The 461,373-nt window shown below is 66.9% G+C and carries 408 protein-coding genes, 5 tRNA genes, 1 other RNA gene, 9 pseudogenes and 2 riboswitches (2 of these 425 only partly in view); of the genes and pseudogenes, 202 read left to right on the top strand and 221 right to left on the bottom strand.

Going from position 1 to position 461,373, the window contains the following annotated elements; genetic code table 11:
* From ACTWPB_RS16255 to ACTWPB_RS16225, 7 genes are all read right to left on the bottom strand, one after another.
* On the bottom strand, nt 1-601 hold the 5' portion of the coding sequence (locus ACTWPB_RS16255; protein WP_446221501.1) for a glutathionylspermidine synthase family protein. It extends 563 nt beyond the left edge of the window; 601 of the gene's 1,164 nt are visible here — the first part of the coding sequence; it begins with the start codon at nt 599-601; its stop codon lies beyond the left edge, outside the window.
* Entirely contained in the window at nt 602-1,411 is an 810-nt protein-coding gene (locus tag ACTWPB_RS16250; protein WP_446221500.1) for a hypothetical protein, read from the bottom strand.
* Between the two features lie 31 nt (nt 1,412-1,442).
* Entirely contained in the window at nt 1,443-1,778 is a 336-nt protein-coding gene (locus ACTWPB_RS16245; protein ID WP_378912433.1) for an acylphosphatase, read from the bottom strand.
* Nucleotides 1,775-2,218, bottom strand: coding sequence for an OsmC family protein (locus tag ACTWPB_RS16240; protein WP_446221499.1), 444 nt, complete (start codon nt 2,216-2,218; stop codon nt 1,775-1,777). Before ACTWPB_RS16240 ends, ACTWPB_RS16245 begins: the two co-directional genes overlap by 4 nt.
* A 149-nt stretch (nt 2,219-2,367) precedes the next feature.
* Nucleotides 2,368-3,045, bottom strand: coding sequence for a response regulator (locus ACTWPB_RS16235; protein ID WP_379292713.1), 678 nt, complete (start codon nt 3,043-3,045; stop codon nt 2,368-2,370).
* A 115-nt stretch (nt 3,046-3,160) separates the two neighbouring features.
* Nucleotides 3,161-5,671: an ATP-binding protein gene (locus ACTWPB_RS16230; protein ID WP_446221498.1), complete on the bottom strand. Its 2,511-nt coding sequence runs from the start codon at nt 5,669-5,671 to the stop codon at nt 3,161-3,163.
* Nucleotides 5,668-5,823 carry a hypothetical protein gene (locus tag ACTWPB_RS16225; protein ID WP_446221497.1) on the bottom strand — a complete coding sequence of 52 codons (156 nt, stop codon included), beginning with the start codon at nt 5,821-5,823 and terminating at the stop codon, nt 5,668-5,670. The genes ACTWPB_RS16230 and ACTWPB_RS16225 overlap by 4 nt, the downstream gene beginning before the upstream one ends.
* Nucleotides 5,824-6,116: 293 nt before the next feature.
* Between ACTWPB_RS16225 and ACTWPB_RS16220 the strand changes: the two genes are divergently transcribed.
* From ACTWPB_RS16220 to ACTWPB_RS16205, 4 genes are all read left to right on the top strand, one after another.
* Nucleotides 6,117-6,200 carry a potassium-transporting ATPase gene (locus tag ACTWPB_RS16220; RefSeq protein WP_067449012.1) on the top strand — a complete coding sequence of 28 codons (84 nt, stop codon included), beginning with the start codon at nt 6,117-6,119 and terminating at the stop codon, nt 6,198-6,200.
* A gap of 83 nt (nt 6,201-6,283) precedes the next feature.
* Nucleotides 6,284-7,954, top strand: coding sequence for a potassium-transporting ATPase subunit KdpA (gene kdpA / locus ACTWPB_RS16215; RefSeq protein WP_446221496.1), 1,671 nt, complete (start codon nt 6,284-6,286; stop codon nt 7,952-7,954).
* Between the two features lies 1 nt (nt 7,955).
* Complete coding sequence (kdpB, locus tag ACTWPB_RS16210) at nt 7,956-10,097, top strand: potassium-transporting ATPase subunit KdpB (protein ID WP_446221495.1); 2,142 nt, start codon at nt 7,956-7,958, stop codon at nt 10,095-10,097.
* 1 nt (nt 10,098) lies between these two features.
* Nucleotides 10,099-10,968, top strand: coding sequence for a potassium-transporting ATPase subunit C (locus ACTWPB_RS16205; protein ID WP_446221494.1), 870 nt, complete (start codon nt 10,099-10,101; stop codon nt 10,966-10,968).
* A 107-nt stretch (nt 10,969-11,075) separates the two neighbouring features.
* Here the strand turns inward: ACTWPB_RS16205 and ACTWPB_RS16200 are convergent, their stop codons facing one another.
* The 10 genes from ACTWPB_RS16200 to ACTWPB_RS16155 form a co-directional block, all read right to left on the bottom strand.
* Entirely contained in the window at nt 11,076-13,220 is a 2,145-nt protein-coding gene (locus tag ACTWPB_RS16200) for an amylo-alpha-1,6-glucosidase (protein WP_446221493.1), read from the bottom strand.
* The gene (locus tag ACTWPB_RS16195) at nt 13,217-14,386 is read right to left on the bottom strand and encodes a glycosyltransferase family 4 protein (protein ID WP_446226364.1); all 1,170 of its coding nucleotides are present in this window, start codon (nt 14,384-14,386) and stop codon (nt 13,217-13,219) included. The genes ACTWPB_RS16200 and ACTWPB_RS16195 overlap by 4 nt, the downstream gene beginning before the upstream one ends.
* A 287-nt stretch (nt 14,387-14,673) precedes the next feature.
* Nucleotides 14,674-16,185: a PstS family phosphate ABC transporter substrate-binding protein gene (locus ACTWPB_RS16190; protein ID WP_446221492.1), complete on the bottom strand. Its 1,512-nt coding sequence runs from the start codon at nt 16,183-16,185 to the stop codon at nt 14,674-14,676.
* A 92-nt stretch (nt 16,186-16,277) separates the two neighbouring features.
* Nucleotides 16,278-17,315 (bottom strand): PHP domain-containing protein, encoded by a 1,038-nt coding sequence (locus ACTWPB_RS16185; RefSeq protein WP_446221491.1) that lies wholly within the window; start codon nt 17,313-17,315, stop codon nt 16,278-16,280.
* Nucleotides 17,316-17,320: 5 nt separating this feature from the next.
* Nucleotides 17,321-17,902 (bottom strand): dihydrofolate reductase family protein, encoded by a 582-nt coding sequence (locus ACTWPB_RS16180; protein WP_378912442.1) that lies wholly within the window; start codon nt 17,900-17,902, stop codon nt 17,321-17,323.
* Between the two features lie 64 nt (nt 17,903-17,966).
* Nucleotides 17,967-18,827: a bifunctional DNA-formamidopyrimidine glycosylase/DNA-(apurinic or apyrimidinic site) lyase gene (gene mutM, locus ACTWPB_RS16175; protein WP_446221490.1), complete on the bottom strand. Its 861-nt coding sequence runs from the start codon at nt 18,825-18,827 to the stop codon at nt 17,967-17,969.
* 3 nt (nt 18,828-18,830) lie between these two features.
* Entirely contained in the window at nt 18,831-19,562 is a 732-nt protein-coding gene (rnc, locus tag ACTWPB_RS16170; protein ID WP_446221489.1) for a ribonuclease III, read from the bottom strand.
* A gap of 24 nt (nt 19,563-19,586) precedes the next feature.
* The gene (gene rpmF, locus ACTWPB_RS16165; protein ID WP_446221488.1) at nt 19,587-19,769 is read right to left on the bottom strand and encodes a 50S ribosomal protein L32; all 183 of its coding nucleotides are present in this window, start codon (nt 19,767-19,769) and stop codon (nt 19,587-19,589) included.
* Between the two features lie 80 nt (nt 19,770-19,849).
* Entirely contained in the window at nt 19,850-20,455 is a 606-nt protein-coding gene (locus ACTWPB_RS16160) for a YceD family protein (RefSeq protein ID WP_446221487.1), read from the bottom strand.
* A 132-nt stretch (nt 20,456-20,587) separates the two neighbouring features.
* Complete coding sequence (locus ACTWPB_RS16155) at nt 20,588-21,361, bottom strand: DivIVA domain-containing protein (protein WP_446226363.1); 774 nt, start codon at nt 21,359-21,361, stop codon at nt 20,588-20,590.
* A gap of 283 nt (nt 21,362-21,644) precedes the next feature.
* Here ACTWPB_RS16155 and ACTWPB_RS16150 point away from each other — a divergent pair, with 283 nt between their 5' ends.
* Nucleotides 21,645-22,172, top strand: a complete 528-nt coding sequence (locus ACTWPB_RS16150) for a GtrA family protein (RefSeq protein WP_446221486.1) — start codon at nt 21,645-21,647, stop codon at nt 22,170-22,172.
* A 98-nt stretch (nt 22,173-22,270) separates the two neighbouring features.
* On the opposite strand, the gene coaD is transcribed toward ACTWPB_RS16150, so the two are convergent.
* Genes coaD through ACTWPB_RS16135 form a run of 3 tightly spaced genes read right to left on the bottom strand, consistent with a single transcriptional unit; the run spans nt 22,271 to nt 26,718 of the window.
* Complete coding sequence (gene coaD, locus ACTWPB_RS16145) at nt 22,271-22,756, bottom strand: pantetheine-phosphate adenylyltransferase (protein ID WP_446221485.1); 486 nt, start codon at nt 22,754-22,756, stop codon at nt 22,271-22,273.
* 3 nt (nt 22,757-22,759) lie between these two features.
* Complete coding sequence (gene rsmD, locus ACTWPB_RS16140; RefSeq protein WP_446221484.1) at nt 22,760-23,323, bottom strand: 16S rRNA (guanine(966)-N(2))-methyltransferase RsmD; 564 nt, start codon at nt 23,321-23,323, stop codon at nt 22,760-22,762.
* Nucleotides 23,320-26,718, bottom strand: coding sequence for a pyruvate carboxylase (locus ACTWPB_RS16135; RefSeq protein ID WP_446221483.1), 3,399 nt, complete (start codon nt 26,716-26,718; stop codon nt 23,320-23,322). The genes rsmD and ACTWPB_RS16135 overlap by 4 nt, the downstream gene beginning before the upstream one ends.
* Before the next feature lie 300 nt (nt 26,719-27,018).
* A riboswitch (cobalamin riboswitch) is annotated at nt 27,019-27,204 on the top strand.
* A gap of 144 nt (nt 27,205-27,348) precedes the next feature.
* On the opposite strand from ACTWPB_RS16135, the gene metE reads away from it, so the two are divergent.
* Nucleotides 27,349-29,613, top strand: a complete 2,265-nt coding sequence (gene metE, locus ACTWPB_RS16130; protein WP_446221482.1) for a 5-methyltetrahydropteroyltriglutamate--homocysteine S-methyltransferase — start codon at nt 27,349-27,351, stop codon at nt 29,611-29,613.
* A 71-nt stretch (nt 29,614-29,684) separates the two neighbouring features.
* On the opposite strand, the gene ACTWPB_RS16125 is transcribed toward metE, so the two are convergent.
* Genes ACTWPB_RS16125 through ACTWPB_RS16115 form a run of 3 tightly spaced genes read right to left on the bottom strand, consistent with a single transcriptional unit; the run spans nt 29,685 to nt 33,267 of the window.
* The gene (locus tag ACTWPB_RS16125; protein WP_446221481.1) at nt 29,685-30,827 is read right to left on the bottom strand and encodes a bifunctional 2-methylcitrate synthase/citrate synthase; all 1,143 of its coding nucleotides are present in this window, start codon (nt 30,825-30,827) and stop codon (nt 29,685-29,687) included.
* A 2-nt stretch (nt 30,828-30,829) separates the two neighbouring features.
* A complete protein-coding gene (gene prpB, locus ACTWPB_RS16120) occupies nt 30,830-31,744 on the bottom strand; it encodes a methylisocitrate lyase (protein ID WP_446221480.1) in 915 nt (304 codons plus the stop codon).
* Nucleotides 31,744-33,267 (bottom strand): MmgE/PrpD family protein, encoded by a 1,524-nt coding sequence (locus ACTWPB_RS16115; protein ID WP_446226362.1) that lies wholly within the window; start codon nt 33,265-33,267, stop codon nt 31,744-31,746. Before ACTWPB_RS16115 ends, prpB begins: the two co-directional genes overlap by 1 nt.
* 318 nt (nt 33,268-33,585) lie before the next feature.
* Here ACTWPB_RS16115 and ACTWPB_RS16110 point away from each other — a divergent pair, with 318 nt between their 5' ends.
* Nucleotides 33,586-35,010: a short-chain fatty acyl-CoA regulator family protein gene (locus ACTWPB_RS16110; protein WP_446221479.1), complete on the top strand. Its 1,425-nt coding sequence runs from the start codon at nt 33,586-33,588 to the stop codon at nt 35,008-35,010.
* A gap of 98 nt (nt 35,011-35,108) precedes the next feature.
* Here ACTWPB_RS16110 and recG read toward each other — a convergent pair whose 3' ends face one another.
* Nucleotides 35,109-37,367 (bottom strand): ATP-dependent DNA helicase RecG, encoded by a 2,259-nt coding sequence (recG, locus tag ACTWPB_RS16105; protein WP_446221478.1) that lies wholly within the window; start codon nt 37,365-37,367, stop codon nt 35,109-35,111.
* Entirely contained in the window at nt 37,368-39,278 is a 1,911-nt protein-coding gene (locus tag ACTWPB_RS16100) for a DAK2 domain-containing protein (RefSeq protein WP_446226361.1), read from the bottom strand.
* A 432-nt stretch (nt 39,279-39,710) separates the two neighbouring features.
* Between ACTWPB_RS16100 and rpmB the strand changes: the two genes are divergently transcribed.
* From rpmB to ACTWPB_RS16085, 3 genes are all read left to right on the top strand, one after another.
* Nucleotides 39,711-39,902, top strand: a complete 192-nt coding sequence (rpmB, locus tag ACTWPB_RS16095; RefSeq protein ID WP_011210730.1) for a 50S ribosomal protein L28 — start codon at nt 39,711-39,713, stop codon at nt 39,900-39,902.
* 99 nt (nt 39,903-40,001) lie between these two features.
* Nucleotides 40,002-40,508: a GNAT family N-acetyltransferase gene (locus tag ACTWPB_RS16090; RefSeq protein WP_446221477.1), complete on the top strand. Its 507-nt coding sequence runs from the start codon at nt 40,002-40,004 to the stop codon at nt 40,506-40,508.
* Nucleotides 40,509-40,894: 386 nt separating this feature from the next.
* Entirely contained in the window at nt 40,895-41,689 is a 795-nt protein-coding gene (locus tag ACTWPB_RS16085; RefSeq protein ID WP_446221476.1) for an enoyl-CoA hydratase/isomerase family protein, read from the top strand.
* A gap of 437 nt (nt 41,690-42,126) precedes the next feature.
* Here the strand turns inward: ACTWPB_RS16085 and ACTWPB_RS16080 are convergent, their stop codons facing one another.
* From ACTWPB_RS16080 to ACTWPB_RS16070, 3 genes are read right to left on the bottom strand one after another with little or no spacing between them, the layout of a single operon-like run.
* Nucleotides 42,127-42,378 (bottom strand): hypothetical protein, encoded by a 252-nt coding sequence (locus ACTWPB_RS16080; protein ID WP_446221475.1) that lies wholly within the window; start codon nt 42,376-42,378, stop codon nt 42,127-42,129.
* Between the two features lie 49 nt (nt 42,379-42,427).
* Nucleotides 42,428-43,111 (bottom strand): uracil-DNA glycosylase, encoded by a 684-nt coding sequence (locus ACTWPB_RS16075; RefSeq protein ID WP_358064032.1) that lies wholly within the window; start codon nt 43,109-43,111, stop codon nt 42,428-42,430.
* An 11-nt stretch (nt 43,112-43,122) separates the two neighbouring features.
* Nucleotides 43,123-44,127 (bottom strand): thiamine-phosphate kinase, encoded by a 1,005-nt coding sequence (locus ACTWPB_RS16070; RefSeq protein ID WP_446226360.1) that lies wholly within the window; start codon nt 44,125-44,127, stop codon nt 43,123-43,125.
* Nucleotides 44,128-44,246: 119 nt separating this feature from the next.
* On the opposite strand from ACTWPB_RS16070, the gene ACTWPB_RS16065 reads away from it, so the two are divergent.
* On the top strand, nt 44,247-45,104 hold the full coding sequence (locus tag ACTWPB_RS16065; RefSeq protein WP_446221474.1) for a DUF3515 domain-containing protein: 858 nt from the start codon (nt 44,247-44,249) through the stop codon (nt 45,102-45,104).
* Nucleotides 45,105-45,173: 69 nt separating this feature from the next.
* Here ACTWPB_RS16065 and ACTWPB_RS16060 read toward each other — a convergent pair whose 3' ends face one another.
* Entirely contained in the window at nt 45,174-46,265 is a 1,092-nt protein-coding gene (locus tag ACTWPB_RS16060; RefSeq protein ID WP_446221473.1) for a D-alanine--D-alanine ligase family protein, read from the bottom strand.
* A gap of 44 nt (nt 46,266-46,309) precedes the next feature.
* Nucleotides 46,310-47,305: an NAD(P)H-dependent glycerol-3-phosphate dehydrogenase gene (locus ACTWPB_RS16055; RefSeq protein ID WP_446221472.1), complete on the bottom strand. Its 996-nt coding sequence runs from the start codon at nt 47,303-47,305 to the stop codon at nt 46,310-46,312.
* 31 nt (nt 47,306-47,336) lie between these two features.
* Here ACTWPB_RS16055 and cofC point away from each other — a divergent pair, with 31 nt between their 5' ends.
* From cofC to ACTWPB_RS16040, 3 genes are all read left to right on the top strand, one after another.
* Nucleotides 47,337-48,008 (top strand): 2-phospho-L-lactate guanylyltransferase, encoded by a 672-nt coding sequence (gene cofC / locus ACTWPB_RS16050; protein WP_446221471.1) that lies wholly within the window; start codon nt 47,337-47,339, stop codon nt 48,006-48,008.
* Nucleotides 48,009-48,080: 72 nt separating this feature from the next.
* Nucleotides 48,081-50,249 (top strand): RNA degradosome polyphosphate kinase, encoded by a 2,169-nt coding sequence (locus ACTWPB_RS16045; RefSeq protein WP_446221470.1) that lies wholly within the window; start codon nt 48,081-48,083, stop codon nt 50,247-50,249.
* Nucleotides 50,246-51,193, top strand: a complete 948-nt coding sequence (locus ACTWPB_RS16040) for an NUDIX hydrolase (protein WP_446221469.1) — start codon at nt 50,246-50,248, stop codon at nt 51,191-51,193. Before ACTWPB_RS16045 ends, ACTWPB_RS16040 begins: the two co-directional genes overlap by 4 nt.
* 191 nt (nt 51,194-51,384) lie before the next feature.
* On the opposite strand, the gene ACTWPB_RS16035 is transcribed toward ACTWPB_RS16040, so the two are convergent.
* From ACTWPB_RS16035 to leuC, 3 genes are all read right to left on the bottom strand, one after another.
* Nucleotides 51,385-52,032, bottom strand: a complete 648-nt coding sequence (locus tag ACTWPB_RS16035) for an HU family DNA-binding protein (RefSeq protein ID WP_446221468.1) — start codon at nt 52,030-52,032, stop codon at nt 51,385-51,387.
* Nucleotides 52,033-52,188: 156 nt separating this feature from the next.
* A complete protein-coding gene (gene leuD, locus ACTWPB_RS16030) occupies nt 52,189-52,797 on the bottom strand; it encodes a 3-isopropylmalate dehydratase small subunit (protein WP_382257605.1) in 609 nt (202 codons plus the stop codon).
* Nucleotides 52,798-52,832: 35 nt separating this feature from the next.
* Nucleotides 52,833-54,257: a 3-isopropylmalate dehydratase large subunit gene (gene leuC / locus ACTWPB_RS16025; protein WP_446221467.1), complete on the bottom strand. Its 1,425-nt coding sequence runs from the start codon at nt 54,255-54,257 to the stop codon at nt 52,833-52,835.
* Between the two features lie 63 nt (nt 54,258-54,320).
* Here leuC and ACTWPB_RS16020 point away from each other — a divergent pair, with 63 nt between their 5' ends.
* A complete protein-coding gene (locus ACTWPB_RS16020; RefSeq protein WP_446221466.1) occupies nt 54,321-55,022 on the top strand; it encodes an IclR family transcriptional regulator in 702 nt (233 codons plus the stop codon).
* Nucleotides 55,023-55,073: 51 nt separating this feature from the next.
* On the opposite strand, the gene ACTWPB_RS16015 is transcribed toward ACTWPB_RS16020, so the two are convergent.
* From ACTWPB_RS16015 to ACTWPB_RS16000, 4 genes are all read right to left on the bottom strand, one after another.
* A tRNA-Glu gene (locus tag ACTWPB_RS16015) sits at nt 55,074-55,146 on the bottom strand.
* A 28-nt stretch (nt 55,147-55,174) separates the two neighbouring features.
* Nucleotides 55,175-55,246 (bottom strand) — tRNA-Gln (locus tag ACTWPB_RS16010).
* A gap of 192 nt (nt 55,247-55,438) precedes the next feature.
* Entirely contained in the window at nt 55,439-56,914 is a 1,476-nt protein-coding gene (gene gltX / locus ACTWPB_RS16005) for a glutamate--tRNA ligase (protein WP_446221465.1), read from the bottom strand.
* Nucleotides 56,915-56,934: 20 nt separating this feature from the next.
* Complete coding sequence (locus tag ACTWPB_RS16000) at nt 56,935-57,708, bottom strand: fumarylacetoacetate hydrolase family protein (protein ID WP_446221464.1); 774 nt, start codon at nt 57,706-57,708, stop codon at nt 56,935-56,937.
* 302 nt (nt 57,709-58,010) lie between these two features.
* Between ACTWPB_RS16000 and ACTWPB_RS15995 the strand changes: the two genes are divergently transcribed.
* Complete coding sequence (locus tag ACTWPB_RS15995; protein ID WP_446226359.1) at nt 58,011-59,186, top strand: MFS transporter; 1,176 nt, start codon at nt 58,011-58,013, stop codon at nt 59,184-59,186.
* 134 nt (nt 59,187-59,320) lie between these two features.
* Here the strand turns inward: ACTWPB_RS15995 and ACTWPB_RS15990 are convergent, their stop codons facing one another.
* Nucleotides 59,321-60,328 (bottom strand): 3-isopropylmalate dehydrogenase, encoded by a 1,008-nt coding sequence (locus ACTWPB_RS15990; RefSeq protein ID WP_446221463.1) that lies wholly within the window; start codon nt 60,326-60,328, stop codon nt 59,321-59,323.
* A gap of 314 nt (nt 60,329-60,642) precedes the next feature.
* Nucleotides 60,643-62,241 carry a phosphoglycerate dehydrogenase gene (gene serA, locus ACTWPB_RS15985; RefSeq protein WP_446221462.1) on the bottom strand — a complete coding sequence of 533 codons (1,599 nt, stop codon included), beginning with the start codon at nt 62,239-62,241 and terminating at the stop codon, nt 60,643-60,645.
* Nucleotides 62,242-62,376: 135 nt separating this feature from the next.
* Between serA and ACTWPB_RS15980 the strand changes: the two genes are divergently transcribed.
* Nucleotides 62,377-63,180: a nucleotidyltransferase domain-containing protein gene (locus ACTWPB_RS15980; protein ID WP_446221461.1), complete on the top strand. Its 804-nt coding sequence runs from the start codon at nt 62,377-62,379 to the stop codon at nt 63,178-63,180.
* Nucleotides 63,181-63,257: 77 nt separating this feature from the next.
* Here the strand turns inward: ACTWPB_RS15980 and ACTWPB_RS15975 are convergent, their stop codons facing one another.
* Nucleotides 63,258-63,461: a cold-shock protein gene (locus ACTWPB_RS15975; protein WP_056812000.1), complete on the bottom strand. Its 204-nt coding sequence runs from the start codon at nt 63,459-63,461 to the stop codon at nt 63,258-63,260.
* 418 nt (nt 63,462-63,879) lie between these two features.
* On the opposite strand from ACTWPB_RS15975, the gene ACTWPB_RS15970 reads away from it, so the two are divergent.
* Nucleotides 63,880-64,662 carry an MHYT domain-containing protein gene (locus tag ACTWPB_RS15970; RefSeq protein ID WP_446221460.1) on the top strand — a complete coding sequence of 261 codons (783 nt, stop codon included), beginning with the start codon at nt 63,880-63,882 and terminating at the stop codon, nt 64,660-64,662.
* On the opposite strand, the gene ACTWPB_RS15965 is transcribed toward ACTWPB_RS15970, so the two are convergent.
* Nucleotides 64,659-64,862 carry a cold-shock protein gene (locus ACTWPB_RS15965; RefSeq protein ID WP_446221459.1) on the bottom strand — a complete coding sequence of 68 codons (204 nt, stop codon included), beginning with the start codon at nt 64,860-64,862 and terminating at the stop codon, nt 64,659-64,661. The two genes, ACTWPB_RS15970 and ACTWPB_RS15965, sit on opposite strands and share 4 nt — an antisense overlap.
* A 170-nt stretch (nt 64,863-65,032) precedes the next feature.
* Between ACTWPB_RS15965 and ACTWPB_RS15960 the strand changes: the two genes are divergently transcribed.
* Together ACTWPB_RS15960 and ACTWPB_RS15955 are read left to right on the top strand one after the other, a co-directional pair.
* A complete protein-coding gene (locus tag ACTWPB_RS15960) occupies nt 65,033-66,328 on the top strand; it encodes a hypothetical protein (RefSeq protein WP_446221458.1) in 1,296 nt (431 codons plus the stop codon).
* 130 nt (nt 66,329-66,458) lie between these two features.
* Entirely contained in the window at nt 66,459-67,106 is a 648-nt protein-coding gene (locus ACTWPB_RS15955) for a hypothetical protein (RefSeq protein WP_446221457.1), read from the top strand.
* A gap of 84 nt (nt 67,107-67,190) precedes the next feature.
* Here ACTWPB_RS15955 and ACTWPB_RS15950 read toward each other — a convergent pair whose 3' ends face one another.
* The 4 genes from ACTWPB_RS15950 to ACTWPB_RS15935 all read right to left on the bottom strand — a co-directional run bounded on the left by ACTWPB_RS15950 (nt 67,191) and on the right by ACTWPB_RS15935 (nt 70,287).
* The gene (locus ACTWPB_RS15950) at nt 67,191-68,093 is read right to left on the bottom strand and encodes a hypothetical protein (protein ID WP_446221456.1); all 903 of its coding nucleotides are present in this window, start codon (nt 68,091-68,093) and stop codon (nt 67,191-67,193) included.
* Between the two features lie 363 nt (nt 68,094-68,456).
* Entirely contained in the window at nt 68,457-69,224 is a 768-nt protein-coding gene (locus tag ACTWPB_RS15945; RefSeq protein WP_446221455.1) for a maleylpyruvate isomerase family mycothiol-dependent enzyme, read from the bottom strand.
* Nucleotides 69,221-69,835, bottom strand: a complete 615-nt coding sequence (locus tag ACTWPB_RS15940) for a TetR/AcrR family transcriptional regulator (protein ID WP_446221454.1) — start codon at nt 69,833-69,835, stop codon at nt 69,221-69,223. Before ACTWPB_RS15940 ends, ACTWPB_RS15945 begins: the two co-directional genes overlap by 4 nt.
* A 236-nt stretch (nt 69,836-70,071) precedes the next feature.
* Complete coding sequence (locus tag ACTWPB_RS15935) at nt 70,072-70,287, bottom strand: hypothetical protein (protein ID WP_446221453.1); 216 nt, start codon at nt 70,285-70,287, stop codon at nt 70,072-70,074.
* Nucleotides 70,288-70,804: 517 nt separating this feature from the next.
* Between ACTWPB_RS15935 and ACTWPB_RS15930 the strand changes: the two genes are divergently transcribed.
* From ACTWPB_RS15930 to ACTWPB_RS15920, 3 genes are all read left to right on the top strand, one after another.
* Nucleotides 70,805-71,344 carry a DUF5919 domain-containing protein gene (locus tag ACTWPB_RS15930; RefSeq protein WP_446221452.1) on the top strand — a complete coding sequence of 180 codons (540 nt, stop codon included), beginning with the start codon at nt 70,805-70,807 and terminating at the stop codon, nt 71,342-71,344.
* A gap of 3 nt (nt 71,345-71,347) precedes the next feature.
* A complete protein-coding gene (locus ACTWPB_RS15925; protein WP_446221451.1) occupies nt 71,348-71,815 on the top strand; it encodes an NUDIX hydrolase in 468 nt (155 codons plus the stop codon).
* A 268-nt stretch (nt 71,816-72,083) separates the two neighbouring features.
* Nucleotides 72,084-73,061 (top strand): HNH endonuclease, encoded by a 978-nt coding sequence (locus tag ACTWPB_RS15920; RefSeq protein WP_446221450.1) that lies wholly within the window; start codon nt 72,084-72,086, stop codon nt 73,059-73,061.
* A 38-nt stretch (nt 73,062-73,099) separates the two neighbouring features.
* Here ACTWPB_RS15920 and ACTWPB_RS15915 read toward each other — a convergent pair whose 3' ends face one another.
* Nucleotides 73,100-73,258: a hypothetical protein gene (locus ACTWPB_RS15915; RefSeq protein ID WP_446221449.1), complete on the bottom strand. Its 159-nt coding sequence runs from the start codon at nt 73,256-73,258 to the stop codon at nt 73,100-73,102.
* Between the two features lie 9 nt (nt 73,259-73,267).
* Here ACTWPB_RS15915 and ACTWPB_RS15910 point away from each other — a divergent pair, with 9 nt between their 5' ends.
* From ACTWPB_RS15910 to ACTWPB_RS15900, 3 genes are all read left to right on the top strand, one after another.
* A complete protein-coding gene (locus ACTWPB_RS15910; RefSeq protein WP_446221448.1) occupies nt 73,268-73,519 on the top strand; it encodes a hypothetical protein in 252 nt (83 codons plus the stop codon).
* A gap of 338 nt (nt 73,520-73,857) precedes the next feature.
* Complete coding sequence (locus tag ACTWPB_RS15905) at nt 73,858-74,073, top strand: hypothetical protein (protein WP_446221447.1); 216 nt, start codon at nt 73,858-73,860, stop codon at nt 74,071-74,073.
* Nucleotides 74,070-75,344 (top strand): hypothetical protein, encoded by a 1,275-nt coding sequence (locus ACTWPB_RS15900; protein WP_446221446.1) that lies wholly within the window; start codon nt 74,070-74,072, stop codon nt 75,342-75,344. The genes ACTWPB_RS15905 and ACTWPB_RS15900 overlap by 4 nt, the downstream gene beginning before the upstream one ends.
* Before the next feature lie 33 nt (nt 75,345-75,377).
* Here ACTWPB_RS15900 and ACTWPB_RS15895 read toward each other — a convergent pair whose 3' ends face one another.
* The 3 genes from ACTWPB_RS15895 to ACTWPB_RS15885 all read right to left on the bottom strand — a co-directional run bounded on the left by ACTWPB_RS15895 (nt 75,378) and on the right by ACTWPB_RS15885 (nt 77,077).
* Nucleotides 75,378-75,791: a PIN domain-containing protein gene (locus ACTWPB_RS15895; protein ID WP_446221445.1), complete on the bottom strand. Its 414-nt coding sequence runs from the start codon at nt 75,789-75,791 to the stop codon at nt 75,378-75,380.
* Nucleotides 75,788-76,009, bottom strand: a complete 222-nt coding sequence (locus tag ACTWPB_RS15890) for a type II toxin-antitoxin system VapB family antitoxin (protein ID WP_446221444.1) — start codon at nt 76,007-76,009, stop codon at nt 75,788-75,790. Before ACTWPB_RS15890 ends, ACTWPB_RS15895 begins: the two co-directional genes overlap by 4 nt.
* A 99-nt stretch (nt 76,010-76,108) precedes the next feature.
* Nucleotides 76,109-77,077 (bottom strand): helix-turn-helix transcriptional regulator, encoded by a 969-nt coding sequence (locus ACTWPB_RS15885; RefSeq protein WP_446221443.1) that lies wholly within the window; start codon nt 77,075-77,077, stop codon nt 76,109-76,111.
* A gap of 92 nt (nt 77,078-77,169) precedes the next feature.
* Here ACTWPB_RS15885 and ACTWPB_RS15880 point away from each other — a divergent pair, with 92 nt between their 5' ends.
* Complete coding sequence (locus tag ACTWPB_RS15880; RefSeq protein WP_446221442.1) at nt 77,170-77,697, top strand: DinB family protein; 528 nt, start codon at nt 77,170-77,172, stop codon at nt 77,695-77,697.
* On the opposite strand, the gene ACTWPB_RS15875 is transcribed toward ACTWPB_RS15880, so the two are convergent.
* Complete coding sequence (locus tag ACTWPB_RS15875; RefSeq protein ID WP_446221441.1) at nt 77,657-80,230, bottom strand: tetratricopeptide repeat protein; 2,574 nt, start codon at nt 80,228-80,230, stop codon at nt 77,657-77,659. The genes ACTWPB_RS15880 and ACTWPB_RS15875 overlap by 41 nt on opposite strands.
* A 91-nt stretch (nt 80,231-80,321) precedes the next feature.
* On the opposite strand from ACTWPB_RS15875, the gene ACTWPB_RS15870 reads away from it, so the two are divergent.
* Nucleotides 80,322-80,777, top strand: a complete 456-nt coding sequence (locus tag ACTWPB_RS15870) for a carboxymuconolactone decarboxylase family protein (protein WP_378912507.1) — start codon at nt 80,322-80,324, stop codon at nt 80,775-80,777.
* Between the two features lie 28 nt (nt 80,778-80,805).
* Complete coding sequence (locus ACTWPB_RS15865) at nt 80,806-81,261, top strand: nitroreductase family deazaflavin-dependent oxidoreductase (protein ID WP_446221440.1); 456 nt, start codon at nt 80,806-80,808, stop codon at nt 81,259-81,261.
* Nucleotides 81,262-81,296: 35 nt separating this feature from the next.
* Here ACTWPB_RS15865 and ACTWPB_RS15860 read toward each other — a convergent pair whose 3' ends face one another.
* The 4 genes from ACTWPB_RS15860 to ACTWPB_RS15845 form a co-directional block, all read right to left on the bottom strand.
* Nucleotides 81,297-82,685 (bottom strand): vWA domain-containing protein, encoded by a 1,389-nt coding sequence (locus ACTWPB_RS15860; protein ID WP_446221439.1) that lies wholly within the window; start codon nt 82,683-82,685, stop codon nt 81,297-81,299.
* Nucleotides 82,686-82,791: 106 nt separating this feature from the next.
* The gene (locus ACTWPB_RS15855) at nt 82,792-83,679 is read right to left on the bottom strand and encodes an AAA family ATPase (RefSeq protein WP_446221438.1); all 888 of its coding nucleotides are present in this window, start codon (nt 83,677-83,679) and stop codon (nt 82,792-82,794) included.
* A gap of 126 nt (nt 83,680-83,805) precedes the next feature.
* Entirely contained in the window at nt 83,806-85,164 is a 1,359-nt protein-coding gene (locus tag ACTWPB_RS15850; protein WP_446221437.1) for a DUF2252 domain-containing protein, read from the bottom strand.
* Between the two features lie 131 nt (nt 85,165-85,295).
* Nucleotides 85,296-86,393 (bottom strand): DUF4185 domain-containing protein, encoded by a 1,098-nt coding sequence (locus ACTWPB_RS15845; protein ID WP_446221436.1) that lies wholly within the window; start codon nt 86,391-86,393, stop codon nt 85,296-85,298.
* Nucleotides 86,394-86,656: 263 nt separating this feature from the next.
* Between ACTWPB_RS15845 and ACTWPB_RS15840 the strand changes: the two genes are divergently transcribed.
* Nucleotides 86,657-87,223, top strand: coding sequence for a hypothetical protein (locus ACTWPB_RS15840; RefSeq protein ID WP_446221435.1), 567 nt, complete (start codon nt 86,657-86,659; stop codon nt 87,221-87,223).
* A gap of 71 nt (nt 87,224-87,294) precedes the next feature.
* Here ACTWPB_RS15840 and ACTWPB_RS15835 read toward each other — a convergent pair whose 3' ends face one another.
* The 5 genes from ACTWPB_RS15835 to ACTWPB_RS15815 form a co-directional block, all read right to left on the bottom strand.
* Entirely contained in the window at nt 87,295-87,879 is a 585-nt protein-coding gene (locus ACTWPB_RS15835; RefSeq protein WP_446221434.1) for a nucleotidyl transferase AbiEii/AbiGii toxin family protein, read from the bottom strand.
* Nucleotides 87,876-88,076 carry a hypothetical protein gene (locus tag ACTWPB_RS15830; protein WP_446221433.1) on the bottom strand — a complete coding sequence of 67 codons (201 nt, stop codon included), beginning with the start codon at nt 88,074-88,076 and terminating at the stop codon, nt 87,876-87,878. The genes ACTWPB_RS15835 and ACTWPB_RS15830 overlap by 4 nt, the downstream gene beginning before the upstream one ends.
* 70 nt (nt 88,077-88,146) lie before the next feature.
* Nucleotides 88,147-89,148 (bottom strand): ketol-acid reductoisomerase, encoded by a 1,002-nt coding sequence (ilvC, locus tag ACTWPB_RS15825; protein ID WP_446226358.1) that lies wholly within the window; start codon nt 89,146-89,148, stop codon nt 88,147-88,149.
* 74 nt (nt 89,149-89,222) lie between these two features.
* On the bottom strand, nt 89,223-89,726 hold the full coding sequence (ilvN, locus tag ACTWPB_RS15820; RefSeq protein WP_019048314.1) for an acetolactate synthase small subunit: 504 nt from the start codon (nt 89,724-89,726) through the stop codon (nt 89,223-89,225).
* Nucleotides 89,723-91,651 (bottom strand): acetolactate synthase large subunit, encoded by a 1,929-nt coding sequence (locus tag ACTWPB_RS15815; protein ID WP_446221432.1) that lies wholly within the window; start codon nt 91,649-91,651, stop codon nt 89,723-89,725. Before ACTWPB_RS15815 ends, ilvN begins: the two co-directional genes overlap by 4 nt.
* A 315-nt stretch (nt 91,652-91,966) precedes the next feature.
* On the opposite strand from ACTWPB_RS15815, the gene ACTWPB_RS15810 reads away from it, so the two are divergent.
* Together ACTWPB_RS15810 and ilvD are read left to right on the top strand one after the other, a co-directional pair.
* On the top strand, nt 91,967-92,731 hold the full coding sequence (locus tag ACTWPB_RS15810) for a PH domain-containing protein (RefSeq protein WP_446221431.1): 765 nt from the start codon (nt 91,967-91,969) through the stop codon (nt 92,729-92,731).
* A gap of 290 nt (nt 92,732-93,021) precedes the next feature.
* Complete coding sequence (ilvD, locus tag ACTWPB_RS15805) at nt 93,022-94,863, top strand: dihydroxy-acid dehydratase (RefSeq protein WP_446221430.1); 1,842 nt, start codon at nt 93,022-93,024, stop codon at nt 94,861-94,863.
* Between the two features lie 193 nt (nt 94,864-95,056).
* On the opposite strand, the gene ACTWPB_RS15800 is transcribed toward ilvD, so the two are convergent.
* On the bottom strand, nt 95,057-96,679 hold the full coding sequence (locus tag ACTWPB_RS15800) for a DHA2 family efflux MFS transporter permease subunit (RefSeq protein WP_446221429.1): 1,623 nt from the start codon (nt 96,677-96,679) through the stop codon (nt 95,057-95,059).
* 71 nt (nt 96,680-96,750) lie between these two features.
* Between ACTWPB_RS15800 and ACTWPB_RS15795 the strand changes: the two genes are divergently transcribed.
* Nucleotides 96,751-97,260 (top strand): MarR family winged helix-turn-helix transcriptional regulator, encoded by a 510-nt coding sequence (locus ACTWPB_RS15795; RefSeq protein WP_446221428.1) that lies wholly within the window; start codon nt 96,751-96,753, stop codon nt 97,258-97,260.
* On the opposite strand, the gene ACTWPB_RS15790 is transcribed toward ACTWPB_RS15795, so the two are convergent.
* Complete coding sequence (locus ACTWPB_RS15790; RefSeq protein WP_446221427.1) at nt 97,253-98,104, bottom strand: DoxX family protein; 852 nt, start codon at nt 98,102-98,104, stop codon at nt 97,253-97,255. The genes ACTWPB_RS15795 and ACTWPB_RS15790 overlap by 8 nt on opposite strands.
* Nucleotides 98,105-98,413: 309 nt before the next feature.
* Between ACTWPB_RS15790 and ACTWPB_RS15785 the strand changes: the two genes are divergently transcribed.
* Complete coding sequence (locus tag ACTWPB_RS15785; RefSeq protein ID WP_446221426.1) at nt 98,414-99,535, top strand: PQQ-dependent sugar dehydrogenase; 1,122 nt, start codon at nt 98,414-98,416, stop codon at nt 99,533-99,535.
* A gap of 105 nt (nt 99,536-99,640) precedes the next feature.
* On the opposite strand, the gene gatB is transcribed toward ACTWPB_RS15785, so the two are convergent.
* From gatB to ACTWPB_RS15740, 9 genes are all read right to left on the bottom strand, one after another.
* Complete coding sequence (gene gatB, locus ACTWPB_RS15780) at nt 99,641-101,164, bottom strand: Asp-tRNA(Asn)/Glu-tRNA(Gln) amidotransferase subunit GatB (RefSeq protein WP_446221425.1); 1,524 nt, start codon at nt 101,162-101,164, stop codon at nt 99,641-99,643.
* 45 nt (nt 101,165-101,209) lie between these two features.
* Complete coding sequence (locus ACTWPB_RS15775) at nt 101,210-102,589, bottom strand: alpha/beta hydrolase family protein (RefSeq protein ID WP_446221424.1); 1,380 nt, start codon at nt 102,587-102,589, stop codon at nt 101,210-101,212.
* A gap of 59 nt (nt 102,590-102,648) precedes the next feature.
* Nucleotides 102,649-103,683, bottom strand: coding sequence for an ATP-dependent 6-phosphofructokinase (locus ACTWPB_RS15770; RefSeq protein WP_446221423.1), 1,035 nt, complete (start codon nt 103,681-103,683; stop codon nt 102,649-102,651).
* Nucleotides 103,684-103,711: 28 nt separating this feature from the next.
* Entirely contained in the window at nt 103,712-104,596 is an 885-nt protein-coding gene (locus ACTWPB_RS15765; protein WP_446221422.1) for a hypothetical protein, read from the bottom strand.
* A gap of 109 nt (nt 104,597-104,705) precedes the next feature.
* Nucleotides 104,706-105,515, bottom strand: coding sequence for a formate dehydrogenase accessory sulfurtransferase FdhD (gene fdhD, locus ACTWPB_RS15760; RefSeq protein WP_446221421.1), 810 nt, complete (start codon nt 105,513-105,515; stop codon nt 104,706-104,708).
* A 195-nt stretch (nt 105,516-105,710) separates the two neighbouring features.
* On the bottom strand, nt 105,711-105,881 hold the full coding sequence (locus ACTWPB_RS15755; RefSeq protein ID WP_446221420.1) for a hypothetical protein: 171 nt from the start codon (nt 105,879-105,881) through the stop codon (nt 105,711-105,713).
* 455 nt (nt 105,882-106,336) lie between these two features.
* Nucleotides 106,337-109,267 carry a protein kinase domain-containing protein gene (locus tag ACTWPB_RS15750; RefSeq protein ID WP_446221419.1) on the bottom strand — a complete coding sequence of 977 codons (2,931 nt, stop codon included), beginning with the start codon at nt 109,265-109,267 and terminating at the stop codon, nt 106,337-106,339.
* 44 nt (nt 109,268-109,311) lie between these two features.
* A complete protein-coding gene (locus tag ACTWPB_RS15745; protein WP_446226357.1) occupies nt 109,312-109,965 on the bottom strand; it encodes a response regulator transcription factor in 654 nt (217 codons plus the stop codon).
* Between the two features lie 32 nt (nt 109,966-109,997).
* Nucleotides 109,998-111,317, bottom strand: coding sequence for a sensor histidine kinase (locus ACTWPB_RS15740; protein WP_446221418.1), 1,320 nt, complete (start codon nt 111,315-111,317; stop codon nt 109,998-110,000).
* Between the two features lie 156 nt (nt 111,318-111,473).
* Here ACTWPB_RS15740 and ACTWPB_RS15735 point away from each other — a divergent pair, with 156 nt between their 5' ends.
* Genes ACTWPB_RS15735 through ACTWPB_RS15725 form a run of 3 tightly spaced genes read left to right on the top strand, consistent with a single transcriptional unit; the run spans nt 111,474 to nt 115,036 of the window.
* Nucleotides 111,474-111,797, top strand: coding sequence for a hypothetical protein (locus tag ACTWPB_RS15735; RefSeq protein WP_446221417.1), 324 nt, complete (start codon nt 111,474-111,476; stop codon nt 111,795-111,797).
* A 27-nt stretch (nt 111,798-111,824) separates the two neighbouring features.
* A complete protein-coding gene (locus ACTWPB_RS15730; RefSeq protein ID WP_446221416.1) occupies nt 111,825-112,547 on the top strand; it encodes an ABC transporter ATP-binding protein in 723 nt (240 codons plus the stop codon).
* On the top strand, nt 112,544-115,036 hold the full coding sequence (locus ACTWPB_RS15725) for an ABC transporter permease (RefSeq protein ID WP_446221415.1): 2,493 nt from the start codon (nt 112,544-112,546) through the stop codon (nt 115,034-115,036). Before ACTWPB_RS15730 ends, ACTWPB_RS15725 begins: the two co-directional genes overlap by 4 nt.
* A gap of 72 nt (nt 115,037-115,108) precedes the next feature.
* On the opposite strand, the gene ACTWPB_RS15720 is transcribed toward ACTWPB_RS15725, so the two are convergent.
* Complete coding sequence (locus tag ACTWPB_RS15720) at nt 115,109-117,754, bottom strand: protein kinase domain-containing protein (protein ID WP_446221414.1); 2,646 nt, start codon at nt 117,752-117,754, stop codon at nt 115,109-115,111.
* Between the two features lie 155 nt (nt 117,755-117,909).
* Here ACTWPB_RS15720 and ACTWPB_RS15715 point away from each other — a divergent pair, with 155 nt between their 5' ends.
* Nucleotides 117,910-118,806 carry a hypothetical protein gene (locus tag ACTWPB_RS15715; RefSeq protein ID WP_446221413.1) on the top strand — a complete coding sequence of 299 codons (897 nt, stop codon included), beginning with the start codon at nt 117,910-117,912 and terminating at the stop codon, nt 118,804-118,806.
* 10 nt (nt 118,807-118,816) lie between these two features.
* Here ACTWPB_RS15715 and ACTWPB_RS15710 read toward each other — a convergent pair whose 3' ends face one another.
* Nucleotides 118,817-119,482, bottom strand: a complete 666-nt coding sequence (locus ACTWPB_RS15710) for a response regulator (RefSeq protein WP_446221412.1) — start codon at nt 119,480-119,482, stop codon at nt 118,817-118,819.
* A gap of 77 nt (nt 119,483-119,559) precedes the next feature.
* On the bottom strand, nt 119,560-120,723 hold the full coding sequence (locus tag ACTWPB_RS15705; RefSeq protein ID WP_446221411.1) for a sensor histidine kinase: 1,164 nt from the start codon (nt 120,721-120,723) through the stop codon (nt 119,560-119,562).
* Nucleotides 120,724-120,890: 167 nt separating this feature from the next.
* Between ACTWPB_RS15705 and ACTWPB_RS15700 the strand changes: the two genes are divergently transcribed.
* Entirely contained in the window at nt 120,891-121,661 is a 771-nt protein-coding gene (locus tag ACTWPB_RS15700; protein WP_446221410.1) for a hypothetical protein, read from the top strand.
* A 40-nt stretch (nt 121,662-121,701) separates the two neighbouring features.
* Nucleotides 121,702-122,133 carry an SRPBCC family protein gene (locus tag ACTWPB_RS15695; protein ID WP_446221409.1) on the top strand — a complete coding sequence of 144 codons (432 nt, stop codon included), beginning with the start codon at nt 121,702-121,704 and terminating at the stop codon, nt 122,131-122,133.
* 222 nt (nt 122,134-122,355) lie between these two features.
* Here the strand turns inward: ACTWPB_RS15695 and gatA are convergent, their stop codons facing one another.
* Entirely contained in the window at nt 122,356-123,843 is a 1,488-nt protein-coding gene (gatA, locus tag ACTWPB_RS15690) for an Asp-tRNA(Asn)/Glu-tRNA(Gln) amidotransferase subunit GatA (protein ID WP_446221408.1), read from the bottom strand.
* Nucleotides 123,840-124,136, bottom strand: a complete 297-nt coding sequence (gene gatC, locus ACTWPB_RS15685) for an Asp-tRNA(Asn)/Glu-tRNA(Gln) amidotransferase subunit GatC (RefSeq protein ID WP_378912547.1) — start codon at nt 124,134-124,136, stop codon at nt 123,840-123,842. The genes gatA and gatC overlap by 4 nt, the downstream gene beginning before the upstream one ends.
* A gap of 288 nt (nt 124,137-124,424) precedes the next feature.
* Between gatC and ACTWPB_RS15680 the strand changes: the two genes are divergently transcribed.
* On the top strand, nt 124,425-125,075 hold the full coding sequence (locus ACTWPB_RS15680; protein ID WP_446221407.1) for an amino acid-binding protein: 651 nt from the start codon (nt 124,425-124,427) through the stop codon (nt 125,073-125,075).
* 6 nt (nt 125,076-125,081) lie between these two features.
* On the opposite strand, the gene ACTWPB_RS15675 is transcribed toward ACTWPB_RS15680, so the two are convergent.
* The 3 genes from ACTWPB_RS15675 to ACTWPB_RS15665 form a co-directional block, all read right to left on the bottom strand.
* Complete coding sequence (locus ACTWPB_RS15675) at nt 125,082-125,597, bottom strand: GNAT family N-acetyltransferase (protein ID WP_446221406.1); 516 nt, start codon at nt 125,595-125,597, stop codon at nt 125,082-125,084.
* Nucleotides 125,598-125,667: 70 nt separating this feature from the next.
* The gene (locus ACTWPB_RS15670) at nt 125,668-126,012 is read right to left on the bottom strand and encodes a hypothetical protein (protein ID WP_446221405.1); all 345 of its coding nucleotides are present in this window, start codon (nt 126,010-126,012) and stop codon (nt 125,668-125,670) included.
* Nucleotides 126,013-126,031: 19 nt separating this feature from the next.
* Nucleotides 126,032-127,228: an AAA family ATPase gene (locus ACTWPB_RS15665; RefSeq protein WP_446221404.1), complete on the bottom strand. Its 1,197-nt coding sequence runs from the start codon at nt 127,226-127,228 to the stop codon at nt 126,032-126,034.
* 261 nt (nt 127,229-127,489) lie between these two features.
* On the opposite strand from ACTWPB_RS15665, the gene ACTWPB_RS15660 reads away from it, so the two are divergent.
* Nucleotides 127,490-127,843: a hypothetical protein gene (locus ACTWPB_RS15660; protein WP_446221403.1), complete on the top strand. Its 354-nt coding sequence runs from the start codon at nt 127,490-127,492 to the stop codon at nt 127,841-127,843.
* 47 nt (nt 127,844-127,890) lie between these two features.
* On the opposite strand, the gene ACTWPB_RS15655 is transcribed toward ACTWPB_RS15660, so the two are convergent.
* From ACTWPB_RS15655 to ACTWPB_RS15635, 5 genes are all read right to left on the bottom strand, one after another.
* A complete protein-coding gene (locus ACTWPB_RS15655) occupies nt 127,891-128,322 on the bottom strand; it encodes a type II toxin-antitoxin system VapC family toxin (protein WP_446221402.1) in 432 nt (143 codons plus the stop codon).
* The gene (locus ACTWPB_RS15650; protein WP_378912555.1) at nt 128,315-128,554 is read right to left on the bottom strand and encodes an AbrB/MazE/SpoVT family DNA-binding domain-containing protein; all 240 of its coding nucleotides are present in this window, start codon (nt 128,552-128,554) and stop codon (nt 128,315-128,317) included. Before ACTWPB_RS15650 ends, ACTWPB_RS15655 begins: the two co-directional genes overlap by 8 nt.
* A 69-nt stretch (nt 128,555-128,623) precedes the next feature.
* Nucleotides 128,624-129,694, bottom strand: coding sequence for a methionine synthase (locus ACTWPB_RS15645; RefSeq protein ID WP_446221401.1), 1,071 nt, complete (start codon nt 129,692-129,694; stop codon nt 128,624-128,626).
* Between the two features lie 127 nt (nt 129,695-129,821).
* Nucleotides 129,822-130,937 (bottom strand): tRNA 2-thiouridine(34) synthase MnmA, encoded by a 1,116-nt coding sequence (gene mnmA, locus ACTWPB_RS15640; protein WP_446221400.1) that lies wholly within the window; start codon nt 130,935-130,937, stop codon nt 129,822-129,824.
* Nucleotides 130,937-132,157 (bottom strand): cysteine desulfurase family protein, encoded by a 1,221-nt coding sequence (locus ACTWPB_RS15635; protein WP_446221399.1) that lies wholly within the window; start codon nt 132,155-132,157, stop codon nt 130,937-130,939. Before ACTWPB_RS15635 ends, mnmA begins: the two co-directional genes overlap by 1 nt.
* On the opposite strand from ACTWPB_RS15635, the gene ACTWPB_RS15630 reads away from it, so the two are divergent.
* From ACTWPB_RS15630 to ACTWPB_RS15605, 6 genes are all read left to right on the top strand, one after another.
* On the top strand, nt 132,156-132,359 hold the full coding sequence (locus ACTWPB_RS15630) for a hypothetical protein (RefSeq protein WP_446221398.1): 204 nt from the start codon (nt 132,156-132,158) through the stop codon (nt 132,357-132,359). The genes ACTWPB_RS15635 and ACTWPB_RS15630 overlap by 2 nt on opposite strands.
* 101 nt (nt 132,360-132,460) lie before the next feature.
* Nucleotides 132,461-132,625, top strand: coding sequence for a VOC family protein (locus ACTWPB_RS15625; protein WP_446221397.1), 165 nt, complete (start codon nt 132,461-132,463; stop codon nt 132,623-132,625).
* A gap of 711 nt (nt 132,626-133,336) precedes the next feature.
* A complete protein-coding gene (locus tag ACTWPB_RS15620; RefSeq protein WP_446221396.1) occupies nt 133,337-133,657 on the top strand; it encodes a WXG100 family type VII secretion target in 321 nt (106 codons plus the stop codon).
* A 9-nt stretch (nt 133,658-133,666) separates the two neighbouring features.
* Nucleotides 133,667-133,960 (top strand): WXG100 family type VII secretion target, encoded by a 294-nt coding sequence (locus ACTWPB_RS15615; protein WP_446221395.1) that lies wholly within the window; start codon nt 133,667-133,669, stop codon nt 133,958-133,960.
* 31 nt (nt 133,961-133,991) lie between these two features.
* Entirely contained in the window at nt 133,992-135,467 is a 1,476-nt protein-coding gene (locus ACTWPB_RS15610; RefSeq protein ID WP_446221394.1) for a hypothetical protein, read from the top strand.
* Between the two features lie 13 nt (nt 135,468-135,480).
* Nucleotides 135,481-136,002 (top strand): hypothetical protein, encoded by a 522-nt coding sequence (locus tag ACTWPB_RS15605; RefSeq protein ID WP_446221393.1) that lies wholly within the window; start codon nt 135,481-135,483, stop codon nt 136,000-136,002.
* 352 nt (nt 136,003-136,354) lie between these two features.
* On the opposite strand, the gene ACTWPB_RS15600 is transcribed toward ACTWPB_RS15605, so the two are convergent.
* The 3 genes from ACTWPB_RS15600 to ACTWPB_RS15590 are packed head-to-tail and all read right to left on the bottom strand — an operon-like array spanning nt 136,355 to nt 138,682.
* Nucleotides 136,355-136,750 carry a hypothetical protein gene (locus tag ACTWPB_RS15600; protein WP_446221392.1) on the bottom strand — a complete coding sequence of 132 codons (396 nt, stop codon included), beginning with the start codon at nt 136,748-136,750 and terminating at the stop codon, nt 136,355-136,357.
* A gap of 2 nt (nt 136,751-136,752) precedes the next feature.
* Nucleotides 136,753-137,301, bottom strand: coding sequence for a flavoprotein (locus tag ACTWPB_RS15595; protein ID WP_446221391.1), 549 nt, complete (start codon nt 137,299-137,301; stop codon nt 136,753-136,755).
* Nucleotides 137,302-137,338: 37 nt separating this feature from the next.
* Nucleotides 137,339-138,682 (bottom strand): hypothetical protein, encoded by a 1,344-nt coding sequence (locus ACTWPB_RS15590; protein ID WP_446221390.1) that lies wholly within the window; start codon nt 138,680-138,682, stop codon nt 137,339-137,341.
* 246 nt (nt 138,683-138,928) lie between these two features.
* Here ACTWPB_RS15590 and ACTWPB_RS15585 point away from each other — a divergent pair, with 246 nt between their 5' ends.
* The 11 genes from ACTWPB_RS15585 (at nt 138,929) to ACTWPB_RS15535 (ending at nt 148,667) form a co-directional block, all read left to right on the top strand.
* Complete coding sequence (locus ACTWPB_RS15585) at nt 138,929-139,171, top strand: hypothetical protein (RefSeq protein WP_446221389.1); 243 nt, start codon at nt 138,929-138,931, stop codon at nt 139,169-139,171.
* Nucleotides 139,168-139,641 (top strand): DNA-directed RNA polymerase subunit beta, encoded by a 474-nt coding sequence (locus ACTWPB_RS15580; protein WP_446221388.1) that lies wholly within the window; start codon nt 139,168-139,170, stop codon nt 139,639-139,641. The genes ACTWPB_RS15585 and ACTWPB_RS15580 overlap by 4 nt, the downstream gene beginning before the upstream one ends.
* A gap of 391 nt (nt 139,642-140,032) precedes the next feature.
* A complete protein-coding gene (locus tag ACTWPB_RS15575) occupies nt 140,033-140,560 on the top strand; it encodes a hypothetical protein (protein ID WP_446221387.1) in 528 nt (175 codons plus the stop codon).
* Between the two features lie 200 nt (nt 140,561-140,760).
* A complete protein-coding gene (locus tag ACTWPB_RS15570; protein WP_446221386.1) occupies nt 140,761-141,369 on the top strand; it encodes a DUF5753 domain-containing protein in 609 nt (202 codons plus the stop codon).
* Nucleotides 141,370-141,479: 110 nt separating this feature from the next.
* Nucleotides 141,480-142,274, top strand: coding sequence for an SAM-dependent methyltransferase (locus ACTWPB_RS15565; protein WP_446221385.1), 795 nt, complete (start codon nt 141,480-141,482; stop codon nt 142,272-142,274).
* 80 nt (nt 142,275-142,354) lie between these two features.
* On the top strand, nt 142,355-142,990 hold the full coding sequence (locus ACTWPB_RS15560; protein WP_446221384.1) for an aspartyl/asparaginyl beta-hydroxylase domain-containing protein: 636 nt from the start codon (nt 142,355-142,357) through the stop codon (nt 142,988-142,990).
* Nucleotides 142,987-145,437, top strand: coding sequence for a dCTP deaminase domain-containing protein (locus ACTWPB_RS15555; protein ID WP_446221383.1), 2,451 nt, complete (start codon nt 142,987-142,989; stop codon nt 145,435-145,437). The genes ACTWPB_RS15560 and ACTWPB_RS15555 overlap by 4 nt, the downstream gene beginning before the upstream one ends.
* Nucleotides 145,434-145,991 carry a hypothetical protein gene (locus ACTWPB_RS15550; RefSeq protein ID WP_446221382.1) on the top strand — a complete coding sequence of 186 codons (558 nt, stop codon included), beginning with the start codon at nt 145,434-145,436 and terminating at the stop codon, nt 145,989-145,991. Before ACTWPB_RS15555 ends, ACTWPB_RS15550 begins: the two co-directional genes overlap by 4 nt.
* Entirely contained in the window at nt 145,985-146,578 is a 594-nt protein-coding gene (locus ACTWPB_RS15545) for a dCTP deaminase (protein ID WP_446221381.1), read from the top strand. Before ACTWPB_RS15550 ends, ACTWPB_RS15545 begins: the two co-directional genes overlap by 7 nt.
* Complete coding sequence (locus ACTWPB_RS15540; protein ID WP_446221380.1) at nt 146,575-147,438, top strand: glycosyltransferase family 2 protein; 864 nt, start codon at nt 146,575-146,577, stop codon at nt 147,436-147,438. Before ACTWPB_RS15545 ends, ACTWPB_RS15540 begins: the two co-directional genes overlap by 4 nt.
* A gap of 20 nt (nt 147,439-147,458) precedes the next feature.
* Nucleotides 147,459-148,667: a hypothetical protein gene (locus ACTWPB_RS15535; protein WP_446221379.1), complete on the top strand. Its 1,209-nt coding sequence runs from the start codon at nt 147,459-147,461 to the stop codon at nt 148,665-148,667.
* A gap of 360 nt (nt 148,668-149,027) precedes the next feature.
* Here ACTWPB_RS15535 and ACTWPB_RS15530 read toward each other — a convergent pair.
* Nucleotides 149,028-149,249, bottom strand: a pseudogene (locus ACTWPB_RS15530) (M48 metallopeptidase family protein); the annotation flags it as partial.
* Nucleotides 149,250-149,386: 137 nt separating this feature from the next.
* Complete coding sequence (locus tag ACTWPB_RS15525; protein ID WP_446221378.1) at nt 149,387-149,821, bottom strand: ester cyclase; 435 nt, start codon at nt 149,819-149,821, stop codon at nt 149,387-149,389.
* A gap of 349 nt (nt 149,822-150,170) precedes the next feature.
* On the opposite strand from ACTWPB_RS15525, the gene ACTWPB_RS15520 reads away from it, so the two are divergent.
* From ACTWPB_RS15520 to ACTWPB_RS15495, 6 genes and pseudogenes are all read left to right on the top strand, one after another.
* Complete coding sequence (locus ACTWPB_RS15520; protein WP_446226356.1) at nt 150,171-150,749, top strand: dihydrofolate reductase family protein; 579 nt, start codon at nt 150,171-150,173, stop codon at nt 150,747-150,749.
* Between the two features lie 45 nt (nt 150,750-150,794).
* Nucleotides 150,795-151,280 (top strand): Lrp/AsnC family transcriptional regulator, encoded by a 486-nt coding sequence (locus ACTWPB_RS15515; RefSeq protein ID WP_446221377.1) that lies wholly within the window; start codon nt 150,795-150,797, stop codon nt 151,278-151,280.
* A 198-nt stretch (nt 151,281-151,478) separates the two neighbouring features.
* The gene (locus ACTWPB_RS15510) at nt 151,479-154,946 is read left to right on the top strand and encodes an indolepyruvate ferredoxin oxidoreductase family protein (RefSeq protein ID WP_446221376.1); all 3,468 of its coding nucleotides are present in this window, start codon (nt 151,479-151,481) and stop codon (nt 154,944-154,946) included.
* Nucleotides 154,947-155,105: 159 nt separating this feature from the next.
* Nucleotides 155,106-156,260 (top strand): annotated as a pseudogene (tnpB, locus tag ACTWPB_RS15505) (IS607 family element RNA-guided endonuclease TnpB); the annotation flags it as partial.
* 16 nt (nt 156,261-156,276) lie between these two features.
* A pseudogene (locus tag ACTWPB_RS15500) lies at nt 156,277-156,540 on the top strand (amino acid permease C-terminal domain-containing protein); the annotation flags it as partial.
* A 167-nt stretch (nt 156,541-156,707) separates the two neighbouring features.
* Nucleotides 156,708-157,559 carry a 3-hydroxybutyryl-CoA dehydrogenase gene (locus ACTWPB_RS15495; protein WP_446221375.1) on the top strand — a complete coding sequence of 284 codons (852 nt, stop codon included), beginning with the start codon at nt 156,708-156,710 and terminating at the stop codon, nt 157,557-157,559.
* Between the two features lie 84 nt (nt 157,560-157,643).
* Here ACTWPB_RS15495 and ACTWPB_RS15490 read toward each other — a convergent pair whose 3' ends face one another.
* From ACTWPB_RS15490 to ACTWPB_RS15475, 4 genes are all read right to left on the bottom strand, one after another.
* A complete protein-coding gene (locus ACTWPB_RS15490) occupies nt 157,644-163,736 on the bottom strand; it encodes an amino acid adenylation domain-containing protein (RefSeq protein WP_446221374.1) in 6,093 nt (2,030 codons plus the stop codon).
* A 439-nt stretch (nt 163,737-164,175) separates the two neighbouring features.
* A complete protein-coding gene (locus tag ACTWPB_RS15485) occupies nt 164,176-165,090 on the bottom strand; it encodes a lysophospholipid acyltransferase family protein (protein ID WP_446221373.1) in 915 nt (304 codons plus the stop codon).
* 46 nt (nt 165,091-165,136) lie between these two features.
* Complete coding sequence (locus ACTWPB_RS15480) at nt 165,137-165,955, bottom strand: GNAT family N-acetyltransferase (RefSeq protein WP_446221372.1); 819 nt, start codon at nt 165,953-165,955, stop codon at nt 165,137-165,139.
* Between the two features lie 248 nt (nt 165,956-166,203).
* Nucleotides 166,204-167,526 (bottom strand): NAD(P)/FAD-dependent oxidoreductase, encoded by a 1,323-nt coding sequence (locus ACTWPB_RS15475; RefSeq protein WP_446221371.1) that lies wholly within the window; start codon nt 167,524-167,526, stop codon nt 166,204-166,206.
* Between the two features lie 145 nt (nt 167,527-167,671).
* On the opposite strand from ACTWPB_RS15475, the gene ACTWPB_RS15470 reads away from it, so the two are divergent.
* On the top strand, nt 167,672-168,526 hold the full coding sequence (locus tag ACTWPB_RS15470; RefSeq protein ID WP_446221370.1) for a LysR family transcriptional regulator: 855 nt from the start codon (nt 167,672-167,674) through the stop codon (nt 168,524-168,526).
* Nucleotides 168,527-168,586: 60 nt separating this feature from the next.
* Here ACTWPB_RS15470 and ACTWPB_RS15465 read toward each other — a convergent pair whose 3' ends face one another.
* The 6 genes from ACTWPB_RS15465 to ACTWPB_RS15440 all read right to left on the bottom strand — a co-directional run bounded on the left by ACTWPB_RS15465 (nt 168,587) and on the right by ACTWPB_RS15440 (nt 174,408).
* A complete protein-coding gene (locus ACTWPB_RS15465) occupies nt 168,587-170,071 on the bottom strand; it encodes a protein kinase domain-containing protein (RefSeq protein WP_446221369.1) in 1,485 nt (494 codons plus the stop codon).
* A 73-nt stretch (nt 170,072-170,144) separates the two neighbouring features.
* Nucleotides 170,145-171,113: an aminoglycoside phosphotransferase family protein gene (locus ACTWPB_RS15460; RefSeq protein ID WP_446221368.1), complete on the bottom strand. Its 969-nt coding sequence runs from the start codon at nt 171,111-171,113 to the stop codon at nt 170,145-170,147.
* A 39-nt stretch (nt 171,114-171,152) separates the two neighbouring features.
* Complete coding sequence (locus tag ACTWPB_RS15455; protein ID WP_446221367.1) at nt 171,153-171,803, bottom strand: ankyrin repeat domain-containing protein; 651 nt, start codon at nt 171,801-171,803, stop codon at nt 171,153-171,155.
* Nucleotides 171,804-171,875: 72 nt separating this feature from the next.
* Nucleotides 171,876-172,526: a Uma2 family endonuclease gene (locus ACTWPB_RS15450; RefSeq protein WP_446221366.1), complete on the bottom strand. Its 651-nt coding sequence runs from the start codon at nt 172,524-172,526 to the stop codon at nt 171,876-171,878.
* A 102-nt stretch (nt 172,527-172,628) separates the two neighbouring features.
* Entirely contained in the window at nt 172,629-173,585 is a 957-nt protein-coding gene (locus ACTWPB_RS15445; protein WP_446221365.1) for an electron transfer flavoprotein subunit alpha/FixB family protein, read from the bottom strand.
* A 37-nt stretch (nt 173,586-173,622) separates the two neighbouring features.
* A complete protein-coding gene (locus ACTWPB_RS15440) occupies nt 173,623-174,408 on the bottom strand; it encodes an electron transfer flavoprotein subunit beta/FixA family protein (protein ID WP_067449214.1) in 786 nt (261 codons plus the stop codon).
* A gap of 187 nt (nt 174,409-174,595) precedes the next feature.
* Between ACTWPB_RS15440 and ACTWPB_RS15435 the strand changes: the two genes are divergently transcribed.
* From ACTWPB_RS15435 to ACTWPB_RS15410, 6 genes and pseudogenes are all read left to right on the top strand, one after another.
* Nucleotides 174,596-175,384, top strand: a complete 789-nt coding sequence (locus ACTWPB_RS15435; RefSeq protein ID WP_446221364.1) for a class I SAM-dependent methyltransferase — start codon at nt 174,596-174,598, stop codon at nt 175,382-175,384.
* On the top strand, nt 175,381-176,925 hold the full coding sequence (locus tag ACTWPB_RS15430; protein ID WP_446221363.1) for a 1,4-alpha-glucan branching protein domain-containing protein: 1,545 nt from the start codon (nt 175,381-175,383) through the stop codon (nt 176,923-176,925). Before ACTWPB_RS15435 ends, ACTWPB_RS15430 begins: the two co-directional genes overlap by 4 nt.
* A complete protein-coding gene (locus ACTWPB_RS15425; RefSeq protein ID WP_446221362.1) occupies nt 176,922-178,175 on the top strand; it encodes a glycosyltransferase family 4 protein in 1,254 nt (417 codons plus the stop codon). The genes ACTWPB_RS15430 and ACTWPB_RS15425 overlap by 4 nt, the downstream gene beginning before the upstream one ends.
* A gap of 81 nt (nt 178,176-178,256) precedes the next feature.
* Nucleotides 178,257-178,493 carry a hypothetical protein gene (locus ACTWPB_RS15420; RefSeq protein WP_405147930.1) on the top strand — a complete coding sequence of 79 codons (237 nt, stop codon included), beginning with the start codon at nt 178,257-178,259 and terminating at the stop codon, nt 178,491-178,493.
* Between the two features lie 5 nt (nt 178,494-178,498).
* Nucleotides 178,499-178,828 carry a hypothetical protein gene (locus ACTWPB_RS15415; protein WP_387213992.1) on the top strand — a complete coding sequence of 110 codons (330 nt, stop codon included), beginning with the start codon at nt 178,499-178,501 and terminating at the stop codon, nt 178,826-178,828.
* Between the two features lie 32 nt (nt 178,829-178,860).
* Nucleotides 178,861-179,670: pseudogene (locus ACTWPB_RS15410) on the top strand (TerD family protein); the annotation flags it as partial.
* Between the two features lie 39 nt (nt 179,671-179,709).
* On the opposite strand, the gene ACTWPB_RS15405 reads toward ACTWPB_RS15410, so the two are convergent.
* The gene (locus ACTWPB_RS15405; RefSeq protein WP_446221361.1) at nt 179,710-180,921 is read right to left on the bottom strand and encodes a putative glycoside hydrolase; all 1,212 of its coding nucleotides are present in this window, start codon (nt 180,919-180,921) and stop codon (nt 179,710-179,712) included.
* Nucleotides 180,922-181,174: 253 nt separating this feature from the next.
* Between ACTWPB_RS15405 and ACTWPB_RS15400 the strand changes: the two genes are divergently transcribed.
* A complete protein-coding gene (locus ACTWPB_RS15400; RefSeq protein ID WP_446221360.1) occupies nt 181,175-182,188 on the top strand; it encodes a polysaccharide deacetylase family protein in 1,014 nt (337 codons plus the stop codon).
* Between the two features lie 81 nt (nt 182,189-182,269).
* On the opposite strand, the gene ACTWPB_RS15395 is transcribed toward ACTWPB_RS15400, so the two are convergent.
* Entirely contained in the window at nt 182,270-183,562 is a 1,293-nt protein-coding gene (locus tag ACTWPB_RS15395; RefSeq protein WP_446221359.1) for an outer membrane protein assembly factor BamB family protein, read from the bottom strand.
* Nucleotides 183,563-183,683: 121 nt separating this feature from the next.
* Between ACTWPB_RS15395 and ACTWPB_RS15390 the strand changes: the two genes are divergently transcribed.
* Both ACTWPB_RS15390 and ACTWPB_RS15385 read left to right on the top strand, forming a co-directional pair.
* The gene (locus ACTWPB_RS15390; RefSeq protein ID WP_446221358.1) at nt 183,684-184,430 is read left to right on the top strand and encodes an acyltransferase; all 747 of its coding nucleotides are present in this window, start codon (nt 183,684-183,686) and stop codon (nt 184,428-184,430) included.
* Nucleotides 184,431-184,495: 65 nt separating this feature from the next.
* Entirely contained in the window at nt 184,496-185,035 is a 540-nt protein-coding gene (locus ACTWPB_RS15385) for a DUF1697 domain-containing protein (protein WP_446221357.1), read from the top strand.
* 131 nt (nt 185,036-185,166) lie between these two features.
* On the opposite strand, the gene ACTWPB_RS15380 is transcribed toward ACTWPB_RS15385, so the two are convergent.
* The 10 genes from ACTWPB_RS15380 to ctaD all read right to left on the bottom strand — a co-directional run bounded on the left by ACTWPB_RS15380 (nt 185,167) and on the right by ctaD (nt 195,167).
* Entirely contained in the window at nt 185,167-186,516 is a 1,350-nt protein-coding gene (locus ACTWPB_RS15380; protein ID WP_446221356.1) for a THUMP-like domain-containing protein, read from the bottom strand.
* Nucleotides 186,517-187,494 (bottom strand): class I SAM-dependent methyltransferase, encoded by a 978-nt coding sequence (locus tag ACTWPB_RS15375; RefSeq protein WP_446221355.1) that lies wholly within the window; start codon nt 187,492-187,494, stop codon nt 186,517-186,519.
* Between the two features lie 205 nt (nt 187,495-187,699).
* Complete coding sequence (locus tag ACTWPB_RS15370) at nt 187,700-188,476, bottom strand: enoyl-CoA hydratase-related protein (RefSeq protein ID WP_446221354.1); 777 nt, start codon at nt 188,474-188,476, stop codon at nt 187,700-187,702.
* Between the two features lie 10 nt (nt 188,477-188,486).
* Entirely contained in the window at nt 188,487-189,293 is an 807-nt protein-coding gene (locus ACTWPB_RS15365; protein ID WP_446221353.1) for an NUDIX hydrolase, read from the bottom strand.
* Nucleotides 189,294-189,517: 224 nt separating this feature from the next.
* Nucleotides 189,518-190,354 (bottom strand): ABC transporter ATP-binding protein, encoded by an 837-nt coding sequence (locus tag ACTWPB_RS15360; RefSeq protein ID WP_446221352.1) that lies wholly within the window; start codon nt 190,352-190,354, stop codon nt 189,518-189,520.
* 18 nt (nt 190,355-190,372) lie between these two features.
* Nucleotides 190,373-190,531 (bottom strand): hypothetical protein, encoded by a 159-nt coding sequence (locus ACTWPB_RS15355; RefSeq protein WP_446221351.1) that lies wholly within the window; start codon nt 190,529-190,531, stop codon nt 190,373-190,375.
* Between the two features lie 140 nt (nt 190,532-190,671).
* Nucleotides 190,672-191,454 carry a peptidyl-tRNA hydrolase gene (locus ACTWPB_RS15350; protein WP_446221350.1) on the bottom strand — a complete coding sequence of 261 codons (783 nt, stop codon included), beginning with the start codon at nt 191,452-191,454 and terminating at the stop codon, nt 190,672-190,674.
* 117 nt (nt 191,455-191,571) lie between these two features.
* Nucleotides 191,572-191,997 carry a hypothetical protein gene (locus tag ACTWPB_RS15345; protein ID WP_446221349.1) on the bottom strand — a complete coding sequence of 142 codons (426 nt, stop codon included), beginning with the start codon at nt 191,995-191,997 and terminating at the stop codon, nt 191,572-191,574.
* 81 nt (nt 191,998-192,078) lie between these two features.
* Nucleotides 192,079-193,317, bottom strand: a complete 1,239-nt coding sequence (serB, locus tag ACTWPB_RS15340) for a phosphoserine phosphatase SerB (RefSeq protein ID WP_446221348.1) — start codon at nt 193,315-193,317, stop codon at nt 192,079-192,081.
* A gap of 107 nt (nt 193,318-193,424) precedes the next feature.
* The gene (gene ctaD / locus ACTWPB_RS15335) at nt 193,425-195,167 is read right to left on the bottom strand and encodes an aa3-type cytochrome oxidase subunit I (RefSeq protein WP_446221347.1); all 1,743 of its coding nucleotides are present in this window, start codon (nt 195,165-195,167) and stop codon (nt 193,425-193,427) included.
* A 298-nt stretch (nt 195,168-195,465) separates the two neighbouring features.
* Between ctaD and ACTWPB_RS15330 the strand changes: the two genes are divergently transcribed.
* The 7 genes from ACTWPB_RS15330 (at nt 195,466) to ACTWPB_RS15300 (ending at nt 214,359) form a co-directional block, all read left to right on the top strand.
* Nucleotides 195,466-196,269, top strand: a complete 804-nt coding sequence (locus ACTWPB_RS15330) for a VOC family protein (protein WP_446221346.1) — start codon at nt 195,466-195,468, stop codon at nt 196,267-196,269.
* Between the two features lie 144 nt (nt 196,270-196,413).
* Entirely contained in the window at nt 196,414-196,836 is a 423-nt protein-coding gene (locus tag ACTWPB_RS15325) for an AMP-binding protein (protein ID WP_446221345.1), read from the top strand.
* Between the two features lie 144 nt (nt 196,837-196,980).
* Nucleotides 196,981-210,609 carry an amino acid adenylation domain-containing protein gene (locus ACTWPB_RS15320; RefSeq protein ID WP_446221344.1) on the top strand — a complete coding sequence of 4,543 codons (13,629 nt, stop codon included), beginning with the start codon at nt 196,981-196,983 and terminating at the stop codon, nt 210,607-210,609.
* The gene (locus ACTWPB_RS15315) at nt 210,606-211,616 is read left to right on the top strand and encodes an ATP-binding cassette domain-containing protein (protein ID WP_446221343.1); all 1,011 of its coding nucleotides are present in this window, start codon (nt 210,606-210,608) and stop codon (nt 211,614-211,616) included. The genes ACTWPB_RS15320 and ACTWPB_RS15315 overlap by 4 nt, the downstream gene beginning before the upstream one ends.
* The gene (locus ACTWPB_RS15310) at nt 211,613-212,431 is read left to right on the top strand and encodes an ABC transporter permease (RefSeq protein WP_446221342.1); all 819 of its coding nucleotides are present in this window, start codon (nt 211,613-211,615) and stop codon (nt 212,429-212,431) included. Before ACTWPB_RS15315 ends, ACTWPB_RS15310 begins: the two co-directional genes overlap by 4 nt.
* A complete protein-coding gene (locus ACTWPB_RS15305) occupies nt 212,428-213,216 on the top strand; it encodes an ABC transporter permease (RefSeq protein ID WP_446221341.1) in 789 nt (262 codons plus the stop codon). Before ACTWPB_RS15310 ends, ACTWPB_RS15305 begins: the two co-directional genes overlap by 4 nt.
* Nucleotides 213,217-213,264: 48 nt before the next feature.
* Nucleotides 213,265-214,359, top strand: a complete 1,095-nt coding sequence (locus tag ACTWPB_RS15300; RefSeq protein ID WP_446221340.1) for an ABC transporter substrate-binding protein — start codon at nt 213,265-213,267, stop codon at nt 214,357-214,359.
* Between the two features lie 572 nt (nt 214,360-214,931).
* Here ACTWPB_RS15300 and ACTWPB_RS15295 read toward each other — a convergent pair.
* The 3 genes and pseudogenes from ACTWPB_RS15295 to nrdF form a co-directional block, all read right to left on the bottom strand.
* A pseudogene (locus ACTWPB_RS15295) lies at nt 214,932-215,462 on the bottom strand (IS110 family transposase); the annotation flags it as partial.
* Between the two features lie 307 nt (nt 215,463-215,769).
* Nucleotides 215,770-216,447, bottom strand: a complete 678-nt coding sequence (locus tag ACTWPB_RS15290; protein ID WP_446221339.1) for a TetR/AcrR family transcriptional regulator — start codon at nt 216,445-216,447, stop codon at nt 215,770-215,772.
* Between the two features lie 171 nt (nt 216,448-216,618).
* Nucleotides 216,619-217,581 carry a class 1b ribonucleoside-diphosphate reductase subunit beta gene (gene nrdF / locus ACTWPB_RS15285; protein ID WP_446221338.1) on the bottom strand — a complete coding sequence of 321 codons (963 nt, stop codon included), beginning with the start codon at nt 217,579-217,581 and terminating at the stop codon, nt 216,619-216,621.
* 393 nt (nt 217,582-217,974) lie between these two features.
* Between nrdF and ACTWPB_RS15280 the strand changes: the two genes are divergently transcribed.
* From ACTWPB_RS15280 to ACTWPB_RS15270, 3 genes are all read left to right on the top strand, one after another.
* Nucleotides 217,975-218,961, top strand: a complete 987-nt coding sequence (locus ACTWPB_RS15280) for a hypothetical protein (RefSeq protein WP_446221337.1) — start codon at nt 217,975-217,977, stop codon at nt 218,959-218,961.
* Nucleotides 218,962-218,981: 20 nt separating this feature from the next.
* On the top strand, nt 218,982-219,926 hold the full coding sequence (locus tag ACTWPB_RS15275; protein WP_446221336.1) for a hypothetical protein: 945 nt from the start codon (nt 218,982-218,984) through the stop codon (nt 219,924-219,926).
* Between the two features lie 267 nt (nt 219,927-220,193).
* Nucleotides 220,194-221,174: a peptidase gene (locus ACTWPB_RS15270; protein WP_446221335.1), complete on the top strand. Its 981-nt coding sequence runs from the start codon at nt 220,194-220,196 to the stop codon at nt 221,172-221,174.
* Here the strand turns inward: ACTWPB_RS15270 and mgtE are convergent.
* On the bottom strand, nt 221,171-222,619 hold the full coding sequence (gene mgtE / locus ACTWPB_RS15265; RefSeq protein WP_446221334.1) for a magnesium transporter: 1,449 nt from the start codon (nt 222,617-222,619) through the stop codon (nt 221,171-221,173). The genes ACTWPB_RS15270 and mgtE overlap by 4 nt on opposite strands.
* A gap of 354 nt (nt 222,620-222,973) precedes the next feature.
* Nucleotides 222,974-223,549: a TetR/AcrR family transcriptional regulator gene (locus tag ACTWPB_RS15260; protein WP_446221333.1), complete on the bottom strand. Its 576-nt coding sequence runs from the start codon at nt 223,547-223,549 to the stop codon at nt 222,974-222,976.
* Nucleotides 223,550-223,629: 80 nt separating this feature from the next.
* Here ACTWPB_RS15260 and ACTWPB_RS15255 point away from each other — a divergent pair, with 80 nt between their 5' ends.
* Nucleotides 223,630-224,316: a DUF899 family protein gene (locus tag ACTWPB_RS15255; RefSeq protein WP_446221332.1), complete on the top strand. Its 687-nt coding sequence runs from the start codon at nt 223,630-223,632 to the stop codon at nt 224,314-224,316.
* Here ACTWPB_RS15255 and ACTWPB_RS15250 read toward each other — a convergent pair.
* Nucleotides 224,295-224,822: a hypothetical protein gene (locus ACTWPB_RS15250; RefSeq protein ID WP_446221331.1), complete on the bottom strand. Its 528-nt coding sequence runs from the start codon at nt 224,820-224,822 to the stop codon at nt 224,295-224,297. The genes ACTWPB_RS15255 and ACTWPB_RS15250 overlap by 22 nt on opposite strands.
* Before the next feature lie 188 nt (nt 224,823-225,010).
* Here ACTWPB_RS15250 and ACTWPB_RS15245 point away from each other — a divergent pair, with 188 nt between their 5' ends.
* A complete protein-coding gene (locus ACTWPB_RS15245) occupies nt 225,011-226,003 on the top strand; it encodes an LLM class F420-dependent oxidoreductase (RefSeq protein WP_446221330.1) in 993 nt (330 codons plus the stop codon).
* A 156-nt stretch (nt 226,004-226,159) separates the two neighbouring features.
* On the opposite strand, the gene ACTWPB_RS15240 is transcribed toward ACTWPB_RS15245, so the two are convergent.
* Together ACTWPB_RS15240 and ACTWPB_RS15235 are read right to left on the bottom strand one after the other, a co-directional pair.
* Complete coding sequence (locus tag ACTWPB_RS15240) at nt 226,160-226,525, bottom strand: hypothetical protein (protein ID WP_446221329.1); 366 nt, start codon at nt 226,523-226,525, stop codon at nt 226,160-226,162.
* Between the two features lie 139 nt (nt 226,526-226,664).
* A complete protein-coding gene (locus tag ACTWPB_RS15235) occupies nt 226,665-227,198 on the bottom strand; it encodes a helix-turn-helix domain-containing protein (protein ID WP_446221328.1) in 534 nt (177 codons plus the stop codon).
* A gap of 288 nt (nt 227,199-227,486) precedes the next feature.
* On the opposite strand from ACTWPB_RS15235, the gene ACTWPB_RS15230 reads away from it, so the two are divergent.
* Nucleotides 227,487-227,939: an RDD family protein gene (locus ACTWPB_RS15230; protein ID WP_446221327.1), complete on the top strand. Its 453-nt coding sequence runs from the start codon at nt 227,487-227,489 to the stop codon at nt 227,937-227,939.
* Nucleotides 227,940-227,989: 50 nt separating this feature from the next.
* On the opposite strand, the gene nrdE is transcribed toward ACTWPB_RS15230, so the two are convergent.
* The 4 genes from nrdE to ACTWPB_RS15210 form a co-directional block, all read right to left on the bottom strand.
* A complete protein-coding gene (gene nrdE, locus ACTWPB_RS15225; protein ID WP_446226355.1) occupies nt 227,990-230,095 on the bottom strand; it encodes a class 1b ribonucleoside-diphosphate reductase subunit alpha in 2,106 nt (701 codons plus the stop codon).
* A gap of 35 nt (nt 230,096-230,130) precedes the next feature.
* Entirely contained in the window at nt 230,131-230,604 is a 474-nt protein-coding gene (gene nrdI, locus ACTWPB_RS15220; RefSeq protein ID WP_379318540.1) for a class Ib ribonucleoside-diphosphate reductase assembly flavoprotein NrdI, read from the bottom strand.
* A 31-nt stretch (nt 230,605-230,635) separates the two neighbouring features.
* Complete coding sequence (nrdH, locus tag ACTWPB_RS15215) at nt 230,636-230,869, bottom strand: glutaredoxin-like protein NrdH (RefSeq protein WP_378912651.1); 234 nt, start codon at nt 230,867-230,869, stop codon at nt 230,636-230,638.
* A gap of 387 nt (nt 230,870-231,256) precedes the next feature.
* A complete protein-coding gene (locus tag ACTWPB_RS15210; RefSeq protein WP_446221326.1) occupies nt 231,257-231,826 on the bottom strand; it encodes an NAD(P)H-dependent oxidoreductase in 570 nt (189 codons plus the stop codon).
* A 132-nt stretch (nt 231,827-231,958) separates the two neighbouring features.
* On the opposite strand from ACTWPB_RS15210, the gene ACTWPB_RS15205 reads away from it, so the two are divergent.
* Nucleotides 231,959-232,585, top strand: a complete 627-nt coding sequence (locus tag ACTWPB_RS15205; protein ID WP_446226354.1) for a TetR/AcrR family transcriptional regulator — start codon at nt 231,959-231,961, stop codon at nt 232,583-232,585.
* Here the strand turns inward: ACTWPB_RS15205 and ACTWPB_RS15200 are convergent.
* Complete coding sequence (locus ACTWPB_RS15200) at nt 232,504-233,805, bottom strand: RNA-guided endonuclease InsQ/TnpB family protein (RefSeq protein WP_446221325.1); 1,302 nt, start codon at nt 233,803-233,805, stop codon at nt 232,504-232,506. The two genes, ACTWPB_RS15205 and ACTWPB_RS15200, sit on opposite strands and share 82 nt — an antisense overlap.
* A gap of 125 nt (nt 233,806-233,930) precedes the next feature.
* Here ACTWPB_RS15200 and nadE point away from each other — a divergent pair, with 125 nt between their 5' ends.
* A complete protein-coding gene (gene nadE, locus ACTWPB_RS15195) occupies nt 233,931-234,755 on the top strand; it encodes an ammonia-dependent NAD(+) synthetase (RefSeq protein WP_446221324.1) in 825 nt (274 codons plus the stop codon).
* A 4-nt stretch (nt 234,756-234,759) separates the two neighbouring features.
* Here the strand turns inward: nadE and ACTWPB_RS15190 are convergent, their stop codons facing one another.
* From ACTWPB_RS15190 to moaA, 3 genes are all read right to left on the bottom strand, one after another.
* Nucleotides 234,760-235,071: a hypothetical protein gene (locus ACTWPB_RS15190; protein ID WP_446221323.1), complete on the bottom strand. Its 312-nt coding sequence runs from the start codon at nt 235,069-235,071 to the stop codon at nt 234,760-234,762.
* Nucleotides 235,072-235,190: 119 nt separating this feature from the next.
* Nucleotides 235,191-235,433 (bottom strand): MoaD/ThiS family protein, encoded by a 243-nt coding sequence (locus tag ACTWPB_RS15185; protein WP_062983935.1) that lies wholly within the window; start codon nt 235,431-235,433, stop codon nt 235,191-235,193.
* Nucleotides 235,426-236,484, bottom strand: a complete 1,059-nt coding sequence (moaA, locus tag ACTWPB_RS15180) for a GTP 3',8-cyclase MoaA (protein WP_446221322.1) — start codon at nt 236,482-236,484, stop codon at nt 235,426-235,428. Before moaA ends, ACTWPB_RS15185 begins: the two co-directional genes overlap by 8 nt.
* Nucleotides 236,485-236,626: 142 nt before the next feature.
* On the opposite strand from moaA, the gene ACTWPB_RS15175 reads away from it, so the two are divergent.
* Genes ACTWPB_RS15175 through ACTWPB_RS15165 form a run of 3 tightly spaced genes read left to right on the top strand, consistent with a single transcriptional unit; the run spans nt 236,627 to nt 239,344 of the window.
* Nucleotides 236,627-237,832, top strand: a complete 1,206-nt coding sequence (locus ACTWPB_RS15175) for a molybdopterin molybdotransferase MoeA (RefSeq protein WP_446221321.1) — start codon at nt 236,627-236,629, stop codon at nt 237,830-237,832.
* The gene (gene moaCB / locus ACTWPB_RS15170) at nt 237,829-238,920 is read left to right on the top strand and encodes a bifunctional molybdenum cofactor biosynthesis protein MoaC/MoaB (protein WP_446221320.1); all 1,092 of its coding nucleotides are present in this window, start codon (nt 237,829-237,831) and stop codon (nt 238,918-238,920) included. The genes ACTWPB_RS15175 and moaCB overlap by 4 nt, the downstream gene beginning before the upstream one ends.
* On the top strand, nt 238,913-239,344 hold the full coding sequence (locus ACTWPB_RS15165; RefSeq protein ID WP_446221319.1) for a molybdenum cofactor biosynthesis protein MoaE: 432 nt from the start codon (nt 238,913-238,915) through the stop codon (nt 239,342-239,344). The genes moaCB and ACTWPB_RS15165 overlap by 8 nt, the downstream gene beginning before the upstream one ends.
* Before the next feature lie 3 nt (nt 239,345-239,347).
* On the opposite strand, the gene ACTWPB_RS15160 is transcribed toward ACTWPB_RS15165, so the two are convergent.
* The 3 genes from ACTWPB_RS15160 to ACTWPB_RS15150 all read right to left on the bottom strand — a co-directional run bounded on the left by ACTWPB_RS15160 (nt 239,348) and on the right by ACTWPB_RS15150 (nt 242,581).
* Complete coding sequence (locus tag ACTWPB_RS15160) at nt 239,348-240,379, bottom strand: CobW family GTP-binding protein (RefSeq protein WP_446221318.1); 1,032 nt, start codon at nt 240,377-240,379, stop codon at nt 239,348-239,350.
* Between the two features lie 77 nt (nt 240,380-240,456).
* The gene (locus tag ACTWPB_RS15155; RefSeq protein ID WP_446221317.1) at nt 240,457-241,857 is read right to left on the bottom strand and encodes an N-acetylmuramoyl-L-alanine amidase; all 1,401 of its coding nucleotides are present in this window, start codon (nt 241,855-241,857) and stop codon (nt 240,457-240,459) included.
* A gap of 187 nt (nt 241,858-242,044) precedes the next feature.
* Nucleotides 242,045-242,581 carry an RNA polymerase sigma factor gene (locus ACTWPB_RS15150; RefSeq protein ID WP_446221316.1) on the bottom strand — a complete coding sequence of 179 codons (537 nt, stop codon included), beginning with the start codon at nt 242,579-242,581 and terminating at the stop codon, nt 242,045-242,047.
* Nucleotides 242,582-242,810: 229 nt separating this feature from the next.
* Here ACTWPB_RS15150 and ACTWPB_RS15145 point away from each other — a divergent pair, with 229 nt between their 5' ends.
* Nucleotides 242,811-243,146, top strand: coding sequence for a hypothetical protein (locus ACTWPB_RS15145; RefSeq protein WP_446221315.1), 336 nt, complete (start codon nt 242,811-242,813; stop codon nt 243,144-243,146).
* A 169-nt stretch (nt 243,147-243,315) separates the two neighbouring features.
* On the top strand, nt 243,316-244,308 hold the full coding sequence (locus ACTWPB_RS15140; protein ID WP_446221314.1) for a cation diffusion facilitator family transporter: 993 nt from the start codon (nt 243,316-243,318) through the stop codon (nt 244,306-244,308).
* Nucleotides 244,309-244,817: 509 nt separating this feature from the next.
* Here the strand turns inward: ACTWPB_RS15140 and ACTWPB_RS15135 are convergent.
* Nucleotides 244,818-248,180 (bottom strand): WD40 repeat domain-containing protein, encoded by a 3,363-nt coding sequence (locus ACTWPB_RS15135; protein WP_446221313.1) that lies wholly within the window; start codon nt 248,178-248,180, stop codon nt 244,818-244,820.
* A gap of 99 nt (nt 248,181-248,279) precedes the next feature.
* On the opposite strand from ACTWPB_RS15135, the gene ACTWPB_RS15130 reads away from it, so the two are divergent.
* The 4 genes from ACTWPB_RS15130 to ACTWPB_RS15115 all read left to right on the top strand — a co-directional run bounded on the left by ACTWPB_RS15130 (nt 248,280) and on the right by ACTWPB_RS15115 (nt 251,206).
* A complete protein-coding gene (locus ACTWPB_RS15130; protein WP_446221312.1) occupies nt 248,280-248,774 on the top strand; it encodes a hypothetical protein in 495 nt (164 codons plus the stop codon).
* Nucleotides 248,775-248,984: 210 nt separating this feature from the next.
* A complete protein-coding gene (locus ACTWPB_RS15125) occupies nt 248,985-249,641 on the top strand; it encodes a hypothetical protein (RefSeq protein WP_446221311.1) in 657 nt (218 codons plus the stop codon).
* Complete coding sequence (locus ACTWPB_RS15120; RefSeq protein ID WP_446221310.1) at nt 249,641-250,330, top strand: hypothetical protein; 690 nt, start codon at nt 249,641-249,643, stop codon at nt 250,328-250,330. Before ACTWPB_RS15125 ends, ACTWPB_RS15120 begins: the two co-directional genes overlap by 1 nt.
* Before the next feature lie 312 nt (nt 250,331-250,642).
* Nucleotides 250,643-251,206: a hypothetical protein gene (locus ACTWPB_RS15115; RefSeq protein ID WP_446221309.1), complete on the top strand. Its 564-nt coding sequence runs from the start codon at nt 250,643-250,645 to the stop codon at nt 251,204-251,206.
* 159 nt (nt 251,207-251,365) lie between these two features.
* Here the strand turns inward: ACTWPB_RS15115 and ACTWPB_RS15110 are convergent, their stop codons facing one another.
* Together ACTWPB_RS15110 and ACTWPB_RS15105 are read right to left on the bottom strand one after the other, a co-directional pair.
* Nucleotides 251,366-252,739: a lipase family protein gene (locus tag ACTWPB_RS15110; RefSeq protein ID WP_446221308.1), complete on the bottom strand. Its 1,374-nt coding sequence runs from the start codon at nt 252,737-252,739 to the stop codon at nt 251,366-251,368.
* On the bottom strand, nt 252,736-252,957 hold the full coding sequence (locus tag ACTWPB_RS15105; protein WP_446221307.1) for a hypothetical protein: 222 nt from the start codon (nt 252,955-252,957) through the stop codon (nt 252,736-252,738). Before ACTWPB_RS15105 ends, ACTWPB_RS15110 begins: the two co-directional genes overlap by 4 nt.
* A gap of 152 nt (nt 252,958-253,109) precedes the next feature.
* On the opposite strand from ACTWPB_RS15105, the gene ACTWPB_RS15100 reads away from it, so the two are divergent.
* Nucleotides 253,110-254,384, top strand: a complete 1,275-nt coding sequence (locus ACTWPB_RS15100) for a PucR family transcriptional regulator (RefSeq protein WP_446221306.1) — start codon at nt 253,110-253,112, stop codon at nt 254,382-254,384.
* Between the two features lie 43 nt (nt 254,385-254,427).
* Here ACTWPB_RS15100 and ACTWPB_RS15095 read toward each other — a convergent pair.
* Nucleotides 254,428-254,754: pseudogene (locus ACTWPB_RS15095) on the bottom strand (transglycosylase family protein); the annotation flags it as partial.
* 397 nt (nt 254,755-255,151) lie between these two features.
* On the opposite strand from ACTWPB_RS15095, the gene ACTWPB_RS15090 reads away from it, so the two are divergent.
* Nucleotides 255,152-255,646, top strand: coding sequence for a DM13 domain-containing protein (locus tag ACTWPB_RS15090; RefSeq protein WP_446221305.1), 495 nt, complete (start codon nt 255,152-255,154; stop codon nt 255,644-255,646).
* A gap of 136 nt (nt 255,647-255,782) precedes the next feature.
* Nucleotides 255,783-255,911 carry a hypothetical protein gene (locus ACTWPB_RS15085; RefSeq protein WP_446221304.1) on the top strand — a complete coding sequence of 43 codons (129 nt, stop codon included), beginning with the start codon at nt 255,783-255,785 and terminating at the stop codon, nt 255,909-255,911.
* A 51-nt stretch (nt 255,912-255,962) separates the two neighbouring features.
* On the opposite strand, the gene ACTWPB_RS15080 is transcribed toward ACTWPB_RS15085, so the two are convergent.
* A complete protein-coding gene (locus tag ACTWPB_RS15080; RefSeq protein ID WP_446221303.1) occupies nt 255,963-256,916 on the bottom strand; it encodes a DNA polymerase domain-containing protein in 954 nt (317 codons plus the stop codon).
* Between the two features lie 119 nt (nt 256,917-257,035).
* On the opposite strand from ACTWPB_RS15080, the gene ACTWPB_RS15075 reads away from it, so the two are divergent.
* The 3 genes from ACTWPB_RS15075 (at nt 257,036) to ACTWPB_RS15065 (ending at nt 259,003) form a co-directional block, all read left to right on the top strand.
* Nucleotides 257,036-257,108, top strand: a tRNA-Glu gene (locus tag ACTWPB_RS15075).
* Between the two features lie 111 nt (nt 257,109-257,219).
* Complete coding sequence (locus tag ACTWPB_RS15070) at nt 257,220-257,840, top strand: QsdR family transcriptional regulator (protein WP_446221302.1); 621 nt, start codon at nt 257,220-257,222, stop codon at nt 257,838-257,840.
* Between the two features lie 17 nt (nt 257,841-257,857).
* Nucleotides 257,858-259,003, top strand: a complete 1,146-nt coding sequence (locus tag ACTWPB_RS15065; protein WP_446221301.1) for an acyl-CoA dehydrogenase family protein — start codon at nt 257,858-257,860, stop codon at nt 259,001-259,003.
* A 57-nt stretch (nt 259,004-259,060) separates the two neighbouring features.
* On the opposite strand, the gene ACTWPB_RS15060 is transcribed toward ACTWPB_RS15065, so the two are convergent.
* From ACTWPB_RS15060 to ACTWPB_RS15025, 8 genes are all read right to left on the bottom strand, one after another.
* Nucleotides 259,061-260,281: a cytochrome P450 family protein gene (locus ACTWPB_RS15060; RefSeq protein ID WP_446221300.1), complete on the bottom strand. Its 1,221-nt coding sequence runs from the start codon at nt 260,279-260,281 to the stop codon at nt 259,061-259,063.
* Entirely contained in the window at nt 260,278-261,531 is a 1,254-nt protein-coding gene (locus ACTWPB_RS15055; RefSeq protein ID WP_446221299.1) for a cytochrome P450, read from the bottom strand. The genes ACTWPB_RS15060 and ACTWPB_RS15055 overlap by 4 nt, the downstream gene beginning before the upstream one ends.
* Nucleotides 261,528-262,079, bottom strand: coding sequence for a GTP-binding protein (locus ACTWPB_RS15050; protein WP_446221298.1), 552 nt, complete (start codon nt 262,077-262,079; stop codon nt 261,528-261,530). The genes ACTWPB_RS15055 and ACTWPB_RS15050 overlap by 4 nt, the downstream gene beginning before the upstream one ends.
* A gap of 43 nt (nt 262,080-262,122) precedes the next feature.
* Nucleotides 262,123-262,467, bottom strand: coding sequence for a DUF742 domain-containing protein (locus ACTWPB_RS15045; RefSeq protein ID WP_446221297.1), 345 nt, complete (start codon nt 262,465-262,467; stop codon nt 262,123-262,125).
* Complete coding sequence (locus ACTWPB_RS15040; protein ID WP_446221296.1) at nt 262,464-262,874, bottom strand: roadblock/LC7 domain-containing protein; 411 nt, start codon at nt 262,872-262,874, stop codon at nt 262,464-262,466. Before ACTWPB_RS15040 ends, ACTWPB_RS15045 begins: the two co-directional genes overlap by 4 nt.
* The gene (locus tag ACTWPB_RS15035) at nt 262,871-264,265 is read right to left on the bottom strand and encodes a sensor histidine kinase (protein WP_446221295.1); all 1,395 of its coding nucleotides are present in this window, start codon (nt 264,263-264,265) and stop codon (nt 262,871-262,873) included. Before ACTWPB_RS15035 ends, ACTWPB_RS15040 begins: the two co-directional genes overlap by 4 nt.
* Nucleotides 264,266-264,463: 198 nt before the next feature.
* Entirely contained in the window at nt 264,464-265,675 is a 1,212-nt protein-coding gene (locus tag ACTWPB_RS15030) for an SGNH/GDSL hydrolase family protein (protein WP_446221294.1), read from the bottom strand.
* Nucleotides 265,672-266,670 carry a saccharopine dehydrogenase NADP-binding domain-containing protein gene (locus ACTWPB_RS15025; protein WP_446221293.1) on the bottom strand — a complete coding sequence of 333 codons (999 nt, stop codon included), beginning with the start codon at nt 266,668-266,670 and terminating at the stop codon, nt 265,672-265,674. Before ACTWPB_RS15025 ends, ACTWPB_RS15030 begins: the two co-directional genes overlap by 4 nt.
* Before the next feature lie 116 nt (nt 266,671-266,786).
* Here ACTWPB_RS15025 and ACTWPB_RS15020 point away from each other — a divergent pair, with 116 nt between their 5' ends.
* A complete protein-coding gene (locus tag ACTWPB_RS15020; protein ID WP_446221292.1) occupies nt 266,787-267,701 on the top strand; it encodes an AraC family transcriptional regulator in 915 nt (304 codons plus the stop codon).
* A 3-nt stretch (nt 267,702-267,704) separates the two neighbouring features.
* Here ACTWPB_RS15020 and ACTWPB_RS15015 read toward each other — a convergent pair whose 3' ends face one another.
* The gene (locus ACTWPB_RS15015; protein ID WP_446221291.1) at nt 267,705-268,112 is read right to left on the bottom strand and encodes a RidA family protein; all 408 of its coding nucleotides are present in this window, start codon (nt 268,110-268,112) and stop codon (nt 267,705-267,707) included.
* A gap of 35 nt (nt 268,113-268,147) precedes the next feature.
* On the opposite strand from ACTWPB_RS15015, the gene ACTWPB_RS15010 reads away from it, so the two are divergent.
* The 4 genes from ACTWPB_RS15010 (at nt 268,148) to ACTWPB_RS14995 (ending at nt 270,750) form a co-directional block, all read left to right on the top strand.
* Nucleotides 268,148-268,777, top strand: coding sequence for a TetR/AcrR family transcriptional regulator (locus tag ACTWPB_RS15010; protein WP_446221290.1), 630 nt, complete (start codon nt 268,148-268,150; stop codon nt 268,775-268,777).
* Between the two features lie 63 nt (nt 268,778-268,840).
* Nucleotides 268,841-269,398: a DUF6817 domain-containing protein gene (locus tag ACTWPB_RS15005; RefSeq protein WP_446221289.1), complete on the top strand. Its 558-nt coding sequence runs from the start codon at nt 268,841-268,843 to the stop codon at nt 269,396-269,398.
* 164 nt (nt 269,399-269,562) lie between these two features.
* Nucleotides 269,563-270,252, top strand: coding sequence for a class I SAM-dependent methyltransferase (locus ACTWPB_RS15000; RefSeq protein WP_446226353.1), 690 nt, complete (start codon nt 269,563-269,565; stop codon nt 270,250-270,252).
* A gap of 240 nt (nt 270,253-270,492) precedes the next feature.
* Nucleotides 270,493-270,750 (top strand): helix-turn-helix domain-containing protein, encoded by a 258-nt coding sequence (locus ACTWPB_RS14995; RefSeq protein ID WP_446221288.1) that lies wholly within the window; start codon nt 270,493-270,495, stop codon nt 270,748-270,750.
* Nucleotides 270,751-270,845: 95 nt separating this feature from the next.
* On the opposite strand, the gene bla is transcribed toward ACTWPB_RS14995, so the two are convergent.
* The gene (gene bla / locus ACTWPB_RS14990; RefSeq protein WP_446221287.1) at nt 270,846-271,778 is read right to left on the bottom strand and encodes a class A beta-lactamase; all 933 of its coding nucleotides are present in this window, start codon (nt 271,776-271,778) and stop codon (nt 270,846-270,848) included.
* A gap of 168 nt (nt 271,779-271,946) precedes the next feature.
* Here bla and ACTWPB_RS14985 point away from each other — a divergent pair, with 168 nt between their 5' ends.
* From ACTWPB_RS14985 to ACTWPB_RS14965, 5 genes and pseudogenes are all read left to right on the top strand, one after another.
* The gene (locus tag ACTWPB_RS14985; RefSeq protein ID WP_446221286.1) at nt 271,947-272,822 is read left to right on the top strand and encodes a LysR family transcriptional regulator; all 876 of its coding nucleotides are present in this window, start codon (nt 271,947-271,949) and stop codon (nt 272,820-272,822) included.
* Entirely contained in the window at nt 272,819-273,820 is a 1,002-nt protein-coding gene (locus ACTWPB_RS14980; RefSeq protein WP_446221285.1) for a serine hydrolase, read from the top strand. The genes ACTWPB_RS14985 and ACTWPB_RS14980 overlap by 4 nt, the downstream gene beginning before the upstream one ends.
* A gap of 173 nt (nt 273,821-273,993) precedes the next feature.
* Nucleotides 273,994-274,251 (top strand): annotated as a pseudogene (locus ACTWPB_RS14975) (hypothetical protein); the annotation flags it as partial.
* Between the two features lie 369 nt (nt 274,252-274,620).
* Nucleotides 274,621-278,130, top strand: a complete 3,510-nt coding sequence (locus ACTWPB_RS14970; protein ID WP_446226352.1) for an arabinosyltransferase domain-containing protein — start codon at nt 274,621-274,623, stop codon at nt 278,128-278,130.
* Nucleotides 278,131-278,155: 25 nt separating this feature from the next.
* Nucleotides 278,156-278,392, top strand: a complete 237-nt coding sequence (locus tag ACTWPB_RS14965) for a hypothetical protein (protein WP_446221284.1) — start codon at nt 278,156-278,158, stop codon at nt 278,390-278,392.
* Between the two features lie 69 nt (nt 278,393-278,461).
* Here ACTWPB_RS14965 and ACTWPB_RS14960 read toward each other — a convergent pair whose 3' ends face one another.
* Nucleotides 278,462-279,550, bottom strand: coding sequence for an alpha/beta hydrolase (locus ACTWPB_RS14960; RefSeq protein WP_446221283.1), 1,089 nt, complete (start codon nt 279,548-279,550; stop codon nt 278,462-278,464).
* A 355-nt stretch (nt 279,551-279,905) separates the two neighbouring features.
* Between ACTWPB_RS14960 and ACTWPB_RS14955 the strand changes: the two genes are divergently transcribed.
* Entirely contained in the window at nt 279,906-281,012 is a 1,107-nt protein-coding gene (locus ACTWPB_RS14955) for a metallophosphoesterase (protein ID WP_446226351.1), read from the top strand.
* A 54-nt stretch (nt 281,013-281,066) separates the two neighbouring features.
* On the opposite strand, the gene ACTWPB_RS14950 is transcribed toward ACTWPB_RS14955, so the two are convergent.
* Nucleotides 281,067-281,768, bottom strand: a complete 702-nt coding sequence (locus ACTWPB_RS14950) for an LppP/LprE family lipoprotein (RefSeq protein ID WP_446221282.1) — start codon at nt 281,766-281,768, stop codon at nt 281,067-281,069.
* A 317-nt stretch (nt 281,769-282,085) separates the two neighbouring features.
* Between ACTWPB_RS14950 and ACTWPB_RS14945 the strand changes: the two genes are divergently transcribed.
* Both ACTWPB_RS14945 and ACTWPB_RS14940 read left to right on the top strand, forming a co-directional pair.
* Nucleotides 282,086-283,561 (top strand): 3' terminal RNA ribose 2'-O-methyltransferase Hen1, encoded by a 1,476-nt coding sequence (locus ACTWPB_RS14945; protein WP_446221281.1) that lies wholly within the window; start codon nt 282,086-282,088, stop codon nt 283,559-283,561.
* Entirely contained in the window at nt 283,558-286,077 is a 2,520-nt protein-coding gene (locus ACTWPB_RS14940) for a polynucleotide kinase-phosphatase (protein ID WP_446221280.1), read from the top strand. Before ACTWPB_RS14945 ends, ACTWPB_RS14940 begins: the two co-directional genes overlap by 4 nt.
* Before the next feature lie 183 nt (nt 286,078-286,260).
* Here the strand turns inward: ACTWPB_RS14940 and ACTWPB_RS14935 are convergent, their stop codons facing one another.
* The 4 genes from ACTWPB_RS14935 to ACTWPB_RS14920 all read right to left on the bottom strand — a co-directional run bounded on the left by ACTWPB_RS14935 (nt 286,261) and on the right by ACTWPB_RS14920 (nt 292,212).
* Nucleotides 286,261-286,953, bottom strand: a complete 693-nt coding sequence (locus ACTWPB_RS14935) for a class I SAM-dependent methyltransferase (RefSeq protein WP_446221279.1) — start codon at nt 286,951-286,953, stop codon at nt 286,261-286,263.
* Between the two features lie 109 nt (nt 286,954-287,062).
* Complete coding sequence (locus ACTWPB_RS14930) at nt 287,063-288,079, bottom strand: fatty acid desaturase family protein (protein WP_446221278.1); 1,017 nt, start codon at nt 288,077-288,079, stop codon at nt 287,063-287,065.
* 211 nt (nt 288,080-288,290) lie between these two features.
* On the bottom strand, nt 288,291-289,736 hold the full coding sequence (gene gndA / locus ACTWPB_RS14925; RefSeq protein ID WP_446221277.1) for an NADP-dependent phosphogluconate dehydrogenase: 1,446 nt from the start codon (nt 289,734-289,736) through the stop codon (nt 288,291-288,293).
* Between the two features lie 163 nt (nt 289,737-289,899).
* Nucleotides 289,900-292,212 carry an ATP-binding protein gene (locus ACTWPB_RS14920; RefSeq protein ID WP_446221276.1) on the bottom strand — a complete coding sequence of 771 codons (2,313 nt, stop codon included), beginning with the start codon at nt 292,210-292,212 and terminating at the stop codon, nt 289,900-289,902.
* Nucleotides 292,213-292,467: 255 nt separating this feature from the next.
* On the opposite strand from ACTWPB_RS14920, the gene ACTWPB_RS14915 reads away from it, so the two are divergent.
* Complete coding sequence (locus ACTWPB_RS14915) at nt 292,468-292,851, top strand: Zn-ribbon domain-containing OB-fold protein (protein ID WP_446221275.1); 384 nt, start codon at nt 292,468-292,470, stop codon at nt 292,849-292,851.
* Between the two features lie 55 nt (nt 292,852-292,906).
* On the opposite strand, the gene ACTWPB_RS14910 is transcribed toward ACTWPB_RS14915, so the two are convergent.
* The 8 genes from ACTWPB_RS14910 to ACTWPB_RS14875 all read right to left on the bottom strand — a co-directional run bounded on the left by ACTWPB_RS14910 (nt 292,907) and on the right by ACTWPB_RS14875 (nt 302,472).
* Nucleotides 292,907-294,052: an acyl-CoA dehydrogenase family protein gene (locus ACTWPB_RS14910; protein ID WP_446221274.1), complete on the bottom strand. Its 1,146-nt coding sequence runs from the start codon at nt 294,050-294,052 to the stop codon at nt 292,907-292,909.
* Between the two features lie 17 nt (nt 294,053-294,069).
* The gene (locus tag ACTWPB_RS14905; RefSeq protein WP_446221273.1) at nt 294,070-295,581 is read right to left on the bottom strand and encodes a flavin-containing monooxygenase; all 1,512 of its coding nucleotides are present in this window, start codon (nt 295,579-295,581) and stop codon (nt 294,070-294,072) included.
* A 44-nt stretch (nt 295,582-295,625) separates the two neighbouring features.
* Nucleotides 295,626-296,768, bottom strand: a complete 1,143-nt coding sequence (locus ACTWPB_RS14900; protein WP_446221272.1) for a CaiB/BaiF CoA transferase family protein — start codon at nt 296,766-296,768, stop codon at nt 295,626-295,628.
* Nucleotides 296,765-298,975, bottom strand: coding sequence for an acyl-CoA dehydrogenase (locus ACTWPB_RS14895; RefSeq protein ID WP_446221271.1), 2,211 nt, complete (start codon nt 298,973-298,975; stop codon nt 296,765-296,767). Before ACTWPB_RS14895 ends, ACTWPB_RS14900 begins: the two co-directional genes overlap by 4 nt.
* Nucleotides 298,976-299,009: 34 nt before the next feature.
* Complete coding sequence (locus ACTWPB_RS14890; protein ID WP_446221270.1) at nt 299,010-299,879, bottom strand: SDR family oxidoreductase; 870 nt, start codon at nt 299,877-299,879, stop codon at nt 299,010-299,012.
* 38 nt (nt 299,880-299,917) lie between these two features.
* Nucleotides 299,918-300,781 carry a MaoC/PaaZ C-terminal domain-containing protein gene (locus ACTWPB_RS14885; protein WP_446221269.1) on the bottom strand — a complete coding sequence of 288 codons (864 nt, stop codon included), beginning with the start codon at nt 300,779-300,781 and terminating at the stop codon, nt 299,918-299,920.
* 5 nt (nt 300,782-300,786) lie between these two features.
* Nucleotides 300,787-301,218 (bottom strand): type II toxin-antitoxin system Rv0910 family toxin, encoded by a 432-nt coding sequence (locus tag ACTWPB_RS14880; RefSeq protein ID WP_446221268.1) that lies wholly within the window; start codon nt 301,216-301,218, stop codon nt 300,787-300,789.
* A 63-nt stretch (nt 301,219-301,281) separates the two neighbouring features.
* Nucleotides 301,282-302,472 carry a lipid-transfer protein gene (locus ACTWPB_RS14875; RefSeq protein WP_446221267.1) on the bottom strand — a complete coding sequence of 397 codons (1,191 nt, stop codon included), beginning with the start codon at nt 302,470-302,472 and terminating at the stop codon, nt 301,282-301,284.
* Nucleotides 302,473-302,581: 109 nt separating this feature from the next.
* Here ACTWPB_RS14875 and ACTWPB_RS14870 point away from each other — a divergent pair, with 109 nt between their 5' ends.
* Entirely contained in the window at nt 302,582-303,277 is a 696-nt protein-coding gene (locus ACTWPB_RS14870; protein WP_446221266.1) for a TetR/AcrR family transcriptional regulator, read from the top strand.
* A gap of 74 nt (nt 303,278-303,351) precedes the next feature.
* Here ACTWPB_RS14870 and ACTWPB_RS14865 read toward each other — a convergent pair whose 3' ends face one another.
* Complete coding sequence (locus ACTWPB_RS14865) at nt 303,352-304,701, bottom strand: cytochrome P450 (RefSeq protein WP_446221265.1); 1,350 nt, start codon at nt 304,699-304,701, stop codon at nt 303,352-303,354.
* 90 nt (nt 304,702-304,791) lie between these two features.
* On the bottom strand, nt 304,792-305,442 hold the full coding sequence (locus tag ACTWPB_RS14860) for a TetR/AcrR family transcriptional regulator (protein WP_446221264.1): 651 nt from the start codon (nt 305,440-305,442) through the stop codon (nt 304,792-304,794).
* A gap of 199 nt (nt 305,443-305,641) precedes the next feature.
* Here ACTWPB_RS14860 and ACTWPB_RS14855 point away from each other — a divergent pair, with 199 nt between their 5' ends.
* Nucleotides 305,642-306,646 (top strand): AurF N-oxygenase family protein, encoded by a 1,005-nt coding sequence (locus ACTWPB_RS14855; protein WP_446221263.1) that lies wholly within the window; start codon nt 305,642-305,644, stop codon nt 306,644-306,646.
* Between the two features lie 106 nt (nt 306,647-306,752).
* Here the strand turns inward: ACTWPB_RS14855 and ACTWPB_RS14850 are convergent, their stop codons facing one another.
* Nucleotides 306,753-307,334 (bottom strand): TetR/AcrR family transcriptional regulator, encoded by a 582-nt coding sequence (locus ACTWPB_RS14850; protein WP_446221262.1) that lies wholly within the window; start codon nt 307,332-307,334, stop codon nt 306,753-306,755.
* Nucleotides 307,335-307,468: 134 nt separating this feature from the next.
* On the opposite strand from ACTWPB_RS14850, the gene ACTWPB_RS14845 reads away from it, so the two are divergent.
* The 5 genes from ACTWPB_RS14845 (at nt 307,469) to ACTWPB_RS14825 (ending at nt 312,956) form a co-directional block, all read left to right on the top strand.
* Entirely contained in the window at nt 307,469-309,211 is a 1,743-nt protein-coding gene (locus tag ACTWPB_RS14845; protein ID WP_446221261.1) for a phytoene desaturase family protein, read from the top strand.
* Between the two features lie 43 nt (nt 309,212-309,254).
* Entirely contained in the window at nt 309,255-310,502 is a 1,248-nt protein-coding gene (locus ACTWPB_RS14840; protein WP_446221260.1) for an NADH:flavin oxidoreductase/NADH oxidase family protein, read from the top strand.
* 110 nt (nt 310,503-310,612) lie between these two features.
* Nucleotides 310,613-311,680 (top strand): alpha/beta hydrolase, encoded by a 1,068-nt coding sequence (locus ACTWPB_RS14835; RefSeq protein WP_446221259.1) that lies wholly within the window; start codon nt 310,613-310,615, stop codon nt 311,678-311,680.
* Nucleotides 311,681-311,997: 317 nt separating this feature from the next.
* Nucleotides 311,998-312,819 (top strand): class E sortase, encoded by an 822-nt coding sequence (locus ACTWPB_RS14830; protein WP_446221258.1) that lies wholly within the window; start codon nt 311,998-312,000, stop codon nt 312,817-312,819.
* Nucleotides 312,816-312,956: a hypothetical protein gene (locus ACTWPB_RS14825; RefSeq protein ID WP_446221257.1), complete on the top strand. Its 141-nt coding sequence runs from the start codon at nt 312,816-312,818 to the stop codon at nt 312,954-312,956. The genes ACTWPB_RS14830 and ACTWPB_RS14825 overlap by 4 nt, the downstream gene beginning before the upstream one ends.
* A gap of 7 nt (nt 312,957-312,963) precedes the next feature.
* Here ACTWPB_RS14825 and ACTWPB_RS14820 read toward each other — a convergent pair whose 3' ends face one another.
* The 3 genes from ACTWPB_RS14820 to ACTWPB_RS14810 are packed head-to-tail and all read right to left on the bottom strand — an operon-like array spanning nt 312,964 to nt 322,977.
* The gene (locus ACTWPB_RS14820) at nt 312,964-313,509 is read right to left on the bottom strand and encodes a DUF2020 domain-containing protein (RefSeq protein ID WP_446221256.1); all 546 of its coding nucleotides are present in this window, start codon (nt 313,507-313,509) and stop codon (nt 312,964-312,966) included.
* Between the two features lie 37 nt (nt 313,510-313,546).
* Nucleotides 313,547-313,969: a hypothetical protein gene (locus ACTWPB_RS14815; protein ID WP_446221255.1), complete on the bottom strand. Its 423-nt coding sequence runs from the start codon at nt 313,967-313,969 to the stop codon at nt 313,547-313,549.
* Nucleotides 313,970-314,016: 47 nt separating this feature from the next.
* Nucleotides 314,017-322,977, bottom strand: coding sequence for a DUF7507 domain-containing protein (locus ACTWPB_RS14810; RefSeq protein ID WP_446221254.1), 8,961 nt, complete (start codon nt 322,975-322,977; stop codon nt 314,017-314,019).
* A gap of 73 nt (nt 322,978-323,050) precedes the next feature.
* Here ACTWPB_RS14810 and ACTWPB_RS14805 point away from each other — a divergent pair, with 73 nt between their 5' ends.
* Nucleotides 323,051-323,482: a hypothetical protein gene (locus ACTWPB_RS14805; RefSeq protein WP_446221253.1), complete on the top strand. Its 432-nt coding sequence runs from the start codon at nt 323,051-323,053 to the stop codon at nt 323,480-323,482.
* A 153-nt stretch (nt 323,483-323,635) separates the two neighbouring features.
* Here ACTWPB_RS14805 and ACTWPB_RS14800 read toward each other — a convergent pair whose 3' ends face one another.
* The 3 genes from ACTWPB_RS14800 to ACTWPB_RS14790 all read right to left on the bottom strand — a co-directional run bounded on the left by ACTWPB_RS14800 (nt 323,636) and on the right by ACTWPB_RS14790 (nt 325,652).
* Nucleotides 323,636-324,736: a lipase family protein gene (locus ACTWPB_RS14800; RefSeq protein WP_446221252.1), complete on the bottom strand. Its 1,101-nt coding sequence runs from the start codon at nt 324,734-324,736 to the stop codon at nt 323,636-323,638.
* 487 nt (nt 324,737-325,223) lie between these two features.
* Nucleotides 325,224-325,430 (bottom strand): hypothetical protein, encoded by a 207-nt coding sequence (locus ACTWPB_RS14795; RefSeq protein ID WP_446221251.1) that lies wholly within the window; start codon nt 325,428-325,430, stop codon nt 325,224-325,226.
* 15 nt (nt 325,431-325,445) lie between these two features.
* Nucleotides 325,446-325,652, bottom strand: a complete 207-nt coding sequence (locus tag ACTWPB_RS14790; RefSeq protein ID WP_446226350.1) for a DUF7336 domain-containing protein — start codon at nt 325,650-325,652, stop codon at nt 325,446-325,448.
* A 357-nt stretch (nt 325,653-326,009) separates the two neighbouring features.
* Here ACTWPB_RS14790 and ACTWPB_RS14785 point away from each other — a divergent pair, with 357 nt between their 5' ends.
* Nucleotides 326,010-327,413, top strand: coding sequence for an IS1380 family transposase (locus ACTWPB_RS14785; RefSeq protein WP_446221250.1), 1,404 nt, complete (start codon nt 326,010-326,012; stop codon nt 327,411-327,413).
* A gap of 232 nt (nt 327,414-327,645) precedes the next feature.
* Here the strand turns inward: ACTWPB_RS14785 and ACTWPB_RS14780 are convergent, their stop codons facing one another.
* From ACTWPB_RS14780 to ACTWPB_RS14745, 8 genes are all read right to left on the bottom strand, one after another.
* Nucleotides 327,646-327,951, bottom strand: coding sequence for a hypothetical protein (locus ACTWPB_RS14780; RefSeq protein WP_446221249.1), 306 nt, complete (start codon nt 327,949-327,951; stop codon nt 327,646-327,648).
* A gap of 172 nt (nt 327,952-328,123) precedes the next feature.
* On the bottom strand, nt 328,124-328,732 hold the full coding sequence (locus tag ACTWPB_RS14775) for a murein transglycosylase (RefSeq protein ID WP_446221248.1): 609 nt from the start codon (nt 328,730-328,732) through the stop codon (nt 328,124-328,126).
* Between the two features lie 161 nt (nt 328,733-328,893).
* Nucleotides 328,894-329,853: a hypothetical protein gene (locus ACTWPB_RS14770; RefSeq protein WP_446221247.1), complete on the bottom strand. Its 960-nt coding sequence runs from the start codon at nt 329,851-329,853 to the stop codon at nt 328,894-328,896.
* 57 nt (nt 329,854-329,910) lie between these two features.
* A complete protein-coding gene (locus tag ACTWPB_RS14765) occupies nt 329,911-330,213 on the bottom strand; it encodes a hypothetical protein (protein ID WP_446221246.1) in 303 nt (100 codons plus the stop codon).
* A 1,547-nt stretch (nt 330,214-331,760) separates the two neighbouring features.
* Nucleotides 331,761-338,156 carry a PA14 domain-containing protein gene (locus ACTWPB_RS14760; RefSeq protein WP_446221245.1) on the bottom strand — a complete coding sequence of 2,132 codons (6,396 nt, stop codon included), beginning with the start codon at nt 338,154-338,156 and terminating at the stop codon, nt 331,761-331,763.
* 805 nt (nt 338,157-338,961) lie between these two features.
* Nucleotides 338,962-339,306 (bottom strand): hypothetical protein, encoded by a 345-nt coding sequence (locus tag ACTWPB_RS14755; protein ID WP_446221244.1) that lies wholly within the window; start codon nt 339,304-339,306, stop codon nt 338,962-338,964.
* A gap of 425 nt (nt 339,307-339,731) precedes the next feature.
* The gene (locus ACTWPB_RS14750) at nt 339,732-340,433 is read right to left on the bottom strand and encodes a flavin-containing monooxygenase (protein ID WP_446221243.1); all 702 of its coding nucleotides are present in this window, start codon (nt 340,431-340,433) and stop codon (nt 339,732-339,734) included.
* Nucleotides 340,434-340,455: 22 nt separating this feature from the next.
* Nucleotides 340,456-341,496: an acyl-CoA dehydrogenase family protein gene (locus tag ACTWPB_RS14745; protein ID WP_446226349.1), complete on the bottom strand. Its 1,041-nt coding sequence runs from the start codon at nt 341,494-341,496 to the stop codon at nt 340,456-340,458.
* Here ACTWPB_RS14745 and ACTWPB_RS14740 point away from each other — a divergent pair.
* Complete coding sequence (locus ACTWPB_RS14740) at nt 341,485-342,630, top strand: IS701 family transposase (protein WP_446221242.1); 1,146 nt, start codon at nt 341,485-341,487, stop codon at nt 342,628-342,630. The two genes, ACTWPB_RS14745 and ACTWPB_RS14740, sit on opposite strands and share 12 nt — an antisense overlap.
* Before the next feature lie 6 nt (nt 342,631-342,636).
* On the opposite strand, the gene ACTWPB_RS14735 is transcribed toward ACTWPB_RS14740, so the two are convergent.
* From ACTWPB_RS14735 to ACTWPB_RS14715, 5 genes are all read right to left on the bottom strand, one after another.
* Nucleotides 342,637-343,542: a helix-turn-helix domain-containing protein gene (locus ACTWPB_RS14735; protein WP_446226197.1), complete on the bottom strand. Its 906-nt coding sequence runs from the start codon at nt 343,540-343,542 to the stop codon at nt 342,637-342,639.
* A 443-nt stretch (nt 343,543-343,985) separates the two neighbouring features.
* Complete coding sequence (locus tag ACTWPB_RS14730) at nt 343,986-344,471, bottom strand: SRPBCC family protein (protein ID WP_446226196.1); 486 nt, start codon at nt 344,469-344,471, stop codon at nt 343,986-343,988.
* Nucleotides 344,468-344,803, bottom strand: coding sequence for an ArsR/SmtB family transcription factor (locus ACTWPB_RS14725; protein WP_446226195.1), 336 nt, complete (start codon nt 344,801-344,803; stop codon nt 344,468-344,470). Before ACTWPB_RS14725 ends, ACTWPB_RS14730 begins: the two co-directional genes overlap by 4 nt.
* 115 nt (nt 344,804-344,918) lie before the next feature.
* A complete protein-coding gene (locus ACTWPB_RS14720; RefSeq protein ID WP_446226194.1) occupies nt 344,919-346,193 on the bottom strand; it encodes an MFS transporter in 1,275 nt (424 codons plus the stop codon).
* Complete coding sequence (locus ACTWPB_RS14715; RefSeq protein WP_446226193.1) at nt 346,190-347,554, bottom strand: MBL fold metallo-hydrolase; 1,365 nt, start codon at nt 347,552-347,554, stop codon at nt 346,190-346,192. Before ACTWPB_RS14715 ends, ACTWPB_RS14720 begins: the two co-directional genes overlap by 4 nt.
* 173 nt (nt 347,555-347,727) lie before the next feature.
* Between ACTWPB_RS14715 and ACTWPB_RS14710 the strand changes: the two genes are divergently transcribed.
* Both ACTWPB_RS14710 and ACTWPB_RS14705 read left to right on the top strand, forming a co-directional pair.
* Nucleotides 347,728-348,393, top strand: a complete 666-nt coding sequence (locus ACTWPB_RS14710) for an ArsR/SmtB family transcription factor (RefSeq protein ID WP_446226192.1) — start codon at nt 347,728-347,730, stop codon at nt 348,391-348,393.
* A gap of 318 nt (nt 348,394-348,711) precedes the next feature.
* Nucleotides 348,712-349,068: a hypothetical protein gene (locus tag ACTWPB_RS14705; protein ID WP_446226191.1), complete on the top strand. Its 357-nt coding sequence runs from the start codon at nt 348,712-348,714 to the stop codon at nt 349,066-349,068.
* Between the two features lie 91 nt (nt 349,069-349,159).
* On the opposite strand, the gene ACTWPB_RS14700 is transcribed toward ACTWPB_RS14705, so the two are convergent.
* The 7 genes from ACTWPB_RS14700 to ACTWPB_RS14670 all read right to left on the bottom strand — a co-directional run bounded on the left by ACTWPB_RS14700 (nt 349,160) and on the right by ACTWPB_RS14670 (nt 355,742).
* Nucleotides 349,160-349,232 (bottom strand) — tRNA-Ala (locus tag ACTWPB_RS14700).
* Nucleotides 349,233-349,412: 180 nt separating this feature from the next.
* The gene (locus tag ACTWPB_RS14695) at nt 349,413-350,153 is read right to left on the bottom strand and encodes a DsbA family protein (protein ID WP_446226190.1); all 741 of its coding nucleotides are present in this window, start codon (nt 350,151-350,153) and stop codon (nt 349,413-349,415) included.
* A 65-nt stretch (nt 350,154-350,218) separates the two neighbouring features.
* Entirely contained in the window at nt 350,219-351,550 is a 1,332-nt protein-coding gene (locus ACTWPB_RS14690) for an MFS transporter (RefSeq protein WP_446226189.1), read from the bottom strand.
* Nucleotides 351,547-353,184: a phosphoglucomutase (alpha-D-glucose-1,6-bisphosphate-dependent) gene (pgm, locus tag ACTWPB_RS14685; protein ID WP_446226188.1), complete on the bottom strand. Its 1,638-nt coding sequence runs from the start codon at nt 353,182-353,184 to the stop codon at nt 351,547-351,549. Before pgm ends, ACTWPB_RS14690 begins: the two co-directional genes overlap by 4 nt.
* A 47-nt stretch (nt 353,185-353,231) precedes the next feature.
* Complete coding sequence (gene crcB / locus ACTWPB_RS14680) at nt 353,232-353,594, bottom strand: fluoride efflux transporter CrcB (RefSeq protein ID WP_446226187.1); 363 nt, start codon at nt 353,592-353,594, stop codon at nt 353,232-353,234.
* A 64-nt stretch (nt 353,595-353,658) separates the two neighbouring features.
* Nucleotides 353,659-354,075: a fluoride efflux transporter FluC gene (locus ACTWPB_RS14675; protein WP_446226186.1), complete on the bottom strand. Its 417-nt coding sequence runs from the start codon at nt 354,073-354,075 to the stop codon at nt 353,659-353,661.
* Nucleotides 354,076-354,248: 173 nt separating this feature from the next.
* Nucleotides 354,249-355,742: an MFS transporter gene (locus ACTWPB_RS14670; RefSeq protein ID WP_446226185.1), complete on the bottom strand. Its 1,494-nt coding sequence runs from the start codon at nt 355,740-355,742 to the stop codon at nt 354,249-354,251.
* Nucleotides 355,743-355,872: 130 nt separating this feature from the next.
* Here ACTWPB_RS14670 and ACTWPB_RS14665 point away from each other — a divergent pair, with 130 nt between their 5' ends.
* From ACTWPB_RS14665 to ACTWPB_RS14650, 4 genes and pseudogenes are all read left to right on the top strand, one after another.
* Nucleotides 355,873-356,550: a TetR/AcrR family transcriptional regulator gene (locus ACTWPB_RS14665; RefSeq protein WP_446226184.1), complete on the top strand. Its 678-nt coding sequence runs from the start codon at nt 355,873-355,875 to the stop codon at nt 356,548-356,550.
* 57 nt (nt 356,551-356,607) lie between these two features.
* Nucleotides 356,608-357,909 carry a D-arabinono-1,4-lactone oxidase gene (locus ACTWPB_RS14660; RefSeq protein ID WP_446226183.1) on the top strand — a complete coding sequence of 434 codons (1,302 nt, stop codon included), beginning with the start codon at nt 356,608-356,610 and terminating at the stop codon, nt 357,907-357,909.
* 18 nt (nt 357,910-357,927) lie between these two features.
* Nucleotides 357,928-358,137 (top strand): annotated as a pseudogene (locus ACTWPB_RS14655) (heat-shock protein HtpX); the annotation flags it as partial.
* Between the two features lie 50 nt (nt 358,138-358,187).
* The gene (locus ACTWPB_RS14650) at nt 358,188-358,586 is read left to right on the top strand and encodes a VOC family protein (protein WP_446226182.1); all 399 of its coding nucleotides are present in this window, start codon (nt 358,188-358,190) and stop codon (nt 358,584-358,586) included.
* Here ACTWPB_RS14650 and ACTWPB_RS14645 read toward each other — a convergent pair.
* Together ACTWPB_RS14645 and ACTWPB_RS14640 are read right to left on the bottom strand one after the other, a co-directional pair.
* Nucleotides 358,562-359,050 (bottom strand): NUDIX domain-containing protein, encoded by a 489-nt coding sequence (locus ACTWPB_RS14645; protein WP_446226181.1) that lies wholly within the window; start codon nt 359,048-359,050, stop codon nt 358,562-358,564. The genes ACTWPB_RS14650 and ACTWPB_RS14645 overlap by 25 nt on opposite strands.
* 125 nt (nt 359,051-359,175) lie before the next feature.
* A complete protein-coding gene (locus tag ACTWPB_RS14640; RefSeq protein WP_446226180.1) occupies nt 359,176-359,871 on the bottom strand; it encodes a helix-turn-helix domain-containing protein in 696 nt (231 codons plus the stop codon).
* A 102-nt stretch (nt 359,872-359,973) separates the two neighbouring features.
* Between ACTWPB_RS14640 and ACTWPB_RS14635 the strand changes: the two genes are divergently transcribed.
* A complete protein-coding gene (locus ACTWPB_RS14635; protein ID WP_446226179.1) occupies nt 359,974-360,837 on the top strand; it encodes a DUF1266 domain-containing protein in 864 nt (287 codons plus the stop codon).
* Here ACTWPB_RS14635 and ACTWPB_RS14630 read toward each other — a convergent pair.
* Entirely contained in the window at nt 360,815-361,702 is an 888-nt protein-coding gene (locus tag ACTWPB_RS14630; protein WP_446226178.1) for a hypothetical protein, read from the bottom strand. The two genes, ACTWPB_RS14635 and ACTWPB_RS14630, sit on opposite strands and share 23 nt — an antisense overlap.
* Nucleotides 361,703-361,814: 112 nt before the next feature.
* Between ACTWPB_RS14630 and ACTWPB_RS14625 the strand changes: the two genes are divergently transcribed.
* Nucleotides 361,815-362,024, top strand: a complete 210-nt coding sequence (locus ACTWPB_RS14625) for a DUF5302 domain-containing protein (protein ID WP_378920802.1) — start codon at nt 361,815-361,817, stop codon at nt 362,022-362,024.
* Nucleotides 362,025-362,113: 89 nt separating this feature from the next.
* On the opposite strand, the gene ACTWPB_RS14620 is transcribed toward ACTWPB_RS14625, so the two are convergent.
* The 4 genes from ACTWPB_RS14620 to ssrA all read right to left on the bottom strand — a co-directional run bounded on the left by ACTWPB_RS14620 (nt 362,114) and on the right by ssrA (nt 364,863).
* Nucleotides 362,114-363,172 carry a hypothetical protein gene (locus tag ACTWPB_RS14620; protein ID WP_446226177.1) on the bottom strand — a complete coding sequence of 353 codons (1,059 nt, stop codon included), beginning with the start codon at nt 363,170-363,172 and terminating at the stop codon, nt 362,114-362,116.
* A gap of 90 nt (nt 363,173-363,262) precedes the next feature.
* Complete coding sequence (locus ACTWPB_RS14615) at nt 363,263-364,024, bottom strand: class I SAM-dependent methyltransferase (protein WP_446226176.1); 762 nt, start codon at nt 364,022-364,024, stop codon at nt 363,263-363,265.
* The gene (locus ACTWPB_RS14610) at nt 364,024-364,425 is read right to left on the bottom strand and encodes a type II toxin-antitoxin system RelE family toxin (RefSeq protein ID WP_446226175.1); all 402 of its coding nucleotides are present in this window, start codon (nt 364,423-364,425) and stop codon (nt 364,024-364,026) included. Before ACTWPB_RS14610 ends, ACTWPB_RS14615 begins: the two co-directional genes overlap by 1 nt.
* A 65-nt stretch (nt 364,426-364,490) precedes the next feature.
* Nucleotides 364,491-364,863: a transfer-messenger RNA gene (ssrA, locus tag ACTWPB_RS14605) on the bottom strand.
* Between the two features lie 225 nt (nt 364,864-365,088).
* Between ssrA and ACTWPB_RS14600 the strand changes: the two genes are divergently transcribed.
* Nucleotides 365,089-366,387, top strand: coding sequence for an ABC transporter substrate-binding protein (locus ACTWPB_RS14600; RefSeq protein ID WP_446226174.1), 1,299 nt, complete (start codon nt 365,089-365,091; stop codon nt 366,385-366,387).
* A gap of 4 nt (nt 366,388-366,391) precedes the next feature.
* Here ACTWPB_RS14600 and ACTWPB_RS14595 read toward each other — a convergent pair whose 3' ends face one another.
* From ACTWPB_RS14595 to ACTWPB_RS14585, 3 genes are all read right to left on the bottom strand, one after another.
* The gene (locus tag ACTWPB_RS14595) at nt 366,392-367,255 is read right to left on the bottom strand and encodes an EamA family transporter (protein WP_446226173.1); all 864 of its coding nucleotides are present in this window, start codon (nt 367,253-367,255) and stop codon (nt 366,392-366,394) included.
* On the bottom strand, nt 367,255-367,728 hold the full coding sequence (smpB, locus tag ACTWPB_RS14590) for an SsrA-binding protein SmpB (protein WP_446226172.1): 474 nt from the start codon (nt 367,726-367,728) through the stop codon (nt 367,255-367,257). Before smpB ends, ACTWPB_RS14595 begins: the two co-directional genes overlap by 1 nt.
* A gap of 162 nt (nt 367,729-367,890) precedes the next feature.
* Nucleotides 367,891-368,127, bottom strand: coding sequence for a hypothetical protein (locus ACTWPB_RS14585; RefSeq protein WP_446226171.1), 237 nt, complete (start codon nt 368,125-368,127; stop codon nt 367,891-367,893).
* 200 nt (nt 368,128-368,327) lie between these two features.
* Nucleotides 368,328-368,543: riboswitch (cobalamin riboswitch) on the top strand.
* Nucleotides 368,544-368,663: 120 nt separating this feature from the next.
* On the opposite strand from ACTWPB_RS14585, the gene ACTWPB_RS14580 reads away from it, so the two are divergent.
* From ACTWPB_RS14580 to ACTWPB_RS14565, 4 genes are read left to right on the top strand one after another with little or no spacing between them, the layout of a single operon-like run.
* Complete coding sequence (locus ACTWPB_RS14580) at nt 368,664-369,770, top strand: ABC transporter substrate-binding protein (RefSeq protein ID WP_446226170.1); 1,107 nt, start codon at nt 368,664-368,666, stop codon at nt 369,768-369,770.
* The gene (locus tag ACTWPB_RS14575) at nt 369,760-370,827 is read left to right on the top strand and encodes a FecCD family ABC transporter permease (protein WP_446226169.1); all 1,068 of its coding nucleotides are present in this window, start codon (nt 369,760-369,762) and stop codon (nt 370,825-370,827) included. Before ACTWPB_RS14580 ends, ACTWPB_RS14575 begins: the two co-directional genes overlap by 11 nt.
* Entirely contained in the window at nt 370,820-371,584 is a 765-nt protein-coding gene (locus tag ACTWPB_RS14570) for an ABC transporter ATP-binding protein (protein WP_446226168.1), read from the top strand. Before ACTWPB_RS14575 ends, ACTWPB_RS14570 begins: the two co-directional genes overlap by 8 nt.
* Entirely contained in the window at nt 371,581-373,512 is a 1,932-nt protein-coding gene (locus tag ACTWPB_RS14565; RefSeq protein WP_446226167.1) for a TIM barrel protein, read from the top strand. The genes ACTWPB_RS14570 and ACTWPB_RS14565 overlap by 4 nt, the downstream gene beginning before the upstream one ends.
* Before the next feature lie 264 nt (nt 373,513-373,776).
* On the opposite strand, the gene ACTWPB_RS14560 is transcribed toward ACTWPB_RS14565, so the two are convergent.
* From ACTWPB_RS14560 to ACTWPB_RS14545, 4 genes are all read right to left on the bottom strand, one after another.
* Nucleotides 373,777-374,010 (bottom strand): hypothetical protein, encoded by a 234-nt coding sequence (locus ACTWPB_RS14560; protein WP_446226166.1) that lies wholly within the window; start codon nt 374,008-374,010, stop codon nt 373,777-373,779.
* A 98-nt stretch (nt 374,011-374,108) separates the two neighbouring features.
* Entirely contained in the window at nt 374,109-376,100 is a 1,992-nt protein-coding gene (gene recQ / locus ACTWPB_RS14555) for a DNA helicase RecQ (RefSeq protein ID WP_446226165.1), read from the bottom strand.
* Nucleotides 376,101-376,194: 94 nt separating this feature from the next.
* Complete coding sequence (hisN, locus tag ACTWPB_RS14550) at nt 376,195-376,980, bottom strand: histidinol-phosphatase (RefSeq protein ID WP_446226164.1); 786 nt, start codon at nt 376,978-376,980, stop codon at nt 376,195-376,197.
* A gap of 300 nt (nt 376,981-377,280) precedes the next feature.
* Nucleotides 377,281-377,664 (bottom strand): NADPH-dependent FMN reductase, encoded by a 384-nt coding sequence (locus ACTWPB_RS14545; protein WP_446226348.1) that lies wholly within the window; start codon nt 377,662-377,664, stop codon nt 377,281-377,283.
* A gap of 131 nt (nt 377,665-377,795) precedes the next feature.
* On the opposite strand from ACTWPB_RS14545, the gene prfB reads away from it, so the two are divergent.
* The 5 genes from prfB (at nt 377,796) to ftsX (ending at nt 381,688) form a co-directional block, all read left to right on the top strand.
* On the top strand, nt 377,796-378,914 hold the full coding sequence (gene prfB, locus ACTWPB_RS14540; RefSeq protein ID WP_056812604.1) for a peptide chain release factor 2: 1,119 nt from the start codon (nt 377,796-377,798) through the stop codon (nt 378,912-378,914).
* Between the two features lie 128 nt (nt 378,915-379,042).
* Nucleotides 379,043-379,900 carry a mechanosensitive ion channel family protein gene (locus ACTWPB_RS14535; protein ID WP_446226163.1) on the top strand — a complete coding sequence of 286 codons (858 nt, stop codon included), beginning with the start codon at nt 379,043-379,045 and terminating at the stop codon, nt 379,898-379,900.
* A complete protein-coding gene (locus ACTWPB_RS14530) occupies nt 379,887-380,042 on the top strand; it encodes a hypothetical protein (RefSeq protein ID WP_446226162.1) in 156 nt (51 codons plus the stop codon). Before ACTWPB_RS14535 ends, ACTWPB_RS14530 begins: the two co-directional genes overlap by 14 nt.
* A gap of 54 nt (nt 380,043-380,096) precedes the next feature.
* Nucleotides 380,097-380,786, top strand: a complete 690-nt coding sequence (gene ftsE / locus ACTWPB_RS14525) for a cell division ATP-binding protein FtsE (protein WP_446226161.1) — start codon at nt 380,097-380,099, stop codon at nt 380,784-380,786.
* The gene (gene ftsX, locus ACTWPB_RS14520) at nt 380,786-381,688 is read left to right on the top strand and encodes a permease-like cell division protein FtsX (protein ID WP_446226160.1); all 903 of its coding nucleotides are present in this window, start codon (nt 380,786-380,788) and stop codon (nt 381,686-381,688) included. Before ftsE ends, ftsX begins: the two co-directional genes overlap by 1 nt.
* 64 nt (nt 381,689-381,752) lie before the next feature.
* Here the strand turns inward: ftsX and ACTWPB_RS14515 are convergent, their stop codons facing one another.
* The gene (locus ACTWPB_RS14515) at nt 381,753-383,165 is read right to left on the bottom strand and encodes a glycosyltransferase family 39 protein (RefSeq protein WP_446226159.1); all 1,413 of its coding nucleotides are present in this window, start codon (nt 383,163-383,165) and stop codon (nt 381,753-381,755) included.
* 126 nt (nt 383,166-383,291) lie between these two features.
* Between ACTWPB_RS14515 and ACTWPB_RS14510 the strand changes: the two genes are divergently transcribed.
* Nucleotides 383,292-384,689, top strand: a complete 1,398-nt coding sequence (locus tag ACTWPB_RS14510; RefSeq protein WP_446226158.1) for an acyl-CoA dehydrogenase family protein — start codon at nt 383,292-383,294, stop codon at nt 384,687-384,689.
* 32 nt (nt 384,690-384,721) lie between these two features.
* Nucleotides 384,722-385,933: an acyl-CoA dehydrogenase family protein gene (locus tag ACTWPB_RS14505; RefSeq protein ID WP_446226157.1), complete on the top strand. Its 1,212-nt coding sequence runs from the start codon at nt 384,722-384,724 to the stop codon at nt 385,931-385,933.
* A gap of 145 nt (nt 385,934-386,078) precedes the next feature.
* On the opposite strand, the gene ACTWPB_RS14500 is transcribed toward ACTWPB_RS14505, so the two are convergent.
* On the bottom strand, nt 386,079-387,041 hold the full coding sequence (locus ACTWPB_RS14500; RefSeq protein ID WP_446226156.1) for a DUF5996 family protein: 963 nt from the start codon (nt 387,039-387,041) through the stop codon (nt 386,079-386,081).
* 362 nt (nt 387,042-387,403) lie between these two features.
* Here ACTWPB_RS14500 and fabD point away from each other — a divergent pair, with 362 nt between their 5' ends.
* From fabD to ACTWPB_RS14440, 12 genes and pseudogenes are all read left to right on the top strand, one after another.
* The gene (fabD, locus tag ACTWPB_RS14495) at nt 387,404-388,345 is read left to right on the top strand and encodes an ACP S-malonyltransferase (RefSeq protein ID WP_446226155.1); all 942 of its coding nucleotides are present in this window, start codon (nt 387,404-387,406) and stop codon (nt 388,343-388,345) included.
* 32 nt (nt 388,346-388,377) lie between these two features.
* The gene (locus ACTWPB_RS14490) at nt 388,378-388,782 is read left to right on the top strand and encodes a phosphopantetheine-binding protein (protein ID WP_446226154.1); all 405 of its coding nucleotides are present in this window, start codon (nt 388,378-388,380) and stop codon (nt 388,780-388,782) included.
* Nucleotides 388,782-389,582, top strand: coding sequence for an SDR family NAD(P)-dependent oxidoreductase (locus ACTWPB_RS14485; RefSeq protein WP_446226153.1), 801 nt, complete (start codon nt 388,782-388,784; stop codon nt 389,580-389,582). The genes ACTWPB_RS14490 and ACTWPB_RS14485 overlap by 1 nt, the downstream gene beginning before the upstream one ends.
* A 2-nt stretch (nt 389,583-389,584) precedes the next feature.
* Nucleotides 389,585-390,037: a hypothetical protein gene (locus ACTWPB_RS14480; RefSeq protein WP_446226152.1), complete on the top strand. Its 453-nt coding sequence runs from the start codon at nt 389,585-389,587 to the stop codon at nt 390,035-390,037.
* Nucleotides 390,034-391,317: a beta-ketoacyl-[acyl-carrier-protein] synthase family protein gene (locus ACTWPB_RS14475; protein WP_446226151.1), complete on the top strand. Its 1,284-nt coding sequence runs from the start codon at nt 390,034-390,036 to the stop codon at nt 391,315-391,317. Before ACTWPB_RS14480 ends, ACTWPB_RS14475 begins: the two co-directional genes overlap by 4 nt.
* Complete coding sequence (locus ACTWPB_RS14470; protein ID WP_446226150.1) at nt 391,314-391,736, top strand: 3-hydroxyacyl-ACP dehydratase FabZ family protein; 423 nt, start codon at nt 391,314-391,316, stop codon at nt 391,734-391,736. Before ACTWPB_RS14475 ends, ACTWPB_RS14470 begins: the two co-directional genes overlap by 4 nt.
* Nucleotides 391,733-393,007 (top strand): beta-ketoacyl-[acyl-carrier-protein] synthase family protein, encoded by a 1,275-nt coding sequence (locus ACTWPB_RS14465; RefSeq protein WP_446226149.1) that lies wholly within the window; start codon nt 391,733-391,735, stop codon nt 393,005-393,007. Before ACTWPB_RS14470 ends, ACTWPB_RS14465 begins: the two co-directional genes overlap by 4 nt.
* Nucleotides 393,008-393,029: 22 nt before the next feature.
* Nucleotides 393,030-395,357 (top strand): beta-ketoacyl synthase N-terminal-like domain-containing protein, encoded by a 2,328-nt coding sequence (locus ACTWPB_RS14460; protein WP_446226148.1) that lies wholly within the window; start codon nt 393,030-393,032, stop codon nt 395,355-395,357.
* Between the two features lie 102 nt (nt 395,358-395,459).
* Nucleotides 395,460-396,656, top strand: a complete 1,197-nt coding sequence (locus ACTWPB_RS14455; protein WP_446226147.1) for an FAD-dependent monooxygenase — start codon at nt 395,460-395,462, stop codon at nt 396,654-396,656.
* A 13-nt stretch (nt 396,657-396,669) separates the two neighbouring features.
* Nucleotides 396,670-397,614 (top strand): NADP-dependent oxidoreductase, encoded by a 945-nt coding sequence (locus ACTWPB_RS14450; protein ID WP_446226146.1) that lies wholly within the window; start codon nt 396,670-396,672, stop codon nt 397,612-397,614.
* Nucleotides 397,562-397,873, top strand: a pseudogene (locus ACTWPB_RS14445) (transposase); the annotation flags it as partial. The gene ACTWPB_RS14450 and the pseudogene ACTWPB_RS14445, both read left to right, overlap by 53 nt.
* Before the next feature lie 147 nt (nt 397,874-398,020).
* Nucleotides 398,021-398,281 carry a hypothetical protein gene (locus tag ACTWPB_RS14440; RefSeq protein ID WP_446226145.1) on the top strand — a complete coding sequence of 87 codons (261 nt, stop codon included), beginning with the start codon at nt 398,021-398,023 and terminating at the stop codon, nt 398,279-398,281.
* 100 nt (nt 398,282-398,381) lie between these two features.
* On the opposite strand, the gene ACTWPB_RS14435 is transcribed toward ACTWPB_RS14440, so the two are convergent.
* Complete coding sequence (locus ACTWPB_RS14435; protein ID WP_446226144.1) at nt 398,382-399,554, bottom strand: fatty acid desaturase family protein; 1,173 nt, start codon at nt 399,552-399,554, stop codon at nt 398,382-398,384.
* 21 nt (nt 399,555-399,575) lie between these two features.
* Nucleotides 399,576-400,679: a ferredoxin reductase gene (locus ACTWPB_RS14430; RefSeq protein ID WP_446226347.1), complete on the bottom strand. Its 1,104-nt coding sequence runs from the start codon at nt 400,677-400,679 to the stop codon at nt 399,576-399,578.
* Between the two features lie 437 nt (nt 400,680-401,116).
* On the opposite strand from ACTWPB_RS14430, the gene ACTWPB_RS14425 reads away from it, so the two are divergent.
* The 3 genes from ACTWPB_RS14425 to ACTWPB_RS14415 are packed head-to-tail and all read left to right on the top strand — an operon-like array spanning nt 401,117 to nt 405,359.
* On the top strand, nt 401,117-402,658 hold the full coding sequence (locus tag ACTWPB_RS14425; RefSeq protein WP_446226143.1) for a hypothetical protein: 1,542 nt from the start codon (nt 401,117-401,119) through the stop codon (nt 402,656-402,658).
* The gene (locus ACTWPB_RS14420; protein ID WP_446226142.1) at nt 402,658-403,497 is read left to right on the top strand and encodes a hypothetical protein; all 840 of its coding nucleotides are present in this window, start codon (nt 402,658-402,660) and stop codon (nt 403,495-403,497) included. The genes ACTWPB_RS14425 and ACTWPB_RS14420 overlap by 1 nt, the downstream gene beginning before the upstream one ends.
* Nucleotides 403,494-405,359, top strand: a complete 1,866-nt coding sequence (locus ACTWPB_RS14415) for a protein kinase domain-containing protein (RefSeq protein WP_446226141.1) — start codon at nt 403,494-403,496, stop codon at nt 405,357-405,359. Before ACTWPB_RS14420 ends, ACTWPB_RS14415 begins: the two co-directional genes overlap by 4 nt.
* Here ACTWPB_RS14415 and ACTWPB_RS14410 read toward each other — a convergent pair.
* The gene (locus ACTWPB_RS14410) at nt 405,322-405,969 is read right to left on the bottom strand and encodes an FHA domain-containing protein (RefSeq protein ID WP_446226140.1); all 648 of its coding nucleotides are present in this window, start codon (nt 405,967-405,969) and stop codon (nt 405,322-405,324) included. The genes ACTWPB_RS14415 and ACTWPB_RS14410 overlap by 38 nt on opposite strands.
* 123 nt (nt 405,970-406,092) lie before the next feature.
* On the opposite strand from ACTWPB_RS14410, the gene ACTWPB_RS14405 reads away from it, so the two are divergent.
* The 13 genes from ACTWPB_RS14405 to ACTWPB_RS14345 all read left to right on the top strand — a co-directional run bounded on the left by ACTWPB_RS14405 (nt 406,093) and on the right by ACTWPB_RS14345 (nt 420,206).
* Nucleotides 406,093-407,076, top strand: a complete 984-nt coding sequence (locus ACTWPB_RS14405) for an AurF N-oxygenase family protein (RefSeq protein WP_446226139.1) — start codon at nt 406,093-406,095, stop codon at nt 407,074-407,076.
* A gap of 162 nt (nt 407,077-407,238) precedes the next feature.
* Nucleotides 407,239-407,541: a type II toxin-antitoxin system Phd/YefM family antitoxin gene (locus ACTWPB_RS14400; RefSeq protein WP_446226138.1), complete on the top strand. Its 303-nt coding sequence runs from the start codon at nt 407,239-407,241 to the stop codon at nt 407,539-407,541.
* A complete protein-coding gene (locus tag ACTWPB_RS14395) occupies nt 407,538-407,915 on the top strand; it encodes a hypothetical protein (protein WP_378953027.1) in 378 nt (125 codons plus the stop codon). Before ACTWPB_RS14400 ends, ACTWPB_RS14395 begins: the two co-directional genes overlap by 4 nt.
* Nucleotides 407,916-408,081: 166 nt before the next feature.
* Nucleotides 408,082-408,714, top strand: a complete 633-nt coding sequence (locus tag ACTWPB_RS14390) for a hypothetical protein (RefSeq protein ID WP_446226137.1) — start codon at nt 408,082-408,084, stop codon at nt 408,712-408,714.
* Nucleotides 408,715-408,813: 99 nt separating this feature from the next.
* A complete protein-coding gene (locus tag ACTWPB_RS14385) occupies nt 408,814-409,308 on the top strand; it encodes a helix-turn-helix domain-containing protein (protein ID WP_378920875.1) in 495 nt (164 codons plus the stop codon).
* Nucleotides 409,309-409,426: 118 nt separating this feature from the next.
* Nucleotides 409,427-411,049: an acyl-CoA synthetase gene (locus tag ACTWPB_RS14380; RefSeq protein ID WP_446226346.1), complete on the top strand. Its 1,623-nt coding sequence runs from the start codon at nt 409,427-409,429 to the stop codon at nt 411,047-411,049.
* 127 nt (nt 411,050-411,176) lie between these two features.
* Nucleotides 411,177-412,835: an acyl-CoA synthetase gene (locus ACTWPB_RS14375; RefSeq protein WP_446226136.1), complete on the top strand. Its 1,659-nt coding sequence runs from the start codon at nt 411,177-411,179 to the stop codon at nt 412,833-412,835.
* Nucleotides 412,836-412,898: 63 nt separating this feature from the next.
* Nucleotides 412,899-413,459, top strand: a complete 561-nt coding sequence (locus ACTWPB_RS14370; protein WP_446226135.1) for a hypothetical protein — start codon at nt 412,899-412,901, stop codon at nt 413,457-413,459.
* Nucleotides 413,460-413,767: 308 nt separating this feature from the next.
* On the top strand, nt 413,768-415,228 hold the full coding sequence (locus ACTWPB_RS14365) for a PepSY-associated TM helix domain-containing protein (protein ID WP_446226134.1): 1,461 nt from the start codon (nt 413,768-413,770) through the stop codon (nt 415,226-415,228).
* 63 nt (nt 415,229-415,291) lie between these two features.
* Complete coding sequence (locus ACTWPB_RS14360; protein WP_446226133.1) at nt 415,292-415,624, top strand: hypothetical protein; 333 nt, start codon at nt 415,292-415,294, stop codon at nt 415,622-415,624.
* 71 nt (nt 415,625-415,695) lie between these two features.
* The gene (locus ACTWPB_RS14355; RefSeq protein ID WP_446226132.1) at nt 415,696-417,276 is read left to right on the top strand and encodes an alkaline phosphatase D family protein; all 1,581 of its coding nucleotides are present in this window, start codon (nt 415,696-415,698) and stop codon (nt 417,274-417,276) included.
* Between the two features lie 318 nt (nt 417,277-417,594).
* Nucleotides 417,595-419,097: a diguanylate cyclase domain-containing protein gene (locus tag ACTWPB_RS14350; protein WP_446226131.1), complete on the top strand. Its 1,503-nt coding sequence runs from the start codon at nt 417,595-417,597 to the stop codon at nt 419,095-419,097.
* A 263-nt stretch (nt 419,098-419,360) separates the two neighbouring features.
* The gene (locus tag ACTWPB_RS14345; protein WP_446226130.1) at nt 419,361-420,206 is read left to right on the top strand and encodes an AfsR/SARP family transcriptional regulator; all 846 of its coding nucleotides are present in this window, start codon (nt 419,361-419,363) and stop codon (nt 420,204-420,206) included.
* An 85-nt stretch (nt 420,207-420,291) separates the two neighbouring features.
* Here ACTWPB_RS14345 and ACTWPB_RS14340 read toward each other — a convergent pair whose 3' ends face one another.
* Genes ACTWPB_RS14340 through ACTWPB_RS14320 form a run of 5 tightly spaced genes read right to left on the bottom strand, consistent with a single transcriptional unit; the run spans nt 420,292 to nt 425,755 of the window.
* A complete protein-coding gene (locus ACTWPB_RS14340; RefSeq protein WP_446226129.1) occupies nt 420,292-420,579 on the bottom strand; it encodes a phosphopantetheine-binding protein in 288 nt (95 codons plus the stop codon).
* Nucleotides 420,576-421,802 (bottom strand): hypothetical protein, encoded by a 1,227-nt coding sequence (locus tag ACTWPB_RS14335; protein WP_446226128.1) that lies wholly within the window; start codon nt 421,800-421,802, stop codon nt 420,576-420,578. The genes ACTWPB_RS14340 and ACTWPB_RS14335 overlap by 4 nt, the downstream gene beginning before the upstream one ends.
* On the bottom strand, nt 421,799-423,244 hold the full coding sequence (locus ACTWPB_RS14330; protein WP_446226127.1) for a class I adenylate-forming enzyme family protein: 1,446 nt from the start codon (nt 423,242-423,244) through the stop codon (nt 421,799-421,801). The genes ACTWPB_RS14335 and ACTWPB_RS14330 overlap by 4 nt, the downstream gene beginning before the upstream one ends.
* Nucleotides 423,237-424,697: an MFS transporter gene (locus tag ACTWPB_RS14325; RefSeq protein ID WP_446226126.1), complete on the bottom strand. Its 1,461-nt coding sequence runs from the start codon at nt 424,695-424,697 to the stop codon at nt 423,237-423,239. Before ACTWPB_RS14325 ends, ACTWPB_RS14330 begins: the two co-directional genes overlap by 8 nt.
* Nucleotides 424,694-425,755, bottom strand: a complete 1,062-nt coding sequence (locus tag ACTWPB_RS14320) for a ketoacyl-ACP synthase III family protein (RefSeq protein WP_446226125.1) — start codon at nt 425,753-425,755, stop codon at nt 424,694-424,696. Before ACTWPB_RS14320 ends, ACTWPB_RS14325 begins: the two co-directional genes overlap by 4 nt.
* A 289-nt stretch (nt 425,756-426,044) precedes the next feature.
* Between ACTWPB_RS14320 and ACTWPB_RS14315 the strand changes: the two genes are divergently transcribed.
* The 15 genes from ACTWPB_RS14315 to ACTWPB_RS14245 all read left to right on the top strand — a co-directional run bounded on the left by ACTWPB_RS14315 (nt 426,045) and on the right by ACTWPB_RS14245 (nt 443,986).
* On the top strand, nt 426,045-426,716 hold the full coding sequence (locus ACTWPB_RS14315) for a hypothetical protein (protein WP_446226124.1): 672 nt from the start codon (nt 426,045-426,047) through the stop codon (nt 426,714-426,716).
* Nucleotides 426,717-426,788: 72 nt separating this feature from the next.
* The gene (locus ACTWPB_RS14310) at nt 426,789-427,724 is read left to right on the top strand and encodes a PDR/VanB family oxidoreductase (RefSeq protein WP_446226123.1); all 936 of its coding nucleotides are present in this window, start codon (nt 426,789-426,791) and stop codon (nt 427,722-427,724) included.
* A gap of 52 nt (nt 427,725-427,776) precedes the next feature.
* Entirely contained in the window at nt 427,777-429,495 is a 1,719-nt protein-coding gene (locus ACTWPB_RS14305; RefSeq protein ID WP_446226122.1) for a fatty acyl-AMP ligase, read from the top strand.
* A complete protein-coding gene (locus ACTWPB_RS14300; RefSeq protein WP_446226121.1) occupies nt 429,492-431,228 on the top strand; it encodes an acyl-CoA dehydrogenase family protein in 1,737 nt (578 codons plus the stop codon). Before ACTWPB_RS14305 ends, ACTWPB_RS14300 begins: the two co-directional genes overlap by 4 nt.
* On the top strand, nt 431,225-432,928 hold the full coding sequence (locus tag ACTWPB_RS14295; protein ID WP_446226120.1) for an acyl-CoA dehydrogenase family protein: 1,704 nt from the start codon (nt 431,225-431,227) through the stop codon (nt 432,926-432,928). Before ACTWPB_RS14300 ends, ACTWPB_RS14295 begins: the two co-directional genes overlap by 4 nt.
* Complete coding sequence (locus ACTWPB_RS14290) at nt 432,925-433,194, top strand: acyl carrier protein (RefSeq protein WP_446226119.1); 270 nt, start codon at nt 432,925-432,927, stop codon at nt 433,192-433,194. Before ACTWPB_RS14295 ends, ACTWPB_RS14290 begins: the two co-directional genes overlap by 4 nt.
* The gene (locus tag ACTWPB_RS14285; protein WP_446226118.1) at nt 433,191-436,175 is read left to right on the top strand and encodes a type I polyketide synthase; all 2,985 of its coding nucleotides are present in this window, start codon (nt 433,191-433,193) and stop codon (nt 436,173-436,175) included. Before ACTWPB_RS14290 ends, ACTWPB_RS14285 begins: the two co-directional genes overlap by 4 nt.
* On the top strand, nt 436,172-437,194 hold the full coding sequence (locus ACTWPB_RS14280; protein WP_446226117.1) for a 3-oxoacyl-ACP synthase III family protein: 1,023 nt from the start codon (nt 436,172-436,174) through the stop codon (nt 437,192-437,194). The genes ACTWPB_RS14285 and ACTWPB_RS14280 overlap by 4 nt, the downstream gene beginning before the upstream one ends.
* The gene (locus ACTWPB_RS14275) at nt 437,191-439,062 is read left to right on the top strand and encodes an HAD-IIIC family phosphatase (RefSeq protein ID WP_446226116.1); all 1,872 of its coding nucleotides are present in this window, start codon (nt 437,191-437,193) and stop codon (nt 439,060-439,062) included. The genes ACTWPB_RS14280 and ACTWPB_RS14275 overlap by 4 nt, the downstream gene beginning before the upstream one ends.
* Before the next feature lie 22 nt (nt 439,063-439,084).
* Nucleotides 439,085-439,318: an acyl carrier protein gene (locus tag ACTWPB_RS14270; protein ID WP_446226115.1), complete on the top strand. Its 234-nt coding sequence runs from the start codon at nt 439,085-439,087 to the stop codon at nt 439,316-439,318.
* Nucleotides 439,315-440,088 (top strand): 2-oxo acid dehydrogenase subunit E2, encoded by a 774-nt coding sequence (locus ACTWPB_RS14265; protein ID WP_446226114.1) that lies wholly within the window; start codon nt 439,315-439,317, stop codon nt 440,086-440,088. The genes ACTWPB_RS14270 and ACTWPB_RS14265 overlap by 4 nt, the downstream gene beginning before the upstream one ends.
* Nucleotides 440,085-440,807 carry a 4'-phosphopantetheinyl transferase family protein gene (locus ACTWPB_RS14260; RefSeq protein WP_446226113.1) on the top strand — a complete coding sequence of 241 codons (723 nt, stop codon included), beginning with the start codon at nt 440,085-440,087 and terminating at the stop codon, nt 440,805-440,807. Before ACTWPB_RS14265 ends, ACTWPB_RS14260 begins: the two co-directional genes overlap by 4 nt.
* The gene (locus ACTWPB_RS14255) at nt 440,800-441,921 is read left to right on the top strand and encodes an alpha/beta hydrolase (protein WP_446226112.1); all 1,122 of its coding nucleotides are present in this window, start codon (nt 440,800-440,802) and stop codon (nt 441,919-441,921) included. The genes ACTWPB_RS14260 and ACTWPB_RS14255 overlap by 8 nt, the downstream gene beginning before the upstream one ends.
* Complete coding sequence (locus tag ACTWPB_RS14250) at nt 441,918-442,745, top strand: thioesterase II family protein (RefSeq protein ID WP_446226111.1); 828 nt, start codon at nt 441,918-441,920, stop codon at nt 442,743-442,745. Before ACTWPB_RS14255 ends, ACTWPB_RS14250 begins: the two co-directional genes overlap by 4 nt.
* On the top strand, nt 442,745-443,986 hold the full coding sequence (locus tag ACTWPB_RS14245; protein WP_446226110.1) for an FAD-dependent oxidoreductase: 1,242 nt from the start codon (nt 442,745-442,747) through the stop codon (nt 443,984-443,986). The genes ACTWPB_RS14250 and ACTWPB_RS14245 overlap by 1 nt, the downstream gene beginning before the upstream one ends.
* Nucleotides 443,987-444,058: 72 nt before the next feature.
* Here the strand turns inward: ACTWPB_RS14245 and ACTWPB_RS14240 are convergent, their stop codons facing one another.
* The 3 genes from ACTWPB_RS14240 to ACTWPB_RS14230 form a co-directional block, all read right to left on the bottom strand.
* Nucleotides 444,059-444,991: an NAD-dependent epimerase/dehydratase family protein gene (locus tag ACTWPB_RS14240; RefSeq protein ID WP_446226109.1), complete on the bottom strand. Its 933-nt coding sequence runs from the start codon at nt 444,989-444,991 to the stop codon at nt 444,059-444,061.
* Nucleotides 444,992-445,083: 92 nt separating this feature from the next.
* The gene (locus tag ACTWPB_RS14235; RefSeq protein ID WP_446226108.1) at nt 445,084-445,560 is read right to left on the bottom strand and encodes a DUF4260 family protein; all 477 of its coding nucleotides are present in this window, start codon (nt 445,558-445,560) and stop codon (nt 445,084-445,086) included.
* Between the two features lie 107 nt (nt 445,561-445,667).
* Nucleotides 445,668-445,994 (bottom strand): hypothetical protein, encoded by a 327-nt coding sequence (locus tag ACTWPB_RS14230; RefSeq protein ID WP_446226107.1) that lies wholly within the window; start codon nt 445,992-445,994, stop codon nt 445,668-445,670.
* A gap of 109 nt (nt 445,995-446,103) precedes the next feature.
* Between ACTWPB_RS14230 and ACTWPB_RS14225 the strand changes: the two genes are divergently transcribed.
* The 4 genes from ACTWPB_RS14225 to ACTWPB_RS14210 all read left to right on the top strand — a co-directional run bounded on the left by ACTWPB_RS14225 (nt 446,104) and on the right by ACTWPB_RS14210 (nt 449,625).
* Nucleotides 446,104-446,316 carry a hypothetical protein gene (locus ACTWPB_RS14225; protein WP_446226106.1) on the top strand — a complete coding sequence of 71 codons (213 nt, stop codon included), beginning with the start codon at nt 446,104-446,106 and terminating at the stop codon, nt 446,314-446,316.
* Nucleotides 446,317-446,682: 366 nt separating this feature from the next.
* A complete protein-coding gene (locus ACTWPB_RS14220) occupies nt 446,683-447,357 on the top strand; it encodes an AfsR/SARP family transcriptional regulator (protein ID WP_446226105.1) in 675 nt (224 codons plus the stop codon).
* The gene (locus tag ACTWPB_RS14215; protein WP_446226104.1) at nt 447,347-448,345 is read left to right on the top strand and encodes an NAD-dependent epimerase/dehydratase family protein; all 999 of its coding nucleotides are present in this window, start codon (nt 447,347-447,349) and stop codon (nt 448,343-448,345) included. Before ACTWPB_RS14220 ends, ACTWPB_RS14215 begins: the two co-directional genes overlap by 11 nt.
* Nucleotides 448,346-448,380: 35 nt before the next feature.
* Nucleotides 448,381-449,625 carry a cytochrome P450 gene (locus ACTWPB_RS14210; protein WP_446226103.1) on the top strand — a complete coding sequence of 415 codons (1,245 nt, stop codon included), beginning with the start codon at nt 448,381-448,383 and terminating at the stop codon, nt 449,623-449,625.
* 78 nt (nt 449,626-449,703) lie between these two features.
* Here ACTWPB_RS14210 and ACTWPB_RS14205 read toward each other — a convergent pair whose 3' ends face one another.
* Nucleotides 449,704-450,147: a helix-turn-helix domain-containing protein gene (locus tag ACTWPB_RS14205; RefSeq protein ID WP_446226102.1), complete on the bottom strand. Its 444-nt coding sequence runs from the start codon at nt 450,145-450,147 to the stop codon at nt 449,704-449,706.
* Nucleotides 450,148-450,455: 308 nt separating this feature from the next.
* Here ACTWPB_RS14205 and ACTWPB_RS14200 point away from each other — a divergent pair, with 308 nt between their 5' ends.
* Nucleotides 450,456-451,460, top strand: a complete 1,005-nt coding sequence (locus ACTWPB_RS14200) for a hypothetical protein (RefSeq protein ID WP_446226101.1) — start codon at nt 450,456-450,458, stop codon at nt 451,458-451,460.
* Here the strand turns inward: ACTWPB_RS14200 and ACTWPB_RS14195 are convergent.
* Both ACTWPB_RS14195 and ACTWPB_RS14190 read right to left on the bottom strand, forming a co-directional pair.
* Nucleotides 451,449-452,207, bottom strand: coding sequence for a DUF6319 family protein (locus ACTWPB_RS14195; RefSeq protein WP_446226100.1), 759 nt, complete (start codon nt 452,205-452,207; stop codon nt 451,449-451,451). The genes ACTWPB_RS14200 and ACTWPB_RS14195 overlap by 12 nt on opposite strands.
* Before the next feature lie 137 nt (nt 452,208-452,344).
* Nucleotides 452,345-453,520: an alpha-hydroxy-acid oxidizing protein gene (locus ACTWPB_RS14190; protein ID WP_446226099.1), complete on the bottom strand. Its 1,176-nt coding sequence runs from the start codon at nt 453,518-453,520 to the stop codon at nt 452,345-452,347.
* A gap of 80 nt (nt 453,521-453,600) precedes the next feature.
* Here ACTWPB_RS14190 and ACTWPB_RS14185 point away from each other — a divergent pair, with 80 nt between their 5' ends.
* Nucleotides 453,601-453,825 (top strand): hypothetical protein, encoded by a 225-nt coding sequence (locus ACTWPB_RS14185; RefSeq protein ID WP_446226098.1) that lies wholly within the window; start codon nt 453,601-453,603, stop codon nt 453,823-453,825.
* Here the strand turns inward: ACTWPB_RS14185 and ACTWPB_RS14180 are convergent.
* Nucleotides 453,787-454,089, bottom strand: a complete 303-nt coding sequence (locus ACTWPB_RS14180) for a hypothetical protein (protein ID WP_446226097.1) — start codon at nt 454,087-454,089, stop codon at nt 453,787-453,789. The two genes, ACTWPB_RS14185 and ACTWPB_RS14180, sit on opposite strands and share 39 nt — an antisense overlap.
* Nucleotides 454,090-454,217: 128 nt before the next feature.
* On the opposite strand from ACTWPB_RS14180, the gene ACTWPB_RS14175 reads away from it, so the two are divergent.
* A complete protein-coding gene (locus ACTWPB_RS14175) occupies nt 454,218-454,475 on the top strand; it encodes an HPr family phosphocarrier protein (RefSeq protein ID WP_446226096.1) in 258 nt (85 codons plus the stop codon).
* Between the two features lie 51 nt (nt 454,476-454,526).
* On the opposite strand, the gene ACTWPB_RS14170 is transcribed toward ACTWPB_RS14175, so the two are convergent.
* Nucleotides 454,527-454,600: transfer RNA gene (locus ACTWPB_RS14170), tRNA-Met, on the bottom strand.
* Nucleotides 454,601-454,956: 356 nt separating this feature from the next.
* Between ACTWPB_RS14170 and ACTWPB_RS14165 the strand changes: the two genes are divergently transcribed.
* Nucleotides 454,957-455,499: a transglycosylase family protein gene (locus ACTWPB_RS14165; RefSeq protein WP_446226095.1), complete on the top strand. Its 543-nt coding sequence runs from the start codon at nt 454,957-454,959 to the stop codon at nt 455,497-455,499.
* A 70-nt stretch (nt 455,500-455,569) separates the two neighbouring features.
* Here the strand turns inward: ACTWPB_RS14165 and ACTWPB_RS14160 are convergent, their stop codons facing one another.
* Nucleotides 455,570-458,551, bottom strand: a complete 2,982-nt coding sequence (locus ACTWPB_RS14160; protein ID WP_446226094.1) for a UPF0182 family protein — start codon at nt 458,549-458,551, stop codon at nt 455,570-455,572.
* A gap of 157 nt (nt 458,552-458,708) precedes the next feature.
* Between ACTWPB_RS14160 and ACTWPB_RS14155 the strand changes: the two genes are divergently transcribed.
* Complete coding sequence (locus ACTWPB_RS14155; RefSeq protein WP_446226093.1) at nt 458,709-459,287, top strand: PPA1309 family protein; 579 nt, start codon at nt 458,709-458,711, stop codon at nt 459,285-459,287.
* A gap of 122 nt (nt 459,288-459,409) precedes the next feature.
* Here the strand turns inward: ACTWPB_RS14155 and ACTWPB_RS14150 are convergent, their stop codons facing one another.
* Nucleotides 459,410-460,435: a YlbL family protein gene (locus ACTWPB_RS14150; RefSeq protein ID WP_446226092.1), complete on the bottom strand. Its 1,026-nt coding sequence runs from the start codon at nt 460,433-460,435 to the stop codon at nt 459,410-459,412.
* Nucleotides 460,436-460,564: 129 nt separating this feature from the next.
* On the opposite strand from ACTWPB_RS14150, the gene ACTWPB_RS14145 reads away from it, so the two are divergent.
* Nucleotides 460,565-461,373, top strand: the 5' portion of a protein-coding gene (locus tag ACTWPB_RS14145) for a zinc-dependent metalloprotease (protein WP_446226091.1). Its footprint extends 643 nt past the window's final position; only the first 809 of its 1,452 coding nucleotides appear in the window; the start codon lies at nt 460,565-460,567; its stop codon lies beyond the right edge, outside the window.

The raw sequence follows: 461,373 nt of genomic DNA, 5'->3' as shown, positions 1-461,373 counted from the left end.
CGGCTTCGGCCGCCGTCTCCTGCATATAGGCGGTGGTGACGTTGTCCTCACCGGTCGCGTCGGCACCCGACCAGGTGAAGTGCAGTTCGGTACCGGGCAGCACGCCGCGCAGTTCGGTCCAGCGCTCCACCAGTTTCTCGTGCAGCGAATTCCATTGGTCGCCACCGGGATACACCTGCTGCAACCAGTGCCACTGGATGATCGCGGCCTCGAGCAGCGAGGTGGGGGTGTCGGCGTTGTATTCCAGCAGCTTGGCCGGGCGCCGCGCGTCATAGCGCAGGTCGAAGCGGCCGTACACGTAAGGGTCACTGCGACGCCAGGATTCGGCGATCGGGCCCCACGTCCATTCCGGCAGACCGAAATCGGCGAAGCGCTCGGTGAGTACCACGTGTTCGACCGCGTGCAGGCACATCGACTGCAGCAGTTCCACATCGGCTTCCAGCGCGAGGATCTCGTCCATCGAGAACTCGTAGTGCACCGACTCGTCCCAGTACGGCCGCGGCTGACCGCTGGCATCGCGCCCCGGTGCGCCGTAAACCAGACCCTGCTTTTCGACGATCTGCTGCCAGTCCTGGCGTGGTGTGCTCGTGTTGCGCCGCATCTACGACCCACTCCCCCCAGTCGACTTGCTGCCGAGTCCGCCGCGCTGCACCGTGGTGCCACTCTTGGTCTTGATCTCGGCATTGCGCGGTTTCACCGAGGTGCCACCCGTCGGTGGCCGGCCGATCGTCGGTGTGCCGCCGTAGTGGTAGCGGTACTGCGGCCAGCCCAGAATCAGCAGTCCGCCGCCGTGTCCGCCGCCGGAGCCGTCACTGCGGAAATTGCTCTTGCCGTCGCCGCAGTTCTCATCGGGGACAACGACTTCCTGCCCGTTCTCATCGATCTGCACGCACGAGGCCGTCACCTGGTCGGGTGCGGTGATCGCCCGGTAGGCGAGGTAGCCACCGCCGACGAGCGCGGCGACGCCGACGATCGCGACACCGCCGATCATCACGCGTTTGCGGTTGCGCCGCTTCTCCTCGGCCGCCGCGGCCGCCGCCCGCTCGGCCGCTTCGGCTTGCCTGCGGGCCTTATCTCTGGCACGCGCTTCGCCGACGGTCGGCGGACGCGGCTGGGTGACGCCGGGTTCCTGCCTGGCCATCCGACCGGGACGCTGCGGGTCGACGGGATGCCCGCCCGCGCCGAAAACAGGCGGCGTCGCCCCTGTGCTCGGGTCGGGCGTGGACGCCCCGGCTGGTGTCGCTCCCTGACCCGCGGGTGTCGCACCGGCGTTCGGGTCGGACGGTGTCGAACTCGGATCCGGTGCGGACGATCCCGCGCCGGGATCGGGTGGCGTCCACGGGGACCTGTCCGGCTCGCCGTTCGAGGGTTGTTCCGGTCGATCGGGCGGTCCAGGGTTCTGTGTGCTCACCGCTGCCGCCCCCTAGCCCCCGAAGTCACCACTAGCGCTCCTCGAATCCCGTCATGTCGCCCCGCGCGGGCTCCCAGCTTTCCACAACCAGGTCTACCCGCCCGGGAGCCGGCCCGGACAGAGCATGTCTCACGTGCCCGACGGGTTGCGAACTATCGGGCGCCTCGCCGGACCGTAGCAGTTCCAGCAATTTCTCGCCCGCCGTTCGCGGCCCTTCGGCAACAACATGGACGCGTCCGTCGCGGTGGTTGCGCGCGTAGCCGACCAGCCCGAGTTCCAGTGCGCGCGACCGCGTCCACCACCGAAACCCCACGCCCTGCACATACCCGTGCACCCACGCACTCAGCCGAACCGGCTCCTCACTCATGCGTCGATGTTGAACGTCAACGTCACCTTCGTGCCCACCTTGAGCGTGCGGCCCACAGTGCACACCTTGTCGACGGCGCGCTGCACGGTGACCAGTAGTCGTTCGCGGGCGGCCTCGTCGAGTTCGGACAGGTCGAGTTCGAGGACCTCGTCGAGCTGCGGGTAGAGCTCGTTCTCGCGGTCGGCATCGCCGGAGACGCGGATGGTGGCGTCGAACTCGTCGCCGAGGCGACGCGACAACGGCAGGTCCGAACTGAGCCCGGTGCACCCGGCGAGCGCGATCTTGAGCAGCTCACCGGGAGTGAAGGCGCCGGGAACACCCTGGGAGGCGATCAACACCTCCGCGCCGCGGTTACTGCGCCCGGTGTAGGCACGGGTTCCGGTGCGCTCGACCCACAGTTCGGTGGGGACGTTGTTCACGGGTGCGATCTGCTCAGCCATGCCTTGATCCTGGCATGTCCGCCTCTGCGCGACTCATGCCGTCCGGTAACTGCCGCGAAAGTCACGTCCCGGTCTTGCGTACGTACGCGGCCGAGTTCTGGGCGTTCCCGGTGAGTTACCCATGTACTCGCGAGATCACGGGTAGACGCTCATTCTTGGAAGCGATAGCCCATCCCCGCCTCCGTGAGCAGATGGCGCGGGTTCGCCGGATCGTCCTCGAGTTTGCGTCGCAGCTGCGCGAGGTAGACGCGCAGGTAATGGGTCTCGGTCGCATAGGCCGGACCCCACACCTCGCGCAGTAATTCCTTGCGCCCCACCAGTTTTCCGCGATTGCGCACCAGCATCTCGAGCATTCCCCACTCGGTGGGCGTGAGGTGCACGGCCACGCCCTGCTTGGTGACCTTCTTCGCGGCCAGGTCGACGGTGAAGGAATCGGTCACGACCACCGGGTCGTCGCTGCCGGCATCAGCGGCCCCACGCCGAACCGCCGCACGCAACCGGGCCAGCAACTCGTCCATCCCGAACGGCTTGGTGACGTAGTCGTCGGCCCCCGCATCGAGCGCCTCGACCTTGTCAGCGGAGTCGGTGCGCGCCGAGAGCACCAGTACCGGCGCGCTACTCCAACCACGCAGGCCCGCAAGCACCTCGATGCCATCCATATCGGGCAGCCCGAGATCGAGAATCACCACATCGGGATGCTTCTCGGCGGCGGCACGCAGCGCGGCGGCACCATTGCCCGCGGTGATCACCTCGTAGCCACGCACCGACAGATTGATCCGCAACGCCCGCACGATCTGCGGCTCGTCGTCGACCACCAAAACCTTCACTGCTCCGCCACTCCGCGTATTTTGGCCGGACTCAGGTGGGAGGGCCGTCGTGCGGGCGGGCGGCGGTTTGTGCGTAGCAGCGGGTTCGCCGGTTCCCCCGGAGTTACCCATGTGCTCACTTGTCGGCATCGTTGTTTCCTGTGCAGGGGGCGGGCAGGTCTACCAGCATGGTCAGACCGCCGCCCGGGGTGGGTTCGGCGTGGACGGTACCGCCCATCGCCTCGACGAAACCGCGCACGACCGAGAGGCCGAGTCCGACGCCGGTGGTGTTGTCCCGGTCGCCGAGACGCTGGAACGGCTCGAACAGGTCCTCCTCGGTGCCCGCGGGGACGCCGCGTCCGGTGTCGACAACCGCGATCGACACCCGGTCGCCAACGTGTTCGGCGGTGACACGAACGGGGGTGTCACGACCGGAGTGGTGCAGCGCGTTATCGAGCAGGTTCGCCAGCACGCGTTCGAGAAGACCGCTGTCGGCGAGTACCGACACCTCACCGACCTCGACTTTCACCCGGTCCATCGCCGCGCGCCGCAATCCCCGTGCGCCCATCCCGACGCTCACCAGCGCGCGGTGCACCGCCTCGTCCATGTAGACCTGCCGCAATTGCGGGCTCACCACACCGACGGCCAGGCGCGACGAATCGAGCAGGTTGCCGACCAGCGCGGTCAGCTGGTCGACGGATTCCTCGATCGCCTCGAGCAGTTCGCCGGTGTCCTCGGCGGAGAACTCCACATCGTCGCTGCGCAGACTCGACACGGCGGCCTTCGCACCCGCCAACGGCGTGCGCAGGTCGTGGCTGACTGCCGAGAGCAGTGCCCGGCGCAACCGATCGGCCTCCAGCAACGCCGCCGCGGCACTGGCTTCTTCGGCGAGCCGTTCCTGCCGGACCAGCCCGGCGGCTTGATTGGCCACCGCGTTGAGCACCGGCCGCTCCCCCGGGTCGAGTGGATGCCCGGCCAGCAGCAGCAGGCTCGTCGTGTCGCCTGCTTCGATGACTGTCTGGGCATCGTCGGGACGTCGCGGTGGATCCGTGCCGACCTCGGCGACCACCACGTCACCGCACAGCATGCTCACCGCCCGCTGGCCGTACGCCTCACGCACCTGTTCCAGCAGACTCGGCAGGTCGGCGCCGTGCAGCACCGCGCCGGCGAACAACGTGAGCAGTTCGGCTTCACGAGACGCCTTGCGCGCCTGCCTGGTTCGCTTCGCCGCGACATCGACCAGCGCGGCGACCGCGACCGCCACGATCAGCAGCACCACCACGGTGACGAAGTTGTCCGGTTCGGCGATGGTGAGGCTGTAGCGCGGTGAGGTGAAGAACCAGTTCAGCAGCAGCCCCGACAGCAGCGCCGACACCATGGCGGGCACGACACCGCCGAGCAGCGCGACCGCGACGACACCGACGAAGAACATCGCGCTGAGCCCGCCGAGTTCGAGGAATCCGTCGAGCGTCGCCCAGCAGACCAGGCTCACCAGCACCGGCACCAGCAGTGCGGCGATCCAGGCGAACAGCGGCTGACGGACGCGCAGCGGGTTGCGGCGCACACCCTGGTTGGCCTGCTCATGGGTCACCATGTGGACGTCGATCTTGCCCGAACGCTGCACCACCGTGGACCCGATGCCCTCGTCGAGCATCCGCGCCCACCGCGACCGTCGCGAGGTCCCGAGCACCAGCTGCGTCGCGTTGACCTCCCGCGCGAATTCCAGCAGCGCGCCCGGCACATCGTCGCCGGTCACGGTGTGCAGCGAGGCACCGAGCCCGGCCGCGAGTTCACGCAGCCGAACCATCCGCTGCGTCGACACACCGGCGAGCCCGTCGCCACGAACCACGTGCACCACCACGAGATCGGCGCTGGACTTGGACGCGATCCGCCCCGCCCGGCGCACGACCGTCTCCGATTCCGCCCCGCCGGTGACCGCGACGACGACCCGTTCGCGCGCCTCCCACAGCTCGGTGATCTTGTGGTCGGCCCGGTACTCGGCGAGCGCGGCGTCGACCTGATCGGCCAGCCAGAGCAGTGCGAGTTCCCGGAGCGCGGTGAGATTTCCGGGCCGGAAGTAGTTGCGAAGCGCGGCATCCACCTTGTCCGCCGCGTACACATTTCCGTGCGACAGCCTGCGCCGCAATGCTTCCGGCGTGAGATCGACCAGCTCCACCTGATCGGCCCCACGCACCACCGCATCGGGCACCGTCTCGCGCTGCTCGATCCCGGTGATCTGGGCGACCACATCGTTGAGGCTCTCGAGGTGTTGCACGTTCACCGTCGAGATGACATCGATGCCGGCGTCGAGGAGTTGTTCGATGTCCTGCCAGCGCTTTTCGTGCACGCTGCCCGGCGCGTTGGTGTGCGCGAGCTCGTCGACGAGCACCACGGCGGGCTTGCGCGCGAGCACCGCGTCGACATCGAGTTCGGGCAGCTCGGTCCCCCGATAGCCGACCAGCTTGGTCGGGATCCGTTCGATGCCGTCGAGCAGTTGCGCGGTCTTCGCGCGGCCGTGCGTCTCGACCAGCGCGGCCACCACATCACGGCCGCGCTCGAGCCGCCGGTGCGCTTCGCCGAGCATGGCGTAGGTCTTGCCCACGCCCGGCGCCGCACCGAGATAGATGCGCAGTTGTCCGCGTTTCACCTGTCTATCATCGCGTGTCGCCGAGCCTCGACTGTAGGTCGCACCGGCAACACGCCGACCGTCACCATCGGCGTGTGCGAGGTGTTCAGCCGACCGAGCACCCGGATCAGCAGCAACGATCCGACAAAACCGAAGATCACCGCAAGGGTCACTACCGACACCGCGATCTCACTTTCCGTGCACAAGGGAACCGGGGACGCCGTTCGCCTGCCGGTGCCAACTTTCTACCGCGCGAACAAACGCCTGATCTCGATCTTTACGGTGTGTTGACGGCTATCGGGCCCGCTTTGACGGCATCCTCACACCCGTCGCCCACCCCGCCGCGTCAACATTGCGCAAAGGCCGGGCCGCCGGGCGCTAAGGAGTCGTAAGGAAGCCACGCCGAACCGCGATCCGGCGTTTCACTCACCTAGGTGCTCCACCTCGGAGCACAAGGAGGTTGAAAATGTCTGTCGTGGTGTTCACGGTGCTCACCGTGGCGATCTTCGCGCTGCTGGGCCTGATCCAGCGAGGGGTGGAGAAGCTGTGATCGCGAACCTTGCCGGTCTCGCGCTGGCTGTCGGAGTCGCCGTCTTCATGATCGCGGCGCTGCTCTTCCCCGAGAGGTTCTAGGTGAACACGACTACTGCGGGGATCGTCTTCGTGGCGGCCCTGGTTCTCGCGCTGGCCCTGGTGCACGTACCGCTCGGCGACTACATGTACCGGGTCTACAGCAGCGACAAGTACTCCCGCGTCGAGCGGCTGATCTTCCGCGCCATCGGCGCCAAGCCCGAGGTCGAGCAGACCTGGCCCGTCTACGCCCGCAGCGTGCTGGCGTTCTCGGCGGTCAGCGTGCTGTTGCTGTTCTTCTTCCAGCTGGTCCAGGGCGCACTGCCACTGCACCTCAACGATCCCGGCACCGAGATGACCCCCGCGCTCGCGTGGAACACCGCGGTCAGCTTCGTCACCAACACCAACTGGCAGAACTATTCCGGTGAATCCACCCAGGGGCACCTGGTGCAGATGGCCGGTCTCGCGGTGCAGAACTTCGTCTCCGCGGCTGTCGGCATGGCGGTGGCGGTGGCGCTGGTGCGTGGCTTCGCCCGCCGCCACACCGGCGACCTCGGCAACTTCTGGGTCGACCTGGTGCGCGGCACCCTGCGCATTCTGCTGCCGCTGGCGTTCGTCTTCGCGATCGTGCTGGTCGCGGGCGGCGTGATCCAGAATTTCCACAGCCACGATCAGGTCGCGCAGACCATCGGCGGCGCCGAACAGACGATCACCGGCGGTCCGGTGGCGAGCCAGGAAGTCATCAAGGAGCTCGGCACCAACGGCGGCGGCTTCTACAACGCGAACTCCGCGCACCCGTTCGAGAACCCGAACACCTGGACGAACTTCCTCGAGATCTTCCTGCTGATGGTGATCGCGTTCTCACTGCCGCGCACCTTCGGCCGGATGGTCGGTTCCACCAAGCAGGGCTACGCGATCGTGGCGGTGATGGGCACGATCGCCCTGGCCGGCATCTCGCTGACCAACCTGTTCCAGCTCCAGCACCACGGCACGGTACCGACCGCGATCGGCGCGTCGATGGAAGGCGTGGAAACCCGTTTCGGCGTTGCCGATTCGGCCACCTTCGCCGGGGCGACCACCCTCACCTCGACGGGTGCGGTGAACTCGTTCCACGATTCCTACACCAGCCTCGGCGGCATGATGACGATGTTCAACATGCAGCTCGGCGAGGTGGCGCCCGGCGGTGTCGGCTCCGGTCTGTACGGCATGTTGATCCTCGCCGTGATCACGGTGTTCGTTGCGGGCCTGATGGTCGGACGCACCCCGGAATACCTCGGCAAGAAGATCACCCCACGCGAAATCAAGCTGGCCGCGACGTATTTCCTGGTGAGCCCGCTGATCGTGCTGATCGGCACCGCGCTGGCCATGGCGTTGCCGGGGCAACGAGCGAGCATGCTCAACGGCGGACCGCACGGCATGTCGGAGGTGCTGTACGCCTTCACCTCCGCGGCCAACAACAACGGCTCCGCCTTCGCCGGTCTCACCGGCAACACCGAGTGGTACAACACCGCGCTCGGCCTCGCGATGCTGTTCGGCCGGTTCCTGCCGATCATCGTCGTGCTGGCGCTGGCCGGTTCGCTGGCTCAGCAGGGCACCACTCCCGCGTCGATCGGCACGCTGCCGACGCATCGGCCGCAGTTCGTCGGCATGGTCGTCGGTGTGACGGTGATCCTGGTCGCGCTCACCTTCCTGCCCGCTCTCGCACTCGGGCCGCTCGCCGAAGGAATCCACTGAAATGGCTACTCCCACACTAGAAACCGCACCGCGGCCCGAACACCGCACCAAGGGCGTGCAACGCGGCGTCCTCGACCCGAAGCTGCTGCTCACGTCCCTTCCCGACGCCGTACGCAAGCTCGATCCGCGCACGCTGTGGAAGAACCCGGTGATGCTGATCGTCGAGATCGGCGCCGTGTGGTCGACCGTCCTCGCCATCGCCGACCCGAGCTTCTTCGCCTGGGCGATCGTGGCCTGGCTCTGGCTCACCGTCGTTTTCGCGAATCTGGCCGAGGCCGTCGCGGAAGGGCGCGGCAAGGCGCAGGCCGACTCGCTGCGAAAAGCCAAGACCGACACCATCGCCCGGCGTCTGGCCGACTGGACACCGGGTGGGCGCATCGTCGAGGAACGCGTCGCGGCCCCCGAACTGCGTCGCGGCGACTACGTCGTCGTCGAGGCGGGCCAGATCATCCCCGGCGACGGTGACGTCGTCGAAGGCATCGCCTCGGTGGACGAATCGGCCATCACCGGGGAATCCGCGCCCGTGATCCGGGAATCCGGCGGCGACCGCTCGGCCGTCACCGGCGGCACCACGGTGCTCTCGGACCGGATCGTCGTGCGGATCACCCAGGAACCCGGCGCCAGCTTCATCGACAAGATGATCGCGCTCGTGGAGGGTGCGAGCAGGCAGAAGACGCCGAACGAGATCGCGCTCAACATCCTGCTGGCCGCGCTCACGATCATCTTCGTGTTCGCGGTGACCACCCTGCAGCCGCTGGCCATCTTCGCCAAGTCGAACAACCCCGGCGTGCCGGATACCTCGGCACTGGACGCGCACGGCATCACCGGCATCGTGATGGTCTCGCTGCTGGTCTGCCTCATCCCGACCACCATCGGCGCGTTGCTCTCGGCCATCGGCATCGCGGGCATGGACCGGCTCGTACAGCGCAATGTGCTGGCGATGTCGGGTCGCGCGGTGGAGGCCGCGGGCGATGTGAACACCCTGCTGCTCGACAAGACCGGCACCATCACCCTCGGCAACCGGCAAGCCGCCGAATTCATCCCTGTCCCAGGGATTCTCGACGACGAGCTGGCCGACGCGGCGCAACTGTCCAGCCTCGCCGACGAAACCCCCGAGGGTCGCTCGATCGTCGTGTTCGCCAAGGAGGTGTTCAACAAGCGCGAACGCAGCGCGGGTGAACTGCCGGGCGCCACCTGGGTGGCGTTCACCGCGCAGACCCGCATGTCGGGTGTCGACCTCGCCGACGGGCACCAGCTGCGCAAGGGGGCAGCCGGTGCCGTGACGGAATGGGTTCGCGCCCAGGGCGGTTCGATCCCCGCGCAGGCCGCGGTGATCGTCGACGGGATCTCCGCCTCCGGCGGCACGCCGCTGGTAGTCGGCGAGGTCAAGGACGGCACCCCACGCCTTGTGGGTGTCATCCACCTCAAAGACGTGGTCAAACAAGGGATGCGGGAACGCTTCGACGAGATGCGCCGCATGGGCATCCGCACGGTGATGATCACCGGCGACAATCCGCTGACCGCCAAGGCGATCGCCGACGAGGCAGGCGTGGACGACTTCCTCGCCGAAGCCACCCCGGAGGACAAGCTCGCCCTGATCAAGTCCGAACAGGACGGCGGCCGCCTGGTAGCGATGACCGGCGACGGCACCAACGACGCCCCCGCGCTCGCGCAGGCCGACGTGGGCGTGGCCATGAACACCGGCACCTCGGCCGCCAAAGAGGCGGGCAACATGGTCGATCTGGACTCGGACCCGACCAAGTTGATCGAGATCGTCGAGATCGGCAAGCAGTTGCTGATCACTCGTGGCGCGCTCACCACGTTCTCCATCGCCAACGACATCGCCAAGTACTTCGCGATCATTCCCGCGCTGTTCGTGGTGCTGTTCCCCGGCCTGGACGCGCTGAACATCATGCGCCTGGCCAGTCCGCAGTCGGCGATCCTGTCCGCGGTCATCTTCAACGCGCTCATCATCGTGGCGCTCATTCCGCTGGCGCTGCGCGGTGTCAACTACCGGGCGAGCAATGCCTCGACACTGTTGAGCCGCAACCTGACGATCTACGGCCTCGGCGGCATCATCGCCCCGTTCGTCGGCATCAAGATCATCGACCTGCTCGTCCAACTCCTCCCCGGGATGTCCTGAAATGCGCATGTCAACCTGGATCCGCCAGCACCTGGCCGCCCTGCGCGCCCTGCTCGTGTTGACCGCGATCACCGGAATCGTTTATCCCGTAGCCGTATTCGCGATCGCCCAGCTGCCGGGGCTCAGCGAGCGAGCCGACGGTTCGCTCATCGAGCGGGACGGAAAACTGCTGGGCTCCAGCCTGATCGGGCAATCGTTCGCCGACGCCGACGGCAACGCCATCGCGCAGTACTTCCAGAGCCGCCCGTCGGCCGCGGGCGACGGCTACGACCCGCTGTCCACCGCCGCGAGCAATCTCGGCCCGGAAGACATCGTCGACACCGCCGACCGCGCCAGCCTGCTCACCACCGTGTGCACCCGCTCGAAGGAGGTCGGCGACCGTGAGGGGGTCGACGGCACCCGGCAGTTCTGCACGAAAGACGGTGTGGGCGCGGTGCTCTCGGTGATCGGTCCGCGTAATGCCGACGGCGATGTGTCGCGGCCGGTGCAGGTGGTCAGCGTCAACGAACTCTGCCCCGCGCAGCCGTTCCTGAGCACGTTCCGCGGCGTCGCGGTGGAGTGCGCGAAGGAGGGCGAGGACTACTCCGTCGGACGGATCATCCCGATCCTCGGTGACGCACCGGCCGAGGCGGCCGTCCCCGCCGACGCGGTCACCGCGAGCGGCAGCGGACTCGACCCGCACATCTCCCCCGAATACGCGACCATCCAGGTCGAGCGGGTGGCGAAGGCACGCGGCATCACCACCACCCAGGTGCGCGAACTGCTCGACGCGCACACCGACGGGCGCACGCTCGGATTCCTCGGAGAGCCGCGGGTGAACGTCGTCGAACTCAACCTCGATCTCGACGCCCGCTACCCGTTCCTGGGCTGAACACAGCGATCGGGGCCGGCCCAACGGATCCGGCCCCGTTCGTCTTTCTGCGCTAATCCTCGTCTGTGACCAGAGCAAAAGACAGGGTCAGACCCAGGGTCGCTGCGCTAATCCTCGTCTGTGACCAGAGCCCAACCATCGGGCAGACCGGTCACGGTTACCGCTGACCCACACACCTCGAGATCCACCGTCACCCCCTCGCCCAGCCGGAACTCCGACATCCGCACACACCCCCATGCGGGGGGCACCTGGGGCCGCAACGTCAATGTCTTGGCGGGCACATCGGGATCGAGCCCGAGGAACGACCGAACCAGCAGCAGCGGCGCCGCACTCGCCCACGCCTGCGGCGAACACGATGTCGGATACGGCACGGGTGCGGCGAATCTCGATCGTGGGAAACCACAGAACAGTTCGGGCAACCGGCCGTCGAACGCGGCGGCCGCGTCGAGCAAGCCACCCGACAGCTTGGTCGCCAGTTCCACCGCGCCCGGCACATGCTGGTAGCGCATCAACCCGGCGACAGCGATCGCCGTGTCGTGCGGCCAGATCGACCCGCAGTGGTAACTCATCGGGTTGTAGGCGCCCATATCCGAGGCCAATGTCCGCAGCCCGAATCCCGAATCCATCTCTGCCCGAGACAGATTCCGGATCAGGATCTCGGCGTGTTCGTCGGTCGCGATGCCCGACCACAGGCAGTGCGCTGCGTTACTGGTCAACGCGTCGACCTGCCGCTTGCGGCCGTCCAACGCCACCGCGTACCACCCGACATGGGGTAGCCAGAACTGTTCGGCGAACTTGGTTCGCAGTTCGTCGGCCCGCTCCCGCATCCGCACAGCCAGCTCGGGGTCGCCGAACTGGTCGGCGAGCTCCGCGCGGGCCAGGAACGCCGCGTACACATATCCCTGGACCTCGGCCAGCGCGATCGGGGCCTCGGCGATATGTCCTGCGGCGTCGTTGATTCCGTCGAAGCTGTCCTTCCACCCCTGGTTGATCAGGCCGCGGTCGGTGGCGCGCACGTACTCGACGAAACCGTCGTCGTCGCGGTCACCGAAATCGGTGATCCAGCTGATCGCGGCGTCGGCCGCGGGCAGCAGGGTGGCGATCGAGGCAGGATCCGCGCCCCACCGTAGACATTCGGCGAGCAGCATCACGAACAGCGGTGTGGCGTCGACGGTTCCGTAATAGATCTGCCCACCGAGCACCTGCCCGACCGAGGGCCCGCGCCGCATCTCGTGCATGATCCGGCCCGGCTCCTCCTCGACGAGCGGGTCGATCGTCTGGCCCTGCAATTCGGCCAGCTGCTGCAAAGTGCCCAGTGCCAGATCGGTTTCCAGCGGCAGCGACATCCAGGCCGTGAGCAGCGAGTCCCGGCCGAACAGCGTCATGAACCACGGCGCACCCGCCGCGACGAAGGGTCGGTTGGTGCCCGAATCGGTGTGGATCTGCAAGGCGCCCAGGTCACTTTCACTGCGGCGCAGGATCTGGTTGAGCAGCCCGGAGTCGGCGGAGATGTCGGTGGCGGTGGCCCGCCACGCCTGGATCTTGCGTACCGGCTCGCTGGCCCGGTAGCGCTCGCCCACCGAGCCGGAGGTCTGCGGGCGTTGCGCCGCGCCTGCCGGTTGCGCGGTGATCTCGGTCTGCCAGCGCCCGCCCGCCGGGACGACCACCCGCCAGATCATGGTGCCGGGCAGCACCATCGGCTCGACGGTCGAGGTGAGCGCGAGCCCACGCGAGAGATCCTCGCGGTCGTGCAGCAGCAGTTCGCCGTCGGCGGTTGTCATCTCGGCCCGGCGCCCGTTCGTGCGGCCTTCCTTCACCGCGAACAGGTCCACGAAATCCGCGTCGACGTGCAGTTCGAGTACCACCGCCGTCGCCTCGCGGCTCATGTTCTCCAGGGTGATCACCTCGTGCATGCCCTCGGCGACGAGCCGATCGCGCACCACGAGCAGGGTGCTGTCGGCCCGACCCTGCTGCGGAGGCCTGCGTAGCACGAACCGTGCCGCGAAGGCCTCCGGACTCAGCACCGACAGCGCCTCGGGCCGTCTGCCGTCGATCATCAGCTCCCAGCGCGAAATCACCCTGGCGTCACGGAAGAACAGGCCCTGCGGCTTGCCCGGCTCGATATCGCCGAGCCGGTCGGACAGGCAGAACGTGCCGCCTTCGACAAGGGTGATGTTGCCGCCGCCGCCACCGAGCCCCGCGGGCTCCCCCGCGTTGAGGGGACTCGGCGCCGAGGCGCTGTCGGCGCTCATGCGCGCCCGGTGGCCGCCACCCCGAAGGGCATCGGCATCGCATACGCGGCGTCGTACCCGATCGTGGTGCGGGCGAGCAGCTCCCGATATACCTGTTCGTAGCCGCGGCCGAGGGTGTCGGCGCTGAAGTTGTCGACCACGTGTTTCCGGCACAGGGCCGGATCGTAGGTCTGCACTTCGGCGATGGCGGCGGGCAGTTCGGCCGGATCGTCACAGATCCGCCCCGTTACCCCGTCGACCACCACTTCGCTCACCGCACCGCCGCGCAACGCGACCACCGGCGTGCCGCAGATCATCGCCTCGATCATCACCATGCCGAACGGCTCCTCCCATCGAATGGGGAACAGCAGACACTTAGCTCCGCAGAGCAGCTTACGCTTGGCGGCTGCGTCGGCGAGGCCGAACATCTGATCCTGGTCGGTCATCCGCGGCTGCACGAACTCCTCGAAGTAGGCCTTCTCGGGCGGCTCACTGCACTTGCCCGCCAGGATCAGCGGCATACCGACGGCGTGGGCGGCGTCGAGCGCCAGATGCGGGCCCTTGTCGTTGCTGAAACGGCCGAGGAACAGCGCGTAGTCCTGCTTCTCGGTCTCGTAGGGCCACTGATCGGGACACAGTGCGTTGTGGACCCGGCCCGCCCATGGCAGATCGGGCGCCAGCGCGCGCTGACGGTCGCTGATCGCGACGAGCGAGCACTCCTGGCCCAGTTCCTTGTAATAGCGGTAGCAGTCGTCCTGCACCGGGCCGTGCACGGTAACCACCGTCGGCAACCCGAGATTGGCGTAGGCGGGCGCGTTCAGCGGGCCCGCGAAAGTGTGGTCGTGGACCAGATCGATGCCTTCGGTATCGGCCAGCCGCTCGATGGCGCGGCGCACCCGCAGCGCGTGCACGATTTCCGGGAACGGGTCGCCCAGCCGTTCGGGCTGGATCCGGTCCCACAGCGGGACGAAATTCGCCTGGGTGCCGTCTACTCCGGCGCCGAACAGGGTGACGTGATGGCCACGCTCACACAGTGAGTCGACCAGATCGGCGACTACAGCCTCGACGCCGCCGTAGGCCTTGGGTGGAACGTCGAAATACGGTGGAACAACCATGGCGATCCGCAGTGGACCACCGTGGTGATCGATCGAGTAGAGATCGGACGCGGACAAACCGGTCGGCGACATTGCCGACGTGTCTGTACTCATGACCTTCCTTCCAGGGACGCAACCTCGCAACACTTGCGCGAACAAGAGATGGCCGCCTCGGCGGAGGTGGAGACGAGAGCTTCACCGCCGTCCATGGGGCATGGTTGGCCTGGCCAGACGCGATGCGCACCGTTTCGGGTGCCCGTCTGAACAGAGGGGCCGTCAAGGAACGTACCCCGCTACCGGAGAGTAAACCAGCGTGTTGGGAGGAAATGTTCGGTATCGATTCCCGCAGCCTGACAGGAGATTACGCGGTCAGATTCGGTCTACGGCGTACAGAAGGCGGGTTCTACCGGATCCGCGCATGGAATATTTCCGTACTCGATCATGGTGAGCCTGGCCTTACCGCGGGTCAGATAGTCGATGAACTGGGCAACCAGCGAATCACCGGCGACCGGTCCGTGCGTGAGGGCGTACCCGACTCCGACGAAGGGATACCGGCCCGCGCGCATCGAGTCCGCCGAAGCGACGACTCCGTCGATCGAAACGGCCCTGACCTCGGTACCGACCGCCGAAGTCTCCATATAGCCCACCGCGCCAGGGATTTTGGCAACGAACATTGCCACTTCCTCGGTGACGTCGACCTCGCACTGCACGCCACCGGCCGCCATCCCGATGCAACTGGTGTAGGGAAACACCTTGCGGTTGTCCTCGAGCAAGCGGGACTCGAGCGCGCGCCGGGTGCCCGAGCCCGCGGTCCGGTCGATCAGCACCACCGGGAGATCGGGGCCGCCGATCTGGTTCCAGTTCTTCACATTTCCCCGGTACAGGGCACGGATCTGCGCAGTCGTGAGGTTCGTCAGGCCGATGCCGGGGTGCACCACCATCGAGAACGAGCCGAGCGCCAGCGGGTGTTCGGTCAGCGCTTCGAAGGAATTGCCCTTGGAGCCGTCCCCGATCGCGAGTGTGTTCTGTGTCCGACCGCCGCGGGTCAGCGTGCGCAGGCCGGGTTCGGTGCCCGCGAACGCGAAGGTGAATTTCGCGTCGGTGCACGTCTGCTCGTAGTCCTGAGCGGCTTTGCGGATCATCGGCGCCATCGCCGTCGACCCGACGACGGTGAGTTCGCCCGCGGCACAGTCACGCGGCGGCGGGTCCGGTTGCAGAGCGAGAACAGCCTGGACGGTGATCAACGCGACCAGGAATCCGCACAGCGCCATCAACTTTCGCGACGGACCCGTCTTGCTCTTGGTCTCGACAACCCGGCCGCCCTTGACCGCACCGGTCAGGGTCGGCTCCGCGGGCGCTCCCGTGCCGTGTTCCCGCTTCAGTACCGCCAGAATCTTGTAATGCTGGCCTCGTTCGAGCGGCACTTTCGGCAGATCGATGATGCCCTCGAAGCGCGGGCCCTCGCCCCGCACCCGCTTGCCGATGCCAGAACCCGGACCGAGATTGTCGGGCAATACTCCCTCGAGTTCGGTCACCGCCAAGCCGATCACCTCGCGGCCGGGGAAGGTGACATGCAGCCCGACCAACGCGGATTCGGGGCTACGCATCCGGTAGTCGTCGGCGTCGATGGCGAGGGTGCCGCTGTTCTCGACGCGAACCAGCACCACCGACAGCTTCGACAGATCCAGCGGCATTCCGGGGATATCCGGGGTGCTCAGATTACGCAGCGCTCCGACCAGCGAAGCGGATTCGGTCTCACCGGTGACCGGCGTATCCATCTGCACGCGGTAACCCAGCTGCCGACGCCCGACCAGGACGAACTCGCGCACGAACGCGGCCGACGCGACCGCGATCCCTGCCCCGGACAGCACCATCTCGATCGGAATGCTCATCAGATCCCCCACACTCAGCCACCATCGGCGAGTTGATATCTACCAGGCGGGAGTCGGCGGATCGGAGGCGAAGTCAGTTGTTGGGCAAGACTTCACCCACTGGATTCTCGACACCATGCGAGGAGCTCGTCGACCGGCCAGGTGTCTATCACTGTCGCAGCGGTGACGCCGTGGGCCAGCGCCCGCTCGCATCCATAGCCCTGCCACGCCAATTGGCCGGGTGCGTGGGCGTCGGTGTCGATACTGAACAAGCAGTCCATCTCCACGGCCAGCTCGATCAGCCGTCCGGGTGGGTCACGACGCTCAGGGCGGCTGTTGATCTCGACGGCGGTACCGTATTTGCGACAGGCCTCGAAGACGAGCTCGGCGTCGAACGACGACTCGGGGCGGGTGCCGCGAGCCCCTTCGACGAGCCGGCCGGTGCAGTGGCCGAGGATGTCGACATCGGGGTTCGCGACGGCGTAGACCATCCGCTTGGTCATGGTGGCGCTGTCGTCGCGCAGATGTGAATGCACGCTGGCGACAACGACATCCAGACGTTCGAGGAGGTCGGCGCGCTGGTCGAGGGTGCCGTCGTCGAGAATGTCGACCTCGATGCCGGTGAGGATGCGAAACGGCGCCATCTGCTCGTTGAGTTCGGCGACCACGTCGAGTTGGCGCAGCAGCCGGTCGGCGGACAGGCCGTTGGCGACCTTGAGGCGGGGCGAATGGTCTGTCAGCGCGCAGTATTCGTGTCCCAGCGCCGCCGCGACCCCCATCATCTCGGCGATCGGACTTCCACCGTCGGACCAGTCCGAATGCGTGTGCAGGTCGCCACGCAGCACACCGCGCAGCTCCTCGCCCGCGGGCGCGATCGGCCGCGCGTCCTTGCGGAGCTCAGCCAGATAGTCGGGAACCTCACCGGCACATGCCTGTTCGATGATGGCCGCCGTCTTCGGCCCGATCCCGGCCAGCTCACGCCAACTGTGTTCGGCCGCGCGAGTGCGATATTCGCGCTCCGACAGCCCGGCGACGACATCGGCGGCGCGGCGGTAAGCCTTCACCCGGTGCGTTTCGGCACGACTGCGTTCGAGCCAGAACCCGACCTCACGCAGTGCCGCCACCGGACCCGGACTCGCCGCCGATGTCATCGCGACTACTTGATCCGGCCGTACTTGAGGAACGCGACGCCGTCGGCGTACACCCGGCTGGTGATCACCCGAAACCGTTCCGGCGCGGGCAGTTTCGTCCCACCGCCGAACAACGGCCTGCCGGTACCGAGCACCACCGGGTGCAGTTTCAGGAACACCTGGTCGATCTCGGGCAGCAGCGTCTGCGCCAGCTGACCGCCGCCGCACAGCCAGATACCCAGTCCGTCTTCGCGTTTGAGTTCACGCACCGCCGCGGTCGGATCCTCGGCGATCAGTTCCACCCCCGGCGCGGGCGCTTCGGGCAGCGTCGTGGACACCACATATTGGCGCAGGTGCTCATACGGGCTGGCGGTGCCGGTGCGGACCCCGAAGTCGTGGGTCTTGCGGCCCATGATCACGGTGTCGAAGTAGATGTTGCCCGCCGAGATCCCCCGCGCCTCGCGCACCTTGGTGGGCAGAGTTTCCGGGTACTGCGAGATGATCGCAGGCCCGTGGTCACCACCTACCGGGAAGAAATCCAGCGTTCCGTCTTCGGCGGCGATGAAGCCGTCGATTGTCGATGCCACGAAATAGGTCAGCTTGCGCATAACGTCCTCCCTGCATGGACCCGGTCTGTCACGACCTGTCAGGGGAAACGTTATCGTGCCCGGATCAGCGGCGGCGTGGCTTCCGTTGACACTTCGGACAGGAAAACGACGACCGATTCATGAATTGTTCCCGTACCAGCAACGTCGCGCACCGATCGCACGGTTCGTCCTCGCGCCCGTACGCGGCCAGCGACCGGGCGAAATAGCCGGATTCGCCGTTCACATTCACGTACAGGGCGTCGAAGGAGGTGCCGCCGACGGCCAGCGCCTCGGTCATGACCGCGGTGACGCCGTCGAGCAGGGTGCGCAGGACCGGGCGGGTGAGTTCGGCGGCGACGCGGGTGCCGTGCAGACCGGCCCGCCACAGCGCCTCGTCGGCGTAGATGTTGCCGATGCCAGAGATCACCGTCTGATCGAGCAGTACCCGTTTGATCTCGGTGTTCTTGGCGCGGATGGCCGCGACCACGGCTTCGCGGTCGAACAGCGGGTCGAGCGGATCACGCGCGATGTGGGCCACGGAATCGGGCACCACGGTCCCGTCCACCTCGACGAGTTCGCCCAGCGCCCAGCCGCCGAAGGTGCGCTGATCGACGAATCGCAATTCGGCACCGTCACCGAGCACAGCCCGGATGTGCGCGTGTTTCTCGACGGGCGCGTGAGCGGGTTGCACGAGCATCTGACCGCTCATACCCAGATGCACGACCAATGCGGTATCTGGCTCGTCGAAAGTGAGCCAGAGATACTTCCCGCGCCGCTGCGCGGAGTCGATCCGCAACCCGGTGAGTCTGGCGGCCAGATCAGCACCACCCGCGGCGTGCCTGCGCACGGCACGCGGGTGGGTGACGGTGACGCTCTCGATCGCCCGGCCTACCGCGTGATCGACAAGACCGCGCCGAACAACCTCGACCTCCGGCAGCTCGGGCACAGATCAGGCTTTTGCTGCGGATTCGTCGGTCAAAGCCTTGTAGGCCGTACCGGCTGCCTGCTGCTCGGCTTCCTTCTTGGAGCGGCCGATACCCGAACCGTATGGACGACCGGCGATCACCGTGGTGGCGGTGAACTCCTTGTTGTGGTCCGGCCCGGTGGAAGTGATCTCGTAGGCGGGCACGCCGAGACCGCGTTCGGCGGTGAGTTCCTGCAGGCTGGTCTTCCAGTCGAGGCCGGCGCCCATGCGAGGCCCACGCTCGAGCAGCTCGGCGAACAGCCGAAGCACCACCCCGCGCGCGGTGTCGATGCCGTGCTCGAGGTGCACCGCACCGAGCAGCGACTCCATGCCATCGGCCAGGATGCTCGGCTTGTCACGACCGCCGGTGAGCTCTTCGCCCTTACCGAGCAGCAGATACTGACCGAGTCCGCCGTCGCCGAGACCACGCGCCACCTCGGCGAGCGCGTGCATGTTCACCACGCTGGCGCGCAGTTTCGCGAGTTCACCCTCGGACTTCTCCGGATGCTCGGTATACAGGCGCTCGGTGATGCTGAGGCCGAGTACCGAGTCGCCGAGGAATTCCAGGCGCTCGTTGGTCGGCAAACCGCCGTTCTCGTACGCGTACGACCGGTGCGTCAGCGCGAGGCGCAGAAGCTCCGGTCGTACGTCGACACCGAGGGCGGTGAGCAGGCTGGCGTGATCCGCCGCGCCTACATTGTCTTTACTGGCTGTCACGTTGCTAGGAATGATCTACAACGATCAGACTGCAGAGATGACCTGGCGGCCCTTGTAGGTACCGCAGGACGGGCACGCGATGTGCGGGAGGGTCTTCTCACCACACGCGCGGTTCGGGCAGGTGACCAGGGTCGGCGCGGTGGCCTTCCACTGGCTGCGCCGCGACCGGGTGTTGGAACGCGACATCCGACGCTTGGGAACAGCCACGGCTACTTCTCCTCTTGGTTTTCGCTGACAACATCGGCATCAGATGCCGCGGCAGCGGTTTGGTCTTGGTGGTGGAACCCTCAGGCGGGGTCGCCGGTACCGGGCTCGTCAGTGGCGAAATTCGCCAACTTCGCCCAGCGAGGGTCCAGTATCTCATGCCCATGATCAGGACCCGCAATCGCCATCCGCACACCGCACTCGGGGCACAGGCCCGCGCAGTCCGGCGAGCACAGCGGCTGCAGCGGAAGCTCCAGCCCGATGGCGTCGAGGATCACCGGCTCGAGGTCGACGAGGTCGTCTTCCATGCGGTAGACCTCGGCATCCTCGGTCGTCTGCTCGGTGGTGCTGTCCGGATACGCGAACAACTCCGTCAGACGAATCTGCACCTGGTCGTCGAACGGTTCGAGGCAGCGCGAGCACTCCCCGGCCGTCGGACCGGACGCCGTGCCGGTAACCAGCACACCCTCCGAGACCGCCTGCAGTTGCAGATCGAGTTCCACCGCGGCATCGGCCGGGATGGCGATCAGGTCCAGACCCAGCCGCTCGTGGTCGGTGACCGTGCGACGCAGCTCCCGCATGGTTCCCGGCCGACGGCCGAGATTGCGGACATCCAGCACAAAACCCGCGTCGGACACAGGACCACTGGTCTTGCGTGGACGCGCAGGCGAACCGGAACCGGCCGACATTACGGACTCACTTACCGTTGAGGGGATAATGGGCAACCACTCCACAGTACGGCAGGACCCCGCCCGAACTCAAAACGCGTGCTCGCCTCGGCGGCGGCGCCCGGGGTTACTCAGCGGCGGCGCCGGCCTTGCTCAGCGCCGGTGGTCCGCAGCGTATTCCGGGTATTCGGCGGCCGGTGCGCTGCGCATCTGCTGACGACCGCGGGTGATCGAGCGCCGGGTGGTGTTGAGCGTCTCTTCCATGGACGCGAGCCTGTTGCCGAAATCGGCCATCTGCTCGTCGACGTAGTCGTCGCATTCGGTGCGCACCCGGTCGGACTCGGCGTGCGCCTCGTCGATCAGGCGGGCGGATTCGGCGTGCGCGACGCGCACCACCTCGGTCTGCGCGACCAGCCTGGCCTGTTCGGCCTTGCCGTCGGCGACCGAGCGCTCGTAGGAGGCCTTGCCCGCGTCGATGGCCCGGTCGGCGTCGATCTGGGCACGGCCGGTGAGCTCGTCGTATTCGGCATTGCCCTCGGCCACGACCTGATCGGCCTCGGCCTGGGCCGAAGTCACCAGGCGGTCGGCATGGGCGGTGGCCTCGGCGACCATCCGGTCGGCGTGGTCCTTGGCGTCGGCGAGGATGCGATCGGCCTCGGCGCGGGCTTTGTCGATGGTGGTGCGCGCCTGCTCGTTGGCCGTGGTGACCGTCGTTTCGGCGCCGCTGCGGGCATCGCCGACGATCTTGTCGCGGTGATCGAGCACGTCCTGGGCGTCGTCGAGTTCACCGGGGAGCGCGTCGCGGACGTCGTCGAGAAGTTCGAGGACATCGCCGCGCGGCACGATGCAGCTGCGGGTCGGCGGGATGCCGCGCGCCTCTTCGACGATGGCGACCAGTTCGTCGAGTGCTTCGAATACGCGATACATGCTCACTACCCTCCTGCGGACTCACGGCGAAACCACTACCGCCGACGCCCAGTGTGCCTGTCGTTGGCGGCTGTGCCGAATGTCGTCGCGGTGTGTCGCGACAGTGTCCAAGATCGCACAGATATCAAGTGGAGTGAAGCCCTCCACTTCGGTTACCATCGGTAGGCACGACAACGCCGTCCGCCGGGAAGCACCGCAACCTTTTCACTGTTGCACTCCTCGACGTCTGTTCATTTGGGGATCGGAGTCGACCATGACCCTCCTGGAAACTCCTAGGAGTCCGGTGTCGCACGTGGCGGGCATGTTCACTCCCTGGACCGGTCCGTTCCCCGCGGTGACGCCGAGTGAAGTCGCACCCGCGCTGCGCCCGCGGCTCGAGGGCGCGCTCACCTATCTGCGCGGCGACCGCGCCCTGCCCCAGCTCTTCCGATTCGCCCTCGTCGGCGGGTCGAGCAATATCGCCTATGTGCTGCTGTTCTTCGCAATGCACGGCATCGGCCCGCTGGTCGCCAATGTGGCCGGATCGGTGGTCAGCACGATCATCGCCAACGAATTCCACCGTCAGCTCACCTTCCACGCCACGGACCGGGTCACCTGGTTCACCGCACAGTGGGAAGGTGGCGGGATCGCGTTGATCGGACTCGCGATCACGACCGCGTCTTTGGCCGGACTGGATTTCTGGGCGCCCGGCCTTGGTGACATCACGCAAGCGCTGACGGTCCTCGCCATCACCGCCGCAGTCGGCGGCATGCGCTTCCTGGCCCTGCGGGGGCTGTTCCGCCTCCCTGTCCCGCCTCCCCGCGACATCTAGCCACAGCTAGGCGGTTGAAGAGTCGCGTTGGCGGCCGGCGGTTGGGGTATCGGGCTCGGTTAGCTCCTGGCTGGTGAGTTACCCATGTTCTTGCGAGATCACTTCGTGCGTTCAGCCAGGCGGGCGAGCAGGCGCTTGTGGACCGCCGGGGGGAGCATGTCGCTGACGTCGCCGCCGTAGGCCGCTACTTCTTTGACCAAGGAGCTGGACAGGAAGCTCAGGGACGGGTTGGTGGCGATGAAGAAGGTGTCTACGCCGGCCAGTTTGTGGTTCATCTGGGCCATTTGGAGCTCGTAGCCGAAGTCGCCCGCGTCGCGCAGACCCTTGACGATCGCGCTGATGCCTTCCTGCTTGGCGAAGTCGACCGTCAGACCCTGCCAGGACGCGACGCGCACGTTCGGCAGGTGCGAGACCGATTCGCGCAGGAGTTCCATGCGCTCCTCGACGGTGAACATGCCCTGTTTCTTGGGATTCACGTTCACCGTGATGATCACCTCGTCGAACTGTGCGGCCGCGCGGGCGAACACGTCGAGGTGACCGTTGGTGACCGGGTCGAAGGAGCCGGGGCACAGTGCTGCAGCCATAGGTCAGACGCTAGCACCGAACTCGGCGAGCTCGATCCTGGTCTCCCCGTACTTGCGTGCCTTCAGTGCCACATAGCCTGCGGGCCAGCTGATTTCAGGTGAACGACTCGACCGCTCCACCACCACCAGCGCCTCCGGTGCGAGCCAGCCGTTGCCCGCAAGGGCGGTGAGGTCGGCGATCACGTCCTCGGTGCTCACGTCGTAGGGCGGATCCGAGAACACCACGTCGTAGGCCCGCGGCGCGGCGTGCTTCAGCACCGCGGACACACTGCCGAGCCGCAGTTCCGCGCCGGGCAGACCCAGCTCGGCGATATTGGCGCGCACCACCTCGGCCGCCTTACGGTCGGACTCGACGAGCAACGCCCGCTCGGCCCCGCGCGAGAGCGCCTCCAAGCCCAGCGCACCCGAGCCCGCGTACAGGTCGAGGACCGTTGTCCCGTCCAGATCGAGGCGAGCGTCGATCGCGCTGAACAGGGCTTCACGCACCCGGTCGGAGGTAGGCCGGGTACCGGCGGGCGGCACCTTCAAGCGCCGCCCGCCTGCCACACCCGCGACGATGCGTGTCATTCCGACTCGCGTGCGACCAGTTCCACCAGCAGGTCGCCGCCCTCGACCTGGGCCACCTTGGTGGTCGCGATCCGGCCGACCACACCACCGCGCGGCGCGGTGATGGCCGCTTCCATCTTCATCGCCTCGATGGTGCCGACGGTGTCACCGGCGTGGATCTCGTCGCCTTCGGACACCGCGAGGGTGACCACACCGGCGAACGGTGCCGCGATGTGACCGGCGTTGTTCTTGTCGGCCTTCTCGGCCGCAGGCACCTCGGAGGCGACGGACCGGTCACGCACTGCGACCGGGCGCAACTGCCCGTTCATGATGCACATCACCGTGCGCATGCCCTTCTCGTCGGGCTCGGAGATCGCCTCGAGGCCGATGAGCAGGGTGACACCCTTCTCCAGCTGCACGCGGTGTTCCTCGCCGCGGCGCAGGCCGTAGAAGAACTGGTTCTCCGACAGGCCGGTGGTGTCGCCGTACTTCTCGCGATGGGTGTTGAACTCGGCGGTCGGGCCGGGGAACAGCAGCCGGTTCAGCGTTTCGCGGCGCTGCGCGGACGAGCCGTCGAGTGCCAACTGGTCGGCCGCGCTCAGCGGGGTCTCGGGCTTGGGTTCGTTGCGCCCGGCCAGTGCCTTGCTGCGGAACGGCTCGGGCCAGCCGCCCGCGGGGGTGCCGAGCTCGCCGCGCAGGAAGCCGATCACCGAATCGGGGATGTCGTAGCGGCCCGGATCGGCGGCGAAGTCCTCGATGTCGACACCGGTGCCGACCAGGGCGAGCGCGAGGTCACCGACGACCTTCGACGACGGGGTCACCTTGATCAGGCGGCCCAGCAGCCGGTCGGCGGCCGCGTACTTGGCCTCGACCTCTTCGAACCGGTCGCCGAGGCCCAGCGCGATCGCCTGCTGACGCAGGTTCGACAGCTGACCACCGGGGATCTCGTGGGTGTACACCCGACCGGTCGGCGCGGGCAGACCCGACTCGAACGGCGCGTAGACCTTGCGCAGCGCCTCCCAGTACGGCTCGAGATCGCACACGTTCTGCAGGTTCAGCCCGGTGTCGTGTTCGGTGTGCGCGGTGGCGGCCACGATCGCCGACAGCGCGGGCTGGCTCGTGGTGCCCGCCATGGCCGCGGACGCGCCGTCGACCGCGTCGGCACCGGCCTGCCAGGCCGCCAGGTAGGTGGCCAGCTGGCCGCCGGGGGTGTCGTGGGTGTGCACGTGCACCGGCAGATCGAAGTTACTACGCAGTGCGGTAACGAGTTTCGCGGCGGCGGGGGCGCGCAGCAGACCGGCCATGTCCTTGATCGCGAGCACGTGGGCGCCCGCGTCGACGATCTGTTCGGCCAGCTTCAGGTAGTAGTCGAGGGTGTAGAGCGACTCGTGCGGGTCGAGCAGGTCGCCGGTGTAGCTCAGCGCGACTTCGGCTACGGCAGTACCGGTTTCGCGGACCGCGTCGATCGCCGGACGCATCTGGTCGACATTGTTGAGCGCGTCGAAGATGCGGAAGATGTCGATACCGGTCGTGGCGGCCTCGGAAACGAAAGCGCGCGTGACCTGTTCGGGGTAGGGCGTGTAGCCGACGGTGTTGCGACCGCGCAGCAGCATCTGCAGGCAGATGTTCGGCACGGCTTCGCGCAAGGCCGCCAGGCGTTCCCACGGGTCCTCGTGCAGGAACCGCAGTGCCACATCGTAAGTCGCGCCGCCCCACGCCTCGATCGAGAGCAGCTCCGGGGTCAGCCGCGCGACGTGTCCCGCCACACCGAGCAGACCGTTGGTGCGCACGCGAGTAGCCAGCAGCGACTGGTGTGCGTCACGGAAAGTCGTGTCGGTGACGCCGAGCGCCTTCTGTTCGCGCAGGGCACGCGCGAAACCCTCCGGCCCGAGGGTGAGCAGGCGCTGGCGCGAACCGTCCGGCGGCGGCAGCGTCAGGTCCACGGCGGGCAGCTTGTCGTAGGGGTACACCGTGGTCGGGCGGTCGCCGTTGGGCTTGTTGACGGTGACGTCGGCCAGGTAGGTCAGGATCTTGGTGCCACGGTCGGCCGATCCGCGCGAGGTGAGCAGCTCGGGACGCTCGTCGATGAACGAGGTGGTCACCCGGCCCGCCTGGAAATCGGGATCGTCGAGCACCGAGAGCAGGAACGGGATGTTGGTCGTCACGCCACGAATACGGAATTCGGCCAGCGCGCGCTGGGCGCGCGCGGCGGCGGCGGGCAGGTCGCGACCACGGCAGGTGAGCTTGACCAGCATCGAGTCGAAGTAGGCGCCGATCTCGGCGCCCAGGTTCGCGCCGCCGTCGAGACGGATGCCGGCGCCGCCCGGCGTGCGGTAGGCGGTGATGCGGCCGGTGTCGGGACGGAACCCGTTGGCCGGGTCCTCGGTGGTGATGCGGCACTGCAGCGCGGCGCCGCGGATCTGCACCGTCTCCTGACTCAGGCCCAGGTCCGCGAGGGTCTCACCGGCGGCGATCCGCAGCTGCGACTGCACCAGGTCGACGTCGGTGATCTCCTCGGTGACCGTGTGCTCCACCTGGATGCGCGGGTTCATCTCGATGAACACGTGGTTGCCGCGCTCGTCGAGCAGGAACTCCACGGTGCCCGCGTTGATGTAGCCGATCTGACGGGCGAACGCCACCGCGTCGGCGCAGATCCGCTCGCGCAGTTCAGCAGACAGGTTCGGGGCGGGCGCGAGCTCGATCACCTTCTGGTGGCGGCGCTGCAGCGAACAGTCCCGCTCGAACAGGTGCATCACATTGCCGTGCTGGTCGGCCAGGATCTGCACCTCGATGTGGCGCGGGTTCACCACCGCCTGCTCGAGGAACACCGTCGGATCACCGAACGCCGACTCCGCTTCGCGCGAGGCCGCTTCGATCGACTCACGCAACTGCTCGGGCGCGGCGACCCGGCGCATGCCACGACCACCACCACCGGCGACGGCCTTGACGAAGATCGGATACTCGAGTTCGGCTGAGGCAGTGAGCAATTCGTCGATATCGGCCGAGGGCTCACTGGACTTCAGCGTCGGCAGCCCGGCCGCCTTGGCCGCGGCGATGGCCGTGGCCTTGTTGCCCGCCATCTCGAGGATCTCGGCGGTGGGGCCGATGAACGTGATTCCCGCGGCGGCACAGGCCGCGGCGAGGTCGGGGTTCTCCGACAGGAATCCGTAGCCGGGATAGATCGCGTCGGCACCGGCGGCCACCGCTGCGTCGATGATCGCCTCGATCGACAGATACGCGCGAACCGGGTGACCCTGTTCACCGATCTGATAGGACTCGGCCGCCTTGAGGCGATGCACGGAATTGCGATCCTCGTACGGGAACACCGCGACGGTTCCGATGCCGAGTTCGTAGGCCGCGCGGAAGGCACGGATAGCGATCTCACCACGATTTGCGACCAAGACTTTCGAGAACATTGGCCTACGGTACCCGGCCACGAGCCGGTGCCGGACACGCAAGGTGGCTTCGCAGCAATCTTCACACCGCACACCCGCCTACCTGCGAAGTTGCGTTCATCAGGCCGTCACATTTCACCGCGGGGAGCGGCCTGCGGTGCGCGTGGACAATGTGGCGCAACCGCAGGTCACGGCACTGTTCGCCACGGGGCGGTGACCCGCGCCCCCATCGAGGGCCTATGCTGGGGGCGCAGCTGGTTCGCCTGCGCGGTGGAAGAGTCGGAGCCCCGACCTCCCGCGTAGGCGTCGAAACCCGGGTGCGGATCATGTTCCGCACCGGGTGAGAGGGAACCCGGTGAGAATCCGGGACTGTCCCGCAGCGGTGAGCAGGAACGACCGCCGTCATCAGCACTGGGCAGCATGCCTGGGAAGCGACGGCCAGTAGGTCGGTCGATCACACGACCGGTGCCCGCGAGTCCGAAGACCTGCCGACTGTGCCGGATACGCCGTATCCGGCGGCCACCGCCTCGTGGATCGGGCGCGCGGACCACCGATGCCGACCCGTCGTAGTTTTCGCGACATGGTCCGCACCTGGTGGCGTGTGCCCGCGAAAAGGCGACGGCTCTCCCTGCACGACACTGGAGAATCTCCGTGACTGTTTCACACACCCCGTTCACCGCAACGGTTCTCGGCCTACCGAGAGTGGGCCCGAACCGGGAACTCAAGCGCGCCACCGAGTCCTACTGGGCGGGCCGTGCCGATGCCGCGCACCTGCACGCGGTCGGCCGTCAGCTCCGTCGCGCCCAGCTCACCGAACTGGCCGCGGCGGGACTGGATTCGGTGCCGGTGGGCACCTTCTCCTACTACGACCAGATGCTCGACACCGCTGAACTGCTCGGCGCACTACCGCCGCGCGTGGCCGGGATCGCCGATCCGCTCGACCGCTATTTCGCGGCCGCGCGCGGCACCGACACGGTCGCTCCGCTGGAGATGACCAAGTGGTTCGACACCAACTACCACTACCTGGTGCCCGAAATCGACGCGGCCACCACCTTTTCGCTGCATCCCGGCAAGCTGCTGACCGAACTCGACGAGGCGATCGAGCTCGGTGTCCCCGCACGTCCGGTGGTGATCGGTCCGATCACCTTCCTGAAGCTGGCCAAGGCCGCCGGCGGCGCCGCGCTGGAGCGGCTGCCCGAGCTGCTGCCGCTGTACCTCGATCTGCTGGCCCAGCTGGCGGATGCGGGCGCGCAGTGGGTGCAGATCGATGAACCGGTGCTGGTCACCGACCTGACCGAGGCGGAGATCGCCCTGGTCGGCCAGACCTACCGCGCGCTGTCGGCCGCGCAGAACCGGCCCGCGATCCTGGTCGCCACCTACTTCGGGCACCCCGATGCCGCACTGGCGGCGCTGGCCGAGACCGAGATCGAGGGTGTCGCGCTCGATTTCACGGCGGGCTCCGATATCCCGGCAGTCGCGGCGCTGCCCGCCCTGGCTCGCAAACTGCTGGTGGCGGGCGTGGTCGACGGCCGCAATATCTGGCGTGCCGACCTCGACGCCGCCCTCGGCACCCTGGGCACCTTGCTCGGCAGCGCCGAGGCGGTAGCGGTGTCGAGTTCGTGCTCGCTGCTGCACGTGCCGTATTCGCTGACCCCCGAGACCGGACTCGATGAGCGGCTGCGTTCGTGGCTGGCCTTCGGCACCGAGAAGGTCGGCGAGGTGCGGGTCCTTGCCACCGCGCTCACCGCGGGTGTCGACACCGTCGCCGGCGAACTGGCCGCGGCCCGCGCCGCCGCCGACTCACGCCGAACCGACCCGCGTCTGCACAACGACCAGGTCCGGGCCCGATTGGCCGCGCTCGACGACAACGACCTGACCCGCGCCCCCGCCGACGAGCGTCGCGCCCTGCAACGCGATCACCTCGACCTGCCGGTGCTGCCGACCACCACCATCGGCTCCTACCCGCAGACCTCGACCATCCGGCTGGCCCGCGCCGCGCTGCGCAAGGGCGAGATCGACCAGGCCGAGTACGTGCGGCGGATGCGGGCCGAGATCGCCGACGTGATCACCCTGCAGGAAAAGCTCGGCCTCGACGTGCTGGTGCACGGCGAACCCGAACGCAACGACATGGTGCAGTACTTCGCCGAACTGCTCGACGGTTTCGCCGTCACCGAGGCGGGCTGGGTGCAGTCCTATGGCACTCGCTGCGTGCGCCCGCCGATCCTGTTCGGCGATGTCACCCGGCCCGAGGCTATGACGCTGTCCTGGATCGGGTACGCCCAGTCGCTGACCACCAAGCCGGTCAAGGGCATGCTCACCGGCCCGGTGACCATCCTGGCGTGGTCGTTCGTCCGCGACGACCAGCCGCTGGGTGACTCGGCCCGCCAGGTCGCGCTCGCCATCCGCGACGAGACCGTCGACCTGGAAGCCCAGGGCGCGCGGATAATCCAGGTCGACGAGCCCGCCCTGCGCGAGCTGCTGCCGCTGCGTGCCGCCGAACAGCCCGCGTACCTGCGGTGGTCGGTGGATTCGTTCCGCCTCGCCACCGCGGGCGTCGCCGACACCACCCAGGTGCACACCCACCTGTGCTACTCGGAGTTCGGCGAGGTCATCTCGGCGATCGCGGGCCTGGACGCCGATGTCACCTCGATCGAGGCGGCGCGCTCACACATGGAGGTTCTCGACGATCTGAACGCGGCCGGTTTCGCGCTCGGCGTCGGGCCGGGCGTCTACGACATCCACTCGCCGCGGGTGCCGTCGGTCGAGGAGATCACCGTCTCCCTGTCCGCCGCGCTGAAAGCGGTGCCTGCCGAGCGCCTCTGGGTGAACCCGGACTGCGGTCTGAAGACTCGCGGACCGGTGGAGGTCGAGGCATCACTGCGGAATCTGGTGACGGCCGCCGCGGCACTGCGCTGATGTAGCGGATCCGAGCACAACGACCACTGCCCCGGACGGAGATTCCGCCCGGGGCAGTGTGGTCGCCCGGCTCAGCTCGCCCGAGCGACCGGAACCAGGCGCTGCGCCACGCCGCGGTACTCCGACAGTGGCCGGATCAGCGCGTTGGCGGCCGACTGCTCGGCGATGTGCGCGGTCCAGCCGGTGATCCGGCTCATCACGAAGATGGGCGTGAACATCTCGATATCGAAGCCCATCAGGTAATAGGCCGGACCCGCGGGGAAGTCGAGATTCGGTGCGATGCCGGTCTTCTCAGCCATCGCGGCGGCGAGCTCGTCGTACATCCGAACCCACTGCTGTCCACCGGTTACCGCCGCGACCTCGTCGAGGGCGGCCTTCATGGTCGGCACCCGGGAGTCGCCATTGCGGTACACGCGATGCCCGAAGCCCATCACCTTGCGCTTGGCGGTGAGGGTTTCGGCGACCCATACCTTCGCGCGTGCGGGATCGGCGATCTCCAGCATCGTGTGCATCACCGCCTCGTTGGCGCCGCCGTGCAGGCGACCCTTCAAGGCGCCGATCGCCGCGGTGAGCGCGCTGTAAGAGTCCGAGCCGGTGGAGGTCACCACGCGCGCGGCGAAGGTCGAGGCGTTGAAACCGTGCTCGGCGTAGAGGATCAGCGAGATCTCGAACGCGCGCACGATCCGCGGTTCCGGTACCGCGCCGAAGCACATGTACAGGAAGTTCTCGGCGAAGCCGAGCTGGGAATGCGGTGCGATCGGGTCGAGGCCGCGCCGCCTGCGCATCGCCGTGGCGATCACCGTCGGCAGCAGGGCGGTCAGTCGCAGTGCGGCGTCGAGTCTTTCGCGCTCGCTCTCGCTCTCGGAGGCGGCGTCCTCGGTGCCGAGGTAGCTGACGACCGTGCGGACCGCGTCCATCGGGTGGCAGGTGTCGGGCATTTTCTCCAGCAGCGCGAGCACTGACCGGTCGATCCGGCGCTGGGCGCGTTCTCGCTGGCAGAGCAGTTGCAGCTGGCCCTCGTCGGGGAGTTCGCCGTACCACAGCAGGTAGGCGACCTCCTCGAAACCGCAGCGTGCGGCGAGGTCTTGCACCGGGTAGCCGCGGTAGGTCAGCGAGTTGGTCTCGGCGACCACCTTGGAGATGCTGGTCGTGTCGACCACCACCCCGGCCAGCCCCTTGGCGATGACGGATTGTGTCGGCTGTCCACTGGTCATGGTCACTCACTCACCGTGAAATCGAAGATGCCGGAGTCGAATTCGTTGTAGTGCCGGTAGCCGAGCAGCTCATAGAGCCGCGACCGGTGCTGCATGCGGTCCAGGAGTGCCGATTGCGTTCCGGCCGTGGCTATCTCGCGCAGGCCGTCTTCGATCGCGCCCATCGCCAGTCGCAGTGTGGTGACCGGGTAGATCACCGCGTTGTAGCCCAGATCGGTCAGCGTCCGCGTGCTCAGCAGCGGGGTCTTGCCGAACTCGGTCATATTCGCGAGCAGCGGGATATCCACGGCCGCACGGAACTTCGCGAACTCGGCCTCCTCGGCCAGTGCTTCGGTGAAGATCAGATCCGCGCCTGCGTCGGCATAGGCCTTGGCCCGCTCGATCGCCGCGTCGAGACCCTCGATCGCGCGCGCGTCGGTGCGGGCGCAGATCACGAAGTCCGGATCGCGGCGTACTGCCACGGCGGCCCGGATGCGGCGCACCATCTCGGCGGTATCGACGACCGCCTTACCGTCGAGGTGCCCACACCGTTTCGGGTTGACCTGATCCTCGAGATGACAGCCGGCCAGGCCCGCGTCTTCCAGCAGGGTCACCGTGCGGGCCGCGTTCATCGGCTCACCGAAGCCGGTGTCGGCGTCGATGAGAACGGGCAGATCGGTGGCGCGCGCGATCTGGCGGCCACGTTCGACGACCTCGGTGAGGGTGGTCAGGCCGATATCGGGCAGCGCCAGCTCGGCCGAGATCACCGCGCCCGACACGTAGACGCCATCGAATCCGATCTCCTGGATCAGCTTGGCCACCAGCGGGTTCACCGCTCCGGGCCATCGTTGCAGGCGACCGGAGGCCAGCCCGGCGCGGAATATCGCGCGTTTCTGCGCGGCGGTGGTGTGCGCGGCGAGCAGTCCCGAAACAGTCATCAGAACAGCCCTTCCCGTGCGGCGGGCAGCCGGTCGAACAGCGCCGGGTCGACCGCGAAGGTGAGCTGATCGAGTTCTCCCTCGCCGAGTTCCGGTGTGCGCTGGGCGGCATCGAGGAAGCGGTCCTGTTCGGCGGGTGTGACGACACCGTCGGCGAGGGCGCGGAACTTCTCGAGGTACTGCTCGCGCGCGAACGGCCGCGCGCCCAGCGGATGCGCGTCGGCGACCGCGAGTTCGTCGACGATCACCTCGCCGTCGTCGAGAGTCACCACCGCACGTGCGCCGAAGGCCTTCTCGGCCGGATCGGTCGCGTGGTAGCGGCGAGTCCACTCCGGGTCCTCGACCGTGGAGATCTTGCGCCACAGCGCCACCGTGTCGGGTCGCTCGGCACGTTCGGGGGCGTAGGAGCGCTCGTGGTGCCAGGCGCCGTCCTGCAAGGCGACCGCGAAGATGTACGGGAGCGAGTGGTCGAGGGTCTCGCGGCTGGCGTGCGGATCGAACTTCTGTGGGTCGCCGGATCCGGTGCCGATCACATAGTGCGTGTGGTGGCTGGTGTGCAGCACGATCGAGGCGATGCGGGCGGTGTCGGTGATCCGGTCGCGCAGTCGACGGGCGAGGTCGATCGGGGCCTGGCTCTGGTATTCGGCCGAGTGTTCCTTGGTGTAGCTGTCCAGAATGGCTCGCTTGGCCTCGCCAGGAGTCGGCAGCGGCACCTGATATTCGGCATCCGTGCCGCCGAGCAGCCACGCGATCACACCGTCGGCGCCCTCCCAGATGGGCGCGGGCGCACCTTCACCGCGCATCGCCCGGTCGACCGCCTCGACGGCCATCTTCCCGGCGAACGCGGGCGCGTAGGCCTTCCAGCTGGAGATCTCGCCCTTGCGTGACTGCCGGGTCGCGGTCGTGGTGTGCAGCGCCTGGCCGACGGCTTGATAGATGGTTTCGGTATCGAGACCGAGCAACGTACCGATGCCGGCGGCGGCCGACGGGCCGAGGTGAGCGACGTGGTCGATCTTGTGTTCGTGCAGGCAGATCGCGCGCACCAGGTCGATCTGGATCTCGTAGCCGGTGGCGAGACCGCGGATCAGCTCGGCACCGCCGCACCCCGCGTGCTGGGCGACGGCCAGAATCGGCGGGATATTGTCGCCCGGATGCGAGTACTCCGCCGCGAGGAACGTGTCGTGGAAATCGAGCTCGCGCACCGCGACCCCGTTGGCCCAGGCCGCCCACTCGGGCGAAACACGCTGTGCGCCGGGCAGTCCGAAGACGGTGGCGCCGTGGCGCGGCGAGGCGGCGAACAGCGGATGCGCCGAGGCCTGTGCGCGGGCGGTTCGGACCGGACCGCGCAACACCGACGCCGCGGCCACGGCGGCATTGTCGATGATCCGGTTGACGATCATCTCGGTGACCTCGCCGGATACCGCCACCGGATCGGCAGCGACCTCGGCGATCAGCGTGGCCAGATGCTGTGACCGCGGAAAGTCCTCGGCGGCCCCGACGCTACGAACGATATGGGTTTTCAATGGCATGGTTCGCACGCTACGCACCGGATCAGAAACTGGATATGAGCTGAACAAGCGTATTTTTGCGTGCGATGGGCGACGAATCAGCAACTATTGCGAAGATCGGTGATCAGCATCGAATCGGTGATACCGAAGCGCTATGGTGATTTCTCCCGGCAAACAGGCGGGCAGCACGTGAACTTTGCCATGCCACGGCCTGCTCCTTCGCATGTTACGCACGGGTAGCCACCGGTAAAATCCCTTGCAGGACTGGACTTCTCCCGAGGCATTCGCCACTTTCAGCAAACATTGCGAACACCTCGCGTTAGGATCTGCGACGTGCGGAAGATGTACGCGGGGGCCAGGCTACGAAGGCTGCGCGAAGAACGGCGGATGACCCAGGCAGCGCTCGCGAAATCGCTTGACCTCTCACCCAGCTATCTCAATCAGCTCGAACGTGATCAGCGTCCGCTGACCATTCCCGTGCTGCTGAAACTCAACTCGACCTTCGACCTCGACGTGCAGTTCTTCGCCGCCGACTCCGATGCGCGGCTGGTCTCGGACCTGCACGAGGTGCTGGTGGAAGCCGCGGGCGGCGGCGATACCGCACCGATCACCGAGGTCGAGGAACTGGCCACCAGACTGCCCGAGGTGGCGCGCATCGTGATCGCGATGCACCGGCGGCTACGCGCGGCGACCGACCAGCTCGACCTGCTGTCCTCGCGCGTCGACACGCCCGCAGGCGCCCCGGGCACACCCATGCCGTACGAGGACGTGCGCGATTTCTTCTACGACCATCGCAACCACATCTCGACCCTCGACCACGCCGCCGAGCAACTGTTCGAGGAATCCGGTCTGAGCATCGGCTCGCTGGATCGTCAGCTGGCCAGGATCGCCGAGGAACGCGCGGGCGTCACGGTGCTGGTGCGCGGTGACGGCGCCGACCCGGCCATCCCGAAACGTCACTACGACCCCGACACGCGAACCCTCACCCTGGCCAGGCGACTGCGTCCCGGGCAGCGCGCCTTCCAGATCGCGACCACTCTCGGTCTGCTCCTCTACGGCCGCGAGATCGACAACGTGCTCGCCGAGTCAAGGGCGCTCACCGGCGAATCCCGCACGCTGGCCAGAGTCGGGCTGGCCAACTACTTCGCCGGCGCGCTGATCCTGCCCTACGGGCGGTTCCTGCGTTCGGCCGAGGAACTGCGCTACGACGTCGACCTGCTCGCGCTGCGTTTCGAGGTCGGTTTCGAGACGGTCTGCCACCGGCTCAGCACACTGCAGCGGCAGGGTCAGCGCGGTGTGCCGTTCTTCCTGGTGCGCACCGACCGGGCGGGCAATATCTCGAAACGCCAGTCCGCCACCGCGTTCCACTTCTCCCGAGTGGGCGGCAGTTGCCCGCTGTGGGTCACCCACGAGGCGTTCGCGCACCCAGGCCGCATTCTCACCCAGATCTCGGAGATGCCCGACGGGCGCCGGTATCTGTGGATCGCCCGCACCACTCCCCCTGCCGCGCAGGGGTTCGGGACGGCGTCGAAGAACTTCGTCATCGGGCTCGGCTGCGATATCGAATACGCCGACCGGCTGGTGTATTCGCAGGGGCTGCAGCTCGACGATCCACAGGTGGCGGTGCCGATCGGGGCCGGGTGCAAGGTGTGCGAGCGGCCCGCGTGCCCACAGCGCGCGTTCCCGCAGATCGGGCGCCCCCTGGCCGTGGTCGAACACACCAGCACCGATCTGCCGTACCCGCGCCTACCTCGCTGACACCGCGCCGTAGGCGCATCGAAACGGCGCGGCTCGCCGACTGCGCCGTGCTCCTCCGCCCGAGACCGGACCGGGTCGGCGCCCGACCGTGTGGATGATCAGGACTTGGCGAGGTATTCGATGCGTTCGCCGTCTACGGCGGCGTGCATCATGCCCGCCAAGCCCGGATGGTTCACCAGGCCCGGGTCCTCGGCGACGACCTGCCTGGCGAGTTCCTGTGCGGCGGTGATCACCTCGAGGTCGTCGAGCAGCGAGAGCAGGCGCAGCGACCGGGCGGTACCGGACTGCGCCGAGCCGAGGACATCACCTTCGCGCCGCTGCCGCAGGTCCAGCACCGACAGTTCGAAGCCGTCGGTGGTCGCCGCCACCGCCTCGAGCCGCGCCATCGCCGTCCCGCCGGGCGCGGCATCGGTGACCAGCAGGCACAGGCCGGGATGCTTGCCGCGGCCGATGCGCCCGCGCAACTGGTGCAGCTGACTCACGCCGAATCGGTCGGCGTCGACGATCACCATCACGGTCGCGTTCGGCACGTCGACACCGACCTCGACGACCGTGGTGCAGACCAGGACATCGATCGCCCCGTCGTTGAATTGACGCATCACGTGGTCTTTTTCGTCGGACGGCAGCCTGCCGTGCAACAGGCCCACGCGCACACCGGCGAGCGGACCGGCGCCCAGCGTCTCGTAGATCTCGACGGCGGCCGCGGTGGTCGGTCCTTCCTTGTCCGCCTTCTTGCCCTTCACCGGTGGCGCGTCGGGGTCCTCGCCGATGCGCGAGCACACCACATAGGCCTGCCTGCCCTGGCCGACCTCTTCGACGATGCGTTCCCAGGCGCGCTCCACCCAGCCCGGATGCAGTTTGCGCGGTACGACTTTCGACACGATCGGCGAGCGCCCCTTGGGCAGCTGGGTGAGCGTGGAGGTCTCGAGGTCGCCGAGGGTGGTCATCGCGATGGTGCGCGGGATCGGTGTCGCGGTCATCACCAGCAGGTGCGGGCTGATGCCGTCTTTCGCCTTGGCGCGCAACGCGTCTCGCTGCTCGACGCCGAAGCGGTGCTGTTCGTCGACCACCACGAGGCCGAGGTCGTAGAACTCGACCGCGTCCTGGATGAGCGCGTGGGTGCCGATGACGATGCCGGCCTCACCGGTCATCGCGTCCAGCAGCGCCGTCTTCTTCGCGGCCGTCGACATCGATCCGGTGAGCAGGACGACCTTGGTCGAGTTCTCGGCGGCACCGAGTTCGCCCGCGTTGCCGAGGTCACCGAGCATGGCGCGCAGCGACCGATAGTGCTGCGCGGCAAGGACTTCGGTCGGTGCGAGCAGTGCGCATTGACGGCCCGAGTCCACCACCTGGAGCATGGCGTTGAGCGCCACGATCGTTTTGCCCGAGCCCACCTCGCCTTGCAGCAGCCGGTGCATCGGGCGGGTGCGCGACAGGTCGTGCGAGATCTCCGCCAGCACCTGCTGCTGACCTTCGGTGAGCTCGAAGGGCAAGCGTTCGTCGAAGGTGGCGGCGATACCGTCGGTCGCGGGCGGACAGGCCGGGGCGGTGCGGCCCTCCACCTCGTGACGGCGTTCGGCCAGCACGAGTTGCAGTGCGAGCGCCTCATCGAAACGGAGCCTGTCCCTTGCCTTTTCGATGTCCAGCTTGTGCTCGGGCAGGTGGATCAGGCGCAGTGCTTCCGAGAGCGGGAGGAATTTCCGTTCCTCGCGCAGGTCGGCGGGCAGCGGATCCTCGATGGGGTCGAGCTGGTCGAGCACCTGGCGGATGCAGGCAAGCAGATCCCAGCTCTGGACCTTGGCGGTCGCCGGATACACAGGAACGAATTCGCGCTCGAAGAACGAGGCATCCACTCCCCCGGCGCCTTTCGCACTCTGCGCGAGGCCGCGCAGCGCACCGCTGCCACGCACGGACGTGAGTTCCTCCACGCCCGCCTCCGGCTTGTCGGGCAAGATGAGGTAATCGGGGTGCGAGAGGTTCCAGCGGTCGGGCCGCCACCAGTGCACGGTGCCCGACATCATCGCTCGCACACCTTCTTTCACCAGATAGCGCACCTTGTCACCGTTGAAGAAGGTGGCCTCGAGTGGACGCTGGGCGCCGGTGTCGAGCTGCACCTTCAACAGCGAGCCGCGGCGGTTCTTCATCGGGCGCAGTTCGGTTTTCGTGATGCGGCCGATGACGGTGATGTGCGCGCCCTCCTCCGGTTCCTCCTCGGTGAGGGGCTGACCCTGGGTCGCGTAGCGCACCGGATAGTGGCGCAACAGATCCTCGACCGTGGACATGTCGAACGCCTCGGTCAGCCGGTCGGCCGCCTTGACGCCCAGCACGTGGTCGAGCCGGTCACTCAACGTCGCCATCTACTCGACCCCTATCTGCACCAGATCCGCTTGCTGCCCACCGGAATACACGACCACCTCGACGCCGGGGAACCCGGCCGTCACATGGTCGGCGAGCACCTGTGCCAGCTCGGGCCCCGCATCGGCGCCCATCAGCAATGTCACCAATTCCCCACCGAGACCGAGCATTCGGTCCAGCAGGATGCGCCCCGCGCCGACCACATCGGGGTCGATCACCACCACATCGTGGCCGACGAGGCCGAGTCCGTCGCCGGGGGAACACATTCCGACCATGGTCAAGGCCCGCACCCGCGCCGCCCGCAGGGCACCCCACCGGGTGGTCGCCGCCGCCTCCGACATCGCGAACGCGTCATCCACCGCGATCCGCCCCCGATCGTGCACCGCCAGCGCCGCGAGGCCCTGCACCATCGACGCACTCGGCAGCAACAACACATCACGCGACCCGTCACGCGCGGCCACACCGACCGCGACGAGTTCCTGCGCGGGCAACGCGCCGTTGGGCAAGACCAGCACCTCCCGATTCGGCATCCCGCGGATCGCCCGCAGCAGGGTGCTCGTATCGAGTTGCCGATCCCCACGCAACACCACCGCGCCCGCGTCCTCGAACAGGCGCGCGGCAGCGGCACCGCCCACCACCGCGAGGACGCCACGGTCAGCGAGGTCGTCACCGGTGCGGACCTCGCGGTCGACGAGACCGGGCGGCCGGTCGTGGCTCGCGCGCGGCTCGCGCGCCGCGGAGCCGTCCAGGTAGTACGCGTGGTGGGTGGCGTCGTGCCCGTGGTTGCCGCTATGGGGTGCGGTCACCGCGAAACTCTCGATCCGAATGCTCGTCACCGTGCCTACCGCGAGCCCCGCCTCGATGGCCGCGCCCGCATCGCGACAGTGCACATGGGCGGACCAGGTTGTCTCGCCGTCACCGACCACCACCACCGAGTCACCCAGCACCGCGAGCCGATTCCGCAACCCACCCGCGGCCGCCTCGTCGGTGCCGGAGATCACGTACATGACCTCGAAATGCGGATCGGCAGCCTGCTCGCGAGGATCGCGGTCGTCGACGAAGTCGGGAGTCCGGCACGGTTCGTCGGCGGCGCGCCGGCTGCCTTCGGGGTGGTCGTCTTCGTTGGTGCCTGCGGGTCGCCGATGCGGTCCGTGGTGGTCCGCGCGTTCACCCCGCGTGTACCTGACTCGTTCCGGCGTCTCACCGCAGACTTCGGCCACGAGGCAATCGAGCAGCACCAGCAGTCCGCGCGCTCCGGCATCGACGACTCCGGCGGCGCGCAGCACGCTCAGCTGGGTCGGGGTCTCGGTCAGCGCACGTGCGGCACCCTCGGCGGCGGACCGGGCGACCGCCGCCAGCGAGGGTTCCACTGCTTCGGCGGCAGCGGCCGCGGCGCGGTCGAGAACTGTCAGGATCGTGCCCTCGACCGGGGCACTCAGTCCGGTGCGAACGAGCACCGCCGACCGCCGCAACGCCACCTGCAGCCGCGCGCCGGTCAACGGACCAGCGACAACGGCCTCCGCGACGCCGCGCAAGACCTGCGACAGGATGATGCCCGAGTTGCCGCGCGCACCCGTCGTGGCACCACGGGCCAAGGCCTGGGCGATGAGGTGAGCCGAAGGCCCGTCGACGCCGGTAGCTTCCGCGTGGTGATCGCCGAGGCTCGCGAGCCCGCTGCGGCCGTGCCGTTCGTGGGCGCCGGAAGTGGCGGACTCCACGCCGAGCACCGCGCGGTCCGCCGTCGCGACCGCGGCCCGCATGGTGGCGAGGAGGTTGGTTCCGGTGTCGGCGTCGGCGATGGGGAAGACATTGAGCGCGTCGATCTCGGCACGACGCAGTTCCAGGTCGGTGCGGCACCTGTGGGCCCAGACCAGCAGATCGGGACCGTCGAGAGACTCCCGCACGTGCGACACCGCCACCTCGCTCCCCGTTCTGCGTACCCGCGCGCCGAGCACGCACGCCAGGTTAGCGGCAGCTACCGACAGGGCCCCATCGAGCACAGCCGCGCAGCGTCCTCAGCCGCGCACGGCCGGAGCGAAGGCGGAGGTACGCCCATCGAGCACAGCCGCGCAGCGTCCTCAGCCGCGCACGGCCGGAGCGAAGGCGGAGGTACGCGTACGCTGACCTCGGACGGGTTCTCAGCCGGGCTGTGCTCGGCGGGTCGACCGGGGCACCCGGTTTGGAACTTCGAGGCCCGGCCCGCTAGTCTTGCAGGGTTGCCTCGTGCGGCCCACGTGGGTCTGCGCTGGCCGACGTCAGTCGGCAAGGCATTTGACGACATCAGTTTCCGGTTCAGCGGGCATACGTGCGCCGCTGTCCGCTTATGACATGAAGGAGCTCGCGACATGGCTGCCGTTTGCGACGTCTGCGCCAAGGGCCCCGGTTTCGGGAAGTCGGTCTCGCACTCGCACCGGCGCACCAACCGTCGCTGGAACCCGAACATCCAGACCGTGCGTGCGCAGGTTGCCCCTGGCAACACCCGCCGGATGAACGTGTGCACCTCCTGCCTGAAGGCGGGCAAGGTCGTCCGCGGCTGATTTTCAGCCCGTACATTCTGCCGACAGTGCCCCGGCACCCCGCGTGGGTGATCCGGGGCTTTGTCGTCCCGCGGCCGAGCGTCGTCGAAAGGGCTCGCCGTGTCTGACTGGCAGATCGCGCCGCTGACGGCGAACCGGGTCACCGAACTCGCCGCCTGCCACATCGCCAGCTGGCGCGAGGCCTACGGCACGCTCGTCCCCGGTCACATCCTCGACGGCTTCGACCTCGAACGCTCCGCGCTCACCTGGGAACGTCGTCGCGCCGACTGCACCCACGAGTTGCCGGTCGCGCTGGTCGGCGACCACCTGATCGGCTTCGCCTGCGGGACGAATTCATCCATACCCGGTCGGCAGGCGGGCCGGTCCGCATCCAGCGAGGGCGAACTCGAAGCGCTCTACGTCCGCAGCGCCTGGCACGGCACCGGTATCGCCGACGCCCTGATCGAAGCCGCCGCCCCCGGATCACCGTGCACCCTCTGGGTCTTCGCCGACTATCCGCGCGCCCACGCCTTCTACCGCAGGCACGGCTTCACCGACACCGGCATCCGCCGAACCGACCCGTTCACCCTCCTGCCCGAACAATTGTGGCGCCGCGACCGGGGTTAGACATACCTCCGCCTTCGCTCCGGCCGTGCGCAAATGACGAACGCTGCCGCGGCTGCGCCCACTATGCGTACCTCCGCCTTCGCTCCGGCCATGCGCGACTGACGAACGCTGCCGCGGCTGCGCCCACTATGCGTACCTCCGCCTTCGCTCCGGCCATGCGCGACTGACGAACGTTGTCGCAGCTGTGCCCAGTGGGCGTACCTCCGCCTTCGCTCCGGCCATGCGCGACTGACGAACGCTGCCGCGGCTGCGCCCACTATGCGTACCTCCGCCTTCGCTCCGGCCATGCGCGACTGACGAACGTTGTCGCAGCTGTGCCCAGTGGGCGTACCTCCGAGTAAGGACTGCGAAACGCTGCGCGTCGGGGGCCCATTAAGGTGACGCCCATGAGTACCACCGAACCGGTCGCCGCCGCCGAGATCATCGACGGCGTGCTCCAGCTGACCATCGCCACCTCCGCCGCGGGCACCTCGATGGATTTCGACCTGATCAACGCGGGCACCGCGGCCCTGCGCGCCCTAGACCCGTCGGTCGGCGCGATCCTGCTCACCGGCGCGGGCGCGAACTTCTGCGCGGGCGGCAATGTCCGCAATTTCGCCGCGTCCGATGACCGCGGCGCCTACCTGCACCAGCTGGCCGACGAACTCCACGATTTCGTCCGCGCGCTCGCGGCCGCCCCGGTCCCCGTGATCGCCGCCGTGCAGGGCTGGGCGGCGGGTGCGGGCATGAGCCTGGTCTGCGCCGCCGATATCGCGATCGGTGGTCCCTCGACGAAACTGCGCCCCGCCTACCCCGGCATCGGCCTGTCCCCCGACGGCGGCATGTCCTGGCTGCTCCCCCGCATCGTCGGCCTGGGCCGCGCCAGCGAGATCCTGCTCACCGACGCCGTCCTCGACGCCGAAGAAGCCGTCCGCCTCGGCATTCTGAGCCGCACTGTCGCCGACGACGACATCCGCGCCGAAGCCCTTCGCCTGGCGCAGACCTTCGTCAACGGCCCCCGCGCCACCTACACGGCCATGAAAAAGCTGCTGGCCCAGTCGCCTACAGCGATTCTGGACCAGCAGCTGGACGCCGAACGCGACAGCATCTCGGCCGCCGCGAACAGCGACACCGGACGCGAAGGCGTCGACGCTTTCGTAGGCAAGCGCAAGCCGAACTACGTGGGCCTCACTGAGAAGTAACCAACTCCCGCGAGTGAACTGACCCACCCGACGCGACCAACGCCACGCCGGAACGAGCCACCACGGGTTTTCGGCCGCCTCGCATCCGAAGGGCGAGACGGAACGCCGAAGGCGCAGTATCGCCCTTCGGATGTGAGGCAATCGGGGCCGAAAACCCTGCGGCGCCAGCCGCTGATGACTCAGTATCGCCCTTCGGATGTGAGGCAATCGGGGCCGAAAACCCTGCGGCGCCAGCCGCTGATGACTCAGTATCGCCCTTCGGATGTGAGGCAATCGGGGCCGAAAACCCTGCGGCGCCAGCCGCTGATGACTCAGTATCGCCCTTCGGATGTGAGGCAATCAGGGCCGAAAACCCAGCGGCGCCAGCCGCTGATGACTCAGTATCGCCCTTCGGATGTGAGGCAATCAGGGCCGAAAACCCAGCGGCGCCAGCCGCTTTAACATGCAGCGCCGAGAGCGCTGAACGTGTTCTGCAGCAGGCAGGTCACCTTCGCGTTCACGCCGGAAGAGATGGTGGAGGTGCCGGTGGAGGTCCATTCCTCGCCGACCTGGGTGGTGGCCACCGGCGCGGCCTGCTCGTTGTAGGGCTCGAGCTGCAGGCCCGCGGCGGTGGCCGAGCCTGCGCCGGCGGTGATGGCGGCGGCCACGGCGGCGGTCGCGAGGGCAGCGCGAACGGTGGTGATGTGCATCGGGTTGTGCTCCTTCATCATTCTCTTCTGGTGCGGGCGACGCCCCGGGTCAGGGCAGCCGCCAGTCGACGGGGTCGGCGCCGAGTTCGTCGAGCAGCTCGTTGACCCGGGAGAACGGTCGTGAACCGAAGAACCCGCGCGAGGCGGAAAGCGGTGAGGGGTGCGCCGATTCGACATAGGGCACCTCGGCATCGACGAGCGTGGGCTTGAGCGAGCGAGCATCGTTGCCCCACAGCACCGCGACGAGTGGTTCGTCGCGGGCGACCAGTGCCCGGATCGCCTGCTCGGTGACCGCTTCCCAGCCTTTGCCGCGATGCGAGGCCGGCGCACCAGGGGTGACGGTGAGTACTCGGTTCAGCAGCAGCACGCCCTGATCCGACCACGGGCTCAGGTCACCACAGGTCGGCGTATCGAAGCCGAGGTCTTTGCTGTATTCGGCGAAGATGTTGGACAGGCTGCGCGGGACCGGCGAAACCTGCGGTGTGACAGAGAAACTCAGCCCCATCGCGTGGCCGGGTGTGGGGTAGGGGTCCTGGCCGACGATGAGCACGCGCACCGCGTCGAACGGGCGCTGGAAGGCCCGCAGCACGTTCTCCCCTTCGGGAAGGTAGCCGCGGCCCGCCGCGTTCTCCTCGCGCAGGAACTCGCCCATTTCGCTGATGCGGTCGGTGACCGGCTCCAGTGCCCGGGCCCAGCCCGGATCGATGATCTCCGACAGTGGTTTGGCACCCATGACCGCACAACCTATCGTTCGTCGTCGGTGGGCGTGGCGTCCGCCCCACGGAACGATTCCCAGCCGGTGCCGCCGGTGGGTGCCGCACCGTCGACGGTGACGCCACTGCCTGCGGTTACTACGCCGATCGGCCGCCAGCCCGCGGGTAGCGCGACACCAGCGGGCCAGGTTCCGGCGAAGGCGTGGTCTTCGCCGCCGGCCAGAATCCATTGCGCGGCATCGGCATCGAGCAATTTCGCGACGGCCGCCAGATCGGGGTCGGTCAGTGCCGCGCGGTGGACGTCGATCGCGACGTTCGACGCGGCGGCGAGATGCCCGAGGTCGGCGAGCAATCCATCGGAGATATCGGTGAGGGCGGTCGGGGTGTGCGTGCCGAACGCGTCGAGGACCGCGGCGTACGGGGGTTGCGGAACACGGTGTGTCGCAAGGGCATAGGTGAAGTCCGGATCGGAAGTGTCGGCGCCACCGGACAATACGGCCAACCCGGCACGCGACCAGCCGAGTTCGCCTGCGACAGCGACGATATCGCCGACACCGGCGCCGGATCGCGTGATCGCGCCTTGGCCGCCGAGATCGCCGAACGCGGTCACCGAGACGACCAGTTGCTCGCTGTGCACCAGATCGCCGCCCGCGATGGAACCCCCGGCACGGCTCGCCTCGATCCACATCCCGTCGGCGATCCCTTCGACCACCGACACCGGCGTTTCAGCCGGGCAGCCGAGCGCGACCACGAACGCCGTCGGCCGCGCCCCCATCGCCACCACGTCGGCGGCGTTCTGCGCGATGGCCTTGCGGCCGATGTCGACGGGCGAGGACCAGTCGAGCCGGAAGTGCCTGCCTTCGACGAGCATGTCGGTGCTCACCACGAACCGCCCATCGGGCGCGGCGACCAGCGCGGCATCGTCACCTGGTCCGATCAGCACGTGCGCGGCCTGCTGCCGACCGGCGTTGATCCGGTCGATGAGGGCGAATTCACCCAGCTCACGCACCGTCTGCGGACGGCTGTCCTCGCTGATGACCGACCCCTTCCCGCTGTGCTGCTGACCGACGAAATCGCCCCGACGGTACCCTTTCGAAGGCGATCGGGCATCACCGACGGTGCAGGCGAACCCTCGAATGGAAGGACCACACAGCTATGGCGGACTCGACACCGGAGGATCGCGACGAGGCGATCACCCCCGACGACACCGCCACCGCCGACACGACATCGTCCGGAGACGAGTCGACGTCCACCACCGCGCAACCAACTGACACACATGCCGCGGACTCCGCTCCGCTCAGCGACCCCGTGAACGCAGGCGCTGACGCCGACGCGGAGGACCCCGACGCCAAAGATGCCGACGCCGACGATGCCGCCGACGCGAACGCGAACGACCCCGATGCGGACGGTGCCGAAAACGCCGACACCGACGATGCCGCGGACGCCGACAGCGACGAGTCGGACTCCGCCGACGCCGACCTCGAGTCGCATCATTCCCCGGCGCTCATCGCCACCGCGGTCGCGCTGCCTGTCGTGCTGATCGTCGCCGTGCTGGTCGCGGCCTTCATCACCCTGCGCGCCCCCGTCGAACGCGCACCCCTCGCCCTAGGCCCGGTCCCGGCCCCCGCGGCCGACGGCCCCGCCTGCCAGGCCCTGCTGCCCGCCCTGCCCGCCGACCTCGGCGACTACACCAAGTCGACCCTCGTCGAACCCGCCCCGCCTGCCACCCGCGCCTGGCAGCTCCCCGACGGCGGCGACCCGATCACCTTGCGCTGCGGCCTCGACCGCCCGCTCGAATTCAACCGCGCGTCCCCGCTGACAGTGATCGACGGCGTGAAGTGGTTCCAGGTCCGCGACGAGGTCGGCAAGACCGGCACCTGGTTCGCCGTCGACCGCGAGACCTACATCGCCCTGACCCTCCCCGACGGCTCCGGCACCAGCGCGGTGCAGACCGTGTCCGAGACCATCAACGCGAATCTGCCTGCCCGCGAACCGACCCCGGGCGAACTCTGAGCTAATCGGCTGTCGCCGTAGGGCTTTCGCGCACAACCCAGCCGAAAGCCCTGCGGCCGAACAGAACCGCTACCGCAGCCCGGTTCCGCGCGCGAGGGCCGTCTCGATCAGCGTCGACACCAGCGTCGGGTAGTCGATGCCGGTGGCTTCCCACATCCGCGGGTACTGCGAGATGGGCGTGAAGCCGGGCATCGTGTTGATCTCGTTGATCACCGGACCGTTCTCGGTGACGAAGAAGTCGACCCGGGCCAGCCCCTGGCAGTCCAGCGCGCGGAACGCGCGCACCGACAGCTCACGGATCTCGTCGGCGACATCGTCGTCGAGCTTGGCGGGCACATCGAATTCGCACACGTCGTCGAGGTATTTGGTGGCGAAGTCGTAGAACTCGGGGGCGGCCGCGTCGGCATCGGGCATCCGGATCTCGGAGACGACGCTGCCCCGCACCTCACCGTCGGCGAATTCCAGTACGCCACACTCGACTTCGCGTCCGACGATGCCCGCTTCGATGATCACCTTCGGGTCGTGCGCACGGGCGGCGGCGATGGCCGCACCGAGATCGGCCCAGTCGGTGATCTTGGTGATGCCGATCGAGGAGCCACCGCGCGCGGGCTTCACGAAGGCAGGCAGGCCGATCCGGGCCCGGTCGGCGCCGGACAGGGTTTCGGTGCCGGGACGCAGCACGACTTGCACGCCGACGGGCAGGGATTCGGCGGCCAGCAATTTCTTGGTGAACTCCTTGTCCATCCCCGCCGCACTGGCCAGCACGCCCGCGCCGACATAGGGAATCCCGGCCAGTTCGAGCATGCCCTGCAGCGTGCCGTCCTCACCGAAGGGCCCGTGCAGGATCGGGAACACGACATCGACATTGCCGAGGACGTCGCTCGAGTCGAGCGCGACCAGCGCACCCGAGCGGCCGGGGTCAGCGGCGAGGGTGAGGGCGGTCCCCGACGCGTCGACCTGCGGTTGCACGCCGTGGCTCAGCGCCAATTCGCCGATCCCGTCGGCCAGCACCCAACCGCCGGTGGGGGTGATGCCGATCGGCACCACCTCGTAGCGCGTCGGATCGAGGTTGCGCAGCACACTGCTCGCCGATACGCACGAGACGGCGTGCTCGCTGCTGCGCCCGCCGAACACCACAGCTACCCTGATCCGTTCCGTCATGAACGTCACCGTAGTAGGTTCTGTCCGTCATGGCGCTATCGCCCTTATTCGGGCTTGATCCGCCTGCCGAGCAGGCTGCCGACGGCCTCGCTCACCGATAGCCCCTCGTGGCACACCTTGTGCACCGCGTCGGTGAGCGGCATCTCCACCCCGTGCTCGGCCGCCAGGGCCCGCACCGATGTGCACGACTTCACACCTTCGGCCACCTGCCCATTGGTCGCTTCCTGCGCGGCGGTCATCGTGCCACCGGCACCGAGCGCGAACCCGAAGGACCGGTTGCGCGACAACGGCGAGGTGCAGGTAGCCACCAGATCGCCGACACCCGCGAGCCCGGCCAGCGTCACCGGTTGCGCACCCAGCGCCACACCCAGCCGCATGACCTCGGCGAGCCCGCGCGTGATCAGGCTGGCGACCGAGTTGTCGCCCAGACCCATGCCCGAGGCGATGCCGCACGCGAGCGCGATGACGTTCTTGCACGCACCACCGATCTCGCAGCCGATCACATCGGTATTGGTGTACGGCCGGAAATACCCGGTGGCACAGGCCCGCTGCGCGGCCACGGCACGCTCGGTATCGGTGCACGCGATCACCGTCGCCGCGGGCTGACGTTGCACGATCTCGTGCGCCAGATTCGGGCCCGACAGCACCGCGATGCGCCCCGGCTCGGCCCCGGTGACCTCCGCGATCACCTGACTCATCCGCAGCAGCGTTCCGGTCTCGATCCCCTTGGCCAGACTCATCAAGGTGGCCTCGGACCCGATATCGCCCTTCCACAGATCCAGATTCGCCCGCAACGACTGCGACGGCACCGCGAGCACCACCAGATCCGCCCCGTCCAGCGCGACCCGATGATCGTCGGTCCCCCGCACCGGCGGCAACTGCACCCCGGGCAGGTAGAACGGATTGCGGTGCTCGGTATCGAGCGCCTGCGCCACCTCGGCCCGCCTGGCCCAGATCGTCACCTCGGTCCCCGCCTCGGCCAACACCTTCGCGAACGCCGTACCCCACGACCCCGCACCCATAACCGCCGCCCTCGTCATCAGCCCAATATGCCATGCAAGGATCGAAGCCATGCACACCGTGCACGCCGTCATGGCGGTCAAACACATCGGCCGGGCCAAGAGCAGGCTGGCGAACGTGCTGAGCACCGAGCAGCGCGCCCAGCTCGTACTGGCCATGTTCACCGACACCGCCGTGGCCGCTACCGCCGTGCCCGCGCTGTTGTCGCTGACCGTGGTCACTCCCGATCCGCTGGTCGCCGCCCGCGCTCTCGAACTCGGCGCGCACGTGATCGATGAACCCGCGGCCGGCGACGATCCGCTCAATGCCGCGCTCGCGGCGGGCGCCGCCGACGTGCGCGACCGCCACGGCCCCACCCACCTGCTCGCGTTGCAGGCCGACCTGCCCGCCCTGCGCCCGTCCGAGCTCGCCGACGTACTCACCCTCGCCGTCGGCGCTCGATCGGTGGTGATCGATCACACGGGCACCGGCACCGCCGCATTGGTGGTTCGCGATATCGCCGCGCCGCTGTCGCCCCGTTTCGGTGCCGATTCCGCGCGCGCACACCGCGACGGTGGGGCAGTACCACTGCTCGGGCACTGGCCCGGCCTGCGCTGCGATGTCGACACCCCCGAGGATCTCGACGTCGTCCGCGGGCTCGGAGTCGGCGAATGCACCGCGTCGACCCTGCGCGAATTCGGATTCTCGCCGCACAGAAGTGATCCCGTTCGCACCGTGTGCTAGCTGATCGCCACCTTCGGACCGGACGCGACGATCCGTGCGATGTCGTGATGCGCGGTGCCCCTTCCTCGAGGGATGATTGATCCCGTGAGCGATACGGAAACCATCAAGCAGCTTGTCCCGATTTCCCCGCCACCCGCGGCCGCGATCACCTCGGGCGCAAGCGCGGTGTCGCTACGGTTGCCCCGCGATCGCTACCTCAACCGCGAACTGAGCTGGCTCGACTTCAATGCCCGCGTGCTCGCCCTCGCCGAGGACGCCTCGCTGCCGTTGCTGGAGCGGGCCAAGTTCCTCGCGATCTTCGCCTCCAATCTCGACGAGTTCTACATGGTGCGCGTCGCCGGCCTGAAACGCCGTGCCGAAACCGGTCTGTCGGTGCGCTCGGCCGACGGTCGCTCACCGTCGGAACAGCTGGAGATGATCACCGCCCGCGCTCAGGAACTCGCCGAGCGGCACGCGAAGGTCTTCATCGACGCGGTGAACCCGGCGTTGTCGGCCGAGGGCATCGACATCATTCTCTGGAGCGACCTCGACGACGATGAGCGCCAACGTCTCTCGAACTACTTCACCGACCAGGTGTTCCCGGTCCTCACCCCGCTCGCCGTCGACCCGGCGCACCCGTTCCCCTACATCTCCGGCCTGAGCCTCAACCTCGCCGTGACGGTGCGCGATACCGGCACCGGCGGCGAGCACTTCGCGCGTGTGAAGGTGCCCGACAACGTCGACCGCTTCGTGCGCGTTCGCCGCACCGGGGCGCCGTCGGCGATCGCGGCGTTCCTGCCGATGGAAGACCTCATCGCCGCCCATCTGGACCTGTTGTTCCCCGGTCTGACCGTGGTGGAGACGCATTCGTTCCGGATCACCCGCAACGCCGATTTCGAGGTCGACGAGGACCGCGACGAAGACCTGCTGCAGGCGATGGAGCGCGAACTCGCCCGTCGCCGCTTCGGCAAGCCGGTGCGCCTCGAGGTCTCCGACGACATGACCGAGCACATGCTGGAGTTGCTACTACGTGAGCTAGAGGTCGACCCCGCCGACGTCATCCAGGTACCTGGCCTGCTCGACCTGTCCTGCCTGTGGCAGGTCTACGGTGTCGACCGCCCCGAACTCAAAGACGCGCCGTATGTCCCGGCCACCCCGGCGGCCTTCGGTGAGCGCGAGACCCCGCGCAATGTCTTCGCCGCGCTGCGCGAGGGCGATGTGCTGGTGCACCACCCTTACGACTCCTTCTCCACCAGCGTGCAGCGCTTCATCGAACAGGCCGCGGCCGACCCGCAGGTGCTCGCGATCAAGCAGACCCTCTACCGCACCTCCGGTGACTCCCCCATCATCAATTCGCTGATCGAGGCCGCCGAGGCAGGCAAGCAGGTCGTCGCGCTGGTCGAGATCAAGGCCCGCTTCGACGAGCAGGCCAACATCAAATGGGCACGCGAACTGGAACAGGCGGGCGTGCACGTGGTCTACGGCCTGGTCGGCCTCAAGACCCACTGCAAGACCTGCCTGGTGGTGCGTCGCGAGGGTTCCACGATCCGCCGCTACTGCCACATCGGCACCGGCAACTACAACCCGAAGACCGCGCGCCTGTACGAGGATGTCGGATTGTTCACCGCCGCACCCGAGGTCGGCGCCGATCTCACCGACCTGTTCAATTCGCTGACCGGATACTCCCGCAAGGAGGACTACCGCAACCTGATGGTCGCGCCACTGGGCGTGCGCGCGGGCATCATCGAGCGCATCGATCGCGAAATCGAGCTGGCCGGACAGGGGTGCGCTGCCCGGATCCGGATCAAAGCCAACGCGATCGTCGACGAGCAGATCATCGACGCGCTCTACCGCGCCTCCCAGGCGGGCGTGCCGGTGCAGATCGTGGTGCGCGGCATCTGCGGCCTACGCGCGGGTGTGCCCGGCCTGAGCGAGAACATCGAGGTGCGCTCGATCCTCGGCCGGTTCCTCGAACATTCGCGGGTCATGGAATTCGGTGCGCAGGATCAGACCTGGATCGGCAGCGCCGACATGATGCACCGCAATCTCGACCGCCGCGTCGAAGTGATGGTGCAGGTGACCGATCCCAAGCTCGTCGATCAGCTCGCGCGGGTGTTCGATTCCGCGCTCGATCCGGCGACCCGCTGCTGGATCCTGCTGCCGGACGGGACCTGGCAGGCCAGTCCTTCCGATGTCGAGGCCGACCAGGTGCGTGATCACCAAGCGTTCCTCATGCGTTTGCGTCGCCCCGATCAGCCGTGAGCGCACAGAGCAAGGACGCGTCGTTGCGCGACCCGAGGGTACGCCCCAATATTCATGCGGCTGGGGCGGTTCTGTGGCGTGCGGGCGCCGCAGGCCCGGAGATCGGTGTCATCCACCGGCCGAAATACGGTGACTGGTCGCTGCCGAAGGGCAAGCTCGATCCCGGTGAGACCCCGGTGGTCGCGGCCGTGCGCGAGGTAGCCGAGGAAACCGGCCTGCCCGCCACGCTGGGGCGCTATCTCGGCCACGTCACCTATCCGATCCCGGGACACCGTCAGCTCAAGCGGGTCGACTACTGGGCCGCCGAGGCCGCCGAGGGCGACTTCGCCGTCAACGCCGAAGTCGACCAGCTGCGCTGGTTCGCGCTGGCCGAGGTGATGGACCAGCTGTCGTATCCGATGGACCGCCAGATCGTCCGGATCTTCGCCCGGCTGCCCGCCCGCACCAACACGGTGCTGCTGGTGCGCCACGCCAAGGCGGGCAAGCGCCACCGCTTCGACGGACCCGACGAGTTACGACCGCTGGAGGCCGCCGGGGAACAGCAGGCGAAGGGATTGACGCCGAATCTGTTGGCGTTCGGCGCATCCGAGATCTATTCCGCCGATCCGCTGCGCTGCATCCAAACCGTGACCCCGTTGGCAGAACAGCTCGATGCCGAAATCAATTGCGAGCCAATGTTTTCCGAGCAAGGTTACGATTCAGCGAAAAGCACCGCGCGGCAACGGTTTCTGTCGTTGGTAACAGATCGGGGGGTGCCGGTGGTGTGTAGTCAGGGCGGGGTGATTCCCGATCTCACCCAGTGGCTGGCCGAGCAGGGCGGGCTCACGCTACCCTCGGCGCGCAATCGCAAGGGCAGCGTCTGGGCATTGTCGTTCGTCGAGGACCGATTGGTCGCGGCGAACCATATGGACCGTTCGCTGTCGACGGCAATCGTCACCACCTGAGTCACCCGGACAGCCCTCGAAACAGCCGAAACGGCCCCGGGATTCCCGGGGCCGTTCTCGGTCCAGTGGTGGGTGATGCGCTCAATAGGCACAGGCGCGACAGCGGTCCTCAGCCTTTCGCGCATGGCCGGAGCGAAGGCGGAGGTACGCCTTACGTGCACATTCCCCGACCCGATCCCGCTGCGGCAGGATCAACGAGCACGACGGGCGGCAGTCTTCTTAGCAGCAGTCTTCTTAGCGGCAGGAGCCTTCTTCGCAGCAGTGGTCTTCTTGACCGCCGTGGTCTTGGCAGCCGTGACCTTCTTGGCAGGAGCCTTCTTGGCCGCCGTCACCTTCTTGGCAGGCGCCTTGGCCGCCGTCACTTTCTTTGCCGCCGTGGTCTTCTTGGCGGCGGGTGCCTTGGTGGCGGCCTTGCGGGCCGTGGTCTTCGCGGGGCCCTTCGACGGCGTGGCCTTCTTGGCCGCGGTCTTCTTCGCCGCGGTCTTCTTGGCTGCCGCCTTCTTCGCCGCCACCGGGGCATTCACGCCTCGCTTGACGGCAGGCCCGGACGAGGCCAGCTTCTGCTTACCCGCGATGACCGCCTTGAACTGTGCGCCCGGCCGGAAGGCAGGCACCGAAGTGGCCTTCACCTTCACGGTTTCACCGGTACGCGGGTTACGGGCAACCCGGGGAGCACGCTTGCGCTGTTCGAACACACCGAATCCGGTGATGGTGACGCTCTGACCCTTGTGCACGGCACGGACGATGGTGTCGACAACATTCTCGACAGCCGCGGTTGCCGTCCGCCTGTCCGTACCCAACTTTTCGGTCAGAACGTCGATCAGTTCCGCCTTGTTCATTGAATCCTCCGCAGACTAATGGCCCGTCGTCGGACCGACTAGGTACCACGGTAAACCCAGTTTGAGCAAGAGTCTATGTGCCACGCCAAAATTCATGTGGTTTAGCACACGTCCAGCTACCGCTGCCCGGGATGCGCCCCTAAGCGCCCCAGCTGATTACGCCCGTGAAATAGGCTCCGGCAGCGTCACGGGTTTCCATGACGGCCTTCCCTTTTCGAACTCGCCGATGACGTCGGCCTGTCGCAGGGTGAGCCCGATGTCGTCCAAACCCTCCAGCAGACGCCAGCGGGTGTAGTCGTCAATATCGAACGGCAACACGACGGTTCCCGCTGTGACGGTGCGCGCGGACAGGTCGACAACCAATTCGATGCCGGGCTGTTCCTCGATCAGCTTCCAGAGCATTTCGACATCGTTCTGTGACATCTGCGCGGCCAACAGCCCGCCCTTACCCGCATTTCCCCGGAAGATGTCGGCGAAACGAGACGAGATGACCACCCGAAAGCCGTAGTCCGACAGCGCCCACACCGCGTGCTCACGCGAAGAACCGGTGCCGAAATCCGGGCCGGCCACCAGCACGCTGCCACGGTTGTACGGCTCGGTGTTGAGAATGAACTCCGGGTCGGCACGCCATCCGGCGAACAAGCCGTCCTCGAAACCCGTTCGGGTCACGCGCTTCAGGTAAACGGCGGGGATGATCTGATCGGTGTCGACATTGGACCGGCGCAGCGGCACACCGATGCCTTTGTGAACGGTGAAGGCTTCCATAACGATTCCCTTTCGATCTGTCGGTGATCGGTGACTCAGGCCAGATCAGCGGGTGAGGACAGGGTTCCCCGGACCGCCGTCGCGGCGGCGACCAGCGGCGAGACCAGGTGCGTGCGACCGCCCTTGCCCTGCCTGCCCTCGAAATTGCGGTTCGAGGTAGACGCGCAGCGCTGGCCCGGTTCCAGCTGATCGGGATTCATACCCAGGCACATCGAGCAGCCCGCCTGACGCCATTCCGCGCCCGCGGCGGTGAAAATCTCGCCGAGTCCTTCTTTTTCCGCCTGCGCGCGCACCCGCATCGAGCCTGGCACAACCAGCATTCGCAAGCCCTCGGCGACGTGACGGCCCTTCAAAATATCGGCGACGGCACGCAGGTCCTCGATCCGGCCGTTGGTGCAGGAGCCGACGAATACGGTGTCGACACTCACCTCACGCAGCGGCATTCCCGGCGTCAGGTCCATGTAGCGCAATGCCTTCTCGGCGGATTCGCGCTCGTTCTCGTCGGCGATCTGGGCCGGGTCGGGCACATTCGCGCCCAGCGGCAGGCCCTGGCCGGGATTGGTGCCCCACGTGACGAACGGGGTCAGCGTGTTCGCGTCGATGTGGACCTCGGCGTCGAACTCCGCGCCTTCGTCGGTGACCAGCGCGTCCCAGGAGGCCACTGCGGCATCCCAGTCGGCTCCCTGCGGTGCGTGCGGGCGGCCCTTCAGGAATTCGTAGGTCACCGCGTCGGGGCCGATCATGCCCGCGCGTGCGCCCGCCTCGATGGACATATTGCAGATCGTCATCCGCGCTTCCATCGACAGCTTGCGAATCGCCTCGCCGCGATATTCCAGCACATAGCCCTGGCCGCCGCCGGTGCCGATCTCGGCGATCACGGCCAGGATCAGGTCCTTGCTCGTGACGCCGGGCGCCAATTCGCCGTCGACGGTGATGGCCATCGTCTTGAACGGGCGCAGCGACAGCGTCTGGGTGGCGAGCACGTGCTCGACCTCACTGGTGCCGATGCCCATCGCCAGCGCGCCGAACGCGCCGTGGGTGGAGGTGTGGCTGTCACCGCAGACGACGGTCATGCCGGGCTGGGTGAGACCGAGCTGCGGACCGACCACGTGCACGATGCCCTGCTCCACGTCGCCCATCGAGTGCAGGCGCACGCCGAATTCGGCACAGTTGCGGCGCAGCGTCTCCACCTGGGTGCGCGAGATCGGGTCGGCGATCGGCTTGTCGATATCGGTGGTGGGGACGTTGTGGTCCTCGGTGGCGATGGTGAGATCGGTTCTGCGCACCGGACGGCCCGCCGCGCGTAGCCCGTCGAAGGCCTGCGGGCTGGTCACCTCGTGCACGAGGTGCAGATCGATGTAGATCAGGTCGGGTTCACGGGAGGAACCATCGCCTTCGCCTTTGGCGACGACGTGCTGTTCCCACACCTTCTCGGCCAGTGTGCGAGCGCGCTCGGCCATAGCTTGATCACCTTTCGACGGACATACTTGGTATCTCAGCATTTGAGACGTTAGTATCGTTCTATGAGACAGCATAGCGGTATCGGTGTTCTCGACAAAGCCGTGGCGGTGCTCTACGCCGTCGCCGACGAGCCCTGCGGTCTCAACGACCTGTGCACCCGCACCGGCCTGCCACGCGCCACCGCGCATCGGCTGGCGGTCGGGCTGGAGACGCATCGGCTGCTGGCCCGTGACGGCAACGGATTGTGGCGGCCAGGACCCGCGCTCACCGAGTTGTCGGCGGGGGCGGCCGACCCACTGGTGGAGGCCGCAAGTGCCATTCTGCCCCGCCTGCGTGAGATCACCGGCGAGAGCGTCCAGCTGTACTGCCGCGACGGGCACGCACGCGTCTGCGTCGCCGCGCTGGAGCCGCCGGTCGGCCTTCGTGACACGGTGCCGGTCGGTTCGCGGCTACCGCTCACCGCGGGTTCGGCGGCGAAGGTGTTGCTGGCGTGGGCCGATCCCGAGTTGCAGCGCATAGTCCTGGCCGACGCCGTGTTCGGCGACCGGGCGCTGGCCGAGGTGCGCAAGCGTGGCTGGGCGCAGAGTGCCGCCGAGCGCGCGCAGGGCGTGGCGAGCGTGTCGGCGCCGGTGCGTGATCCGGGCGGGGTGATCGTGGCCGCCGTTTCGGTGTCGGGGCCGATCGATCGGATGGGCCGCAGGCCGGGTGCGCGCTGGGCCGCCGATCTGGTCGCGGCCGCCGAGGCACTGCACAAGCGATTGTAGAAACGAAGAAGGCTCCCGGTCGGATTCGACCGGGAGCCTTACTTTGCTTTGTAGCCCCGACGGGATTCGAACCCGCGCTACCGCCTTGAGAGGGCGGCGTCCTAGGCCGCTAGACGACGGGGCCAGGACGATCTCACCAGGGTGAAACCTTGCTGGGGTACCAGGACTCGAACCTAGAATGGCTGTACCAGAAACAGCTGTGTTGCCAATTACACCATACCCCAAAGACCGAAACGCCCGACCTTGCAATCTCCACCGAGTGGTTGTCGGTGTTGCGAGGCCGTGTTCCGCGGCGATGAGAAGATTACCAAACACTAGGGGGTAAACTACAAATCGCCTGGTCAGAAGCCGCTTTTCGGCCGATTTAGCACCCTGTGAAGCGGATGCGGCGCAGTGGCCGCACCCGCTCCCCACGGCTACTGCGCGGCAGGAGCCCATCCACGCGCGGCCCGCAGCCGGTCCAGCGAGGCCTCGCGGCCGAGCAGCTCCATCGACTCGTACAGCGGCGGGCTGATATGCGAGCCCGTCACCGCGACCCGCACCGGCGCGAACGCCTTGCGCGGCTTGAGCCCCAGATCGTCGACCAGCGCCTTTTTCAGCGCCTCCTCCAGTGCCGGGGTGGTCCACTCGCTCAGCGGCTCCACAGCGGCGATCGCGGCATCGAGTACGGGATCGGCCTCGGCACCGAGATTCTTGGTGCCCGCCGCCTGGTCGATCGCGAAGTCCCCTGGCGTGACGAACAGGAACTTCAGCAGGTCCCACGCGTCACCGAGCACCACGATGCGGGTCTGCACGAGTTCGGCGGCGACCAGGAAGGTCTTCTCGTCGATTTCGGCGCCGATGTGGCCCTGCGCGGTGAGGAACTCGCGCAAACGGTGACCGAAATCGCCGGGCTCGAGAAGGCGAATCTGCTCGGCATTGATCGCGTCGGCCTTCTTCTGATCGAAGCGGGCCGGATTCGAATTCACCGAGTAAATATCGAAAGCCGCGACCATTTCCAGCATGGAGAACACATCGCGGTCCTCGCCGATGCTCCAGCCGAGCAGGGCGAGGTAATTCAGCAAACCCTCGGGGATGAATCCGCGGTCGCGATGCAGAAACAGATTCGATTCCGGGTCGCGCTTGGACAGTTTCTTGTTGCCCTGGCCCATGACGAACGGCAGATGGCCGAACTCGGGCGTGAACTCGGCAACGCCGATACGCTGCAGCGCGGCATACAGCGCGAGCTGACGTGGTGTCGAGGACAGCAGATCCTCGCCCCGCAACACATGGGTGATCCGCATCATCGCGTCGTCGACCGGATTCACCAATGTGTAGAGCGGGTCGCCATTGCCACGGGTGAGGGCGAAATCGGGGACGGTCCCGGCTTTGAAGGTGGTTTCCCCGCGGACAAGATCGTTCCATCCGAGATCTTCGTCGGGCATCCGTAAACGGACCACGGCGGGGCGGCCCTCGGCTTTGTACGCCGCGATCTGCTCGGCACTGAGGTCGCGATCGAAATTGTCGTAACCGAGTTTCGGATCACGGCCGACAGCGCGATGACGGGCCTCGACTTCCTCCGGCGTCGAGAACGCTTCATAGGCCTCGCCCGCCTCGAGCAGCCGGCGCACCACGTCGAGATGGGAATCGCGGCGCAGCGACTGCCGGTAGGGCTCGTAGGGTCCGCCGACCTCGGGGCCCTCGTCCCAGATGAGCCCGAGCCAGCGCAGCGCGTCGAGCAGCGCGCGGTAGGAATCCTCGGAATCGCGTGCGGCGTCGGTGTCTTCGATGCGGAACACGAACGTGCCGCCGTGGTGGCGCGCGAACGCCCAGTTGAACAGCGCCGTGCGCACCAGGCCGACGTGCGGCGTGCCGGTCGGGGACGGGCAGAAACGGACCCGTACTTCAGTCATGACTCTCTTCTTTCGCTGTCTCAGCGCTTGGTGGCAACAGGATTGGTGAGGGTGCCGATGCCCTCGACGGTGACCGACACGTTCTGCCCGGCCCGCAGCGGACCGACGCCTTCCGGTGTGCCGGTGAGGATCACGTCACCGGGCAGCAGGGTCATCACCGAGCTGATCCATTCGATGATCTTCGGAATGTCGTGCAGCAACAGCGAAGTGCGGCTGCGCTGGCGGACCTCACCGTCTACTTCGGTGGTGATTTCCAGATCGCTTGGGTCCAGCGCGGTTTCGATCCACGGGCCGAGCGGGCAGAACGTGTCGTAGCCCTTGGCCCTGGTCCACTGTCCGTCGTGGCGCTGCTGATCACGAGCGGTGACATCGTTGGCGATGGTGTAGCCCAGGATCACCTCCGACGCCTTCGCCGCGGAGACGTCCTTGCACGGACGGCCGATCACCACGGCCAGCTCACCCTCGTAGTCGACCTGAGAAGAGCTGGGCGGCAGGATGATCGATGCGTTCGGGCCGATGATCGACGTGTTCGGCTTGATGAAGATCACCGGGTCCACCGGTGCCTCGCCACCCATTTCGGCCGCGTGGGCGGCGTAGTTCTTGCCGATGCAGATCACTTTGCTCGCCAGGATCGGCGCCAGCAGGCGGATATCGGCCAGCGGCCAGCTCCGCCCGGTGAACGTCGGCGAGCCGAACGGATGTTCGGCGATCTCCTTGGCGACGGCATCGCTTCCGTCGCCCTCGATGCTGACGAAAGCAACTCCATCGGGACTGGCAACTCGACCTAAGCGCATGCCCCGGAGTCTATCGAGACGGGGCTACCTGCCCGAACGCGCCCGTGATGCGCCATGAGTCCGTTGATAGCGGATCGGCCGAAGTGCGGGCAAACTCACACCGATGTGATTCGAAGCCCCTGCCCGCGTAGGGGATTCGCGTGTGCGGCGATGTGACCCGTCAGACACCTCACCGGTGGGCAACATCCACGGGTGATCGGTGTAGCGTGATCATTGATGTTCAACCAATGAGACATCAATCTCATATATTGAGATGCAATCGTGCAATCCGGCGAGGTGGAATCGTGACAGACGCGGGCCCGATGGTCGACGTGACGCAGCTCGGTAACAGCAGACGCTGGTTGATGCTCGCCCTCGGCGTGTTCGCGCAGACCTCCAGTTCGATCTTCATCCACGGCACCCCGTTCCTGCTGCCCGCGCTCACCGCTCGCGGCGATTCGCTCGCCTCCGCCGGTGCGCTGGTGGCGCTGCCGACCGTAGGCCTGGTCTGCACCCTGATCGCCTGGGGGTACGTGGTCGACCGGATCGGCGAACGCATCGTGCTGGTGGCGGGCACGCTGCTGATGTGCGTGGCAGGCATCGCCGCGGCCGTGGTGGACAACCCCGTCGCATTCGCAGCGCTGCTGTTCGTCGGCGGTATCGGCGCTGCCAGCTCCAACGGCGCCAGTGGCCGGGTGATCGTCGGCTGGTTCCCGGCGGACCGGCGCGGGCTGGCCATGGGTATCCGCCAGACCGCGCAACCGCTCGGGGTCGGCATCGCCGCGCTCACCATCCCGTGGGTGGCCGCACACCATGGCATTCCCGCGTCCATGTTGGTGCCCGCCTTGATGGCCGGGGTGGCCGCGATCGGCTGCCTGGTCGGCATCATCGACCCACCGCGACCGGCCGCGAAGGCCGCCGACCGCGCCAACCCCTATCGCGGCCACTCCACCCTGTGGCGCATCCACGGTGTCTCGATCCTGCTGGTCGTCCCCCAGGCCACCCTGTGGACCTTCGGCCTGCTGTGGCTGCACGTCGACCTCGGCTGGTCACTGGCCGCCGCGGGCGCGCTGATGACCGTCACCCAATTCCTCGGTGCCGCAGGAAGAATCGGCGCAGGAGCTTGGTCGGACCGGGTCGGCTCGCGCCTGCGCCCGCTGCGCCAGGTAGCCGTCGCCGCCGCCGTCGCCATGGCCGCCCTGACGATCACCGCCTGGACCGACTGGTGGTGGGCGGCGGTCCCCTTGATGGTCGCGGCCTCGGTGATCTCGGTGTCCGACAACGGCTTAGCGTTCACGGCCGTGGCCGAAACAGCGGGCCCGTTCTGGAGCGGCCGAGGCCTCGGTATCCAGAACACCGGCCAGAACATCGCGATAGCCGCCGTCCCACCACTTTTCGGTGCCGTCATCACGGCAACCGGCTTCCCCGTGGTGTACGCCCTGGCAGCGGTCGCCGCGGTGGCGGCGGTGCCCTTGGTCCCCAGAGGATCCCGCAAGTAGCTTCCATCACGAGCCGCGAATTCGGTCGAATACCCGTATCTCCTACTCGCCGAACACAATTCGATCCACACCCACCAACGACAAAGGCTCGCTCCGACATTCAGCCGGAGCGAGCCTTTTCGCGTGCGATCGGATCAGACGATGGCCGCGATGCGGTCGCCGACCTCCACGGTGGAGGCGGTGCCGGTACGCGAGGCCAGGTCCTTGGCCACCGCGGATTCGATGCGGGCCGCGCCCTCGGTGTTGCCGAGGTGGTTGAGCAGCATCGAGACCGACAGAATGGCGGCGGTCGGGTCGGCCTTGGACTGGCCCGCGATGTCGGGGGCACTGCCGTGGACCGGCTCGAACATCGACGGGTTGACGCCCGAGGCGTCGATATTGCCCGAGGCGGCCAGGCCGATGCCACCACTGACGGCGGCGGCGAGGTCGGTGATGATGTCGCCGAACAGGTTGTCGGTGACGATCACGTCGAAGCGGCCCGGGTCGGTCACCATGTGGATGGTGGCGGCGTCGATGTGCTGGTAGGCCGTGGTCACCTCGGGGAATTCGACGGCGACCTCGTCGACGGTGCGCTGCCACAGCGAGCCGGCGAAGGTGAGCACGTTGTTCTTGTGCACCAGGGTGAGGTGCTTGCGGCGGGCCTGCGCGGTGGCGAAGGCGTAGCGCACCACACGCTCGATGCCGAAGCGGGTGTTGTTGGAGACCTCGGTCGCCACCTCGTGCGGCGTGCCGACGCGAATCGCGCCGCCGGTGCCGGTGTAGGGGCCCTCGGTGCCCTCACGCACCACCACGAAGTCGATATCCGGGTTGCCGGCAAGCGGGCTGGTGACACCGGCGTGCAGCTTCGACGGACGCAGGTTCACGTGGTGATCCAGCGCGAAACGGGTCTCGAGCAGCAGTCCACGCTCGAGCACACCGCTGGGGACCGACGGATCGCCGATCGCGCCGAGCAGAATCGCGTCGTGCTGCTTGAGCTCGGGCAGCACCGATTCCGGCAGGATCTCCCCGGTGCGGTGGTAGCGCGCGGCACCCAGGTCGTACTCGGTCTTCTCCACACCGGGCAACACCACGTCGAGCACCTTGAGCGCCTCGGCGATGACCTCGGGACCGATGCCGTCACCGGCGATTACTGCGAGTTTCATCAACTAACTCCGTTCAAAGGAAAGCGTGCCGCCCACCGCCACGCAACGAGTCCGCCATGACCGACACCCCCAGCCACACCGTCAAACCCCAAATCCGCCATGACCGCACCACCACCCACCACCCGCGACCCCTAGGGAGCGGCGGCCACGAAGTGGCCGGTCGCGGCCGGGTCGCCGGTTAGCCGCCGGGGCGTAGGCGACGAAGGAGCAAGCCCCGGTGGCTAACCGGCGGCCCCTTGGGGCCGCGACTCGAGCGCGCCAGCGCTCCAATAAACACAGCCCGAACTATCCTGGACCGCTAGCACTTCGAGTCCTTAAACCAGGTCGACCAGGACAACCTTGGACGCACCGACGGCCTCGGCGATCGCGGTCTGCACCTCGGCCGGAACCTCGGCGTTGACACGCAGCACCACGGTGGCGCCTTCGGCGTCGATGTCCTGGCTCAGCTGCGCGGCCAGGATGTCGAGCTCGGCCTCGCCCAGCTTGGTGCCGATCTTGCCCAGCGCACCCGGCTTGTCGCTGTAGTTCAGCACGGCCAGGTTCAGGCCCTCGGCGCGCATGTCGTAGTTGCGGCCGTTGATGTTGACGATCTTCTCGACCAGGTTCGGCTCGGTCAGCGTGCCTGCCACGTTCAGGGTCGAGCCGTCGCCGAACACGGCGCGCAGGTCGACGACGCTGCGGTGGTTCGGGCTCTCCGAGGCGGTGGTGACGGTGGCGGTGATGCCACGGTCCTTGGCCAGCGCCGGGGCGTTGACGAAGGTGACCTGGTCCTCGACCAGCGCCGAGAACACCCCGCGCAGCGCGGACAGCTCCAGCACCGCGACGTCCTGCGCGGCCAGCTCGCCACGGACCTGCACCTCGATGCTGACGGGCAGCTCGCTGGCGATGGCACCCAGCAGCGCGCCCTGCTTGCGGACGACATCCAGCCAGGGAGCGACCTCGTCGTTCACGGCACCACCGGTGACGTTCACGGCGCCGGGCACGAACTCACCGGCCAGCGCGAGCAGCACCGACTTGGCGACATCGGTGCCCGCGCGGTCCTGGGCCTCCGAGGTGGAAGCGCCCAGGTGCGGGGTCACGACGACCTGCGGGAGGTCGAACAGCGGCGAGTCGGTGCACGGCTCGGTCTCGAACACGTCAAGGCCCGCGGCACGCACGTGGCCGGAGTTGATCGAGTCGGCCAGCGCCTGCTCGTCGATCAGACCACCGCGCGCGGCGTTGACGATGACGACGCCCGGCTTGGTCAGCGCGAGACGCTCGGCGTTCAGCAGACCCTTGGTCTCCGGGGTCTTGGGCAGGTGCACCGAGATGAAGTCGGCACGCTGCAGGACCTCGTCGAGGGTCAGCAGCTCGATGCCGAGCTGGGCGGCCTTGGCCGGCGACACGTAGGGGTCGTAGGCGACGATCTTGGTCTCGAACGCGGCCAGACGGGCGGCGAACAGCTGGCCGATGCGGCCGAGGCCGATCACGCCGACGGTCTTGCCGAAGATCTCGACACCGTTGAACTTGCTGCGCTGCCAGGTCTTCTCACGCAGGGTGGCGTCGGCGGCCGGGATCTGCCGCGCGGCCGAGAGCAGCAGCGTGACAGCGTGTTCGGCGGCGGTGTGGATGTTGGAGGTCGGCGCGTTGACGACCATCACGCCACGCTCGGTGGCGGCGGGCACGTCGACATTGTCGAGGCCGACACCGGCACGGGCGACGATCTGCAGCTTCTTGCCCGCGTCGAGCACCTCGGCGTCGACGGTGGTGGCCGAGCGCACGAGCAGCGCGTCGGCCTCGGGGACCGCGGCGAGCAGCGCCGGGCGGTCGGGTCCGTCGACCCAGCGAACCTCGACACCGTCACCGAGTGCGTCGACGGTCGACTGGGCGAGCTTGTCGGCGATCAGAACTACAGGACGGCCTGCTTGGCTCACTGTGGGGTACTCCTGGGGAAGAATGGGGGTCGGCAGTTACCGCGGCCCAGAATAGTCGCCCGGACTTCGGCTGCCCTTACCCCCCTGCCCGAAAACCATGTGAACCCTGCGCGCCGACGCCTCTAATATCTCCTCATGTCCTTGCGCACCGTCCCCGAATCGATGGACCCGGCTGTGGTGGCCGCCGTCGACGCAGAACTCGACAGGGTGGCGGCCGAGCACAACGTGTCCATCCGTCTCGCTATCGAAAGTGGCAGCCGTGCTTGGGGTTTCCCCTCGCCGGACTCCGACTACGACTGCCGTTTCGTCTACGTGGCAGGCCTGGATACCTACCTGTCCCCGTGGCGGACCCGCGATGTGATCGAAACACCGCTGATCGGGCTGCTCGACGTGAACGGGTGGGATCTGGCGAAGGCGCTGCGCCTGCTGGTTGCGGGCAACGCGGTGCTCGTCGAATGGTTGATGTCGCCGATCGTCTACCGCGGTGACGAGGCGTTTCGCACCCGGTTGCGCGAGGTGGCGACGGAGGTGGCCGATCGCGACCGGATCGCCCGGCACTACCTGCACCTGGGCGCGCGCCAGTGGGCGCTGTTCGAGCGCAACGGTGGCTTGAAGAAGGTGTTCTACGCGCTGCGACCCGCGATGGCGCTGCGCTGGCTGCGTGAGCACCCCGGTGCCGCGGTGGCACCGATGCACCTGCCCACGCTGCTGGCGGCCTGCGAGCTGCCCGCCGACCTCGTGGCGGCGATCACCGAGCTGACAGATCTCAAGTCGAAGACCAGGGAGATGGGTTCAGCCGCCCCGCCCGTGCTGATCACAGCGTTCATCGACGCCGAATTCGAGAGGGCCACCACGGAATTCGAGTCCCGCGGGCCGCGCGATCTCACCACGTCGATGGCTATCACGAACGAGTTCTTCCGCGCCGAAGCGCTGAGATAGACAGCAAGGCCTGAGATAGCAGAAACTCCGCACCATCCGGTGCGGAGCTTCACATTCGTACGCTGGTCAGCGCAGAATCAGATGGCGCGAACGTCCTGAGCCTGGGGGCCCTTCTGACCCTGACCAACCTCGAACTCCACGCGCTGTCCCTCTTCGAGGGACTTGAAGCCCGAGCCGCCGATGGCGGAGTAGTGAACGAAGACGTCCGGGCCGCCTCCGTCTTGGGCGATGAAGCCGAAGCCCTTTTCGCCGTTGAACCACTTAACAACACCCTGTGCCATTTCAAAAACCTTCTGTAGATGAGCTAGGTCCTAATAGTCCGGTCCTGGTCTCGGTGTCCACCATGCCATGATCCGACGAATTCGGCCACATCCCGCCGTGCAAAGTGTGCGAACTGTGAGGAAGGCAACCCCCGGGCGCCGCCGGCCGGTGCCGTCACGGACGTGACGCAGCCCGCCTTTCGGGTGGATGCTCAGCGTATGCCGAGATAGTTGCTCCACGGATGCCGGATTAGCTGGACACAGGCATCGAACCGGCTGGCACGCTTCACCATCGAGAACTCTACGCAATAGTGACGTGTCATCGTCAGCGACCCTATACATTTTCGAGAAACCTAGTACGGCAAATTCTCTACCAGCGTATTTTCCGAGTTCGTGAGGGATCGCACGCCTCGCCGGGAAATCACGCTAGGAGCAGAACGTGCTGGATATCAACCATTTCACTTACGGCTGGGTGACTCCCCTGCTGGCCTATGTCATGTCGGTCATCGGGTCGATGCTGGCGCTGCGTTGCATGGTTCGCTCGCGCTCTTCTGGCATGCACGGCGGCTGGCTCACCGCGGCCGCGATCGCACTCGGTGGCACCGGTATCTGGGTCATGCATTTCATCGCGATGCTCGGTTTTTCCGTACACGGGGCGACCATCCGCTACCACGTTCCCATCACCTTGTTCAGCGCCGCTGTCGCGATGGGTGTGGTGTGGCTCGGATTGTCCATCGTGGTGCGCCGCGGCGGGGACAGCGCCGCGTTACCGGTCGGCGGCACGATCACCGGACTCGGCGTCGGGGCCATGCACTACGCGGGCATGTACGCGATGAAAACCGACGCCGAGATCATCTACGACCCCGTCGTGGTCGCCGCGTCGCTGGCCATCGCGGTGGTCGCCGCCATCGCGGCGCTGTGGTTCGCCCTGCACATCCACGGAATCGTCGCCACCATGGGCGCCGCCCTGCTGATGGGCGTGGCCGTCACCGGCATGCACTACACCGGCATGTTCTCGATGAGCGCGCACACCAGCGCCCACGTCGCCCATGCCAGTGGCGCCACCGCCGCCCAGCTGCTCACCCCACTGATCATCGGCATCAGCATGGTGACCATGATCCTGCTGATGCAGGTCGGCATCACCGAAGCCGAGGACCCCAACCTCACCCGCCCGGTCCACAATCAGAACGCGAGCCGCTTCTGGCCGAGCGGGCAGAACTAACCCGCCTGTACGTCGTGGGCCTCCGGGCCGCGCCGAGTCTCGGTGACGGTGTATTCCACGCGCTGACCGTCACGCAGCGTCCGGAACCCCTCGCCCACCAATTCGGTGTACTCGACGAACACGTCGGGTCCACCGGCGTCGGGGGTGATGAATCCGAAACCCTTGCCGCTGTCGAACCAGGTCACGACCCCGCTTGGCATCAACCGACCTTCCGACTCCTGTGCCCACCAGCCTGATTCGCTAATCGTCGCACGCCGATGCCGGCGACACGAAGGGCATTCGATTCGAGGAGCCGATCGCCCGGTGACGAAATCGCTATGCTCCGGACACGGTCCGCCCGGACCGGGTCAGCCGCGAGAACGGGGATTCGGTGCAGTCTTCGACCGTTCGCCGCGCGGCCGAAGCCGTCACGATCTTCGTGGCCACCTCGGTCGCGGCGCTCGCGATCATGCTGCCGATCAGTTTCGCCTCGCTGGCCGCTTCGCTGCATGTCGACCTGCTGGTGTTCAACGTTCCGCGAGCGATGACCGCTGCCGCGTTCATCGCGGTGATCACCGCCGCCGTCACCGTGGCCATCGGCAGCGTACGAACGGCCCGCTGGACCGCGTTACTCGCCCTGGTCGCCATCCTGGTGAACCATCTGGCCTTCATCCCGGACAGCACAGACGGTCACCTCGACAGCCTGTCACTGCCCACCTTGAACTTCATCGACGCACTGCTCGCGGGTGTCGTCGTCGGCGGGCTCGCAGTGGCGGTCTGGAACAAACCGCTGCTGCGAACCGTCTACCTGTTCGGCGTGCTCGGCGGCACCGTTGTCGGCGACCTGACCCAGTCGCCCACAGACCCCGACGCCGACGGTTTCAGCGGTGCGCTCGGCGGCACACTGCCACTGTGGTTCATCGGGGCCAGCATCCTCGCACTGGCCTACTTCGCGCTCACCACCGCGGCCCCGGCCCGCTCGTCCCTCGAAACCGCCATCCCGCTGGCGCCCGTGTTCGCCGCCGTCGTCGCCTTCACGACGACCATCCTCACCGCGCTCGCCGTGGCACCCCACAAGACCAGCACCCCCTCTCTGATCATCGCCTCGATCGTCGCCATCGCCGCCGCGGTCGCTGCCGCGCTGATCCTGCCGGGACGCGACGGCATCCTGGTCCTGCTGATGAGCAGTTTCTCCGTCGCGGGCAGCCTCGTCATCACACTGCCGCGCTCGGGCTGGATCGACCTCGCCACCCTCGCCGCCACCGCCGCCGGCCTACTGATCGGCATCCGCACACCACGTCCGGTGGTAGCCGCGGCGAGCGTGCTCGCCCTGGCCTGCTTCGTGCTCGCCGCCGATGTCTTCGCCCCGCACGCCACTCTCACCGCCGCCCTCGGCTGCCTCGCCCTCGGCGCGGTCGTCGGGTACTGCCTCGGCGCTTCGGTTCCGCAGAGCCCCACGTCCGGGACCGTCGGCCTGGCGATCCTGTTCGTGCCCTCGATCGGAGTTGCCCTCAGCGACCGCGATTTCGGCCATCTCGCCTATTCGTCATCCTGGTACCGCACCGGGGACGTGGATCGCGGACTGGGCCCCGGCGTGGTCGCGATCGTCGTCGCCCTCGGCTGCATGATCGCCGTCCAGGCACTGATGCGCCACCGCGCCGCGCCGCCGAAGATCGTCAGCCCCTAGCCGATTCCCACCCGTATTCCGAGAACGCCTCCCCCACCATTTCTCCACCGTCACCCCTCCTGATCGAATTCCCCACGCCAGAACTTCGAGACCGTGCCTGCCGCAGATGTTTTCGGGGTATACCCACATCATGAGTTTCCCGGTGTCCTTCGGGTTCGCCCAGGTCGGCCTCCTGGCCCTGATCGCCCTCGCTGTCGTCCTCCTGGTCATGGCCGCACTGGCCGCCACCCGCCGCCGCGGACCCAAGGCCGTGCTCGGCCGTGCGATCCCCGGCGCGGCCCTGCTCCTGGTCGCGGTCCTCCTACTCTGGATCGCCACCCTCCTGCAGACCTACCTCGGCCTCACCGGCGAAATCAAAGCCGCCCACGTAATCGCCAAACCCGTTGCCGGCCAAGAACATCAACTCGACCTCGTCCTCACCCAATTCGACGAAGACGGAAACGCGAGCCAGCCGACAACTCATCGCATCGAGGGCGACCTGTTCGCCCTACAGTCCAACATCGTCGAACTCGAACCCTGGGTCAACGCCCTCGGCTTCCACTCCGGCTACAAGATCAGCCGCCTGTTCGGCCAACGCCTCGACGGCAAATCCCCCACCCAAGACCACATCTTCCTCAACGGCGGCGACCGCGACTTCTTCGAAGACATGAACGAAAACCGCTGGTACACCAGCCCCTTCATCCGCTCCGCCTACGGCAACGCCGTCATAGCCACCCCCGGCGAATACGACGTCTTCATCTCCCGCGACGCCATCAAAGTCCGCCAAACGGAGGGCTAGGACGCGACCTTCACCGCGCCGACTCCACGCACTCGTCGACGACGTGCATGATCACCGGACGCTCGACGACCGCACGCGCATAACTCAGTCGAAGAGTTCGCCCGCGCGGGTGGCGGTCACTGCCTGCAACAACCAAGCGTTGAGCTGATCGAGGTCGGTCGTACCAGCGAGCAGCTCGCGCTGGGCCGCCGAGAGCTCGATTCCGCGACCAGTGAGGACAGTCAGCACCGAGCGTGCGACTCCCAAACCGACTCCCAAACCGACCCCCTCTTCGAGGCCCTCCTCGCGCCCCTGGGCGCGCAGCCGCTGAGCAGACTCCGAACGGAAGAACGACAGATCCGTTTCCATTTTGTCCCTCCAAAGCTGGGCTGCGTCGGTATGTGAAATTCCTTGTTCGATGAGTTCAGCGTAGAACGCGGTCTCACCATCTAATCCGTGCCGCCGGAACGCGATGATGATCGACTCCAGTATCGCACCGATCTCGGGCTCACGGGCGTGAGTAATCGCCGACAGTGCAGCAAGAGGCAGGTCGGCGAGGACATCCGCCGGGTCAGTGATGGCAGGCACGTTGTGTGGGCCGAGGACAATGGGCAGCAGAGTGAAGCACGTCCAGCCCCGATACGTGAGCGTCAACGGCTTGCTCGCCCAGGTAGCGGTCTCCTTGTCGTGGCAGACGACCACCAGCACAACAGGCAACCGATACTTGTTGTGCAGGAAAGTCACGTAGTACGACCACGCGGCGACCCGCGAGTTGTCGCTGCTCGATTGCGCCTCCACGATGAGCAAGAACTCATCCACCGCGGTCGTGACCCGCAGGATCGTGTCCGCCCGCCGTTCAACCGGAGCCGTATCCGTCAGGTCGACCGAAATCTGTTCCACTGCAACGGGATCAGGGAACGGAAGGGCGAGCACACGGAAGGCATGACCGACCGCCGCGGCGTTGTGAGTGAAGATCCCGTGCATCGCCTCATGCGATGAGCTGATCATGCGCGAAGGCTATCAACTCTCGAACAAGAGTTCGAATCGGGCAAAATTCTCACGCCCGTCTGACGCCGCGTTGCTCCCAACCTCCCCTATGGCTCCCAACCTCACCATGAAGGAACCGAATCGCCCCAAGGCGCGTCCAGAAGTCGAGAGGCACCTAGGGAAGCGCCGTCGACCGGTGTAGACCCCGGTAGGCTCGCCGGAAGCCATGACGAGGGTGGCGATAGATTTGCTGATCTACGTGAACTTACAGTCGGGCGTGACAGTGGCGGCCCCAAGTGGACGGCATCCGGATACGTCCTTGTTAGCTAGCCGCCCAGCCGGGAAGGCCCGCCATCTAAAGCACCTCGCAGGGTGAGTGCAGTGTCAAAAGGGCACTTGGGTGGTAAGCAGTCCAGTGCCTTCGGCGCGGCCGGCGAGGATCCGGCAGAATTCGATTGCGTCGAGGTCGAGGCGTGCACCGGTTGTGCCGCAATGCCATTGGCCGCCGACGGGGCCCGTCAGTCGCAGGTTGTAAGGCTGGTTGTGGCGGGCGGCCCATTCCTCGACGACGTTGGCGACGATCGCGCCGTCGTGCTCACCAGTCAGCACGAGAACATGGTCGGTGGCGCGGGCCAGGTCGATGCGGTGCATCCAGGGGTCACGGGTGAGGATCGTGTCAACGGCGAATCCGATGGTCCACGATTCGGCGGCGCCGTTGACGAGCTGAGGCTCGGGCGCTGTCCGGTTCCGCAGGAACCGCGGGGTGCGTGTGCGGGCTGCCGCCGCCTTGGGCGCGACAGCTGCCATCGTTCGGACCAGCTGATCGTTGGTCTGCTCGCCGAATCGTTCGACCTGATACGCGGTCAGGGCGTCGATGAACTGCCGGCCGGGCCGCAACCGCCTGCGAGCCGCCCGGCTTTGGCGGATGTTCTCCAGGATTGAGGATGCCATGGCGACCATGCCGACGGTGTGGGCGACGAGATCGTGGACAGTCCAGCCGGTGCAGTCGGTTGGTTCGGCCCAATCACCGCGGTTCAGCGACGCGACCGCATCGGCGAAGCGCTGGTACTCGGTGCGGGCCAGCCGCATTGCGTCGCCATGGGGGATTGTCGCCTGCCGGGGTGTCGCCGCAGGCTGCTCGATTGCTGTCATTTCTGTGCCTCCTTCGCTGCGGGAAGGCCGACTCCGTCGGCCCACATGTCCACGGCGCGGTCTATCAGCTTGCGCCGGCTGTGCCCGCCCGGATCGTTGGCGAGCTGCTGATCGACCAGACCGGACAGGACAGCGATCCAGATCTCGACGTCGCCCCGGTCGGTCACACCGATCGAGGCGAGCGTCGCGATGACCTTGTCGAGGGCTCGGACCGCCGCGGCGTACGCCTCAGGTGAGGGTTCGAATCCGGGGATGGTGCGCTGGTTCATCAGCTGATAGCGGACCAGGTCGGCAACCGCGAAATCGAAGTACGTCAGCGCCATGGTGCGCACAAGTCCGCGCGGGTCTGTCGGTGCTGCGTCCAGCGCGTCTATCGAGACCTGCTCACACTCACCCCACGCCTGCCCGAACATTGCGTCATAGATCGCGTTCTTCGATCCGAAGTGCGAGTAGAGCGACGGCGCACGCATCCCGATCCGGTCGGCGACCTCCCGCAGCGTCAGCTGCGCCAAGCCGTGCTCACGGGCAACCTCCCACGCGGCCTCGACAATCTCATTCCGCGTCGCCTCACGCCGTTCTGTCTTCCGATCACGCTTCGGTATAGCGCTCATAGTTAGTTATTCTGAATGCCGTTAGGCGTAGAGTCAATAGTGGCGCGACGAGGTCGCGGTGAACTCCCCTGACCTGGCTCTAACCGGCTTTCACCCGCTCGACGGCGCCCGATTTCTGCGCGACCGACACGGCGCCGATAACAGTTGACACGGCTGGTCGCGAACCACAGTTGTGCCGTGCTCGAGGCCGAGGAGCGGGCGACGGCTCATCCCTCCGCTCCCCGCGGAGGAGTCGTCTAGAAATCTGCCCGATTGCCGAGCGGTGTCGGTACCAGCGACTGCCCATCGCGTTCCTCCGCCGCCGTAAGCCAATCCGCAACGTTGCTGAGCGATCCCACGCAGACAACCCGGTACGGCGAGCACAGTTCCCATGCGCCCCGCTCCTCCGCCTTGCGTACCGCCATGGACCGGAGCGCGGCGCGTTCGACCAGTGCCTCCAGCACGGTGCTCACGGTGCCCTCCGCTCCCGGCACTCGAAGTTCTCGAGTGCTTCGAGAAGCCTTCTGATCACGGTCGGGGGCGCCACCTCGATGGGGTGTAGTCGCTTCGTGTTGGGCTTACGCTGCTCTAGCACGGTTCCCCTCTCCCTGTGGTCGGGCCCCACTCAACCGACATGGTCACTTGAGCGGGCCCGCTAGCGGAGCCGAACTCTCCGGCTCCGATTCCAGGATCGATCATGCCTAGGGCCGTTTACACCGCATCCACGGGACGTTTGGGACGTTTAATCTGTACACGTCCGTTCGTCCCTCCAGGGTGGTGGAGAGCATGAATCACGGTCTACGACAAGCAATGGCAGCGGCGAAGCTCACCGAGCAGCGGCTGGCCGAAGCGTGCGAAGTCGACGCGAAAACTGTTGCTCGCTGGGTGTCCAACCCTGCTCGTGTACCTCACGCAAAGCACCGGTGGCGCGTGTGCGAGCTACTCGGAGCGAGCGAAGCCGATTTGTGGCCTTCGTCAGTTCGACTACAGGTGAAGTCGGGGCCGGACCGGGAGGTCGTCCAGGTATACCCGTACCGGTCCGCCGCACCGGCATCGTTGTGGCGCTCGTTGATCAACAACGCCCGAACAGAATTGACGTTCGCCGGCTACACGAACTACTTCCTTTGGCTCGAACACGCGAACTTCGGAAAGCTGTTGCAGCGCAAGGCCACTGCCGGATGTCGCATCCGGTTTCTGATCGGCGACCCGGAACACCAGGTAACCCGCGATCGGGAGGACGAAGAATCAGTACCGCTCACCTTGTCCGCGCGTATCGCGGTCACCGTAGGGGAGCTGGCAAGAATCCGTGGGGCCGACAACCTCGAAGCCCGGTACGAAACCGGGCACGTGAGCATCTCTGTGTTCAGGTTCGACAATGACATGCTCGTGACTCCGATCCTCGCACGACGGGTCGGGCACGACTCGCCGATGATGCACTTGAGGCGCGAGCAGCCAGACGGCATGTTCGACCGGTTCAGCGAGCACGTCGAGGAACTCTGGTCTCGTGGGTGCGACATCTGGGAAGGTTGAAGGATGGGCAGGATTGACTACCAGAACGATCCGAACGCGCCGACGGCGAACTCGCTGGTTCCTGCTGCGTCTGTGGTTGTTGTCGATGATCAGGGACATCTTCTACTGCAACGCAGGATCGACAACGGAATGTGGGCGCTTCCCGGCGGCAAGATGGAACTCGGTGAATCACTGGCTGAATGCGGCGTCCGCGAGACGTGGGAAGAGACCGGCATCAACGTCGAAATCGTTGGGATCGTAGGCACCTACACCGATCCCGGGCACGTGTTCGCCTACGACGATGGCGAAGTGCGACAAGAGTTTTCGATCTGCCTGCTCGGCAAGCCTACCGGCGGCGAACTCCGGTCGTCGGATGAGTCCCACGAAGTTGCCTGGTTCGCGCCGGAGGACACCGACGTGTTGCCGATGGTCGGTGCGATCCGGCTACGACTGTCCGACTTCCGCTCCGGTCGGTATCCGGTCGTTCGATGACACCGGAGGATCAGTGAGGCATATTGATACTGTTGCTGAACTCTGCTGCAGCACACTCTGATTGAGACCTCGACGAGTCCGCCGTCCGGCAGGCCGCAGCAGACCTCGGACTCGACTACAGCCAGGCGAAGTTCGGTAGCGTCGACACGATCTACCGAGACGAGACAGGCTGCGACATCCTCGCGGAGCCGACCCTGCTGTTCAGCGACTTCGCCGAGTAGGCCGCTCATCCACCGAATCTGTCGTATGTCCGTGGCAGACTTCATTCGTGGAACACGGGGATGAGTACGCGTTTCGTTCGAAGATCTTTCACGCGCTGAGGCAGTTGGTCGACGAGCGTGGCGGCTTTGTCACCCGGGCCGATCTGTTGGAGTTCAAGGTCGGGGACGAACCGATCCAGCTCGTCGACCGCAATCGCGGGATCCGGAACCCCAAGGGCCTCGCATCCACGCTGTCGATCATGTCCAAGCCGGGCAGCCCGTATGAGGATGAGGTCGTCGGCGACTCCCTGTTCACCTACGACTATCGAGAGGGACCCATCGGTGCCGGGGACAACATCAAGCTCAGGAAATCAGCGGAGACCGAACTTCCGCTCATTTTGCTTCGGTGGATCAAGGTCGGTCCTGACATTCGGTACCTGCCCATCTTTCCGGTTTATGTCGTTGCTGATGATCCGACCAATCGCCGTGTGCTGCTCGCCCTCGACGAATCGTTGCGCGGCGTCAGCGATCCGCAGCATTTGACCGAGACGGAGCGTCGCTACGTCCAACGGGTGACCAATCAGCGCCTGCACCAGCCCCAGTTCCGCAGTCGGGTACTGATGGCTTATGCGAACCGATGCGCGGTGTGCAGGCTGGGCCGTGCGCAGTTGCTCGAAGCTGCGCACATTATCTCCGACGGCAAAGAGCACGGTATCGCGGACATCCCGAATGGTCTGAGCCTCTGCAAGATTCACCATGCGGCGTATGACCGGAACCTGATGGGAATCTCCGGCGATTACCGGGTTCACATCGGGTCGGTGCTGGCGACAGCCGACGATGAAGGGCCGATTCTCAAATTCGGGCTCCAAGACATGGACAACGTCCAGCTCATGCTGCCCGCCAAGAAGTCGTTCTATCCTGCGCCTGAACGACTTGCTGAACGCTTCACTGAGTTCGTCAACGGGGACAAGGCGTTCCGGGTCGGCAAGGTCGACTTCCAGCGAGTCGATCCTGTGATCGTCGGATCGAACCTCGGGGCGCCCTAGCCGGATCGGCGGATTGTCATCCACCGACCCGACTCTGGTCATTCCTCGGTGTCGTAGTCGACAATCGGGGCGGCCGTCGCCGAATCCCGTGTCGTGAATCGAACTACTCGGTCGTCTCCGCCGTAGGCTCGGGCCGGGGCCACGAATCCGAACGTCAGAACCAGCTTTCCCGGGTCGATCGTGCCGTCTGCGCTCACACTCGAAATATGGTGCGGCTCAACGACAGCGTGGATCAAGATGGCGCCGGTACGCTCACCGACGAGGGCCTCAGTATCTCGGTCTTTCGAGTCTCCGATGGCCCCCGCGATTCGGAGTGCGATGCTGCGGTGGCGACTGGTATTGATCGAGCCGAAGAGCGGATCACGTCGCCGCACACGGTCCCATCGGGTGATCTGCTTGCCACCCACGCGAACTCGTTGATCACCCTTCTCACGCTGTGGCGCAAACGCGCGGCGTAGGAGTTGGTCGTGGAAGTGCTGGCTCGCCGCGATCTGCGTGCTAGCGCATTTATGGAGAAAAATCAAACAACCGACTTCAATCCATTATACATTCGCTTGTTTGACAGTTCTTGCATCTGCGGCAGGTGTCGGCGGCCTAGCACTTCGCCGTACGGAGTATCCCAACACTCTCCACTCCCAGCGGGTGCGCCGTCACGTGTCACGCAAAGTGGTACCTATGTTCACATGTACATGTGCTGCGGTTTTCGTTGCCGTGCACAGTGATTCGGCGAAATCGTGGCACGGGAGCGGGGAACGGGGGACCCTCGGAGGAGAGGATCGCGTTACCCAGGAGCCGCATGACTGTCAGAAGTGACCGTGAAGGTGGCTTGCCGGAGACATTGCCTGCGTTGGTGCAGTTGCCGGCCGATGAGGCTCGGGATCTGTTCGAGTTGATGAGGGCCGCGAGTACGTTCGAGGCGGCCGCGTTGGGCAAGTCCGTCGATTCGATGGTCTCTGCGTTGCCTCGGCCGTTGCGCCGGGTGACGAAGAAGATCATGTTCGGCGGCAGATGACCGACCTGACTACTCGGGCGCAGTTGATTCTGTTGGCTCGCACGTTGCATGTTCATCCGCAGCGGTTGGATCACCTGCGGTATTTGGGGGCCGATCGGTTGCATGCGCTGAATCAGCAGATTTCGGGGGTGTTGTTCGATCAGCACACGGAGATGTTTCGGCGGATCAGTGCGTTGGTGCCGTTCATTCCGTTGTCGATCTCGATTCCGTTGGTGCAGAAGCTGGTTCCGCCGATGATGACGGGGCGGGCGGCGGGGTCGGTGGGGTTGGATCATCCGGGTAAGGCGGTCGAGACGCTGACGATGCTCGACGCGGGGTATGCGGCGGATTGTGCGCCGTACCTGGATCCGCGGGCCATCGAGCAGTTGGCCGATCAGATGGCGCCGGAGCCGATTGTCGAGATCGTCAACGAGTTGCTGCGGCGGCGCGATTATGTGACGGCTGGTCCGTTCTTGGCTTGTGCCACAACGGAAGTGATTGCGGCGGTCGAGGCGGGGGTGCGCGATGACGCGGGGCTGATCTTCTCGGCGGCGTTTTCCTATGACGTCGAAGTGCTCAGCGCGGTTGTTCGCCAGCTGCTCGATGGGCCGCATCGGCGGGTTCCGCGGATGACACAGACGGTGTTGACGGGTTCTGCTGACCTGCAACACGCTGCGCTGTCGGTGTTTTCGCGGTGCGCGCCCGATGTGATTCGGCGGGTGGGTGACATTTTGTTCGGGAGTGCGCAGCCCGGTGATGTCGCGCGGTTGATGCGCAACGCGCTCACGCTCGGCGCGGTGCCCGAATTCCTCACGCTGGCTGGATATCTCACGCCCTTGGGGCTGTGGACGTTGGTCGGCGATCCGGTGTTCAGTGATCCGGATGTTGGGGTCGATCTGGTCGCGCCGATGGATGGGCGTGAAGATGCGGAGAGTTGGCGTGGGCTGTTCACCTTGATGTCGCGGATGGACGACGATGTCAGGAGTGCGGTGGGGTACGCGCTCGCGTTGCTCTCGGAGTCGACTGTGGCGGAGTTGCCCGCGCTGGCGACCGAAACTGGTTGCTGGCCTGCGCTACTCGATCTTGTCGCGGTTTCCGGGGAGCGGGGGCAGACTCGATTCGGGGCGATCTGGGCGCAGTTGGGGCCGGAGCGGCGGGCTTATCTGCATCGGTGCATCACCGAGCTTCGGTACGACACCAGATTGGCCGAGATCACGGCGTTGGTCGAGCCGGTGGAGGTGGATCTGCTGTTCTATCAACGGAGGCAGAAGGGGCGCTACCGCAACGGGTGACGCGCCATCCGCGCGCGAGTGCGACACAGTGGGTCAGTCGGGAAGATCGGTGACATCGTGCTCAGATAGATCAGAAGCGTGCTTCGCGACAGTTCGGAAGTCTGCGTCATGGTGGAGGAGGACAAGTCCGTGGTGCGCGGCAGTCGCCGCGATCATCAGGTCGACCGCTGAGGCGCTGCGATGCTCGCCCTGTTCTGCCAGCTGTCGTTGTACCGAGTCGATCCAGCGGCCTGCCGTTCTGGGCACCCCACGATCCGGGTACAGGTCACGGAACATGTCCGCGATCTCGTCATACTCCGCGGAATTACGTGCGCTGTAAAGGAACTCGGCACGTTGCGGATAGCATGAGGCGATGGCGCCTGCCTCGATCGTGTCGTACCAGGCTTCTCGCAGCGCCGGATCGGCGATCAGCCGAACGAGTGCCGACGTATCCAACAGGTAGATCACAGAGCATTCTTCTCGGCTTGGTGCCGGCGCTCCGCATCCTCCACTGCACCCCACTTCGCTGCCCGCGCGAAGTGCTTCGCGATTCGTGCAGCACGCTCTTGCTTGTCCGCGTAGAACCGGAGTGCGAGGTTGACCGCTTCCTTCTTGGTCTTGGCGTGTGAGGTCGCCAGCACTCGCTCGAGAGCGTCGTCATCCAGGTCGATCTGGGTTACGGTCATCCCACACCTCCATGTTGATAATGTTGGTGCGATCATACACCACCAACATTGGGCATCATCGAACTCGCACTCGCTCGTTACAGCCGGTCGCGGGATCGACTACCCACGCAGGGCGGTTGTGCGCATGAAGCGGCTCCCCCACTCTCGCAGCTGCGCGATCAGCTCCGGGGGGCCGATGACTCGGAAGTCTGCTTCTACCCTGCCCAGCAACAGGATCGGCCAGTCGAGATTGTCGACGGTCATTTCTATGTGGGTGCGGTTGTCGGGGAGGGCGGTGATGGTGCACCAGCGGCCTATTCGGGCGTGGACGTCGGTGGCGGGGGCCGCTATTTCGGCGGTCACGGTGTAGCCGGATCGGCGGGCGCCGATGGCGTTTCGGACGAAGGTGGCTGCGTCGGGGGCTGGGAGGGTGCGGGGGCGGAAGCGGGTGCCGGTGGTTGTGGAGGCGGTGAGGCGGTCTACGCGGAAGGTGCGCCAGTCGTGGCGGGTGAGGTCGTAGGCCACGAGGTACCAGCGGCGGCCCTGGGAGACGAGGCGGTGGGGTTCTACTTCCCGGATGCTGGTTCGGTCGTCGGCGGCGGTGTAGGTGAAGGTGAGGCGTTCTTCGCGGCGGCAGGTGAGGGCTAGGTCGGTGAGGACGGCGGGGTCCACGTCGGAGACGGGGACGGCGGTCCAGGCGGTGGATTCGGTCATGGCGCGGAGGGCGTCGACGCGGCGGCGCAGGCGGGTGGGCAGGACGGTGACCAGTTTGCCGAGTGCGCGGATGGACGGCTCGGCCAGGCCATCGCCCGCGCCCTGGGAACCGGCTTGCAGGCAGACGGTGATGGCTACGGCTTCGTCGTCGTCGAGGACCAGGGGTGGCAGGGCGGCGCCCGCGGCCAGCTGGTAGCCGCCGTCGACGCCGGGCCTGGCGTCGACGGGGTAGCCGAGTTCGCGCAGCCGGTCGATGTCGCGGCGCAGGGTGCGGGCCGAAACGCTCAGGCGCTCAGCGAGTTCCGTGCCGGGCCAATAGCGGTGGGTCTGCAACAGCGACAGCAGTCGGAGGGTGCGTGCGCTCGTATCGGCCATATTCCGATTATCTCGCAATTGCGGACAGAAACTGACCGCAATGTGTCCTACCTTGGGTTTTGCACACACCAAACAAGCGAAGGGATCAGTACATGACCGCCGGCACCGAGATCGACACCGAGCGCACCGACATCCTCGAGATGCTCGCCAAGCACCGGCACTTCCTGCGCTTCACCGTCCGCGACCTCACCGATGAGCAGGCGGGTCTGCGCACGACCGCCAGTGAGCTGTGTTTGGGCGGGCTGATCAAGCATGTGGCCGCGGTGGAGGCGACTTGGGCGGGTTTCATCGTCGACGGGCCCGCACAAGCCCCCGATTTCTCCTCGATGACCGAGGAACAGATCGCGCAGTGGGGCGAAATCTTCCGGATGCTGCCCGGCGAGACACTCGCGGGCGTGCTGGCCGAATACGAGCAGGTGGCCGCACGGACCGACGAACTCGTGCGCACCCTCCCCGATCTGAACGCCAGTCAGCCCCTGCCGGAGGCGCCGTGGTTCGAGCCGGGCGGACGCTGGACCGCGCGCCGCACGCTGATACACATCATGACCGAGACCGCCCAGCACTCCGGGCACGCCGACATCATTCGGGAATCGCTGGATGGAGCGAAGTCGATGGGGTGATCTCGGCGAACAGCGACTCGGCTGCCGCGCGGTGTTCGGTGGCGGCAGCCGGGTCCGTGGCGTCGAGGACCTCGGCGATGCCCTGGTGGGCTGTTGCCTCTTCGAACCGGTGGCCCAGTCTCGGTGCGAGGGTGAGGGTTTGGCGGTAGAGGTCGATGGCCTCGTCGGGTAGGCCTGCGAGACGGCAGGTTTCGGCGTAGCTGTTGAGGAAGTGGATCTTCCAGTGGTCTTCGAAGACGGCGTCCAAGAGGGCGAAGGCTTCTCGGTGGCTGGCGAGGGCTTCTTCGAAGCGACCCATGTCGCGCAAGGCGACACCCCGGCAGTTCAGGCACCAGGCTTCGTTGTGTTTGTGGCCGTCCGCGCCGGCGAGGGTGAGGGCGCGGTTCAGGTGGTCGATGGCTGCTTCGGGCTCGTCGGCCGCGATCGCCACACCGAGGGTGATCTGGGCCTGCAGCGACGGGGCGCCGGTGGGGATGGCGAGGGCTTCGCGGGCCAGTTGGGCGGCTTGCTCGCGGTGACCGAGCTGGAGCATGGCCCAGGCTTCGCCCGCGATGGCGTCGGCGGCACTGGTCGGGCAACCGCCGGCGGTGTAGAGGTCGCGGGCTTGGCGGAACAGTTCCAGCGGTTCTTCGATACTTCCTTCGTCCCAGCGCAATTGGGCGCAGCGCATTGTCAGTTCGGCTCGGGGTAGCGGGTCGCCCGCTGCGGCGACCAGGGGTGCGGCGGCGGCGTAGGCGGCGGCCGCTTCGGTCATGCGGCCCGCGTTATAGCGGGCGAAGCCGAGGTCGCTGTGGGCTTCGGCGAGCTGGCGTGGGTCACCGAGATTCTGTGCGGCGGTGAGGGATTGCTCGAAGAGTGCGTTGAGATGTGTGGTGCCGCAACGGCGAGCGAAGAAGGTGCGCATGAAGCGCGGCAGTTCGCAGACGTGGGTGTCGGCGCCTGCTTCGACGGCGGCGTAGAACACGGCCATCAGGTTGGTGTATTCGGAGACGAACCAGAAGAACGCGGCGTCGCGACCCGGGAAGTGCGGCAGTTCGGCGGGCGCTGAGCCGGCGGAGACGGGACGGGTCGGCGACAGGAACGGCATGGCGGTGTCGGCGGCAGCCGCGGTGTGGACGTAGTAGTCGAGGATGCGGTGCAGGGCGCGTTCGCGGTCGGCGGGGGTGTCGTGTTCGAAGATGGCGGAGCGAGCGTGCTGGCGGACCAGGTCGTGGAGGCGGTAGCGGCCGTCGGCGGGTTGCTGGACAAGGTGCGCGTCGAGGAGGTCTTCGAGCATGGTGCGGGCGCTGCGCAGCGAGACGTCGGCCACGGCGGCGGCGACATAATCAGTGAAGGTGGAGCCGGGAATCAGGCCGAGCAGGCGGAACAGGCGGCGCTGATCGCGGTTGAGCTGACGAACCGACATGCCGAAGGCGGTATCGAATTCGCTTGTCCCCTCGGCCATTCGCTCGACCAGGATGCCGACCGACCAGCCCGGGCGATGCCGCAGTCGAGCCGCCGCGAGGCGCAACGCCAGGGGCAGGTTGCCGCACAGACGGAGCACTTCGGCGGTCTGCTCGGGTTCCTTGGCGAGCCGGCCGGCGCGCGCGTCGCCGCTGGCCCGCACCAGCAGTTCGGCGCTCTCCTCGGGCGTGAGGACGTCGAGGGTCACCGGCGGGACCTCATCGAGTTCGAGCAACCGGTTACGGCTGGTAATGATGGCGACCGACTCGCCCGCGCCCGGCAACAGCTGGCTGACCTGCGCGGCATCGGCGACATTGTCCAGCACGACAACAGCGCGTAACCGGGCGAGCTCCGAGCGCCAACACGCCGCCCGCAGTTCGACTTCCCCGTCCTGCGGCACCTTCTCCGAGGGGACCTGCAACGCGGCCAGCAGCGCGCGAAGGGCGGCATCGGGGTCGAGCGGCTGACGTCCGTCGGTGAAGCCGTGGAGGTCCAGATATAGCTGGGCGTCAGGGTATTCGGCGGTGAGCTGATGCGCGGCGTGCACGGCGAGGGAGGTTTTCCCGACACCTGCCATGCCGTCGATGGCGACCACGCGATCGGAACGGACGGCGGCGAGCACGTCGGACAATGCCTGTTCGCGGCCGGTGAAGTCGGGCACATCGCGGGGCAGGTCGTTGCGTGGCGGCGGTGGGGCATCGGCCGGTGGGCTCGGCGGGGCGGGCTGACGGCTGGTTTTCGGCGGGGCGGGCAGGGGGTTGTTGGCGCGCTCCCAGAGGGGGCGCAGCGGGCGCGGATCGCGTTTGACCAGGCGGCACAGCTCGAGGACGGCCGGCCACGGCGGGACCGTCTGGCCGCTGAGGTAGCGCGAGAGCGAGGACGAGCTCAGGCCGGTGTCGCGGGCCAGCGCGCGCACGCCACGGCCGGACAGGTCCTGGATCAGGCGCAGCCGCGCGGCGAGCTCGTCCTGCGGGTACGCCCGTGCCGTCTGCTGTTGCACAACCACCGTTTTCCACTCCGTTGTCCCGGCCGGAACCAGAAATATTCCGACCGACAAGCCGGTGGTCAGGGCCGTTTTCAGCTGTCCCACAGTGTCCCACAGCCATGGAGTTCCGGCGCCGGACGGGCTGTTATTGAGACACACCGCAAGCAGCGGAGAAGCAACGAACAAGGAGAACGACATGCAGTCTCGGATGAAGAACCCGGCCATGGTCCTCACCGACGCGATGGGCCCGATCCAGCAGGTGCTCAAAGCAGTCGAGACCGGTGGCGTGGACAGCGAGATCCTGGAGCTGGTGCACCTGCGGGTGAGCCAGATCAACGGCTGCGCCGCCTGCGTGCACGGTGGCACCACCACCGCACGCAAAGCAGGCGTCAGCGAAGACCGCCTCGCCACGGTGGTCGCCTGGCGTGAGACCCCGTTCTTCTCCGAGGAGGAGCGCGCCGCCCTCGAACTCGCCGAGGCCGCCACCCGGATGGCCGACCGTCCCGACGCGGTCACCGACGAGATCTGGGACAGTGCCGCCAGCTACTTCGACGAGAAGCAGCTCGCCTCGATCGTGCTGATGATCGGCGTCACCAACATGTTCAACCGGCTCAATGCCACCACCCGTCAGATCGCCGGCGCCTGGGGCTGAGGCTCCACTCACTGAAAGGAACACCCCGATGTCCACAGATCAGCAGGCAAGCAAGAGCCACAGCGGCTTCTCGCGGTGGATGCAGCACAAGATGAATGCCCGGATGAACCGCAAGGTCCGTAGCGGCAAAGGCACTTTCATGGGGATGGATGTGCTGATCCTGCACACGGTCGGCCGCCGCAGCGGTGCGCCACGGCAGACACCGATCTCCTGGTTCTCCGACGATGACGACAACGGCTGGCTGCTGGTGGCATCGGGTGGCAAGAACGGGCACCCGGACTGGCACCTCAACCTGATGGGACACCCGGAGCAGGCGACAGTCGAACTGCCCGGCGAGCAACCCCGCGCCGTGGCCCCGCGAGTGCTCACCGGCGAGGAGCGCGCCAGGGCATGGGACGCGATCACCACCGCGCAGCCTCGCTACGGCAAGTACCAGGCCAAGAGCAACCACGAGTACGCGGTGGTGCGGCTCAGCCCGCGATGAGTGCCGACGGCGAGCCGCCCGGGTGGCTCGCCGGCTCAGGCAGGCAGCAGGCGGCCGATCACCTCGGCGAGCTGGGCGACATTGCGGCATTCGTGCATGGTGACGATGTCGGTGTAGTCCTCGGCGGCCGAGTCACCGGTCGACCAGGATCGCGACGGTTCCGGGTTGAGCCAGTAGACCGCCTTCGCTCGCTCGGTGATCGCCTGCAGGGCAGCGAGATTCGGGTCGGTGCGGTTGGTGCGGGCGTCGCCGAGGATCAGGACGCAGGTGCGGGGGCCGACGGCGTCGAGGTAGTGGTCGACGAAACCCTGGAGCACCTCGCCGTAATTGCTGGATCCGAACCGGGCGACGCCACCTTCGCGGACGATGTTCTGCGCGAAACCCGGTGGTGGGGGCTCGCCGGGGGTGAAGTACTGGGTGATCTCGGCGCAGGTGTCGACGAATCCGAAGCTGCGGACCTTGCTGAACTGATCCTGCAGGGCCTGCACCAATTGCAGCGTGAATTCGGCGAAACCACTGACCGAGCCCGAAACATCCGCCAGCACAACGAGATCGGGGCGGCCGCGCTTGCGGGCCCGCAGTACCGGATCGACGGGGACACCGCCGGTGGCCATGGAACGACGCAGGGTGCGGCGCAGATCGATCTGGCCGCGTACTGCCTTCTTGCGGCGCACCGCCAGTCGGGTGGCGAGCTTGCGGGCCAACGGGTGCACGAGGCGGCGCATCTCGGCGAGGTCCTGTTCGCGGGCGCCGAGGAAATCCGTTCGGTCCGCGGAGTTCTCGACACCGCGGCGGGCGATGTAGTCGGTGCCGCGCAGTTCGGCCGAGCGCAGGCGCGCCTCGGTGTGCACGTCGGTGCGGAACTGGTCGACGCGGCGGCGTGCCTCGATGGTGCGCACTGCCGTGTCGAACTGTCCTGTGCCACCCATGGTTTGGGCGAGCTGCTCGGAGATCTCTTCCGGGCGTAGCGATTTCATGGTCAAGTAGGACGACCAGCCCGCGCCGGAGGCCTGGGTGACCCGGCCCGCGCTCTCGCCCGCACCGCCGTAGGCGCCGAAGGTGTTGAGTGCTTCGCGGGCCAGTTCGGCGGTGTCTTCGCCCTGGACGAGGGTGGCGATCAGGCGCTCGCGCAGATCCTCGGCGTTCTCGCTCGGGCGTGCGGGTGGCAGCGAGACACCGAGAAAGTACAGGTCGAAGAGTTGGTCGAAGACTTTGCGTTGGCCGTTGCGGCGGAGCAGGCAGGCGGCCAGGCCGGAGCGGAGGATGCGGAGATCAGTGGTGCCGAGGGCCACGACCGCGGCTGCCGCGTCAATGGTTTCGCTGGGGCCCGCGTGAATATTGTGCTCGCGCAGCAGGGTGACGAAATCGACGAGCCGAGCACTCGTCGGGGCAAAGCGGGAATCCGTTGGCGCGCTAGGTGTCATCGCCAACGACCGATCGATGACGCCACCGGCGCCGGGCCGCAGAGGTGATCGACACACGCCGCGATCGCATCGCGGCGACTATCGGCGAGGCGGTTGAGGCTCAGGCTCACGGCTTCACGCTGCCGTCTGCCTGGTCGTCGAGCCCGAGCCGGTCGATGGCCACGCGATGGTCCGACTGATACTTCAGGAGAACACCGAGTGTCGAGCGGACCACACCACCGGTCAGCGTCCGTGTACCCAACGCGACCAAAGTTCTTGCCCAGTCGACAGTTTCGGCGATCGATGGCGCTTTGCGCAGGGCGAGCTGCCGTAACGCGCTCACCGTGGTCACCACCGGTTCGGCCAGCGCCGCATCCAGCTCTGGCACTTTGAGCGCGACGATCGCCTTCTCCAATTCCGCTGTCGGATAGTCGATATGGAGATAGAGGCAGCGGCGCTTCAGCGCTTCGGACAGGTCGCGGTGGGCGTTGGAGGTGAGGATGACGAAGGGCTTGCGGACGGCCGTCACCGTGCCGAGTTCGGGGATGCTCACCTGGAAGTCGCCGAGGACTTCCAGCAGCAGACCCTCGAGTTCCACGTCTGCCTTGTCGAGTTCGTCGATGAGCAGGACCGTGGGGTCGGGGTTGCGGATCGCCGCCAGCAGGGGGCGGGCGAGCAGGAATTCCTCGGTGAAGACGTGGTCGCGAGTGCTGTCCCAGTCCTCGCCGGAGGTGGCGGTGATGCGAAGCAGCTGCTTGGCGTGGTTCCACTCGTACAGGGCACGGGCCTCGTCGACGCCCTCGTAGCACTGCAGGCGGATGAGCTCGGCACGCACCGCGGCGGCGACCGCCTTGGCGAGCTCGGTCTTGCCGACACCGGCGGGACCCTCGATCAGCAGCGGTTTGCCGAGGCGGTCGGCGAGGAAGACCGCGGTCGCGATATCGAGGGACGGTAGGTAGCCGGCGGCTGTCAGCCGGTCGGTCACCTGGTCCACCGAGGAAAAGAAGTTACTCATCGGTAACCAGTATATCGAGTGTCACCCGCGCCCGGCGATCGCGGCGCCCCAGTCCATGCCGGTATCGCGCAGGGGGTTGTTCGTGATCGGGATCGCGCTGTATCGGTCGAGCCCGGCCGTGGCCGATCAGTACGGGTTGTCGGCCACTTCTATCAGACCGTCCTCGATCGCGGCCAGCAGCAGTCGGTGGTCGGCCATGGTCTGATCCGAATACGACATCGCGAAATCGCGCAATCCCTTGTCGAACTTGTCGCTGCCGCCGAGATAGGTGTCGATGGCGACCGGGTCACCGGAGCGGCAGTGGGCGCGGGCCAGTACGCCACCGCACAGGCCGCCGTAGTTGGAGAGCTGGCGATGGGTCATATTCTCGATATCGGCCGAGCCCTTCATGTCGCGGAACTGACGCCAGTAGTAGTCCACCCCCTTCGGACCGGTGGCCCAGCCGAGGAAGATGTCACTGGCCGCCTGCATCAACCGCTGACCTGCGACGACGCGATGTCCCTGCTGCTGGTATCTGCTCGGCATCTGATACGGCGCCAGCACCGAGGTGCCGGCCTCCTTCATCTGCAGGAACAGCGGAGCGCCGGACTCCTTGTCCATCAGCAGCGCGATGAAGCACCGGGTACCGACACTGCCGACGCCGACGACCTTCACGGCGGTATCGACCAGGGTGTAGCGATTGAGCAATACCCGCATCTGGTCGGGCAGGCTGCGCCGGTATTCGGCGAGCACGGACTGCACCGTCTTCTCGTCGGGCGAGGTGATAGGCACCAGTAGCGGCGGCTGATTCTTGATCCGCGGGATGCCGTCGGCATCGGGTGCGGTGAGCTTTTCCAGTGCCTGCAGGCTGGTGCGCTTCATCGCCGAGGCGACCGTCTTCTCGGCCTTCTTACGGAACTTCTTCTTCGGGATCTGCGCGATGACCTGGTCGGCGTCCACGCGGTCGTACCAGATGTCGAGGCTGTGCTGCTGTGCCATCTTCTCGATGCCCTCGCGATAGCCACGGGCGGTCGCCTCGGCCGCCGACGCCGCGTCCTCATCGGAACAGCCCTTGCCGAGCGCGGCGACCGCGACGCTGGCGGCCAGGCGTTTGACGTCCCATTCGAACGGGCCGGGCAGGGTCTCGTCGAAGTCGTTGACGTCGAAGACGAGGTGGCGTTCCGGCGTACCGAAAAGCCCGAAATTCGCCAGGTGCGCGTCGCCGCACAATTGCGCGATGAGCCCGGTGTCAGGACTACAGCCCAGGTCATAGGCCATGACGGCCGCGGCACCACGCAGGAAAGCGAACGGCGACTCCGCCATCCGCGCCATCCGGATCGGCACCAGACTCTGCACCCGTTTCGCGTTCTGTTCCAGCAGAATCGCCACCGGGTCCGCCCGGCCCGGCTCAGCCTTCCACTCCCCCAACGCCGACCGGGAAACCCGCTGCCGCGCCGCTCTACCGACCTCAGCCGCCTGCCGATCGAAATCCTCAACCGTCGTCATCGAGCAAGTCTCGCGCTACCGAACCGTCACGACAAGGGCCAGCGGATAACCACTCGGACACAGCGTGCGCGACCGCACCGGCAAATACGAATGGCTCATCGAGTAGGACCGCCGACAGCTTGGGCGTGGCGCTACGGACCAGGCCGCCTGCGCCACTCGTCGACTCGGCGGACGAGTTCCTGCCACCAGGTCCGGTGCGGGTCCGGTGGCGGAGCCGGCCGGGGCTCGGGCGTCGGCTGGGGCGCGGGAGTCGGTTCGGGGTCGGGTACCGGGACCAGCACCTTCCGGCGGATCCCGGTGCAGGTGAATTGGGTCGCCCGATAGGGATTCCCGTTCTGCGCCCACTCGGAGACGATGAGGGTGAACTTGCCGTCCTCGAGCCTGCTGTAGGGGTGGATGTAGCCGCCGTACAGGCGCGGGACCGTGTCGACACCGCGCGCCATCCCGGTGATCGGCCGGTGCGTGTGGGTCGTGATCCAGTTGGTGTTGTCGATGCGGTCGCCGACCTTGACGAAGATCGAGTAGTCCCCCGCGTCGAATCCGGAGATCACGGCCCTGTTCTCGACATAGCGCAGGCAGATCTCGCCGAATCGCCAACCGGGCAGGATCGGCGTCGGCTCACGGTTCCAGGCCCAGTTGTCGCCGTCCCAGCCCCAGCCCTGCCAGGCATGTGGATCGGACAGGCCGTCGACCCTCGCGCGCCACAGCAGCATGTCCTTGTTCCTGTCCAGGCCGCCGGTGGAGATGATGTGCACCCAGTCGCTGTGCGGGTCCTTGGCCCAGGAGATCATGACCCGCTTGCCGGCGAAGGCGCCGCACCAGAACTTCGAACCGCTGCGCGCCCAGGTGATCCCGCTGTCGTCGGATGTCCATACCTCGCACCACTTCTCGTTGCCCAGACCCTGGGTGTACATGACCCACAGGTAGATCCGGCCGTCGATGGTCATCGCGTCGCACGGCAGGACGGTGGAGTATTCGGCGTTGTCGTGCTGGTAGTCCCACAGCTGGCGGCCGTCGGTGCTCGGCGAGGTGGCCATGACGATCGGCTCGGCGGGGTCGCGCTGCGACGTGCGAGTGATGATGGGCGAACGCCAGTTCCCGATGCCGCCCATCGGTGGGCCGTACGGGCCGTCCCCGGAGAACGAGTCGCCCCAGATGAAGCCGACGTCGCCGTTGGGCAGCTCGAACGGAATCGCGAGATCGCCGCCACCGAGGTCGGCCGAGGGCACCGGGTTCAGATCCGTGACGCGGATGACACACCCCCCTCGGTCGGCTCGAGCCAAAATCGTTGGGCTGGTGTCGCTTCCGTCACCGCTTCAGGCTACCCGGAAGTTGTCGCCCGGCTGGTTCACGTGCGCAGGGCCGCAGCGCAGGGAGTCGGCAATTTCTCCACGTTCTCCACACGATCTCCGCACATCCGCGAGGTAGGTTGCGGTCTGTGTACAAGGAGAATCACCGTATCGTACTGCCGCCTCTGACAGCAGCTTTCGCGATGATCACGGCTGTTGGGGTCTGTCTGCAGCTCGGTCGGATACTGACCGACCTATGGGTGTTGGCGCTGCCGGTGCTCGCACTGGTGGGGCTGATGGTGATCGTAGTCTTCGCGCTCGCACTGTGGCGAGCCGCCCAGTATGCGACGAAGTGGCCGGTGGCGGTCACCGCGGCGATGGCAGTTGTCGGAATAGGCACTCCGGTACTTTTCATGGCGAATCCGGAGGCCGGACCGTGGACCCGATTCTGGCTCGACCGCCCCGCCTTCTCTGCAGTGGCGGCGATGGAGCTACCGGACCGTGATGGCTACTACGGCACGCAACTGCCGGGCCACCTGTGCTTCGTCTCGGTGACCTGCAAGGTGGCGACCATCGGCACCAGCGACGGCCACCCGGTCCGATTCCTTCCCGACTACACCGGAATCCCTGATGGCGCAACAGGATACGCCCATTTCGCCGGCCGCCCCGGCGCGGGCCCCTACGACGGATTCGGCGATCCGATCTGCCCGAGAACGGAACTGGCGGGGGGCTGGTGGTGGCTCGGCCCCTGCCCGTCGACCAGCCGCTAGCCGGCGCTTCACGCGAAACGTGTCGACGGCGCGGACGCAAGCCTCAGCTCTGGTATTCGTCGAACCACTAGTCAGGATGCAAGCAGGGAATCGAGACTCGAGTCCAAGTCGCGGTCTCGGTTGAAGCCGCGGGCCGCAATCAGGCGTACGGCCGAACGGGCCACCACAATGTCGTCCTCCGTCGCAACGCTCAACAACTCGCGTAGATCGGCGATATCTTGTGGACGCGTGCCGTCGTCGCGGAAGAGGAGTTTGAGGGCGATCAGGTGACCGGTTGTCGCTACCGGAAGACTGAGATCGGGGACGATCTCGATCTGGTCGGCAGCGGCGGCGATCTCAGACTCGATTCCTGAACTCGCGAAGAGCAAGTCGACCAGCACCGGGACGCCGTCGAAGTTTCTGCGCAGGCGGATTGTGGCGAGTCGTCCGTTGTCGTGCTCGACGGACGCGAACATGGTGTAGCCCACGTCGAACATGCTGCGTACCAACGCTTCTGCGCCACCGTCGTCCGCTACTGCAACGGCAAGGTCGATGTTATGAGTGAATCGGGGAATCGAGCGGGCCGAGACTGCGAAGCCGCCGACAAGGGCCCAGCGGTAACCCAGCTTGTCGATGTCAGCCCTTGCGCTCCGCAGCGCTGATTCGAGTGTGTTCACGCGAACCGGGCGGATGGGCGGGAGGATGCTTCGCTGGTTCCGGATCGGGACAGGAGCCAGGACGCAACCTTGTCGGCAATCTCGGCCGAGGATGCATTCGGGTACATCCGACGCATCCGCGTGCGGTACATCTGCACGCCGAATTCGGACATCTCCAGGGCGAGCCGGAGTCGCTGAGCTGGTGTTCCTTCCGTCACTCACACAGATTACGTCAGAACCCGAAAGGCCCGCTCGCACGTGGCGAACGGGCCTTCAGGGATAAGAAACTTACGCGGTTTCGGTGATCGGGCGGTCGACCCAGCTCATCAGGCCGCGGAGCTTGGCGCCGGTGACCTCGATGGGGTGCTCGGCATTGGCCTTGCGCAGGCCCTCGAGCTCCTTGTTGCCGCCTTCGACGTTGGCGACGAGGCGCTTGACGAAGGTGCCGTCCTGGATGTCGGTCAGGATCGCCTTCATGCGCTCCTTGGTGCCCGCGTCGATGACGCGGGGGCCCGACAGGTAGCCACCGAACTCGGCGGTGTCGGAGACCGAGTAGTTCATGCGGGCGATGCCGCCTTCGTACATCAGGTCGACGATCAGCTTGAGCTCGTGCAGGACCTCGAAGTAGGCCATCTCGGGGGCGTAGCCCGCCTCGACCATGACCTCGAAACCGATCTTGACCAGTTCCTCGGTGCCACCGCAGAGCACGGCCTGCTCACCGAAGAGGTCGGTCTCGGTCTCTTCCTTGAAGGTGGTCTTGATGACGCCCGCGCGGGTGCCGCCGATGCCCTTGGCGTAGGACAGCGCCAGCGCCTGGCCCTCACCGGTCGGGTCCTGATCGACAGCGATCAGGGCCGGAACGCCCTTGCCGTCGACGAACTGACGACGCACCAAGTGGCCGGGGCCCTTCGGGGCGACCATGGCGACGGTGACGCCGGCCGGAGCCTTCACCAGGCCGAAGTGGATGTTGAGGCCGTGACCGAAGAACAGCGCGTCGCCGTCCTTCAGGTTGGGCTCGATGTCGCCTGTGAAGATCGACGCCTGCGCGGTGTCGGGGGCGAGCACCATGATCACGTCGGCCCACGCGGAGACCTCGGCGGGGGTGCCGACGGTCAGACCGGCCTCTTCGGCCTTCGGGCGAGACTTCGAACCCTCGGCCAGGCCGACGCGGACGTCGACGCCGGAGTCGCGCAGGCTCAGCGAGTGCGCGTGGCCCTGGCTGCCGTAACCGATCACGGCGACCTTGCGGCCCTGGATGATCGACAGGTCAGCGTCGTCGTCGTAGAACATCTCGACTGCCACTTTGGTTGGTCCCTTCTCGAATGCGGTTAGGAAAAGTTATCGCGGAGGTTGCTGAGGGAGGTTCAGCGGGTCGCGGTGATCGACTTGGGGCCGCGGCCGACGGCCACGACACCGGACTGCACGATCTCGCGGATGCCATAGGGCTCGACCATGCGCAGCAGTGCGTCGAGCTTGGAACGGGTACCGGTCGCTTCGATGGTCAGCGCGTCGGGCGAGACGTCGATCACCTTGGCGCGGAACAACTGCACGGCCTCGATCACCTGCGTGCGCACCGACGCGTCGGCCCGCACCTTCACCAGGATCAGCTCGCGGGCCACCGAGGCGTCGGCGTCCTGCTCCACGATCTTGATGACGTTGATCAGCTTGTTGAGCTGCTTGGTGACCTGCTCGAGCGGCAGATCATCGACGGTCACGACGATCGTCATGCGCGAGATCTCGGGGATCTCGGTGCCGCCGACGGCGAGGGATTCGATATTGAAGCCACGGCGCGAGAACAGGCTCGCGACCCGCGCCAGCACGCCCGGCTTGTCCTCGACCAGGACGCTCAGGGTGTGGGTGGTGCTCATTCGTCGTCGCCCTTCTCGAATGCGGCCTGCTCGCGTTCCATCGCCTCGTGGATGACGGCCGGTTCGGAGACCGACTCGTCCTCGTCGAAGAGCGGACGGATGCCGCGGGCGAACATGATCTCGTCGTTGCTGGTGCCGGAGGCGACCATCGGCCACACCTGGGCGTCCTTGCCGACGATGAAGTCGATCACGACCGGGCGATCGGTGATCGCCTGTGCCTGCCGGATCGCGTCCTCGACCTCGGACTCCTTCTCCACCCGGATGCCGACGCAACCCAGCGCCTCGGCCAGCTTCACGAAGTCGGGGATGCGCAGGGTGTGCGTGCCGAGATCGGTGTTGGAGTAACGCTTCTCGTAGAACAGGGTCTGCCACTGGCGGACCATGCCCAGGTTGCCGTTGTTGATCAGGGCGACCTTGATCGGCACGCCTTCAATGGCACAGGTCGCGAGTTCCTGGTTGGTCATCTGGAAGCAGCCGTCACCGTCGACCGCCCAGACTTCCTTCTCCGGCGCGCCCATCTTGGCACCCATGGCCGCGGGAACCGCGTAACCCATGGTGCCGAGGCCGCCCGAGTTGAGCCAGGTGCGCGGGTTCTCGTACTTGATGAACTGCGCGGCCCACATCTGGTGCTGGCCGACGCCGGCGCAGTAGACGGCCTCGGGGCCTGCGAGCCGGCCGAGGGTCTCGATGACGTACTCCGGCGAGACCGAGCCGTCGCTCGGCGTCTTCCAGCCCAGCGGGTAGTTCTCGCGGATGCCGCTGAGGTAGGCCCACCATTCGGTGAGGTTCAGCAGCGGCGTGGCACCAGTGGCCGGGTCGGCCTTGAGGGTCTCGATCAGCTCGACGATCACCTCGCGCGCGTCGCCCACGATCGGGACGTCGGCGTGGCGGTTCTTGCCGATCTCGGCCGGGTCGATGTCGGCGTGGATGACCTTCGCGTCGGGCGCGAAGGAATCCAGCTGACCGGTGACGCGGTCGTCGAACCGGGCGCCGAGGGTGATCAGCAGGTCCGACTTCTGCAGCGCGGCGACCGCGCCGACGGTGCCGTGCATGCCGGGCATGCCCATGTTCAGTGTGTGGCTGTCGGGGAACGCGCCACGCGCCATCAGGGTGGTGACCACCGGGATGCCGGTGAGTTCGGCCAGCTCGAGCAGTTCGGCCGAGGCGTCGGACTTGATCACACCGCCACCGACGTAGAGCACCGGCTGCTTGGACTCCATGATCATCCTGGCGGCCTCGCGCACCTGCTTGCCGTGCGGCTTGGTGACCGGACGGTAGCCGGGCAGACGCATCTCCGGCGGCCACGAGAACGTGGTCTGGGCCTGCAGGGCGTCCTTGGTGATGTCGACCAGGACCGCGCCGGGGCGACCCGAAGCGGCGAGGTAGAACGCCTCGGCCAGGGTACGCGGGATTTCAGCCGCGTCCTTGACCAGGAAGTTGTGCTTGGTGATCGGCATGGTGATGCCGGAGATGTCGGCTTCCTGGAACGCGTCGGTACCGACCAGGCTCGACGGCACCTGACCGGTGATCGCCACGATCGGGACCGAGTCCATCTGCGCATCCGCCAGCGGGGTCACCAGGTTGGTGGCGCCGGGGCCGGATGTGGCCATACACACACCGACCTTGCCCGAGGCCTGCGCGTAACCGGTCGCCGCGTGCCCGGCGCCCTGCTCGTGGCGCACCAGGACGTGGCGGACCTTCTTGGAATCGAACAGCGGGTCGTAGACAGGAAGGACCGCGCCGCCGGGAATGCCGAATACCGTGTCGACGTCGAGCTCTTCGAGCGACCGGACCACCGACTGCGCGCCGGTGACGCGCTCTGGCGCGACCTGACGACGGGTGGGGTTGGTCGCCGGGCTACCGGGGGTAGCTGAAGGCGCTGACCTGCGGGCCGATGGCCCGGGTCGTGCGGTTGGTGCACTCACCGTCTTGGTTCCTCACTGTCTCGTTCTGACTCGGACTGACCCGACAGGGCCACTGGCATTCGCCCGAACACAAAAAAGCCCCCGCCCAGCGCATGGCTGTTCGAGGGTGGCGCGTCGCAAACGCGAGCTGACGTATTGACTAGATAGTCAGGCTCGACGCTGGACGCGCCGGCCGATTACGAGCTCGTTTCGAATCACACGTACGACGTTAGGCGCGCGTACTGCGTCGAGTCAAACAGGCTTTCCGCTCCGGTCCCATTCTGTGGGACTCGAGTGGTTGCGTGGGTCCGTGTACCAAGATGCGAGGATAGGAGGGTGTCATCACCGCATCAGTCCGTGCCACCGGCTAAATCGTCCCACACCACCGACGAGGGAACCGATACGGGTCGCCCGTCGCGACCCGGCGGCCTGCGGTCGGCCGGTCCCGGGCGGCTCGCCGCGATCGCAGCGGTGGTACTGGCGTACCTGATCGTCGTCGTCGTCGGCACCGTGCAGGACTGGTCGCTGGGGGTGCGGATCGGGTTGATCGTGCCCGTCGCGGTGATCGTCTGGCTGCTGGTGCCGCGCAAGGCGAACACACCGACCCCGGGTGTGCAGGTGATCGGCGTTCCCCGGCTGGCCTATATCGGCGTGCTGGTGCTGGCGTTCTGCGTGTTCTTCCCGTTCGTCGGGTGGCCTCTCGTGCTGTGGCCACTGTTGCTGGCCCCGGTGGTCGCGGTGTGGTGGGTGATCCGCACGCACACGACTGTGTCCGAGGGCGGGCTCGAGCTGAGCTCGATGTTCGGGAAGAAGCAGCTCGATTGGGCGCAGGTCAAGGGGATCAGGATTCCCAAGCGGGGATATGTGCGGGCTCGGCTTGCCGATGATTCAGAGGTGCGGTTGCCCGCGGTCGGCTATGACCGGTTGCGCGAGCTGATCGAGGCATCCGGGGGTCGCCTGCCCGATGTGTTCGCTTCGGCGGAGGCTGCCGAGGCGGAGCGGATCACCGCCGAGCGGGCCGCGGCGAAGGCCGAAGCCGAAGCGGGTGCGCCGTCGGAGGCGAAGGCGGAACCGGAAGCCGAGCCCACGTCCGAGCAGTGACCGTCGGCACTGCGGGAATCCGCACGACGGCCTCGGCCGTTGTAGCGGTAGGCTGACGGCGACCGGGCAACCCGCGCCGACGCCCACCACCGCGGCGACACCTCACGGAGCGACACTCCCGCCTCGAGCCCGGTTCCATCACTCCTGCACGTAACCACCGGCGCGACGCGACCATCGCCCGCCGGAGTAACGTGGCGGGTTGCCGGACGCATCGCGTACTCGCATGTGCCACGCAGGTCAGCCCCCTGCTCGCACGCTTGCCACGCACCCAGCGACACACGAGGATTTCAATGCCACCGCTTCGTTCACGCACCACCACCATCGGCCGCAATGCCGCGGGCGCGCGCTCGCTCTGGCGCGCGACCGGCATGACCGATTCCGACTTCGGCAAGCCGATCATCGCGATCGCGAACTCGTACACGCAGTTCGTGCCGGGTCACGTGCACCTCAAGAACATGGGCGACATCGTCGCCGAAGCCGTCCGCGCCGCCGGTGGGGTGCCGCGCGAGTTCCACACCATCGCCGTCGACGACGGTATCGCCATGGGCCACGGCGGCATGCTCTACTCGCTGCCCTCGCGCGAGATCATCGCCGACTCCGTGGAGTACATGGCCAACGCCCACACCGCCGACGCGCTGGTGTGTATCTCCAACTGCGACAAGATCACTCCCGGCATGCTCAACGCCGCGATGCGCCTCAACATCCCCGCTGTGTTCGTCTCCGGTGGGCCGATGGAAGCAGGGAAGGCAGTGATCGTCGAGGGTGTCGCGCAGGCACCGACCGACCTGATCACCGCGATCTCCGCGAGCGCGAGCCAGGTGGTGTCGGAAGAAGGCCTCAGCGAGGTCGAACAGGCCGCGTGCCCGACCTGTGGTTCCTGTTCGGGCATGTTCACCGCGAACTCGATGAACTGCCTGACCGAGGCACTGGGACTCGCGTTGCCGGGCAACGGTTCCACCCTCGCCACGCACTCCGCACGGCGCGCGCTGTTCGAGCGGGCGGGCACGGTCATCGTCGATATCGCCAAGCGCTGGTACCAGGACGACGATGCCTCGGTGCTGCCGCGCAACGTGGCCAACGCCAAGGCTTTCCGCAACGCGATGGCACTCGACGTCGCCATGGGCGGCTCGACCAACACCGTGCTGCACACCCTCGCCGCCGCGCAGGAAGGCGAGATCGACTTCGATCTGCAGAGCATCGACGAGATCAGCCGCCGGGTGCCGTGCCTGTCGAAGGTGTCGCCGAACTCGGATTACCACATGGAAGACGTGCACCGCGCCGGTGGCATCCCCGCCATCCTCGGTGAGCTGCGTCGTGGTGGGCTGCTGGAAACCGACGTGACCACTGTGCACACCGCCTCGTTCGAGGAATACCTCGACACCTGGGATGTGCGCTCGGGCAAGGCTTCCGACGAAGCGCTGGAGCTGTTCCATGCGGCGCCCGGTGGTGTGCGCACGGTCGAGCCGTTCTCCACCAGCAACCGCTGGTCCTCGCTGGACATCGACGCCGCCGGTGGCTGCATCCGTGACATCGAGAACGCCTACACCGTCGAGGGCGGGCTGTGCGTGCTGCGCGGCAACATCGCTCCCGACGGCGCGATCCTCAAGACCGCGGGCATCGACGAAGACCTGTTCACCTTCGAAGGCCCGGCCGTGGTGGTCGAGTCGCAGGAGGACGCGGTGTCGATGATCCTGGGCAAGAAGATCCAGCCCGGTGACGTGGTCGTCATCCGCTACGAAGGCCCGGCAGGTGGGCCCGGCATGCAGGAGATGCTGCACCCGACCTCGTTCCTCAAGGGTCTAGGCCTGGGCAAGGTGTGCGCGCTGATCACCGACGGTCGCTTCTCCGGTGGTACCTCGGGGCTGTCGATCGGCCACATCTCCCCCGAGGCCGCCTCGGGCGGTGCCATCGGCCTGATCGAGAACGGCGACCGCATCCGTATCGACGTGCACACCCGCGCGCTGGAAGTGCTTGTCTCCGACGAGGTCCTGGCCGACCGCCGCGCGAAGATGGAAGCCTCGGAACGCCCGTGGCAGCCCGTCAACCGCGACCGCACGGTGACCACCGCCCTGCGCGCTTACGCGGCACTGGCGACCTCTGCAGACAAGGGCGCAGTCCGCAAAGTGCCGTAGCCGCCTCTCCGCGTATTTTGGCCTGACCCAGGTGCGCCGCCGGTCGTTGATGCGACCGGCGGCGCACTTGTTGGTGAGGTCAGCCCGTCCCGGTGAGTTACCCATGTTCTTGCGAGATCAGCGGTACTGTTCTGCCGGTCGATGAAGATCTGGCCCCGTCGTTATTGTGCGACGGGGCCAGATTTCGTTTGCGTCAAACTAGCGCGGCTTGTGTCTTCTCTGTTGATGATTCGTCGTCGTCGCGGCCGGTTCGGGACGGGATCAGGGCGGTGGCCACGAGGCCGAGCAGGACGAAGCCCGCGGCCAGGTAGGCGCCGAGGTTGACGCCTGCGGTCATGGCAGATCGGCCTGCGGTGGCTACTTCCCGCGTATCCGGTTGGGCGGCAAAACCTTCGATCGCCGCGCCCGCGCTGCCAGTGATGGCGTGCGCGTATTGCTGGGCCTGGGCCGGGGGCGTGCCGGCGGCGGTGAGGTCGTCATCGACGTTCGAACTCAGGGTGGTGAAGAAGATCGTGGTGAGCAGCGCGATGCCGAGGGCGGAGCCCAGTTGACGGAAGGCACTCTGGATGCCGGAGGCTTGGCCGTTGTCGGCTTCGGGGATGTCGGCCAGGACGACATTGGTCACCTGGGCGGTGGCGAAGCCGACGCCGACGCCGTACACGCACAGCACCAGCGCGATCGACCACCATGAACTGTCGGTGGCGGCGAAGAAGCCCAGCCCGGCCAGGCCGACGACCTCGAGACCGAGGCCGAGGCGGACCATGTTCAGCGGGGACGCCTTGCCTGCCATGCCGAAGCTGGCGCCGCTGGCGATGAAGCTGCCGATGGCGATCGGCACCAGGGCCAGACCTGCCTGCAAGGCGCTGTAGCCGAGGGTGAACTGCATCCACAGCGGCAGCACCGCGACGATGCCGAACTCGCCGAGACCGATGATCAGGGTGGCGATATTGCCGTTGCGGAACGAGGCCAACGAGAACAGACTCAGGTCCATCAGCGCCTTGTCGGCGTTGCCGCCCCGGCGCAGCAGCACCTGCCGGATGACGAAACCGCCCAGCGCCAGCACACTCAGCACGAGCGCGACCAGCACCGGCGAAGGCCCACTCCCCCAGGTGAATCCGCCGATTCCCAGCGGATGGATGGTGGCGATCCAGCCGTAGGTGCGCCCCTCGACGAGCCCGAAGGCGAGCAGTCCGAGGCCGAGCACCGACAGGATCGAGCCGAGCACATCGAGTCGACCCGCGACCTTCGGCGACGGGGCGATGCAGGCCAGCACACCGACCACGATCAGCACGGCCAGCGGCACATTGATGCCGAATGCCCAGCGCCACGACACGTGTTCGGCCAGCCAGCCACCGAGCAGCGGGCCGAGCGCGGCGGCCGCACCGATCGTGGAACCCCACACCGCGAAGGCCTGACCACGGGCTTTGCCGGTGAAGGTGGCATTGAGCAGGGCGAGCGAGGTCGGCAGGATCATCGCCGCGCCCGCGCCCTGCAGGAACCGGGCGATGACGAGCAGGCCGCCGTCCGGTGCGAGCCCGGCCAGGATGCTGGTGGCGCCGAACACCACGACACCGGCGACGAACACCCGGCGTGCCCCGACGATGTCGGCGATCCGCCCGACCACGAGCAGCAGCGCCGCGAACACGATCGCGTAGGACTCCTGAATCCATTGCGCCTCGGTCGAACCCGTGTCCAGGTCTTCGATGATCGACGGGATGATCACGTTCACGATCGTGGTGTCGACCACGATCAGCGCCACGCCGAGGGCGATGGCGATCAGGCCGAGCCATCGGCGGATGGACGACTCTTGACTCATCGCACACTCCTATTTCCATGGTGGAATATTTCCATGGCCAAAGTAGATTGTGGGCAATAGGATGTCAAACGATGCGAAAGGAAACCATGAGCCAGGCCGACGCTCGCGCCCAGTACGAACGAATCCACGAAGGCATGCGGGCCTATGGCGCGAGTTACCGGGAGCTCGCCCGCCGGTTCGCGACCTGGCTCGGGTTGCACTCGACCGACGCCGAGGCACTGATCGAGATCCTCACCGCCGAGGAACGCGGGAGCACACTGTCACCGGCACGGCTCAGCGAACGGATCTCGTTGTCCAACAGCGCCACCACCGCGCTGCTGAACCGGCTGGAACAGGCCGGTCATATCGTGCGCAGCCGAGAACACGACGACCGTCGTGTCATCACACTGCGCAGCACACCCCGCATCCAGACTCTCGCCAATGATTTCTTCGGCCCACTCGGCACGAAGGTGGAGGACACGGTGATGGGGAAATATACCCCCGAGGAGCTGCGGCGGTTCGGAGCCTTCCTGGCCGACATCCACGCCACGATGACCGCCCACCTGGCCGAACCCGCACCGCCGCAGCCTCAACTCAGCTGAAAGGGCCGACGCCCTTCAACGGGTTGCCGCCGTGAAGGAACCAGAAGGTGATGATGGCGGCGGCGATAGCCAGCAGGACCACCACGAACGAGCCGTAGGAGGGGCGGGTGGCCCAGCCTCTGGTGCGGTCGAGGGACCAGCGGCCGGGGCCGGTGAGGATGATCGCCAAGGCCGCACCGACCAGCACGGAGTCGAGTTCGACGCCGGTGGGGGTGCTCGCGTTGTACTGGAAGCCGGGGACCATGCCCTGCTTCCACATCCACGCGTTCAGGATCGTGGCCAGGACGGCACCCGCGGCCAGCGGGGTGGCCAGGCCGATCACCAGCAGGATGCCGCCGCCGAGTTCACCGGCGATCACCAGCGCGGTCGACAGCGACGGGTAGTCCCAGCCGCCGCTTTCCATCATGGTCTTGGTGCCGTCGAGACCGGGGCCGTGGAACCAGCCGGTCAGCTTCTGCAGGCCGTGGTAGATGAAGGTGCAGCCGACCACCAGGCGCAGCACGAACAGGCCGAGGTCAAGGGTGCCGCGACGGGCCTCACGGTTGCGGCGCTGCAGGCGGACGGTTTCCGCCGAGGCCGCCGACGCGGGCGGAATCGTCGCGTACCCGTAATCATCGTCGCCGCCACCACGACCGGTTTGATTCGTGCTCGCACCGGGCACCTCGTCACCGGGGTCGAGACCGAGATCCTCGTCGGTGCGTGGAATGTCCTTCGGATCCGGCTTGCGCATCTGCGTCGTCGGCGAATCGAACGGGCTGGTCACCGGACGACCAGCCGCCGACGCGCCCTGCCCGGCCTGCGCCGAACCATCGTCGTTCGGAGTGTCACTCGACTTGTCGGTCACCGACTCACCTTATGACGTGCTGTCGCGGTGCGCCGCCCTTCTCCGCAACGGGCGTGTCAGGCCCGCTCGACTGCCGGGCGCTTGACAGATGTATCGGCGCGTCAGGCCCGCGCAGGTGCCGGTGACGTCTGACAGATGTATTCGGACGCAACGGGCGCGTCAGGCCGACCGCCGTGCCGGTAACGTCTGACAGATGTATTCGGACGCAACGGGCGCGTCAGGCCGACCGCCGTGCCGGTAACGTCTGACAGATGTATTCGGACGCAACGGGCGCGTCAGGCCGACGGTCGTGCCGGTAACGTCTGAGGTATGAGTTCGGGAATCGCGGGCCGCGTGGCAGTCGGGGTGGCACTCAGCACCGTTTTGCTAGCCGGGTGCGCCCGTTTCGACGAGTCGGCCTCTAGTCCGTTCACCACCGAACCGCAACTGGGCGGGTCCGGCGCGGAGCCGAAGAAGCCGCAGGACGAGCCGTCGCGGGCGCCACGTCCGACCGGGCCGTGTATCGACCCTGATCCCAACGTCATCGCCACCTGCATGGAGTCGGGCGCCGGGCTGATCGCGGTGGGCGAGGGCGCCTTCGTCGCGGAGCGAAAGACCGGGCGGATCCTGCAGGTGAAGGCGGTCGACCCGAGCACACCGCAGGAGACGCCGGTGGAGATCGCCAGCGTGCCCGTCGACGGGTCGGCCGACGGCGGCATCTCCGATATCGTGCTCTCCCCCACCTTCGGTGAGGACGGGCTGATGTACGCCTACATCACCACCGGGAGTGACAATCGGGTCGTCCGGCTGTCCAAGGGCGGGGCGGCCAAGCCGATCATCACCGGAATTCCCAAGGGCGCCGGCGGAAATCGCGGCGCACTGGAATGGTCGACGCCGACGCAGCTGATGATCCTCACCGGTGACGCCGGAAACCCCAGCGCCGCAGCCGATCCCGGCTCGCTCGGCGGCAAACTGCTTCGCTTGGACGCGCCGTCGGCGGGCGCGAACAACCCGCAGGTGGTGGCGTCGGGGATCGGCTCGGCCGGCGACATCTGCCGCGACGGCAAAGACGGCATGTGGGTCACCGACCGCACCGCCGCCGAGGACCGCCTCCAGCACCTGAGCCCTGACGGCACGCTCAGCGTCGCCTGGACCTGGCCCGACCGTCCCGGCGTCGGCGGCTGCACAGCCACCGGCGAGGGCGTCGGCATCGCACTGAGCGAGGGCAAGGCACTGGCCGCCGTCACCGCCGACCCCACCACCTTCGCCGTCACCACCGCCCCCACCCTGATCGCCCAGGACAAGTACGGCAAGCTCCTCGGCGCCACCGCCAGCGCCGACGGCAGCATCTGGGTCACCACCACCAACAAAACCGACGGCGAGCCGGGCGAATTCGACGACCGCGTCGTCCGCATCCCACCGCCCCAGGGCGGAGCCGGCGGCCCGGACTGAGCACAGATCTCGCACGTACATGGGTAACTCACCGGGTACGGGCGAACCCGATCTATCTCGCTTCCGCCGGTCGCCGACGGAAGCGAGATGGCGCCCAGGTCTGGCCTAAAGACTCGGGGAGGCGGGGGAGCAGGCGGCAATGACGAGGTCGCGCACGCGGGCCGCGTCGGCCTGGCCGCGGGTGGCCTTCATGACGTCGCCGACGATCTTGCCCGCGGCAGCAACCTTGCCGGAGCGGATCTTCTCGGCGATGTCGGGGTTGGCGGCGAGGGCCTTCTCGACCTCGGCCTGCAGGGCCGAGTCGTCGCTGACCATGCCCAAGCCCTTGGCTTCGACGATGGCGGCGGGTTCGCCCGCACCGGCGAGGACGAAGTCGACGACCTGCTTGGCGACCTTGTTGTTGACGGTCTTGGCCTCCACCAGCGCGATCACCGCGGCGACCTGGGCGGGGGTGATGGGCAGGTCGGCCAGGGCGATGTCGCGCTCCTTGGCCTTCTCGGTCAGGTAGGCGACCCACCAGGAGCGCGCCTCGTTGGCGGGCGCGCCCGCCTCGACGGTCGCGATGATGAGGTCGAGGGCACCGGCGTTGACCAGGTCGCGCATGACCTCGTCGGACAGGCCCCAGTCGGCCTGGATGCGGGCGCGCACCAGCCACGGGTACTCGGGGATGGTGGCACGCAGTTGTTCGACCCACTCGGCCGCGGGGGCGACGGGCTCGAGGTCGGGCTCGGGGAAGTAGCGGTAGTCCTCAGCGGTCTCCTTGCGGCGACCGGCGGCGGTTGACCCGTCGGCTTCCTGGAAGTGGCGGGTCTCCTGGACGATCTCACCACCGTCGGTGAGCACGGCGGCCTGGCGGCGCATCTCGTAGCGCACCGCGACCTCGACGCTCTTGAGCGAGTTCACGTTCTTGGTTTCGGTGCGGGTGCCGAATTCCTTGGCCCCTATCGGCATCAGCGACACGTTGGCGTCGCAGCGCAGCGAACCCTGCTCCATCTTCACGTCGGAGACGTTGAGGGAACGTAGCACTTCGCGCAGCGCGGTGACGTAGGCGCGAGCTACCTCGGGGGCGCGCTCGCCGGCACCGGTGATCGTCTTGGTGACGATCTCGATCAGCGGCACGCCCGCGCGGTTGAAGTCGAGCAGCGAGTGACTGGCGCCGTGGATGCGCCCGGTCGCGCCGCCGACGTGCAGGGACTTGCCCGTGTCTTCCTCCATGTGCGCACGCTCGATCTCGACGCGGAAGATGGACCCGTCGTCGAGGGTCACGTCGAGGTAGCCCTCGGTGGCGATCGGCTCGTCGTACTGGCTGATCTGGTAGTTCTTCGGCTGATCGGGGTAGAAGTAGTTCTTGCGCGCGAACCGGCCCCACGGGGTGATCGAACAGTTCAGCGCGAGACCGATCCGGATGGCCGATTCGATGGCCTTCTCGTTCACCACGGGCAGTGAGCCGGGCAGGCCGAGGCACACCGGGCACACCTGGGTATTGGGCTCGGCGCCGAACTCGGTGGGGCAACCGCAGAACATCTTGGTCGCCGTGGACAACTCGACGTGGACCTCCATGCCGAGCACCGGCTCGTACCGGGAGATGACATCGGCGTAATCCATCAACTCGACCGTGGGTGCGCTCATAACGAGCAGTCTAGGTAAGCCCGCTGACACACTCGGCCGGTGGTCCTAGCGGGGCGGGACGCGCTGGGTGAGCCAGTCGGTGACATAGGTGAGTACGGCCGGGTCGATGGTCGTCTCGATGGTGGCGTATTCGCTGGGTTTGCCGGTCGCGGTGGGCTGCATCATGTGGTTGAGGCCGGGGAAAGTGTGCACCGTCGAATCGGGACCGGCGGCGAGGTTCTCGCGCATCGGGCCCTCGTTCTGGGCGAGGATGACCTGCTGGTCCTTGTCGCCGAAGAAGGCCAGCACCGGCACGCGCAGCGCCTGCAGCGCCGGTTTCGGGTCGTAGGTGATGAACGAGGTCATGTAGGGGGTGTTGAACCCGTCGACCACCTGCTGAGGCGCGCGTTCGGCGACGGGCAGGGAATCGTTGTGCCGCTGGGTGAAGGCCTTGGCGCCCTCGATATCGCCCGCGCGCAGCAGCGCCGACCAGGTAGTGACGTAGGCGACCTGTTGGTCGATCTGGTCCTGCGGTGCGCCCGTCGAGGCCATGATCACCTTGTTCTGCTCGATCAGCACGTCGGCGCCGGGCACCGACGGGCCTGCCATCAGGATCGCGAAGGCGACAGAGCTGTCGGGCAGCGCGGCGACGATCGGCGCGAGGTAGCCGCCTTCGCTGTGCCCGAACAGACCGACCCGCGCGGGATCGATCTCGGGGCGGGCGCGCAGGAACGCGATGCCTGCGGCCGCGTCGGCGGCCAGGTCGAGGTAGGTGGCGTCGTCGAGTTTTCCGCTGGTGCCGCCGACACCACGGTCGTCGGTGCGCAGCACGGCATAGCCCGCGCGGGTGAAGGTGTCGGCCAGCAGCTGAAACGGGCGGTGGCCCGTCAGCTCTTCGTTGCGGTCCTGCGGCCCACTGCCCGTGATCAGCAGCATCGCCGGAAACGGGCCGCTGCCTTCGGGTTCGGTGAGGGTGCCCGCGATGGTGATATCGCCGTTGCGATAGGTGAGGTCCTCGCTGCGGTACGGGTACGGCGGTTTCGGGTCCTGGGGGCGGGGCGGGCTCTCGATCTTGCCGCGCTGCAGCGTGACCGGTGCCTTCTCCCCGGACTGGACCCAGTCGCCGACGAGCCGGTCACCATCGAGCTTGCCGCGGAAACCCGCGTCGCCCGGCACATCGGGGATATTGAACTCCACCCGGTCCGGTTCGGTACGAACGTCTTTCAGCGGTGTCTCGCGCACACCCTGAACCGGGATGTCGATGGTGGCCGACCCGTCCTCGGCGAAACTCACCCCGATCGCGATCGGCTGCCCCGGCACCGCGATGTCGCCGTGCCAGCTGCCGTGCACAGAGGGGGCCGCCACGTCGTCCGAGGACCCCGAACACCCCGCCACCAGCGCGGCGACGACGAACAGAACCGAAACGATCACTCGACCGGTGCGCATGAACCCACGGTACCGACGCGCACCGACAAAATTCGAGAACCCGAGGCATCGGGGCGATATCAGCCGAAGAAGGCCGACGCCTCACTGAGCCGTTCCGGCGGAACGCGTTTGAGCTGCTTGGTCGCCTCCGACAGCGGAACCAGCCCGATCTTGGTGCCGTGCAGCGCCACCATCTGACCGAAATGTCCCGCGTGTACCGCCTCGGCCGCGTGCACCCCGAACCGCGTCGCCAGAATCCGGTCGTAGGGCGTGGGGCTGCCACCGCGCTGGATATGGCCGAGCACCGTGGTGCGGACCTCCTTGCCGATGCGGCGTTCGATCTCCGAGCCCAGCTGCTGGGCGACCCCGGTGAACCGCTCGTGCCCGAACTCGTCGATCCCGCCCTCGCGCAGCGCGAATCCGGAATCGGGCGCGGGATGGGCACCCTCGGCGACCACGCAGATGAAGCTCTTGTCGCCGCGCTGGAAGCGGGCCTTGATCATCGCGCACACCTGCGCCACGTCGAACGGTTCCTCGGGCACCAGGGTCAGATGCGCGCCGGCGGCGATACCGGAATTCAGCGCGATCCAGCCCGCGTGGCGGCCCATCACCTCCACCAGCATCACCCGCTGATGGGATTCGGCGGTGGTGTGCAGGCGGTCGATGGCCTCGGTGGCGATCGACAGTGCGGTGTCGTGGCCGAATGTGACGTCGGTGCAGTCGATGTCGTTGTCGATGGTCTTGGGCACGCCGACCACCGGCACGCCCTCGTCGGCGAGCCAGCTCGCGGCGGTGAGGGTGCCTTCGCCACCGATCGGGATCAGTGCCTCGATGCCGTTGTCGTCCAAGGTCTGCTGGATCCTGGGCAAACCGGCGCGCAGCATGTCGGGGTTGGTGCGCGCGGTACCGAGCATGGTGCCGCCCTTGGTGAGCAGGCGGTCGGTGCGATCGTCGTTGAGGATGCGGATCTTTCGATCCTCGAGTAGGCCGCGCCAGCCGTCCTCGAAACCGACGACGGCATCGCCGTAGCGTCCGTTCGCGGTGCGGACCACAGCCCGGATCACCGCGTTCAGACCTGGACAATCTCCGCCTCCGGTCAAGACTCCGATGCGCATGCCGTTCATCTTGCCGCACCGGCGCAGATCAGGGGCAGTGACCTCCGGCGAGCTCACTCAGGTGTCCCGAGATGAGCGAGGCCATCTTGTCGAGCATGGCCATACCCTCGTTGAAACTGCCCGAATCCGGTTGTGCGGCGAAGGCGATCGCGATCCGGCCCGTGGGCGAATCGATCAGCCCGAACTGACGGACGAGGTACTTACCCCCCAGGTCGGGACCCCAGCCGCCCTTGAACTCGGCGCTGCCGAACGCGCCGAGACCCCAGCGGTGGCTCGCGATGATCTGCTGCATGAGCCCCACCACGCGCTCGCTCTGCGGGATGCACGGCAGCTGCGCGGCGAAGCGCACCTGGTCGGCCAGCGGCCATTCGGCCTGGCCGTAGACCGACGCGTCGGCACGGGTGCGGGTCGTCGGCACTGTGGTGCGAGTGTCGCCGCCTTGGCGCAGCACGTCCTCCACCGCCTTGGCCGCGTCGGCGCCACTGCCGAGCGAGGCCCACAGGGTGTCGGCGGCACCGTTGTCCGAGGCGGTGATGGCGGCAGACGCGTACGACGAGTAGGCGGCACTGTTGCGCAGGGCCGCGATGGCCAGCGGCACCTTGATCGTCGACCAGGCCGGACCGGACGACCAGTTGCCGAAGGTGACCATCTTCGTGCCACCCACCGGCATGATCGCCAGCCCCACGCTGCCGCGGAATCCCTGCTGGAGTTCGGTGAAATCGGCAGCCAGGCTGCCCGGCAACGCGATGGAGAAGGTCCCGCTGTCGGCGCCGGAATCGGTGACGGGAACCGTTGTTGTCACGCGCGGCGGGGCGGCCTTCGGCTCGCTACCGCAACCCGCGGTCGCGAGCACGACCACGCCCACGAACGCGGACAGCGCCACCCGGATGCGGTGGCGGCGTTCATTGTTCATTGTGTGAAGCATTTTCTTTTGTAAACTCCCCCGGGGCGTTCGGTGCTGGCGACCCGTACCGTTACCGTACTGCGACATATGCCGATCGCCCACTTCGAGTGCTCAACCCTCAGGTCAGTCGGTGTTCGCCGGTGTAGATGTTCATCGACTCGCTACGCAGGAACCCGACCAAAGTGAGATCGGACTCCGCGGCCAGGTCGACGGCGAGGGCGCTGGGCGCCGACACCGCGGCCAGGATCGGGATACCGGCCATCACCGCCTTCTGCGCCAGTTCGAACGACGCGCGACTGCTCACCACCAGCACCAGATCGTGCGCGGGTACCCGGTTCTCGCGCACCGCCCAGCCGATCACCTTGTCGACGGCGTTGTGCCTGCCGATGTCCTCACGCAGGGCGACCAAGGTTCCGTCGGTGGTGAACAGGCCCGCCGCGTGCAAGCCGCCGGTGGCCTCGAACAACTTCTGCCCGGCGCGCAGCTGTTTCGGCAGTTCGACAAGGGTATTGGTGCTGATCGACACGGATTCGTGCGGGATCGGGAAGCGACTGCGGGTGCGCACGTCGTCGAGGGCGGTCTTACCGCAGACGCCACAGCCGCCCGTGGTGAGGAAATTGCGGGTGTGGATCGGCACCGGATTGCGTAGGCGCAAGTCGAGGACGTTGTAGGTGTTGTGACCTTCGCTGTCGGTGCCCGCGCAGTAGCGGGCGGTGACGATGTCGTCGGCCGAACCGATGATGTCCTCGCCGAACAGCAAGCCGTGGACGAGGTCGATGTCGTTGCCGGGCGTGCGCATCGTGACGGTGAGCGATCGGCCGTCGACCCGGATTTCGAGCGGCTCCTCGACCGCGAGCGTGTCGGGTCGCTGGATCCGCCCGGCCGGGGAAAGGCGGGTCGTCTTGCGCCGTGCGGTGACTCTGCTCATCCCATGACTCTGCTCACTGTGAAGGTTCTGATCAACACGGCGTACCGATCAGCTGCCGACCGCGCGTTCCCTTCGGGCAGCCACATCGGCAGTTCCAGCGCATCGGACCAGGAGATCGCCGTACGGCTCGCGACGAGCGCTGCGCCTCCCACGAGGACGTGTCGTTCGGTAGAGAGCGGGCATCCAGGCGTCTGGTCAGTCGTCCTGGTCGTCGGCCGCTTTGTTGCGCGCCTTCGCGATCTCGAGCGCCTGCTCGGCGGTGGCCTGGTCCGGGTAGGGACCCATTCGGTCGCCGTACCAGCAGGTCTTGCCCTGTTCGGCCTTGTGGTGCTTGATGCAGTAGTACCACTCGTTGTCGTCAGCCATGCCCGCCAGTATGCAACGTTTCGCATACCGGCGTCTCGAAGGCCGGTAACACCGCGACAGCGATTCCCACCGCGACACCGAGCACAGTGTCGACCCGTTACCGATCGACCGGTAAGAAACCGATCTTGGACCCGGCCGAGCGACACGACGACCGTGAACCACGCCCGGAGTGATCTCGACGGTAGAGAATCGAGCGAGACACTGGACAGGGCTCGTATCTTTCTCGATCCGCTTTCACGCGAAGGGAAGATCTGGCAGGGCTGATGGTCCGCGATCAGCCGATGATGAAGAGCGTGAAAGTGACTGTCACACCGTCGAGTTGACCCGAGGAGAAAGGATCTCCGATGTCATATCTGCTCGCACTGGTCGCCGAACCCGGCGAGAACTCCGCCTCGCAACAGCTGGCGATCGAGGCCCAGCGGGCGCCCCGGAGTCGGGGCCGCGGCCGTTCGGTGTCAGTAGACGTAGACCACGGCGTTCTCGCCGCCGGTGCAGGTGACGAGTTTGCCCTGCGGGGCGCAGGTCATCGTGTAGGTGCGCCCGGTCACCGGGCTGGTCGCCACCACGGGGCGCGCACCGGTGCCGCCGCCCGCGTAAGCCGCCCGGACCGCCTCGGCGAAGCCGCAGCTGGTTACTGCGCTGCCGACGGCCACCTTGCTGTAAGCGCCGGTGGCGGAACCGGATTCACAGGGCTGTGCGCCTACCGGCAGGGTTACCGGTCTCGCCGAGGTGGTGGTGGGAGCGGCGGTGGTCGCGCGCGGGGTGGTGCCCGCGGGTTGGCCGGAACCACCCGGTGCCTGCGAAATCGGTGCGGCCGTGGTGGTTTGTTCGGGCTCGGCGGCAGACATCATGCGCCAGCCGACCGCGCCACCGACCGCGAGGACCACCACGGCGAGGACACCGACCAGAACCGGCAGCAGGACCGATCGCCTGCGACCCGAATCCTGGTGCGCCCAGGCCGGATCGGGACCATAGGCTGGATCAGGACCGTAGCCGGGATCGCGGTGGGAGTGGTCACCGTAGGCGCTGGGCGGTTCGTCGTAGTTGGAGTACGCGTTCTCCTGACCCACGTACTGCCGGGTCGCGGCCGCGCGCGCCGGATCTTCGACCTCCGGTGCGGCTTTATGTGCTCCGAAAGATGCAGCGCCACCACGGTATTGGTGCGTCGGCTGGGAGCGCTGTGGATCCGGTTCGTCGGCGCCGTAATGCTGGGTGGGCGCCGACCGCTGCACCTCGGCGGGGTCGTACTGCTCGGTCGCCGGACCGAACTGCCCGGGCGGGCCACCGAACCGGTCCTCGGAAAACTCATCGAAATGCTCAGCGGGGCCACCGAATCGGTCTCGCGGATCGTCGAGGTCGCCACCGAACTTCTGCGTCGGCGGCGCGAAGCCCGCGGGCGGATTCGACGCGGGGGCCTTGTATTTCTCGGTCGGCGGGCCGAACGATGCCGGATCGGCCTGGTCATCGCCGAACAGGTCGGGACGACCATCGAATCCGGCATCCGATGCACCAGCGAAAGACCCTGCAGGACTGGAGAACCGGCCCGACGGGTCGTTCTGGTCCCCACCGAACTTCTGCGTCGGCGGCGCGAAGGGGGCGGGCGGGTTGGAGCTTGGTGCGCCGAATTCCGTTGCGGGAGCGGGAAACCGGGGGTTGGGGTTCGATGCCGGGGGGTGGTATTGCTCCGTCGGCGGGGTGTACGCGCCCGGGATGGGGTATTCGCCGGAATAGCGCTGGGTTGGGGCTGCCCGGTGGGGGTCCTGGCCGAACTGCTGAGGCGGAAGGCGGTGCGGGCCGGTGGGCGCCGGGTAGGGAGTGGCCGAGGCGGGACGCTGTGGCTGCAGGAGCGGCGCCGACGTTTCGCCCGGCTGCGCACCGTCATAGAGGTGCGCGTCGGGGAAGGGGCGCATCCGAGGCAGACCCTGGTCAGGGGTGTAGGCCGGTGGCGGCTCGGGGGCTTGCGGCTCGTCGGCCGACGGGAGGGGGGTGAAGTGGGTATCGGCGGCCCGGATTTCGGCGGGGCCGGTCGGCTGGATCACCGCGGGGATCGAGATCTCGCCGGTGCCCTCCACGGGAATGCGGCGGAAACCTGTGGTGTCGTTCGCTCCGGGGCGTGCCTCGGGTGGGCGGATGATCAATGTCGGCTGGGCACCGGTCGCGGTCGACTGGCTGCGCGAGGTCTCGACGCCACCGGTCGCGGTCACCGCGCCGATCACGCGGAACTCCCCCGTCGGCGTCGGCACCTGCTCGACGTGTTCGCGTTCCGCGGGCACTGCTCGCTCGGCATCAGCGGGAACACCGGCCGGCGCCCCGGCAGCGCCACGTCCCACACCAGCGGCGAACCCGGCTGCCGCGGCGAACCCGCGCCCTGGCCCAGGCGCTGAGCCTGGACCACCGGCAGGGGCACCGGCCGGCGAACCAGCGGGTCCACGGAGCGTGGCGCCGGAGGAAGAACCTGGAGTCACATCATGGCCACCGGGGTCGCGGCGGGCACCGGTGTAGGACGCGAAAGCATCCGATGGTGCGGGCAGGGGCGCGCGGCCGTCCCGCACGGCCGAGGCCAGCGCTCGGCGAGCGGCGAGCGCCAGCGCACCGGCCGACGCGTATCGATCGGCCGGGTCCTTGGCCATGCCGGTCGAGATGACATCGTCGAGCGCGCCGGGTATCCCGTGCAGTAACTCACTCGGACGTGGCGGTGCCTCGGACAGGTGCGCGCGGACCAGCACGCTCATGCTCGCGGCAGGGAAAGGCGAAGCGCCGGTGAGGCATTCGTGCAGTACGCAGGCCAGCGAGTAGACGTCGGCGCGGTGCGAGATCGGGCCGACGTCGAAGCGTTCCGGCGCCATGTAGATGTAGGAGCCCACCGCCATCCCGGCCTGGGTCACCGCGCTGTCACCCTCGGTGTGCGCGATGCCGAAGTCGGCGAGGTAGGCGAAATCGGCGGGCGTGACCAGGATGTTGGCGGGCTTCACATCGCGATGCACCAGGCCACCCGCGTGGGCGGCGTCCAGCGCCGCGGCGATCTGCTCGACGACAGCGACCGCGCGTTCCGGGCTCATCGGCCCGCCCCCGCGCAGCACCGTCCGCAGATCGGCGCCGGGCACCAAGCGCATGTCGATGAAAAGGACCCCGTCGATCACACCCCAGTCGTGGATCGGGATGACGTGCGGTTCGGCCAGCTTGGCCGCGGCTTGGGATTCCCGGCGGAACCGGACCTGGTAGGCCGGGTCCTGGGCCAGCTCCTGGGCCAGCAACTTCAGGGCGACCACGCGATCTTTGCCGGTGTCGTAGGCCTCGTAGACCTCGCCCATTCCGCCTTTGCCCAGCATCGACCGCAACTCGTACGGACCGAATCCGGTCCCCGCCCGTGACCCAGGTGCGTGCACCAGCGTCCGCCTCCCACTTCTGGCAGGTCCGCCGGACCTGCTTCTCAGTAGGAAGATTCTCCCGGTGTCACTACGCCGTGGTCAAACGCGAACACGATCGCGGCGGCCCGGTCGCGCAGGTCCAGCTTGCCGAATATGTGTCCTACGTGGCTTTTCACCGTTACTTCCGAGATACCGAGTTCGGCGGCGATCTCGCTGTTGACCCGGCCGGAGCCGATCAATTCGAGCACTTCGTACTCGCGGGCGGTGAGTTCGCCGAGTCGGCGGTCGGTGCGAGTACCGACCGGTTTCACTGTTCGATAGGCCGTGAGTACCCGTCCCGTCACCGAGGGGTCGAGCCACGCGCCACCGCCTGCCACGGTGCGGACCGCGCGGATCAGATCCTCGGCGGGCGAGTCCTTGAGCAAGAACCCCGCGGCGCCGGCGCGCAACGCACCGGAGAGCAGCTGATCGTCGTCGAAGGTGGTGAGCACGAGAACCGGTGGAGCGTCGGGACGGGCACGCAGCAACCGGGTCGCATCTATGCCGCCGACCCGCTTCATGCGCAGATCCATCAGCACCACATCGGGTCGTTGGGTGGCGATCGCGGCGGCGACCTCGTCTCCGTCGGCGCACTCGTTGATGGTGAAGCCGTCGCGGCGGCGCAGGATGCGGCGCAGTCCACCGCGCACGAGTTCCTGATCGTCGACTACAAGCACTGTCACCAGCTGCTCGATCGGCGTTACGGCCGTCACGTGTCCTCCTGGGGTTTGCTCCGGAGCATGCCCGGCAGCATGGTCGAAATGGTGGTGCACGAGCCCGTTTTCATCGGGAAGGCGGCCCGCACGGTCCAGCCGTCCTCGCCATTGCCCGCGGTGATCTTCCCACCGAGAAGTTCGGTGCGTTTGCACATGCCGCGCAGTCCCATCCCGGTATCGCGGCGTGGCGCGAGCCCGAGCGGCAGCGGATTCGATACGACCAGCGTCGCGGCCTCGGCGCTGACATCGAGGCGGACCGTAGCGTCGGCGCCCGGCGCGTGTTTGGTGACGTTGGCCAGTGATTCCTGGCCGATCCGGTAGAGCGCGTGGCCGATGGCGCCGGTGACGGTGGCCAGCTCGCCGGTGCGCGCGTAGTCGACGGTGAGCCCGGCGCGGCGGAAGTCGCCGACGAGCTCTTCGATATCGGCGGCGCCCGGCTCAGGCGCCAGCTGGGCCGGGCCCGCGTCGAGCATGCCGACGGTGCGCCGGATGTCGGCCATCGCCTGGCGGCCGAGGCGTTCGGCCTCGACGAGCGCTTCCACCGCCTCGGTGGGGTCGTCGTCGGTCTGCAGTGCGCGCCGGGCGGCGGTCAGGTGCAGCAGGGTGATCGAGAGCGAATGGGCGATCACATCGTGGACTTCGCGGGCGATCCGGCGCCGTTCCTCGTCGGCGGCCTGACCGGAGCGGATGGCTTGATTTTCGCGCTCCTGGTACAGGAATCGCCGCTGATATTGCAGCAACATCCCGACGAACATGCCGAGCAGTATGCCGATGACGTACATCGGCAGCCCTTGCAGCCGCTGCCCCGCCGCGCTCCACTGCAAGTGCCCCGCCAGGTCGAACGCGACCAATTCGAGGATCGCGAGCAGGGTGAATCCGACCGTCCATCCGCGGGAGGCGATCGCGGCCACCTCGCCGACGACGATCACCAGCACGAACGGCGCGAAGTCGCCGGAGACCGGCTGCAGCAGGAACAGGCCGCAGGAAAGCATCGCGCACGCCTTCAACAGCATGGGGTGCGGATTCACGCGGAAGATCGCGAACAATGGGATCGGCAGGAACGCGGTGGCCATCGCCACCAGCGGTAGCAGGGTCGGGAAATAGGAATGCCGCTGGATCACCGCCGCACCGGTGACCCCGAGCAGGGCGAGGTCGGCGCCGAGGACCACCGCCGGCGGATAGTCGTAGGGCAACGAATCGATGCGCTCGCGCGCGTTCACCAGCAGCCGCGGCACCCCCATCCGGGCCGTGAGCCGCTGCCAGCGGCTCACCCGGCCCGGCGCGTTCGCGGGGATGGTGTGGCTTACATCCATGAAGTAAGGCTAGTCGCCACTTACCGGGCGGGCATCGTCCCGCGAACGGTACCGATCTCCTACCGGGGTAGGAGAAGAACTCGGGTCCCCGGCACGACGATTCGGCCTTTCACCGCCCGTAGCGTTTGGTTCACCCGCTCACGGAAGGTGAAGCCCATGACCTGGATCGACCTACACCACCGCACCGAGATCGTGCACACTGTGCTCGCCAGGGCCGCGATTAACCCGAACGACCCCGGGCTGTTCGCCGGGATCGCCGACCTCGACAGGCTCTTCGGCGGCGTCGAGGGCCTGCTGCACGCGCTGGCCAACCGCTGGGACAACCATCTACACGTCAAACTCGAGCTCGCCGAGCTCGACGGCCTGACCCCGACGGAGGCCTATCTCGAGCTGGCCGCCGAACAACCCGGCCTGCGTGCGCTTCTCGACGCGCGCCGGGCGATCGGGCAGACTACCCGCGACCGCGCGCTCGCCCGCTGATACCCGAAACTCCCTGGGGGACAAGATATGCCCGATATCGAATCGCAACAGCAGCCGATGCTGGAGTTGACCCGGGTGGTCAAGCAGTATCGCGTCGGCGATCAGGAAGTACGCGCGCTCGACGAGGTGAGCATGCGCATCGAGGCAGGCCAGTTCACCTCGATCATCGGCCCGTCCGGTTCGGGCAAGAGCACCCTGCTGCACCTGCTCGGCGCACTCGACCGTCCCGACGAGGGCTCGATCCGCTTCCGCGGCGCCGAGATCGGCGATCTCGATGAAGACGAGCAGGCCGCGTTCCGGCTCGAACAGGTCGGCTTCGTCTTCCAGTTCTTCAACCTGCTGCCGACCCTGTCGGCGTGGGAGAACGTGGCCGTCCCGAAATTGCTGGACGGCACCGGATTACGCAAGGCGAAGCCGCGCGCACTGGAATTGCTCGACCTCGTCGGCCTCGGCGATCGGGCGCAGCATCGACCCGCGGAACTGTCCGGTGGGCAGATGCAGCGCGTGGCGGTGGCGCGGGCCCTGATCATGGATCCGCCGCTGATTCTGGCCGACGAGCCGACCGGCAACCTCGACTCCAAGACCGGTGCCGCGATCCTCGCCCTGCTCGGTGACATTACCGCGCAAGGCAATTCGGTGGTGATGGTGACTCATGACATGAGTTCGATCGACTACTGCGACCGGGTGATCACGTTGCACGACGGCCGGATCGGCGCCGATGAGCTAGCCACCGCGCGGGTCGACGCATGATCGCCGCGGCATGGGATCGATTGCGGCTGTTCAATGTCGGCGAACTGCTCCGCCATCCAGGCCGCACCCTGCTGTCGGGGGCGGTGATGGGGGTATCGGCGGCGTTGATCGTGGCGGTGCTGAGTATTTCCGGCTCGGTCACCGGGTCGGTCGACAAACTCACCAAGGGCCTGGCAGGCACCGCCGAACTCGAGATCACCGGGATCACCGACGCGGGATTCGAACAGTCACTGCTACCCCGGATCACCGCGACGCCCGGGGTGGCGACGGCGGTGCCGATGCTGCGCGTGACGCTGGGCGCAGGCCCTGATCGCGCACTGCTGATCGGGGCCGATCAGACGATCGGCGCACTCGGCAGCGATCTGGCCGGGCCGATGTCGCAGTACACCACCAAACTGCTCGGTACCGAGCGCGGCGTGCTGGTCGGCGCGGCCATGGGCCTGCGCGAGGGTGACCCGGTGCCGATCGGCACAGGCACCGCAACGGTGGCCGCCGTCCTCGACTCCGAGGCGACGGACCGGCTCAACAGTGGCCACGTGGTGGCGGCACCGCTGCCGCTCGCGCAGTTCCTCACCAACCGGGTCGGCAAGCTCGACTCGGTGCAGATCGTGGTGACCCCCGGCACCGACATCGCCGCGCTGCGTTCGGCGCTCACCGATGCGGTGGACGGGCGTGCGGTGGTGGCCGAGCCCAGTCTGCGCACCGCGCAGGCGGGTGGCGCGATTCAGATCATGCGGTATTCCACGCTGATGTCCTCGGCCGCGGCGCTGATCGTGTCGGCCTTCCTGATCTACAACGCGATGAGTATGGCTGTAGCACAACGCAGGCCGACGCTGTCGCTGTTGCGGGCGATCGGCGGCAAGCGTGCGCCGATGGTGCGCGATCTGCTCGTCGAGGCGGCGATGCTCGGGCTGATCGGTGGGGCGATCGGTGCGGGGATCGGTGCGCTGATGGGGCGGTTCGCTATCGGCAGGCTGCCCGCCGCGATCGTGCAGTCGGTCGAGGCGCGGACCGTGTTCCAGGTGCCGAACTATGCGGTGCCCGTGGCGATTTCCGCGTGCGTGGTGGCGACGGTGCTGGCGGCGTCGATCGCCGCGCGACAGGTGTATAAGGTCGCCCCGGTCGAGGCGTTGGCGCCCGTAGAGGCCGGCGATGCCGCGTCGACCGGTTCGGTGCTGCGCTGGGTCGCACTGGCCGGGGGCCTATTCCTCGGCGCGGCGGCGGTCGTCATCGCCTTCCTCGACCTCGGCCGTCTGTCGCTGGCCGCGATCACGATGTCGTTCACCGCGACGGTGTTCCTGTGTTTCGCCGCCACCGGCCCGATCGTGCGCGGATCCGCGGCGATCGCCCGCTGGTTCGGTGCGCCGGGCGCACTCGGGGCGACGACGCTGGAACGCGCGCCACGCCGCGTGTGGGCTACCTCGATGACGGTGATGATCGGGGTCGCAGCGGTGGTTGCCCTCGGTGGGGCGTCGGGCAACATGGTGAAGTCGGCGACCGACTCGTTCCAAAGTCTCGGCGACACCGACCTTTACGTGAGCCCGACCCCCGTCGAACAATTTCCGACCGGCCCCGTGCTACCCGACGATTTGGCCGACCGGGTCGCGGCCGTGCCCGGTGTCGAACGGGTGAACCCCGCCCAGATGGCCTTCGCGACCATCGGCAGCGGTCGGGTGATGCTGCAGGGTTATCCGCCGCGCGCGTCCGACACCCGCCTCGGCGCGGTAGACCACGCGGTAATCGATCGAATGGAGCGGCGCGAAGGTGTTGTCATCACCCGCGACGTCGCGCGTTCGCTGTCCCTCGCCGTCGGCGACGAGATCACCATGCCCACCCCTTCGGGTGAGCGTAAAACGGCTGTTCTGCAAGTGATTCCGTACTTCACGGCCGTATCCGGCGTGGTGATGATGAACCTCGATCAGATGCGGGAGTGGTATCAGCGGCCAGGTGAAACGATCCTGGCGATCCAGTACGCCCCCGGCGCCGACCCCCACTCGGTGCAAGCCGCGGTCCGCGCGATGGTCCCTGCGGAAATCCATGTCGACACCGGCGCCGACATGGTCAATGCGATTTCCTCGAGCGTCGAGCAGGGTGCGGCGATGAGCAACATGATCCTGTGGATCGTCGTGCTGGTGGCGACTGTGGCATTGCTGAACACTCTGATGCTGTCGGTCCTGGAGCGACGCAGGGAGCTGGGGGTGCTGCGCGCCATGGGCACCAACCGCAAGTTCCTCCTGCGCTCGGTGCTGGCCGAAGCGGCGGGCATCGGATTCATCGGCGCGGCAATCGGTCTCGTGGTCGGCATCGCGGTGCAGTACCTGGCCACCGTGGCGATCGGCCATGCGATGACCATCGACATCGTCTACCGCCCGAGCCCGCTGATCGCGGTCTATGGTGCGGTGGCACTCGGCCTGGCACTACTGGGATCGATCCCGCCTGCGTTGCGTGCGGCCAGGATGCCGATCGTGGCGGCGCTGGCCGTGGACTGACGTATCTCGCCGCAGCGTCGGGCATCGCGCCTGACGCTGCGGCGGGACTGTTGCCGCGAGGTCAGGCGCCGGTCAGAGGGGGACTTCTTCCCACCACGCGATGACCTCGTCCTGGGCGGAGGGGCGTGGGGCTCCGCCGGTGCCGCTGCTGCCCCGGCGGCTCACCACGACAAGGAAATTCGCGCGATCGGAGTCATCGGGGAAGCTCAGCACCTGATGCGCGGTCTGCGTGCGAGTGCTGGCCGGATCCTGAACCACCCACCGCTGCAACGAGAACGGCACTCCGTCCTTGTCCCCCGCATAGCGAACCGTGGCGGGCAGCGCCTCCAGCACCGACCGCACCTGGCCCGGGCCAGCGTACTCCAGCACCAGGTAGCTCACCGCACCCGCCTGATTGTCGGCCCGCTCGCACTGCCATCCAGTCGTGATCGGGGTCCACTGCAACGCAGGCTCTTTCCACGCCAATTCGCTGACAGTGCGCACCCCCCCACATCGCGCCCCCCGATACCCCACCCCATCACTCATCTCCCCCTGCGGAACCAGCGTCGGAAACACCCGCCGACCACTCGCAAACGAATCCTCCGCCTCCGCAACCGAACTCGACGGCTTCTTCGCGCCACCTCCGGTATCGAGATCGCCGTCGTCATCCTGCGGCAGAACCACGACAACCAACGCGACAACCAACGCCACCAACACCAGAACAAGCGCCACCAACAGCACCCACCCGAACCGCTGTATCCCCGAAACCCGCCGAGGCACCGGCCAATACCCCCGATGCGGACCCACCCAAGGCCCCCGCTGCCCTGGCTGCGCCGTACCGGGCTGCCGACCCACACCCCCCGGCAGCACTGCCCCACCGACTTGCCCTGCCGCGCCCAGCTGGTCCACCCCTCCCGACTGGTCCACACCTTCCGGCTGGCCCGCGCCACCCGGCTGACCCCCGCCACCCGGCTGACCCCCGCCACCCGGCTGACCCGCGCCACCCGCACTGCCGAGCTGACCCGCACTACCCGGCTGGCCTACACCACCCTGCCCTGCACCGCCCAGAGGCATCGCCTGGCCAACTCCGCCCTGCTGCGAGACGCCCTGTGGCGGTAGCTGTCCCGCTCGGTCCGCGTTCGACGGTCGAGGGATCGACGTCACCTCGGTCAGGGCCGCCGCATTCGCCGCATCCAGTTCGCCCGCATCGGGCATCGACACGACATCTGTTGCCGCAGTGGCGGATACCTCGTCCGGATCGTCGCCGTCCGCAGCCGAACTTCCGCTGACGGAGCGCGCGGATCCCGGGTTGCGGTCGCCGCCGATCGCCGCACCGCCCTGCGATCGCTCCATTGCGGACGACGCGGGCTTGTCGAGAGATATTGGGCTGGAAGGTGTTCTGGCGTCATCGCGGGGTGGCGCAGGTGCGGCCTCGGCAGTCGGCTCGTGATCGGCAGGCGATCCAGGGGTGATCAGAGATCCAGCGCTCGCGTCAGCCGGCGAAACCACACGTGGAACAGGCGGTGGTCCGCCAGACGGCCGCACGCCGGCAGATTGCGCGTCCGACCGCTGCCCGCCAGAAGGCGGCGCGAGGGAAGACGGGGGCGCCACGAACTGCGCTCCCGGTGCCGGCACTGCGTTCGGCTGTGCGGCACCGGGACCTGCGGCCGGGTACGGAGCCGCAGGCGCCGCACCCGGTCGCTGGGCCGCCACGGGCGGGGCAGCTGCGGGCGAGCGGGGCGGCGGTTGCCAATTGAGTGGTGGCGCAGGCTGCATGGGCGGGGCCTGATAGCCGGCAGGCGCCATCCCCGCTTGCGGGAAAGGCGCGACCGGTCCGGGCTGCGGGGCAGGCGGGTAGTAGCCCGGCGCCGGGTTCGCGGGCGGACGCGGCAGGACAGGCGGCGTCTTCGAGGTCAGTGCCGCACGTGCGGCCTTGGCGAACGCGACACACGAATCGAACCGCGCCGCAGGGTGTTTCGCCATCGCGGCGGCGAGTACGGCGTCCATGATCGGTGGCAGACCCGCGCGGCGCAGCGCCAAAGGTGGCGGCGGGGCGTAGAGGGTTCCGCGGATGATCTCGTTCGGGTCGGCGGAGTCGAAGGGGGCCACACCGGTGAACAACCAGTACAGCGAACAAGCCAGCGAGTACTGGTCGGACCGATGGTCGAGTTCGGCGCCGGTCATCTGTTCCGGCGACGCGTAAGCCAGTGTCGCGGTAAACATTCCCTGCTGGGTGAGGTGGGTGGAGTCGGCACGCAGGCGGGCGATGCCGAAGTCGGTGAGGAAGACTCGCTCGCCCTGGCCACCGGTGGAGCGCGCAAGCAAGATGTTGGCGGGCTTCACATCTCGGTGCAGCACACCCCTACCGTGCGCGTAATCCAGTGCGTCGGCTACCCCTTCGATGATCTGCACGGCCCGCTCCGGCGGCAATGCCATCGGGTCGACGGTTGCCGCGTCGATCCCGTCGACGTACTGCATGCTGATCCAGAGTTGTTCGCCCTCGGTCCCCCGGTCGTAGACGGTGACGATGCCGGGATGGTCGAGCCCGGCGGCCAGATCGGCCTCCCGTTCGAACCGTGCGCGAACTCGCTCGTCGGCGAACAGGTCCCGATTGAGCAGCTTGAGCGCGGTCAGCCGATCCAGGCGCGGATGCCGGGCCAGATACACCGTGCCCATGCCGCCCTGGCCCACCATCGCCTCGATGGTGAACCCGGCGAACACCTCACCGATATCGTGCATGTGACCCCCTTCCGACCGTGTGACCACGCTCATTCGAATTCTCGCCGAAAATCGGTGAAACTTGCTAACAGTCGTCCGGTACTGTCCGGACGCGCTCGACGAGAAGTTTGCACCGCCGAAGCACACGCGCACTGGGTGGTGGGGAGGATTCGGTGGTGAAGTCGACCGGAAAGGCGGCTGCCTGTCGCAGGCTGCTGCTCGGTGGGGTGCTGGCAACCGCCGCGCTGTCCACCTCGTGTACCATGCCAGGCACCCCGACGGCGGTGAGCGCGCCGACGGTCACCGTCAACAGCGAAGACGCCTGGCATCCGGGACTGTCCATCGTGCTGCCCGATTCGCTGGCCGCGGAATTCACCCAGCTGCAATCGAAGCTGCCCGGCCAGGTCGGGATGGCCCTGATGCCGGTCGGCGGCGGCCGGATGACGATCTACGGCGACTGGACCACCGGCATCGCCTGGTCCACGATCAAGATCCCGCTCGCGGTCGCCGCGTTGCGCCACGATCAGGACCAGTCGATCTTCGAGATGGTGCAGGCAGCGATCACGGTGTCGGACAACGACGCCGCCGAGGGCCTGTGGGAATCGCTCGGTGACGCACCGGAAGCCGCCTACGCCGTGCAGCAGATCCTCGACGAGGCTGGCGACGCGGCCACCGGAAAGGCGGGCACCCGCACCGAACTCGACGGCACCGCCTTCGGTGGCACCGAATGGTCGCTGGCCAACCAGGTGCGGTTCGCGTCGCGGCTGCCGTGTCTGCCGCAGGCCGAGGTCGTCACCGCGCTGATGGGCGAGATCACCGAGGAACAGGGCTGGGGTCTGGGCCTGCTCGACAACACCGAGTTCAAAGGCGGCTGGGGCCCCGACGATGTCACCGGGATCTACACCGTGCGCCAGTTCGGACTGGTGCCCGTCGGCAGCGGTCAGCTCGCGGTAGCCCTTGCGGCGCAAGCTGATTCGGGATCCTTCGACGACACCACCGCGCTGCTCGACCGGATGGCGCTGCTGCTGGCCCGGCACCTGCCGGAACTGCGCGGCGGGGTCTGCCCGCGCTGAGCGCACCGGCTCAGCCGGGAACGACCAGGCCGGATTCATACGCCAGGACCACCGCCTGGGCGCGGTCGCGCAGCCCGAGCTTCGAGAACACCTTGGAGACATGGGTTTTCACCGTCTGCTCGGCCACGAACAGCGCCGCGGCGATCTCGGTGTTCGACAACCCCTTTGCCACCAGTTCGAGTACCTCGCGTTCGCGCGGGGTGAGTGTGCCGAGCGCGGGCGCCGGAGCGGTGCGCACGGTATTGCGCCTGCGGGTGACGTCGGCGATGAGCCTGCGGGTGATGGTCGGCGCGAGCAGCGCCTGACCGTCGGCGACCACCCGCACCGCGCGCACCAATTCCTCGGCGGGCGCGTCCTTGAGCAGGAACCCGCTCGCACCGATACTCAGTGCCTCGTAGACGTAGTCGTCGATGTCGAAAGTGGTGAGCATGAGCACCCGCACCGGCGGATCGAAATTCGCGGTCAGGATCGCGCGGGCGGCGTCGAGACCGTTCATCTGCGGCATCCGCACATCCATCAGCACCACATCGGGACGCAGCCGCTTGGCCTCGGCCACCGCCACCTTGCCGTCGGGTGCGTCGCCGACGACGCTGATGTCGGTCTGCGCGCCCAACAGGGCACCGAAACCCTGGCGCACCATCGCCTGGTCGTCGGCGATCAAAACGGTAATAGCCACCCAACCACCCTAATAGGCACAGACCCGGAGCGTTCCACAGTCTTTCGCGCATGGCCGGAGCGAAGGCGGAGGTACGCCTAGTGGGTGGGCAGTTTCATCGAGACCTCGAATCCGCCGGACAGGGTGGGCGCCGCGTGGAGTTCACCACCGACCGCGACAACGCGGGTGCGCATACCGTCGATGCCGTGGCCACCGCCCGCGCCGGGTTGGGACACGGTGGCCGTCGCGGCGTTGTGCACGGTCACGCTCACCTCGCCGGGGTCGACCGCCACCGCGACGTGCACCGCCGCTCCCGGAGCGTGGCGCGCGCAGTTGGCCATCGACTCCTGCACCACCCGATAGACGACCAGCCCGGTTGTCTCCGGCACCGATTCCAGATCCCCGGTCACCGTCCAGTCGACCGGCAGACCCGCGCGCAGGGCCGACGCGCACAGCGCGGGCACGTCCGAGGCGCGCGGCCGCGGCGCGTGTTCGGGCAACTGGCCGTCGCTGCGCAACACCCCGAGCAGGCCCCGGATCTCGTTGAGCGCGGTGCGGGCGGTGGCGCCGATGGATTCGAATTCGGCCCGCGCGGCCGGGTCGAGGTCGGTGATCCGGTACGGCGCGGTCTGTGCCTGTACCACCACCATCGACATGTGGTGGGCGACCACATCGTGCAGGTCACGGGCGATGCGCGCCTTCTCCTCGAGGATCGCCCTGCGCGCGCGCTCGAGTTCGGTCACCTCTTCCTGCCGCTCGAGCTTGCGCCGCGAGGCGAGCAGGATCCGCACGAGATAGCCGAACAGGGCCAGCGCGCCGAAGCCCAGCGCCCAGCCCCACAGCGGACCGGTATCCGAGCCGGGCATGGTCGTGGCGAACAGCATCGAGGTGGCCGCCCAGGCGATGACCACGATCGGCACCGAGGCCCGCAACGCCACCGCGAACAGCAGCACGAACAGCACGATGATGTGCACCACCTGGAAGGGCAGGTCGTTGTCGGCACCCGGCTGCATGCCGACCGAGAACAGCAGCGCGGCACCCGCGGAGATCGCCCAGCCCATCGCCGGGTTGACCCGCACGAACAGAATCGGGAAGGCCGCCAGTGCCGACAGCAGCGGCGCGGCGACCGGCGACACCTCATGGGTCACGAACAGCGTGGGCCACGCGATGCTGTACAAAACCAGTGCGACCAGCACCGTTGCGAAGTCGAACCAGGTGCGTGCGGGTACTCCTCGCGCGGCGGGGCGCAGTGGTGCGGTCATGCCAGTGAGCCTACGAACCGTCCGGTCAGCGGACCTCATACCCACGAACCGAATACGACCCCCTACCCTGGTGTGACCCCGGCGCCGGGTCTGCCTCCCGTGCGCCCCGATAAACAAGTCCGCAGCGGGATGTCCGCCGCGAGACCCGCTTCTTACCGTCGGAGGCCATGAACACCCCGCTCAGCCCGGTACCCGCCGCTGTTGTGGCCCGTACCGCAGATACCGCCGCCTCCGAGCCGGCCCCCGCTCCTACCCCCGCCGGGCAGCATCGCCGCCGTAGCGGGGTCGCCCTGTGCACGGCCGGACTGGCCATGGCAGCGGCCGTGGTCATGTCGGCACCGGGCGCCATGGGCGGCACCACCTCGGAAGGCACCGAGAACGTGGTGGCCGCCGCCGCGGTGCGGGCGCTCACCGACGACAGCCCCGACGCGACTTCGCTGATCCCGCGCGACTTCGGCTACAAGTTCGGCTATGACCCCGCGCCGCAGGACGGCCTGCTGGTGAACCCGAACGGCGGCTGCTCCTCGCCGGTGACGCTGCCCGCCGAGTTCGAGCCGGCCTGCCGGGCCCACGACCTGGGCTACGACGTGCTGCGCTACGCCGAGCGGGTCGACGAACCGCTGGGCGGGTGGGCCCGCCGCTCGGTGGACGCGGCGCTGAACCGGCGCATCCACGCGGCCTGCGAGCTGCGCGACGACGAGTTCTCCCGCGCCCGCTGCGCCGTGATGGCCGATATCGCGTTCACCGCCGTGGACGTGAACTCGCGACGCCAGGAGTACGGCGCACCGGTGGTCGAGAACGTCTTCGCCCAGACCGACCCGGCCGACCGCCCTAACCTCTGGCCGCTCGCACGCACCGTTCTCGGTCTGTTCGCGGTGACGGCGGCCTCGGCCGTGATCATCGACGCGCTGCGCAAGGTACGTCGCCGGTTGGCTTGATCCAGTTGCCGAAAACTAGAACATGTCCTAGTTTTCACCCATGGCTCTAGTCATCGACGAAACGATCGAGATCGACGTCCCTGCCGCGAAGGTGTGGGAGGTGCTCACAGATTTCGACCGCTACGGCGAGTGGAACACCTTCTGCTACGAAGCGTCGAGCACCCTGGAACCGGGCTCGGCCATCGACATGCGGGTCGAACTCGGCAGCAACCGCAGGCCGCAGCGGGAATGGATCCGCACCCACACCCCCGGCGTCGAGTTCAGCTACACGATGAAGCCGGTACCCCTCGGCGCCCTGCACAGCCTGCGCTCGCACACCGTCGTGCCCCTCGGTCCCGACCGGTGCCGCTACGAGTCCCGGTTCACCCTCGCCGGCTGGTTGAGCCCCGTGGTGCAGGCGGCGCTCGGCAAGCATCTGCGCGCAGGTTTCGGCGCGATGACGCGAGGGGTTGCCAACCGCGCCACGGCCTGAGCTGTCAGCACTGCGCTGAACGCACACCAGTGACGCGAACGGTCGCGATTTCGGCCGTTTCGTCGAATAGTGAACGGTGAGCGCAGTGACCAACCAGGACCCCGCGGCATCAGAACGCGCGACCGCCCGGCGGCGCGAGGTCCGGCCAGGGCGACACCCAAGAACGAAAAACAGGGCGCGCCAGGACTTTTCAGTCCGGCGCACCCTGGTTCGCAGGTATCCTCAGACCGCGCTCGGGCTCGGCAGCGCACCACGCGCCACCTCGTAGGCCGCGCCCACCCGGTACAGGCGGTCGTCGGCCAGCGCGGGCGCCATGATCTGCAGACCCACCGGCAGGTTGTCGTCGGCCGACAGACCCGAGGGCACCGACATGCCGGGGTGGCCCGCCAGGTTGGTCGGCAGGGTGCACAGGTCCGACAGGTACATGGCCAGCGGGTCGTCGACCTTCTCGCCCAGCTTCCACGGGGTGAACGGGCTGGTCGGCGAGACGAGCACGTCGACCTTTTCGTAGGCGGCGTCGAAGTCGCGCGCGATCATCGTGCGGACCTTCAGGGCCTGGCCGTAGTAGGCGTCGTAGTAGCCCGCCGACAGCGCGTAAGTGCCGATCATGATGCGGCGCTTGACCTCGGGCCCGAAACCGGCCTCACGGGTCAGCGACATCACCTGGTCGGCGCTGTGGCTGCCGTCGTCACCGACGCGCAGGCCGTAGCGCATGGCATCGAAGCGCGCCAGGTTCGACGACACCTCCGACGGCATCACCAGGTAGTACGAGGACAGCGCGTACTCGAAGCTCGGGCACGACACCTCGATCACCTCGGCGCCGAGTTCCTTCAGCACCGCGACCGCGGCGTCGAAAGAGGCCAGCACGCCGGATTGGTAACTGTCGGAGTGCAATTCGCGCACCACGCCGACGCGCACGCCGGTCAGGTCACCGTTGGCACCTTGCTTGGCGGCCGCGACGACGGGCGCCACCGCCACCTTGCGCGAGGTGGAGTCGCGCGGGTCGTGCCCGGCGATCACCTCGTGCAGCAGGGCGGTGTCGAGCACGGTGCGGCCACACGGACCACCCTGATCCAGCGACGACGCGCACGCGATCAGGCCGTAGCGGGAAACGGTGCCGTAGGTGGGCTTCACGCCGACCGTCGCGGTGACCGCGGCGGGCTGACGAATAGAGCCGCCGGTATCGGTGCCGATGGCAAGGGGTGCCTGGAACGAGGCCAGCGCCGCCGCCGAACCGCCACCGGAACCACCGGGGATGCGGGTGGTGTCCCACGGGTTGCGGGTCGGACCGTAGGCGGAGTTCTCGGTGGAGGAACCCATCGCGAACTCGTCCATGTTGGTCTTGCCGAGAATCGGGATGCCCGCGGCGCGCAGCCGGGAGGTGACCGTCGCGTCGTACGGCGACATCCAGCCCTCGAGAATCTTCGAGGCGCAGGTGGTCGGCATGTCGGTGGTGGTGAAAACGTCCTTGAGCGCCAACGGAACTCCCGCCAGCGACGAGGCGGGGGTCTCGCCCGCGGCGAGCGCGGCGTCGACCACGGCGGCGGCGGCGAGGGCTTGGTCACCCGCGACGTGCAGGAAGGCGTTGAGCTCACCGTCGACCTTGCCGATGCGATCCAGATGCGCCTGGGTGACCTCGGTGGAGGACACCTCGCCACCGTGGATCTTGCTCGCCAGCTCCGCAGCCGACAGCTGCGTCAACTCGGTCATTCGCCCTCTCCCAGGATCTGCGGGACCAGGAAACGCTGTTCTTCCACGGCGGGCGCCTGGTCCAGCGCCTGCTCGGGGGTGAGGCCGGGTGTGACCGCATCGGGCCTGGTCACATTGGTCGTCGGGTTCGGCGACGCGGTGGCGGGGACGTCGGCGGCGACCTCGGTGATGGTCTGCACGTGGCTGAGGATCGAATCCAGCTGACCGGCGAACTGGTCGAGTTCGGCGTCGGTCAACGCCAGCCGGGACAGCCGGGCGAGGTGAGCGACCTCGTCGCGGGAGATTGCGGGCACCGCGGGACCCCTTTCGGCTTCGGTGGGCAGTATCGGTACAGCCTAATTCACACAGTTGCGGAGCAATCCACAGCCTGCGCATGGCCGGAGGTACGCCTGATCGGCGACTCCGACGGGTTTCGACGCGCCCGCCCCCGCACCTCGGACGCACCCGCCTGGCACGAAAGTTCGCGCATGTCGCGCCGGCGGGGTCATACTTCGGGTCGAGAACTCGCGTTCAGGGGTGTAAGTATTGCTTCACCGGGTATTCGTCTCGAACAACCCCGGCCGGCAAGGAAAGGAACGCACGTGTCATACCTGCTCCGCGTGCAACTTCCGGATCGACCGGGAAGCCTCGGCTCCCTCGCACTCGCCCTCGGCGGGGTCGGCGCGGACATTCTCTCGCTCGATGTCGTGGAACGCGGCGCCGGCTTCGCGATCGACGATCTCGTCGTCGAAGTCCCCACCGGCGCACTGCCTGACACCCTCATCACCGCCGCGGAATCGGTGCGCGATGTGAGCGTCGACTCGATTCGCCCGTACTCCGGCGTGCTCGACACCCACCGCGAGCTGGAACTGATCGACCAGGTCGCCAGCGCCCGCGACGACCGCCTCCAGGTTCTCGTCGACGGCTGCCCCCGCGTGCTGCGCGTCGGCTGGTCCACGATCATCGGCCTCGGCCCCGCGGGCGCCTACCGCATCGTCGGCAGCCCGAGTGCCCCTGAGACACAAGCGGGTTCGGCGCCGTGGATGCCCATCGAGAAGCCGATGTGGCTCGACGGCGACGCCGACTGGGTGCCGGAGATCTGGCGCGACATGGATACCAAACTCGCCGCCGCACCGCTGGGCAACACCGGCAGGGCGCTGCTCCTCGGCCGCCCCGGTGGGCCCGACTTCCGCCCGTCGGAAGTGGCACGGCTCGGCTACCTCGCCGGCATCGTCGCCACCGTGCTGAACTGAGGCGGGTCAGCGCAGCGCGAGCCGCATGACGAACAGCTGCAGCCCGTCGTGGGTGGCCCAATCGCGTTCGGGAACACCGGCAAAGCCGAGCCGCTCATAGATCCGGTGAGCGTCGACCATCGAGAACATGGTGGTGAGCGCGACCGCCTCGAAGTCGCCTGATTTCGCCTCGTCGATGACGGCGCGAACCAGTTCGGTGCCCACACCGAGTCCGCGCGCCTGCTTCGACACCGCGAGCATGCGGAACTCGAGTTCACCGGGCTGGGCGATCTCGGCATAGCGCGTGCCCGGCTTCGCGACAGTGAGCGAGCCGACAACCCGCCCGTCGTGCACGGCGACAAGGACCTCGGCCTCGGCCGCCCGGTGGGCGACGTCGGCGAGTTCCCGAACGTAATCGTCGCCGTCGGGGACGTAGCCGTCGCCCACGTACACCTCGACGGTCAGCGCGGCGATCGCGTCGTATTCGTCGGGGTGAGCGGGGCGGATCAGAAGTCCGGTGGTCTGGTTCTCAGTGCCGTGCATCCCGAAATGATCCCATTCGGAGGCTTGTGAGCTCCGACTCACCCATGCCTCGGGAGGCCGGTGAGGTCGCTCAGGAGCCCAGGTAGGGGCGCAGGCCTGGGTGGTCGGCGTGCCAGTCGTCGGGGTTGTGCGGCGGGTAGGCGATGGCGAGGTGGTCGCCGGGGGCGGGCCAGTGGGCGGCATCCCAGGCGAAGCGGCGATAGACGACCTTGCCGGTGATCGAGGGGCCGGTGACGGTGCCGGTGATTGTCACGTAGTGCTCGCCGATCATCGCGGGCAGCGGGCTGACACCGGTCACAGCGAGCGAGCCGTGCTCGAGGTTCGCCCTACCCCGGCCGGTCCGTCCGGCGACAACGGCACCGATCGTCACCGCCAGCATCGTAACCAGCGCTACCGCCATCACCACTTCGAGCATGCGCCCATGCTAGGCCCGGCTACAGCGGTGTGAGCTCGCTGACCCCCAGCGAACGGCGCATCTGCCACACGGCGGTGCGGGTGCGCTGGGAGCGTCCGTTGCCTCGGTCGATCAGCGCGCGGTCGGCGGTGGTGTAGATCAGTTGTGCGCCACGGGAATTGGTCTCCGGGTTCTGGAACAGCTGCACGAGGCGGTCGGTCTCCTCGACCGGCAGGCCGACGCCGAGATCGTCGACCGCGAGCACCTGGCCGGAGTCGAGGGCTTCCAGCATGGCCGGCAGCACGCGCAGCAGCGAGCGGGTGGCGGTGGATTCGTCGGCCAGTTCGAACGCCACATCGATGCCCTCGTGCACCAGGCTCAGTCCCGCGCCGCGACGGTCGACCATGCGCCGGTACAGCGCGTCACGCGCCGCGCGAAGAGTACTCAGCTCGCGTTCCACCAGAATCTGCTCGGGGTGGTCGAGATGACCTGCCAGCGCGCTGATTTCGGCGTCCAGATCACGCAGGTAGTCCGCGTACATCGGATCGTGTTCGGCGACGAGCAGGTCCTCGATCCCGAGATCGGCTGTGCGCAGCAGCATCAGCAGCCGTGCCGCGTTGTCGGGCGAACGGGAGATGTGGCCGCCGAGGTCGTGCGCGAGCGCGTCGGCCTCGATATCACCCTGCTGCACAGCCAGATTCGCCGCGAACCACCGATAGGCGGGCACCAGTGCCTCGGCATACATCTGCCCCGCCAGGCTCAACAGCAACGCGTTCGGCCGCAGCAACGGCACCAACGCCGCCACCCCGTATCGAGCCGCCTCGAACATCGGCCCGATCTTGACCTCGTCACCCTGGCGTTCGAACACGATCCGCTTGCGCGACCGGGGATGGGTGTACAACCACTCCGCGACCACATCGGCGTTGTCGAGCCGGAACCCATAGGTATAAGGCACGCCCTCGGCAACGAACCCCGCGACGAATTCCGTTGGGCGATCGGCAAACCCGAGATGCGGACGTCGCACGGGGCCCGCATAGGGGTCCCACCCGCTCACCGAATTCAGTACCGCATCCCGCATCTGCGCGAGCGCATCGATCAAGCTTGTCTTCCCAGCGGCCGCCACCCCGTGCACCGCGGTCACCGGCACCGCCAGCGGCCCACCTGCCCCCCTGGTCAGCCGCAATTGCTGAACCTCCGCCAGCGATCCATGATTGGTCACCTGAAAACTGCGCAGCAAAGGTCCGCCTCTCCGAGATTCTTGGCAAGACTAAGGGACGTGGGCCCTCGTCGACGCGGCAGGCCGACGGCCTCACCGGAATTCCCGGCCGGACCCGAGTGCGGTCGACCGTCGTACGGAGCAACCTGCGTGGGTCCGCGAGTAGCTCACGAGAGAGGGCAACTAAACCGGGCGGGTTCGATCGCGACGCACTAAGGTGCTGGGCACTGTGGCTGGTTGGTCGCGGAGTTGGGCGTTCGGCGAAGAGGATGGGTGCGTGTGATGGCGGTTCGGATTGTTGTTCGCGGCGTTGTCGTTGCGGCCGTGACGGCGGCCGCGCTCGTGCCTGCCGCTGTGGTGAGTGCACCCGCAGCGATGGCGGATCCGTGCCCGACGGGGACGGCTCGGGTATTCCTCGGGAACTCGACCAACTCGTGTCAGGGTGCGGGGTCGGTCTCCTACACCGAGGCACCGGTGTCGAAGGTGTGCTCGATGGCCGGCACCGACGTGACAGTCGAGATCCAGACCAACATCAAGAAGCGGCCGCTGCGCACTCAGGAGCTCAGCAATGGGCAGTGCGGGTCGTTCGATATGAAGACCCAGATCGGCAACACGGTCACCGTCACCCCGAACTGACGCGGGCCCGACGTCGCATCCGATGACCGTTCCCGCACGTGGCGGGCTTATTCCGGCGTGATGACCTCGACCGTGGGGAAGTAGGTTCGGTACCTCGCCGCGTCGCGCGTGAGCAGTCGGTACCCGCTGATCGCGGCGTGCGCACCGATGTAGAAGTCGGGCAGCGGTGACCGCTTGTCGCCACCCCGCCGACGGTAGGCGAGGAAGGCTCTGGCAGCGAGGAAGGCCGCGTCCCAGGGCAGCTGCTCACGGTCGAAGGACTGGGCCGGCAATGCGGCCTCCACTGATTCCTTCGTCGCGTAGCCGATCGAAACCTCCGCGTAGATCAGCGGATTGATCACCACGCGGCCGGCGTTGCGCGCGGCGGACAATTCGGATGCCGACCATTGTTCCCACGTGGGGTCGCCGTCGAGCACATCGATGAGCACGCAACTGTCGACCAAGGTAGCGCGCCGCAGCGCGGTGACCGATTCAGTCACGCAGCAGCGCCATGATCTCGTCGGTCGTCAGGCCTGCGACTTCGGGATTGTCGAACCGGTGCCGTCGCATCTGCCGAACGAGCCGCTCGCCGGGACTGTCCGCGCCGCCACTCACCACGATGCGCAACGTGCCGCCGTCTTCGATGACATCGAGCTCGTCTCCTTCTTTCAGATTGAACCTCGACCGCAGCTCGGCAGGGATGGTCACCTGACCGTTCGCATTCATCCGCATGTCAGCCTCCATCTAATAGGTAACGGCGTAATAGATGATAACGCCGCAGATCACCTGATGGGAACACCGCTATTCGAAGGTGATCGACTCCGGTTCTTCGGCGAAGGCGCGGGCGACGTCGGTGGTGAGGGCCAGAGCCTTGCGGGCCCAGGGCAGGGGCGCGCCTGCCAGGCCGCAGGAAGGGGTGACCAGGATCTGGGTGGACAGGGTGGTGCGGGGGAAGCCGAGGCGGTCGATGAGGCGGACGGCGGGCTCGGCGATGTCGCGCCAGGTGGCCGGAGCCGTGGGTGGGGTGGTGGGGGTCAGGCCGAGGGCGATCTTCTTGCCGGAGTCGATGATTTCACCGAGGGCGTCGAGGTCGGCGGTGGTGATCGTCGCGGCGTCGAAGGAGATCGCCGCTGCTGCCGTGCGGCCCAGGGTGGTGAGCGGGGGTCGAGAAGCGCAGGTGTGCAATAGGACTGGCGATGATTGGGCGTTGATGACGGTGTCGAGGATGTGCAGGGTGTCCGGCTCCGGCAGCGCACGGATGGTATTCAGGATGCTGGGGCCTTGCAGGGAGCCCTCGAGAACCGTGGTGAGCTGAGGTTCGTCGAGTTGGATGACCACCTCGGCGCCCAGTCGTTTGCGGATCTCGGCGGCGTGGCGGACCAGCCCTTCGGCGAGGGATTCCGAAAGATCGCGTACCGCACCGGAATCGGTGAGAATGCGATGCCCGCCGGGCAGTTCCACCTCGGCGGCGAGAGTGAGCGGACCGGCGGCCTGGATCTTCACCACACGGCCGGTGCCCGCCAAACCCGCTGTCTCCCACGCCTCTTCGATGGCATCGAGGTCGGCGTGCATCAGGTCCCGCGCACGCCGCGAAACCCCGGTCGGGCGGGCGGCCAGGCGGTAACCGCGGGTCGTGGCATCGAAACGCAGGTCGACCAGCAGCGCCGAGACACGGCCGATCATGTCGGCGCCGATGCCACGCTCGGGTAGTTCGACCAGGTGCGGGAGGGCGGGCAGTTCGCCGATGATCGTCGCGGCGGCCTCGCGCGGATCGGTGCCGGGCCACGAGCCCACGCCGGTGGCGGTCCCACCGACGAGCAGGCCGACAGGCTCCGGCGCCTCCCGGGAATTCTCGCTTCGCCAGAGTGTCACGCGCTCAACACCTTTCGAGTCGTCGGACGCCGGTCACCACCCGGTCGGTGAGGACACCACGCTCCACGGACCGCGCACGCCGACCGTACGACGCACGGACCCGCCTTCGGCTATCTTGCCCGCACGCTCAGGCAGAGGCGTCGGCGGCGTCCGCGGAGATATCGGTGCGGTCTGTGCCGTTGATGGTGCCGCTGCCGATCACCGTGTCGCCACCGTCGGCATCGGGCAGGTACAGCACGATGGCCTGGCCCTTGGCGACGCCGGTGAGCGGCTCTGCCAGCCTGGCGACGAAGCCGTTACCGTCGGGCTCGACCACGGCAGGCGCGGTGCCACCGTGCGCGCGGACCTGCACGACACACTCGACCGACGAGGTCGGGCGAACGCCGGAGGTCCAGATCGCGCGGTCGGCGGTGATGATGTCGACCTGCAGGTCCTCGACCGAACCGACCTTGACCGTCCCCGAATCGGGGTCGATCCCGGTCACATAGCGCGGCTTGCCATCGGCGGCGGTGTGGCGCAGGCCCAGGCCCTTGCGCTGGCCGACGGTGAATCCGTGCACACCCTCGTGATTGCCGAGCACCGTGCCGTCGGAATCGACCAGCGCACCAGGACGGATGCCGATCTTGGCACCGAGGAAAGCGCGGGTATCGCCGGAGGGGATGAAGCAGATGTCGTGGCTGTCGGGCTTGTTCGCCACCGCCAGCCCGCGCTCGGCCGCTTCCGCACGGATCCGTGGCTTCGGGGTATCACCGACCGGGAACATCGCCCGCGCGAGCTGCTCGGCGGTGAGCACCGCCAGCACATAGGACTGGTCCTTGTCTGCGTCGACAGCGCGGCGAAGGACACCCTCGTCGAGCCGGGCGTAGTGCCCGGTGACCACGGCATCGAAGCCGAGCGCCTGCGCACGGTCGGCCAGCGCGGAGAACTTGATCTTCTCGTTGCAGCGAAGGCACGGGTTCGGGGTCTCCCCCGCGGCGTAGGCGGCGACGAAGTCGTCGATCACATCTTCCTTGAAGCGATCGGCGAAATCCCAGACGTAGAACGGGATTCCGAGCACATCGGCGGCGCGACGCGCGTCACCGGCGTCCTCCTTGGAGCAGCAGCCACGCGACCCGGTGCGCAGCGTGCCCGGGTTCGCCGACAGGGCCAGATGCACGCCGACCACCTCGTGACCCGCGTCCACGGCCCGCGCCGCGGCCACCGCGGAATCGACACCACCACTCATCGCGGCGAGAACTTTCATCAGGCACCTCCTCTAGCGCCGGCCAAGCCTGCGGCTCTGGCCCGATCGATGACCTGCGGCAGCACGGTCAACAGTGTTTCGACATCGGCCGCGGTCGAGGTGTGACCGAGCGAGAAGCGCAGCGAACTGCGCGCCTGCCACGGCTGCACACCCATCGCGATCAGCACATGGCTGGGCGAGGCGACCCCCGCGTTGCAGGCCGAACCGGTCGAGCATTCGACACCGGCGGCGTCGAGCAGCATGAGCAGCGAGTCACCCTCGCAACCGGGGAACGTGAAGTGAGCGTTGCCGGGCAGCCGATCGGTGGGGCCGTTGAGCACGGCCTCCGGCACCGCGGCCCGCACACCGTCGATCAACGCCTCGCGCAGCGCACGCAACTGCTGAGCGCGCGCGGGCAGGTCGGCGACGGCATCGCGCAGCGCGGCGGCCATCCCGATCGCCGCGGCCACATCGGAGGTACCGGAGCGCAGGTCGCGTTCGTGTCCGCCGCCGTGCACCAGTGGCACACACGGCACGTTGCGGCCGAGCAGCAGCACCCCGATCCCGTGCGGACCGCCGACCTTGTGGCCGGCCACGCTCAGTGCGGCCAGCCCGCTCGCGGCGAAGTCGACCGGAATCTGGGTCACCGCCTGGATCGCGTCACTGTGCATCGGAATGCCGAATTCCTGTGCGACAGCGGCCAATTCAGCGATCGGTTCGATAGTCCCGACCTCGTTGTTGGCCCACATCACACTGACCAGTGCCACCTCGTCTGCATACGCGGCGAGCACCTCACGCAACACCTGCGGCGATACGACACCGTCGGCGTCGACCGGCAGCCAGCTGACCTGCGCGCCCTCGTGCTTCTCGAGCCACTCGACCGCATCGAGCACCGCGTGATGCTCGACCGCGCTGGTGACGATCCTGGTGCGCCGCGGATCAGCCGCGCGACGCCCCCAGAAGATCCCCTTGACAGCCAGATTGTCGCTCTCGGTGCCCCCGGAAGTGAAGATCACCTCGGACGGTCGAGCACCCAGATCAGCCGCGATCGACTCACGCGCCTCCTCGAGCGACCGCCGCGCCGCGCGGCCCGAACCGTGCAGCGAGGACGCGTTACCGACCACCCCGAGGGCAGCCGTCATCGCCTCGACCGCGGCAGGCAACATCGGAGTGGTCGCCGCGTGATCGAGGTAGACCGTCTTGGGCGCACCGTTGACCGGACCCGAATAAGCCGACTTCATGACCGACAAAGCCTATACCACCGCTGACCTGGTCATCTTCGGGGTCCACCCCTGCTTTCTACGATTTTTCTACGATTTACCCAGGATTTCCAACACGTGTATCACCTATCTGTATTCCCGGATCGGCGGCAAGCAGGCCGGTGAGATGGCCGAGGCGGTCGGCTGCGAAGGACGAAGAGCGGGCGTCGCGCAGTGGTCCTAGTGACCCGCGGACAAGGTAGATACGAGATTCCGCAGGCTCCTCAGAGCGGATGACTTGACGGACAACCGGGTAACCAGGGCCCTCAGTGGCCCGGTCAGGATGTGCCGCAGCAGTTGCACCTGGACCTCAGGGTCGAGGACCTCGACGTGGCTGAGAAGTTGGCGCTGGGGTTCGGCGCGGTCAGGCCGGACCACCAGCCGGGCGGCGACCGGTGGCGGGTGCTGCTGGATCCGGCCGGTCACCCGTTCTGCCTGGTCGTCGACTGATTCCAGGCGGATCTCATGGTCCACGTGCTCGCCCGTCTTGGCCAACCACCACCAACCCGCGAACGCGGACAAACCACCGATACGACGGAAACGAGCGGACCGGCGCGAACCGCTCGAACGTCAGCTCGCCGACCGCCAACAGGCCCAGCTGTAGGGACTCGCCCCGTACCGAGCGGAACTTCACCACGAACTCATCGGTACCACCAGAGGCCAATTTGGAACTCATCGGCGCCGAACCCAAACCTTGCTCCTATCAACGGAACTCGATCAGAATGGGCCAACTGTGGTGGCAGAGAGACGACGTTGGGCCAGCTTGGGTGGCGAAGGTCCATCTTCACTGGCAGCCGACACTCGGTCTCGGCCCGCGCGGCGTGATCCGCGTTGGTCCTGATCGCGAAGCTCGGCGTCACCTGATCACGAATCTCGAGTGCACTTGTAGAATAGGGAAATTCGTGCTCGCGAATCACCATACCGAGACCACAGTGGCGCCATTGGATAGCGTCACCGCTGAGGCCGCCCCGAGCACCGCTGGCTATCGCTGAGCCATAGCAGATTTCGATCACAAGCGGCCGGTCGCATGACAAACAGCGATGAACTATTGCGGGAGAGCTCACCTCCCGACGCGCGCGCCTTCCCGGTAGTGTTCGGACACGACCAGGCGGGCTCAGCCGTCCAGCGCCCGTCCTGATCCTGATCGACGGAGGGGACAGAGTGTCGGACAACAGTCTTTTAATGGATGGTGCGGCGATCACGGCCGCGACCAACTCACTGACCGGCATCAACCAGTCATTGGAGGCCGGACTCCGTTCGGTCATCAGCGATATCGAGCAACTCCTGCAAGGCGGTTGGAGCGGAGAGGCCGCTGACGGCTTCCGCACCCTTTATCAGGAAGGTCGAGCAACTTTCGAGCAGTTGATGACCGAGGCATCGTCAATCATCGCCGCGGTTCCGACCGTGGTCGACACCCTCACCAACTCCGACAACAGCCATGCTGGCGACCTCCGCGCCGTCCAGAGCTCGCTCGACCTGTAGGGGTGCGCTATGAGTTATGACGGATACGCCGTCGACCTGGAGATGCTGGAGAACACCGAGCGACGGTTGGAAGGCTTCGTGGGTTTCGCGGAGGACCAACTGGTCGCCGCAGAAAAGCTGATCACCTCGACGCCGGATCGATGGACAGGCTCCGCGGCAGACGCCTACCTGGTACGGCACTCGGAATGGGCGAAGCAAGCGGCTATCGCGATCGCGGCCTTGGACGACGTTCGTACCCGTTTGACAAACGCACGAACGGCCTACCAGGCGACGGTGGACGCGAACAATCAGATGTTCGGGTGATGCGCTCAGCATCGCCGATATTGGGGGACGCATGGCTATTGCAGAATATAAATGGTTCAACTTCTTCGAGTTCGCCACAGCCGCCGATACAGCCTCGCTGAAGATACGGGAGGCGATCGAAACTCACACCGAAGAACTGGAATACACCGGCTCCGGCATGGCCGGCAGTGACGAAAAAGTCGGCAAGGAATGGGGAAAAGAATGGGACACAGCTCTTAATCGCTTCCTCCCGGCAGCCTGCCAATTGGCCGATGCTTACGGGGCAATCAGTAACCGTGCGTACTATGCCGGTGTCAATCAAATGTACTCAGAATGGGTGGCGAATAACCGGACGGGCGCGGTACCGCAGCCTCCGACGAGTCCTCCTCAGAACGTCGACCAAAGGGTGCCGTACGGCAATCTGCCAACATCGATCGGAGCGACAGGTGACCCACTTATCACCGATATCGGTGGTCTCGTAGAGCAAATCGGTCTTCCGCTGCCGACTGGCAACGATGAGAAGTTGAAAAAGGTCGGCATAGCGTTGAAGGCGCTGGCTACTGTCATTCAAGAGCAAACCGATGCCGTGCGGAAATATGGGCGCGAGCCCGGGGCGCGAGATTGTGAAGCTGCTCACAAAATGTATGATGAGTACGTCGAAGGAGTTCTTGGGCCTTCGGGGATGATTGCCTCGGATGCGAATACCCTCGCTTCCGCCTCGACCACGTTCGGTGAGCAAATCGTCAAGCAACGCGAAGAAATGAAGAACGCGTGCACTCAGTTGCTTGCCGAAGCTACGACTACGATCGTCGTCGGTCTCCTCGGAACAGTCGTGACCGTCGGAGGTTCCGATGTTGCTGCTGGCGTGATCACGACGACTCGTATTACTGCGTGCGCCAATCGGATTCGGCAAACTGTGGAACTGCTGATCACCGTAGTCCGTATGGCACGGTCGACATTCGCTCTCGTCAAATTGACCAATACGGCCATACAGTTGATGTCCAAAACCGTTCAAAAACCGGTTGTCAAGGTGAACATCGACCGCGACACCGGTGAGCGGAAGATGCAGATCACCTTCCCGAGGTGGAAACAAGAAGCCTGGGAAAGATACCTCCAAGACTGCCCCACTCGAAAGGGCGGGTGCAAGTCGATGGAGGAATGGAGTCGGCTCTATGACCAACTCATAGAGAACAACAGCAACGGCAGCGCATGGGACCAGGAAGTAGCAGAACTGCTCGGATACACTTCTGAGGCAGGATGGAAGTCGCAACAGCAGGTCGAGGACGTGCCGGGACGAGTCTACGACCACGTTCACTATGATGAGAACGGAAACCCGGATAGGCTGGTAGAAAACAAGAGTGGATCACTCGAAGACAAGCAGCTGAAAAAAGATGAAGGTGCGCTCGAAAACGGACACGAGGTGGAATATAATCTGAAGCAGCCCCTCAGTCGGGCTGATGAAGCCAAGCTGCAGCGGTTGAAATCAATATACGGTGACCAGTTGATCATTAACAGATTCTATAATTAGGCGAGGAGTCAGAGTGCCCAAGAAGGTCGAGCAAGACATTCGTGATACGCCCGAGTTCAAGACCATCCAGCACGATGAGCGCTTTCAGAGCTGGCTCCTTATGCATGATGCAGCAATGCAAATTGAATTCACCGTATCCGAAGTTCCGGAGCTGGATGGTTTTGAGTTCACGCGGGAGGGACTCGCGATTGCCGAACAGGAAATCTTGAAACGATTCAATGGTTCGAATCCGTTCTCCGAAGAAAATTACAAGCTCGGTATGCGATTCTTCTATTTTATCGGCGAGACGTTCCGGCGAAATTTGGAAGGGAAATGGGTAGCCCTTCCACCTGAGCCGCCTGCGACGAATGCAACATCTGCTATCGACTTGCCATTCAGATCCGGTTTCCAGAATCCACGACATATGATGGGTTTCGTGCAGCAGCGACGAACTGGAAAAGAGCTAACGACGATCTATGATCGTGCCGCAACCCGCTACGCGAAATGGGTTGAACTCGGGCGTCCGGCGCGGGGAACGTGGGACGGTTATTTGTAAAGTTATCTCGCGCGGCGCTGCCCTTTCTCGCTCTGGTGAAGCAATGCGCACTTCGGCGATGGTGCACGAGGCTCACGAACTGAGCGACACCTGCGTTTCACCGTCAAACGTCGCGCGCCCAGCGTCGGCAGCACGGGAGGGCCGCGATCAGGTCCGGGCTTGTACGGGTTGTACCCCGGGTACGGACCCTTCGGCGGCGGGGTCGAATTCGCCGCGCCCGGCGTCGATTTGCCGGACTTCTTCGTCCCGGCCGGTGCAGTCAACGGGCCCGCAGCACGCGAAACCGTTCCTGGGGGCCGTCCTAGCCACAACAGCCATCGGCGGCAGCCCAAACGCAATTGGGCATGGGCTTCTATGGCTCGCCGACGATCCGCATCCCGGCCGCTGCCTTCCGATAGTCGCGCAGCCCACGCCGAAGTGCCTGTCCGATGGTCTGTGCCGCATCCCGCTGCCCATCCACCAGGTGAGTGTAGATATCGAGAGTGGTCGTGTTGTTCTTGTGTCGCATGCGCCGGGTCACGTCGGCCAGGCTGTAGGCCCCGTCCGCCAACAGCGATCCGTACAGATGCCTGAGCGAGTGAAAACCCATCTGCTGGCGCATCTTTCCGTCGGGACCCCACGGCACCTTCTTCGCTGGCTCTTCGATGCCGTAGGTGCGAGCGACAGCTCGCCGTAGCCACCGCAAGTCCGCTGGGATCAGGGTGCCGTCAACATCCCAGACAATCAGTCCTGCCTGTGTCTCAGCCATGTTCACCGATTCTCGCAGACGGTAGCGGGACCCGCAGCGATCAGTGGTTCTCGTAGTGCGCTCAACGCCGACTTCCAAGGAAGTGGTCCAGTGTCGGAATCCTCGGTAATGCGAACGAATCGGACGCCCCACTCCGCAAGCCGTTCACGTGCCTGGCGTACGGCAGGAAAGTTCATCTGCTCCTGCTTCGCGTGCGGAACCGCCACGACGGGCAGTCCAGCTCCGACGGCTTCGACCAGCAGGGCGAGCGGCAGTGTGTCGCCTATTCCGGTGGCCCATTTGGCCAGCGAGTTCGTGGTCAAGGGTGCGGCGATGATCGCGTCAGCGGGCGGCAGGAGGTCGTCGGTTCCCGGTTGTTTGAACTCCCAGCGCACCGGATGCCCGGTCTGCGCTGCCAGTGCTTCGACGTCGAGGAAGCGGACACCGTTGGGCGAGGCGACGACGCACACGTCCCAGCCGTCAGCTTGCGCGAGTCCGACCAGTTCGCCGACCGTGTCAGCTGGTGACGCGCCGGTCACGATCGCATACAGCACCCGAGTTCGCTCAGTCATGAGCCCATCATGGCAGCCTGACCAGGCGCTGTCCGGCCTACACCACCGCTACGCCTACACGGTGGGCAAGGTTGCCCAGGTCGCCCGCGGTGAGGCTGCGCTTGGCTTCTCGCATCATCTGAGCGACCACCTCCTGCACGGTATCCATGTTCCGGACATGTTCTGACGCAATGCTTTCAGCTCGCAAGAACGCATCGAGGGCGACCGTGTGGGCACGACGCGACGACGCTGCACGCCCGACCTCGACCCAGTACTGGGCGGCCCTGCCCGGGGTCGGCAATGTCTGCGGTTTCAGCTTCCTCGCCAGGTCGAGCACGGTATCTGGCTCACGTGCTTCCATGGCGACCGACATCTTCCACAGCGCCACGTTCGATGAGCCGAAGGTGGTGTTGGAGATGACGGTCGTGTGGTCGGCCGGGATGGAGCGGTCGAGCCGTGCGGCGTACTCGGCCGCGTGTTCCAGGTGATCGCGGGGATCGCCGCCGGTGGCCGCTGTCGCCAACGATGCCTGTAAGTGCAGCATCCCGACTGTCTGCACATCGTTGGCGGTCTGTGCTCGTGATCCGACCACGGCCGCAGTGCTTTCCGCGCGATCCAGCGCGGCCTTCGACGAGGTCGGACGCGCCAGTAGAACCTGGCTGCTGACAAACGCCGCAGCCGCGATCCCCGGCCGACTCTCGATAGTGCGAGCAGCGTCTTCGGCGGCCCGCGCGGCTGACCATGCGACCGCGAGGTGTCCTCGGGCGCGCATCACCACGGATGTGTCGAAAGCGACCTGCGTCAATGCGTCCCAGGCGATGCGCTGGTCACCACCACGGCTTTCGTGTGCGTGCCGGTAGAGGTCGGTGATCAACGGCCCCACTAGCAACGCGAAAGTGGTGTACTCGCCGGCCATGTTGAGTCGCGTGACCGATCGGGTGGCGGCGAGGAGCGCGGAGATCGAGCGCAACGGTCCGGTGTCGGTGACGTTGCCTGCGGCCCAGAAGGCGGTCTCGATGTCGGTCACGAGTGCCGAGAAGTCGTCGGCCTCGGTCGGCGGTGGCTCCGCTCCGGTCGATCCTCGATCAGACGAGCCCGCGAACACCGCCTCGGTTCGTTCGACGCTCAGTTCGCTGTTGGTCGGTACAGCAACAGTGGTCGAGGCGGCACCACGTCGTCGCGCCCCTTTCGAGTGTCGCGCTCTCCAAGCGGTTTCGCCTTCGGCGACGATGTGCTCGAATCGTTCGCGGTCTTCTGGCGTCGTACGTTTCGCGTAGGTGGTGTCCAGGATCCCTTGCGTTTGCGAGCGGGGTTTGACCGCGCTCAGACCCGACCGCCAGTTGTTGATCGTGGTGGTCTCCACGCCGAGCATCGCGGCGAACTGCCGGATCGGCTGTCTCATCGCCTCTTGCAGCGCGGCAGCTTCGAAGCCGGTCCATTCCCGCCCTCGTATCATACGGCCCCCTACTTCCAGCTCCTGAACTGGGAAATGCCTACGCTACGCCCACGCTACGCCACCACTGTGCGGTTCCTACCAATGCTGTTGGCGGGCAATGATTGAAACCAGAACCCGCTTCGGAGAATCCGTGGCAAAACTGCCGAACGGGTGCACCTCGTTGTTTGGAAGCGTCACCAGGAAGGCCCGCGCATGAAACATTCGGACGAGCTGAACTCACAGCCCGCGGTGAGGCGTGACCAGTCCTCGGGCGCTAGCGCGATCTGTTCCGCCGACACGGTCCCTGCGACCGAGGCCACCCACAACCAATCGCGCGCCGAGCTTGTCAGAGCGCTCGAGGCGATGGCGCAAGACGGGTGGATCAAGACAGCACCCGCTGCACCCACGGCCGAGGCCACCGACGCTGCGACGGCGTTGACCGGGGAGTGGCGATGACCCAGACCGACGCACCCAGGGCATGGACCGAATCCCCCCACTCACGCTGCCAGTTCTACCGGAGCGTGTGCTCGCTGCCCACCGTGATCGATTCGGAAACGGGGCGGATCACGATGCGGGCCGGTCTTGTCGGTGCGGTGATGATGCCCACCGACCTCGCTCAACGGGTCAAAACAAGTCTCGATCTTCGCGGTGTCGCGCCGTTGTCGATCGTCGGTCACCCGCGCGCGGAAATGTGGACATTCCTTGTACGGGCCGATATTCGGCCGATCGGTGACCCCGCCGAGGTAGCTCGCTTGTGGAAGGCGCGAGTGGTGGTAATCCGCGATGGTGACATCGCGTTGCCGTCCCCGGTGGCGGACCCGCTGATGGTTCGCACGTGGGTGTCCCCGGCCACCAGCGCTTTTCGACCCTCGGGGGCTGTGGTGATCGAATGCGCGTTATCGATCTTGAGGCAGACGCCGCAATGAACAACGGCGGCCGGTCACCTCGCCCAGACGAACCCGATATTCGCCTTTCCGTCGAAATAACCGGTGTGCGAGTGTATTTCGCCGCGTGCCTGACGGCCGCGCTGGTGTTCGTCTGTGATGTGGCCGCCCGCCGTCCCGGCACCGTCGCTGTCTATCCCGGCCACTGTGCCGGATTGCCCCGCCTTCCCAACGAGCGCCTTTTCCTACAGCCCTGACCCGCGCACAGCGCGCGCCCTTCGACCGCCCGAATGACCTTGGCACGACTGCCCGGTGAGACCACACGACACCTCACCCGGGCTTTGCCCCCGCGCCAAGGCGGCCCCGGAGTCGATTCCCAGCGACTACCGGGGCCACCCCGCCCCGCGCACCACACAGAAGGACCCGAGTCGCCATGTATGCGAAGTTCGACACGACAACCACCTCCCCCGCCGCCCGCTCACGCCGCCACCGAAGGATTGCGGCTGGAGTGCTGGCCGGGCTCGCAGTACTGGCAGTGATGGCGGTGGTCACGGCCCCGGATGGGAGTTCGCAGCCGCCCGGTTTTGCTTGCGAAGAGACCGCCGGACCCGACGTGGTCACCGGTTCCGGGCCCGGTGACACCACCAGCGGCCCGGCCGCGATCCTGGGGTTCAATCACGCCTACTACGTGGACCGATCCTCCGAGCAGGCGCGTCGGTTCCTGACTTCCGACTCGGCGGTCACCACTGGTGACCGGTTGCAGACCGGGATCGATGCCGTTTCCGCCGACACCCGCCACTGCGTGAGTATTTCTGCGGTGAACACCACCGGTGAGTCCGCCCGGTGGGCGGTGACTGTGGCCGAGTTCCGGCCCGACACCGAGCCCTGGATCGCCCGGCAGGCCGTGACCACCCGCACCGTCGACGGGGCGACTCTGATCAGCGAGATCTCCCTGGCCTGAGCCCTTCACACAGACCACCTGAATACCTCGGACCGAATCCGGCGACCCCCCGAGCCGGTCGGGTCCAAGGGTGGGGAACGTCCTCGGAGGCCGCCCAACCTCCGGGCCTCCCAGGACGCCCACACGAACCACACGAACCACACCCGGTGGAACGCTCCACCGAATCTAAACCATTGAAATACCGAGGAAAGGTTAGAGCCATGGCCAACACGAGCTGGTACGACGTCACCGACGGCGGGCTGGAAACGTTGCAGCGCAGCCTGATTCCCCTTGAGGCCGACACCAAGAACCAGCGCAGCTACAACCCCATGATCATCCCGGGACTTTTGCAGACCCACGACTACGCCCGCGCGATCCTCACCAAGTGCTCGGCGGTATTGGAGTTCCCCGACGACAGCGAAGCGACCGCGATCGCGCGCCTGGAACGCCAGACCGTGCTCGACCTTCCCTGCCACAAGTTCCACGTGCTCATCGGTGAAGCCGCGCTGCGACTCACGGTCGGCAGCTCTGAGGTGATGGCCGCCCAGATCCGGCAGCTGGCCGACATCCTGACCGCCCGCGAACATGTCCGGATCGGCATCATCCCGCTCAACGCCGAATTCGTGGCCCCAGCAATCAATTTCGTGCTCAACGACACGACCAGCGCCGACAGCGAGGGAATCACAGGGCCGATCGAGAACACCGAAGCCGCCGAGATCGAGCTGGTCGAGCGAACTTTCGACCTGCTCGCCACCACAGCCGTCTACGGCGAGGAGGCCCACTCCATCCTGACCCGGGCACTCGCAAGCCACACCGAGTCCGGCATCTGATCCAACCGACCGCTCGCGAGGACACGCAACCAGCCCGACGCCGCATCCCTCATCACGGCAGCCGAGCGGTTGTTCGGGGTCTCGCGGCACCCATCCGGCGAGGACAGGACATGACAGCCCCCAACCAGACAGTGGACGCCAGCCGACCCAACAGCGCCCGCGTGTGCAACGTTCTGCTGGGCGGCATAGACGGTTACGAACTCGAACTACTGGTCGCCAAGCCCCTTTTGGACAGCCAACTCACGATCGCCATGCGCAAAGCACGCCGCTTCGCCCGCCGCGCCGTCGAACACCTGCGCAACCAGCACCAGGTGAACCAGGTGGTCGAACTCGGCTGCGGATTCCAGCTATCACCAGATATCGGCGAGATCACCGCAGACGCCAGCAGCACCGCCCGCACCGTCTATATCGACAACGATCTCCTCGCCGCTACCCACGCCCGTGCCCTGCTGACCGAACCGAACAGTGTTGTCTCCGAGGTCAACCTCACCGATGTCACCGCTGTCCTCGCAGAGATCACCGCGGTCATGGACTCCACCGCGCCTTTAGCGGTCTGCCTGTCCGGGACCGCTGAACTCCTCGCCGACGCCCCCGCCGTTCTCCACGCGCTGACCAGCCAGCTCCGACCCGGAACCTGGATCGTGTTCAGCCACATCGCCGACGATGTCGCCGGGAACGACATCAGCAGCGCCGTTGCAGCTCTGGGCGACGCGGGCATTGCCTTTCACCCGCGCGACCGCGACACGATCACCGCGATGCTGGCCCCCTACCGGCTCGGTGCTCCCGGGTTGATCGCACCGCACCGGTGGCGGCCCACCGACACCGCCCACGACACCCTGCGGCCCTTGCACCCCGACACCTGGGACCTGGCCGCCTACGCCGCTCTCGGACAACTACCCCACTAAGCGGAACCAGACGCCGAGCGGTCTCGACGCCGCCCTCGCAATTCACCCGTACCACCATGCGTGTCAGGAGAAGCAAGTTGATGACGCCGCCCAGCACCAACCGACCCGATGAAACCGGCGCGGAACAGTTCTACAACGGCCCAACCGACGCGGTATTCGACGTAGCCCTGCTGCGACAGGCGTACGACGAGGTCCTCACGTTGGTCGAGCCGATGAACACCGAACGCAACGGCGAGCCGCTGCGCGGTATATCCCTAACTCACCGTCCCGATGTGGAGGATCTGCTCGCCGACGGACTGGTCAGTCAGTTCGCCCCTGACGGAAGCATGCGCTACCACGAGTGCGAATTCTCCCGTCTCAACCCGATGTTCAGCGACACTTACTTCGCCGTCGTGCATCGCGCTGTGTCCGCGCTCATGCCGATAGGTCGAATGCGGCTGATGATTCTGGCACCGGGCACGGTCTACCGGATGCACGCCGACGCCACGAAACGCGCGCACCTGGCCATCCACACCGATCCGGACGCCTACTTGGTCGGGCCAGACGGTCACGGCCACCACATCCCCGCCGACGGCAGGCTGCGGGTGTTCGACACCCGCTCCCGGCACACGGCATTCAACGCTGGCACCGCCGATCGCGTGCACGTGCTGATGTCGGTCGCCGACACCGAACGCCTGCACCATACAGTTCTGCTCACGCCTGGGAGCCAGCGATGACGATCCTCACCGGAGCCGAGATCCAACGTCAGCGTGAGACCGGGGCGATCACCATCGAGCCGTTCGATCCGGCGCGTCTGAACCCGAATTCCTACAACTTCACACTCGGGGGCCAGCTGCGTGCCTACACCGCACCGGTACTCGACGCCCGTATCGAGAATCCGAGCACCGAGATCGCCATCCCCGCAGATGGATTCGTGCTGCGGCCAGGCCAGCTCTACCTCGCCAGCACCGCCGAAGTCCTGGGCGGCACCGGGTTCGCGCCGACCTTCGCCGCGCGATCGAGCATCGCCCGCCTCGGGCTTTCGATCCACCTGTCCTCCGGGCTGGGCGATATCGGCTACATCGGCCAATGGACACTCCAACTCGTCGCGACCGAGGCGGTCCGGGTATACCCGGGCATGGAGATCGGGCAGATGATGTGGTGGACACCGGTCGGTGAAATCAGCTGCTACACAGGCAAATACCAGGACTCACGCGGGCCACAGGCCAGCCGGTCTTGGGTCGGGCTCACCGGGGAACTGGCCCGGCGGCGGTTCCCCGGACTCGGAGAGGAACGACTCCGCTCCGAGCTGGTCGGTGCGAAGTGTGCTCGCCTGGGCGAGTTGTCTGCGCGAGTGCCGGTCCCGCCGCTGATCGCGGTCCCGGCCGGCGAGCTCGCCGCGGCCATCGAGGCCGATGTACTCGCGGGTGTGGAGGCGGTGTTCGCTGACTTGAGGGCAACGGTCGGTGGCGATGTCCCCGCCCAGGTGGCGCGATTGACAGACATGATCGCCGACCTGCGGCCCAGCAGTCAGACTGTGGAGTTGCTGAACGTCCGGCTCGAGGAGGTGTTCCCGGCGGGGGCACGGTTCGCGGTTCGGTCCTCTGCCTTGTGTGAGGATTCAGCCGAGACCGCCTTTGCAGGCGCCTACGAGTCCCTGCTCGATGTGGCGGCCGGGGACGTACCCGAAGCAGTCGCTGCGGTATGGCGCTCCTTCTACTCGCTCACGGCCGTGAGCGCGCGGCTGCGCGCCGGTGACCTGGACCCGGCTCCACGGATGGCGGTAATCGTGCAGGCTATGGTCGATCCCGAGCAGGCCGGGATCGCTATGACCGGCTTGGACCCGGCCGACCCCGCTCAGGTCCAAATCGAAGCCGTGTCCGGTCGGGCCGATGCGTTGGCCGCCGGTGCCGCCACACCTGACAGCAGCGACACCGTTGCCCCGGCGACTGTTGCTGCGGTCACCGAGTTGGTCGAGGCCGCGCGCGAGGAACTCGGCGTCAGCGACGTCGATGTCGAGTGGGTCCAAGCTGGCGGTGTCGTCTCTCTGGTGCAGGCTCGCCCGAATACCGCACGCGGCCGCAGTGCCACCTTCCGGCGTGAGATCGCCGTCATACCCATCTACCTCGAACCCCTGCCCGGCGACATTCCGCTGGGACCGCTGACCGGCCCTGCCTGCCACTTCACCAGCAAACGCGGACCTGCGATGCGGCGCGCGCACGAACTCGGTATCGCGATCGGCTCCGCCGTCCTCGTCTACCTCCCAGCCGCCCCCGGCCCCGCCTGGGCCCAGGAGCTCGCCCCGCTGCTCGGCGCGGCACTGTCGGCGCCAGAGGTTATCGTCGATGTCAGCGAACATCAGCGGCAGATCGTCTGCAACACAGACGATCTCGTGGCCGAGCTGCAATGGCTGCACACCGCCGCCCCGACCGGAGAGCCGTTCACGGTGCTGGTCCGCGACTACGTGAAAGGCCAGCGTGGTCTGATCACCCACCCCGCCGATCCCTCCACCGGCGAGATCGCCGCCGAAGCCTCCGAAGCGGGCCTGCTAGCGATGAACCGTGGCTTCGCCGCCACTACCGACCTGAGCCTCGCACCGGGCTCGCCCAGCCAAGACGTTCTCGCAGCCACCGGCGGCGAAACGAACCTGGCCCTGATCGTCCGCCTGGCCAGGGACCTGGCCACGATGCAGGGGCCCACGATCATCGAGTGGGTCATCGGTGACCGCGGGGAGCTGTTCTACATCGATCACACCAAGCTCGCCGGACCGGCAAATCCCGAGGCGGAACCGAGAGTGATCGCGGCTGGACGCTGCACCGGGCAGGTAGTCCGGGTGGTCAATGACGCGGTGCTCGAGCAACTCTCGATCGGTGCGGCGGTCAGCGTGTCCGGCGCGGATATCGATGTCCACCAGCACGGTGCCGTCGCGGAGATCATCGCCCGCATCGAGATTGTCCGCGCCAACGGAGGCCGGGTGATCCTCTCGGCGCGACGGCCCTATGCGGTGCTGGCCGCGCTGGTCGGCATGGTTGACGGCTTTGTCTTCGACTTGGGCTCCCGGCTGTGTCATCTCGGAATCGTTGTGCGCGAGCACGGCATTCCCGCTCTTGTCCACGAAGCCTCCGACGGCGAAGTACTCACCCTCGACAACGGCACCGTCCTCACCCACGGAGGTCCCCGATGACCCAACCCAGGATCCGGCTCGCCCTCATCGGCCACTCAGGCGCCGGGAAATCCACCACCGCCCAACTCGTCACCCACGCCGCCGAATCACGCGGTCTCCGTGCCGAGGTCATCAAAGTCGCCGCACCGCTCTACGACCTGCAGCACGCCTTCTACACCCGCATAGGCCGCACCCTCCCGCCCGGCCAACAGGACCAACAGCTCATGGAGACTCTGGCCAGCTGCCTGCGCGATCGAGAACCCGGCTTCCTACTCAAGGACTTCCTCGCCCGCGCTGACGCGAGTAGTGCCGACGTCGTGATCAACGACGACGTGCGCTCCTACGACCACGACCTGCCCCGCCTGCGGGCCTCGGGCTGGACCGTTATGCGAGTCAGCGCACCGGACGAGACCCGCAAGCAACGGCTCACCGCCCAGGGTTATCTCAGCTTGTCCGACGTTTCCACCGCTGGTGTCGAAGATGTCGATGCCGAGGTCGAGGTCACCAACGATGGCACCCGGCAAGACCTCGCCGGACATGTGCGCGCGGTGTTGGACCGGATGTTCTCATGCTGACCGGAGCCGAGATCCGGGCTGCGCGCCACCGCGGCGAGCTAGTGATCGACCCCTTCGACGAGCACTTGGTGTGCGCGAATTCGATCGCGTTCCGCCTCGGGGCCGAGCTGCTGTCCTACCCTGCGGGGGTCGAACTCGACCCGCACCACAATCCCGAGGCGGTGCAGGCCAATATCTCGCCCGACGGTGTCGTACTCGTCCCCGGGAAGCTGTATCTCGGGTCAACGGCCGAGGCGATGGGTGGGCTGCGTTATGCGGCCACGCTGCACGCCTGCCGATCCGTGTCCTCGCTCGGGCTGCGGATCCAGCTGTCCGCGCCGCTGGGGCATTGCGGCGCGGTCATCCCCTGGACCCTCGAGTTGCGCGCGACGGTGCCGGTGCGGGTGTATGCGGGGATGACGATCGGCAAGCTCGCGTTCTGGCCGATGCAGGGCGCTGCGGTCCGCTATCTCGGCCGGTACCGCGATTCGCGCGGACCTGTGCGCTCGCTCATCGCCGCCTGCCCACCCGGTCCCCCAGTGATACCGTCCGCCGGATCGATTCCGGCGTATCCCCCCACCGACCAACGAGAGGTCGCCCCACTGTGAGCATCGACGTCATCATCCTCACCTACAACAGCGCCGAACACCTGCCCGCCGCCGTCGCATCCGTACGCGCCCAAACCGCCGCCGACGTCACCATCACCGTCATCGACAACGGCTCCACCGACAACACCCTCGATATCGCCCGAGAGCTCGGACTCACCCCGATCGCCAATCCGCACAACATCGGCTTCGGTGCCGCGATCAACCAGGCCGCCACCGCTACTCGCGCCGACTACGTCACCCTGCTCAACCCCGACGCCGAACTCGGCGACCCGAAAGCACTTGAAGCCATGGTTGCTACCCTCTCCGACCCGCAGATCGGGATCGTTGGCACCCGGATACAGACTCCGGCCGGCGAGCCCTACCCGAACGGTCGCCGCTTCCCCTCCACCACCCTCGCCGCACGTCACGCCATCATGAGCGTGCTCCGGCCGGGCACTAACTCCGCCAGCGCCGAATACTTCGGCCCCGCCATCGGCCGCCCCGACTCCGACCAGGTTGTCGACTGGGTCTCGGGCTGCTGCCTGATGATGAAACGACCGCTCTGGGAACAGATGCACGGCTTCGACCCCCGCTACTGGATGTATCTCGAAGACGCCGACCTCTCCTGGCGCTTGCGCGAGAGCGGCTACACCACCATCCTTTCCGGCCCCGCCTGGGTCACCCACCACGGCGGGCAGTCCAGCAAGTTCCGGCGCAACCGGTCGCTGTGGCACCACCACCGCAGCGCCGCCCTGTTCTACGCCCGTACCCGTACCGGCTGGCGACGCATCCTCGTTCCTGCCGCTGTCGCGTTCCTCGGTATCCGGCTCGCCGCGCTGGTCGCGCTCAACACCGCCCGCCGCCTCACCGCCAGCGACTGACACCACGAGGGGGTCGACCCATGTCCCACAAATCCTGCTGGCTGCTCACCGGCACCTGGCACGCCCGTTACCGTGCCCTGGGAGAGAACCTTCCCAGCGACACCATGTTCCACATCCAGCCGATGACAACGCGACCCGGCTATGCCACCGCAATGGTCGATTTGGCCGAGCGGACCAGACCCCGCTCTTCCTACCGGCACTCCAGTTCTCAGCTGCTGGAGCGCTCCGACACCACCACCGGCGTCGAGGGGGCGGCGCGGCGAGAATCGATGCCTCTGGCCGTTCTCGCCGCGGACCTCCGGCAGCGGTGCTGGGTGGTGTATTTGCCCTCCCGCCTCAACGACAAGGCGGGGCTCTTCCACCGCGTCGCCGAGATCGCCGACGTCTTCAGCTTCGCTGAGAACAGCCGCGCCACAACGACGGAGCCCTCGGCGGCGGTCCTGGCCGAAGTTGTGGACCGGCTGCCGGAGTTCTCGGCCACAGTAGGCAGCCACGAGTGCTGGTACTTCACCATCGACGCCGGGGTGGAGTACGAGCACAAGTTCACCCTCGACCCCGACACCGACATCTACGCTCTCACCGGGGGCATCGCCGCCGAGATCGGGCACGGCGAGCCTGACTACCTGCGACCGGAGTTCGCCAACGCCTTCGAGATGTGGCAGTTCCACAACCACATGTTCGAGGTCACCGGACCGACCTCCGCCGACTGCGGGTACGCATCGTTCATCCCCCGCCGAGCAGGCGGACACGTCATCAAACGCAAACGATTCACCCAGGACGGGTTCGCCCGCTACGAAACCAAAACCACCGTCACAGAAGAACTCACCGACATCACACAGATGCAGTCCTACCTGCACCAACACCTCAGCCTGGAGGTCAGTTACCTCGGGGAGTTCGTCCGCGCCAGGTTCGACAACAACGTCGAGAGCATCAACACCGGACACATCTACTCGATCATGGCCGATCGCTGCGTATTCCCCGCACACCCGGGCATTGTGCTCCAGCAGCTCGAGATCGAATACCTCCGATCCCGTGGAGACGAACGCGATCGCCTTAGCGAGATGATCGATGAACTCGGCTCCCTTCGACGCTGGGCCATCCGGTACCTCGCAGACAGAGCGATTCCGGCGAAACCGAGCTACCTGTCCAAGTACACCTTCCTCCGGAATCTGACCCAAGCCTCCCAGAACCCATTGGGAGCGCCCGCTAGCCCTCGGGAACCGAGGTAGCCAGCAGTGCGCGGGGCAAAGTCCACATCGGGACTGGCTCGGGCCATCGGTGAGCTGGAAATCACAACAACTCGCTCCACCGTGACACCAAGCAGGCAAGTCCCGTTGCGGGGCGGCATAGGGATGGGCCCTGCACTCGACAAAGCGAGAATGTGCTGGGTTATCAGGGCCACTTACCCGAGCGCATGCCCGGTTCGGCCAATCCCACAGGGGTTCGAGCCGGTCAGCGATCGCGCGAGCGTGATCGTGGTCGCCGAAGCTGGCTGCGTGGGTGAGGGCGATCTCCGGGGCGGGGATGGTGCCGACGATGACCGAGTAGCGAAGTGTGTTAGTGCAGCATATAATTCGAAAGCAGCCAGTCTACTTGCCGTGATTGGGCCATACTTCCTCCGAGATTGGCGCGCTATTCAACTGATCACGGCGCGACCGCCAGTCGGGAAGATATTGATTCATAAGGCTCGCGAATCGACGACCGTGATCCCGCTCACGATAGTGCAGCATCTCGTGCACAACGATGTATTCGAGAGAGCTTGGATGCTTCTTGGCCAGTTCGAGGTTGAACCAAATATGACCCTGCTTTCTACGATTTTTCTACGATTTGCCCAGGATCCTCAACGCGGGGATCACCACTCGGTATTCCCGGATCGACGGTACAGCGGCCAGGAATCCGGTCGATCAGGTCGAACTCAGCTCCCTCGGTGGGGTCAGCACGTGACGAGTCAGTTTGCCGCAGAGTGCGCCGACTGGGCGACGCCGAGTTGCTGCATCATCCCGAGCGTGTCCCAGGATGCCCAACTCTCGATGATCTTGCCGTCCTGGAAGCGATTGATCGTAATTCCCTGAACAACTGCCGATTTGCCGGTGGCGGGTATCCCCATCATCTCGCCGTCATTGGTTCCTGTTCCCGTCCATCGGGTAGTGACGAAGTCGCCTTCAGCGATTTGTTCGTTGATCAGGAACCGTTGATCCGAGAAAGCCGCCAGATACATCTTTACGAGCCGTTTGAAGCCCTCGGCGCCATGGATCTCGGCGAACGGGTTCTGCGGATCGTGGTTGATGGCGTCGTCGGCGATTATCTCGTCGAATACGTCGAGGTCTCGCGCGTTCCACGCGTCGAAGATGCGCTTGGATGAAGCCTTGTTCTGCTCTGACATGGCGTTTCCTAACCAGGAGTTACGCCGAACCGGCGAAGCGGGCTCGAAGTCGCAAGAGGCAGCCTTCGCCGCGCCCGGCGTTCAGCATGGTGTGACGCTCGGCCGCGATGCCGACGGAATCCAGTCGCCACACCCCGATACGAGGGCGCTGCCATCACGGAGGATGCCCGCCCCGATGTTGCCCGGCAGGCGTTCAGCTACCCGCCGGTCGCAAACCTTGAAGCCGATGTACGCAATAATTGTGCGCCTTTTTCGTCAGCAAGGTAAGGGGCACCCGACACCCCGCGATGAGTCTTCCCGTGTGACCTCGTCTGCATCGATACACCCTGCAGACAACAAGGAGAACATGATGGCGACTACTTACACGTTCGATGTCTTTTCCAGCCTCGACGGCTATGGCAGCGTCAGCGGGGGTGACTGGGGTGGGTACTGGGGCAAGCAAGGCCCCGAACTGCTCGACCACCGCTCGGCCCTGTTCGCGGTGGAGCAGCGAATGGTCTTCGGGCCCAACACCTATCGGGCGTTCGCGGAAATGCTGGCGTCGGGTGACGTGGAGGAGGTGCGTGACCCCTGGGTCACGCGGATGCGGAATCTCCCGGCGACGGTGGTGTCGAGCACGCTGGAGGGGCCGCTCGACTGGCCGGACGCGACGATTGCCCGCGGTGACGCCGTCGACGTCGTCGCCCGGCTCAAAGAGGAGTCCGAGGTGCCGTTGCGCTCCCACGGTAGCCTGTCGATGAACCGGGCACTGATGGCCGCGGGGCTCGTCGACCGTGTTCAGGTGACGCTGTTCCCGGTGATCACCGGACAGACCGGTGCCGACCCGATTTTCCGGGGTGCGGCCGACTTCGACCTCGAGCTACTGGAGAGCCGGACGCTCGACGGCGATATCCAGGAACTCGTCTACCGGCCGACCCTGCACGGCTGAGTCCGGTGTGCGGTTCCCCGATTCGGTGCGTGTCAGAATGCGGCCATGACCATCAAGTTCGACGCGCTCGATGCCGCGTTGCTGGCCGAACTGGCGCGTGACCCGCGCGCGCCGATTCTCGAGCTGGCGCAGCGGCTCGGAGTCGCCCGCAATACCGTGCAGGCGCGGATGAAGCGGCTCGAGTCCTCGGGTGCCGTGCGGGGTTATCCGCCCGATATCGATGTGCAGGCGATCGGGTTCGCGGTGCACGCATTCCTCGGCATCGAACTCGATCAGAACAGGATGGATCCGATCATCGAGACGCTGCGCGGGTTCCCGCACGTACTCGAGGTGCATGCCACCACCGGGCGCGCCGACTTGCTGGTACGGATCGCCGCGCAATCGCAGCAGGATCTCCTGGAAATCATCCAGCGGGTACACGCCATCGACGGCGTGACCCACACCGAGACCATGCTCGCCCTGGCCACGCCGATCGGGTATCGGAGCCTGCCACTGGTCGAGCATCTGACGAACCGGACGAATCAGCCGTGATGTGACCCAGATCTCTCATGCTCGAGCAGATTGACACCTCGAACCCAGTGGTCCAGATCACTGTTGAGCAGATTGATCAACTATTCGACTGACTGTTGACACCGATTGCCCCTCCACGGCACATTGCGCAGCACCGATAGCAAGTTCCTTCGTTGCGCAGCTCACGATCCGGGTTGTGGAAAGTGTGGTGAGGCGTTCATGACCACCGTCGTCTGTGCGACTGCCCGACCGTCGGCCGAGCCGGCCGCGCCCTACGACCTCGCCGATCGCTACCGCTCCGGCGCGGGCCCGGTGCTGCTGACCGGGGTCCAGGCCATCGCCCGGCTGCTGGTGGAACAGCATGTGCGCGATATCCGCGCCGGTCGCCGCGTCGCGACATTCGTCTCCGGCTACCAGGGCAGCCCGCTGGGCGGGGTGGACAAGATGCTGCTCGGGATGCCGGAGGTGCTCACCGAGCACGACATCGCCTTCGTCCCCGGGTTCAACGAGGAGCTGGCGGCCACCTCGGTGTGGGGCAGCCAGGCCGAACTGCCCGCCGGGCAGCCGACCCACGACGGCGTGGTCGGGGTCTGGTACGGCAAGGGTCCCGGTGTCGACCGCGCGACCGACGCCATCCGGCACGCCAACATGTACGGCGTGAATCCGCGCGGCGGCGTGCTGCTACTGGTGGGCGACGACCCTGCCTCGAAGTCGTCGACGGTGCCCGCGGTGAGCGAACGCTCGCTGGCCGCCATGGGTGTGCCGGTGCTGTTCCCGCGCAATGCCGAGGAGATCATCACCCTCGGCATGCAGGGCATCGCGATGTCGCGGGCGTCGGGTTGTGTGGTGGCGTTGAAGATCGTCGCCGATGTCGCCGACGGGGCGTGGACGGTCGACGCGGGCGTGGCCGACCTCGCCGTGACGGTGCCCGAAGTGCAGTGGGAGGGAAGGCCTTTCGTCTACCGGCAGCGGCCGATGGCGGCGCCGACCGACAGCGTGCTCGCCGAGGCGGACCTGTACGGGCCGCGCTGGGCGACAGTGCACGCCTACGGCGCGGCCAATGCCCTCGACGTGATCGAGGTGGACCCGGCCGAGGCGCAGGTCGGGATCGCGGCCACCGGCACCACCTTCGACGCGGTCCGGCAGGCACTGCTGGATCTGGGTGTCGACGAGGCGACCATGCACCGGGCCGGAATCCGGTTGCTGCGCATCGGTATGCCGTATCCGCTGGGCACGGCCGCGCTCACCGAGTTCGCCCGCGGGCTCGAGCAGCTGATCGTCGTCGAGGACAAGACCGCGTTCATCGAAACCCAGGTCCGCGAGATCCTCTACGGCACCCCGGACGCGCCGCGCGTGCTCGGCAAACAGGACGAGCGCGGCGCGCGGCTGATGCCGGTCGACGGCGAACTCACCGCCGGGCGGCTGCTGGCGCCGCTGCGCCGGGTGCTGCGCGGGCGGGTGGAGCTGAAAAGGGCAGCGCCCCCGGCACTTCCGCTGGAAGTACTCTCCGCCAAGCGGACGCCCTACTTCTGCAGCGGCTGCCCGCACAACCGCTCCACCGCCCTGCCCGACGGCTCGATCGGCGGCGGCGGCATCGGCTGCCACACCCTGGTCACCCTGTCCGGGCGCACCGACAGCGCGGTCACCGGGCTCACCCAGATGGGCGGTGAGGGCAGCCAGTGGATCGGGCAGGCGCCGTTCACCGACGTACCGCACCTGTTCCAGAACATCGGCGACGGCACCTTCTTCCATTCCGGGCAGCTGGCGATCCAGGCCTGCGTCGCGGCGGGAGTGAACATCACCTACAAGCTGCTCTGGAACGAGGTCGTCGCGATGACCGGCGCCCAGGACGTGGAGGGCGGACTCACCGTCGCGCAGCTCACCCACAAGCTCACCACCGAGGGTGTCCGCAAGGTCATCATCTGCGCCGATGAGCCGAAGCGGCACAGCAAACGGGCGCTGGCCAAGGGCACGGTGCTGTGGCATCGCGACCGGCTCGACGAGGCGCAGAAACTGCTGCGCGAGATCGAGGGCGTCACGGTGCTGATCTACGACCAGCACTGCGCCGCCGACGCCCGCAGGCAGCGCAAGCGCGGCACGCTGCCGGTCCGCAACACCCGGGTGGTGATCAACGAGGCTGTCTGTGAGGGCTGCGGTGATTGCGGCGCCAAGTCGAATTGCCTGTCGGTGCAGCCGGTCGAGACCGAGTTCGGGCGCAAGACCCGCATCGATCAGACCTCGTGCAATACCGATTACAGCTGTTTGGACGGCGACTGCCCGTCATTCGTGACGGTGGAGGTGCATCCGGACAAGGCGCAGCGACGCACCGCGCTCGTGCCGCCCGCCGTGGCCGATCCGGGTGTGGACGCGCCACTGCGCACCCAGAACGTGCTGATCGCCGGAATCGGCGGCACCGGCATCGTGACGGTGAACCAGGTGCTGGCCACCGCCGCGCTGCGCGCCGGGTACGAGGTCGAGAGCCTCGACCAGATCGGCCTGAGCCAGAAGGCCGGTCCCGTGCTGTCGCACCTGCGGTTCTCCGCAACGGAATTGGAGCCTGCCAATCGGCTCACCCCGGGCAGTGCGGACTGCCTGCTCGCCGTCGATCTACTCACCGCCACCGATCCCAAATACCTCCAGTACGGCGATGCGGCGAGCACCGTGGCCGTGGCGTCGACGAGCCAGACCCCGACCGGCGACATGGTCTACGACAAGTCGGTGACCTATCCCACGACGGAAACGCTGCTGGATCGACTTGCCACGGTGACGAATTCGATCAGTCACTTCGACGCGCTCGCGGCGGCGCTGACACTGTTCGGGAACACGGCGGCGGCCAACTTCCTGATCGTGGGCGCGGCCGTCCAGAACGGCGGGCTGCGCCTGCCCGCCGCGGCGATCGAGGAGGCCATCGGGATCAACGGTGTCGCGGTGGATGCCACCGTCGCGGCCTTCCGGTGGGGTCGGGTCGCCGTGGCCGATCCGGCAGCGTTCGCCGCGGCGGTCGATGCGGGACAGGCGCGGCGGACCCAGCCGGTGGCGCCCGCGGAGTTGCTGGCGCACACCAGCTTCGAAGGCGAGGTGCGGCGGCTCGTGGAACTACGAGCGGCTCAGCTGATCGGCTACCAGAACGTAAGGGTGGCACGCCGCTATCTCGATACGGTCGAATCCGTTTGGGCGGCAGAGCGTTCCGTTACCGAGCGCACCGATTTCAGCGAGGCGGTCGCGCGCGGACTGTTCAAGTTCACCGCGTACAAGGACGAGTACGAAGTCGCCCGGCTGCTCGTGGACCCGGACTTCCTCGCCGACGTGCGAGCCCAGGTGCCGGGTGGCGAGAAGCTCACCTACAAGCTGCACCCCCCGATGCTGCGCGCGATGGGCCGGGACAAGAAGATCGGGCTGAGGCCGAAATCGCATGTCGTGCTGAAGGTTCTGGCCAAAGGCAAGTTCCTGCGCGGCACCAAGCTCGACCCCTTCGGATACGCCCACGTCCGCAAGGTCGAACGGGAACTGCTGGCCCACTACACCGCCATGGTGCGCCGATCGGCCGGCGAACTGACCACCGAGAACTACGACACGGCCACCGCGGCCGCCGCACTGTCCGACGTGGTGCGCGGCTACGAGGACATCAAACTCGGCAACGTCGAGCTGTACCGCGCCGGGCTCCACGAGCACGGCATCGAGTACTGACCAGGACACCACACCGCGACACCCTGCGGCGCAACCACTTCGCCGCACCCGCCGCACCACCGCACCCGTCGCACGCCTCCGGCGCAACCACTTCACCGCACCCCGCTGCACCACAACACCCGTCGCACACCTGCGGCGCAACGACCTGACGGATGGACGATGCAGGCCTACCGATTCGCGCTCGACCCCACCCCGCAACAACAACCGATACTCCGATCGCATTGCGGTGCATCCAGGTTCGCGTTCAACCACATGCTCGCCTTGGTCAAAGCGGTGATGGATCAACGCACCGCTGAACGCAGCTACGGGTACTCCGAGACCGAACTGACCCCGTCGATCGGCTGGTCACTACCCGGACTCCGCAAAATCTGGAACCAGCGTAAACACGAGCACGCGCCGTGGTGGGCGGAGAACTCGAAGGAGGCCTACAACACCGGACTCGATGGCCTCGCCCGGTCGCTGGAAAACTGGGCTGCCTCCCGGACCGGTCTGCGAGCCGGTAAACCGGTCGGGTTCCCGAGATTCAAAACCGCGGCCCGGTCGAGGCGGTCCGTTCGGTTTACGACCGGAACGATCCGGGTCGAACCCGACCGCCACCACATCGTCTTGCCACGGGTCGGACGGCTCAAAACACATGAGTCGACCCGCAAGCTCGCCCGCCGAGTCGAGGCCGGAACCGCACGAATCCTGTCAGCGACCCTCTCCCAGGACTCGCGTCGCCGCTGGTACGTGTCATTCCAAACACTGGTTACAACCAAAACCCTTCCCGCACACGCACGCCGGTCACCGCACCCGGTGGTCGGGGTAGACGTCGGAGTCAAAGCCGACGCGCTGCTGGTGATCGCGACCCCTGACGGTTGTGAGGTCGCCCGTGTTCCGGCGCCGAAACCCCTTACTGCCGCGCAGGCCCGGTTGCGGGTGTTGCAACGGAGGGCAGCACGTCAGCAGGGCCCCTATGATCCGGTCACGAAGAACCGGCGGCGGCCATCGAAACGGTGGCAAGCCACCAACGCGCGCATCAGCCGCACGCACGGGCGGGCCGCCGCGATCCGCCGCGACGTTCTGCACAAGGCCACCACCCACCTGGCCCAGCAGTACCAAGTGATCACGGTGGAAAAATTGAACGCGGCCGGGATGTGGTCCGCAGGCGGTGCCCGGAAGAAGGGATTGAACCGGGCCCTCGCGGACGCGGCCCTCGCCCAGATCCGGCAGCTGCTGGCGTACAAGACTCGCTGGTACGGGTCGGTGTTGGTGGAAGCTGATCGGTGGTTTCCGAGTTCGAAGACCTGTTCGGGGTGTGGTGGGCGAAAGCCAAACCTGACCCTCGCCAGTGTCGATCGGGGTGCTGGTGCTGCGCCGCACCCGTCCGGATCTGCCGCGTGGATTCCGCGTCCCGTTCGTGCCGGTGGTTCCCATCCTCGGCGCCTTGGCCTGCCTGTGGCTGATGGTCAACCTCTCGATCGAGACCTGGCTGCGCTTCGTGATCTGGATGATCCTCGGTGTCATCGTCTACTTCGCGTACAGTCGCCGACACTCGATCCTCGGCCGCGGACAACCAGAACCCGCGGAACCGGAGTTGACACCGGTCCGCTAGCCCGAAACCCGCTGGGCCGCCACCTGCTCGACCAGCGAGCAGGTGGGGGCCCGGTCGGCGTCCGACCCCCGCGAGCAGTCACTTTTCACAGCCTGTGGCACTCAGTGCCAGGTCAGGTGAAATAATCCCCGGGACAACCAGGGCAATGCGATGTTGGGAGTACGGCAGTGGAGTTGATCGGTGTAATCGGTGGCGGCACGATGGGCGCGGGCATCGCGGAGGTGTGCGCCAAGGCGGGCAGCTCGGTGCTCGTGCTGGAGACCAAGCCGGAGTTCGCGGAGGCGGCGCAGAACCGGATCGCCACCTCGATCGCCCGTGGCGTCGCCAAAGGCAAGCTCACCCAGGACGAGGCCGACGCCGTGCTCGTGCGGGTGCGCGTCACCCTGGACATGAACGAGTTCGCCGATCGCGACCTGGTGATCGAGGCCGCGCCGGAGATCGAGTCGCTGAAGTACGAGATCTTCGGCAAGCTGGACAAGATCGTCAAGCCCGAGGGCATCCTCGCCACCAACACCTCCTCGATCCCCGTGATCAAGGTGGCCGGGGCGACCGAGCGGCCCGAGCGGGTCGTCGGCGTGCACTTCTTCAACCCGGTCCCGGTGATGCCGCTGGTCGAGATCATCTCGACCCTGGTGACCGCGCCGGAAGCGGCCGTGGCCGTCACCGGCTACGTGAAGGACACCCTCGGCAAGATGGCCGTGCAGGCCGGTGACCGCTCCGGGTTCATCGTCAACGCGCTGCTCATCCCCTACCTCTGTTCCGCGGTGCGGATGCTCGAGTCGGGTTACGCCACCGCCTCCGACATCGACGCGGCGATGAAGGGCGGCTGCGGCTACCCGATGGGCCCGCTGACGCTGCTCGACACCGTCGGCCTCGATATCGCCCTCGCCGCGTCGGAGTCGCTGTACGCCGAGTTCGCCGAGCCGCACCTCGCCCCGCCCGCGCTGCTGCGCCGGATGGTGGACGCCGGCCGGCTCGGCCGCAAGACCGGGCGTGGGTTCTACGACTACGCGAAGTGACGCGACTGCGCTGAGCGCACACTTTTCACCCGTCTGGTCGATTATTCGACCGTTCGGGCGAAAAGTGTGCGCCCAGTGCGGCTCTCAGCCCCGCGTCGAAGACTCCGCCTCCGGCGACGGAAAGAACCCGATCTCGATGTAGTGGTCGAAGTAGCGGGCGATGACCGTGGCGTCGACCGCCGGGAACTCGATCGGCAAGCCGCGGAACGGTTCGGTGGGCGCCGATTCCACGACGGTCAGCACCGCCGCCGGATTCGCCTGGGCGATGGCGGCCGCGTAGTTGCCGCTCAGCGCCGAAGCCCGAGCCAGGATGGGGTCGGCGTCGGGACGTTCGGCGGCGGTGGACAGCTGGAGGCCGAATTCCATCGGGTCGATGAAGTCGAAACGGTAACCGCGACCGCGGATCTCCTCGTAGACGACCTGCAGCGGCACCTGCGCACCGGCGGCCCGGAAGATGTTGCCGATGGCCGCGGTCTCGCGTGATCGGCTGACGATCCCCGCCGCGACATGGTCCACAGGCGCCATTTCGATACCGATCGCCCGCACATCCACGGCCACACCGAGAACCAGCATGGCACGCAACATCGTCCACCAGGCGTCTTCGGCGGGAGCGACGCCGGTGCGGGAGTCGCCGGTGATCAAGCCGGGGCGGTAGACGGCGACGGGAACGCCACGCTCGATCGCGGTGTGCACGAGCTGCTCGGCGACCCACTTGGTCATCGCGTAACCGGGCAGACCGGCGGGCACACCGTTGTCCTGCGGGATCCCGGCCAGCACCGACAGCGTCGACACATAGTGGATCGGCTTGACCCGTGTGGTGGTCGCCAGCCGCAGCACCTCGGTGGTGCCACACACATTGGCCGCCCGCATCCGCGCATACGGCTCGAGGTGGTTCACCAGTGCGCCGTTGTGATAGATCGCGTCGGCCCGTGCGGCGAGTTCGGCGAAGCGCAGCGGGTCCATGCCGAGGTTGGGCTGCGCGAGATCGCCGGGGACACCGACGATTCGGTCGAGGTAGGGCCGCAGGTCGATGCGATACTTCGCGGCCGTCGCCACCACGCGATCCACGGCGCCCGGATCATCGGTGGCGCGGACCAGGCAATGGATGGTCGCGGTGGTCTGCTCGAGCAGTTCGCGCAGCAGGAAGCTGCCGAGGAAGCCGGTGGCACCGGTGAGCAGCAGCGTGGCCGGTTCGCCGGTGCGCTGGGGCGCGCAGCCGGTGAGGTCGATCGACGGATCGAGGACGGCGTCGAGCGCCGGATCGGGGCCTGCGGCCGAGGCCGACGACTCGTCGCGCAGGGCCAATGCCAGGTCGCTGACCAGCGGATAGCTGAACAGCAGGCGCAGCGGCACCTCGATGCCGAGTTGCTCGGCGATGGTGGCGCGCACCCGGATCGCCGCAAGCGAGGTGCCACCGAGGACGAAGAAGTCGTCGTCGCGGCCGACCCGTGCGAGGTCGAGCACCTCGGCGATGGCAGTGGCGACGATCTGCTCATCGGCGGTGGCCGGTGCCTGGTATTCGCGGATCTCCACGGCGGGCGCGGGCAGCGCTTTGCGGTCGAGCTTGCCGGTGGCACCGAGCGGGAATTCGTCGAGCACCAGCAGGCGGTGCGGAATCATGTACGGGGGCAACAGGGTTCGGATCGTTGCCAGCACCTCGGCGGTGTCCACGGACGTATCGAGGGGTGTCACGTAGCCGACAAGCTGTTCGTGGTGCACCGCGACCGCCGCACCAGCGACCCCCGGATGCGTGCGCAGCGCCGCCTCGATCTCACCGGGTTCGATGCGCAGGCCGTGCAGTTTGAGCTGAACGTCGGTGCGGCCCAGGTAGGTCAGGTCACCGGAGGCGAGCCTGCGCACCAGATCGCCTGTGCGGTACATGCGTTCGCCGACCGGACCGTACGGGTCGGCGACGAATCGTTCCATCGTCTTGTCGGGGCTGCCGAGGTAGCCGCGGGCCAGTTGCGCACCGGCCAGGTACAGCTCGCCGGGCGTGCCGACCGGTACCGGCCGCAGCCGCGCGTCGAGGACGTAGGCGCGAGAGTTCCAGTGCGGCAAGCCGATCGGGACGGTACCGGCACCCACGTCGGTCACATCGGCGCCGGTGATCGACACGGTGGCCTCGGTAGGGCCGTACAGGTTGTGCAGACGGCCCGCGGTGAGGGTGGTGAAGCGTTCGATGGTGGCGTTCGGCAGTGCTTCACCGCCGACCCACACCGCCCGCAGCGAACGCAGGGCACCGGTCGGTGCGGAGTCCAGGAGCATCTGGAGTACCGAGGGCACGATGGTGGTGCCGGTAACGCGGTGGCGGGCAATGAGTTCGGCGAGGTAGGCCGGATCGGTGAGTCGCTGCGAGGCGGCCACGATCATGTGCGCGCCTGCCCGCAACGGGGTGGCGAAACCGATCATCGAGGCGTCGAAGGTGAACGGAATCGACTGCAGGACAGTGTCGGACTCCCCCACGCGGTATTCGCCGACCATGAACGCGGCCTGGTTGACGATCGCCGAATGTGGCACGCCGACACCCTTCGGCTTGCCCGTCGAGCCGGACGTGAAGATCACATACGCCAGGTCGAGGGTGTGCAGCGGACGCAGCCGGTCGGCGTCGGTGAGCCAGGCGTCCGAGAAGGCCGACAGCGCGACCAGGTCCACCGAGACGACCGGCAGCCCGTCGGCTTCGATCGCATCGCCGGTGGTGGTCAGCAGGCACACCGGCTGTGCGGCGGCGAGGATGTCGGCGCGACGTTCGGCGGGCGAATCGGGATCGAGTGGCACGTAGGCACCACCGGCCGCGAAGACCGCGTACATGGCGACGACGAGCTCGATCGAGGGCCGAATCGCCACGCCCACTGTGCTTCCGGGGCCGACACCATCGGCGACGAGCAGCCTGGCCAGTCGGTTGACGCGGCGGGCCAGCTCGCCGTAACTCAGCGTGACCTCGCCGAAGGTGACCGCGGGCGCGTCCGGACGATGCTGCGCGCGGGCCTGGAATTCGTCGAGCAACGTCGAGTCCGCGACCAGGCGGAGCTCGCCCGACGGCTCGGTCAGCTCGTCCGCGGTGAGCAACGGCAGGTCACCGACGGGCCGGTGCGGTGCGGCGACGGCCGCGGTCAACAGCCCGGCCAGGCGCGCGCCGAGCGTCGCCATGGTCGCGGCGTCGAACAGGTCGGTGGCGTAGCGCCAGGAGCAGCGCAGGCCGGCGGGCCCGGCACTGTCCTCGAGCGGAACGACGGTGAGCTGCAGGTCGACGGGCGCGGCTTCTTCGCCCAGATCGACCGCCGACAGCGTCAACTCGGGCAGTTCGAGGCGCGTGGCGCCGAAGTTCTGGAACGACAGCGCCACCTGGTACAGCGGGTGGTGGGCCTGGGTGCGCGGCGGATCCAGTTCGGCGACAAGCCGTTCGAACGGCACATCGGCATGGGCGAAGGCGGCCAGATCGATATCGCGGACCCGATCCAGCAGGGCCGCGAAGGATTCGGCGGCGTCGATGCGGGTACGCAGGACGACGGTGTTGACGAACATGCCGACGAGATCGTCGAGCTCGGGTTCACCACGGCCGGCGACAGGAGCGCCGACGGTGACATCCTCGGTGCCCGCGACCCGCGCCAGCAACACCGACAGCGCGGCCCGCACCACCATGAACAGCGAGGCATTGTGTTCGCGCGCAAGGGCTTCCAGTGCGGTGTGCACCCGCGCGGAGACAGCGAAATCCTGTGCGGCACCGCGGGTGCCCGCGACCGGTGGACGCGGACGGTCGGTGGGGAGCTCGAGCAGGGCGGGGGCACCGGCGAGCGCGGTGCGCCAGAACGCGAGCTGCCCGGCCAGCAGCGAGCTGGGATCGTCTGCCGCGCCGAGCATTTCCTGCTGCCAGAGCGTGTAGTCCGCGTACTGCACGGGCAGCGGTGCCCAACCCGGCGCCGCACCGGCGGCACGAGCGGCATAGGCGGTCATCAGATCGCGAGTCAGCGGGCCGAGCGAGAAGCCGTCGGTGGCGATGTGGTGCACGACCACCGCCAGCACGTGGTCGGTCGCGGAAAGCTGGAACACGGCCGCGCGCACGGGAACCCGCCGGCACACATCGAACCCGCCGAGCGTCAGCCGGGCCAGTTCGCGCGGCAGCTCGGATTCGGCGATCGGGTCGACCACCACGTCGAGACCCGCCTTGGCCACGGGCAGGACCTGTTGGAAGCCCGCACCGCCGTGCTCGGGGTACACCGTGCGCAGCACCTCGTGCCGTTCGAGCACGTCATCGAGGGCGGCGGTGAGCGCGGCGGTGTCGAGCGGGCCGGACAGCCGCAGCGCGACCGGGATGTTGTAGGCGCTGGATTCGGGATCAAGTCGCGCCATGAACCACATGCGCTGCTGGGCGAGCGAAAGCGGTACGTGCACACCACGTTCGCGCCGGGTCAGCGGCACACGCACCGACGCGGCACCGACCAGCGCATCGAGGGCGATCGCCAGCTCGGCCACCGTGCCGTGCTCGAACACGGTCCGGGCTGGTACCCGCACACCCACCGCGGCACCGAGGCGACCGGCCAGCTGGGTGGCCAGCAGCGAGTTGCCGCCGAGGGCGAAGAAGTCGTCGCCGCGCCCGATCGGGTCCGCGCCGAGCAGTTCGGCGAAGACCGCCGCCACCGTGCGTTCGGTGTCACCGCGCGGCTGTTCGAACTCGCGCGCGAGGAGTTCCGGCGCGGGCAGCGCCCGGTGATCGAGCTTGCCGACCGGCGTCAACGGCACTTCGTCGAGCGCGACGATCGCGGCGGGCACCGCGTGCTGGGGCAGGTGGCGCTCGGCCGATCGGGTCAGCGCCGTGGCGTCGATGGTGGCGCCCGCGGCCGCGACGACATAGGAGACGAGCGCGCTCTCGCCGCTGGGCAGCGTCCGGATGAGCGTGGCGGAGAAACGTACCGTGTCGTCGGCGGCGAACAGTGCGTCGATCTCGCCGAGTTCGATGCGGAAGCCACGCAGTTTCACCTGCGCGTCGGTGCGGCCGAGGAATTTCAGGCCGAACCCGCCGGGCACCGGCACCCATTGCACCAGGTCACCGGTGCGGTAGAGCCTCCCGCGGCCGAGCGGGTCGGCGACGAACCGGCTCGCGGTGAGCCCGGCCCGGTCGTGATAGCCGCGGGCAAGACCATCGCCGGCGAGGTAGAGCTCACCGGGCACGCGGTCCGGAACCGGACGCAGCCGGGCATCGAGGACCAGCGCCGTCATCCCGGGGATCGTGTCGCCCATGGTGATCACGTCGTCGGCGGTCAGTCGATCGCTCATCGCGCAGACGATGGTGGTCTCGGTCGGGCCGTATACGTTGAAGAACGCGCGGCCCGGCGCCCACTGGGCGATCAGCTCGGGCGGATAGGCCTCGCCACCGACGGCGAGTGCGGCCAGTTCCGGCAGCGCCGCCGCGTCGAGTCCGGCCAGCGCCGCGGGCGTGATGAAGGCATGGGTCACGCGTTCGGCGCGCAGCAGTTCGGTCAGTTCGTCGCCGCCGTAGACATCGGGCGGTGCGATGACCATGGTCGCGCTCGCCCCGATCGCGAGCAGCATCTCCAGCATGCTGGCGTCGAAGCTGGGCGAGGCGAAGTGCAGCGTGCGCGAGTCGGCGGTGATGCCGAAGCGGCGGACCTGCTCGGCGCACAGTCCGGCCAGGCCGGTGTGGGTGACCGCGACGCCCTTGGGGACGCCGGTCGAGCCTGAGGTGTAGATGATGTAGGCGAGATCGTCCGGGGAGAGCCTGCGAACGCGTTCGCCCGCGGTGACGGGTTCGTCCGACATCGCGGCCGACTCGACGCCGAACTCGTCGGAGTCGATGCGCAGCCACTGGATTCCAGCGTCGAGCCGGGCCGCGTCCGCCGCCGTGGTCAGCCCGAACGCGGCACCGGAATCGGCGAGCATGTGGGCGACACGTTCGGCCGGGTAGCGCGGATCGACGGGCACGAAGGTGACACCGGCCTTGGCCGCCGCCCAGACCGCGACCACGGACTCGATCGAGCGGGTGAGCGCGAGGACGAAGCGGTCACCGGGACCGAGTCCGCGCGCGATCAGCACCCTGGCCAGGCGCGAGGACCACTGGTCGAGTTCGGTGTAGGTGAGGGTCTGCCCGTCGAATCGCAGCGCGGGCGCCTCTGGGGCACGCTCGACGGCGGCCAGCAGGAGCCGAGGCAGCGTGGACGACACGGGCGCACGACGAAGTCGGCGTGCGGCGCGGCGGCGGACGCCAGAAGCTTGCTCTGTCACCGGAAAGGCTTCCCTTCACCATGGATCACCCATGCGATCGCACATCTCGAACGTCGCCTGGACTCTCGGCTACACGGGGGTATCGGAAAAATCCTGCGTGACGGTACCGCAAATATCTCATCAATTTCGGCGCAGTGGCAATTTCGTAGTTTCACCGTCCACACCACTGGGTATAGCCGACTGGCCGGTTTGTTACCCAGCTCATACGCAGGTCATACGCAGGGCGAACAAGATTCGAGCGGACGCGAGATTTTCAGATTCACCCGACACGTCACCTCGGCGCCGAACTGCGCATCCGTGACGTTTCGCCCGCCGCATACGACAAAACCGGAGGCCGCGAACGCGGCCTCCGGTCGTCGACGATTGCTCCCGAGGGCGGTTACCAGGCAGTAGCCCTTGCCGGACGGCGAACCTGCTCCTGCTCCCCCATCGAGGGGTCCTGCACGCGGGTATTGCCCGCTTCGATCCACTGGGTGTCGGCTACTCCGTGACGGGAACGGTCGGTGCCGCGCACCGCCGTCTCGCAGCGCCGGGCCAGGTCCCGGCGATCCGGTCCGGGATGTTCGAGCGGCTCGAGCACGATCTCGGCGATCATGCCCCTACTGCGCAGCACCCGCTTCGCGGAATCGGCGAAGGAATCGGTGCCGACGAAACCCGGCACGGTGCACGGCATTCCGTCACTGCCCAGGTAGCGCAGCCGCACCGGCTGGACCGGGGTGGCGGTATCGACGGCGGCCTGGAACATGGCGGGCCGCATCGAACCGTAGGCCCGGCCACACCACGTGGTGCCCTCGGGAAAGACCACGATCCGGTTACCGGCGGACAGCCGATCCGCCACCTGCCCGACCACGCCGGGCAGTTCGCGCAATCGCGCCCGCTCGATCGGGACGACGCGCGTGAGCTCGGCCAGTTTGCCGAGCAGCGGCCATTCGACCATGTCGGCACGGGCGACGAAGCTGACCGGCTGCACCGCGGCCAGCGCCACCACATCCGCCCAGCCGATGTGCCCGGCCACGATCATCACCGCGGTGCCCGTATCGGCGAAGCCCTCCGCCGAGGCGCCCTGCTCGGGCGAGCGGTTGTCGATGATGCGCAACCGCATCCCGAGGCAACCCAGCGCCGCCCTGGCGTAGCGGCGCTGCACCTGCTCACGCCGTGACTTCGGGGTGGCCATGGTCAGCACCGGGAAGCTGAGCACCAGTCCGGCGATGCCGGCCAGGCGAGCGAACATCCTGGCGGTGCCGACCTCGTCGATCGGCTCGATGCAGCCGGACCCACAGGGGCTCGACGGCATCCACGAATGAGAGTGCGTTGCGAGCGGCGCGTCGAACACCATGGGTTTACTTCCCGTCGAAATTGGCGGCCGCGCTCTGCAGCCGCTCCAGGTACCGGGTGTTGATGGTTTCCATGCCGAGCAGCGCGACGAAGTCGGCGACGGCGAAATCGGGGTCGTGGGCCGGTTCACCACAGATCTCGGCGCCCAGGCGCAGGTAGCCGCGCAGCAGCGGCGGCATCTTGGGCCGGCTCGGCGGGGTCATCTGATCGAGGGAGAGCCCGTCGACGACGACCGGGTTGTACGGGTGCACGCGACGTTCGGGGTCGCAGGCGTGGCGGCCGAGGAGCTGGTCGCGCACGCCGCGCACGTTCACCCCGGCCGGATCGGTCGGCGAATCCTGCATCGGCACCGACACGCAGCCCATCACCCAGTCGTAGCCGGTGAGCTGGATGTAGTGCAGGATGCCCGCCCACATGAGGGTGAGCACCGAGCCGTTGCGGTGATCGGGCACCACGCAGGCGCGACCCATCTCGACGATCCGGTTGCCGGTGGGATCGAGCTGGGTCAGATCGAACTCGGTGGCGGTGTAGTAGCCGCCCGCCGCGTCGACCTTGTCCGGCGGCAGCATGCGGTAGCAGCCGACGAACTGTTCGGAGAACTCGTCGCGAACCAGCAGGTGGTCGCAGTGCTCGTCGAACTTGTCGGCATCGAGGCCGGTGGCGTTCTCGGGCATCTGAAAGCCAGGTTCGGACGCGAACACCTGGTAGCGCAGTCGCTGCGCGGCTTCCCGGTGCTCGGCATCAGACGCGACGACCAAGGAGTACCGAGATTTCCCCACCCCGGAGTCCGGCGCCGGGGCGGTCAACACGGACGAAATTGTCATACTGCTGATGAAGCCAGTTCGAGCTGGCATCGGGGCGACGCTTCAGTGTCGTGTCGATGCCCGTTCGGTGAACGAGATGGGAGTCATACCGGGTGTTCACCGAGCCGCTGCCCATCGTTCGCCCACCTGCGGGTTTCTAGCCGAACACGACCGATTTCGGCGCTGAACCCAGTTCGCGGTCGTGTATTTCGAGCGTTGCGGAACGACAACGGCCCGCCGATTCCCCGGCGGGCCGTCTCAGGGGCGGATCAGGCGTGCACCCGCTCCTTGGTCACCGCTGCGACGGTGTCGTCGGCGCGATCGGCGTCCGCCGACTCGACCTTCGTCGGCGCAGCCTCCACACGCTCGGCCTCGTCGAAGCCGGGACGCGCCGTCCCGATGAACGCGACCAGCCATCCCGCCACCGCGGCGAAGCGGTTGCGGAAGCCGACCAGGTACATCAGGTGCACGGCCAGCCACATCGCCCAGGCGATGGTGCCCTTGAACGTCACGCGCTCGTTGAGCTTCACCACCGCGCTGAAGCGGCTGATGACGGCCATGCTGCCCTTGTCCCAGTAGACGAACGGCGTGCCGGCGTCCTTCTTGCGGCGGATGATGTCGGCGGCGTGGCGACCCTCCTGCATGGCGACCGGCGACTGGCCGGGGTAGCCGTTGAGCGAGGTCATGTCGCCGATGGCGTAGATGTCGGCGTGGCCGCCGACGGTCAGGTCGGTGTTGATCAGGATGCGGCCCGCGCGGTCGGTCTCGGCGCCGGTGGCCTCGGCGAGCAGGGTCGCGAAGCCGCCGACCTGCACGCCCGCCGACCACACCACCGTCTCGGCGGCGATCCGGCGCTCCATGCCCTCTTTGTCCTTGACCGTCACCTTGCCTTCGTCGATGTCGGTGACGAAGGTGCCGAGCAGCACCTCGACGCCGCTGTCGGTGAGCGAACGCTTCGCGTATTCCGAGAGCCCGCCGCCGAAGGGCGGCAGCACCTCGCCCGCGCCCTCGACCAGGGTCACCGAAACCTGCTGGTGGAAGTGCCTTCTCGCGAGTTCGGAAATCTGGCCCGCCACCTCGACACCGGTCGCGCCCGCGCCGACCACCACGAAGCTGAGCAGGCGGTGCCTGGTCACCTCGTCGGCGCCCTCGGCCAGGGCGAACACGTGGGCGATCTGGTCGCGCAGACGCTGGGCGTCGTCGATGGTCTTGAGCGAATAGGTCTTCTCGGCGAAGTCGTCGCGACCGAAGTAGCTCTGGCTGGCGCCGGTGGCGGCGATCAGCGAGGCGTAGGCGATCTGGCGGGGACCGTCGGCGGTCTCGTAGGTGAGGACCGCGTTGTCGGCGTCGATGCCGGTGACCTTGCCGAGGCGGACGTCGATCTCGGGGTGGCGGCGCAGTACGTTCTTGATCGGTGGCGCGATCTCCTCGGGCGCGAGCACGCCGGTCGCCACCTGGTAGAGCAGCGGCTGGAACAGGTGTTCGGGCGTGCTCGAGATCAGCACGACACCGACTCGTGACTTGGCCAGTTGCTTGGCTGCGGCCAGGCCACCGAAGCCCGAGCCGACGATGACGACATCTGTGTGTTCCATGATCGCTCGCTCCAAGATCGCGTTCTAGATCGGTAATGAATCCTTTCCTATGAGTAAACGCGATGCGGAACGAAGTTGTTTCCACTGCCTGGGCGCATAATAGAGATGACTCTTATCTGCATAACTAATCAATGGGAGGTACCTGGTGGAACTTCGACAGTTGGCCTACTTCGTGGCCGTCTGCGAGGAGCTCAGTTTCAGCCGCGCGGCCAACCGCTGCTTCATCTCCCAATCCGCGATCAGCCATCAGATCGCGAGACTCGAACGTGACCTCGGCGCGCAACTGTTCGAGCGCACCACCCGCGCCGTCGTCCCCACCGACGCGACACTGCGGCTGCTGCCACTGGCCAAGCAGATGCTGAGTCTGGAATCGGCGATCCGCGCCGCCGTGCGCACCACCGGACCGCGCATTCGCTTGGCCGCCAATATGTCCTTCGCCGCGCCGTCGCTGTCGGCGATCGCCACCGCCCGGGCTGCGCACCCCGACGCCGAGATCGAGTACGTGATCAAACCGTTCCGGCAGCGGATCACGGCGGTGGCCGACGGTGACTGCGATCTGGCGCTGATCCGCGGCAGTGTCGACCAGCCCGGTCTCGCCGTGGAACAGCTGTGGGTCGAGGACCTGGTGATCGCCATCTCGAGCAGTCATCCGCTGGCCGAACGCGGCGCGGTCACCCTCGCCGACCTGAGCCCCTATCCCCTGCTGCTCCCACCCGAACAGGAACAGGTGTTATTGCACACACTGATCCGCTCGGCCTTCGCCGACCTCCCGACCGGCCCCACCTTCGGGCCGCCGATCCCGCCCGACCACACGGCCACGATGGAACTGCTCAACCGCCCCGAATCCTGGACGATCCTCTACGAGGGACCAACCAAAGGCCTACTCACCCTCGACCTCACCGACCATCGCCTGCGGATCCCGGTGTCGGCGGTCCTACGCGAGGACGCCCGCGAAAACCCCATCGTCCAGACCCTCCTGGACGCCCTCCACCAACACTGACCGGGTCAGCTCCCGAAGCCGCAGCGGCGACCAGGCGGATCACCGACCTTCCACACGAGTTCACCAGCGATTCGCGCGCAAAGCCTTGCGATAGCGGATCCAGCGCCCCGTCGACGGCGCCGCCGCGCAACCGATCAGACCAGCCGCGATCAAGAACCCCACCGACGCACCGAGGGTGCCGAGGTAGACCTCCTCGGCAGTGGCGACGATGACGCAGCCGAGCGCATACAGCAGGACGGGAGCTGTCACGATCATCGCCATCACTCTGCCCGCCGTCCTGCCCTGCAGTAGCAACACCCCGGCGGCGGTTCCGAAAATGCCGGCGAAGCCGAAGAGCGCGATGGCGATCGCGTTGCCGTCCGTGTTGAGCCCGTTACTGCTTGCCTGACTTGTCAAGAAGGTCGCGAAGACGGTGAGGCACAACAGAACCACACCGATCAGGAGTGCTCCGATTCCGGCGGTCATGGCTGTCCCGCGCGACGGCACGCGTCCGGTCGGCGCGGCCTGCTGCCACGGCTGGGCAAAGGCGGCGGGCGCGAGTCGCGGATCGGCCACCATGGCACCGGGTCCCGGCTGCTGCCATGCCCCATTGTCGAACTGTTCGGGCCATTGCCCCTGGCCGTGACCGCTGAAGCCGTGCCGCTGTTGCACAGGATCGGCCCACCGTCGCTGCCCGTGTTCGCCGGAGCCGTGCCCATGGCGCGCAGGGTCGGTCCACGGCTGGCGCACGGTCGGCGCGGCGATATGCCTACCCTCCAGCGCATTCCGGATCGCATCGGTGAATTCCGTTGCGCTGCTGAATCTCTCGCCAGGCCGCTTGGCCATCGCGCGGGCGATGACGCTGTCGACGGCGGGCGGCAGATCGGTTCTGACCGTGGTGAGTCGGGGCACCGGCTGCGACAGGTGGCCCGCGACCACCTGGCCGGGGTTGGTGGCGGTGTAGGGCGGGTGGCCGGCGTATATCGCGAACAGGGTGCAGGCCAGTGAGTACTGGTCGCTGCGGTGGTCGACGATCTCGCCGGAGAGTTGTTCGGGTGAGGCGTAGGCGAGGGTGGCGGTGAAGGTGCCGGTTGCCGTGAGTTGTGTGTTGGCGGTGGTGACCCGGGCGATCCCGAAATCGGTGAGTACCGCGCGGGTTTCGCGGCCGTGTTCGGCATCGGCGATCAGGATGTTGCCAGGCTTGACGTCACGATGCAGCACGGCGTGCCGGTTCGCGTAGTCGAGTGCCGCCGCCGTCTCACCGATCAGGCGCGCGGTGACCCCGGGCTCGTGCGCGCGCGAATCCCAAGTGGCGGCATCGGTTCCGCGAATGAACTGCATCGCGATCCACAGATACCCGTCGTCGCTGCCGCGGTCGTACACCCCGACGATGCTCGGATGATCCAGCTGCGCAACAACATCGGCTTCCCGCTCGAACCGCCGGTGCAATTCCTGATCGGCCGAGAACTCGCGATTCAACAGTTTCAGCGCGACGCTGCGCGGCAGCCGCGGATGCTTGGCGAGGTAGACCGTCCCCATTCCGCCTTGTCCCAGTATACCTTCCACCTGGTACCCAGCGAAATCAGCCCCCGCCTGCAGCACAACCACTCCTTACTGTCCCCACTCGCAGTCTCGCACGCTACCCGTGCGCACAGCTTTCGGCCAGCGCATACGCCACGGCGGTATGCAACGTGAGCATGTCGTGGTCCTCGTCGTCGATCGCCCACGCGATCTCTTCCACGGCTCGGACCAAGGCCCAGCCACGGGCACGATCCGGGTCGACAGCCAGTGCCGCCGCAGTGGCGGTAACGACGGTGTTCGCGTGTTCTCGTGTCGGATCGGATTGGATCTGGATCATGAGCAGGAACCCCGCGTCGAAGGCAGCCTCACCGAGGCAGGGTTTGGGGTCGATCAGCAGCCACGGTTCACGTTCGGCGGCAACGATATTGCCGAGATGGGTGTCGCGGTTGACGATCAACAGGGGGCCTTCGGGTTCGGAGAGCTCACTGCACCAGTAGTCGACGTCATCACGCAGCTGGCCCGAAAGCAGCTCGGCCAGTATAGAATTCGGCGCGTCGAGCCGACCGCGAAGGCCGGTGACGATCTCGGTAGCGAAGGGAAACGACGGAAAGCCCGCTGGGACCTCGTCGACGGGCCGCCGCAGTCGGCGATACAGCCCGCACGCGAACGCGACCTTCTCCGCGTTCTCCGGTCGCCCCTCGAGACTCGGAAACCCCGGCTGGTTCAGCAATTCCGTGCCAGGACGCGCCCATTCGAGCAACAGCGCACCACTGTCCGGGTCGAAGTCGAGCAGCCGGACAGCCCCGTCCCCCGCGTAGACATGCAGTGCGGTGGCCTCGGCAAGGTTCTCCTCGTCCACCATCGGCACCTTCAACACCGCCCACGACCGATCCGCACGCTGCGCGGCCGCCACATAGGCATGAGTGCCGCCCCGAAACGGCGAGGACAATCCCGACAGCCCCCAACGCGCCGCCAAGCCCGCCACCACACCGGGCAATTCATCGATCCACCGCGCCCCGGCCTGCCCGAACACCTCCCGGACCGTCTCCTCGACCTCCGCGGGCAACACCACACGTCCCAACGACATCAGCCCAGCCTGCCCACACCCACTGTGCAGGTCAAACTCCTAGACAAACCCCTTCTCGACGAGTTCGAACCCGTCCGGACGCACCCGATGCCGCTCGCCCGAGCCGCCGACCACCCGACACCAGCTTTCGACGATCAGTTCATCGGCGTCGGGAGCGAAGGTGATCGAGAAGCCGCCGTACATCCCGGGGATCGGACACCACATGACCGCCGCTGGGTATTCGAGCAGAGGCCCCACCTGCGGCGTGCGGATGCGATGCTCCCGACACAGGTCGAGGACACGACCGTAGATCACCGCCTGCAGTTGACATTCGAGCTGGGCGACAGTGGTTTTGGAGGTCTCGCGCTGCAATTCGGGTACCAACAAGGCAGAGAGATGATCGTTGCCGCGAGCTGCCGCGATATCTGCAGGCGTCTGATCATCGGCAGTCCGGAGTGTGCGCCAGGCGCCAAAAGCTAACAGCCGCTTCACAACCGACTCAGGCGCGCCCAACCACGCCGCCTGATGGAGCGGAGCGAACAGCGACGAACCCCCTACCCTGACCGCGTTGACACGGTTATCACCCGCGACCAAGCCGATGACCGACTCCCAATCACCAACCTTCGCCGCATCGGCCAGCCTGTCGCGGAGCTCTAGCCCGTTCTCGTTGTGGGACTTACGGTTGTTCGGCCCGAGCCAGCTCAACTGCACAGCGTCAGTCTAGCGAGCAGGACGCTGCATGCGGTACCGCTCCGTACACGATGCCGACAGCGCTGCAAACAATCAGAAGGTCAGCGCTGTCCAGGAGATGGCGAGCGGGAAGGGGTACGGGAAGGATATGCCCGCGCCCGCGCTGGGGGTCCATTGGCCTGCCAGTAGATAGTTCGCGTTGCGGAGCGGCCGCACACCGGGTGGGAGTTCGGCGTGACCGACCTCGAGGATGTATATGCGAAGGGCTCCGATTCCGGTCAGATCCGGCGTCAGATCGACTTCCCAGTACGACGGGATTCCGGCACCCGCGTAACGGGCCTTCTTCGCCTCCATTTCGGAGGGAGTGTTCGACGGTGACAGCACCTCGCCGACCAGCACCGTGTCGGTGCCGCGAATATCGGCACCGGGCGGTAGGCAGCGGTGCACGAGAAAGTCCGGGGTGACGAAGTCAGATTTTCCGGCACTGCCGAAGAAGACATTGGTTTCGAAGTTCGCTCGCCAGCAATGCTCTGGATGCGCGGACATCGCATCTCGGGCGCAACGCTCGATTTCGTTGGTCAATCGGCGCATCGCCGTCTGATGCTCTCCTGGGCCCCGGCGCATCCAGACAACTCGCCCTGCCCACAACTCGATCTGTTCGGCGATCTCCTCGGGCAGCCGCTCCAACTCTTCCCACGTCATGAATTCGGGCAGGTCAGGACGCTCGACACCGGGCAGGGGCATAGCGCCGAGCATAGTCGGCGAAACGGCAACGGCCCGCGAAACCGGGCTGCGCTGACGCAGGAACAGGTTTCGCGGGCCGAGGTCAACTCAACCGGGTGGTGCTCAGCCCTTGTGGGACTTCACGGCCTCGGTGAGCTGCGGGGAGACGTTGAACAGGTCGCCCACGATGCCGTAGTCGGCGATCTCGAAGATGGGTGCTTCTTCGTCCTTGTTGACAGCGACGATCGTCTTCGAGGTCTGCATGCCGGCGCGGTGCTGGATGGCGCCGGAGATGCCGAGGGCGATGTAGAGCTGGGGGGAGACGGTCTTGCCGGTCTGACCCACCTGGAACTGGCCCGGGTAGTAGCCCGAGTCGACGGCGGCACGCGAGGCGCCGACAGCGGCACCCAGCGAGTCGGCCAGCGCCTCGACGACCGCGAAGTTGTCGGCGGAACCGACACCGCGACCACCGGAGACGACAATGCTCGCCTCGGTGAGTTCGGGGCGGTCGCCACCGACGATCGGGTCACGCGAGACGACCTTCACGACGCCGTCTTCCTGCGCCGGAACCTCGACGACGACCTGCTCGCCGGCACCGGCCTGCGGAGCGGCCTCGATGGCACCCGGACGGATCGAGATCACCGGCACGTCGCCGGTGGCCTTGGCCTCGACGGTGAACGCGCCACCGAAGATGGAGTGCGTGGCCGAACCGTCGGCGTTGACGCCGATGACGTCGACGAGCAGACCGGAGCCGATGCGCGCGGCAAGGCGGCCCGACACCTCCTTGCCCTCGGCGGTGGCGGCGACCAGCACGGCGGCGGGCGCGGCGGAATCGACCAGGCCGGCCAGGACGTCGACCTTCGGGGTGACCAGGAAGCCCTCGATGTCGTCGGATTCGGCGACATAGATCTTCTCGGCGCCACCGGCGGCCAGCGCGGCGGCCAGCTTGTCGGCGGTACCGGCCGGACCGGTGACGACGGCCGAGGGCTCGCCCAGCGTGCGGGCGGCGGTGAGCAGTTCGGTGCTGACCTTCTTCACGGCACCGTCGGCGTGCTCGATGAGCACAAGTACTTCAGCCATTAGTTCTTTCTCCTTAGAAGTCTCGGACGGCGCCGGATCAGATGATCTTCTGACCGATGAGGTAGGACGCGATCTGGTTGCCGCCCTCGCCCTCGTCCGCGATCTTCTCGCCCGCGGTGCGAGCCGGCTTCGGGGTGGCACCGGTGACCTGGGTGCCCGCGTTGGCGACACCGACGGTCTCCGGGTCGACGCCCAGATCAGCCAGGGTGAAGACCAGAACTTCCTTCTTCTTCGCGGCCATGATGCCCTTGAAGGAGGGGAAGCGAGGCTCGTTGATCTTCTCGGTGACCGAGACGATCGCAGGCAGGGACGCCTCGAGCTTGAAGACGCCCTCGTCGGTCTCCCGCTCGCCGGTGATCTTGTCGCCGTCGACGGTGAGCTTGCGCAGGTGCGTCAGCTGCGGGATGCCGATGTACTCCGCGATGATCGCGGGCACGGCACCGGCGCGGCCGTCGGTGGCCTCGTTACCGGCGATGACCAGCTCGACACCCTCGACCTGGCCGAGCGCGGCGGCCAGCACGTAGGCGGTCTGCACGGCGTCGGAGCCGTGGATCGCCGGGTCGTTGATGTGGATGGCCTTGTCGGCGCCCATGGACAGCGCCTTGCGGATGGCCTCGTTGGCGCGGTCGGGACCGGCGGCCAGCACGGTGACCTCGCCGCCCTGGGCCTCCTTGATCAGCAGCGCTTCCTCGACGGCGCGCTCGTTGATCTCGTCGAGGACCGCGTCGGCAGCCTCGCGATCGAGGGTGTAGTCACCGTCGGTCAGCTTGCGCTCGGACCAGGTGTCGGGGACCTGCTTGATGAGTACGACGATGTTCGGCATCGGTCTTCGTCGACCTCCTTCTGGGGACACGTATGTGGTGGGGCCGCACGAGCTCAGCCGTACGTCCGTGTGAGATCTCTAGCTCAGATCGGAACACTACCCTACGCTAAGTTACCCGTGGGTAACCTACTTGCGCAAGAGGTCCCTGACTCCTGCGTGAACCGGCGGTACCAGTAACCTCGGAGCAATGAGCGAGGCTGTGACCCCTGCCGCACCCGTGGCCGCACCACATGAACCACTGCCGTTGACCGGCGAGCGGACGGTGCCCGGCATCGCCGAGGAGAACTACTGGTTCCGCCGGCACGAGATCGCCTATGCCCGCCTGCTCGACCGATGCACCGGCAAGGTGGTACTGGAGGCGGGCTCGGGCGAGGGCTACGGCGCCGACATGATCGCGGGCGTCGCCCGGCGTGTCACCGGCCTTGACTACGACGAGGGCGCCGTCGCGCATGTGCGCGCGCGCTACCCCCGCGTGGAGATGATCCAGGGCAACCTCGCCGCGCTGCCCCTCGATGACGAATCCGTCGATGTCGTGGTGAATTTCCAGGTCATCGAACACCTCTGGGACCAGGCACAATTCCTGCGCGAATGCCTGCGCGTGCTTCGCCCCGGCGGTGTGCTGCTGATCAGCACGCCGAACCGGATCACTTTCTCCCCCGGTCGCGACACCCCCCTCAATCCGTTCCACACCCGCGAGCTCAACGCGGCGGAGCTGACCGAACTGCTCGTCGATGCCGGGTTCACCGTCGCCGAGATGCTCGGCGTGCACCACGGCGCGAGCCTGAAAGCGTTGGACGCCAAGCACGGTGGGTCGTTCATCGACGCCCAGATCGAGCGCGCGCTGGCCGGTGAGCCGTGGCCCGCCGACCTCACCGCCGACGTCGCCGCCGTCACCATCGACGATTTCGACCTGCGTGAAGGCGATATCGACGCGAGCCTCGACCTGGTCGCGATCGCCGAAAAGGCAACGCGTTGACCGATTCCCGCTCCGCCGTGCCGGGCCAGTTCACGCTGGTCCTGCACTCCCACTTGCCCTGGCTCGCCCATCACGGGCGCTGGCCGGTCGGCGAGGAATGGCTCTACCAATCCTGGGCCGCGTCGTATCTGCCGCTGGTTCGGGTTCTGAAAACCCTTGCCGCCGAGGGTCATTCGCATCTGCTGAGCCTTGGCATCACGCCCGTGCTCGCCGCGCAGCTCGACGATCCGCACTGCCTCGCTGGCATGCATCACTGGCTGGGCAACTGGCAGTTGCGCGCCGACGAGGCGTCGATGTCGGGAAACGTGGCGCTGGGCCGTCACGAACATCGGCTCGCCGCAACAGCTCTGGCCGATTTCGAACAGAACTGGCAGCACGGCGGTTCGCCGGTATGGCGTTCGCTGATCGACGCCGACGCGATCGAACTGCTCGGCGGACCACTCGCCCATCCGTTCCAGCCGCTGCTCGATCCGCGCCTGCGCCAGTTCCAGCTCACCGAGGGCCTGGCCGACGCGCGACTGCGCTGGGGCACCACGCCGACAGGCATCTGGGCACCCGAATGCGGCTACACCCCCGGCATGGAACGGGGTTACGACGCCGCGGGCATCACTCATTTCATGGTCGACGGTCCGTCACTGCGCGGTGACACCTCGCTCGGCAGACCGGTGCGCGATTCCGACGTGGTCGCCTTCGGGCGCGACCTGGCCGTGAGCTACCGGGTCTGGTCGCCGAAACAGGGCTACCCGGGCCAAAGCGCCTACCGTGATTTCCACCACTACGACCACGCCACGGGGCTCAAGCCCTCGCGCGTCACCGGCAAAACCGTCGACGGTCCTGACAAGGCCCCTTACGATCCCGCGTTGGCGGCCGAAGCGGTCACCCGCGACGTCGCCGACTTCGTCGAGACCGTCCGCAAGCGGCTGATCGAGGAGTCCGAGCGGATCGGCAGGCCCGCCCTCGTGGTGGCCGCGTTCGACACCGAACTGTTCGGGCACTGGTGGCACGAGGGGCCGCAGTGGCTGGAGCAGGTGCTGCGCGCGCTGCCCGAAGCGGGCGTGCAGGTCGGCACCCTCGCCGACGCCCGCGAAAACGGCTTCGTCGGCGAACCCGTGCAGCTCAACGACTCCTCGTGGGGTTCGGGCAAGGACTGGCGGGTGTGGGCGGGCGACCAGGTCGCCGACCTCGTCGAGCTCAACGCCGACATCGTTCGCCTGGCTTTGGACACCCTCGACAAGGTGCGTCGCGACGGATCCCTGCGCGACCCGGTCGCCGATCAGTTGCTGCGTGAGGCGATTCTCACCGTGTCCAGCGACTGGGCGTTCATGGTCAGCAAGGACTCCGCCGCCGGGTACGCCCGCGATCGGGCCCATGAACACGCGCACGCCGTCCGCGAGCTCGCCGAGGCCATCGGCGCCGGACAGTTCGCCAAAGCGACCCGTCTCGCGGCAGGATGGGCGATGGCCGACGGATTCTTCCCTGGTCTGGACGCGCGGCGGTTACCGACCGCTGTCCCGTCGGCCGCCATTGAAGGATCCGTATGAAGATTTTGATGGTGTCGTGGGAGTACCCGCCGGTCGTGGTCGGTGGGCTCGGCCGGCATGTGCATCACCTGGCCGTCGAGCTGGCCGCGGCCGGGCACGAGGTCGTCGTCCTGGCACGTCGACCTACGGGGACCGATTCGGTCACCCATCCCACGCACTCCTCCATCGCCGACGGCGTGCTCGTCGTCGCGGTGGCCGAGGACCCGCCGTGCTTCGACTTCGGTGAGGACATGCTCGCCTGGACCCTTGCCATGGGGCACGCGATGGTGCGTGCCGGGGTGGCACTGGGCAAGCCCGGCGTCGGCGAGGGCTGGACGCCCGATGTGGTGCACGCGCACGACTGGCTCGTCGCGCACCCATCCATCGCGCTCGCGGAATATTACGACGTGCCGCTGGTATCGACGATCCACGCCACCGAGGCCGGACGGCACAGCGGCTGGGTGTCGGGCCGGGTCAACAAGCAGGTCCACTCGGTCGAGTGGTGGCTGACCAACGAATCCGATCAGCTCATCACCTGCTCGACCTCCATGCAGGACGAAGTCGAACGACTCTACGGACCGGAACTGGCCCCGATCACGGTGATCCGCAACGGTATCGACGTCGGCTCGTGGACCTTCCGTCCCCGCGCGCCGCGCTCGGGCCCGCCGCGACTGCTCTATGTCGGCCGCCTCGAGTACGAGAAGGGCGTGCAGGACGCGATCGCCGCGCTCCCCCGCATCCGCCGCGCCCACCCCGGCACCACCCTCACCGTCGCCGGCGTGGGCACCCAGTTCGAGTGGCTGCGTGAGCGGGCCCGCGTGCACCGCGTCGCCCGCGCCGTCCACTTCGTCGGCAGCCTCGGCCACGAAGAACTTCTGGGCTGGCTGCACGGCGCCGATGCCATCGTCCTGCCGAGCCGCTACGAGCCCTTCGGCATCGTCGCCCTCGAGGCCGCCGCCGCGGGCGTCCCCCTGATCGCCTCCACCGCAGGCGGTTTGGGCGAAGCGGTGATCGACGGCGTCACCGGCGCGTCCTTCGCCCCCGCCGACGTCGACGGCCTGGTAGACGCCACCCGAGCCGTCCTCGACGACCCCGCCACCGCCCAGGCCCGCGCCCGCACAGCCCGAGAACGCCTCACCGCCGACTTCGCCTGGGACGTAGTAGCCACCGAAACCGCCCAGGTCTACACCGCCGCCAAACGCCGAGTCCGCACCTCCCTCGGCCGCCCCGACATCGTGGAAAGACCACTGCCGGAACGTGATCCGAAGTAGCGCCCGGATCCCGGCGAAAGCCTTACCACCCACTGTAAACCTCTCCTTGACAACAGGCACTGCAAAGGTAGTCTTTACAGTGTGGAGATCAAAGCATCGGCACACAAACATGGAATCGCCGACGCTGACATCACCCACGCCTATGAAAATGCATTACGTCTCGTGGAGTACGAGTACGACGGTGAGCAGCGATTGTTGATCATCGGCCCTGATCTGGCAGGGCGCCTACTCGAACTCGTGGCGGTTCCGGCCGGAGTCCCGAACCGGATCATCCACGCCGACCAGCTGAGACGAAAGTTTCACGACTACCTGAGGTGATTGCGATGCCGACGACCAAGAAGAAGACCACGGCCAAGCGCACCCCACGACGGGTGGCTGGTCGACCTACCTCTGCCCCCAGCTCGCCGAAGGCGAATGCTGCGCCCCGTAACGACGACACCGGCCTCGATCAGTTGGATCCGGCCACTACCCCCGCGACCGACGCAACTCACTTCCGCCGCATCATCGCCGCACGGAAGAGAATCGCCGAAGCCGAGGCAGAACTGCGGGATGCGGTGCGAGATGCGCACGCGGAGGGTAACTCCTGGACCGTCATCGGCACGGCATTGGACACAACCCGCCAGGCTGCGTTCCAGCGATTTGGAAAGGCCTGACATCGTCCCGGTAGTCCGGATTGTCCGGACCGGGTGAGCTGCCCGTCCAAGTGGATCGCCGCAAGCTGACGAAGGTCGCGCGGATTCTCGCCGAGTTCCTTCGCTTCCTCGACCATCCACGTTCGGGCGCGGCCGAGTTCGTCGACATGGGCAGGCATTGGGTCACCGTCCGTGATTCCGTCACCCAGGGAACGCTGCGGGCCGGTGATGCGAAAGCTCTGACGGTCGCCGACACATGGGTATCGCTGTGCAGGCACCTCGCGCTGCGGCTCACCGCCGAACTCGGCGTCGAGGTCAAGCATGTCCTCGCCCGCAAGTTCCACGCCGATCCGGCGGTACGCGCCGCTGCCGTCGCCGAACGACTGGCCACCGACGGGTCGTTCGAGGCAGTCCTGCGCATCCCCGAAACCGCGGGCGACCTCACCGTCATCGCTGATGTGCGTACCAACAAGGTCCGCTGCCGCACCACCATCGCCGCACCCGACGAGGGCACCCAGGCCCGCCGGGTGTCCTGGCTGACCAAACAGCTCGCCGACGCATCCGGGCATGTCCAGGTCGAGGCCGTCTTCGCAGATCGTGGCAATGAAACCTGCGAATTCCTCGACACCGTCCGAACCACCCCGAAGTCGCTCATCGACGGCCGCACCAGCCCGATCGTCTCGTTCACTCTCGAACAGACCTTCCCGATGGGCAACAAACGCTCCGGCACCGCGGCCAGCTTCATCGCCAGCGTCACCACGGCCGCCGAAGCCTTCTACGGCTCGGTGGTGCAATCTCTGCGCGAGTGGGTACCCGCGGCCCCTGAACAGGCCGACGTCACTCCGACGGATCCGGTCGAGTAGTTCGATTACCTCTCAACGGATCGCGAGCGCCTGGGCTGTTCACCCGTGCAGCGGCTCAGGCTGGAGGCCGCCGCCGTGGTAGCGGGTGGCGGCGTTCCAGAGGAAGAAGCTGTCTATGCCCGCGTCTCGGGTGGCGTCGATCTGGGCGCGGAGTTCGGCGTCGCCGTAGGTGACGCCGAGGCTGAAGTCCTGGAGCCACGGGACCACTTTCGCGCCGGTGCCCGCCGTTGCCACCTGGAAGTCTTTCAGTGAGCGGAAGATGATGTCGTAGGGCTGGGCGTTGGGGTTCGCGACGCCGTACTCGCCGGGGCCCCAATGCGATGGGTAGACCATCGGTGCGACGAAGTCGACGCTGCGGGAGATGAGGGGGATGTCCTGGGCGATCTCGTCGGGGCGGGTGGAGGCGATTCCGTAGACCGCGGCGCTCAGGTGCGCCCCCGCCAGGTGCACCGGGTAGCGGCTCTCGGCGAGGAAGTCCGCGACCGCGGTGGCGGGAGTGCCGGTGAGTCCGGCGAAATTCATGCTGGTCAGGCTGCCGTCCGGGCGGCGGACGTAGTCGTACATGATGCCGTCGAAGCCGAGCTGTGCGGCTTCCACGGCGAGGTCGATGTTGTAGCGGCGTACGTCGGGGTGCGCGAGATTGGTGAAGGCGATCGGGCCGTAGTGGCTGGAATAGGGCTGACCGGACGGGTTCTGGACGACCCAGTCGGGCCTGCCGTTGTGCCAGGCCCACGCGGCCACGGTCGGATCCCGGAACGCGACGATACGGCCGACCACCTGCAAGCCCATGTCGTGTAATTGCCGCAGGGCCGCTGGTGCGTCGTAAATCGAAGCGACGGCACCGGATTCGCGGGCGAGAGACACTTGGGAGTCGTAGCCGACGATGCCGTCCTCGTCCTTGATATCGAGCTGCACGGTGTCGATGCGACCTTCCCGAGCGAGGTCGAGAACGGCTTCGCGCAAGCCTTCGTGCGACCACGCGTGCGCGGTGACATGCACAGCCCGCATCCTCGGCAGCGCGAGCGTCGTGACGGCGATGCCGCTGCTCTGATTGCCCGCGGCGTCCACCGCCACGACCTCGACAGCGGGCGCCCACGGCACCGAGATCTCGAACGCACCGTCCGGAGCCGGGGTCACCGTGTCCTCGCCGATGGACACCCGTACCGCGTCGACAGCGTTACCGCGCACCACAATCGGCTCGCGATACGAACGCGTGGGATCGGCCGGTGTCAGCTGAAGGGTCGGTGGCACGGTGTCCGCCGATGGCAGCTCGCCGGATCTACTCAGCGAGAATCCGGCCACCAGAGAGACGACCAGCGACGCGAGTGCGACACCGATAACGGGGGTCCTCCATCGCCGTCGATCGGCCGATCGGAGCTGCAATCCCAACGTCAACACCGCCTTCCAAAACCATTGACAGGCTAACTATTTCGTAGTTCCGACACGGCGTACTCGGTATCGATGGATCGACTGTAATCCGTCGCCGCGGCGTAATATCGCATTGATGACGGGCGGTTCGAACACAATGTTGCGGCTCGCGTCAGCGACAGCACTGGCAGCCGCACTCACGGCCTGTGCCGCCGTGGACAAAGAAGCGGCTTCGGCGCACCCGGCGGTGCCGGTGACGACCACCGCGAAACCGGCACCACCGAATCCGGCCGAGATCGCCGCCAACGAACTGGGATTCGTCCCGGTCCTGATGTATCACCAGATCGCACCGAACCCGGCGGGCGAATACGACCAGACCCCGGCGGAGTTCCGGGACGAACTGGAACGGCTGTATCGCGAGGGCTACCGCCCGGTAACCGCCGCGCAATACATCTCCGGCGACCTCGACCTGCCTGCCGGTACCCACCCGGTGGTACTCACCTTCGACGATTCCACCGGCAGCCAACTCAGCTTCACCGACTCCGGCGCGGTGACCCCCGACAGCGCCGCGGGCATCCTCGCTGAGTTCGGCGCCCGCTACCCGGACTTCCGGCCGGTGGCCACCTTCTACGTCAACAACGAGCCCTTCGGCGGCGACCCGCGCGCGCTGCCATGGCTGGTGGCGAACGGCCATGAAATAGGAGCGCACACCGCCGATCACGCGAATCTCGCGAGCCTGGACGCCGACAATGTGCAACGCGAACTGGTGCAGAACGTGCGCGCGGTGACCACGGCGGCGCCCGGAGTCACCGTGCGTACCATGGCGCTGCCGCTCGGCATCTATCCCCGCGACCACGCGCTGGCCACGGCGGGCACCTGGGACGGCACCCCTTACCGCTTCGACGCCGTGATGCTGGTGGGCTCCAACCCGGCGCCCACCCCGTACGGCACGGTCGACCCCGGTGGGGTGCCGCGTATCCGATCGGGCCGGGGTGCGGTCCCCTTCGATTCGGCCTATTGGCTCGACTGGCTCGCCGCGAACCCGGACCAGCGCTACACCGCTGACGGCGACCCGGCGCGCATCTCCTTCACCCAGCAGCGAGCGACGGAACTCGACGTGCGCTGGCTGGACCGAGCCAACCCGTACTGAGGTGCGGCGTACCAGGTCTGGCGTACCTTCGCCGGGGATCCGGCCGTGCGCAGGTGAGGAACGCTGTCGCGGCTGCGCCTCTCAGGCGTCCGGCGTGAAGGCGAAGATCTCGCCGAGCCGGGTTGCCACGACGACTTCACCTTCCGGACCGATGGAGGTCCCCGTTGTGGTGCCGGTAGCGGCCGGAAGGGGGTCGGAATCGATGGTGTTGCCGGTGGTGGTGTCGAAGGTGATGAGGTTCAGACCCGCGCCGATGGCGGCGACGGTGTAGCCGATGTCGCCCGCGGTTTGGGCCGGGGTGCCACGGAGGGTGAGGTCCTTGCGCTCCCAGACGATTTCGGCCTTGTCATCGCTGTCGTGCAGTGCTGTCAGGTAGCCGTCGTCGCCCGCCGGGATGATCAGATCGCCGGCGACGGAGATGCCGCCGCGGGGCGCCCACGGCAGGGGCTGGGTCCAGCGGGTGGCGCCGTCGGCGGTGTTCAGGGCGATGAGGCGCTTGCTGTTGTCGCCGATGTAGACGGTGGCGCCGTCGGCGGAGAGGGCGGGGCTGGTCGCGCTACCACCGGTGAGGACCTCGGCGCTCCACTCCTGGGTCACGGTGCCGTCGGCGTAGCGCATCGCGCGCAGGGCGGCGGCCTGCTTGCCCGGCTCCCAGACGGTGACGAAGAAGCGGCCGGTCGACGGGTCGACGGCGGTGGTGTTGGCGACAGCGCAGCGGGGGCCGCCGGTCTGGCAGTCGTCGAGGCCGTCGCCGGAGGCGGGACGGGTGAGACCGGGGTACTTCAGGAAGTCGGGTTCGCCGAGCAACTGCATTGTCGGCACCTCACGACCGCCGGTCTGCCGGCTGAGCACGTCGACCTGGCCGGACTGGGTCACCGTCAGCACATTGCCGTCACCGGTGAACTGGATCGCCACCGGCACGCCCGCCACCGGGGTGCGCCAGCGCGGCTGACCGAGATAGTTGAACGAATTCACCGCGCCGTCGTCACCGACGTAGACATTGCTGACCCCGTCGAGCACGGTCGGCGCCGCGATCGTCGACGGTCCCAGCGGGTTGCAGAAGCGTTTGCGGCCGGTGCGCATCTGGAAGGAGAAGATCGCGCAGTTGCCGGTGTTGGTGGTGACGAACATCTGGCCCTCGGCGCCGATCGTCAACGGCTGGGCGATCGGGCCGCCCACCGGACGTGACCAGCTCAGCGACATCGAGTCCGCACCCGACACCGGGCTACTGCTCGCATTACTGCCGTCGTGATGCGTTGCGGGCCAACCTTTTCCGGCGCCGACCTTGATGTCGTCCACATCCGTGCCGCACCCGGCCAGCGCCACCACACCGGCGGCAGCGAGCGAGGCAACGACGCGAGTCCGAGTTCGCACCTGCTGATCTCCCTGAGTAATCGGGGTATGGCACGGTAAGTGTGCCCTGCGAAAGTACTCTGTGTACCCGACGACCGAATCCCCGGGGCAGCCCCGGCGGATCATGACGGGAGAGTAGTTCGTGACGAGCATGTGGGGTGCGCCACTGAGCGCGCGCTGGCGTGGATCACGCCGCCGCGATCCGCAGCAGGCCCGATTTCTGACCAGGGATTCGCTGCGCTGGGTGCTCGCCAACCGCGCCTACACCCCCTGGTACCTGGTGCGGTACTACCGCCTGGCCAAGTTCCGCCTGGCCAACCCGCATATCGTGCTGCGCGGAATGGTCTTCCTCGGCCGCAATGTGGAGATCCACGCGACCCCGGAACTCGCGCGCATGGAGATCGGCCGCTGGGTGCACATCGGCGACGGCAACGCCCTGCGTTGCCACGAGGGCTCGCTGCGCATCGGCGACAAGGTGGTGTTCGGCAAGGACAACGTCGTCAACACCTACCTCGACATCGAGATCGGTGAGTCGACCCTGGTCGCCGACTGGTGCTACATCTGCGACTTCGACCATCGCATGGACGACATCAACATGCCCATCAAGGATCAGGGCATCGTGAAGAGCCCCGTGCGGATCGGCCCCGACACCTGGATCGCGGCCAAGGTGACGGTGCTGCGCGATACCAGGGTGGGGCGTGGGTGTGTGCTCGGCGCACACGCGGTGGTGCGTGGGGACGTCCCCGACTACAGCATCGCCGTCGGCGCTCCCGCCAAGGTCGTGAAGAACCGCAAGGTCGCGTGGGATGCGAGCGCCGAGGAGCGCGAGGCCTACATGGCGGCCCTGGCCGATATCGAGCGCAAGAAGAATGCCGCCGCTCAGACCTAGCAGTTCGCGGACATGGGCGCCGGAAGCGATGGTGCGTGTCGGTGCAGGTCGGTACGGTCAGCAGCGTGGACAGTTATGCGGCGCTGCTGCGGGGGATCATGCCGACCAACCCGAACATGCGCAACGAGAAACTGCGCGCGGTGTTCGAGGGGCTCGGCTTCGAGAAGGTCGCCTCGGTGTTGACGAGCGGCAACGTCGTGTTCGGCACCGCTGACGACCCCGCCGACCTGGAAGAGCGCATTCAGCAGGCACTCAACACCGAACTCGGCATCCCCGGCGGCACCATCGTCCGCAGCCACCCCGAACTGCGCGCCCTTCTCGACCGCGACCCGTTCGAAGGCCTCCCCCACGAACGCGGCTCCTACCTGACCGTCACCTTCTTCAAAACGAGAATGCGCGAAGCCGACACCGAAGCCTTCGACGACGACCCCCTCACCCGTGTCATCGGCTACGACCGCAAGGCCCGCGCCTTCCTCACCGTTATCGACAACAGCACCGGCAAAACGCCCGACTTCATGGCCCGCCTGGAGAAGACCTACGGCAAGGACATCACCACCCGCACCTGGCTCACGGTGCAGCGCGTGGTGAAGAAGATGGAAGCCTGAGCGACCCCAGTCGGCGGTGGCAGGTCTGAACGCGTGGTCCGACCAGCCGCACCGCCGCCTCGACGGCGTCCTCCTTGCGCTCGACACCGACGAACACCGTGCCGCGGATGGTGAGTAGCTCTTTCGCGCGGTCAGTCAGTGGTGGCTGCGACTGCTCGGCAGAGGAAGACGACGCCGGCTCGGCCGATTCGAGTGATCACCAGGGTGTACGGGGTCGAGCCGCGTAGTTTGAGTTTCTTGCGCAGTGCGTCGGGGTCCACGTCCACGCCGCGGACGAGGATCTCCAACGCTCCGCAGTCGCGGCGAGCCAGTTCCTGGCGCAGGGTCTTCTCGCGGAGTTCGAAGCGGTCTTCGATGCGGAAGCCGCGCATGCCCGGTGGGACCGTGTCGCCGGTGAGGTAGGCGATGCGGGGGTCCAGTTGCCAGAGGCCGTGTTTCGCGGCGTAGTGGCGAACCAGGCCCGCACGAACGACCGCTCCGTCGGGGTCAACGATCCAGTCGCCGGGCGGAAGATCGGGGATGTCGTCGGGAGCGGCGTCGGTGAGAGTCGTTGTGCTGCCGCGGGAATCGAGGACGGTGGCGCGGCGGGCGATGCCGGGCTCGGTGAGACCGGGCGACCACAGGCAGGCTTCGCGGACAGCGCCGTCGAGGGAGACGATCTCGACTTCGCCGTCCCAGGCGAGGCGGTCGAAATCGAGTCCGGGAGCGGATTTCACGGCGATGTCGCGGCCGGCGTAGGCGGCCAGTAGGTCGGGCAGCGGAGGTTGGAGTTTCGCCGGATCGTAGGTGCGGCGGCCGTCGGCGCGGCGGGCCGGGTCGGCGATGATCACGGTGTCGCGGGTGGTGGGTGTGAGGGCATCGGCCTTGGCCAGCACGATGTTTCGGCTCCGAGCCAGGCTACCGAGGACAGCGCCGCGGTCGGCGACCCCGGCGAGCGCGAGTCGATCCCGCTCGGAGACGGCAAACACCGCTGCCCCACGGCCGCCCCGCTCGATATCGTGGCCGGCGTCCGAGGTTGACGAGCGCGGCCCGATCGGTTCGGGAACCGACAGCGGCGCGACACCGAGATTGTGCGCGGCCATCGCCAGCCGCACCTCGTCGAGATCGCTGCCGATCACCGCCGGGCACACCGCGGCCAACTCGGACAGTTCCGCGCCGATCGAACAGGTGACATCCTGGACTGCGCGACCGGCCAACCGAGCGGCCCGGTGGCGGGCGACCAGTGCGGGCGTCGCCTGCTGCAAGGCATCGTCGGTGAACAACCACTCGGCGGCGCCGGGCAACTTCACCATGGCCTTACGACGCAACCGCACGGTCTCGATCAGCGCGGCGGCACGATCATCGTGGGAACGACGCACCTGCTCGATATCGCGCAGGTGCGTCGCGGGGGTCAGCTCCAGCCGGTCGACCTCGGCGAGCGCGGCACGGCCTGCCGCGCTACCGAGATAGGCGACGTCGTCGCGGCCGAAGCGGTAGCCCACCTACTTCTTCGCCGCGCCCGGCTTCACGCCGGTGATCATCGCGTTGTAGAAGAACTCGCGCGGCACGACCTTGCGCAGCACGTTCTCGTCCAGCCAGCTCAGACCCAGCCACGCGCGGTACTGCGCCAGGCGGTACGGCATGGTCAGCTTCTCGTCGGGGACGGCGGCCTCGAAGGTGCGCACCGGCCAGCCCCACAGGGCGGCGGCGAGTTCCTCGGTGGTGGCCAACACGTCGACCGCACCCGCGGACTTCGCCATCTTCTCGAGATCGCTCGGGTCGAAGGTGTGCAGGTCGACGACGGCCTCGAGCGCGGCCGCGCGGGAGGACTCGTCAAGTTCGGTCTGCGGGCGGCGCCAGCCGGACAGGAACGGCAGCTTGGTGATCTCGGTGGTCACCTTCCAGGTGGCCTGGCCGAGGCGGCGAGCGTAGATGTTGCCGATGGTGGTCGGCTCGCCGGCGAACACGAAGCGTCCGCCCGGCTTGAGCACGCGCAGGCACTCCTTGAGCGCCAGCTCCACGTCGGGGATGTGGTGCAGCACGGCATGGCCGCAGACCAGATCGAAGGTGTCGTCGTCGTACGGGATGGTCTCGGCGTCGGCGACGCGACCGTCGACGTCGAGGCCGAGGTGCTCGGCGTTGCGCAGCGCGACCTTCACCATGCCGGGCGAGAGGTCGGTGACCGAACCGGTCTTCGCGACACCGCCCTGCATCAGGTTGAGCAGGAAGAATCCCGTGCCACAGCCGAGCTCGAGCGCACGCTCGTAGGGCAGTGGGGCGGGACCGACTGCCAGGTCGAACCGGCCGCGGGCATACGCGATACAGCGTTCGTCATAGGAGATCGACCACTTGTCGTCGTAGGTCTCCGCCTCCCAGTCGTGGTAGAGGACCTGGGCGAGCTTGGTGTCCTTGAGCGCTGCTTCGACCTGTGCCTGCGTGGCGTGCGGGTTCGGCGCCGGATCGTCGGGATGAACCGTCATACAGGTCAGCCTAATATGTGCGCCCGAGCACGCCTCCCCTGGGACGAGGGTCGGCGGCTTCGGCCACGCGGGACCGCGTCTGCGCAGACGCACGGAACGGGCATTAACTTCGCTCCCGCTGATCCCGTCCGGACATCGGTAACTCGCCAGCTACCTCATACCGGTACCTCGAACTGCGTCCCGGAGAACTCGGCCAGGCGGTCGGCTAGCGCCCGGTGAAGGTGGCGGCGTTCGGGCCCTCCGCGGCGAAGGTGCGGGTGCCGGTGCGGGCGTCGTCGGTGTCGAACAGGGCTGACCATTCGGTGACAGCGGTGGAGTGGCCGTGTGGACCGGATTCGAAGACCGCCTTGGCGGCGGCGAGAGCGCGTGGAGCGGCGGTGACGAACTGGGCGGCCCAGGCACGGGCCGCGCTGAGCACGTCATCGGGGGCGACGACCTCGTCGACCAGGCCGAGCTTCGCGGCTTCCTCGGCGTCGACGAAACGGCCGGTGTAGACGAGGTCCTTGGCGCGGCTCGCGCCGATGAGCAGCGAGAGCCGACGGATGCCGGAGAGCGGGATCAGACCCGCTTTGATCTGCGGCAGACCGAGTTTCACGTTGTCGCCGACGATCCGGTGGTCGGCGCCGAGCGCGAGTTCGAGGCCGGCGCCGAGGCAGTAGCCGGTGATCGCGGCGACCGTCGGCTTCGGAACCCGCGTGAGACAGCCGAGTGCGGCTTGTAGATCGGCGGCCATGGCCGCCGCCTGCCCGGCGTCGAGTTCGGCCAGCTCCGACATCTCGTCGCCCGCGCTGAACACCCGCTCGTCGCCGTAGACGATCAGGGCCGAGACCCCGGGATGCTGGGCCACCGTGGCCGCCGCGGCCGCCACCTCACGGGCCAGCTGAGCGTCGACGAGGTTCAGCGGCGGACGATCGATGCGCAACAGCGCGACGCCACGGGTGGTCGGCTCGGCGGGCAGCTCGAGGGTCACGAATTCGGCCATGCGCCACAACCTACCGGCCGCCGAGTGCACCCAACCGCGGCAGCTCGTCGAAATACCGTTCGTTGCCGGGGAAGTTCGACAGTGGACGGCCACCCGCTCCCGGCGTGTACTTCGGCATGATCGGCTCGACGATTCGGTCGGCGGCCAGCACGGCCGCGGTGTCGGCGAACCCGCACAGCGCGTCGAGCTGCGACCACGTCGGTGGCATCAGTACGTGTTCGCCCGCCCGCCAGCTCACCAGGGCGTCCTGCGGTGTCCGCCAGGTCACCTGGGCGGCCTCGGAGGTAGCGCCGTCGGCGATCTGGCCCGGTGGCAGCACCGCGACGAAGAAGCGGGTGTCGTAACGGCGGGGCTCGGCCTCGGGCGTGATCCAGTTCGACCACGGGCGCAGCAGATCGGCGCGCAATACCAAGCCCTCGGCCGCGAGGAAATCGGCCAGCGAGAGTTCGCGGCGCTCCAGCTTGCCCCGTGCCTCGCGATAGCGCGCCGAGTCGTCGACGACAGAATCGGCGGTCGGGCCGGCGAGCAGCACTCCGCATTCCTCGAAGGTTTCCCGCACGGCAGCGGCGACGAGCGCCTGCGCGGTCTGTTCGCCGGTGGCGAAACGCTCTGCCCACCAGGCAGGTTCGGGGCCAGTCCAGGCGATATCGGCCGTCCCGTCGGCAGCGTCGACGCCGCCGCCGGGGAACACTGTCATCCCCGCCGCGAACGCCATCTCGCTGACCCGGCGCTGCAGGAACACCTCGATACCCGCTTGGCCGTCACGCACCAGCATCACGGTCGACGCATCCCGCGCGGGGACCCCGGACTCACTCATACCGTTCCTCTCCACCACCGAACCGACCGCCCGGCGACCAACACCGCACCGGCCTGCCGACCGGACCAGGCTGCCTACTTCGAGCGCAGCCACCTTTCAGCACCCTAACGCCCGCTTGGTCGACGGTGCGTCGAGATCCTCGACCCGGTCGGCGCCTGCCAGGTCGGGCAGGCGGAATCGGCGCCCACCCGGTGACGGCCGCGGGTGAGTTCAGTGAGCCACGGTCAGTTCCGGCGCCGATGGCCGCCTGACCGACGAGCTCGCCGCGCGAACCAGCGCCCGTCGACCCGGTCCAGGGCGATCGACTGGCTGAAGGCGTTGCTCAGATTCTCGGCGGTGAGCACATCGCCGAGGAGCCCTTGGCCGACCACCTCGCCCTCTTTGAGCAGCAGCGCATGGGTGAAGCCGGGCGGGATCTCCTCGACGTGATGGGTCACCAGCACCATCGCGGGCGCGTCGGGGTCGGCGGCGAGATCACCGAGACGCTCGACGAGTTCCTCACGCCCACCCAGGTCGAGGCCCGCGGCCGGTTCGTCGAGCAACAGCAGTTCCGGATCGGTCATCAGGGCGCGCGCGATCAGCACCCGCTTGCGTTCGCCTTCGGACAGGGTGCCGTAGGTGCGGTCGGAAAGGTGTTCGGCACCGAGGGTTTCCAGCATGTCGACGGCGCGTTCGGTGTCGATGTCCTCGTAGCGTTCGCGCCAGCGGCCGAGCACCGCGTAGCCGGCCGAGACCACCAGGTCGCTGACCTTCTCGTCCACCGGGATCCGGCTGGCCACCGCCGCCGAGGACAGCCCGATGCGTGGTCGCAATTCGCTGACGTCGACGCGACCGAGCGTCTCCCCCAGCAGATTCGCGTCACCAGAGGTCGGATGCAGTTCGGCGGCGGCCATTCTCAGCAGCGAGGTCTTGCCCGCGCCGTTCGGGCCGAGCACCACCCAGCGTTCGTCGAGCTCTACTTGCCAAGAGACAGGGCCGACCAGGGTTCGACCCGAGCGGCGGATGGTCACGTCGGAGAAGTCGATGAGCAGATCGGGATCGGGTTGCGACACGGGCTCCATCTTGGCCCACGCGGGCTCTCAGCGCAGCGACCGGCCCGTAGGAGATTCGTCGGTCCTGGTCGTCGACGGGTCGCGCGCGTGGCGAACTTCTGTGCGCAACATCCGCGCGGCGACAAAAGAGACAGGCACCGACAGCACGATCCAGACGATCAGGATCACCACAATCGTCGTCATCATCGCGGAACCTCCCTGAGCCTCGATGTGCCTGGCTGTCGGTTACCTATACCCGCGTGGCACCCACGCCACACCGCGTTGTCGCGGCGAGTCGCGAAAACCGCAACCCAACCGCCGGATTCCGCTCGCGCGTGTCGAGGTGATCACTCGCGCGGCGGCACCGCGATCACCGTCATCGAGCCGGGCGCCACCTCGGTGAAACCGGCATCGCGCACCGCCACCGCGCGTCCCGCCGCCACCTCGGCCACCAACCCTGCCCACCGATGTTCGCCGGCGTCGCGCACAGCACACCGGAACCCGCGCTCGGCCCACGCGCTCGCCGCCTCCACCGCCAGCGCACCCGCCAGCAGCATGCTCGCGTGTCCTACCTGCGCGGCCGCCTTACCCACCGACATCTCCAACGCCGCGTTCACCCAGAGCACCGGCAGGGTGGGATCCACCGGGCCCGGCTCGTCGTGGTCGAGATCGGTACCGCCGATCTGGAGTTTGCGGATGCGCTGATCGATCTCCCCGACGGGACCGGGGACGAACGCTCGGGCCTGCACACCGTCGACATCGACAGTCACTCCATCGACGTCACCCGCGGCCACCCACTGCGCACCACGCGCCCGCCTGGCGACCTTGCGGATGCGCGACCGCTTCCACGCGAGGTACCGCGGCTCCCACTCCCCGCCCGGTCCCGAACGCGGGTCGAGGCACACCGCGACCGCCGCGGCGGCCGCGGCGGCCAGCAGTGCGCTCCGGGCGGGCGGATCGGCCTTGGGAATGTGCAACACCAGCTGCATCGCCTGCACCATGGCCGGGTCGTCGGGGTCACCGCCGCCGCCGTAGCCCTGCGCCAATTCCGCGTGCCGAGCGGCGAATTCGGCCGCCTCGTCGCGGACCGGTGCTGCGGTCTGCTCCTCGGTTTCCAACCCACTACCCATGCCACAACACCATTCGTTCGACACCAGTCCGCCCGCCAGCCTAATAGCGCGCTCGACCGGTGGTCTTCGCGCGGCCGCGTCCGACGAGTCCACTCCGCATCCAGCGCGGCCCCGAGCTCAGTTCACCCGGATCCGCACTATAAAGGTTGGCTCGGGCTCGATCGACGGCTCACTGGACGGCCCGTAGACGAACTCGAGCGAGGTGTCGCCGCGCCCGACCGCCCGGAACGGCCACACGCTGGTGTTGCCCGCACTGGTCGGGCCGCCGTCGGCGATCAGGATGCCCTCGTCATCGTTGATCTTCGCCCATTGGCCGGTCGAGGCGGGGTCCTGCCACAGCCGAACCAGCACGCGCTGACCCAGCGTCGCCTCGACCGTGGTGCCGTTGGCGGACTGCTCGATCGTCAACGGGGCCACCGGGGTCTGCGGGACGGCGGTGGGTTGCAGGGTGACGTTGTACGGTTGGGCCTTGTCGTCGCCACATCCGGCGGTCAATCCGCCGAGACTCGCCACAGCGACCAGGACGAGCAATGACCTGCGCACAGCAGCCTCCCAGTGACGAACGATGACGACGACTCCGGCTATCTCGTCGTCACTCTACGTCCTGCGCCCGCGCGATCGGGCCTACCTGCCGAGCAGCGGAACCCGTCGCACGCCGCCGTCGCGCGCATCCGCCGCTTCCACCTCGTCGCGGGTGACGCCGAGGATGAACAGCACCGCGTCCAGGTAGGGATGCGACAGCGCCGTGTCGGCTACCTCGCGCAGCGCGGGCTTGGCATTGAACGCCACGCCGAGCCCGGCGGCGTTGAGCATGTCGATGTCGTTGGCGCCGTCACCGACCGCGACGGTCTGCTCCATCGGCACCCCCGCCTCGGCCGCGAACTTGCGCAGCGCGGTCGCCTTGAACGCCCGGTCGACGATCTCGCCGACAACCCGCCCGGTGAGCTTGCCGTCGACGATCTCGAGGGTGTTGGCCTGGACGAAATCGAGTTCCAGCTCGTGTGCGAGCGGCTCGATCACCTGCCGGAACCCGCCCGAGACCACACCGCAGCGGAAGCCGAGCCTGCGCAGGGTGCGAATCGTGGTGCGCGCGCCCGGGGTGAGCTCGATCCGCTCGGCGACCTCCTCGATCACCGACTCGTCGAGACCTTCGAGGGTGGCCACGCGCTGACGCAGCGATTCGGCGAAGTCGAGCTCGCCGCGCATCGCCGCCTCGGTGACCTCGCGGACCTGGTCCTCGACGCCGGCGTGCGCGGCCAGCATCTCGATCACCTCGCCGGTGATCAGCGTGGAGTCCACGTCGAACACGATGAGCCGCTTGGCACGGCGTGCCAGCCCGGCCCGTTCCACCGCGATGTCGACCTGTTCGGCGACGGCCACCTCGGCGAGTGCGGTGCGCAGCCGCGCGTCGCCTTCGTCGCTGGTGTCGGTCGCGGTGACCATCAGTTCCATGCCGGTCACCGGGTAGTCGGCGATGCCACGGATGGAGTCGATGTTGGCGCCACCGGTGGCGAGTTCGCGCGAGATCGCGCTGAACGCCTTCGCGGTGACCGGGGCGCCGAGCACCACGACGGCGTGCGTGGACATCGGCGGCTTGCCGATCTGCGCGTCCACCGACACGTCGACCTGCATGCCGACGGTGTTCATCGCCTCTTCGAGCTCGTCCTGCAACGCCTCGGGGTCGTTGGGGCACGACACCAGCACCCCGAGGGTGAGTCGACCCCTGATGACCACCTGCTCCACGTCGAGCAAACTCACCTGATGCCGGGACAGCGTCGCCAGCAGCACCGACGTGACGCCTGGTCGGTCGGGGCCGGTGACGGTCACGAGAACTGTGGTGTCGGCCAAGTCGATCTGCTCCATATCCGCTCCTTTGCTCCGATGAGCCGTGACCGTCCCACTTCGCAAGGAAAACGCGCATGCACCTGCTGGTTCTTCAGCAGGTGCACACCCTGTCGTTCGGTGGTGTCTTACTTCTTCGCGAGCGCGTCTTCGGACACGTGCGTGCTGTGCTTACCCGAGCCCCAGCCCACGTGCGCCTCGGCCTTCATGCGCTCGACCATGTGCGGGTAGTGCAGCTCGAACGCGGGACGCTCGGACCGGATGCGCGGCAGCTCGTAGAAGTTGTGGCGCGGCGGCGGGCAGGTGGTTGCCCACTCGAGGGAGTTGCCGTAGCCCCACGGGTCGTCGACCGTGACGACCTCGCCGTAGCGGTAGCTCTTGAAGACGTTCCAGATGAACGGCAGCATCGACGAGCCGAGGATGAACGCACCGATCGTGGAGATCGTGTTCAGCGTGGTGAAGCCGTCCGAGGGCAGGTAGTCGGCGTAGCGACGCGGCATGCCCTCGGCACCGAGCCAGTGCTGGACCAGGAAGGTGGTGTGGAAGCCGACGAAGGTGGTCCAGAAGTGCCACTTGCCCAGCCGCTCGTCCATCATGCGGCCGGTGATCTTCGGGAACCAGAAGTAGATACCCGCGAAGGTCGCGAACACGATGGTGCCGAAGAGCACGTAGTGGAAGTGCGCGACGACGAAGTACGAGTCGGTGACGTGGAAGTCCAGCGGCGGCGAGGCCAGGATGACACCCGACAGACCACCGAAGAGGAAGGTCACCAGGAAGCCGATCGACCACAGCATCGGTGTTTCGAAGGTCAACTGCCCCTTCCACATGGTGCCGATCCAGTTGAAGAACTTCACACCGGTCGGGACCGCGATGAGGAAGGTCATGAAGGAGAAGTACGGCAGCAGCACCGCGCCGGTGGCGTACATGTGGTGCGCCCACACCGCGATCGACAGCGCCGCGATACCCAGCGTCGCGTAGACCAGCGTGGTGTAACCGAAGATCGGTTTGCGGCTGAACACCGGGAAGATCTCCGACACGATGCCGAAGAACGGCAGCGCGATGATGTAGACCTCGGGGTGGCCGAAGAACCAGAACAGGTGCTGGTAGAGCAGGATGCCGCCGGTGGCCGGGTCGTAGATGTGACCGCCCAGGTGGCGGTCGTAGGCCAGACCGAACAGCGCCGCGGTGAGCAGCGGGAACGCCAGCAGCACCAGGACGCTGGTGACCGCGATGTTCCAGGTGAAGATCGGCATGCGGAACATGGTCATACCGGGTGCGCGCAGGCAGACCACGGTGGTGAGCATGTTGACGCCACCGAGGATGGTGCCGAGGCCGGACACGGCCAGACCCAGAATCCACAGGTCGGTGCCGACACCGGGCGAGTGCAGGATGTCGGTGAGCGGCACGTAGGCCGTCCAGCCGAAGTCCGCCGCGCCGCCGGGGGTCACGAAGCCCGCGGTCGCCATGGAGCCGCCGAACAGATACAGCCAGTAGCTGAACGCGTTCAGTCGCGGGAAGGCGACGTCGGGGGCGCCGATCTGCAGCGGCAGGATGATGTTGGCGAAGCCGAACACGATCGCCGTCGCGTAGAACAGCAGCATGATCGTGCCGTGCATGGTGAACAGCTGGTTGAACTGCTCCGGTGAGAGGAACTGCAGACCCGGTCGGGCCAGCTCGGCGCGCATGAGCAGCGCCATGAGTCCACCGACCAGGAAGAAGCTGATCGCCGTCACCAAGTACATGGTGCCGAGCACCTTGGGGTCGGTGGTGGTGACCGCCTTGTAGAGGAACGAGCCCTTCGGCCCGGTCCGGGCCGGATACGGTCGAGTCGCTTCCAACTGAGGGACTGGCCTGGGCTCTACCGCAGTCACTGATCCTCCTGAAGATGCCTGTACGTCACTCGCAGGCCCCGCCGCGTCCCGGGAACGAACAGCAGCAGACATGCGTTGGAGTGAATCGTAAACCGTGCTGCCGCAGCATTCCGCGCGGGTCCTACTCTGTGTCGTATTCGGCGCGCCGTAGATCGCGATCCCGATCTTCCTCCGCAGGTCGCGTGGGTGCAACGGTTGTCGGCGATGACTTTTCGGCGGTCGGCGCGTCATGATCGATGCCGACGCGCGAACATGCCAGCGTCTGAAGACGCGCTACCCCTGCAGCCGAGGAGAAGTCATGTCGTTGCACCCGAAACCCGGTGATCCCACCTGGGTCGACCTCTACACTACCGATCTCGACCGCGCGATCGCCTTCTACGGCGAGCTGTTCGGCTGGACCGCCGAACGCGGCGGCGAGGAATTCGGCGGCTACACCACCTTGCGCAAGGACGGTCGCGCGGTGGCGGGCGCGATGGGCCGTCACGACGATCCCGGCGACCCGTATCCCGACCGCTGGACCGTGTACCTGAACTCCCCCGATGCCCTTGCGACGACCGCCGAGGCGAGCCGAGCGGGCGGCAATGTGATTGTCGAGCCGATGGCGGTCGCCGATCTCGGAGCGATGGCGGTGCTCGCCGATGTGGGCGGAATCGGGGTCGGGGTCTGGCAGGCCGACACCTTCGCCGGCTTCGAGGCGGTCGGCATCGTCGCCGACGGCACCTGGACCGACCATGTCGGCGTCCCGTCCTGGTTCGAGCTGATGACGCGCGCCTACGACGAGTCCCTGGTCTTCTACCGCGAGGTCTTCGACTGGCGCGACACCCTGACGATCGCCGACACCGAGGATTTCCGCTACACCACCATCCACGCCGTACCGCCGATGGGCGGCGGCATCATGGATGCGGCGGGCCATCTCGCCGAGGGCGTACCCGGCTCGTGGACGGTCTATTTCGGCGCCGACGACGTCGACAAGTCCGCCGGACAAGCGGTGGCCCTCGGCGGCACCATCGCCTTCGAACCCATGAACACCCCCTACGGTCGCCTCGCCGGGCTGATCGACCCGACCGGCGCGCACTTCAGCATCGGCGGAAACCCCCGCTGACCGAGGCGCTCCCCCCTAGGGGTGGTAATCGATCCCCCTGGGAGTTGGCGCATCAACGCTGGGGTTGCTGTCGGATTCCCCTCCCGACGGCGAGATTGGAGGTGTAGCAAAAACACCCGCCGACAAGCCTTCGAGGGGAACCCGATGAGCACCATGGTCACCGCACCCGCCGACAACGTCATCGGGCTGCGCCGCCCGTCCGGCGCACCGATCGCCGCCGGTCAGCTCGCCGACGCCGACCTGGACCGTTGGGCGAACCGCCTGGCCCGGTTGCTGCTCGCCCGTGGCGCCGAGGCGGGCGAGCGGATCGCTCTCGCCGTGGATCCCCGGATCGAGGCGGTCGTGGCCGAGGCGGCGGTGCGCAAGATCGGTGCGATCCCGGTGCCGCTGACCGATGGCGCGTCCACCGCCCCCGGCGCAGGATTCGGGATCACCACCAAGGCTCGCCGGGCCGAGCTCACCGACGGCGCCGACTGGCTGGTGCTCGACGACCGGTCGACCCTGCAGCGCTATCTGGTCAGTTCCGACGCGCCGCTGGTGGCCGCCGAACTGCGGGCAGTCTCCTGAACCCATTCCGATGCGGTCCGCGCTGGTCCAGAATGAACATAGCGCGCAGTACGCACCGGCGAGTACTACCAACCAGGTAGCTGCCCGACGGTCGGGGACAACTCGTGAACGCCCAGCTCGAGACATGAGAACGCAGGTTCGCTCATGATCGCACCAGACGGCCCTTTTCCCTTGTCCGCCGCCCAGCGCGGCATCTGGTTCGCCCAGCACATCGCCGGCGATACTCCCATCTCCATCGCCCAGTACGTCGAATTGTCCGGCGCGATCGACCACACGCTGCTCACCGAGGCGGTCCGGCGGACCGGCCGCGAGTTCGGCACCGGCTACCTGCGACTGGTCGACGTCGACGGCCAGCCGCAGCAGATCGTGGACCTGACCCTCGACGAGGACATGGTCCAGGTGGATCTCCGGGACCGCCCCGATCCGGAAGCGGCCGCGCACGCCTGGATGCGCGCCGAGTACACCGCACCACTGGATGTGATGCGCGACCGATTGGTCTGCCTGGCCATGCTGCGGGTCGCCGAGGATCGCTGGTTCTGGTACTCGCGCATGCACCACATCGTGTTGGACGGGATGGGCGCGCTTGCCCTGGTCCAGCGCGCCGGTGAGCTCTACAACGCCGCCTTCGACGGCCGCGAGCCGCCACCGGCCAAGGCCGAGCCGTTGCAGCAGATCGTCGACGCCGATCTGGCCTACCGGACCTCCGACCGCTTCGCGACCGACCGCGAGTACTGGCGCGCTCACCTGGCCGACCTGGCCGATCCGGTGACCCTCGCCGGCCGTGCCGCCGAGGTCGACGGCCACCCGAACCGGGTCGCAGGCGCACTGCCCGCGGCGACGACCGTGCTGCTGGATTCCGTTGCCGCGGCGGTGAACTCGGGGGTCGCCCCCACGGTGGTCGCCGCGTTCGGCGCCTATCTCGCCGCGATGACCGGTGCGCCGGAAGTGATCTTGAGCCTGCCGGTGTCCGCGCGGACCTCGGCGACACTGCGCCGTTCGGGCGGCATGCTCGCCAATGTCGTACCGCTGCGGGTCACCCTCGACCCCACGACGACCGTCGGCGCGGTGATCCTCGCGGTCCAGGCCGAGCTGACCGGCGCGTTACGCCGTCAGCGCTATCGCCAGGAGGACATCGTCCGCGATCTCGGCTGGGCGATGGACGAGGCCGCGTCGTTCGGTCCTGCCGTGAATCTGATGATGGTGGACACCAGGATCGCCCTCGGCCCGGTCGTCGGGCGGCTCAATGTGCTCACCTCGGGCCTGATCGACGATCTGTTCGTCAACGTGTATCCCGGCGTCGGCGGCGAGAGCACCCACATCGATCTGCAGGGCAATGGAAACCTCTACAGTGACGCCGATCTGGCGGCCCACCACGATCGCTTCCTGATGTTCCTGCACCGGTTCCTCGTCGCCGGGCCCGATGCCCCGCTGTCGACGGTGCCTGTGCTCTCGGTCGCCGAGCAGGCCGCCTCGGTGCCCGCGCGTGGTCCGGCCGGGGTCGCGACGAAGACCCTGCCCGAGATCCTCGCCGCGGGCGCCGCGATCGACCCGGACGCGGTGGCCCTGCGCTGGGGCACCGGCGACACGCTGAGCTATCGCGAGGTCGACGACTACACGAATCGGCTGGCACGCCTGCTGATCGCCGCGGGCGCTCGCCCCGAACACGGTGTCGCACTGTCCATTCCGCGTTCCGCGGAGTCGGTGCTCGCCACCATCGCGGTGGCAAAGACGGGCGCGCCGTTCGTCCCGATCGATCCGGCCTATCCCGAGGACCGGATCGAGCACATGATCGACGACAGCGGCGTCGTCACCGGTGTGACCGTCACCCAGGTACGTAAGTCCTTGCCCGACAAGGTCGATTGGCTCTCACTCGACGACGAAGCCACCGTCGCGCACCTCGCCGTACAGGACCCCGCCCCGATCACCGATGCCGAGCGAACCGCCGCGATCGAGCCCGATCAGGTCGCCTACATCATCTACACCTCCGGGTCCACCGGACTACCCAAGGGCGTCCTGGTCGCACACCGGGGCCTGGCGAATCTCGTCGCGAGTTCGGGCGCCGGATTCGGCGTCGACTCCGACTCTGTTGTCGCCCACGCGGTGTCGCCGAGCTTCGATATCGCCGTCGAGGAGATTCTGGTGACCCTGTCCGCGGGCGCGGCCCTCGCGGTGGTCCCGCCGTCGGCCTACGCGGGCGAGGACATGGCGCGGGTGCTGCGCACGCATCGCGTCACCCATCTCGATGTCACCCCGGCCGTCGCCGGTTCCCTCGACCCCGCGACCCTGCCCGACCTGCGCACGATCGTGGTCGGTGGGGACGCGTGCCCGCCGGAGCTGGTGTCGAAGTGGGCCGGGCGCGCCCTGATCAACGGCTATGGACCCACCGAGACCACCATCACCACGACGCTGAGCGAACCGCTGGTCCCCGGCGCCCCGGTGACCATCGGCAGCCTCGTCCGTGGCGTGTCCGGCCTGGTGCTCGACCCCTGGCTGCGACCGGTTCCGGCGGGCACCGTGGGCGAGCTGTACCTCGCCGGCCCCGGCGTCGCGCGTGGCTATCACCGGCGCAGTGGCTTGACCGCGACCCGGTTCGTCGCGAATCCGCACGCGCCGGGTGAGCGGCTGTATCGCACCGGCGACCTGGTGCGATGGACCGACCGCGACGGCAGGCTCACCCTGGAATACCAGGGCCGCACCGATTTCCAGGTGAAGGTACGCGGCTACCGGATCGAGCTGGGCGAGATCGATGCCGCCCTGCAGCGGCTTCCCGAGATCGATTTCGCGATCACCCTCGGCGTCGAGACGGCCACCGGCGCGACCGCGCTCGTCTCCTATGTCACGACCGAGCCGGGCGCCGAGGTCCATCCCGAAGCCGTCAAAGCTGCTGTCGGCGAACGACTTCCGGCCTACATGGTGCCGGCCGTAGTGATGGTTCTGGACGAGGTGCCGCTCACCCCGCTCGGCAAGGTGGATCGAAAGGCTTTGCCCGCACCGGATTTCAGCGCCCGCACCGTCACCAGCCGGGCGCCGTCGACACCGCGTGAGCAGGCCCTGGCAACCCTGTTCGCCGAGGTTCTCGGGCTCGACGCCGTCGGAGTCGACGAGAGCTTCTTCGCCCTCGGGGGCGACAGCATCGTTTCCATCCAGCTGGTCTCGCGCGCGAAGGCCGCCGGTATCTCGTTCAGCGCCCGCGATGTCTTCGAACGCAAGACGGTCGCCGCGCTGGCTGCGGTCGCCGACGAGACCGAGGTCCATGTGGTCGACGAGCTACCCGGTGGCGGTGTCGGCGAGGTGGCCCTCACCCCGATCGTGCACGCGATGATCGAGCACGGCGACACCTGGGGCCGCTACGGGCAGGCCGTCCTGATCGGGCTGCCCGCCGACATCGACCGCCCCAGGCTCGCGGCCGCGCTACAGGTCCTGCTCGATCATCACGATCTGCTCCGTTCTTCGCTGCGCCGAACCCCGGACGGCTGGGAATGGATTGTCGCCGAACGCGGTTCGGTCGACGCCGAGACACTGATCGATGTGGTCGACGCCGACACCGAGGTCGCGGTCGACCGGGCCTTGCGCGATGCCGCGGATCTGCTCGATCCCACCACGGGCGCCGTTGCCCGGTTCGTCGTGATCGAACGCGCCGGCGCCGACTCGCTGTGCTGGCTGGTCCTGCACCACCTGGTCACCGATGGTGTCTCGTGGCGAATCCTGCTGCCGGACTTCGCCACTGCGGCCTTCGGCGGCGCGCTCGATCCGGTCGGCACGTCCTTTCGCCGCTGGGCGCACGGCCAGGCCGGCAACGCCGCGACACGCATCGACGAACTGCCGATCTGGCAGCGAATCCTCGCCACACCCGACCCCTCGTTCACCCGGGCCAACGGCCATGACCTCAACAGGATCACGACCGGCTCTTCCTCCGATCCCACCGATCAGGCCGCCGGCACGGCGAAGAGCACCTCCTTCGATCCGACCCTCGACGTGGTCGCCACCATGGCGCAGTGGCAGACAACGGTGCCTGCCGACATCGCACACACCGTCTTGCACACCGTGCCCGAGCAGTTCCATTGCGGCGCGGACGATGTGCTGCTCACGGCACTCGCCATGGCAGTGTGCCGGTGGCGCGACCGCACCGGCGCCGTGTTGACGCTGGAAGGCCATGGCCGCAGTGAGTCCCTGCTGCCCGGTGCCGATGTCGCGCGCACCGTGGGCTGGTTCACCAGCGTGTACCCGGTGGCGCTCGACCTGGCGGAGATCGATCTCGGCGACGCGTTCACCGGCGGCCCCGCGGCGGGGTCGGCGATCAAGGTGACCAAGGAGCAGCTGCGTTCGGTCCCCGATCGCGGTGTCGGCTTCGGGCTGCTGCGCTATCTGAACGACGAGACCGCCGCGGCGTTGGCGAACGCGCCGACTCCCCAGCTGAGCTTCAACTATCTCGGCAGGGCGGTGACCGGCGACGATCCCTGGGTCCCGCGGCGCTTCGCCGCGACCAACGACGACCGCGCGCCGCTGGCCGCCGTCGTCGACATCAACGCGGTGCTGACCGAGGCCGGACTGGAAGTCACCTGGGCCTACGCGAGCAGGCTGCTCGACGAGGCCGACGTGCGCGAGCTGGCCGACCTGTGGTCGCAGGCCCTGCACGCGCTCGTCACCCATGCCTGCGCCGGCGACGCGGGTGGCCGTACCCCCTCGGACTTCGAGCTGGTCACGCTCGATCAGTCCCAGATCGAGCGCTGGGAGCACACCTTTCCGAAACTCACCGATGTCTGGCCGCTCTCGCCGCTGCAGTACGGCCTGCTCTTCCACTCGCTCTACGACTCCGATACCGCCGACGGTTACACCGTCCAATCGCTGCTCACCCTGGCAGGCACCGTCGACGCCGCCCGGCTGCGCGGCGCGGCACAGGCGCTGATCGATCGGCACGAGAATCTGCGCGTGGCCTTCATGGAGACCGACGACGGCCCCCGCCAACTGGTCCTCTCCGCCGCCGAGATCCCTTGGCGGGAGCTGGATCTCACCGATATCACCGACGACGAGCACCGCGCACGCGAACTCGGCCGGACGATCGAACTCGACGCGCTGACCCGGTTCGACCTCACCCGTCCCCCGCTGCTGCGCTTCACCCTGATCAGGACCGCACCGGAGATCTTCCGGCTCGTGATGACCAATCACCATCTGGTGCTGGACGGTTGGTCGACGCCGCTGCTGGTGCGGGAACTGCTCACGCTGTACGTCACCGCGGGTGACGCGTCGATGTTGCCGCCCGCCCGGTCCTATCGCGAATTCCTGTCCTGGCTCGAAGATCAGGACACCCAAGCCTCGCTGGCCGCGTGGAAGCAGGCGCTGGCCGGAATCGACACGCCGACCCGCGCCGTCCCCACGCTCGCCGGGATCGAGTCGACCGAGACCGCGATGCTCTCGCAGGATCTGTCCGCCGCCACGGTCGCGGTCCTCGAGTCGGCCGCCCGGGAAGCGGGCGCGACCGTGAACACCCTGGTCCAGGTGGGCTGGTCGATGCTGCTGGCCATGCTCACCGGCCGCACCGATGTGGTGTTCGGCGCCACGGTGTCGGGTCGGCCGCCGGAGCTGCCCGGTGTCGAGGAGATGGTCGGGCTGTTCATCAACACCGTTCCGGTACGGGTGAGGCTGGATCCGTCGGAGAAGGTGTCGGACCTGCTGGCCCGCGTGCAAGCCGAGCAGGCCCGGCTCATGGACCATCAGCACATCGGCCTCGCCGCCATCCACCGCACCGTCGGTCTGGCCGAATTGTTCGACACCCTCACCGTTTTCGAGTCCTACCCCATCGATCGCGAGGCACTGTCCCAGGCCTTGGACATCGCGGGCATGCGGGTGCTCGATGTCGAGGGCACCGACGCGACGCCATACCCGTTGAACCTCATGGTGATTCCGCTGCGTGGCGAGGCCGGTGCGGGCGACGCCCTGCGCATCACCGTGAAATTCATGGCCGATCAGCTCGAACGCACTGCGGCGCAATCACTCCTGGACCGGTTCATCCGCCTGCTCTGCCAGCTCGCCGAGAACCCGCATGCAGTGGTGTCCCAGCTGCGGACGTGCAGCGACACCGAATTGGCCTCGCTCGCACCGGTTCACGGCCCGCCCCCCTTGCCGATGCGCACGCTCGCCGACATCCTGACGGCGGGCGCGCGGATCGATCCCGACGCGATCGCGGTCAGCGCGGGCGAGCTGCGGATGAGTTACGGCGAACTCGACGCCTGGTCCAATCGATTCGCCCGGGTCCTGCTCGGTCGCGGGATCGGCCCCGAGATATTCGTCGTGCTCGCGCTGACCCGGTCGCTGGAATCCGTAGTCGCCGTGTGGGCGCTGGCCAAGACCGGTGCGGCGTTCGTCCCGCTGGATCCGAGCTATCCGGTGGAGCGGATCGAGCACATGCTCACCGATTCGAAGGCCCCGATCGGCGTCACCGTGACGGCCACCGGCGAAGACCTGCCCGGGTCCATCGACTGGCTACTGCTCGACGATCTGAACACCATGCGCCGCGCCATGCTGGTCTCCGATGCGCCGATCACCGATGCCGAACGCGGCGGCCCTGTCGATATCGACCACACCGCCTACCTGATCTACACCTCCGGTTCCACCGGCAAGCCCAAAGCGGTGTTGCTCAGCCACCGCGGCATCGCCAATCTCGTTGCCGCCCAGCGGGAAACCCTGGCACTCGATCCGTCCGCCAGCGCACTTCAGGTCGCCTCCCCCAGCTTCGACGCCTCCGTTTTCGAAATGCTGACCGCGCACGCGGCGGGTGGACGGCTGGTCGTGTCACCGCCGGAGGTGTACGGCGGCACCGAACTCGAGACGCTGCTGCGCACCGAACGGGTCACCCACGCGGTGATCACCCCGTCGGCACTGGCGACGATGGAGCCCACCGATCTCACCGATCTGCGGGTGCTCTCGGTGGCCGGTGAGGCCGCCACGCCCGAGCTCATCGAGAAGTGGGCCGCGGGCAGGCGGATGGTGAATCTGTACGGCCCCACCGAGTTCAGCATCTGGGCGAGCGGACCGGCCGAGCTGGTCGCGGGCGAGCCGGTGACCATCGGCGGACCGATTCGCGGTGCGGCGCTGGTGGTGCTGGACAGCTGGTTGCGGCCGGTGCCGACCGGCATCGCGGGCGAGCTGTATCTGGCCGGGCCCGCGCTGGCGCGTGGCTATTTCAACCGATTCGAGATGACCGCGAGCCGGTTCGTCGCCAACCCCTTCGGCATCGCCGGGGAACGGATGTACCGCACCGGTGACATGGTGCGCTGGGTCGCGGGCGAGAACTCCGTGCTCACGCTGGAATATCTGGGCCGCAGCGACTTCCAGGTCAAGATCCGGGGCCTGCGGATCGAACTCGGCGAGATCGACGCGGTGCTCTCGCGTGCCGACGAGGTCGACTACGCGGTGACGATCGGACGCGAAGGACCGGCGGGCGCCACCGTGCTCGTGTCCTACGTACTGCCCGTGCCGGACATCGAACTCGACACCGAAACACTGCGCGCGCAGGTCGCGGCGGAACTGCCCGGCTACATGGTGCCCGCCTATGTTGTTGTCCTGGAAGATATCCCGCTCACCCCCGTCGGCAAGCTGGACCGCAAAGCCCTTCCGATACCGGACTTCTCGGCGACTCAGCAGTCCCATCTCGCGCCGCGCACCCCGATCGAACAGGCCGTCGCGGAGGTGTTCGCCGACGTGCTCGGCAGTGAGCGGGTGAGCGTCGACCAGTCCTTCTTCGAGCTCGGCGGCAACTCGCTGAGCGCGACAAAGGTTGTCGCCCGGGTCAATTCGGCACTCGGCTCCACCATCGCCCTGCGCGATCTGTTCGACGCACCGAGCGTCGCCCAGCTCGCGTCGCGCGTCGTCCCCGCCGCCGAGGGCACCGCGGGCCGACCGGCACTGGCCCCGCGCCTGCGCCCCGACCGCATTCCCCTCTCCCCCGCCCAGCAGCGCATGTGGGTACTCAACCAGCTCGACCCGGCGTCGTCGGCCTACAACATCGCGATCGCCCTTCGCCTCACCGGAACCCTGGATGTGGCTGCCCTGCGCCGAGCACTCGCCGACGTGGTCGAACGCCAGGAAAGCCTGCGCACGCGCTACCCCGCCGACGCCGAAGGCCCACGCCAGGTCATCGTCGGCATCGACACCGCCACCCCGGCGATGCCGATGATCGACACCGAAGACGGTGCACCACTGCGGGATCGGATCAACGAACTGGCGGGAACCGGATTCGACCTCACCCGCGAGCCCCCGCTGCGCGTCGGCCTTTTCCACCTCAACGGCGGTCCCGACACCGAACGCTCCCCGAGGTCGGGTAGCTCCCTGAGTCCCAGTGGTTCGCGGGCCTTCGACACTCGCCCGAGTCCCCACGGCGCACACCGCACGCCGGCCTCCCACCCGAGTGCCGAGGACACGCACGGCCCCAATGTCGTTGTCCCAGTGCATGTTGTCGTCCTAGTGGTGCACCACATCAGCGCGGACGGCGCGTCGATGGCGCCATTGGCTGCCGACCTGGTGGCCGCCTACTCGGCACGGGTGGCAGGTGCGGCTCCCACTCAGCCTCCGCTCGCCGTGCAGTACGCCGACTTCGCGCAGTGGCATCGCGAGCTGCTCGGCAGCGGATCAGATACGGAATCCGTGGCGGCACAGCAGATCAAATACTGGAGCGAGACGCTCGCCGACGCACCGGACGCCCTGGAACTGCCCACCGACCGCCCCCGCCCCGCGGTACAGACGATGCGCAGCGACGACGTCGGCTTCAGCATCGACGAACAGACCCACCGCGCGCTGATCGGTTTCGCCGCCGCGAACACTGTGAGCGTCTTCATGGTGGTTCACGCCGCCCTCGCGGTTCTGCTGGCCCGACTCGGCGGCACCGGCGATGTCGTCATCGGCACCCCGATCGCGGGTCGCGGCGAGGCCGCGCTCGACGACCTCGTCGGCATGTTCGTCAACACCCTCGCCCTGCGCACACCGGTCGACCCCGGCACCGGCTTCCGGCAGCTGCTCGCCACCGTCCGCACCACCGACCTCGACGCCTTCTCCCACGCCGACGTACCGTTCGAACAGCTCGTCGGGGCACTCGACCCCACCCGATCGACCGCCCACCACCCGCTGTTCCAGGTGTCGCTGTCGCTGCAGAACTTCATCGAGCCGGTGCTCGAACTGCCCGGCCTTCGCTTCGAAGTCGAGGACTTCGACCGCCGCTGCTCGGCCTTCGACCTCACCCTCGATCTGCGCGAACGGTTCGGCGAAACAGGACCGGAAGGCATCGAGGGCGTCCTGACCTACGCGACGGACCTGTTCGACGCCGGCACGGTCGCCACCTTCGCGACCCGCTGGCGGCAGGTGCTCACCACCGTCCTCACCGACATCGACATCCGCCTCGCCGACATCGACATCCTCGCCGAATCCGAACGCGCGGAGCTGATTCCGGTCCGCGGCCCCGCCACCGCGGGCACGACCACCTTGGCCGAACTGCTCACCACCACCGCCACAACCTTCCCCGACCGACCCGCACTGGTCGCCAACGCCACCACGGCCTCCGCGGCCCAGCCAAGGCCTGTCACCGACACCACCGCGCCCCTGCTCGAACAACCCGAACCGGCGGCCGGGACGACATCCACGGACCAGCCCCGGGTCACCGCAGCGGCACGCCTGGAACAACCCGCGCAGGTATCCGACACGACCACCTACCGCGCCCTGAACGCCCGGTCGAACCAGCTGGCCAGGCTGTTGATCGAGACGGGGGCCCATACGGAAACCGTGGTAGCGCTGGGCCTCCCACGCTGTGCCGAGCTGCACATCGGCATGTGGGCCGCGGCGAAGGTGGGCGCGGCGTTCCTGCCGGTCGACCCGAAGCATCCGGCGGACCGCATCGACCACATGCTCACCGATTCCGGCGCACAGGTCGGGATCACGCTCGCCGAGTATCGGCCGCAGCTCACCGATACCACCCACTGGTTAATCCTCGACGACGCCGACGTCGCCGCCCGCCTGGATGCCACCGACGACGCCGACATCACCCCCGAGGAGCTTCCGGTCCCGATCAGAGTCCAGAACCCGGCCTGGATGATCTACACCTCCGGCTCCACCGGCACCCCGAAGGGCGTCACCGTCACCCACCGCGGCCTGGCCGACCTGGTCGCCGCCCAGCGCGCCGACCTCACCCTCGACGAACACGCCCGGGTACTGCAAGTCGCCTCCCCGAGTTTCGACGCGTCGATCTTCGAGGCGCTCATGGCATTCGGTTGCGGTGGCGCGTCGGTGATCGCACCTCCCGATGTCTTCGGCGGCGCACTGCTCGCGGAATTGATCGCCACCGAACAGGTCACCCACATGGTGATCACGCCGTCGGCTTTGGCCACCATCGATCCCGCCGAGGTGTCGAGCCTGCGGGTACTCGCGGTCGCGGGTGAGGCGGTCGGCCCCGATCTGGTCGCACGCTGGTGCGGCGGTGCGGGCAGCCGGACAATGGTCAACCTGTACGGACCGACCGAATACACCATCTGGGCAACAGGATCCGAGCCACTGTCCGCTACCGAACCGGTCACCATCGGCACCCCTGTTCGCGGTGCGGCGGTCCTCGTCCTCGACGACCGGCTGCGCCCGGTACCCGTCGGCGTCGCGGGAGAGCTGTACCTCGCAGGCACCGCCCTCGCGCGGTGCTACCACGCCCGACCCGGCTTGACCGCGGCTCGATTCGTTGCCAACCCTTTCGGCGCGCCCGGCGAATTCCTCTATCGCACAGGCGATCTAGTGCGATGGACTCACACCAGCAGCCCTGCCCAGCCCGACCGCCCTGCGCACACCGACAGCCCTGCCCGGTCCGACCGCCCCGCGCAGCCCGACGGCACCGCCGGTGCGCCATCCGGATTGGCACTGGAATACCTCGGCCGCACCGACTTCCAGGTGAAGGTGCGCGGTCAACGCATCGAGCTCGGCGAGATCGACGCGGTGCTCGGCGCCATCGACGGCGTCGATCTCGCTGTGACACTGGGTGTTCCAGGACCCACCGGCGCTACCGCGTTGGCCGCGTACCTGGTGCGCATGCCCGGCGCGAACCTCGACATCGCACACGTCAGAGCCCTGGCAGCCGACACACTGCCCGCCTATATGGTGCCCGCCGCCTTCGTCGTGCTGGACGAGATCCCCATCAACGCGGTCGGCAAGCTCGACCGAAAAGCCCTGCCGGAACCGGTGTTCGTCACCGACGACACCCCGTACCGCGCACCGGGGACGCCGACCGAACAGGTGCTCGCCGAGGTCTACGCCGAACTGCTCGGCCGCGCACAGGTCGGCATCGACGATTCGTTCTTCGCCCTCGGCGGCGACAGCATTCTGGCCATCCAGCTCGTCACCCAGGCGAAGCTGCGCGGCGTGCACTGCACACCACTGCAGGTCTTCGAACACCGCACGGTCGCGGCACTCGGCGCGGCCGTCGATGCCGCGGACACGGTGCAGGCGCTCGCGGAACTGCCCGGCGGCGGCACCGGTGACCTGCCACTCACCCCGATCGTGCGGTACATGATCGAACGCGGCGGCGATTTCGACCGGTTCGCCCAAACCGCGGTAGTGGAACTGCCCGTCGGCATCGACCGCGCCCAACTCGTCACCACCCTCACCGCCGTGATCGACCGGCACGACATGCTGCGGGCGCGCCTGTGGGCGGGCGAGGACGGCTGGCAGCTGCAGGTGGCCGCCCCCGGTTCGATCGACGTCGACGCACTCGTGCACCGCACGGCCTTCGACGCCGTCACCGACCCGGTCGAGCTGCGGGAATACGCGCAGACCGAGCTCGATTCCGCCATGAACCGCCTGCACCCGGCCGACGGCGTGGTACTGCAATTCGTGTGGCTCGACCCGGTCGGCGACGCCGGTTCACACACCCGGCCCGGGCGCCTGATCATCGTGGCACACCACCTCGCGATCGACAGCGTGTCATGGCGAATCCTGGTGCAGGACTTGATCGCCGCCTGGGCCCAGGTGTCCGCGGGCGCCGCACCGGTCCTGCCCGATATCGGTACCTCGATGCGGCGCTGGTCGTATGCGCTCACCGAGCAGGCCCATTCCGAGCGCCGCCGCGCCGAAATCCCGTACTGGCAACAGGTGGTGAACGGCCCCGACCCGCTGCTCGGTACCCGCCACCTCGATCCGGCCACCGATCAGGCGCGGACGGTCCGCCGCCTCGACATCGAGGTCGCTCGAGACACCACGACCGCCCTGCTCACTACCCTGCCCCGCCTGTTCCACGGCAGCGTCACCGACGCGCTGCTGGCCACCCTGGCACTGGCGCTGGTGCGCTGGCGCGCCCGCCGAGGCGTGGACGAACCCTCGGCGCTGTTGCGTCTGGAAGGCCATGGCAGACAGGAAGAAGTCGTGCCCGGCGCCGACCTGTCGCGGACCATCGGCTGGTTCACCACCCTGTACCCGGTGCGGCTCGATCTCACCGACATCGATTTCGAGGACGCGCTGGCGGGCGGCCCGGCGATGGGCACGGCCATCCGCCGGGTCAAGCACGACCTGGCCGCGGTCCCGGACAAGGGCATCGGATTCGGGCTGCTGCGCTACCTGAATCCCGAAGCAGCCGAACAACTCCCGGCGCGCCTACCCGGCCAGATCTGTGTGAACTACCTCGGCAGGCACACCTCCGTCGACACTCCCACCGGCCTCGAAGGTCTCGGCTGGCTCCCCACCGACGCGCTCGGCGATCTCGAGGCGGCCGAGCATCCCGGGATTCCGATCATGTCGGCGATCGATATCAACGCCATGGTGGTCGGCAACCGCCTACGGGCCGACTTCGGTTACGCGGCAGAGCTTGTGGCCCGCGAAGATGTCGCCGAACTCGCGACGCTGTGGGCCGAGGCACTCGGGGCGGCAGCTCGATTCGCCGAAACCCCAGCGGCCCAGGCAGCTTCGGCCGACGAAGCCGCCGCCATGACAGCGCACACAGCGGCGATCGCGGAGCCAGGGCCGACCGGTCTCGGACTCGATGTGCTGCTGCCGATCCGCCCCGGCGGGGACCGGCCCGCGCTGTTCTGCGTCCACTCCTCCTCCGGAATGTCCTGGAGCTACCTGGGATTGGCCGAACAGCTACGACCAGGACGACCGATCTACGGACTCCAGGCCCCCGACCTCAGCGGTCGCGAACCGTCGGCCCGCTCGATCGAGGAATTCGCCCGGCGCTACGTCCGCGAGATCCGCGAGGTGCAGCCGAGGGGCCCCTACCACCTGCTCGGCTGGTCCTTCGGCGGTCTCATCGCCCAAGCGATGGCGGTAGAACTGGCCGCCGCGGGCGAGCGGGTCGGGGTCGTCGCACTCCTGGACACCGATACCGCCGACATCGACGGTGACACCATCGAGCGGCTCTCGGCGGGCGCCTTCATCAATACCTTCGGCGCCATCTTCGGCATCGACGACGTCCCCGCCGAATCGACCGCCGAGCAGGCGGCCGAGCTCATCACCACCCGGCTCGGCGGGATCGAGCTCATCGACGCGGCGACCATCGAGCGGATGGCGGGCTCCTACAACGCCTCCGCGGGCACCCGGACCGGATATCAGCGGCCGGTCTACGACGGTGACATCGTCTACTTCAGCGCCACGGTCGACCCCGCCGAATGGATGGGGCCCGACGGCTGGCGGCCCTACGTCACCGGCGATATCACCAACCACGACGTCGATGTGACCCACGACGACATGACCAATCCCTACGCACTGTCAGTCATCTCGCCACTGCTCGACGACCACTTGGAAGCAGGAGACCGGATATGAGCGTCGATCACACTCTCGTGCAGAGCAACCCGCGCACCGGTGGTGTCGTAGTCGAAGGGATCGAGAAGTCCTTCGGCGACGTTCACGCCCTGCGCGGCGTCGATTTCGAGGCAGCCCCCGGTGAGGTGCTCGGTATCCTCGGCCCCAACGGCGCGGGCAAGACGACCGTGGTGAACATCCTGTCCACACTCGTCACACCCGACCGCGGGCGGGCGGTGGTCGCCGGACACGACGTCGTCGCAGATCCGGCCGCGGTCCGCAAGCGCATCATGCTGACCGGGCAGTACGCCGCGCTCGACGACATGCTCAGCGGCTACGAGAACCTTGTCATGTTCGGCAGGCTGATGGGCCTGCGCAAGCCGGCGGCGCAGGCGAGGGCCAGGGAACTGCTCGCCGAATTCGATCTGGAAGCGGCGGCGAATCGGCGCGTCGGCACCTACTCGGGCGGCATGCGGCGCCGCATCGACATCGCCTGCGGGCTGGTGGTGCGGCCCGATGTCGTCTTCCTCGACGAGCCGACCACCGGCCTCGACCCCCGCAGCCGACAGGGCGTCTGGGACCTGGTGCGCAGCTTCAAGACCGCGGGTATCACCACCCTGCTCACCACCCAGTATCTGGAGGAAGCCGATGCGCTCAGCGATCAGATCATCGTGATCGACCGCGGCGTGGTGATCGCCTCCGGCACCGCGGACGAGCTGAAACAGCGCACCGGCGGCAGCTACTGCGAGATCGTGCCCCTGGATCTCGAAGGGCTGCCCGCCATCGTCGCCGCACTCGGCTCGCTGCTGCCCGCGGAGAACCTGGCGGCGCTGACCCCCGAATCGGATCGCATCACCATCCCGGCGCCCGACGGCGCCAAGACTCTCGCCGAGGCCCTGCGACGACTCGACAGCGCTTCGGTCGAACTCGTCGACATCGCCCTGCGGCGGCCCTCGCTCGACGATGTGTTCCTGCAGATCACCGGCCATCTCGCCTCGGCGGAAACCGAAGCGAGGGTCTCCTCGTGACGGCCATCACGTGGCAGACCAATGCCCGGGCCATGCCCGACACCCTCCAGCAGTGGTGGGTGCTGACCGCCCGGCTGATCGTGCCCTCGATCAAATCCGGCGAGTTCCTGGCATCGGTCTTCGCACCCGCGGCCTTCACGGCCAGCTTCTACATCCCGCTGAAAACCGTGATGACGTTCTCCGGCAACGGTTTCAGCAGCTACGCCCAGTACATGATGCCGCTGGTGATCCTGCAGGCCGCGGCGTTCACCGCGATCTCGGCGGCCTTCCGCTCGGCCTCCGATTCCGTCGCCGGTCTCAACCGCCGCTTCGGCGCGATGCCGCTGCGCCCGCTGGTCCCGGTCGCGGCGCGGATGTCGGCCAACCTGTTCCGGCTGCTGGTCTCCCTGGCCGCGGCGGTCACCGCGGGCTATGTCATCGGCTTCCGATTCCGGCTCGACGCCGCGCACACCCTCGGCTTCCTGGCGTTCTCGCTGCTCATCGGCCTCGCGTTCACCCTCGGCGCGGACGTGATCGGCACGCTGTCCAAGAGCCCGGAAGCCACCTCGCAGGCGCTGGTGCTGCCACCGTTGATCTTCGGCATGCTCTCGACCGGTCTCGCGCCGGCGAGCCAGTTCCCGCAGTGGATCCAATGGTTCGTCCGCAATCAGCCGGTCTCCCAGTTCGCTATCGTGCTGCGCGCGCTGGCCGGTGACACCTTGGGCAATGCCGGAACGGCGACCTTGGCGCTGATGGGCCCGTCGCTGCTCTGGCTCGCCGCCATGGTGGCGATCTGCCTACCGGTGGCCATCCGGCTGAGTTCGAGGAGGGCATGATGGCAGAGCTGGAGACATCGGTGGGGTCGCTGATCCGGCACACGCTGATCCAGACCGAACGGCTGCTGGTGCGCTGGGCACGCAATCCGATCACGCTGCTGGAGACCCTGCTCATCCCGTGCCTGCTGCTGGTGATGCTCGACATCGTGGTCGGCGGTCAGATCGAGAAGTTCACCGGTGGCGATGCCCTCTACGGTTCGGTCCCGATGGTCGCCCTCGTCGGCGCGCTGTCCGGTGCCGTCGCGAGCGGTGTGCTGCTCGGCCGCGAACGCGACGCGGGCCTGCTGGCCCGATTCTGGGTGCTGCCCGTGCATCGTGCCTCCGGGCTGGTCTCGCGCATCCTCGCCGAGGGCTGCCGCATCGTGCTCGGCACCGTGGCGGTGGTGATCGTCGGCTTCGGGCTCGGCTTCCGCTTCCACCAGGGGCCACTGGCCGCGCTGGTGTTCGGGCTGGTCCCCGTGGTGTTCGGGCTCGCCTTCGCCACCATTGTCACCGCCGTGGCCGTCTTCACCGCGAAGGCCTCGCTGGTCGAGGGCATCACGATCCTCACCTCGCTGATGATGTTCTTCAGTACCGGATTCGTGCCGATCGTGGCCTTCCCGACCTGGATTCAGCCGGTGGTGCGCAACCAGCCGATGTCGGTCGCCGTCGACGCCATGCGCGGTCTGTCCGATCAGGGTCCGATCGCCCGGCCGCTGCTGCTCACCCTCGCCTGGTCCGGCGCCGCCGTGCTGTTGTTCGCCGTGCCCGCCGCCATCGGCTTCCGGCGCGCGAGCCGCCGGTAGATCGGCCCGCGGCACTCGCACCGGCGGCCACGCAGTACCCTCGTGCGCATGCTGGCGAGCGCCCGAAACCGCACCCGATTCCGTCGCACCGCCGAGCAGGGCGGGCGCGTCCGCTCGCGCGGCTTCGTCGTGGCTGCCGCGTTGCTGTGCGCCGCCGTGCTCACCGCGGGGTGCGCGGAGAAGACCGATGACGCGAGCACGATCATCCGCACCACCACGAACATCGCGGGTGCGGGCGTGGTCGGCGCCGATCGCGACACCGCGACCGCGTGCCCGTTGCCGAGCGCGCCCGATGCGGGCTCCGGCACGACCCGCACGGTCACCCACACCGCCGGGGTCTCGCAGGTTCCCGCCGACCCGCAACGCATCGTCGTCCTCACCACCTCGGCACTCGACGCGGCCTGCGCGCTGGGCCTGTGGGAGCGGGTCGCGGGCGCGGTCACCCTCGACGGTGATCGTTCGCAGCCGATGTACCTGGGTTACGGCGTGGTCGAGGTGCCCAGCGTCGGACCGATCGGTCAGCCCGATCCGGCCCGGATCGCCGAGCTGAAGCCCGACCTGATCCTCGGCGACGTCGCGCCGACCGCAGGTGGTTACGAGGCACTGAGCAAGATCGCCCCCACCGTCCTGATCGGTGCGGGCGGCAGCTGGCAGTCCGATTTCGCCGCCTACGCCGCGGGTATGAACCGCGACGGCGCCGCCGACCTCGCCCTGCGGAACTACCTCACCGAGGCCCACGACCTCGGCCCCGCCCTGAACGCGCGCCAGTCCCAGGCTTCGGTGCTGCGCTTCACCTCCGGCACCACTCAGATCCAAGGTTCGGAAACCTTTGCGGCCCAAGTCCTTTCCGACGTGGGCGTGCAACGCCCGACCGCCCAGCGCGGTCCGTCCTTCGACATCACCGAAGCCGACCTCGCCACCAAAGCCGAAGGCGACCTCATCTACGTGATGTTCGATGGCCCCGACGGCGAGAAACACGGCAAACAGGTCCTGCGCTCCGACCAGTTCGAAGAACTCGGCGCCTCGACCGACAAGCGTGTCTTCGCGGTCGACGACAAGATCTGGCACACAACAGGTCTCACCGCCGCCCGCGCAATCCTCACCGACCTGCGCAACAGCCTCAACGGCTACGTCACCGACTGACTCCCAGCGCGGCTGCACCACAACCACGCCGACATCCGATCAGCGCATGTTCAGCCGAAGATCTCGCCGACATCGGCAGCGGTAGCCGCGCGCCGCAACCACGCGGTGAGCTGGTCGACATCAGCGCATTCCTCGATGCGGGCCCGCTGGACAGCGGAAACAGTGAGGTGACGGGCGTCCAGAACAGTGAGGATGCCGCCGACAAGCCCCTCTTCGCGACCCTCTTCACGACCTTGCGCGACATATTTCCGTGCGATCCGACCCTGATACTCGTACGTCATGGTCATCATTTCCTCCAACCTTCGGCTGGCCGCCTCGGACAACACCTCATCGACCAGGTCATGGTACATCCGGGCCCGCTCATCATCGGTTTTTGTCAGCCCTACCAGCAACGATTCGAACGCCTCATCCTTACGAGGACCATTGCCATGCGCCATCGCGGACAGCACAGCACGTTCCGGTGAGGACTGGGCTTGCAGCGGATCGGTGACAACGGGCATATCGTGGGGGCCGAGGGCCAGCGGACACAGCACGTACCCCGGATGACCGGTGTCGATCGGCTGTCGGGCCCATGCAGGGTGGGCGACGCGGGGTCCGAGGACCCGTTCGAGGGCGGGGTGGATGCTGGTGAGCAAGCCGCGGATGCGGTTGCTGGTGCGGGTCGCTTCTCCGGCCAGGTCGTCGTCGAATCCGACGAGAACACCGAGCTCGGTCAGTGTTTCGTCGCCGGTGTCGACCTGGCGCAACGTGTGCGGCATGGTGCGGGCGGCATCAGCGATGATGTGGGCGTCGCGGGCGTCGGTCTTGGACTGGCCAGGGTAGAGATCGGCGATGCGACGCATCGACAACCCGGGCAGGTAAGCGATGTCGTGGCCGCAGGCCCGAGCGACGGTGACCGGCAGCACGCCGATGGTGTTGGGTTGATCGACCACGATCAACAACCGGCCGTGGGTGGCGAGCTGGTCGAATACCGCCCGTAGCCGGGCTTCGTCGTTGGGCAGGGCCTTGTCGAAGAGTCGTTTGCCGTTCGGGTCGAGACCGACTGCGTGGTGCTCGCCTTTACCGACGTCGATGCCGCAGAACACGGCGTATGCCTGTGTCACTTGGTGTTTCCTCGTCGAGTGAGAAACCGCTGGTGGAACGGTCACCGATCGAAGCGTCAACGCCCGGCACCCACGTTACGAAGAGACCTGTGTTCCGGCCCTGTCCCCATTAGCGGTCCGTCGACGCCACCGGTGCCCGGCGATACCACCCCCCGGATCATGCGTTCGACTTGGGGAAGTAGTCATACCGGGTCCGGTGACCGTGGGCCTGGTCTCAGGCCCACGGTCAAGGTAACGAGGGGATCAAATATTCTTGATTCGAGCACGCGCGGCGATGTTGCTCCTCGGGCCTGGGTGGTTGACGCCCTCAGCGCGGTGAACGGTCCGCGGCAGCGGCCAATCCCAGATGGACGATCTCGATGAAAGCCGTGAGATCCCTGATCAGCGCGTTGATTTCGCCCGTCGCGCCTGCGTCGGTGTGGAGCCAGTCGGCGACGGTCTCGAACAGACCGCCGATCGTGGAGACGGCCAGGGCGTGCAGGTCTACGCCGATTCCCCCGGGGGGAACGAATCCGTATTCACGCCACAGGATTTCGAGGAACTGAGCGGCCCAGCGGCGGTTGACGCGCCGCTGCTGTTCGACCTTTGCCGAAATGCCGCTGGCCTCACCGAAAGTCACCTTCGCCACGCGCGGGTCATCGACCATCGAATGGGCGAAGGCGCCGATCACGGCGGCGACCACGTCGTCGCGATCGCCCGAGGATTCGGACAGCGCGGTGGCGACCATGTCCTGCGCACGCTCGCTCTGCTGCTGTAGCAGCGCCAGGTAGCAGTCTTCTTTGCTCTCGAAGAGTTCGTAGAAGGCTTTGTTGCCGACGAAGGCGGTCTGGCAGATCTGCTCGATCGCGGTGTTGACGTAGCCGTCGGCGGCGATCAGGTCGAAGGCGGCGACCAGGATCTGTTCACGCCTGCGCGCACGGCGCTGTTCGGCGTCCAGGCCCTGGATGCGCCGGGAGCGGACTTGGCTCTTGTCGGTCGACGTCACGCAGCTCAGCCTACAGATTGCCGAATATAAACAAGACATCTTGTTCTAAAAAAGGAACCGTGCTGCAATCAGGATCACCTATCGAAGGAGATGCCATTACACCCGACCGACCGCCCCGCAATAGCAGAACGGCGGCGGAATACGCTCCGCCGCCGTTCGAATCGAGTTCGCTCAGAACTCCCAGTCCGAGTCTTCGGTGTTGATCGCCTTGCCGATGACGTAGCTGGAACCCGAACCCGAGAAGAAGTCGTGGTTCTCGTCGGCGTTGGGTGACAGGGCCGACAGGATCGCCGGGTTCACCTCGCACTCGTCCTTCGGGAACAGACCCTCGTAGCCGAGGTTCATCAGCGCCTTGTTGGCGTTGTAGCGCAGGAACTTCTTGACGTCCTCGGTGAGGCCGACCTCGTCGTAGAGGTCCTGGGTGTAGTCGACCTCGTTGTCGTAGAGCTCGAAGAGCAGCTCGAAGGTGTAGTTCTTCAGCTCATCGCGCTCGGCCTGCGAGACCAGCTCGAGGCCCTTCTGGTACTTGTAGCCGATGTAGTACCCGTGCACGGCCTCGTCACGAATGATCAGGCGGATCATGTCGGCGGTGTTGGTGAGCTTGGCCCGCGAGGACCAGTGCATCGGCAGGTAGAAGCCGGAGTAGAACAGGAAGCTCTCCAGCAGCGTGGAGGCCACCTTGCGCTTGAGCGGGTCGTCGCCGTTGTAGTACGACAGGACGATCTCGGCCTTGCGCTGCAGGTTGCGGTTCTCCTCCGACCAGCGGAACGCCTCGTCGATCTCCTTGGTGGAGCACAAGGTGGAGAAGATGGAGCTGTAGCTCTTGGCGTGCACCGACTCCATGAACGCGATGTTGGTGTACACCGCCTGCTCGTGCGGGGTGAGCGCGTCGGGGATCAGCGAGACCGCGCCGACGGTGCCCTGGATGGTGTCGAGCAGCGTCAGGCCGGTGAAGACCCGCATGGTGAGCTGCTTCTCGTCAGGGGTGAGGGTGTTCCAGGACGGGATGTCGTTGGACACCGGGACCTTCTCGGGCAACCAGAAGTTGCCGGTCAGACGATCCCAGACCTCGGCATCCTTCTCATCGGGCACCCGATTCCAATTGATGGCCGACGCCCGATCGATGAGCTTCATTCCGCCTCCACACCTTTCCGCCAGACCTGATGACCCGCACTCGCCGCCGTGCGCGAGACCTTTCACCCAGAACACTACTCGTAGTGGGTGACAACCTCTGGAGGCACTACAGCTTGTGTTGCGGCGCGCAGAACTCGACCTCACCGGCCGAACACCCACACCACACACGCGGCCCCCATTGTGCGGCACGATCGCGCGCACACCACCATCGCGTCGCCAGTGATTCGCCACATGCGGGTGATCGGTGGCCGCCGCCGGTGAGGGCGGCCACTACCCCGCGCATCCCTCCCGCTGCGGATCGAGGACACCGAGTCCGGCAGACTTGGCATCCGACAGGGCTCGATCGCGGGCCGGAGGGAGGCGGGAGTCGTCCCGCGCGAGGGGGATTTGTCGATGCTGTTGCGTCGTTGCGCGGTGGCCGCCGCTGTCATGATCGGGCTGACCGCCTGCCAGGAGAACCTGCCGGAGCACCGTCCGGCCACGCCACTCGAGGCCGCTTCCGCGATGCCCGCGTACTGGAAGACCCCGCCGACCACCGATGATCAGCGCCTCGATCTACTGCGACGCCTGCGCGCGGTCGACCCGTGCGCGCTCATCCCCCGAACCGACCTGGCGAAATTCGGGACCTTGCTCGAGGTCGAGAACGACGGCCCGAACAAGTGCGAAGCGAAGTTCGACTCCACCGAGAGCGGCAAGGGCACCTCGGTCAGTTGGTCGATCGGTGTCGCGCCGAGCGGGTACGGCTGGGGGCAGTCCAAGCGGGAGGAGGTAGACGGCATCACCGTCGGGGTTCTGCGCGACCTCGATAACGGCCCCCAGGTCGAAGGACAGCTGGACCGAAGTTGCCTGGCCACTGCGGCTTTCGCTAATACGACCACGCTCCCGGTGCATGTGCGAACACCGCTCGGCACCGAACCGTGCCCGGCCGCCCAGTCCGCACTGGCCCGCGCGATGGGCGGACTCGCCACCGAACCGGCACAGGGCACCTCCCCGGACACCCCGCGGACCGCACTGCACGGCAAAGACCCGTGCGAGGTCGCCACCGCGCTCGATGCCGCGGTCACCGTCCTCGATCTGCGAATATGGTCCTGCCAGTTCACGTTCCGAGGTGCGGCCATCGATGTCGACTACGGCTACGAGGCGCGGGGCTACGCGGACAGCGGCAAGTCGCTGTTCACCGTCAACGGCCACACCGGGTACGGACCCAGTGACGACACGAGCGAATATGCCTCCTACACAGCGATAGTCGGCCCCAGCCTGCCCGGACCCGGATCCGAGCTCATGGGCCCCGCAGTCCCCACCATCCGGGTCTTCGGCACCGACCGTGCCGCCCTCGAATCCGTCCTCCGTTCGACCACCGAACTCTTCCCCGCCACCTGACCCGGACAAGGAGAACCCCTGTGCGACAGCTCATCCTGCTCGCCGCCGCAGCGCTGATGTTGGCCGCCTGCGGGAGCGAACCCGCACCGGACTCCCTGCCGCAGGGCGGATTCTGGTCCACCGCAGCGGTTTCCGATCAGGAGAAGATCGCGGTGCTGCGCAAGGTCAGGGCGATCGATGTGTGCGCCTTGCTGCCCCGCGCGGCGCTGGGCACCCTCGGGACCGTGCGCGATGTCGAGAACGTGCATCCGAACCAATGCCGACTCAATATCGCCCTGCCGGGTCATCTCACCGGCATCGACGCGACCTGGAGTACCGGGGTGATGTTCGAGGGTGAGCCGAGCATGGACGGTCCGGTGGACGAGGAATCGATGGGCGACGTGCGGGTGCTGTTCAACGACGAGCCCGCGGCCTCGGACGATCCGCAGGTGCGCGGGGCGTGTCAGGCGTGGGCGCGGTTCGTGGCGGGGGCCGATCTGTCGTTCAGCGTGCGGGCGCCGCAGGATGCGTGCGCGTCGGCGAGAACGTTGCTGCGGATCGCGGTGAGCGAGTGGCGCAAGGAGCCTGCCCAGGGTTCCTCGCCGGATTCGGATCGCGCGGTCGTCACCGGGGCCGATCCGTGTGCGGTCGCGCCGTTGCTCGGTGTCCGGGTGCCGGTAGCCGATCAGGGCGTCACCACGTGCAAGGTGAGTGTCGACGGGCAAGACGCGATCGTCACCTACGACTACAACGAGGAACGCTCGATCATCGACGACTCCCCGGCCTTCACGGTGGGCGCCCGCCAGGTGTACCGGTTCGACACGGCCCAGGCCGACATGGCGTCGCTGTCGGCCGTCGTGGGTCCCGGCCTCGCACCGGGTCCGACCGACGCGCTGCTCGGTCGGCGCGTACCGACCGTCTCGGTCACGGCCCACTCGGCGATCGCGGAGAAGGTCATGCGCGAAACCCTGCCACTGGTGCGCTGACCCTCTGCCACTGGTGCGCGGACGCTCTGCCACTGGTGCGCGGACGCTCTGCCACTGGTGCGCGGACGCTCTGCCACTGGTGCGCGGACGCTCTGGCGCTGGTGCGCGGACTCCCTGGCGCCGGCGCCTACATCCCGGTCACCGGTGCGCGGACGACAACGTTCTGAGAACGACCTGGTGTGATGTTTGCGCGAGGGTTGCCGTCGCAGGCAGACTCGGTGGTCGGGCGCGGGTCCGGGCCCGGATCTGTCGAGGACAGGGGTACCGATGTATCGCAGGATGGCGCTGGCCGCTGCCGCGTTGCTCGTGTGCGCCGGCTGCGGGAGTGACGAGGCGGGCAATCCACCCGATTACGGGAAGTTGCCGCCGCCGCCCCCACCGGTGATTCCCGCCCAGCCTGCCGAGTTCTGGTCGAAGGTCCCCCAGGATCCGAACCAGCGCACCGAGGTAGCCCAGGCGACCCGCCAGGTCGACGTCTGCGCACTGCTCCCCCGCGACACCCTGGCAAAGCTCGGCGAGGTCAAGAGCGTGACCGTCGGCCTGGATTCGTGCCGGGCCATCATCGGTAGCGACACAGCCGGTGAGGGCTCGACCCTGACCTGGCATGCCACCCTGTTGAGCAGTCAATCCACGAGCGGCCGTGGCGTAACGAGTCAGATCGGCGCCGCGTCCGTCCGCACGGTCCCCGACCGCGATACGGGCGAACCACGCGCCTGCGGTGCGACCGCCCGGTTCCCGTCGAGCGCGGCGTTCTACCTCGGCCTTTCCACACCGGGCAAGAACCCGTGCACGGTCGCCGACGAACTGATGCCCGGAATGATCGAACGCTGGCTTCAGTCACCGAAACAGGGCACCTCCCCCGATACCGCGCCGACCGTGCTGCTCGGCGCCGATCCGTGCACGGTCCGCGGCAAACTGGCAGGCGCCGTTCCCGGCGACGAACAGCGACTCACCCAGTGCCTGTTCGATTATCGCGGCGAGAAGATCACCGTGAGCTACGAGTACCGCGTGCCCGAGTATCTGGCCGCCAACAGCACCGAGGACAAAATCGACGGTCGCACCGTGCACCGCTCGGTCTCGGTCTACGACAGCTCGATCCCGATCTACACCGCGGCCGTCGGCCCGGAACTGCCCGCCGAATCCACCGCGTTCGGCAGGCGCATTCCGGTTGTCGAGGTGGTCGCCGCCACCGACGACGTCGCCAAGGACGTCATGGCACAGGCGCTCACGCTCTTCCCACAGCGTTAGATCCCCAGCACCAGCTTCGCGGTGGTGAAGTAGATGATCAGCCCGGTCGCATCGACCAGCGTGGTCACCATCGGCGCCGACACGACCGCGGGGTCGATGCGGAACTTCTTGGCCAGCAACGGCATCGTGCCGCCGATGGTCGCCGCCCAGCCGCAGATGACCACCAGGGTGATGGCCACGACGATGGCGATCCTCGGCCCGACGAACACTGTGCCGATCAGCAGCCCGGCGGCGGCGAGCATGCTGCCGAGCACCAGCCCGACCCGGCATTCGCGCCAGATCACCTTGAACAGATCCGAGACGCGCACCTCGCCGACCGCCAGCGCTCGCACGCACGCCGTCGCCGCCTGCGCACCGGCATTGCCGCCCGCCCCGATCAGCAACGGGATGAACAGCGCCAGGCTCGCCGCCTGCTCGAGGGTCGTGGCGAACATGTCGGTGACACTCACGGTCAGGGTGGCCGCGAACAGCAGCAGCGTCAGCCACAGTGCCCGGTAGCGCGCCAGCTGGAACACCTTGGCGGCCATGTAGTGGCCCTCCCACGGCGCCGAACCGGCCTGCTTGGCGACGTCCTCGCTGTCGGCGGCCTCGAGCACCTCCATGGCGTCGTCGATGGTGAGCAGCCCGACCACCCGGTCCTCGCTGTCGACGACCACCAGGTTGATGAGGTTGGTGGAACTCATCAGCCGGGCGGCCTTCTCCGCGGAATCGGTGGCCCGCACGAACGGCGGTTCGGTGACGACGAGTTCGGACACCATCGCGTCCGGGGAGTGCAGCACCAGCTCACGCAGTTCGACGATGCCGGTGAGGCGGCGGCCGCGATCGACCACGGGCAGCGTGTAGACCGTTTCGGCGTTGCTGCCCTTGGCGCGCACACAACCCAGCGCCTGGGCGACGGTCAGATTGTCCGGCAGCGCAACAACTTCCGGCGTCATGTACAGCCCGACCGAGCCCTCGGGGTAGCCGAGCAGCGTGGCCGTCATCCGGCGCTCGCGCGGGCTCAGCCCGGCGAGTACCTTCTTGGCGACCTTGGCGGGTGCTTCGTGCAGCATGCGGGCGCGGTCGTCGGGGTCCATCGCCTCGACGAGATCGCGAAAGCTCTTCTCGCGCAGGCCCTGCAGGATCTGTTGCTGGTCGACCGGCTCGAGCTCTTCGAACACGCTGAGGGCGCGTTCCTTGTCGAGCAGCCGGAAGACGACACCGGCTTGCACGGCGTCCATCCGGGCCAGCGCGTCGGCGATGACGTGCGGCGGACGGTTGTCGAGCCAGTCGAGACCGCCACAGACCCGGTGGGTCTCGACGATGTCGCGCACCGATTCGGACAGGATTTCGAGCGCCTCGGTGACCGCGTGGTCTTCGACGGCGGTTCGGCGCGGCGAAACCACTTCGGGCACAACGGTTTCGGTGGGTACATGACGGGTGGTGACGAGATCGACGTTCGACATGATCGAGTCCTCTGGCGTACAGCGCACACGCCTGCGGCACAGCTACAGGATGTGCGAAAAGTGGAACGGGTGACGGTGGTTCACACCGCGGGGCGTCCACCGCCGAGGCCGACACGCACAGACCGGACCGAGCAGGTCAGGATTTGCGGTGTGAAGACGAAGGGGCGACGCCGCGCGGCCTTCGACTGGGAGGTTCGTTGCGCATGGCAACCCCACCTCCTCGCAGTCGCCGCGGGTGATCGCCGCGGATCGCTTGGAGTACCCACCCGGGCACACCCTTCCACCCATGAGAATACATGCGGAGCCCACTCGTTTCACCTCGAGCTCGCGTACCACTGGTCACAGTGACACCAATCACACCACCGGCGGCAACCCGGCGATGACGGTGTCGACAGCTTGTTCAGCGAGCGGCCACAGCTGCGCACGGTCCAGGTGCCGCAACGGCCCACGCAACGCCAGTTCCGCGAATCCGTGCACGGTGGACCAGCAACTCCAGGTCGCCCCGAGACGCGCCGCGGGGGCGAGGTCGCCGACGTGGACCATCATGTCGAGCGCGTCGGCGAGGGCGAGGTAGGCGGGCGAGTCGACGACCGACTCGGGCGAGGTGTCACCGGCGCCGAAGAACGCGACCGCGAACCAGCCCGGCTCGAGCAGCGCGAAGCCGATATAGCCCAGGCCGACCGCGCGCAGGCTCGCACGCGGCGCCGCCTGGCTGCGCTCCATCCCCTCGGCCATCCTCGACTCGATCGCGGCCGAGACCGCGCGCAGCAGGGCTTGCCGGTCGGGAAAGTGCCGGTAGGCGGCGTTCGGCGTGACGCCGACCCGGCGGGTGACTGCACGGATCGTCAGCGCCTCGGGACCGCCGGACCTGGTGAGTTCCAGCCCGGCCTCGATCAATGCCGCCGCGAGGTCACCGTGGTGATAAGCCAACCCTTGAACTCGCTTTCGCTGAAGTATACGGTGTGAACATATCAAATGTGCACACCGTATACATCGAAGGGTGGCCCATCATGACCGCATTGCCCACCATCGTCGATCGCGACACCTGGCAGGCAGAACTCGATCAGCTCAGGATCCGGGAGAAGGCCGCGACGCGTGAGCTCGACGCCGTCGCCGCCCAGCGCCGGCGCCTGCCCGCCGTCCGCCTGCCCGGCTACACGCTGAAAGCCGAAGACGGCAGCGATGTTTCGCTCGCCGACATCTTCGACGGACACTCGCAGCTGATCACCTATCACCACATGTGGACGCCGGGGAACACCTGGCAGTGCGCCGGCTGCACCGGCCTCACCGCGCAATACGCACGGCTGGATTTCCTCGACGGCTACGACGCGCGGTTCGTCATCGTGACGCAGGGGCCGATGGACGAGGTGCTCGCCTACAAGAAGCGCGTCGGCCACACGATGACCTGGTATTCGACCGCCGACAGTCCGTTCGGCGCCGACATGGGCGCCGGCCCCGGCGAGGGCTTCGCTGTGAACACCTTCCTGCGCGACGGCGACACCGTCTACCGCAGCTGGCACACCGACGGCCGTGGCACCGAACAACTCGCCTACAGCTTCGGCCTCATCGACGCGCTGCCCTACGGGCGTCAAGAGCAATGGCAGGACAGCCCCGAGGGCTGGCCGCAGTCGCCGACCTACAGCGGCTGGCCGAGCAGCAAGGACATCGCCGCCTCCTACGGCGACCCGAGCGCCTGACCTGCGAGATCCGCACCGACCGCACCCTCGACGGCACGCCAGTCGGGCGTGTGGGTCAGCCACTCGGGGACCTGCCCGGTCTGCGCGCCGAACAGATACAGCCGTGGCACCAGATCGCGCAGGATCCAATGCACGTCGAGCCGGTCGTCGATCATGTGTGTGATGCCGAGGTCGGCGCAGTGCGGCGCCTTGCCCGCGCGAGTTCGGCAGAAGCGCAGGTGTTCTCGGGGAATGCCGGTGCGGGCAGCGAAGTCGTGGTGGTCGAGCCACTGCCTGGTGCGTTGCTCGATGCGCGGGCCGCATTTCGAGATCACCCAGGCGTTGCCGTCGAAGCGGGTCACCAGCCGGCTGAGCACTTCGAACGCGGCGGGGCTGGGCGGAGTGCTCATCGCCTCATCGACGCCGCCCGAGAGGAATACGGTGTCCGCGGCGCCCGGAGTGAGCGCCGCCCCCTGGATCACTCGGCCGAAGTCGACGCCGAGGCGGGGTGGGGAAATATTGTTCATACGACTACGAGCATGCCCGGGTTTTCCCCGCGTGCCAAGTGAATTTCGGTGCATAACGGCCGGTCCAGGTTTCAGCGCGGTGCGCGCACAATAGTTGCCTGAGCGCGGAGAAGTGGAACAGTGGTTCTCGACAGCCGCGGCGTGTGGCGCCGCTCGAGTTCCACCCTTCTCACTCCAGGAGAAAACCTGTGCGCTTCGGCATTTTCGTTCCCCAGGGCTGGCGACTGGATCTGGTCGGTATCGAACCGGCCGATCAGTGGTCGGTGATGCGCGAGCTGGCCCAGCGGTTCGACGCCGGTACCGATTGGGAGTCGATCTGGGTCTACGACCACTTCCACACCACGCCCGTTCCCACCGACGAGGCGACCCACGAGGCGTGGACATTGATGGCGGCGTTCGCGGCCACCACCTCCCGCGTGCGCCTCGGCCAAATGTGTACCGCCGTGAGCTACCGCAACCCCGCCTATCTCGCCAAGGTGGCCGCCACCGTCGACGTCATCTCGGGTGGCCGGGTGGAGATGGGTATCGGCGGTGGCTGGTACGAACACGAGTGGCGCGCTTACGGTTACGGCTTCCCGCCCGCCGGTGAGCGCCTCGGACGCCTCGACGAAGGCGTCCAGATCCTGCGCCAGGCGTGGCAGACCGGCCGGGCGACGTTGGACGGCAAGCACTATCAGGTCGACGACGCGATCGTGCACCCACGACCGTTGCAGGAGAACGGGATTCCGATCTGGATCGCGGGCGGTGGCGAGAAGAAGACCCTGCGCATCGCGGCGACGTACGCCGACTACACCAACTTCAGCGGCGACCCCGAGGAGTTCACCCGCAAGTCCGACATCCTGCGCCGGCACTGCACCGAGGTCGGCACCGATTTCTCGGCGATCACCCGCACCTCCAACTTCAATGCCATCGTCGGAACCACCGAAACCGAAGTGCAAGAACGCCTCTCGACCGTCATCGACCGATTCACCCCATTCCTCGGCGCCGACGAGGCGAAAGCCTATGTGCACGAACAATTCGCGACCAGCGCAGCCGTCGGCACCCCCGAACAGATCGTCGAACGCCTCACGGAGATCAAGAATCTCGGCCTCGCCTACGCCATCCTCAACTTCCCCGAAGCCGCCTACGACACCTCCGGCATCGAACTCTTCGAACGCGAGGTGATCCCGGCATTGGCCTAACGCCTGACCCGAGCAACCCTCGGCAACGCCCTGCTCGGCCTACGTCTGACCCACCCCGACGGCACCTACCACACCCTGGGCCGCCTGACAAAACGCTGGCTCACCACCCTGCTGCGAACGCTGGCCGAAATCCTGTCCCGACCCTGAGCACCGCCCTCAACGAATCACGCTCAGAAGGTCGACAGCCTCATCCATCCGGTAGCGCGATGCGAGAATCTTCAGCGCTTCATCCATTGTGACCGTGGGGTTTCGGTACCGACGCAACATGGTCCGCAGTGCCTGCAAAGCAGTTTCCGGCGACACCGCGACCGTGTCTGCGGCGAACTGCGCCGCCGAACGCACACAGAGCCCATCCGGCAGACGGTCTGTGGGGAAGTCACGCAGATTTTCAGTCACGATCGCCCCGGCGCCTCCAACCACAGCGGCGGCCGCAACGTGCTCGTCATCGGGGTCCGGGAGTCCGAGCGCGAGACGCTGCCGACGCCTCGTCGTCACCCCGACCGATGAGCTTCGCTTGTTCACTCAGCTCCAACTCCAAGAGAATTCGCTCCGACCACAGCGGGCGGTACAGCCCCTCGACTGCGAGTGACAGCAGGAAGTCGCGTTGCAGACTGGGCCAGAGAACACACGTGTCGAGCAATACCGCGAACACCGATCCCCCTCAGCTGTTGCGCTTACCCCGGTACCGTTCTCCGGCCGCTCGCCGTGCTTCGCGCAGGTGACGGTCGACGTCGGCGGGATCTTCCTGGATGGAGACATCTACCGCGGTTTCCGCCAGCGCGTCGTATTGTCGACGGCGACGGGCTTCGCGGTAGTCCAGTACGTCGTCCAACTTCAGTCGGTGGCGGGTGCCTATCCGCTCGGCAGGCAACTCGTTCTTCTCGATGAGCCGCTTCACTGTCGGCCGACTCACCCCGAGCAGGTCGGCAGCCTGCTGAGACGTCAACGTCATGCTGTGCGGTGCGATGGTGACCGCCCTGCCCGCTAGCAGAGCCGCGACCACTTGCTTCAGGGCTTGATGGACATCGGCCGGCAGTTCGATTCGGTCGCCTTCGTCGGTACCGACCAGCGCGTAGCTCGGCTTCGCCGCAGTACCCCATCGCCGCTCGTGCGCTTCCAGAAAACTCATGACAGTGGCCAGTCGCTCGCCGTCATCAGGAAGAAAGGTGCGCTCTTCGAGTGGTTGTGCGGTCATGACACCTCCTCAGCCATTCGAACGTTTCGAATATCATTTCGATTCGTTCGAATAGTAGCAGGCGCCGTGGTCGGCAGATGGCGACCACTTGATCGACGGACGAACGCAGGCGGCTTGTACCGGGAGGGTCGGGACGATCGATTCGCCCATCTGACGGTGGCGCCGGATCAGCCTCGGGGTTCCCCTGGTTGTCTTCCGCTTCCGCGGGCTGACGGCTGCGAGTCGGTGAGCAGGTCGGCAAGGTCGGCAGCGGGTGCTTGTTAAGCGGTGTCGACCACCCTGGGCCCTATGAGCAACGCAGCACCGCCCCGGTACTCGGCGAGGAACACCGGATACGACCGTGGCGCCGCCGCGCAATCGACGCGCATCGCTCCGGAGCCGCGGAGTCCCCGACGCCCGAAGGACGAATTCCCGCTCACCGGACGCACTTCCAGCGGCGACGAGAACGGCGTGATCCCCGCGTTCCTCATCGATATGGCACTGCACGCCGCGATCGGCGCCACCGCCTGGTACCTCGCCTCCGGCACGACAGCCGTCCTGTACGGCATCCTCGCCTGGCTGAGCGCGTCTTTCCTGCACCGCACGGTCATCCAGCACCTCACCCGGACAACGATCGGCAAGTGCCGGTATGGACTTCGACTGCGCTACGCCGACGGCACCTACCCGTCGACCTGGCAGCTGACCGTCCAGTGGTTCCGCGGCGGCTGGTCCTGCTTCGACCTCTTCGACAGTGCACCTTGATGCGAAAAGGGCGGTCTCCCAGGGAGACCGCCCTTTATCGTTAGCTCAGCTCACAACATACAGCTGACGCAACCCTCTACCTCAGTCCCCTCGAGGGCCATCTGACGCAGGCGGATGTAGTAGAGCGTCTTGATGCCCTTGCGCCATGCGTAGATCTGGGCCTTGTTCAGGTCGCGGGTGGTGGCGGTGTCCTTGAAGAACAGCGTCAGCGACAGGCCCTGGTCCACGTGCTGGGTGGCCGCGGCGTAGGTGTCGATGATCTTCTCGTAGCCGATTTCGTAGGCGTCGTCGTAGTACTCGAGGTTGTCGTTGTCCAGGTAAGGGGCCGGGTAGTAGACGCGGCCGATCTTGCCTTCCTTGCGAATCTCGATCTTCGACGCCACCGGGTGGATCGAGCTGGTGGAGTGGTTGATGTAGGAGATCGAACCCGTCGGCGGGACTGCCTGCAGGTTCTGGTTGTAGATGCCGTATTCCTGCACCGAGGCCTTGAGCAGACGCCAGTCGTCCTGGGTGGGGATGCGCACGCCGGCCTCGGCGAACATCGCAGCCACCTTGTCGGTCTTGGGCTCCCACGCCTGCTCGGTGTACTTGTCGAAGTACTCGCCGCTGGCGTACTTGGAGTCGGCGAAACCACCGAACGCGGTGCCGCGCTCCTTGGCGATCAGGTTCGAGGACCGAATCGCATGGTAGACAACGGTATAGAAGTAGATGTTGGTGAAATCCACACCTTCTTCGGAGCCGTAGTGGACCCGTTCACGCGCCAGGTACCCGTGCAGGTTCATCTGGCCGAGGCCGATGGCGTGGGACTCGTTGTTGCCCTGCTCGATCGAGGGCACCGAGTAGATGTGGGTCTGGTCGGAGACGGCCGTGAGCGCGCGGATCGAGGTCTCGATCGTCTGCCCGAAGTCCGGCGAGTCCATCGCCTTGGCGATATTGAGCGAACCCAGGTTGCACGAGATGTCCTTGCCCACCTTGGAATAGGACAGATCGTCGTTGAATTCCGAGGGGGTGGAGACCTGCAGGATCTCCGAGCACAGGTTCGAGTGGGTGATCTTGCCCTTGATCGGGTTGGCCCGGTTCACCGTGTCCTCGAACATGATGTAGGGGTAGCCCGACTCGAACTGCAGCTCGGCGATGGTCTGGAAGAACTCGCGCGCCTTGATCTTCGACTTGCGGATGCGCTTGTCGTCGACCATCTCGTAGTACTTCTCGGTGACGTTCACATCGGCGAACGGCACACCGTAGATGCGCTCGACGTCGTACGGCGAGAACAGGTACATGTCCTCGTTCTTCTTCGCCAGCTCGAAGGTGATGTCGGGGATCACCACACCCAGCGACAGCGTCTTGATGCGGATCTTCTCGTCGGCGTTCTCGCGCTTGGTGTCGAGGAATCGGTAGATGTCGGGGTGGTGGGCGTGCAGGTACACCGCGCCCGCGCCCTGACGCGCACCCAGCTGGTTCGCGTAGGAGAAGGAGTCTTCCAGCAGCTTCATGATCGGGATGACACCCGAGCTCTGGTTCTCGATCTTCTTGATCGGCGCACCGTGCTCACGAATATTGCTGAGCAGCAACGCGACACCGCCACCGCGCTTGGACAGCTGCAGCGCGGAGTTGATGGAGCGCCCGATGGACTCCATGTTGTCCTCTATTCTCAAAAGAAAGCAGCTCACGGGCTCGCCGCGCTGCTTCTTGCCGGAATTGAGGAAGGTGGGGGTGGCGGGCTGGAAGCGGCCGTCGATGATCTCGTCGACCAGGTTGCTCGCCAGCACCTCGTCACCGGCGGCAAGCGTCAGCGCGACCATGCAGACGCGGTCTTCGAACCGCTCCAGGTAGCGCTTACCGTCGAAGGTCTTGAGCGTGTACGAGGTGTAGTACTTGAACGCGCCGAGGAAGGTCGGGAACCGGAACTTCTTGGCGTAGGCCTGCTGGAACAGCTGCTTGACGAAGGGCCGACCGTACTGGTCGAGCACCTCGGTCTCGTAGTAGTTCTCCTTGACCAGGTAGTCCAGCTTCTCGTCCAGGTTGTGGAAGAAGACGGTGTTCTGGTTCACGTGCTGCAGGAAGTACTGGTGCGCGGCCTCGCGATCCTTGTCGAACTGGATCTCGCCGTTGGGGCCGTACAGGTTCAGCATGGCGTTGAGGGCGTGGAAGTCCATGACCTCGCCGGTCTCGCCGCGCACCGCCGACTGCTCTAGGCGTGCTGACTTGCCTGCCGGTGCTGTGGTTGCTGTTGCCAAAACAATCCCAATCCCTCTCGGACGCGCGCGACGTCCTCAGCGGTTCCCATGAGTTCGAAGCGATACAAGTACGGCACCCCGCATTTTTGCGAGATGATGTCTCCTGCAACGCAATAGGTATCGCCGAAGTTCGTGTTACCGGCCGCGATCACCCCGCGCAGCAGTGCGCGATTGTGTGGGTCGTTGAGGAACTTGGCGACTTGCCGTGGAACGAGGTCCTTGTCGGGACGTTGTCCGCCCATGACGTGCCGACCACCACCGTAGGTGGGGGTGATCAGCACGTAGGGTTCGTCGATCCGCGGCGATTCAGCGGTGGTATGTAGTGGAAGTCGAGTTGCCGGGAGACCGAGCTTCTCGACGAAACGATGAGTGTTCTCCGAAGCGCTGGAGAAGTAGACCAGCCCGCCCGGAGTCCTCTGCTCGGGCATGGCGCCTCCTTACCGGCGAACCGGCGCGAACTCAGGCAGCCGCGACGGCGAGCGACTTGATGCGGTCGGGACGGAAGCCCGACCAGTGATCCTCACCCGCGACGACGACCGGCGCCTGCAGGTAGCCCAGCGCCATGACGAAGTCACGCGCCTCGTCGTTCTCCGAGATGTCGATGATCTCGTAGTCCACGCCGACCTTGTCGAGAGCCTTGTAGGTGGCGTTGCACTGCACGCAAGCGGGCTTGGTGTACACGGTGATGGTCATGATGGAAGTCCTTCTCTCCTATGCCTGATCCACAGCCTGTGATCCGTATGCAATGCACGAACGGGTGATGCTGCGCAAACTCCTGGATCTGACGAAGAAAGCCCTGCTCGCAACCCCTTCCCTTGGGCCCGATCAGTGGTGGCTCCACACCGTCTTCCAGTACGACAGACACTACACCTAGTGTCCGACAGATGGGAACAACACAAGGTGTTGCGAGTCGCACGGATGTAATTCCCATGCGGTAAGTCCCAGGACGGGCCTCCGACCAGCAGGGAAAACAGTGGTTCAGATCACGATTTCGTCTACCGGCGAGTCTTCAGCAAACTTCGCGGACAGCGAAAGAGCGCCGCATCCGTGATGGATGCGACGCCCTGCCGAACGACCAGCTTACGCCGAGATCAACGTGCCGTTCACCGCGGCGACCAACTCGTGCACGGTCGCGCCGAGCTGGGTCAGCGCCTCGGCATCCTCGGCCGGATGGGTCTGCGCGAAACGCTCGCCGATGGTCGCGAACTGCGCGTGCGCCGACTCGACGACGATGCCGCCCGCCACGCCGACGGACTTGACGGTGTCGCCGTGTGCCCACGCCGCGGCGTTCGGACTGATCGACGCGCTCACCACGGCGACCGGCTTGCCCTTGATCGCACCGGTGCCATACGGACGCGAGGCCCAGTCGATGGCGTTCTTCAGCGCGGCGGGCAGGGTGCCGTTGTATTCGGGAGTGACCAGCAGGAGGGCGTCGGCCGCGGCGACGGCGGCACGCAGCGCCTCGGCCTGCGCGGGCACCGCGCCGGGCACGTCCAGGTCTTCGTTGTAGAACGGGATCTCGCCGAGACCCTCATAGATGGCGATGCCGACACCGGCGGGCGCGGTCTGCGCGGCGGCCTCGGCCAGGCGGCGATTGACGGAGCCCGCGCGCAGGCTTCCGACAAGGGTGAGGATGCGGGTCTCGCTCATGGCGACTCCTGGTGTACTCAGTGGAATGATCCAAGTTTCATTCGACATTAACCGGACTTCGGTCCGATTACTTCCCGCGGAGGACGTGTGAGCGGCGTGAGCTATGGCACACCCAGGTCCGACGAGCCGCCCCTGCTCGGCATCGGGCGGCCACTGCCCGGGAGCGCGGAGCCGGTCGAACGTGCCGATGCCGCCCGCAACCGCGCGCTGCTGCTGGACGCGGCCCAGCAATTGGTGCGCGAGTACGGCGTCGACGGTCTCACGATGGACGCGCTCGCCAAGCGCGCGGGTGTGGGCAAGGGCACGGTCTTTCGCCGATTCGGCAATCGCACCGGGTTGATGCTGGCCCTGCTGGATCACTCCGAGCAGAAGTTCCAGGCCGCGTTCATGTTCGGGCCCGCACCGCTGGGTCCCGCGGCGAACCCGGTCGAACGGCTGATCGCGTTCGGGCGGACCCGGCTGCTCGATATCGAGGTCGAGGGCGATCTGCACCAGGCCGCGGAGAAGGACGGGCGTTTCGGTGGCGGACCCTACGGCCTGCACAAGGCGCACGTCATGCTGCTACTTCGCGCGATCGGCGTCGACGGTGAGGTTCCGCTGATCGCCGACACGCTGCTGTCCACGCTGTCGGCGGCGCTGGTCATCCACCAGGTCGAGGTGCTCGGCTACACGCGCGATCAGATCGGCGACAACTGGGAATGGCTCATTCGCCGGGTCGTCGTTTCGCCTGTCCCCCAATTGACGTCCCCCCCGCACTGAGCTGCGGAGGTCCCGGTCTGAGCGGCAGAGGCCGCGCTCCCGGCGGGTTCCTGCTTCGCGGCCGGTTGCGGGACCGAGGCCCCGGCTGACACCAGCTCCACAGGCGTTGGACTGTCCGCGCGTCCCGCGGCCAGGATATTTATCGCTGCATTCACATCACGGTCGTGGACCGCACCACACCGGCAGGTCCACTCCCGCACATCCAGCGGAATCTTGTCTCCTACCACCCTGCAAACTGAGCAAGCCCGCGTCGACGGCAACCATCGGTCCACCCGGCCGAATCTACGACCAGCCCGATGTGCCTTGTACTCCAACATCGAGGCAAACATCGACCACCCAGCATCGTAAACGCTGCGACCGAGCCATGTCCGTGCCAAACTCGAGACGGCAAGATCCTCCACGTACACCGCTTGGTTTTCGCGGATCATTGTGGTGGACAGTTTGTGCAACCAATCCCGGCGCGTATCCCTAACCCGGGCATGTGCTTTCGCGACCTTGCGGACCGTCTTGCGGCGGTTCGCCGAACCTTTGTGTCGACGAGCCAGCTCCTTCTGCGCCTTCCGCAGCTTCGCGGCAGCCTTACGGCCGATGCGTGGATTGTCGACCTTGCGGCCATCCGACAGAACCGCGAAATGGGTCAATCCGAGATCTACCCCGATCTCGCGGTCACTCACCGGGAGCGGCTGGTCAGCCGCCTGAACTACGAACGACGCGTGATATCTGCCGGTCGCGTCCATCGTGACAGTGACGCTGGACGGTACAGAGGGCAATTCACGTGACCAGCGGACCGGTACGTCACCGATCTTCGGCAACCTCAGCCGTCCGTTCGGCAGGACTCGGAACCCAGCGTTCGCAGTGAATCGGATCGACTGTCGAGAATCGCGGCGGGACCTGAATCGGGGAGTACCCACCTTGCGCCCCCTCCGTTTCCCAGACAGCGAAGCGAAGAAGTTTCGATAAGCAGCGTTCGCATCTGCAAGGGCCTGCTGCAATACCACCGACGATACCTCGCAGAGCCACGCACGCGACGGGGTGCGCTTCGCCGCCGTGAGCGCCTTTGACAAGTCACCATCCGAGGGGATCGGATGCCCTGCCTCATTCGCCGCCCGGCGCGCCGCGATCGCGTCGTTGAATACCACACGCGCACACCCGAACGCCTGGGACAGCGCGATCCGCTGGCCCGGGCTCGGGTCAAGACCGAACGCATACCGAAGCTGCATACACTCAACGTATCTCGCCCCACCGACATGATCCGCTCAGAAGACCAGGCTTCGTGAAATCCCGCGCACGCCTTCACCTATCGGAGGGCGGTGCGCCAGCCCTTACCCCGGTAGAGTGAGACCGCATGGGGACACTGCGTGAACAGATCATTGCCGAATTGGGTGTGCTACCCGAGATCGAGCCGAAGCAGGAGGTCCGGCGGCGCGTCGACTTCCTGAAGGACTACCTGGCAACCACCCCGGCCAAGGGGTTCGCCCTCGGGATCAGCGGCGGGCAGGACAGCGCGCTGGCCGGTCGGCTGTGCCAGCTGGCCGTCGAGGAGTTGCGGGCCGACGGTGTCGAGGCGAAGTTCCTCGCGGTGCGGCTGCCCTACGGCGTGCAAGCCGACGAGCACGACGCGCAGATCGCGCTGAACTTCGTCGACCCCGATCGCACGGTCGTGGTGAACATTCGCCCCAGCGCCGACGCGATCGGCATCGAGGTCGCGGGCGCGCTCGATCACGAGCGCTTGCGTGACTTCGTGCGCGGCAACATCAAGGCGCGCGAGCGGATGGTCGCCCAGTACGCCCTCGCCGGTCAGGAAAGCCTGCTCGTGGTCGGTACCGACCACGCGGCCGAAGCGGTCACCGGGTTCTTCACCAAGTTCGGCGACGGCGGCGTCGACCTGACGCCCCTCACCGGTCTCACCAAGCGCCAGGGCGCGGCCCTGCTGCAAGAACTCGGCGCACCGTCGAGCATCTGGTCCAAGGTCCCCACCGCCGACCTCGAGGACGACCGCCCCGCCCTCGCCGACGAGGACGCACTCGGCCTGCGCTACACCCAGATCGACGACTACCTCGAAGGCAAGAACGTCACCCCAGAGGTGGCCGCCCGGGTGGAGTCGATCTTCACCAACACCCGCCACAAGCGCACCGTCCCGGTAACCCCCCTCGACACCTGGTGGCGATAACGGTCTAGGCCGACAAAATATTCACGACCTCGACGACGAACGCTGCGATGCCGACCGTCATAGCCACCGCGGTCAGACCGATACCGAAGAGGTTGCCCCGTCGCCTGCGCTCATCTCTGCTCTCGGCGTCGAGCCCCGCTTCCTTCGCTGAGGGCAAGAAGAACAACACCACCACGCCCAAGCATCCCCCCGCGAAGATCCAGGCAAACGGATTGAACCCGCGCTGGTACGCCAGCAAACCCATCAACAACATGACCACGACAACTACCAGCGACACCGCACACACCTTCTCGAAACGCACGCCGACTTCCGGCACGCTCGGAGCGTATCGATGTCTACGGCGCGCCGCGAATCATGAGCCGGCCACTACAAGCGTTGGCGCACAACAGGTCTCGACTAGGACGTAGTTCGGTTCCGGCTCTGGACCATGTGCGGCTAGCCGCCGGCGAAGGGGGGCAGGACGTCTACTCGGTCGCGGAGCATGGCTGATGGGTCGCGGGTGAGTTCGTCGCCGATGAGGAAGGCGCAGACGCCGACCAGGCCGTCGACATCCGAGCCGTAGGTTGCGGCGAGGGTGGCGCGGAGGTCGGCGACGGTGGCGCCGTCGGGGAGGTCGAGTGATTCGGTGTTCTTGCCGACCGCGTCGGCGATCGCGGCGAAATAGCGGACCTCAACCACCGATGGCTCCCATCGTGCGTTCCGGGGGGACGAAACCGGCGGCGTCGATACCGTGACCGGCCCATTTCTGCCACATCGCACCGCGCCACAGCTCGGCGACCTCGTCGTCGTCGGCGCCTGCCCGCAGCGCGGTGCGCACGTCGAACTCCTCGTCACTGAACAGGCACGAGCGCAGCATGCCGTCGGCGGTGAGCCGGGTGCGGTCGCAGCTGTCGCAGAACTTGCGGGTGACGGTGGCGATGATGCCGACGGTCGCCGGCCCGCCGTCGACCAGCCATTTCTCGGCCGGAGCCGAGGGATCGGCGCGGGCGGTGGGGGTCAGGGTGAAGCGCTCGCCGAGGACGTCGAGCAGGTCGGCGGCGGTCACCATGTGATCGCGGGCCCACTCGTGGTCGGCGTCGAGGGGCATTTCCTCGATGAATCGCAGTTCGCACTGCTCGGCCAGGCACCACGCGAGCAGGTCGGCCGCGCCCGCCAGGTTCTGGCGCATCAGCACGGCGTTGACCTTCACCGGCGCCATGCCCGCCTCGCGCGCGGCCCGGATGCCGTTGAGGACCGACTCCAGCCGGTCACGGCGGGTGAGGCGAGTGAAATCTTCCCGGTCGACGGTGTCGAGGGAGACATTGACCCTGGTCAGACCGGCCGCGGCGAGCTTGTGGATGCGGTGTTCGAGGCCGACGCCGTTGGTGGTCATGGCCAGCGGGGTGCCGGGCACGGCCGCGTGACAGCCCGCGATGATCTGTTCCAGCTCACGACGCATCAGCGGTTCGCCGCCGGTGAACCGCACCTCCCGCACACCCAGCTCGCGCACAGCCAGCGACACCAGCCGCACGATCTCGTCGGTGGTGAGCAGTTCCTGGCGCGGGATCGGCGGCAGGCCCTCCTCCGGCATGCAATAGGTGCAGCGCAGCGAGCATTTCTCGGTGATGGACACACGCAGATCGCGGGCGATCCGGCCGAAGCGGTCGACGAGGAACGGCGTCTCGGGCCTGCCGTCCAGGGACGGCCGCTCCGATCGCACGGCGGGTATCCCCATCTCGACCAGCGTCATCTCTACAGTATGACCCGTAATGCCCGTCACACTCCGTGCGCCGGGCCGATTCTTCACGAACCCGTCAGTTCACCGCGAATGCCCCGCCACCGTGAGCAACGCGACCCGGACCGGCCCCGCCGGCGGCGATTAAGCTGACAGCATGACTCCCCGGCCCGCTACCGCGTCGGCACGCAGCGTCGACGAGTACCGCGACACCGTCGCCGCGCTGCTGGCCCACCTCGCCGACCGCCCCGATGAACAGGTGGCGGTGCCCGATGCGCTCGGCCGCACCCTGTCGGCCGATGTGGTGTCGCCGATCGATCTGCCGGTGTTCCGTAACTCGGCGATGGATGGCTACGCGGTGCGCGCGGCCGATGTGGCCGTCACGCCGGTCACGCTGCCGGTAGCCGGCGTGGTGGCGGCGGGTAAGCCGGGCACCGACGCGCTGCCTGCGGGCTCGGCGGTGAAGGTGATGACCGGTGCGCCGATGCCGCCCGGTGCCGATTGTGTGGTGCCGGTCGAGGATGTGCAGGCCGGTGACCGCCGGATCGTGGTCGAACGTGGCCGTGGGCGTGGCGAATTCGTGCGCGAAGCCGGTACCGATGTGCGCACCGGTGAGCTCGTCGCACGGGCGGGCACGGTGCTCGCCCCCCGGCACATCGCGGCGTTGGCTGCGGTCGGCCTCCCGACCGTCCCGGTGCTGAGTCGATTACGTGCCGTCTGCATCACGACCGGTGACGAGCTGCAGCCCGCCGGGAGCACGCTCGCTCCGGGGCAGATCTACAACTCGAACGGCATCGCCCTGGCCGCGGCCTTGCGGGCCGACGGTGTCGAAGTGGTCGAGATCGCGCACAGCACCGACGACCCCGCGGTGTTCACCTCGGTGCTGAACGCGGCGACCGACATCGCCGACCTGGTCTTCACCTCCGGTGGCGTGTCCAAGGGCGACTTCGAGGTCGTCAAGGATGTGCTGGGTCCGCTCGGCGGGACTTTCGGCTCCGTCGCGGTGCAACCCGGCGGACCGCAGGGCTACACGGTGGTCGACGAGGTCCCCGTACTCAGTTTCCCGGGCAATCCGGTGAGCACGATGGTGTCGTACGCGGTGTTCGCGCGCCCCGCCGTGCGCGCCCTGGCCGGCCTGCCGGAGGTCGCGAGCAGCGAAACGACCCTGCTGACGCCGCTGCGCTCCCCTGCCGGTCGCCGCCAATACCTGCGCGGCCTGTTGACCGAGGCCGGGGTCGAAGTGATCTCGGGTCCCGGCTCGCATCTCATCGCGGGAATGGCCTGGGCCGATGTGCTCGTCGACATACCCGCCGAGGTCACCTCGCTGGCCGCCGGTGTCCCTGTGCGAATCTTGTCGTTATGAGCGAGTTGTCCCACGTCGACCGCGAGGGTCGGGCGCGCATGGTCGATGTCAGTGCGAAAGCCGACACCACCCGGATCGCCGTCGCCGCAGGCGAATTGCAGACCACCGCGGAGGTGATCGCGTTGGTGCGGGCCGAGGGTATGCCCAAAGCGGATGTGCTCTCGACCGCCCGATTGGCCGGAATCGCCGGTGCGAAAAAGACTTCCGAGCTGATTCCGCTGTGTCATCAGCTGGCGTTGTCGTCGGTGAAGGTGGAGTTCGGGTTCACCGAGACCAGCATCACCGTCGAGGCGACGGCCAAGACGAAGGGCCCGACCGGGGTCGAAATGGAAGCGCTGACGGCTGTCGCCGTCGCGGGGCTCACCTTGCACGATATGGTGAAAGCGGTGGATCCCGCTGCGGTGATGAACGGGGTCCGGCTGGTCACCAAAGAGGGTGGAAAGCACGGGCATTGGGTGCGGCCGGAAGGTCGGTCCGACACCGACGCACCGGGGCTCGACCGGTTGGCGCAGGTGAACGCGGGTGCCGAATCCGCGCCGCTGACCACCGAAGCCCGCGGCGATGCGGTGGCAGCGGGTAGCGCTGAGGCGGAATCAGCTGAGGCCCAGAGCTTTTCGCGGACCGCCGTCGTGGTCGTCGCGTCCACCGGCACCGCGGCGGGAACACGCACCGACACCACCGGCCCTGTTATCGCCGATTGGCTGACCGCACAAGGGTTTTCGGTGCGGGGACCGCTGGTCTACGCCGATGCCGAGATCGCCGCCGGACTGACCGATGCGCTGAGCGGAGCTCCCGCGCTCGTCATCACCACCGGTGGCACCGGTGCCTCCCCGACCGACGCGACGCCCGAGGCCACCCGTGCCGTTCTCACCAGGGAACTGCCCGGCGTCGCCGACGCCATCCGGCAGCGTGGGACCGCGAAGTTCCCCCTGGCGGCGCTGAGTCGCGGTGTTGCCGGGCTGGCCGGTCGTACCGTTGTCGTCAATCTGCCCGGTTCGCCGGGTGGGGTGAAGGACGGCATCGCCGTGCTGGAACCCTTGCTGGATCATCTGCTAGCGCAAGTAGCCGGAGGCGGCAACCATGAGTGAGTTCGGTGCGGTCCGGCTGGCCACGATCAGCGATCAGGATCTCGATCCCCTCACTGTCGAAAAGGCTGTCGACGGGCCGGAATTCGGTGCGATCGTGGTGTTCACCGGCAAGGTACGCAACCACGACGGCGGCCAAGCGGTCGCCTCGCTGGAGTACTCCGCGCACCCCCGAGCCGAGCGCTTCCTGCACGCGATCTGCGCGGAAGTGGCTCAGGCGAGCGGACTTCCGGTCGCGGCGACGCATCGGATCGGGCCACTCACGATCGGCGGTGTGGCGATCGTGGTGGCGGTGGCCGCGCCGCATCGGGCCGAGGCGTTCACGGTATGTGCCGAGCTGGTAGACCGGATCAAGCACGAAGTGCCGATCTGGAAACGGCAGTTGTTCGCCGACGGGCTTTCGGAGTGGGTCAACGCCTGCGGCTGACAGTCACTGTGCGGCGTAACGCCACACGCCGAGCATCTCCTGCTCGTCCAAGGGTGTCTCACCGTCGAAGACGGTGTCGTGCAAGCGTTTCAGCGCCGCGTCCGCGTCGAGTCCGGCGCCGATCAGCACCAGGTTCGAGACGCGCCGCTCGCCGCGTGCCCAGCTGCCGGGGGTGAAGACGACGTGCCTGCCGACCAGGTGGACTTCGAACTTGCGTCGCTCCCCCGCCACCGCGAAGGTCACACATCCCTTGGCGCGGAACAGACCTGACGGCGGATCCTCCAGAAAGCCCACGAGCGCACGGGGATTCAAGGCGCGCTCGCTCGTGAACGACACCGAGACGTAGTCGTCGTGCAGATGCCGGTGGTCGGGGTCGTCGTGGTCATGGTCGTCGAGCAGTGTGTCGAAACTCAGCTGCTCGGCCACTGTCGGCTCGTTGGGGACCCGTTCGTCGAACAGCAGGCCGGGATCGATCCGGCCGTGCGTTGTCGCATAGACCGGCACCTGCCCCACCCAGTCGGCCAACTGCGCGCGTAAACCGGCCAGCGCCGCGGCCTCGACGCGGTCCGCCTTGTTCACCAGCACCAGATCCGCCATTCGCAGATGGGTCACCAGCTCAGGATGTTGGGTGCTGGTGGACGCGAACTGCTCGGCATCGACCACTTCGACCAATCCGCCATAGCCGATGCGCGGGTTCGGGTTGGCGATCACCATCCGGATCAGGTTGCGCGGCTCGGCCAGTCCGCTGGCTTCCACCACGATCACATCCACCGCGCTGCGCGGTTGCGCCAGCTGCGCGAACAGATCGTCGAGTTCGGACACATCCACCGCGCAGCACACGCACCCGTTGCCGAGCGAGACCATCGCGTCGACCTGCCCCGCCACCAGCATCGCGTCGATGTTGACCGCCCCGAAATCGTTGACAACCACCCCGATCCGGATCCCCCGGTTGTTGCGCAACAGGTGGTTGAGCAGGGTCGTCTTCCCCGAACCGAGAAACCCAGCAACGATCACGACAGGAATCACCGCACCCATGGTGCCACCTCCCCGCAGCCACACAGCACGCCGCCCACCCCTGAATCAGGAGTGGGCGGCGTGGGTGCGATGACCCGTCAGGACGGGCCGAAAACCATACCTACCAGGGTGTACGCGAGATTGATCAGCTGGCCGGGGATGGTTGATTGGTCCATGCCGAGCGCTTGGGCCAGGGGCATGAGCAGCGTCATGACCGTGGTGATCGGGGCGCCGAGCGTGCTCAGATCGAGCTTGGATTTGTCCGGCACTGCCTCGGTTTTGGGTGTGGTGCCGCGATTCTTCGGGGTGGCGGGTGCGGCGGGAGCCGCGGGTGACGCCGTGCGGGCCGGGGCGCCGGGAGCCGCGGTGCGCACGGGGGCCACCGGAACCGGCTCCGCGATGGGGGCACGCGCGGGGATTGCCTCCGCCGAGGGACCGTTGGCGCCGCCCTCGTTCGGTCCCGTCAGATCGCTCGAGCCACTGGGAAGCGGGATCGGATCAGCCGGTACCTGGTCGGGTGCGGGAACCGGCGCGGGGGCCGCCGGTGTCGCAGTCGTCGAGGCGGCCGGTGCCGTCCCCTCGGATTCGGGGGTCGACGCAGTGGCCTCTCCCGGCTTCGAGGATTCGGCCGGGTCGGCCGCGGGTGCGCGCTCGGGTGTCTGAGCGGTGGTCGCGACCGGCACCCGACCGGGTGCGGCGGCGAAGGCGGGGATCGGCTTGTTCAGGAGGAACCCGACGACGCCGGTCGTGATGGCGACCGCGTGCTCGAGCTGACCTTGACGCGATTCCAGCCGTGCGGCGTCGACGACATTGGCGCCGTTGCCCATCTCGACGAATACCAGCGGCACCTGTGTCAGCGCCGGGCCTGCCACATCCGCGCGGGTCTGCAGGCCCGCGAGGACGCCCGCGTAGTTCGCGGGCGAGAAGCCGGCCGCCAGGTAGGCGTCCCGGACCGCGCTCGACGCGAGTCGCCCGTCGCCGGACTGCGCCTTGTCGGCGACCGTGTCGGGGATGGGGAGCTGCGGCACGATCATGTGGAATCCGTGCTGGTCGGGGCCCGCGCTGTCGGCGTGGATGCTCACGGCCACGTCGGCGCCGGACTGGTTGGCGGCGCGGGCGCGATCGTCGACGCAGCCGCCCCACCCGGTGTCGTCGGCGCGGCTCAGCACCACGTCGGCACCCAGTGCCTCCAGCGACGCCCGCACGAGCTGGGCGACGTCCCAGTTGATGGTGTGTTCGGGGATGCCGTTCAAGGAGGTCATGCCGGTGGTCTGGCAGTCCTTGGTGCCGCCGCGGCCGTCGTCGACCTGGCGGCTCAGGTCCTGCGAATGCGCCGAACCCTGGTGACCAGGGTCGAGGAAGATCGTTTTACCGGCGAGCTCGCTGGTAGCTGGTTCAGGGGCGGCGTGGGCGGTCACGGGGACCAACCCCGACAGCGACACCACCACCGCGGCGGAGACGGTAGAGCAGATTCCGGCCTTGATGATGTTTGGTTGCATGTTCGGTCGGCGCTCCGGGACCGGAGCACCCCTCCCTTCCCATTGGTAACACCTGGTAACACCAAACCCAGTGGTTAACTCTTGCAACGTTGGCGACCACAGGGCAAGCACAGTTACCGAGTTGTAACTGGATGGAAGTATGAAAAGACGCTGTTCGGATGCCCAGTTGAGCGATCAGACGTCGACCTCAGGCAACTTCTGGCAATTGCCGCAGGGACCGCAGCGCGTAGTGCACCCGGGTCTTCACGGTGCCGACCGGAACTCCGAAATCCGCGGCGACTTCCCGGTACCCACGGTCGTGCAGGATCACCTCGGTCACCGCCGCGCGCTGCGGTTCCGGGAGCCTCGCCAGCAGCTGGTGGACAAGCAGCCCGTCGATCAGTCCGTCGGCGAAATCCGTTCCACCACAGACGGATACCTCGGTGATGTCGTCCCAGCCCACATCACCGGGCCGAACAGCTCTTGCCCGCACGATATCGATGATCACATTGCGTTCGATCGCCAGCAGCCAGGTCCGCACGCTGCCTTTGCGACCGTCGAAATCCCGACAAGAACGCCAGCCGCGCAGCAGGGTCTCCTGCACCGCGTGCTCGGCCAGGCCCGCGTCGCCGAGACTGCGCATCGCCCGCCAGTGCAGCAGGCCGCGATCGGTGGCCAGCACCTCGGCCAGCCCATCCCTGGTACACAGGCGCGCGCAGTGCGCACCGCAGGAGTTGTCCGTCATATGGGGATATCGCGGTGGACCGCGCCGATGACAACGCCGCGCCTTAAGTAACTCTTCAGGATCCTGCTGGGCCCATACCGGAAAGTAGTTCTCGCGAGCCCGGCCGGGCCTGCTCCAGGAGGGGGGAGCAGGGACGCCGGGCTCGCTTGTTTTCCGGGCTCGCGCATTTGAGCGAAGTCCTCGCACGATCGCAGCAGGGCGACGACAATCGCCGCGAGGAGTGAACAACGTGGACATCCATGCTTATCCGACCGACGCGCAGACGCCGGTCGACCGGGCCGAGGCCACTCGTGTGGCGGCCGAACACCTACCCGCCGAGCTACCGGGGCACGATCGGCAGATTATCGAATTCGCTGACGGCTTCGCCGTTTTCGCGGTTCAGCCGTTGCACACGCCGGCGGATCGGCCGATCCCGATCGGCGGCTCGGTGTACGTCATCGACAAGGCGACCGGGGCGGTGTCGTTCTGGCCGACCTATCCGTCCGGCGTGATCGCCGAGCACTACGCGCTGGTGCTGGCGGCGGGCGGGTTGATCGTCGCCGATACCTGGCCCGATCAGGACTGATCGAGTGATTCGGTGCGCGGCACCGCGACCGGACGCTCAGGCATAGGGTGGATTCCGGCGCGGCAATATCCGATGACCAGCAAAGACCGTGCTCACCAAGAACGAATTGCACACATAGCGATGTGTGCATACTATTGCGACCGATCGAACCGCAGAAGAGGGGAACGCGATGGGACTGGCACAGGGATCCACATCCCGCGCAGGGCACGGGCACGACCACGGGGTATCGGCAGACAGCGATCGGCGCTGGCTGGCCGGCGCGCTGGCGGTGATCGTCACCTTCCTGATCGGCGAAGTGATCGTCGGCATCATCGCCGATTCGCTCGCACTGCTCTCCGACGCGGCGCACATGACCACCGACGCCGCCTCGATCGCGCTGGCACTGTGGGCGATCCGGCTCGCGGCGCGACCCGCGACCGGGCGGATGACCTTCGGCTGGAAGCGGGCCGAGATCCTGTCCGCCCAGGCCAACGGACTGACCTTGCTGCTGTTGGCGGCCTGGCTCGGGTATGAGGCGATCCGCAGACTGTTCGAGCCGCCGGAGGTGCACGGCTGGCTGGTGCTGATCACCGCGCTGGTCGGCATCGTCGTGAACGTGCTCGCCACTTGGATGATCAGCCGGGCCGATCGCACCAGCCTCAATGTCGAAGGCGCCTACCAGCACATCCTCAACGACCTGTTCGCGTTCATCGCCACCGCCGTGGCCGGGCTGGTCATCATCCTCACCGGCTGGGTACAGGCCGACGTGGTCGCCACGCTGATCGTGGTGGCACTGATGATCAAGGCCGGGATCGGGCTGATCAAGGCGTCGAGCCGGATCTTCCTCGAGGCCGCGCCCGAACACCTCGACCCCGCGCTGATCGGCCGCGATATGGCCGCGCGCGACGGCGTCACCGAGGTTCACGACCTGCACATCTGGGAAATCACCTCCGGCTCCCCCGCGCTGTCGGCCCACGTTCTCGTGCAACCCGGCCACGATTGCCATGCGGTCCGCGAGGACATCGCGCACATGCTCGACCATGACCACCACATCGAGCACGTCACCCTGCAGGTCGACCACGCGAGCCCGAAACTGCTCGACATCGGCCACCGCGATTCCCACCCGTGCGCCGACTCGCACGGCCCGAAGCACGTGTCCGAACGGGCACCCCATACCCACTGACGAGGGAAGGCCCCACACCATCTGGTGCGAGGCCTTCTCGTCGGTCACGCGCTAGCGAGGACCAGGTCGTTTCATCGACCTATGGGGCTGTATCAGCCGCCGAAGGAACCGGTCCACAGGGTGTTGACCAGCCCGTGCAGCGCGGCGCCGAAGGTGTCGAAGAGGCCGTTCAGAGCGGCGCTACCGGTGTCGATGATAACGGGGATCATAGTAATTCCTCTGTTTCTCGCATAGGCCCAGCCGGAGCTGGTTTACGAATGGCGTATCGACGCTCAAACGCCACGAGTTACGGTTTTCCCGATTTAGTGACACTGGTAACAGTTCAGCCACAACACGGTCCCCACCTGGCATTTTCGCGCGATACACCATGTTTCTCAAATAATTCTGAGAACTCGATAAGATTCATATTGCGACATCCGATAAGGCCGGATTTCCATTGCCCCAAGAAATAGGGGCACCGATACACAATGTCGCACACATGCGAAATCCGCCGGTCGGGCGGTCACTGATCAGCGCGCCGGGCAGGTGTTCACATAGGCGTGGCCGGGCAGGGCGCCTGCCCATTCCTCCCGGGTGATCGGGGTGGTGCCGCTGGCACAGATCCGCGCAGCCTGGGCGGCGGCGTCGGTGCGCCACTGGCGCAGGGTCCCGTCGACGGCGGATTCGGTGAGGACGGCGCCGTCCGCGGCGAAGGCCAGCATGGTGGGTTGCCGGTGGCGCTGCCCCCGCGCGATGGTGGCGTACGTGGTGGGGTTCGCGGGGTCGGTGTAGTCCCACAGCAGAATGGTGCCGCTGACGATGTCGTCGATGGCCAGCCGGGTGCCGTCCGGATCGAAGGCGACTGAACCCGCGGACCCATTGGCACCCACCGGAACGGAGAGGGCGCGCGGCGGCGTACCCGGCTTGCCGATCTGGTAGACGAAGGCACCGGTCAGCGTGCCGACCGCGAGGGTGTTGCGCGAACTCAGGGCCAGCGACATGGTCTGTCCCGGGGTTCGCAGATCGGCGAGTTCGGCGATCGGCGGCGCGGCGGGTGTGGTCGCGAAGACGCTGACATTGCCGGTGCGGTGGCTGCCGACGGCGAGCAGGCCGCCGTCCGGGCTGAAGGCGAGCGAGGTCGGGTAGCCGCGGCCGAATCGGATACTCGACCGCAATCGGGGTTCGCCGGACACGTCGAACATTTCGACGGTCTGGGTGAGGCTGCGGCCGATGGCCAAGGCGCCGTCGGGACTGAACGTGATCGCACGGATATCGACGCCTGCCGCGCTCAGCGGCGCACCGACGCGACGCGGACGCACCGGGTCGGTGATGTCCCATACCTGGATCGTGGATTCGGTTCTGGTCACCGCCCTGGTCGCGTCCGGGGCGATCGCGACGACGTCGATCAGACCGGCGGGGTCGCCGTCGAGCAGCGTTGCATCGGTGGCGAAGGGCGTTCTGGCCAGCATGCGCAGGTGTGGGAACAGCTCCTGCGGCAGGACGGGCTGGTCGAGCGGAAACCGGAACAGCGTCAGCGGACTGGTCGGCACCACCGGACCCGGCAACTCGAAAACGTGCACGGCATGGTCGAAACTCGTGGTCACCAGCGATCTTCCACCGCGCAGGAAGCGCGCATGCGCGACCATCTCGATCGGGAGCGTGACCAGCTCCGCGCCGGTGTCCAGGTCGCGGATGCGGGCCCTGGTGTCGCCGCCGACGATCACGGCGGATCGACCGTCCGCGGTCAGCGACACGTCGAGGTACTCGTTGGCGCCCCTCGTCACGGCGGGCATCGGGTCGAAGATGGTCGCGCCGACTCGCCAGCGCGCGACCTCACCCGGATTGAGACCGACGGCCAGCACGGTGCCGTCGCCGGTGAACTCGACCGACCTCGCCTCCGCACCGCCGGGCCGTTCGATGCGGCGGTCGAACGCCGGTGTCTGATCGCGGTCGAGGGTCGCGGTGTTCCAGCCGCGCACTGTGGTCGTCCAGATTCCGCCGAACAACGACGGCGCCGCCGCGACCAGCGTGCGATCGCTCAGGGCGACCTCCACCCGCTGGCCCGACAAGGACAGCATCGGCAAGGCGATCGGGTGCGCGGGATCGTCGCCGAGTCGCCAGCTCGACATCGTCGCACTGTGCGTGCCGATGGCGACGAACTCGAGGTCGGGACTCAGCGCGACCGACGACGGCATCCGGCCCGACAGCGGTAGCTCGGTCACCAGGCGGGGTGCGCCGGGGTCGGCGATGTTCCACAACGCCGATCGCAGGTCGCCCGCGACCACCAGCCATTCGTGATTCGCGCTGATCGCGACGGCGCGGATGTGTCCACTGCCGGTGGCGAACCGTGGCCACCGGTCGACGCCGGACTCGGTCACCCGCACCAATTCCACGGAGCCGTCGCCCTCGCCGATCGCGATCACATCGCCCTGCGCGGTGGTCGCGACGCGCGGTGCGTCGGGATCGAAGACCACGCCGCGGCCGAGCACGACACCCGGGCTGATCCGGATGGGCGCGTTCGTCGCGGTGTTCTCCAACAGTGCCGATCGCGCTTCTTCGGTGGGGGCGGTTCGATAGGCGGCGAGCGCGATCTGCTGGGACAGTGCGGGATTGAGGCTGCCACCGCCGCGGGCGACGCCGGCGAACAGGCGCGAGTTCGATTCCGCTCGCGCGGCCGTGTTCTCGATGCGCATCTGGACGAGATTGGTCACCGACACCACCGCCAGCAGCACCGCCAGGCCCGCCGCGACGGAAACGATCCACAGCGCGAGGTTCGCCCGTGTGCGGGTCCTCGCGATCGCTTCGGACACGGTGCGGGCGGCCGAGATCCGGTCGGCGTAGTTCTGTGGTGCCTCGCCCGCTGCTTCCCGATAGGCCTCCGACGCCACCACCACGCGCAGCGACGAGCGTTGTGCGGCAGTCAATTTGCCCGCGTAGCCGCCGACGGCGGTCAGGTTCGCGCCGGACAGCCCTGCGGTGACCGCGCACTCGGGGTCCAGCCGGCGGGGCCGCAATCGTCGCAGCAGAGCGTGCCGCGGCGCGAGGTCGTCGAGGGCGACCGCGAACGCCGCGCCCATCGAGGCGCCGTTGATGTCATTGGCCGGTGCGCTGCCGTGCGTCGAGACCGACCACAGCACACACGCGTCGGTACCGGCCAATCTGCTGATGCGCCACGCTCTTTCGAGGCTGTCGGTGAATTCGCGATCGGCCTGCAGGAAGCCCATCCGCGCCGGGTCGGGATGCAGGCCGCTCGGTCCACCACGAATCTGGTCGAGGCGGAGCACGCCCACCTCGCCACTGCCGCCGAGGCTGGCGAACAGCACGCTGATCCGGCTGGCGCGCACGACCGGGAGGGTGTGCCCGGCCAGCTCCAGCGCGGCCATGATGGCGTACCCGCGCGCCGCGCGACCGCCCTGACCGAGCAGATGGCGCACGATATCGCCGAGCGGGGCATTCGCACTGGTGATCGGAATACCCGCGGGCAGCAACTGGGTGCCGACCGAGGTCAGCCCGGCGCGTTCGGCGTGATCGAGGAAGGTCTGGCACGCGGCGCCGGTGTCGACCGAACCGGTCAGTGCCTGCGCCAGCACCGCCATCGCGCGCGCCGCGGACAGATCCGCGGTGATCCGGCGGTCTTGCGCATCGGGATCCTCGGCCTCTTCCTCGAGCAGATCGTCGTCGGTGGCGAGGTTCTTCCAGCGGGCCAGCGACTGCCGTGCCAGCACACCCGTCTCCCGGCGGTGCTCGAGTAGCCGGCGCGCGGCATCGGGCCCGGCGGCAACGGCATCGCGGCACAGGGTCAGCCACCGTTGCGGCGCGCCCGTCAGCTCGATCAGCACCGCGTCATCGGTCAACAGCGCCGCAGCCGGCTGATCGGTCGATTCGACCGCCATGTCTCCCCCGTCTTCCGCCAGGCATCACCGCAGGCCCTCCCGAGAATGCCCCGATACGATGGAATTCCAGCACACCATCGATTGCCCCGGAGGACCACGTTGTCGAGACGACACATCGCCGGACGCACGCTGACCGCGGCGGCCCTGTTCGCCGTGATCGCGATGTCGGCGAGCTGTGCCGCCGCCGAGGACACCACCGAGCCGAGAAAAGTTGTAGCGCAAGAGATTTCCGCACCACTGCCACTGCCGAGTGCCGACGAGGTCGAGCAGCTGATGCGGCGACTGCTCGACACGGCAGTGCCCAACGCCGAGAAGATCGAGCTCATCCAGGGCATCGGGAGTGACCCCGAACTGCCGAACCGAGTCGCCGACGCCCCCCGCCAGGGCGGGGCCACCATCACGATCACCATCACGGGTACCCGGACCGCACCACCCGGCATGCTCGCCGAGGGCACCGCGTCGATCAACAACAGCGCGCCACACCCGGTCATCGTGAACTTCGTCGCCGAGGACGGGAAGTGGAAGGTCGAAAAGGCCTGGTACTGCCAGATCGCGTTCTCGTTCATGGTCGCCTCCCCGGCGTGCCCGACCTGATCGCGCGTGTCCCCCGGCGAACCGCTCAGGGCGGCAACCGCATCTGTGTAGGAGCCGATCGACCCGACAGGAGGCTTCGCGATGCGACATGTTCGATCCCGGACCGCGGTCCGCTGTCTCCCGTCGGCCCGGCCTGCGGCGCAGGTAGCATCGACGGCGTCGGGGAAACGAGCCGTGGTGTGCCGATCGCAGGCCGAGTGGGGGTACCAGGTGAGTTCTGAGCCCATGGACCAGTGGCTCGGCGCCGCGTGGAGCGAAGTCCCCGAACGTCTACGTCCCGCGGTCGTCGACCACATCTTCGGCGCCGATCTGGTCACCATGTCGAGCTATGCGGCGGCCAAGGCGCGCTACGTCCTGGATCGGCTCGACCCGGATATGCGCAGCGACTTCGAAGATGTCGCCCAGGACACGATGGTCGAGCTCACGGCGACGCTGCCCACCGAGCGGATCCGGCACTGGAAAGCATTGGTGCTCAAGAAGCTTCAGTGGCGGGTGCTGCAGGACCGGCGCAGTCGCACCGCAGAGAAGCGCAACCCCGGTCACCGGGTCGACTACGAGTCGGCCGTCCTGGTCCTCGAGGATCATCGGTGTGGCGACGCCGAGAACCGGCTCGCCGACCGCGCGATTCTGCGGGACGCGCTGGCCTCGATCGCGCACGCGGAGACCGCGGCCGTGCTCCGCGCGACCTTCGTGATCGCCACCGACGGCAGCTACTCCGATGTGCAGACCACCGGTGAGGTGGCCCGAGACCTGCGGTTCAGCCAGGAGAAGGTCAAGCGATTACGCGCGGCAGGCGCCAAGTTGCTCCGCGAGGCAGTGCGCGCGCAGCTCGACGCCCGCGACGGGGACAACGAGGAGACATCGTGATGGCGCCGGATCATGACGCGGACCGCCTGAGTCTGCCGGTCGATATCGATGTGCTGATCGCCTTCGCCGAGTCCGACAGCCCGGATGTGGATGCGGAGTCCGCCGCCGCTGGGGCACGGATCGCCGAGCGACTGTTACGCGGCGGCGCGGTGTCGCGCGGCGAGGCCGGCTCGACCGCCGTCGGCGATCTCGGCGCGCGCCGCGCCGTGATGGCGGTGCCCGGCTGGACCGTGCAACCGCTCGCCGCGTCGTCGGAGGGCGAGAGGACGGCGATCCGCGCTGTGCAGAAACAGCTCGACCAGGAGTTGGGGATCGAATTCACCCGCTCGCCCGCGGGCGCGGAGCAGACCCGGATCTCGGTGCACTCGTTCGGTGCTCGGGCCGCGGCGGGCGACATCGTGCGGGTCGCGGTGAGTCTCGGTGCCGAGCGCACCGAACTGCTCGTTGTCCTCTACGCCGATGCCGATGGCACGCTCACCGGGCAGGTCGTCACCAAGGCGCTCACCATGTCCGAGGATCTCGAGATCTCGCTGCTGCCGGGTGCCGCACTCGGCAGCACACACACCTCGGCGGTCACCGACGCGGTGCGCTGCTCACTCACGGCTGGGCGCAACGCGTGGCGCCGGGTGGCCAAGGGCCTGCCCGCCGGTGATCCGGTGCGGGCCGCGATCGTCGCAGGCTTGAGCTGATCGTCACTGATCCGTCGTAGACACTAACCCGAGTGCCGGAAGTGCTTGTCCGGCACTCGGGTTCCGATCCGCCCTGGGGGTGCACCGCCACCAGGTGGAACCCCCCTGCGGCTCCACTCGGCGCGGCCGTCACTCCCGGGGCGGTAGTACTCCACCGACGCCGCTGCGGTGGTGGCAACGGCGTCGGTGAAACCCCTCACCGACACAGATGCCGTGCGGGGGACGAACGGTTCGCGGCGAACCGCCGCCGGGACGTGGCGCATCTCTGTTCTCGACGGCCGCTGATGGGGCCCGGTAGTGAGGAACACGGGGATGACACCTTCGAGGAACGACGCAGCGCGGCAGCTCGCTGTCGCCGCGGCGATGGTGTTTCAGGTGAGCGCGCATGCCAGGGCGGGATTGCGGACGACGGCCGAGGCTTTCGAAGCCCAGGCGCGATTGCTGCTCGCCGAGGGTGAGGCCGAGCATCGCGACACCGTGCGCGACGCCTGTGCGCGGGCCGAGGAGCTCGCCGCGACGGCCGATGTCGAGCTGGCGCGGCGACAACGCGATGGTGAGGTCGACGGAGCGGATCGGCGTCGGCACTCCCTGATCGCCGCTATCGCCCGTCATCGACTCGACGAGGACACCCGCAACCGGCACCGCGCCACGGCCATCGAGAAGCAGGAGCGTGCCGCGGAGCGCATGTTGATCGAGGCAGACCGCGCCGATCTCTGCGCGTACCGACCGACCGTGACTTCGCCCGGTGGGGTCACCGTCGACGAGTTGGTGGCCGCACAGGAATTGGCCGTGCATGAATTGCGGCGCCGCCTCGACGTCTATCTGGCAGCGGTCGAAGCACATCCCGAAGACGACCGATACGTGGCGGACTTGTGAGCTCGACCGATCAGTTCGTTCGACTGTCGAGTTCTCCGGCATCGGCAGGCCGAAACCCGGTGCCACTCAGTCGAGTCCGTGACAGCGGCGGCGTACCGAACCGGTCGGGCGACGGCGATCTCGGAGGCGGGCCCACCGCACGGCCCGGAGCGGACCGCCTCAGCATCCACCGGCGATCGGAGCCTTGTCGACAACGTCGGTGTGTTCGGAATCGCTGCGACACCAGCTGGTTCGTTCCGGTGACGCCGCGCCCGCCGTCGCACCGATCGGCATTCCGGCGAGCATGCGCAATACCAGCCGCACGAACGCGAGATGTGTGCGTAAGGCCCTCGGCGAACGGGCGACGGAGGCCACGGTGCACGTACCGGTCGGCGCGGGACAGCCGGCGAATCTGTCGGTGAGCCAGTCGAGAACCGCTGGCACGATGAGGAATTCGAGTGGCAGGTGCGAGCCGCGGCGCACCCGCAGGTAGCGCACCGTCGCCCCGGCCTGCTGATAGCGCCGCACGTGGGCGTCGATATCGGCGACGGCGATCACCTCGTCGTTCACCCCCTGGACGATGAGCAGCGGTGCCGCGGGCGCGCGAGTGCCGGGTTCGATGTCAGCGAGAATGCGGCGCAGGACGGGTTCAGCGAGCAACTCCCCGATGCCCCCGCGCAGATGCCGGGAGACATCGCGACGGGCGAATCGCAGCAGCAGCGCGAAGGTACTGCGCTCTTCGGCTTCGCCGAGCAGACCTCGGTATCGCGCGTCGAGGTGATCGTGCAGCAGCGGACCGAGCTCGGGATAGGCCTGCCGCAAACCCGCGACGAACGCCGCAGGGAACCCGGCGAACCACCCACCGTTGAGGCGCTCGAAGGCGGCGGCCGGGTCACCCACCGGCGAACCCGCCGCCGCGCCGGCGATATTCAGCTCCGGTGCGTACTCGGCGGCCAGTTCCGCGGCCCACGCCGTTGCCAGCCCACCGCCCGAATAGCCCCACAGGGCAACAGAAGTGGTCGGCGCCAAGGCCATCGGGGCAAATGCCAGGGTGGCCCGAATCCCGTCCAGCGCACGATATCCGGGCTCACGCGCCGCTCCGAACCGGCCACCCAGCCCTTCGTGATCGGGCACCGACACCACCCACCCCTGCGCGAGGGCCATCGCGATGATCGGCAGCTCGAGCGGCGCGATCGAACCGATCGTCCACGCACCGCGCCGCAACGCATACGACGGAAAACACTGCGGGGCAACAGCATCGATCGCGCAGTGGAACGACACCAGCGGCCGTGGCCGCGCCGAAGCACCCCAGGGCAGCAGCACCGTCGTCACCGAGACTTCCGGCGCACCATCGAGATCGCAAGTGCGATACAGCAATTGCCACGCCGTGATCCGCTGCCGGATCACGCCGAACAGCGCGACCTCCACCGGCCGCGACCGCACCACCGTCCCGGGCGCGAGCGCGTCGATGCCGGGTGGGGTGGCGTAGAACGGGTCGTCGGGCGGTAGCAGTGGCGCGTGGTACCGGACCGCTGCCGACGTGTCGGCGGTCATCGGCTGCCGCTGCCGGAGAACCAGGGGTTGAACGCACAGGTCACGGTGGGACTGCCTTCCGGGTCGAGAGCACGCAGCGCGATCGAGGTCGCGCGCGGCGAATACATCATGGTCAGGGGGGGCTGGGGCGTCCCGCTCGCCCGTCGACCGAGGGTGGCGATCCCCAGCAGCGAGGTGCCGTGGTGGGTGGCGCCGACACCGATCAGCGTTGGTTTCACTTCCGTAGCTCTGCGAATCTATGGCCAAGGACCTAGTGATGTCACTGCACCGGGCAACGAGAAACTCTGGACGAGATTGGCACGGGAGCCAAGTTCTGTTCGTTTTCGATCGGATGCTGCTGTACCGCCCTGTCGTCGGACACAATCGAGTCATGCTCTCCGAACACCCCGTCTCCGAACTCCCCGCGCTCCCCGCGCTGACCGCTCGCCTGCTGACCCGATGGCCACAGATTTCCGAACGCATGCTCGCCGACGGTCTCGGCGCCAACGCACCCGCCGAGCTCCCCGACGGCCACTTCACCGCGGAAGTGCTGCCGACGATCTACGCGTGCGGCCGGGCCGTGCTCGAGGCGATCGGCGCCGACCGGGAATTCACCTACGCCGAGGTCGCGGCGTTCGTCGCCCCGGTCGCCGAGCGTCACGCCGAGGACCGGCTGCCGTTGCCGATGCTGATCGGCGCGATCCACGGGTCGGCGCAGTCGGTGTTCGCCGAGGCACTGTCGCTGGCCCTGCCCACCGAGACCGCGGAGATGGCACGGGTCGGCAGCCGCCTGCTCGATCTGCTGCGCCACATCAATATGACGGTCGTGGAGACCTACACCGAGGTCGAGCAGTCGATCTATCACGCTGAACGCGAGGCGCGCCGGGAACTGTGTTCGGCGCTGGTCCGCGGTCTGCCCGCCGAGGAACTCGCCGCCCGCGCCGATACGGTCCTCGCCGACCAGTACACGGTGCTGGCGATCCACCTGAGCGAACCGCCCCGCGTCGGCACCGCGGCCAACCTGGTGACCAGGCGACGGATCCGGGTGCTGCAGCGCGCGCTGGACGAACTCACCGGAACCACCACCCCGGCCACCTTCGACGGCACCCACGGCATCGCGTTGCTGAGTCATAGTTCGGAAACCGACGTCCTCGACGCGGCGAGGTTCGACGAACTCGCCGATCGCCTGCGCGCACAGTTCGGTGTACCGGTGTATCTGGCCGAATTCTCGGGGATCAGCCGTGATGCGATTCCAGCAGCGGCCAAGGACGCGACCGAACTGACCGAACTGGCGCGCTTACGCGGCAAGCCCGGCGGCTGCTATCAACTCGACGATCTACTGCTCGAATACCAGCTCACCCGGCCCGGCCCGGCCCGGGAACGCCTGGCGCAGCGGGTGATTCCGCTCTTGAGCAGTCCGCACCTGATCGACGCACTGGAAGCGCATCTCGTCCACGGCGGCGACCGCAAAACGGCGTCACGACTGATTCACGTGCACCCGAATACTTTTACTTATCGGTTACGCCGGATTGCCGAACTCACCGGCCTCGACCCGGCCGATCCGACGGATTCACGAATGCTCGCCGCATCACTCACGGTGTATCGACTGGATTCTCCGGAAAACGAAAAAACCCGCTATTCGACGTGTGCATCGAATAGCGGGTAATTCGTTTCCCGACAAGGAAAGTCTTACGTGTCAGCGCGCTTTACAGGTAGGCGCTGCACACGGGCCAGGCACCGGGACCCTGCGCGGCCAGCACGTTCTCGGCCACGCGGATCTGCTCGTCACGGCTGGCGTTGTCGGCAGTGCCTGCGCCACCGTAGGCTTCCCAGGTGCTCTGCGAGAACTGCAGGCCGCCGTAGTAGCCGTTACCGGTGTTGATGTTCCAGTTGCCCGTGCTCTCGCACTGCGCCACGGCGTCCCAGTTGTTCGCCGAGGCGGTTGCGGTGGTCAGACCGGCCGGGACGGCGATCATCGCGCCGGCAACAGCGGCAATACCAAGGGCACGGGTGGTGAACTTGCGATTCAAAGACATAAAGTATTTCCTGCCTGCGCCCACCGACTCGGTGATGAAAACTACCGCGTCCCTGCCCCTCAGTCATGTCGGGGATCCTCGAATCGCGGGGCAGGCTTTCCGGCGTTCTGCGATTCGATTCGGCTCGGGTTGTTGTTCAAGCCGAGATCGAATGTAGCCGGAATGCGCTCCGAGATCACGTGCCGATCACGGAGCCGTTTGTAGCGGATATTGTCCAAACGAACACTGTTCACCGCTGGTCGGCCCGCATAAATCGGTAATCACACTACTGTCGTTATAGCGTCGTAATGTGACGGGGCTCCTAGGGATTCGGAGACCCCGATCACGTTTCGTTTCCGGCAAATCGGGCACCCGCTGCGGGCCGCGCTGGGGCATGATGGGCGAGAAGGAGGCGCAAATGAGCACTCGCAGGACTCTGTTCACCGTCATCGCCATCGGCTTGGTCGCGGCCGTGACCGTGGGTCTGTACCTGTTCCAGCCCTGGCGGTTGTTCACCACGGTGACCGTCGACGAGGCACCGATCGTCGCGGTGGACGGTGCGCCACCACCGCTGATCGCCGAGGGCACCTTCGTCTCCCATGAGCACGGCACCTTCGGCACCGCGCAGCTCCAGCGCACGTCAGAGGGCACAATCGTGCTCAGGATCGCCGACCTGAACACCTCCGACGGGCCTGACCTGCACGTCTGGCTCACCGATCAGCCGGTGATCGTCGACGACTGGCACAACTTCGACGACGGCAACCACATCGACCTCGGCTCCCTGAAAGGAAACGAGGGCAGCCAGAACTATGAGCTGCCCGCGGGCACCGATCTGTCGACGGTGCAGTCGGTGAGCATCTGGTGCGAGCGCTTCCACGTGTCCTTCGGCGCCGCCACCCTGGCGCCCGCCTAGGTCCGGCCACGCCGCCTTGCCTGGTCGGCGCTGCCCTGCTGAGCTCTGACGAGCAGGAGCATTCACCGCCGTCTCCTGGAACGCCCCCGCCACCGAACTGGCCAAGCGCCTCGAGTCCGCTCTCCACCTGGCCGACATGTTCCTGGTGGCGGCGCCCGGTGAAGGCCACAACACCCCGATCCCGGGCATCGGCGTAGCGGGTGCCCCGAGCAGCGACCTCGACGAGAAGTTCGCCCAGGCGGGCATCGCGTCACTCGGCAGCTGATCAGGATCTGACAACATTCCTCGCCCTCTCGAATTCGACAGGGCGAGGAGTTCATTCGTCGCGGCGGGCACGGGCCCGGCGTTTGCCTTCGTGCATGGCCTGGACGCGGGCGATCGGAATGGTGTGACCTTCGGCGATCAGATCGGCGGGAAGTGCTTGTGGTGCGGGCATTTCCGTGGCCCACGGGTCGGTGTCGCCGAGGAGGTTCGGTGCGGTGCGCAGGGTGAAATCGGCGGGGGTCACCGAGTCGATGTCGTTCCAGCGCAAGGGAAAAGACACCGGGACTCCCGGCCGGATGCGCGGGCTGTATGCCGCGATCACCGTTGCGCCACCTGCTCGCGTGGAGTCGAGAAATACCTTGCCTGCTCGGTCCTCGCGGAGGAACGCCGTGGTTGCGACGGTGGGATCGAGGCGCTCGGCCCTGGCGGCGACGGCCCGGGTCGCCGCCGCGGCATCCTCGATGGCGACGCCGGGCTCGATCGGCACGTAGACGTGTAATCCCTTGGCACCACTGGTCTTCACCGCACCGGCGAGCCCGTCGGCCGCAAGCGCCGCCCTGATCAGATGCGCGCCCGCTGCCGCATCTCGAAACGTTTGTCCCGGTGAGGGATCCAGGTCCAGCACCAAGTGTGTCGGGCCCGCGCTGTGGTCGACCGGCAACAGCAGCGGGTGGTACTCCACCGCGCGCTGGTTCCCGAACCACAGCAGCGTGCGCACGTCATCACCGAGCGCGTAGGTGACCTCACGATGGGAACTCTGCGCCCACACCGTCGCGCGCGGCACCCAGTCCGGCGTGTATTTCGGCAGGTTCTTCTGCATGAACGGTGGCTGCCCCGGCCGCACCCGCACCACCGACAGCACTCGCCCCCGCAACACCCGGACCAGCCGCTCCCCCACGAACTCGAGATAGTCGACCAGATCCCGCTTGGTTGCCTCGGCCCCATCGAACAGCGGCTGATCGAGATTGCTCATCTCCACCCCACCGCGCAGCTCTTTGCTGGTCATGGCCCAACCTTGCCTCGCGGCTGGGGGGTGGTCAACCCGGCGACCACCCGTTTTGGTCGATCACCAGGTCGTCGGCTATCGTATGTTCCGCGCGGCTCACCCCGGTGAGCTGTTGTTCTGGCCCCGTCGTCTAGCGGCCTAGGACGCCGCCCTCTCAAGGCGGTAGCGCGGGTTCGAATCCCGTCGGGGCTACAGCGAGAACTCCTCGGTCATGGTGACCGGGGAGTTTTTTTGTGCCCTTATCTTGTGTCCGGAGTGCAACATATTGACAGACGTTGCACGGTTCATACACTGTAGGAAACGGTGCAGGGAGGTGACAGGATCGAGCTGACGGCGCTGGAGAAGCGACTGCAGGACGCGGCAGCGCGTCCCGATCCCGTGAGCGCGTTCCGGGCCGCCAGGGCCGTGTTCCTGGCCGGGCACCGACTCGAGATGAAGGAACTCGCCGTCGCGCTCGGGGTGAACCGGGCAACGCTGTTCCGGTGGGTCGGCGGGCGCGACGAACTGCTCGCCGAGGTCATCTTCTCGGTCGCCGAGCCGACATTGCGTCGCGCGGCCGCCGCCGCTCCCGGTCGCGGCGCGTACCGCATCGCGACAATCCTCGGCGATTTCGCCCAGGCCACCAACACCTCCCCCGCCTTCCGCCAGTTCCTGTTGCGCGAACCCGAACGGGCGCTGCGACTGCTCACCACCCGCGCAGGATCGGTGCAGCACCGCATCGTCGCGATCGTGGAAGATCTACTCGCCGAAGAGATTTCGGCCGATACTCTCGATCCGCTCTTGCCGGTGCCCGAGCTGGCGCTGCTGCTGGTGCGGATCACCGAGACCTTCATCTACACCGATGTGATCAGCGGTGAGGAACCCGACGCGGCCAGTGTTGTCCGGGCGTCATTGGTTCTGCTGGGCGAACGGCCCGAACAGTAAGTCAGCGAAAGGACACCATGAAGCGCTCCATCTACACCGAGGACCACGACGCCTTCCGCGCGTCGGTCGCCGAATTCATCAAGCGCTCGATCGAGCCGAACGCCGAACGCTTCGTCGAAGAGCGGGCGATCGACCGCGACACCTGGCTCGCGGCAGGCGAACTGGGCTACCTCGGCCTCGGCGTGCCCGAGGAGTTCGGTGGTAGCGACGCGGGCGACTACCGGTTCAGCGCCGTGCTCGGCGAGGAGCTGGCCAAGGCGAGCGCGGCGCTGTCGTCCTCGTTCGGCATCCACTACGACGTATGCGCGCCCTACCTGGTCGAGCTCACCACCGACGAGCAGAAGCAGCGCTGGCTCCCGAAGTTCTGCACCGGCGAGATCATCACCGCCATCGGCATGACCGAGCCGTCGGGCGGTTCCGACCTGGCCGCGCTGAAGACCACCGCGGTGCGCGACGGTGACGACTGGATCGTCAACGGCTCGAAGACGTTCATCACCAACGGTTTCAACGCCGACCTGGTAATCGTCGCCGCGCGCACCAGCCCGGAGAAGAAGGCCAAGGGCATCACCCTGTTCGCGATCGAGACCGGGATGGACGGCTTCACCCGCGGGCGCAAGCTGGACAAGGTCGGCCAGCCCGAATCCGATACCGCCGAACTGTTCTTCGACAATGTGCGCGTCCCCGATGCCAACCGGATCGGCGAGCTCGACCGCGGTTTCATCGCCATGATGGAGCGGCTGCCGCAGGAACGCATCGGCGCCGCGGTCTCCAATCTCGCGCACGCTGCCGCGATCCTGGACGAGACGCTGCAATATGCCAAGGAGCGCAAGGCTTTCGGACAGCAGATCGGCAGCTTCCAGTACAACAAGTTCCTTTTCGCCGAGCTGGTCACGAAAGTCGAAGTGACACAGGCGTTCGTCGATCAGGGTATCGCCGCGCACGCTGCCGGTGAGCTGTCGGCGGTCGACGCCGCGAAGGCGAAGTGGTGGTCGGCGCAGGTGCAGAACGAGGTGCTCGACGCGTGCGTGCAGTTGCACGGCGGCTACGGCTACATGCGTGAATACCGGGTCGCGCGGGCGTGGATGGACGCCAGGGTCACCAAGATCTGGGCGGGTTCCAACGAGATCATGAAGGAACTGATCGGCCGCGATCTGGGCCTGTAGAGCGGAACGAAAGCGTCGCGCCCGGCGAAGGATCCACCGGGCGCGACGCGACGCTGGTCAGCTCAGGATGATCGGCAACGCGGCCAGATCGTTCTGGGTGAGCACCGGCAGGTTGCCGATCTCACTGTCGGGCACGGCAAGTCGCAGCTGCGGGAAGCGGGCGAACAGCGCGGGCAGCGCGATCGCGGCTTCCAGACGCGACAGCGCGGCGCCGGGGCAGATGTGCGGGCCGTAGCCGAAAGCCAAGTGGCGGTTGGCGGTCGAGCGCGTCACGTCGAACTCGTCGGCGGTCTCGCCGTGCACCGTGGTGTCGCGACCGACGGCACGGTAGGACATCACCACGCCGTCACCCTTGGCGATCACGGTGTCGCCGACGGCGATGTCCTCGGTGGCGAAACGCATCAGCAGGTGCGAGACCGGGCCATCCCAGCGCAGCGACTCCTCGATCACCTGCTTCCACTCCACATCGCCGGCAAGCACTTTCGCCAGCTGTTCGGGTTCGCCGAGCAGTGCGCGCACGGTGTTGATGATCAGGCTCACGGTGGTCTCGTGCCCGGCGGCGACGAGCGCCTTGATATTGCCGATCGCCTCTTCCTCGGTGAGCGGCTCGCCGCCCTCGTCGGCGCTGATGAACGCCGAGGTGAGGTCGTCACCGGGGTTCGCGATCTTCTGCCTGACCTGGTCGGTGAAGTACACGTCGAGTGCGCCGATCACCCGCAGGCGCTCGTCCTGCGGGGTCATCACCGAGAAGAACTTCTTGTACCAGGCGAGCAGCTGCGCGTGGTCCTCGCGCGCGACTCCCATCAGGTCGCCGACCACGCGCATCGGCAGCGGGTAGGCGAACACCTCCTTGAGGTCGACCGTCACGCCGTCGGCACCGGCGGCCGCGAGGTCGTCGAGGAGTTCGGCGGTGAGCTGCTCGATCACCGGGCGTAGTTCTTCCAGCCGCCGCGGGGCCAGCGCCTGCGCGGTCTTGAGGCGCAGCCTGCGGTGCTCGGCGCCGTCGACGGTGAACATGGAACGACCCGCGTCGACCATGCCGATCAGCGGCCACTGGTCGGTCACCACGCCGTCGGCGTACAGCGACCACGCGTTGATGTCCTTGACCAGCCGGGTGTCGGTGGTCAGCCGACGCGCGACGGCGTGATCGGTGATGGTCCAGGCGGGCACGCCGAGCAGGTCGATCCGGGTGATCGGGCCGAGTGCTCGTAGTCGGGCGGTTTCCCCGTCGAGGTCACCGACCATGGGGTCGATGGCGAAAGGGCATGGCGAACTCACGAAAAGCCTCCGACGGGTCGAACTGGTGTGAAGCGAACGGGCAGTGCGGTCATGCCCCGAAGGAAAGCCGAAGGTCGCCGGGTGAGTTGGTCGGCGGGTACTGCGAGGTCCATGTCGGGGAGCCGGTCGAGCAGCACCTCGATCCCGGTCCGGGAGATGATCTCCGCGATCTGCTGCGCCGGGAAGGGGCAGCGGTATTCGCCGTAGCTGAACGCGAAGTGCGCGTTGTTGCCCGTCGGTACCGAGCCGCCCTCGGTAAACGACTGACGCACATGCGGATCGAGATTGGCGGCGGCCAGACCGAGCAGCAGCAGGTCGCCCGCCCGGATCGTCTGATCGGCCAGGCGGGTGTCGCGCGCCGCCCACCGCCCGGCCAGGATCGAGGTGGGGCCCTCTTCCCAGAGCACTTCGCTCATGGCCTCGCCGACGCTGCGCGTGCCGCCGCCGAGCGCGTTGGCGAAACGGTCGTCGGTGAGCATCAACCGCATCGAACTGCCCAGCCAGTCGGCGGTGGGCAGATGGCCCGCGGCGGTGATGGCCATCAGGTCCATCATGTATTCCTCGTCGGTGAACGGCTCGGAATCAGCCAGCATCAACGACACCAGATCCCCGCCCGGTTGGACCTTCTTGGCTGCCACCAGCCGCGCCATGTGCTCGGCGAAGCGCGCGTACCCGGCCTGGGCGTCGGCGCCGCCGTCGGCGAGCAGTTTCATCACCAGGGCGAGGTCGGCCGCATCGGCATCGGGCAGGCCGAGAATGCGTGCCAGCGCCAGCACCGGCAGCATCAACGCGAATTCCGCCATCAGGTCGGCGGTGCCACGACCACAGAACCTGTCGACGAGCCGGTCGGCGATTTCCTCACAGGCACGGCGCAATTCGAAGTGGTCGACCGCGTCCAGCGCGGGTTCCACCATGGCCAGGTGCCTGCGGTGTTCGGCGCCCGCGGTGAAGTAGATCGAGGGCATGGGCCGCCCGACCATCGGGAGCAGCGGCCAGTCGTCGGGCACATTGGGCCACTGATTCCACAGCGACACATCGCGCGGGAAGAGCAGCGGATCACTGGTCACCTGGTGCAGTTCGCGGTAACCGATGATCAGCCAGGCCGGGAACCCGCCGGGCAGTTCGACCTGCACGACGGGACCGTGATCGCGGCGCATCCGCCGGTAGACCTCGTGCGGTTCGATGTGGAATTCGGGGCCGCTCAACGGCACCGCGCCGGTGATCGGGCAGGCGCCGGTCGGTGTGCTCATGAGACGATTTCTCCCTGCGGGACAGCGGAATACAGATGCTCGACCAAGGTGATGAGCACCTGCTTGCTCGATTCGCGCGAGCGCGCGTCACACATCACCAGCGGCACAGCCGGATCGAGATCGAGTGCTTCACGCACATCGCCGACGGCGTAGGAATCACCGAAGTCGTTGCAGGCGACCACGAACGGGGTGCCCTGATGTTCCAGCCGGTCGATCGCGTACCAGGAGTCGCTGATCCGGCGCTGGTCGACCAGCACGATCGCGCCGAGCGCACCGGCGAACAGCCGGTCCCACAGGAACCAGAACCGTTGCTGCCCGGGAGCTCCGAACAGATACAGCACGTGTTCGTCGTCGAGGGTGATGCGGCCGAAGTCGAAGGCGACGGTGGTGGTCGACTTGCCCGGCACCGCGCTGGTGTCGTCGACGCCTGCCCCGACATCGGTCATGGTGGCCTCGGTGTCAAGTGGCCGGATCTCACTCACCGAACGCACCAATGTCGTTTTACCGACACCGAATCCGCCGATGACCACGATCTTCAACCCGTGCATTGCCGTGCTGTGTAGCGGCGCTCGAGCCCGCTCGGGCACGTTCTCAGAGCTTGCGAAGTCCAACGAGCACCTTCTCGAGGGTGGAAGCATCCAGCGACATCGCCGCCGACAGCGGTGGGCGCACGGTGATCTTGCCCGCGGCCAGCAGGTCCGACAGCACCACCGTGGCGACCCCGACGGGCAGGCGCAGCTCGGCCGCGATCTCCACCACCGCGGTCGGCGCCCGGCACATGTCGAGGACCGCGGCCTGCTCCGAGGACATGCCCGCGGTGGGTGCCGACTCGCTGACCACCAGGGTGACCAGGTCGAAATCCTCGGTCGCGGGCGCTCGGCCGCCGGTCAGGGTGTAGAAGCGGTCGGGATCGTCGTCGCGACCTGCCCTGGTCAATCGATCGCTCCGCGTCTGGGCTGGGCCGCCAGGTGCTCGCCGAGCTGTTCGACCAGCTCGTGCATCGTGTGCCCGACCAGACCGGCATCGGCGTCCTCGGCGGCGACCACCGCCAAGTGCGCACCGCGCCCGGCCTCGACGACGAACAGGATGCCGCCGTAGAACTCGGTCATCGACTGGCGAACGCCGCCACGCCCGTCACCGAACTCGACGGATGCCCCATGCGCCAGGCTCTGGAAACCGGCGGCGATCGCGGCCAGCTGATCGGCGCGATCCACATCGAGTTCCGGTGTGTGGCAGATCTTCAGCCCGTCACCCGACAGCAGCAGGGCATGCCTGGCGCGCGGGGTGCGGGCGAGCAGCTTCTCGAGCAGCCAGCCGAGATTCGCGGGGGCGGTGGTGGTCATCGGTCCTCCTGTGGGTCGGGAGCCGTGGCGGCGCTGCCCGGTTCGTGGCGTGCGATGGTGCGGCCCGGCGCGGAACGCTGGAAGGCACCGAGGGCGGTGGGCTTGGCCGGTGGCGCCTTCGCGGCTGGCGCGGTGGTCAGGCCTTCGGGGTGGACCTGGGCCAGGGTGTCGCCCCGGCGACGTTTCGGCAGCGTGGGCGAGGAGGACGGGGCACCGTCGGTCTCCGGTCGCGCGTGCTGACCGGTAGGCGCGCTGAAATCCATGGTGCCGGTGTCGGTTCTGCGCGGGATCGGAGTGTCGAACTGGCTCAGCGTGGCGGGCTCGGCGAAGCGCGGCGGCGCCATCACATTGCGGCTGCGGCGTTCGGCGCGCGCGGTGAGCTCGCGCGGGACGACAACGACGACCGCGGTGCCACCGATCGCCGACGGCCGATACGACACGGTGAGTTCGTGTTTGCGCGCCAGATGCCCGACCACGGCGAGCCCGAGCCGGGTACCTGACAGCGAGGCCAGATCGACGCCCTTGCCCTTGTGATCGCGCCCGGTGACGGCGGCTTCGGCGCGGCGCAGCGCGGAATCGCTCATGATCAGGCCGCTGTCCTCGATCGTGATCACCACGCCCGCGGGTACTTCCGCGGCGTAGACGTGCACCTCGGTGGTGGGTGGCGAGAAGTTGCAGGCATTGTCGAGGAGTTCGGCGAGTGCGTGCATCACGCCTTCGGCGGCATGCCCGGCGACGCCGATCTCGGCGATCGCCCGCAGCCGCACCCGCTGATACCCGGCGACGCGACCCATCGCGCCACGCAGAATCGATTCCATCGCGATCGGCTTCGCCCAGCGGCGGCCGGTGCGCGCACCGGACAGGACCGCGATGCTGTCGGCGAGGCGCCCGGCCTGGGCGGTGCGGTGGTCGATGTGGAGCAGGTCGGTGAGCACCCGAGGGTCGGCGTGGCGGTGTTCCATCTCCCGCAGTTCGGCCAGCATCGAGGTGGTCATCGCCTGGATGCGGCCCGCGGCACCGGCGAACGCGGCCAGTGCCGCCGCGCCCCGCCGCGAATTCTCCTGCGCTTCCCAGGCGTACGCCGCGGTGTGCTCGTCGGCCCGGGTCAGGCGTGCGCTCGCCTCGGCCACGGTGGCGGCCAGCTGCTGTTCGGCCCGCTGGGCGGCGGCCAGACTCGCGCGCGCCTGCGCGCGCTGACGCAGTGCGAACCAGACCGCGGGACAGCCGAACAGTGCCGCGGCCACCGCGGCGGCGAGCACCGGAATGCCGACGGCCTGCGGGGTGAACACCGCGGTCACAGCGGCGATCGCCACCACCGCCACCCCGGCGCCGAGCACCACGGATCCGGCGCTGTCACCGGATTGCTCCGGCGCGGCTACTGTCTGTGCCATCGGCAGTGCTTCCGCGGTACTCACAGGCCCCCAGCCATCAGTGGTCGATCAAACACGCAGCAAGGCAGCCTGTTCCGAAGTCGGAGTCGAGCATATCGAGCCCCCGCCCGACCTGCCACTCGACCGATCAGGGTTCACGGGCCGTTCGGGTACAGGTCAGCGTCCGACCTGGTCGCGGCAGCTGGGGCGAGACGGTAATCACGTGGCGAGAGCGGGTGCGATGACCGCGGCCATGGCTCGATAGCCGGAGTCATTGGGGTGCAGGTGGTCACCGCTGTCGAACGCCGCGGCGAGGCGGGTGCGATCACCGGGCGCGGCCAGCGCTTGTTCGAGATCGACCACCTTGTCGAACGCGCCCGACTCCCGTATCCAGGTGTTCACGTCGGTGCGCAATCGCTCCTTCTCGGGCGAGAAGTAGGTCGACCCGGCGAACGGCGGGATGGTCGCGCCGACGATACGCACACCGTTCGTTCGCGCCTGGCTGATCAATTCGCGGTATCCGGCGATGAGCTGATCTTTCGAAACCTCGGGGTAGACGGCCCCGTCCGGCCCCGCGCTACCCGACAGGCCGATGTCGTTGATCCCGACCAGCACGACGGCGGTGCCGACGCCCGGTTGCTCGAGGACGTCGCGGCGGAAACGGGCAAGGGCGCTGTCGCCCAGCACGGTCGAGTCGGTGAGCAGCCTGTTGCCGCTGAATCCGGCATTGACCACCGGGCCGTGGTGGCCCGCCGCCGCGAGTTGGTCAGGGTAGCGCTGGTCGGCGTCGAGGGTGGAGCGGTAGCCGTCGGTGAGCGAATCGCCGAAGGCCACGGTGACATCGCCCGCACTCGGTCGCAGGGTGTCGACGCCTGCCAGGTAGTACCAGGACTGGGAGGTATCGGTGAAGGGTGCCGCCGAGGGATCGGCGGTGTGATCGCCGGATGCCCGGTAGGTGGTGGCGAGCGCCTGGCCGTGCTGGGTCGCGGGGCCGGTGGGTTGGGCGAAGTAGAGAGTCACCGCCATCGACGCCCCCGCCGTGTCCACCGCATCGCTGACCACGTCGCCCCCTGGCGCGATCACGAAGGTGGACTGCCCACCAACGGTCAACGCCCGCACCGATTCCGGGTCGACAGCGGCTCCGCCCGCACTGGCGGCGACCGTCGCCGCCGAGACCGGCAGCGGGTACTGCCCGTAGCGGTTCGACAACCGGATTCTGACCTGCGGGCCCTCGTGTGACAGGCGGATCACCTGCCGCACAGTCTGATCAGAGAAACCCAACGCGGACCAGTTCTGGTAGATCGGGTACTGGAGCGCGGTCGCCCAGGCACTCGACCAGGAGGTGTCGGTATCGCGCGCGCCGAACGACACCAGGGCCAGCGCGGCCACGGCGGCGACGGGCGCGGCGATCCAGCGCAGGCGCACCGTCACCGGAGCGACCAGGTCATGCCGAAGGTAGCGAGGTCGTCGAGGAATTCGACCGGGTCGAACAGTTCGGCGGGTGACTGTGCGCCCGGCTTGCCCGCGCCCGTCGCGATGCGCGTCGCGACCTCGACCGCGAGCTGGGCGCTGTTGCGGTAGGCGTCGGGACCGCTGCCGATGCCGCGCAGTGTCCGGCCGTCGCGATGGATGTCGACAACCATCGAGTACGCGGCTGGGACCGACGGCGTCTCGGGCGCCGCGTCGAGATCGGCTTCGGTGACGGTGCCGACGATCTCGAAGATCGACTTCGCGAGCACGCCCTCCACCGAGCGCACGGCGGTGTGGCGCGGAATGGTCACGACCGAGGGTTGCGGAAACTTCATCACTGCCATGGGTTCCGTCTCGTCAGGGAGTACGAAGGTAGCGCGGCGGGGCTGGGGCCCGGTGTGGAATTCGCCGTCGGACCAGGACAAGCCTCCGCTGGTGAAGACATCTAGATTCTGGAAGACGGTACGCATACTCCCGCGCGAGCCCTCGCCACCGGGCGCGGCGACGTGACTCAGGACGATCTCGTCGGCGCCGCCGAGTCGCTGCGCGCCGAGGTGGGCGAGGAGGTCACCGAAGATCCCCGCTTCGGTGGTCGCGGTGGCGAGCGTCACGCCGGCCGCTACCGCGAGCGGGCCGTATTCGGCGAAGACCTTCTCGACGAAGAGCTGTTCGCCCGCGACGTCGACGTAGTGGACGCCTGCCGCGATGGCGGCGCGCAGCACTGTTTCGCCGATGCCGGTGTAATCGGGCAGCGTGCTGATCACGGCATCCACATCGGTGAACGCGGCGACCAGGGCGGCCTGATCGTCGGCGGCGGCGACGCGGACCTCAGCGCCGAGACCGGCGAGCCGCGCGGCGTCGCGGCCGACGACCACGGTTTCGATGCCGCGCTCGCGCAGCTCCCGCACCGCGAATGTTCCGACGTGGCCACTGGCTCCGTAGACGGCGATCTTCATGTCGTGCTCCTTGTTCATCGGGCTGATGAACTCAGCGTATGAGTCAACCACGAGACATGAAATCATCCAGGATCTTGCTCTGATATCCAATCGTCTCCACGAGTATCGTTTCGAACATGGATCTGCTGAGCGATGTCCTGGCCACCGCGAAGACCGGCAGCCCGGCCTCCGGCATGTTCGTGCGGCACGCGCCGTGGGGCCGGGCGTATCCGCGCATCGAGAGCGCGGGCTTCCATGTGGTTCTCCAGGGTTCGTGCTGGTTGACGCGGCCCGATACGGAGCCGCTGGCACTGGGTGCCGGTGACGCGGTGTTCATGGCGCGCGGGGTCGCCCACGTTCTGCTCGACCAGCTCGACAGCCCGGTGACCGAGACCGCCGGACCCGAGGACGTTCGGATCGTGGCGGGACCGGGCGCTCCCGCGACCCTGCTGTGCGGTTCCTATCAGCTCGCCGCCGACCGAACCCATCCATTGCTGACGGAACTGCCCGAGGTGGTGCACATTCCGGCCCGGCTCGGCACCCATCCGTCGCTGCGCGCCGCTGTCGACCTGCTCGCCGACGAACTCACCGACACCCACCCCGGCGCCGATGCGGCGATACCCCCGCTGCTGGATCTGCTGCTGCTCTATCTCCTGCGCGCCTGGCTCGCGGACACCGAGCAGACAACCGGCTGGGCCGCCGCGGTCGCCGACCCCGACATCTCCCGCGCCCTGCGCGCCGTCCACGACGATCCCGCCCACGGATGGACGGTCGAATCCCTCGGCGCCCGAGCAGGTCTCAGCCGCGCCGCCTTCGCCAAACGCTTCACCACCCTCGTCGGCGAACCCCCACTGACCTACCTCACCCGCTGGCGCATGCTCACCGCCGCCCGCCTGCTCCGCGACACCGACCACCCACTGTCCACCGTGGCCAAGCACACCGGCTACAGCTCCGAATACGCCTTCAGCAAGGCCTTCAAACGCGAATTCGACACGGCCCCAGGGCGATACCGCTCGGCACCGACCGAAGTCCTGGTGGCCGGAGCGTTGTAACCCTCAGTCGAGCACGGCCGTCGCCTCGACCTCGACGAGCAGGTCCGGCTCACCGAGCGCGACCACCCCGATCAAGGTGATCGGCTTGACCGGATCGACCCCCAACTTCGCCGCCGCCCTGGCGACACCTTCACCGAGCAGCGGGTACTTGTCCGCATTCCAGTCGACGACATAGATGGTCAGCTTCGCGACATCGTCGAACGACCCACCGATTGCCCCGAGCGCGGTGCCGATGTTGAGGTAGGCCTGCTCGACCTGCGCCGCGAAATCACCTGTGCCGACCGGATTTCCGTCGGCATCACGGGCAACCTGCCCGGCCAAGAAGACCAGCCGCGAGCCTGTCGCGATCGCGAGTTGCCGATACACCTCCGGCTTGGACAGTCCTTCCGGATTCACCAGTTCCACTGACATGCCGATAACATAACATTGATATGTAATCTGGTGCCATGGCAAGGGCGAAGAATCCCGCAGTGCGGTCGATGCTTATCGACCGGGCTGCGCAGCTGCTACGCGAACGGCAGCCGGTCACGCAGCGCGGGCTCGTCGCGGGTACGGAGGTGTCGACAATGGCCGTCTACACCTACTTCGACGGGATGGACGGCCTGTGGCGCGCGGTCAGACAGGAGGGGTTCACCCGGCTGGCGGCGCGGCTGGCCCAGGTACCGGTCACCAAGGATCCGGTGCACGATCTGGCCGCGCTCGGCAGCGCCTACCTCGCCAACGCCCTGACCAATCCCGATCTCTACCGGGTGATGTTCGACGCGGGTTTCGCACTCGAGGACGCGCAGGCGGCCGACGCCACTCTGGACCGCCTGGTCCGGGCAGCCGACTCGGCCAGGTCGATCGGACGGTTCGAGGCCGATATCGATTCGCTGGACCTGGCCACGCAGAGCTGGACCATCGGACACGGGCTGGCGGGTCTGGTCGCGACCGGGCCGCTGCCACCGGCGGCCCTCGGCTACGGAATCCCTTTGCTCACAGCATTGTTCGTGGGAGCCGGTGACGATCCGCGGCGGTGCGCGCGGTCGGTGGCGTCGGGCTGGCAGTTCCAAGACCGCTTCGAGCATCTGACTTAAGGATCTTCAGTGTCGGAGTGTGCGATCGTAGCTGCTCCAAGAGATTCAGGGGGAGACTGTCAAATGGTCGATGAAAACCAGGTCCAGCAGTGGCTGACCGATCACGAAGCCGACACGATCGGCCACCCTGGTGGCACCCTTCTCGACCACCTTCGTCGAGTTGCCGAACGCCTTGCGACCTGGGCAGTACCGGACGACGTCGTTTTGGCTGGACTCTGTCATGCGGCCTACGGCACCGACGGGTTCGCCACCGCACTAATTGCGCCCGACGAACGTCCTCAGCTCGTCGACCTCATCGGCAACCGTGCGGAGCACCTCGTCTACCTCTATGGCAGCTGCGTACGAAACGCGTTGTACCCGCAACTGGCTGGACGTGAACCGGTCACCTTCATCGACCGGTTCACCGGGAATGCCCATCGCCCTGCCGATTCCGACATTCGGGCGTTCCTGGAAATCACGGTCGCAAATGAGATCGACGTGATGTTGCACAACAAGGACCTCGCTCGCCGGCATGCCCAACCCCTATATGAACTGTTCTCCGCCACAAGTCACCGTCTACCTACTGCTGCCAGGCGGGACTGTGCACTTCTGACCGAGCTGGCCCAGGGGTCGGCTGGCTGACCATCATATCTGTCACTTGATCAGCGTTACTGTCATCGTCGCGCCGCGCGCGTGCTCGCCCGGCATTTGTCCGCGAGATCGCCTGTGACATCGCGGCTGCCACGACGTAGGGCTCGCGCGCGTTGCTGGACGCACGCTCTTTCATCTGCCAGGAGAATGCGAAGGTGCTGCTTTCTCAACTCGATCGGTTCAACCAGCGACATCCGTGGAGCCACAATGACAATTACGGTCCGTGGGTTGTTCGCAAAGTCGTGGCGTCCGGTACCCGAGATGTCCTTGACGTGGGTTGCGGCACAGGCAACCTGGTTGCCTTGCTCCGTCGGCGGGGCGCTTCGGTGATTGGGCTGGAACCCGATGCCAAGACTGCCGCTGTAGCGGCAGAGCGCTTCGCAGACGATCCGGCGGTAAGCATCCTCCACACAGGATTCTCTGGACGCGATCCACATCAGCGACGGGGCGCTATTACCCTCGTCGCGGTCCTCCACCACCTGCCACTGGTACCCACCCTGAGCGAACGGCGCGATTGCCTGACGCCGGGTGGGCGCCTGGTGGTTGTCGGCTGCTATCGCACATCGGGGCGCAGCGATCTCCTCGCAAGTCTTCCTGCCGTCGCTGCGAATCCCATCATCGGCATGATCAAACACCCGACCCGCGCGGATGCCCTGCCGCCGCATATGTCAGCACCCGTTATGGACCCGACGGACACCTTGGCCGACATTTGTGCCGCGGTCGCTCTCGAACTGCCTGGCGCCCGGATCCGGCGCCGGCTCTTCTGGCGATACACCCTGGTGTACGACTCCCCAACCGTGCCATCGCGGACTCGGCGGATACGTGAGACACAGGAGGAAATGTAGTGACAGAGAGTGTGACCAGAAAGCTATATCTACCAGCTCAATCGCGCCTAGCGGTAACAGATGCGATGGTCGGCCACAACTGACTGCATGTAGGAGCTCCGGTGGGTCGGCGATGCGCTGGACCGGTTGCGCGAGTTGCCGCAGCCGGTCCAGTGGCCTCGGCTATGGCCGGGACCGCTATCGCGCGGCAGAAGCGGATGCAAGGAAGGGATGAAGCCATGAGAATTCAGCGAACGTCCGATGTATGGGAAGCGATCGGACTCCCCAGAAGAGGCCGCGCGGCTTCGAGTTTGGGCCGAGGCACTGGACGCAGTGCTCGCGCGGATCGATGAGCTGGAACTCACGCCCACCCAAGCAGCCGAGCGACTCGGTGTTTCCAGGTCACGGATCTATGAGATGCGAGCAGGCAAGCAGGGGGTCTACAGCCTGGAGCGGCTGATCGGCTTCGGTGCGCGCCTCGGTTTGCACACCCACCTGACCACGCGAAAGACCGCGTGACCGGACCAACTGGCCCGACGACCGGATGAATCGTCGGGCCATCAGCCGGGATTGGGTCAAGGGTATGGATCTCCTGGCCGGTCGGGCCGATTGCGCTAATTGATCTCGCCCACAGCGCTTTTCGTTGCCTCGGCGACGAGTTCATTGGACGGTTCGGCGTTCTGTTCGGGCTTGGTGGTCAGGACCGCGAGAACGAGAGGCGCGCGGCCGGGCGGCCAGGCGATGGCTACGTCGAGGGCGGAGCCGTAGGCGGGGCTGCCGGTTTTGTCGCCGACTTTCCAGTCGGCGGGCAGGCCCGCTTTGACGCGTTTGGCACCGGTGGCGCTGGCGAGCAGCCAGTCGGTGAGCTGGGCGCGTTCGGGGTCGTCGAGGGCTGTGCCGAGGACGAGGGCGCGGTAGTCGGCGACCAGGGCCGCGGCGGTGGTGGTGTCACGTTCGTCGCCCGGGATGGCGGTGTTGAGCTCGGGCTCCCAGCGGTCGAGGCGGGAGACATTGTCGCCGAGCGTGCGCAAGAAGGCGGTGAAACCCGCTGGGCCGCCCAGCAATCGGAGGATGAGGTTGCCCGCGGTGTTGTCGGAGACGGTGATCGCGGCGTGGCAGATCGCGGATACGGTCATCCCGGTGTCGATGTGCTTTTCCGTCTCGGCGGAGTTCACCACGATGTCGGCCGCCGTGTAGTGGATGACCTGGTCGAAGTAGCCGGTGGACAGCGGATGGGCTTGCAGGAGAGCGCCGCACGCCAAACCCTTGAAGGTCGAAGCCATCGGGAAGCGTTCGCCCTCGCGGTAGTTCACCGTGGCGCCGCTGCCGGTATCGACGACCGAGAGACCCAGTCGCGCACCATATTTCGCCTCCAGTTCGGCGAATGTGGCTGCGGCGGGCGCGGTCGACGACGCGAGCGCGGATGTCGACGGTGCTACGTCATTGCTCGAGCAGGCGGTCAATGTCATGGCCGAGATCGCCAGCGTGACGGCGGCGAGTCGGGTTCGAAGGCGCGGGGCTCGGTGCGTCAATGCGGTGGGAGTCACCGGTGCACAACATCATCGCCGGCCACCACGAGGCCAATATCGGACACCGGCCTGGACAAGTCGCGCTCGATATCACCGCAGTTCGGACGGGGTAAGCGCAGGCAGACGGCCGATCGTCACCGGCGGCGTCCGGCCGATCGAGCCAGTGGCGGCAAGCACGCTGGTTCAATGGCCGATATGGATCTGATCCGCCACCTCCGGTTCTTCGTCTCTGTCGCGGACGAGGGCCACTTCGGGCGGGCGGCAGCGGCGCTCGACATGACCCAACCTCCCCTGTCGCAGGGGTTGCGCCGTCTCGAACAGCATCTCGACATCGAACTCATCCGCCGCACCAGCCAGGGCGCACTGCTCACCACCGCGGGCAGGCACCTGTTGCCGCGTGCCCGGCTGCTCGTCGACGACGCCGACCGGTTGCTCGCCGAATCACAGCGGATCGCGCAGCTCAGCGGGACCGTGCGGTTCGCGGCGACAAGCGCGCTGCCCGATCGGCTGGTCACCGCGTGTGTCACGGGTCTGCGCGCCGCGGGTGGCAGCGTGGCGACGACGCTGGGCACCACCGTCGATCTCGTCGCCGAGGTGCGGGCGGGTGTGTGCGATGTGGCGGTGATCGAACATCCGGCGCTGGTCGACGGTGTCGAGGCCGGACCGGTGGTGAAGTTACCGCGCTGGCTGGTAGTGCCCGCCGATCACCGCACCACCACCGCCGAGCGCCCGACCTTCCCGATGCTCGCCGGGCTGAACTTCGCGCATCCGCCGCGCGCCGCGAACCCACCCGCCTTCGACAGCATCATCGATCTGCTGCGGGAACGGGGGCTCGACGCCGCGCCGCTCGCCGCTCCCGACGATCGGGCGGTGCTGGCCGCCGTCGCCGCGGGCACCAGTTTCGGCGTGACCACCACACTGCCGACACCGACGCCGGGAGTTGCTTGGCTCACGTTGGCGCCGCAGTCGATTGCCGTGCGGGTCAGGGTCATTCGCCGGGTCGATGCCGGTGCCCATGCCGATGCGCTGGATCGGGTGCTCTACCGAGAGCGGCTGCGATGAGCGAGTTCGACGCGGCGACAGACGGCGCCCGCCCTGATGCGAACCGGATCAGGGCGAGCGACACACGGCCCAGATCGAGCACCGGCGATGGCGGCGTACCCGGTGTTTCCGAATCGGCGAACGCCAGGATCCGTGCCGTGTTCGCCGACGCGGGCTGTGCCGGTTGGCTACACGCCCGGCGCTGCGACGGCTCCTCCGGCGAGGTCTCGGTCGGTGGTCGCGACCGCGTGGTGATCGCGTCGGTCTACAAACTGCTGTTGCTGGCGGCGTTCTTGCGGCAGGTCGACCGCGACCGGATCGACCCCGCAGGTCGACTCACCATCAACCCCACCGAGTGCACTCCAGGCCCCACCGGCATTGCGGCACTGCGTGATCCGGTCACGCTGAGCCGCCGCGATCTGGCCACGTCGATGATGACCGTATCCGACAATGCCGCCGCCGACGTGTTGCTCGGCGAGGTCGGCCTCGCCGCGGTGGGCGAGCTGGTGCACGAGCTCGACCTTACCGATACCCGCATCGTCGGCGGCACGGCCGACGCGCACCGCAGCCTGGTGCGCGATACCGACACCCACAGCACCGCAGAGGCTTTCGCGGCGCTGGCCGACAACGACGAGGCGTGGACCGTCTCCGCCTACGACCCGTCCTACGCCAGCGCGACCACACCCGAAGAGATGACGCGGTTCCTGTGGAAGCTGTGGTCGGGCGAGATGTTGTCCACGGCGAGCACCGAATTCGCGCGCACGGTGATGAGCAAGCAGATCTGGCCGCACCGCATCGCCGCCGGATTCCCCCATCGCGGCGTGCTCGTCGCCGGAAAGACCGGCACCATCGGGGTGATCCGCAACGAAGTCGCCGTCATCGAGTTCCCCGGCGAAACACCGGTAGCGGTAGCGGTTTTCACCCGCGCCGCCCGCGCCGACCCGATGCTGCCGGTGGTCGACGCCGCGATCGGTGAGGCGGCACGGATCGCCGTCACCGAACTGCGCCGCCCACGCTGAGGCGACAACGGTGGCTAGCATCGTCGTTTGTGGGTGGAGATTCTTCCGGCTTCGGCCGAGTGCAGAAGATCGGGATCGCGGCGGGGGCGCTGGGTGTAGTGCTGGCGGTGGCGACTCCGCTGCTGCCGGTGCAGCAGCAGCGCGCGAGCCTGGATTGGCCGCAGCCACAGTCGATGCAGCTGAGCGCACCGCTCGTGAACTACGTGCCGATCTCGCTCGAACTGAGCATTCCGTGTACGGCCTTGCGCGAGATGACCGGCGGCACCGTGCTGTCCACAGTTCCCGCCCAGGCGCCGCGAGCCGGGTCGAAGGGATTGGTCGCACGGATCGAGGACCGGCCGGGAGCCGGTCGGACGCTGTCGGTGGTGCTGCGCGACAAGCTGCTGTTGTCCGCGTCGATCGCGGATATCGCGAGGAATGATTCTTCGAAGGAGGGCTCGGCCGCCGAAGACCAGAGCGGCACACAACCGGCGCCTACCGGCGCGAACCAACCCGCGGGCACAGCCGGTGCCCAACCTCCCGGCGGCACCCCACCCAACGGCGCGCCAGCCGTTGGCAGCACCCCACCCAACGGTGCGCCACCCCTTGGCAGCACCCCACCCAACGGTGCGCCACCCCTTGGCAGCACCCCACCCAACGGCGCGCCACCCCTCCACAGCACCCCGCCCAACGGGGCGCCGCCCCAAGGCAGCACCCCACCGGATGGCGCTCCCGCTGATCGAAGCACTCCCCCGAGCGGCCGTCTCCTTGCCGGGAACCCCTCCCCTAGCGCTGACCGGTCACCGCCGGGCGCGCCCGGTATGCCTGATATGGGAGCACCGGGTAGCGGCCAGTCGGCAGGGTCGCCCACTCCTGGCAGTGCTCCCCCTTCGGGCGCGGTTCCGCCGAACGGGCCGAGCGGTGCACAGTCATCGCCTACGAACCCGCCGGCCGGTCCGGACGGTGGGCCCGGCGCTGCGGGAGACGCTATCCCTGCGAATGCGCGGGATGCTCGATGCGGTGCGTTGACGGTGGTTTCCACTGCGACGAGCACGACCGCCGAGCTCACCGGCATGATCCGGGCCGACGGGTCGCCGATGAAGACGACCGTGGACGCTGATGTGCGGCCGCAAGTGGTCGGCGTCTTCACCGAATTGGATCGTGGACGGATGGGGGACGCGCGGCTGAATGCCGAGATCGATGCGCGGTTCTCGTCGAGTCCGACGGGTTGGAAACTGGCGGCGATCATCGGGGCCGTGTTGTGCTCGCTGCTCGCCTTGATCTGCTTGCACCGCAGCGATTCTCGCGACGATCGCCGGACTCGACGTGTTCTGCCTGCACGCTGGTGGCGGTTCACCGGGCTCGACGCGATGGTCGCGGGCACGTTGGTCGTGTGGCATGTGATCGGCGCCAACAGTTCTGACGACGGCTACATCCTGACGATGGCGCGGGCGTCGAAGGAGGCGGGCTACACCGCCAATTACTACCGGTGGTTCCAGGTCGCCGAGGCGCCGTTCGGGTGGCCCTACGAGGTGCTCGCCCAGATGACCCGGGTCAGTGAGACCGGGCTGTGGATGCGGTTGCCCGCGTTGCTCGCCGGGTTCGTGTGCTGGCTGGTGCTCAGCCGGGAAGTGTTGCCGCGCCTGGGTTCCGGTGTGAGTTCCCGCCGGGTAGCGCGCTGGACAGCGGCGCTGGTGTTCCTGTCGATCTGGCTTCCCTATAACAACGGCCTGCGCCCCGAACCGCTGATCGCGGTCGGCGCGCTCCTCACCTGGTGCTCGATGGAACGGGCGATCGCCACCCGCCGCCTGCTGCCCGCCGCCGTCGCGGTGCTGATCGCCGCATTCTCCCTCGCGGCCGGGCCCACCGGATTGATCTGCGTGGCAGCACTATTGGCCGGATCGCGACCGGTACTCCGGACAATCATCGCCCGCGCCACACCGGATTCGGGCGCGACTGCTCGCACATCCGTGTTCCTCCGGTACACCGCACTCGTTGCCCCGATCGTCGCCGCGGGCACTCTCGTGCTGGTCGTCGTCTTCGCCGATCAAACCTTCTCGACTGTCCTCGAAGCCACCCGCGTTCGCCAGCTCGTCGGCCCCGACATGTCCTGGTTCGAGGAACGCACGCGCTGGGATTCCCTGCTGTCGGTCAACCCCGACGGCTCCTTGGGCCGCCGCTTCGGCATCCTCGCCATGCTCCTGTGCCTCGCCGTGGGCATCGTCGCGACCCTGCGCCGCGGCCGGATCCCCGAGACCGCCCGTGGCCCGGTGACCCGAATCCTCGCCGTCGTCTTCATGGCCCTGCTGCTGATGATGTTCACCCCCACCAAGTGGACTCACCACTTCGGCGTCTACGCGGGCCTGGCAGCCGCACTCGCTGCGATCACCGCGGTGGCGCTGACCCGCGTCGGCCAGAACTATCTCCGAACCCTGTTCGCCGCCGCGGTGCTGTTCCTGCTCGCGGTGAGCTTCACCGGCTCCAACGGCTGGTGGTACGTCTCCGGCTACGGAGTCCCATGGCCCGACCGCGCCCCCACCCTCAGCGGCATCGAAGTATCGACCTTCTTCCTCGCCGCAACGGCCGCGGCCCTCGTCACTGCGCTGTGCCAGTATTACCGCGCGCCCACCGCCGCCGCCGTGAATGGCGTCGGTGCCGGCACCAGTGCCGATCATCAAGGCGACTCCGTCGGTGTCAGGGACCGCGCGCACGGCAGCGGCGCGCAGAGTCCCACCGGAGAACACGGAGGGGCTGACATTGACCGCGAGGCCGACGCAGGTGCTGGCACTAGCCGCGTTGTCGATCGTGGCCGCGTGCGTGCCGGTGTCAGCCGAGGCGGCAGTAGACGAAACCGCCGGGCCTCCGCGGTCACGCCACTGACCGTCGCCGCCGCGGCCATGGTGTTGTTCGAGGTGGGATCGCTGGCCTCTGCGGCCATTTCGCAGTACCCGGCCTATTCGGTCGGGCTGTCGAATCTTCGCGCGTTGGCGGGTGATCAGTGCGCGATGGCCGATGATGTTCTTGTCGAGACCAACACCGCGGACTCACTGCTCACCCCGTACAGCGGCACCGTCGCCGACGGTCTGGCCGGCGAGAACACCGGCTTCACCCCGAACGGTGTCGGAAGCCTCGCCCCCGATCCCGGACCCGGCCAATCCTCGGCTCCACCTTCGGGTTCGGGCCCTGGCCCCGGTGGAAGCGGACCCGGTGGGTCAGGCCCGGGCGGAGGCGCACCCGGCGGCTCAGGCCCCGGCGGCACGGGCCCCGGCGGAAGCGGACCCGGCGGCACGGGCCCCGGCGGGGGCGGACCCGGCGGAAGCGGCCCCGGCGGCGCGAGCCCTGGCGGCTCGGCACCTGGTGGGAGCGCTTCTCCGGGTGGCAAGCACGGGACGCCGGGCAGTGGGGCAAATGGCTCCGCACCAGGCGGTTCCAACGGGGCACCGCCGAGCGGTCCGAATGCGGGACCGCCTGGAGCACCGGGCTCGTCCGGGCCCACAGTGGCCGGCGTGAACGGGAGCACGGTCGCATTGCCGTTCGGGCTTGCCCCGGAACGGACACCGGTCATCGGTAGCTACTCGACTGGCGAGCCACAGCGGACACAATTGACGACGCAGTGGTACCGGATGGATCTCGCAGCCGCACAGCAGACTCCGGCGTACCGGGTGTTGATCCTGACGGTCGCCGGACGGATCGAGTCCACCGCGCCCGATGGCTCACGCATGCCAGGGCAGCGATTGCGAGTGGAGTTCGCTCGTCGTAGTGAAGACGGAACCACCACCGCCCTAGGCGATGTGACCCCGCCAACGGTTGGCGGCGCTCCGGGCTGGCGGAACCTCCCGATCGCACTGGATCGAATTCCCGCAGGCACCAAAGCCATTCGACTGGTCGCCGACGCAGGCGAGCCCGACCCCATGCAGTGGCTCGCGATCACCCCGCCCCGCCTGCCGAAACTGTCGAGCCTGAACACCGTCGTCGGCAGCTCGGACCCGATCCTCGCGGATTGGCATGTGGGACTGGCATTCCCGTGCCAGCGCCCGTTCGACCACCGCAACGGCGTCGCCGAGATGCCGATCTGGCGAATCCAGCCCGACAAACTCAACGCCCAGGTCTCCGAGACCTGGCAGGGCGACACCGGCGGTGGCCCCCTCGGCTGGACCGCCATGCTCATGCAATCACGCACCATCCCCGCCTACCTGGCCGACGACTGGACCCGAGACTGGGGCGAACTCCAACGCCTCACCCGCACCGTCGCCGCACCACCCGCCGAGATCCGCCTGCGCGAAGCGACCGTATGGGGCTGGTCGACCGAGAGCCCGATCAGAACGAACTGATCACTAGTGCAAGGAGATCCGACAGATGGCGGACGAGAAGAAGCTGTGGGAGATCAACCTCGGTGTTGTCGCGTCCGAGGCCGAAGCACGCTCGCTCGCCGAGCAGATCGAACGCCTGCTGTGCCCGGACCCGGACCACACCCCACCCTGCCCTGTCCCCTGGAGCATCAGCACCCTCGCCGAGGAGCACATGACGGCGGACCAGCGAGCCCAGTACGAGGTCGTGGTGGAGCAGCACCGCATCGAATCCGGCGACGACTGACCGACCTCCGAGAGACGAAAACCGCCGCAACCCGTAAAGGGGTGGCGGCGGTTTCAGTTGCGGCAGAGGCTACTTCGGCGGCTCGCCACCGGCGGGCGGTCCACCGGCAGGGGGTCCACCAGCGGGCGGTGCACCACCGGCGGGCGGGGTGGCGCCCGCCGGGAGGGGCTTGCCGATGTTGCGTGCCATGTCCGGGATCAGGCGGATGGCTACCTGTTCCCAGGTGCCCCAGTTGTGGATGCCGATGTCGGGGAAGTCGTAGCTGACGTTCTCGTAACCCAGTGCGGTCACCCGCTTTTCGAAGGAGCGGGTGTTGGCGAGGGCGATCGCTTCCAGTGGCATGCCCTGGGTGATCGCGTCGATCGAGGACAGGTCCTGGTCGGCGGGCTTGGCGCTGCCCGCGGAGACGTAGAGGCGGGTGTTGTTGGCGATCAGCTTCTCGACGAAGCCGTAGGGGTCCATCCGGCGCCACTTCTCGCTGCCGGCGGGTGCCATCGCCTCGATGTTGTAGCCACCGCTGGCGATCATCGCCCCGCCGAGCGCCTCACGCATGCCGGGCATCGACATGTGCAGGTAGCCCGACAGCGAGCCCGCGTAGGTGAACTGCTCCGGGTAGTAGGCCGCCATCAACAGCGCCGCGCTACCACCACTGGACAGGCCGACCACACCGTTGCGGGTCGAACTGAAGCCGAGCCGGGACTTCATGGCGTCCGGGAGGGTCTTGGTGATGAAGGTTTCCCACTTGTAGGTGTTGGTTTTGCCCTGGGTGTCCTCCCAGCCACCGATCGCCGAGCCGGAGTCCGCGCTCGGCAGCAGCGACCCGTCGGGATTGACGCCGCCGAAGCTGCTCGGCTGCTCCCAGTCGGCGTAGAAGCTGGACTGCCCACCCACCGGCATCACGACGTTGATGTTGAACTTCGCCATCTGCGCCGGGATGGTGGTGTGCTTTTCCCAGCCGTTGAGGTCGTCCTCGGCGCGTTCGCCGTCGAGCAGGTAGACCACCCGATCGGTGTTGCCGTCGGCCGCGCGGATGATCCTGGTGTTGATCTCACCCATCGACGTATCCACCCGGAAGTCGATCGCGGAGGGGTCGGCATCGGCGGCCGCGGGCGCGACCGACGCGCCGAACGGCAGCACCGCTACGACCGCACCTGCCATGACCCGCCGCAACAGCCCGGATCTGTGACGGCGCTGCCGCGCCCCTCCCACAATTACGCCACGCATGATCGGTGTACTGACCTTCCCGTTTGTGCGGCCGCGCCGCTTCCCCACTCGACCCGCCGCGGTGTGAAACCTGCGCGCGGGGCCCTGCCGGGCAGCATAGCGCGCCCGGCGATCCCCGGGAATATCGAATTGTGCAGTGGGGCAGCCTGCTTCGCGTGTGCGGAAAGTACGGCCGATTCTCGGCGGAGGAGCGCCCGGACGGAGCGCTACCCTGGGAGGTCGATTCGTGGCCGCGCCCGGCCGCCCTGCCGAGAACAGGACCGCCGTGAAGCTCGCCGTACGCCTGATGATGTTGTCGCTGGTCCTCGCCCTGCTGTTCGGGGTCCCCTGGTGGACGCTGGTCTCAGCGCCGACCGGTGACAGCGGCACGCTGTTCTGGATCGGGACGGCGATCTGCGTGGCCGCCCTCGGGTGCCTGCCGCTCACGATGTTCCGCGGGCACGGGCCCGCCCAGTCGGATCCGGCGGTGATCGTCGGCGACACCCTGCTCGGAGTCCTGTGGGTGGTGTTCTCCTGGTCGGTGATCGGGGTGTTCGCGCGCGGTGCACTGGCCGTGGCCGGTGTCGACGGTGCGCTCGCCGCGCGGCTCGTCGCGGTCGGCGTACTGGCGATCTCGGTGGTACTGGTCGCGTGGGGTGTCTACGAGGCGCGGCGGGTGCCACGGGTGCGCACGGTCGACGTGGCGATCCGCGGACTGGCCGACGGGCTCGACGGTTTGCGTGTCGTGGTCGTCACCGATACCCATTACGCCGCGCTCGACCGGCAGCGGTGGTCGGAGCGGGTGGTCGAGGTGGTCAACGCGCAGCAGCCCGATATCGCCTGCCACGCGGGAGATCTCGCCGACGGATCGGTGGCGAAGCGGCACGCCCAGGTCGACCCGCTGGCCGAGGTGAAGGCACCACTTGGCCGGTTCTACATCACCGGCAACCACGAGTACTTCGGCGACGCGCAGGGCTGGATCGACCACATGGCGTCGATCGGCTGGGAGCCGCTGCACAACCAGCACCGGGTCCTCACCCGCGACGGCGACCAGCTCGTCGTCGCCGGTATCGACGACCCGACCGGCAAGGGTCTGCCCGGCCACGGCCCCGACCTGCCCGGCGCTCTGCGCGGCGCCCCCGATGTCCCGGTGGTGCTGCTGGCCCACCAGCCCAAACAGATCGCCGACAGCGCCGCGGCGGGCATCGCGCTGCAGATCTCGGGTCACACCCATGGTGGGCAGATCTGGCCGTTCCACTATCTCGTCCGGCTCGACCAGCCGGTGGTCGCGGGCCTGAGCAGGCACGCGAACAACACCCAGCTCTACACCAGCCGCGGCACCGGCTTCTGGGGTCCGCAGCTCCGGGTGTTCGCACCCAGCGAGATCACCGTGCTGGTCCTGCATCCGGAACGCTGATCCGCGTGACGCCACCCAGCGAGTCGCCCAGAGGGCGGGGCGACTCGCACGAGGTCAGCGGTGTGGCTGGGTGACCTCCGACGGCAACGGACCACTCATCACAACACTCGAACCGGTCCACGAGTAGGTGATCGTCGCCGGTCCGCCCTGAGGTGCGGCGAAGGGTTCGTCCTCGGCCAGCCACCGGTACTCGACGGTGACGGCGGTGCTGCTCGAACCCACCACGGTGGTGAAGGCATACGGCTCGGAAGTGCCTGTGCCCAAGTATTTTCCGTCATGGAAGAACAGCACGTGAATCGGGGCGCCCGCCGAGTTGCCGCCGATGGCGCGCACCCACAGCAGTTCCCCGCAGTGACCCGGCTGATCGGCGGAGGCCTGCCCGGCGACCCAGCTGCCGGTGAGGCTCGCCAGGGCATTCCGCACACCGGTGGAGGACGTATCGATGCAGCGACCCGGTCCACTGATGGTGTTGCCGGGGGCGGGGGCTGTGGTGCCGGGCACCGGGATGATCGTGGGCGGCGGTGTGACCGGCGGTGTTTCGGGCTCCGGCGCGGTGGTGGCACCGGGTCGGGGTGCGGCGGTCTGCTCGGGCACGGTCGACCCCGGCGCCGGGGCGCCCGGTGCGGGCGTCGTCGACGAGGCGGCCGTCGCGCGAGAAGTCGAAGTGGTTGTCCCTGAACCATTCTCGTCAGTGCAGCCTGCGACCAGCGCCGCGGCGACGGCGATCAGCGCACACATCCGAACTGCGTTCTTCATGGTTCCTCGATTCTGTGTCCCCTACGCGCAGTAGCGCGTCTATGCACACTTCATCGGGGCCCTCCGCACGGTCGTTAGGCGATTCAACGGGATCCTCACCCTAGGGTGCGACATCCGCACCCCCGGAGCCGCAGGGCTTCTCGGCACAGCGGGCCCGGCGAGGCTCGAGCAGCCCGGCGCCGGGGCGCTCATCCCCACCTCGCTGCTGTTCGTGATCTCGCGGATCAACGGGCCGTCACCCTGCGGCCGCCGTCGTCCGGCTTCCACTGAACTGGCGCGAGGCGAAAACCGCTGGCGGGGCGTGACAGGATCAGCGAGTGCTCTTGACGATCTCTACGACTCACACGCCGGCGACAGACCTCGGGTACCTCGTGGTCAAACATCCCGACCGCGTGCAGTCGTTCACGACCACCGGCGGCACGGCACACGTCTTCTATCCACAGGCCGATGCCGACCGCTGCACGGTCGCGCTGCTGCTCGATGTCGACCCGGTCGAGTTGGCGCGACCGGCCAAGGGACACAACGGGTCCGCGCTCGGACGCTATGTGAACGATCGGCCGTATGTGGCGTCGAGCCTGCTATCGGTGGCGTTGGGCAAGGTGTTCCGGTCGGCGCTGAACGGGACCAGCCGCGACCGTGCCGAGTTGGCGCAGACGGCGATTCCGTTGGAGATCGAGGTGCCCGCCGTGCCGTGCCGGGGCGGGACAGAGATCGTCGAGAGGCTGTTCGCGCCGCTGGGCTGGACGGTGTCGACCACCTCGGTGCCCCTCGATCCGCAGTTCCCGGAGTGGGGACCTTCGCCCTACACCCACCTCCGCTTGACCGGGACGCTGCGGCTGGCAGAAGCGCTGAACCACCTCTACGTGCTGTTGCCGGTCCTCGATGACGCCAAGCACTACTGGGTGGACGCCGACGAGGTCGACAAGCTGTTGCGCGCGGGCGCGGGCTGGCTCGGTGCCCATCCCGACCGCGAAATGATCGCGCGACGCTATCTGGCCGGGCGACGGACACTGATGCTGTCCGCGCTGGAACGTCTGCGTTCGGTGGACGAGCCGCTCGACGATGCCGAAATCCCCGGGGAAGCAGCCGAACGCGTCGAAGCCGCCGAGCGCCGCACGCCCCTGGTGAAGCTCCGAAAGGAAGCGGTGCTCGCCGCGCTGGCCGAGACCGGCGCGTCGCGGGTGCTCGATCTCGGCTGTGGCCCAGGCGCTTTGCTTCTCGCGCTGCAAGCCGATGCCCGGTTCACCGAGATCGTCGGCGCCGATGTCTCCAGCGCGGCGCTGTCGATGGCGGAGCGGCGCTTGAAGTTCGATCGGATGCCGGACCGGCAGCGGGCCAGGATCACGCTGATCCAGTCGGCGCTGACCTACCACGACAACCGGCTGCGAGGCTTCGACGCGGCGGTGCTCATGGAGGTGATCGAACACGTCGACGAGTCCAGGCTGCCCGCGCTCGAACGCGCCGTCTTCGGGCATGCCGCACCCGGCGCGGTGATCGTGACGACGCCGAACGTGGAATACAACGTGCACTACGAAACCCCCGAGGGTCACCGCCACCACGATCACCGATTCGAGTGGACCCGTGCGGAATTCGCCGCGTGGTGTGCCGGCGTCGCCGAGACGTTCGGCTACACAGTCGACATCCGCCCGGTCGGCGACCACGACCCGCAGACCGGCTCCCCCACCCAGCTAGCGCTTTTCCGGAAGGCCACTGTGACATCGGCGCCTCTACTCGGCCCTCCGTGGTCACACTCCGCTACCGCCTCCGGGCCTGAACGTAAAGGCGCGCTATGAACATCGACCTCCCCGAACTGTCGCTCATCGCGCTCGTCGGTATCTCCGGTTCCGGCAAGTCCACCTTCGCCCGCGAGCACTTCAAGCCCACCGAGGTGCTGTCGTCGGACTTCTTCCGCGGCTTGGTCGCCGACGACGAGAACGACCAGTCCGCGACGAAGGACGCCTTCGACGCGCTCGGCCACATCGCCGGGATCCGGCTGCGCGCCGGTCGGCGGGTCGTCATCGACGCCACCAATGTGCAGAAGCACGCACGGGCCGAATTGGTGGCGCTGGCACGGTCTTTCGATGTGCTGCCGGTCGCGATCGTCATCGATACGCCCGAAGCTGTTGCGTGGGAACGCACGCAGGGCCGGACCGATCGCACCTTCGGGCGCACTGTGCTGAAGCGGCAGAGTCAGGACCTGCGGCGTTCGCTGCGCGAGCTCGGCCGTGAGGGTTTTCGCAAGGTGCACGTCGTCCGGGATCCGGCGGACGTGACGATCGCTTATGAGAAGGCGTGGAACGATCGGCGTGAACTGACCGGGCCGTTCGACATCATCGGCGATGTGCACGGCTGCCGGGCCGAAGTGGAAACGCTGCTGGGCGAACTCGGGTGGACGCTGGTTCGCGACGAGGCCGGGCGTCCGGTCGATGCCACGCATCCGGCTGGGCGTCAGGCGGTCTTCGTCGGCGACCTGGTCGACCGTGGTCCCGATTCGCCGGGCGTGCTGCGTTTGGTGATGGGGATGACCGCGAACGGCCATGCGCTGTGCGTGCCGGGCAATCACGAGCAGAAGTTGCTCAGGAAGCTGCGTGGCAAGAACGTCACGGTGTCGCACGGGTTGGCCGAGACACTCGAGCAATTGGGCAGTGAGACAACGGAATTTGTCTCGGCCGCCGCACAGTGGATAGACGACTTGGTGAGTCACCTGCGATTGGACGGTGGGCGCCTGGTTGTGGCGCACGCCGGGCTCAAAGAGGAGTACCACGGTCGGGCATCCGGACGGGTGCGCGACTTCTGCCTGTACGGCGAATCCACCGGGGAGACCGACGAATACGGCTTGCCGGTGCGCTATCCGTGGGCCAGGGACTATCGCGGTGCGGCGACGGTCGTCTACGGGCACGTGCCGACACCGAAGGTGGAGTGGATCAACAACACCGTCTGCCTCGACACCGGCGCGGTGTTCGGCGGCGAGTTGACGGCGATGCGTTACCCCGAGAAGACGTTCGTCGCGGTGCAGGCCGAGCAGATGTACTACGAGCCGATCCGGCCGCTCGCCGACGCCGAATCCGCCCGCGACAACGAGACTCTCGACCTCGCCGATGTCACCGGGCGCAGGCACATCCGCACCGATCACGGCACGGTGATCATCGACGCCGAGAACTCGGCGGCCGCGCTCGAGGTGATGAGCCGGTTCGCGATCGACCCTCGGCTGCTGCTGTGGCTGCCGCCGACCATGTCCCCGCCGTCGACCTCGACCGTCGAGGGTTATCTCGAATACCCCACGGAGGCATTCGCCGATTATCGCGCGGCGGGCGTGGACAAGGTGGTGTGCGAGGAAAAGCACATGGGGTCGCGGGCCGTGGTGCTCGTGTGCCGTGACCTGGCAGCGGCCCGGTTCGGAGTCGGCGACGGGTGCTCCGGTGCGATCTACACCCGCACCGGGCGGTCGTTCTTCAACGATTCGGCACTCACCGAGACCCTGCTGGAACGCGTACGTGCCGCAGCCGCATCACTTTTCGACGAACTCGATTCGGACTGGCTGCTCCTGGACTGCGAACTGCTGCCCTGGTCCGCCAAGGCCGCCGGGCTGATCCGCACCCAGTACGCGGCTGCCGGCGCGGCCGCGCGGTCCGCACTTCCGTCCGCCGTCGCGGCACTCGACGCCGGCCTGGCCCGTGGGCTCGACCTCGGCGAACTGCGTGACCGCACCGCCACCCGTGCCGAGAACGCGGACAACTTCACCGCCGCCTACCGTCGATACTGCTGGCCGACAACAGGACTCGACGGTGTTCAGATTGCCCCGTTCGCCCTCCTGGCCTCCGAAGGTGCCACCTACGCCGACCGCGACCACGGCTGGCACCTCGACATCAGCGACCGATTGGTAGCGGCTGACCCCGTGACATTCCGCCCCACCGGCCGCCGCATCGTCGATCTGTCCGACCCCACCGCCGAAGCCGAAGCCACCACCTGGTGGCTCGAGATGACCGCGACCGGCGGCGAAGGCATGGTCATCAAGCCCTACGCCGGCCTCGCCCACCGCACCAAAGGCAAACTCGCCCAGCCGGGCATCAAATGCCGAGGCCGCGAATACCTCCGCATCATCTACGGCCCCGACTACACCACCCCCGCCCACCTCACCCGCCTGCGCGACCGCACCCTCAGCCGCAAACGCACCCTCGCCCTCCGCGAACACACCCTCGGCCTGGCAGCCCTGGATGCCGTCGCAACCGGCGAGCCGTTGTGGCGAGTCCACGAGCTCGTCTTCGCGATCCTCGCCATGGAGTCCGTGCCCACCGACCCTCGCCTGTGATCACCCAAGCCGCGGTGCGGTTTGACGGACCCCAGGTCGCGCTTCGCTGAATTCCGCCGGATGCACCCTGGACCGAGCACCGCTACCCGAGAACTCCGTCCTGTGCGTTCTGCGGATCCATCAGGTAGGCCGCCTGTCGTCTGCGAGCGCAGGAGGTGAGCGACACCGGATTTCGACGCCGAATCACCAGTCGTAGTACGAGACCACCGAGGGTTGGCCGGTGTAGCCGGGGCCTGCGGTGGGATCCGCGCCGACGTAGGTGGCGGTGAAGCGGGGACGGCCATGGCCATAGACCCGATGACGGTGGTCGTAGGTCAGGCCCGCCGCTCTCAGGGTCTCGACTACGGCGCCGGTTGCCGGCGTGCCGTCGAGGCGGTGGATTTCGGCTGGGTCGAAGTCGGCGGCGAAGAGGCCGGTGGGGGCAAGCCAGTTTGTCATCGCCTGGATGAGGGCTAGTTTGTCGCCGATGTAGTGCAGGCCGTGCACGCAGGTGACGAGGTCGGCCTTGCGGGGTGGGGTCCAGGTTGTTGCCGAGGTCGTGAGCAGGTGCAGGCGGGGGGTGCGGGGTGTGCCGAGGAAGAAGTCGACGAGGTCTATGCCGATGATGGTGAGGTCGGCGGTCGGGAATTCTTGGTCGAATCGTGCTTCTGCCTCGAGCAGCGCGCGGCCCGAGCCACAACAGACGTCGATCCAGGTCACCTGGGCCGTGGGATCGGCGCGCAGGCGCTGGGCGAGTACCTCGTAGGGGTCGAATCCGAGTTCTCGGGTATAGCTGTTCACACCGGACAGTCCCCGTCCGCGGTTCATCGCGTTGTTCGCGACTATCGAGGACTGTTCCAGTGTCAGGTTGTCGAGCAGCACGGGATCTGTTGGCACACACCATTATCGCTGTTGCGCCACGCACCTGCGCGGCGCGCCGCTTCCCGACGACGGGGTGCTCGCAGCACTCACCGCCGCCTACCACGAGGCGGTCGGTCAGTAGGCGCTAACGCACGGTCTGGCGGCCGACTTCGTTCAGGTGGGCCATCGCCTGACGGTACGACTCGAACAGGCCGGTCTCGCAGTAGGGAACGTCGATCTCGGCGCAGAACTGGGCGACCATCGGCTGAGCACGGCGCAGGTTGGCGCGGGGCATCGACGGGAACAGGTGGTGCTCGATCTGGTAGTTCAGGCCACCCATGGCGGTGTCGACGAGGAAGCTGCCGCGCACATTGCGCGAGGTGAGCACCTGCCTGCGCAGGAAGTCGGTGTTGTCACCTTCCGGCAGAACTTCCATGCCCTTGTGGTTCGGGGCGAAGGTGGAGCCCATGTACAGACCGAACAGGCCCTGCTGAACGGCGATGAACACCAACGCTTTACCCGGCGACAGCACCAGGAACGCCGCGGACAGCAAGCCGATGAAGTGGGCGGCGAGCAGCGCGCCCTCGCCGACGCGGTTCGGGATCGGCCAGCGGAACACCGCGACGATGCTCTTCCAGTGCAGGCTGCCGCCTTCGAGCAGCAACAGCGGGAAGAACAGCCACGCCTGGTAGCGGAAAATGAATCGGCGCCACCCCTTACCGGCCCGCGCGCGGTCACCGGAGAACGCGAGCACGCCCATCGCGTCCGGGTCGGCACCCTCGGTATTGGGATGGGCGTGGTGGCGGTTGTGGTTGCTGGTCCACCAGCCGATGCTCAGCCCGATCGCGAGATTGCCCGCGATCAGGCCGTACAGATAGTTGGCCCGCCGCCCGGCGAAGATCTGCTTGTGCCCCGCGTCGTGGCCGAGGAACGCGATCTGCGAGAACACCGCCGCCAGGAACGCCCCGACCGCCAGCGTCCACCACGAGTCACCGATGACGAAAAACGCCACCCAACCAGCGACGAAAGCCCCCGCGGTCAGCGCGCTCTTCCACCCGTAGTACCCCACTTGCCGGTCGAGCAGGTCTGCCGCCCGGACGCGGCGCAACAGGACCGAGTACTCACTGCCACGCACGGGGACGACATCAGACGCGATAACCACGGGACAAGCATGGCGCATAGAGGCCACGGCCGGGTGAACGGGTTGCAGATCGATGACGACCGAACCCCAACGGCTGCCCGGAACGGCCGATCGCGACGCTGGGTGATGCGCACCCGCGAGAACTCCGAAACCGGCAAATGGCCCAGCTCGAAAGCCGGGCCATCTGTGCACGAACTGGCCGGTGATCCTGTCCGGCGCACCCTCTTTCGGCTCAGCCCTCGGCGACCTCGCTGCGGTCGCCACTCCACAGTGTGTGGAATTTGCCCTCGGCGTCGACGCGCTCGTAGGTGTGCGCGCCGAAGAAATCGCGCTGGCCCTGGGTGAGGGCGGCCGGCAGGCGCTCGGCGCGCAGCGCGTCGTAGTAGGACAGCGAGGACGCGAACGCCGGGACCGGGATCCCGAGCAGGGTGGCGGTGGACACCACACGCCGCCAACTGTCGATGGCCGTCTCGATGGCCTCGCGGAAGTACGGCGCGAGGATCAGGCTCGGCAGGGCGGGGTCCTGTTCGTAGGCTTGCTTGATCCGGTTCAGGAAGCGGGCCCGGATGATGCAGCCGCCTCGCCAGATCGTCGCCAGATCACCGGGGCGCAGATCCCAGCCGTATTCGGCACTGCCCGCGGCGATCTGGTCGAAGCCCTGCGCGTAGGCGACAACCTTGGAGGCGTACAGCGCCTGCCGGATGTCCTCGGTGAACTGCTCGACATCGGTGGGCTTGTCCGCGAGTGTGCCCGAGGCCAGACCCACCGCGGCTTTGCGCTGGGCTCGCGAGCCCGACAGCGCCCTGGCGAAGACCGCCTCCGCGATGCCGGTGACCGGAACACCGAGATCGAGCGCGGACTTGACCGTCCAGCGGCCGGTGCCCTTCTGCTCGGCAGCGTCGACGATGACGTCGACCAGCGGCTTGCCGGTCTTCGCGTCGACCTGGGCGAGCACCTCGGCGGTGATCTCGACCAGGTAGCTCTCCAGGTCCCCGGAGTTCCACCGGGTGAATACCTCCGCGATCTGGCCCGCATCGAAACCGAGCGCGTCGCGGAACAGGTGGTAGGCCTCGCCGATCAACTGCATATCGGCGTACTCGATGCCGTTGTGCACCATCTTGACGAAGTGCCCGGAACCGTCGGGGCCGATGTGGGTGCAGCACGGGGTGCCGTCGACCTGCGCGGCGATCGACTCCAGCAGCGGGCCGAGCGACTCGTAGGACTCCTTCGGCCCGCCCGGCATGATCGCGGGACCGTTGAGCGCGCCCTCCTCGCCACCCGAGATTCCGGCGCCGACGAAGTTCAGCCCGCGTTCGCTCAGGGCGGCCTCGCGGCGGATCGTGTCGGTGTAGAGGGCGTTGCCGCCGTCGATGATGATGTCGCCCGTCTCCATCGCGGCGGCCAGTTCCTCGATGACGGCGTCGGTCGCCTCGCCTGCCTTGACCATGATCAGCACCCGCCGCGGCTTCTCCAGCGCCGCGACGAACTCCTCGACGGTCTCGGTGCGGACGAAATCGCCGTCGCCGCCGTGCTCGGCGAGCAGCGCGTCGGTCTTGGCCACGGAACGGTTGTGCAGTGCGACGGTGTAGCCGTGCTTGGCGAAATTGCGGGCGATATTGCTACCCATCACAGCCAGGCCGGTGACACCGATTTGTGCGCGCGCGGTGGGGGTCGGCATTGATCAGCTCTCTTCGTTGGGCGGTCCAGTGGGTGTGCGGATGACAGCTTCCGCGGCGGCGAGCCTGCGAGCGACGCGCCTCTGGTAGGCCAAGTTACTTGGTGCCGGAACCGGACATCGCGCCGAGACGCGCGAGTAACGCAGCGGCTTCGGTGACGGATGGCTACCTTCGATGCTGCGCGACCACCCACGCCGCGACCTGTGCGCGGGTCGCGAAGTGCAGTTTGCTCAGAATGTGCTCGACGTGCCCTGCGGCCGTGCGCTGCGAGATGACGAGTTTCTCCGCGATGGCCCGGTTGGTCAGGCCCTCCGCGATGAGTTCGGCGATCTGCTTCTCGCGGCGGGTCAGTACGGCCGTCGCGGCGGGAACCTCCGCCGCCGCGGACCGATCCTCCTCGAGGGCGTAGGCGAGCGCCGCGTCGATGTCGAGATCGTGGCCCCGGCGCATCGCCGCCGCGAAAGCGCGCTGCCCGAGCGCATCAGTGGCGTACTGCTGCGCCTGGGTGTGGTGGCCGAACATCTCGAGAATGCTGACCGCCTGGCTGCCCACGGATTCTCCGACCGCCATGGCGGCGCCGACGAGCACAGCAGCCCGCTGCGCCTGGCGCTGCTCGGCGGCGACAAAGGCCAGGGTCGCCAGACAGCTCGCGACGACCGACCGATCCTCGATCGTCCAGGAAACCCGAAGACTCTCCTTGACCAGCACGGATCCGCGCTCGAGGTCGCCGCGCTCGACCGTCGAATAGGCGAGCTGAGCGACCGCGTAGGACCGGTAGATCGACTCGCCGTGCGCTGTGGTGAGCGCCAGCGCCTTCTCCTGGCAGGCTGTGGCGCGGTCGGTTTCCTGCAGCAGACCGCACGCGACGCCGAGGGCGAGCACGCTCGACACCTGATGCAAGACGTCACCGGATGCCTCGAACCCCGGCACGGCCCGCTCGAGCTGTGTCCTCGCACCGGTGAGGTCGCCGGAGAACAGCGACAGCAATCCACCGGCACCATCGACATACGCGCACAACACGTCGTCGCCGCTGCCCTCGGCCAGCGAACGTGCCTGTTCGATGCGCTCGGACCCGGACCGGATGTCTGACTGCATCGCGGCCAGCACCGTGTCCGCGCACAGCGCCGCGATGTGCGGCAACGTGGCCCCGCCTGTTCGCTCCAACACGCGCCCGAGCCAATACCGGGCCTCGCTGACCCGCTGCCGCGCGACCCAGAACTCGTAGAGGGCTACCGCGATCCGTTCGGCCGATTCCGCCTCGTCGGGCTCGGCCAGGCAGAACTCCATCGCCTCACGCAGATTGGGCTGTTCCCGGTTCAGCCGATCGATCCATTCCAGCTGCTTGGGCCCGAACCATTCGGTGTACGCCCGCAGCGCCAGGCGTTCGAACCAGTCACGGTGGCGGCGCTGCAACACCAACTCGTCACCGCTGCCGCGCAACCGTTCCCGGCCGTACTCCCGCAACGTTTCGAGCATCCGGTACCGGATGCCGCCGTCACCGCAGGCTTCACGGATCAAGACCGATTTGTCCACCAGCGAGCCGACCAGGTCGAGTACATCGCCGCGATCGAGTCCGGCACCGCAGATCGCCTCTGCGGCATCCAATTCGAAGCCGCCCGCGAAGACTGTCACCTGGGCCCACAGCTCTCGCTCACGGTCGGTCAGCAGGTCGTAGCTCCAGTCGACGCACTGGCGCAGCGTCTGTTGACGGCTCGGCGCCGCGCGACCGCCACCGGTCAGCAGTCGATATCGGTCGGTGAGCCGTTGCAGGATCTGCTCCGGCGACATAGCGCGCAGCCGGGCCGCTGTCAACTCGATGGGCAGCGGCAGGCCCTCTAGCCGTCGGCAGATGCGTGCGACGGTGATCTTGCTGTCCTCGGTCAGCTCGAAGCCGGGGACGGCGGAGCGCGCGCGGTCGACGAACAGCGCGACCGCGTCACAGCGCAACATCGCACGCAAGCTCGGCGACCGCTCCGCCGGCACCGACAGCGGCGGCACCGCAACGACCACCTCCCCGCCGATGCCGACCGGCTCCCGGCTGGTCGCGAGGATGTGCAATCGCGGCGCGGCGCGCAGCAGCGATTGGGCCAGCGAGGCGATCGCGTCCACCAGGTGCTCGCAGTTGTCGAGCACCAGGAGCAGATGGCGCGTGGCGACGAAGTCGACGAGCAGCTCCTGCGGCGTCTGGGCCGTTCGCCCGGTCAGTTTCAGTGCGGACACGGCGGCCCCGGCCACCAGATCCGGCTCGCGAACCCTGCCGAACTCGACCAGCCAGACCCCGTCATCGAACGCCCGGCGCACCTGTTCGGCCGCCCGAATCGCCAACCGGGTTTTGCCCACCCCACCGATACCGGTCAACGTCACCAGCCGCGACTCGGACAACAACTGTCTGACCTCGACGATCTCGCGTCCTCGGCCGACGAAGTGAGTCAATTCCGCGGGGAGATTTCCCCGCGTGCCCTGACTGGTTGGCGGCATCGACCATGCCTCGCATTCGGTGGTCCAGAACGCCAGGTTACGCCGTGTTCACCACGACAGAACCCGATCGGCCAACGGCACCGCCACCGGCCGAGTGCCGGCTTCAGAAATAAACCGGTTTCGGAAAAACGGGTATATCGACCGTCCCCGCGACGGCGTCGCCGGAGGACGCTGTAGCGACGGTCAGCATGATTTTCCGGAGGTCCGATGTACCCACCACCCGATCCAGCCGACAGCGGCACCAACACGCGGCACGTGGAAGACATATTGATGATTCGCCGGTGCACCTGCTGCTCCACGCTGTTCGCGGCGGTGACCCTCGGCTGCTCATCCTGCGCATCCGGCAGCCTCGAGTGGCTGCCGTCGTCGGGCGCCGGTTCGATCGTGTCCTGGCGCGTCGTGGATCGCGACGCGACCGGAATGCGCGGCGCGCGGCCGTTGACGATCGCCATTGTCGAACTCGACGAGGGGCCGTGGGTCTACACATCCATCGAAGGCGAGCTCCCGCCCCGGAACTGCCCGGTGCGTGTGCAGTTTCAGCCGTGTTCGCGCGACGACAGATTCCCGGTCTTCGCCGTGAGCGCTGGTCCCCGAACCTCGGGCGACCAGCGCAGGGCCGCCTACCGCATCAGCGTCTGATCGGCGAGACCGCGGTGGACTGAGGCCACGGCGGTGCCGCGCCCCAGCCGGCGGATCACAGCGAGCGCGCGATGATCTCCTTCATGATCTCGTTGGTGCCCGCATAGATCTTCTGCACCCGGTTGTCGGCCCACAGGCGCGCGATCGGGTACTCGGTCATGTAGCCGTAGCCACCGTGCAGCTGCAGGCATTCATCGAGCGCGACCATGGCCCGTTCGGTGGTCCACCACTTGGCCATCGCGACCGTCGGGATGTCCAGCTCGCCGCGAATGTGCTTGCTGATGCAGTCGTCGATGAACACCCGGGCGATGTGGGCCTCGGTGGCCACCTCGGCGAGCTTGAACTTCGAGTTCTGGAAGGCGAACACCGGCTTGCCGAACGCGTGCCGTTCCTTGGTGTAGCGCAGGGTGTGCGCGAGCGCGGTCTCCATGACCGCCGCCGAACCCGCGGCGATGATCAGTCGTTCCTGCGGCAACTGCATCATCAGCTGGAAGAAGCCCTGTCCCTCCTCGGTGCCCAGCAGGTTCGACACCGGGATTCGGACATCCTCGAAGAACAGCTCGGAGGTGTCCTGGCCCTTCTGGCCCAGCTTGTCGAGCACCCGGCCACGCCGGAAGCCCGCGCGGTCGGCCTCGACCAGCACCAGCGAGATACCGCCGGCACCCTCGGAGGTGTCGGTCTTGACGACGACGATGATCAGGTCGGCCTGGGCACCGTTGGTGATGAACGTCTTCGACCCGTTGACAACGTACTCGTCGCCCTCGCGAATCGCCTTGGCCTTGACGGCCTGCAGGTCCGAACCGGTCCCTGGCTCGGTCATCGCGATCGCGCCGACCACCTCACCGCTGGCCATCTTCGGCAGCCAGTGCCGCTTCTGCTCGTCGGTACCGTAGGCGAAAACGTAGTGCGCCACGATCCCGCTGTGCACGGTCTGACCCCACGAGGTGTCGCCGATGCGGGCCTGTTCCTCGATCAGGACCGCTTCATGCGCGAAAGTGCCGCCGCCACCACCGAATTCCTCCGGGATCGACATGCACAGCAGGCCGAGTTCGCCGGCCTTGTTCCACAGGTCACGATCGACGTGGTGCTGGTCGATGAACTTCTCCATGTTCGGCTTGATCTCCTTCTCGCAGAAGGAGCGCGCCATATCGCGAAGTGCGTCGAGGTCGTCGTCGAGCCAGGGGGAACGGTAGTCAGCCATCAGGTTGGTGCCTTCTTTCAGTGAGCTTGCGTCGAGTCTGTCCGATAGGACTCGGTGCGATAGTTGTCGATGTCGAAATGGGAGAGCCTGCGCCGCAGCGACCCGGTGGACCAGGGCCAGGCGGTGAAGTTGCGCCCTTGCGCGTCGAGGTAGTAGCTGCTGCAGCCGCCGTTGTTGAAGACGGTGTGGGCCAAGGATTTCTGCAATTTGTCGTTGAAGGTCCGGAATGGTTCCTCGCGGACCTCGAACACCTCAACGCCGTCCTTTTCACAGCGGGCCAGCGCATCGGTGACGTAATCGAGCTGGGCTTCGGCCAGACCGAGGAACGAGTTGTACACCAGGATGTTCGGGCCGAGCATGACGAACGCGTTCGGGATCTGCGGTGCGGTGGTGGCCAGGTACGCCTCCGGGCTCACCGCCCAGCGCTGCGCGAGGATGGTGCCGTCTCGACCCCGGATGCGCCGCGCGATCGGCGGATGGCTCACATCGAATCCGGTGCCGAAGATGATGACATCGGCTTCGCGCCGGGTGCCGTCAGCGCCGATGACGTGCCGCTTCTCGACGCCGGCGAGCGCGTGCGGGATCAGCTCGACATTCGGCCGGGTCAGGGCGGGCAGGTAGTCGTTCGACAGCAGCAGCCGTTTGCAGCCGAGGGTGAAGTCGGGGGTGAGGTCTGCGCGCAGCTTCGGGTCGCGCACCTGCAGCGCCAGCCACGCGTGTCCGATGGGGTTCAGCATCCGGGCCGCGCGCTCATGACGCATCACTGCACTGAGGGAGCGCAGGATGGTGTCAGTGACTGACCGCAGGCCGCGCTGAGTGACCGGCGCCTTGCGAAACCCGGACCGGACCGAGGACGGGAACGCGATGTTCATGCGCGGCACGACCCACGACGCGGTGCGCTGGAACAGGATCAATTGCTCGACATCGGGCTGGATCTCGGGCACGAACTGCACCGCCGAGGCCCCGGTGCCGACGACGGCGACCTTCTTGCCGGTCAGGTCGACATCGTGATTCCAGCGTGCCGAGTGAAAGACCTCGCCCTCGAACTCGTCGATCCCCTCGATCGCCGGGATCGACGGTTCGGTGATCGGTCCGGCGGCGAAGATGACGTACTGCGCGACGTACACGCCCTGGCCGGTGTCGAGGATCCACCGCCTGCGCTCGTCCGACCACGCGGCCTCGACCAGCTCGGTCTTCATCCGCAGGTACCGTGCCAGGCCGAACTTCTCGACGGTGTCCTCGATGTAGGCGAGGATCTCCGGCTGCCCGGCGAAATTGTGTTCCCAGGCCGGATTCGGGTTGAACGAGAACGAATACAGCGGCGCCGGAATGTCGACTCCACACCCCGGATAGGTGTTGTCGCGCCAGGTCCCGCCGACGCGGTCGGATTTCTCCAGCACCACGAAGTCGGTGACACCGGCGCGTTCCAGTTTCACCGCGGCCGCCAGCCCGGCCAGCCCGGCGCCGACGACCACGACACGGAACTCTCGTTCGGTGGCGGTGGTATCGGGCTCGCTGTATTCGTCCATGGTCAGGGTCTACCTTTCGCGATCGAAGGACCGTTCCTGCCTGATCATTCGATCACCCCGTCGGCCAAGAACCGGGCAACCACGTCGGTGTCATAGCCGAGCTCACCGAGAATCGCCGCGGTGTCGTCGCCGGCCGAACTGCCGGGTTGCGGCGTCGGTGGCGGCGTGCGATCGAAGCGTGGCGCGGGCGCGGGCTGGGTGATCCCACCGACGGTGACGAAGGTGTCGCGCGCCTGATTGTGCGGATGCTCGTGCGCCTCCCACGGCGTGAGCACCGGCGACACGCACCCATCCGACTCGGCGAAGATCGCCGCCCATTCGTCGCGCGGGCGGGTGATGAACACCTCGGCGATGCGCTTTTTCAGCTCCGCGGATTCGTCCAGGTCGTACTGGGCGGGCAGGTCATCGGGTGACAACCCGAGCAGGCCGAGGAACTCCAGGTAGAAGTGCGGTTCGACGCAGCCGACCGCGACGAATCCACCATCGGCGCATTCGTAGGTCTCGTAGAACGCCCCACCGGTGTCGAGCATGTTCTCGCCGCGGCCCTCGTCCCACAGGCCCGACGCGTGCATCGCGTGCAGGAACGAGGTGAGCAGCGCGGCACCGTCGACCATCGCCGTGTCGACCACCTGTCCGAGCCCGGAGTTGGTGCGCTCGTGCAGTGCCGCCAGTACACCCATCGCCAGCAGCAGACCGCCGCCACCGAAATCACCGAGCAGGTTCATCGGCGGTAGCGGCCGTTCCCCGGCGCGCCCGATCGGCTCGAGCGCACCGGCGATGGCGATGTAGTTGATGTCGTGGCCTGCCCGCGCGGCCAGCGGACCGTCCTGGCCCCAGCCGGTCATCCGCCCGTAGATCAGCCGCGGATTGCGCGCCTGACACTGCAGCGGACCGATGCCGATCCGTTCGGCGACACCGGGGCGGAAACCTTCGATGAAGATATCCGCCGTCTCGACCAGCTTCAGCACGATCTCGACGCCCTCCGGCGTCTTCAGGTCCACCGAAATGGACCGGCGACCCCGGTCGAGCACCCCGGCGGGCGCGAGCAGACCCTGGCCCGCGTCGCCTGCCCGGTCGACCCGGATCACCTCGGCACCCAGGTCGGCCAGGATCATGCAGCCGAACGGTGCGGGGGCGAGACTGGCGATCTCGACCACCCGCAGTCCGCTCAGCGGGCCCTTACTCATGCGGCCGAATCTCGCGGCAGCCCGAGCATGCGTTCACCGATGACGTTGAGCTGCACCTCGGTGGTGCCACCGTAGATCGTGGTGGCGCGACCGGCCAGCAGCTGCTCCATCGCCTTGTCGCTGGGCTGACCCGGAATCGCGACCGCGCCTGCGGCGTCGAGCTCGGCGACGACGAACTCCGAAATAGCCTGTCCCAAGCCCATGCCCAGCAACTTGCCGACACTGGAGGTGGTGCTGACATCGATGCCGGACAGCTGCTTGAGCACCACACGCGCACCGATCACGTCGATCGCCTGGCTCTCGGCGATGAGTTCGCCGATGTGGTAGGTGGCGATGGTCGACAGCTCCCGGCCCTGCGCGAACTTCAGCAGGTCGGCGTCGGTGGCGTAGGCCTCCATCTTCTGGCTCAGCGCCACCCGCTCGCCCGCCAGCGTCGTGCGGGCCACGTGCCAGCCGTCGTTGATCTCGCCGACCACGTGCTCGTCGGGGATGAACACGTCATCGAGGAACACCTCGTTGAACAGCGCCGATCCGGTCATCTCCCGCAGCGGCCGGACGGTCACCCCGGGGGTGGACATGTCAAGCACGAAGTAGGTGATGCCCTGGTGCTTGGGCTTGCTCGGGTCGGTGCGGGCGATCAGCATCGCCCAATCGGAGAACTGCGCGACCGTCGTCCAGATCTTCTGGCCGTTGATCTTCCAGCCGCCGTCGACCTTCTCCGCCTTGGTGGTGATCGCGGCGAGGTCCGAACCAGCGCCCGGTTCGCTGAACAGCTGGCACCAGACCAGATCGCCGCGCAGAGTCGGCACCGCGAGGTCGAGCTTCTGCTGTTCGGTCCCGTGCGCGACCACGGCCTGCACGGCCCAGCCACCCATCAGCAGCTGCGGCAGTGCGATCCCGGCGGCCTTGACCTCCTGGCTGATGACGATCTGCTCGAGCGGACCAGCGCTACGGCCGTACGGCTTGGGCAGATGGGGTTGCACCCAGCCGCCGTCACCGAGGGCGATCAGCTGATCGTCTTCGTCGTCGATCTCGGCGATCGGGGCGAGTTCGGCCCGGATCCGCGCGCGGATCTGCTCGGACTCCTCGGGCAGTTCCAGCTCCGAGGCGCGGGAGGCGCCGGCCAGCGCCTGCTCGGCCACGCGCAGCGCGCGGACCTCGCGGGTACCGAGTACGCCGCGCACCGCGAGCGCGCGCCGGTAGTACAGGTGTGCGTCGTGCTCCCAGGTGAATCCGATGCCACCGTGCACCTGGATGCAGTCCTGGGCAACCGTCACCGCGGCATCGGGAACGATCACCGCGGCGATATCGGCCGCGTAATCGGCGGTGTCATCGCCCTTGTCGAGCGCCGACGCCGCGTCCCACAGCACCGCGCGGGCCTTCTCGAGCGCGATGCCCATCTGCGCGCACTTGTGCTTGACGCCCTGGAACTGGCCGATCGGGCGCCCGAACTGCACGCGGGTCTTGGCGTATTCGGCGGCGGTGGACACACACCACGACATGACACCGATCGCCTCGGCACCGAGTACCACCGTGGCGATCGAGCGCACGCGCTGCTCGGCGAGCTTGTCGAGCAACCGGTCGGCGGCGATGCGCACGTCCTCGGCCTGGACGCGGGCTGAACCGCGCACCACGTCGATGCTGTCCTGCGCGGTGATCACCAGATCGGCGGAATCCACTACAGCCCAGCGGGTTTCGTCGCCGACGAGGACCGGGAGCAGCAGCACGTCGGCGTGTTCGCCACCGAGCACGGCCTCGGTGATACCGGAGATCCGGTACCCGTCACCGTCGGCCGCACCCACCAGTGGCGCACCCAAAGCGACCGCGCCCGTGCGAGTTCCGTCGATCAGACCGGGGAGAACCTCGATGCCGATCTTCGAATCGGTGGCGGAAAGGACCGCACTCGCCAACACCGTCGGGACGAACGGGCCGGGAGCGACGGTGCGCCCCAGCGCTTCCAGCGTCACGGCCAGGGTCAACAGACCCGCGCCGCCCCCGCCGGCCTGCTCGGGCACGTGCAGCCCGAGCAGGTCCTGGCCGACCAGGGCCTGCCAGAACGGCGGGAACTTCTCCTCCGACGGCGCTTCGACCGCCGTGCGAATCAGTTCCGTGGTGATCGCCCGCTCGGCGAAGGAACTCACCGAATCGGCGAGTGCCACATGCTCTTCGCTCAGGCCGAGGCCGAGCTCATAGGTGTTTCGTGCCACGATGGCGCTCCTGCTTCTCGTCAGCTACTGCTGGTCAGCCGAGCTTGGCTGCGATGTCTTCGACAGTCCACGGACTGTCGGATTCGATGGAGTTGACGTCGTGCCAGCCGGCCAGCTCGGAGATCCCGCCGCCCTGCACCGCGTACACCTTGCCGGTGAGCTTGCAGTCGGGACCGGCGAGATAGGCGACCAGCGGGGAGATGTTCGACGGCGCGAACGCGTCGAACTCGCCCTCTGGCACCTCGGCGGCGAACAGCGCGCCCATACCGGGGGTGGCCAGGGTGAGCCGGGTGCGCGCGATCGGCGCGATCGCGTTGACGCGCACGCCGTAGCGCTCGAGCTCGTCGGCGGCGACCAGGGTCAGCGCCGCGATACCCGCCTTGGCCGCACCGTAGTTGGCCTGTCCGGCGTTGGGCATGAACGTGCCAGAGGCCGACGCGGTGTTGATCACCGAGGCGTTGACCGCCCGGCCTGCCTTGGTCTCGTCCTTCCAGTACGCCGCCGCGTGATGCAGCGTCGCGGCGTGGCCCTTGAGGTGCACGGCGATGACCGCGTCCCACTGGCTCTCGTCCATCCCGGCGATGAAGGCGTCGCGCAGGATGCCCGCGTTGTTCACCAGCACATCGAGGCGACCGAACTCGCTGATCGCCTGGCCGACCAGGGCGGCGGCACCGTCCCAGGTCGCGACGTTGTCGGTGTTGGCGACGGCTTTGCCGCCTGCCGCGACGATCTCGTCGACGACCTGCTGCGCCGGACCGACATCGGCGCCGGTGCCGTCGTTCGCGCCACCGAGGTCGTTGACGACCACGTGGGCGCCTTCGCGGGCGAACAGCAGAGCGTGCTCACGCCCGATACCGCGTCCCGCGCCGGTGACGATCGCCACCCGTCCGTCCAGGGTTCCCATCAGTACTGTCTCCTCATTCGGTTGCCCGCGTATGTTTTTCAGTCGGCGATGACGGCGAGGCCGTCTTTGATCACCAATTCGTCGCCGACCGTGGTTTCGAAGGCGTAGCCGGTGGCGGCGCCGTGACGGCCCGCGTTCCGGAACTCGGTGGTGATGTCTTGTTCGGGCAGTACAGGCTTGGCGAATCGCACCGCCAAGCGCTGCAGGCGCTCCACCTTGCCGTCGGCCAATTCGGTGAGTGCGGCCCAGGACGTGAACGCCATGGTGCACAGGCCGTGGTTGATGATGCCGGGCAGCCCGGACATCTGGGCCAGCTCGTCGTCGAGGTGGATCGGCATGGGATCACCCGAGGCCGGTGAGTACCGGAACGTCTGATCCTTGTCGATGTGGGCCACCACCGTGGCCGCCGGTGCGGCGGCCCGCAGTGCCTCGTCGAATCGATGATCCGGCGCACCGTCACCGAGTCCGGGGCCCGCGTCGACCTTCTTGAAGAACGCGGTGAGCCACTGCTCGTTGACGAGTTCGCCGGATTCCAAACGGGTTTCGGCGTAGACGGTCACCGTGGACCCGTTGTCCTTGCCTTCGAACCCGATCGGCTTGGCCCGCACCACCAGCGTGTCGCCGGGATAGATCGGGCGGTGGAAGTGGAAATCCTGCTCGCCGTGCACCAGCTTCATCAGCAACTCGACCGGCGCCACCGACAGTGCGGCCGGCGCCATCGAGAAGAACACCGGCACCACCGCGAACACCGGCGGGGCGATCTCGCCCCGCAGGTGCCGCTCGATCGGGTCGTTGGTCGCCGCGGCGTATTCAGCGATACGTTCCGCGGTGACCTCGAACCGTTCTTCGTCGGTCCACTCTCCGAGGCCGGATGAGTCGAATTCGACTGTGGGAGTGGTCATCAGACCTAGCCGACCAGCTCGGCGAACTTGGCGAGCGAGGTCTCGAGATCGCCCTTGGCGTTCTTCGCGACGGCCTTGCCGATCGGTCCGACGATCATCGCGCCGGTGAAGCTGGCGTCGATCGTGGCGACCGAACCGGTCCCCTCGGCCTCCACCGACAGGGTGAACTCGATCTTCACACCGGCCATGCCGATACCGGAGATCTTCACGCGCTTGGGCGCTTCGGCCTCGACGACCTCCCACTCGATCTTGTTGGCCATGCCCATCACCGAGACGACCTCGGTGAAGCTGGAGCCGACGGTGACCGGCTTGGGCAGTTCGCTCTTCCACTTCTGGTGGATCGACAGCCACTCTTCCCAGCGGGCCAGATCCGAGAGCGCGTCCCAGGTCTTCTCGGGCGGGGTGGGCAGGTTGGCGGAGACGGAAACAGATGCCATGGTGAAACTCCTTGTGTTGTCAGAAGAACGGGAAGCGAGCTGGGAAGCCCGCGGTGATCAGGATCAGCGCTCGGCCGGGCGGTAAGCGGTCACGACCACCGCGCCACCGAGTCCGATGTTGTGCTGCAGGGCCACCTTCGCGCCCTCGACCTGACGCTTGTCGGCGGTGCCGCGCAGCTGCCAGGTGAGTTCGCTGCACTGGGCCAGACCGGTCGCGCCGAGCGGGTGCCCCTTGGAGATGAGGCCACCGGAGGGGTTGACGACCCAGCGGCCGCCATAGGTGGTGTCGTCACTGTCGACGAGCTTGCCGCCTTCGCCTTCGGCGCACAGGCCGAGCGCTTCATAGGTGAGCAGCTCGTTGGCCGAGAAGCAGTCGTGCAGTTCGATCACGTCGACGTCGGCCGCCGAGATACCGGCCTGCTCGTACACCTTGGCGGCGGCGGTGCGGGTCATATCGGCACCGACCAGCGAGATCGCGCTCTGGTCGGCGAAGGTGCTCTCCAGGTCGGTGACCATGGACTGACCGACGATCTCGACCGCCTGCGCGCCGAGGTTGTGCTTGTCCACGAAGGCCTCGCTGGCCACGATCACCGCGCCCGAACCGTCCGAGGTCGGCGAGCACTGCAGCTTGGTGAGCGGGCCGTAGATGCGCTTGGAGGCGAGCACCTCTTCGAGCGTGTACGCGTCCTGGAACTGCGCGTACGGGTTGTTCTGCGAATGCCGGTGGTTCTTCACACCGATCTTGGCGAACTGCTCTTCGGTGGTGCCGTAGCGCTCCATGTGCTCTTTGCCCGCGGCACCGAACATGTACGGCGCGGGGGGCATCGCGAATTCCTGCAGCTCCGCGAGCGCGAGCAGGTGCCGCATCATCGGCTGCTCGCGGTCGTCGAAGGTGGAACCGAGCGAACCCGGCTGCATCTTCTCGAAGCCGAGCGCCAGGGCGCAATCGGCGAGACCGCCGCGGATCGCCTGGGTCGCGAGGTAGAGCGCGGTGGATCCGGTCGAACAGTTGTTGTTGACGTTCACCACCGGGATACCGGTCATGCCCAGTTCGTACACCGCGCGCTGACCCGAGGTGGATTCGCCGTACACGTAGCCGACGTAGGCCTGCTGGACCTCGCGGTAGTCGATGCCCGCATCGGCGAGTGCCTTCGTACCGGCCTCGCGCGCCATGTCCGGGTAGTCCCATTCGCGCGAACCCGGCTTCTCGAACTTCGTCATGCCGACGCCGACGACAAAGACCCTATTAACCATTGACTCTCTCCCGTGTGTGGCGCACTCTGATTTACATGCGACATGCTGTCCCAAGTAAAAGTATCTTGGACACACTGTCACAGTCAAGCCCTGGGACTAGGATCGCAAGATGTCGAAAACGGCCGCGCGGACCGGTACCGCTCCCTCCGACGGCCGGACCACGCGGTGGGACAGCCACAAAGCCGAGCGCAGGGACCTGATCCTCGATGCCGCCGTCGACGCGATCAACGAGTTCGGCCCCAGCGTCGGCGTCGCCGAAATCGCCGACCGAGCAGGCGTCCCCCGCTCGGTCGTCTACCGGATCTTCACCGACCGCGACGACCTCGACGAACACGTTCGCGGCCGGATCGTCACCCGCCTGATGGCCCAGCTCGCACCGACCCTCGCGCCCGAAGGCGAGGTCGGCGCGGCCATCACCCAGGCGATCGAGACCTACGTGGACTGGATCGTGAAATTCCCGCGCTTGCACCACTTTCTCGGCACCGGATCACCGAAACGCCGGATCACCGGATCTCGGGTCGCCTCGGGGACCAAAACGGCGATCGCCGTCCAACTGGCCGGCCTCATCGCCGCGGTCCTGCGCAAACAGTCGGCCCCCACCGACCTCGCGGAGTCGATGGCGTTCGGGATGGTCGGACTGGTGGACGGCAGCGTCAACCGCTGGCTGAACAATCCGAACAGCCCGGTCAAGGCCGCCGAGCTCGCCGAGTTTCTCAGCTCCTCGGTGTGGCACCTACTCGAGTCCAACACCCGGCGACTCGGCGTCGGCATCGACCCGGCGGCCGTGATCTCCGACCTGGTCTGACGGAGCAAAGGCCGGAAAACACACACGGCGGCGACACCCCCGGTGTCGCCGCCGCCTCCTCGAACCGTTCCCGACTACCGGGCGCGATCGAGCAAAGTCACCTTCGCGCCGTTGTGCGGCAGGAGCAGGATGTTCTTGTGCTGGTCCTGGCGCTCGCCGCGCGAGGTCTCCGGCCGGAAGGTCCGGCGCTGCAGGATCGTCTTCAGCAGCACGCGCGATTCGAACATCGCGAACGACGCACCCAAGCAGCGATGCGCGCCACCACCGAACGGCAGCCAGCGGTGCGGGTCGGGCCGGACGCCGACGAAACGCTCGGGATCGAACTTCTCCGGATCCGGGTAGAGATCGGCGCGCTTGTGAATGGCGTTGATGTAGACCACGATCACCGTGCCCGCGGGAACGAGGATGTCGTTCATGACGAAGTCGCGCTCGGCGTAGCGCAGCGTCACCGGCAGTGCGGGCCGTACGCGCATGGCCTCGGTGATGACCGCGTCGATGTAGTCGTCGTCGTTGTCGTCCACACTCTGCTCGAGTTTGGCCAGCACCTCCGGATGGCGCACGACCCGCTCGGCCACCCACGACAGGGTGACAGCCGTAGTCTCGTAGCCGGCGATCAGCAGCATGCGCTGGAAGATCGCGATCATGCGATCGTCCATCAGGTTGTCCTCGTCGGCTTCCTGGATCCGCAGGAAGGTCTCGAGGCAGTCTTTGCGTTCTTCGTCGCTGGGGTTGGCGCGGCGATACTCGATCTCCTCGATCGTGATCGCATCGATCCGGTTGTTGATGTCGTCGAGTTCCGGGAAACTCGGCCACTTGCCGCCACGAGCCATCGCGAAGGCGTATCGACCGAGCATCGATGGCGAGGCCAGGACCCGGTCCAGGTCCTTGAACGCCTGCTCGAGCCGGGTCCGTCGTTCACTCTCGGTGACGCCGAAGACGACCGACATGATGACGTCGCGGGCCAGATCCTGCATGAGGTGAGTGAACGTCACCGGCGTGTTCACCGGCCATTCGGCCACCCGCCGCTCGGCGGCATCCACGATCGCCTCTTCGTAACCACGCAGGGCCTTGCCCATGAACGCAGGCGTCACCTTCTTGCGCAGCAGCGCGTGATTGGCGCCGTTCCACCAGTCGATCATCTCCGAGCCGAACAGCATCTCGTGCGGGGCCATCTTGCGCAGCGCCTCACCGAGCTTGAGGGCACCGTCGCGTTCGGTGAAGATCGCCTTGCAGTCCTGCGGGGAGGACGTGATCAGCATCTTCGGCAGCAGCGGCAGATCGACAAGGACGCGCTCGCCCCGTTTGGTGACCTCGGTCCGCGCGAGCTCGGGCGAGGCCCAATAGGCCACGAAGCCCACGATCGAATGGAAGGGCGGACGCGGCAGACTATCCATCGCGCGCGGTTCGGCTGTGGTAATCGTCATGGGGCTCCTACCCGGAAACTGAAGTACGTCGGAGTACTTTTAAACAGTGCGCGTGAAGACCGCAGGTGTCAACTCAGCGACACGAACGAATTAGTTCAGGACCGAGAGCAGGAACACCGTCATCGGATCCTCCAACTCCGGCAGTCGCCCGCAGGAACCCTCGCTGACGTAGCGAAAGAACAACTCGTGGCACCCCCCGATCAGAGCCAGGTAGGTGGTCTCGGGCAGTGGCACGAACTCCGTCACATCGCCCGCGTGATGGGCGATGTGGGCGTGGCGCACCGCGATGGCGAGCGCGGTGAAGTAGGCATTGCGCTGCGCCAGCCCCCGCGGACCGGCCTGGGGCAGCTCCAACGTCCAGGCCCGGGTGAATTCCGGTTCGGACGCGCTGGTCCGGAGGTACTCGCGAACGCTGCGCCGAATACGGGCTTCCAGGTCACCGGGCTGCAGCGTGGCCTCGATCAGTCGCGGCAGCAATTCCGCCCTGCCGATCTCCACCGCGGCCAGGAAGCATGCCTCCTTGTCGGCGAACAGGCGATAGAACGCCTGCCGCGAGACCCGCGCCCGTCGGACGATGTCGGCGATGGTTGTCGCGGCGAATCCGCCTTCCGCGATCGCGGCGATGGCAGCACGCACGATCCGCCGCCGGTGGGCGTCGCGCACCTGCCCATCAGCGAGTCGCCCGCGGCCGCGTGGCAAACCGGGGCTGTCCCTGGCGAAAGAACCGGCAAGCGTACCCACGCTCCGACAGTACTCAACCGCCCGATGCCTGTTCAACAACCACCGACCGCCAAGGTCACGCACCGTATTCGCGTCCTATGGATATATATGGGACATTGAGTTACAGTTAATGCGAACGGGTACGTGCGCGGTGCGACTTCACTGCCACCACCCCAGCCATAGCCGCCAAGGTCACAGCGCTCTCGATGGAGGAGAAGCAATGACGCTCTCACACACTTCGGCCAAGAAATCAGCCCGACGGGCCCGATTCAGTCAGGGCTACGCCGACACGCTGCTGACGCTGTCCGAAGGTTCAGTGAACCGACGCTTCGACCCCTACCTCGACATCGACTGGGACTCTCCCGAGCTGGCCATCGACCGCAACGACCCCCGCTGGGTGCTCTCCGCCGAGCACGACCCGCTCGGCGCCACCCAGTGGTACCAGGACCAGCCTCTGCACCGGCAGATCGAAATCGGTCGCTGGCGCCAGGCCAACGCGGCCAAGGTCGGCCTCGCCTTCGAATCCATCCTGATCCGCGGGATGATGCAGTACGTCATGGCGCTGCCGAACAACTCCCCCGAGTTCCGCTACTGCATGCACGAGATGACCGAAGAGTGCAACCACATCCAGATGTTCCAGGAGCTGGTCAACCGGATCGGTGACGACGTCCCCGGCATGCGCCCGGGGTTCCGGCTCGCCTCGCCGTTCATCGGCGTCGCGGGTGGATACTTCTGGGCCATCCTGTTCATCGGCATCCTCGGCGGCGAAGAGCCGATCGACCACCACCAGAAAGCCCTGATCCGCTCCGGCGACGCCACCCCGCCCGCCCTGCTGCGGGTGATGGAAATCCACATCGCCGAAGAAGCGCGGCACATCTCCTTCGCCAACGAGTTCCTGCGCACCCACGTCGCCACGATGAACTGGTTCAGCAAGGCGGTCTGCGCGGTGGCCTTCCCGATCGCCATGCGCTGGCTCGCGGACGAACTGGTGAAACCGTCGAAGTCGTTCGCCAAGAAGTTCGACATCCCGAAAGAGGCGTTCAAGGACGCGTTCTGGCGTAGTCCGGCCTCGCGCAAGATGCTCAGCGGATTCTTCGGCGATATGCGCGCACTGGCCACCGACCTCGGTTTGATGAACCGGTTCACCAAACTGCTCTGGAAACTGTTCAAGATCGACGGCGACGTCGCGCGCTACCGCAGCGAGCCCGAACGCCGCGCCGCCTGATTCCACCGTCGGGCACAACCTCCGAACCGATACCGGTCGATGCCGCTGCACTGCGGGCATCGACCGGTTTCGTTTGCCGGTCCGCGTCCTTCCTCCCAGGACACATCTACCCAGCCGGTTCGACCCGGCTCCGGTGCATCCGCACGAGTTCTGCTACATGCTTTTCGACATCGTCGAGCGGCCGCACCGAACGGGCTGCCACTGCCAGCACAACAGCACCCTCCACCGCGCAGACAACCATTGACGCCAGCGAATCCGCGGTCCCTTCCGCGATGCCCGACCGGCGCAACTGCGCGGCGATCAGCGCTGTCCAATCGCTGAACACCGTATCGGCCACGATCGTCGCGCCGGGCGCTTCGGATCTACCCATCGCCGCGGCCACGACGGGGCAACCGCTCTCGAATTCACCGGTGACGAGGGTGTCTTTCCACAGCGCGACGAAACCGGCCAGGCTCTCGCGTGGATCGTCCGCCGCGGTGAATCCGGCGATAACCGCGGTCGCGACCTGACCGGCGGCGCGGGTCGACTCCTCGATGAGCTGGGCTTTGCCACCGGGAAAGTTCTGATAGACCGACCGCCGAGCGGCACCCGCGTGCGCGAGTAACTCGGTGATCCCGGTTCCCGCGACGCCGTGCTGCCTGACCAGCGCGATCGCCGAGATGATGAGGCGTTCGCGCGGACTTGACATCGGTACCGACCCTCCTCGATCGTTCACTGCTACTTGCAGTAGCACGATCAGTCTACTATCGTGAATCTATACGTAACCCAAGTTTACATGTACAGGTCGGAGGCTCCGGCCGATCACGAACGCGTAGGAGCGGCATGAACAGTCGAGCAGAGGCATCCCCGTCCCGCGATTTCGACGCCATCGTCGTCGGGTCTGGCATGGGCGGCATGACGACAGCCGCCTATCTCGCCGCGGCGGGCAAACGCACCCTGGTCCTCGAGTCCTACGACGTGATCGGCGGCTGTACCCACGTCTTCCGCCGAGCCGGCAAATGGGAGTTCGACGTCGGCGTCCACTACATCGGTGACTGCGGCCCGAACGGCAACGTCCCCACCGTGCTGCGCGGGGTCGGCCTGGACAAGAAGATCGAGTTCTCCGAACTCGACCGCGACGGCTTCGACACCATCGTGATGCCCGACCTGACCCTGAAGATCCCGGTCGGCTGGGACAACTACCGCCGCAACCTCATCGAGGCGTTCCCCGACGAAGCCGCCGCCATCACCAAGGTTGTCGGCATCCTCGAGCGAATCGGCACCAGTATCGACCGCAGCATCACCCCCGCCTCGCTGCTCGGCGTCGCCAAGTTCGCGGTCAAGGCCGGGCCTGCCGCTGTCTGGGCACTGGTCCCGCTGAGCAAGTTCATGGACGCGCACAAGCTCAGCTCCGGCCTCAAAGCCGCTATGTCGGTGCAGTACGGCACCTATGCCAGCCCGCCGCACCGCACCCCCGTCGCGGTGCACACGGTGATGCTGCACAACTTCCTGCGCGACGGCGCGTGGTTCCCCAAGGGCGGCGGCCAAGTATTCTCCGCCCGCTTCGCCGAGGTAGTGGTCGCACACGGCGGCGAAATCCGCACCAGGGCCACGGTGCAGCGCATCCTCGTCGACAAGGGCACGGTCACCGGTGTGGAACTCACCGACGGCACCCGCTTCAACGCCCCGATCGTGGTGTCCAATGCCGATATCAAGAAGACCTACCTCGATATGGTCGGTCGTGAACACCTGCGCCGGACCACGGTGTGGCGGGTGGAGAAGATGCGGATGTCGCAGGCGTTCATGAACTGCTACATCGGCGTCGATATCGACCTGAGCACCCAGATCCCCAACACGAACTTCTATTCGGTGCCGACCGACGAAGACGTCACCGCGCTGTTCCGGGACCTGTCCGACAATGTCAACAACCGCAGCCACAGCGAACTGCTCACCGAAATGGCTGCGCGCCTGCCCGCCTACGTCAGCGTCACCACGATCAAGGACCCGGACAATCGCAGCGCGGCCCCGGCCGGCAGCTCCGTCATCGAAGTGATGACCCTGGTGTCCTCCGACCCGGAATTCTGGGGCCTGACGAACTGGAAGTACGGCGACGATTACAGCCGCAACCCCGAATACCTGCGGATCAAGGAAGCCCTCACCGACATCATGGTGAAACGACTCGGCGAGGTGATTCCGGGCATCGACAAGCACATCGTCTGGCGGGAGGCCGCCTCGCCGATGACCCATCACCGCTACACCGGCTCCACCGACGGCACCCCGTACGGTCTCGAACTGTCGGTCCTGCAGTTCGCCCCCTTCCGCCCCGGTGTGCGCACCGAAATCGATGGACTGTTCCTCTGTGGCGCGAGCGCGGCCTGGGGCCCGGCGCTCGAAGGCGCCATGCTCTCGGGCGTGCACGCCGCGGGCGCGGTACTCGGCCGCAATCTCGCCGAGGAGATTCGCACCGGAACGGTGCTGGGCGATCAGCACGATCAGCAGGCCGACCCGGCGGACTGGGATCCGTTGACAGTGGCGAAGGCGCTCGCGATCAAGATGCCGCGACGCGGCGACTCGAACGGTGAGTGACCCCACCATGACACGATGGTTTCAGCGTCGGTCGGCGCAAGAGATGATCCAGGAATCCGGCGATCTCGCCACACCACTGCCACTGCCCTGTGGCCAGGTGCTGCCCAACCGCATCATGAAAGCCGCGCTCAGCGAGGGACTCGGCGATGGGTCCAACAGCCCGACCGCTCGCCTCGAAAAACTGTATGACAGTTGGGGTTCGGGGGGCTACGGCCTGATCGTCACCGGCAATGTCATGGTGGATCGCCGTCAGCTCGCCGAGCCGGGCAATGTCGCCGTCGAGGACGATCGCGACCTCGACGCACTGACCCGCTGGGCGCAGGCAGCGCGCCGCGGCGGATCGCCGGTCTGGATGCAGATCAATCATCCAGGGCGGCAATCGAACCCGCTGCTCAACCGGGCGCGACCGGTCGCACCAAGTCCGATCGCGATGAAAGTGCCCGGTTCGCTGACCCCGCGCGAGCTGACCGGCGCCGATATCGAGGAGATCATCGCGCGATTCACCGCCACGGCGCTGATCGCCGAATCCGCCGGATTCGACGGGGTGCAGGTCCACGCCGCACACGGCTACCTCGCCGCGCAATTCCTCTCCCCGCTGGCCAACCACCGGACCGACGGCTGGGGCGGCGACCCCACCCGGCGGATGCGGTTCCTGCTCGAGGTGATCCGCGGCATCCGGGCCGCGGTTCAGCCCGGCTTCGCGATCGGCGTCAAGCTCAATTCCGCCGACTTCCAGCGCGGCGGATTCACCGAGGCAGAATCCGCCGAGGTGGTGCGCGCCCTGGTCGGCGAACAGGTCGACCTGATCGAAATCAGCGGTGGCAGTTACGAAGCGCCGGCCATGGTGGGCAGGGCAGCGGCCCAGAGCACCGTGGACCGAGAGGCCTACTTCCTCGACTACGCGCAGACTGTCCGCTCCATCGCCGGTACCGTCCCACTGGCGGTGACCGGCGGGTTCCGCTCGCGTTCGGCCATGCTCAGCGCCGTGGACTCCGCGGCCTGCGACGTGATCGGACTCGGCAGGCCGACGGCCACGATGACCGATGCGGCCGCAGCCATCCTCCACACCGCACGGCAGCGGCTGCACGTACCGAACATCCGCATCACCGGGGGCGGGCTGTTCGACAAGCTGATCGACCTCAAAGCCCTCGAGAGTGCCCTCGACCTGCAATGGCACGCCGACCAGCTCCACCGCATCGCCGAGGGCCGACAGCCGGACCCCCGACGCGCTTGGTGGAAATCCCTCGCCACCCTGCTCAACCGACACGGTCTCGACGCACTCCGCAGGTGAGGCGCGGGGTGCCGCACTGACGGGTTACAAAAGAATGGAATGGTACTTTTGATAGGTTCGTAGTCACCGATCAGGCATCGGGGCGCTTCTACCGCGTACAGGGAGATTCGATGCGACTCGCCGAGACCGCTCGGGTAGCAGTTCACAACGGCTGGGCTTTGACCTTCGGCAGTGGCGTCGAGCAACAACGCGCCACCCCGTCGACAGTCGTGTCCGAACAACCCCATCGGCTGTTGCGGCGATTCGGCGACAGCGCCGACGGCGCACCCGTCCTGATGGTTCCCCCGCCCGCGGCGTCGGCGACCTGCTTCGACCTGCGGCCCAGCCAGAGTCTGGCCGAGTTCATGCTCAGCACAGGCCGGACGCCCTACCTCGTGGACTATGGCGAGATGACCTACGACGACCGGCACCTCGGCTTCGAGGACTGGATCGACGACATCATTCCCGAAGCCATCCGCCGGGTATCGACCGAGCATGCCGGCGCGCCGGTCGACGTGGTGTCCTGGTCACTCGGCGGAGTCCTCGTTCTGCTGACCGCGGCTGCGCACCCCGATCTGCCGATCCGCTCTGTCACCACGGTCGGGACTCCGATCGATTACAGCAAGTTGCCCTCGGTAACCCTGTTTCGCAGCCTCGGCCGATTCACCGGAGGCGCCGAGATCACCAACCTCATTCGGCTGGCAGGCGGCGTACCGGCCCCTGCGGTGCGGGCGATCTTCCGCGGCACCGCCCTGAGCCGTGAGATCCGCAAACCGTGGTTCATCGCCCGAAACCTGCACAAGACCGAGACGTTGGCGCGCATGGAGGCGATCGACCGGTTCGTGGCGAACATGCCGGCGTATCCAGGGCGCTTCTACACCCAGGTCTGGGAACGGCTGACCGTGCACAACGATCTGGCCAAGGGTGTGCTCCATCTGGGCGAACGCCGCATTCGCCTCGCCGATGTCGGAGTTCGAGTACTCGCACTCGGATCGGATACCGATGCGATCACGACCTCGGCCTGCGCACGGGGCATCGTCGACGCGATGGCCGGGGCCGTGGATGTGCGGTTCGAGATCGTTCCCGGCAGCCACCTCGGCTCGCTCGCGGGCCCCGATGCCCGGCACGGCACCTGGCCGCTGATCGAGGAATTCCTCGACGAGTGCGCTGTTCGACCACTCGATGTGGTCGCCGACTGAATCGCAGCGCCTGTTCGTCTCAGACCAGGCGCTTCTCCAGTTCCGCGTAGATCGTGGCCGAATCGTTGACCGAGTGACGGTGTGGCGACGTGCACTCGCAAGACCGCGGTTACATGGTTGAACGCGGCAACGGCCGCCAGGTCAAGCGGCCCGGCATCGAGGCGATATGACCGAACACTGCTGAGTCCACACGCAGGGAGGTGAGGCTGTGTGAGTGACACCCGGCCCTCGATCGGCATGGCCTCCGTCGTTCCTGGCCCCGGCACCGACGCGCTGCTCGCCGGTGGCGTTGTCCGTGACAACGAGCCTGCCGTGATATGGCCATGACCCGTTTCGGTCAGCCCGTCGCGCAACGGGTGGCATCGGCAATCGGTGAAGTATTCCTCACCGTCGCCGCCGTGATCGTATTGTTCGTGGTCTATCAGGTGTATGTCACCGACTACTTCTCCGAACGCAAGCAAGCCGACGCCCAGCAGAGTTTGGACGAACAGTGGCGTGACCATCCACTCGCGCCCGAACCTGTTCCGGTGGATGGCGAGTCGTTCGCGAAATTGTATGTCCCGGCGTTCGGCCTCGACTACCGGTTCACCGTTCAGGAGGGAACCCGCGCCGACACCCTCGCGATCGGCCCTGGACACTATCGCGGGTCCGCGCTTCCGGGACAATCAGGCAATTTCGCCGTCGCGGGGCACCGGGTCGGGAAAGGCTCACCCTTCAATGACCTGGAATTGATCGAGTCTTGCGACGCGATTGTGGTGGAAACCAGCATTGCCTTCTACATCTACCGGGTCCTGCCTTTCGATGACGACATCGACCAGTGGACGCGGCGGCAGCAGGCCGACCCCCGCTGCCGGGAGGTGCCCGTACTGCGAGATTTCGCGGCACCCGACGGCGGTCGCTACAGCCAGACGTCCGGCCGTCGTATCGTCGAACCCGACCAGCACGACGCCGTCGCCGCAGTACCCTTTCGTCCTGACGAGGTACCCGAACTCGCGCTGATGGCCTTGACCACTTGCCATCCGCAGTTCTCCGACCGCCAGCGGCTGATCATCACCGCGATCCTGATCGACACGGTCGCCAAAACCGCGCAGGGACCCGACTATCCGACGCTGCTGTCAACGACGTTGAGCGAGGCATGATGTACGGATGGATCTGGCGCCACCTGCCCGGGCCGACTCCAGTACGCGTGCTCGAGGCAGTGTTGCTTGTGGCCTGGGTGGTGGCGGTCTTGATGCTGGTGGTGTTCCCGCTCATCGAGCCGTCGCCGTCGCTGTAACAGCCACTCACCGACCCAGCTCATCGACAACCACGCGTGCGACCGTCCTCGCTTTGACCGATTGTTTCTGCCTGGTGCGCACCACCACGACCACCGAGCGCGCGCCCTTGCCCACTTCGCTGCGCGCCAGGACATACACCGCACCGCTCGCCAGCACTGCGGCCCTACCTGCCCAATCCGCACCGAATGTCACCGGGAACGGACCCTCGTCGGCGGGTCCGGCCACTGCCTGCGCAACCATGTCGCCGGTGATGGCCGCATCGACCCGATACACGATGACCGCCAGGTGGAGCGCATCGTCGTAGCCGTAGAAGAAGCAGGACTCGGCCGGTGCCTGTCGGGCTGACACCTCAACGCGAGCGACCCGTTCACCATTTGCCTCGGCGGCCAGACGATCGGTGAGGTACCGGCATTCGCCAACCTCGTCCGGTACCGGCTCCGACGGCAGGTCCACCGGCGCTGTCGGCGATGCCGGGGTGGACTCCGGCCCCACAATCCCCCTTGGCGGTGCACATGCCGTCAGCGCCATCACTATCGCGATGGTTCCCGCCACCGCACTAACGGTACGGCGGGCCGCGAACCTCAGCCCGTCACAATTTTTCGACACCACGAAGCACACACCGAACATCGTTCCCACGCGCCACCGCATCCATCGGACCGGCCGCCAGGTCGACCCCGAACCGGGCCGTGCTGGTGAACTCGGCGGACTGGCCTCCTGGCACCGTCATGGTGGTCCGTGATCGCCCCAGGGTGGAGGAAGTGCTGGTGGTATAGCTGACCACGACCGAGAAGCGATGGTCTTTCCGATCTGGGTTGGTGATCGTTCCGGTAGCCACCCATCCTTCGTCGGTGCGGGTGCACTTGGTGACCATCACCGCTCCCCTGGCCTGCGGGTCGTTGCCGATATCGGCATCGGCAGTCCCCCGTGGGTCGTCCTTGCCACAGCCGGCCACCAGCGTCGTCGCCACCAGGGCGACCAGCAGTAATCCAGGTCCTCGGCGCAGCACGGTCACCAATGCCCTCCTCCGCTCCAGGCCGTGGTCGATCGACCACGGCGACCTCATCGGTCGTCTCCGCGCCTACGGCGGCTGATCAGCAGTGCCACGGCTCCCGCGAGCACTGCGGCTCCCGCGATCGCGAGCAGCGGACCGATCGCTCGCACACCCGTCATCGGAATCGGATCGGTGCCCTTGCCCTGTGGGGCAGGCGCCGGAACTGCGGGGCCACCAGGTCCGGGCTGCCATTGCCCGCCGGGGCCAGGCCTTGGAGCTGGTGCGCTCGGCCCTGGCTGTGGAGCGGGTGCGCCAGGTCCGGGCTGCGGTGCGGGTGCGCCAGGTCCGGGCAGCCCTGGGATGCCGGGGAAGCCGGGGATGCCAGGGATGCCGGGGGTGCCGGGGGTGCCGGGGGTGCCGCCGATCGGAATGGGGATCGGGATCGGAATGGGGATCGGGATCGGGATCGGGATCGGCACGATCACTCCGCCGCTGGAATCGTCGTCACCACAGTCACACTGACGATCAACAACCACTGTTACCGTGCCGGTGCCGGTGATGATCGTGCCGGTATCGGTTTTGGCGGTGACCACCACCTTGTTCTCGACCTTGCCGGCGAGGACGTCCGCCGCGGTGACGGTATAGGACGCTGCGGCCTTGCATTCGACCGATGCGCCGGGCGCCACTGTGGTCGCCGAGCAGTTCACGTGACCGATCAGTGGGTCGGCGACCGTCACCTCGGCCAGCGAAAGCGAGCTGTTGTTGGTCACCGTCACGGTGTACTCGATCTTGTCACCCGCGCTCAGTACCCCGTCACCGTTGACGTCGATCGCCTTGGCCTTCTTGATCACGCCGAGTTCGACCGGCCCCGCCACCGTGGTGTGCGTGCTGCCCTGCCCGCCGACTACCCCGCCACCGCTGGCGCGGCCGGTGACGGCGGCCGTGTTGTCGATCTTGCCCGCGTCCACATCCGCCTGGGTGACGGTGTAGGCGGTCGCCGCGGTGCAGTCCGTGGCGGCCTTCGGCGCCAGGCTGGTCGTGGCGCAGGTCATCGGGCCTGCCTTCGGGTCGTTGACCGCGATACCGGTCACCGTAGCGGTCCCGAGATTGGTGACCCGCACCGACCAGGTGACTGTGTCACCCACGCCGATCACCCCGTTGTTGTCGACGTCAGTGGTGACGGCCGTCTTGATCACGCCGAGCTCGTTCACCGGACTGATCGCCGTGTCGGTGGTGCCAGATCCGGTCGTCATGCGCCCATCGGGGTTCTTGGCAGTCGCCGTCGCGGTGTTGGTCACCACGCCGGCATCGATGTCTTCCTGGGTGATCGTGTACGTCGCGATCGCGGCACACTCGACCGACGACTTGGGCGCGATGGTTGTTTGCAGGCAAGCCACCGTCCCGGCCTTGGGGTCGCCGATCTTCAGGTCGGTGACCGTCACGGTGCCCGCATTGCCGACCGTCATGGTCCACTTCAGCTGGTCGCGCAGACCCGCCGCGCCGTCACCATCGACGTCGATCAGCTCCGCCTTCTTCAGCACGACGAGGTCGGTGTGCTGTGCGACCACTGCCGTCGCCGAACCACGGCCCTTCAAGGTATCGCCTCCGGGGGTTACGCCGGTGACCTCCGCGGTGTTATCGATCTTGCCCGCGTCGACATCGGCTTGGGTAACGCTGTACGGCGCGGTACCCGAGCATTCGGTCGAGGTACCCGGGGCCAGCGCATCGACCGGGCAGGTCACCGCACCGGCCAGCGGGTCGGTGACGGTGATCGAGGTCATCGACACCGTGCCCGCGTTGGTCACTATGAAGTGGTAGACGATCTGGTCGGCCAGGCCGAACTCGCCGTCACCGTCGATATCGGTGACCTCGAGCCGCTTGATCAGCCGCAGATCCGAGCTCTGGGATACCGGCGTGATGGTGCTCGCCCGCGAACCGACCGTGCCACCGTCCGGGGTTGTGGCTTTCGCCTCGCCGGTGTTGTCGACCGTCCCTGCGTCCACATCGGCCTGGGTGATCGTGTAGGCGCCTGCCGCACATTCCACCGACGCCTTCGGTGCCAGCGTGGTGCTCGCGCAGGTCACCGCACCTGCCGTCGCGTCGCTCAGCCGCACGTCCGACAGCGTCACCAACCCCACGTTGGTCACCGTGAACGTCCAGTTGATGCGGTCGCCGAGCCGGATGAGACCGTCACCGTTGACGTCCTCGACCGTGGCCCGCTTGATCAGCCGCAGGTCCGAGGCTTGTGACAGCGGTGTCTTGGTCGAGCTCTCGCCGGTCGGCGGCGAGATGCCCTCGGGCGTCTTGCCGGTCACCGTCGCGACATTGTCGGCCGAGCCCGCGTCCACTTCGGCCTGGGTGACGGCGTAGGCCGCGGCGGTGCACTCGGTGCTCGCGTTCGGCGCGAGCGAGGTCCTCGCGCAGGTGACCGCGCCCGCCTTCGGGTCGGTGATCGCGACCTCGGTGACCGTTACGGTGCCCCGGTTGGTGACCGTGAAGGTGTAGGCGATCTTGTCACCCAGCCCCACGTCGCCGTCGGCGTTCGTGTCCTCGATGGTGGCCCGTTTGATGAGATTCAGGTCGGCGTTGCGGGTCAGCAGGGTCGTGGTCGACGCTTGCGCGCCCACCGTGCCGCCGCCCGGCGTCGAGCCCTTGACCTCGGCGGTGTTGTCCACCGTGCCCGCGTCCACCTCGGCCTGCGTCACCTTGTAGGCCGCGTCGGCTGTGCATTCGATGGACTCATTGGGCGCGATCGAGGACTTCGCGCAGCTCACCGCGCCTGCCTTCGGATCGGTGATCTTCACATCGCCGACGGTCACCGTGCCGGGGTTGGTGACGGTGAACGACCATTCGATCGTGTCGTTCAACCCCATCCGGCCGTCACCGTCGACGTCGACCAGGCGTGCGTGCTTGATCAGGCGCAATTGCTCGAACTGTGCGATCGGCGTCTTCGTGCCGCTCTCGCCCTTCGGCGGAACGACGCCGTCGGGGGTCTTGCCGGTCACCGTCGCGACGTTGGCAACCTCACCGGCGTCCACGTCGGCTTGGGTGATGACGTACTCGCCGCCTGCGCACTCGGTGCTCGCCTTCGGCGCCAGCGTGGCCGCCGCACAGGTGACCGTACCCACCTTCGGGTCGGTGATCGCGACATCGGTCACCGTGACGGTGCCTGCGTTGGTGACGAGGAAGGCGTAGTGGATCTTGTCGCCGCGTCCGGTCTGCCCGTCACCGTCCATGTCCTGCACGGTGGCCCGCTTGATCAGGTTCAGGTCGGCGCGCTGAGTGATCTTGGTCGAGGTGACCGCCTGCCCTGTCACCGATCCACCGGGCACAACGCCTCTGACCTCGGCGGTGTTGTCGATCGTGCCTGCGTCGGCATCGGCCTGGGTGATCGCGTATGCCGTTGTCGCGGCGCACTCGGTCTGGGCGCCCGGCGCCAGGGTTGCCGTCGCACAAGTCACGGCACCGATCTTCGGGTCGACCACGGTGACGTCGGTGATCGTCACGGTGCCGGTGTTGGTCGCGGTGAAGGTGTAAGTGACGGTGTCGCCCACACCGACATCACCGTCGATATCGGCATCGGTGACCGCGGCCCGCTTGATCAGGGCGATCTGACCGCGCTGTGATACCCGTGTGGAACTTCCCGCCTGATCGCCCACCGTGCCGCCGCTGGGCGTGGTGCCGCGCACCTCGCCGACATTGTCCACTCGGCCCGCGTCCACGTCGGCCTGAGTGATCACGTAGGCCGCGGCCGCGGTGCACTCGGTTGCCGACTTCGGCGCCAGACTGGTTTGTGCGCAGCTGACCTGACCGGCCTTCTGGTCGGTGATCCGCACATCGGCCAGACTCACCGTGCCGATGTTGGTCGCGGTGAAGCTCCACCCGATCGTGTCGGCCACACCGATGTCGCCGTCACCGTCGACATCCTTGGCGACCGCCCGCTTGATCAGGCGCACCGCGTCGGCTTGCGCGATCGGAGTCGTCGTGGCCGCAGTCGCCGTCGGCGTGGCGCCGTTGGGCGCGTTGCCGACGACGTTCGCGGAGTTGGTCACTTCGCCTGCGTCGACATCGGCCTGGGTGATCGTGTACACCTGCGCCGCGGCGCACTCCATCGTCTGGCCGGGTGCCAGTGTCGTCGCACCGCAGTTGACGGCGCCTGCCGTCGGATCCGTCAGATTGATACCGGTGAGGGTGACCGTGCCGGAGTTGGTGACAGTGAAGGTGTAGCCGACCGCGTCGCCGAGGCCGATCTCGCCGTCACCGTCGACATCGTGGGCTTGCGCACGCTTGATCAAGCCGACCGACGGGTTGTAGGTAACCGGCGTGACCGTCGATGCCGCACCGGTGGTGGCGCCGCCCGACGGTGTCGTCGCGGCTGCTGTGGCCTGGTTGACCACCGAACCGGCGTCGGCGTCGGCCTGCGTGATCACGTAGGCCGCTGCGGGCGCGCATTGAGTGCTCGCCCGCGGCGCGAGCGCGGTCGCCGCACAGGTCACCGCGCCTGCCTTCGCGTCAGCGACGGTCACGTTGCTCAGAGTGACCGTGCCCGCGTTGGTGACCGTGAAGGCCCACTGGATCTGGTCACCCGCCGCGATGATGTTGTCGCCGTTGGCATCCACCGCGACGGCGGTCTTGATCACGCGCAGGGTGGAATCCTGCGCGATCGGTGTCTGCCCGACCGCGCCCGCGGTGGGTTTCGTCCCGTCGGGCGAGGTACCCGTCGCGGTGGCGGTGTTGTTCACCGCGCCCGCGTCGACGTCGGCCTGGGTGATGGTGTGCGGGGCCGCGGTGCACGAGGTCTGCGCGCCCGGTGCGAGGGCGGTGGCCGCGCAGGTCACCGCGCCCGCGGTGGCGTCCTGCACGCCGACCTCGGTCAGGTTGACGTTTCCGGTGTTGGTGACCGCGAACCGCCATTCGATCCGGTCACCCAGTCCGATCCGCCCGTCGTTGTCGACATCCTGCGCGACCGGCGTCTTGGTGAGCGAGATCTCGGGCACCCGCTGCAGTTCGGTCACCGAGACCGCACGACCCTGCAGTGGCTGCCCGGTCGGGGTCTTGCCGGTGGCCTCGGCGGTGTTGGTGACTCTGCCCGCATCGACATCGGCCTGCGTGACGACATACTTGTTCGCGGTGCAGGTCGTCGACGCCTTCGGCGCCAGCGTGGTGGTCGGGCAGCTCACCGTCCCCGCCATCGGGTCGACGACCGTCACATCGGTGATCGTGACAGTGCCCTGATTGGTCACGGCGAAGGTCCATTCGATCTGATCGCCGAGCCCGATCCGGCCATCGGCATCGCCATCGATCGGGTTGGCCTGCTTGATGACACCGAGGGCGAGTCGTTGCGAGATCTGCACCTCGGCGGTGCTCCGGCCCTCGACCGGGCCACCGTTGGGCGGATTCGCCGTCACCGCGGCCTCGTTGAGGACGATGCCTGCGTCGACATCGGCTTGGGTGATGCCGTACCTGGCCGCCGTGCAGGTCATGTTCGCCTTCGGCGCGAGCGTCCCGCTCGGGCAGGTGACCACACCTGACTTGGCATCGGCGATCTGCACGTTCTGCAAGGTGACCGACCCGGGGTTGGTGACCAGGAAGCTGTAGTCGACACCGTCGCCGAGGCCGATAGCGCCGTCACCGTCGAGATCGACCGGGTTCGCCTGCTTGACCAGGGCCACTTCAGCACGCTGCGAGGTACGTACCTCGGCCGACGCCCCGGCTCGGACCGGATCTCCGCTGGGCGGGGTTCCCGAGGCCGTCGCGGTGTTGTTCACTGCGCCCGCGTCCACATCAGCTTGGGTGATCTTGTACCTGGCCGCGGTGCACGAGACGATGGCCTTGGGTGCGACCGTGGTGCTCGGGCAGTTCACCGCGCCGGCCTTCGGATCCTCGACGCCAACGCTGCGCAAGGTCACCGAACCGGTGTTGGTGGCGGCGAAGGTGTATTCGATCTCGTCACCGAGCCCGATCAGGCCATCGGTATCGACATCGATCGGCGTGGCATGTTTGATCAGCCCGATCTCGGCGCGCTGTGCGACCGGGACTTCGGCGGAGGCTCGTCCTTCCACGCTGCCGCTGTTGGGTGTTGTCGCGGTGGCGCGGGCGCTGTTGGTCACTGTGCCCGAGTCCACGTCGGCCTGGGTGATCTTGTGCCGGGCCGCGGTGCAGGACTCGGTCGCCTTGGGCGCGAGTGTGCCGCTCGGGCAGGTCACGGCGCCCGCTGTCGGGTCGTCGACCTTCAGGTCGTTGACTGTCACGGTGCCCTGGTTGGTTACCTGGAAGGTCCACTCGATCTCGTCATCGACACCGATCGCGCCATCGCCGTCGATGTCGATCGGGTTGGCCTGCTTGATCAAGCCCAGTTCAGCCCGCTGAGTGGTCCGGACCTCGGCAGCGGCCGAAGCCTGAATCACCTTGTTGCCCGGTGCAGTGCCGACCGCGGTGGCGGTGTTGACCACTGTGCCGGCATCCACGTCAGCCTGCACGATGGTGTAGCGCGAGGTCGCCGTACACGCGGTTGCGGCCTTCGGGGCCAGCGTGGTCGACCGGCAGAACACAGTGCCTGCCTTCGGGTCGTCGATCTTCACCTCGGCGAGGGTGACCGAGCCCGCGTTGGTCACGGTGAAGGTGTACTCCACCTGGTCGCCAAGACCGATAGCACCGTCGTTGTCCACGTCGACCGCGGTGGCCTGCTTGATCACGCCGATGTCGAGGTTCTGTGTCAGTGGCACCTCCGCGGAGGCGCCGCCGCCGACCGTCCCGCCGTCGGGTGTAGTCGCGGTGGCGGATACTTTGTTCGGCACTCTGCCGGTGTCGACCTCACCTTGAGTGATCTTGTGCCTGGCGGCGGTGCAGGTGACCCCGGCCTTCGGCGCCAACGTCGTGCTCGGGCAGGCGATCGTGCCGACTGTCGGGTCGTCGAGGGTCAAGTCCTGCACCGTGACAGTGCCCTTGTTGACGACCTGGAACTTCCATTCGATCTCGTCGTCGATTCCGATCAGACCGTCTTTGTTCACATCGATCGGGTTGGCCTGCTTGATCACGCCGAGCTCGGCGCGCTGCGCGATCTGCACCTGTGCGGTGGCCTTGGCTTGCAGCGCGGAGCCGTCAGGTGCCGTGGCTGTCGCGGTCGCCTCGTTGGTCACCTTGCCCGCGTCCACGTCGGCCTGGGTGATCTTGTAGCGAGAACCCGCGGTGCACTGTGTCTTCGCCTTGGGTGCCAGCGAGGTCGCCGCGCACGTCACCGCACCCACCTTCGGGTCGGTGAGCTGGACGCCGTTGACGGTAATGGTGCCGTTGTTGGTCACGGTGAACGCGTAGGCGATTTCATCACCGCTGCCGATCAGTCCATCCTTGTCGACGTCGACCGGGGTGGCCTGCTTGATCAGTGCCAGATCGGTGCGCTGGGAGACCTTGACCTCCGCCGATGCCCGGCTCTCGACCACCTGCCCGGTCGGTGACTTGCCGGTGACCTTGGCGTTGTTGGTGATCTTGCCCGCGTCGACGTCGGCCTGGGTCACCTTGTATCGGGCAGCGGTGCACTGGTTGGCCGCCGCGGGAGTCATGCTGGTGAGCCGGCAGGTCACTGTCCCGACCTTCGCGTCGGTGACGGTGATGTCGGACAGCGTGAGGGTGCCGGGATTGGCGACGGTGAAGGTGTATTCGATCTCGTCGTTGAGCCCGAGCAGACCGTCCTTGTCGACATCGATCGGCTTGGCCTGCTTGATCAGGCCGATCTCGGCCTTCTGCGCGGGGGCCACCTGGGCGGCGCTGGTCGAGGTCGCGGTGGTTCCGCTGGGAGCGGTGCCGGTCGCAGTGGCGTCGTTGCGGATCAGACCGCCGTCGACGTCTGCCTGCGCCACCGTGTGGCTCCCGGTGCACGTCATAGTCGCGCCGGGAGCGAGGCCAGCGCCTGGGCAGCTGATCGCGGCGACCTTCGGATCTGTCACAGTGACGCCGGTGAGCGGCACATTGCCGGTGTTGCGGACCTCGAAGGTGTAGTTGATCGTCTCGCCCACCGAGGCTCCGCCGTCGCCGTTCGTGTCAACGAGTGCGGGCTTCTTCGCCAGGGCGACATTCGCCGTGTCGGCCAATGGCACGGTGACCTTGGATTCGTTCGAATTCGTCGGCGTCCGGTCCGGGAACGCGGCGGTAGAGTACGCGGTGTTCGTGAACGTGTTCTTCAGCATGTCCGTCGCATTCACAACATGCGAACCTGTACACACGATGGAGCCACCTGTGGTCCCGACCGGTTGCAGAGTTGTCGACGGGCAAGAAATGTCGGCGACCGCGGGATCGTAGACCCGCACATCATTCAATTGCGACAACGACGTGTTGCTGACCACGAATTGATACCGGATGGAGTCGCCGAGTTTGTAATTGGCCGGCGCCGCCTGCGTCTTGTCGATCTGTTTCACGATATTGAGCGGCCGCAGTTCCACCAACGAGTTCACCTGCAGATTGCGAATGAGGTGCACATCATTGGAACCACCGGTGCTGGAGGCGAAACCGAATTTATAGGTGGCAGGCGCGTCGGCAGGCATGGTCTGCTGCAGCACCTGGGTGCCGTCGATGTATACCGTTACCACCGGCCGGGCTTCGGTGCCGACCGTGATGCGCACATTACGCTTGGAATCCGGCAGGGTCGCCGCGCGCAAGCCGTTGGAAATCCGAGAGCTACCGAGCCAGCAGTATCCCGACATTCCCTCACCGGGTCCGCGCAATGACGCCGTCTGCGGCTGGCCGCTGGTGTACGGCGACTTCGTCGGACAGCCACTGCCCTTGCGGTCGGAATCCGGCGCGAAGTTGCCGAAGGCGTCCAGACCGACGCCGAGGTAGGCGCCGTGCACACCGGGTAGGTTGTTCGCCGCGCTCTGCGCGTAGCCGAGCGCGCCACCGGAGGCGCCGGTCGCATTGAGGCTGACAGCTCCGTCTACCAGGAAGAAGCTGATGCCGTCTGCCCCGCTGCCACCGTATTGGTACTGCTCGAAGCTGATATCGAGACCGCCGTTGCCGGGCAGCGGGCGGTCGTACACCACGCCACCGGTACGAGTGTTACTCGCATCAGTGAGCTGCAGGTAGCCCGGCGTCTGACCGACCGTGGGCGACTTGTTGGTGCGCGAACAGCGACCGATGGTGGATGCTCCGCTCGGCGGCGCGCCGGAAGCGCCGGTCAAACAGGCATCGCCGAGTGGCTTCAACCCCGAATCCGACACCGACGCTTCAGTAAACGTCTCGGTGAACAGTTTCGAGCCGGCAGCGTGCGCCGGCGACGACAACGGCACTGTCAGGCTGGCCACAATCGCGGTGAGAAGCACCACCGACATCCGACGCATCTGTAGCGTTCGCACACAAACCCCAGTTCGTCGATGGGTCAGTGGTGCTGAAAATAGCAAGAACTTTCGTGTTACGTCCGAACGACACCTCAACAGAACAGAAGATTTTCAGCTCGCGAAAGAATTCATGCTCACCAATCGAGCCAAGGCCAACGGGCTGCGCGCGCAGGCTTTCCGGGCTGGTTGTGAGGGACTGCCCCGGTAAGGGTTCCCGCTGAGCCGGAAAGCGGATTATCAGGTTCCGGCCGGCACCTGGTCATGGTAGTTGGCTGCGTATTCGTCGGGTGACCGCCAAGATTCTTCTGTACAAAATCGAATCTTCTGTGGTGCTAAGGGGACTCGAACCTCTGAGCCCTGATCAACGCGGGCTGCGCCCACCCAGCATGCGCACGCAGAGTGTGAGGAATCGCCACAGTCCGGGCAGGGCGCCGGGAAGAGCGAGGACAGTGGTCACGGTTCGGGTTGTCGGGTCGGGCAGCGGGCGGCTCGCGAAGCGGTCGTCGAGCCAGTCGAACATCAGGGGCGCGGCGAAGATCGCCAGGCTCAGGTGCTCGCTGAGCCGGTCGCGCAGGTAGGTGACGTGAGCGCCCACGGCATGGTAGCGCTGAACTTGGTCGTCGACGTCGTCCACCGCGATGAGCTGGTCGCCGACACTCTGCACGACGAACATCGGCATCGTCGGGGCGTTTCTGCCCAGCTGCAGACTCCGCAGGAGCTCGACGATCTCCGGTTGGGCGAGGATGTCGGCCAGCGGCTCGGTGACCAGGTCGTCGAAATCCATGCGCGGCCCGCGTAGCACGGCGCCGACGGTGGTCTGTCCGGCCAGCGCGGCCAGCCGCCGCACCCCCGCGGGGGTGGCGGTTCGGTTGAGGACGTCGTCGAGCGCGGGCGAGATCCGGCGCAGTCCGGCGACAACGATGGCGGGGATGCCGGCGAACAGCGTGCCGTTGAGCCGCAGGAAGGCGGAGGCGGGGTCACCGACCGGCGATCCGGCGGCGGCACCGACGATGGTCAGCTCGGGTGCGTAGGAGCCTGCCATCTCCGCGGTCCACGATGTCGCCATGCCGCCGCCGGAGTAGCCGAACAGGGCGACCGGAGTTGCCGGGTCGAGTCCGAGCTCGGCGAAACCCAGTGTGGCCCTGATTCCGTCGAGCGAGCGGTACCCGGGCTCACGCGGAGCCCCGAACGCACCGATCATGCCCTCGTGATCTGGTACCGCGACGATCCAGCCCCGTTCGAGCGCGCTCCCGATCAGGAAGAGCTCGAATTGCGGCACCGCGCCCAGTGCCCGCGCGCCTTGCCGCAGGGCATACGAGGGGAAGCAGTGCGATGGCACCGCATCGATCGCGCACTGGAAACTGAGTACCCGATCCGGTCGGGCCGCGACGCGATCGGGTACCAGCACGGTGCCCACCGTGGTGTCGGGGAGCTGATCGAGATTCGTTGTGCGATAAAGCAATTGCCATGCCGTGATCGACTGGCGGACGAATCCGAAGGCCCCGAACCGTGACCGGTCGCGAGTGCAGGATCGTGCCGGGTGCCGTCGACTCCCACCTCAACACAAACCCTGACGCATCGCTACGGCTCGACGCTGCTCTCCTGGCAGATCGGTGCTGACGCAAACCTCGGACTAACCGCAGGCCCCTGAGCTGCAATTCGACGTAGACGATCTTGATCCCGAATGCCTCATACAAGTCGTGTTGCAGGGGTCGGGCGCGATGGTCAGGTTCACTCTCAGAAGCGGTAGTTCTTCGATCAAGTCGGGTTCGTTGGGCGTGACTGCTGCGAGCAGCCCAAGATCATCGATCTTCCTGCCGAGGCATGGATCAACCAGCCACCGCCGAAACAGGCGAGAAAAGCCAGCCGTCAGCTGCAACTTAATTAACACCTGCCGGACTCATTCACCTTGACAAATTCCGCCATCGCCACCGTTGAGAAGCCTCAGCTTAATAACCGTCGGTCCAGTTGTCGGAGTCGACCATGTAGCGCTGGACAATGAATCCGTACCGATGGTCGCGAAATCCCTCTTGTCCTTGCAACCGGTCGATCGCTGCGCGAGCGTCTGCCTCGGTGGCGTACACACCGATACGTTTCACCTCATCAAGTCCGCTTTGTTTCCGATATGAGTGCTTCAGCAGGAAGACATCTTCCATGACGAACTCCTCTCCTTACGCAAATCCTTCGGACCAACTGTCATGCCCTAGCGTCAATCTATTGATACAGAAATCATCAGGCCGATCACGAAAACCCGGCAGGACTGATATGCGTTCCACTGCTTTTTCCGCCTCCTCCTCCGATGAGTAGATTCCAATGGTACGAACTACATCCTCACCATTGTCGAGTTCGTACCAGTGATCAACTACGAAGACATACATATCGGGCTCCATGCTACCTCCGCCTCACTATTCCGGGTCCTGCCAAGCGCGGTCACCGTACTTCTTGATCTTGTTGTACTCGCTGCCGGGCCCAGTGTCGCTCCAGTTGCCTTTGCCATACTTTTCATCCATCAACCTACGAGCGTAGTCTTTCCCAGATTCGCCGACGTAAGGCGCGCGGCCCTTCGCCCAACTCGGAACGTCGTCGGCCTTCTCCTTGCCAGTACCCTTCTTAGCCTGAATCCACCGACGTAGTGGGGAATCGAAGGGCTGGTGAATTGGCGAAAGTGTCCTCTGACCTGGAAAGATTGGTGTTCTCGACGCAACAATCAGATCCAATTCAGAAAGACACTTTCAGTGCGATTGTTCCACACCTTCGCCGAGGACTCGGCACGCTTCGATGACGACAACCTGATCTCGGTGGCCGGGTTGGTACCGGTGATGGCATTGGCCGAGCAAACGGGCCTGACCAGCATGTTGGCCGATAAAGTCGCGATCGCTTCGCCGCGGATCAAGTCCGGTTCGGCCAATCCCGCGCCGAAACTGGTCACCCTGATCGCTGGGATGTGCGCTGGCGCGGACAGCATCGACGACATCGACCTGCTGCGCAGCGGCGGTGGCAAGAACCTGTTCGGCGGCGTGTATGCGCCCTCGACCGTGGGAACCTTGTTGCGGGAGTTCACCTTCGGGCACGGCAAGCAGTTGGAGTCGGTGCTGGGTACCCACCTGGTGGCGCTGGCCGGCCGGGTCGATCTGCTGCCCGGCGCCGCGGTGCGGTGCTTCGTCGATATCGACTCGTTGCTGCGTCCGGTCTATGGCCACCAGAAACAGGGCGCGTCCTACGGACACACCAAGATCGCGGGTAAACAGGTTCTCCGCAAAGGGCTTTCGCCTCTGGCTGCCACAATCAGCACAGACCTCGCCGCTCCGGTGATCGCCGGGATGCGGTTGCGGGCGGGCAAGACCGGTTCCGGCAAAGGGGCTGCGTCGATGGTCACCGCCGCGATCAACACCGCCCGCGCGGCCGGGGCCACCGGGCAGATCCTGGTGCGCGGCGACTCGGCTTACGGCAACCGCAAAGTGGTGCGTGCGGCGTTGCGCGCGGGCACGCAGTTCTCGCTTGTGATGACCCGCAATCGCGCGATCGATCGCGCGATCGGCGCGATCGCCGAGGACAGGTGGACGCCGGTGAACTATCCCGGCGCGGTCCGCGACCCCGATACCGGTGAGTGGATCTCTGATGCCGAGGTCGCCGAAATCGATTACACCGCTTTCGCTTCCACCAAGGACAGGGCCACCGCGCGGCTGATCGTGCGGCGGGTGAAAGACGCCCGTTACCCCGATGCGTTGTTCCCGGTCTGGCGGTATCACCCGTTCTTCACCAACTCCGGCGAAGCCACCGCCGAGGCCGACATCACCCACCGCAAACACGCCGTCATCGAGACCGTGTTCGCGGACTTGATCGACGGACCGCTGGCCCATATCCCGTCCGGGAAATTCGGGGCGAATTCTGCCTGGGTGCTTTGCGCGGCGATCGCGCACAATCTGCTGCGCGCTACCGGGGTCCTCGCTGGCGCACAACTGGGCATGGCTCGCGCGGCGACCTTGCGCCGCAAGATCGTCAACATTGCGGCCCGTCTGGCCCGCCCCCAGCGCCGACCGGTCCTGCACCTGCCCAGCCATTGGCCCTGGATCGATGCATGGCTCATGTTGTGGCACAACACGATCGGCTACTCACCCCCACCACCGGCCATCAACTGACCAACCCGGCCAACCGGCCCGAACCGAGATCCACGTGGAAAAGCTGGGCAGACCAGCGGCTACTCCACACCCGAAACACGCTGGTCCACGCGCCTGCGGCGCGCGGACCAGCCCGACAACCGGGTCGGTGGATTCAGGCTAAAGCTGCGGTGGGCGACCAAACGCTACGACCTCCCCCGTCTCACCAAAACTGGAACTCGCGGGCAGACGTCTGGCGGCCATTGACCACGTTCTACTTCGGGCAGCCGGGGGTCGTCGGACTCGTACTGCACAGCGGTGCGCTGCCGCTACCCATACCGGCGCTTCCGGTGCTGACCGGGGTATTGGCGACGGTCTCGGCGTCATCGCCTTCGTCTTCGCCCTCACCGAGGGTAATGCCGAACGACGACCCGGACCCTCCACTACCGGTGCCCAGCAGGTCGACCAGGTCGATCAGGCTCTCACCTGAACCCGTGGCAGCTGAGGCGGTACCCGCAGCACTCAGCATCAGGCCCGAAGCCACCATCACCGCAGCGCCGATCGCACGAAACTTGTTCACAGAAACTTCTCCTCATCAGATGGTTCATACCGGCCCCGACCGAACAGTCGGGGTTACAAGCAAATTCAGGGTTGGAATTTCACAGAACGGCGATGTCCGATGACAAGCACGTTGCCGGTTGTTCGCCTTCTACTCAGCCCTTAGCCGCAGTTGGGAAACGGAGGTCTGTCGTTCAGCGAGCGGACTTGCTGTATCCAGACGCTGCAGCGTGAATCTGTCGGACGTAGGCGTCGGAGTGGTTGTACGCGAACACCGCACGCCTCCACCCGGCCGCCGTAGCGAGATCCCCACCCGATGCGCACAGGTACCGGCCAGCCGCCAGAGCGGCATCGTCGATGTTGTCCGGACTACCCGAGATCGTCTCGGGAACAACCGGCTTGGCTTTCTTGAGCGCGGCTGACAACGTGGGGTAGTCGACGCCCGCATGAACACCCCACCGCTTCCACGTATCGGGAATGAACTGGAACGGCCCCGCAGCTTGCGCGAATACCGTGTGCCCGGCACGTGCCGTCGCACCAGGGTCCAGAATCCGGGCATTGCCGTTGGTCCCATCGAGCGCGACCCCACGGATCGGCGGACTCACCTGTCCGTCTGCTGCGGTCTTCGCACCTCGATGACGACCGTGGTCGCTCTCGACCCGCGCGATCGCGGCGAGGGTCGTCCATCCGAGGTGACAACCCGGCGACGTCTTGGCCATCACCACCGTCGCGTATCCGTACGCTAGGAGCGCCCGCGGCGGGATCCCGTACTTTTTGCCGCGGGCTTGGGCCCAGTTCAGCAACGAATCATCGTGCCGGTCCGCTGCGACGAGTTGGATCGCAGGCAGTGATTCCCCCCGGTCCGGGGCAGGCAATGCAGTCTCGTGTCGCGACCCGTCGCCGCATCCCGCAGCTGCGACGATCGCACAGGCGGACAGAAACATCCCGAGATATCGAGTCGCCGCTACCTGCACGGCGGAACCGTAGTGGTTGTCTTCTTCGGCGTCGTCGTCGAAGGCTTCGGGCGCGGCGTGGTCGTTGTCGGCCTGGGCGTTCGGGTCGTCGTCCTCGGCGTCGTTGTGGTCGGTTTCGTCGTGGTCGGTTTACGCGTGGTCGACGGGGTGCTCACGCAGGAAGTCGGACGGGGTGTTGTCGTCCGCGTACGAGACGGGGCGGTCGTTGTTTCCGCCGGGACCGTCACTGTCACAGTCGACGGTGGCGCGGTGCCGCGGTCTCCGGGCTCGCGTGTCGGTACCTGTACCGACACGCTGCCGTTGAGCGAAACATTGGGCCACTGCGAGCCCGGCTCGCTCGGAGCGGGCGTGGTGATCGTTTCCGTCGGTGTCTCCACCACAGTCTCGGTCTCAGTTGCATACGGGTCATCCACCGGCTCGGCGGTTTCGGTGACCGTGATCTCAGAAGGAGCCAAGGGCACCTCGGTATCGGAAAACTCCATCGCCGGGTCATCGCCCGGTAGGGGTACATCGAGAGGCGTTTCGCCGATCAGAGGGGTCGTTTCAATCGGGAACTCAGTAGTCGAGGTTTCGTAGGCACTCGGCAGAAGTTGGGAGAAGTCGTCGTAGGACTGAGTACCTTCCAAATCCGTCATCTCCGAATTCGCCGCGTCAGCAACCTCATCGGAGGCCTCCGACTCACCTCCGGTGACAATAAGGACCCCGATCAACGCAACCACCACCGCCGCAGCGGCACCGGCGTAGGTGAGGTGGCGGGCCATACCTTCTTCGGGCAACCAGCCGGTCACTCGCCGCCATGACCTCACTAGCAGAGACGTCGGCTCGTCTGCCTCGTCAGAGTCATCGAGCAACTCATCGTCATCGAAGTCATCAACTGCCCCTGGAATGGGTAAGAACTCGGTTTGCTCTGGATCCACAGGCCCGAGAGCTCCCTCATCGGTCAATTTCATTACGCCACAACCTCTTCACCTCACGAGTTTCCGTACCCGCCGTAGCTTCCACCCAGCTCAGGAACCGGTCACTACCCCCCGCAACAGCCGTCCCACAAAGCCAGGCAGCATGTCCTCAACAGATCCGGTACTCACAGCACCGGACGAACCTGTCGTCGAAGAACCCGCAAAACCAGGACCGCTGAACGACGACCCACTATCAGAAGTTTCACTCTCATCCGACGAATCTTCATCTGCCTCCGCAATCGAAACCGTTACCGGCTCGGCAGCTTCGGCGACAGCAACTGCGGTAGACATCGCCACCACGCCGATCATCCCCACGACACCAGTAACGAGACGCATCCCGACACGACTACTCATCTCACTATCTCCATCTCACGCAATCTTTCACACGACCATGTGGTCACTTCTGCACGAGTGGGGCCCCGGTTCATTCGGCAGCTGCCCCACCTAATCAACCACGGGCCCCGACTCGAAACCCCACCATTCACGGCCCCAATGACCGCAACCACCACACCCACAACGGGATCCACAACATCGATCCCTACCGATAATTCAAACTCCGGCCGGAGACCCTCACCACTTCGGCTACGACACCGAAACGACACCAACCGACCCGGACCGTTCCACGCGAACGGTACCGAGTCGAGCACCCAACCTCAGCGGGCACCCCGCACACCGATCAACCTAGAACAATGCAAGAGTAGCCGGCTACTCGGGCAAATTGCGCAACTCTTATCCGTCACAGAACCCGAGATCGGAGCAGCAGATCCAGAACCCAGCCAGACGAAAGAATCGACCAGGTCAGTGATGGAGTGAGAAATTAGGCAGCCGAGGTTGTGCTGGCCACATCGATTGCCAGGCCAGCCACCACAAAGTGGCACCAACTACTCAGGAATTATTCACAGACGAACTCCTCACCAGAATTGCTCTGCGACGGCATCGAGCACAGACCCGCAGACCGGGCTACAGATTCTCCCGATAGAAATATTTCTACCAGATCCTCACGTAACCAACAAGCTCGTGACAAGAGCTATAAATCTAGAGCAGATAAGTATCATTCAGGCGCGCCCTAGCCAGCCCCCTGACAGAAGCCCATCCATGATGATTAACCACCGTTGCAACCCCTTGACGCCGCGGCTCGACATCGAGTCGAGCGACTACCGCCACTTTGAACAAAGTGTTCCCAGTCAGGGATGGACGTACAGTGCGGAACCAAGTGCGCGGGCGAGCTTTCGCTGTATCCGACGAAGGACCTGAATGGTCTCCACGTCGCGCAGACCCGTAGTGGTCGGCCACTCCACACCGGATCCGAAGACATCGCTGGCGAATACCAACTCAGTCGCCACTAGGATTCGACGCCAATCCCACGTGCTCAGCGGCACATTCGAAAGCAACGCTGCATGCAACCGTCGCCGTTGTACGTGCAGGTCTGCAACGCCGTCGAAGCCCATAGCGACCGCGAGAGCGTCAGTGGGTTGGGATGGTCCGCCCCATTCACTTAGCCCTCGAAGCATAGTCTCGAGCTCGTCTTCTGATAGTTCAATCGCTGCCAAGTCATCGGAATTCATGCGCCTATCATGACCTACGAACTCTCAGGTGTCGACAACCAGGTCCGGCCTACGTCGCCAATCCCGCTATCGAATATCCCGCAGACACGCCGGCTATCCTCGCAGTTCTCGGAGGTGCGGGCGTCCCGCATTTTCATAGGCCGCAATTCTGCGAATTCCACGATCAAAGGGATTACTCCCATATTGGACTGAGGGAAACACGTTTCCCTCAGTCCAATTGCGACTCCGACTACGATCATCAAGCTCTGGGCGATGACCATGTTGACACGATACCCCGATAACTCAGGTGCGGCAGCTTCAAGGGCGATTTACCGATCATTCTTCACATGGCGCTCATCATAGCCCCTGCCAGACTTCATCCCAATCTTTACCCGTCGCTTCTGGCCTGAATACTGTACCTCCATCCTTGTGTTCCGGATCGTGAACAACGATGGTGTCGCCGTCACTGTAGGCCTCCCGGTTTCTTGACAGAGGCTTCGAGTAAGTGGGGTTTTCCATAATGTCTTCAACGAGTTCACCGAGGTCGGGCACCGACATTCCTGGGAATTCAGCTGCATGTTTCGATCCGGCGTGGCCAGCGGCAATGTCGTCGGCGTCTCCTGACCTCCATGCTGGTGCAGGAATTCCTGCTTGGTTTGTAGATCCCATTGTTTGGGCAGGAGCTGGCGTCGTTGCTGCCGGAGGGTCGTTATCACTTCCGAAGACGTCGATGCTGGGCGCCTCGATCGGATTTTCATTTAGGTACATCCCGCCGTAATAAAGCAACGCTGCGGCGCCGGCGGTACCACCCGCAAGTACTGCAACTGCACAAGGCGGGCATCTTCCGCTGAGATCCAGCGTGTTTACCGGGTCGCCATTGACGTAGTCATAGCTGTTAGCTGAACCGCCTGGAACCGGGTCGACTTGCAGGAACCGGCCCAGGATGGGCAAGTAGGTGCGTGCCCCCATCTCCAGAGCTTGTTGGCTGGCAATGTGTTCGACAGGCACTGTGTGTTGGCCGAGCCAGCCGAAGTCCATCCCGCCCTCTGCCGTAGCGGGGATCGGGATATCGCCGAAGGCGCCTGTGCTGGGGTCGATATTCTGACCGTAGGGGTCGTAGAGTCGGATGGATCCCGTTCGTGCCCCTGTCCCGTCTGCAGTGACCATGATGTCGCCGTGCATGTTCGGGTAGGACCAGTTCCCGGTGTTCTGGGCGTAGTTCTTAGTTAGGAGCGCTCCGCCGGGAAGTTTCAATACACGTTGGCGTAGTTTGCCTGAGCTGTCGAGTACGAACTCGGGGCCGCTGGCGTCCGAGCTGAACCCATAGCGGGTGACTTGTTCAGGATTCGATTGGTCCTTGACAGTGCGGACAGATATACGGTCGTGGACATCCCGCGTATAGGTAACTGAGCGCCCAGCCGCAGTAGACGTAGTTACGTGCCGACTCACCGAGTCGTAGCCGAGAGTATCGCTGCCGATCTTGATTGTGTTGCCGTAGTTGTCATAAGCGAAGGACAACTCGGTGGCACCGTTGGTGGACAGCAGCCGGTCTGCAGCGTCGTAGCAATAGTTGGTGACCGCGGCCGGCGCCCCGTTGAAGCTGTCGGAGAAGGAGGTGCGGTTGGTGTTCAGGCCGGCCGCCTGATTGGGTCCGCAGCTGTTTTCAGCAGCGTAGCTGTAGGTCAGCTGATGGAATGGCACGGTCGCCGCTACGAGTCGGCCGACTCCGTCATATGTGTAGCTAGAGCTATAAATGTTCTCAGGATTGGCGGTATCGGTGATTCTTTCATCAAGGATCCGCTGGTCACGGGATCTGGTAACCGCGCTGATAATCTCGGATCCAGCGATCTTCCATTTGAGCCCGACTGACGAGCCTGCGTCATTGTGGCCGATACCGAGCGTGGATCCGTTTCCATAGGCGGCACTGGTTAGAACCCCGGCTTGATAGCCGGGAGTTGCCACCGTCGTTCCGTCCAGTTGAACGCGGGTCAATCGAGATGCGTTGTCCCACGAGAAGTTCAGCGCTGAGGTAACTCCCCCGGCATTGGCCGTCTCGCTAGTTTTCCGCCCGGCCAAGTCGTACCCGGACGTGGTGGTGACGCCGTTGGCATCAGTATATGACACGACCTGGTGGTGCATGTTGAGAACAGCGGTGGTTGATCCGCTGTTGTCGGTGGCCTTCTGCTTGCGGGGGTCGCCGCCGACTGCGTAGTCGTGAGTAACGGTGCGAGCTGGTTGATCTCCCATGGCAGGGTAGGTCTTTTGAAGAACTCGGCCGCGAGGGTCGTAGCTTACGCACGACCATGCCTCACCATTGACCCGTGTAGCAGAAATCCGACCAGCGGCCGTATACACGGTCTCCAACGTGTTTGTTGTGCCGTTCGAGGCTTTCGCCGAGCGAACCAGTTTGACTCGGCCACCCTGATGCACGGTCGGCGAGCCCGATTCGCAGGGATTCGAACGTGTTTCGGTGTCGCCGTAATACTCCGAAGCACCACGGGTGTCGCTATTGCTGATATCGCCAGCAGGCAGACTTGCTGAGAGCTGTCGGAGAAATCCCTCGCCGGGCTTCTCAAATAGTGTGCGGCCGGTCAAATTTAGGCCGCCGGGATCGCTAGTCTTGGTAGTAGCGAGCCCGAAGACGGGATCGATCCCGTTCGCTGAGTCTGCGTAGCCAGTGGTTAGACGTTGCGCGGGGGCACGTTCAGTTTCACCGCCGGAAGTGTTGTAGCTGATCTTGCTAGTGCTCAATCCATAGCGGGGAGCAAGGTTTTCACCCGGCACGGTTACAGTTGCGCCGGAACTCGGTGGAGTCCAAGTGAGGTCGAGCCCGCCGGTATTGCCAGCGCGGTTGTAGTAGTCGACGCGAAGTTTGTGTCTGCCACCCGGTATGTGATTGGTGTAAGTACCCGACGTCGCGGTAGCGGCCTTGTCTGTCCAGCTGTCGACGATGAGGAACTCGTCGATCCACAACCTCACCCCGTCTACCACGGTGAAGCCCAGCTTGTACTCGCCAGCCTGAGGCAGTTCGATCTCTCCGACGAATCGGGCTGACCAGCCGCTGGTGTTGGCTAGCGGTGGCGTCGGTCCCCAGTTCCGGGAAAGGCTGCCGTCGGCGGTGCCGACACCTGTGGCCCATTCTTTAGGGACGCCAGCGAGGTACGGGTTGTCATAGAACGCGGCTTCGAGCCCGCGAATGTTCTCATCGTAGCCGAATCGGTTGTGCGGCATGGTCGACGTGCACTCGGGCTGGGGCAGCTGCCCGCTGAAGCAGGCAGAGGGCGCCGGACCGAAATGATCAGTCGGACGGTCTGCGTGGTCGTAAACCATCGTCGAGCGGCGGCCCGCACTGTCGACACTGGCGGTAAGTTTGTCCTTGGGATTCCACTCAGAACGATCGGTGTTTCCGACAGCATTAGTATCGGTGAGCTGACGGCCAGCTGCGTCCCAAGTGACCGTGCGGAAGCCTAACTGTTGGATGCCGGCGGCATCGATATATGCCTTTCTATTGGCAATTTCGTACCGATAGGAATGCGCAGGCCGCGGCGCCATATCTCGACCGGTGGCGGTGGGGCCGGTGACATTGATGGCCCTTGTGTGAGGTGGTCGGCTGGCCGTCGAGTCGTCGTAGAACGATTCATATTCGATCGTTGTGCGTTCATAACCAGCGACTACAGAGCCGGTTGCACGCAAGTCGACCGCGAGACCGTCGCGAACCTCGTTCAGCAGGCCGACTGAGTTTATGGCTGCAAGCTTCTTTTCGGTGTTGCTGCCAGCTTGGTCATATTCTAGCTTCGCAGCCTGCATGTTCATGTAACTGTAGTCCAGAATCTCGGATCCCGGATTTTCGATTCGGCCCAAAGCTCCGGCAATGTACCACAGCCGAGTTTCGGTGCCGTCCCAGTATTTGATCCGACATAGCTTTTGCGTCGGCGCGGAATTGGTGCCTGTCGGGAAGGAAGCTCCGCCGTAGCAGTTGTTGGTGTTGTCAGTGTTGTAGTGCAGGGTGTGCGCACGACCGGAGACCGGGTCTTTGATCTGGGTCAACCGGGCTGGGGCGCCGCTGTAGAGGTACTGCAGCGACGCAGGCTTCTTGCTGTCGGCCACTGTCGACACCGCGGCGAGGGTGCCATCCACGTTGAACACAGACACTGTGCCATCGACAGTCACGGAGACCCGTCCGCCGGCATCGACTGCGAGGACACCGTCTTCGCCATTGGGTGGCGCGTAGCCACCGGCAGATTGCTTACTCCAGCCGTGTTTACCTCCGGAGGCATCGGTCAACACAACCGATCCGTCGAGCATTTCGGCTTGCACGTACTTTGATCCCATCACGCCGAAGGTCCACCCGGTCGGCAACGGTGCGGGATCGGACGAAAACAGCCACTCGGAGGTGACGATGCGTGGGTTCCAGTTGTGAGTGCGCGAACTCGTACCGGTGGTGGATTTGGCCCACAACACCATCTGAGGTTTAGCCGTCGTGCGGTGATAGAGCTCAACCTTGATCGGCACCCGCTGCCCTGCGATCAGCGATATATCGGTGGCTTTCTTCGGACCAGCGGTGGTGAACGTGGAATCGACCTGGGCCGGGTTCGGGTTGTCGTAGGCGAGCTTGTCGTCGACCCAGATCTTCGCCCCATCGGCATGGTTGCCTGCGAAGCTGAAGTCACCGGTCACCGCAGGCTGGAAGTAGCCTTCCCACCGAATGACGAACCACTGCTTGTCCAAGGCCGGCGGCATCGGATCTTCACGGAAAGGATTGTTCTCCGGAGCGTTGCTCCACCAATTGCCCCAGTCGAGGTTGACCTGGGATTCGTTGCGCACCAGCATCGGCGTCGTATCCGCGGCCCCGTCATGGTCGGCATCGTTGAAGTAGGATGCGCGCACACCGTGCGAATCACCTCCCAAACGGGAGTTGTAGGCGAACGTCACACCGGCGGCTCCACCCAGCGCCTCGAACGTTGGGCCTGATGCGGCGGTTTGGACGTTGCCGTTAAACAGGTTGGTCGTGACCGGGCCGAATCGATCCGCCGGAGACGGGCCCGGGTTGCCGATGCGTTTGTTGATCCTGAAGTGGCCGACCCAATTCTGCGGAGTCGCTGTCGAACCACCCGAAGGCACAGTCGCGACCGACCAGGTGTAACGAGCACCATCGCTCAGGACATCCTTGGGAACAGTCCACGCCGGGGTCGTCAAACATCCCGAATCGACCACGCTGCCCGAGCGTCCGTCGAAACCGGTGGACACCTTGAAGCAATACTTCGTCCCCGGCGGACCCGCACTGACCTCAAGAGTGGGAACGTCGGTCGCGATGGTCGAGTCCTCTGCCGGGCCGACCAAATTCACCTGCGGACCCGGCGGCGGCGGAACGACCGGGCCGTCGGCGTAGTCGACGACCAGCGATGCCTGCAGCTGTTTATAGGAGTAGGTGTTGGTTTCTGTGCCGCCCAACATGAACCAGGCGTTCTTGTCAGATGCCTTCGCTCGATCATCGATCATCGCGACCAACGCCGGAGCAACCAGAGACCCGGTCTCGCCGATACTCGCCGAAGCCAACTCCGCACCCAGCGAAGTGAAACTCCGCGGCGTCGTCGCCTGAAACAACTTCACCAGCGAGGCCGGCTTTTGCTCAGCGGCGGTCGAGGCGAGTTTCAGATCCATCCGGGCCGAGGTAACAGTCTTACCCGCCAACGGCGTCAGGTCATAACGCAACGCCGAACGCCAGAACGCGTTCTGCCCGATGACGTTTCGGGCATTGCCAGTACGGATGCCGCAGCTGAAACTGCACGGCAAACCGCCCTGGTTGTAAGTGATCGCTTCGGACTGCTGCCCGAACCCCCACGTGTAGGTCGGGTCGACCGTGATCGGGAACTTGCGCGCCTTGTCGGTCAACCACTTCTTATCGACGGCGACGCTGAGCTGCCAGTTCTCACCATCACGAACAAGACCATAGGCGCCGCCAGTACGGGCAGATGGCTTCTTGTCCTTCTCGCTACCCGCAGAATCCCAGACCTCGATCGGCGGCAACACCGCAACGACCTTGCCCGACTTGTCAGAGATCTTGACGACGTTGCCGTCGACCTTCGGCGTCAACCCCCCGGTCTTGAGGGTGAAGTCCCACTTGGCATCACCAACCGCCGCACCGGTTTTGAGGACGATCGACTCCTTGACCGAATCAGCCGTGACCTCGTAGGTGACATCAGTATTAGGCAACGCGTTCGCGTAGGTCGCGGTCGAGCCCGAGACCTTTCGCCCGGCCTTGCCCGCACCCTTGAGCTCGATCGTGACCGGAGTGCCGTTCTGATTCACCTGGAACAACGCCGGATCATTGGCGAACTCAGCCAACTCCACACCGGTCCCCGCACGAGCGGGAACCGCCTTCTTGGAATCCTTCTTGTCCACCAAGCGGGTATCCAGCGGTGCCCAACCGCCCTTGCCATCAGGCACGCTCAGCGGATCTTTCGACAGCACTACCGTTTTGGAGCCATCAGCGTTGGTAAACTCGATCGAACTCTCGGCGCGGCCGGATTCCTTCGACGTTTTCGGGTCGAAGGAACTCTTATTCGGCTTCGGCGCCTTGCCCCCATCTGCCAACAACGGGGTGAAGTCAGCTTCTGGCTGCGGCTGCTCCTTGGTCGGCTCGCCCTTGGCCGTCGATACCATCAACGGCACCGTCCTCGGGTTTTTACCCTTCGGTGCCGCCGATGCCGAAGGCGCCATAGCCACTTGCGTCACAGCGGCAATCAACAACATCGTGAGAACGACCGACCACGCGACTGCGCGGCGGAACAACCACAAAGCGGGTAACAGGCGTAGAACGCTGCCCCGATTACGAACCCTCATCACACTCCACACACCACGCCCCACCAAGGGGCAAACACACATCCGCAACACGAACGTCACAATTCGGGCGAAGCGTACACAGCGACCAATGGCTAAGGTCGCCAACTAGTTCCACATCCGCGCTTACCGATAGCGATCTACGTCACAGGATGACGGTTTCCCATCTCTGGGCCCAGCCCGAGCTGTTGCCAGCGAGCGCTCCTTCACCGTAACGCTCCAGCAGAAGTGATCCACCATCCGACAACGCCACATTGCAGCAAGAGCCGTCTTCAGATGCGCGCACTTGTGTTGCGGCAGCGCCACTTTGAACTGACAGCCCCATTACGATCGCAAGTCTTCACCGCCGCGGAAGAGCCACGAAGAATCTTCCGCATTCAACCAAGTGGAGCTTCTACGAATCCATTGCAATCAGACATAGGAGCGAATCAGACCTAAACTAGGTTGTGATATATGCCACTCAGAATTCTCGCGGCAAAGCGTAGCTGGAGCACCAAGTCTGGACGCAGGATCGATTGCGTCCCGCCGCGAGGGATCAACGACGAAATCGGCGTACCCGATTCGTATCGGACCTTTCGCAGCGGCGACACCCACACTCTGAATCACCTGCGGCACAAACCTTTCCGCCGTCGCAGACAAATCTCCGTCGCGAAGTACGCGTAACGCTAGCTCATAGCGCCCGAACACCGGATCCCGATCGCTGCGAGGATGTCACGATTTACATGCTTCGCGCGCCAGCGGTCGCCGCCACCTTCGCGAACGACTCGGCCGGATCACTGCGGGCGATCACGTGTTCGAACTGGCTGACGGTTCCGGGCCAGGCATTGGCGACCATGCCGTCCCCGCGCTTCCACCACGCCGTCGCCACGCCACCGCACCAGATGCTCCGCGCGAGAGCACGATCCAGCCGATCGAGATAGATCGCCATCGCCCGCTCAGTCACCTCCACCGGCGCACCCCAGTCGGCACTGAGGGCCAGACAGCGCATGATGTACCGGGCCCGGTGTTGCTTGACCGAGGGGTTGCTGTTCGACGGAGTGAAGGAGTGCGGCCCAGCGATCATGCACAGATTCGGAAAGCCCGGTATCGCGAGTCCGTAGAAGGCGGTCGGTCGTCCTCAGCACCGCCACTGGTCGTGCAGGTCTACGCCGCCGCGGCCCCGGATCCGTATTCCGGCAAAGAATTCCGGGGGCACGGAACCCGGTGGCCCACACGATGACATTCGCGCGACGCTCGGTGCCGTCGACAGTGCGGATCCTGTCCGTTGCCAGCCGGTCGATGCGGTCAGTCACCAGTTCGACCTGTGGCTGGGTCAGCGCCGGATAGTATCCGCTGTCGAGCAGGATCCGTTTCTCACCGATCCGGTAGTCCGGTGTGGGCTTCGCGCGCAGCGCACGATCGCGCACCTGGCACCGAAGGTGGGCCCGCGCAGCGAGTTCGGCCGGTCCCGCCGACCACCCCGCGCGCATGATCGGCGCGAGAACCAGGTCAGCGGCGTGGTAGAGCCCCTCCCGGTAGAGGTCGTGCAGGCCGGGCACACACGTCAGCGCCCACCGTGACAGCGGACCGAACGACGCGCCGGGCTTGGGCAGTACCCGGGACGGGGAACGCTGATACACGGTCACACCGGCCGCGACCGCGGGCCAGCTCGGGAATCATCTGTGCCGCTGGGGAGCCGGTGCCGACGACGGCGATCTGTCCGCTCAGGTCGGCGGTGTGATCCCACCGTGCGGAGTGGAACGCGGGTCCGCCGAAGGTCTGCGTTCCCCGCAATCGAGGAATCGCGGGTCGATGCAGTTGGCCGAGGGCCCACACGACCGCGTCGGTGCGGATCAGTTCCCCGGTGGTCGTGGTCAGTGTCCAGATGCGGTCGGTGTCGCTGTAGTCGGCCGCTACCACGGCGGTGTCGCAGCGCAGGTGCGGACGCAACCCGTTGCGGTCGGTGACCTCCCGCATGTATGTCAAGATCGCCTGCTGGCCCGCGTACCCCACATGGGCGTCTCGGTAGGGGGCGAAGGCGAAGCTGTACAGGTGGGCGGGTACGTAGCAGGAACAGCCCGGATAGGTGTTCTCCCGCCATACCCCTCCGACCTCGGGTCCTTCCTCGAGGATCAGGAAGTTCTCCACGCCGGCACGTTTCAGTTCCGCGGCCATGGTGAGCCCGCCGAAGCCCGCGCCGACCACGACCACGCTGTGTTGATCATGGGTTCGGTCATGGCTGTGCCTGGTCGCTGACCGAGGCGATGCCGGTACCCGTTGGCGTGCTCGGCCAGCCTGCCCATTCTTGCCACCACCGCAGGTAGTCGGGGGCGGCCATCGGAGCATCGAAAACTTCCAGGGCGATGTCGAACCCGGCGACCAACTCACCCAGGTGTGCTCCCAGGTGCTCACGATGACGGTGCAGTTCGAGGTGAACCCGTTGGGCGCGCCGTTGGTTCATCTGCCGGTTCGCGGCGAACCAGCTGCCGCGGGACGCTATTCGTTCCAGTGCATACACCGCCGTAGCGGATTCGAGCAGCCCCCGCGCGGTGTCGTCGTCAGACGTGGTGGAGGCGTGCCACAGCCCGGTCGCCGCGAGTCGTTCGCTGGTCGCCGCGGCGAATTCTATTGCGGCGGTCTCGCGATCTATCGCTGTGCCCGCCGCAATGATGTCGTCGTGTCGCAGCGCGGCCGCGATGCCTCTCTCCCTGTCGCCGAGCATCCGCACGTACCAAGGCAAATTCCGGGGCGTGCGCGGCAGCGCCAAAGCAGCGACGTCACGAAAGGTGAGTAGCCCGGCTTGTTTCCACAACAGCTGCGACTCACCCTCGGCGGGAATGATCCCTTCGGTATTGCCGATCAAGTCCTGAATCCAGTTGGTACGCAACGTTCCTTGCGCACCGCTGCGTTGCCTGCATGTCGGCAATACCGAGTGTGCGCTATAAGCCAGCAGCGGTTTGACCAGCATCGACCACACACCTACGACCGGATCTCCGGCCGGCGCGGTCGCTGCCATGTCCTGAACACGGCGCCCGAGCACGCTGGTGGCGTAGGTCGCCGCCAGCGCGGAGACCAAGTCGCGGCGGACCGTGCCTCGATCAGCCATCAGCGTCCGTCCACCAGGGCGGCGCTGAAGCGCGTAGTTGACCGTCACCGCTAACCCTGCTCGCGCACCGGCCGCGGCCGCGCCTGCCAAATCCAGTCGCCCCTGCCCTAATACTGCAACGGCATCTGTGTGAGTCGTTGCTGGTAGATCTGGTGCGTGGTGTTGGATCGTGTTGTGGCCGAGTTGGATTCGTTGATGTCGCGGATCGGTGGCCGGTTCGCGCGGTCGGAGCCGCGGGAGCGGGCGCGGGAATACGTGTCGGGGCTGCTGGCCGGGCTGGAGCGCAAGAATGGCTGGACGTTGGCCGAACGTGCTGGTGAGGGCTGTCCGGACGGGATGCAGCGGCTGTTACGCAAGGCCGACTGGGACGTCGAGGCCGTGCGTGATGACGTGCGCGACTATGTGGTCGAACACCTCGGCGACCCCGATGCTGTGCTCGCCGGTGACGAGACCGGTTTCCTGAAGAAGGGCACCAAATCCGCCGGGGTGCAACGCCAGTACTCCGGCACGGCCGGTCGGACGGAGAACTGCCAGATCGGGGTGTTCTTGGCGTACGCGTCGCGGCACGGGCATGCCCTGATCGATCGGGAGCTGTATCTGCCCGAGTCCTGGACCACCGATCGGGAGCGCTGTCGCGGCGCTGCGATTCCCGACGAGGTCGAGTTCGCGACCAAGCCCCGGCAGATGATCCTCATGCTCGAACGCGCGCTGGCCGCGAAGGTGCCGTTCTCCTGGTTCACCGCCGACGAAGCCTACGGCCAAGCCGGCTACTTGCGGGACTGGTGCGAGGACCACGACGTGTTCTATGTGCTGGCCACCCGCCGTGACCAGCAGGTGAGCACCCGCGCCGACCGGCTCGCGCGCGCCGAGGACCTCGTAGCGGAGTTCGGTGACCGCACCTGGCAGCGGTTCTCGGTCGGCGCCGGCGCGCACGGGCCGCGTGAATACCACTGGGCGCGACGCCAGATCGAGGGCACCTGGAAGACCGGGCGCGGGCACTGGCTGCTGGCACGGCGGGCGTTGACGCCCAACAGCAAAGGCGAGCACGAGATCGCCTACTACCTCTGCTACGGCCCCGCTACCGCCAGGTTGGTCGATCTGGCCTGGACCGCGGGATCACGCTGGCACGTGGAAGAGGCATTCCAGCAGGCCAAGGGTGAGGCAGGACTCGATCACTACCAGGTCCGCAGCTGGCGGGCCTGGTATGCGCACATCACTTTGTCGATGCTCGCCCTTGCGTGGTTGGCCGCGTCGAAAACCCTTGCTGCAAAGGGGGAACCAGCGATCTCGACGCGGACATGATCGCTCTCACGGTACCCGAGATCCGCCGTCTGTTGGTCGCGTTCGTACTGACCCCGCAACATAGGGCCGATCACATCTGGTTGTGGTCGAGATGGCGGCGCCGCCGCCAGTATCAAGCCCGGCTGTCTCACTATCGCCGCCGAGGCCACCCTCTCGATTGACCCACGAGTGCCGTTGCAGTACTAAGCGCGGCTCCAGCAAGGCGACGGCATCGGACGCCAGGTGGTAGGCGTCATCCTCGCGGCCCGTGCTGCGCCAGACATTGCCCAGCACCCAGCTTGCCGACGCCAGGGTCACCGGGTCGTCGGCAATCTCGGCAGCGGACATGCACCGGTCGGCGGCAAGCCAGAGCAGCGGCGCGTCAGCCACCCACGCAAGCACCTGTTCGGACAGGGCATACGCGCCCGACAGGGCAGCAGCAGCGGCGCGACGTTCCTGCCCGTCCATCGTGCGCAGCGCCCGGCGACCATCACGGATGAGTTCGGGCAGCATCGCACCGGCGTCCGCGCGGGGTGTGTCGGAGGTGTGCCACAGCCTCCATCCGCGTTCGACGCGGGCGGCCAGTTCGGCGGTGCCGACCGGTGACGGACTCGGCGTCAGGTCCACGCCCTCGATGGCCTCACGGATCGCCGGAACCACGGGATGCCCTGCGCGCCGGGAGATTCCGACCAACAGCTCGTGCTCCCCGGTGATCTCGGTCAGGTCCCGCACGCCCAGCGCCTGACCGATGCGCAACAGCATCTCCAGGCCGGGTGGGTGCTGGAGTCGGCCCTTTTCGACATCGCGTAGTAGCCAGTCCTCGGACCGGCCGACCAGACCGGCGACAACGGCACGTGTGCGGCCGGTGCGCGTGCGAATGGTCTGGATGCGTTCGCCGATAGCTTTCGCGGCGAGTTCGTCAGGGGTCGACATTGCCTGCCTTCGTCGTGGCGTTCATCCCAGGATAAGGCCCGGTAGACGTGGCACACCAGGGACTCAGGTAGGGGGAATCCCCCTACCGCGCACGGTGGTTCGCGGCCACCGGACCTCGGTGCGCGCCGGGCGCACAGTGCACACAACCCCACCGCCGGGGTATGCCGGACAACGCTGCTCGGCACATCGGGCGCAGTGAGCTGCGCGGAGGATGGCGAAAAGCTCTCCGGCGGTGGGCGCACCGACCTGACCCACAGGGGGACCCGTGACACTGCCCCAGCGCACGCCGCACACGAAACGACCGCACCCGGTAGAAGTCGCGCCACCCGAAGTGATCCGGCGGTTACTCGCCGCGCTCGATCAGTGGGAACCGAAGCGGCGGACATCGTGAGCGGCCCGGGACAGCCCCGCCTCGATGAGCTGACCGAGTGCGCCACGCTGGGTCAGGACTGTGATTGTGCGGTCTTGGCGAACAGTTCCAGCAGAGAGCTCCACCCGCCGCCGCCTTCGACGATGGTGTCCTGGATGGCTTTGCCGTCGACGAGCCGGTCGAGGTGGCGGTGTTCGAGGGTGACAGCGGTCTGTTCGGGCCCCTCGGCGGTGAAGCGGACCTCGATCTCGCTGGCGCGGGCCGGGTCGGGGTCGTACTCCCAGCGGCCGTTGATCTGCCAGGTCACCACCAGCCGGTGCGGTGGTTCCCACACCAGCACTCGACCCCAGTCGCATTCGGTGCCGTCGACGCCGCGCTCGTACCAGCGACCACCCTCGCCGGGTTCCAAGATCGCGTCGGCCATCTCGGTTTTGCCGATGTGATAGGCCGCAGGCCACCAGCTGCCGAAGGATTCGGTGAAGAACGCGAACGCCCGGTCCGGGCTCATCGCGACGGTGGCTTTGCCTTCCAGGACAGGCAGTTGTCCAGTGGTGCTCATGGTCGATTCTCCTGTTCGGGTTCGGTGGCCGCCGCGTCGGCGGCTTTCTGAAAAGCGGTCAACGCCTCGTCCCAGATGTTCTGGAAGTAGACCTGAATCGCGGCGAGACCTTCGGGGTTGATGCGGTAGATGCGTCTGGTGCCGTCCGGGGTCGCCACGACGAGACCGCCTTCTTTGAGGACACGTAGATGCTGTGAAACCGCTTGCCGGGTGATCGGCAGTGTTTCGGCGAGCTCGCCCACCGACATGGGTCGCCGGGCGAGGCGTTCGAAGATCGCCTTGCGGGTCGGGTCACCCAGGATCGCTAGATCCACATCTTTGAAAGCTCCCACTTGCGTAAGTGTGCGCTTTCAAATGCCGAAGCGCAAGACCTTGACATCGATACGCCGCGGCCCTCGCCCTGCGATGGCACGAACGAGGGCAGCGGCACCGGAATACCGCAGGCGGCTATCGATGGGCCGGAGGGTGGGTCTCGTACATCCGGATGCCGACGGCCGCCGCGGCGGCGGCACTGACAGCGGCGGCCGCCCAGACCGCGGCGTGCAGGCCGAGCAGGTCGGCGACAATGCCGCCCAGGATCGCGCCGACGGCGTAGCCGAGATCGCGCCAGACGCGGTAGACCCCGACCGCGCGCCCCCGCCACAGCGGGTGGGCGACATCGCCGACCACCGCGAGCAGCGTCGGATAGACCATCGCGGTCCCGGCGCCGAGCAGGATCGCGCCCGCGGCCCATCCTGCGAACCCATCGGAGGCGGCGATGACCGCTAGCGCACCGGCCTGCAGGGCCATACCGCCGGTGATGAGGTGCTTGCGGCCCCACCGGTCCGACAACGCCCCGGTGATCAGTTGACCGGCCCCCCACACGCCGGGATAAAGGGCGAACAACAGCCCGATCTGGCCGACGGTGAGATCGGCGGTGGCGAACAGCAGCGGGAACAGCCCCCACGACAGTCCGAAGTTGAGGTTGTTGACCAGCCCGGCGTGGCTGGCCGAGGACAGAGCGGGCTCGGTCAGGCTGGTCGCCACCGCGATCTGGCGATCGGTCAGATCCGCGTGCAGATGGTCGTGGAGTCCGTCGGCGCGCGGAGTATGTCCGGCGGCTTCCAGGCGGGCATAGTCGCGGGTCTCGCGGATGAACAATCCCGAGATCGCCAGCGCCAGTGCGGCATAGGCGAGGCCGAGCAGAAACGGTGCCGGACGCAGCCCGTAGCGTTCGGCGAGGCAACCCGCGAGCAGGGAACTGATCGCGACCGCGCCGTATCCGGCGGCTTCGTTGAGGCCCATCGCGAGGCCGCGCCGGGCGGGTCCGACGAGGTCGATCTTCATCACGACAGTGGTCGACCAGGTCAGGCCCTGGTTGATGCCGAGGAGCACGTTGGCCGCGATGACCCATCCCCAGTTGGGTGCGGCGATGATCATCAGCGGTACCGGTATCGCGAACAGCCAGCCGATCAGCAGAACGGGTTTGCGACCGTACCGGTCGGAGAAGGTGCCTGCGAAGTAGTTCGCGATCGCTTTGGCGATCCCGAAGGCGGCGACGTAGGTGAAGATGTAGGTGTAGCCGGTGAGCCCGAATTCGGACTCGGCCAGTAGCGGCAGCACGGTTTGCTGTTGGCCGACCATGCCACCGACGAGGGCGTTGACGGCAACCAGCAGGGCGAACTGCGCGGCGTTTTCTCGCAGTCCCAGGACCGGGGCCCGCACGCTGGGACGCAGGTTCATGCCCCGGCCGCCAGGTCCTGACCGAGCGCCGCGGCGTAGTCGGCCGGTGAGCCTTCCAGGATCCGGATGTCGGTGCGGCCGCTGCGTTCCAGGATGCTGGCCGCGGTCATCGCGCGTTCGCCGTGACCGCACATCACCGCCACCGGCCCGGCCGGGACGTCGGCCAGATGCGAGGTGAGAGTGCCGAGTTCGATGTTGCGGGCGGCCGGGACGTGTCCGGCGGTGTACTCGCCGCGTTGGCGGATGTCGAGCACTGTGGGCGCCGGGCGTGCGGCCAAGTCGTCGGCGTCGAGCAGATCCACCGTGTCGATCGGCCCGGTCCAGGCGGCCATCCCGCCGGCGAGTTCGCCGACCAGAGTGTCGAACCCGACTTTGGCTGCCTCCCAGGCGATGTCGACATGGTCCTGGGAGCTGTCGCGGACGATGATCACGGGCCGGTCCGGATCGACCAACCAGCCCAGCCACGTCCCGAACACCGGCCGCAAGGTGATCGACAGCGCTCCTGGGAGGTGGCCCGCGGCGAAATCGGCTGCGGGGCGGGTATCGACGACCTGTGCGCCGTCAGCGATCAGCTTGCTGGCCTGCTCGCTGGTCAGCGGGGCCAAGGTCGGGGTGGTTCCCAGAACGGCCGGGCCCTGGTGGTTGATCTCTCCCAGGCGCAGGAAGTAGTCGGGGAAGGACCCCAGCGAGGCGAGCAGGGCCTTGACGAAGGCATCCTCGTCCTCGACCTGCAACAGCGGATTGGTCACCCGCTCGCGGCCGATGGTGCTGACGCGTTCGCTGCCGGTGGCCGCCGAGCAGAACGAGCCTGCGCCGTGGGTGGGCCAGACGGGGGTGTCGTCGGGCAGTTCCATCAGCCGCTGGAGCGAGTGGTACTGCGCTCGGGCAAGCGGGATGGTCTGGTCGGGGCTGACCAGATCGGTGCGCCCGGCGGTCCCCACCATCAGGGATCCACCGGTGAACACGCCCTCGAGCAGGTCACCGTCGCGCAACAGATACGACAGATGCTCAGGGGAATGGCCCGGGGTGGCCAGCGCTTCGAGGACGAACTCTCCGATGGTGACGCTCTGTCCATCGCCGAGTGCGGTCACGGCGAACCCGCGGGGGCCGACGTCGGGGGCGATGACGGTCGCACCGTCGGTTTCCGCGAGTTCCCGCACGCCCGAGATGAAGTCGGCATGCAGGTGGGTTTCCACCGCGAAGGCGATCTGTAGACCACGGCGCCGCGCTTCGGCGCGAACCTCGCGGACGTCGCGTTCGGGGTCCAGGACCAGCGCGCGCCCGTCGCCGAGGTCGAGCAGGTAGGTCGAGTTGCCCAGCCCCTGGTCGATGACGGGGATGAGGGTGAAGTCGGTCGGCATCGCGTAACTCCTGGGTCGCTCGGTTCAGCCACGAACAATATTCCAATCAACCATGGAATACTATGAGACTATTCCATGTTTTCATGGAAGACAACCGCACGGTCCGACAACCTGCGGCGATCCATCGCTTCCACCGCGGTGGGTACTCTATTCCACAGATGATTGGAGGAGTCGTGAGTGATGACCGACCCGCCGCGAAGGCGGCGCTGTACGAGGCGTTCGCTGCCAGCGGCAAAGCTCTCGCCAGCGGCAAACGTCTCGAACTGCTGGATCTACTCGCCCAGGGTGAGCGGACCGTCGAATCGCTCGCCGCTGCCGCCGGGTTGAACCTCACGACCGCGTCGGCCCACTTGCAAACACTCAAGCAGGCCGGATTCGTCGCCACCCGACGCGAAGGCGTGCGGATCCACTACCGCCTCGCCGGCGAGGACGTGGCACAACTGTTCGCGTTGCTGCGCAAGGTCGCCGAAGCCCACCAGCCAGCCGTGACACCTGCCCGCGATAACTACCTGGGCCCCGCCGACGGCCGGGAGATGACCCGCGACGAACTGCTGACCCGCTCCAAGACTGGTCAGGTCGTCGTCCTGGATGTGCGCCCCGCGCCGGAGTATCAGGCTGGCCATATCCCTGCCGCGGTCAATATCCCTGTCGACCAGTTGGCCGACCGTATCGCCGAGCTCCCCGCTGACAGTGAGATCGTCGTCTACTGCCGCGGCGAGTACTGCGTGCTGGCCTACGACGCCGTGCGGCTGCTCACCGACCGCGGGCGCCGTGCGATCCGCCTCCATGACGGCATGCTCGAATGGCGTCTGGCCGAACTACCCCTCGCCCCCGCCTGACCCAGCTTGTCGAGCATTCGCTCCAACAGTTGGACCGACTCCTCGGCAGCACCGGGTCCGGCGTCTGGGGTCGCGGGTAGGGCGGGGCGATTCATGACGGTCGCCGATCGGGTACCAGGGCGGTGCCGAGAATGTGTTCGGCCGCCGGGGACGGGAAAGCCGTGTCGGGGAATCGGACCCGCTTTGTCATCGGTGAGGGTGAACCCCACATCGGGGAGCGCGAGCAGGGTGTCGCGGACCGGTGTGGCAGCCCTCATTGAGAGGCGGCCACACCGTTGACATGATCGATGATCCGAAGAGCGCCCGCAAGTTCGGGAATTGCCGATCCCCCCGCGCGCACTGGGGTTGCTCGAGACGATGCACATGACCCACAAGCCCGAGCACCTGGCGGTGGGGCGTCCACTCGCCGCCGGGGATCTGATCCTTGCCCGGATCGACGGGAAGCAGTTGCCCGTCCGCGATTACACCCGATTGTTCACCGAGCGGCGCACGGCGGCCAAGCTCCCCCCGATCACCCTGCGGAACACGCAGCACAGCTCCGTGTCGCGTGCGGCGGGGATACCGGCCGATATTGCCGCCGCCTGGCACGGGCATTCGGGACGCATGACGCAGGCCGTCTGTGGACGCGCCACCGACGACCGACCGCCGCCTCGGCGGCACTCTATAACGCTGTAGGACAGAGTTAGGACATGCCGCCGGGCAGGGACACCGGCCAGGACACGAAGAAACCCCCTCCAACGCAGGTCAGAGAGGGTTTCTTGAAAAGTGGAGCTAAGGGGACTCGAACCCCTGACCCCCACACTGCCAGTGTGGTGCGCTACCAGCTGCGCCATAGCCCCGTGTTCAGTTGTTTCAGCGGCTCTCGCTGCTGCCTGAATGAAGTTACACCATGCGTCTGAGCGAGAACAAATCGGCTGGTAGACGGCGAAAATGTGGGGTTACGGGCGGGGGTGCAGTGGCCCGTGGGGCGGGAAGGATCGGCTGGTCAGGGGTAGAATGTGCCGAACCTCACGTGGGGCTCATGGGGCCAGGTTCACTACCCAGTTCTCGTCTTGCCAGTTGATCTTGGTGGTGCCGTCGTAGATCGAAGGGGTGGCGGCTTTGTTGCCGGTGCGGGCGTCGAGGTCGGCGAGGTTTTTCGCGGCGGCAGTCTTGGCGGCATCGGATTGGGTGCCGTTGTTGATGCAGGCGGCGACGGATTCGGGGGCGCCGGATTCGGTGGCGATGGTGGCGAGGGCGGGGTTGCTCAGGTCGGAGCCGCCTTCGGCGGGCTGCCTCTTGGTGAACAGCGTCTCGTGGAACTTGCTGTAGGTGGGGCCCGAACCTGCTTGGGCGACACAGAGATTCGCGGCGATCGCGCGGGTGGAGTAGTCCTTGCTCTTGGACTGGGGGTCGAGGAAGCTGACGAGGTGGTAGTTCACCGCGAGCTTGCCTTCGTCGATCTTCTGGGCGAGTTCCTGACCGAAGCTGGTTTCCATCGCGCCGCAGGCGGGGCAGAGGGGGTCTTCGAAGATGTCGACGGTCTTGGGGGCGTCGGGGCGGCCGAGGCGGATGACGCCTTCGGGAGTGGTGCTGACCTGCACGGCGGCCTCGCGGACGGGGCCGTAGCCCTCGTTGCGTACGGCGGGCGGCGGTTCGGCGCTCCACTTGTAGGCAGCGAACACGATCAATCCGATGAGGACTACCGCCACCGCGGCCAGCGCGTAGGTGGTGTTGCTGGAAACGGGGCGCGGATTGTGCGAAGAACCGGCTGTGCTCACCCGTCCACTCTGCCTCGAGTGGCAGGCGGCTCGCCGCCCGGGCAGACCGAAATGGCGCTGACCTGCTACTGCGGCTTGCGGTAATCGCTGGGTCGACCGGCGGGAACCATGCCATCACGCACCACCGGCACACCGTCGGGGCTGCCATCGCAGCTGCATTGCGGGTCGATGCCGTCACCTGCGTGATCGGGGTGCTCGGGGTCTTCGGGATGGCTGATCTGCGAGGGCTCGGGCGTTACCAGCCACACCGCGGCCGACACCGCGAGTATCGCGCCGGTGACCGCCATACCCACCCCGAACGAGGTGCGTTCGGCCAGCCAGCCGATGACGATCGGGCCGAGCACGGTGCCGAAATCGGCCGACATCTGGAACGCGGCGAGCACCGGGCCGCCACGAGCGCGCGAACCGATCACATCGGCCAGTGCCGCCTGCTGCACGGGACTGAACATCCCCGAACCGAGGCCCGCGACAAACGACGCGATCAGGAACCACAGCAGGTTCGGCGCGAAGCCGAGCGCACCGGTCCCGAGCGCGCAGATGACTGAGCCTGCGATCAGGAACGGCTTGCGCCCGAACCGGTCGGAGAGCCGGCCCGACAGGAACAACACCGCCGCATTACCCGCGGCGAACACCGTCAACGCCACGCCCGCCATGCCGATTTCCTGGTGCAGGGTCTCGACAACCAGCAGGGGCACGAACGCCATCCGCACACCGAACACCGCGATGCCGCCCGCGAAACTCGACAGCAGTACCGCCCGGTAAGCGGGCTCGGCCCACCCTTGACGGAAGGTGAATTCGATCGGCTGCACACCGTTGTCCGGTGTGAGCACCGGCGATTCACGCAACCCGGCGAACACGATCACACACACCACCAGCAGCGCGGCCATATAGATGAGGAACGGCGCACGGAGCCCGAACTCGGCCAAACTACTTCCGACCAGCGGACCGAGCAGCGACCCGATCAGAAAACTCGTCGAGTAGAGCCCGGAGATCCGGCCACGCGCGGCAGGCGGTGACACCCGGATGATCAGCGCCATCGACGACACCGTGAACATCGTTGACCCGATACCGCCCAGCGAACGCAGCACCAGCAGTTGCCAATACGTTTGCGCCAGCGCGCACGCACCGGTCGACAGGGCAACGATCGCGATGCCGGCCAGATACACCCGCCGCTCGCCCAGCTTCTGCACGAGCCGCCCACTGGCGGGCGCGAACAGCAATCGCATCAACGCGAACGCACTCACGATCGCCGAGGCGGCCGCGATGCCGACTCCGAATTCACGCGCGTACTGCGGCAGAACGGGTGCGACGAGACCGAACCCGAGAGCGATCACGAAAGCGGCCGCGATCAGGACCCAGATCTCGGCGGGTAGCCGGACTTTGGCCGGAGCGCTCACTCGATCAGCGCCTGGTTCACCATCTCCTCGGCCGCAGCCTGCACCTGGGTGAGATGTTCAGGACCGAGGAACGACTCGGCGTAGATCTTGTATTTGTCCTCGGTGCCCGAGGGGCGTGCGGCGAACCAGGCGTTCTCCGTGGTGACCTTCAGCCCGCCCAGCGGCGCTCCGTTGCCGCGCGCGGTGGTGAGGATGCCGGTGATCTCCTCGCCCGCGATCTCGGTGCCGGTGACGGCGTCGGGAGTCAGGCGCGCGAGTTCGGCCTTCTGTGCAGCGGTGGCGGGGGCGTCGATGCGCGCATAGGCGGGGCTGCCGTACTGACGTTCGAGTTCGCCGTACCTGGCCGACGGGGTCTGGCCGGTGACGGCGGCGATCTCGGCGGCGAGCAGCGCGAGCAGGATGCCGTCCTTGTCGGTGGTCCACACGGTGCCGTCCATTCGAAGGAACGACGCGCCCGCGCTCTCCTCACCGCCGAAAGCCAAACTGCCACTGAACAATCCGGGTACGAACCACTTGAATCCGACCGGCACCTCGTACACATCCCGCCCGAGCACGCCGACCACGCGGTCGACCATGGACGAGGTGACGACGGTCTTGCCGATCTTGGTGAGCGCGTCCCACCACATCCGGTTCGCGACGAGGTATTCGATCGCGACGGCCAGGAAGTGGTTGGGGTTCATCAGGCCACCGTCGGGGGTGACGATGCCGTGCCGGTCGGCGTCGGCGTCGTTGCCGGTGGAGATGTCGTAGTCGTCCTTGATCCCGACCAGGGAGGCCATGGCGTGGCGCGAGGACGGATCCATCCGGATCTGGCCGTCGCTGTCGAGGGTCATGAAACGCCAGGTGGGGTCGACGAACGGGTTGACCACCTCGAGCTCGAGATCGAAGCGCTGCCCGATCTCCTCCCAGTAGTCCACGCTCGCGCCACCCATCGGGTCGGCGCCCATCCGGATGCCAGCGCCACGAATCGCGTCCAGGTTCAACGCGTTCGGCAGGTCGCAGACGTACTGGTCGAGGTAGTCGTAGCGCTGCACGTGGGAGTTCATCGCCTGGTCGAGCGAGACCCGCTTGACTCCGGCCAGGCCGCCGCGCAGCAGTTCGTTGGCGCGGGCGGCGATGGCGTCGGTGGCCTTGGTGTCGGCGGGGCCGCCGTGCGGTGGGTTGTATTTGAAGCCGCCGTCGCGCGGTGGGTTGTGCGAGGGGGTGACCACGATGCCGTCGGCCTGGTGCTTGGTGCCACCGCGGTTGTGGTTCAAGACAGCATGACTGAGCGCGGGCGTGGGGGTGTAGCGGCCACGGGCGTCGATCACGGCCGTGACGTCGTTGCCCGCCAGGACCTCGAGCGCGGTGGTCCAGGCGGGTTCGGACAGGGCATGGGTGTCGCGCGCGAGATAGACCGGGCCGGTGATGTCACGGGTGGCGCGGTATTCGACGATCGCCTGCGTGATCGCCATGATGTGGGCCTCGTTGAACGCGCCGTCCTCGCTGGACCCACGGTGCCCCGAGGTCCCGAACACCACCTGCTGGCTCGGCTCGTCCGGATCGGGGACGAGGCTGTAGTACGCGGTGACCAGGTGGGCGATGTCCACCAGGTCGGTCGGGCGGGCAGGCCGTCCGGCGCGATCGTGGGCCATGGTGGGTGTTCCCTTCCGTGTCGGCTGCGCGCGGCTGGTCATGAGGATCATGCGCACAACCACTGGGTCAGGGACGCGGCGGCGTACACCGCGGCCAGGCTCGCCGCGACGCTGATCACGACATTGCCCACGGCATACACGTAGGCGCCCTCGGTTACCAGACGGATCGTCTCGTAGCCGAACGTGCTGAACGTGGTCAGCGCACCACAGAAGCCGGTTGCCGCGAATGCCAGCAGCGCACTGCCCGCACTCGCGCCGATCAAACCCCCGAGCAACGCCGAACCGACAATGTTAACGGTTAGTGTCCCCCATGGCAGCCCAGTCGGAAACCGCGCCGACATCTGCCGGTCGATCAGGTACCGGGCAGGTGCGCCGAGCATGCCACCGGCTATCACCAGCGCCACCGTCATGCCACGCCTGCCTGTGTGGGAGCCGACATCTCGACCATCGGCCCACCCCCTTCCGTCGTCGAATTCATGCGAACCCCCGCCGCGCGACCCACCGGGTCGCGATCATGGCGACTGCCACGGCACCGAGTGCCGCCAGCACCGACAGACCGAGATAGGCCATCGCGGTGCCCGTCGCACCGGTGCCGATGAGTCTACGAATCTCGAGGCTATAGGTGGAGAAAGTCGTGAAGCCGCCCAGCACACCGATTCCCAGGAACGGCCGCACGAGTTTCGGCGCGTCCCACAGTTCGGTGACCACGACCATCAGCACCCCGATCGCGAAGCAGCCGAGCACATTCACCGTCAACGTCGACCACGGGAATCGGCCGGGGAGCACCGGCCACCAGTGACCCATGCCGAACCTCGCGACGGCACCGAGGCCGCCCCCCACCGAGATCGCCGCGAGGACGGCGGGATCGAGCGCCGGAGGCCGCGATGTCATGCGCTGCCCTCCCGGTGGCTGATCCGTGTGGTGGTCGTTGCTCATGGTATCGAGACCCACCGACACCAGTGCGCACGGTGCGGTCGCGGCAAACTTTCAGCAGACCGCACCGGCGAACGACGATGGCCCGAACCGGTTGCCGGTTCGGGCCATCGCGTCGCGGTTGTGCTGGATCAGTGCGCCAGCACCGGCTCGCCTTCGGCCGGAGCCGGCACGGTGTTCGGCATGAGCACCGCGATCACGATCGCACCGAGCACGAAAGTGGCCGTCGCCCACCAGAAGCTGGTGGTGTAGCTCTCGATCGCGCCCTGTGCCATGGTGAGCGGGCCCGGCTGATTCGACGACACGTAGTCGGTCATCGCCGAGGCCGCGATGGTGCTGAGCAGCGCGGTGCCGATGGAGCCACCGATCTGCTGGCTGGTGTTGACCATCGCCGAGGCGACACCGGCATCCTCGTGCTGCACACCCGCCGTCGAACCCTGGAACGCGACCGACATCGCACCACCGAGGCCGAGGCCGAGCAGTACCAGCGCGGGCAGGATATGGGTGACATAGCCCGAGTCGAGACCGATCTGGGTGAGCCACAGCATGCCCGCGGCGGCGATCAGGAAGCCACCGCTGATGACGATCTTGGGGCCGAGCTTCGGCAGCAGCAGCGACGGCGCGGTGGTCGAGGAGGCCACCATGCCCGCCACCATCGGCAGGAACGCGAGGCCGGTCACGATCGGCGTGTACGCCAGGGTCAGTTGCATGTAGAAAGTGAGGAACAGGAAGATCGCGAACATGCCGATGCCCATGACGAACACGGTCAGGTACGACGCGCCACGGGTGCGGTCGGCGACGATGCGCAACGGCAGCAACGGATGCGCGACCTTGGTCTCGATCCACACGAAGACCGCGAGCAGCACGGCGCCACCGAGCAGGAAGGCCAGCGTGGTCGGGTCGCTCCAGCCGTTGGACTCGGCGTGGGAGAAGCCGTAGACGATGCCGAACAGCGCGGCGGTGACGGTGACGGTGCCGTACCAGTCGAGCTTGGGCCGCGAGGTCGATGTGTGCTTGGCCAGCAGCAGCACGGCGCCGACGAGCGCGACGGCGGCGAAGATCAGGTTGATGTACATCGCCCAGCGCCAAGACGCCAATTCGGTGAGCACGCCACCGAGCAGCAGGCCGATCGCGCCACCCGCACCGGCCACGGCACCGAAGATGCCGAACGCCTTGGACCGTTCACCGGGTTCGGTGAAGGTGACCGTGAGCAGCGACAGCGCGGCGGGGGCGAGCAGCGCACCGAACACACCCTGGCCCACGCGGGCCGCGACGAGCATCTCGAAGCTGGTGGCCGCACCGCCGATGGCCGAGGCCACCGCGAAGCCGATCAGGCCGACGATGAAGGTGTTGCGGCGACCGAACAGGTCACTGAGCCTGCCGCCGAGCAGCAGGAGGCTACCGAAGGCCAGGGCGTAACCGGTGATGACCCATTGCCGGTCACCGTCGCCGAAGCCGAGGTCTGCCTGGGCAGCGGGCAGTGCGATGTTGACGATGGTCGCATCGAGCACGACCATCAGCTGGGCGATGCCGAGTACAGCAAGCACCCACCAGCGCAGGGCATGCGAGCCGCGGCGCTCGGTATCCGCGGGGCTCTTGGGCCCGGTGTCGAGTGTGGTGGTCATAACTCCCCTAGTAGGTCTGCGGGTGGTTTCGGGTGGCATAATTGGAGGCATCGCCTCCGCTTCATTCGAAGCTACCAGAGTAACGGAGAAATGACCTCCACTTAATCCCCCGGATTGATAGGATGCACTTGTGAATCACGCCACGACGACTGCCACACCACCCCGCAGATTGCGCGCCGACGCCGCGCGCAATCAGCAACGCATCGTCGCGGCCGCCCGTGAGCTGTTCGCCGATCACGGTCTCGAGATCACCCTCGACGATGTCGCCGAGCGCGCGGGCGTGGGCGTGGGGACCGTGTACCGGCGCTTCGCGAACAAGAAGGAACTCATCGCCGAGGTCTTCGACCAGCACGTGAAGGACTTCGCCGACGCGGCCGACGCGGCCATGGGCAACCCGGACGCCTGGCTCGGGTTCGTCGAGTTCTTCGAGAGCGCGTGCAAACACCTGGCGACCAACCGCGGTTTCGGCGAGGTGATGCTCGAACTCGAGGAAGATCCGGCCCGTTTCGCCGAGCTGCGCGACCGGATCCAACCTGCGGTCGCGGGCATCGTCGATCGTGCGCGCGCGGCGGGCGCGGTGGACCCCGACATCGCGACCTCCGACTTCTTCGCGCTGATCCACATGGTCAATTCCCTCGCGGAGTTCGCGGGCCCGGTGAATTCCGAAGTGTGGCAACGGTATATGGCCATCGCGCTCAACGGCGTCCGCACCGACGCGGTGCCGCGCAGGCCACTACTGGTCGCGCCGATGACCGACGAGGAGGTCGAGCAGGCCAAGACCGCCGGCTGCCTCGGCCGCCGTCGCTGACCCGAAACGTGTCCATCCAGTAGCGCACGTCACAGCGCATCCTCTACTGTTGGACACATGACCAAGAGTACCTGGGCGAACTGGGCAGGCGAGCAGCGCTGCGCACCCGCCGTCGTCGCCGCGCCGCGTGACGTCGAGGAACTGGCCGCGATCGTGACCGATTCGGCCGCCGCGGGGCGGACCGTACGCGTCGCCGGGTCGGGGCACTCGTTCACCGACGCCGTGCTCACCGACGGCACCCTGGTCGATCTCAGTGGTCTGGACAAGGTCCTCGATGTCGACGCCGACACCGGGCAGGTCCGGGTGGAAGCCGGGATCTCGCTGCACGCGGCGAGCCCACTGCTGCACGGGCACGGGCTGGCCTTCCCCAATCTCGGCGACATCGATACGCAGAGCCTCGCGGGCGCCACCGCCACCGCCACCCACGGCACCGGCGCCCGGCTGCGCAATATCTCCGCGGCGCTGCACTCGGTGGAGGTACTGCGCGCCGACGGCACCCGGGTGGAGCTCAACGAGCAGACCGACCCCGATGGCTGGCGGGCGGCACGGGTCAGTGTCGGCGCGCTCGGCATCGTCACCGCGGCCACCGTGCAGCTCGAGCCGTCGTTCGTGCTCGAGTGCGTCGAGCGGCCGGTGCCGCTGACCGAGGTGCTCGCCGATATCGACGAATTCGCCGACGGCAGCGATCATTTCGAGTTCTTCGCCTTCCCGCACAGCGATACCGCGATGACCAAGGCCATCGATCGCACCGAGTCGCCGGAACAACCGCGCGGCAAGGTGCGCGAGTGGATCAACGACATCTTGATCGCCAACCATGTCTACGACGGCATGTGCAGGCTGGGCCGGCGAATTCCGGCCGCCATCCCCATGATTCACCGCGCGGCCACCCTGGCAGGCAGTAACAACCGGCAGATCGACCGCTCGTATCGGGTGTTCTCCACCCCGCGGCTGGTGAAGTTCACCGAGATGGAATACGCGATCCCCCGCGTGCACGCGGCCGAGGCGATTCGCGAAATCCTGGCACTGGGAAGGCGATTCGGCACACCGATGCCGATCGAGGTGCGCTGGGTCGCGCCCGACGACGCCTTCCTGTCCCCCGCGAGCGGACGCGAGACCTGCTACATCGCGGTGCACCAGTATCAGGGCATGGTGTGGGAGCCGTATTTCCGCGCGTGTGAGGCGGTATTCGACGCCATCGACGGCAGACCGCACTGGGGCAAACACCACTTCCAGACCGCCGCGACGCTGCGCTCGCGCTACCCCGACTGGGACCGCTTCACCGCCGTCCGACGGCGCTTCGACCCCACCGGCGTGTTCGCCAACGACTACGTGCACCGGGTGCTCGGCGCACTCGACTGACGCGGCGTGCGGACACCGCTCACCGATGACGCCGTCGGGCTCTCGGATGTGGTGGTCACGATGGGGTGCGGTGAGGTGTGTCCGTACTTTCCCGGAATCAGCTATCGCGACCGGGTGCTGCCGGATCCGGCCGGGCAGCCGATCGAGGTCGTTCGCGGCATTCGCGACCACCTGCAGATTCTGATCGGGAACCTGATCGCGGAACTGGTGCCGGTGCCCGCGCGTTGACGTCCGATTCGTTCAAGACCGCACCCCGCTCGGGTGCCTACGCTGCGAATATGACTCCACAGCTCGATGTCGTGTCCGTTGTTGTTTCCGATATGGCCGCTTCGGTGGCCTTCTACCGCAGGCTGGGACTGGCTTTCCCGGACGGTGCCGAATCCGGGGGGCATGCCGAGGCCGTGATCGGCACCGGCCTGCGGCTGGCGCTGGACACCGAGGCGACGATCGCCTCCTTCACACCCGATTGGCGACCGCCGACCGGTCCCGGCCGCAGCAGTCTGGCGTTTCGATGCGCCGATCCGGCCGAGGTCGACAAGCTCTACGCCGAGCTCGTCGACGCCGGCCATCACGGCGAACTCCCACCGTGGGATGCCTTCTGGTGCCAGCGTTACGCCACACTCGCTGACCCCGACGGGCACGGAATCGACCTCTACGCGCCGTTGCCCGCCGAATAGGCCGACCAGTCGTGGGGGTCGCGCTGGCGCTGCTGATAGCGGCCGAGCATCTCGCGGACCTCGTCGCTCACCGGGGGTTCTCCGGTGAGCCTTGTCCACAGGTGCGCGTCGTGGTCGGTGAGCGTCAACGGTCCGGTCGCGGCCACGTCGACGACGAAGGTGAACTGCCTGGTGCGGGCGCCTTCGCCGGTCAGATAGTCGAAATCGCCGAGGTAGTCGCTGACTCCGGTGACCTCGAGCCCGGTTTCCTGCGCGACTTCGCGGGCCAGCGCTTCGTCGAGTGCCTCACCCGGCTCGACGACGCCGCTGGGCAACTCCCACCGGCCGCCCAGGAAATCCGATCGTCGGCGGCGCAGGATGAGCACTCGATGATGGCGGACGACGACCGCGCCGACGACAAGTCGGCGGATTTCGTCTCGTTCTGCCTCGATACGGAGAGTGGAGTACACGGATTCGTCGATCATCGGGTCACATCCTCTCGTCGGTGTTTCGGACTGGCCTAAGCACTTGCGACGGGGCGTGCACTCTTGAGCCTAAACCTTCCGCTACGCTGTGCCGAATGAGACTTTTCGGGCAGCGAGACGCCCGATCAGCGGTGTTGCAGGGCGCCAACCGAGCATCCCGCCAGGTCACGGAACTCCCGCGACAGGTGTGCCTGGTCGGCGAAGCCGGTCGTGGCGGCGATTCGCGCGGCCGGAAGTCCGGTGCGAACCGCCGCCAGCGCACGTTGAAAGCGCAGAATACGCGCCAACATCTTGGGGCCGTAGCCGAAGGCGAACAGGGAGCGCCGGTGCAGCATCCGGGCCGACATACCCGTCCGGGCAGCGGTCTCGGCGACCGTCGCGCCTGCCGACAGCGAATCGACAACCGCGGTGAGAGCTGGATCCGCGGGCCCTTTTTCAGTAGCGAATCGCCATGCGATCGTCTCGAGCGCCGTGACGCGGTCGGGCGCGTTGTCGATCCGGTCGACGAGTTCGCGGGTGGTGCGCGACGGCGCCAGCTCGGCCAGGTCGACCCGCTGGTTCAGCAGTTCCACCGCCGGAATCCCGAGCAACGTGGGCGCGGTGCCCGGCGCGAATCTGATGCCGACGAATTCGCTCGCCCGGGCGGTGGGTGCCAGGAACGCGCGACTGTCCGGGCCCGCGACCATCAGCGTGCCCTCGGTCCAGATCAGATCCATGCAACCGTCGGGGAACACCCTGACGGGACCGGTGTGAGCGGGCATGGTTCGCGACCAGACCACCGCTCGGTCCAGCCGCGATTCGCGTTCCCGGTATTCGGCCACACTTCGACGGTAGCCGCACCCACCGACAGGTAGTTGCCGCACCGTCATCGCCCCCTACGTAAGATCTGACGGCACGACGTTCGCTCGGCAGAGGGGTGCCCTATGCAACCGACAGCATCAGTGCGGGGTGGACGGCCGCGGGTGGCGGGATTTCCCGGCGCCGATATAGATATCGAGCCGGACGTGTGGTCGGGGGCGCCGGTCGACGACGACCGGATCCGGGCGTTGGCCGTCGGCGCGTATTACGGGCGAAGTTGGGGTGCGCAGTGCGATGGCGTCGCGTTTCTGCCGGAGGAGCCCGACAGCGCGTCGACCCGGCGCGAGACCGCGATCGAAGGACTGCACGAGTCGTGGGGTGTCGACAATGCCGAGGACGCGCATGACACCGTGCGGCGATTGCTGGCCGGGATGCACGCGCCGCTGTTCGAACTCGTCCATCCACTCGCCGTCATGGCCTCGACCGATACCGGCCGGGTCGACCGGTCAGGCTTGGCCGACGAACATCGCGAATTCCTCCACACACTCTCGGGTTTCCGCGGTTATCGCGGGCCTGCCGGGATCGATCGCGACTACGACGCGTGGCTGCAAGCCATCAAGCTCGGCATCACCGACAGTCTGCCGGCGCCGCTGCAGATCGACGCCACCGCATGGGATCTGGCCCGGCTGGTGTTCATCGCCCGCGCCGCGTGCACGGCGGGTTATCTGACCGACGACGAGGCGTGGGAGCACATGCTGACCGGGCTGGATCGGGCGCGCCAGCACTATCGCAACTGGCGGCAGTTCGGCGACGGGTTCCTCACGGGGGCGATCTTCTGGGCGGCCACACAGGATCTATCGGCCGCGAAAAGCCAAGTGGCCGAACGTAGGCGGATGATCGCGGGGCTACACCTTCGACCATCGAGTCCGTGGCGGCGGGTGGCCCTGCATCCAGGTTCGCCGGTGTTCAGCCCGGCATCGTCAGCATGATGCCGACGGCTTGACGGCGGAACGGGTCGTCGTCGACCATCCCCAGTTTGCGGCGTTCCACCAGCAGCTGCCATTCGCCGAAGAGGTCGGCCGAGCAGGGCATGGACTGGGCGATGGAACCGTCGACGTGCTCGATTTCGCAGGCAAGGCCGACGGCCTCGGTGATGCGGGTGAAGTCGGCGGGTTCCCAGTCGACGAAGTCGAGGTCGGTGCCCGCGCCCGAAATCCGCAGGGTCGCAACCTGTCCGGGTTCTGTGCGCACTTCGGCACCGGTGAGAACCGAGACCGGGAATTCGTAGACCGCCCACGCGGAGACGAACAGCAGGCGCACAGTTGTGATCGCGACCAGACCCGGCGCACCCTCGTGGCCGGCCTGAGCCAGTTCGAGAACGTACTCGTCGGGGCGGGCACAGCTGTGCAGAATGTCGATCTCGCGTACGGAGTTGCCCGCGTGGCGCATTCGGCGCGCTGCCGCGGTGACATCGGGACGGTGTCGGCCGTTCGGAGCCTGAACCGCTTGCGGTGGAACGAGATTCGGCCGGGGCGGAAACACCCTGCGCAGGCTGACGAGGTCGCGTTCGACAGCTCTGATCAGCGCCTGCGCCTGCTCGCGTAGATCGGTTTCCAGGAACACCGGCACCGGATGGCGATCCGTCGGCGCGCCGTTGACCACGAACTGTGCCGACCGGAAGAACAGCAGCAGCGCCATCTGCCCGTCCTCGGTGGTCGCGAGCGCGATCCTGCCCAGCTCGGCCACGCCGACATCGAGCGCGATCTCGTTGTCGGCGCGCAGCGGCGTCGTCACCAACCGCCCGTCCGCATACCGGACCGCGACTCGCGCACCCCATACTTCGATCACCGCCACGTCCCTCCTGGCATGCCCCGCATCGGTGGATCCTACCGAGGGGTCATCACGGGCAGGGGGAATGGTCCTGCCGATGGTGTGCGAACGCGCACTGAGGTGGCAGGCTGTAGGTATGCCCGATGAACAGGAAGTCTCCGCCGAACAGTCCGGTGCCGCGAACGAAACTCCGGAAGAGGCGACCAAGCGGAAGTTCCGCGAGGCGCTCGAGCGGAAGAACGGCCACTCCTCCGCGGGTGGGGCCGCCCAGAATTCCGCCAAAGTGCGTGGTACGCATGCTCAGGCGGGTGGGAAGCGGACCTTCCGCCGTCGCGCAGGCGGGTAGTTTCGCGCACGGCCGGTCTCCGATGCCTTGCCCGTGAGCAGCCCTGCCGCCACAGGTAATCACCTTGTGGCACAGGGCTTTTCGCGTATCTACTGCAAGCGGTAGGTATCGGCGTCGGCTTCGGATCGCACGGCGTTGTCGAAGGTGACACCGCTGTCGGCTTCGCTGAAGACCAGCCAGCAGCCCCGGATGGCGCCGAGCAGGTCTTCGAGCAGGTCGATCGCGGGGCGGGTGGGGTCGAGGCGGCAGATGCGGTAGCCGTCGGTCCAGGCGTCGGGATCGTCGTCCTCGTCGTGTTCCTCGATGTCCTGCGCGGCGTCGATGATTCCGTCCAGGTCGCGGACCTTGCCCTCGGAGACGGCGATGGCATCGGCGATCAGGTCGACCACCACCTGGGTGGGCGTCTCCCCCGCGCCGAGCCGTTCCAAGACCACGGTCGGCGTTTCGACCTGGAGTGCTTCGATGTCATCCGCCTCGGCGACCACATCCACCGGCTCGAGGCCCGTGACCTCGCCCGCCACGGTGGCCGCGGCCCGCAGCCAGTGTGCGGCGGCGACCGACGCGGCGGCGGGGTCCAGTTCGGTGAACAGGTCGATCGTGCCCAAGGGATTGGCGCGCAGCAGCGTGTCGGCGGCGTGCACCTGGACCGGGGAGATCTCCGGTCGGGTCAGTTCGACGGCTTGTCGCGCCCGGCCGCCCAGATCGCCCAGCTCCGCGGCCGTGATCGCCGCCTGCTCGGTCAGCACTTCGTTCACCAAGCGGTCGATCAGGCCCGCATCGCCGATCGCATGGAGCACGCGGCCGAGATGATGCGCCGATTCCTCGATGGGGCTGTAGAAGACCAGCATGCACCCGTCCTCATCGGGCAGGTTGGGCGTGCGCAGCGCGTCTTCGACCTTCGCGAACCGACCACGTTCCTCCGCCCGCCGCCACGCCTCCCCGTTCTCGACATCGGGATCCCCGGCAGCGGTCGCCGGATGCGTATAGGTCCGCCACTGGAACCGCGCCAAACTCGCCAGCGCGGCCGCCAACTCCACCCCGTGCTCGGCCCCCGGCACCTCGGCGATCGTCTCGGCGACGTCACCCCGACCGGTCCCCCAGGTAGCGACCAACGTCCCCGCTCCCGAGTCGTATGCATACCGCGTCACACGCTCAGTTCTACGTGGCCCACCAGCACGCCCCTGCACCAGGGTCGCACCGATCAGGTCCGCGTAGGGCGTGAAATGCTGAACGCGGAGCTAACGGCCGCGCTGCGCGACGGTGGTCAGCATGACCTGCGGCACGTCATAGACCTGCGCTGAACCGCACAGTTGCATGAACTCGTCGACCACGCCGGCGGCGAGGCCGCCGCTGATGAGGTCATCGCACACGCGCTCGATGAGCGGTGCCCACCGGTCCAGGCCTGGACCGCCACCGAGTCGGCCCGCTGCGGACTCGACCGTCACGACGCTGAGGCCATGCTCCTGCAAAAGTCCTGGTACTGATTTCGACCAGGTCAGGTCCATGCCCGACGTCGCGCAGTAGGCGCCGTAGGCGGCCATGACTGCCTCGACCGCCGGATATCTGCTCGCCGGCGCGAGGGCGTAAGGCTCGGTGATGACCAAGACGCCGCCAGGGGCCAACATCTCGACAACCTGGGCCGCGACCTCGTCGCGGTCGGGCAGGTGCGCCAGCACGAATCGAGCGTGGATCAGGTCGAATGCCTGATCAGGCACAAGGTCTCGGATATCACGTTCGACGACGGCCGCGTTCGTCGGCATCGGCTCACCGGTCGCCATCAAGGTGACGTCCTGGTCGAGTGCGGTGACCGCCGTGTGGGGCCAGTGCAGCGCCATCCACCGGGCAATCGACCCGGTGCCGGCGCCGACGTCGAGCGCGCGAGCACACCGTGCGGGCGCGCTCTGCTCGAGAACGCGGTGGGTGTTGGCGTCGGTACTCGTAGCGATACTGCGCAATCGGGCTGCGTCGTCGACGCCGCCCGTGGCGATCTTGGACATCATCACAGCTGCTCTCCTTGGTGCTGGCCCTGGTCGATCTTGTGATCGGCGTGGGCGATTCGCAGGCGGTACGCCGCGCGATCAGGTGCCCGCCACCAATCGTGCAGCGATTCTGTCCACAAATCGTGACGCTCGGCCGTGGTCCATCCCTGGCTCTCGAGCGCACGATACAGCGACCAGAAATGGGCGCTGTGCGCCGCGTAGTCGGCTATCCGATGCGCGATCGGCGGTACTTGGTAGACAACCCGGAACCGTCCCACCCGCAGTCGGTAGACGTCCACGCCGACCAGTTTCCGGATGGCCAGACCCTCCGCATACGGATCGTCACCGAGGGTCGTGAGCGCGGTGAGGATACGCATCGCGTCCCGGTGTTCCAGATCACGCAGTTCACGGCACGCTGTCATGTACACACGATTCCGTCGTCGGGGCATGAAAAAGCCCCTCACCTGCGTGTCAGGTGAGGGGCCTCGAGTGGAGCTGCCGGGAATCGAACCCGGGTCCTCCGCCGCGTCTTCAGGGCTTCTCCGTGTGCAGTTCGCTCTGTCTCTGCTCGGATCTCCAGGTCTCGCGAACAAGCCCGGATGACGATCCCAGTCGCTGTTAGATGTCCCCTTCGACTCCGCGACCGAGCCGAACGGTAATTCCCTCTAGCTGATGCCAGTACCCGGGTCGAGGGACGAACCCGGACTGACAGAGACGTCCTGGCTACTTAGGCAGCGAGGGCGTACTCGCGCTGATTGGAATCGGCGCTTAATTGGTTGCAGCGACGCTTACGGTGGTCTCTTGCCTGCACCGACACGCTTCCCCTGAATCAACGTACGCAGTCGAAACCGTTCAGCCCCGTACGTGCCCGCACCGTGCGGGCTAGTCATATTAACACCGGCGCGGGGTCAGATCTTCCCATTATTTCTGCCAGCTCGCGGTGTCGCCGAAGTGATCTTGTAGCGAACCCCGCCAGATGGCCTCGGCGAATCCGGGTGGGACTGCCGGTGGTGACGGGTACTGTTCTCGTTCGGCCGCCCCGGAACCGTGAAATGTCCTGGGCGACTGGAGCGAGGAGTTATCCCATGGCATTCACCGGTCAGCGTGGACTGCGCCGATTCGCGGCGATCCCGGCTGTCGCGAGCCTCGTACTGGCTGCTGCCTGCTCGTCGGGCGAGCCCACCGCCGGGCCGGGCGTCACCAGCACGCCCTGTCCAGGTTCGGCGAACAAAGATCGCGGCTGCATCTACCTCGGGGTGCTCTCGGATCTGGAGAACGGGCCGTTCACCGCGCTCGGTGCCTCCATGAACGACGGTCAGGTGGCGTTCTGGAAGCAGGTGAACGCGGCGGGCGGCATCGGCGGCTACGACATCGACATCAGCACCTACACCCGCAACACCTCCTACGATCCGCGTACCCATCGCAGCAGGTATCAGGAGATCGAGCCGCACGTGCTCGCGTTGTCGATGAGTTTCGGGACCGCGCAGACGGTCGCGATGCTGAATCAGATGGACGTCGACGACATGGTGAGCACGGCCGCTACCCAGTGGTCGGGCTGGAACTATCGCAGCGCCGACCGCAATCTGGTGCTCAGCGCCGGCTACTCCTACTGCACCGAAGCGGTAACCGGCCTCGACTGGTTCGCCGAAACCCATTACACGCCACGCAATATCGCCGTCGTCGCCTATCGCGGCAACTACGGTGGCGACTACGCCAGCGGTGCGCTGAAGTGGGCGCTGGCCAACGACGCGACCATCGCCGATCGCATCGACACCGGGCCCAATGCCGAGGTCGGCAACCAGGACGGGCCGGTGGCGGAGATCCTTTCGGCGGCACCTGATCTGGTGATGCTGGCCACCGGTCCCTCCGAGACCGCCGAGATCGTAGGCAAGCTCGTGAAGTCGGGCTTCACCGGCCGGTTCCTCGGCTCGCTGCCCACCTGGAACGCGGCACTGCTGCAATCGGCGGCAGCCCCCGCGCTGACCGCGCTCTACAACTACACGACCCCGGTCGACAGCTGGGCTGGTGACAGCGTGGGCGCCAAGCACGCCCGCGACGCGATCACCGGCGAACCGGCCAACTTCGGTTATTCGCTGGGCTGGGCGATCACCTATCCACTCAAAGCCCTGCTCACCACGGCCGCGGCGAACGGCGAGCTCACCCGCACCGGCCTGCGGCGCAGCATCGGGGCGATGAAACCCGACGGTGAAGGCATGGTCGTGATCCATCCGGCCGGTGCGGCGGGACCTGATCTGGAAACGGAATGGTCGGCGGTGTTCGAACCGGACAAGGCAGCGCCGATGGGAGCAAGGGCGGTGAGCGTCGGCTATCAGGGCAAGACGCTGGGTCGGCTGAACCTGCACGAGCCCTGCACCCGGCTGTAGGGAATCAGCTCGCGGCGATCATGGCGACCGCCATGATCGCGAGCACCATGCCTATCTTCTGGGTGGCGCTGATGCGTTCGCCGAGCAGGACCATCGCCAGCAGCACGGTCGCCGCCGGATACAGCGAGCCGATCACGCTCACCACCGACAGCATCGCGCCGTGGAAGGCGTAGAGCAGCGCGGCATTGGCGATCACGTCGAGCACGCCGACCGCCAACGCCAGGCGCAGCGGTTCGCCCTGCAGGCCGCGGAATTCACCCGCTGCCAGCGCCGAGGTCCACACGACCGCTGTTGCCGCGACGCGCTGGGCGAGCAGCGGCCACAAGCCCGCGCTCGCGTGGGTTTCGTGCAGGAAGTAGAAGGCGAAACCGAAGGCGGCACCGGACCCGATGGTGAGCAGCGCGACCCGGCGGGTGAAGCGCAGTTGCCTGCCGCCGGTGATCTCCTCGGTGGTGTCGTCGGGTGCCTCCCGGCTGACGAGCACCACCGCGACCAGAGCGACGGCGATGCCCGCGATCGCGATCGCGCCGGGCCGCTCGCCGAGAAAGAATCCGGCGATGACCGGGATCCCCGCGACCAGCACCGCGGTCAGCGGCGACACCACCGACATGGGCCCGTCGGCGAGCGCGGCATAGAACCACCACACCGCCAAGCCGCTGGCCACCCCCGCGGCCAGACCCCACAGCACCGACGCGGTATCGGCATGCCCACCGACCAGCGGCGCGATCAGCACGACCAACAGCACCGAGAACGGGTACGACACCACGACCACCCGCAAGGCGGTGACCCTGCGTGCCGCGATCCCACCGAAGAAATCGCTGACTCCGTAGCCCGCCGCCGCGACGAGGGCGAGCGCTACGGACAGCACTAACGCATGCCCTTGACCCGCCGGCCGACCTCACGGGTGACCTCGCGCTCGGCCTGCTTGCGAGCCAGATCCTGACGTTTGTCGTAGTCCTGCTTGCCCTTGGCGAGCGCGAGCTCCACCTTCACCTTGCCGTCGGAGAAGTACATCGACAGCGGCACCAGCGTCTGGTTGCCCTCGCGCGACTTGCCGACCAGGTGCTCGATCTCACGCTTGTGCAGCAGCAGCTTGCGGGTGCGGCGCGGCGAATGGTTGGTCCAGGTGCCGTGGCTGAACTCCGGGATGTGCAGGCCACGCAACCAGACCTCACCGTGGTCGACGGTCGCGAAGGCGTCGACCAGGGAGGCCTTGCCTTCGCGCAGGCTCTTCACTTCGGTACCGACCAGCGCGATCCCCGCCTCATAGATGTCGAGGATCGTGTAGTTGTGCCGCGCCCGGCGGTTGGTCGCGATGACCTTGCGCCCCTTTTCCTTCATGATGTGCAACCCTCCCGGTCAACCGGTCATTCAACGGTCAAATACTGGTATCTACCAGCGGTTTCTTAGTCATCACCCTCGTCCCCTCAGTGCCTGTTGTCGTCATTGCTCCCGTCCTTCTCCCGTTGTAGTGCGAAGTCGGACAGTTTGGCGGTCAACAGATCATCCGATGTCCACAGTGTGGCGTACCTGCGGAGGGTTTATTCCGCCGAGGTGTACCCGGCGCGTTCCATCACGAGCTTCGGTGATGCTCCGCCGTTGATGAGCGCTGATGTGGTAGTGCCGGAACAGGTAGTAGATCATGTCGAGGAGTTCGGCGGCGACGCGAATACAGCCCCAGAGATAGGTGTACATCGAGCCCGCCCAGGCGCCCTTGTCAGCGGGCCCGGAATATGACATCGCCCTCCGGTAGATCGGGGTCGATCGGGTGGGCATCCAGGTGTCGGGTGATCGCAGCATCGGCCTCGGCGCCGACGGGGATTCGACGGACGCTGCTCGCTGTCTTGGGTAGGTCGAACACGGTCCGGCAGCTTTGAGTACCCACTGGCGGGTGACGTGGATCTCTGTGATGACGCCTTTTGCTGTCGAGATCGAGCCACTAACATCAGTGGGCTACTGGTTCGCCGAGCCGCATGGTGAGGTGACGTAAGAGGGAATCCGGTGTGAATCCGGAACTGCCCCGCAGCGGTGGACGGGAACGACCGTCGTCATTGGCACTGGGTCTTAGACCTGGGAAGCGGCGACCAGTAGGCCGAGCTCGAGATTTCGAGCTGATGCCCGTGAGTCCGAATACCTGCCAGCAGTGTCGCGCGCGGCGCGCGCGACCGAGTTCGAGGGCTTCGAGGGATGGCCTGCGAAATGCGTGCTCGCCATGTCATTTCGGCTTCCTGTGCCCGCGGTCTCGTCCCGATCGGCAGACTGAGGAGTCACAGGTCATGGTTACATTTTCGGTGCGACACCGGCGCCGCCTGCGTATTGCGGCGTTGGCTGTGGTCACGGTATTCGGAGTGGGATCCTGCGGTTCCACGAACGAGCCGGTCGCCACGATCGTCGCTACGGATCTGGTCGGGCGGGAAGTTCGCCTGGCCGAGCCGGCGAAGCGGGTGGTCGCGATCCCGATCCCGGCGGCGTCGATGCTGGTGGCGGTCAACGGTGGCCCTGAGGTGCTCGCGGGAATGAACCCGTCGGCAAAGCTCGCGATCGAGCAGGGTTACCTGGGACAGATCTTCCCTCAGCTGAAAGATGTTCCGAGCAATGTGTCCACCAAGGACTTCGCTCCAATCATGGAGAACCTGCTGAGCGTCGATCCCGATCTTGTCATTCAGTGGGGTGACGAGGGCGCGGGTCTGGTCGATCCGCTGTTGAACTCCGGCTTGGCGGTTGCCCAGCTCAAGTACGGAACTCAGCAGTATCTCGAGCAAGCCGCACTGCTCTACGGTCGCTTGCTCGGGAAGGAAGATCGTGCGCAGGAGTTGGTGTCGCGGATGCAGTCCCGGATGGCGGAACTGCAGCAGACACCTGCGCCGGGAAATCGGCCGACGACAGTGCACCTGTCCGGCATCCGCAACGGGCTCACCGTGGCGGGCGCCAGCTCGTACAACAACTTCGTCATCGATCTCGCGGGTGGCCGCAATCCCGCGTCGGGGATGCCGGAAACCAAGGCAGCCGTCGACCTCGAGCAGATCCTGGCGTGGAATCCGGAGATCATCTTCATCGGCAATTTCGATCCAAGCGTTCCCGAGGACCTCTACAGCGACCCGAAGTGGCAGTCGGTGACGGCGGTCCGCGAGAAGCAGGTCTACAAGGTGCCGCTGGGTGGATACCGCTGGGATCCGCCGAGCCAGGAGTCGCCCCTGTTCTGGCAGTGGGCAGCCGGAATCATCCGCACCGGCTCGGTGCCTGCCACGCTGCAGGCAACCATCAGGGAGCACTACGGATTCCTGTACGGCAACCAGCCCGATGATGCGCAGATCAGCTCGATCTTGCAGACGACAGCGAATGCGAACTCGCGTGCCTACACCGCACTCGCCCATGGCAACTAGCGCGAAGCAGGCCACCTCGGCGCCGGGTTCCTGTGTGCGCGCGACATCGAAGGGCATGGTCTGGGTTTGGTTGACCGCCGCCATCGCCACGGTCGTGGTGTTGGGGCTTTCCCTCGGCACCTACGCCGTGTCTCCCGTTCAGGTCGCGCAGATCCTCGGTAGCACCTTCCTGCCGATCGACCAGACGTGGCCCGGCGCGGCCGCGACGGTGGTCCTCGACGTACGCCTGCCGCGGTTGGTCCTCGGCCTGCTCGTCGGAGCCGCGCTCGCTGTCGGCGGTGTGGTGCTGCAAGCGGTGTTTCGTAACCCGATTGTCAATCCGCAGATCATCGGGGTGTCGTCCGGGGCGTCGTTCGGGGGTGTCCTGGCGATCGTGCTCGGCGCCGGTGCGGTGTTGCTGATCGGCTCGGCATTCGTCTTCGGCATGCTGGCGCTTGTCGTGGTATTCGCGGTCAGCCGGACCAGAGGCGCGACCCCGACCCTGGGGCTGGTGCTGTCCGGTGTCGTCGTCGGCGCCTTCTTCGCTGCGCTCGTTTCCTTTGTGATCTATCTCGCCGACCCCTACAGCGAACTGCAGTCGATCGTCTTCTGGCTCCTCGGCAGTCTGGCCACTGCGACCTCGCAAAAGGTCGGGCTCGCTGCCGGGCCGGTACTCGTCGGGCTCGCGCTGCTCGTCGCGCTGCGATGGCGACTCAACGTGCTGTCCCTGGGCGACGACGACGCGCAGACACTGGGGGTGAATCCGGTTCGGTTGCGGTGGGGTCTGCTGACGATCGTCGGTGCGATGGTCGCCTCGGCGGTCGCGGTGGCCGGGGTGATCGGCTGGGTCGGGTTGGTCGTCCCCCATCTGGCCAGGATATGGGTCGGTCCCGACCATCGGATCCTCGTTCCGGTGTGCGCAGTCCTCGGCGCCGTGTATTTGACCGCGATCGACACGCTGACCAGGGCTGTTGTCCCCGGCGAGATCCCGATCGGGGTGCTCACCGCGATCATCGGCGCACCACTGTTCTTGATCCTGTTGCGGCGCAGCCAGACTCGGGCGTGGGCGGATGCTTGAGCTGATGGATCTCGGCCACGGATACGAGTCGCGGGACTGGCTGTTCCGGCACGTGTCGCACACCGTCAGCGCAGGACAGGTCACCGCGGTACTCGGCCCGAACGGCAACGGCAAGAGCACGCTGCTGCGCTGCGCGGCCGGGCTGCTGCGGCCGAGGGAGGGGCAGGTGCGCTCCGCGACTGCGGTCGGGTACGTCCCGCAGATCGGGCACACCGTCTTCGCGTACCGGGCACTGGACATGGTGTTGATGGGGCGTGCCCGCCACGTCGCAATGTTCTCGGTGCCGGGACGCGAAGATGAAGCGGCGAGCTACCGGGCACTCGAGCGTGTCGGCGCGGCGCACCTCGCGGAGCACGCTTTCGACACCCTCAGCGGGGGAGAGCGTCAGCTCGTCTTGATCGCGCGGGCTGTCGCCTCGGACAGCCGAACGCTGGTGCTCGACGAGCCGTGTTCTGCCCTCGACCTGCGCAATCAATCGACAGTGCTCGGCCTCCTGCGGGATCTCGCCGACGAGGGCATGGGCGTGTTGATCACCACCCACCATCCCGACCACGCCAGGGAGATCGCCGACCATGCCCTGCTGATGGGTAACGGGGCGGGTGTGGTGAGCGGGCCGACCGCGCAGGTACTCGACGACACCGCGCTCGGCGAACTGTATGGCGTGAACGCCAGAACCTTCACTTTTACCGACAATGGTCATGTTCGCCACGTCATCGCGACCTGGCGTCGGGATGAATCGTCTTCGGAGGGCACATGAACACGATCGCCTTCGCAACGACCACCCGCCCGTGGGGTTCGCTGCCCCTCGAGCGGGCACTGATCGGGGCCGTCCGGGCCGGCTTTCACGCTATAGCCCTTCCGGTGCACGGCGTCGCCGAACCGGTCACCGGCGACACACCGCGGTCGGAAGTTTTGCAGATCGGCAAGATGATCGACGATCACGGTCTCGCCTTGTCGATCCTCAGCCACGAAGCGGATTTCGGCGCAGGCGAGGCGGCCGCACTGGCGGTCCTGCGCCGCCAGATCGAGCACTGCGCCGCCCTCGGTGTCGCGGTGCTCGTCGACGTCGGATGCGGCGATCCGGACGAATTCGATGCCTATTTCCGCCTGATGGGTGCTGGCGCCCGGTACGCGGCTGATCATGGTGTCACCATCGCGGTGAAGCCACACGGCGGGCTCACGCGCACTGTCGCCGACACAGTCCGCGCTGTCGAACGAGTCGGGCACCACGCGTTCGGTGTGTGTCTCGACCCGGGGATGCTGGTGCATCACGCCGGCGATGCCGCGCTCGACGACCTGCCTGCCCTGGCCCCGTACGTAGTCGCGGTCGGTGTCCGCGACTACCCCGGTCGCGGGCGAGCGCGTCCGGACACCGGTCACGATGCGCCGGGTGTGCCGCGCGCGATCACGCCGGGCGATGGCATCGTCGACTTCGCCGCGCTGTATCAGGAATTGGACCGGCACGGGTTCACTGGGCCCAGCGCCGTCGAATCCCTCACTCCCGGCGTCGAATCGGGTGCGGTGGACGCCCAGGCCCGCCGCGCCCACCGCTACCTGGGCGCGGTTCTGGGCCGGGAACAATCGACGGAGCCGAACTGGGGCGCACAGGCATCCACGTTGGGCACGGATTGTTCCACGCTGTCGACCCGTCGCGGCGAAGCCCTGATCGGGACCGCCAGGCATTTCGACGGTTACCTCGTGATGGAGGTCGACCTGCCGTGGCCGAGGGCGATGGGTCTGCCGTTGTCGCAGTATCCGAAAGTGCCCGCGGACCTCATCGCGCCACTGCGCACCATGCAATCTCAGATACGGCGCTCGGGGCGCGCGATCAAGGCCCTCGCGCTGGCCCCCGATCCGCACTACAGCCGGACCGGGTTTCGCCGGGTCATGCGGTTCGACCTGATCCCAGCCCCCACCACGGGTTACCGAGTCTGTGAGTACGTCGCGCCGGACGAGCAAATCCCGGCGTTGCTGCGGGCACTGTACGAGCCCGATCCCGGGGCGGTCGAGCCGTTCGAGCAATGGCTGCACCGCGGCGCGGCCTATCGGGACCTGCTCGTGTGCACGCACGGTTCGGTCGACGCGTGCTGCGGCACCTACGGCTATCCGCTGTACGAGAGACTCCGTGAGCAACTGCCCGACAACTCGCCGACCCGTGCCTGGCGGGTGAGCAGCTTCGGCGGACACCGCTTCGCGCCCACCCTCATCGATCTACCGGACGGCCGGTATTGGGGCAACCTGGAACCCGCGGATCTGCGCGACCTCATCGCCCGTGACGGCGACCTCGGCACCCTTTTGCCGCGATACCGCGGTTCAGGCGCGTGGCGACACCCCATCGCCCAGGTCGCCGAGAGCGCGCTGTTCGCCTCGTATGGATGGTCATGGCCCGGGCGCCCACTCGACTTCGCTTCGCTGGACACCGGCGCGGACGCCCGGCATGCACGGTTGCTCGCCCACGTGTCTCCTGCGTCCGAGGCTGCGGTGGAAGCCTTCGCGATCGATGTCGATCTCGTCGACGATGCCGAGGTGCTGATCGGTTGTTCCGGTCTGCTCGGCAGCGTTGCGCACTACACCGCCAGCGCAATAACACCGGTGGATTCCATGCCCCAGGCTGTTCGGCAACCCGGTGAGCTGAACCTCGATACCTCCGCACACAGCATCCGTGGCAAAGCTGACGGGCACTGAATGCCTTCTCCTGCAGTTCAGCTCGGACGAAGTGGAGCTATCCGGCTCGCCTCCGGCAGCGATCACGTGTCGGGTTCCGTGACTGACTGTTGGTCTCAGGCGATGGTGTACGCCTCGTCGCCGAACCGCGCGAGTACTTCGATCTCCCCGCCGAGCGCCTCGACGTACTTGCGGATTGGCACCCCCCGCTGGACATCAACGCACCCCGTCACCCGTGGAGTAATGCCGGCGGATCGGATCGCGAAGGTTCGCCGCGGCCTCGACTCAGCCCGGGCTCAGTACGAGGTAGAGAACCAGAGCGGCGGCGAAGACAGCGATCAGCGCGATGGTGGACCACCGTGGCCTGCCACGGTGGATCGCGCCGTGGTGCGCGCCGAGCAGGGTGGGCGCGACGACCGGGTCGATGTGGCGGTGCGGCATCGGGGGTGTCGGGGAATCGCCTCCCGCGCTCGGGCTGCTGCCCGACGTATCGCTGTCGGAGCCTTCACCATTCGCCATGACTCGACAGTAACTCGGGTCGCCGGATTCGGTGCGGGTTCCTTTCCGCCGCGCGTGTACGCCCTTATCGGCGCAGAGACGGTGGCGGAGGGTGCGCCCTATTCCTCGCCCAGTGTGGTCAGCACCCCCTCGCCGTAGCGGGCCAGCTTGTTCTCGCCGACCCCGGCGACGGTGCCGAGTGCGGCGAGGTCGGCAGGCTTACGCGCGGCGATCTCACGCAAGGTGGCGTCGTGGAAGACCACGTAGGCGGGCACGCCCTGTTCCTTGGCGGTAGCGGCACGCCAGGCCCGCAGGCGCTCGAACAGTCCGACGTCGGCGGCGGGCAGGTCGGCGGTCGCCTTGGCCGATTTCGACGTGCGCGCGGGGCGGGCGGCGCGTTCGGGCTCGCGCCGCATCGGCACCTTCCTGCCCTCGAACAGCACCTCGTTGCTCTCGTCGGTCAGCGCGATGACACCGTATTCGCCCTGCACCGTGAGCAGACCGCCCGCGAGCAACTGCCGGACCACCCCGCGCCATTCGGTATCGCGCAGATCGGTGCCGATGCCGAACACCGAGAGCTCGTTGTGCCGATGCTGGGTGATCTTCTGGTTGGTCTTGCCGAGCAGGATGTCGACGAGGTGGCCCGCGCCGAAGGATTGTCCGCGTTCGCGTTTGAGCCGCAGCACCGTGGACAGCAGCTTCTGGGCGGGCACCGTGCCGTCCCAGGTTTCGGGCGGGTTCAGGCACACATCGCAGTTGCCGCAGGTGCCACCGGTCTGGCCGAAATAGTTGAGCAGCCGCGCGCGACGGCAGCCGACTGTCTCGCACAGGGCGAGCATGGCGTCGAGGTGTAGTTGCAGCTGCCTGCGATGCGCGGCGTCGCCCTCGCTGGAATCGATCATCTTGCGTTGCTGCACAACATCATTGAGGCCGTAGACCATCCAGGCCGTCGACGGCAGACCGTCGCGGCCCGCGCGCCCGGTCTCCTGGTAGTAGCCCTCCACCGATTTGGGCAGGTCGAGGTGGGCGACGAAACGCACGTCGGGCTTGTCGATACCCATGCCGAAGGCGATGGTGGCGACCACGATCAGGCCGTCCTCGCGCAGGAATCTGGACTGGTTCTCGGCGCGGGTCCGGAAATCGAGGCCGGCGTGATAGGGCACCGCGCGGATGCCGTTCTCGTTGAGCATGGCCGCGGTCTTCTCCACCGAATTGCGCGAGAGGCAGTAGACGATGCCCGCGTCTCCGGAGTGCTCGGCGCGGATGAAGTCGAGCAGCTGACGGTCGGCGCGGTTCTTCGATTCGATCCGGTACTGGATATTGGGCCGGTCGAAACTGGAGATGAACTGCTTCGCGGCGCCGAGATCCAGACGTTCGACGATCTCGGCGGCGGTCTTCTCGGTGGCGGTCGCGGTGAGCGCGATGCGCGGGACATCGGGCCAGCGCTCGTGCACCAGCGACAGCGCGAGGTAGTCGGGCCGGAAGTCGTGGCCCCACTGCGACACACAGTGCGCCTCGTCGATGGCGAACAGGGCGATCTTGCCGCGGTCGAGTAGCCGCAGGGTGGCTTCCAGTCGCAGGCGTTCCGGCGCCAGATACAGCAGGTCCAGATCGCCGGACACGAACTGCGCCTCCACGGTCCGCCGCTGATCCGGCGACTGGGTGGAGTTGAGGAACCCGGCCCGCACACCGAGGGCACTGAGCGCGTCGACCTGGTCCTGCATGAGTGCGATCAGTGGTGAGACGACAACGCCGACACCATCGCGCACCAGTGACGGGACCTGGTAGCAGAGGGATTTACCGCCACCGGTCGGCATCAGCACCAGCGCGTCGCCACCGCCGACGATCTGTTCGACGATGGCCGCCTGGTCGCCACGGAAGCTGTCGTAGCCGAAGACGCGGCGTAGTACTTCGTCGGCGGTCTCGGCGCGGTCGGGAGCCGCGACCCGGCCCGGGGTGGCCGGGGCTAGATCGTCGAAGTGGAAGCCGCCGGTGTCGGCGAAGTCGTGCTCGGAGACGTAACCGCCGTCGGACGGGTACGCGTCGTCGGGCGGGAAGTCTTCGTGCGGGAAGTCGTCGACATCGGGGGCTGTGGCGCCGGAATTGCTCACCGGGCCATCCTACGAGCGAGCGCGGGGCGCGCAGCCCGTCGACCGGAGCCGACGGCGGCGGATGCCGAAGTTGCGCACATGTGGATAACTCGATTTACCCGCGCAAACGGGCCAGGACCTCGTCGTGGAGCAGTCCGTTGGACGCCACGGCGTCGCCGCCGTGCGGGCCCGAGCGTCCGTCCAGGGAGGTGAACGCGCCGCCCGCCTCGCGGACCAGGATGTCGAGGGCGGCCAGGTCCCACAGCGAGACCTCCGGCTCGGCGGCGATGTCCACCGCACCCTCCGCGACCAGGCAATAGTTGAAGAAATCGCCGTAGCCACGAACCCGCCAGACCGCATCGGTGAGGTCGATGAACGTCTCGCGCAGGCCGCGCTCGTGCCAGCCGGACAGACTGGAGAAGGCCAGGCTCGCGGCGTCGAGGCCGGCGACCGCCGACACCGAGATCGGCTTGGGCGCCCCTGGGTGCACCCGCACCCACGCGCCCGAACCGGCGGCGGCCCACCAGCGCCTGCCCAGCGCAGGCGCGCTCACCACGCCGACCACCGGAACACCGTCTTGCAGCAGGGCGATCAGGCTGGCCCACACCGGCACCCCGCGGACGAAATTCTTGGTGCCGTCGATCGGGTCGACCACCCACTGCCTGCCGCTGAACTCGGCGTCACCACCGAACTCCTCGCCGAGCACGGCGTCGCCGGGGCGCTCCTCGGCGAGTACGCGGCGGATCATCTGTTCCACCGCGAGATCGGCGTCCGAGACCGGGGTGAGGTCCGGCTTCGAGTCGACCTTCAGGTCGACGGCGCCGAAGCGCTCCTGTGAGATGGCGTCGGCCTGGTCGGCCAATCGCAGGGCAAGGTCCAGGTCAGCGGAGTAGGCAGCCACGTGTGGAGTGTATTTGGCGGGTCGGAGCGCTCGGGTTCGCGGGGCGTCAGAGCACCTCGGGGTTTGGTGGTCCCAGGACGGTGTACGAGCTGTATTTTTGGCGCGCTGGCGCGCGCGTGTCCGCGGCCCTGATCGGCCCGCCGGTCAGCCACCGCGAATCGCTCCTTCGTCGCATCTTCGCGGCGGCTGACCGGCGGGCCGGCCGCGGACCGGCCACTTCGTGGCCGTCCCTCCCCAGGGGTCGGGAGTGCGGGGCTGGTAATGCGGTCATGGCGGATTTGGTGAGCGGGTGTGGCTGGGTCAGGCTGCGACCCGGGCTGACCTGGCGGCGACCAGAGCGCTTGTCCACCAGTGCAACTGGTCGAGCAGGGCCACGGCGGCCGCTTCGGGCTCCTGCGGGTCGCGCAGCTGTCCGTTCTCGTCGACGAGCATGTAGTAGCGGGGGAACGAGACGTAGTTGCGCACGGTGTGGGCGTTGAGTTCGTTGAAGACCTGGCGCAGGTGCTCGATCGCCAGCAGGCCGCCGGAGCCGCCGCTGTAGCCGACGAAACCGATCACCTTGGCGTCCCACTGGGTGAAGTGCCGTTCGATGGCCGCTTTGAGGGCGGCCGGGTAGCTGCGGTTGTAACCAGTTCGCGACCACCGGGCCCCGCCGACGAGGCCAGCGCGAGCGCACTGGACCAGCTGGTCGGACGCCGCCCCGGCGGCCTTCGCGCCATCGCCGGCTGACCGAAATCGCGGTCGGCGCCACAGGGTCTGCGGCCTGATTGTCCCGATAACCCCGGTGTCGGAGGGGACCGGTAACCTTGGACATCGTGCATCCTGACGTTATCGCCGACCTCGCCGAACTCGACACCACGCTCAAGACGGTCGAGTCGGTCCTCGATGTCGAGGAGCTACGCCGCCGCATCGACGAACTCGAGCACCAGGCCGCCGATCCCGAGCTGTGGAACAACCAGGAGCACGCCCAGCAGGTGACCAGTGAGCTCTCGCACGCGCAGAGTGAATTGCGCCGCGTCGAGGATCTGCGCCAGCGGCTAGAGGACCTGCCGGTGCTCTACGAACTGGCCGAGGCCGAAGAAGACGCGGCCGCCGCCGAAGCCACCGCCGACGCCGATGCCGAGCGCGCCGCACTGCGCGTCGACGTCGAGGCGATGGAGGTGCGCACCCTGCTCTCCGGCGAGTACGACAAGCGTGACGCGCTGGTCAACATCCGTTCCGGCGCCGGCGGCGTCGACGCCGCCGACTGGGCCATGATGCTGATGCGCATGTACATCCGCTGGGCCGAGCGGCACAAGTTCCCCGTCGAGGTCTACGACACCTCCTACGCCGAAGAGGCGGGCCTCAAGAGCGCCACCTTCGCGGTGAAGGCGCCCTACGCCTACGGCACGCTGTCGGTGGAGATGGGCACGCACCGCCTGGTCCGGATCAGCCCGTTCGACAACCAGGGCCGCCGCCAGACCTCCTTCGCCGAGGTCGAGGTCCTGCCCGTGGTGGAGACCACCGACCACATCGAGATCCCCGAGGGCGAGATCCGGGTCGACGTGTACCGCTCGTCGGGCCCCGGCGGCCAGTCGGTCAACACCACCGACTCCGCGGTGCGCCTGACCCACATCCCCACCGGCATCGTCGTCACCTGCCAGAACGAGAAGTCGCAGCTGCAGAACAAGATCTCGGCCATGCGCGTGCTGCAGGCCAAGCTGCTCGAGCGCAAGCGCCAGGAGGAGCGCGCCACGATGGACGCGCTCAAGACCAACGAGGGCGCCTCGTGGGGCAACCAGATGCGCTCGTATGTGCTGCACCCGTACCAGATGGTCAAGGACCTGCGCACCAACCACGAAGTCAACAACCCGACCGCGGTGCTCGACGGTGACATCGATGGCTTCATCGAATCCGGAATCCGTTGGCGGATGCGCGATCAGGACGACGCGTAGCCAGCTGTTCGCTCACAAACCGTGTGCTTCAGCACGTTTGACCGCACGCCGTGACCGACCTGTAACCTTTCTGGTGTGCGTTCGACCGAACCGAAACTGTGCCTGTACAGGTCCATGAAGGAGACGCGATGACCGACGTCCTCGCGGCCAACAGCGGATCCGAGATCACCAGCTGGTTGCGTTCCAGCGGGCTCGAAATCGTTTTGCTGATCGTCGGCGCGATGCTGTTCGGCCGGTTCGCCGCGTTCCTGCGCGACCGGGTGACCACCAAGATCGACTCGGGTTTCCAGACGAGCGACGCCCTGGTCCGCACCGAAGCGGCCAAGCACCGCCACGCGCTGGCCCAGGTGGTCACCTGGGTGGTGCTGACCATCGTGTACGTGCTGGTCGGCATGGAGGTGCTGCGCAGGCTCGGCTTCGCGGTGACCGGACTGGTCGCGCCGGCGGCGGTGCTCGGTGCCGCGCTCGGTTTCGGCGCGCAGCGCATCGTCCAGGACATTCTGGCCGGGTTCTTCCTGATCACCGAGCGCCAGTACGGCTTCGGTGACGTGGTGCAGATCTCGGTCACCGGCTCCGCCGATCCGGCTGAGGGCACGGTCGAGGACGTGACCCTGCGCATCACCACGCTGCGCAACTCCGACGGCGAGGTGATCATCGTCCCCAACGGGCAGATCGTGAAAGTCACCAATCTGTCCAAGGACTGGGCACGCGCCGCGATCGACGTGCCGGTCTCCGCGCAGGCCGACATCACCAAGATCAACGAGATCCTGCACGCGGTGTGCACCAAGGCCTACGAGGATCGCCGCCTCAAACCGCTGCTGCTCGACGAGCCGTCGGTGATGGGTGTCGAAGACCTCTCGCTCGACGTGATGAACATCCGGATGGTTGCCCGCACATTGCCAGGCAAACAATTCGAAGTGGGCCGTGAACTGCGCGTGCGCGTCGCCGCGGCCCTGCGTAAGGAGGGAATCAGTGAAACCACGTAAGTCCACAGCGATCCTGATGGCGGCGTGGCTGTCGACGTTTGTCGTGTACCTGTTCGTCAAGCCCACCGATACGGCGGCGAACGGTCCAACGACGTTCCTCAATGCCGTCCCGACCTGGGTGAATTCCGAACCCGAACGTTGATCGGCGAGTCGCGTCCGGCGGGGACGGCCGCATCGCTGGTTACACTGGCTCCTCGTGATCACCTTGCGCAACGTGAGCAAGTCGTACCCGACCTCGACGCGGCCGGCGCTGGACAATGTTTCGGTCGATGTGGAAAAAGGCGAGTTCGTCTTCATCATCGGCCCGTCCGGTTCGGGCAAGTCGACTTTCATGCGACTGCTGCTCAAGGAAGAGGCGCCGACATCGGGCGAGATCCGGGTCGCCGACTTCCGGGTCGACAAGTTGCCGGGGCGCAAGGTGCCCAAGTTGCGCCAGCGGATCGGCTGCGTGTTCCAGGATTTCCGGCTGTTGCAGCAGAAGACCGTGGAACAGAACGTCGCGTTCGCGCTGGAGGTGATCGGCAAGCGGCGTCAGTTCATCGAGCGGACGGTGCCCGAAGTGCTCGACATGGTCGGGCTCGGCGGTAAGGGGCAGCGGTTGCCCTCGGAGTTGTCCGGTGGTGAGCAGCAGCGGGTCGCGATCGCGCGCGCGTTCGTCAACCGGCCGCTGGTCCTGCTCGCCGACGAGCCGACCGGCAACCTCGACCCCGACACCAGCGCCGACATCATGGCTCTACTGGAACGGATCAATCGGGTGGGAACCACCGTGCTGATGGCGACTCACGACAATCACATCGTCGACGCCATGCGAAGGCGGGTGGTCGAACTCGACAACGGCAGACTCGTGCGCGACGAAGCGACCGGCGTCTACGGGGTGGGTCGATAATGCGACTGAGTTTCCTGTTCACCGAGGTCGTCGACGGCCTGCGCCGCAATCTCACGATGACCATCGCGATGATCCTGACCACGGCGGTGTCGCTGATGATGCTCGGCGGCGGCATGCTGTCGGTGCGGATGGCCGACAAGACCGAGAACTTCTTCATCGGCCGCCTCGAGGTGCGTTTCTACCTCGACGACGCGGTCTCCGACACCGATCCCGACTGCGCCGCCGACCCGTGCAAGTCGCTGCTCGCCGACCTCAAGTCAACTTCGGGTGTGGAGAGCGTGCAGTTTCTCAACCGCGCCGACGCGCTGGAGGAGGCGAAGAAGCTTTTCGCGGATCAGCCGGAAATGGTGCAGTACATCGCCGACTCACCGCTGCCTGCCTCGTTGCGGGTGAAGATGACCGATGCCGATCAGTATCAGCACATCTACGACAGCTTCGCGACGCGACCAGGCGTGCGGATCGTGGCCAATGACAAGGAGTTCGTCGACCGGTTGACCAGCCTGTTCGACGGGTTACGCAATGCCGCGTTCGGTTTGGCGCTGGTGATGGCGCTGGCCGCGATGCTGCTGGTGCTGAACATGGTGCAGATCGCCGCGTTCACGCGGCGCACGGAGGTCGGCATCATGCGTCTGGTGGGCGCGACCCGCTGGTATACCCAACTTCCGTTCCTGCTCGAAGCGGTCGCGGCCGCTTTCGTCGGTTCGGTGCTCGCGGTCCTCGGACTGGTGATCGCCCGGCCGCTGGTGATCGACCGGGCGCTGGGCCCACTGTTCGACAGCAATGTCTTCCCGCGCATCACCGGCGACGACATCGCGGTGGTTGCCCTGACGATCGCCCCCGTGGGCATCGTCTTCGCCGCCGTCACCGCCTACCTGACCCTGCGCTACTACGTGCGCGAATAGCGCGTGTGCGCGGCGGGACCCGGCTCCCCGGGACCGCCGCCGCGGCGCACGCCGGTCGAGTCCCTCAGCCGAGCGTGCGCAGCTGCGGCCAGAGTTGCGACCATGGACGGATCGGGTTGCGGCAGACGAACATCGGCTCACCTTGTTCGTCGTTGTCGATGCCGAGGCCGTTGTCGAGCGTGCCCGCGGGGTCGACGATCGAGCAGATTCCGGTCAGTCGTTCGCGGTCGATTCCTACGGTGAGGACCTCGGTCGCGGAATCCGGCGGCGGTCCCCACCACCAGTAGGCATTGTGGCCGGAATACGGGGTGGGCAGCGCATATTCCGGGCCGTAGCGCTCGATCGCGCCGGCTTCGCCGTAGTTGGCGGTGAGGATGGGGGCGCCGGGTGGGCGTGCGGCGGCGATCTGTTCGACATAGCGGGGCCAGGCGATGGTCTCACCCGCGTCGTAGTTGATCGCGAGGACCGGCGAGTCCCGCAGCCACGCGATCGGCAGCACGGGCAGGAACAGCACCGCCGACATCACCGCGTTGACCGCGATCACCGAAGTGACTGCCGCCCAACGCTTTCGACTACCGCCCAACCACCGGCACAGACCGACAGCACCCGCCGCGAGCAGCACCGGATACATCCCGCCGAGGTAATAGGCTTTTCCGCCGGTCACGAGAAACACCACGAACAACACCGCGTAGGTCAGCGGAAACGCCCGCCACCGCGAGCTCCACAAGCGCCATAACCCGTACCCCCACAGCGGAACCAGCAGCGGCCCGAACAGCCCGAACTGCAAGAGCACGAACATGATCGGTGAATCCGAGGTGCCCGACGAACCTCCGGCGATGGCTCTACTCAGCTCCCATTGCGGCCACCCGTTGTCGGCCTGCCACCACAGATACGGCAACCACAACAGCAGCGCGATCCCGAGGGCGAACCCGAAGTACCTGGTCGCGAACAGCTTTCGCTGTCCAGCCAGGGCCAGCGTCGCGGCCAGCACAACGACCGGCACGATCAGCAGCACCTTGTTCTGCAATCCGATGCCGACGACCAGCCCGATCACCAGCCACCATCGCCGATCCCGCTCGAGCTTCAACACCAGCAGGCAGATCAGTGACCAGGCCGCCAGATCGAACACCGTCGTCCCCAGCAGGTGCCCCACGCCCAGCATCAGCGCGGAACTCGCGACGGCACCGGCGGCCAGCGCTCGCGCGCCACGCCCACCACCCAACTCCCCCGCGATCAACCCGGCACACACCACGACGAACGTGGCCGCGGCGATGGCGGGCAATCTCATGACACATAACGAATCGGGAGAGACCGCAGCCATGAATCTGGCCAGAAACGGCGACAACGGCGGCTGATCAGGGTAAGACCAGTCCAGCCGCCGACCCGCGGCCAGGAAGTACAGCTCGTCGCGGTGGTAGCCATAACGCCCCGAGGTCGCCAGCAGAACGAGCGCGAAAAACGTCGCGATGACGGGCACCCGACCAGCGTGACAGAAACCGGCGATTCGCCAACGGGTCAGCACACTTCTTACTCTTGAGTAAGATAGACTTACCGAAGAGTAAGATGGTGGGGTCGAAGGCACCCCGACAGCCGAGGAAATCAGGTGATGATGAGCACTCGAGACAGCGCGACGAAGCGACGTCCGAACGACACGTCCGCGGTCGGCCTCAGCCAGCCCAAACGGGACTGGATGGGCGCCGCGATGCGCGCTTTGACGACCATTACCGGGTCGGAGCTCGCGGGCAAGTACAACCTGCGCAAGCCGATCGAGCGCGTCACCTACGAGGGAACCAAGACCGGGTTCCGCACCCTTGGCGCGGCCACCCGGACCTTCGCGAAGGTGGCGGGCGGCGGTGAGCCCAAGCGTCTGGTCGACAACGAGACCAAGACCAAGGACTACTTCGATCTCACCCCGTCCGACGAACAGCAGATGATCGTCGAGACCGTGCGTGATTTCGCGGGCGAGATCCTGCGCCCCGCGGCCTACGACGCCGACCATGCCGCCGAGGCACCGCGCGATCTGCTCGAGCGCGCCGCCGAACTCGGCATCACCCTGATCAATGTGCCCGAGGAGCTCGAAGGCGCGGCTTCCGAGCGCGGCGCCGTCACCAACTCCCTGGTCGCCGAGGCTCTCGCGCATGGCGATATGGGCCTGGCGCTGCCGATTCTGGCACCCAGCGGTGTCGCCGTCGCACTGTCGCAGTGGGGCACCGACGCCCAGCAGCAGACCTACCTGCCCGCCTTCACCGGCGATGCGGTGCCGCAGGCGTCGGTGGTGATCAACGAGCCGCGCGCCCTGTTCGACCCGTTCGCGCTGCAGACCAAGGCCGTTCGCTCCCCCAGCGGCTTCAAGCTCACCGGTGTGAAGAGCCTGGTCCCGGCCGCCGCCGATGCCGAGCTGTTCATCGTGGCAGCCGAGCTCGATGGGCGCCCCGCGCTGTTCATCGTCGAGTCCGACACCGCCGGGCTGTCCGTGGAAGCCGATCCGAGCATGGGACTGCGCGCCGCGGGCCTCGGCCGGCTGATTCTGGACAACGTGGCGGTCGGCGCCGACGCCATCCTCGGTGACGCCGACGCCAAGACCCGCGCCGCCGAGTACGGCGACGCGGTGCAGCTCGCCCGGCTCGGCTGGGCCTCGCTGGCCATCGGCACCGGCCAGGCCGTGCTCGACTACGTGATCCCGTATGTGAACGAGCGTGAAGCGTTCGGCGAGCCCATCTCGCATCGTCAGGCGGTGGCCTTCATGGTCGCCAACATGGCGATCGAGCTCGACGGACTGCGACTGGTGACGCTGCGTGGCGCCTCCCGTGCCGAACAGGGCCTGTCGTTCGCCCGTGAGGCGGCGCTGGCGCGCAAGCTGGCCACCGACAAGGGCATGCAGATCGGTCTGGACGGCGTGCAGCTGCTCGGCGGTCACGGCTTCACCAAGGAACACCCGGTCGAGCGGTGGTACCGCGACCTTCGTTCCGTCGGTGTCGCTGAAGGCATCGTGCTGGTCTAGGCCCGTTTCTCACCTTCGTAGGAGCCCCCCTCATGATCAATCTCGAACTCCCCAAGAAGCTGAAGGCGAGCGCCAACCAGGCCCACCAGGTCGCCTCGCAGATCTTCCGTCCCATTTCCCGCAAGTACGACCTCGCCGAGCACGAGTACCCGGTCGAGCTCGACACCATGGCCGCCATGATCGAAGGGCTCGCCGACTCCGGCACCCAGAAGATCGGTGGCGCCGCGGGCGGCCGTAACGACGAGACCGCCGACCTGACCGCCAATGCCAACGGCGGCAACATGTCCGCGCTGCTCAACTCCCTCGAGACCTCGTGGGGCGATGTCGGCCTGATGCTCACCATCCCCTACCAGGGCCTTGGCAATGCCGCGATCGCCGCTGTCGCGACCGACGAGCAGCTCTCGCGCTTCGGCAAGGTGTGGGCCGCGATGGCGATCACCGAGCCGTCCTTCGGCTCCGACTCCGCCGCCGTCACCACCACCGCGGTGCTCGACGGCGACGAGTGGGTGCTCAACGGCGAGAAGATCTTCGTCACCGCCGGAGAACGCTCGACCCACATCGTGGTGTGGGCCTCGGTCGACAAGAGCCTCGGTCGCGCCGCGATCAAGTCCTTCGTCGTCCCGCGTGACGCTCCGGGCCTGTCGGTGGCACGGCTCGAGCACAAGCTCGGCATCAAGGCCTCCGATACCGCGGTGCTGCTGCTGCAGGACTGCCGCATCCCCGCCGACAACATTCTCGGTTCGCCGGAAGTCAACGTGGAGAAGGGCTTTGCCGGGGTCATGCAGACCTTCGACAACACCCGCCCCCTCGTGGCGGCCATGGCCGTCGGCGTCACCCGCGCCGCGCTCGAGGAACTGCGCACCGTCCTCACCGAGGCGGGTATCGAGATCTCCTACGACACCCCCGCGATGAACCAGTCCGCCGCGGCCGCTGAATTCCTGCGCATGGAAGCCGACTACGAAGCGGCCTACCTGCTCTCCCTGCGCGCCGCCTGGATGGCCGACAACAAGAAGCCGAACTCCCTCGAGGCCTCGATGTCCAAGGCCAAGGCAGGCCGCACCGGCACCGACGTCACCCTCAAGGCAGTGGAGCTCGCCGGCACCATCGGCTACTCCCAGCGCACCCTGCTCGAAAAGTGGGCCCGCGACTCGAAGATCCTGGATATCTTCGAAGGCACCCAGCAGATCCAGCAGCTGATCGTGGCCCGTCGCGTCCTTGGAAAGACCAGCTCCGAGCTGAAGTGACCTGGTAGACAATGAAAACCGGTGCGAGTCATCCCGACTCGCACCGGTTTTTCGTTTCCGGGAGGAGGTGACCCGGCCCGCCCGCTGCTGACCGAGCTGCTGCGGGTGTTGTGATGTCGCGCTGCTGTCGACCGGGCCCACGGTGTCAGAGCGCGGTCGTGTCGTCGGCGTGGAGTTGACGGTTGAGGCGGTGGGGGTCGACTTCGAGGAGGGGGCGATCCCAGTGAGCCAGCTCGGCGGCGGAGGCGTAGGTGGTGTCGAGGAAATGCAGGAGGGTGGCGTCGGGGTCGGGGGAATTTCGGACTGATTCGTAGGGGAGGACGAATTCGCCGAGGGTGGTGTCCCACTGGGCGCCGTCAGGGCCTGCGGGGCGGCCTGAGTAGCCGTCGGGAGCGGGATAGGAATAGGCGTAGAAGATGCCTTCGGCACCGCCGGGCCAGAAGCCGGCGCTGGCACATTCGCGGGAGTAGGCCTCCTCCATCACCCAGTCGGCACAGTTGGGGGCGCCGCCGGGGTGCACGGGCGCGCGGCGGCCGGAGAAGCGGGTGCAGGCCAGGTCGAAGGAACCCCAGAAGAATTGCACCGGACTGGATTTCCCGGCGAAACCCGCACGCCAGACCTGGAAGACTCGCTCGATCTGGCCGAGCTGTTGCCAGAACAGGTGGACGGCGTCCGCGTCGTAGGAGCGGTGGGTGGTGTCCTCGGCGAACGGGATAGCCGGATCGACCTCGTTCGGTGACGCTTCGATATCGACCACCATGTCGAGCCGACCGAGCACGTGGCCTAGCTCGGCGTAGAAGTCGGCGACCGTGCGCGGGCGCAGGGCGATCGTGGCGTGGCGGCCGTCGCTGCTGCGCAGGACGAGTTCGTGGTCGACGAAGTCGAACTCGATGTCGAGCAGGCGGCCGTCGACGGGAATCGCACCGGTCGCCATCCCGCGCGCGCTGACCGCGAACGTGACATTCCACCAGTGGTTGACCAGCGGTGTCCCCGCCATTTTCAGCTTGCCGATGATCTGCGAACACATGTGCAGGGTGTCGCGGGTATCGGACCAGGAATCGACGCGCAGGGTCGGCCAGACGGCCTTGGCGGGAGTGGAACGAGCCATCGGATTCCTCGCTCTCTCGGTGCGCGACCGACGTGGGTCCCGCCCGTTCACAGCCGGGCGCGCTGGCTGACTGGTCAACCGTTCGGCGTGTCCTAGGACTTCGATATATGGAACACCCACTTCGGGGCGCTGTAATAAGCATGTCCGATCCAAGCCTCGAATTCATCACCATTCGGGCTGGACGGCATCACACCCTATGCGGCGGCTCCCGGGGTGTTGTGGGCCGTGACCTCCTCCCTCGGGATGAGAAGAGTCACCCCCAGCGTCGGCCGGCACCCCACCAGCAGTTGATGTTTCCCGACCTTCACCAGACCAAGCTGGAAGTTGTTCGCAGCACGGCGAAGCGGGAAGGAGAAACGGCAATGTCCAGCACACCGAAATCACTCGCAATGTTTCCGGGACAGGGCTCACAGCGCGCCGGTATGGCGGAGTTTCTGCTCTCCCATTATCCGGAAGCCGCGGGCCGGATATTCGCCACAGCCGACCGGGCGCTCGGATTCTCGCTCACCGAATTGTGCGTTTCCGGTTCGGCCACCGAGATCGCCTGTACCGAGATCGCGCAGCCCGCGATTGTCGCGACCAGCCTGGCGGTTCTGGAAGTGCTGAGCGAGAAGGGTTTTCGCCCGTCGCTGGTGACCGGACACAGCCTGGGCGAGTACACCGCGCTGGTTGCCGCGCAGGTGCTGGCACCGCAGGACGCGATCGGCCTCGTTCGCCGTCGCGGCGAGCTGATGGCGAGGGTGTCCGACAAGGTCCCCGGAGCCATGGCGGCGATCTTCGGGTTGCCGGTCGAACTGATCGAAGTGATCTGCGCCGGTCTTCCCGCCGACGGTGTCGCCGAGGTCGCCAATCACAACGAGGCCGGTCAGACGGTTATTTCCGGTACCCGCAACACCGTGGCCCAGGCGACTCGTATCGCCGTCGCGTACGGCGCGCACCGTGTTGTCGAGCTCGACGTGAGCGCGCCGTTCCACTGCTCGCTGATGGACGAGATCGAAGACGAGTTCGCGGCCGAATTGGACCGGTACGACTTCGCGTCACCGCGGCTTCCGGTTATCAGCTCCGTCACCGGTGAGCCGGTGACCACCGCCGAGGAGGCCAGGTGGCTGCTGCGCTGCCAGCTGGCCGGGCCGGTGCGGTGGGTCGATGTGCTCACCACCGCACAGCTACACGGCATCACCGACTACGTCGAGATCGGACCGGGCCGGGTCCTCAGCGGTCTGGCCAATCGGATGATCAGCGGCGCCTCGGTGCGCAGTACCAACGACAAACGCCGAGTGGCAGCCCTCTTACAGACCTACTGAATCAAAAACCCCCCAAGGAAAGGAAATTCACCATGACCCACACCATCCAGGATCTGTTCCCGATCGTCCAGTTCGCCGTCGCGGACGCACTGGGCATCGACGAGGCGGAGGTCGTCGCCGAGGCGAGCCTGGTCGATGACCTCGGTGCGGAATCGATCGACATGCTCGACATCCTGTTCCGCATCCAGCGCGAGTCCGGGATCAAGGTCTCGGTGTCCGATATGGAGGCGCTGATGCGCGGCCCCGAAGGCGCCGACCTGTTCGACGACGACGAGATCGTCACCGAAGCCGGTCTCGCGCGATTGGAAATGGCGCTACCGCAATTCGACCGCACGCAACTGTCGGGCCCGCTGACGGCCGAACAGTTGGTGGGACTGTTCACGGTCCAGAACCTCGTGGATATGGTCCTCGATCGCGCTCGGGCGGAGGAGAGCTGATGCTGCCCTTCGAAGGCAAGGTCGCGCTGGTCACCGGCGCCTCCCGCGGGATCGGGAAGGCAATCGCGACGACACTGGCGCAGCGCGGTGCGGCTGTGGCCGTCAACTATCGTGCACGCGAAGCCGAGGCGCTCGAGGTCGTGCGCGAGATCGAGGATCGCGGCGGGTGCGCCGTCGCCATCGGCGCGGACGTGTCCGACGCCGCGGCGGCGGAGGATCTCGTCACGGAGACCATAAACCAGCTCGGCGGCCTGGACGTGCTGGTCAACAACGCGGGCATCACCAACGACGGTCTGCTCTGGAAGATGACCGACGACGCCTGGTGGGAGGTGTTGCGGGTCAATCTCGGCGGCACCGTCAACACCACGCGCGCTGCCGCGCCACATCTCATGGCCCAGCGCAGCGGGTCCATTGTGAACATCTCCTCGGTCATGGGCGTCTCGGCCCGCCCCGGCCAGTCGGCCTATTCAGCTTCGAAGGGGGCGATGAACGCCTTCACCCGCTCGTCGGCAATGGAACTGGCGCGCTTCGGAATCCGGGTCAACGCGGTACTGGGCGGGGTTGTTCCCACCGACCTGATCAGCGGCCTGCTGACCCACGACAACGGCAAGGGAGCGGTACAGATTCCGTTGCGCCGGTATGGAACGGCCGAACAACTCGCCACTGTCGCGGCATTCCTGGCAGGCCCGGACGCCGACTATATGACCGGCGAACTCGTCCACGTCGACGGCGGGATGGGCGCGCAAGTGGCGTTCTTCTCCGGCGCGACCGCCATGTCCTTCCTCAAAGAGGCGAGCTGACCATGCGTTTTCATCTGATCGACCGGATCGAATCCTGGGAGCCGATGCGGCGGATCACGGCGCGCAAGGCGACCTCGGCGCGCGAGTCCTACTGGCAGCAAGGCGAATACGGATCGGCGATGCCGTTCGGGCTGGCACTGGAGTCCCTGTGCCAGGCGGGGGCGTGGCTGGTGTTGCTGAGCTCCGACCACCGCCTGCGTGCGGCGTTGCTGACTGTCGGTGAGGTCACCATGCATCGCGACATCGTCCCGGGCGACATCTTGCGGCTGCACGCCGAAGTCGTCTCCATCCAGGACAACGCGGCGATCGTCGACGGCTACGCGGAGGTGGCGGGCGAGAAGGTCCTCGACGCACGAAACATCATGTGCGCGTTGATCGATGCCGAACGCCTCGATGATCCGGCCGACACCGCGCGCATGGCGGGACAGCTGCTGGGGGAAGGGCCGATCGGATGAGGCGCGTTGTGATCACCGGTGTCGGTGCCGTGACGCCGCTGGGCACCGACGCCGCCACCACGTGGCGGAACCTGGCGGCGGGCGTCAGCGGAATCGGCCCGCTGACGACCTTCGACACCGAAGGTTTCCCGATCCGCATCGCGGGCCAGGTACCGGACGGCTTCGACCCGAAGGCCGCGATACCCGGCGATCCCGACCACCGGATGTATTCGCGCGCAGGGGGTTTCGGCCTTGCCGCGACGGCTGAAGCCCTGCGCGACGCCGACGCCGGACGCGACACCTACGACGCGGACCGGATGGGTGTCGCGATGGGCGCCACGGTGGAGCGTCCCGATCTGCGGTACTTGATCGACGTCGGGCTCCTGCGGGAAACCGAGTCGGACGCGTTCCTGGTGCAATCGCCGAAGACGGTCTACGCCGCCGATCAGAACACCCCGCTCGACGCGATGGTGCGCATGGTCGGCGCGACGGGGCCGATGGTCGGCATCAGCACCGCCTGCTCCAGCTCGGGGCACGCCATCGGCGAGGCCTTCCGCCTGATCCAGGAGGGTGATGCGGAGTTGATGCTGGCGGGCGGGTACGAGTCGCTCACCAGCTGGATCGACATCCTCGGCTTCAGCCTGCTCGGGGCCATGACCGAGCGCCACAACGACGATCCGCAGTCGGCGTGTCGTCCATTCGACGCGGACCGCTCCGGCTTCGTCGTCGGCGAGGGCGCGGTCGTGTTCGTCCTGGAGGAACTGGAGTCGGCGCGGGCGCGGGGTGCTCGGATACACGCCGAAGTCCTCGGTTACGGCTCGACGATGAACGCGTGGCGAATCACCGATTCCCCGCCGGACGGGTCGGGCGCCATCCAGGCGATGGAGGCGGCGATCGCGGAATCCGGCCTCGGCACAGCCGGAATCGACTACGTCGTCGCCCACGGCACGGGGACCGTGAGCAACGACGCGTCCGAAACCGCCGCCATCAAGAAGGTTTTCGGCGATGACGCCTACCGGCTCGTGGTCAGTTCACCCAAGTCCATGACCGGTCATCTGACCGGGGCGGCCGCCGCGCTCAACGTCCTCGTCGCGGTCGGCGCCATGCGCGAGTCGCTGGTACCGCCGACGGTCAACCTCGATCGGCCCGACCGCGGCCTCGACCTCGACTATGTCCCGCATCGAGCCCGGCACACGGCGGTCGCCGCGGCTCTCGTCAACGCCTTCGCCTTCGGCGGAACCAACATCAGTCTTGTCGTCGGCGCATCGAGCCCGGACCGGCGACGAAGGGAGCAGCAATGACCATCATCTTCACCGAGCCGGACCGCACAGCCGAGTCGGCCCTCACCGTCGATCTCGACCGCATCCTCGAACTACAGCCGGGCAGGCACGGCGTCGCGCTGTGCAACGTCCCGGGAACCCTGCCGCTGTTCAGCACACATTTTCCGCGCTATCCGATCCTGCCGGGCGTGCTGATGCTCGAAAGCATGGCCGCGCTCGCCGCGACGACCGCGGGCGGCCCGTGGCGGCTGCGCTCGGTCCGCGGCCTGCGCTTGCGGCAGTTCGTGGTGCCCGGCGACCAGGTGATCATCACCGTCGATCTGCTCGGCCACGAGGGAGAAACAAGTCGCTGGAAGGCCGAGGCCCGCGTCGATGGTCGGCTGGTCGCCGCGGCGCGCTCGTTGGAGATGAGCACGCTCGAACCGGAGGAGCGGACATGACCGAACGTCGCGTAGTGGTTACTGGACTCGGGCTTATCACGGCGCTGGGGGAAGGCTGGGCGCGCACGTGGGAGGCGATCGTCGAGGGAAAGACGGCGATCGGTCCGCTGCGCGGCTATGACCCCGCGCCGCTGCGGACCCGGCTCGGCGCCGAGATCACCGGCTTCGACCCGACCCATTTCGTCTCGCGCCGCTCGTTGCGCATGGCCAACCGCGGTGATCAGTTCGCGATCGCCGCCGCGACGCTCGCACTCGAGGACGCCGGTCTCGCCGACACCGAACTCGGCTACCGCACTGGCCTGTTCCTCGGCGGAAACAAGCAGGTGGCGCGACTGGAGCCGTTCACGAAGATCGCCGGGTTGCGCACCCCGGACGGCGAGCTTTCGCTGCGCAGCATCGGCGAGGGCGTCTCGCGGTTCATCTCACCGCTGATGTATGTCGAAGCGCTCCAGCCCGCCGGGGTCTTTCACGTCTCGCAAAAGTTCGGCATGCGTGGACCGAACGCGTTCTTCGCGGGCACGGCGGAGTCCGGGATCACCGGCATCGGCCGCGGGATGCGTGCGATCCGCCGCGGCGAAGCCGACCAGGTCGTGGCAGGCGGCTACGACGACGCGGTCACCTGGTGGTCGATGTCGAAGATGGACGGGCTCGGAGTGCTCAGCCCGCGAAATGACCTGTGCGAACGCGCCTTTCGCCCCTTCGACCGTGACCACAGTGGTTCGGTGCTCGGCGAGGGCGGGGCGGTGCTCGTCCTCGAGGAACGCGAGCACGCGTTGCGGCGTGGGGCGCGGTGCTACGCGGAGGTCACCGGCATGGGTTCCGGGAACGACGGCACACGTCTGGCGGCGCCGCACCCGCGCGGCAGGGGTCTGGCCAGGGCGATCGGCCGCGCTCTCACCGACGCGGCGGGCCAGGGCGCGCCCGACTACATCGCCGCCCACGGATGCGCCACACCCAAGGGCGATATCAGCGAAGCACGCGCGCTGCACGACGCGCTCGGCGACGACGCGTACCGCGCGCAGATCAGCAGCGTCAAACCCCAGACCGGCCACCTGGTTGGCGGCGCGGGGGCGCTGAACGTCGCGGTCGCCGCGCTCGCGCTCGACACCGGTGTCGTTCCGGCGACGCCGAACCTCGAAACACCCGCCGCCGGCTGCGATTTGGATTGGATCCCGGGATCGGCCCGGGAGTCCAGACCGGGGACCGCGCTCGCCCTCGCCCGCGGCCTGCACGGCCAGGCCGTCGCCGTCGCACTACGCAAAGCCAGCTGAAACCCTCAGGAGGACAGAAGAAATGAACGAAGTTGCCACCACGACGCGACGCGTCGTCATCACCGCCGTCGGTGCGGTGACCGCACAGGGAACCGGGGCCGAGGCCTTGTGGGAAGGCGTGCGCGAGGGCCGGGTCGCCATCCGGTCCGTGCAGGGCCTGCCACTGCAGCGATACCGCACCTCGATCGGCGGACAAGTACCGGACATGCGCCGACCGGCCTACGACTACCTGACCGCACTCGGCATCGAACACCCGGAACCAGCGCTCGACTTCGCCCTGGTCGCCGCCGAAGAGGCCATGGCCGCGTCCGGGATCGTCGTCCCCGCCGATCGCTGGGGCGTGTCGTTCGGCACCTGCAACGGCGGGACGTTCAGCGGCGAGCAGGCACTGCACCGAGCCCGCAACGGCTCCTCTGTACACACCGGCGACCGGCATCTGCTGCTCGTACCCCCGCACGGCCTTGCCGAGGCACTGAGCGCGGCCTTCGGACTCGGTGGACCGGTCGTCTCGGTCAACACCGCGTGTGCCTCGGGCGCCCACGCGATCGCGCACGCCACGGAGATCATTCGCGCCGGACGCGCCGACGCGATGCTGGTCGGCGGGAGTGACTCGCTCACCGAGTCGGCCTACGCCGGATTCGACAGCGTGGAGGCCCTGTCCGAGCGGCCGTGCGCGCCGTACTCGCGTGACCGCGACGGCCTCTCGCTCGGTGAAGGCAGCGGCATGCTCGTCCTCGTCGAGGAGTCGATCGCCCGTGCCGCCGGCGCCCCCATCCTGGCCGAGGTGCTCGGTTACGGCATGTCCGCCGACGGCTATCACCCGACCGCGCCGCATCCGCAGGGCGAGGGTGCCGCGCGCGCCATCCGCGCCGCGCTCGACACCGGCGGGCTCGATCCCGCCGATGTCGCCTACATCAACGGCCACGGCACCGGAACACCGAAAAACGATCCGGCCGAATGCAATGCGGTCCGCGCGGCGTTCGGCGATGCTGTCGACAAGGTCGTCCTGAGCAGCACCAAGTCGATGATCGGGCATCTGCTCGGCGCGGCGGGCGCGGTCGAGGGAATCGTCACGGTGCTGGCGCTACGCGAGCAGCTCGCGCCGCCGACCGCCGGGTTCACCGCGGTCGACCCGCGCTGCGGTGTGGATGCCGCGCCCGGCACCGCACGATCGGCCGACATCGGCGTCGCACTGTCGAACAACTTCGCGTTCGGCGGCGCCAACGCGACAGTCGCCTTCGGCAGACCCGGCGATCTGCGCGGAGATCCCCGGCCCGACGATACCGACACCGTCGTCGTGACGGGACTCGGTGTGCTCGCTCCGGGCGGGACGAACGCGAACGAGCTGTGGCAGACCTTCCGCGCGGGAGACCGCCTCGGCCGCGAGGAGCGCGGCCTGCGGATCGCGCAGCTCGAGGCCGATCTCGATGCGTACACGACACCGCGCGAACGACGCCGAATGGACCGATTCAGCCAGCTCGCGGTCGCGTCCTGCCGGATCGCGCTCGAGCACGCGGGCCTGGAAGCCGACGAGCGGACCGGCGTCGTACTCGGTACCGGAATCGGCCCGATGCGCAGCATCGAGGACTTCTTCCTGCCGACCCTGCAGGGCAACCCGGGCAGTCCAGCCGTCTTCCCCAATACCGTCTTCAACGCGGCGGCGGGCCAAGTGGCCATGGTGCTCGGGGCCAAGGGTCCGACGTCCACCGCGACGGCGGCGCACGCGGCGGGCGCGTCCGCGCTGACCATCGCGTTCGACCTGCTACGCACCGGCAAGGCCGACGCCGTGCTGTGCCCCGCTGTCGACGAACTGACCGACCATGTCATCGACGCCTACCGGGGCGTGCCGCTGTTCGGCGGCCGGACGGGGTGGGATTACCTGCTCACGGAGGGCAGCGTCACGCTGCTGCTCGAGCGGGCGTCGACCGCCGCCGCCCGCAACGCCCCGATCCTGGCCGAGTTCGCCGGTTACGCAACCACATCCGACGCGATCGGGATCGGACGCTGGGACCGCTACGGCCACGGTATCGAGCGCGCGATGCGTAATGCCTTGGCCGACGCCCGGATCGACGCCTCGCAGCTCTCGGCCATCTGGACCAACGCCGCCGGACTGCGGGTTGTCGACGGGCCGGAAGCACGGGCCATCGACCGTCTCGGCGCGCCGGACCGCTGCCGCAGACATGCCCCGAAACGGGTCCTCGGCGAACCGATCGGCGCGGGTGCCCAGCTGGCCGCGGCCCTGGCGGCCACGTCCTTCCGGCACGAGCCTGCCGCCGGACCCGTACTGATCAACAGCTCGTCGCTCGGTGGCACGCACACCAGCCTGGTTTTCCACCCGCCTGGGCACTGACCTCGAAAGCGACGGAGTCACACCATGCCTCATTCGACGAACCGCCACGTATCGATCCCGGCAACTGGATCGCACCTGCCCGGCCACCCCATCCACAAGGGAGTGCGGAGGCCCCGAGTGCTCATCGCGGGCGGCGGCATCGGCGGATTAGCGACAGCGCTGGCCTTGCGGCACAAGGGATTCGATGCGGTCGTCTTCGAGCAGGCGCAGACGCTGCGCGACGGGGGCGCCGGGGTCTACCTCTGGACCAACGGGATGCTCGCGCTCGATTCGCTCGGCCTTGCCGACCGCATCCTGAAAACATCGGCTGCACAGCAGTTCTGCCACTTCCGTACGTGGCGCGGCAAGGTACTGGCTGCCTGGGCGGTGGGCGAGTTCGCCGCACAATTCGGCATGCCCACCGTAGCCGTGGAGCGCTCGGCCCTGCACGAGGTATTGCGGGATGACCTGGGCAGCAACGGTATCCGGACCGGGGCGCGTGTCGTCGACTTCACGCAGGACGAGCACGGTGTCGCGGTGCGGCTCGCGGACGGGCATGTCGAACGCGGCGACCTCCTGATCGGCGCCGACGGAATCCACAGCGCGGTGCGTGCCGGGCTGCACGGTGCGAGGCCACCGCGGCACAACGGCTATGTCGCCTGGCGCGGCAAGGCGCTGCTGCGGCACGACATGATTCCGCCGGGAAGCTTCGACTCGATGTTCGGTCCCGGAACCCGGTTCGTCTGCTACGACGTGGCACCGGGGGTGGTGCATTGGATGTCGGTGGCCAACGGGTCGGCCGCCGACCACAACGACCCGGATGTCCTGCGAATGCTCACCGAACGTCATCGCGGGTGGGCAGCACCCGTCGCGGACATCCTGGCGGCGACACCGGCGTCGGGCATCATCCGCGGCGAGGCCTTCGACCGAAAGCCGGACCGGAGGTGGGGCGCGGGCCGGGTCACCCTGCTCGGAGACGCGGCACATCCCATGACATTCAACATCGGCCAGGGCGCATGCCAGGCCGTGGAAGACGCCGTGGAACTGGCCGAGTGCCTCGCCGCCACACCAACCGACCCGGTATCGGCGTTACGCGCGTACGAGAAAGAACGCCGGCCCCGCACCGCGCGCATGCAGCGGGCCGCCCGGGGGCTCGGACGCATGGCAGCGGTGGAGCATCCCGCGCTGGTTCGACTGCGTGAAGCTTTCATGCGCTCGGCCTATCCGAAATTCCTCTTCGCGGCCGAGCAGAAACAAATGTCGTATGCCGAGCGCTGGGCAAGCGGTTCCGACTCGACCTCCTCCTCCCCGACGATCTGAAATCGAGACAACGATGAAGGCAATTTTCTACCGCCGCTTCGGCGATGCGGACGTAATGGAATACGGCGATCTGCCTGAGCCGAAGATGGGTCCCTCCTCGGTACTCGTCCGGGTCAAGGCGGCGGCGGTGAACCCGCTCGACTGGAAGGCCCGCGAAGGCCTGTACGACAGCTTGATGGACGCGGTATTTCCGGTGGTTCCCGGAATCGATTTCTCCGGTGTCGTCGAGCGCGTCGGATTCGGCGTTCGCGACCTCGCACCGGGCGACGAAGTGATGGGATGTGTACCGAACGACGAGTACCTCTCGCGCGGAACCGTCGCCGAGCTGACCTCGGCCCCCGCGCGCTGCGTGATCCGGAAACCGTCCGTTATGAGCTGGGCCGAGGCGGCCGCGTTCCCGCTGGTCGGATTGTCCGCGTATCAGAGCGTGAGCCATCTCGCCGTGCGCGACGGTGAAGTCCTGCTGGTACACGGAGCGGCCGGCGGAGTGGGTTCGATGGCAGTCCAATACGCGACCCACCTCGGGGCCCGCGTCATCGGGACGGCGAGCGAACACAACCACGAGTTCCTCCGTTCGCTGGGAGCCGAGCCGATCGATTACCGCCGCGGACTGGCGGAATCGGTCGCCGCACTCGCTCCCGGGGGTGTCGACGCCGTGCTCGACGCCTCCGGTAAGCGGACGCTGCGTGCTGTCGCACCACTGCTGAAGCAGGGCGGGCGGCTGGCATCGGTGGCCGATCCCGCGGTGCGCTCGGCAGGCGGCACCTACGTCTTCGTCCGGCCGATAGCGGGCGATCTACAGAAAATGGTCACGCTTGCCGAGCGAGGAACGATGCGCTCGCAAATATCGGCCGTCTATCCACTCGAGAAAGCGGTCGAAGCATTTCGCGAGAGCCAAGCCGGTCATGCCCGCGGCAAGATCGTCGTCGCGGTCGGATGCGCACCTTCGGAGATGTGACGTCGCCGATTCTGTTGCGCCGCAACCTGTTCGACAGGGAATCTTGTTCGTGCTGTTCACCGGCATCGGGTGGGAAGACCTGCCTCAGGAACTCGTGTTCGGGTCCGGGATGACCTGTTGGCGCAAGCTACGGGACTGGCAAGCCGCCGGAGTGTTCGAGCGGATGCATCAAGCGGTCTTGGCCCGCGGCAACGCGGCCGGGTTGATCGACTTCGATCGGGTCGTGGTCGACGGCTCGCACGTGCGGGCCAAAAGAGGGGGGCGCTCCTCGATCTTGGTGCGGCACTGATCTGTTGGCGAAGACTCAGCAACCGAACCCGATAGGAGCTCTCAGCCGAGGCGATGCCCGCCGCTCGCCGCCGCTTGGACGAGTTGAACGAGGCGGATCCTGCTACACCTCGGTCGGGTGATGGGCGACACGGTAATGAGATGCGCCATCCAGCACGCGGTGTGGACGATTCAGCTCGACTGGCGACGAGGTTTGCCGCTGGAACGGTGCTCAGAAATCTTCGAGGACGCGGCCGACCTGCTCGAGCATGGGTTCGATGACATGCCTATCCGATTCGGCGCCGACCGCCCTGAATACGTGACGCTGCCTTCCAGTAAAAGCTGGGCTGGAGCGACGAGCACGCCGATGATTCGTTTTATCGAGGTTCCCGAGACCTGATCCACGATAACTACGGCGCATATCTTTGCTCGCCGACCGCGGACGAGTTGGCGGTGCTGTGGCGCGGACCCGGTCCCGGGAAAACCGTGCGTGAACTGGGCTACATTGTGTCCAGGGCCGGTTCCAGCCGACGTTGAATCGTGACAGCAGGAACCTGCCTGGGGCGCACGAGTTTCGGTGGAAGCGCAAGTCGGAACACCCTCGCCCACGTGGAACCGAGCCGCCCGAAGAATCCACCCGTCCGGTAGGGAACTCCGTGCCTTTCGCACACCGCCCGGATCTCTCCCGACATTTCCGGATATCGATGGGCGGGAATGTCAGGGAACAAATGATGCTCGATATGGTGCGAGAGGTGTCCGGACATGGTGTGGAACAGCTTGCCACCCTCGATGTTCCCGGAACCCAGCATTTGCCGCACGTACCACTCGCCACGAGTCTCGTTCGCGGTCTCTGCATCGGTGAACGTCTGCGCACCGGTTGGGAAATGACCGCAGAGAATGATCGAGTACGTCCAGACATTGCGGACTACGTTGGCAATGGCGTTACCGCACAATGTCTTGACGAACAGGGGGCCGGTCAGCGCAGGAAAGACTATGTAGTCCTTGAGTACTTGCCTGCCCGCCTTGCGCAACGCACCCCTGATCAGGGGCTCGACCTCACGCCACTCACGATTGCCCTTGGCGATGTTCTCGGGTTCGAGGTCGTATACCGCCAGAGCCCACTCGAAGAACACCATGAGCAGGAACGACGTCATCGGTCCTGCGAGATGCGCGGGCTTCCATTCCTGGCCCTCGTCCATGCGAAAGAGGCCGTAACCGAGATCGCGGTCACGCCCGACGATGTTGGTGTACGTGTGATGCTTGTAGTTGTGCGAGTGTTTCCACTGATCGCTCGCGCACGCCATGTCGAAATCGAAGTCACGGGAATTCACTCCGGGCTCACGCATCCAGTCGTATTGGCCGTGCAGGACGTTGTGGCCTACTTCCATGTTGTCCAAGATTTTCGACACACTGAGTGCACCGATTGCGGCCAACCAGAACGGCCGCCGGAAACCGAGATACATCAGTCCACGGCCGGCGACCTCGAAGGCCTGCTGCACCTTGATGATCCTGTAGATGTGCGCTCGGTCCTTCTCGCCGAGATCTGCGACGAACCGGGCGCGCACCGCGTCCAGTTCGCGACCCAGCTCCTCGACCTGGCCGGCGGTGAGTACCACTGTGGTACCTGCTTCTTCGGACCGCCGGCGCGAAACCGGCACACTCGGTCGGAACATGTCTACTCCTAGATCGTGCGGTCAGATGTCGAGTTCGACGTCGCCCACGGGGGCCGAAATACACAGCTGGATAGGCTGATCGGGTTCGCAGGCGGTGTCGCCGGTGCGCAGGTTCCGCGTGCAACCGGACTTCTTGATCGCGACACAGGAGAAGCAGATCCCCATGCGGCATCCGTGTTCGGGAGCGAGGCCGGCCGCTTCGGCTTGGTCGAGCAGGCTGGCACCGGAGTTGCCGGTGGTTATCCCGCTCGCCGCAAACGAGACTGTGCCGGTGGCGTAGTCATCGATGGCGACCGCCGGAGGCGTAAAAACCTCTGCGTACAAATTTGTTTCGCAACCCAGTTCGCGATAGAGCTCCCGGACGGCGCCCAGTAGTGTGGCGGGGCCACAGACAAATGTCGCTGCTTGTCGATGCCATGGCGCGACAGTCCGAAGATGGTCGATTCCGAAGTGCCCGCAGAGATCGCCGTTGTTCTCCTGCGCGGTGTAGGCGAATGTGACGTAACAGCCGGGGTTGCGTGCCGCGATTGCACCGAGCTCTGTCCGGTAGGGAACATCACTCTCGGTGTCGGCATAGTGCAGGAACGCGACCTCACCGGTGTATCCCTCGTCGTCGAGTGTCCGCAGCATCGATAGCACCGGCGTGATGCCACTCCCCCCGCTGATCAGCAGGATGCTGTTCGGCCGCGGCGTCGGAATCCGGAAGGTGCCGGCAGCTTGGGACAAGGTCACGACGAGGCCCGGCCGTGCCTCGGCATGCAAGTACTGCGACACCAGGCCTCGAGTATGACGCTTGATGGTCAATTCGATGCGGCCGTCATTGCGATACCGCGAGGATGCCGGGGAGTAGCACCTGGTGTGCCGCACGCCGTCGACGACGACGCCGACCTGAACGAACTGGCCCGCATCGAATCCCTCCCATTGCCAGGTCGGCCGAAGGACGAGCGTGACAGTTTCGCGGGTCTGGCGGTGCACGTCGACAACCTCTGCGCGCAACTCGCGCACCGACACCATGGGATTGACGAGCTCCAGGTACCGGTCCAGATTGTGCGGCGTCGCCATTGCATCCACAAGGGAGAGCAACCTGCGCACAGATCGAAATCGGCGCGTAATTCGCGTCATCATGGTGGGCAGATCGTTCACGTCCGCACTCCTTGTGCGCTGGAGCTTCAATGGCAAATCCAGTGTGGGCCGGGAAAGTCGCGAACCTCTTCCACGGCAGGGATGAACCAGCTCCCCCCACGGGGGTGGACTGCTCGACACCTCACCGCCGTCTCGCGAGTGGTTCTTTCAGCGAATTAACGACCCACGCAACACTAGGTGTCGCCATTCCACCCCTAAGGATGATGCGATCCGAGGTCCGCGGCGCAACGATTGAAGTACAGCGATACTCCGCTCGAAAGGCAGAATTCCAGTGCCCACCCCGAACGAACCGGCCCAAGCCGGCGCCGCCGGACAAACCGCCCCGCCGACCAGTCGAGCATCGCTGGCCAACCACATACTGCAATTCGGCGTCACCCGAGATCGGCGACCTGCGGGCGCACGCCTGAGGGGTGAGACGAATGGGTGATCTACACGCACCGCTTCGGGCGATCGCACGGCCGTGCCTCCTGATCGTCCTCGGTGGATTCACCGTCATGGGTGGACTCGCACCGGATATCGAGGCGCAGGCAGCTCCGGCTTCGTCGGCAGCATTCACGACATACCGCACTGAGATCTCGCGACAGGAACCCGGCCCGGCCATCCCTGGGCCAGCCATTCCTGGGCCGGTCATCCCTGGGCCGGTCATCCCTGGGCCGGACCAGGCAGGCGGTGGGACGTACAACCCTGGCTGGGGCGGCGGTTTGACGGCCGATCCCGGCGGTGGCGGCGGCGGCGGGACCGGTGGCGGCGGCGGCGGGACCGGTGGCGGCGGCGGTGGGACCGGTGGCGGCGGCGGTGGGACCGGTGGCGGCGGCGGTGGGACCGGTGGCGGCAACGACGGGGGCGGGACTGGCAGCCCCGGCGGCGGGGGTTGGTCCGGTGGCGGCGACACTCCCGGTAGCGACATCCCCGGCGGCAACATCCCCGACGGCAAGACCGACATCCCCGGCGGCAACATCCCCGGCGGCAAGACCGACATCCCCGGCGGCAACATCCCCGGCGGCAAGACCGACATCCCCGGCGGCAACATCCCCGGCGGCAACATCCCCGGCGGCAACATCCCCGGCGGCAAGACCGACATCCCCGGCGGCAACATCCCCGGCGGCAACATTCCCGACGGCAAGACCGACATCCCCGGCGGCAACATCCCCGGCGGCAACATCCCCGGCGACGGAACCGGCGGCGGAACCGGCGGCGGCGGAACCGGCGGCGGCGGAACCGGCGGCGGAACCGGCGGCGGCGGAACCGGCGGCGGAACCGGCGGCGGCGGAACCGGCGGCGGAACCGGCGGCGGCGGAACCGGCGGCGGCGGAACCGGCGGCGGCGGAACCGGCGGCGGCGGAACCGGCGGCGGAACCGGCGGCGGCGGAACCGGCGGCGGAACCGGCGGCGGCGGAACCCCCGCCGGTGGGGCAAACGATGCCGGCGGGTCGCAGCAGCAGCACCCGGACCGGCCGCACCAACAGCAGCATCAGCAACCGCCCGGGGCCCCGCCGCACCAGCCCCAGACCCCACATCAGCGCGAACAGGTCGAGCGGGCACCGATTCCTGAGCTGGCCCCGCCGGGATACGAGGCGCCCCCGCTGGTCGCGCACACCGCTGGGTTCCAGCTCGCCGCACCGGCTGTGACCCAGGGTGAACCCGTTTCCGGAGAGGGCTACGGCTGCCCGGCCGGAGCCGAGGTGGACATGGCCATCGGCGGCGTACCGGCCGGGGCGACCGCCGCCGACGACCGAGGCGCGTTCCGATCCACGCTGGATATGGGATCGATCCCGATCGGCCGCTACGAGGTCACCGCGGCGTGCGGACCTGTGCTCGCCTCGGCGCTGGACGTCGTGCTCGTCAGCAATGTCGACGCCGCGACGTCCACCCTCACCGTGATCGTGTTCTTCCTGCTTATCGGGGTTTTCGTCTACGTACGGCGGCTGCTGAGCCCGTCGCCGCGACCAGAGGAGCGCTAGTGAAACTCATTGGAATACTCATCGCGCTGGTCTTGTTCAGCGTGTTCGCGCCCGCCTCGGCGCAGGCGGCGGACGATTCCGTTCGCCTGTCGGTCCGCATCGACGGCCGGGATATCGCCACAGCGACCGAGCCCGATCCGATTCGCTTGGACCCCAACGGTTCCGCGGAAGTGGAGGTGAGTATCACCAACGAGGGCAACGAGCCGGTCACCGTCCGGCGCGTCGATCTGTCCGGCCAGGTGGTAGGTCTGATGTTCTACTCCTTCAGCACGTCGGTGAATCGGACGGTCCTACCGAAATCGACTGAGCGACTGAGCTATTCGCTCGACCTTTCCGGGTTGTCCGAGCAGGCAACAGGATTGATCAGCGGATCGGTGACCGCCTACGACGCCGACGACACTGTGCTCGGCAGCGCGACAACCGTCACCGACGTGCGTGGCTCGCTGAATTCGGTCTACGGCCTGTTCGGGCTGGCGCTGTTGATCCTCACGCTGTTGGCGATCGCCGATGCGGCGCTCACGGTCGCCCGGCACCGGATGCCTCCCAATCGCTGGCAGCGCGGCATGCGCCTGCTCGCGCCGGGTCTCGGCATCGGATTGGTGCTGGTGTTCTCGCTGTCGGCATTGCGATTGTGGATGCCGAGCGCCGAACGGTGGGCGTTCATCGCGCTGCTGTTCGCTGGGGTGTTCTTCGTCCTCGGCTACCTCACCCCGACACCGACGACCGCCGAAGAGGAAGCGGCCGAGCTGGAGGAGGAAGAGGCCGCGCTGGAGGAGCTCGAGGAGGAGGAAAGCGAGCGGCGAACCGCGCCGCTGGATGTCGAGGTGCCGGGCAGATGACCACCGATCCGAGAACCACCGATGCGAAGACCGCCGAGATCGACCCGGTCGCCGCTGCACTGCCCGCCTATGAGATCGGGGGCCAGTTGGGCAAGGGCGGCGGGGGTGTCGTCCTGGCCGGTCGGCACCGCAGGCTCGACCGCGCCGTCGCCATCAAGCAGCTCCCCCCGGCGTTCGCCACCGACCCGATCGTGCGGCGCCGATTCGTCTCCGAGGGCCGGCTGCTCGCGTCGCTGGATCATCCGCATGTCGTTCCGGTCTACGACTATGTGGAAACCGAGCAGATGTGCCTGCTGGTCATGGAGCTGTTACCGGGCGGCACCGTGTGGAGCCGATTCACCGGCGACGGGTTCGACGCGCCGTCGGCGGTCGCGGTCGCGCTGTCGTGCGCGGCGGGGCTGGAGGCCGCGCACTGTCACGGCATCCTGCATCGCGACATCAAACCGGAGAACCTGATGTTCGCCGCCTCCGGCGCGCTCAAAGTGACCGACTTCGGCATCGCGAAGGTGGTAGGCGGCGACGAGACCATGGCCACCAAGACCGGCGAGGTGATCGGCACGCCGTCCTACATCGCCCCCGAACAGGCTCGCGGTGGGGAGTTGACGCCGGCCACCGACGTCTACGCGCTGGCGACGATGCTCTACGAATTGCTGTCCGGCTGCCTGCCCTTCCCCGCCGGGCAGGATGCGCTCGCGACGCTGTTCATGCACGCGTTCGACGACCCGACGCCGTTGAGTGAGGCCGCCCCGAACACCCCGGAGCATCTCGCGGAGGTGATCATGCGCGGTCTGGCCACCGATCCGGCGCAGCGGTATCCGACCGCCGAAGCGTTCGGGGTCGCCCTCGCCGAGGCGTCCACCGAGCCGTGGGGGCCGGGTTGGCTTTCGGCCCAGGGCATCCCGGTGATGGGTGCGGACACGATCGCCGCCGCGGCCCGCACGACCGGCCCGATCTCGCCGACTGTCATCGACGGCGCAGCCGCGCGCGGGCTCCCGACCGCGCGCGCGGTGCGACCCGTGCCGGGCCAGCGTGCGCAGGGCGTGCGGCTCGACGAGGTGGTCGAAGCCGATCTGGTTCCGGTCAAAGAGGTGATCAAGTTGCCCTCGCCACGGATACCGCTGCTCATCGCGGCGGGTTTGGCGCTGATCGCGCTCGCCGTCTCGTTGATCGGCGTCGGCTCGCCGAGCACCGGGGGCACACTCCCGCCGGGAGCCGCCACCGTCGGCGGCGTCGACCCCGCCGCCGGCGAACAGATCCCGATCGACCTGAACCAGCCGGTGGTCGTCACCGCGGTCGGGCCCTCGTCCGCCGCCACGGCCGAGCTGCGGCTGAAGGTGCTGGGAGCCACGGTGGCCGAGCAGAGCGCACCGCTGGTCCCGGAACCCGGCCGCAGCGTGGCCACGCTGCCCGCACTGGGCGGGCAGCACCTGGTCGCCGGCGAAGTGACCGGTGAACTGGTGGTCACCGAACCGGGCGTGCCACCGAGCACGTCGAGCTTTCCGGTCAACACCGCGCAGCCCGCGCTACCCACCGCCGCGGCGGTCGGTGTCGGGGCGCTGATCCTGTTCGCGCTCGCGTATCTGGAGTCGTTCCTACGCTCGCTGCGCCACCGTCGGCGTCGGGTGTCCGGCGGTGTGGGCGTTCCCGTGAGCGCGGGTGTGCTCGCGGTCGGCATGGTGGGGGCCGCGTGGATCCTGTTCGGCAGTGCGCCCACGATCGCGACGGTGGTGACCGCGGCCGTGTTCGGAATGCTGGCCGGCGTCGCGGCAGCCATCGGCGCCTGGCGCATCGGACAACGTCGACGCTATCGCCGCAAGGAGCAGATCAAGGAGCAGGCTCGGATTCGAAGTCGCGCTCGCTGACGATTCCACTGTTCATGGCTCGTTCGAGGAGCTTGGCCCGCTTCTGATTCTGCGGGAGGTCCTCGACACCGAACTTTCCGAACAGCGCGCGCAGATGGGTCTTCACCGTCTCGGTGGTCACGAACAGTTCCTTGGCGATCTGCTGGTTCGAGGCCGCAACGGCGTAGGTGGCGTTGTGCTGACACGGCCTGCACAGCGCGACCAGCACCGCCATCTGGGCATCCGTCAACGACCGCCGCGTCGGAATGCCCGAGTCACAGGCGTGGGTTTTCGCACTGCTCACCCGGCTGCCGTTATCCAGATAGGACAGCACTGTGTTGCCGATCCGGATGCTGTCACCGGTTTGCAGTCGATGTCGCCCGGCGAGACGTTCGCCGTTGACGAAGGTGCCGTTACGCGACAGCCCGTCGTCGACGATGGTCCATTGTCCGCCGATCTGCTCCACCGTCGCGTGCAGCCTCGACACCTGACCGTCGTCGGTCAGGGCGATGTCGGCCCGCGACGATCGCCCGACCGTTATTCGCGGCGCATCGGCGGAGAGCGTCATACCCCGGCGATGCCCATGATCGTCGACATATGTGAGGCGCGGCTCGGTGAAGTTCACAGTCACGGCCATTCCCTCGATCGGGTGGAGCAGTGCTCGACCCTCATGATTGTACGCCGGAGACATTTGTCTGATACCCCAAGTTTCATATAATGTGCAGGCTGCGCCACACCGAAGGAGACACCACCGATGCTGTCGACAATCAAGAACACCGCCACCGATCCCGAATACCACGAGATCCTGCGCAACCTGTCCGAAGGTTCGGTCAACCGGCACTTCGACCCCTACGTCGACATCGACTGGGACTCACCGGAATTCGCCGTGCACAGCGACGACCCGCGCTGGATCATGCCCGACGAGGACCCGCTGGGCCGCCATCCCTGGTACAAGGCCCTGCCGATCGAGAAGCAGATCGCCATCGGCATGTGGCGCCAGGCCGGTATCGCCAAGGTCGGCCTGGATTTCGAGCAGCTGCTGATCCGTGGGCTGATGCAGTACCTCATCTCGGTCCCCAACGGTGACCCGGAATTCCGGTACGTCACGCACGAGGCCGCCGAAGAGTGCAACCACACGATGATGTTCCAGGAGATGATCAATCGCATCGGCTATCGCGATGTGGTCGGCATGGGCACCATCGATCGCAAGCTGACGATGGCCATCTGGCCCACGGTGAAGTACTTCCCCGAGCTGTTCTTCACGATGATCCTCGGCGGCGAGGAGCCGATCGACCACCTGCAGAAGTCGCTGCTGCGCGCCGGCGTCGACCTGCATCCGATGGTGCAGCGGGTCATGCAGATCCATGTGGCCGAGGAAGCCCGGCACATCTCCTTCGCGCACGAATACCTGCGACGGAATGTGCCCGGCATGAACCCGATCACGAAATCGGTTCTCTCCGTGGCCTTCCCGATCGCCATGCGGGTGATGCTCGACATGATCATGACGCCGCCGAAGGAATTCGTCGAGAAGTTCGACATTCCGGCGGAGGTCATGCGTGACGCGTACTGGAGCAGCGAGGAATCGCAGACCACGATGCGCAATATCTTCGGTGACGTGCGCGCCCTCGCCACCAACAGCGGCCTGATGAACCCGGTCGCCAAGCTCACCTGGCGCCTGCTCGGCATCGACGGCCCGGTCACCCGCTACCGCAGCGAACCGGCCCGCAAAGTCGCCTGAGTGATCAAGTGAACGCGACGGCCCGCCGGACTTCCGTTCCGGCGGGCCGTCCTCGTCGCGCTGGACTACTCGATGAGCTCGGCCCCGCGGCGCGTCTACGACCTGCGAAGTTCCGCCCATCCATGAGGCAGCCGTACTGTACACCGCGATGTACAGTGGGATATGGCCGATTACGACAGTGTGCCGCTGACCGAGTTACGTGGTCAGCTCGGTAGTGTTTTCGACGGGGTGTCCGCGAGCGGACGGCCGGTGATCGTGACGCGGGAGGGGAAAGAATTGGTCGCGGTGGTACCAGCTGAGGTGTTACGGCACGGGGCATTGCCCCCCGCGTACTTCAACGATGATCTGCGCGAACAGATCCTGGGCAAGCTCGACGCCAGGATCACCCAGCATTGTGCCGAAGACATCGCCGAGGCCGAAGCCAAATTGAGCAAGCTGATGGGCGCGCTGGACAGTCGCCAGTGAGCGTCGCCGATCACACCGCGCTCACTTCGCTGGCATTATCGCCGCTGTTCGGGCAGGTGATCATGCGCCAGTTCACCCAGCAGCGCCGAATCCTGGTGGTGCCCACGGTGAGTCTGATGGCCGCGATGCGCGCGGTCGACAACATCGACGAACTCGGGCGCCTGCTCGACAATCGCGTCGCCGTGCGCTGGGCCGAACTCGACGCGCCCACTGCCATCCGCATCGGCACCACGGTGCCGATCGCCGACGACCACCTCGACTGGCCGCTGATCGCGCCCGTGGTGTTCACCGCGCAGAATCTGGACATGCCGGTCCTCACCGCCAAACCCGAGCTGTATCGCGGCTACAAAGTTGAGATCGCGAACATGCCGTAACCGACCTCTCGAGGTCCTGAACTCGGCTTTTCCCCGGGGTAGTGATCAAGCCCACACCTGCTGTCGGTACGGTGCACAAGCGGTCGGCAGCTCACCCTGCCGACCGGCACACAGCGGACGAATTACCCGGAAAAGCAGTACCAGGAACACTCTAGGAGAGCTGGTTATGCATCATCTGAGTTTCATGCGTCGCTTCACCACCGCGGTAGCCGTCACCTCGGCCGCCGCCGCCATGGTCTTCGCGGGCCCCGCGGTCGCGGATCCGGCGCCGCAGACTATCGACGTGGCCTCGGCCATCGAGCAGCTGCGCGCGTCGATGAAGGACAATCCGGGCGCACTCGCCGCCCTCGACAAGCTCACCGCCAACGGCACCGTCGATGTCGCACTGCCCGCGCAGCCCTACCAGATTCCCGCGACCTCCGACATCGGCCAGAACGGCGGCGGACCCGGGGTATACGGCTCGGGCATCGCCCTCGATGTCGACGGCTTCCGCTTCGGCTTCTTCGGCGGGCCTGGCACCATCTCGCCCAATCAGGCCGGCGCCAAGCTCGAGGTCATGTGGCTGAATCTGTCCAGCGGGCAGAGCGGCACCGCGGTGCTGGCCGAACACCAGGACGTGGCGGTGGACACCACCATCCGCACCGCATCGATGAACACCGGCGGCGGGCTCATCGTGGCCGCGGTCTTCGGCAACCTGTGGCACCGCTGGCCCGTGCCGGTCAGCGAGGCGCACCCGGACGGGTTCGCCTACCAGCTCGGCACGATCCAGCAGCCCTCGTTCGGCGCTGTCACGCGGTAGCTTTCGTCCACGGCGCACCCCGGGTCCGTTCGGTCCCGGGGTGCGTTGTCGTTTCGATGATGCAGCGCAACAGCTTCGGTGTGGCGTAGGTTGACCGGCGTGGAGGATCTGGTCGACCGACTCGAAGAACTGGAACGCCGTGTTGCCGCCCTGGAGAGCGCGCAACCCGAGGACGCGCAGCTGCCGTGGGCGGTGGCACGGCTGCGCCAGGAGTTCGCCGATGCCGGGCAGCGCACGGGCGGCGTGCTGCTCGCCGGTGCGCTGCAATTGCCGACCGGCGAGCGATTCGATTGGCAGGCCCAGTACGCCACCGATGCCATCGTCGGCGACGTCTGGACCATCGAGGCCGCCAATTGTCTTGCCGCACTGGCAAACCCGGTGCGACTGCGACTGTTGCAGGAGATCGTCTACGGCCGAAGGACCGCCGCCGATCTCGCCGCCATCGAAGAACTGGGCACCTCGGCCGAGATCTACCAGCATCTGCGCCAGCTCGCCGCGGTCGGCTGGTTGCAGACCGCGGGCCTCGGTCGTTTCGAGGTACCAGAGGGCAGGCTTGTCCCCCTACTCGCGGCGCTGGCGGCCGCACAGCGCTGACCTGGGCGGCGTCTCCATAAGATGTCCCAAATGTCCACCTAGACTACTGTGATGCAAGGCACATCGACTGCTACGGTGAGCGTCGAGTGATCAACGCAGCGGAGGTAGTCGAGTGAACATGTCACATCTGCTCGAAAGCGTGAAGGCGATCGGCGTGCTGCGTGCACGCGGCGTCTCCGATCCCAAGAAGCCGCTCGAGACCCTGCGGACGATGAGGGAATCGAAGATCTACGGCCCGCAGGCCACCCTCGTGCGCCATTCGGCCCGTGTCGCCCCCGATCAGGTGGCCCTCGCGGACGAGCGCGGTGAACTCACCTACCGCGAACTCGACGAGCAGTCCACCGCCATCGCCCGCGGCCTGCGCGAAGCCGGCATCGGCGAGGGCACGGTCATCGCCGTGCTGGCCCGCGATCACCGCGGCCTGATCATGTCGATGATCGCGGCGGGCAAACTGGGCGCGCGGATCGCACTGATGAACACCGGCTTCGCCAAACCGCAGTTCGCGGAGGTGTGCGAGCGCGAAAAGGTACGCGCGGTGCTGCACGACAGCGAGTTCCTCGGCCTGCTCGACGCACTGCCGGCCGACCTGCCGCGCTACCTCACGTGGGTCGACGAAGGTACCGCGCTTCCCACTGGTGCAACGACATTCGACGACCTCATCGCGAACAACGCCACCGAGGACCTGCCCGCGCCGAGCAAGCCGGGCGGCTTCATCATCCTTACCAGCGGCACCACCGGCCTGCCGAAGGGCGCACCGCGCACCAAGGTCACGCCGATGGCCACCGCGCAGTTCGTCGACCGGGTGCCCTGCCCGAGGCGGGGTACGGCGATGATCGTGTCGCCGATCTTCCACAGCACGGGTCTTGGCACCTGGCTGGTCAACACGATCCTGTCGAACAAGATCGTCATGCGCCGCCGATTCGACGCCGAGGCCACCCTCGCCGCCATCGCCGAGCACAAGGTCGAGATGCTCGTCTGCGTGCCGACGATGCTGCACCGGATGACCGAGCTGCCCGCCGACGTCCGCGCGAAATACGACCTGTCCTCGCTGAAGGTCATCCTGTTCGCAGGTTCCGCCCTCACCCCGGAGCTGTGCATCCGCGCCACCGAGGCGTTCGGACCGGTGCTCTACAACCTCTACGGGTCGACCGAGGTGGCCATCGCGGCCATCGCGAACCCGGCCGAGCTGGCGGAAGCGCCGGGCACTGTCGGCCGTTCGCCGATCACCTGCGAGGTCCGCCTCTTCGACGACCAGGACCAACAGGTCAAGACGCCGGGCGCCCGCGGCCGGATCTTCGTGCGCAGTGGCGCGCCGTTCGAGGGCTACACCGACGGCAGGCACAAGCAGATCATCGACGGTTTCATGTCCAGTGGCGACATCGGCCATTTCACCGAAACCGGGCTGCTCATGGTCGACGGCCGCGATGACGACATGATCATCTCCGGTGGCGAGAACGTGTACCCGCAGGAAGTCGAGAACCTGCTGGTGGAGCGACCCGAGGTCTACGACGTGGCGGTGATCGGCGTCGACGACCCGGAATTCGGAAAACGCTTGCGCGCCTTCGTTGTTCTCGAAGAAGGTCAGACTGTCGAGGCCGCCGAACTCCAGGCGCACGTCAAGGCGAACCTGGCCAGGTTCAAGGTGCCGCGCGAGGTGATCTTCCTCGACGAACTGCCCCGCAACGCCACCGGCAAGATCGTGCGCCGCACCCTCGCCGACTATGAGGTCGCACAGGGATAGGGCCAGGGTTACCGCGGAGTAGACACCACGGCCGGATCGCTTGCTAGTGTTAGCGACAGCACTGGATCTCGAAGACGCGGTCCGGCCTGCGATTCCGCGCGGGCTCGGTCTGCCGGAAGGCTGTTCGATGTCTCTGTCTCTGCCCGCGCTAGGTACCACCGCCCGACGTGCGGGTGATTTCGCGCTCGGCGTCAAGGTCATGGTGGATCGCAAACTGTTCAATCCGCTGCGCCTCGACCACGCTGCCCGTTCGTTCCGCAATGTCTCGAAGTTCGGCCCGTTCGCCGGCGTCGTCATGCACGCCGCGCAGAGCAGGCCGCAGGCGGGCGCCATCGTCGACGAGCTGGGCGAGATCACCTTCGGCGAACTCGACGCACAGGCCAACGCGTTCGCCCGCGGCCTGCGGGCCAGCGGGATCAGCGAGGGCGACGTGGTCGCCGTGCTCGCCCGCGACCATCGCGGCATGGTGTTGAGCCTGCTCGCGGCGGGCAAGCTCGGCGTGCGCGCGGTGCTGATGAACACCGGGTTCGCCAAGCCGCAGTTCGCCGATGTCGCCGCCCGCGAGAAGGTCAAGGCGGTGCTGCACGACAGCGAGTTCCTCGACCTGATGAGCGCCATCCCCACCGAGATCCCGCGCGTACTCACCTGGGTCGATGAAGCGCATGGGGCCGACCCGTCGATCCCGACCGTGGCGTCGCTGTCGGCGGGCCGTTCGAACACCGCGGTCGACGCGCCGAGCAAGCCCGGCGGCATGGTGATCCTGACCAGCGGCACCACCGGCACCCCCAAGGGCGCCCCGCGCGACAAGGTGAGCCCGTTCGCCTCGGCGCAGTTCGTGGATCGGGTGCCGCTGCCCAACAACGGCACCATGATCATGGCGGCGCCGATCTTCCACGGCACCGGCCTGTCGCAGTTCACCCTCGGGCTCGCCCTCGGGAACCGGGTCATCTTCCAGCAGCGCCGGTTCGATCCGGAGCAGACCCTCGCCAATGTGGTGAAGTACAAGGCGGATTCGCTGGTCGTGGTGCCGACTATGTTGCAGCGCATCCTCGATCTGGACGAGCAGATCCTGGCGAAGTACGACCCGTCGACGATGAAGGTCATCTTCGCCGCGGGCTCGGCGATCGCGCCCGACGTGGTGACCCGCACCCTCGACTACTTCGGTGATTCGCTCTACAACCTCTACGGGTCCACCGAATGCGCGGTGATGACCGTGGCCACCCCCGAGGATCTGCGCAAGGCGCCGACCACCGCGGGCAAGGCACCGGTCGGCATCCGGATCGTGTTGCTCGACGAGAACCGCAAGCCGATCACCGCGCCGAACGTCACCGGAACGATCTTCGTGGACAACGGTTTCGCGTTCACCGGGTACACCGACGGGCGGACCAAGGAGATCGTCGACGGGATGATGTCCAGCGGCGACGTCGGCCATTTCGATGCCGACGGGCTGCTCTTCATCGACGGCCGCGACGACGACATGATCGTCTCCGGCGGCGAGAACGTCTTCCCCTTGGAGGTGGAGAACCTCATCGCGGGTCGCGCCGACGTGTTCGAGGCGGCGGTGGTCGGTGTCGACGACCACGACTACGGCAAACGGCTGCGCGCGATCGTGGTGCCCGGCCCGGAGTCCACGCGTGACGCCAAGGAGATCAAGGATTTCGTCCGCGACAACCTGGCCCGCTACAAGGTGCCGCGCGAGGTGATCTTCGTCGACGAACTGCCGCGCAACGCAACGGGCAAGCTGCTGCGCAAGCCACTGATCGACATGGCGGTCGACGCGGACTGAGCAGGCAACCATAGTCTGCCCGATCGTGTCGGGCGGGTGATTGCGGTCGACTATTATCAGCGCGTGATCATCGGGTTCGAGCAGGCGTCCGCGCCGTCGCGTGCTGTCGGCGCGCGGCTGCGCGGTGCCTGCGCGGGTTCGATGTCGGGTGCGCTGTCGTTGGCCGCACACGGAGTGGCGGCCGGTGGGTCGCTGCCCGGTAGCACGGCGATCGTGTTGCTGGCGGCGGCCTCGGCGATTGTCGGCGCACTGGTGGCCGGGGTGGGTCCGCTGCGCAGTGGTGCGCTCGGATTGGCGGCGGTGCTGCTGGGCGGTCAGCTGATCGGCCACACCACGATGAGCTGGTCCGGGCACTCGCACTCGGCGGACGATTCCCTCGGACTCGGCATGCTCACCGCCCACACCGTCGCGGCGCTGCTCGCGGCCGCGGTGATCGTCGGTGCCGAAGCCGCGTACCGGATCGGCAGTGCCGTCCTGGCGCGCATCCTGCCCCTGCGCTACCGCACTCCTCGCATCCCCGACCCGGCGCCGTGGCGCCTGGACCACCGCGACCGCGTCATCCTGCGAATCTTCGCCACGCAGTCGCTGCGCACCCGCGCTCCCCCGCTCGCGATTGGTTTCTGAACTTTCCCTCACCCAGTGCACGGACTTCGTCGTGCGCTGTCCGCGCGCACCGACTCTGCGACGAGTTGACGACTGCTCGACGTGACGGCGCTGCTCGACGTGGCCTCTCGATGCGAGCGAAGCTCGCTCGAGCGGTCGCCATACAGCCGGCGCCGCGCGACGAGCTGCCAGCGCGCAGTCGGTCCGCGGACGCGCGGTCAGCGTCGTTTCCGCATCCGGGCGGCCGAACTATGGGCTGTCGCTGATGTCGGCGCACGGCCGGATACGCCTGCGCGCACTGGGTTCCAGCACTCCAGAAATGAATCAACATGAGCAGCACGGACACCCGTCCGGCCGAGGAGAATTCCCCCTCGGCACCACCGGCCTCCGGTGCACGTCCACGTTCCGGCTCGCGCCGGGGCCGCCATCTCTACCCGCTGGCCCTGCGCCTGCATTTCTACGCGGGGATCTTCGTCGCCCCGTTCATCCTGATCGCCGCGCTCACCGGCGCGCTGTACGCGATCGCGCCGACCATCGAAGGGTTCGTCTCGCGCGACCTGCTGCAAGTCGACACCACCGGCCCCGAGCAAGCACTGTCGACCCAGGTCGGGGCAGCTGTCGCGGCCCGTCCCGATCTGACGCTGGTCGCGGTCGCCCCCGCGCCGAACGAGGGCGACACCACGCGCGTCCTGTTCAACGATCCGACGCTCGGTGATTCCGAGCGGCTGTCGGTGTTCGTCGACCCACACACCGCCCAGTCGGTCGGCGAGTCCGTGGTCTACGGCAGCGGTGGCGCACTGCCGCTGCGCACCTGGCTCAGCGAGTTCCATCGCAGCCTCCACCTGGGCGAACCCGGCAGGCTCTACAGCGAACTGGCCGCGTCGTGGCTGTGGGTGATCGCGCTGTTCGGGCTGGTGTTGTGGGTGCATCGGGTGCGTAAGCGGCGCGACCGCAGGTCCGCGCAATGGTTGCTCAAGCCGGATCTGTCCCAGACCAGGCGTCGAAAGATGAACTGGCACGCCGCGATCGGCGTGTGGATCCTGCCCGTGGTGCTGCTGCTCTCGGCCACCGGCATGACCTGGTCGACCTATGCGGGCGAGAACGTCACGAAGCTGCGCGAAGAACTCAGCTGGACCACGCCGACCGTGAGCGTGAAACTGCCGGGAACCGCCGGTCCCGCCCAGTCCACCGGTGGTGACCACCACAGCGCGGGCCACACCGCACCGGCCCCGATCGATCCGGCAGCTCGCATCGCACAGCTCGATCGCGTGTACGAAGTGGCTCGCGCCAATGGCATCACGGCGGGCGTCGAGATCGCCGTTCCGGCAGTGCCGGAGAAAGCGTTCGGCATCAAGGAACGGCGCTTGCCCGGCACCTATTCCATCGATTCCCTTGCCGTAGACGGCACCACCGGCGCGGTCACCGACCGGCTGGCTTTCGCCGACTGGCCCCTGATGGCCAAGCTCACCAACTGGGGCATCGCTTTTCACATGGGCCTGCTGTTCGGCCTGGTCAACCAGCTGCTGCTGCTCGTGATCATGGGTGGCCTTGTCACCGTGATCGTGCTCGGTTACCGCATGTGGTGGCAGCGTCGACCCACCCGAAGGGCCGCGCTGCCCGTCGCGCCACGACGTGGTGTGCTGCGCCGCACGTCGCCGTGGATCGCCGTTCCGGTGGTCGGCGCGGCGGTCGCCGGAGGCTGGTTCGTCCCGCTGATCGGGGTGAGCTTGCTCGTTTTCCTGCTCATCGATGTCGCGCTGGGACTCGCCGCGCGCACGGCCAAGGTGTAACGCACGGCTAACTATCGAGGAAACATCCCAGGTACCCCATGACCTCGATGATCGGAGCTCCAGATGAGAACCTCAGCTCGCACAGTGGTGATGTGTCTGGCCGCTCCGGTCATCGCCCTCGCCTTGACCGGCGTCGGCGCGGGGAATGCCGCCGCTGATCCCGGCTGCCAGGGGTCGATGAACGGCCCGTGGGCGTTCAACGGTGGATGCTACGGCGGCGAGGGCACCTACCGGCTGGAGGTCGACTGCCTCGGATACAACATCGCGCCCTTCGCCGTGGGGCCGTTCACGATCCGCCAGGACCTGCCCGTAGGCCAGGCAGGTACGGTGGCGTGCTTCGGTCCGAACTGGTCCAGTGCGGGGTGGGCCGTCGGCTCGCGGATCTTCCGGCTCTGACACCCCCACCGCGACAAGAACCGGACCCGATCGATGGGCAGGCACGGCGTCCGCGGTGAAAGGATCAGCCGATGACGCTGTCTCGTCGACAACTGCTCCACGGCGGCATCGGCGGTTCGATCGCCGCGCTGGTGGGGGTATCCGCGGTGAGCAGTGCGCGGTTCGCCGCGCCCCGGCGGCTCGGCGAGCCGTTCTCGCTCGGGGTCGCTTCCGGCGAACCGACCCCGGACGGGGTGGTGCTGTGGACGCGACTTGCCCCCGATCCGCTCGCACCCGATGGGTACGGCGGGATGACGGTCGCCCCGGTGACCGTCGATTACGAGGTCGCCGAGGACGAACGGTTCACGAAAGTGGTGGTCAGAGGCTCGGCGGTAGCGACCCGCGAGCTCGGGCACAGCGTGCATCCCGAGGTCGCCGGGCTGGCGCCGGATCGGTGGTATTACTACCGGTTCCGGGCAGGCTCGGCGATCTCGCCGGTCGGCCGCACCCGCACCGCGCCTGCGCTCGACAGCCCGACCGAGCGGCTCCGCTTCGCCTTCGCCTCGTGCCAGTCGTGGAGTTCGGGCTACTACACCGCCTACGAACACCTCAGCGCCGAAGATCTCGACCTCGTCGTCCATCTCGGCGACTACATCTACGAATACTCCTGGGTGCTGGCCCGTCGCGGTGCACACATGCCGCCACACCTCGCCGGCGAGGCAGTGGATCTGGCCGGCTACCGACTGCGCTACGCCCAAGCCAAAGGCGAAGCGCCGCTGCAAGCCGCGCACGCGGCGTTCCCCTGGCTGGTCACCCTCGACGACCACGAACTCGACAACAACTGGGCCGGTGACAGTCCCGGTCTCGGAATCGACGTGTACCGCGTCCCGGCGCTGTTCCGGCGCCGCAAAGCCGCCGCCTTCCAGGCCATGTACGAGCACCAGCCGATGCGACTGGCCCAGCTGCCCGACGGCCCGTCGATGCACCTGCACCGGCGCTACCGCTTCGGCGATCTGGCCGAGTTCACCATGATCGACACCAGGCAGTACCGCACCCCCCTGGCCTGCGGCGACGGCTCCGCGGTGATCGGATGCGCCGACCGGTTCGCCATGGACCGCACCATTCTCGGTGCGGCCCAACGTGACTGGCTCGTCGACGGCTTCGCCACCTCGAACGCCCGCTGGCAGGTACTCGGCAACCAGGTCGCCATGGCCCAGTCCGACTACGACCCGGGCCCCGACCTGTTACTCGGCACGGATGCGTGGGACGGCTATGTCGCCGACCGCAATACGGTGTTGGCCGCTGCCGCCGACCACGCTGTCGACAACCTGGTCGTGATCACCGGCGACCGCCACGAGAACTATGTCGCCGACCTACGCCGCGACTATGCCGATCCCGAATCCCCCGTCGTAGCAACCGAGTTCACCGGGACCTCGATCAGCACCGGCAGCGACGGTGCCGACCTCACCGACGCGGGCCGCGCCCTGCTGGCCGCCAACCCGGACATGAAGTTCTACAACCGCCAGCGCGGCTATGTCCGCGTCGACCTCGACCATCGGCAGTGGCGCAACGATTTCCGCGTCGTGCCGTATGTCAGCCGACCCGGCGCGCCGATCAGCACCCGCGCGAGTTTCGTGGTGGAGGACGGAATCCCCGGCGCGACCCAAGCGTGAACCGGTGGTCGATCCAGTGTGTGTGCGCCTGCGGCGGATTCGGCAGCGAGCATGCGTGGCCGGGCGAAACCTGTTGTCGGCAACGGTGGGACGCCGGGTGCTGAATCGGTATCCAGCGATGCTCTCAACGCGTCGACAGCTGGGCCGCGAACGTGTCATGATCGGGTGAGTTGTCAAGGTTTTGAGCGTCGGCGCGGTGTCGGCTGGGGATAGTGCTCGGACAACAACACTCGGTGCTCTCGGCCGATACTTCGAGTGATTCACGGCCGCACAATCCCTCGGCGCTCGTCGCGTGCGCAGCAAGATCGAGGGGGGCTGATGATCATCGGCGAGACACGGTACGGGAGCCTGCAACGGTGGGTGGTGCTGCTGGGTGCGGCAGGGGCCGTGCTGATCGCACCGTTAGCGGGTGGCCGCGCCCTGCCGTTCCTGCTGCTCATAGTGATCGTCGCAGGCTCGCTGGCGATGATCGGGTTCGGCCTGCGCAGCCACCGGCCCACCCACCGGCTGCCCTGGTACCTGCTGGCCGTGTCGGTCCCCTTGTTCGCCGCGGGCACCGCGATACGCGCGCTCGGTCTGCACCCGGGGTGGCACCCGGTCGACGATCTGTTCACCTTGGCCGCCACTGTGTGCCTCGGCCTGGCTGCCGTCGGCTGGCTACAGCCACACAAAATCAGCAGCGCCCGTGACCTGTGGCTCGACTCGACGCTGATCGGACTCAGCGCCCTGCTGGCCTCGTGGACATTCCTGATCTCGCCGATTCTGCGGCACGGCACCGGGTTCGATACCCTCCTTGCCGCGAGCTATCCAGTGATCCACGCATTGCTGGCGACCGTGCTCGCGCATTCACTGGCGACAGTGGTCCGCTCGGAGACTTCACTGCGGCTGCTACAGGCGGCACTGATCGCCGTGCTCGTCGGCGGCCTGGTCGAAAGTCTCGCTGCCGCAGGCACGATCGCGGTAGATCCCGAGTACGCGTTGGTGCCACAGCAGTGGGCCTACCTGCTCGCCGGACTGGCCGCGGTGCAGCCGACAATGGGCGCGCTCCGCGACAACGAGGATGTGCATCCGCATCGATCGCGACAACGGGCCGGGATGATCGCGGTGGCGCTGGTGGCGGCCTCGCTGGTGAGCGTGGTCGGCGCCGACCTCGGGGTCGGAGACCGTGTGGTGACCTGTTCGCTGCTCACGCTGCTGCTGGTCGGTGTGCTGGTCCGCAGCGAACGCGCGATCACCCGCAGCATGCACAGCGAACGCCGAGCCCGATACCAGGCCGACCACGACCTGCTCACCGGCCTGTTCAACCGTGCCGCCCTCCTGCGCGCACAACACCGCTACCGCGAGCAGTGGGCCGGAAAACCTCTGTGTCTGCTTTTCATCGACCTCGACGGCTTCAAGATGGTCAATGACAACTACGGCCACGCCGTCGGCGACGAACTCATCGCCAACGCGGCCTCCCGCATCCGCCACACCACCGCCCGCACCGACCTCACCGCCCGCTACGGCGGCGACGAATTCGTTGTCCTCGCCGCCCGCACCCGCACCGAAGCCGCGGCCCTGGCCGAACACATCCTTGGCTCCTTCCTCCGCCCCTTCGAACTCAGCTCCGGCGAAATCCCCATTACCGCCAGCATCGGCATCGCCTGCATGGCCACCCGCCCCACCGAGACAACGATCTACGACCTCATCCGCAACGCCGACACCGCGATGTACCACGCCAAGGAATACCGCCTAGGCCTCACCTTCCACGACGACCTCCGCACACCGACCGCCCGTCGCCCCCATCTCCGAACCACCGATCCGGCAAGCACCGCGGTCTAGCAGTCCACGCTATGACGCCAGTCACACCACCGACTCGCACCTCGGAACTCTACTAAAGTCTCCATCAGTCCCGTCTGAGGCTGCTTTCCGGCCGCTGATTGTACTGTAGTATCAACTCGACTACCGAACGAGGGGGTTCGACGCGTGAAGCCCGTGCACTGAGCCGGGTGCGGCCATCGGGGGCGGGTCCCGACCCATCAGGCGCATCAGCGACAGGCAAGCAACCCCACATATCGTGTTCACGCAGGAAATAGGGGCTCAAGATGCTCATGGTCGACATACTCGGCCAAATGCGAATACGCACCGATTGCGATAGCGAAGGAGAATCCAACCGCTCCTCGATGCGCCAGATCATCGATCACAGCCATATGGCTACCGCGCTCGCAATATTCGCCTGCTTCCCGGGCCGAGTGGTAGAAATCGACCGCCTGATCGAACTCATGTGGCACGGTCGACCTACTCGGACCGCTCGACAGGGCGTTCATGTGCAAGTCAGCAAGTTACGAAAGATATTCACCGATCTCGGCGGCGACGGGAGCGCCGTCATACGCAATGCCAAGAACGGCTACCTGCTGGACGACCGACTGGTGACACTCGACGTACAGCTGTTCACGGAACAAGTACGCCAGGCCCACTCGGCGCATCGCGTCAACGATCCCGTAGCCTCGCTCAAACTTTTCGACAATGCCCTCTCGAAATGGCACGGAAGGCCGTTCTCCGGCATCGACCTGCCGAGCGAACTCGGCCGGCACATCGAATCCATCGAACGAATTCATCTCAGCGCTCGCGAAGGGCGCATCGAGGTGCTGATAAATATGGGCGCCGGGCGAGAACTGATACCCGAGCTCGAATCCCTGATCCGGCACGACCCATTTCAGGAATTCCTGCACGGCTGCCTGATGATCGCACTGTCCAGAAGTGGGCGACGCAGCGAAGCACTGCGCCTGTATCAGAACTTCGCCCGACACCTCAACCACGAACTCGGAATACCACCCGGTGCCGAGATAAGGCATATCTTCGAATCAATTCTCAGCGGCCGGGACATCTCCAGAATGTGGGTCAATCCACTGGATCATGGGCACCACGAAGAACATGATCTTACCGCGTAAAGGCCGAGATCCACCCCCTGCGGGATCGAGGTCGCCTGACTACCGGTCGACGCCGGCGACCTCGATCTCCGTGATGCCGGCGAGGCTACCTCTGCCGCAACCCGTCGATGACCTGCCACAGGCCGCCGACGGTGTCGCAGGAACCGTCGACCAGAATGCGGTCAGGGATTGCCACCTCGAATTCTTCCTCGAGCGCGATCAGCAGATGGACAAGGGCGAGCGAATCGACTCCCACCGACTTCAGTTCCGCTGCGGCATCGAAGGTAGTGTCGCGAGTCCGGGGCGGCAGAGCGCTGCGAAGGTGCTTCTCGAAGGCCGGATCCCACCGGGAATTCCCGGTGCTGAGGACGGCGGCGTTCTGGTCTTCGGTCATGGCAGGTCTCTCCTGGTTGTCTCGAGAACGGACGCGGCGACCACCCGGTCACCGCAGGTCACGATTTCCGCCGGTGCGGGGCGCGAAAGAAATCCCATCAGGCTCGCGGAGATCCCGTAGGCGCCCACATTCGGGATGGTCACGAGGTCTCCGGGCCGGGCTCCGGCCAGGTCGGACCGGTGGTTGAGCACATCGGCGGGTGTGCACAGCGGGCCGACGACAGCAGCCTCACCGGATTCGGCTCCGCCGGTGTCGGAACCGACGATCGTGGCACTGATCGGGGGCACCCGGCCGATCCCGGACAGCCCGCCCACATGGTGTATTCCAGTGTCGGTGATGACGAACTCGCGACCACCGCTGGATTTGATCTCGGTGACCCGGGCAACGAGCGTGCCACTGTCACAGGTGAGATAGCGCCCTGACTCGAACGCGACAACGGGTGCGCCGCCACGCCAGCCCGGAAACGACGTATCCAGCGCGTCGGCTACCGCTGCCCGCAGATTCGGATAGGTCGGACGGACACCGTCGCGTCCATAGGGCGCGGCGAACCCGCCGCCGAGATCGAGCAGTTGCACGGTGATGCCGAGTCGTTGCGCGAATTCCCGGGCATGGCCGACACTGGCGACGATTTCGTTGATGAGCACCGTTTCGTCGAGCACGTTGCTCACCGGGAAGAAGTGCAGGCCGACCACGTCGACGCCGTCGATGTCGAGATCGGCGGCGGTGAGCGTTGTCGTGGCAATGTCGATGCCGAACTGCGTGGCGGTGCCGGTCATCCGCATCGCGCTGTTGCCGTGGGCCGCCGGTCCATTGACCCGCAGCAGGCACCGCGCGACGATATCGGCCGCGTCGGCGGCCTTCGCGACCCGGTGGAGGTCGGCGAGCGATTCGCAGGAGAAGGTCCGTACCCCGGCCGACAGCGCGGTCGCGATCTCATCCACGGTTTTTCCGGGGCCGGTGTACAGCGCGTCAGCGACGTCGAAGCCCGCGCGGATCGCCGACGACAGCTCCCCCGTCGAACTGATTTCGGCGTGACAGCCACCACGATGCAGAATGGCCCCGATGTGATGATTCGGATTCGCCTTGAGCGAGAAATACAGCCGGCACGGATCCGGGAGTAGATCCCGCAGGTCACGGTTCGCGCGCTCGACCAGTTCCTGGCGATGTATGTAAACCGGTGTTCCGTACTCGCTGGTGATCGACTCTGGTGACGGGTTCATCATTCCTTACCTTGGTACTGTCGAACGACGCTGCGCACGTCAATCTTTCCGTTGCTGGTGAGTGGAAGTGCGGGGACCACGACGCAGTCGTCGGGAATCTTCTGCGGTTCGAGGTGACGAGCCATTCCGGCCAGCACCACAGCCGGTTCTACGGTTCCGGTGATCACCACCAGGTAGGGCGAGTCGTGCGTGGGCGGCACGGTGACGGCTTGCCCCACGCCCGCCACCTGCTCGGCGGCGGCCGCGATCTCGGCGGAACTGGTGCGGACCCCCTTGACCTTGAAGATGTCGTCGCGCCGTCCCTCGATGTAGAGGTAACCGTCCGCGTCGAGCCGGCCGTAGTCGCCGGTGCGCAGGAATCGGCGCCCGTCCTCGGTTGTTCCGAACACGCCGTCGCTGCGCTCCGGCGGACCCCAATAGCCGTCCATCACGTGCGGGCCGTAGGCGACGATCTGCCCGACTGTGCCGAGAGGCAGTGGCGCCCCGGACTCGTCGATTATCTGCACACTCGTGCCGTCCAACGGCCGCCCGACCGTGCCCGGTCGGGTCAAGCCCGCGTCGGGCTCGGCGATGCTGACCCGTTTGCACTCGGTGATCCCGTACATCGCGATCATCGCGGCGGAGGGGAAGACGGTGCGTAGTTCGCTGATGCGGTGCTCGGCGAGGTCGGCACCGGTACTGGTCACCGAACGCACCGCCGGGGCGGGACCTCGACGGGCCATCAGCGCCGACAGCATCGTCGCGACCGCCGGAACCAGCGGGAGCACCGTCACCTCATGGGCGTAGATCGCCTGGAGCATGGCACCGGGACTGGAGGCGTCGGCGAGAACGAGTTCGCCGCGGGCGGCGAAGGTGAGCAACACCTGGTACAGGCCGTAGTCGAACGACAGCGGCAACAGCAGGGCGACGCGGTCGTCCGCCCGGTACGCGAGCCGTTCGGCGATCCCGGTCATGGCAGCGTCGACGGCGGCGGCCGGGCACCGAACACCCTTGGGTGCCGCGGTAGAACCGGAGGTGTACATCAGGCACACCAGATCCGCGGGGCCATGTCCCATCACAGGCAGTTCCACGGTGGCGGCATCGAGATTCCAGACATCGCGCACCACCAGCCTGGCAGCGCAGTCTCGAACCACGGTTTCGAGTCGCAGGTCCGTGGTTGCCGGATGGAGCGGGACCGCGGTGGCACCGAGATGCCACACACCGAACAGCAGGGCGATGGTCTCCGGCGTTGTCGCGGTGCGCACGACCACCCGGTCACCCCGCCGGACACCGGATTCGGCCAGTTTCCCGGCCGCGCTCACCGCGGCACGCAACAGTTGTGCGTAGGTGACGGTGCGCTCACCGTCTCGCAGGGCGGTGGAAGTGCCCGCCGCCGAAGCCGCCGCGGCGAGGATCGCGAACGGTCCCCGGTCACGCCGATCGCGCGTCGTCGGATCGTTATCCATCAGTTCTCTCCGCTCGTGTGATGGGTGTGCGAGGCAGGATCGCCGCCACCACGCCGGCCGCGGCGATCAACAGCGCGGCCTCGACGAGATAGGCGTTTCGGGACGCGGTGAGCAGGGCATCGAGTCCGGGCTGGACGGCGTCGGTCAGCAGTGCACCCGGCGATGGCGCATCCGGGCCTGCCCGCATCGAGTACGACACGGCCAGCGCACTGCCGACCACGGTGACACCGAGCGCGAAGCCGATCTCCTGCACCGCGTCATTGGCCGCCGTCCGGGTGCCGACGCGGTCGGCGGGCGCCGTCGAGACAACGAGTTCGGTGGCGGTGGGCATGGCCAGACCGATACCGAGCCCCACGATGGTCATGGCGCCGATCACCAGCGGCACGGTCTGTGTACTCGCCGCGGCGGCGACACATCCCAGTGCCGTCGTGATCAGGCCGGTGACGACGGCCCACCGAGGACCCACCGTGCGGGCCAGGACCGGCGCCGTCACCGCGCCGACGATGGTGGCCGCCGTGGTCGGCAGCACCGCCGCGCCCGCGGCCAGGGCGGACAGGCCGTGTCCGGCCTGCAGGAGTTGGGTCAGCACGAACATCGCCCCCGCGACAGCGAGAAAGGCGGCGCCGTTGACCAGCTGGCCCGCGATCGATTCGCGGTCGAGGTCACCGAATACCTCGCGCCGCCGGTGTTCGTGGGTGAGAACGGCGGCCAGACAAGCCACCGCCAGCACGGCCACGATCGCCGCGGGCACCGGCACATCGGTCACCAGATTCAGCGCGGGCACCAGTGCGATCATCCCGACCGCGAGCAACAGCGCCGTTGCCGGCGACAGCGCGTCACTGCGTTGCGCGGCGAGTGGAGGAACCAGGGCGAGAACGGCCAGCGCGCACAGGGCGCCGACGACGGCGGTCATGGCGAAGGTGGACTGCCACCCGCGCCAAGCGATCGCGGCACCGCCGCCGACCTGGCCGAGGGCCGTACCGACCACGGTGATCCCGGTCCAGACGGAGATCGCCGCGGAACGGTGCGCCGCGGGCACGACCTGGATGATCGCGGCAAGGGAGGCCGGTGTCACCATCGCGGCCCCCGCACCGAGCACGACGCGGGCGCAGACCACCACGGCAGGCGCGTCGGCGTACAGCCCGACGACACCGCCGACCGCCATCACGATCAGGCCCGCGACCAGTGTCCGGCGGGCACCCCACCGGCCGGTCACAAACCCGGCGGGCACCAGCAGTGCCGCGAACACGGTGGAGTAGCTCACCACGACGACCCGCATCCCGGTGCTGTCGAGGTCGAGGTCGGCGGCCAGCGCGGGCAACGCGAGGTTCATCGAGGTGTTGTTGAACATCGCTACCGCGACCGCGATCGCCGCTACGGCGACGGCAGGCCAGTGCGAGCGTTCGACCGGCGCCGACACTGCCGGGGCTGTCGACTTCGTCGGCACGGTCATCGAACAGGCCCTGCGACGGCGGCCGGGCGGCCGATGCGGACAGGCGGCTCACCGGTGCCGAGCCCGGTCCACTCGAGAACTACACAGGTGCAGGTGAATCCGGCTCCGCCACCCACCAGGAGGATGCGGTCACCGGCCTGCAACCGGGTGGTCGAGAGCAGATGCGCCAGCCCGACCATCTGATCGCTCGCGCCCATGTGGCCGATTGTCCGGGCGAACTTCCAGTTGGACCGTTCGATGTCGAACGCTGCCAGGGTGCCCAGCTGCCGATCGAACTTCGAACGCCCCGCGGCCGGGACGATCACGTGCCCGAGGTCCGCCATCGTGGTGCCTGCATCGGCCAGCACCCCGGAGACGGCATCGGAGACGGCACCGAGTACGCGCTGCACGGCCGCTCGCAGGCCGCCGGTGGTGGCGAAGTGATCGAACCTGGACTGCAACACCAGCTGGTCCGCCGGGGTTTCCAGGCTGAATTCCGGGCCACGGATCACCGGTTCGGCGTCGTTGCTCGCGACCGTGTGTGTCGCGACGATCCGCAACGGGGAGGGGGTGTGGCCGATGATCGCCGCCGCGGCACCGTCGCCATAGACGATGCCTGTCTCGGTACTCCAGCGATCGAATCGGTTGCCGGTGAATCGATCTGCCGTGGTGACCATGATGTCGCCACTGCCAGCCGTCAGGAGCCGGGCCGCGAGTTCGAGGCCACTCAGCCCGACATTGCACTGTTGCTGCAGGTCGAAAGCGTGGGTACGCGGGTGCGCGACCTGGTCGGCGACAAACGATGCGGCAGGCCACATTTCGGCGCCCTGATACCAGAGACCGCCGTGGAACAGCGTGTCGATGGATTCGGCAGCGGTGCCTGCGGCATCCAACGCACGTCGGCCCGCTTCGGCCGCCATCTCGACGGCGACGAGATCCTGTTCGACGCAGATGCTCTCGTATCCGTCGTCGGCGCAGGTGTCGGCGTCGTAGTGTCCGGCTGCCACCGCCTCTGCCGTCGACACGGCGTTCGGGAGCCAGGCGCCTACGCCGCGGAGGTAGGTGTCGTCAAGTTTCATCAGTGCTCGCGCTCTTCTGTGAATATTCCCGCTGTGCGAATGGTGTCGGGACAGTTAATTCGGAACAGATATCCGGTGAAGTCCTGGAATTATCCGTAATTCCGAATCGGATGTTTCGAATCCGTAACAGACCATACGGCGCGCCGTCGTTTCCACAAGTAGGTCATTACCGCCGCGTAAGCACTGGGTTAGATCACCATTAGCGCGGCAACACATTTCGTTGTGCGGCCACCACGATTGCGGTGCCGCCGTAATGTCGCGATTAGCCGACCGCTCTAATCTGGCCGATATGAGCAACCGACCTATACAGAACCCGTACCGGACCGCGACTTCGGCGTGCCTTTCCGTCGCCGGTGTCGCCTTGGCGGCATACCCGATGATCCGGCCGTACTCCGACGAGAAAACACTGGCAGGCGCGGCCGCCTACGCGTCCACATCGTGGGTGCTGGCCCATCTGCTGGCAGTCCTCGGCTTCGCGCTGATCGTCGGCGCGATGCTCTTCGACGTCGCCTCCCGACCGGCCACCCGCAGCGGACTGCGCGTGGCCGCGACGGCGACCGGGATCGTCGCGGTCACCCTGCTGACCTTGTACTACGGGTTCGAATGCTTCGCGCTCAACGAGATCGGGCGGGCAGCGCTCGACGCCGATTCGGACGCGGGCATGGCGCTGGCCGACACGATCCGCAACCATCCGGCCGCGGTGACCCTGTTCGGACTGGGCTGGCTCGCGCTGGGGGTGTCCGTCACGCTCTGGGCGGTTGCCCTTCGGTCCGGTTGGGCCCCGGCCATGTTCGCGGTCATGGTGTGGCTCTACCTGCCGCAGTTCTTCCTGCCGCCGGCCGGGCGGATCGGGCACGGATTGTTGGTGATGGGCACCGCCTTCGCTACCGCATGGGTAGTCCGAACCGTGCGCAAGAGCAGTCCAATGGCCCCGAATACCAGCTCTGAACTGCGAGTTTAGGACTGATCTAGGGCCACCTTAGCCCGACCCCGCAGAGTCTGTTGTACCGCGCAACAGGCAAACGGAGGGCACATGGACAAGCTCGAGGTCGTCGCCATCGAGTCGGCAGCCACCGGGGTCGTACGGGTGGACCTGCGTTCCCCCGACCGAACCCGGCTGCCGGACTGGACCCCGGGTGCGCATATCGCCGTCGAACTCGATGGCCGGTCCCGGCAGTACTCGCTGTGTGGTTCCCGCCAGGACGCCGACCGCTGGAGTATCGCCGTCCTGCGGGAACCCGGCAGTCGCGGCGGATCGGCATACATTCACGACCGCCTCACCGTCGGTGAGCTGATCACCTACAAGGGCCCGACGAACCTTTTCGAATTCACCGGCGCCGCCGCGCACATAATATTCATCGCGGGCGGAATAGGAATCACCCCACTTGTTCCGATGATGGAGCATGCTGGGGAACTCGGCCTTTCGTGGAATCTGTACTACGGCGGCCGCACCCTCGAGTCGATGGCATTCACCGCCGAATTGGTGGACCGGTATCCCGGTCACGTGACAATGTGCCCGCAGGACTCCGAAGGGCTGCTCGACATCGATTCGATAATCAACGGCCTCGACGACACCACAGAGATCTACTGCTGCGGGCCGACCGGTCTCATCGACGCCGTCGAAGCGACCGGTGCGGCGAACGGCATTCGGGTGCGAACCGAACGATTCCACAATGTCGCCACCGACGATGCGGCCGGGAGCGGCTCCTACCTCGTCGAACTGGCCGAGAGCGGCAGCCAGATCACCGTTGCCGAGAATACGAGCTTGCTCGACGCGTTGCGGGAGCACGGAGTGGATATTTCCTCCTCGTGCGAAGAGGGCACCTGCGGCACCTGTGAGGTGCCGGTACTCGCCGGTGCGATCACCCACCGCGACTGTGTGCTCTCCGAAGAAGAGCGGCAATCCGGCGAAACCATGATGGCCTGCGTGTCGCGGAGCGCGGGCCCGGTCCTACGCCTCGCGCTCTAGGTCACCTCCATCGCCGACCCACCACCGATCCGGTTCTAGAAGGAACAAACCCATGTCGAACGCAACCTATCTGTCGTATTTCCATCAGCGAGTGCAGGCGACCCCCGACAAGCGGGCTCTGGTGTTCCTCGATGACGCGGGCACCGAACTGGTCGAACGGCCGATGACCTACGCCGAGCTGGACGCCGAGGCCCGCACGATCGCGGTCGCCCTGTCCGAGGCCGTCGCGCCCGGTGATCGCGCCCTGCTGCTGTTCGCCCCTGGTCTGGCGTTCGTCTCGGCGTTCATCGGAGCGCTCGCGGCCGGTGTCGTCGCGGTCCCGGCGCCCATCCCGGACGGGAAGGAGAAGGGGGTCGACCGGCTCGCGGGCATTGTCGCCGATGCCGACGTGCGGGTGGTGTTGACGCAATCCGAGCTCGCTCCCCTGGTCACCGCGTGGGCGCAGTCGGTGCGCCCGGATCTCGTGGTTCTCGTGGTCGATGAGGTCGCCGCCGACCCGGCCGCCTTGACGGCGCCGGCGATCAGCCAGGACACGATCGCGTTCCTGCAGTACACATCCGGGTCGACCGGAGATCCGAAGGGCGTGATCGTCACGCACGGCAACCTCGTCGCCAACGAGATCGAGATCCAGGCGGCCCTTGACACCGATCAGGACATCGTCATGGCGTCCTGGCTGCCGCAGTTCCACGATATGGGGCTGATCGGAATGATTCTGCATCCGCTGTTCCTCGGCGGCACCGCGGTTTTCATGTCGCCGGTGACCTTCATCAAACGGCCGATCCGGTGGATCCAGGTGATGGATCGCTACCGCGCCACCATCAGTGTGGCCCCGAACTTCGCGTTCGACTTCGTCGCCCGCCGGGTGGACGACGACGCCATCGCCGACATCGATCTGAGCTGTGTGCGGTCAGTGCTCAACGGGTCCGAACCGGTCCAGGCCGAGTCCATCGAAAAGTTCCTGGCCAAGCTGGGCCCCCGCGGGCTCCGGCGATCGGCGGTGATGCCGGTCTACGGCATGGCCGAAGCCACCCTGTTCGTCACCGGCACACCGGTGGACAACGAACCCCGAATCTTCGATGTGGACGCGGAGGCGTTCGCGAGCAACGTGTTGCGTCCCCCCGTGGACAGCAACGCGGCGCAGGTCAGAACGCTGGTCGGCAGCGGAAGGCCGATCACGCTGAAGGTCGCGGTCGTCGACCCGGAAACCACCCGGGAAGTGGCGCCGGGTGCGGTCGGCGAGATCTGGGTGCACGGCGCGAGTGTCGCAGCCGGGTACTGGAACATGCCGCAGAAGAGTGCTGACACCTTCGCGGCCGAGATCGCCGGGGGTACCGGCGAAACCTGGCTGCGCACCGGCGATCTCGGGGCGATCGTGGACGGCCACCTCTACGTCACCGGCCGGATCAAAGACACCATCATCGTCAACGGCCGCAACCTCTATGCCCACGACATCGAACGGGCGGCACGCAGCGTCTCCCCCGCCGTCGCCGCTGGGGTGGGCGCGGCATTCACCGTCGGTCAGCCCGAACGACTGGTCCTCGTGCACGAGATTCGTCCCGAACTGCTTGCCGACACCACGCACGCCGAAGTGATCTCCCTGATCCGCGATGTGGTCCGCAGCGAATTCAGCACCCCCATCGCCGAGGTGATCCTCGTGGGTAAGGGTTCGGTCGCCAGGACCACCAGCGGCAAGCTCCGCCGGGTGCGGATGCGGGAGCTGTACGAAGCGGGCCAGATCACCGCATTGACCGAACAGGTGCCCGTCGCATGACCGCGCCGACTGCCCGCGCCGAGGTGCCCGACCACCTCGGACTCGACGACATCCTCGGTGCGGGTGACGCACTCGGCAACCCGGCCGGGCACAGTGCGCTGAACGCGGCCGACCGGATCGACGAATTCCCCACCGGCGCGGTGGCGCTGCTCGATCAGCACCGCTTGTTCGAGTACTACGTCCCGGTCGAATACGGCGGTCGGCTCGACGATTACGCCGCGACCATGGACATCATTCGCACGATCGCCCGCCGCAACGTCACGCTGGCTGTCGCGCACGGCAAGACCTTCCTCGGTGCGGTGACCATCTGGGTCGGTGCGGACCAGCAACTGGCACAGCGGGTCGCCGACGTGATCCTGTCCGGGACCGCCGTGAGCTGGGGCCTGACCGAACGCGGGCACGGCAGCGACCTGCTGTCCGGGGATATGCGACTGACCCGCGACGAACACGACAACCTCGTGCTCGACGGTGAGAAGTGGCTGATCAACAACGCGACCCGGGGTGGCGCACTGACCCTGCTGGTGCGAAGCAAGCCCGAGGGCGGTCCGCGCGGATTCGACCTGGTGTTCTTCGACAAGTCGCGCCACGACGCGTATCGACCGGTGCCCAAGGAACTCACCCACGGGATCCGCGGCGCCGACATCAGCGGAATCCGGATCGAATCCGCGGTCGTCGACGAGGCCGATCTGGTGGGGCGGGCGGGCACCGGACTCGAAACCGTGCTCCGTGGACTGCAATTGACGCGCACATTGTGCTGTGCGTTGTCGCTGGGCGCGGCGGACAGCGCGCTCGACGCGGCGCTGGAGTTCGCGCGCACGCGAACCCTGTACGGCCGCGCCCTCGTCGACCTGCCCGACGCACGGCGGATCCTCGGTGAGGCACTCGCCGATCAGTTCCTGAACGAGGCGTTCGCCTTCGTAGTCGCCCGATCCATCCACGAACTGCCCGCCGAACTGTCGCTGCACTGCGCGGCCGCGAAGTTCCTCGTCCCGACCCGCACCGAAGCCATGCTCCGGCGGCTGCGCGGGCTGGTCGGTGCCCGGTCCGTGCTCGACGGCGACGACCGGGTTCTCGGCCGGATCGAACGCGATCACCGCATCGTCTCGCTCTTCGACGGCAATACGGTGGTCAACCTGTCCTCGCTGATCAGCCAGTTCTCGCTGCTGTCGGGAAAGGACGGCCTGCCTGCCGAGACGATGGCAGCGACCTGCCGGATGGACCGGGTCCCCGCACCGGTGGAGCACGCGCGGCTCAGCCTGCTGGCCAAACGCGGATCGAGCGCACTGCGGTCCCTGGCGGCCACCGCGCAAGCGACCGCGCAGGACCCGGGCACACCGGAAACGTTGCGCACACTGATCGCCGAGACGAGCCGGCTCACCGACGCCGAAACCGCCAGGGCGGCCGGACAACCGCTCATCGCCGCCGACACCCCGAACTCGTCGTTCGTGGTGGCCGAACGCCTGTCGCTGTGTCTCGGTGCGGCATGTGCCATCCACTTCTGGTACGCCAACCGCGACGACCGCGACCGACACCCGCTCTGGCGCGATGGACTGTGGCTCGAAGCAGTACTCGGCCGGGTGCTCGACCTGCTGCGCGATGACGCCGACCACTTCGGCGGCACCTACGGGCCGACCGATCGACTGCTCACCGCGGCGCTCGAGCTGCCGCGTGCGCAACGAATCAGTGTGCTCGGCAACGCCGGACACCATGCGACGAAGGCAGGAAACCTGTGACCGCGGCGCTTCCCATCACGGCCTGCGCAGAGTCGATCGAATCGGCTCTCGGCGACCCCTTCGACGCGGCAGGCCCCCTGCCCGCCGACGCCGTTCTCGCGGCCGACGAAGCAGGCCGCCTCGCCGACGGTGCCGAGGACCTTCTCGACACCGCCCGGCTCAACGCCGCCTTCGTCCCCGCCGAACTCGGCGGCACGCTGCGCTCGGTACCGCAACTGATCGGTGCCCTGCGCCCAGTGTTCGCGCGCGACGCCTCGCTCGGCCTCGGCTACGGCGTGACCACCCTGATGGCCGGGCTCAATGTATGGACCGCCGGCGACGACGCGCAGCAGGCCGCACTCGCCGACACCATCCTCGACGGCGGCAAAGTGTCGGTCGCCTACCACGAACTCGACCACGGCAACGACTTCTCCGCCAACCAGATGCGGGCGGTCGAAACCGGCGGCGGCTATCTGCTCGCCGGCCGCAAGGAAGTCATCAACAACGCGCAACGAGCCAGGGCCGCGGTGGTTTTCGCGCGGACCGACGACCGGCCGGGACGGGCACATTCGCTGTTCCTCGTCGACCTCACCGACGCAGCGCACAGCGTCAGCCGGCTTCCTCAGTTCACCACGACCGCATTGCGCGGAGTCACCCTGAGCGGCTTCGACTTCGACCGGCACCCGGTCCGCGCCGCGGATCTGGTCGGTGCTCGCGGCACCGGCGCCGAGATCGCGCTGCGATCGTTCCAGGTGAGCCGAACAGTGATGGCTAGCGCCGGGATCGGCCCGGTGGACATGGCATTGCACATCGCTTCGGCGTTCGCCGGGCAGCGCGTCCTGCGCGGGCGGACCGTGGATTCGATGCAGCACGCCCGCACGAATATCGCGCTGGCGAACGCACTGCTGCTCGCCACCGATGCCATGGTCGGCTCCGTCGCGCGGCGCATCCACAGCCACCCCGAAGCGGTAGCCGCACACAGTGCCGCCGCGAAATACCTTGCCCCGCATCTGCTGGAACAGGCCATGGAGTACCTCGCGGTGGTGCTCGGCGCACGGTTCTATCTGCGCACCGGCCCGTCCGGGCTGTTCGGCAAGCATTTCCGGGATATCGGCCCGATCGGCATCGGGCACGCCGGCGGCACCTCCTGTCTGCTGACCATCCTGCCGCACCTGCCGCGCCTGACCCGCGACACCGAGACCGGCAGCTCGGCGGAGCTCCTGTTCACTCCGACCACCTCCGGCACGGGAATCCCGTTCGGCCGGTTGCGGATCGGAGTCCCGGTCGGCGACCCGTACCTGGCGGGATTGCCGTCCGCGCTGGCGTCGCTCGACGACGCCGGACCCGGCGGTGGTGGCAGCGCGGCCACCACCGCCCGGACACTGCCCGCCTTCCTCGACGCCGCACGCGGTCTGGCGGGGACCGAACTCGGGATCGATGCCGGGCCGCGCGCGATGGCCGTGGCCGCGCGCTACTGCGAACTGCTCGGGATCGCCGCGGCCACCGGCCACCACCAAGTCCATCCACACCCGTTCACCGCCGCATGGGCGCGGCTGGCCATCGCGGCGATCGAAGCGCGACGCACCGGCCTTCGACCCGACGTCGACATCGCCGACGTCGACACCGTTTTCGACGAACTCACCCACCGCACCCGGACGGGGCGAAGCCACTGCCTCGACGCCGCACCGGTACTCCGCTCGATACCCCAGGAGAAGCAATGACCGACCTCAGCCCGGTAACGACCGACGCCGACATCGCCGACTGGCTGGCGAACAAGGTGGCGGGATACCTCGACACGACACCCGATGCGATCGACTACGACCGCTCCCTCGCCGAGTACGGGCTCGACTCTGTCTACGCCATCACCCTGTGTGGCGAAATCGAGGACACCCTCGGCATCGCCGTCGAACCCACCCTGGCCTGGGATTACCCCACCATCAGCGCGATGGCCGAGTTCCTGGCCGCGGAGACCGGGCCACAGAAATGACTTCCGCACCGATAAGGACGGCGCTGTCGACAGTGGACGTGGCAGGCATCGACTGCCGCTTCCCCACCGCCGACTCGCCGGAGGACTTCTGGGATCTGCTGGTGCACGGTGGGCACGGCATCAGCGAAGTGCCACCGCAGCGGTGGTCGATCGAGGACTACTACGACCCCGATGGCGGACCGGGGCGGGCGAACACCCGGTTCGCCGGCTTCATCGACGATCCCGAAACGTTCGACTTCGCCTTCTTCGGGATCGCCCCCGTCGAGGCGAAGGCGATGGACGTCCAGCAGCGGATGGTGCTGCAGACGGTGTGGCGGGCGCTGGAGAACGCCGGTCTCGATCCACGGTCGGTCCGCGGCAGTGACACCGGCGTGTTCGTCGGTGTCATGTCCAGCGACTGGGGCACCTTGCATCTGGCCGACTACGCGGGCATGTCGGCCCAACGTGGCGTCGGCAATGGGTTCTGCATGATCGCGAACCGGGTGTCCTACCAACTCGATCTGCGCGGACCGAGCCTCGCGGTGGACACCGCCTGCTCGTCGTCGCTGGTCGCGGTCCACATGGCCGCTAGCGCCCTGCGCAACCGCGAATGCGATACCGCCGTGGTCGTCGGGGTGAATCTCATGCTCACCCCGGCCCTGTCGGTGTTCTACACCCAGGCCGGGTTGTCCGCCACCGACGGGCGCTGCCGCCCGTTCAGCGGTAACGGCGGCGGCATCGGCCGCGGCGAAGGCGTCGGTGCGGTGGTGCTGCGCCGCAGCGAAGACCGTCCCGACGACGCTCCCGAACCGTATGCCCTGATCGCCGGTTCCGCCATCGGCCAGGACGGCCGGAGCAACGGCTTGACCGCCCCGACCCGCTGGGGGCAGGAAAGGGTGATGACCAGGGCCCTCGCTGCCGCGAACCGCACGGCGGAGGATCTGGACTTCATCGAAGGACACGGCACCGGGACCACCCTCGGCGACATGGTGGAGGTCAGGGCGCTGCGCGGCATCGTCGGCGGTGAACCCACCCGCACCCGGATTCTGGGTTCGGTCAAGGGCAATATCGGGCACTGCGAGGGCGCCGCGGGCATCGCGGGATTCATCAAAGCCTGCCTGGCACTGGACAAACGCATCGTGCCGCCGACCTTGTTCGCCGAGGAGGAGAATCCGCAGCTGGATCTCGCCGCGCACGGGCTGCGCCTGGCCGCCGGTGCCGAACGGCTCGGCCGCGGCCAGCTGTACGCGGGCGTGAGCAGTTTCGGTTTGGGCGGGACGAATGCGCACGTGGTCCTCGCCTCAGCCGAACGCACGCGCAGGCCCAAAGGCAAAGGCACACTCGGCGTGCTCACGGTGACCGCCGATACCGGTGACGCGCTGGCCCGCAACCTCGCCGCCGCCTCCGCGGGCCTCGAAACCAGCGACTGGCTGCGGCAATGCTATTCGAGTAACCGCGTCAAGACCGGCCTCGGTGTCCGCATCGCGGTTCCCGCGAGCAGCGCCGACGCCCTGCGGGTGGCGCTGGCGCATGCGGACCGGCGGGCCGAGGCGGCGAAGAAGGCGCCGCGCGGGACGCGGATCGTCTTCGCGTTCACCGGACAGGGCGCCCAGTACCGTCGGATGTGTATCGATCTGACGCACCGTCTCCCGGCCTTCGGCGCCCACCTCCATGACGTGGACGAGGCACTCGCGCAGATCACCGGTTCCTCGATCATCGCCGCGATCGAGTCCGGTACCGACGCACGGGGGCGCTCGCTCGACGACACCGCGGTCAGCCAGCCCGCGCTGTTCGCCGTCCAGGTCGCGCTCGCCCGGACCTTCGCCGACTTCGGGGTACACCCGGCCGCCGTGATCGGGCACAGTGTCGGCGAATTCGCCGCCGCGGTCTGCGCGGGCCGGATGGCATTCACCGAGGCTGCCCGGCTGGTGTGCGCGCGGGGTGAGGCCATGCAGGCCGTGGCGCGCGGGGGCGCCATGCTCTCCGCGGAATGCGATCACGACACCGCCCTCGCCCTCGCCGAGAGTATCGACGGTGTCGGCATCGCCGCGGTCAACGGGCCTTCGGCAGTCGTGTTCGCCGGAGTCGCCGACGCCGTGGAGACCATCGCCGAGAAGCTGCGGGCCGACGGTGTGCGGGTCAGGGCGCTCACCGTGTCGCACGCCTTCCACTCGGCGCTGATGGAGCCCGCGCAGGCCGCGGTGCGGGATGCGGCGGCCACGGTCCGCACTGTTCCGGACGACGCGGTCCGGCTCCCGATGGCCTCGACCGTGACGGGCGCCCTGCTGGAATCGGGTGACCTCAGTGCCGATTACTGGGCGCGCCAAGTGACCGAACCGGTCCTGTTCGACCGGGCGGCGCGCGCCCTGGCCGATCTTCGGCCGACCCATGTGGTCGAAATCGGTCCGCGCGGTGTGCTGTCGGGCATCCTGCGAACCTCGTCCGCGCTGCCGGACAGCGCGATTCTCACCCCGATCCCGAGCGAGAAGTCCGACGGCACGGAGTTCGCGGGGACGCTGGCTTCGCTGTGGGAATCGGGCGCCGAAATCGCCTGGAGCGCCCTCTACGAACGCGGCGAACGCCGGATCCGGCGGCTGCCGGGCTACGTGTTCAGCGACAGCGAGCGCTTCCTGGTCTCGGCGGCGAGCGCCGGGCTCACCGCGCCGGTGCGGCCCGTCGCCGGACCGCACGCGGGCAAGCCGGCGAAAACGGTGGCGAGCACCGCTGATCCGGTGCCCGCTGACCCGTCGAGCGTGCACAGCGCGGTGACCGCCGTACTCGGCGCCATCGGCGACTACCGCCCGGCCGATCTGCGGCTGGACCGCGATCTTCGCGACGACCTCGGCTTCGACTCGATCATGATCATGCAATTCGCTGATCAGATAGCACCCCGGCTCGGCCTGGTAGCGGCGCCCGGACCTGAGCAATTGCACAGCGACATCAGAACGGTGGGGGAACTGGTGGAACTGGTAGCCACGCTGATGAAGGAGAACCCACGATGACCGCCCACGCCAATATCCTCGGCACCGGGACCGCACTGCCCGGTCCCGCGATCGACAATGTCACGCTGTCACAGCGATTCGGCGCCAACGCGCAATGGATCGACCTGTTCGTCGGCACGAAAACCCGGCACTTCGCCGTGGACCTGGATACCGGGGTACCCACCTCGACGCTGAGCTCGCTGGCCGCGCGCGCCGCCGCGGCGGCGATGGCCGACGCCGATGTCGACGCCAGCGAAATCGACTTCATCGTGCTCGGCACCGCCACCCCCGACCACCTCATGCCCACCTCGGTGAACCTGGTCGCCGACGAACTCGGCATCGACCAGGTCCCGACCTATCAGCTGCAATCGGGCTGCGCCGGTGCGATCGCCGCGCTGGATGTGGCGATGTCGCGGCTGTCCCCGGAGTCGCCGACCGGCCTGGTGATCGGTGCCGATGTCTGCGTCAAGCATCTGCGCCTCGACCGCGACGCCAACAGCAAGATGTCCCCCGCCGAACTGGTGAACTACGTGCTGTTCGGCGACGGCGCAGGTGCTGTGGTGGTGTCCTCTGACGACGCCGGTGCGCGGATGCGGCTCTCGCACGTGATCAACCGGTTCACCGGTCGCGGTCGCGCCCCCGGTCAGCAGATCGAATGGTTCGGAATCGCCGACCGTGACAGCGACATGATCGCGCTGAACGAGGACTACAAGGCCATCGAAGCCCTGGTGCCGGACATGGCCGCCGATGTGGTCGCCGAACTACTCAGGACGACCGGCTGGGACCGCGACAGCATCGATTACCTGATGCCGCCCCAGCTTTCGGGCCGGATGACCGACAAGATCGTGCGGCACCTGAATGTCGCTTCCGCGAAGGACATCTCCGTCGTCGCCTCGACCGGTAACAACGGCAACGCGCTGCCCTTTCTGCAACTCGACGCGCTGGCCGGTCTCATCGGCCCTGAGGAACGGGCCGTCCTGGCGGCCATCGAGTCGAGCAAATGGATCAAGGGCGGCTTCGTCGTGGAGGGTCTGTCATGAGCATGAGCCTGCTCGAACATGCCAGAGGACTGCGGCGATCCGGTCGGTTGGAAGCCCAGCTCGACGAGATCATCGCGGGACTGCCCGACCAAGACGACGACACGCTGTGCCGGATCGGCCAACTGCTGGTCACCGCCGACGCCGAGGCCGCGGCCGAGAGTCATCCCGCGCTGCCGAGGGCTACTGTCAGCGTCATCGGCAGTTCGACGCTCGCCCCGATCCGCGCGCCCTTGGCCGGCATGCTCGGATTCCGCGGATTCGTGCCGACGATCCGCGTCGGTGACTACGCCCAGTACATGAGCGAGCTGCTCACCGGCGTCGACGGTGAGACCGAGGCCGATGCCATCGTCTGTGTCCTCGACGCCAAGGAAGTGTTTCGCCGCCTCCCGGTGGTGTGGACACCGGGTCAGGTCGCCGATGCCTGGGCAGCCGTACTCGACGAACTCGTCGTCGCGGTCGGTGGCCTTCGTGAACGCAGCGCCTGCCCGGTCATCCTCACCACCGTCGAGTTGCCGCCGCGCCTGATGGCCGAGATCGTCGACCTGGCCTCGCGCACCGAGCTGTCGCTGGCGTGGCGGGAAGCCAACAGCACGCTGCTGCGCCTGGCACAGCAGCTGCCAGGGGTGTATGTGATCGACTCCGCGCCGATCCTGGCCCAGGCCGGCTCGCTCGATGACGAACGCCTCGCCGCCTACGCCCAGATCCGTTTCTCCGAAGACTATTTCACCGAACTCAGTCGCGAGATCGCGGCGATCGTCACCGCCTTGCGCGGGCGGACCAGCAAATGCCTGGTCGTCGACCTGGACGGGACGATGTGGGGCGAGGTGCTCAGCGAGGTCGGTCCGGCGGGCGTGGTCTCCGGCGAAGGGCCGGTGGGCGAGTGCTTCTCGGCGATGCAGGGTGTGGTGCGCCATCTCGCGGCGCAGGGCGTGCTCCTGGCCATCAGTAGCAAGAATGACGACGACCTGGTGCGAACCACGTTGCGCGACAACGCGAACGTCGATCTCGCCGAGGAGGATTTCGTCGCGATCGCCGCCAACTGGGATCCCAAACCGAACAATATCGAGGCCATCGCGCAGGGCCTGAACATCGGCGTGGATTCGCTGGTCTTCGTCGATGACAGTGCCTCCGAACGGGGATCGGTGCGTACCGCACTGCCCTCGGTGCGGGTGGTCGCGGTGGACCACAAGGAGCCCGCGCTGCACGCCCACGCGGTGCTGCGGGCCGGCTACTTCCGGTCACTGCACGTGACCGCCGACGACCTCGAGCGCGCCGAACGGTACCGGGCCGAAACCCAGCGGCTGGAATTCAAACGGTCGGCCGGTTCGATCACCGACTATCTGGTGGGACTGGCGACCCGGATCGAACTCACCGAGCCCACTGATGCCGAGCTGTCCCGAATTTCGCAGATCACCTTGCGTACCAACCAGTTCAACACCACCACCGTTCGCCGTGACCCCGGTGTCGTTGCCGCACTGCGCGACTCGGCCGACTCCGCGGTGTTCGGTGTTCGCTGCACCGACCGGTACGGCGACCACGGACTGATCGGCGCGGCGTTCGTCGAAATCACCTCGGACGCTTGGCATATCGACAATTTCGCGATGTCGTGCCGGGTGCTCGGGCGCAATGTCGAAGACGCCGTGATCGGCTGGATCTGCCAGCGAGCCAAGGCAGCTGGGGCAGCCGCGGTCACCGGCAGCTTCCTCGCCTCACCGAAGAACGCCAAAGCCGCGGGCCTGTTCGCCGGCCTCGGTTTCAGCACCGTCTCGAAGTCGGCGCAGGCCGCGAGCTACCGGCTGGAGCTCGGCAACCCGCCGCAGCTGCCGCCGCATATCGAGATCGCCGAGCCGGCGACCACCACGCCCTGATCGCAGAAGGAGTACCACCGCCGTGACCGAATCGGAATTCGTCGAACTCATCGTGAACGAAACCGGACTGCTCTATGTCGCCGAAGACCTCGCCACCCCGTTCGACAGCCTCAACGATTGGGACTCGGTCTATCTGATGAAGGTGCTCACCGGGATCGAGTCGACCACCGGGAACACCCTCGAGATGAGCGAGCTGATCGAGGTCACCTCCCTCGGCGACCTGTACAAGGCTGTCGCCGCGCAGGTCGCGTCATGACCGGCACGCACGTCACGTCGCTGGCGCGGGAGCGGCGCCATACGCTCGCTTTCCTGGCCAATGCCCGGACCGCGGGCGCGGTCTACCTCGACACCGAAGTCGACGCGAGCGCCCTGACCGAGCACCAGCGCCAGGCCGATCGCAAGATCTCCGTCGTCACCTATGTGATGGCGGCGCTGGCGCGGACCCTGACCGAGTATCCGCAGGCGAACGCGACCATCGGCGGGCTGTGGGAATCACAGGTGACCTCGCACCGAACCGTCGATATCAAACTGGCGCTGGACAAGACGATCAACGATGTGCGCTGTGCCGCCTCGGCGGTGGTGCCCGACGTCGCCGCGATGTCGCTGGATCAGATCCAGGATCACGTCGAGCGGCTGCGCGACACCGCTGCCGAGGATCTCGACGAACTCGCCGGCATCCGCACCTTGCACCGGCTGCCGCTTTCGGTGGCCCGCCTGGTCTTCGCCGCCGTCACCCGTCGATCGGGCGGCCCGGCGCGGATGGGCACCGTCGCACTCAGTTCACTGGGACACGCCGAGGTCGCCCGGTTCTTCTCCTACGGCGGCACGACGGTCACGATCGGGCTCGGCCGGATCACGCGCAAACCCGTCGCGATCACCGTCGCCGATACCGAACAGATCGTCGTGCGCCCGGTCCTGCCGCTGAGCCTGACCTTCGATCACCGGGTCATCGACGGCGCCCTCGCCGCCGATGTGCTGTCCGCACTGGCCCGCCACCTCAGCGCGGCCGACAGCGGGCAGCCGTGAGCCGTGCAGCCGGCTGGACCGAGGTCGGCGCCCAATGGGACCTCGATGCCGACGGCCGGTTCCGGCTGGCCACCATCACCGACTGGCTGCCCGCCACCACCCCGCCGGAAACGCAGCTTCGCGCGGTACTCGGCAACGCGTTCGACCGCTGGACCGCGATGACCTCCGCGTTCGCCCGGGGCCGGCTGTTCGCCTCGCGCGCGCTACTGCGCGCCGTCGTGGCCGATCACCTGGGATGCGATGACAGCGAGATCGGCATCCACACCGAGCCCGGTCGCCCGCCGCACGCGCGGCGTCACACCGCGCCCGCGCCGGTCGCCATCAGTCTGTCGCACACCGGCGACACCCTGGCGGTGGCGGTGGTGAACAGCGGCACGGTCGGGATCGACATCGAGGCAAGCGACCGGCCGATCTACACCCCCACCTTCGCCGCCGCCGTCGCGCATCCGCGCGAACTGGCGCAGCTGGCCCACCTCGAGCCGGGTGAACGCAACACCGCGCTGGTCGCGCTGTGGACGATGAAGGAATCGGTGCTGAAGGCTCGCGGCACGGGACTGACCGTTGATCCGCGGCGGATCTGCGTCGGCCTGCCCACCCGCGACACCGCCTCGACCACCCGATATGTCGCGGCACCGGACGGCCACCGAACCCGGGTCGCGACCACGACACAGCACGGTCTGCGGATCAGCGCGGCACACAACTGGAGGCACCATGCATAGCCTGGCCGAACGCGTCGATCTGGTGCGGCTGCACGCCGCGGCGCAGGGACTGCCGAGTCAGCGAGCCGAGCAGATCCTGGCGACGATCGACACCATCGACGACGGCCCGACCGGATGGTCGACGGTGTGGCTCGCGGCCGGTCGACGCGAGTACGAGCAGCAGCGCTACCGCGACGCGGTGCCGTATCTGAACCTTGCCCGGTTCCCGTTCGTCGCGACGCCCGACGCCGCCACCGCACACCAATTGTGCGTCGAAGCGTTCGGCATCTGGGCCGCCTCAGCCGGCGTGCGCCGGGTGCTCCTGCCGGTCGCGGGAAGCGAGGTGCCGGTATGGCTCGCCGAACGGACCAGGGCGCCGTGGGGCAACTCCGGCGATGTGCTGGTGGTGTGCGGCGGGATCGTCAGCATCAAGGAGCAGTGGGCGCGGTTCGTCGAGCTCGGGCGCCGATTCGGCATGACAGTGGTGCTCACCGAACTTCCCGGCGTCGGCGAGCACCCGCTCGACTACCGCGACAGCTCCGGTCAGGACCTGAGCGAGCTGTTCGACGCCCTCGCCGCGGTGACTCCGGTCCATCGGATCTTCGCCTCCGCCATGAGCTTCGGTGGCACCGTGGCGCTGCGGGCCGCGGCATACGACCCGCGGATCGAGCGGATCTTCTCGGTCGGGCCGCCGATGCGGCACCTGTTCACCGACGCCGGCTGGTGGCAGCAGATCCCGCAGACCACCAAAGACGCCCTTGCGAAGACGACCGGCATCGCGGCCGACCGGCTGCCCGGCGAACTCGGCCGGTTCGCCGTGACCCCTGGTGAGCTCGCCAGGGTCAGCGCCAAGGTCACCGCCATCGCCAGCCGACGCGACGAGATCGTGCCACCCGAGGATGTGGCCTCGCTGCTCGGCGAACTCCGGCACGCGAGCGTCTTCGCGTTCGACGACGTGCACGGATCTCCGAACCACATCGCCGACACCGCGCTGACCCTGACCGGTGAACTCGCCGACTTCGCCGACGTACCCGTCGGCTTGAAACATCTTCCGCCGCTGATCCGGCGCGCACGGGGCCGTGCCACCGCCGTCACCGCCCGCACACCCTTCGTCGATATTCGGAGCACCGGATGACCGATCAGACCGAAGCCGTACTCACCCGAAGCACACCCACTCGGGTCGAACCGCGCGAAAAGCACACCAGCACACAGCTGAACGTGCTGTGTTTCCACTACGCGGGCGGTGCCCCCACCGCTTTCCGAACCTGGCGCGACCAGGTACCGGACGGGGTCGAACTGACCGCGGTAGCACTCCCGTCGACCAGACCGGTCGGCGGTCGTCGAGTCCACCGCACCATCGAATCAGTGGTCGATTACGTCGTCGAACACTATGCCGACCGCATGACCGGTGACTACGTCCTCGTCGGACACAGTATGGGTGCGCTGTTGGCCTACCTGGTAGCGCGCCGACAGGTCGACCAAGGACTCGAACCGCCGGCCGGTCTGGTCGTGGCGGCCTTTTCCGCGCCACAGCTCGACCCGCTCTCCATCGGTGTCGACACCCTCGACGACGCAGCCTTCGCCGCGGCCCTTGCCCGATTCGGTGGTTTGCCGGAAGCGCTGCTGCATCGGATGGAATGGCTCGCACCGCTGTTGCCGACGGTGCGCGACGACCTGCGCATGTGCGAGCGGTTCCGGTTCGTCGCGGCATCGACCGAGTTCGCCGTGCCGACCCATGTCATCGGCGCCACCGAGGACGGTCTCGTCGCACCTGATCGGGTGGACGCGTGGCGCGAGATCGGCACCGACGTCACGCTGTCGTTCCTCGAAGCAGACCACTTCTTCTCCGGCGGTGCCGCGCACACCTTCCGCGACACCGCGATCAGCAAAGCCATCGAATTCTGGGGTCGCCGCGGCACCGGCCGTGCGCCCCGCATCCTTCATCGAAAGGCCAGTTAATGACCACGTACACCGCCGACATCGCGATCATCGGGGCCGGGCCGGGCGGGCTGTCGGCGGCGGTCGCGCTCAGTCGCGCCGGGCTGTCGGTGACGGTCGTCGAAAAGACCCTGACCACTGAGCGTTCCTTCCGCGGTGAGTCCCTGTCGCCGGATGCCGTCGCCCTGCTCGACGCGCTCGGCGTGCTCGACGACATCACCCAGTCGGGCGCGCTGGTGACCAGGAAGCTGGAGATCTCCGAAGCCGGGAACCTGCTGATGTCGGCGGACTTCGCCGATTTCGACTACCCGCAGCCCTATCCGCGTGAGGTGCCGCAACCAACACTGCTCAACGCTTTGGAGAAGGCCGCGGCCGAGTCGGACGGCTTCCGGATGCTGCGCGGTGCGAACGTGCACGATCTGATCGTCACCGACGGCCGGGTGCACGGCCTGACCTTCGCCGACGCCGACGGCGAACACGAGGTGCGTGCCGCGTTGGTAGTCGGTGCGGACGGCCGGTATTCGAAGACCGTCGCCCTGTCGAAGCTGGACTACGAACGGATCCAGCTAGACCGGGACGTGGTGTGGATGCGCACTCCGCTGCCCGAGCAGTGGGACACCGAGACCTATCGGATCAGGATGCGCGGCGCCGACCACGGCCTGTTCATTCCCACCTACCCCGACATGGTCCGGGTCGGCTTCAACATTCCCAAGGGCAGTCTCGGCGAACTGCGCAAGAGCGGCATCGCCACCCTGCACCAGCGGATCTCGGACCTGGCACCGGAGCTGTCGGACCTGGTCCGCGAGCACGTCACCCGGTTCACCGACACCTCGACCCTCGATATCTTCACGTCCCGGATGCCCCGCTGGTCGCGTCCCGGTCTGGTGTTCATCGGCGATGCCGCGCACACCCTGTCACCGGTGCTCGGGCAGGGCGTGAACCACGCGCTGATCGACGGCGTCGTGCTCGCCGAACTCGTGTCGACCGCCTTCGGCGCCACGGGCGGCCGCGAAGCCCGCCTCGATGCCGCGGTGCTGGAGTTCCAGGGTGTGCGCGAGCCCGATGTCGCCGCGTCCCGTGGTCTGCAGTTGCGTCAGGAGTGGCTGTTCTCGATCGGGCACCCCGTCGGGGTGGCCGCGCGCAGTTCGCTGTACCGGGTGCTGAACCTCGTCAAACCGTTGCGTCTGCAGATCCTGTCCAACGCCTACTTCCGGTTGCAACGTCAGCGCGGCGACCTCGCCACCGGTTCTTTGGCCCGCTAGTTCACTTCTTCGACGACACTGCCCCTGTGCGCTGGCCAAGCGCACAGGGGCAGTGTCGGTTTCGGGCTCAGGTCAGCAGTTGCGCGCCCAGTCCACAGTCACGGCGAGCGCGTCGTCGAGGGGGGTCGGCTTCAGCTGGAGTTCCTCCTCCGAGCGGCTGGAATCGACCACGTACGGCTGGGTCCACTGGTGCAGCACGTCGGCCATCTCCCGCAGATCGGGCACCAGCACACCGCCCGCCCGGACCAGCCACGCCGGAATCGCCCGCGCGCTCACCTTCGCGACACCGGCGACGTCGGCGACTCGCGCGGTCATCTCGGCCATGGTCAGCGGCGGACCGGTGGGAGCGAACAGGAATCGGTTCGACTCGGTGCGGGTCTGCGCCTGCGCGGCCGCGATCACCATCGCTCGCGCCAGGTCAGGGACATAGGTGAACGAGTGCGGCTGGTCGACATCGCCGAGGGCAAGCACGGATTTGCCTGCCAGCACCTTCGGTACCACCAGCGAACCGATGTGCGAGGTCGTCGCGTGCGGGCCGAAGAAGTCCGACGCCGCCACGCTGATCGTCTGCGCCGCATGCGCTTTCCGGTTCCGCAGCAACTCGACCCGGATCAGCGATTTGCCGGTGGTCGCCGTCTGCGGGGAGGTCTCGGTCATCGGCCCCTCCGGTGCCCCGAAGGCGTACATGCTCTCGGGGAAGACGATCGGAATGGACAGCTCGGCCGCGATATCGAGCAAGGCCGCCTCGATGGGTGGCAACTCGGCACGCCAGACCCGCGCCGCGTACTTCGAGCCGTGCACCGCGCAGAAGATGGCTTCGGCGCGGCGGGCCAGCGGTTCGATCTGCTCTGGTACAGACGCATCGGCGGCGGCGAGGGTGGTTCCCGGCAGATCGGGACCGGAACCCGATCGGGTGGCGACCGTCACCGTATGGCCCTGTTCGACAAGTATCGATGTGAGTGCGCGTCCGACCGCGCCGGACCCGATCACCAAGTACTCGGACATCTATTTCCTATCGTCGGCTGTTGTCTCATCGGCTGTGGTCGCCGAAGGTGGCGCAGATGGTGTGGAGGGTGGTCTGATTCGGGTGCGTGGACCTAGTCCCGCACTCGCCAGCCGTCCGGTGCCCGCAATCCGAAGCCGAGCGCGCGGTCGATGCAGATGTGCGCCATCCACGCCAAACCGACGGTGAACCCGGCCGCCGCCTCGGGAACCGTGCTGGGCAGCAGGTACTCGAGCGGACCTGATATCGCATCGCCGAACAGGTCGGGTACCAGGGCGAAGTACAGCAGCACCGCCCATGGCAGCGCGGTGCGATGCGCGAGGTTGTAGTAGGGGACGGCGGCCGGCGCCAGCCGACCCCGCTCAGGCGGTGTGCGGCCGATGAACAGGGTGAGGTCGGGCGCGATCAACGCGATGACTCCAACAGTCAGCGTTGGCTGACCGTGTTTAGCCATCTCGAAAATGGCGAAGGTCAGGCAGAAAAGGCCCGCGATCGCGTAGGCGACCCGGCGAAGCCGACGCTTAGGTGGTGTGGATGCGGAGTCAACAGGAGTTCCGATTGCCGGTGGCATGCGCCAATCCCTTCTCACGTATGGCACATACCGTAATCGCAGAGGGAATACTCTCGCTACTGGACGGATGGCCAATACAGCCAGGTCCCGGACACCGAGCAAAGACTTCAACAAAAGTGATGGATGCCACCGTAGCGGCCGGGCATCATCACCACCGGGGTGATACTCTCGGCCTTCCAATTTCGTAGCGCGAGGGCTACGAAATCAACCTCGACAAAACGGCGGGTCCCGGTGGCGGATTCACTACGACGATTGGTTGTTCTGCGCGCACTCCTGATAACTCCGTCGATCCGCCGGATACCCAGCGATGAGGTCGTGCCAACCCTCATAGACGGGATATCCAAGCGGCTCGGGCGGCGGATCGAGATCACCGCGGCCCCGCTGCCACAGCGAATAAGCGCGGCATGGACGTCGACTGTTTCGATTGAGTTCATCGAATACTCACAGTCAGTTCCACCGGCTAGCGCACTACTGGGCATACTGCACGAGATAGGCCACATCCTCTGCAGGCACGGGACACATGTCGAGGCAGAACATTCGAACGTGACGCCGCTGGCCCCGAGCCTGAGCCCCGAACTGTCCGCACGGCTCCTGCGGCGCGCGAGATCGCCGATAGTGTTCTCTTCGCGCGAAGAGGCCGAGGCGGAACTCTATGCACGCATCATCTACCGAAGAATACTTCGCGCCTACGCGATCGAATGCGCTTCACCCGGCAGTCGCGCCTTCAATCTTGCCGCGGCACCATGGAACGACTGACCGCTGCCCAAAGAACTGTGACGTCAGTCACTCGCGATGCGGCCCGATCGGCGCTGTACTAAAGTAACAATTGGCACCAAATCAATCGGCTACACCCCCGACACGGTCAATAGATTATGCCATTGTCATGGCTCCGATCTTTGCCGATCCTGCGGTGCCCATCGTGACCCGGTTCGAAGAACGCTGTTGTGATTGGACTGAACCATGCATGACGAATTTGCCGTGCCCCGTCCTATCGGGTGCCGATTCGGCATCCTGGGTGAGCTGCGACTACTCACGCCGACAGCGCAACCGGTAGCAATACGAGGCCGCAATGTATCGGCTTTCCTCGGCGCCCTGCTGGCAAACCCCAATACAGTTATTTCGGTGGACCGGCTGATCGATATAATCTGGAACGGAAATCCGCCGGCCCGCGCCAGAGAGGGTGTGCACGTACAAGCAGGCCGAGTGCGGGAAACCATTGCAGCAGCCGAACTCGCGCGCAGTGACCTCACCAGTGAAAACGGCGGCTACCGCCTGGAGATCGATCCCGAATCGCTCGACTGGGTCCGCTTTGAACGAGCCGTGCGAATTGGCCATAACAAATTCCGGGCCGGATCCCTTGGTGGCGCTGTCAGCACACTGAGCCACGCATTATCATTGTGGCGCGGAACCCCATTGGCAGGCATCGCCGATTCGGACGAACTCCAAACTTTTTCCACCACAATGACCGAACTATATCTGAGCGCACGCGAAACTCGAATCGAGTGCATGACAGAACTCGATATGAATCGAGAGGTAGTCTGCGAAGCCACCTCGCTGGTACGTGAACACCCCTACCGTGAGGATCTCTATCGCTATTTGATGATAGCGCTCTATCGCAGCAGGCGACGAACCGATGCACTCATCGTGTATCGGGATCTGCAAAACCTGCTTCGTACCGAACTGGGAATAGATCCGGACCCGATGGTCACCGATGTATTCCAATGCATTCTCCACCAATCGCCGATTCCCCCTGGCACGAGGATCGGACAGCCCGAAAGGCAGGTATATGCAGTCTGAACACCGAATCTGGTTCGTCACCGGCGGCAATGGATTCATCGGCACACATGTGATCAGGGGCCTCGTCGAGCGCGGCATCGAGGTCAAGGCGCTCGCCCGATCCGACCGCAGCGCCGCGAAGATCACCGAACTCGGCGCCACACCGATTCGTGGGGAACTCGACCACACCGCCGAGTGGGCATCCCATCTCGACGACGTGTCCACCTTCGTTCACCTGGCCGCCGCGCATCCCCCGGAATGGCGCCGGAAAGTGTACCGCCGGACCAATGAAGAAGCGCTGCGGGCTGTGGTCGAGGAGTGCGTCCCGCGCGATATCCGGTTCATCCACATCAGCTCGGAAGCAGCGGTGATGGACGGTACGCCCATGGTCGACGTGGACGAGAGCCGCCCGCTCGCGATCGGCGCGAAGGCACTGTATCCGGCATCGAAAGCAGCCGGTGAAGTCATCGTGACCGAGGCATGCCGCCGCGGATTGAACGGCGTCATCCTGCGGCCGCGTTTTGTCTGGGGACCCGAGGACCACAGCCTCGAGGCCGTTGTCGAATCGATCGACGCGGGGAAATTCAAGATGCTCGGCGACGGCAAGCAGTTGACGTCCACCACGCATGTCGACAATCTCGTGCACGCGATCCACCTGGCGGAGTCCGCAGGCGAACGCGGCGAGGCGTATTTCGTCGCAGACGAAGGCACCATCGAATTCGGCACGATGGCCGCGGCAATGGCCAATGCGCTGAACCGGGAACTCCCGTCGGGTTCGGTGAGCTTCGGCGCCGCCCAGAAACTGGCGAAAGTGGTCGAAGCCATCTGGCGGCTGCCCTTCAAGTCCGGTCCACCGCTGACCCTGTCGATGGTGTGGCTGCTCGGTCTCACCGTCACCGTCGACACCACCAAAGCTGCCCGAGACCTCGGCTACCAGCCCGCCACCTCGCGTGCAGCCGGTCTGGAAGCCCTACGCGCCTTCTACTCCGAGAAGATCGAGTCGGCTTAGTTCGCCGGTTCCTCCACCGATAGAACGGATTCATTGTGACTGACGTGCGCGACAGCCCCACCGAAAACGCTCCGACCGACGAGGAGCACGCATCCACTCTTCGCTGCCCCTATCCCTTCACCCGAAACAGCGCCACCGACATTCCGCCGATTTATGACGAACTCCGAGCCGATTGCCCGGTCAAGCCGGTGACCTTCCCCAGCGGCGACCACGGCTTCGTGCTCAGCCGCTACGCCGATGTCAAAGTGGCACTGTCGGATCCGCGCTTCAGCCGTCGCGCGATGCTCGACGAGGGTGCGCCCAAACTCTCGAGCGTGATCTTTCCGCCGAACACCTTGTTCACGACCGATGCGCCGGAGCACACCCGGCTGCGCAAACTGGTGACAGCCGCGTTCACCAACCGCCGGATCACCGAGCTACGCCCCCGTATCCAGGAGATCACCGATTCCCTGCTCGACGCGATGGCCGAAGCGGGATCGCAGGCAGATCTGAATACGGCCTTGTCGTTTCCGATGCCGATCCAGGTGATCTGCGAACTACTCGGCGTTCCGCACGAAGACCAGGACAAGTTCCGGAAATGGTCGGATGCGTTTGTTTCGCTGACGCATATGAGCGACGCGGAGGTGCACGAGAACCGGTTCGCACTGGCGGCATATCTGAAGGACCTCGTCGATTCCCGGCGTGCCGAGCCGCGAGACGATCTACTCAGCGCCCTGACGACGCAGTCCGACGAGAACGGCACACTCAGCGAAGTCGAGGTGGTGATGATGGCGATCACCATTCTGGTGGCCGGTCACGAGACCACGGTGAGTATGACCAGTTCACTCGTGCTGAATGTACTGCGCGACGACGACCTGCGGGAACGGATTCTGACCGCACCCGAGAAGACACTCGCACTGGTGGACGAGCTGCTGCGGGTGAACCCCATCGGAGACGGCGGACCGTACCGCGTCACTGTCGAGGACGTCGAGATCGCCGGTCAGCTGATCCCGAAGGGCAGCGGCGTGATCGCGTCCGTCGCATCGGCCAACCAGGACGACCGGCAATTTCCGCAGGCCAAGTCGGTCGATCTCGAACGGGGCAGCCAAGGACACCTGGCATTCGGCCACGGAATTCACTACTGCCTCGGCGCTAATCTCGCGCGGGTCGAACTCGAAATCGCGCTGAACTCACTGTTCCACCGGTTCCCTGCGATTCGTCTCGCGGACTCGGTCGACAACCTCGCCATGCGGGGCGGAATGCTGGTTCACGGCCTCGAGCGCTTGCCGGTTACCTGGTAGCAGAGGTCACAGCGGCAAGCCGGTTCGCATCTGGGAGGACGTGCGAGCCGGCTTGCCTTTCCCTGTGCCCGGGCGGGCTCAGCGCAGGTCGTCCAGCGGCGGAAGATTCTGCTTGTGCCGCAGATAACGCACGTACTCGAGCACTTCTTCCACATTCTCGTCGGACAGATCCCTGGCCCGGAAGTAGATCTGCTGTACGGGGGTGTCAGCGAGCAACCGCAGCAGTTCGATCTGGCGATCGATTTGGACGCGTAGATCGTCGTCGAAGAAGTAAGTAGCCGGGACGCCGAACCCTGCCGAAATCGCATTGATCGCACTGTAAGACGGATTCGACTTACGGCCCTGGGACAGCTGATAGAGGTATGCCTCGCTGATGTCGTGCCCCTTGGCGGCGGCGGCGTGGCATACCTCTTTCACTGTCATCCGACGGCCGGAGTCGTTCGGCACAGAGTCGAACAGCTGACGGATCCTCTCGGTGAAGTCACCCCCGGTGTGCATGTTCTTCTCACCGTCGGCACTCACGACATCCGCCTTTTCACATACATGCCCCACCCCGATTACCGGCGCGGGCGCCAACTGTTTCCGCAGTTGAGAATACACGCGCAAGAACGATTCGATTATATTATCGTAATAACAATGGTGTTACAACGTTCGGTGTATCAAACATGTCTCACCGCACCACGATCGCTCGAAACACGCTGGGAGCTGCAAGGATAAGCCAGCGCGCTCGGCAAGCCCAAATCGGCAACTGTTGCTAGGGTAATAGTCACTGGGCATGGAGCCGTCCTGTCGGTCCCTGCTCGTTCACCCGCGGTACTGACGAGGATCTGATGGTTGCGCTGTTCAGCTACTTCGCCGGCACGATGGCCCTGCTGCTTGTGCTGTACTTCGCCTCCGGTACGCACAGTCGCCCACTCGCGGCGGCACTGGCCGTCGCGGCGCTGTCCTCGTTCATCTTCCGAGAGCCGGTGGACACGTGGATAACTCAGCACATCTACCCCAAGGTCGGTCACCTCGCGGCGGATTGCTTCATGCTGATCTCGCTCGCTCTGCTGTCCAGCATCGGATCGCCACGCGCACCGCGGCGAAGGATACTGACCCTTACCTACACGATCATCGTCACGTTGTCCGTGATCTTCTTCGCCATACCGCAGCAAGATCTGGTGGATCGGATCTCGGTGCACATGTTCGAAGACCCGCGCTTCTTCGCCTACGCGATGCTGGTGAACATCGGCATCACTGTGCTCGCACTGGTGATGTGGCGCGGCGAGTGGGTGCCCGATCTCGGTGCCACGCCGGTCCTGCTACTCATCAAGACAACGGCATTGCTTGCCATTTTCTATGTCGCGGCGCGCATCCTCGCCCCGTTCGGTGCGCTCACTCCCGCGATCGCGGTCGTGGTGTCTACGGCACTGGCATCGATCCTGAGCGGCGGTCTGGCGCTGGTGGTGATCTGGAACATCACCTCGTTGCGCCGCAACACCCGGCGGCGAACAGCCGATCTCGAAACGCTGCGCGAACATCTCGCCGGGCCGTACCGAATGTCGATCGGTGAATCACTGTGGGCCCGAGTACATCCCACTGCGCGTCTCGTCGATCTGATCGCCGAACTGTCGGACCGGATCGCACTGCTGCCGCCGCATGATCCGATCCGCATCCGTGCGATGGAAGCCGGCTCGGAGTCACTGTGGGGGTCCTCCAGCCGGCGCGGCGGCCTTGCCGCCGGCCATTCGATCGCGGCTGCCGGCGCATCCTTGTTCGCGATATCCCGCAGCGTTCGAGAAGACCACGGCGCGGTGTATCAGGAAAGGCGCGCGGGTAGCTCAGTCTCCTAATTCCGCGAGCATCCTTTGGGCCGCCTCCAATTCGGCCTGCAACTGGGCGACCTTGGCAAGCTGTGCGCCCCTGGCCGCTTCGAGGATCCCCGCCACCACTTCCTCGACCTCCGGGTGCAGGATCTTGGCGGCCTGGGCGACAGCGCCGCTGTTCACTGCCAAGCCCTTCACACTGCGCTTCTTGCCGTTGACGACATCGACGGTCCACTCGCCGTCGGAAGTACCGGTCAGAGTGACGGTCACCTCGGGGGCTTTGACCTTGCGCGCTGCCGTCGTCTTCGCCGGACGTGGGGTCGCGGGCTTGGACGCGGACTCGTCGGGCACGGGCGCGAGCGACCGGGGCGCGGGCGGCGTCGGTGCGGCGCTCGGCGGGGTCGACGGCTGGGTCACAGTGTTGTCCTTTCGGTTGCTCGGCGCGGGGACACTGTCCGGGCGGGTCCGTACGGATCCGCCCGGCGCTACCGTAGTCCCGCGGGCCGGCTTGGTCAGCGTTACCTCGCTCGGGCCGAACGAGAGCACATCTTTGGAACCGGTGGGCCGCACCTGCAGGAAGTCGCCGGCGGACGGGTCGTCGAGCGCGACCACCTTGCCCGACTTCCCCTCGGCGACACCGACAGCGGCGGCGGTGAACCACACCATCGGCGGCTTCCCCTCGGCGAGCTCGCCTGCGATACGCGCGAGCTCGGCGTCGGACAGTACCGGCGGTGCTGATCGGCGGGATGCGGACTTGGTGCTCGGCGAGGACATCGTGGACTCCGGAGGTTGGTGCTACAGCGTGGTCTGTGGCACCGATGATGCCGCACGGCACCGACAAGTTCGCGCCCGAGCCGCCCACACGGCCCGAAAACCCCCTCCTGCGCGGGAATTCCGGGCCGCGACTCCCCTCAGCCGCGAGCGGCGTTACCGCGCGTGGTCGGCCGAATGTTCTCGCGCACCGCGGCCACATCTCGATAGCCGTTGACCGCCATCAACAGGTCCGCTTCGGCGGCGTAGCTGCGCAGCAGATGCACCAGACCGGCCACCCCACCCAGCGCGAGCGCGTACACATACGGCCTGCCGAGCCCGACCATCGTCGCGCCGAGTCCGAGCGCCTTCACCACATCGGCACCCGAACGCACCCCGGAGTCGAACAGCACCGGCACCCGATCATCACAGGCGGCCACCACCGCGGGCAATGTCTCGAGCGCGCTCAGACCACCGTTGGCCTGGCGCCCACCGTGATTGGAGCAGTAGATGCCATCGGCGCCGAAGTCGATCGCCTTGCGCGCGTCCTCGGGATGGGAGATGCCCTTGAGGATCAGCGGCAGATCGGTGATCGAACGCAACCAGCCGAGGTCGTCCCAGGTCAGCGAGTTACCGAAGGTCGCGATCCAGTGCAGGACAATCATTTTGGGGTCGTCGGAGCCGACCATCTGCTGGAAGACCGGGTCGCTGGTGTAGTTCTTCAGCACATGCCCACGCAGCTGGGGGAAGTTTCCGCTGGCCAGATCGCGCGGCCGCCAACCGGGCACCCAGGTGTCGAGAGTGACGGTGATGCCCGCGTAGCCCGCGGCCTCGGCGCGGTGCACCAGACTCTCGGCGAGCTCGCGGTTCTTCGGCGTGTACAGCTGGAAGAACGAAGGCGTGTCACCTGCGTGCGGGCGCACGTCCTCGAGCGGATCCTCCATCAACGTCGAGTACATCGCGGGCACACCGGTGTGCGCCGACGCCTCGGCGACCGCGATGTCACCGTGGCCCTTCTCACCGACCAGACCGATCACTCCCACCGGCGCGAGGAACAGCGGACTCGCGAAGGTGTGGCCGAACGCGGTGACGGTGAGATCGCGCTCGGTGGCGCCCACCAGCATCCGCGGCACCAGACCCCAATCCGCGAAGGCTTCGGCGTTGCGCCGCTGCGTGAGCTCGTCGCCCGCCCCACCGGCGATATAGTTCAGCAACGAATCCGGCAGTGCCGCAGTGGCTTTGCGTTCGAGCGTCGCGTAATCCATGGGAAATTCGGGCTGGATCCCACCGAGCGCGGCCAGGTAGATCTCGTTCTGATAGTCGGCGAACTGACTCATTGCAGCACTTTCGCACGCCGACCGGGGTTCACGGACCGCAGGGGGGATGTAAGGTGCGTCATACTCGAAAATACGAGATTGTGAGTGCCCCTGTCGTGACCGTCGTCGAACACTCGGCTGCGCCCGCCGATCCGGACGCCTTACTCGCCGACCTCTTCCATTGCGATGCCATCCGTCACCTGACCCGCCTCTCGCTCGGGCTGTCCCAGGACTCGATGGATCTGCTGACCTCGGTCACCGATCGACTGCGGGCCGCCGAGGGCGCCCTACGCGATCCACTCACCAGCGACCTCGGCTTCGACTGACCCGCACCGCTGCCGCGCGGTGAGCGCCGCCAGATCGGCGAGCCGATGCGCACGGGCGATCTCCGTGGGGGTGAACGGTTCGTCCGGGCGCACGAAACCCCAGCGACGGCCGTCGCGGTCCAATTCCAGCAGGGTGCCCTCACCCGGTTCGCTCACCTCCGGCGCGAGGTAGCGCGCGGCGAGTTCGTCGAGTACGGCGTCCTCGAGCACCAGCCCTTGACCCGAGGCAACTCCGCCGTCGGCATCTTGACGTTCGTCCTGCACGGCAACTCGTGCGGGCGCGACCCAAGGACAAACCGACTGGCTCGGCGCCTGTCCGGCACCTCCGCCATCGCGCTCGGTGTCATCCTGGGAGTGATGTGCTTCGACCTCACTCAAGTAGGAGATATCCCATGGCAAGCACCACCGTCACCGTCGGCTCCTCGGTCGGCCTGCACGCCCGCCCCGCGGCCCTGATCGCCGAAGCGGTCGGCGCGGCGGGCGTTGCAGTCACCATCGCGGTCACCGGCGGCGACCCGGTAGACGCGGGTTCGGCGCTGATGATCATGACCCTCGGCGCAGGCCAGGGCGCCGAGGTGACCATCACCAGCGACGATCAGCCGACCCTGGACAAGATCGCGGAGCTCGTCGCCAGCGACCTCGACGCCTAGTCTCGAATAACGCGAAAGGCCCGGAACCAGTGGTTCCGGGCCTTTCGTTTGTAGCGGGGACAGGATTTGAACCTGCGACCTCTGGGTTATGAGCCCAGCGAGCTACCGAGCTGCTCCACCCCGCGTCGGTGTGAACACAACATTACACACAGGAGCGCGCGGGCGCCAAATCGCGAGGTCAGCACCAGTTTTTCGACCGATTCGACGAATCCTCACCGTGCAACACCGCACCTCGCGGTCATTGAATGTGTCTGCCATCACATATTCCAGCAACCGCGTGCGTCGGTGGCGAGTTTCGGTGAGCGGCGTCACTATTACCCCGTGATCCCGAACACATAACGGACCAATAACAGACCGACCGGAATCTAGGTATTCCCACTGGCTATGCAGCGTAAACATTGATAAGACGCCTATTTCATTCATAGAATCCGCTCGTTATCAAGATGTGATCGGCATCGATTCATTGGTTAGCGTCTCCCCCATGACTGAGACCCGGAAATTCAGCACCCGTGCCCTTGGCGTCGCCGCCATCACCGGCGCCCTGGTTGCCGTTCCGTTCAGCCTCGCCACCGGCACCGCCTCCGCCGCCGCCTACAACTGGGACGGCGTCGCTCAGTGCGAGAGCGGTGGCAACTGGGGCATCAACACCGGCAACGGCTACTACGGCGGCCTGCAGTTCTCGCAGAGCACCTGGGCGGCCAACGGCGGCCAGGGCTCGGCGCACAACGCCAGCAAGGCAGAGCAGATCCGCGTCGCGGAGAACGTGCTCGCCAGCCAGGGCGTCGGCGCGTGGCCGCACTGCGGCAAGTTCCTGCAGTCGGGCGCGTCCGAGCCCGAGGTGGCCGAAGAGCCCGCCGTCGAACTGCCGGTCGAGCTGCCCGCCGAGGCGAAGACCGATGTCCAGGCTGCCGTCGACCAGGCCACGGCCGCGGGCCAGGCCCTGGCCGACCAGTTCGGTGTTTCGGGTCAGTACCGGGACCTGCTGAACGCCAACGCTCCGCTGATCGCCTCGCTCGGCGGCTGATCCACCGTTCCCCCTGCACAAGTAGGGCCCCGTCATCGTGACGGGGCCCTACTTGCTGTTACGCGGCTGACTAGCGGCCGCCCGCGTCCTGATACGCCTTCACCGCGGCGTCCAGTTCTTCCAGGGCCTTACCGAAATCGGTGAAGTTGCCCGTCCGCATCGCCGTGCGCACCGCCTCGATCTTGCGGCTGAGGTCGGCGGCCGCGGCCTCCTGGGTCGAGCCAACGGGCGGTGTCGTCCCGGGCAGCGGTGTCGTGCCGCCGCTGGGCGGCGTGACAGTGCCCGGGTCGACCGGCGGGGTCGCCCCCGGTTTCGGCTTCACCGACGGATCGCCACCGAACGGGGTCGCCAGCGAGCCCGCACCCGGAATCACCTGGTTCAGCGCCTCGGCCAGTGTCGGCGCGTACCCGACCTTCACGCTGCCCGCCGCGTCGCGATAGCTCACCAGCACGCGAAGCAGCTGCGGGAAGGTCGACGAACCGGTGTTGCGTTCGTTGTAGAACGGTTCGACGTAGAGGATGCCGCCGTCGGCCACCGGCAGCGTGAGCAGGTTGCCGTAGCGGATCTTGTTCGAGTTCGACAGCAGGGTTTTCTCTCGGGACACCGCGTCGGCGGTGGTCATCGAGTTCTGGGTCTGCTGCGGACCCTGGGTCTGGGAGTCGGTCGGCAGCTGCAACACGGTGAACTTGCCGTACCCCTCGGGGTCGGAGCGCACCGAGATGTAGGCCGACAGGAACTGCCGGTTGTAGCCCACCATCGCCGAGGTCAGATTGAATACCGGCTTGGTGGTCTTCGGATCGCCCAGCAGCACGTAGTACGGCGGCTGGTTGAAGGTGCCGCCCTCGATCGTCGGGTCACTGGGTACCGACCAGAACGCGTTGTTGGTGAAGAACTCGCGCGGATTGTCCACGTGGTACTTCGTCAACATGTCGCGCTGGACCTTGAACAGGTCCTCCGGGTAGCGCAAGTGCGCGCGCAGCTCCGGGGAGATCTCGCTCTGCGGCTTCACCGCGTCCGGGAACACCCCGCGCCAGGCCTTGAGGACCGGGTCGACGGTGTCGGTCTCGTACAGGGTGACGGTGCCGTCGTAGGCGTCGACGGTGGCCTTCACCGAGTTACGGATGTAGCTGACCTCCTTGCGCGGGATCACGCGCCCGGTCTTCTTGTCGATGCTGTCCTCGACCGCGCCGTCGAGCGAGGTCGGCTGCGCGTAGGGGTACTTGTCCAGCGTGGTGTAGGCATCGACGATCCACTTGACGCGGCCATCGATCACCGCCGGGTAGGCGTTGCCGTCGGTGGTCAGCCACGGGGCGACCTTCTGCACCCGATCACGCGGACCGCGGTTGAACAAGATCTTGGAGTCCTCGCTGATGGCGGAGGAGAACAAGATATTGCGCTCGGCGTACTTGGCCGCGAAAGCCAGCCGGTTGAACCAGTTCCCGATCGGCACGCCACCGCTGCCGTCGTAGGTGAACTGGGCCTCGTCGGAGTCGTATTCGCGCGGCGCCTGGCCCTCGGCGGTGCCGACGATGGCGTAGTCGGGGTCGGTCTGGGAAATCAGCTCGCCGTAGTAGATGCGCGGCTGGTCGACCTTGATCTGCTGATCCTCGACCTTGGTGAACAGGTCACTCACCATGAACAGCGGATAGCCCGAATCGCTGCCGCCCGCGGCGCTCTGCGCCTCGGACTGCGGCTTGTTCACCCGGTTGGCGGGCGCGGCGACGAACCCGTTGCCGTGGGTGTAGACGGTGTGCTGGTTGATCCAGTCCTTCTGGTTACCCGACAGGGCCTGGGGATGCAGCTCGCGGGCGGCGACGATGTAGTCCTGGAGGTCGCCGTTGAGGTTGTAGCGGTCGATGTCGAGCGACTCGGGGAAGCCGTAGAAGTTCTTGCGCTGCTGCAGCTGAGTGAAGGTGGGCGAGAGGATGTTCGGGTCGAGCAGGCGCGCGTTGCCGATGGTCGCCGCGTCGGCGGGGACCTCGAGCGGGCTCTTCGTGGAACTACCTCGGTAGTCCTGATACTCGACCTTGTCGTCGGTGATCCCGTACGCCTCGCGAGTCGCCATGATATTGCGCTCGATGTAGGGGCTCTCCTTCTCGGCCGCGTTGGGGCGCACCGAGAACTGCTCGACCACCATCGGCCACACCGCACCGACCAGGATCGACGACAGCACCAACAGCGCCGCCGCCATGGCGGGAACCCGCAGATCGCGCAAGACGATTCCGGCGAAGAACGCCATCGCGCAGATCACCGCGATCGAGAGCAGGATCAGTTTGGCGGGCAGCACCGCGTTGATGTCGGTGAACGACGGACCGCCGAAGGTCGGCTCCTTGCGTGTGCTCGACAACAGGTCGTACCGGTCGAACCAGTACGCCACCGCCTTGAGCAGTACGAAGATTCCCGCGATCACCGCGAGCTGTACGCGCGCGGCCCTGGTGAGGGTGCCTTCACGCCCGGCCAGCCGCAGGCCGCCGAACACGTAGTGGGTCACCAGGTTCGCGAAGAACGCGATCACCACGGCGACGAACAGCCAGTTCAGCACCATCCGGTAGAACGGCAGATCGAAGGTGTAGAAACCGATGTCGAGTCCGAACTGCGGGTCCTGCTGACCGAACTCGCCACCGTGCAGGAACAGCTGCACCGTCGCCCAATTCGACTGCGCGACCAGCCCCGACAGCACGCCGAGCAGCACCGGGATGCCGACGCCGAACAGCCGCAGCTTGCTCATCACGGTCGTGCGGTAGCGCGCGATCGGATCGTTGGGCCCGGCGACCGGCACGAAGACCGGACGCGACCGATAGGCCAGCAGTAGCGCCGCCCAGACCACGAGGCCGACGAGCAACGCGACGACCACGAACAGCATCAGCCGCGTGCGCAACACGCCGAGATACACACTGCGATAACCGACCTCACCGAACCACAACCAATTGGTATAGGCATCGGTGAAGCGGGGCCCGAGCAGCAGCAACGCCGCGAGGACGACTGCTGTCACCAGCAGCACACGGCTGCGTCGGGACAACGAAGGTAAGCCGGTGGGGGGCCGCATGCCCACGGTGCCACTCTCCATGCTCCGGCGGTTCCACACCGTTGATCGGCGCAGTCACCGCAGTCCGAATGTTGCGGGCGATCCGTTGCCGGACCGTTGTGGCCCACTCTACGGAAATCGGACACCGTGCAAGCGTCTGGGCCGAAAATGATTGGATGTGCGGGTGACCGAAGACGAGCACGCCGAAGTTCTCCTCGCCCGCTGTGTGCGCGAGGTCGTCGAGTTCGCCGACGCCGAGGGCTGGGGAAACCCGCCGCAGATGTTCGCGTTGGTGCCGACCGCCGACCTGGCCGCGGCCGAACCGGACCTGCAAGACCAGCTCGACGACGGCAGCGAGCTGACCCCAGTCGCCCAGGAAGCCTTCCCCGACGACATCACCGGCGGGTCGATGGCGTTGGACGAGTTCCTGGCCACCACCACCTGGCCGCCCGCGGTCGAAGGCTGCGTGCTGGTGCAGGAGATCGTGGTGCTGCCGCCCGACGCCGAGAGCGATCTCGACGAAGCACTGGTTCCGCTACTCGCCGATGACGAGGCCGCCGACGCGGCTGGGCGCGCCGCCGCGCGCGCGCATCCGGGTCGCCGCGACGCCAGGCTCATCGCGGGTGTGCTGCGCCAGGGCGCCACCCTGTGCCTGCTGCAGATCCGTCCCGAGGACGACGACGGCTTCGGCGATCTCGACCTGCGCACCTACCCCAACCTGGCACCGGGCCTGGTCGAGGCCCTGCACCACACCTTGGAGTAGCCGCCCTCGTGTTCTCGGCGCGCCTGCGCCGATGGACTGACCGAAGGGTGCGACGAAGGAGTACCCGTAGGGAGGGAAGAGGTGGAGTTCAGCGCCGAGAACCGCGGCGCCAGCCGCCAAGATCAACCGCAGCCGATCGCCTCGCGGCCCGCGTTGATCTCGGCCAGTCCGGCGATCGCGCTGTCGAGGGTGTCGACCTTCACCAATCGCAGGCCCTCGGGAGCCCGCTGAGCGGCTTCGTTGCAGTTGTCGGCGGGGACGAGGAACGTTTCCGCGCCTGCCTCGCGCGCCGCGATCATCTTGTACTGGATGCCACCGATCGGGCCGACCTTGCCGTCCTCGTCGATGGTGCCGGTGCCCGCGACGAACCTGCCGCCGTTGAGTTCGCCCGGCGAGAGCTTGTCGATCAGCGACAGGCTGAACATCAGCCCGGCCGACGGCCCGCCGATATCGGCGAGGTTGAACTCGACCTGCAGCGGCGGACGTCCACCTTCGCCGGGGGTGATGCCGAGGTAGCCCCTTGCGTCGTCATCGGGACGGGGCGCCAGGGTGATCTGGCTGGTCTGCTCGGCGTCGCCGCGACGGTAGACCACGCTGATGGTCGCGCCGGGAGCCTTGGTGCCGACGATGTCGATCACGTCCTTGGGCGTGGTGATCGGGGTGCCGTCGATGCTGATCAGCTCGTCGCCGACGTCGAGCACGCCCTTGGCCGGACCCTCTTCACCGAGTCCGCGGACCAGCACGACGGTCGGCATCTTCAGGTAGTGCAGCGCGGCGACCTCGGCATCGCTCTCGGAATCCTTGAAGTCCTGCTGATTGGACTTGTCGACCTCCTCGCGCGACACGCCGGGCGGGTACACCTCGGCGCGCGGCACGAGGCCGTGCTCACCGCTGACCCAGAACCCGAACGCCTCGAACAGGTTCAGCCCGTCGCGCACCGACACGGTCGTCATATTGAGGTGCCCGCTCGTGGGATCCAATGGTGCGCCGGTGACATCGACCACCTGCTTGCCCTCGACCTGGCCGAGGGTGTCGAAGGTAGGGCCGGGGCCGAGGGCGACGAACGGCACGGTGACCACGCTGCCGGCCACGCCGAGCACGAGTACAGGGACGAGGGCGACGATCAGGGTGAGGATCCGACGATTCACTCGGACCACAGTAGTGATCAGCAACCGCGACCGACGGTAGTGGCACGCTTTTGCGGCGCGGCCGATGCCGCCGCGATTTCGCGATGCGCGAACACCGTGGGCCCCAGGGTCCCGCGTAACGTAAGAGGTATGAGCGATCTCCCCTTCGGCTTCTCGACCGGCGACGACGACGATTCCCGCAAGCGTCGCGACGAGGGCAACGGACCCGGCGGAAACGATCCGTTCGGATTCGGAGCGGGCGGTGCAGGCGGCGCGGGCGGGTTCGATCCGTCACAGCTGGGCCAGATGCTGAGCCAGCTCGGGCAGATGATCAGTGGCATGGGCCAGGGCATGGGTCCCGGCGGCACGCAGTCCGGCCCGGTCAACTACGACGTCGCCAAGCGACTGGCCCGCCAGCAACTCGGCTCCACCATCGCCCCCATCGCCGCGGGCACCACCACCGCGGTGACCGACGCGGCGCACCTGGCCGAGCTGTGGCTCGACGGCGCCACCGTGCTGCCCGCGGGCGCCACCAAGACGGTCGCGTGGACCCCGAACGACTGGATCGAAGAGACCTTGCCCACCTGGAAGCGCCTGTGCGATCCGGTGGCCGAGCAGATCTCGGGCATGTGGACAGCGCAGCTGCCCGAGGAAGCCAAGCAGTTCGCCGGGCCGATGGTCGGCATGCTCGGCCAGATGGGCGGGCTGGCGTTCGGTTCCCAGCTCGGTCAGGCACTCGGCCAGCTGGCCAAAGAGGTGCTGACCTCCACCGATATCGGTCTGCCGCTCGGCCCGGCCGGTACCGCGGCGCTGCTGCCGACCGCTATCGCGGCGTTCAGCGAGGGGCTCGAACAGCCCGAGAGCGAGATCATGGTCTTCCTGGCGGCGCGTGAGACCGCCCACCAGCGGCTTTTCGCGCATGTGCCGTGGCTGCGTCAGCAGGTGCTCGGCGCCGTCGA

It is taken from the genome of Nocardia sp. IBHARD005 (assembly GCF_052814245.1).
Note: the sequence above shows the minus strand (reverse complement) of the source record. Positions and strands in the feature narration are given on the sequence as shown.

What these genes read in the sequence shown, in the direction of transcription:
- ACTWPB_RS16195 (WP_446226364.1), bottom strand. Translation starts at nt 14,386, where the DNA reads ATGTCGCCGACCGGTTTGTCCGCGTCCGATCTCTACTCGATCGATCAC.
- ACTWPB_RS15630 (WP_446221398.1), top strand. Translation starts at nt 132,156, where the DNA reads ATGACCGACAAAGCCTATACCACCGCTGACCTGGTCATCTTCGGGGTC.
- ACTWPB_RS14615 (WP_446226176.1), bottom strand. Translation starts at nt 364,024, where the DNA reads ATGATGTCCAAGATCGCCACGGGCGGCGTCGACGACGCAGCCCGATTG.
- ACTWPB_RS15050 (WP_446221298.1), bottom strand. Translation starts at nt 262,079, where the DNA reads ATGCACGGGTTGAAGATCGTGGTCATCGGCGGATTCGGTGTCGGTAAA.
- pgm (WP_446226188.1), bottom strand. Translation starts at nt 353,184, where the DNA reads ATGGCCCACGATCGCGCCGGACGGCCTGCCCGCCCGACCGACCTGGTG.
- ACTWPB_RS14845 (WP_446221261.1), top strand. Translation starts at nt 307,469, where the DNA reads ATGAACAGTCGAGCAGAGGCATCCCCGTCCCGCGATTTCGACGCCATC.
- ACTWPB_RS14720 (WP_446226194.1), bottom strand. Translation starts at nt 346,193, where the DNA reads ATGAACCTGCGTCCCAGCGTGCGGGCCCCGGTCCTGGGACTGCGAGAA.
- ACTWPB_RS15785 (WP_446221426.1), top strand. Translation starts at nt 98,414, where the DNA reads ATGAGTTCGGGAATCGCGGGCCGCGTGGCAGTCGGGGTGGCACTCAGC.
- ACTWPB_RS14240 (WP_446226109.1), bottom strand. Translation starts at nt 444,991, where the DNA reads ATGTCCGAGTACTTGGTGATCGGGTCCGGCGCGGTCGGACGCGCACTC.
- ACTWPB_RS15135 (WP_446221313.1), bottom strand. Translation starts at nt 248,180, where the DNA reads ATGGCGGTCGAATCGACCGATCAGCCGGCTGCGGCGCTGTTGACCGAT.
- ACTWPB_RS14670 (WP_446226185.1), bottom strand. Translation starts at nt 355,742, where the DNA reads ATGACCACCACACTCGACACCGGGCCCAAGAGCCCCGCGGATACCGAG.
- ACTWPB_RS14660 (WP_446226183.1), top strand. Translation starts at nt 356,608, where the DNA reads ATGACCAAGAGTACCTGGGCGAACTGGGCAGGCGAGCAGCGCTGCGCA.
- ACTWPB_RS16220 (WP_067449012.1), top strand. Translation starts at nt 6,117, where the DNA reads ATGTCTGTCGTGGTGTTCACGGTGCTCACCGTGGCGATCTTCGCGCTG.
- ACTWPB_RS16000 (WP_446221464.1), bottom strand. Translation starts at nt 57,708, where the DNA reads ATGCGCTTAGGTCGAGTTGCCAGTCCCGATGGAGTTGCTTTCGTCAGC.
- smpB (WP_446226172.1), bottom strand. Translation starts at nt 367,728, where the DNA reads ATGAAGGAAAAGGGGCGCAAGGTCATCGCGACCAACCGCCGGGCGCGG.
- ACTWPB_RS14330 (WP_446226127.1), bottom strand. Translation starts at nt 423,244, where the DNA reads ATGGATAACGATCCGACGACGCGCGATCGGCGTGACCGGGGACCGTTC.
- ACTWPB_RS14320 (WP_446226125.1), bottom strand. Translation starts at nt 425,755, where the DNA reads ATGAAACTTGACGACACCTACCTCCGCGGCGTAGGCGCCTGGCTCCCG.
- ACTWPB_RS14830 (WP_446221258.1), top strand. Translation starts at nt 311,998, where the DNA reads ATGGCCATGACCCGTTTCGGTCAGCCCGTCGCGCAACGGGTGGCATCG.
- ACTWPB_RS14480 (WP_446226152.1), top strand. Translation starts at nt 389,585, where the DNA reads ATGCGTTTTCATCTGATCGACCGGATCGAATCCTGGGAGCCGATGCGG.
- ftsX (WP_446226160.1), top strand. Translation starts at nt 380,786, where the DNA reads ATGCGACTGAGTTTCCTGTTCACCGAGGTCGTCGACGGCCTGCGCCGC.
- ACTWPB_RS14250 (WP_446226111.1), top strand. Translation starts at nt 441,918, where the DNA reads ATGACCGATCAGACCGAAGCCGTACTCACCCGAAGCACACCCACTCGG.
- ACTWPB_RS15435 (WP_446221364.1), top strand. Translation starts at nt 174,596, where the DNA reads ATGAGCGAGGCTGTGACCCCTGCCGCACCCGTGGCCGCACCACATGAA.
- ACTWPB_RS14200 (WP_446226101.1), top strand. Translation starts at nt 450,456, where the DNA reads ATGGTTGCGCTGTTCAGCTACTTCGCCGGCACGATGGCCCTGCTGCTT.
- ACTWPB_RS15700 (WP_446221410.1), top strand. Translation starts at nt 120,891, where the DNA reads ATGAACACCCCGCTCAGCCCGGTACCCGCCGCTGTTGTGGCCCGTACC.
- ACTWPB_RS14795 (WP_446221251.1), bottom strand. Translation starts at nt 325,430, where the DNA reads ATGGAAGATGTCTTCCTGCTGAAGCACTCATATCGGAAACAAAGCGGA.
- gndA (WP_446221277.1), bottom strand. Translation starts at nt 289,736, where the DNA reads ATGCCGACCCCCACCGCGCGCGCACAAATCGGTGTCACCGGCCTGGCT.
- ACTWPB_RS15415 (WP_387213992.1), top strand. Translation starts at nt 178,499, where the DNA reads ATGCCGACGACCAAGAAGAAGACCACGGCCAAGCGCACCCCACGACGG.
- ACTWPB_RS14235 (WP_446226108.1), bottom strand. Translation starts at nt 445,560, where the DNA reads ATGCCACCGGCAATCGGAACTCCTGTTGACTCCGCATCCACACCACCT.
- ACTWPB_RS14675 (WP_446226186.1), bottom strand. Translation starts at nt 354,075, where the DNA reads ATGACATCGCGGCCTCCGGCGCTCGATCCCGCCGTCCTCGCGGCGATC.
- ACTWPB_RS14960 (WP_446221283.1), bottom strand. Translation starts at nt 279,550, where the DNA reads ATGGCAGGTGCGGTCGTAGCGGTGCTGCCGTTCGGCGCGTCGGTCGCG.
- ACTWPB_RS14560 (WP_446226166.1), bottom strand. Translation starts at nt 374,010, where the DNA reads ATGGCGAATGGTGAAGGCTCCGACAGCGATACGTCGGGCAGCAGCCCG.
- gltX (WP_446221465.1), bottom strand. Translation starts at nt 56,914, where the DNA reads ATGACTGAAGTACGGGTCCGTTTCTGCCCGTCCCCGACCGGCACGCCG.
- ACTWPB_RS15300 (WP_446221340.1), top strand. Translation starts at nt 213,265, where the DNA reads ATGCTGGCGAGCGCCCGAAACCGCACCCGATTCCGTCGCACCGCCGAG.
- ACTWPB_RS15560 (WP_446221384.1), top strand. Translation starts at nt 142,355, where the DNA reads ATGACGCCGCCCAGCACCAACCGACCCGATGAAACCGGCGCGGAACAG.
- ilvN (WP_019048314.1), bottom strand. Translation starts at nt 89,726, where the DNA reads ATGAGCACCACCCACACCCTGAGCGTCCTGGTCGAGGACAAGCCGGGC.
- ACTWPB_RS15730 (WP_446221416.1), top strand. Translation starts at nt 111,825, where the DNA reads ATGCCCGATATCGAATCGCAACAGCAGCCGATGCTGGAGTTGACCCGG.
- ACTWPB_RS15350 (WP_446221350.1), bottom strand. Translation starts at nt 191,454, where the DNA reads ATGGGTAGTGGGTTGGAAACCGAGGAGCAGACCGCAGCACCGGTCCGC.
- ACTWPB_RS14855 (WP_446221263.1), top strand. Translation starts at nt 305,642, where the DNA reads ATGACGCTCTCACACACTTCGGCCAAGAAATCAGCCCGACGGGCCCGA.
- ACTWPB_RS15015 (WP_446221291.1), bottom strand. Translation starts at nt 268,112, where the DNA reads ATGTCAGTGGAACTGGTGAATCCGGAAGGACTGTCCAAGCCGGAGGTG.
- ACTWPB_RS15235 (WP_446221328.1), bottom strand. Translation starts at nt 227,198, where the DNA reads ATGACCGCACAACCACTCGAAGAGCGCACCTTTCTTCCTGATGACGGC.
- ACTWPB_RS14840 (WP_446221260.1), top strand. Translation starts at nt 309,255, where the DNA reads ATGATCCAGGAATCCGGCGATCTCGCCACACCACTGCCACTGCCCTGT.
- ACTWPB_RS14345 (WP_446226130.1), top strand. Translation starts at nt 419,361, where the DNA reads ATGCTCATGGTCGACATACTCGGCCAAATGCGAATACGCACCGATTGC.
- ACTWPB_RS15100 (WP_446221306.1), top strand. Translation starts at nt 253,110, where the DNA reads ATGCTCTCCGAACACCCCGTCTCCGAACTCCCCGCGCTCCCCGCGCTG.
- ACTWPB_RS14645 (WP_446226181.1), bottom strand. Translation starts at nt 359,050, where the DNA reads ATGATCGACGAATCCGTGTACTCCACTCTCCGTATCGAGGCAGAACGA.
- ACTWPB_RS14190 (WP_446226099.1), bottom strand. Translation starts at nt 453,520, where the DNA reads ATGAGTCAGTTCGCCGACTATCAGAACGAGATCTACCTGGCCGCGCTC.
- ACTWPB_RS15280 (WP_446221337.1), top strand. Translation starts at nt 217,975, where the DNA reads ATGCTGTTGCGTCGTTGCGCGGTGGCCGCCGCTGTCATGATCGGGCTG.
- moaA (WP_446221322.1), bottom strand. Translation starts at nt 236,484, where the DNA reads ATGACGCTGGTCGAGATGGGGATACCCGCCGTGCGATCGGAGCGGCCG.
- ACTWPB_RS14880 (WP_446221268.1), bottom strand. Translation starts at nt 301,218, where the DNA reads ATGGCATCTGTTTCCGTCTCCGCCAACCTGCCCACCCCGCCCGAGAAG.
- ACTWPB_RS15020 (WP_446221292.1), top strand. Translation starts at nt 266,787, where the DNA reads ATGGATCTGCTGAGCGATGTCCTGGCCACCGCGAAGACCGGCAGCCCG.
- ACTWPB_RS14275 (WP_446226116.1), top strand. Translation starts at nt 437,191, where the DNA reads ATGAGCATGAGCCTGCTCGAACATGCCAGAGGACTGCGGCGATCCGGT.
- ACTWPB_RS15800 (WP_446221429.1), bottom strand. Translation starts at nt 96,679, where the DNA reads ATGAGTCAAGAGTCGTCCATCCGCCGATGGCTCGGCCTGATCGCCATC.
- ACTWPB_RS15165 (WP_446221319.1), top strand. Translation starts at nt 238,913, where the DNA reads ATGAGTGAGTTCGGTGCGGTCCGGCTGGCCACGATCAGCGATCAGGAT.
- serB (WP_446221348.1), bottom strand. Translation starts at nt 193,317, where the DNA reads ATGGAGCAGATCGACTTGGCCGACACCACAGTTCTCGTGACCGTCACC.
- ACTWPB_RS15650 (WP_378912555.1), bottom strand. Translation starts at nt 128,554, where the DNA reads ATGCGGATGAATGCGAACGGTCAGGTGACCATCCCTGCCGAGCTGCGG.
- ACTWPB_RS16180 (WP_378912442.1), bottom strand. Translation starts at nt 17,902, where the DNA reads ATGCGCAAGCTGACCTATTTCGTGGCATCGACAATCGACGGCTTCATC.
- ACTWPB_RS14460 (WP_446226148.1), top strand. Translation starts at nt 393,030, where the DNA reads ATGAACGAAGTTGCCACCACGACGCGACGCGTCGTCATCACCGCCGTC.
- ACTWPB_RS14405 (WP_446226139.1), top strand. Translation starts at nt 406,093, where the DNA reads ATGCTGTCGACAATCAAGAACACCGCCACCGATCCCGAATACCACGAG.
- ACTWPB_RS15550 (WP_446221382.1), top strand. Translation starts at nt 145,434, where the DNA reads ATGACCCAACCCAGGATCCGGCTCGCCCTCATCGGCCACTCAGGCGCC.
- ACTWPB_RS14995 (WP_446221288.1), top strand. Translation starts at nt 270,493, where the DNA reads ATGTATGGGAAGCGATCGGACTCCCCAGAAGAGGCCGCGCGGCTTCGA.
- prpB (WP_446221480.1), bottom strand. Translation starts at nt 31,744, where the DNA reads ATGACTGTTTCGGGACTGCTCGCCGCGCACACCACCGCCGCGCAGAAA.
- ACTWPB_RS16075 (WP_358064032.1), bottom strand. Translation starts at nt 43,111, where the DNA reads ATGGGTGCCAAACCACTGTCGGAGATCATCGATCCGGGCTGGGCCCGG.
- ACTWPB_RS14600 (WP_446226174.1), top strand. Translation starts at nt 365,089, where the DNA reads ATGGCATTCACCGGTCAGCGTGGACTGCGCCGATTCGCGGCGATCCCG.
- ACTWPB_RS14310 (WP_446226123.1), top strand. Translation starts at nt 426,789, where the DNA reads ATGGACAAGCTCGAGGTCGTCGCCATCGAGTCGGCAGCCACCGGGGTC.
- ACTWPB_RS16020 (WP_446221466.1), top strand. Translation starts at nt 54,321, where the DNA reads ATGAGACAGCATAGCGGTATCGGTGTTCTCGACAAAGCCGTGGCGGTG.
- ACTWPB_RS14365 (WP_446226134.1), top strand. Translation starts at nt 413,768, where the DNA reads ATGAGCAGCACGGACACCCGTCCGGCCGAGGAGAATTCCCCCTCGGCA.
- fdhD (WP_446221421.1), bottom strand. Translation starts at nt 105,515, where the DNA reads ATGAGCAGAGTCACCGCACGGCGCAAGACGACCCGCCTTTCCCCGGCC.
- ACTWPB_RS15010 (WP_446221290.1), top strand. Translation starts at nt 268,148, where the DNA reads ATGGCAAGGGCGAAGAATCCCGCAGTGCGGTCGATGCTTATCGACCGG.
- ACTWPB_RS15595 (WP_446221391.1), bottom strand. Translation starts at nt 137,301, where the DNA reads ATGACTGAGCGAACTCGGGTGCTGTATGCGATCGTGACCGGCGCGTCA.
- ACTWPB_RS14970 (WP_446226352.1), top strand. Translation starts at nt 274,621, where the DNA reads ATGCCTGATATGGGAGCACCGGGTAGCGGCCAGTCGGCAGGGTCGCCC.
- ACTWPB_RS16045 (WP_446221470.1), top strand. Translation starts at nt 48,081, where the DNA reads ATGATTGATCCCGTGAGCGATACGGAAACCATCAAGCAGCTTGTCCCG.
- ACTWPB_RS14980 (WP_446221285.1), top strand. Translation starts at nt 272,819, where the DNA reads ATGAGCGAGTTCGACGCGGCGACAGACGGCGCCCGCCCTGATGCGAAC.
- ACTWPB_RS15110 (WP_446221308.1), bottom strand. Translation starts at nt 252,739, where the DNA reads ATGACCGCCGACACGTCGGCAGCGGTCCGGTACCACGCGCCACTGCTA.
- leuD (WP_382257605.1), bottom strand. Translation starts at nt 52,797, where the DNA reads ATGGAAGCCTTCACCGTTCACAAAGGCATCGGTGTGCCGCTGCGCCGG.
- ACTWPB_RS15005 (WP_446221289.1), top strand. Translation starts at nt 268,841, where the DNA reads ATGGTCGATGAAAACCAGGTCCAGCAGTGGCTGACCGATCACGAAGCC.
- nrdF (WP_446221338.1), bottom strand. Translation starts at nt 217,581, where the DNA reads ATGAAGCTCATCGATCGGGCGTCGGCCATCAATTGGAATCGGGTGCCC.
- ACTWPB_RS15705 (WP_446221411.1), bottom strand. Translation starts at nt 120,723, where the DNA reads ATGACCGCACCACTGCGCCCCGCCGCGCGAGGAGTACCCGCACGCACC.
- leuC (WP_446221467.1), bottom strand. Translation starts at nt 54,257, where the DNA reads ATGGCCGAGCGCGCTCGCACACTGGCCGAGAAGGTGTGGGAACAGCAC.
- ACTWPB_RS15255 (WP_446221332.1), top strand. Translation starts at nt 223,630, where the DNA reads ATGACCGCATTGCCCACCATCGTCGATCGCGACACCTGGCAGGCAGAA.
- nrdH (WP_378912651.1), bottom strand. Translation starts at nt 230,869, where the DNA reads ATGACCATCACCGTGTACACCAAGCCCGCTTGCGTGCAGTGCAACGCC.
- ACTWPB_RS16135 (WP_446221483.1), bottom strand. Translation starts at nt 26,718, where the DNA reads ATGTTCTCGAAAGTCTTGGTCGCAAATCGTGGTGAGATCGCTATCCGT.
- ACTWPB_RS15230 (WP_446221327.1), top strand. Translation starts at nt 227,487, where the DNA reads ATGAGCAACGCAGCACCGCCCCGGTACTCGGCGAGGAACACCGGATAC.
- ACTWPB_RS15545 (WP_446221381.1), top strand. Translation starts at nt 145,985, where the DNA reads ATGCTGACCGGAGCCGAGATCCGGGCTGCGCGCCACCGCGGCGAGCTA.
- ACTWPB_RS14390 (WP_446226137.1), top strand. Translation starts at nt 408,082, where the DNA reads ATGCATCATCTGAGTTTCATGCGTCGCTTCACCACCGCGGTAGCCGTC.
- ACTWPB_RS14505 (WP_446226157.1), top strand. Translation starts at nt 384,722, where the DNA reads ATGATCAATCTCGAACTCCCCAAGAAGCTGAAGGCGAGCGCCAACCAG.
- ACTWPB_RS14325 (WP_446226126.1), bottom strand. Translation starts at nt 424,697, where the DNA reads ATGACCGTGCCGACGAAGTCGACAGCCCCGGCAGTGTCGGCGCCGGTC.
- ACTWPB_RS15445 (WP_446221365.1), bottom strand. Translation starts at nt 173,585, where the DNA reads ATGGCTGAAGTACTTGTGCTCATCGAGCACGCCGACGGTGCCGTGAAG.
- ACTWPB_RS15635 (WP_446221399.1), bottom strand. Translation starts at nt 132,157, where the DNA reads ATGAAGTCGGCTTATTCGGGTCCGGTCAACGGTGCGCCCAAGACGGTC.
- ACTWPB_RS15610 (WP_446221394.1), top strand. Translation starts at nt 133,992, where the DNA reads ATGGCTATTGCAGAATATAAATGGTTCAACTTCTTCGAGTTCGCCACA.
- ACTWPB_RS14760 (WP_446221245.1), bottom strand. Translation starts at nt 338,156, where the DNA reads ATGTTGTTGATTGCCGCTGTGACGCAAGTGGCTATGGCGCCTTCGGCA.
- ACTWPB_RS15890 (WP_446221444.1), bottom strand. Translation starts at nt 76,009, where the DNA reads ATGACCGTAACCCAGATCGACCTGGATGACGACGCTCTCGAGCGAGTG.
- moaCB (WP_446221320.1), top strand. Translation starts at nt 237,829, where the DNA reads ATGAGCGAGTTGTCCCACGTCGACCGCGAGGGTCGGGCGCGCATGGTC.
- ACTWPB_RS16205 (WP_446221494.1), top strand. Translation starts at nt 10,099, where the DNA reads ATGCGCATGTCAACCTGGATCCGCCAGCACCTGGCCGCCCTGCGCGCC.
- ACTWPB_RS15880 (WP_446221442.1), top strand. Translation starts at nt 77,170, where the DNA reads ATGACCGCCGGCACCGAGATCGACACCGAGCGCACCGACATCCTCGAG.
- ACTWPB_RS14355 (WP_446226132.1), top strand. Translation starts at nt 415,696, where the DNA reads ATGACGCTGTCTCGTCGACAACTGCTCCACGGCGGCATCGGCGGTTCG.
- ACTWPB_RS16155 (WP_446226363.1), bottom strand. Translation starts at nt 21,361, where the DNA reads ATGTATCGCGTATTCGAAGCACTCGACGAACTGGTCGCCATCGTCGAA.
- ACTWPB_RS15520 (WP_446226356.1), top strand. Translation starts at nt 150,171, where the DNA reads ATGGCGACTACTTACACGTTCGATGTCTTTTCCAGCCTCGACGGCTAT.
- ACTWPB_RS14215 (WP_446226104.1), top strand. Translation starts at nt 447,347, where the DNA reads ATGCAGTCTGAACACCGAATCTGGTTCGTCACCGGCGGCAATGGATTC.
- ACTWPB_RS15660 (WP_446221403.1), top strand. Translation starts at nt 127,490, where the DNA reads ATGGCGGTTCGGATTGTTGTTCGCGGCGTTGTCGTTGCGGCCGTGACG.
- ACTWPB_RS15670 (WP_446221405.1), bottom strand. Translation starts at nt 126,012, where the DNA reads ATGCTCGAAGTGGTGATGGCGGTAGCGCTGGTTACGATGCTGGCGGTG.
- ACTWPB_RS15900 (WP_446221446.1), top strand. Translation starts at nt 74,070, where the DNA reads ATGACCGACCTGACTACTCGGGCGCAGTTGATTCTGTTGGCTCGCACG.
- ACTWPB_RS15035 (WP_446221295.1), bottom strand. Translation starts at nt 264,265, where the DNA reads ATGGCACAGACAGTAGCCGCGCCGGAGCAATCCGGTGACAGCGCCGGA.
- fabD (WP_446226155.1), top strand. Translation starts at nt 387,404, where the DNA reads ATGTCCAGCACACCGAAATCACTCGCAATGTTTCCGGGACAGGGCTCA.
- ACTWPB_RS15160 (WP_446221318.1), bottom strand. Translation starts at nt 240,379, where the DNA reads ATGGGTGCGGTGATTCCTGTCGTGATCGTTGCTGGGTTTCTCGGTTCG.
- ACTWPB_RS15975 (WP_056812000.1), bottom strand. Translation starts at nt 63,461, where the DNA reads ATGGCACAGGGTGTTGTTAAGTGGTTCAACGGCGAAAAGGGCTTCGGC.
- ACTWPB_RS14565 (WP_446226167.1), top strand. Translation starts at nt 371,581, where the DNA reads ATGAACACGATCGCCTTCGCAACGACCACCCGCCCGTGGGGTTCGCTG.
- ACTWPB_RS16065 (WP_446221474.1), top strand. Translation starts at nt 44,247, where the DNA reads ATGGCGGACTCGACACCGGAGGATCGCGACGAGGCGATCACCCCCGAC.
- ACTWPB_RS16035 (WP_446221468.1), bottom strand. Translation starts at nt 52,032, where the DNA reads ATGAACAAGGCGGAACTGATCGACGTTCTGACCGAAAAGTTGGGTACG.
- ACTWPB_RS15120 (WP_446221310.1), top strand. Translation starts at nt 249,641, where the DNA reads ATGGCGCCGGATCATGACGCGGACCGCCTGAGTCTGCCGGTCGATATC.
- ACTWPB_RS14755 (WP_446221244.1), bottom strand. Translation starts at nt 339,306, where the DNA reads ATGATCGCTGGGCCGCACTCCTTCACTCCGTCGAACAGCAACCCCTCG.
- coaD (WP_446221485.1), bottom strand. Translation starts at nt 22,756, where the DNA reads ATGGCTGCAGCACTGTGCCCCGGCTCCTTCGACCCGGTCACCAACGGT.
- ACTWPB_RS15510 (WP_446221376.1), top strand. Translation starts at nt 151,479, where the DNA reads ATGACCACCGTCGTCTGTGCGACTGCCCGACCGTCGGCCGAGCCGGCC.
- ACTWPB_RS15480 (WP_446221372.1), bottom strand. Translation starts at nt 165,955, where the DNA reads ATGACAATTTCGTCCGTGTTGACCGCCCCGGCGCCGGACTCCGGGGTG.
- ACTWPB_RS15360 (WP_446221352.1), bottom strand. Translation starts at nt 190,354, where the DNA reads ATGGAGCCCGTGTCGCAACCCGATCCCGATCTGCTCATCGACTTCTCC.
- ACTWPB_RS14375 (WP_446226136.1), top strand. Translation starts at nt 411,177, where the DNA reads ATGTCTCTGTCTCTGCCCGCGCTAGGTACCACCGCCCGACGTGCGGGT.
- ACTWPB_RS14280 (WP_446226117.1), top strand. Translation starts at nt 436,172, where the DNA reads ATGACCGCCCACGCCAATATCCTCGGCACCGGGACCGCACTGCCCGGT.
- rpmB (WP_011210730.1), top strand. Translation starts at nt 39,711, where the DNA reads ATGGCTGCCGTTTGCGACGTCTGCGCCAAGGGCCCCGGTTTCGGGAAG.
- ACTWPB_RS14475 (WP_446226151.1), top strand. Translation starts at nt 390,034, where the DNA reads ATGAGGCGCGTTGTGATCACCGGTGTCGGTGCCGTGACGCCGCTGGGC.
- gatB (WP_446221425.1), bottom strand. Translation starts at nt 101,164, where the DNA reads ATGAGCGCACCCACGGTCGAGTTGATGGATTACGCCGATGTCATCTCC.
- ACTWPB_RS14585 (WP_446226171.1), bottom strand. Translation starts at nt 368,127, where the DNA reads ATGTCATATTCCGGGCCCGCTGACAAGGGCGCCTGGGCGGGCTCGATG.
- cofC (WP_446221471.1), top strand. Translation starts at nt 47,337, where the DNA reads ATGCACACCGTGCACGCCGTCATGGCGGTCAAACACATCGGCCGGGCC.
- ACTWPB_RS14415 (WP_446226141.1), top strand. Translation starts at nt 403,494, where the DNA reads ATGACCACCGATCCGAGAACCACCGATGCGAAGACCGCCGAGATCGAC.
- ACTWPB_RS15765 (WP_446221422.1), bottom strand. Translation starts at nt 104,596, where the DNA reads ATGAACAATGAACGCCGCCACCGCATCCGGGTGGCGCTGTCCGCGTTC.
- ACTWPB_RS15425 (WP_446221362.1), top strand. Translation starts at nt 176,922, where the DNA reads ATGAAGATTTTGATGGTGTCGTGGGAGTACCCGCCGGTCGTGGTCGGT.
- ACTWPB_RS16125 (WP_446221481.1), bottom strand. Translation starts at nt 30,827, where the DNA reads ATGACCAGTGGACAGCCGACACAATCCGTCATCGCCAAGGGGCTGGCC.
- ilvC (WP_446226358.1), bottom strand. Translation starts at nt 89,148, where the DNA reads ATGTTCTACGACGACGACGCTGACCTGTCGATCATCCAGGGCCGCAAG.
- ACTWPB_RS15325 (WP_446221345.1), top strand. Translation starts at nt 196,414, where the DNA reads ATGAGCACCATGGTCACCGCACCCGCCGACAACGTCATCGGGCTGCGC.
- crcB (WP_446226187.1), bottom strand. Translation starts at nt 353,594, where the DNA reads ATGACGGTGGCGCTGGTGATAGCCGGTGGCATGCTCGGCGCACCTGCC.
- ACTWPB_RS15870 (WP_378912507.1), top strand. Translation starts at nt 80,322, where the DNA reads ATGCAGTCTCGGATGAAGAACCCGGCCATGGTCCTCACCGACGCGATG.
- ACTWPB_RS14380 (WP_446226346.1), top strand. Translation starts at nt 409,427, where the DNA reads ATGTCACATCTGCTCGAAAGCGTGAAGGCGATCGGCGTGCTGCGTGCA.
- ACTWPB_RS15865 (WP_446221440.1), top strand. Translation starts at nt 80,806, where the DNA reads ATGTCCACAGATCAGCAGGCAAGCAAGAGCCACAGCGGCTTCTCGCGG.
- ACTWPB_RS15995 (WP_446226359.1), top strand. Translation starts at nt 58,011, where the DNA reads ATGGTCGACGTGACGCAGCTCGGTAACAGCAGACGCTGGTTGATGCTC.
- gatA (WP_446221408.1), bottom strand. Translation starts at nt 123,843, where the DNA reads ATGACCGAGTTGACGCAGCTGTCGGCTGCGGAGCTGGCGAGCAAGATC.
- ACTWPB_RS14940 (WP_446221280.1), top strand. Translation starts at nt 283,558, where the DNA reads ATGAACATCGACCTCCCCGAACTGTCGCTCATCGCGCTCGTCGGTATC.
- ACTWPB_RS15140 (WP_446221314.1), top strand. Translation starts at nt 243,316, where the DNA reads ATGGGACTGGCACAGGGATCCACATCCCGCGCAGGGCACGGGCACGAC.
- ACTWPB_RS15940 (WP_446221454.1), bottom strand. Translation starts at nt 69,835, where the DNA reads ATGAGCGCTATACCGAAGCGTGATCGGAAGACAGAACGGCGTGAGGCG.
- ACTWPB_RS14955 (WP_446226351.1), top strand. Translation starts at nt 279,906, where the DNA reads ATGTTGTCGCTGGTCCTCGCCCTGCTGTTCGGGGTCCCCTGGTGGACG.
- ACTWPB_RS15980 (WP_446221461.1), top strand. Translation starts at nt 62,377, where the DNA reads ATGTCCTTGCGCACCGTCCCCGAATCGATGGACCCGGCTGTGGTGGCC.
- ACTWPB_RS14865 (WP_446221265.1), bottom strand. Translation starts at nt 304,701, where the DNA reads ATGACGATTACCACAGCCGAACCGCGCGCGATGGATAGTCTGCCGCGT.
- ACTWPB_RS15460 (WP_446221368.1), bottom strand. Translation starts at nt 171,113, where the DNA reads ATGTCGTTGGGACGTGTGGTGTTGCCCGCGGAGGTCGAGGAGACGGTC.
- ACTWPB_RS15945 (WP_446221455.1), bottom strand. Translation starts at nt 69,224, where the DNA reads ATGACAGCAATCGAGCAGCCTGCGGCGACACCCCGGCAGGCGACAATC.
- ACTWPB_RS14535 (WP_446226163.1), top strand. Translation starts at nt 379,043, where the DNA reads ATGACCGACGTCCTCGCGGCCAACAGCGGATCCGAGATCACCAGCTGG.
- ACTWPB_RS15965 (WP_446221459.1), bottom strand. Translation starts at nt 64,862, where the DNA reads ATGCCAAGCGGGGTCGTGACCTGGTTCGACAGCGGCAAGGGTTTCGGA.
- ACTWPB_RS14490 (WP_446226154.1), top strand. Translation starts at nt 388,378, where the DNA reads ATGACCCACACCATCCAGGATCTGTTCCCGATCGTCCAGTTCGCCGTC.
- ACTWPB_RS14610 (WP_446226175.1), bottom strand. Translation starts at nt 364,425, where the DNA reads ATGACAGCGTGCCGTGAACTGCGTGATCTGGAACACCGGGACGCGATG.
- ACTWPB_RS14265 (WP_446226114.1), top strand. Translation starts at nt 439,315, where the DNA reads ATGACCGGCACGCACGTCACGTCGCTGGCGCGGGAGCGGCGCCATACG.
- ACTWPB_RS14910 (WP_446221274.1), bottom strand. Translation starts at nt 294,052, where the DNA reads ATGGCTGACTACCGTTCCCCCTGGCTCGACGACGACCTCGACGCACTT.
- ACTWPB_RS15535 (WP_446221379.1), top strand. Translation starts at nt 147,459, where the DNA reads ATGTCCCACAAATCCTGCTGGCTGCTCACCGGCACCTGGCACGCCCGT.
- ACTWPB_RS14870 (WP_446221266.1), top strand. Translation starts at nt 302,582, where the DNA reads ATGTCGAAAACGGCCGCGCGGACCGGTACCGCTCCCTCCGACGGCCGG.
- ACTWPB_RS14290 (WP_446226119.1), top strand. Translation starts at nt 432,925, where the DNA reads ATGACCGACCTCAGCCCGGTAACGACCGACGCCGACATCGCCGACTGG.
- ACTWPB_RS14400 (WP_446226138.1), top strand. Translation starts at nt 407,239, where the DNA reads ATGGCCGATTACGACAGTGTGCCGCTGACCGAGTTACGTGGTCAGCTC.
- rsmD (WP_446221484.1), bottom strand. Translation starts at nt 23,323, where the DNA reads ATGACACGCATCGTCGCGGGTGTGGCAGGCGGGCGGCGCTTGAAGGTG.
- ACTWPB_RS14625 (WP_378920802.1), top strand. Translation starts at nt 361,815, where the DNA reads ATGCCCGATGAACAGGAAGTCTCCGCCGAACAGTCCGGTGCCGCGAAC.
- ACTWPB_RS15580 (WP_446221388.1), top strand. Translation starts at nt 139,168, where the DNA reads ATGACCCAGACCGACGCACCCAGGGCATGGACCGAATCCCCCCACTCA.
- ACTWPB_RS15840 (WP_446221435.1), top strand. Translation starts at nt 86,657, where the DNA reads ATGATCACGGCTGTTGGGGTCTGTCTGCAGCTCGGTCGGATACTGACC.
- ACTWPB_RS14465 (WP_446226149.1), top strand. Translation starts at nt 391,733, where the DNA reads ATGACCGAACGTCGCGTAGTGGTTACTGGACTCGGGCTTATCACGGCG.
- ACTWPB_RS15855 (WP_446221438.1), bottom strand. Translation starts at nt 83,679, where the DNA reads ATGAGTAACTTCTTTTCCTCGGTGGACCAGGTGACCGACCGGCTGACA.
- ACTWPB_RS14485 (WP_446226153.1), top strand. Translation starts at nt 388,782, where the DNA reads ATGCTGCCCTTCGAAGGCAAGGTCGCGCTGGTCACCGGCGCCTCCCGC.
- ACTWPB_RS15905 (WP_446221447.1), top strand. Translation starts at nt 73,858, where the DNA reads ATGACTGTCAGAAGTGACCGTGAAGGTGGCTTGCCGGAGACATTGCCT.
- ACTWPB_RS15600 (WP_446221392.1), bottom strand. Translation starts at nt 136,750, where the DNA reads ATGGCTGAGACACAGGCAGGACTGATTGTCTGGGATGTTGACGGCACC.
- ACTWPB_RS14635 (WP_446226179.1), top strand. Translation starts at nt 359,974, where the DNA reads ATGCAACCGACAGCATCAGTGCGGGGTGGACGGCCGCGGGTGGCGGGA.
- ACTWPB_RS15055 (WP_446221299.1), bottom strand. Translation starts at nt 261,531, where the DNA reads ATGAGCACACCGACCGGCGCCTGCCCGATCACCGGCGCGGTGCCGTTG.
- ACTWPB_RS15355 (WP_446221351.1), bottom strand. Translation starts at nt 190,531, where the DNA reads ATGATGACGACGATTGTGGTGATCCTGATCGTCTGGATCGTGCTGTCG.
- ACTWPB_RS15270 (WP_446221335.1), top strand. Translation starts at nt 220,194, where the DNA reads ATGTATCGCAGGATGGCGCTGGCCGCTGCCGCGTTGCTCGTGTGCGCC.
- ACTWPB_RS14825 (WP_446221257.1), top strand. Translation starts at nt 312,816, where the DNA reads ATGATGTACGGATGGATCTGGCGCCACCTGCCCGGGCCGACTCCAGTA.
- ACTWPB_RS15440 (WP_067449214.1), bottom strand. Translation starts at nt 174,408, where the DNA reads ATGCCGAACATCGTCGTACTCATCAAGCAGGTCCCCGACACCTGGTCC.
- ACTWPB_RS15720 (WP_446221414.1), bottom strand. Translation starts at nt 117,754, where the DNA reads ATGCACGATATCGGTGAGGTGTTCGCCGGGTTCACCATCGAGGCGATG.
- ACTWPB_RS15850 (WP_446221437.1), bottom strand. Translation starts at nt 85,164, where the DNA reads ATGACGACGGTTGAGGATTTCGATCGGCAGGCGGCTGAGGTCGGTAGA.
- ACTWPB_RS15115 (WP_446221309.1), top strand. Translation starts at nt 250,643, where the DNA reads ATGACACCTTCGAGGAACGACGCAGCGCGGCAGCTCGCTGTCGCCGCG.
- ACTWPB_RS14350 (WP_446226131.1), top strand. Translation starts at nt 417,595, where the DNA reads ATGATCATCGGCGAGACACGGTACGGGAGCCTGCAACGGTGGGTGGTG.
- ACTWPB_RS15025 (WP_446221293.1), bottom strand. Translation starts at nt 266,670, where the DNA reads ATGAAGATCGCCGTCTACGGAGCCAGTGGCCACGTCGGAACATTCGCG.
- ACTWPB_RS15925 (WP_446221451.1), top strand. Translation starts at nt 71,348, where the DNA reads ATGGGCAGGATTGACTACCAGAACGATCCGAACGCGCCGACGGCGAAC.
- ACTWPB_RS15080 (WP_446221303.1), bottom strand. Translation starts at nt 256,916, where the DNA reads ATGACCAGCAAAGAGCTGCGCGGTGGGGTGGAGATGAGCAATCTCGAT.
- ACTWPB_RS14430 (WP_446226347.1), bottom strand. Translation starts at nt 400,679, where the DNA reads ATGATGACGCGAATTACGCGCCGATTTCGATCTGTGCGCAGGTTGCTC.
- ACTWPB_RS15200 (WP_446221325.1), bottom strand. Translation starts at nt 233,805, where the DNA reads ATGCAGCTTCGGTATGCGTTCGGTCTTGACCCGAGCCCGGGCCAGCGG.
- ACTWPB_RS15695 (WP_446221409.1), top strand. Translation starts at nt 121,702, where the DNA reads ATGGCTCTAGTCATCGACGAAACGATCGAGATCGACGTCCCTGCCGCG.
- ACTWPB_RS14835 (WP_446221259.1), top strand. Translation starts at nt 310,613, where the DNA reads ATGCGACTCGCCGAGACCGCTCGGGTAGCAGTTCACAACGGCTGGGCT.
- ACTWPB_RS15860 (WP_446221439.1), bottom strand. Translation starts at nt 82,685, where the DNA reads ATGACACCTAGCGCGCCAACGGATTCCCGCTTTGCCCCGACGAGTGCT.
- ACTWPB_RS14985 (WP_446221286.1), top strand. Translation starts at nt 271,947, where the DNA reads ATGGCCGATATGGATCTGATCCGCCACCTCCGGTTCTTCGTCTCTGTC.
- ACTWPB_RS16055 (WP_446221472.1), bottom strand. Translation starts at nt 47,305, where the DNA reads ATGACGAGGGCGGCGGTTATGGGTGCGGGGTCGTGGGGTACGGCGTTC.
- ACTWPB_RS14965 (WP_446221284.1), top strand. Translation starts at nt 278,156, where the DNA reads ATGGCGGACGAGAAGAAGCTGTGGGAGATCAACCTCGGTGTTGTCGCG.
- ACTWPB_RS14255 (WP_446226112.1), top strand. Translation starts at nt 440,800, where the DNA reads ATGCATAGCCTGGCCGAACGCGTCGATCTGGTGCGGCTGCACGCCGCG.
- ACTWPB_RS14570 (WP_446226168.1), top strand. Translation starts at nt 370,820, where the DNA reads ATGCTTGAGCTGATGGATCTCGGCCACGGATACGAGTCGCGGGACTGG.
- ACTWPB_RS14715 (WP_446226193.1), bottom strand. Translation starts at nt 347,554, where the DNA reads ATGCCGACCGACTTCACCCTCATCCCCGTCATCGACCAGGGGCTGGGC.
- ACTWPB_RS15570 (WP_446221386.1), top strand. Translation starts at nt 140,761, where the DNA reads ATGGCCAACACGAGCTGGTACGACGTCACCGACGGCGGGCTGGAAACG.
- ACTWPB_RS15770 (WP_446221423.1), bottom strand. Translation starts at nt 103,683, where the DNA reads ATGCGCATCGGAGTCTTGACCGGAGGCGGAGATTGTCCAGGTCTGAAC.
- ACTWPB_RS15450 (WP_446221366.1), bottom strand. Translation starts at nt 172,526, where the DNA reads ATGCCCCTGCCCGGTGTCGAGCGTCCTGACCTGCCCGAATTCATGACG.
- ACTWPB_RS15315 (WP_446221343.1), top strand. Translation starts at nt 210,606, where the DNA reads ATGAGCGTCGATCACACTCTCGTGCAGAGCAACCCGCGCACCGGTGGT.
- ACTWPB_RS16185 (WP_446221491.1), bottom strand. Translation starts at nt 17,315, where the DNA reads ATGACATCGGCGGCGAGTCCGGGTCCGGTGGCGGCACTGCGTGAGGTC.
- ACTWPB_RS15525 (WP_446221378.1), bottom strand. Translation starts at nt 149,821, where the DNA reads ATGTCAGAGCAGAACAAGGCTTCATCCAAGCGCATCTTCGACGCGTGG.
- ACTWPB_RS15400 (WP_446221360.1), top strand. Translation starts at nt 181,175, where the DNA reads ATGACGGGCGGTTCGAACACAATGTTGCGGCTCGCGTCAGCGACAGCA.
- ACTWPB_RS15365 (WP_446221353.1), bottom strand. Translation starts at nt 189,293, where the DNA reads ATGAGTGAGTCCGGGGTCCCCGCGCGGGATGCGTCGACCGTGATGCTG.
- ACTWPB_RS16160 (WP_446221487.1), bottom strand. Translation starts at nt 20,455, where the DNA reads ATGTCGGCCGGTTCCGGTTCGCCTGCGCGTCCACGCAAGACCAGTGGT.
- ACTWPB_RS16190 (WP_446221492.1), bottom strand. Translation starts at nt 16,185, where the DNA reads ATGAGCATTCCGATCGAGATGGTGCTGTCCGGGGCAGGGATCGCGGTC.
- ACTWPB_RS15885 (WP_446221443.1), bottom strand. Translation starts at nt 77,077, where the DNA reads ATGGCCGATACGAGCGCACGCACCCTCCGACTGCTGTCGCTGTTGCAG.
- ACTWPB_RS14425 (WP_446226143.1), top strand. Translation starts at nt 401,117, where the DNA reads ATGGGTGATCTACACGCACCGCTTCGGGCGATCGCACGGCCGTGCCTC.
- ACTWPB_RS15150 (WP_446221316.1), bottom strand. Translation starts at nt 242,581, where the DNA reads ATGACGGACAACTCCTGCGGTGCGCACTGCGCGCGCCTGTGTACCAGG.
- ACTWPB_RS14315 (WP_446226124.1), top strand. Translation starts at nt 426,045, where the DNA reads ATGAGCAACCGACCTATACAGAACCCGTACCGGACCGCGACTTCGGCG.
- ACTWPB_RS14435 (WP_446226144.1), bottom strand. Translation starts at nt 399,554, where the DNA reads ATGTTCCGACCGAGTGTGCCGGTTTCGCGCCGGCGGTCCGAAGAAGCA.
- ACTWPB_RS15090 (WP_446221305.1), top strand. Translation starts at nt 255,152, where the DNA reads ATGAGCACTCGCAGGACTCTGTTCACCGTCATCGCCATCGGCTTGGTC.
- ACTWPB_RS14735 (WP_446226197.1), bottom strand. Translation starts at nt 343,542, where the DNA reads ATGTCGACCCCTGACGAACTCGCCGCGAAAGCTATCGGCGAACGCATC.
- mgtE (WP_446221334.1), bottom strand. Translation starts at nt 222,619, where the DNA reads ATGTCGAACGTCGATCTCGTCACCACCCGTCATGTACCCACCGAAACC.
- ACTWPB_RS15990 (WP_446221463.1), bottom strand. Translation starts at nt 60,328, where the DNA reads ATGAAACTCGCAGTAATCGCCGGTGACGGCATCGGTCCCGAGGTCATC.
- ACTWPB_RS14765 (WP_446221246.1), bottom strand. Translation starts at nt 330,213, where the DNA reads ATGAGTAGTCGTGTCGGGATGCGTCTCGTTACTGGTGTCGTGGGGATG.
- ACTWPB_RS15950 (WP_446221456.1), bottom strand. Translation starts at nt 68,093, where the DNA reads ATGATCAGCTCATCGCATGAGGCGATGCACGGGATCTTCACTCACAAC.
- ACTWPB_RS14340 (WP_446226129.1), bottom strand. Translation starts at nt 420,579, where the DNA reads ATGACCGAAGACCAGAACGCCGCCGTCCTCAGCACCGGGAATTCCCGG.
- ACTWPB_RS15305 (WP_446221341.1), top strand. Translation starts at nt 212,428, where the DNA reads ATGATGGCAGAGCTGGAGACATCGGTGGGGTCGCTGATCCGGCACACG.
- ACTWPB_RS15370 (WP_446221354.1), bottom strand. Translation starts at nt 188,476, where the DNA reads ATGGCCGAATTCGTGACCCTCGAGCTGCCCGCCGAGCCGACCACCCGT.
- ACTWPB_RS14730 (WP_446226196.1), bottom strand. Translation starts at nt 344,471, where the DNA reads ATGAGCACCACTGGACAACTGCCTGTCCTGGAAGGCAAAGCCACCGTC.
- ACTWPB_RS14450 (WP_446226146.1), top strand. Translation starts at nt 396,670, where the DNA reads ATGAAGGCAATTTTCTACCGCCGCTTCGGCGATGCGGACGTAATGGAA.
- ACTWPB_RS14285 (WP_446226118.1), top strand. Translation starts at nt 433,191, where the DNA reads ATGACTTCCGCACCGATAAGGACGGCGCTGTCGACAGTGGACGTGGCA.
- ACTWPB_RS15155 (WP_446221317.1), bottom strand. Translation starts at nt 241,857, where the DNA reads ATGCAACCAAACATCATCAAGGCCGGAATCTGCTCTACCGTCTCCGCC.
- ACTWPB_RS15565 (WP_446221385.1), top strand. Translation starts at nt 141,480, where the DNA reads ATGACAGCCCCCAACCAGACAGTGGACGCCAGCCGACCCAACAGCGCC.
- ACTWPB_RS14875 (WP_446221267.1), bottom strand. Translation starts at nt 302,472, where the DNA reads ATGGTTAATAGGGTCTTTGTCGTCGGCGTCGGCATGACGAAGTTCGAG.
- ACTWPB_RS16085 (WP_446221476.1), top strand. Translation starts at nt 40,895, where the DNA reads ATGAGTACCACCGAACCGGTCGCCGCCGCCGAGATCATCGACGGCGTG.
- ACTWPB_RS15955 (WP_446221457.1), top strand. Translation starts at nt 66,459, where the DNA reads ATGAGTTTCCCGGTGTCCTTCGGGTTCGCCCAGGTCGGCCTCCTGGCC.
- ACTWPB_RS15615 (WP_446221395.1), top strand. Translation starts at nt 133,667, where the DNA reads ATGAGTTATGACGGATACGCCGTCGACCTGGAGATGCTGGAGAACACC.
- ACTWPB_RS15210 (WP_446221326.1), bottom strand. Translation starts at nt 231,826, where the DNA reads ATGAGCGAGACCCGCATCCTCACCCTTGTCGGAAGCCTGCGCGCGGGC.
- ACTWPB_RS14770 (WP_446221247.1), bottom strand. Translation starts at nt 329,853, where the DNA reads ATGAAATTGACCGATGAGGGAGCTCTCGGGCCTGTGGATCCAGAGCAA.
- ACTWPB_RS16200 (WP_446221493.1), bottom strand. Translation starts at nt 13,220, where the DNA reads ATGAGCGCCGACAGCGCCTCGGCGCCGAGTCCCCTCAACGCGGGGGAG.
- ACTWPB_RS16245 (WP_378912433.1), bottom strand. Translation starts at nt 1,778, where the DNA reads ATGAGTGAGGAGCCGGTTCGGCTGAGTGCGTGGGTGCACGGGTATGTG.
- ACTWPB_RS14470 (WP_446226150.1), top strand. Translation starts at nt 391,314, where the DNA reads ATGACCATCATCTTCACCGAGCCGGACCGCACAGCCGAGTCGGCCCTC.
- ACTWPB_RS16080 (WP_446221475.1), bottom strand. Translation starts at nt 42,378, where the DNA reads ATGCACATCACCACCGTTCGCGCTGCCCTCGCGACCGCCGCCGTGGCC.
- nrdI (WP_379318540.1), bottom strand. Translation starts at nt 230,604, where the DNA reads ATGCCCGAGCAGAGGACTCCGGGCGGGCTGGTCTACTTCTCCAGCGCT.
- ACTWPB_RS15555 (WP_446221383.1), top strand. Translation starts at nt 142,987, where the DNA reads ATGACGATCCTCACCGGAGCCGAGATCCAACGTCAGCGTGAGACCGGG.
- ACTWPB_RS15515 (WP_446221377.1), top strand. Translation starts at nt 150,795, where the DNA reads ATGACCATCAAGTTCGACGCGCTCGATGCCGCGTTGCTGGCCGAACTG.
- ACTWPB_RS14175 (WP_446226096.1), top strand. Translation starts at nt 454,218, where the DNA reads ATGGCAAGCACCACCGTCACCGTCGGCTCCTCGGTCGGCCTGCACGCC.
- ACTWPB_RS15320 (WP_446221344.1), top strand. Translation starts at nt 196,981, where the DNA reads ATGATCGCACCAGACGGCCCTTTTCCCTTGTCCGCCGCCCAGCGCGGC.
- ACTWPB_RS14360 (WP_446226133.1), top strand. Translation starts at nt 415,292, where the DNA reads ATGAGAACCTCAGCTCGCACAGTGGTGATGTGTCTGGCCGCTCCGGTC.
- ACTWPB_RS15375 (WP_446221355.1), bottom strand. Translation starts at nt 187,494, where the DNA reads ATGACGGTTCATCCCGACGATCCGGCGCCGAACCCGCACGCCACGCAG.
- ACTWPB_RS16060 (WP_446221473.1), bottom strand. Translation starts at nt 46,265, where the DNA reads ATGACGGAACGGATCAGGGTAGCTGTGGTGTTCGGCGGGCGCAGCAGC.
- ACTWPB_RS15755 (WP_446221420.1), bottom strand. Translation starts at nt 105,881, where the DNA reads ATGGCTGACGACAACGAGTGGTACTACTGCATCAAGCACCACAAGGCC.
- ACTWPB_RS15585 (WP_446221389.1), top strand. Translation starts at nt 138,929, where the DNA reads ATGAAACATTCGGACGAGCTGAACTCACAGCCCGCGGTGAGGCGTGAC.
- ACTWPB_RS15575 (WP_446221387.1), top strand. Translation starts at nt 140,033, where the DNA reads ATGTATGCGAAGTTCGACACGACAACCACCTCCCCCGCCGCCCGCTCA.
- ACTWPB_RS16240 (WP_446221499.1), bottom strand. Translation starts at nt 2,218, where the DNA reads ATGGCTGAGCAGATCGCACCCGTGAACAACGTCCCCACCGAACTGTGG.
- ACTWPB_RS15085 (WP_446221304.1), top strand. Translation starts at nt 255,783, where the DNA reads ATGTTCCTGGTGGCGGCGCCCGGTGAAGGCCACAACACCCCGATCCCG.
- ACTWPB_RS15250 (WP_446221331.1), bottom strand. Translation starts at nt 224,822, where the DNA reads ATGAACAATATTTCCCCACCCCGCCTCGGCGTCGACTTCGGCCGAGTG.
- ACTWPB_RS15590 (WP_446221390.1), bottom strand. Translation starts at nt 138,682, where the DNA reads ATGAGACAGCCGATCCGGCAGTTCGCCGCGATGCTCGGCGTGGAGACC.
- ACTWPB_RS15725 (WP_446221415.1), top strand. Translation starts at nt 112,544, where the DNA reads ATGATCGCCGCGGCATGGGATCGATTGCGGCTGTTCAATGTCGGCGAA.
- ACTWPB_RS14305 (WP_446226122.1), top strand. Translation starts at nt 427,777, where the DNA reads ATGTCGAACGCAACCTATCTGTCGTATTTCCATCAGCGAGTGCAGGCG.
- ACTWPB_RS15910 (WP_446221448.1), top strand. Translation starts at nt 73,268, where the DNA reads ATGGTGCGGCTCAACGACAGCGTGGATCAAGATGGCGCCGGTACGCTC.
- ACTWPB_RS14790 (WP_446226350.1), bottom strand. Translation starts at nt 325,652, where the DNA reads ATGTATGTCTTCGTAGTTGATCACTGGTACGAACTCGACAATGGTGAG.
- ACTWPB_RS14900 (WP_446221272.1), bottom strand. Translation starts at nt 296,768, where the DNA reads ATGAGTAAGGGCCCGCTGAGCGGACTGCGGGTGGTCGAGATCGCCAGT.
- ACTWPB_RS14885 (WP_446221269.1), bottom strand. Translation starts at nt 300,781, where the DNA reads ATGACCACTCCCACAGTCGAATTCGACTCATCCGGCCTCGGAGAGTGG.
- nrdE (WP_446226355.1), bottom strand. Translation starts at nt 230,095, where the DNA reads ATGGACTTCCACGCCCTCAACGCCATGCTGAACCTGTACGGCCCCAAC.
- ACTWPB_RS15330 (WP_446221346.1), top strand. Translation starts at nt 195,466, where the DNA reads ATGTCGTTGCACCCGAAACCCGGTGATCCCACCTGGGTCGACCTCTAC.
- ACTWPB_RS15040 (WP_446221296.1), bottom strand. Translation starts at nt 262,874, where the DNA reads ATGACCACCACCGCCCCCGCGAATCTCGGCTGGCTGCTCGAGAAGCTG.
- ACTWPB_RS15475 (WP_446221371.1), bottom strand. Translation starts at nt 167,526, where the DNA reads ATGGAACACACAGATGTCGTCATCGTCGGCTCGGGCTTCGGTGGCCTG.
- ACTWPB_RS14300 (WP_446226121.1), top strand. Translation starts at nt 429,492, where the DNA reads ATGACCGCGCCGACTGCCCGCGCCGAGGTGCCCGACCACCTCGGACTC.
- ACTWPB_RS15740 (WP_446221418.1), bottom strand. Translation starts at nt 111,317, where the DNA reads ATGGATGTAAGCCACACCATCCCCGCGAACGCGCCGGGCCGGGTGAGC.
- ACTWPB_RS14245 (WP_446226110.1), top strand. Translation starts at nt 442,745, where the DNA reads ATGACCACGTACACCGCCGACATCGCGATCATCGGGGCCGGGCCGGGC.
- mnmA (WP_446221400.1), bottom strand. Translation starts at nt 130,937, where the DNA reads ATGAAAGTTCTCGCCGCGATGAGTGGTGGTGTCGATTCCGCGGTGGCC.
- ACTWPB_RS14165 (WP_446226095.1), top strand. Translation starts at nt 454,957, where the DNA reads ATGACTGAGACCCGGAAATTCAGCACCCGTGCCCTTGGCGTCGCCGCC.
- ACTWPB_RS14575 (WP_446226169.1), top strand. Translation starts at nt 369,760, where the DNA reads ATGGCAACTAGCGCGAAGCAGGCCACCTCGGCGCCGGGTTCCTGTGTG.
- ACTWPB_RS14230 (WP_446226107.1), bottom strand. Translation starts at nt 445,994, where the DNA reads ATGAACTCAATCGAAACAGTCGACGTCCATGCCGCGCTTATTCGCTGT.
- ACTWPB_RS14500 (WP_446226156.1), bottom strand. Translation starts at nt 387,041, where the DNA reads ATGGCTCGTTCCACTCCCGCCAAGGCCGTCTGGCCGACCCTGCGCGTC.
- ACTWPB_RS15065 (WP_446221301.1), top strand. Translation starts at nt 257,858, where the DNA reads ATGAAGCGCTCCATCTACACCGAGGACCACGACGCCTTCCGCGCGTCG.
- ACTWPB_RS14580 (WP_446226170.1), top strand. Translation starts at nt 368,664, where the DNA reads ATGGTTACATTTTCGGTGCGACACCGGCGCCGCCTGCGTATTGCGGCG.
- ACTWPB_RS15485 (WP_446221373.1), bottom strand. Translation starts at nt 165,090, where the DNA reads ATGCCGTCGAGCCCCTGTGGGTCCGGCTGCATCGAGCCGATCGACGAG.
- ACTWPB_RS15735 (WP_446221417.1), top strand. Translation starts at nt 111,474, where the DNA reads ATGACCTGGATCGACCTACACCACCGCACCGAGATCGTGCACACTGTG.
- ilvD (WP_446221430.1), top strand. Translation starts at nt 93,022, where the DNA reads ATGCCACCGCTTCGTTCACGCACCACCACCATCGGCCGCAATGCCGCG.
- ACTWPB_RS15775 (WP_446221424.1), bottom strand. Translation starts at nt 102,589, where the DNA reads ATGCGCACCGGTCGAGTGATCGTTTCGGTTCTGTTCGTCGTCGCCGCG.
- ACTWPB_RS14195 (WP_446226100.1), bottom strand. Translation starts at nt 452,207, where the DNA reads ATGTCCTCGCCGAGCACCAAGTCCGCATCCCGCCGATCAGCACCGCCG.
- ACTWPB_RS14850 (WP_446221262.1), bottom strand. Translation starts at nt 307,334, where the DNA reads ATGTCAAGTCCGCGCGAACGCCTCATCATCTCGGCGATCGCGCTGGTC.
- ACTWPB_RS15175 (WP_446221321.1), top strand. Translation starts at nt 236,627, where the DNA reads ATGACTCCCCGGCCCGCTACCGCGTCGGCACGCAGCGTCGACGAGTAC.
- nadE (WP_446221324.1), top strand. Translation starts at nt 233,931, where the DNA reads ATGGGGACACTGCGTGAACAGATCATTGCCGAATTGGGTGTGCTACCC.
- ACTWPB_RS15795 (WP_446221428.1), top strand. Translation starts at nt 96,751, where the DNA reads ATGCGAAAGGAAACCATGAGCCAGGCCGACGCTCGCGCCCAGTACGAA.
- ACTWPB_RS14335 (WP_446226128.1), bottom strand. Translation starts at nt 421,802, where the DNA reads ATGATGAACCCGTCACCAGAGTCGATCACCAGCGAGTACGGAACACCG.
- ACTWPB_RS14905 (WP_446221273.1), bottom strand. Translation starts at nt 295,581, where the DNA reads ATGGACGAATACAGCGAGCCCGATACCACCGCCACCGAACGAGAGTTC.
- ACTWPB_RS15675 (WP_446221406.1), bottom strand. Translation starts at nt 125,597, where the DNA reads ATGCACGGCACTGAGAACCAGACCACCGGACTTCTGATCCGCCCCGCT.
- ACTWPB_RS14650 (WP_446226182.1), top strand. Translation starts at nt 358,188, where the DNA reads ATGACTCCACAGCTCGATGTCGTGTCCGTTGTTGTTTCCGATATGGCC.
- recG (WP_446221478.1), bottom strand. Translation starts at nt 37,367, where the DNA reads ATGGCGACGTTGAGTGACCGGCTCGACCACGTGCTGGGCGTCAAGGCG.
- ACTWPB_RS14920 (WP_446221276.1), bottom strand. Translation starts at nt 292,212, where the DNA reads ATGCCGCCAACCAGTCAGGGCACGCGGGGAAATCTCCCCGCGGAATTG.
- ACTWPB_RS14950 (WP_446221282.1), bottom strand. Translation starts at nt 281,768, where the DNA reads ATGAAGAACGCAGTTCGGATGTGTGCGCTGATCGCCGTCGCCGCGGCG.
- kdpB (WP_446221495.1), top strand. Translation starts at nt 7,956, where the DNA reads ATGGCTACTCCCACACTAGAAACCGCACCGCGGCCCGAACACCGCACC.
- ACTWPB_RS14890 (WP_446221270.1), bottom strand. Translation starts at nt 299,879, where the DNA reads ATGGGAACCCTGGACGGACGGGTGGCGATCGTCACCGGCGCGGGACGC.